Below are 406339 nucleotides of genomic sequence, written 5' to 3'. Positions count from 1 at the left end.
CACCTGATCGCGCGCCTGCTGCTGCGCCCAATACTGACCGCCGCCTTCATCTGGGACTGGTCACGATGGCGACGAGAGCACCAAGTCGCCGCAGCCATCGCACACCGAAAAATTCGACACTATTCGCAACTGTAGTACTAGGTCATGCACTCATAAATGACTAGCGGCGTTTGAGCTTTGCTGATTCATTCCTTGCAAAGAGGAGAGCAGCTTGTCCCAACGTCGCTACCAATTGACCGACTTCGAGTGGTCTGTCATCGCGCCACTTTTGCCGAACAAGCCGCGCGGGGTTGCGCGGGTCGATGATCGTCGGGTCCTGAACGGCATCTACTGGCGGCTCCGGACCGGTTCTCCCTGGGCCGACATCCCCGAGCGCCATGGCCCCTACACCACGTGTTATAACCGCTTTGTCCGTTGGGCGCGTCTGGGTGTATGGGATCGGATATTCGAAGCTGTGTCAGCGGCTTACGAAGGTTCGGAACAGTCGGTGGACAGGTCCTCGATCCGCGTCCACCAGCACGGAGCCAACGCAAAAACGGGGGCAAAGCGCCCGCCGGCCCCGCCGGTGTGGGTGACTTTCGAGCCGTCTGCATGGGGCGCTCGCGGGGCGGCCTGACGACCAAGATCCACGCCGTCACCGATGCCCAGGGCCTGCCGATCACCCTCAAGCTGACCGCCGGGCATGCCCATGACGGTCGGTCTGCCGACGACATGCTGGGCACGATCGGATCGGGCCAGACCCTGCTCGCGGACGCGGCCTAGGACAGCAATCGGTTGCGCGATCATCTCGCGCGGGTTGGCGCGAAAGCAGTCATCAGACAGATCCCACGACGCTCCGCCCCGCCGCCGCTGGACAAGAACACCTACCGCCGTCGCAACCGGATCGAACGGTTCTTCTCAAAGCTCAAGCATTACAGGGCGATAGCGACCCGATACGAGAAACACGACGCCAACTTCCTCGCACTCGTCAAACTTGCCGCAACACGCATCTGGTTGCGCGCTTATGAGTCGGTGACCTAGCCGTTCCTGTCGCCCGCCCTGTCCTCGCGCGGCGTGGTCTTGGACGACTGCGCCGGATAGACCAGCCCGGCCGAGATGATCAGCTTGGCCGCATCCTCGACCGACATCGACAGGATCGTGACGTCGCTGGCCGGGACGTAGATCAGGAAGCCAGAGGTCGGGTTGGGCGTCGTCGGCACGAAGACGGCAATCAGGTCATCGGCGGTGCGGCTGACCAATTCGCCCTTGGCCGGCCCGGCGACAAAGCCCAGGGCCCACAGGCCCTTTCGCGGATATTCGATCATGCAGGCGCGGTCGAACCGGGCCTCGTCCTGCGACAGGATCGTCTCGGCGATCTGTTTCACCGCACCATAGACGGATCGCACGATGGGCATCCGGGCCACGATCCGCTCGCCGGTGCGCAGCAGCGCGCGACCGACCCAGCCCTTGGCGACCCAGCCGATCAGCACCGTGAACAGCAAAAAGAAGACGACGCCGACCCCGCGCAGCGGGATGCCGATGTAATTCTCGGGTCGCCAGCGCGGCGGCACCATCGGCAGGACCCAGCTGTCCATCCAGCCGGTCAGCGTCCAGATCAGCCAGACCGTGATCCCGATCGGCGCGACCACGACCAGCCCGGCCAGAAAGTTCGACCGCAGCATTCCCAGAAGTCCCGGGCGTCTTGGAGGCAGGGCAGGGTCCATGCGCATGAGGAATGGATCGGGCGGCTTGGCCGGGCGGTCAAGCCGCTTTCGCCATCGCGGCAGCGATTTCGGCCGCCAGTCGCGCATTGTTCAGCACGAGGGCGATATTGGAGTGCAGCGAGCGTCCCTCGGTCAGTTCGAAAATCCGTTGCAGCAGGAACGGTGTCACCTGCTTGGCGGCGATCTTCTGCGCTGCGGCCTCGGCCAGCGCCTGTTCGATCACCGGCATGATCCGATCGCGCGGGATCTCGGCCTCGTGGGGGATCGGGTTGGCGACCAGTTGGCCACCCGCCAGGCCCAGCCGGGCGCGCATCGCGGCGGCCCTGGCGATCTGGTCCGCGCTGTCCATGCGCAGCGGCGCCGGAATACCGCTGGTCCGCGACCAGAAGGCGGGCAATTCGTCCTGCGCATAGGCGATGACCGGCACGCCCAGCGTTTCCAGCACTTCCCAGGTCTTCGGCAGATCGAGGATCGCCTTGGCGCCGGCCGCCACCACGGTCACCGGGGTCCGGGCCAGTTCCTGAAGATCGGCCGAGATGTCGAAGCTGGTCTCGGCCCCGCGATGAACGCCGCCGATGCCGCCGGTGGCAAAAACCCGGATTCCCGCAAGCGCGGCGCAGATCATGGTCGCGGCGACGGTGGTCGCGCCGGTCCGGCCATCGGCCACGCAGACCGCCAGATCGGCGCGACTGAGCTTCATCGCCCGTTCGGGCGGGGTCCGGGCCAGGTCCTGCAGCGCCGTGTCGGTCAGGCCGATATGGATCCGTCCGCCCATGACGGCGATCGTGGCGGGCGTCGCGCCGGCTTGCCGGACCACCGCTTCCACTTGCCGCGCCATGTCCAGGTTTTGCGGAAAGGGCATGCCGTGGGTGATGATGGTCGATTCCAGGGCGACGACGGGATCGCCGGCATCCAGGGCGGCAGAGACTTCGGGCGAGAAGGTCAGGGGGGCGGTCATGATACGGCTTTCAGACGGGCTTCGACGAACAGGGTGCAGAGGGCCGCGCCCGACTGGCGGTGTGAACGCGCGCCGGCTGGTTCTGCCTCGGCGGCATGGTGGCGGACGGGTACCGGCAACGGTGTTTCATGGCACGTCGCGCCCCGAGACGTGGGCGGCCGATGCCTCGACCGCCCGGCGCAGCGCGTCGCCGCGTGGCTGGGCCTTCAATTCGGCAGCCAGATGCGCGGCGAGGAAGCAATCGCCCGCGCCGGTCACGCGCGCCACCGTCACATGCGGCGGGGCGCATGTCAGGGTCGGTGCATTGGCCATCGCCTCGGCCGCCGGATGCGCGCCGTCGGTGACCAGGACACGGGCCGCGCCGCGCGCCACCACGGCCTCGGCGGCAGCGGCGGCATCGGGGCAGGATCGGCCGGCAAGAATCTCGGCCTCCAGCCGGTTCAGGTAGAAACAACCGCGGCGGGCGGCGATCAGCGGTTCCAGCCGCTCGGCCTTGCCGGGACTGGCGGGCACGATCCGCAGGTCGGCCCCTGCCAGACGCGGATCGCGGGCGATCGCGGACAGCAGATCCTCGGTCAGGTTGCCGTCCAGAACCACGGGCGCCGTCCAGCCCGCCAGATCGCCCGACAGCGGCGCAAGGATCGCGCCGCCCGCCCGTTCCAGCGAATGGGCGTCTGCGATGGCCGCGATCAGGCCCTCGCTGTCCTCGATGCCCATGTAGCAATCCGTGGGCAGGCCGGTTTCGCGCGACAGCCAGCCGGTCAGCACGCCCAGCCGCTGGGCCTCGGCCACCAGCGCGCAGCCCTCGGGGTCGCGACCGACCGCCGACAGCACCGCGGGGGCCAAGCCCCAGCGGGCCAGGGCCACCGCCACGTTCAGCGCCACTCCGCCCGGCAGGTGACGGATTCGGCCCGGAACGTCGGCGCCCGGCGCCATCCGGCGTGGCGCGCGCCCGATCACGTCCCACAGCATCGCGCCGATGCACAGGATGTCGGGGCGGTCGGTCATTCTTCGGTCCATTCCTTCATCTCGGCTTTCAGAAACCGTTCGAAATCGTCCAGATCGACGGGATCGAACTGACCGAAACCCTGCATCCAGACCGAGGCGCGACGCATCCCGTCGGGATCCAGCATGCACCAGGTGATCCGGCCGCGCCTCTCCTGCCGGATCAATCCGGCCGCCGCAAGCACCGTCAGATGTTTCGAGATCGCCGCAAGGCTCATCTCGAAAGGATGCGCAACGTCGCTGACGGCCATGTCGTCCTCGAGCAGCATCGACAGGACCCGGCGCCGCGTCGGATCGGCCAGCGCGGCGAAGATCAGGTTCAGGCGGTCGGGATCCGGGAGGGTCATGGCTTTCCGGGCTGGCAAAGGTCAACTGCGCGGTTGAATAATGTCCGCGCGCGGGCGCGATTGCAACCGCCGCGCATCCCTGCCCGAAAATAGAAATGTCGTTTCCATACAAACCATTGCGCATCTTTCCCGGTTGCTTGACTTGGCTGCCAAACCACCCTAGACACCGCACGGATAACAAGGGGGCAGCAGAGATGGCCGAAGGGCCCCGGACCGGCAGCGACAGAGAGGACGAGGCCTCTCGCTTGCGCGATCTGGAGGAACGGCTGTCGAAGCTGACGCCCAAGCCGAAGGCCGACGCGCCGATGGCGGGCCATGACCAGGCCCATCTGGCCTGGCGCATGGTGATCGAGATCGTGGCCGGGATCGGGATCGGCTTCGGGATCGGTTACGGGTTGGATTATCTGCTCGGCACCACGCCGCTTCTGATGATCCTGTTCATTTTCCTCGGCTTCGCGGCCGGCATCAAGACGATGATGCGCACCGCAGCCGAACTTGACCGCAAGCCCGGCCCCGCGCCGGAGACCGAGAAGAGGGATTGACCGTGGCATCCGATACGGAGAAAGAAACCGGCCTTGTCTTCCATCCCATGCAGCAGTTCGAGGTCAGTCCGCTTTTCGGCGATGGCCCGGTCCACTGGTATACGCCCACCAATGTGACGCTGTGGATGGCGATCGCTGTGCTGGCGATCACCGCGCTGATGGTTCTGGGCACGCGCGGCCGGGCCATCGTGCCCAACCGCCTGCAATCCGTGGCCGAGCTGGCCTATGGCATGATCCACAAGATGGTCGAGGACGTGGCCGGCAAGGATGGGCTGAAATATTTCCCCTATATCATGACGCTGTTCATGTTCATCGTGTTCGGCAACATGCTGGGCCTTCTGCCCAAGTCCTTCACCGTCACCTCGCATGTCGCCGTCACCGGCGTTCTGGCGCTGGCCGTCTTCATCAGCGTCACCACCATCGGTTTCCTCAAGAACGGGACCGCGTTCCTGGGCCTGTTCTGGGTGACATCCGCTCCGCTGGTGCTGCGCCCCGTCCTGGCGCTGATCGAGCTGATCTCGTATTTCGTCCGCCCCGTCAGCCATTCCGTTCGTCTCGCCGGAAACATGATGGCCGGTCACGCGGTGATCAAGGTCTTTGCCGGCTTCTCGGCCATCGCCGTGATCTCGCCGCTGTCGATCCTGGCCGTGACCGCGATGTTCGGGCTGGAACTGCTGGTGGCCTTCATCCAGGCCTATGTCTTCACGATCCTGACCTGTGTCTATCTGAAGGACGCGCTGCACCCGTCGCACTAGGCGCCGGCCGGCCGTCAGGTCAATCCATCCGCCAATTCATCACTTCCAACCGCAAGGAGATTCATCATGGAAGGCAATATCGCTCAACTGGGTCAGTATATCGGTGCCGGTCTGGCCGCCATCGGTTCGGGCGTGGCCGCCGTCGGTGTTGGCAATGTCGCCGGCAACTTCCTGTCCGGCGCCCTGCGCAACCCGTCGGCCGCAGCCGGCCAGACCGCGACGCTGTTCATCGGCATCGCCTTCGCGGAAGCTCTGGGGATCTTCGCGTTCCTCGTTTCGCTTCTGCTGATGTTCGCGGTCTGATCCCACGCCATCCTTGCGGCGGGGTGAGGGCCGACGCCTTCGCCCCTTCGTGACCCGAGAGGCCAGGGGGTTACATGATAAGCCTGTTGCAAGAGGCCGCGACGACCGTGGTCGAACAATCCCAAGGCGCCGCAGCCGCGTCAGAGCATGGCGGGGCAACTGCGCAAGCCGCCGCGGCTGCCGGCGAGGCTAGCGCGCCCGGCATGCCGCAGCTGAACTTCGACACGTTCCCGAACCAGATCTTCTGGCTCGCGATTTCGCTGGTGGTGCTGTATTGGGTTCTGTCGAAAATCGCGCTGCCCCGGATCGCGGCCGTCATCTCGGACCGTCAGGGCGCGATCACCGGGGATCTGATGGCGGCGGAAGAGTTCAAGCAGCGCGCCAAGGATGCCGAGGCGGCCTATGACAAGGCGCTGGCAGAGGCCCGCGGCGAGGCCGGAAAGATCGTCGCGGCCAACCGCGCCGAGATCCAGAAGGAACTGGATGCCGCCATCGCCCATGCCGATGCGGAAATCGCCGCGCGCGTGGCGGAATCGGAAAAGCGCATCCGCGAGATCCGCGATTCCGCCCAGGCCGATGCCCGTCAGGTCGCCCGCGAGGTGACCGCGCAACTGGTCGAAACCTTCGGTGGCCAGGTTGATCAGGGCGCCGTCGATCAGGCTGTGGACAACCGTATGGAGAGGGCGTTGCAATGAAGAAAACCGGCATCATCGCCGTATTTGCGGCAGGCGCCGCCGGACCGGCCGCCGCGGCACCGGGGTCGTTCTTCTCGCTCGGCAATACCGACTTCATCGTCACCATTGCCTTCCTGATCTTTGTCGGCATCCTGATCTACTACAAGGTGCCCACGATCATCGGCGATCTGCTGGACAAGCGCGCCGGTGGCATCCGCAGGGATCTGGACGAAGCCAAGCGTCTGCGCGAGGAAGCGCAGGAAATCTATGCCAGCTATGAACGCCGGCAGCGCGAGGTTTCGGGGCAGGCGGACCAGATCATCGCCAATGCCAAGCGCGAGGCCGAGGCGCAGGCCGCCAAGGCCAAGGAAGATCTGAAGATCTCGATCGAGCGTCGCCTGAAGGCCGCCGAGGAACAGATCGCCAGCGCCGAAAGCGATGCGGTTCGTGCCGTCCGCGACCGCGCGGTCCGCACCGCCGTCGCCGCCGCATCCGAACTTCTGGCGCAGCAGGTCGCCGCAGGGCAGCGGTCGGCCGGTATCGATGACGCCATCGAAGACGTGGCGCGTCGCCTGAACTGAGCCTTTCGTTCAGTCGGACAGTGAAAAACCCCCGGCCGCATGGCCGGGGGTTTCCTCGTCCGCGTCTCGCGTCTGCTCACACGGACGAATCGGCCGGCCACCGACATGCGGCGATCGGGCTGTGGCGGCATGCCCGGGCGGGTCGGATGTCCGCGCCGAACCTGCACAGGGCTCGCCCGGGGCCGGCTGTCCGATACGGGGCAGGTGCGGCTTTTACAGCGATCGCCTCCACCAGACCACAACTCTTCGCGCGTCGGAGGGTTCGCGACGCAACGTCGTGGCGCGGATTTCCGCGATTTCTTGCCGGTCGGTTGCCCGGAAATTCAACATGAAAGGGCCGGTCGAAACCGGCCCTTGCCAATCCTGTGTTCCGTCCTCCGCGATCAGCGGGTCGGGCGGATCAGAATTTCGACACGGCGGTTCTGCGCCTTGCCCTGCGCCGTCGCATTCGAGGCAACGGGTTGGCTTTCGCCGCGACCCACGGCCACGACGCGCGCGGGCGACACGCCGCCTGCCGTCAGGATGCCCGCGACCGACCGGGCGCGGCGTTCCGACAGATCCTGGTTATAGGCGGCGCTGCCGGTATCGTCGGTGTGACCCACCACCTCGACGCGGCTGTCGGGATACTGGTTCAGGTTGCGCGCGACAGCATAGAGATCGTTTTGCGCCGGGCCAGAGACGGCGGCCGAATCGGTGGCGAACAGAATCCCTTCGGGCAGGGTCACCTGCAGATACGAGCCGCGGTTGACGATCTGCACGTTCGGGTTTTGCACCGCCTGTTCCAGCGCGGCCGCCTGGCGGTCGAGGATATTGCCCGCGACGGCCCCTGCCGCCGCGCCGAGGATCGCGCCCCGTGCGGCGTCGCGGCCGCGGTTGTTCTTGTCCTCGTCGCGCGTGCCACCCAGCACGGCGCCGATCGCCGCACCGGCCAGGGCACCTTGCTGGGTGCGGCTCAGGCCGCCGGGGCCTGTGCCGGCGCCGGACGTGCCGCCGTTCAGCGAGGGATCGGTGCAGGCGCCGAGGGCGATCAGGCCCGATGCGGCGAGGATCGTGGTGACGCGAATCTTCATGGGATTCCCCTTCCTTGTTCGTCAAGGCCCTTGCCTGGCGCCGGGCCGAAGACCAGCGGACCCCGCGCGGGACCGCCTTCCAACGCGCGTCACGCTGTCGCAGTTCCCGCCGGAAGGAAAGTCACGTCCGCGTGGAAGTGGCTGGATTGTCGGCACAATCCGGTGAGAATCGCGACGCGGGAACACCTGGCTTGCAAAGCCGCGCGACCGGCGTCACAAGCACCGCGTCATGGCCCGTCTGCCCGCCCCCTTGCCCTTCGATCAGCAGGTCGCGATCTTTTCGCGGCTGCGCGAGGCCAATCCCCGGCCCGAGAGCGAACTGAATTTCTCGAATCCCTTCACGCTGGTCGTGGCCGTCGCGCTGTCGGCGCAGGCGACCGATCTGGGGGTGAACAAGGCCACGCGGGAATTGTTCGCGGTGGCCGACACGCCCCGGAAGATGCTGGATCTGGGGCTGGATGGCTTGACCGGGCATATCCGGACCATCGGGCTTTATCGGCAGAAGGCCAGGAACGTCATCGCGCTGTCGCGAATCCTGGTCGAGGAATATGGCGGCGTCGTCCCCGACAGCCGCGCTGCGCTGATGAGCCTGCCGGGGGTCGGCCGCAAGACCGCCAATGTCGTGCTGAACAGCGCCTTCGGTCAGCCGGCGCAGGCGGTGGATACGCATATCTACCGCGTCGGCAACCGCACCCGCATCGCGCCCGGCCGCGACGTGGGCGAGGTCGAGCGCGCGATCGAGGACAACGTTCCCGCCCGCTTTCAGCGCCACGCCCATCATTGGCTGATCCTGCATGGGCGCTATATCTGCCAGGCCCGCCGCCCCCGCTGCGGCATCTGCATCTTCCGCGACCTGTGTCCCTATGAGGAGAAGACCGAATGACCACGCCCTATGTCATCGGGATCGGCAATGCCGTCATGGACGTGATCGCGCCCACAGACGAGGCGCGGCTGGGCGCGCTTGGCGTGACCAAGGGGATCATGCAGCTGATCGAACGCGACAGGTCCGAATATCTGATGGCCGCCCAGGCCGACGATCACGGGCCGGGCCGGGCGCAGGCGCGGCTGGTGCCGGGCGGCTCGGTCGCCAACACGCTGGCGGGGATCGGCGCGTTGGGGCTGAAGACCGCCTTCATCGGCCGCGTGGCCGAGGATGCCCTGGGCCTTTCCTATGCCGAGCAGACCGAGGCTGCGGGGACGGTCTTTGTCAACCCACCGGTTGCGGGTGACGCGCTGCCGACCTCGCGCAGCATCATCCTGGTGACGCCGGATGGCGAACGCTCGATGAACACCTATCTGGGCATTTCGGCCGAACTCGGCCCCGACGACGTGAACCCGTCGGTCTTTCAGGGTGCCGGATGGCTGTTTCTGGAGGGCTATCTTTTCGACAAGCCGAAGGGAAAGGAGGCGTTCCTGAAGGCCGCCGATTGCTGTCACAAGGCGGGCGGACAGGCGGGCATCGCGCTGTCGGATCCGTTCTGCGTCGATCGGCACCGCGAGGATTTCCGCCGGCTGGTCGCGGGACCGATGGATTACGTGATCGGGAATGTCCATGAATGGACCTCGCTTTATCAGACCGAGGATCTGGAGCAGGCCCTGGCTCTGGCCCGCGCCGATTGCGACACCGTGATCTGCACCCGCTCGGGCGAGGACGCGATCCTGATACGCGGCGACGAACGGGTCGGGGCGGCGGTCCACAAGGTCGTGCCGGTGGACGCGACGGGGGCGGGCGATCAATTCGCGGCAGGGCTGATCCATGGATTGGCGCTTGGCGCGCCACTGGAGGTCGCCGGCCGGATGGGCTGCATCGCCGCCGCGGAGGTGATCAGTCATGTCGGTCCGCGCCCCGAACGCGACATTCGTGCGCAGTTCCGCGCCGAAGGCCTGATCTGAGGCAGGATTTCCTGCGTCCCGCGACGGCGGGGGGCCAGCCCCCCGCGCCCCCCGGGGTATTTGCTCACGGAGAACGAGGGCGCACCCGGGATGGAGTTGGCGCGGTTGTGACCGATTGGCCGCCTGCGGCCTGGATGGCGATTCTGCCGTGCGCCAGTCCTGGATCCGGTCGATGCGGATATCCCACGGTGATTTGAACATTCCGCCCTCTGCCCCGGCGCCAGCCCTTTGGCCGAGGGCCGTGAGCGAACCTGAATGGCCGCCGCGCATCTGCAAGGCAGCGTCGTCTTGCGCGGGGCGGTTTCATGTCCGGTCTGACGGCGATCGGTCCGATCGCGGGCTTCGCCGGTCCGACGCATGAGCGTGGGCGCATGGCCACCCCACCAGGCATTGACGACCCGCTTGCCTTGCGCCATGTCGCGCGGATGCTGCGCATCGATGACATCTTCTATTCCATTCAGGGCCGGCCGCTTTTCGAGGCGGCCTCGGCCACCATTCCCGAAGGCCACAAGGTCGGCCTTGTCGGCCCCAATGGCGCCGGCAAGACCACGCTGTTCCGGCTGCTGCGCGGCGAGATCGCACCGGACGGGGGTGAGATCGCGCTGCCCAGCCGTGCCCGGATCGGCGGTGTGGCGCAGGAGGCGCCGGGAACCGCGCTGCCGGTGCTGCAAACCGTCCTGGCCGAAGATCGCGAACGGTCTGCCCTGCTGGCCGAGGCAGACCGCGCCACCGACGCCCATCGCATCGCCGAGATCCAGACCCGGCTGACCGATATCGACGCATGGTCGGCCGAGGCTAGGGCGGCCTCGATTCTGGTTGGGCTGGGCTTTTCGCCCGCCGATCAGGCCCGCCCGACCAGCGATTTCTCGGGTGGCTGGCGGATGCGCGTGGCCCTGGCCGGGGTGCTGTTCGCGCGGCCCGACCTGCTGCTTCTCGACGAGCCGACGAACTATCTGGACCTGGAAGGCGCGTTGTGGCTGGAGACCTATCTGGCCCGCTATCCCCATACCGTCATCATTATCAGCCACGACCGCGACCTGTTGAACCGCGCCGTGGGCCATATCCTGCATCTCGAACAGCGCAAGCTGACGCTTTACACGGGCGGCTATGACGATTTCGCCCGGCTTCGGGCCGAGAAGCGGGCGCTTCAGGCGGCCGAGGCAAAGAAACAGCACGCCCGGCGCGCGCATCTGCAAAGCTTCGTGGACCGCTTTCGCGCCAAGGCCAGCAAGGCGCGGCAGGCGCAGGCACGGGTCAAGATGCTGGAGAAGATGCAGCCCATCACGGCGCCGGAAGAGGCCAGGTTCCATCGTTTCGGCTTTCCCCAGCCCGAGGATCTGTCGCCGCCCATCGTGGCGATGGAGAATGTCGCCGTGGGCTATGGCGATCGCGCGGTGCTGCGGCAGCTGAACCTGCGCATCGACCAGGACGACCGGATCGCGCTTCTGGGCCGGAACGGGCAGGGCAAATCGACCCTGTCGAAGCTGCTGGCCGAAAGGCTGGACGTGATGGCGGGCAAGCTGATCCGATCGGGCAAGCTGCGCGTGGGCTATTTCGCCCAGCATCAGGTCGATGAGCTTTACCTGGACGAAACCCCCATCGACCATGTGCGCCGCCTGCGCCCGGACGAGGCTCCGGCCCGGCTGCGCGCCCGGCTCGCGGGATTCGGGCTGATGGAGGCGCAGGCGGAAACCCGCGTCGGGCAATTGTCGGGCGGCCAGAAGGCGCGGCTGTCGCTGCTGATTGCGACCATCGACGCGCCGCATCTTCTGGTCCTGGATGAACCTACCAACCATCTCGACATCGAAAGCCGCGAGGCGCTGTCCGAGGCGCTGAACGATTATACCGGCGCGGTGGTGCTGGTCAGCCACGACATGCACCTGCTGGGGTTGGTCGCAGACCGGCTGTGGTTGGTCAACGAGGGCGCGGTAACGGCCTACGAGGGTGATCTGGACGATTATCGCCGTTTCCTGCTGTCGGGCGATGACGACCCCAAGCCGAAGGCCGAGACGTCGAAACCCGCCCCCAGGCGCGCGCCGCGCGATGAATTGCTGTCGCTGCGGTCCCAGGTCCGGCGGGCCGAGGAAAGGGTGCAGAAGCTGACCGAGATGCTGGAAAAGCTGGATGTGAAACTGGCCGACCCGTCACTTTACAACGATCCGCACGAAGCGCGGAAATGGTCCCTGAAACGCGATGAGGCGACGCAGGCCATGGCGCGGGCCGAAACACTGTGGCTGACCGCGCTGGAAAACCTGGAAGCCGCCGAAACCGGTTGATTCTGTTGCCAGGATGCGCGCGCGTCGCGGCCATCCGCGCGGATTGTGAGGCACCGGCTTGTGCGACGGCCCGATTCGCCCGTAAAGAGAGTTCAGATAGTCATGCCGACGGATTTTGCTTGATGAAAAAGCTTCTGCTTGCCGCGCTCTTTGCAGCACCCTTGGCCGCGCCGGCGCTGGCGCAGGATTTCGGCGCGACCGGCGGGCGCGACTTCTCGGTCGAACTGGGGCTGGGGGTGCAGGGCAAGCCGACCTATCCGGGCGCAGAGGATGCCGAGGTCTCGCCCTGGGTAATCTGGCAGAACGCGCGGCTGGGCGGCGCCGGCGGCGAGAAGCAGGGCTTTTCGATCGCGCCGTCGCTGGGTCTGGTCGGCCCGCGCGATCCTTCCGACGATGCGGCGCTGGCCGGGCTGGACAAGATCGACCGTTCCTATGAGGTTGGGGCCAAGGTCAGCTATGGTGCCGGGCCTGTCACCGCCTATGGAACGCTGCGGCGGGGCTTTGGCGGCAACGAGGGCTTGACGGGCGAGGTCGGCGCGACCTACCGGACCGATCTCAGCGACCGCGTGACGTTGTGGTCGGGGCTGGAGCTTGGCTACGGAAACGACGACTACAACGGCACCTATTTCGGCGTCTCGCCCTCCGAGGCGATCGCCAGCGGCTATTCGACATACAGCCCCGGCGGCGGATTCAATTCCGCCGCGATCAAGTTTCGCGCGCGCTACGCGATCAACGACAAGACCGCCATCCTGGGCGAGGTTGAATATGGCAAGCTGATTGGCGATGCGGCGGATTCGCCCATCGTGCAGGATGATTACCAGCCCGCCCTGCGACTGGGCATCGTGCGCAAATTCTCGTTCGGGTTCTGATCGGATCGGCTGGTCCGGCAGGCAAGGCTTCCTCGGTGGTGTCGCGGCACGCTGACCGTCGCCGGACCCGGGACCCTTCGAGGGGCGGAATGGTCGCGCCATGCCGATTCGCATTCCGGTCCTCAGGCAGAAAGAGCGAGCCGTTTCCGAAGCAGCGGCAAGATCGGCACAATTGCGCAAAGGCTTATGCGGCCTTCCGGACCGCGTGACCGTCAAACGCACTTCGCTTGAAAAGCAAAGCCAGATGGAAGTCATCTGGCCGCTTCAGCGTGATCGTGAACAGCGTCATGCCCTGGTCGAAGCCCAGCCAAAGGACCGCCAGACGCTCCGGGTCGATATTCGGGCGGCGCGCGACCGACATGCTGCGGTTCTACGCGAGTTGCATCATGACCGAACAAACTATCGCATGATGAAGCTAGGGCTGGAGCCCTTGGCGAAGCGCGCCTTCTCCCCGCTGAAGCGCATGATGGATACAGCCGCAAAGGCTGTGTCGCCGGTGATGGCGTAGCGCCAGCCGCGCGGCCGTAGGTGACGCTGTCCACCTTGCGGACAAGGGTATCGGCTTGCGCTCGGGGACGCTGGTGGATGCAAGGATCATAGATGCGCCGTCCTCGACCAAGTCGGGCGCCCGTGACCCCCAGATGTTGTCCACGAAAAAGGGCAACGACTGGTATTTCGGCATGAAGGCGCACATCGGCATCGATGCCTACAGGGGCGTGACGCACAGCCTCGAGACCTCGACCGCCAGGCTGCACGACAGCCAGGTCTGGGACGAACTGCTGCATGGGGAGGAAGGCTCGGTCTGGACCGACAAGGGATATGTCAGCGCCGAGCGCGAGGCCGAGTTCAAGGGGCCAGGCAAGCTCTGGGGCGTGATGCGCAGGGCTCCCAAGGGGACCAATTGCATCCCGTCGATGCGCGGATTGACCGGATCATCGCCAAGGTGCGCGCCAGGGCCGAGCATTCCTTCCGGGTGATCAAGCGCCAGTTCGGCGGCGCGAAGACCCGATACCGCGGCCTCGCCAAGAACCCCGCCCAACTGCTCACGCTGTTCGCGCTCGGCAACCTGTTCCTGGCGCGACGGAGGCTGGGTGCATGAGGGACGAGTCCGTCCAAAATCGCCAGATCCGCTCCAAAACGGGCCGAATGGGGCGACGAACTGCCCCTCCAGCGGCCGCCAGACCGCTTCAAGCGACGGATGGCGGGTGTTCGGCGAAGCCGAAAGTGTAGTTCAGGCGTTCCCATGCTCTGGTCGAGGAGGCCGCTGAGCCGCTGCCAAACGCAGGCAAATTTGAAGAGTGTATTGAACTCTCCGTGCGATTCCTCTCGAGGCGCGGGGATATTTACGGGAATGGGAGCTAAACGGTTCGCCAAACAGTGCTGAGACTGGCTTTTTCCGATCCTCTGACATTCACGCCGGAAGATGTGTATGACGCAATAGAAATGACCCTGTCTTTCAAGGGCTTAGATCATTTTTTTCAGCCATAGGTGTGAAATGGTGCTGCGAGAGAGGATTGAACTCTCGACCTCTCCCTTACCAAGGGAGTGCTCTACCACTGAGCTACCGCAGCGCCGTGGGCGGCGTTTAGACAAAGCTGTGCCGCCGCGCAAGGGGGATCGGGCGAATTATCGGGAAATGCCTGCCGCTGCCTGGCTTGCCGCGGCAACTGGACGGCGGCCGGCGCGGGCGATAACAGGAAGCATGACCGGACGGGACAGAAACAGACAGGAACCCGAGACGCGCGCGGACAGGCTTCGCGCCGCGTTGCGGGCCAACCTGCAACGGCGCAAGGCGCAGGCGCGCGCGCGCGAGGCCTCGGCCCCCGACCCGGATGAGGATGAAGCCAGCGAGACGGGCGGGGACGACAGCTAGATGGACCAGATCATCGTTCAGGGAAACGGGCCGCTGAGGGGCGAAATTCCCATCGCGGGCGCGAAGAATGCCTGCCTTGCGCTGATGCCGGCGACGCTGCTTTCGGATCAGCCGCTGACGCTGACCAATGCACCGCGACTGTCGGATATCCGCACCATGACGGCCCTGCTGCAAAGCCTGGGGGCCGAAGTGAGCGGCCTTCAGGACGGGCAGGTGCTGGCCATGTCCAGCCACGATCTGACCAGCCACCGCGCCGATTACGAGATCGTGCGCAGGATGCGGGCCTCGATCCTGGTGCTGGGTCCGCTCTTGGCGCGGTTCGGCCAGGCCGAGGTCTCGTTGCCCGGCGGCTGCGCCATCGGCGCGCGTCCGGTCGATCTGCATCTCAAGGCGCTTGAGGCGATGGGGGCCGATCTGGATCTGCGCGACGGATATGTTCACGCCACCGCGCCGGCAGGAGGACTTCGGGGCGCCGTGGTCGATTTCCCGCTGGTTTCGGTCGGCGCGACCGAGAATGCGCTGATGGCCGCGACCCTGGCCCGCGGCACCACGATCCTGAAGAATGCCGCGCGCGAGCCCGAGATCGTCGATCTGGCACGGTGCCTGCGGGCGATGGGCGCACAGATCGAGGGCGAGGGCAGCGACACGATCACCATCGAAGGGGTCGATTCGCTGCACGGTGCGACCCATCCTGTCGTCACCGACCGGATCGAACTGGGCACCTACATGCTGGCCCCGGCGATCTGCGGCGGCGAGGTCGAATGCCTCGGCGGTCGGATCGACCTGCTGGCGGCGTTCTGCGAGAAGCTGGACGAAGCGGGTATCAGCGTCGAGGAAACGCCGCGCGGGCTGAAGGTCGCGCGGCGCAATGGCCGGGTTCGGGCCGTCGATGTGACCACGGCGCCGTTTCCGGGCTTTCCGACCGATCTTCAGGCCCAGTTCATGGCGCTGATGTGTCTGGCCGACGGTCGCAGCGTGCTGGAAGAGACGATTTTCGAGAACCGTTTCATGCACGCGCCGGAACTGACCCGGATGGGTGCGCGGATCGACGTGCATGGCGGTCATGCCACCGTCACCGGGGTCGAGGCGCTGCGCGGCGCGCCGGTCATGGCGACCGATCTGCGCGCCTCTGTCAGCCTGATCCTGGCTGGAATGGCGGCCGAGGGGCAGACCATTCTGCGTCGGGTCTATCATCTGGATCGCGGCTATGAACATGTGGTGCGCAAGCTGCGCGGCGTCGGTGCGCATATCGAGAGGGTGAAGGAGGAATAGGACATGGCCCAGGATGCGCGTTTCGCTGACGGAGATCCCCGACCGCTGGCCCTGCGGGCCGAGGACGAGGCCGATCTGAAGATCCTGTCGGCGCTGGTGCAGGATGCGATCCTGCCCGCGTCCGAGATCATCCATGACCCCAGGGCGCGGCGTCTGGCGCTGCTGGTGAACCGCTTCCGATGGGAGGATGCGGACAAGGCCCGCGCCGAGGGACGCGATTTCGAACGGGTGCAGGCCCTGCTGACCATCGGTGACGTGATCTCGCTGGAAAGCGACGGGATCACCCGTGACGCCGACACGGTTCTGGAATTGCTGACGATCGGCTGGCAGGCCGGGGTGGACGGCTGCGGGCGGCTGCTGCTGGAATTTTCGGGCGATGGCACGCTGGCCGCCGAGGTGGAATGCATCAATCTGGATCTGCGCGACGTGACCCGACCCTATCGGGCCGTGTCCGGCAAGGCGCCCTCGCATCCGGATTGAGGCGCATGACGGCGCCGGGGCGCCGCTTTCGCGCCGGTATCAGGGATCGGCGCCGGCCGCGGCTTGAGGCAACCCCGGCTTGTCGCTAACAAGGCGCGATTGCAGGGGAAGACGATGCCGGTCACGCTGAACACATCCGATGACGATTTTGACGCCCGCTTCGCCGCGATGCTGTCGGCCAAGCGCGAGGATTCAGGCGATGTTAACGCGGTCGTGGCGGGCATCATCGCCGATGTCCGCGCGCGCGGTGATGCGGTCCTGTGCGAATTGACGGCGCGGTTCGACCGGCTGGAACTGACCCCCGACAGGATACGGTTCGCGCCCGACGAGATCGAGGCCGAAGTGGCCAAGGTCGGTCCCCGGGATCGGGCCGCCCTGATCCTGGCGGCCGAGCGGATCCGCGCCTATCACGCAAGGCAGATGCCCGAGGGTGCAAGCTGGACCGATCCCGAAGGCGCGACCCTGGGCTGGCGCTGGACGCCGGTGTCGGCGGCGGGGCTTTATGTGCCGGGCGGGCAGGCGGCCTATCCGTCCTCGGTCCTGATGAACGCGATTCCGGCGCGGGTGGCCGGTGTCGAAAGGCTGGTGATCTGCGTGCCGACGCCGGACGGAATCATCAATCCGCTGGTCCTTCTGGCCGCGCAATTGTCCGGCGTGGACGAGATTTATCGCGTGGGTGGCGCCCAGGCGGTGGCGGCAATGGCCTATGGGACCGGGACGATCCGCCCGGTGGACAAGATCACCGGCCCCGGCAATGCCTTTGTCGCTGCGGCCAAGAAACAGGTCTTTGGCCGTGTGGGCATCGACATGATCGCAGGCCCGTCCGAAGTGTTGATCATCGCCGAAGGGGCGCAGAACCCCGACTGGCTGGCGCTGGATCTGCTGGCCCAGGCGGAACATGACGCGGATGCGCAATCGATCCTGATCACGACCGATCCGGGGCTGGCCCATGCCGTTGCCGGCGCCGTTGACCGATTGCTGCCGACCTTGCCGCGCGCGGGAATCGCGGGTGCAAGCTGGCGCGACTATGGCACCATCATCATCGCGCGCGATCTGGGCGAGGCGGCCGACCTGTCCAACCGCATCGCCCCGGAACATCTGGAACTCTGCGTCGATGAACCCGAGGCCCTGGCCGAAAGATGCATCCATGCCGGCGCGATCTTCCTTGGCGCGCATACGCCCGAGGCGGTGGGCGATTATGTCAGCGGCCCGAATCACGTTCTGCCGACCGCACGCTCGGCCCGGTTCTCGTCCGGGCTTTCGGTGCTGGATTTCCTGAAACGCACGACGATGGCGCGGCTGACGCCCGGCGCGCTGGCGGCAATCGGCCCGGCCGCGGTCAGGCTGGCCGCCGCCGAGGGCCTGCACGCCCATGGCGCATCCGTCGAGGCGCGGCTGGCGCTGCTGAATGAGAGGGACGAGGCATGAGCCGGATCACACGGATCGACATCGACGACTCGGCCATCGCGCCCGCGACGCCCGAGATGGAGCAGGAACGCCGCGTCGCGATCTTCGATCTGATCGAGGATAACAGCTTCGTGGTGCCGGGCCGGGACGGCTTGCCGGTGCCCGAAGGCCCTTATGTGCTGCAATTGTGCATCCGCGAAGGCCGGCTGGTCTTCGATCTGGCCACCGAAGATCATCGACCGGTGGCCGAATTTCACCTGTCGCTGGGACCATTCCGGCAGGTGGTCAAGGATTACTTCCAGATCTGCCAAAGCTATTTCGACGCGGTCAAGAAACTGCCCACGGCGCAGATCGAGGCCATCGACATGGCTCGTCGCGGCATCCATAACGAGGGCGCGCGGACCTTGCAGGAACGTCTTCAGGGCAAGGCCGATCTGGACATCGACACCGCGCGGCGGCTGTTCACGCTGATTTGCGCACTGGTCCCGCAGGCCTGATCCGATGTCGCAGGACAAGATCCCGCATTCGATCCTGTTCTGCTGCGACCACAATTCCGTCCGTTCGCCCATGGCCGAGGGGATGATGAAGAAATTCTATGGCCGCGCCGCCTATGTCCAATCGGCCGGGGTGAGGGGCGGGATGGATGTGGACGGCTTCGCGATCAGCGTCTGCGACGAGATCGGGGTCGTGATCGCCAATCATCGCAGCCGCAGTTTCGACGAGATGCAGGATTGGGGCGACGATCTTGGCGGGTTCGATCTGATCGTCGCCCTGTCTCCGGCCAGCCAGAGGCTGGCGCTGGAAATGACGCGGCTGTATCATCTGGATATCGAATACTGGCCGATCATGGATCCGACCGGGCTGGCAGAGGGGCGCGAAGCCAGGCTGGCCGCTTATCGCCAGACGCGCGACCAGATCCGCGACCGGATGATCCGGCGTTTCGGTCCGCCGCAGATCGGTTGAATGGATGGCTTTGCCGGCGCTGTGTCAGGTCGCAGGCCGGGCGCGATCGCGTCCTTGGCATCGCCTCGGATCGGTCCGAAATCCTGGGCGTGATCCCGACCGCCGCCGAGTTCTGCGCTGAATTTCGGCGAACAGTCGCGCCGCACCCTGCGGGACGCGGAGGAACCGGTGGCGCCCTCTGCCTCAGACGACGCAGGCGGCCCCTTCGGTCGCGTCACAGGCATTGGCGCGGAAGAAGGCGAACATCTCGCGGCCCATCCCCTGACTGCTGGGGCCGGGGTCGAAGGCTGCGGGTTTGCGATTGTCGAAGTCCTCTGCCAGGCAGTCGATGGTGCCCATCGTCGCATCCAGCCGGATCATGTCGCCGTCATGGACCCGCGACAGCGGCCCGCCGACCGAGGCTTCGGGCGAGATATGGATCGCGGCGGGCACCTTGCCCGACGCGCCCGACATGCGCCCATCCGTGACCAGCGCGACCCTCAGCCCGCGATCCTGCAACACGGCCAGCGTCGGCGTCAGCGAATGCAGTTCGGGCATGCCGTTGGCGCGCGGTCCCTGAAAGCGGACCACGACGATCGTGTCTTCGGTGAATTCGCCGGCGCGAAAGGCGGTCTTGACGTCTTCCTGATCGGAAAAGACTCGGGCCTTTGCTTCGATCACGTGGCGTTCCTCGGCGACGGCACTGACCTTGATGACACCCCGGCCCAGATTGCCCTCCAGCTGCTTCAGTCCGCCGGTTCTGGCGAAGGGATCGCTGACCGGGCGCAGGATCCTGTCGTTCAGCGTGTCTTTCGATCCTGCTTCCCAGCGAAGACGATCGCCGTCCAGTTTCGGCTCGGCGGTATAGCCGTCCAGTCCGGTGCCGTTGATCGTGCGCACGTCGGGATGCAGCAATCCGGCCTCCAGCAGCTGGCCGATCATGTAGCCCAGCCCGCCGGCGGCGTGGAAGTGGTTCACGTCAGCCAGGCCGTTCGGATAGACCCGCGCCATCAGCGGCACGGCTTCGGACAGATCGTGGAAATCCTCGATGTCGATCAGAACGCCCGCCGCCCGCGCCATGGCCGGAATATGCATCACCAGATTGGTCGATCCACCCGTCGCCATCAGCCCGACGATGCCGTTGACAAAGGCCTTTTCGTCCAGGATTTCGCCCGCCGGCAGGTATTCGTTGCCCAGCCGCGTCATCGCGGCGGCGCGTTCGACGCCCGCCACGGTCAGCGCCTCGCGCAGCGGCGTGTTCGGATTCACGAAGCTGGATCCGGGCAGGTGCAGGCCCATGAATTCCATCAGCATCTGGTTGCTGTTGGCGGTGCCGTAGAAGGTGCAGGTGCCGGGCGAATGGTAGCTGGCCATCTCGGCCGCCATCAGCGCGTCGCGACCCACCTCGCCGGCAGCGAATTGCTGGCGGATTTTTGATTTCTCGTCGTTGGGCAGACCCGAGGGCATCGGCCCGGCGGGAATGAAGACTGCCGGGATATGGCCGAAGGTCGCAGCGCCGATGACAAGACCCGGCACGATCTTGTCGCAGACGCCCAGGTAAAGCGCGGCGTCAAAGCAATCATGCGACAGCGCCACACCGGTTGCCAGTGCGATCACATCGCGGGAAAACAGCGACAGTTCCATTCCGGCCCGGCCCTGAGTGACGCCGTCGCACATGGCGGGCACGCCGCCCGCGACCTGCACGGTCGCCCCGGCCGCATGGCCCGCGCGGCGGATGATGTCGGGATAGCGTTCATAGGGCTGATGCGCCGACAGCATGTCATTATAGGCCGTGACCACGCCGATATTGGGTTTGCGGGTCGTCGCCATGTCGTCCTTGTCGTCCATCGCCGCATAGGCGTGGGCCTGGTTGCCGCAGGACAGATGCGCCCGACGCGGTCCGTCCTCGGCCGCCCTGGCGATCTTTTTCAGATAGGCGTCGCGGGATTGCTGCGACCGGCGACGAATGCGGTCGGTGACGCGGTCGATGGTGGCGTGAAGTTTCATCGGGCGAACTCCTCTGGCTTTGGCAAGACTATACGCTGTTAGCGGTAACGGTTCAATCCCTGTGCCGCCGGTGGCCGGGCAGGGGGCGCGGCCCCGGTCGCCGGGATGTTGATCTCTGCGATATTTGCCCGCGGAAGTCCGGGCCGGCGCTTGTGCATCGCAAAAGCCCGTGCCAGATCAGCCGCAAAGGAGTGTTCGCGATGTCAGATCTGGCCGTGATCCGGCTGAAGCCCAAGGCCAAGCCGCAGGCGATCCGCCATGGTTTCCCGTGGGTCTTCGCCGACGAGGCGGTGCTGGACCGGCGCACGCGCGCCGTCGCGCCGGGCGAATTTGCCGTGCTGGAGGATGCCGAGCGGCGTCCGCTTGCGCTGGTGACGGTCAACCCGGCCTCGAAGATCGTCGCGCGGGTGATGGATGCCGATCCGGCGGCGCGAATCGACGCGGCCTGGCTGCGTGCGAAGATGGCGCGGGCGCTGGCGATGCGGCGGCGGATCTACGATGCGCCGTTCTATCGGCTGGTCCATGCGGAAGCGGATGGTCTGCCGGGGCTGGTCATCGACCGGTTCGGAGATGTCGCGGTGATGCAGCCCAACGCCGCCTGGGCGGACCGAATGGCCGGCGAGATCGCCGGGGCGCTGGTCGAGGCGACAGACGTCGCGACCGTGATCCTGAACGGTCAGGGGCGGTCGCGAGGGCTGGAGGGTCTGACCGAGCGGACCGAGGTCGTGCTGGGCCCGGCCCCCGACGCGCCGGTTCCGGTGGTGATGAACGGCGCAACCTACATGGCCGATCTGATGGGTGGCCAGAAGACGGGCCTGTTCTACGATCAGCGCCCCAACCATGCCTTCACGCAAAGTCTTGCCGCCGGACTGTCGGTGCTGGATGTGTTCAGCCATGTCGGCGGTTTCGCGCTGGCCGCGCTGGCTGCCGGGGCGACCGGCGCCGTCTGCGTTGACGGCTCGGCGCCGGCGCTGGATCTGGCGGCTGGCGGGGCCGCGGCGATGGGGATGGCCGACCGTCTGGAAACACGCCAATCCGACGCGTTCAAGGCGATGGAGGCGATGGCCGAGGAGGGCCGGCATTTCGATCTGGTCATCTGCGATCCGCCCGCCTTCGCGCCCTCGAAACCGGCGCTTGAGGCGGGTTTGCGCGCCTATGAGCGGGTGGCGAAGCTGGCCGCGCCCCTGGTCGCGCCGGGCGGTTATCTGGTCCTGTGCTCGTGCAGCCATGCCGCCGACCTGACCGCCTTTCGCAATGTCAGCGCGCGCGGTATCGGGCGGGGCGGCCGGCGCGGCGTTCTGATCCATGTCGGACAGGCCGGGCCGGATCATCCGGTTCTGCCGCAACTGGCCGAGACCGGCTATCTGAAAGCCCTGTTCTTCCGGCTGGACGGCTGATGCGGGCAGTCCTGGACGCCAACATCCTGTTTCCCACGATCCTGCGAGAGATCCTGGCCGATCTGGGCGCGGCCGGACTTTATGATCCGGTCTGGTCGGCACGCATCCTTGAGGAATGGCGCCGCGCCGCCGCCCGGCTGGGATCCGATCAGGAAGTCGTGGCAGGGGCCGAGATCGCCCTGCTGACGGACCGATTCCCCGATGCGATCGCAGCCGATGACGGCGTGCGGACGATCGACATGACCTTTCCCGATCCCGCCGACAGGCACGTCGTCGAGGCGGCGTTGGACGCGGCCGCGCCGCTGATCGTGACGGCGAATCTGCGCGACTTTCCGCGGTCCCTGATGGCGCGGCTTGATCTTCGCGCCACCCACCCCGACCTGTTCCTTCTGGATCTGCACGACCGCGATCCTTCGGCGGTCGATCAAGCCGTCGATGCGGCGCGGGACAAGGCCGCGCGGCTGGGCGGCGCGATGAGCCGCGCCGAAATGCTGAGGCGGTGCCGGCTTCCGCGGCTGGCCAAGAGACTGAAAGGTTGAAGCACGTTGCTGTTAACGCTAACAAGAAGTATGGCAGGTGCCAGGGTCAAGGAGGACAGCATGGTCTCGCGCGTCATTCCGGTCGATGATTTCGACCTCGTGATCTTCGGGGCGACGGGCGATCTGGCCCATCGCAAGATCTTGCCGGGCCTTTTCAGGCGGTTCGTGGCCGGGCAATTCCCCGACACCGCACGCATCATCGGCGCCGCGCGATCCGAGATGGACGATGATGGCTTTCGCGACCAGGCATCCAAGGCCATCGTCGAATTCGGCAAGGTCAGGAAAAATGACCCGAATCTTGCCAGGTTTCTCGCCCTGCTGGGTTACGTCTCCATCGATGCAAAGGGCGAGGGCGGCTGGAGGGAACTGCGAAAGCGAATGCGCGACGGCATGGTCCATGCCTTCTATTTCTCGGTCGCGCCCTCGCTGTTCGGCGATCTGGCGGAACGGTTGCACAGCCACGGCATTGCCGACGTTGACAGCCGAATCGTGGTCGAAAAGCCCTTCGGTCGCGATCTGGAATCGGCCCGCGCACTGAACCGGATCCTGGCGCAGCATTTCGATGAACATCAGATCTATCGGATCGACCATTATCTGGGCAAGGAAACGGTGCAGAACCTGATGGCCGTCCGGTTCGCCAACATCCTGTTCGAACCCTTGTGGAACGCGCAATATGTCGATCACGTCCAGATCACCGTGGCCGAGACCGTGGGCGTTGCCGGGCGCGGCGGCTATTACGACCGATCCGGCGCGATCCGGGACATGGTCCAGAACCACATGATGCAGCTTCTGTGTCTGATCGCGATGGAGCCGCCCTACCATTTCGACCCCGATGCCGTGCGCGACGAGAAGCTGAAGGTGATCCGCGCGCTGGAGCCTGTCGAGCCGTCCGAGATCGTGCGCGGCCAGTATCAGGCACAGGGCAAGGATGGCGGCTATGTCGATGACGCGGAAAATCCCGATTCGCGCACCGAAAGCTATGTCGCGATGAAGGTCCGCATCTCGAACTGGCGCTGGCAGGGCACGCCCTTCTATCTGCGCACCGGCAAGAAGCTGCGCGCCCGGACCAGCGAGATCGCGATCACCTTCAAGGAGCCGCCGCATTCGATCTTTGACGAGACCGGCGCGCCCAAGGCGAACGAGCTTGTCATCCGGCTGCAACCGAACGAGGGTATGAACCTGAAGGTGATGATCAAGGAACCGGGGCCGGGCGGGATGCGTCTGGTGCAGGTGCCGCTGGACATGTCCTTTGCCGAGGCGCTTGGCCCCGAAGGGGCCGAGATGCCCGACGCCTACGAACGGTTGATCATGGACGTGATCCGGGGCAACCAGACCCTGTTCATGCGCGGTGACGAGGTCGAGGCCGCCTGGGCCTGGACCGATCCGATCATCGCCGCGTGGGAGGACAGCAAGCGCAGGCCCGAACCCTATGACGCGGGATCCTCGGGGCCGGAAGAAGCGTTGCGGCTGATGCATCGCGACAACCGAAGGTGGAGGGAAATCCGGTCATGAGCATGGAGTTCAAGGAATATCCCGACCGCGAGATGCTGGCCCTGTCGCTGGCCGACCGGCTGGCCTCGCAACTGTCCCAGCATCTGCGCGCCCATGAGGCCGCCAGCCTCTGCGTGCCGGGCGGCACCTCTCCGATGCAGGTCTTCGACACTCTCAGCGGCAGCGATCTGGATTGGGGGCGGGTGACGGTCTTTCTGGGCGACGAACGCTGGGTCGATGGCGAACACAAGCGGTCCAACAGCCGCCTTCTGCGGCGGCACCTGTTGCAGGACAAGGCGGCGGCGGCGCGCTATATCGACCTCTATACCGGCGATCCGCAGCCCGATGACGCGACCGGGGCGCTGGCCGAGGCGATCGCACCGCATCTGCCGATCACCGTGGCCCTGCTGGGCATGGGCAATGACATGCACACCGCCAGCCTGTTCCCCGGCGCCGATCATCTGGAGGCGGCCCTTGCCAGCGATGCGCCACCGGTCATGGCGATCCGCGCCGAGGGCGCGGAAGAGCCGCGCATCACCCTGACCCGGCCGGTTCTGGCCGACGCGATCAACATCCACCTTCTGATCATGGGTCCGGAAAAGCGCGAGGCGCTGGAACGCGCCCAGAAGCTGAGCCCGCAAGAGGCGCCGATCCGCGCCTTTCTGGACAACGCCATCGTCCACTGGGCGGAATGACGGAGACGATCATGGCCGATCACTGGACCCGCCTGAGAACCCACCGCGCGGAACAGGGCGAAGATCGCATCACCGGTCTTTTCCAGGCCGATTCCGGCCGCGCGACGGATTTCTGCGCCAGCGCCGACGATCTGGTCTTCGATTATTCCAAGACCATGATCGATGCGACCGCGCGCGACCTGCTGCTGGAACTGGCCACCGGCGCGCAAATCGAGGCGCGGCGCGAGGCGATGTTCTCGGGGCGGAAGATCAACGAGACCGAGGGGCGGGCGGTGCTGCATACCGCCCTGCGCAATCTTGCGGGCAGCGTGAGCGTGGACGGCCAGGACGTGATGCCCGCCGTGCGCGAGACGCATGACCGGATGGCGGCCTTTGCCCGCGACGTTCGCGACGGCGGCTTCACGGGGCAGGGCGGGCGCATCACCGATGTGGTGAATATCGGCATTGGCGGTTCCGATCTGGGCCCGGCCATGGCCGTTCTGGCGCTGGCACCCTATCACGACGGGCCACGGACGCATTTCGTGTCGAACGTGGACGGGGCCGATATCGCCGATACGCTGGCCGGGCTGGACCCGGCCACGACGCTGGTCATCGTGGCCTCGAAGACCTTTACCACCATCGAGACGATGACGAATGCGCGCACGGCGCGCGACTGGATGGCGAGATCCGTCAGCGAACCGGCGGCGCAATTCGCGGCACTGTCCTCGGCCGCCGACAGGACCGCGGATTTTGGCATCGACCCTGCCCGCGTGTTCGGCTTCGAGGATTGGGTCGGCGGGCGTTATTCGGTCTGGGGGCCGATCGGGCTGTCGCTGATGCTGGCCGTCGGGCCCGAGGATTTCGACCGCTTCCTGGCAGGCGGCGCGGCGATGGACGCGCATTTCCGCACCGCGCCGCTGGCGGGGAACCTGCCGGTCCTGCTGGCGCTGACGGGGATCTGGCATCATCAGATCTGCGGCTATCCGACGCGCGCCGTGCTGCCCTACGACAACCGCCTGCTGCGGCTGCCGGCCTATCTGCAACAGCTTGAAATGGAATCGAATGGCAAGCGCGTGGCCATGGATGGCAGCGATCTGACCACCACCTCCGGCCCCGTGGTCTGGGGCGAGCCGGGCACCAATGGCCAGCACGCCTTCTACCAGTTGATCCATCAGGGCACCGTGATCGTGCCGTGCGAATTCATCCTGGCCGCGCGCGGTCACGAGGACGACCTGGCCCAACACCACATTCTGCTGGCCGCCAATTGCCTGGCCCAGTCCGAGGCGCTGATGCGTGGCCGCAGCCTGGACGAGGCGCGCAGCTTGATGGCCGCGAAGGGGCTGGACGGCGCCGAGCTTGACCGACAGGCCCGTCACCGGGTCTTTCCGGGCAACCGCCCCTCGACCACTCTGCTGATCCCGCAACTGACACCCTTTACCCTTGGTCAGATCGTTGCGCTGTACGAGCATCGCGTCTTTGTCGAGGGGGTGATTCTCGGGATCAACAGCTTTGATCAGTGGGGCGTCGAACTGGGCAAGGAACTGGCTCTGAAGGTCGAGCCGCTGCTGAAGGGCAAGGATGCACCCGGCCACGACCCCTCGACCCGGCATCTGGCAAGCCTGTTCCGGGCAATGCGCGGATAGGCGAGGCCGGGGGTTTCCCCCCCCCCCGGACCCACGTGCATATTCGAGGAACAAGGCAGGGGCATCGGCTTTCCCTCGGCGTTGCAAATGATTAGGGTCTGCGCGACGAAAAGGATGCGGACATGTCGTTTTTCACCAAACTGCGCGAAAGGCTGAGCCGATCCTCCTCGAAGATCGGCGAGGGGCTGGACGACATCGTCGCGGAAGGCGCGGCGGACGCAGAGGCAGAGGGCGCGCCCCCCGAGACACCGATCGCCCCGCGCCCGGCCTCGCCCGCGCCCGTCCCGCAACCCACCAGCGGCATGGTCGGGCGCCTTTTCGCGCGTGCACCCGCCCAGCCGGCCGAGCCCCGCCGGGCGCTGGACGACGAGATGCTGGAAGATCTGGAGGACATGCTGGTCCAGGCCGATCTGGGCGTCGAAACGGCCCTGCGCGTGACCGCCAATATCGCCGAGGGGCGGATGGGCCGGCCTGTCTCGGCGACGGAGCTGAAGGAATTGCTGGCCGCCGAACTGGCACGGATCATGGAACCGGTCGCGCGCCCGCTGCCTCTGTATCCGAAAAAGCCGCAGGTGGTGCTGGTCGTCGGCGTCAACGGATCGGGCAAGACCACGACCATCGGCAAACTGGCCAGCCAGTTCAGGGCGGCGGGCAAGAACGTTGTCATCGCGGCGGGCGACACGTTCCGCGCGGCGGCGGTCGAACAATTGCAGGTCTGGGGCCGTCGCGCGGACGTGCCGGTGATGGTCGCGGCGCAGGGCAGCGACCCCGCCAGCCTGGCATTCGACGCGATGATCCGGGCCGAGGCCGATGGTGCCGACCTGCTGCTGATCGATACGGCGGGTCGCTTGCAGAACCGTCAGGATCTGATGGAGGAACTGGCCAAGATCGTCCGCGTCATCCGCAAGAAGGATCCCTCGGCCCCGCATAACACGCTGCTGGTTCTGGATGCGACCACGGGTCAGAATGCGCTGAGCCAGGTCGAGACATTCCGCAGGCTGGCCGATGTCTCGGGTCTGGTGATGACCAAGCTGGACGGAACCGCGCGGGGCGGCGTTCTGGTCGCCCTGGCCGACCGGTTCGGCCTGCCCATTCACGCCATCGGCGTGGGCGAGCAGATCGACGATCTCGACGCCTTCGATGCGGGGGATTTCGCCCGCGCCCTGGTCGGCCTTTAGGCTACGGATCCGGAACGCCGCATCTGGTTGCGGACCTGCGCCTCGGTGATCTAGATTGCGGCCATGAAGATCGCATCCTTCAACATCAATGGTGTCAAGGCGCGGATCGGGGCGCTGACCGGCTGGCTGGCGGGGGCCGACGCCGATGTCGTCGTCCTGCAAGAGATCAAGTCCGTGGACGAGGGTTTCCCGCGCGACCATTTCGAGGATCTGGGCTGGAATGTCGAAACCCACGGCCAGAAGGGCTTCAACGGGGTTGCGATCCTGTCCAAACTGCCGCTGGAGGATGTGCGCCGCGGACTGCCGGGCGGCGAGGGCGACGAACAGGCGCGCTATATCGAAGCGACGGTGACAGGCAGCGAGGCGGTCAGGATTGCGGGCCTGTATCTGCCCAACGGCAATCCTGCGCCGGGACCGAAATACAATTACAAGCTGGCCTGGATGGAACGCCTGCGCCTGCGCGCCGCCCGTTTTCTGGCAGAGGAAATGCCGGTGGTGATGCTGGGCGATTTCAATGTCATTCCCGAGCCGCGCGACGCCGCTCATCCGAAAAACTGGGTCAGCGACGCGCTGTTCCTGCCTGAAAGCCGCGCCGCCCTGCGCCGGATCGTCCATCAGGGCTGGACCGATGCCATCCGCATCCGCGATCCCTGGTCAGCGCGCGGCCCCTTTACCTTCTGGGATTATCAGGCGGGCGCCTTCGACCGGGACGACGGGATCCGTATCGACCACCTGCTGCTGTCGCCGCAGGCTGCCGACCTGCTGATCGAGACGGGTGTGGACCGCGAGGCGCGGGCGGGCGAAAAGCCCAGCGATCACGTGCCGGTCTGGGTCAGGCTGGCTGCCTGACCGCGCGTCCGGAGCGCGTCGCCTAGAGCACCAGGATACCGGCATGTTTCGCCTTGTTGTCGGGTTCGACATGGATGGTGATCTGGGCCTCGGTCAGTTTGGCCTTCAGCGCCGTTTCGATCCGGTCGCAGATCTGGTGTGCCTCGGACACGCTGGTCGCACCATCCACGACCAGATGAAAGTCGATGAAGGTCGCGGATCCGGCCTGGCGGGTCCGCAGATCATGGGCCTCGATCGCACCCTCGGCGCGATCCGCGATCGTCTCGCGGATGACACGCATCAGATCTTGCGATACCGCTTCGTCCATCAGGCCGCTGAGCGAACTGGTCATCAGCTTCCAGCCGGACCAGAGAATGTTCAGTGCCACAAGCGCCGCGAGGATCGGGTCGAGGATCGCATAACCCGTCGCCACCGCCAGCAGAACCCCCAGGACCACACCGGCCGAGGTGATCACATCGGCCAGAAGATGCTTGCCATCGGCGACGAGGGCGGGCGACTGATGGTGGCGGCCGCGGCTGATCAGCACCCAGCACCAGATGCTGTTCAGCACGCCCGCAGCCACGTTGATCGCCAGCCCCAGGGCCGGCGCCTCCAGCGGCGTGGGCGCAAGGATGCCGTAATAGGATTTGCGCAGGATCACCAGCGCGGCGACGATGATCAGGACGCCCTCCAGCACGGCGCTGAAGAACTCGGCCTTGTGGTGGCCATAGGGATGACCGTGATCGGCGGGCTTCGCGGCGATGCGAATCGCGATCAGCGCTGCGACCGCCGCCGCCACATTCACCGTGCTTTCCAGCGCATCCGACAGCAGCGCGACCGAGCCGGTCACCCACCATGCCAGCGTCTTCAGCGCCAGCACCACCAGCCCCACCACGATACTGCCGATGCCGATCCTGATCGTCTGGGTCATGGGAAGGCAATCTCCGGTCACGAAGGTCTAGAGCCGCGCCCTTTTGCAGATCGGGAACAAGAACTCAACCGCGATCCGGCGCGGCGTCGGCCTATTCTTCCTCGTCGTCGCCGAAGCGGGCATCGTCGTCATATTCATCCTCGCCCTCGTTGACGTATTTGGAACTGAGCGCGATCGAATGATTGTCGTGGATCGGGTCCATGACCACATCCGATGGAATTTCGCCGCGCAGCCATTCGCGGATCTCCTCGCGCGATTCGGACGGGTCCTGCCCGGTCAATTCCGAGATATAGCGCACGAAACCGCGTTGATCGCCGTCGATCTCGTCCAGCTCGGCCTCATCGGCCTCGGGCCACTTGTCCTGAATCGCTTCGTAGAAGGCCGACCAGTTTTCCTGAACATGATGCCACTTCATCTCAATATCCTCTGGGCAGGCCCTGCTGCGCCCAGCGGGCGCTGCCGGTAATGTCCTCGCCGATGCCGGCGACGGTGTTGCAGCCGGCCAGGATCGTGCAGGCCAGCAGCGTGAAGATCGTTGCTTTCATCTCTCTGCCTCATCTTGCCACCAAAGCTCGGGCATGAAACCCGGCCAATCTCCGTAAAGCGGCGTTGCCTTCTCAGGATACGACAGGTTGGCGTCGTGGGCCAGACGCGAGACCGGCGAGAAACTGACCGGGATCACATACCGGCCCGCGGTCAGCACACGGTCCAGCGCGCGGACGGCGGCGTTGAAATCGTCGTCACTGCCGGCGTTCAGTATTTCGGCGATCATTGCGTCCACGGCGGGGTTCTTCATGCCCATCCAGTTGCGGCTGCCCGGCTGGTCGGCTGCCGCCGATCCCCAATACAGCATCTGTTCATTGCCGGGCGACAGCGACAGCGCGCGTTCATACCAGGTCATGTCGAACTGGAAATTGTTCGTCCGCTCGACATATTGCGCGGAATCCAGTTCGGTGACGCGGGGAAAGATGCCCAGATTGCGCAGCGCCTCGATATAGATATCGACGATCTGCTGGGTTTCCGAGGCTGTCCGCATGGCGCTGCCCGACTGGTTCAGCACGATCTCGAAGGCGAAGGGGCGGCCCTCGGCGTTCTTCATCCGGCCGTCCTGCACCGTCCAGCCGGCCTCTTCCATCAGCTTCAGCGCGCGGCGCAGGCCCTTGCGGTCCAGCGGGCGGTCGGCGCCCTCGGGCAGGGTATAGCCGTCCAGCGTACCGGGCGGCAGGTCCGCTGCGAAGGGGCGCAGCAGGTCGGCCACCCGGCCCTCGGCCGGGCCGGGACGCATGGCGAGGCTGGAATTGGCGAAATAGGACGTGATGCGCGGTTCCCTGCCGCCATTCAGCGTCGCGTTGATGAACTGAAAGTTGAATGCCTCGATCATCGCCTGCCGCACGCGCCAGTCGGCAAACAGCGGGTTGCGGGTATTCATCACCAACCCCATGATCCCCGAGGGCCGTTCGTTGCCGATCTCGGATTTCACCACCTTGCCCTGCGCCGCCAGCGGAAAGTCGTATTCCTCGTCCCATTTGCGGGGCGACAATTCGCGCCATACGCTGATCTCACCGGCCTTGAATGCCTCGAACATGGCATTGGCGTCGCCGAAGTAGTCAAAGCGGATCTCGTCGAAGTTGTTCTGGCCCTTGCGCACGTTCAGATCCGCGCCCCAGTAATCGGGATTGCGTCTGAAGGTGATGGAACGGCCGGGATCGACGCTGTCGATGACATAGGGTCCCGACGCGATCGGCGCATCCAGACCCGAAAGGCTGAAATCGCGGCCCTCCCACTGTGCCTTCTTGAGAATCGGCCTCATTCCCATCAGCATCGCCAGTTCGCGATCCTTTTCCTTGAAGGTAAAGCGGATCTTGCGCTCGCCCGTCTGTTCCATCTTCTCGACCTTGGCCCAGGCGCCCCGATAGCGGGGATGACCCTGTGTGCCCAAGGTCTCATAGGACCACATCACGTCCTCCACCGTGACCGGACTGCCATCCGAGAACCTGGCTTCGGGGCGCAGGGTGAATTCGACCCAGGTCCGCTCGGGATCGGTCTCTACGGTGTCGGCCAGAAGGCCATAGAGCGTGAACGGCTCATCCAGCGAGCGATACATCAGCGTTTCCGTCAGCAGTCCGGGCTGGAACAGGATCGGCCAGACAGGATTGCCCTTCAGCACCCAGGGTTTCAACGAGTCGAATCCGCCCGGTTCCGCCAGCCGAATCGACCCGCCTTTCGGTGCGGCCGGATTCGCGTACGGCATCTGATCGAAGCCCGCTTCCAGGGCAGGTTCTCCATACATTGCAATGCCATGAGCAGGTTTTCCAAGACTTGCCAGAGGCATTGATGCAACAGTGAACAGGCCCGCCACCAACGCCAGCAAGGCACGTTTGATCGCGCATTTGTTAGGGATTTTGAAGATTCGCATCGCCGCCTGCCTCGTCATTCTTTGTTTGGCATGGATTTCAACAGGCTCGTCCGCCGGGCGTCAATGGCGCGGCCAACTTCGCTGTTGGACTCGGGCAAGGACTCGCGTATAAGTGTCTTACTGCTCGATAGGTTTCTTGCCTGTATGAAACCTGCCTCATGACTTGCGCCCGCCTTGTGCGGGCGCTTTTTTTATGTTCCGGGCAGTCCTGTCGCCTGGTTGCCGCGACAGGACAAAGGTTGCAGTTTGCGGTTGCAACGGTCCCGATGGCATGCCGGTTCGCGGGCGGAAAGGACCATGATTGGGGGAACCAATGTTCGAAAGATTCCTGACAGGAAAGACGGCGGTCGTGACCGGATCGAATTCCGGCATCGGCCTGGGCGTGGCAAACGAACTGGCACGCACGGGTGCCGATCTGGTGCTGAACAGCTTTACCGACCGGGACGAGGATCATGCCCTGGCCGAAAAGCTGGCCCGGCAACACAGCGTGAAAGTGCGCTATATCAAGGCCGACATGTCCAGCCCCGAAGAATGCCGCGAACTGATCGAGAAGGCCGGCTCCTGCGATATTCTGGTCAACAATGCGGGTATCCAGCATGTCGCGCCGATTCCCGAATTCCCGATCGAGAAATGGAACGCGATCATCGCGATCAACCTGTCTTCGGCCTTCCACACCAGCGCCGCCGCGCTGCCGATGATGCGCAAGGCCGGCTGGGGGCGGATCGTCAACATCGCCTCGGCCCATGGGCTGACCGCCAGCCCGTTCAAATCGGCCTATGTCGCGGCCAAGCATGGCGTCGTCGGGCTGACCAAGGTGGCGGCGCTGGAAACCGCCGAGGAAAAGATCACCTGCAACGCGATCTGTCCGGGCTATGTGCTGACTCCGCTGGTCGAGGCACAGATTCCCGACACGATGAAAGAATACGACATGAGCCGCGAGGACGTGATCCGGAACGTGATGCTACAGCGTCAGCCGTCAAAGGAATTCGCCACCGTCGAGGAAATCGGCGGCACGGCGGTATTTTTATGCAGCGACGCCGCGGCCCAGATCACCGGCACCACGATCAGCGTCGATGGCGGCTGGACGGCCATGTGACGACATCAGCCGGCGGTTCCGCCCGGGTTCGATCGCCAAGCGCGGTGCCGGGCCGAAAAGAACCGGCGCTTCGCGGTCCTTCGTCATCTTGGGAAACCGTCCGGAATGCGGCACCTGACCCCAGGCGGCGCAGAGTGAACGCCGCCCCGTGGACGGGGCGGCGCAGCCATCCTGGCAGGGAATGAGGGCCGTTTCAGCTCAGGGCGCGCTGCACCGACCCCGCATCCGCCCCGGTCAGCGTCTTCGCGATTTCCTTCGCAAGCCGCTGCTGCAATTCCTTGTGATATTTCTTTCGCATGGTGCCCAGGGTGGTCGGATCCGCGATCACCGCGACCTCGTCGGCCTTGCCACGCAGCACCAGGTCATTGAGGAAATCGGCCAGGCCGCTGGCGAAAGCGGCTTCATCCACATCGCGCGAGGATTCGGATTCCAGTTCGGCATCCGCGAAATCCTTCTGGCTCAGGGACCGGGTCTGTTCCAGTTCCAGTCCGTGACGCGCGCGGTTGCGAAACAGCGTGGCCGTATGGCCATCGGCGACGACGACCAGGGCATTGCGAGACAGCATATCATGCTCCTTCCGATTGCTTGCCCGTTCCAACGCGCCAGAAGAATCTCAGTTGCAGCCCTCGCAGAAACGGCGGATCCGCGCCACGGCATCGGCCAGCACCTCGTCGCTGGCGGCGTAGGAGATGCGGAAATGCGGGCTTAGCCCGAAGGCCGCACCGAAGACGACCGCGACGCCGCTTTCCTCCAGCAGGGCATTGGCGAAGGCTTCGTCGCTGTCTATCGGCGTTCCCGGCGCGCTGGTCCTGCCGATCAGCCTGGCTATCGAGGGATAGACATAGAACGCCCCCTGCGGAATCGGGCATTCGATGCCGGGGCAATCGTTCAGGCCGGCCACGACCAGATCACGGCGGCGCTGGAACGCGGCCCGGCTGTCGCTGACATAATCCTGCGGGCCGGTCAGCGCCGCCTCGGCCGCATGTTGGCTGATCGAACAGGGATTCGAGGTCGATTGCGATTGCAACTTGGCCATGGCGCGGATCAGGCTTTCGGGGCCCGCGCCATATCCGATTCGCCAGCCGGTCATCGCATAGGACTTGCTGACTCCGTTCATGGTCAGGATGCGGTTCTTCAGCCGCGGCTCGACCTGGGCCGGGGTGGCGAATTCGAAGCCGTCAAAGACCAGATGTTCGTAGATGTCGTCGCTGAGGATCCAGACATGGGGATGGCGCAGCAGAACATCGCTCAGCGCCTGGATCCGGGCGCGCGAATAGCCCGCGCCCGATGGGTTCGAGGGCGAATTCAGGATCAGCCACTTCGTGCGCGGCGTGATCGCCGCCTCCAGCGCGTCCGGCGTCAGGCGAAAGCCGTGCTCGATACCGCATTCGATCACGACCGGCCTTCCGCCCGCCAGCAGGACCATGTCGGGGTAGCTGACCCAGTAGGGCGCCGGCACGATCACCTCGTCGCCCTGATCCAGCGTTGCCATCAGCGCATTGAACAGGATCTGCTTGCCCCCGGTGCCGACCGTGATCTGCGCGGGGGCATAGTCCAGGCCGTTCTCGCGCGCGAATTTTGCGGCGATCGCGCGTTTCAGCGAAGGCATGCCATCCACGACGGTATAGCGCGTGTGGCCGGCGTCGATCGCCGCCTTGGCGGCCTCGCGGATATGGACGGGCGTGTCGAAATCGGGCTCTCCCGCCGACAGGCTGATGACGTCGCGCCCCTCGGCGCGCAATTCGGCCGCGCGGGCGGTCATGGCCATGGTTGGCGACGGCTTGATACGCGCCATTCGGTCGGAAATGAACGCCATCGGGGGCCTCTGGTTTGATCTGCGTCTTCGCATGGCTTACGGTGTGCGCGCAAAAGCCACAAGCGGGGGGAACATGGAAGACGGGCATGGATATGGTGACGGCGAGGCGACGCTGGGCGACCGTCTGACCGCCGCGCGTGAGGGTGCAGGGCTGGAAGTCGGGGAGCTGGCTGCGCGCCTGGGCGTGCGGACCGAGACGCTGGAGGGCTGGGAAAGCGATCAGGCCGAGCCGCGCGCGTCGTTGCTGGGCAGGCTGTCCGGAATTCTTGGCGTCTCGCTGATATGGCTGATGACCGGCGACGGAAGGGGGCCTTCAACGGGCGAATCGGGCCCGGGTGCCATCGCCGCCGAACTGCGCGACCTTCGCCGTTTGCTGAACGAAGCAGCGCGGCGCATGGACCGGATCGAGGATTTGCTGGCCTGTGACTGAGGAAACACCCGAGATACGGCTGCGGCGGTTGCGGATGCGAAGCTGGCGGCGCGGCATGAAGGAAATGGACCTGATTCTGGGCTGCTTCGCCGACAGGAATTTGCCCGATCTGCCCGATCCCCTGTTACGGAAATACGAGGATTTGCTGCTGGAAAACGATCAGGACCTGTATCTGTGGGTCACCGCGCGGCTGGCGCCGGTCGCAGACGGGAGACGCGGTCCGGCGGGTTTTTCCGACATTCTGGACCGCATCGCCGCAAGTGCTGCGACTCGGCCCCGATAAGAAGGTTCGCCGTTTACGGAAGATTCTCTTTTGTCTGTCATCTTGCAGATCATGAAAGACAGACGGGAACGACCTGCCATGCTGCGCCATGCCACACAATATGACCGAAGCTCGATCTCTGCCCCCGCGCCGGAAGAGGCCAGCGAACTGGCCGAAGCCTATCTGGAATCGCTGCAACTTCTTGAACGGATGCATCGGTTGATGCTGGATCTGGTGAAGGATGAATTCGAGCGTCTGAACCGCAACGATCTGACGCCGGTGCAGGCCATGATCCTCTATAATCTGGGCGAGGCCGAGGTCAGCGCGGGCGAATTGCGATCACGCGGCATGTATCAGGGCAGCAATGTCAGCTACAATCTGAAGAAGCTGGTGACGATGGGCTATGTCCACCATGAACGTTCGGACCTGGATCGCCGTTCGGTCCGGGTCAGGCTGACGCCTGAGGGAATCGCGGTGCGCGAAACGGTGCACCAGTTGTTCATTCGCCATGCCGAAGGCCTGGCCCTGTCCGGCGTGCTGGAGGATCCCCCGCTGGAACAGGTCAATCTTCAAAGCCGCCGGATCGAGCGATTCTGGACCGAGCAGATCCGCTATATCTACTGACCGAACAGCGACGCGGGCCTGGTCCGCGCCGCCATCGGTCCCTCACCAGTGGCCGGTATTGTCCATGCTGGCCCAGGGCTCCTGCGATGGCAGCGCGTCGCCATCCTGCAAAAGCTCGATCGAGATGTTGTCGGGACTGCGCACGAAGGCCATGTGGCCGTCGCGGGGCGGGCGGTTGATCGTGACGCCTGCATCCATCAGCTTCTGGCACATCTCGTAGATATTGCCGACACGATAGGCCAGGTGGCCGAAATGCCGGCTGTCCGAGGGCAGGCCATCGTCGCCGTCCCAGTTATAGGTCAGTTCGACCGGCGTTTCCGGTTGTCCCGGCGGCGCCATGAAAACCAGGGTGAAGCGACCCTTGTCGTTGTCGATGCGGCGGGTTTCCTCCAGCCCCAGCAGGCGGAAGAAATCCATCGTCTTGTCCAGATCCTTCACGCGGCACATCGTATGCAGATAGCGAATGGTCATGCGGTTTCCTTTCTGTCGCGGCATCGTGCCGTTGGCCGGCAATGTGGCACCACCTCGCCTTGGGTGCAAATGCTGGACCTTCGCGGATACTCATGCGACATCAGGTGTCACGGTGAACACGGGAGGGGCGATGCGTCAATATCTGGAGGCGCTGACAACGGTGCTGGAACAGGGCGTCGAATCCACCGACCGCACCGGCACCGGCACGATCTCGCATTTCGGGCTGCAATGCCGCTATCGGTTGGCCGAGGGATTTCCGCTGGTCACGACCAAGAAACTGCACCTGCGATCCATCATCCACGAACTTTTGTGGTTTCTGTCGGGCGAGACGAATATCGCCTATCTGCGCGAGAACGGCGTTTCGATCTGGGACGAATGGGCCGATGAAAAGGGCGATCTCGGACCCGTCTATGGCCATCAATGGCGGCATTTTCCCATGATTCGGCAAGGCCCTGAGGGGCCTGTCGCCGGAGAGATCGACCAGATCGCGACCCTGGTCGAGACGATCCGCACGACGCCCGACAGCAGGCGTCTGATCGTGACGGCGTGGAATCCCGGCGACATCGACCGCATGGCCCTGCCGCCCTGTCACACGCTGTGGCAGGTCCGGATCGCGGGCGGCAAGATGCATCTGCAACTGTATCAACGTTCGGCCGACATGTTCCTGGGCGTGCCGTTCAACATCGCCTCCTACGCGCTGCTTCTGGTGATGCTGGCTCATGTGACGGGTTACGAGCCGGGCGATTTCATCCACTCGATCGGCGATGCGCATATCTATCTGAACCATCTCGAACAGGTGAAGACGCAACTGGGCCGCGCGCCGCGACCACTGCCGCGGCTGGAACTGGCCCGCGACGTGACCTCGATCTTCGATTTCCGCCATGACGATTTCCGGTTTCTCGACTACGATCCCGCGCCGGCGATCCGGGCACCTGTGGCGGTCTGACCATGCTCAGCCTGATCGTCGCCCGCGCGCAGGATGGCGCCATCGGCAAGGACAACCGGATCCCGTGGCACATCCCGCAGGATCTGCGGATGTTTCAGCGCGAGACGACCGGCGGCGCGCTGATCATGGGGCGCAGGACATGGGAAAGCCTGCCTGTCCGGCCGCTGAAGAACCGGCTGAACTGCGTCTTGTCGCGCGATGCCCGCGTGGCGGAAAACGTCTTTGCCGGACTGACCGAGGCGATCCGGTTCTGCGAGGATCAGGGCCATTTCCGCGTCTACGTCATCGGCGGTCAGCGGGTCTTTGCCGAGGCGCTGCCGCTGGCCGACCGGCTGCTGCTGACCGAAGTCGCGACGACCGTTTCCGGCGCCGAGGCGTTCTTTCCCGATTTCGACGAAGGCGACTGGCGGCAGATCGCTGCGCGCCCGCTGCAGGCCGAACCGCCCGCGATCGTGCGCGAACTGATCCGTCAGCCCTGAATCGCCGCGATCCAGCGGCGCAGGACCGACAGGCTTTCCGGCTCGTCCAGCCAGGGGACATGCGCGCGATCCGGCACCTCGGCAAAGATGGTGTCGGGGCGAAGAGACCGCATCCGCGCCGCGACGTCGGGCGACAGCAGGTCGGAATTGGCGCCGCGGATCAGGGCCACCGGCAAACCTTCGGTCGCGCGCCAGAGCGGCCAGAGATCGGGCGCCTCGCCATCGAACGCCGCCAGAAATGCCTCGCGCAGGGCAGGGTCGTATCTGATTTGCAGCCCGTCCGGCGTCTGGTCGTAGTGCTTTCGCGCATCGGCCAGCCAGCGGCCTGCGGGGACATTCGCGAAGCCGGGCATCGCAGCGGGCAGGCGTTCGGCCAGCGCCGCATGAGTCGGCGCCGAAGGGTTGCGGCCGACATAATCGAAGATGCGTTCAAGGCCCGCACGTTCGATCTGAGGACCGACATCATTGAGACACAGGCCCAGCAGGCGATCATGGGCGGCGGCCGCCAGCAACAGCCCGATCAACCCGCCACGCGAGGTACCCAGAAGGGCGGCCTTGCCGATGCCCAGATGATCCAGCAGCGCCAGCGCGTCCTTGGCTTCCTGTGGCACGGTATAGGTCGCGGCGCCGGTATGATCCGATTGCCCGCGGCCGCGATAATCCATGCGGATCAGCCGCAGATCCGGAAGATGCGGCGCAAGGTAGTCGAAATCGTCCATGTTCCGGGTCAGCCCGGCAAGGCACAGCACCGGAAGGCCCCGGCCCGCGTCACGATAGGCGATCTTCGCGCCGTCCCCGGCGACGAAATGCGGCATGGGTTTCCCTTCCGGCCCTACAGGTTCTCGCTTTGCGGCATTCCCAGAACGTGATAGCCGCCATCGACCATCACGATCTCGCCCGTCGTGCAGGCGCCCCAATCCGACAGCAGCCAGACCGCAGTTCCGCCGATCGCGTCCAGTGTGGCATTGGCGCGCAGCGGGGCATTCATTTCGGTGTGGCGAAAGGTCCGGCGCGCTCCGCCGATGGCCGCCCCCGCCAGCGTCTTCATCGGGCCGGGCGATATCGCGTTGACCCGGATTCCATCCGGCCCCAGGTCATTCGCAAGATAGCGCACGCTCGATTCCAGCGCCGCCTTGGCCACGCCCATGACATTGTAGAACGGCGTCACCCGGTTCGAACCGCCATAGGTCAATGTGATCAGCGAACCGCCTTCGGCCATCAGCGGGTGGGCGCGGCGGGCGATCTCGATCAGCGAATAGCAGCTGATGTCCAGACTGTGCTTGAAATTCGCGCGACTGGTGTTCAGAAAGCGGCCGGTCAGTTCGTTCCTGTTGGAAAAGGCGATCGCGTGGATGACGAAATCCAGCTTGCCCCAGCGGTCGCCAAGCGTCGCGAAAGCCGCATCCAGCGAGGCGTCATCGGTCACGTCCACATCCAGCAGCAGATCCGAGCCGACCGAGGCCGCCAGCGGCTGAACCCGCTTGCCGAAAGCCTCGCCCTGGTAGGAAAACGCCAGCTCCGCGCCTTCGGCCGCCACCGCGCGCGCGATGCCCCAGGCGATGGAATGGTCGTTGGCGACCCCCATCACAAGCCCGCGCCTGCCCTTCAGAAGATCGCCCATATGACAGCCCTCGACGTAGTTTTGTCTGTTATTCCAAGTATCTGGACAGCAGCAGCGAGGCATTGGTGCCGCCGAATCCGAAGCTGTTCGACAACACCGAGTCAAGACCCGCCTCATCGACCCGCGTGGTGGCAATCTCGCTCGGTCTGATGGCGGGGTCCAGAGTCTCGACATTCGCCGAGGCCGCGATGAAGTCATTTTGCAACATCAGCAGACAATAGATCGCTTCGTGAACCCCGGTCGCGCCCAGGCTGTGCCCGGTCAGCGACTTGGTCGAACTGATCGGCGGCGTCGCCCCTTCGCCGAAGATGCGGCGGATCGCATTGACCTCGCCGATATCGCCGACCGGCGTCGAGGTCCCATGGGCATTGATATAGCTGAGCTCGCGCCCTTCGGGCAGCGTCTCCAGCGCCAGCCGCATGGATCTTTCGCCGCCCTCGCCCGACGGGGCAACCATGTCATGGCCGTCCGATGTCGCGCCGTAGCCGGTCACTTCGGCATAGATCTTGGCGCCACGCGCCAGGGCGTGGTCCAGTTCTTCCAGCACCACGACGCCGCCGCCGCCGGCGATCACGAAGCCGTCGCGCGTCGCATCATAGGGGCGCGAGGCGGTTTCCGGCGTGTCGTTGTATTTCGAGGACATCGCGCCCATTGCGTCGAACAGGCAGGACAGGGTCCAGTCCAGTTCCTCGCCGCCGCCGGCGAAGACGATGTCCTGCTTGCCCATCTGGATCTGTTCGACGCCGTTGCCGATGCAATGCGCGCTGGTCGAACAGGCCGAGGTGATGGAATAGTTGACCCCCTTGATCCGGAAGGGCGTGGCCAGCGTGGCCGAATTGGTGGACGACATGCAGCGCGTCACCATGAAGGGCCCCATCCGCTTGGGACTGCCCTTTTCGATGACGATCTGGTGGGCGTCGAAGAAATTCGACGTGGAGGGGCCGCCCGATCCCATGATCAGGCCGGTCCGAGGGTTCGAGACGTCGCCTTCCTCAAGCCCGCTATCCTTGACCGCCTGTTCCATGGCGATGAAGTTGTAGGCTGCGCCCGGACCCATGAAGCGCAGGTTGCGCTTGTCGATGTGATCCTCCAGCACGATCTGGGGCATTCCGTGAACCTGGCTGCGAAAGCCGTGTTCGGCATATTCCGGGGCGAAGACGATGCCCGAGCGGCCGATCCGCAGGCTTTCCAGCACTTCGGCGGCATTGTTGCCGATGGGCGAGACGATCCCGAGCCCGGTGATGACGACGCGACGCATGAGAGGATTCCTCTGGCTGATTAGCTGGTCGACAGCGCGACCTTCATATCCTTGACCTGATAGATGACCTCGCCATCGGCCTCGACGCGGCCATCCGCCACGCCCATGGTCAGCCGGCGGGTCTGAACCGCCTTGGTGAAATCGACGAAATAGCGCAGCAACTTGCGGTCGGGGCGGACCATGCCGGTCAGCTTGACCTCGCCCACGCCAAGCGCATAGCCGCGCCCCTCCCATCCGCGCCAGCCCAGGTTGAAGCCGGTCAGTTGCCACAGCCCGTCAAGGCCAAGGCATCCGGGCATGATCGGGTTGCCGGGGAAATGGCAGGCGAAAAACCAGAGATCGGGGTCGATGTCGAATTCGGCGACGACATGCCCCTTGCCATGCGCGCCGCGATCTTCCGAGACATCGGTGATCCGGTCCATCATCAGCATCGGCGGTTCGGGCAATTGCGCATTGCCGGACCCGAACAATTCGCCTCGGGCGCAGGCCAGCAGGTCGTTCCGGTCGAAACTGGTTTGCGTCATCGCCATGCGGTCCTGCCTTCCCTTCGGCGCGATCGGGCGCCGTCCCTCTCAAGTTGACGCACCGTCTATCACTCGCCGCGAAGCCGGTGCAAGTCCAAGCCATGAAACAGCCGGCGAGGCCGCGCAAGCCTCAGAACCATTGGCCGGGCTCCATCAGGCCCAGATCCATCAATTGCTGCGCCCGCCATTCGAAGGGATGGGAATGGCGCCAGGTGAACCGGCCGATCGCGCCGCGCGATCCGGGATTGCGCGCCAGCGCCTTGGCGACCCGGAAAGAGGCGATGGTCGCGGTCAGGTTGTGGTGCCAGGGACATGAATAGGTGTTGTATTCCGCGATGTTGAAGCGGTGATCGGGCGTGATCGTCAGGCCCGGCGCGGCGCGGAACAGCGCAACCCGGTCGATCCGCCGCCGGTCCGGCGGCAGATGCTCCTCGAACCGCCAGCGCAGGCCGCCGTGAAAATCCAGCTGCCGTTCGATCGCGCGGCCCTGGGCATCCTTGCGGCCAAGCGCATAATAGCCGGTCCTGTCGAACAGCGCCGCCGACAGATCGACCGCATCGGGCGCCACGTCCGGTTCGGCGGCATAGAGGTCGATGACATAGGTCAGCATCGCCGCGCGCCGTTCCTCGGCATGAAAGGCCAGCAACTCGCCGACGCTGCGGGTTTCGGAAAACGGGAAGAACAGGAACTCGGCGTTATGGCAATAATAAAGCCAGGTTCCCGGCGCGACCGCCCGGATGATCCGGTCCACCGCCCCCTTGTGGGCGTCGCGCCGGCGGGTGTCCCAAATCAGGTTGCTGATCCTGTCCGCGCCATCCGCGGGCAGCGTGACAGGCTCGGGCGACAGGGCAAGGATGTGGCGGAACCCCAGCTTCAGGTGATGATCCAGCGTCTGCCGGACGGCAGCGTCGTCCTCGATCAGGATGATCGCCAGCGGTCCGCGTGCCAGCGCCGCCGGCTTGCGTCGCAGGAAATCCTCCAGCCCGGTCGCCGCGATGGTCACTGCATGACCGCCTTGACCTGATCCAGCGCCTCGCGCAGCAGCGCCGGATCCTGGCCGGCGCTGGTCACGAGATTTTTAAGCGTCTCCTTCTGGATTTGCGGGATCTGCGCCTGGTCGATGATCTGCGCGACCCTGTCGGCGTCGAAGCCCGCCGGCGTCAGCGCGGCCTCGATCCGGGCGGCTGCGACGGCGGCGCTGGCGGCCTGTTCGGTCGCGGCGGCGGCATCCTGGGCGGCCGAGGCGGCGGTTTCTGCGGCGCCGGCGCCGGTCGCATCGCCATCCGTCACCACGTTGCGGGCGGCATTGGCGGCGGCATCGGCGGCGCGGTCGGCGGCATCCAGCGCCGCTTCGCCCGCCATTTCAGCCTCGGCCGCCGCGTCGCTGGCCGGCGCCACGCCCGCATCGGTCGAGGCCCGGACCGCTTCGGCGGCGGCATCGGCGGCAATGGCTGCGGCATCGGCTGCGGCATCCGCGGCTGCCCCGGCGGCATCGCTGGCCGTTTCGGCATCCGCGTCGCCGTCCTGTTGGCCAATCTCGACCTCGGTCCCGTCGGATCCGGTTGCGGGCTGGACGGCGATCGGGGCCGTCTCGCCAGCCGTCTCCGGCGTGGCGTCGGGGGTCGCCGTGGGCAGCTTGACCGGTTCTGTCACACCCTCAGCGACGGGAACCCTCACATCGGGTGGGGCGGACCCGATGATGGCCGGGCCGGTCGCACCCTCGTCCAGATAGGTGATCCACCACCAGCCGGCCGCCACCAGCAGAAGAATCAGGATCGCGAAAGCCGCTTTGCGCATCGTGCCGTTGTCCTTCCCGTCATTGTCGCCGATCTATGACACAGGCGCGACAAGCCGAAAAGCCGCCGCTGCCCGTCATTCTGCCACGAAAAGCGGCTTCTTGCGCCTCTTGCCGGATCAAATCCGGTTGAATCGCGCCGGCGGGAAGCCTATTTTCACGCCACTCACCCGCATGGCCATAAAAGGAGCATCGCCATAGCCCGCAGACCGCATAACGCACCGCCCACCCGCGACACCGGCCCCCGCGTCAATGAACGCATCCGCGTCGCCGAAATCCGCCTGATCGGTCCCGAAGGGGAAAATGTCGGCGTCGTCTCGCCTTCGGTCGGACTGGACATGGCAAGAGAGAGCGGTCTGGACCTGGTCGAGATCTCGCCCAACGCGACCCCCCCGGTCTGCAAGGTCATGGATCTTGGCAAGTTCAAGTATGAACAGCAAAAGCGCGAGGCCGAGGCCCGCAAGAAGCAGAAGATCATCGACATCAAGGAGGTGAAGTTCCGCCCGGGAACCGATACCCATGATTACGATGTGAAGATGCGCAACGTGATGAAGTTTCTCGAAGGCGGCGACAAGGTCAAGGTCACGCTGCGTTTCCGGGGCCGCGAGATGGCGCATCAGGATCTGGGGCTGGATCTTCTGAACCGGGTTCGCGACGATGTCGGCGAGGCGGGCAAGGTCGAGGCCATGCCCAAGCTGGAAGGTCGCCAGATGGTCATGATGATCGCGCCGCGCTGATCCGCGCCGTGGCGATCACGGCAAACGGGCCGCGCCGGCGCCAGCCGCGCGGCCCTTGCGTTTGAAAGGGGCGCGGGATGCACCAGACTCCTACCATCCGGATCATGCGCCTGCCCGAGGGCGACCCCGGTGTGGCGCTGCCCGGCTATGCCACGCCCGGCGCGGCGGGTGCCGATCTGCGGGCGAATTTTCCGCCACCGGCGCGCGTGTCGGGGATCACCTTGGGGCCCGGCCAGCGGGCGCTGATCCCCACCGGCCTGGCATTGGAAATTCCACAGGGATGGGAGGTGCAGATCCGTGCACGCTCGGGCCTTGCGCTGAAACACGGCATAGCGCTGCCCAACGCGCCCGGCACGATCGATTGCGATTATCGCGGGCCTCTGGGCGTGATCCTGATCAATCTGGGACAAGAGCCGTTCCGTGTCGGCCACGGCGACCGCATCGCCCAAGTGATTGTCGCGCCGGCCCCGCAGGCTGCCTTCGAACTGGTCGCAGGGCTTGGCGACAGCGCGCGCGGGCAGGGCGGCTTCGGCTCGACCGGGCGGGGCTGATGCTGGGCCTGTGGCTGATCGTCGGACTTGGCGTTCTGGCATGGATCATCGAAATGCCACGTCGGCAGGCGACTGCCATGATCGCCGGCGCCTGGCTGGGCATCGTTGCGCTGCACGCCATCGCCCCCGCCAGCGGGCTTGCCGCGCGGATCGGCGGCTCGCGGGGGGGCTGGCTGCTCGCCGGCGGTCTCGTGGCTCTGATCCTGCTCTATCGCGCCGGGCTGCGCCACCTGCGCGCCCGCGCCGCCGCGCCGCTGGACCGGCCCGCCCCCGGCGCTGCCCCCTTGGACGCCCCCGCCCCCTTGAACGCCCCCGCCCCGGACGACGATATCGGCGACGCCGAGCTTGAACGCTATGCCCGCCACATCGTCCTGCGCGAGATCGGCGGGCCGGGTCAGATGCGGCTGCGTGCGGCGCGGGTGCTGGTCGTCGGTGCGGGCGGATTGGGCGCGCCGGTCTGTCTTTATCTCGCGGCCGCGGGCGTGGGGCGGATCACGCTGGCCGATGATGATCGCGTCAGCCTGTCGAACCTGCAACGCCAGGTGATCTTTCGCAGCGATCAGCGCGGGCAGGGCAAGGTGCAGGCCGCCGCCGCAGCCATGACGGCACTGAACCCGCATGTCGCCGTCACGCCGCTGCCGCGCCGCATCACGCAAGAAGACACCACCCTTTTCGCGGACCATGACCTGATCGTCGACGGCACCGACAGCTTCGCCGCGCGCGAGGCGATCAACCGGGCCGCGACCGCTGCGCGGATCCCGCTGGTCTCGGGCGCCATCGCGCAATGGGAAGGCCAGGTCACGCTTTACGATCCCGCGCGCGGCGGCCCCTGCCTGACCTGCCTTTTCCCCGCAGCACCCGCGCCCGGACTTGCCCCCGCCTGCGCCGAGGCCGGCGTGGTCGGCGCGCTGCCCGGCGTGATCGGCAGCCTGATGGCGCTGGAGGCGATCAAGGCCATCACCGGTGCGGGCGATGCGCTGCGCGGCCGGATGCTGATCTTCGACGGACTTCATGGCGAGACCCGGACGATCCGCACGGCGCGCCGCAAGGATTGCCCGGTCTGCAAGGATGCGCGCTGAGATTTCGGTGCGATCCGGGCCGTCCCGGCGCCGGAATCGCGGCGGCCCGGCCAGACCCCTATCCGTTCGCGGCCCGGCTGTCCTCTGGCGCCTGGTCGCGCGCGTTCATGCCGTAATCTCGGATCACATGCGCGATCCGCAGCCGATAATCGGCGAACAGCCTGTGTCTGCCGGCCTCTTGCGCGGCGCGATGCCGCGCAAGCTTGCGCCATTGCTCGATCGCCGCCTCGTCGCGGAAGAATGACAGCGACAGCATCTTGCCCGGATTGGTCAGGCTCTGGAAACGTTCGACCGAGATGAAGCCGTCGATCTCCTCGACCAGCGATCGCATCGCGGCGGCGATGTCCAGATAATCGGCGCGTTCAGCATCGCCCCTGGGTTCGACCTCGAAGATGACGGCGATCATGGCGGACTCCTGCCTGGGGTTGCAGGGCAGCATAGGCCGGCTGGCGCGGGTCTGGAAGTCCGGCGGTCCCTGACCTAGGGTTCGCTCCAGCACAGGAGGTCCGCGATGAATCCCGAACTGACCCGCTGGACAGGCCCCCAGGGCTTGCCGCGTTTCGACCTGATCGGGGATTCCGATTTCGCTCCGGCCTTCGACCGCGAACTGGCCGCCGCCAGCGCGGCGATGGAGGCGATCGCGGCCAATCCCGATCCCGCCGATTTCGCCAATACCGTCGCCGCGATGGAGACGGCGGAAGATGGGCTGAACCGGCTGCTGTCCATCTTCTACACGCTTTCCTCGACAGATTCGAACCCCGCGCGAGAGGCGCTGCAACGCGATTTCGCACCGCGTCTGGCCGCGTATAACAGCCGCACCAGCATGGATCCGCGCCTCTATGCGCGGGTCAGCACCGTGGCCGCGAGCGCGCAGGATCTGGCCCCCGAGGACCGGCGCATCACCGAACTGGCCTTGCGCGACCTGACCCGGTCTGGTGCCGGGCTGCAGGGCGCGGACCGCGACCGGATGGCGGCGATCCGGGCGCGGATGGCGGTGCTGACGACGGATTTTTCCCAGAATGTGCTGGCCGACGAACGCGACTACGTGCTGCCGGTGCCCGATCACGGCCTTGGCGGTCTGCCGGACTGGCTGGTCCGGGCAATGCGCGCGGCAGCCAGAGAGCGCGGCCTTGCCGGGCAGGTCGTGACGCTGAACCGCTCGCTGATCGTGCCGTTTCTCGAACATGCCGAGGAGCGCACATTGCGTGAAGTGGCGTTCCGGGCCTGGACCGCGCGCGGATCGGGGCAGGGCGCAGGCGGGACCGCGACCGACAACCTGCCGCTGGCCGCCGAGATCCTGGCGCTGCGCCATGAGCGCGCGCGATTGCTGGGCTACGAGGATTTCGCGACCTTCAAGCTTCAGCCGGAAATGGCCACCACGCCCGACAGGGTTCAGGATCTGCTGGGACAGGTCTGGCGGGCGGCCCGCGCGCGCGCCGCCGAGGACGAGGCCGCGCTGACCGCGATGCTGCGTGACGACGGCGTGAACGGCGCGCTGGAGCCCTGGGACTGGCGGCTCTATGCACAAAGGCGGCGCCGGCGGGAACACGATGTCGATGCCGCGACGGTCGGCCCGTATCTGACGCTGGAGGCGATGCTGGGCGCCGTCTTCGACGTGGCCGGGCGCCTCTTCGGGCTGGAATTTCAGCCGGTCGACGCGCCGCTCTGGTCAGCCGATGTGCGGGCATGGAAAGTCACGCGCGAGGGCCGGCTGATGGCGATCTTTCTGGGCGACTATTTCGCGCGACCGGGCAAGCGGTCGGGGGCGTGGTGTTCGTCCTTGCAGGTCCAGCATCGGATCGGGTCGGGCCAGCGCGCCATCGTCGTCAATGTCTGCAACTTCACGCCGCCCGAGGAAGCGGGCGCGCCCGCCTTCCTGTCATGGGATGACGCGCATACCCTGTTCCACGAATTCGGCCATGCGACCCATCACATCCTTTCGGAAGTGACTTGGCCCTCGATCTCGGGCACTTCTGTCGCGCAGGATTTCGTCGAATTGCCCAGCCAGCTTTACGAACACTGGCTGGAACAGCCCGAGGTGCTGGATGCCCATGCCCGCCACCACGAGACGGGCGAACCCTTGCCCGCCGGCCTGCGCGACCGATTGCTGGCGGCGGACAGGGCCGATGCCGGCTTCTCGACCACCGAATATCTGGAAAGCGCGCTGGTCGACCTGGCCTTCCATCGCGGCGCGCCGCCCGACGACGTGATGGCGCGGCAGGCCGAACTGCTGGCGGGGCTGCAGGCCCCGGACGCCATCCCGATGCGCCATGCGACGCCGCATTTCGCCCATGTCTTCGCCGGCGACAGCTATGCCAGCGGCTATTACAGCTACCTGTGGTCCGAGGTGATGGACGCCGATGCCTTTGCCGCCTTTCAGGAGGCGGGCGACATCTTCGACAGGCACACCGCCCGGAAACTGGAACGGACCATCCTGTCAAAGGGCGGCTCGGCCCCCGCCGACCGGCTATGGCTGGATTTCAGGGACCGGATGCCGGGTGTGGATGCTTTGTTGCGGGGGCGCGGGCTGATCTGAGCGCGTCGTCCGGCAACAGGGAGACGCGGAAGATGATCAGGCATGGCGCGTTGTTCCTGTCGGTCCGGATCCCTGCGGGCTGCATGCAGGAAGACAGGGCGCGCAGCTGCCGCTGATCGACGGACGCTGCCACCCGCGTCCGGGATTCTGCGGCGACCGCGATCCGCAGAATCTGCGCGGTCCGCGCGGCCGCAGGCGGATGACGGCAATCTGCGGATCATCGAAGACCGCGGCGGCCGCGACGACGCCCGCTGGCGGTCCGGGGGCCGAACGGGGCCGCCCGGTCGCGGCTCAGTCCCGGATCTCGTCGGGATCGACGCCCCAGATTGCCGATTTAGGCACCCAGCCACGCTGGCCGCCGCCCGAGATGCGGCACCAGGTCGGATTGCACTCGCCCAGCCGCAGGATGGCCCCGACCTCGGCGCGGGCGACGACATCGGCGTCCGGGTTGGGCCGGCTGCGCAGCTGGACCATGTCCTCGGTCACAAGCGCCGTGCGGACACCAGAGAGCATGGCGTAGTGGACCCATCCGCCCGCACCGTCCTTGTCCTCGACCCGGCGCCAATGTCCGAATTCGGCCACCACGCGCAGCGGCATCCCGGCATGGCGAAACACCCAGTCGATCCGGTGCGACAGGCTGGGGCCGCGGCGGGCGTTGCCTTCGCTGCCCTTCAGGCTGACATAGCGCGGCAGCGGCAGGTTGGTCACGGGGCCCCGGTCGGTCGCGGCCTCGTCGCCATCCTGAGACCGGACGATGCCGGCATCCGCCAGACGCCGGATCTGCGCCGGTTGCGGATCCGCCGGCACGGGTGGCTCGGCCCTGGCCGCGCCGCCACCGATCGTCGGCGCCGCGATCGCCAGCACCAGCGCCAGCACCAGCGCCGCGCCGCCCTTGCCCCCTTGAAATGTCATCATGTCCCGTCCGTTCCTGTCCGACAGACCCGCCGCAGCGGTCGTCCCTGCCTCCGACGGAAGGGAACCGGCCCGTCCGCATTCCGCCGCGGCCTCGTCCGTCCCGTCGCTTGTCGCCGTCGGGGGACTTGTGCCTTCCCCTCAACGCGGGCAGTTTGCCAAAAGCCGCCGGGCTTTGGAAGTGCGGCCGCCGACACGGTTTCGAGAAAGTGAGGTTATCATGCCAGGCCAGTCCCCCTCGCGACCCAGAATGCGCGTGGCTGTCACCCGCCGTCTGCCCGAAGCCGTCGAAACCCGCATGACCGAATTGTTCGACGTGGCGCTGCGCGAGGACGACCGCAAGCTGGGACGGGACGAACTGGTCGCGCTGATGAAGGATTGCGACGTCCTGGTGCCGACGGTGACCGATCAGATCGACGCCAACATGCTGGCCCAGGCTGGCGAAAGATTGAAGCTGATCGCGAATTACGGCGCCGGAATCGACCATCTGGACGTGATGTCGGCCCGCCAGCGTGGTGTGCTTGTCAGCAACACGCCGGGCGTCGTGACCGAGGATACCGCCGACATGGCGATGGCGCTGATCCTGGCCGTCACCCGTCGCATTCCCGAGGGGCTGGCCGAGATGCAGGCAGGCCGCTGGGGCGGATGGGCGCCCACCGCGCATCTGGGCGGCCGGGTTGGCGGGCGCAGGCTGGGCATCCTGGGCATGGGCCGGATCGGTCAGGCCGTGGCGCGGCGGGCCAATGTCTTCGGGATGCAGGTCCATTACCACAATCGCCGTCGCCTGCGCCCCGAGATCGAGGACGATCTGCACGCCACCTGGTGGGAAAGCCTGGATCAGATGCTGGCGCGGATGGACATCGTTTCGGTCAACGCGCCGCACACGCCCTCGACCTTCCATCTGTTGAACGCGCGGCGGCTGAAGCTGATGAAACCCTCGGCTGTCGTGGTGAACACCTCGCGCGGCGAAGTGATCGACGAGAATGCGCTGACACGGATGCTGCGCGCGGGCGAAATCGCGGGCGCGGGGCTGGATGTGTTCGAACACGGCCACGAGATCAACCCGCGCCTGCGCGAATTGCCGAATGTGGTGCTGCTGCCGCATATGGGCAGCGCCACGGTCGAGGGACGGGCCGAGATGGGTGAGAAGGTGATCATCAACATCAAGACCTTCGCCGACGGGCACAGGCCGCCGGATCTGGTCGTGCCGTCGATGCTGTAGGGGGCGCTGCCCCCATCCCCGTGCCGGGGATTCCCCCGGGGTATTTGGACATCGAAGAAGAGGTTTGCGATGCGTCTGCGTCTCAGCCCGCCGCGCGCGGCGGTATCGGTCCTGTTCTTTGCCAACGGGCTGATGATCGGTTCGTGGGCGCCGAAATTGCCGGCGCTGATGGCGCGTCTGGGCATCGGCGAGGCGCTGGCCGGGCTGGTCGTGCTGTGCCTGGGACTTGGCTCGTTGCTGGTGATGCCGGTCTTCGGGGCGATGGTGGCGCGGCGCGGCTCGGCCGCGGCGGTCGGCCTTGCGGGCTGGCTGGCCGCGCCCACGCTGATCCTGATCACGCTGGCGCCCAATCTTGCCCTGGTTGCCCTGGCGGTCGGTCTGTTCGGCGGCACGCTGGGCGGCATGGACGTGGCAATGAATGCCAATGCCGTCGCGGTCGAACGCGCGCGGCGCCGCGCGATCATGTCGTCCTGTCACGGTTTCTGGAGCCTTGGGGGCGTTCTTGGCGCCGGGATCGGCGGTGTCGTGCTGGCGCGGCTGGGCGAGGCGGCGCATGCGGTCCTGGCGACGCTTGTGTTCATCGCGGTGCTGGTCTTCGCGCAGCGCCGGCTGCTTCGGGATGCGCCGGCGGAGGGGACGCGGAAGACGCCTCTGCGGCTGCCGCGTTCGCCCTTGCCCTATGTGATCGGGATCATGGCGCTGTTCAGCATGGTGCCCGAAGGGGCGATCCTCGACTGGGCCGCGGTCTATCTGCAGCGCGAAATGGGGGCGTCGCTGGCGCTGGCGGGCTGGGGCTTTGCGGCCTGTGCCGCGGCGATGGCCGCGATGCGTTTCACGGGTGACGCGATCCGGCAGCGACTGGGGGCGGTCAGCACCCTGCGGATCAGTGCGCTTGCGGCGATCGCGGGGCTTGGCATGGCGGGGCTGGCGCCGAATTCCGGGCTGGCGATCCTGGGCTTCTTCGTCGCCGGTCTGGGGATCGCCAATCTGGTGCCGATCATGTTCTCGGCCGCCGGCAATCTGCCCGGGCTGGCGCCGGGGGTCGGTCTGTCCGTGGTCACGATCACCGGCTATTCCGGCATCCTTCTGGCACCGGGATCCATCGGTTATCTGGCCGAGAAGATGAGCTTTTCGGCGATCTATCTGGGCCTTGGGGGGCTGCTTCTTCTGCCGCTCCTGCTGTCTCCGCTGGCGCGGGCCGCCGATTTCGACGAGCGCTGAGGCATGGCGGCGCGGACCTTGGCCGAGCAAGCATGGGACGATCAGCCGATCCGGCGATGCGGAAGGACGGATCAGCGATAGGTCTGGTCCGGCCCCGGAAAGCTGCGTTCGCGCACGGCATCGGCATAGGCGGCGATGGCGTTCGAGGCGCGGGGGCCCAGATCGCCGAATGTCCTCACGAAACGCGGCACCCGGCCCGACAGGCCCAGCATGTCGTCCAGGACCAGAATCTGGCCGTCGCAGCGGGCCGAGGCGCCGATGCCCATGGTGGGAATGGCCACGGCCTCGGTAATCTGGTCGGCCAGCCCCTCGACCACCCCCTCGACGACCAGCGAAAAGGCGCCGGCCTGAGCCACGGCGCGGGCATCCTCGACATGGACGGGCCATGTGGTGGGGTCGCGGCCCTGGGTCTTGAAGCCGCCCATCGTCAGCGTGGCTTGTGGTGTCAGGCCGACATGACCCATGACCGGGATGCCGCGTTCGCCGAGAAAGCGGATCGTTTCCGCCATGCGCACGCCGCCTTCCAGCTTGATTGCGCCGGCGCCCGTGTCGGCCATGATGCGCGCGGCGTTGCGAAAGGCCTGTTCGGGGCTTTCCTCGTAGCTGCCGAAGGGCATGTCGATCACCACCATCGCCTTCTGTGATCCGCGCATCACCGCCTGGCCGTGCAGGATCATCATCTCGACCGTGACGCCGATGGTCGAGGGCAGGCCGTGGATCACCATGCCAAGACTGTCGCCGACCAGGATCACCTCGGCATGGTCATCGACCAGCGCTGCCATTGGCGCGGTATAGGCGGTCAGCGCGACAATGGGCACTTGGCCCTTGCGCGCAGCGATCTGCGGGGCGGTGATGCGGTGAATCGGGGCTTGCGCGGACATGGGTTTCCTCAGGGTTGGGCAATGCGCTGGTCGATCAGCAGAACCTCGCCGAAGCGGACCGCCAGCAGGATGACAACCGGCCGCTCGATCCGGTCGATGCGGGACAGGTCGGCCGCGTCGCGAATGTCCACGGATCGGATGTCGGCGCGGGGTTCGGCGCGCAGGATGCGTCGGATCTCGCGGCGCAGGGCAGGCGGGGTCGTGCCCTCGGCCACCATCGCCCGGGCCCGGTCCAGCGCGCGCGACAGCACCGGGGCGGCGGCGCGATCCCGGGTCGTCAGACGGCGGTTGCGCGATGACATGGCAAGGCCGTCGGCCTCGCGAACCGTCGGCACCGGCAGGATTTCGACCGGCATGTCCAGATCGGCCACCATCTGCCGCACGATGGTCAGTTGCTGGTAGTCCTTTTCCCCGAAAGCCGAGGCGTCGGGTCCGATGATGTTGAACAGCTTGGTCACGATCGTCGTCATGCCGCGGAAATGGCCGGGCCGCAGGCGCCCCATCAGCATCCTGGACAGGCCGCTGACCTCGACGAAGGTCTGTGCGCCGGGGCGGTAAATGTCCTCGACCGGGGGCATGAACACGGCGTCGCAGCCGTTTTCACGCAGAAGCCGCAGGTCGTTTTCCTCGTCGCGCGGATATTTCTCCAGATCCGCCTTCTGTTCGAATTGCGTCGGATTGACGAAGATCGAGACGACGATGCGGCCTCCGTCCCGCGCGTCCAGCCAGTCGCGGGCGTGGTCCAGCAAGCGCATATGACCCTGATGCAGCGCGCCCATCGTCGCCACCAGCGCCACGCGCTGGCCCTGGCCCCGCCAATCGGCGACGCAATCGCGAATGGCCTGCTTGCTGCGGCAGATCTGCATCCGTGCCCTCCATCGCCCCCCGGCCACAGGGTTCAACCTAATGGAAAGCGCCGGTTTCGCACAAGTGCTGCGATGCAGCATGTCGTTTTTTGCCGCCAAAGGTCGGGGCGATGGGGCCGGGCGCCGGGGGCTGTGACAGATACGGAGCAAGAAAGCCCAAACCCGGAAGGAGTCGGCCCCGATGAAGTCGCATGTGAAGGTTCTGGTGGTGGGCGGTGGCGCCGTGGGCTGCGGCATCGCACTGCATCTGGCGCGGGCGGGCTGGGATACGCTGCTGGTCGAGCGTGACGAATTGACGGCCGGATCCACATGGCATGCGGCGGGCCTGCTGCCGCTGTTCAACATGGGTTACGCGACCAGCCATATCCACGATTATTCTGTCAGGTTGTATGCCGGGCTGGAGGCCGAGACCGGGCTGAACGCGGGCTTCACCCGCTGCGGCAACCTTCGCATGGCGCAGACCGACGCGCGGATGGACGAATACATGCTGTATTCCGCCACTGCCGAGACGATCGGGATCGAGCATGAATTCCTGACCCCCGCCCAGATCGGGGATCGCTGGCCCCTGGTCCGGACCGAGGATCTGAAGGGCGCGCTGTTCCACCCGACCGACGGCTATATCAACCCCGCCGACGTGACCCAGGCCATGGCCAAGGGCGCGCGCATGGCCGGCTGCGCGATCGAACGCAAACTGCAGGTGCAGGGCTATCGCTGGACCGGATCGGAATGGATCGTCACTTGCGAGAGGATGGCCGAGAGGGGCGGCAATCTCGTTCCCTCGGGCGAGGTGTTCGAGATCCGGGCCGAACATGTGGTCACCGCGACGGGCAACCATGCGCAGCGGACCGCGCGGCTGCTGGGCATCCGGATCCCCGCCATCCCCGTCGAACACCAGTTCATCGTGACCGAGCCCGATCCGGCGCTGCTGAAATGGCGGGCCGACGGCAATCCCGAACATCCGGTGCTGCGCGATGCCGACGCCAAGTGGTATGTCCGCGAGGAACGCGGCGGCTGGATCCTGGGCCCTTACGAGGAAGGTGCGCCGGCGCGCTTCCCGTATGAGGTTCCCGACAGCTTCCGTGCCGATCTGTTCCCGCTGGATCTGGAACGGATCGAACAGGAATACATGTCGATGATCCACCGCATCCCGTCCTCGGAAGAGGTCGGCCTGAAGGACGATTTCAACGGACCCATCTGTTACACCCCGGACGGCAACCCGCTGGTCGGACCGGCGCCGGGCCTGCGCAACATGTGGCTTGCCGAAGGCTTCAGCTTCGGCATCACGGCGGCGGGCGGGGTCGGGCATTATCTGACGCAGATGATGACCGGGGGCGAGGCCGAGATCGACATGGCCAGCCTCGATCCGCGCCGGTTCGGATCATGGATGACCACCGAATACGGGACGCGCAAGAACGAGGAAGCCTATTCCCACGTCTTCATCCTGCACCATCCCGATGAGGAACGCGAAGCCTGCCGGCCCTTGCGCACCGCGCCCGCTTATGACCGGCAAAAGGCGCGGGGCGCGCAATTCGGGCAGGTAAACGGCTGGGAGCGGCCGAACTATTATGCGCCGGCGGGTTTCGACGACCATGCTTCCCGCAGCTTTCGGCGCGGCGGCTGGTGGCAATATGCCAAGGCCGAGGCCGAGGCCCTGCGCGGCGCTGCCGGCCTGATCGACGCGACGGCATTCGCCAAGCACATCGTCAAGGGGCCGGGCGCGACCGTCTTCCTCGACTGGCTGACCACCAACAGGCTGCCCAAGGTCGGGCGGATCAACCTGACCTATGCGTTGACCGAAACCGGCACCACGCGCACCGAATATACCATCGTGCGGCTGGCCGAGGACGAATACTACCTTGTCTCGGCGGGCGCATGGGCCGATTACGACGGCGACAACCTGATGAAATCAGCCGGGGATTTCATGGCCCAAGGCGGCGCCCATGTCGCCATTCAGGACGTCACCACGCAATGGGGCGTCTTTGCCTTGGCCGGTCCCGCCTCGCGCGAGATCCTGTCAAGACTGATCCGTGATCCGCAGCCGGAAACCGCCTTGTCGAACAAGCGGTTTCCGTGGCTTTCGGCGCGGCGGATCGAACTGGGCATGGTGCCGGTCAACGCGATCCGCGTCGCCTATACGGGCGAGTTGGGCTGGGAACTCCACCACCCGATCGAGATGCAGAACCACCTGTTCGACCGGCTGATCGAGGCCGGCGAGCCGTCGGGAATGAGGTTGGTCGGCGCACGGGCGCAGAACTGGCTGCGGCAAGAGAAATCCTATCGCGCCTTCGGCACGGAACTGGGCCGAGACGCGACCCCGCTGGAGGCGGGGCTGGACCGTTTCGTCGATCTGTCCAAGGATTTCAGGGGCAAGGCCGCGATGCAGGCCCAGGGTATCCGCAGCACCTGCGTGACGCTGCTGATCGACGGACCCGAGGATGCCGATCCCTGGGGCCGCGAGGCCTTGTTCCTGGAAGGCGGAAAGGTGGGGCGACTGACCTCGGGCGGGTATTCGGTGGCCTTCGGAAAATCGATCGCCATGGGCTATGTCCGCCCCGATCTGGCGCGGGCGGGAACAAGGCTGAAGGTCCGCATGTTCCGCGAATTGTGGGATGCCGAGGTGACCGAGGACAGCCCCCATGATCCGTCCAACGCGCGGATCAGGGTGGACGGCTAGCGCCGGTCGGGCTGTCGGTTCGGTCTGGTCGGGCAGGGCGCGGGCAGCCGCGCTCTGGCTGGGCCGGACATCTTGCGGAAGAAGGGCGAGATGTCAGGATTGGCCGGGCAGTCATGAACCATCAACCGACGGCCACCTGTGCGGTTTCGCCTGTGAAAGGCCGCGATGGCCAGTGCCACCACAGGCTGATCCCACGCGATGATGTCTAGAAACTGGAGCGGGCGATGAGATTCGAACTCACGACCCTAACCTTGGCAAGGTTATGCTCTACCCCTGAGCTACGCCCGCATCCATGTCGAAGGTATATCCCCTTCGGTGAGCGGTGATTTACGGAAGAGCGCCGGCAGGCGCAAGGGGGTATTTCGGATTTTCGGCAGAAAACTTGCGGACGGGATGCGGCCTATCGCCCATCGTCGTCGTTCCGCCCGATCAGGCCCAGATGGGTGTCCTGAAAGCGCGTGACCGACTTCAAGCCATAGCCAAGCGCACGGTCGATCCCGACATGCGCCATCCAGACAGCACCCGCCGCGATCAGCCCGGTCTGCCCGGTCAGCAGGCCCAGCAGCGCAAGGATCAGCCCGTTGGCATAAAGATGCGCGGCGTTATAGATCGCGGCCCCGACCCGCGCCCCGGCCAGATAGCCTATCATGGACAGATCCGGCGCCAGCAGAACCAGCGGCCAGAGCCAGAGCGGCCAGCCCGATTGCGTCATTCCGGCCAGCGCCACGGCAGCGGCAAAGATGCCCGCGCCCTCGATCCTCTGCCATGCGACCGGGCTCATTCAGCGGCGCGGATGCGGGCGGGTTCCAGCATCGGGGCAAGGTAGTGGCCGGTATGACTGTCCGCGATGCGGGCGACCTCCTCGGGCGTTCCGGTCGCCACGATCCGGCCGCCGCCATCGCCGCCTTCGGGGCCGATATCGATGATCCAGTCGGCGGTCTTGATCACGTCGAGGTTATGCTCGATCACGATCACCGTGTTGCCCTGATCGACCAGTTCGTGCAGCACTTCCAGCAGCTTGCGCACATCTTCGAAATGCAGGCCGGTGGTCGGCTCGTCGAGGATGTAAAGCGTCCGCCCGGTCGAACGGCGCGACAATTCCTTGGACAGCTTGACCCGCTGCGCCTCGCCCCCCGACAGGGTGGTCGCCTGCTGGCCGACCTTGATGTAGCCAAGGCCCACCTGCATCAATGCATCCATCTTTTCGCGGATCGACGGAACGGCAGCAAAGAAGGTCTGCGCATCTTCAACCGTCATATCAAGAACGTCGGCTATGCTTTTGCCCTTGAACTGAATTTCAAGTGTCTCGCGATTGTATCGCTTGCCCTTGCAGGTCTCGCATTCGACATAGACATCGGGCAGGAAATGCATCTCGATCTTGATGACGCCGTCGCCCTGACAGGCCTCGCAGCGGCCGCCCTTGACGTTGAAGCTGAAGCGCCCGGGCTTGTAGCCGCGGGCCTTGGATTCGGGCAGCCCGGCGAACCAGTCGCGGATGGGCGTGAAGGCGCCGGTATAGGTGGCCGGGTTCGACCGGGGCGTGCGGCCGATCGGGCGCTGGTCGATGTCGATGACCTTGTCCAGATGTTCCAGCCCCTTGATCGTCTCGCAGGGGGCCGGGGTCTGGCGCGCCCCGTTCAGGCGCAGGCTGGCGGTCTTGAACAAGGTCTCGATCGTCAGGGTCGATTTTCCGCCGCCCGAGACCCCCGAGACACAGACGAACTTGCCCAGCGGGAATTCCGCCGTGACATCCTGCAGGTTGTTGCCTGTGGCCCGGACCACAGTGACCTTCTTGCCGTTGCCCTTGCGGCGTTCGGACGGCACCGCGATCTGGCGCGCGCCGGACAGGTATTGACCGGTCAGGCTGGCCGGATCGGCGGCGATCTGGTCGGGCGTGCCCTGGCTGACGACGCTGCCGCCATGCACGCCCGCGCCCGGACCCATGTCGAAGACGTAATCGGCGTGGCGGATCGCGTCCTCGTCATGTTCCACGACCAGCACCGAATTGCCCTGATCACGCAGGTTCATCAGCGTGCGCAGCAGACGGTCATTGTCGCGCTGATGCAGCCCGATGCTGGGTTCGTCCAACACATACAATACGCCGGTCAACCCGCTGCCGATCTGGCTGGCAAGCCGAATCCGCTGTGATTCGCCGCCCGACAGCGTGCCCGCCGCGCGTGACAGCGTCAGATAATTCAGTCCGACATTGACAAGAAAACCAAGGCGTTCGCGAATCTCCTTCAGAATCGCGGCGGCGATCTCGTTCTTCTGCTTCGACAGATGTTTCGGCGCGTCCTCGACCCAGTCCAGCGCGTCCTGGATCGAGCGTTCCACGACCTGCCCGATATGGTCGCCGGCGATCTTAACGGCCAGGGCCTCGGGCTTCAGGCGATAGCCGTTGCAGGCGCCGCAGGGACGGTTGTTCTGATACCGCTCGAATTCCTCGCGCACCCATTGGCTGTCGGATTCACGAAGACGACGCTGCATGTTCGGGATCACACCCTCGAAGACGCGGCTGATTTCATAGACCCGGCCGGCATCGTCGAAACGGAACTTGATCTGGTCTTCGCCCGATCCGTAGAGGAACATCTGCCGGACATGGTCGGGCAAATCCTTCCACGCGGTCTTCTTGTCGAAGCCGTAATGCCTGGCCAGCGCGTTGACGGTCTGGGTCAGATAGGCCGATTTCGACTTGGCCCAGGGCAGAATCGCGCCCTTGTCCACCGACAATCCGGCATCGGGCACGACAAGCCGTTCGTCGAAGAACAGCTCGACTCCCAACCCGTCGCAGACCGGGCAGGCGCCGAAGGGCGCGTTGAAGCTGAACAGCCGCGGCTCGATTTCCGGAATGGTGAAGCCACTGACCGGACAGGCGAAATTTTCGCTGAAGGTGATGCGGAGCGGATCGCCCTCGGCGGGTGCGGTTTCCAGCACGGCGATGCCGCTGGCCAGATCCAGCGCGGTGCGCAGGCTGTCGGCCAGCCGGGTTTCCAAGCCCTCGCGCACGACGATCCGGTCCACCACCACATCGATGTTCTGGCGGAATTTCTTGTCCAGGGTCGGCGGCTCGTCCAGGTCATGGAATTCGCCGTTGACCTTGACGCGCTGGAAGCCCTGCTTCCTAAGTTCCAGAAACTCCTTGCGATATTCGCCCTTGCGGTCACGCACGATGGGCGCCAGCAGATAGGCGCGGGTGCCTTCTTCCATTGCCATGATCCGGTCGACCATGTCCTGGACCTGCTGCGCCTCGATCGGCAGGCCGGTGGCGGGGCTGTAGGGGGTGCCGGCGCGGGCAAAAAGAAGCCGCAGGTAATCGTATATTTCCGTGACGGTTCCGACAGTTGACCGGGGATTCTTCGAGGTCGTCTTCTGTTCGATGCTGATCGCGGGGGACAGGCCGCTGATGTGATCCACGTCTGGCTTGCCCATCATGTCCAGAAACTGCCGGGCATAGGCCGACAGGCTTTCGACATAGCGGCGCTGACCCTCGGCATAGATCGTATCGAAGGCGAGGCTGGACTTGCCGCTGCCCGACAGCCCGGTGATGACCACCAGCCGGTCGCGCGGAATATCCATGTCCACGCCTTTCAGATTGTGCTCGCGCGCGCCGCGAATCTCGATGAACTTCTGTTCCATGAAGCGAGCCCTTGACCGACCAGTCGCATCACATAGTCAGGCGGGTTGAAAAAGCAACCGGCTTACGAGAACATATACAGAACGCAGATGCAAGCAGCCGCGGAAAGATCCTGTCTGGATCATCAGGGCGGGATTTGTCGGTCGAGGCGAGGGTCGATCCGGATCGGGCGATGACCCGCAACCCTTGGCTTCGGCCCAGGAAAGGAGAGGCGCCGATTTGCGACCTTCGGAGCGGCCGGGACGCCGACGCTTGCGCTGCGGTGCGGCATGGGTAGGATGCTGCCGACGATGACAGGGGGACCGGCATGTTCAACAAGATTCTGGTGGCCAACCGTGGCGAGATCGCAATCCGTGTGATGCGGGCGGCGAACGAATTGGGCAAGCGGACGGTCGCGGTCTTCGCCGAAGAGGACAAACTGGGCCTGCACCGCTTCAAGGCTGACGAGGCCTATCGCATCGGCGAGGGGCTGGGCCCGGTTGCGGCCTATCTGTCCATCCCCGAGATCATCCGCGTGGCCAGGGAATGCGGCGCGGATGCCATTCATCCGGGCTATGGGCTGCTGTCCGAGAATCCCGATTTCGTCGATGCCTGCGCGGCTGCCGGGATCACCTTCATCGGCCCGAAGGCGGAAACCATGCGCGCGCTTGGCGACAAGGCCAGCGCCCGGCGCGTGGCGATCGGGGCCGGGGTGCCGGTGATCCCCGCGACCGGGGTGCTGGGCGAGGATTTCGACGCCATCAAGCGCGAGGCCGCCGAAATCGGCTATCCGCTGATGCTGAAGGCGTCCTGGGGCGGCGGCGGTCGCGGCATGCGCCCGATCAACGGCCCCGAGGAACTGGTGGACAAGGTTCGCGAGGGCCGGCGCGAGGCCGAGGCGGCGTTCGGCAATGGCGAGGGCTATCTGGAAAAGATGATCCTGCGCGCCCGCCATGTCGAGGTGCAGCTTCTGGGCGACGCGCATGGCGGGCTGTATCATCTGTATGAACGCGACTGTACCGTGCAACGCCGCAACCAGAAGGTCGTGGAACGTGCCCCCGCGCCCTATCTGACCCAGGCGCAGCGCGACGAGGTCTGCAATCTGGCCCTGAAGATCGGGCAGGCGGTCGGCTATGAATGCGCCGGCACGGTCGAGTTCCTGATGGATATGGATGACGACCGGTTCTATTTCATCGAGGTCAATCCGCGGGTCCAGGTCGAACATACCGTCACCGAGGAGGTGACCGGCATCGACATCGTGCAGGCACAGATCAAGATCGCGGAAGGATCGACGCTGGCCGAGGCAACCGGCGCCGCCTCGCAATCCGACATCACCCTGTCGGGCCATGCGGTGCAGTGCCGGGTCACGACCGAGGATCCGCAAAACAACTTCATCCCCGATTACGGCCGCATCACCGCCTATCGGTCGGCCACCGGCATGGGGATCCGGCTGGATGGCGGCACCGCCTATGCGGGGGGCGTGATCACGCGCTACTACGATTCGCTGCTGGTCAAGGTCACGGCCTGGGCGCAGACGCCGGAACAGGCGATCAGGCGGATGGACCGGGCCCTGCGCGAATTCCGCGTGCGCGGCGTCAGCACGAATATCGATTTCGTCATCAACCTGCTGAAACACCAGACCTTTCTGGACAACACCTATACGACCAAGTTCATCGACACGACCGATGATCTGTTCACCTTCAAGAAGCGGCGCGACCGGGCGACCAAGATCCTGACCTATCTGGCCGACATCACCGTGAACGGGCATCCCGAGACCGCAGGCCGGGCATTGCCGCCGGCGCAGGCTCATCCGCCGGTTCCGCCAGCGCCGCTGGCCGATCCGGCCCCCGGCACCAGGCAATTGCTGGAGGAAAAGGGCGCGCAGGCCGTGGCCGACTGGTTGGCCGCGCAAAAGCAATTGCTGATCACCGACACGACCATGCGCGACGGGCACCAGTCGCTGCTGGCCACGCGGATGCGGTCGATCGACATGATCCGCATCGCGCCCAGCTATGCCGCCAACCTGCCGCAGCTCTTCAGCGTGGAATGCTGGGGCGGTGCGACCTTCGACGTGGCCTATCGCTTCTTGCAGGAATGTCCCTGGCAGCGGCTGCGCGACATCCGCGCCAAGATGCCCAACCTGATGACCCAGATGCTGCTGCGGGCCAGCAACGGGGTGGGTTATACCAATTATCCCGACAATGTGGTGCAGTTCTTCGTTGGTCAGGCTGCGGCATCGGGCGTGGACGTGTTCCGCGTCTTCGATAGTCTGAACTGGGTCGAGAACATGCGCGTCGCCATGGATGCGGTGATCGAGACCGGCAAGATCTGCGAGGGGACGGTCTGCTATACCGGCAACATGCTGGACCCGGATCGGTCCAAGTATGACCTGCAATATTATGTAGAAACGGCGAAAGATCTGAAATCTGCCGGCGCGCACGTGCTGGGGCTGAAGGACATGGCGGGCCTGCTGAAACCCGCCGCCGCGACGATCCTGATCAAGGCGCTGAAGCAAGAGGTCGGCCTGCCGGTCCATTTCCACACCCATGACACAAGCGGCATGGGCGGCGCGACGATCCTGGCTGCCGCCGCGGCGGGCGTCGATGCGGTTGATTGCGCGATGGACGCATTGTCGGGCAATACCAGCCAGCCCACCATCGGGTCGGTCGTCGAGGCGCTGGCGGGCACCGACCGCGATACCGGCCTGGACATCGGCGCGATCCGGTCCATCAGCAACTACTGGGAGCGTGTGCGCGAGAATTACGCGGCCTTTGAATCCGGCCTGCAATCGCCCGCATCCGAGGTCTATCTGCACGAAATGCCGGGCGGCCAGTTCACCAACCTGAAAAGCCAGGCGCGGTCGATGGGGCTGGAGGATCGCTGGCACGAGGTGGCCCAGGCTTATGCCGACGTGAACCGGATGTTCGGCGACATCGTGAAGGTCACGCCCTCGTCCAAGGTGGTAGGCGACATGGCGCTGATGATGGTGTCACAGAACCTGACCCCTGCCGACGTGCTGGATCCGGAACGCGACATGTCCTTCCCCGATTCCGTGGTGGACATGATGCGCGGCAATCTGGGCCAACCCCCCGGCGGCTGGCCCGAGGGGATCCAGAAGAAGGTGCTGAAGGGCGAAGCGCCCATCACCGACCGCCCCGGCGCGCATCTGGACCCCGTCGATCTGGAAGAAACGCGGACGAAAGTCCAGGCCGAGATGGAGGGCAAGCCCGTCGACGACGAGGATCTGTGCGGCTATCTGATGTATCCCAAGGTCTTCCTCGACTATATGGGCCGTCACCGCATCTACGGGCCGGTGCGGACGCTGCCGACGCGCAGCTTCTTCTACGGGATGGAGCCGGGTCAGGAGATCGCGGTCGAGATCGACCCGGGCAAGATCCTGGAGATCCGCCTGCAAGCGCTGAGCGACACCGACGAAAAGGGCGAGGTCAAGGTATTCTTCGAACTGAATGGCCAGCCGCGGTCCATCCGCGTGCCGAACCGCAAGGTGGCCGGCAGCGCCGCCGCGCGGCCCAAGGCCGATCCGGCCGATGACACCCATGTCGGCGCGCCCATGCCCGGCGTCGTGGCCTCGGTCGCGGTCAGTCAGGGTCAGGCGGTCAAGCAGGGCGACCTGCTGCTGACCATCGAGGCGATGAAGATGGAAACCGGCATCCATGCCGACCGCGACGGCTCGATCAAGGCGGTCCATGTCGGCGCCGGTCAGCAGATCGACGCCAAGGATCTGCTGGTCGAAATCGAATAGGATCAAGGGCAATGCCGGCAAAGAACGATCCCGGACCCGGCCCCGACGAATCCCGGGCGCCCTGGCTGGACGCGCCCGGCCACCGGGCCTTTCTGATCCGCGACGCCCATCATGCGCTGGATTTCTTCGATGCCAGCCCGCGCGATGACGGCGGCTTTCACACGCTCGATTCCGCCGGCCGGCCCTTGCCGGACGGCCTGCAGGAACTGCATACGACCACCCGTCTCGTTCATTCCTACGCGCTGGCGGGGATCGCGGGCCGGCCGGATCGCGCGGGCATCGTGGATCGCGGCATGGACTATCTGTGGCGCGGTCATCGCGACGCCGATCATGGCGGCTATGCCTGGTCATGTGACCAGGCCGGGATCGCGGATGGGACGAAGCTGGCTTACGGCCATGTCTTCGTGCTGCTGGCCGCCTCCAGCGCGGCGATGGCCGGCCATCCCGATGCCGGCCGGCTGCTGGCCGACATTTCCGAGCTGCTCGACCGGCATTTCTGGGATCCGCAGGCGGGCCTTTTTCGCGATGAATTCACCCGTGATTGGCAGCCCTTCTCGGATTACCGGGGAATGAACGCCAACATGCACGGGGTCGAGGCGCTGCTGACCGCTTTCGAGGCGACGGGCGAGCGCGATTATCTGCGCCGCGCGGGCCGGATCCTTGATTTCTTCGTCAGCCGGACCGCACGGGTCGAAGATTGGCGCATCCCCGAACATTACAGCGCCGATTGGCAGCCTGATCGCGCCTATGCCGGCAACCCGATGTTCCGCCCCGCCGGCACCACGCCCGGCCATTCCTTCGAGATGGCGCGGCTGCACCTGCATCACTGGGATCTGGCCGGCCGGCCCGGCAACGACGCCCCGGCCGAGGCCCGCGCGCTGGTCGAAACCGCGCTGGCCGACGCCTGGTCCGATCATGGCGGTCTTGCCTATACGCTGCATTTCGGCGGCGCGGTGGACAATCCGACCCGCTTCTGGTGGCCGGTGACCGAGGCGATCGGCGCCCTGGCCGCCCTGGCGAAACTGGAGCCACGCGAGGACGACGAGAAATGGTATCGCCGACTCTGGCGCTTTGCCGATACGCGGCTGATCGACCACGAGGCGGGCGGTTGGTTCCCCGAAGCCGATACCGGCTGTGGCCCTGCCACGGGCCAGTTCAGTGGCAAGCCTGACATCTACCACGCCTTGCAGGCCGATCTGTTCGCGCTGACGCCGGGGCTGTCGCGTCATGCCGAGGGATTGCGCATCGGCCAGCCCCTGGCCCTGACCGGCGGGTTTTCGCATGGGCGGTGATGCAGGATCTGCACATTTTGCCCCGCGCTGCCTATCTGGATGATCCAGGACAATGAAAGACAAGCCGTGACAACTGCTGACATCCGCGAGGCGGGGCCGATCCTGCATTTCCGCAGCCACGACGCGGCGGGGCTGTCCCTTGCCGCGCTGAGCGTCCGTCCGGAAGGTGCGGCCGCGCCCGGCCCGGTCGAGACGAAGACGGCCAAGATCGCCCCGCGACGGATCGCCCGTCTGGCGGGGCTGGATTTCTGGCGCCACGATTTCACCCTGGCGGTGGGCGAGGACGGCTATCGGCTGGACGGCCGGCTGCATCCGGTCGCGACACGGCTGGAGGGCGATCTGCGGATCGGATTCGTTTCGTGCAACGGCGAGGAGGACGGCGATCTGGATCGCGATCCGCAGGAACGCAACCTCATGTGGTCGCGGCTTCTGGAACAGCACGAGTCCGCCCCCTTCGCGCTGCTGCTTCAGGGCGGCGACCAGATTTATGCCGATGAGGCGACGAAAGGCCACCCGCTCAGCGAGGATTGGCCCGATTCGGTGCCCCCCGATCCCGGCGCCGAGGCGCTGGAAGGGCTGCGCGCGCATCTGCGCGACCGTTTTGCCCGGCGCTATCTTCGGGTTCTGACCGCCGATCCCTGCGAACGGCTGTTTGCCGAAATTCCGGCGCTGTCGATCTGGGACGATCACGACATCTGCGACGGCTGGGGATCTCAGCCCGCCGAATCGACCCATTCGGCAGTGGGTCGGCTGCTGTTTTCGGTGGCGCGCGAGATGTATCTGCTGTTCCAGCACGCCGCCACCGACGCGGATATTCCGGACCTGTTCTGGGAGCCATCGGGGCGCAACCTGGGATGGCGGCGCGATCTGCCCGGCCTGACGATCTTCGCGCCCGATCTGCGGTCGCAGCGCGAGCGGCGGCAGGTCATGGGCGAGGCCGGGTGGCGCCCGGCCGAGACACTGGAAAGCGACGCGGCTCACGTCTTCATGGTTTCCAGCGTGCCGCTGCTGGGGCCGCGCCTGTCGCTGCTGGAATCGGTGATGGCGGTCATCCCGAAGATGCAGCACTACGAGGACGACCTGCGCGACCAGTGGCAAAGCCGCGCCCATCGCGATTCCTGGCGGCGGATGTTGGGCGCGGTGTTGCGGATGCGGCAGAAGGCGGCGGTGACGGTGCTGTCGGGCGAGATCCATCTGGCGACGCGGGCCGATATGGGGCCCGACCAAACGCGGATTCATCAGCTTGTCGCCTCGGGCATCTCGCATCGCGCGCCGCCGCGCAATTATGCGCGGGTTCTGGGCTGGTTCGCGAGTCTCGGCGAATCGCCGCTGCCGCATCATCCGGTCCGCATCCACCCGCTGCCGGGCCAGCGCCGACGCTATGTGGCGCAGCGGAATTTCCTGACGCTGCAACGGCGTGACGGGCGCTGGCAGGCGGTCTGGCATCTGGAAGACAGCGGCGCGACGCCGGGTCTGCCGCTGGACTGACGCCGCGCAGCCCTGACGCGGCCTGCGCGGCCCAGCCCGGACAGGCGCATCGCACAAGGCTGCGGCGCGAGACCGGGACCGGCCGGGCCGGGATGCGGATCAGCGTTCGAGAATCAGCAAATCGCCTTCGAAACTGACACGGGCGAAGGTGCGCAGGTAGGACATGCCCAGAAGCGAACCCTGAAGATTGCCACCGATCACCTGGGCGCGGACATTGCGGTCCACGATGTCGCCGATCTCCAGGGTGTCGATGGTCACGGGGGCGGTCTTGACGTTGCCATTGGCGGTCATCGCCGTGCCGGCATAGGCCAGATCGTCCGGATTGATGCCGATGCGGCGGGCATCCTGCCGGCTGAGGGCGATGGTCGAGGCGCCGGTATCGACGAGGAAACGGACCTCGGTGCCGTTCAGCCGCGCGGTCAGTTGGAAATGGCCGTCGCGGCCGACCGGGATCGAGACCCGGCCGCCTTCCAGAACCTGCTGCTGCGCCGGTCCGCCCTCGATCCACCATTGCGCCGCGAAGCTGGCGCCGGCGAAGATCACCGCCCAGAGAATCGTCTGGCGCAGCATTCGTCCGCCGCGGCCGGACAATTCAAAGATCATCGCGCCGCCGATCACCACCAGCAGCAGGATGTAATAGGCCAGCTGCATCCCCTCATCGGCCGCCATCAGATCAGCCCCGATCCCTTCAGCCCGTCGATGACGAACTGCACCGACAGCGCGGCCAGCAGCATCCCCAGAAGCCGCGTCACCACCATGACCCCGGTGCGGCCAAGCGCGCGCGCCAGCGGCGTCGCGATCAAAAACAGCGCCAGGGCGATGGCCAGCACCGTCAGCATGACCAGATGGACCATCAGCAGATGTCCCCAGCCGGGCCGTTCGCCGACCAGCAGGATCATCGTCGCCAGTGCCCCCGGGCCAGCCAGCAGCGGCATCGCCAGGGGAAAGACCGACGGGTCTTGCGCCGGTTCGGAATGGCCCTGTTCCTCGCGCCGTTCGGTCCGGCGTTCGAACAGCATGTCCAGCGCGGTCAGGAACAGCAGCAGACCGCCCGCGATGCGGAAGGCCGACAGCGAAATGCCGATGCCGCGCAGGATCGCCTCGCCCGCAAGGCCGAACAGCGTCAGCAGGATCGCGGCGATCACCAGCGCCCGGATGCCGATCAGCCGTCGCTGCCGGGCATCGTGACCGGGTGTCAGGGCAATGAAGATGGGCGTCAGGCCGATCGGGTCGATGACCACGAAAAGCGTCACGAACGCCGTGATGTAAAGCGACAGATCCATCCGCTCTTATCGCCCGGCCCGCGCGCGCTGCCAAGCGGGCAGGACGGATCCCTCTGCGGGCGCGGGCAGGGGGGCTTCGGGGTCGTGCTTCACGCATTCGGGCTTTGCAATCGGTGGCGCAAAACCCTAAATGTGTCGCGCGGGCGGGGAAACCGCCCGGCAAGGGAGACAAGAATGCTGAACAATATTGGCCTTCCCGGCCTTCTGCTGATCGCGGTCGTGGTTCTGGTCCTGTTCGGACGCGGCAAGATCTCGTCGTTGATGGGCGAGGTCGGCAAGGGAATCACCGCCTTCAAGAAGGGCGTCAAGGACGGCAGCGAAGAGGTCGAGGACGCCGCGTCGGACGAAGAGCGCCGCGAAACCCCGCGCGAGGTCGGCCGGGATGTTCCGGGCGAGACCGCGCGCGACGTGACGCCGCACACGACCGACCGCAGCTGATCGGCGAAAGGCCGGACGCATCATGTTCGATATCGGCTGGACCGAGCTTTTGCTGATCGGGGTCGTGGCGCTGATCGTGGTCGGCCCCAAGGATCTTCCGCATCTGTTCCATTCGCTGGGTCGATTCACGGCCAAGGCGCGCGGAATGGCCCGCGAATTCACCTCGGCGATGGAGGATGCCGCCAAGGGATCGGGTCTTGACGAGGCGTCGAACAGCATCCGCGATCTGAAAAGCCTGACCTCGAAGAAATCCCTGGGCCTCGATGCGCTGGACCGCGCGGCCGAACGGTTCGAGAAATGGGATCCCAAGATCCCCGATGCGAAGGCCAGGCCGAAGCCCGATCCGGGCGCCACGCCGCAACCGGCGGGTGACGGCCTGAGCCCGGCCAGCGAGCCCGCCGCCCCGCCCCCGATCGCGGTCGAGCCCGCGGCACCGGATCATGCCGCGGATGCCGCCACCCCCGGCCAGCGCCGCCTGCACGCGGTGCGCCGCAGCGACAGGAAAGACCACTGACTTGGCCAGCAATCCCCGCGACGACGATATCGACGACAGTTCCGCGCCGCTGATCGAACATCTGGCCGAGCTGCGGACGCGGATCATCTGGTCGCTGGTGGCCTTCATCGTGGCGATGGTGCTGTCCTACACGATCTGGAATCCGATCTACAATTTCCTGACCCGCCCGATCTGCTTCGCGCTTGAGGCACGAGGTCAGGAATGCGGGCTTATCCTACTGAAATTGCAGGAAGGATTCTTCGTCGCCATCCGCATCTCGCTGTTGGGCGGCTTTGTTCTGGCCTTTCCGATCATCGCCTACCAGATGTGGCGTTTCGTGGCGCCGGGCCTCTACCGGAACGAGAAACAGGCGTTCCTGCCCTTCCTTGTCGCCTCTCCGGTGATGTTTTTCCTTGGCGCGGCCTTCGCCTACTACATCATCCTGCCGATGGCCTACGACTTTTTCCTGGGCTTCCAGCAGGGGCCGCTGACCCTGCCCGATGACGGCACCGCGCCGCCGGCCGTGACCGACAATCCGATGGCGGCGATCGTGTTCCAGGGTTCGGTCGATGAATACCTGTCGCTGACGACCAAGTTCATCCTTGCCTTCGGGCTGAGCTTTCAACTGCCCGTCCTGCTGACGCTGATGGGCAAGGCGGGCCTTGTCAGTGCCGAGGGTCTGGGCGCGGTGCGCAAATATGCGGTCGTGGCGATCCTGATGCTGGCCGCGGTCGCCACGCCCCCCGATGTGGTGTCGCAGGTGGTGCTGTTCACCGTGGTCTATGGTCTTTACGAAATCTCGATCCAGCTTGTCCGCCGCATCGAAAGACGCCGCGAGGCGGATCTGCGGGCGCAGGGTCTGTGGGTCGAGGATGACGAGGAATGAGCGATCCTGACGTTCTCGACCGGATCGCGGCCGCGCTTGAACGTCTGGCGCCGCCGCCCGCTCCGGTGCCGGCCTTCACCGAAGCCTCGGCCTATATCTGGCATCCCGATCCCGACCGGCTGGAACCCGTCGCGGGCGTGAATCGCGTCGATCTGGTGCAACTGATCGGCATCGACCGCGCCAGGGACATCCTGCTGGCCAATACGCTGCAATTCGCGCGCGGCTTCGGCGCGAACAACGCGCTTCTCTGGGGCGCGCGCGGGATGGGCAAATCGTCGCTGGTCAAGGCCGTTCATGCCGAGGTGGTGGCGCAGGGCCTGCCGCTGATCCTGGTCGAGATCGCGCGCGAGGATCTGGGTTCGGTCGGCCGGCTTCTGGCCCTGCTGGGCGGGGCGAAGGAACGGCGCTTCCTGCTGTTCTCGGACGATCTGTCCTTCAGCCATGACGACACGCAATACAAGTCGCTGAAGGCGGTGCTGGATGGCGGGATCGGCGGCCGGCCCGAGAACGTGATCCTCTACGCCACCTCGAACCGGCGTCACCTGATGCCCCGCGACATGATCGACAACGAACGTTCGACCGCGATCCATCCGGGCGAGGCGGTCGAGGAGAAGGTCTCTCTGTCGGACAGGTTCGGGCTGTGGCTGGGCTTTCATCCCTGTTCGCAGGATGATTATCTGGCGATGATCCGTGGCTATTGCGACGCCTATGGCCTGACCATCGCGGATGATGTCCTGCGCGCCGAGGCAGTCGAATGGCAGGCCACGCGCGGCGGCCGCTCGGGCCGGGTGGCCTGGCAGTTCTTTACCGACCTTGCCGGGCGCAACGGCATCGCCGTCTGATCCCGGCCGCCCTCCGCCGAGGGTTGCGGGATCGGGCCCGGTCCGGCATTCTTCGGCGTCGTCCTTTCGACGCAGGCCCGCGATGCATCTGACCGCAATCTTTGCGCAACTCTGCTGCCGCGATCTGGAAGTCGGCATCGCCTGGTTCTCGGCCCTGTTCGCGCGCCCGCCCGATGCCCGACCGATGGACGGGCTGGCCGAATGGCATCACGGCGCCGAGGCGGGATTGCAGCTTCGTCTTGCCCCGGATCACGCGGGGCACGGGACGTTGACGCTGATCGTGCCGGATCTGGCCGCCCAGCGGGAACGCCTGCAACAATCCGCGATGGATCCCGGCGGGATCGAGGATGTCGAGGCCGGGCGGATCCTGCGGCTTGCCGATCCCGATGAAAATCTGGTCGTGCTGGTGCAACCGCGATCCGACTGATTCGCTGCGGCGAAAACCCTTGTGCAGGCGGGCAGGGCGGGCTTTCATCGCGCCCATGAGCGGGCGCACCCAGAATAATGTCCTGACCGGAACCCGGATCCGCGAACGCCGTCTTGCCTTGTCCCGCCGGCAGGCGGATGTGGCGCGGGCGGCGGGGATTTCGCCCGCCTATCTGAACCTCATCGAACATAACCGCCGCCCGGTAAGCGACGATCTTGTCATGCGCCTGTCCGAGGTTCTCGAGGTGCCCGCCGACGAGTTGCTCGAGGGTCACGAAGAGGTCCGCCTCGCGGCGCTGCGCGAAGCGGCGGCGCGGCTGGGCGGGGCTGATATCGGCGCACCTGAAACCGCGCTGGCGCCGGATTTCCTGGCCCGCTTTCCGGGCTGGGCCGCAATCCTCGTCGCCCATGCCCGTCGCTCCGAGGCACTGGAAGCGCAGCTTGTCAGCCTGTCCGACCGGATGCGGCAGGATCCCTATCTGCTGACGACCCTGCACGAGATCCTGTCGGCCGTGACCGCGATCCGATCGACCGCCTCGATCCTGGCCGACGAGGCCGCGATCCCGGCCGAATGGCTGTCGCGCTTCCATGCCAACCTGGATCAGGACAGCCAGCGGCTGTCGGTCACGGCGCAGGCGCTGGTCGCCTATCTCGACAGTTTCGAAGCGGAAGACACGACCGCCACGCCGCAGGAAGAAGTCGAGGCCTGGATGGGCGCGGGGGCGCCGCCGCTGGATCGTTCCCCCGATCTTGCCTCTGACGCGGCGCGGGCGATGGCCGGGGCGCATCTGGCGCGGATGGAACAGGAACGCCGTGCCCTTCCCGACGCGACCCTGGTCGAGGCCGCCGCGGCCAGCCACGATCCGCTGATGATCGCGGCCCGGCTGGGCCATCCGCCCGATCTGGTCATGCGCCGCCTCGCGGCGCTGAAGCCCGCGGGTTTCGAACAGGTCGGGCTGCTTGTCTGCGACAGCGCCGGGGCGCTGATCCTGCGCCGTCCCGCGCCCGGCTTTCCGTTGCCGCGCCCCGGCGATGCCTGCGCGCTGTGGCCGCTCTATCAGGCGCTGGCGGCGCCGCAGACGGCGCTGTCCCACAGCGTCGAGACGCCCGAAGGCCGCCGCTTTCTGACCTTGTCCTACGCCACGCGGCAACAGCCCGAAGGAGTCCAGGGGCCGGTGATCACCCAAGCCCAGATGCTGATCATGCCGCCCGATCCTGCACGCGCGGCTGGTCCGGTGATCCGCATTGGTCCCGCCTGCCGCATTTGCCCGCGCAAGACCTGTCCCGCCCGCCGCGAGCCATCCATTCTTGCCACCGCGTGACCCTGCGGTCTGCGCTGTTTCCAGACAGCCCGGACGGGGCGCGCACCGGCGCGGCCCAAGGGGGCCAGGCCGCCGGCCTGTGGCGCGACCGGCAAAGCACCTTTGACAGCGCCGCCGCTTTCGTCTCATGATCGCATCCGGTCTGCCGGGGAAGGATATGCTCGACATCCTGATGATCGAGGACGAGCCCAACATCGCCGAGGCGGTGCGATTCATCCTGACCCGTGACGGCTGGGCGATGACCCTGCACGGTGACGGCGAGGGCGGGGTCGAGGCGATCCGGCTGGCGCGGCCGCGCCTTGTCATTCTGGACCTGATGCTGCCCAATCGTTCCGGTGCAGAGATCCTGCGCGATCTTCGCGCCGATCCCGATACCGCCTTCGCGATGACGCCGGTCCTGATGCTGACCGCGCGCGGTGACGCGGCGGCCGGCACGTCCCAGGCCGATGCGGTTCTGGCCAAGCCCTTCGCGAACGAGGATCTGCGGGCGCTGGTGCGCCGGATGCTGGCCTAGGCGACGGACGGGGGCCGCGATGCCGGATCGTCCGCTGTTCCTCGAACGGGCTTCGTTTCGCCGCAGGCGGCTGGGCGATGCGGCACGGGTGCTGCCGGTGCTGGCGCTGGTCGCGATCCTGCTGCCGGTCTGGTGGCTGCCGGCAGGCGTCAGCCTTGCCTTCGGCGCGGTCTGGCTGTTCGGGACATGGGCCGTGCTGATCGTGCTGGTCTGGGCGCTGCATCGCGGTCTCATGCGCGCCGAGGCCGCCACCAGGCAGGCCCGTGCGCAGGCCGCGCCAGAGGACGAAAAAGACGGGGCCGGCGATGCCCTTTGAGACGCTGGTCGCGGGATCCCTGGCCTATGTGGCACTGATGTTCGGGGTGGCGTTCGCAGCCGATCGGGCGGCAGCGCGGGGCCGGGCGGGATGGCTGGACCACCCGCTGATCTACACGCTGTCGCTGTCGGTCTATTGCTCGGCCTGGACCTTCTATGGCGCGGTGGGCTATGCCAGCCGCTCGGGCCTGGAATTCGCCACCATCTACCTGGGTCCGACGATCGTCTTTACCGGCGCGTGGTGGGGTCTCAGGCGGCTGGTGCGCATCGCCCGGATGCATCACGTCACCTCGGTCGCCGACCTGATCTCGGCCCGGTTCGGCAAATCGAACCGGCTGGCCGCGCTGATCACCCTGATCGCCGTCATCGCCGCCACCCCCTATGTCGCATTGCAACTGCAATCAGTGTCCCTGTCGTTCGAGGTTTTCGCGACCGACGCCCCGCGGGCGGCGGTCATCGGCGGGCCGGCCGGCGGCACCGCGCTGTGGGTCGCGGCGGGCCTTGCGCTCTTTGCCATCATCTTCGGCACCCGCAACCTTGCCGCCGACGAACGCCACCACGGCGTGGTCACCGCCATCGCGCTGGAGGCGGTGGTCAAGCTGCTGGCCTTTCTCGCCGTGGGCGTCTTTGTCGTCTGGGGGCTGGCCGAGGGGCCCGTCGACATGCTGGATCGCGTCGCCCGCGCCGGCCGCGATCCGGCCGTGGCCGAAGGCTGGCTGCTGCGCCCCGACCGCTGGACCGCGCTGATCGTGGTGTCGGGAGCGGCGATCCTGACCCTGCCGCGAATGTTTCAGGTGATGGTGGTCGAGGCTTCGGACGAGGATCGCCTGCGCGTGGCGGGCTGGGCCTTTCCGGCCTATCTGTTCGCCATGTCCTTCTTCGTCCTGCCCATCGCTGTGATGGGACAAGAGCTTTTGCCGGACGCCAATCCCGATCTCTATGTTCTGACGCTGCCCGCCGATGCGGGCCAGAATCTGCTGGCATTCCTGGTCTTTCTGGGCGGATTTTCGGCCGCGACCTCGATGGTCGTGGTATCGGCCATCGCCCTGGCCACGATGATTTCGAACCATTGGCTGGTGCCCGCCTGGCTGGCGCTGCGCCGCCGTCCCGGCGGCGAGGACGCAGACCGGGATCTGCGGGGGTTGATCCTGAACGCCCGCCGGCTGGCGATCGTGGCTGTGCTGGGCGCGGGCTGGGTCTATCACCAGGCTTCGGGCGGCTCGGTGGCGCTGGCCTCGATGGGGCTGGTGGCGTTTACCGGGATGGCGCAGGTGCTGCCTGCGATGCTGGGCGGTCTGCTGTGGCGTGGCGCCAACCGGCGCGGGGCATTTGCCGGTGTCGGGCTGGGATCGGGCCTGTGGCTGGCGCTGATCTTCCTGCCCTCGGTCGGCATTGGTCAGATGCCGCTTCTTCCGGGCGGGATCGACCCGCTGGCCTTCGCCATTTTCCTGTCGCTGTCGCTTAACACGCTGGCATTCGTCGGCCTGTCGATCTTCGGCTTTCCCGATCCGGTCGAGCGGTTGCAGGGCCTGTCCTTCGTCAGCGCGGTCGAGCCGGTCCGCCCGCGCAGCCCGGCCCGCGCCGAGGACCGGGCCGAGCCCCTGCTGGCCATGGCCCGGCGCGTCTGGGGGCCGGACGAGGCATTGCGCTTTTTCCGCGCCGAGGCTGCGGCGCAGGGCAAGTCCGGCTATCTTCCCGATCCGACGCCCGATTTTCTGACACGACTGGAACGGCGGCTGGCGGGCGCGATCGGGGCGGCGACGGCCCATGCGATGATCGACCGCGTGGCGGGCGGGGTCGCGCTGACGGTGGCCGACCTGATGCAGGTCGCCAGCGAGGCCAGGCGTGCCAAGGAGGAAACCCGGCGGCTGGAATCGGCCCGCGCAGAACTTGCCCGCACCGCAGGCCAATTGCGCGAGGCCAACGACAAGCTGACCGCGCTGTCGGTGCAGAAGGATGCGTTCCTGGGTCAGATCAGCCATGAATTGCGAACGCCCATGACCTCGATCCGAGCCTTTTCCGACATCATGAAGACGCCGGACCTGTCCGAAGCGGAGCGCCGGAATTTCGCCGGGATCATCCATCAGGAGGCCGGCCGGCTGACCCGGCTTCTGGACGATCTTCTGGACCTGTCGGTGCTGGAAAGCGGGCAGGCGCGGCTTTCGGTCAGCGCCGTCAACCTGCATGATCTGATCGGGCGGGCCGTGCAGGCGGCCTCGGCGACGCGGCCCGAGCGAAGCTTTACCCTGGACCGCGACATGCCCTCGGAACATCTTGGGGTGATCACCGATGCCGATCGGCTGCTGCAGGTGCTGATCAATGTCGTCACCAATGCGCGCAAATATTGTGACGCGGAGCGTCCGGTCCTGACCATCCGGGTTCATCGTCGCGCGGGCGGCGGCGCGGTGATCGAGATCGCCGATAACGGCCGGGGCATCGACAGGGCCCGGCAAAGCCTCATATTCGAGAAGTTTTCGCGCCTCAACGACCCCGCGCGGGCGGGCGGCGCGGGCCTTGGCCTTGCGATCTGCCGAGAGATCATGACGGTCCTGGGCGGGGACATCGCCTATTTGCCGGGCCAGGGGGGCGCGGCCTTCCGTATCGTTCTGCCTCCGCATCCGGCAGCGGCGGGCCGGAGCGTCGGGACCGCCGGGTCGCCGTAAACATTTTCTTTACGGCTCTTTGTCAAATTGCCCTGCGACAGGACGGGACGAATCGGATTCGGTATGGCGGACGAAGCAGAGATGGAACAGGCACATCCGGCCGGAACCGGCGTGTTGAAACGTCTGTTGCAGGCCCGGGTCCGGGCCGCCGAAGGGGCGGGAAAGGCGCCACAATTGCCACAGACAGCGCCGGTCACGCCCGCGCGCGCCACCGCGACCGCCATCGGTCGCGCGGCGGATCGGCTTTACGGGCTGGGCGTCCGGCCGGTCGAGGTCAGGCCCGGGGCGCTGACGCTGGCGGAACTGCCCGAATTGCTGCCCGATCCGGCCTTGCTGGCAGTGTTGCAGGGACCCGGCGATGCGGTGGGCGTGATGGCCCTGTGTCCGCAGACCGTCACCGCGCTGATCGAGATTCAGACCCTCGGCCGCGTGACTGGCCGGCCGCTGGCCCGGCGCCGCCTGACCCGCAGCGACGCCACCCTTTGCGCGGATTTCATCGACACGTTCCTGTCCGAACTCGCGCAGGAGGGACGGGGCGTCGAGGGGTTGGAGGAATTTCGCGGCTTTCGCTATGCCACCCATATCGACGATGCCCGCCCCCTGGCGCTGATGATGGAGGACCGTGCCTATCGCAGTCTCGGGTTGAAACTGCTGCTCGGCGGCAGCGAGGCGCGCGAAGGCAGGCTGTTTCTGGCCCTGCCGCAGCCCCGACCCGATGCGGAACGCCCGCAGCCCGCGCTGGCCCAGCCCGCGGTCGCGACGGCGCCGTCGAAAAGACCCGCGGTCCCGCCGCTGGTCAGTCTTCGTTCCGCAACCCAGCAGGCGCCGGTCGAGGTCGTGGGCATTCTCTGTCGCCGCCGGATGAGCCTGCGCGAGCTGCGCGGCCTGGTGCCGGGCAAGATCCTGGCCCTGCCGCGCGTCAGCCTGTCCGATACCCGGATCGAGACCGCGGACGGCCAGGTTCTGGCCATCGGCAAGTTTGGCGAAGCCGATGGCTGCCACGCGATCCGCCTGCGCGATCCCGTTGCGCCAGCAGAATCCGCCCCCGCGGCCGTCCCTGCACCCGAGGCGCCGATGATGGCGCCGACCGCCGGCCCCGACCTGCCGATCGGCGATCTGCATCGTCCCGACGCCTTCCGCCCTGATCCGACTACTGCGGCAACGGTGTCACCGCCGGAACGCGCCCGGGGGTCCAAAGCGGGCTAGCAGGCGGCTTTTCACGCTTTTCCCTTGAATTCCGCCCGCTCCGGCCGCATTTAACCCGCGTCCCGAATCCTGCGGGGCGACCGATATGGAGTGACCATGGCCAAGGAAGAAATGCTCGAATTCCCCGGCGTCGTGAAGGAACTCCTGCCGAATGCGACGTTCCGGGTCGAGCTTGAAAACGGCCATGAGATCATTGCGCATATGGCAGGAAAGATGCGGAAGAACCGCATCCGCGTTCTTGCCGGGGACAAGGTTCAGGTCGAGATGAATACCTACGATCTGACGAAGGGGCGGATCAATTACCGCTTCAAGTGATCTGATGACCGCCGCCACGGCGTGCCCTGCGCCCGTGGCCGCGCCGCCGCGGCTGATCCTGGGTTCGGTTAGTCCGCGACGGCTGGAATTGCTGGCCCAGATCGGAATTCGTCCCGACGCGCTGCGCGCCGCCGATATCGACGAAGAACCGTTGAAGAACGAGACGCCGCGCGATTATGTTCGCCGGATCGCGACCGCCAAGGCCTCTGTTCTGGCCACCGGCGAGGATGAGGTTCTTCTTTGCGCCGATACCACGGTCGCGGTCGGTCGGCGCATTCTCGGCAAGCCCGCCGATCGCGACGAGGCCGCCGCCTTCATGCGACTGATGTCGGGCCGTCGCCACCGCGTGCTGACCGCCGTCGCCGTTCGGCACCACGGCAGGCTTCGCGAAAGGCTGGTCGAGACCGTCGTGCGGATGCGTCCGATTTCCGATGATGACCTGTCGCGCTATCTGGCGCTGGGTGACTGGCGCGGAAAGGCCGGCGGCTATGCGATCCAGGGGGCCGCGGCGGCCTTCATCCCGTGGATCCAGGGCTCGTTTTCCGCCGTGGTCGGCTTGCCTCTGGCTGAAACGGCGACGATGCTTGCGGCTTGCGGCATCCATCCCGACCCGCGCGGGGATCGCCCATGAAGGGTCGGCAGGTCGTTCTGGGCCAATTGTTCGGCGCCGAAGCCGCGGCGCTGATGGAAGATGGCCGTCTGGTCGATCTGATTCCCGATCCAACGCAGCTTGCCGCGCTGACACCGGGCACGATCTGCCGGGGCGTGACCGACAGGCTGATGAAAGGTCAGGGCGGGGTCTTCCTGCGCCTGCCGGATGGGCAGCGTGGCTATCTTCGCGACCGGTCCGGCATCCGTGAAGGTGCATCAATTCTGGTGCAGGTCTCGGGCATCGCGGAGGAAGGCAAGGCGGTCCCGGTAACGCCCCGGCTGATCTTTCGGGGTCGCTATGCGCTGGTGACGCCGGCGGCGCCCGGAGTCAATGTTTCACGGCGGATCCGCAGGACCGAACGTCGCGAGGCGCTGGAGGCCCTGGGGCTGTCGTTGCTGCAGGATCGCGACCACGGCCTGATCCTGCGCAGTGCCGCGGAAGGGGCCAACGAAGACGAGATCGCCGCCGATCTCGCCCCGCTGATCGACATGGCCGACAAGATTTGCGCCGAGACCCAGGGCGATCCCGAAGTGCTGCTGAACGCGCCGGCCCCCTGGGAAGCCGCCTGGCTGGATTGGGCCGATCCCGCGCCGGACGCAGTCGAGCAGGGCGAAGACAGTTTCGACCGTTGCGGGGTCAGCGAGGCGATCGACGCCTTGCTGTCCGATCGCGTCGATCTGTCGGGCGGGGCCTTCGGCTTTGTCGAACAGACCCGCGCGCTGGTGGCGATCGACGTCAATACCGGAACCGACACCTCGCCGGCGGCGGCGCTGAAGGCCAATATCGCCATGGTCCGCGATCTTCCGCGGCAATTGCGCCTGCGTGGACTTGGGGGACAGATCGTTGTCGATTTCGCGCCCATGTCCAGGCGCGACCGGGCGGTTCTGGACCAGTCCCTTCGCGCCGCCTTCAAGGGAGAGGCAAGCGAGACGAACCTGGTGGGCTGGACCACGATGGGGCTTTACGAGATCAATCGCAAGCGCGACCGAGTGCCCTTGGCGCGGCTGGCGGCGCAGGGCGCGCGCTGATGGCCTGCCCGATCTGCAGCAGGGAAAGCGTGGCGAAATACCGTCCGTTCTGTTCCAGGCGCTGTGCCGATGTCGATCTGGCGCACTGGTTGCGAGGCGATTACGTCATCCCCGGCGCGCCGCTGGACGACCTTGCCTCGGACGAGGGCGAACGCGGGCCAAAAAGTGACGATTCGGGTCTGGACACCGCCCGCAAGCGCCCGTAAAAGCCGCTTCACGCCCGGCGCCGAAGACGGCGCGGCGGGGCGCCCGGATAGCTCAGTTGGTAGAGCAGCGGATTGAAAATCCGCGTGTCGGTGGTTCGAATCCGCCTCCGGGCACCACTTTCAATCCTTCGATGAGATTACCCCGCCTTCGTCGGCTGTGCGCTATTCTGTGGCGGCAAGGGCCTTTGCGCGGCCGAACGCGGCCTCGGCCGCCTCGGTCAGAAGGTCGGCCATGCGATCCGTGCCCATCAGCACTTCCAATGCCGCGGCCGTGGTGCCGTTTGGGCTGGTGACGTTCCTGCGCAACTGGCCTGCATCCTCGTCCGCGCCCTCGGCCAGCGAAGCCGCGCCGAAGACGGTGCCGCGCGCGGCGGCCAGCGCCACGTCATCGGTCAGGCCGATCCGGCGCCCCGCCTGGGCCAGAGCCTCGATAAAGTGAAACAGATAGGCCGGGCCCGAACCCGAAATCGCGGTGATCCGGTCGATATCCTCATCGGATCCGACCTCCAGCACGATCCCGCAGGGTTCCAGCACGTCGCGAACCATGCGGTTCTGGGCCGGGGTGACACGCGCATTGGCGAAGATGCCGAACACGCCCTTGCCGATCGCGGCCGGCGTGTTCGGCATGCAGCGGATGATGGCCTTGTCGTCCAGACCGCGCTGCAGGCTCGCCAGCGTCGTGCCTGCGGCGATCGACAGAAAGCAGGCGTCGAGATGCGCGTAATCGGGCAAGACCTTGCCGATGACCTGCGGCTTGACCGCAAGGATGACCAGATCGGGTTCCAGATCGCGCGGCACCTCGGCTGCCGAGGCAAAGGTCCGCGCGCCGGTTTTCGCCGCCCGGTCGCGCAACGCCTCGGTCGGATCGACGATGCTGACCTGGGGCGGGGTCGGCATGGCCTGCCAGGCAGACAGCAGCGCATGGCCCATATTTCCACAGCCGATCAGCAGGATCTTTGTCATCTTCTGGCCCTCGTCGTTTCGGTTCCGCCGCGATGCTGGCCGAAATTCTTGCCGGCGTCAAAGCGGATGCGCGGGCTTGGACAGGGCGCGCCATTTCTGCAAGTCTGGAAAAGAGTTGACAGGGGGTCAGGATGGAGAACGCAATCGGCACCGCGGATCTGGAAAACCGGATCGCCGCCATTTTCCGCAAGGCCGGTCTGGCTGACGGACAGGCGGCAGCGATGGCGCGCAACCTTGCCGCGGCCGAGCGTGACGGCTGCAAGTCGCACGGCATCTACCGGATCGAAGGTTGCCTGAAAACGGTCCTGGCGGGCAAGGCCGACCCGCTCGCGGTGCCGCAGCTTCATGATGACGGCGGCGGCGTCATCCGTGTCGCGGCGAAAGGCGGCTTTTCGTCATGGGCCTTTTCCCGGGGCGCTCCGCTGCTGGCAGAGCGCGCGAAACGACTTGGCGTTGCGGCGCTGGTCATCAACGATTGCGTGCATCTGACGGCGCTGTGGCCCGAGATCGAGGATCTGACCGCCGATGGCGTCGCCGCGATGGCCATGTGCCCCAGCTATGCCACCGTCGCACCGGCGGGCGGCAGCAGGCCGCTGCTGGGCACCAACCCCTTCGCCTTCGGCTGGCCCCGTCCGGGTGGCAACCCCTATGTGTTCGACTTCGCAACCAGCGTCGCGGCGCGCGGCGAGATCGAACTGCATCGCCGCGCCGGCGATCCCCTGCCCGAGGGCTGGGCCATCGACGCCGAGGGCCGTGCCACCACCGACCCGGACGCCGCGCTGGCCGGAGCGATGTTGCCCTTCGGCGCGCACAAGGGTTCGGCCATCGCGACGATGATAGAGTTGCTGGCAGGCGCGATGATCGGGGATCTGACCAGCGAGGCGGCGCTGGCGGCCCTGGGCACGACGGATCTGGGACCACGCCACGGAGAGCTGGTTCTGGCCTTCAGTCCTGAACGTTTCGCGGCGGGCAGACCCGGCGAGCCTTTCGCCTTGGCCGAGACTTTGCTGGAGGGGATCATCGGGCAGGGCGCACGCCTTCCCTCGCAGCGGCGTTTCGCGGCGCGGAAGGACAGCATCGCCAACGGCATCCGGCTGACCGAGGCGGAATTCGCCCTGCTGGACCGGCTGGAGACAGGTGGCCTGAACGCGGTCGCGGTCTGAAATCGGCCTGTCGGCCAGGCGGGACAGGAGAGCACGACAGGATCGGGACGTCGGGGCCACGCCCAGCAAAAGGGGGCGCCGGCATGTGCAGGCGCCCCCCAGGGTTGGCTATCCCCGCCGGATCAGGCGGCGGCGAGGTTGCGCAGCACGTAATGCAGCACGCCGCCGTTCTTGAGATAGTCGATCTCGACCTCGGTATCGACGCGGGCCTTGATCTGGATCTCCTTCTCGGTGCCGTCGGCATAGGTGATCTTGCAGGGCACCAGCGAAAGCGGCTTGAAATCGCCCTCCAGCCCCTCGATCGAGATCACCTCGTCGCCGGTCAGCTTCAGCGTCTTGCGGGTGTCGCCATCGGTGAACTCGAACGGGATCACGCCCATGCCGACCAGGTTCGAGCGATGGATGCGTTCGAAGGATTCCGCGATCACCGCCTTGACGCCCAGCAGGTTCGTGCCTTTGGCCGCCCAGTCGCGCGAGGAACCGGCACCGTATTCGATACCGCCGATCAGGACCAGCGGGACGCCCTTGTCCGCATATTCCATGGCCGCGTCATAGATCGATTCCTGGCCGCCGTCGGGACCCTTGGTATAGCCGCCCTCGACGCCGTCCAGCATCTCGTTGCGGATGCGGATATTGGCGAAGGTGCCGCGCATCATCACCTCGTGATTGCCCCGGCGCGACCCGTAGCTGTTGAATTCGCGCGGCGGCACCTGCCGTTCGGTCAGGTATTTCCCGGCCGGGGTCGATTCCTTGAACGATCCTGCGGGCGAGATGTGATCGGTGGTGATCATGTCGCCCAGCAGCGCCAGGATGCGGGCACCCTCGATATTCTCGATCTTGCCCGGATCGTTCGACATGCCCTGGAAATAGGGCGGGTTCTGTATATAGGTCGAGCTTGACGGCCAGTCATATGTTTCGCTGTCGGTCACCTCGACGCCACGCCAGCGCTCATCACCCTTGAAGACATCGGCGTATTTGTCGATGAACATCTCGCGCGTGACGATGCTGGCAACCATGTCGGCGACCTCTTTCGTGCTCGGCCACAGATCCTTCAGATAGACATCGTTGCCGTCCTTGTCCTGCCCCAGAGGATCGCGGGTCAGGTCGACATTCATGTCGCCGGCCAGCGCGTAGGCCACGACCAGCGGCGGCGAGGCCAGGTAGTTGGCGCGCACATCGGGGCTGATCCGGCCTTCGAAGTTTCGGTTGCCCGACAGGACCGAGACCGCAATCAGGTCGTTGTCGGCGATGGATTTCGAGATCGCCGGTTCCAGCGGACCGGAATTGCCGATGCAGGTGGTGCAGCCGTAACCCACCAGATCAAAGCCGATGGCGTCCAGATCCTCCTGCAGCCCGGCCGCCTTCAGATATTCGCTGACGACCTGCGAACCGGGGGCCAGCGAGGTCTTGACCCAGGGCTTGCGCGTCAGGCCAAGCTGCCGCGCCTTGCGGGCGACCAGACCCGCGGCCATCATCACCGAGGGGTTCGAGGTATTGGTGCAGGAGGTGATCGAGGCGATCACGATGCTGCCGTCGTGAAGCTTGTAATCCTCGCCCTCGACCGGACCTTCGGAAAAGCCCTGGTGGCGGCCGCCGGGAACATAGCCCGGCTCGCGCGCGCCGCCCTCGGCTTTCCAGGTCTTTTCGGCCTCGCGCGATTCGTCGGGCAAACGGATGCCGCGAACCAGTTTCATGAAGGCATCGGCCGACTGGTCCAGCGGGGTGTGGTCCTGCGGACGCTTGGGGCCCGAAATCGCGGGCACCACATCGGCCAGATCCAGTTCCAGCGTCGAGGAATAGACAGGCTGGTAATCCTTGTCGCGCCACATGCCGTTTTCCTTGGCATAGGCCTCGACCAGCGCGATGCGATCCTTGTCGCGGCCGGTCTGTTCCAGATAGCGCAGGGTCACCTGATCGATCGGGAAGAAACCGCAGGTGGCGCCGTATTCGGGCGCCATGTTGCCGATGGTGGCACGGTCGGCCAGCGGCATGTTGTCCAGCCCGTCACCATAGAATTCGACGAACTTGCCCACGACGCCATGCTTGCGCAGCATCATCGTGACCTTCAGCACCAGGTCGGTCGCGGTGACGCCTTCCCTCATCGCGCCGGTGATCTTGAAGCCCACCACCTCTGGGATCAGCATCGAGATCGGCTGGCCCAGCATCGCGGCCTCGGCCTCGATCCCGCCGACCCCCCAGCCCAGCACCGCAAGGCCGTTGACCATCGTCGTGTGGCTGTCGGTGCCGACCAGCGTGTCGGGATAGGCGACCTGCCGGCCGTCCTGGTCGGTATCGGTCCATACGGTCTGGGCCAGATATTCCAGGTTGACCTGGTGGCAGATCCCCGTTCCGGGCGGCACGACGCGGAAGTTGCGGAACGCCTTCTGGCCCCATTTCAGGAACTGGTAACGTTCGATGTTGCGTTCGTATTCGCGTTCCACGTTGAACTGGAAGGCGCGCGGGGTGCCGAATTCGTCGATCATCACCGAATGGTCGATGACCAGATCGACCGGGTTCAGCGGGTTGATCTTCTGCGCGTCGCCGCCAAGCGTCTTGATGCCGTCGCGCATCGCGGCCAGATCGACGACCGCCGGAACGCCGGTGAAATCCTGCATCAGCACGCGGGCGGGACGATAGGCGATCTCGCGCGGGTTCTTGCCGCTCTTGTCGGCCCATTCCGCGAAGGCCCTGATGTCATCGGTGCTGACCGTCTTGCCGCCATCCTCGAAGCGCAGCATGTTTTCCAGCACCACCTTCAGCGAGGCCGGCAACCGCGAGAAATCGCCCAGACCCGCTTCCGAGGCGGCGGCGATGGAGAAATAATCGACCGATTGATCGCCGGCCTTCAGGGTGCGGCGGGTCTTGGCGGTATCGGTTCCGGTCTGGATGGGCATCAGAGCCTCCCTGTCTGCAAGGTGGATGGGTCGGGCAGTGTCTCTCTTGCTTTGCCCCATGACAGAGGCTTGCGCAAGGAGATCCGCCATCAATGTATGCAATTGCATACCATCTGCTGCGCTGTTGCTCAAGAGGCACGCCCTTCACGATCACGCGGGGGCTAACAAAGCGTTGATTTGGTTTTGCCTGCGCCGCGGCGCTATTCAGGATGACGGAATTCGCAGACTGAACTGGACATTGCGGACAATGTCGGCTTCGAGACGGACCTTCAGCGCCGGGCGCGCAGGCTATGCAGGGCTGATACCGGCCCTTGCTGCGGCGGCGCTTCTGGGCGGCGCTGCCGCCGGTCAGGCCCAGGAAGGCGGGCCGGGCGGCGCGGGAAATGATCTGTCCGCGCCCGTCATTTCCGCGCCCGATGATCCGGGCCGGGCGGCGCCCGGCGCGCTGAGCCGGGACGATTTCCTGTCCGGCGGCGGCTTCAACAGTTTCGCCGCATCCGAGGCGCCGCCGACGGACAGTTTCCTTCCGCCCTCGCTGCCGGTGGTGGTCGAGCTTTTCACCGCGCAGGGCTGTTCGACCTGTCCGCCCGCCGACGCGATGCTGGAAAAGATGGCCGCCATGCCGGGCGTTCTGCCGCTTTCGTTCAACGTCGATTACTGGGATTATCTGGGCTGGACCGACAGCTTCGCCAGCCCCGACTTCACCCGCCGCCAGGAAGGCTATGCCCGGGCCTCGGGCGAACACGCGCTTTACACGCCGCAGATCATCGTGGACGGCCGCGACACCGCAGTCGCCCCCGGTCCCGCGCAGCTGATGGCGATGATCGACGAGAACCGGATCTCTCCGGCGATGCTCAGCGTGCAGCGCGAAAGCGGGGATGATGGCGAAAGGATCGAACTGACGCCGCTATCGGACCTGGGCGGCCCGGTGGTGGTGGTTCTGGTCCGCTATGCGCCCAATCGCGCGGTCGAGGTGACGGCGGGCGAGAACAGCGGCCGCGTGGTCAGCTATACCAATGTCGTGCTGTCGATCAGCAAGCTGGCCAAATGGGACGGCACGGCGCCCTTGCGCCTGAATGTCAGGCCGGACGAAAGCGGCCCCCAGGATTTTCCGCCCGATACCAGGCATGTCCTGCTGGTCCAGCGCGGCATCGGCCCCGACGAACTGCCCGGCCCCATTCTCGCGGCGATCAAGCTGGACTGACCGCGACAACTTGCGCGGCGTGCAAAAATTTCGCATCAGCGGACCATGAGCGAATGGATCATCCAGATCGCGGGAACGCCCGAAGGCGCGCGGCTGGCATCGGTTCTGGCGCTTGGCGCGGCCTTTCTGCACGCGCTGTTCGGGTCCCTGCAAAAGGGCCGGCACGATCCCTGGATCAGCCGTGCGGCGATCGACCTCAGCTACGGGATCATGGCTCTGCCCATCGCGCTGTTCGTGGTTCCCTGGCCGGATCCGGGGCTGTGGCCGGTGCTGTTCGGGGCCATGGGGATCCATGTCTTCTACAAGATCGCGCAGGCGCTGACCTATACGCGGGGCGCCTATACGGTCGTCTATCCGGTGGTGCGCGGGACCGGCCCGCTTTTCGCGGTAATCGCCGCGGGGGTTGTCTTTGGCGAGCATTTCAACGCGGTGCAATGGCTTGGTGTCGGGCTGCTGGTCGGCGGCATCTTCGGCCTTGCGGCCTATAACCGATCGCGCCTGGTTCTGGGTCGCGAGACGCTGGGCCCCGCGCTGGCCTGGGCCGTGGTCACGGGCGGCTTTGTCGCGCTTTATACGACCTATGACGCCTGGGGCATCAGGCTGGCGGCCAATCCCTTCACCTTTCTGGCCTGGTTCTTCGTGCTGGATTCGTTCTTCATGCCGATCTGGAACCTGCGCCGCCTGATCGCGCTGACCGCGCCCGAGGTTCCCGCTTTGGCCATGCGGGGAATTTTCGGCGCCCTGGTTGCCTTCGCCAGTTTCGGCGCGATCATGCTGGCCACCCGCATCGACGATGTCGGCCGCGCCGCGGTGCTGCGAGAAACCTCGACCGTCTTCGCGGCCCTTGTCGGCTGGCTCGTGCTGGGCGAAAAGGTGGGCGTCGCGCGCGCGATCCTGATGGCGGTGATCGCTTCGGGCGCTTTGGTGGTGGAATTCGCGTCCTGATCGTGGCGCCGAAAGGAAGATGATGAAGGAACCGAATCCCTTGGTGAAATCGGCGCTGGAACTGGGGCCGCTGCTTCTGTTTTTCGGCGTCTTCATGTGGAACCGCGGCGGAACCGTCAGCCTGTGGGGACAGGATTACACGGCGCTGGTCTTTGCCACGCTGATCTTCATTCCGGTTCTTGCCATCGCGACCCTGATCCAGTGGCGTCTCAGCGGCAGGCTTGCGCCCATGCAGGTCGTGACGCTGGTTCTGGTGGTGATCTTCGGGGGGCTGTCGGTCTGGCTGAACGACCCACGCTTTTTCAAGATGAAGCCCACCATCATCTATCTGCTCTTCGCCGCGATCCTGGGCTACAGCCTGGTCGCGCGGCGCAACTGGTTGCAGGCGGTCCTGTCCGAGGCGCTGCCGATGGATGCCCTGGGCTGGCGCAAGCTGACCATGCGCATGATGCTGCTGTTCCTCGGTCTCGCGCTGGCCAACGAGTTCGTCTGGCGCATGATGTCCGAAACATCCTGGGTCTATTTCAAGACCTTCGGCCTGCCGCTGATCCTGTTCGTCTTCCTGATCGCCAATGCCGGTCTCTATCGCGCGCATGCGGTGGAGAGCGAAAAGGACGACGAGCAGGGCTGAGCCCCGCACGCGACTGTCTCGATCGCCGCGCGGCGATCGACCCCCGGTCGAATGTCTTTTAGCGGATTCCCGGATCGGTTAGACAGGATCATGGCCCAACTGACGCAGATCGAGATCCTGCTTCCCGAACTTCGGGCCTATGCCGTCGCGATCTGCACCTCGCGCAGCGATGCCGAGGATCTTGTCCAGGACGCGGTCGAGCGTGGTCTGCGTTCGGATCGCCGGCCGGCGCGCCTGGACCAGCTTCGGCCCTGGATGTTCCGCACGATCAGGAACCTGCACTACGACGAACTCAGGAAAAGACGTGTGCGTCGGGAATATTTGGAGGCGGAGAAACGTCTATCCGAAGAAGCGGGAACCGCGGATGCCGCGCGCGATGCGCTGACAAGGCTGGCCTTCGAAAAACTGCCGCCCGAGACGCGGGAGGTGCTGTGTCTCGTGGACATCATGGGGCTGACATACGCCGAGGCGGCAAGGGTGATGGATGTGCCGCCCGGCACGGTGATGAGCCGGATCAGCCGGGCGCGGCGGGCGCTTCTGATGATCGTGGAAGGCGCCCAAGTGGTGGAAAGCGGAGCAGGGCGGAAGACATGAACGAATTGGCCGACAGCGACTGGACTTTGATCAACGCCTACCATGACGGCGAATTGGGCCAGGCCGAGGCGCGTGATCTGGAATCGCGAATGGCGCGGGATCCGGCCCTTGTCCGGGCCCTGAACCAGGTGCGCCATGTCTCGGCCAGCCTTGCGGCGCTGCGGCCCGAATCGCGGGCCGAGGTATTCCGTCGCGACTTCGCTGCGGCCAATGCCAGGCGGTTTCCGCGAAGGTGGCTGGCGGGCGCTGCGGCCGCGGCGGCTGTCGCTGTTGCGATCGTCTTCGGGTCCGGATTCCTGGCCGAACCGACGCCGATCCGGATTCATGCCGCGTTCATGGACCAGAGCTTCGCTGTCGGCGACCGCGATCTTCGCACGATCGCCGGGAAGGATCCGTGGGGCGTGCCGGATCTTTCGGGTGCCAACCTGGTGCCGGTCGCCGTCGCAAGCTTCGAGGCAGGGCAGGTGACGCATTACGCGGGCCGGAACGGATGTCGCCTGTCCTATTTCCGCGGGTCATTCAGGATCGGTGACGATGATCGTGCCGCCGGCCAGCAGGTGGCGTCATGGACGACGAATGCGGATCTGCGCCACATGGTCGTCGCCACGGGAATGGACCGCGCCAGATTCGACGCGGTCGTCGCCTATCTTCAGCAGGTGACGCGGCAGGGGGCCACCGAGAGCGTCCTGGCATCGCTGACGCAAGCGACCCGGAACGCAAGCGCTTGCCTCGGCTAGTCCGGCGTGGCGGGTGCGACCGCGCCTGAGGAGGTTTGCCCCTCCATTGCGGGCTGTGCCGCGCCCTCGGCCCCGCCGGTCACCTGGGCCACATAGGCGGCGACGGTGTCGATCTGGCCCGCGGTCAGCATATCGGCGAATGCCGGCATGACGCCGATTCCGCTGGTGACGGCGGCGCGGACCTGCGCGGCGGTCGGTTTGAACTGGTCCAGGTTCGGGCCGATCTCGGCTTCGGATCCGGCATCGCTCAGCGCGTGACAGACAGCGCATGAGGGCTGCGCGGTTTCGGTGAAGATGGTGCGCCCGGCCTCCAGATCGGCCTCGGCGAGTGCCGGGCCGGCGGCAAGCGCAAGGAAAGCGGCGCCAAGAACCGGCGTCGTGGATGTGGTCATGTGATGGCTCCTGGTGGGGCGGTCGAGCCGGCGGGATGGCCCGCCGGCCGGGAATCCTAGCTGACGGTCACATCGACGGCATGGACGCGCCAGCCGTTATTGCCGTAGCCACGCTCGTTGGGCGGGAACGTCTCGGGTTGGCTGGTCCCGTCCTTCGCCGTCGCCCGGCTTGCCAGAGTCTGCGTTCCCTCCGAAAGCTCGGTGATCAGCACGAAGGGCCGCCAGGCATAGCGGCCCAGGTCCGGCCCGAGAAACTGCGCATCGGTCCAGCTCTGGCCGCCGTCGGTCGAGACCTCGACCTTCTCCAGATCGCTGACGCCGCCCATGGCGACGCCATGGATCTGCACCTTTCCGGTGGCGGCGTCCATCAGCGGCCCGGTGATCCAGGACTTGACGCTCATTTCGTACATCGAGGGCTGCGAGGGATCGCCCTTCTCGCCAACGGGGCGGACGCGATAGCCGGTCTGCTGGATCTTGGCCGGCGATTCCTCGGTCGTCAGGGCGAGCCGCTTGAGATACTTGACGTTGTTGACGCCGTAATAGCCCGGAATCACAAGCCGCACCGGGCCACCATGCGCCAGGGGCAGCGGCTCGCCGTTCATTTCCCAGGCCAGGATCGCCTGATCCATCGCGGCCTTCGGAACCGAACGCTCGACCTGAAGCGTCTCCTTCGGGACGCCCTCGGGAATGTCTTCGCCGCCCGTGCCGGTCAGATAGACCGCGCCGTCGCTGGCGCCGCCCATGGCGTCGATGACCGCGCGCACCGGCACGCCCGTCCAGACGACATTGCCCGCCGCACCGACCGACCATTGCGTGCCACTGGTCTCGTGATCGAAAAAGGCGCGTCCGTTGCCCGAACATTGCAGAACGCAGACCACCGTCTCGACCGCCAGCGTCTTCAACTGGCCGACCGTCATCGTGCCCGGATTGGCGACGCCGTCGATCTCGATCTCCCAGGCATCGCGGTCGGCGACAATGTCTTCGGACGGGGCCGGCAGGTTGTTGCGGATATAGAGATCCGTGCTGGGCGTGATCAGTTCCGCCCCCTGGGCTGCGCGCTTCGTCTCCAGCGTCTGCTTGGAATGGACGATCAGATCGTCGGCATCCTTCCAGGCGACGTAATCGGGAAGCGCGGTCCCGTTGTCCTGACCGATGGCCGGTCCACCGACGGCCGCGGCGCCAAAGGCGCCCGCCGATCCGATCAGGAAGTGGCGGCGTTTCACGTTCTGAATCACTTTCATTGGCTTTCCTCCCGTGGTTCGGAGCCGCGGCACCACGGTATGCGACAGCCCCGTAACCAAGAGACGTGCCAGGGCTGCGTATTATTCCAGCTTGCGCGGAATAAACCGGCCGAAGCAGGCTGCCGATCGAGCCTGCCGGTGAAAACGGTCGCGGGCTGTGCCCGGTCATCCGCCCCGATTGCCGGGCCATTTGCCGGGCTCGGCCGGGGCGCGCGCGTCCTTGCCCGGACGGTGCGATCCTGGGGTCGAAACGATTGAACACGAACGGACAATCAAGCAATGTGATGATGTGACTGCCGGAGGAGAGAAGCGGGTGAGAGCGTTCGGGATCCCGATTGCGGCGCCGTTCGCGGAGCTTGGCCCGCGTCGCCGCCGCCGAGGCCGGGGCGTGACCCCGCCGGCAGGTCTGGGCGCCGCGTTCCTGCTCGGCGCCTCGCGGGCATCGGCCCACAGCGACGGCGCGCCGCCGGCACCGGCGGACTTCTGGTCCATGTGGTCGCTTCAACCCTCGGTCATCGTGCCCCTGGGGCTTGCCGTCATGCTCTATGCCGGCGGTGTTCGGTTGGCCTGGGCGCGGGCGGGAACGGGCCGCGGGGTCCGGATCCGGCAGGTGCTGTGCTTTGCCGGCGGCATCGCGGCGCTGGTCGCGGCCCTTGTCTGGCCGCTCGATGCCTGGGGCGAAAGCCTGTTTTCCGCGCATATGGCGCAGCATATCACGCTGATGGGGCTGGCGGCACCGCTTCTGGTGCTGGGACAGCCGCTTGCGACGATGACGCGCGCCCTGCCGCGCGGCTGGCAAAGGCGCCTTGCCGCGCTGGCCGGGACCGCGATCTGGCGACGTGGCCACGATCTTCTGACCGCTACGGGCGTCGCCACCGCCCTGATGCTGGGCGTTTTCCTGTTCTGGCACGCACCGCCCGCGCTGGCCGTGGCGCTTGACCATGATCTTGTCCACGCGGTGATGCACGGCTCGATCTTTGCCGCCGCTCTGGCGTTCTGGACCATGATCGCCCGGGTCCGCGACAGAGGCTTCGGGGTGCGGATCGTCGCGCTTTTCGTCTGCTTCAAGTTTTCGCTGATCCTGGGGGCGCTGCTGACCTTTTCGGGCCGGGCGCTTTATCCCGTCTATGGGTCCCGGCCAGACGCCTGGGGATTGACGCCGGTCGAGGATCAGCAACTTGCCGGCGTGCTGATGATGACGGCGGCGGCGATGATGTATCTGGTCGCCGCACTCGTCGTCGCGGCCGCCTGGTTTGCTTCGATGGATCGGACACAGGCTGCCTGCAACACGGTCGCGGCAGCGAACGGGGCAGGATCTTGAGGACGGCGGGGCTGGCATTCCTGCTTGCGGCGCTGGCCCTGGCGGGCTGCGAGAATCCGCAATCCGCCTTCGATCCCGCCGGGGACGAGGCCGCGCGCGTCCTTGCGCTGTTCTGGGCCATGCTGGCCGGAGGCGTGGTGATCTGGGTCATCGTCGTCGGCGTCAGCTTCTACGCGGTCAAGGTGCGGCCCGGGCGGCACAGCGAAAGGACCGGCCTGCGGCTGATCATCTGGGGCGGCTGCGTGTTTCCGACTGTCGTGCTGGCGGCGCTGCTGGTCTGGGGCCTCGGGCTGCTGAACGACCTGCGCCGTCCGGGCGACGGTCCGACCATCGCGGTTTCGGGCGAACGGTTCTGGTGGCGCGTCTCCTACGGCGTGACGGGCGCGCCGGGCGTGCTGCGCAGCCTGCCGCGCGGCGGCATCCCCGGCGCCAACGAGATCGTCATTCCGCTGGGCCAGCGCAGCACGATCCTGCTGGGCAGTCCCGACGTGATCCATTCCTTCTGGGTGCCGCCGCTGGCCGGCAAGATGGACGCGATTCCCGGCCGGGTGAACCGTCTGATCCTGGAGCCGACCGAGACCGGAATCTTCAACGGCACCTGCGCCGAATTCTGCGGGCTGGCCCATGCCCAGATGGGATTCCGGGTGATCGTCGTGCCGCCCGCCGAGTTCGAGGCCTATGTGCAGGCGCAGGCCAGGCCCGCCGCCGTCACAACGGGGCCCGGTCTCGATCTGTTCCTGAAGAACGGCTGCGCCGCCTGCCATGCCGTGCGCGGCACCCCCGCCCGGGGCACGGTCGGGCCCGATCTGACGCATCTGGCCAGCCGGCGGATGATCGGCGCGGGCATCCTGCCCACCACGGCCGAAAACATCGCCGATTTCATCGCCTCGCCCGACCATCTCAAGCCGGGGGTCGAGATGCCGGCCTTCGCCATGTTGCCCGAGGCCGAGATCGCCCGCATCGCCGATTGGCTGGGGAGCCTGCAATGACCGACCCGACAGCACAGGGCACACCCGATCAGGACGACCCCGAGGTTCGGCGCGGGCAGGAAGACAGGCTGCGCGAGGTCTGGAAGACACCGAAGGGCTGGCGCTACTGGTCGGCGGTCAACAACACCGAAATCGGTGTCTGGTATACGGCGGCGTCCTTCGGGTTCATGCTGTTCGCGGGCGTTCTGGCGCTGCTGATGCGGGTGCAGCTGGCGGTACCCGAGAACGATTTCCTGACCGCGACCTTCTACAACCAGCTGTTCACGCTGCACGGCACGGCGATGATGTTTCTCTTTGCCGTGCCGATCTTCGAGGCGGTGGCGATCATACTGCTGCCGCAGATGCTCGGCGCGCGCGATCTGCCGTTTCCGCGGCTGTCCGCCTTCGGCTTCTGGTGCTTTCTGATCGGCGGCGTCTTCGTCAGCGGCTCGATCTTCTTCGGCGCCGCCCCTGCTTCGGGCTGGTTCATGTATCCGCCCCTGACCACCGAGGAAAAGTTCACGCCAGGCCTCGGGCCCGACATCTGGCTGCTTGGTCTGTCGTTCATCGAGGTCGCCTCGATCGCGGCGGCGGTGGAACTGATCGTGGGCACGCTGAAATGCCGCCCGCCGGGGATGCGGCTGAACCTGATGCCGCTATACGGCTGGTATGTGCTGGTGGTGGCGGCGATGATCCTGTTCGCCTTTCCGCCGCTGATCGCCGGCGACATCCTGTTCGAGATGGAGCGGATGTTCGACTGGCCGTTCTTCGATCCGGCCCGTGGCGGCGACCCGATCCTGTGGCAGCACCTGTTCTGGATCTTCGGCCACCCCGAGGTCTATATCGTGTTCCTGCCCGCGATCGCGCTGGTGGCGATGATCGTGCCGACCTTTGCGCAGCGTCCGATCCTGGGATATTCCTGGATCGTTCTGGCGGCGGTGGGCACCGGCTTCCTGTCCTTCGGCCTCTGGGTGCATCACATGTACACCACGGGCCTGCCTTCGGCCTCGCTGGGGTTCTTTTCGGCCGCCTCCGAGGCGGTGGCGATCCCGACCGGCGTGCAGATCTTCGTGTTCCTGGCGACGCTGCTGACCGGGCAGGTGATCTTTTCGGTGCCGATGCTGTTTGTCGCGGGCGCGCTGGCGACCTTCGTGATCGGCGGGCTGACCGGGGTCATGGTGGCGCTTGTGCCCTTCGACTGGCAGGCGCACGACACCTATTTCGTGGTCGCCCACCTGCATTACGTGCTGATCGGCGGAATGCTGTTTCCGCTTTCCGCCGGCATCTATTACTACTGGCCGATCGTCAGCGGCCGGAAACTGTCCGACCGGCTGGGGCGGTGGGCGTTCTGGATCATGTTCACCGGCTTCAACCTCGCCTTCCTGCCGATGCATTATTCCGGGCTTGCGGGCATGGCGCGGCGGGTCTGGACCTATCCTGCCACGCTGGGGGTGGGCACCGCGAACCTGATCTCCAGCATCGGGGCCTTCGTCTTCGCCGCCGGCTTTCTCGTCATCGTCTGGGACGTGCTGCGCCCACGCGGCAGGGAACCCTATGCCGATCGCAACCCGTGGAACGCCGGCACGCCGGAATGGCTGACCGAGATGCCGGGCGAGAACTGGGGCGTCCGCTCGGTTCCGATCGTTACCACGCGCTATCCGCTGTGGCAGCAGGCGAACTTCATCGAGGACGTGGACAAGGGGCGCTTCTACCTGCCGGACGCCGAAGAGGGGGAACGCGAGACGCTTGTCACCTCGGTTCTCGACGCCCGGCCCGAGCAGTGCCTGCGGGTGCCGGGGCCAAGCTTCATGCCGATGATCGCCGCCGCCCTGACCGGAGCGGTGTTCATCCTCACCACCTTCAAGTTCTGGATTCCGGCGCTGGTCGCCATGGTGCTGGCAACCGTGTCGATCATGGTCTGGCTCTGGCGCGGCACGGCAGTCATTCCCGAAAAGCCCGAAAAGAACGTCGGCCTGGGCCTCAGCCTGCCGCTCTATGTCTCGGGACCGAAATCGACGGGATGGTGGGCGATGTTCATCACCATGACGGGCGATGCGATGGCCTTTGTCGGGCTGGCCTTCGGCTACATGTTCTATTTCACCATCCATGCCGATTTTCCGCCGCCGAACATGGCCGGGCCGGGCGTGTTGTGGCCAAGCCTGTCGCTGGGCCTGTTCGGCGCGGCCTGGGCGGCATCGCTGGGCGCGCGCAACCTCAACCGCGCCGGGCGGGTCGGCATCGCGCGCGGCCTGATGGCGGCGGGCAGCCTGCTGTCGCTTGGCGCCGGTGCGGCCCTGCTGTGGGGCCCCTGGACCTTCGGGCTGAACCCTGCCGATCACGTCTATCCGGCGACGGTCTGGGTGCTGGCGATCTGGACCGCCGTTCACGCGGCGGTGGGCAGCCTGATGCTGGGCTATTGCCTGGCGCGGTCGGTCTTTGGCAGGATCACGCCGCGCCATGACGCCGATATCTCGAACGTGGCGCTTTATTGGCATTTCATGTTCGCGACCGCACTGGTGACGGTGACGTTGCTGGCATTTTTCCCGACGCTGGTCTGAGGTGGCGATGCTGGGACTGGGCAAGACCGAGGACACGCTATGGACGCTGATCGCCGCGCCGACGATCTGGGCGTTTCACTTTCTGTTCAGCTATACGCTGGTGGCCTGGCAATGCGCGCCGAACGGCGATCCCTTCCGCGACATCGGCGGCACGCGCGCAATGATCGGTGTTGCCACCCTGACCTGTCTGGGCCTGATCGGCCTGATCCTGCGCCGCGCCTGGCGCGAATGGCGCGAAGGTGGCGGCGGCTTTCGCAACGATCAGGACACGGCCGAAGCGCGCGAAGGGTTTCTTGAATTCTCGACGCTGCTGCTGGCGGCATTGTCCTTCGTGGCGGTGCTGTTCGAGACCCTGCCGATTGTCATGATCGGGGATTGCCGATGAGGCTGAGGATCGTCCTGACCTGGAAAAGGCTGGCCGGCCTCGTGGCTCTCGGCATGGCCGGGGCGCTGTTTGTCGGCTGGTCGGGGCTGGTTTCCATCGCCGCCTCGTCGGGACACTGGCCGGTGACGCGCTGGTTTCTTGGCTGGACGCTGGAGAACGCCGTCGCCACCCAGTCAACGCCGGTCGAAAAGCCCGAGGGGCTGGATCTGTCCGATCCGGCGCTGATCCAGCGGTCGGCCGGCAATTATGCGACAAGCTGCGCCGCCTGCCATGGCGCACCCGGCGTGGCGCAGTCGCCGGTCGTGGCCAACATGGTTCCGTCGCCGCCGCGGCTGGAGGACAGCGTCGGCGACTGGAGCGACGAGGAATTGTTCTGGATCGTCAAGAACGGGTTCAAATATACCGGAATGCCCGCCTGGCCGGCGCAGGGCCGCGATGACGAGGTCTGGGCGCAGGTGGCCTTTCTGCGCGCCTTGCCCGACATGACCGCCGCGACCTATGCCGATCTTGCCCTCGGTGGCGGCGTCGTGGATGACGACCTCGAGGCGGGCGGGCAGGCGCTGGCGGCGCTGGACGGCATTTTCGAGAACGCATTGGAAAATTGCGCCCGCTGTCATGGCCGCGACGGGCTGGGCCGGGGCGACCGCACGGCAGAGGGCGCGTTTCCGATCATCGCGGGCCAGCCTGCGCCCTATCTCAACGCCACCTTGCTGGCTTTCGCGCAGGGCAGGCGCGAAAGCGGTTTCATGCAGCCGCCGGCCAGCCGCTATGACGCGCAGACCCTTGCCGAGCTTGCCGAATACTTTGCCCGACAGCCCGGTCCGGTGCCGGAACCCGGTCCCGAAACCGCCGCCGGCAAAGGCGCGGAGCCAGCGTTGGGCGCGTCCGGGCCGTTGGTCCTGCCACTGGACACGCCGCAGGATGCCGCCGGTATCCTCGAAGGTGACACCGATCTTGACTATGCCACGGTGCCGATGGCCGCCCCCGGCGGCCCCCCCGCCACGCCCGAGGCGCTGCTGTCCCTGGGCCGGCGCATCGCCCTCGACGGCATCGCCGAGGCTGGGATCCCGTCCTGCCAAAGCTGCCACGCCCTGGGGCCGAAGCCGCGAAGCCCAGATTTTCCGGCGCTCGCGGGACAGCCCGAGTGGTATCTTGCCCGGCAATTGGTGCTTTGGCGCGACGGCAAGCGCGGAGGAACCCCCTTTGCCCCGGTGATGGAGGCAATCGCCGAGCGGATGACAGAGGAACAGATCGACGCGGTATCCGCCTGGTACGCCGGGCGGCCCCGGAGCGACCGCTAAGACGGGGCGGCCGGTTCCGCGCCGTCACGATTCCCTGCCTCAGCTCGCCGCCTTCGCCTCTTTCTTCATGGCACGGCGGATCTTGGGGATCGCGAATTCCCTCGGCTCGTGATAGTCGATCATGGTGACGAAAAGCCCCTCGGCATCGAACAGAAAGACGCCCGAGGTGTGATTCATCGTATAATCGCCGTTTTCGGTCGGCACTCTTTCATAGGTCGCGCGGAAACCGGCGGCGGCGCGCGCGATCTGCGGCTCCGGGCCGGTCCAGCCGCGGATCGCCGGATGGAAATAGCCAAGATAATCGGCCATCGCCCGGACCGTATCGCGCGCGGGATCGACGGTGATAAGAACCACGTTCCATTCATCACCATCCGGTCCCAACTCGTCCAGCCAGCCGGAGATGTCCGAAAGCGTGGTCGGGCAGACATCGGGGCAATAGGTGAAGCCGAAGAAGACCATCGTCGGACGGCCGATCAGGGATTTCGGTCCGACGCTGTTGCCCTCGTGATCTGTCAGGCGAAAATCCATCGCGGAAAGGGCCATCGGCCGCAATCCCGCCGCGTCGGGCGCACCGGGCCCGTCCACCCGCCACCAACCGACCGCCAGCGTCAGCGACAGCGCGCCAAGGCCGGCCGCGCCGTATCCCAGAAACGCCCGCCGCCGCATCAGTCCCCGGGTCCGCGTGCGGCGATGCCGAGGATCGGCACTTCGACGATCGTCTGGCCGCCATCCTCGAAAAGCAGCGTCAGCGGAAAGGTCTCGCCTTCCGTCATCGGCGCTTGCAGCCCCATCAGCATCGCGTGCAGCCCGCCGGGTTCCAGCGCCACGCTGTCCCCCGGTGCAATCGTGATCCTGCCCGCGGGCGTCATGGAACTGATGCCCTGGGCATCGGTCCTGCTTTCGTGGATTTCGGGCATCATCGCCAGCGGAGTTGCAAGCCCGGTCAGCGTCACCGGCTCCTCGCCGGTATTGCGAATCGTCATGTAGGCGGCACCGGGGCGCTTGACGCCGATCGAGGCGCGCGCCCACGCGCCGGCAACCACGACATCCCCGGATCCTGCCAGAGCCGGCGATGAAAGCCCGGCGACAGTCAGAAGGGCGGCCAGCGCGCCCGCGAACAGAAGGTCTTTCATCGGAATGTTCCCGTGTTCCACCATTCAACTCTGCGCCGCGGCGACTTCGGCCGAGACCAGGCGCCGCAATTCGGCCTCGCCGAACGGGTCGAGCGGCTTGTCGTTAACGAAGAAGGTGGGGGTCTGGCGGATACCCAGGGTTTCGACATCGGCGCGGTCCTGGTTCAGGATTGCCACGACGTCAGGCGATTGCATCTGCGTGCGCGCCGCCTCGGCGTCGAGGCCGGCGGCGGTCGCGATCTCGAGGATCAGGCCCGGCGGCGGCGTCCCGCGCGAAGCCCATCTGGGCTGTTCGCGCAGCAGCGCATCCATGACCGGACGATAGACATCCTGCATCCGCGCCGCCTCGAGCACGCGCACGGCCTCTTCCGAGGATTCGCCGTGAAACGGGGTATAGCGGATCACCACGCGCACGGCGTCCCCGTTCCGGGCCATGATGTCCTTCACGATCGGGTCGAACGCCCGGCAGGCTTCGCAGGCCGGATCGAAAAATTCGACGATTGTTACCGGCGCATCCTCGGGCCCGAGAACCGGAGAATAGCTTCGGATCAGCGCGTCTTTGCGATCCGCCGTGACGGGGGCCGCGCCGGCGGTCGGCGCGGGCCGCGTCGCATACCATGCGGCACCGCCAAAGCCGGCGGTCCCCAATGCGAGAACGGACAGGATCAGGCCGCGTCGTTGCATTATCGTGTTTCCTTCAGTGAAAGGGCCGACAGCAGACCGATCAGGGCAAAGGCCACAAGCGCCATCAGCGGGATCGGAATGCCAAGGACCAGTTGGTTTTCATCGGTGCAGGAGGGTCCTGTGGCGGTGCAGGGCTGGATGCTTTCGGGAATCAGCCCGACATAGAGGCCCAGGTGCCACAGCGCGACCGCGCCGCCGCCAAGCGCCAGTGCGATGCCATAGCGCCCGACGCGATCGTCCCGCCACCAAAGCCCGAGTCCCAGGATGATGGCCAGGGGAAACATGAAGGCGCGCTGGAACCAGCAAAGCACGCAGGGCGATTGGCCCAGCACCTCGCCGATGAACAGCACGGCGAGCGATGCGAAAAGCGCAATGGTCCAGGCCAGCCCCAGGGCGGTCGCGCCGGACAGTCGGGTCATGGCGGTCAGATCCTCTCTTGCAGGTCGGCCAGAATTTCTTCGGCGGGCGTGCCGTAGGGCCAGGAATCGACGAAGCCCGCCGCGGGGTCGAAGAGGAAAAGATGCGACGTGTGGTTCATCGTGTAACCATCCGGGGCCGAGGCTTGCTCGATCCGCTCGTAGAAGATCGGGAAGGTTTCCGAGGTCGCGGCGATCTGTTCCGGCGTGCCGGTAAGGCCGATGATGCCCGCATCGAACAGGGGAACATATTCCGCGAGGGCCCCGGGCGTGTCCCGTTCGGGATCCACAGAGATGAAGATCGGCTGCACCTTGGCGGATTCATCGCCCAGTCCGTCCATCACCGACGCGACCTCCGACAGCGTCGTGGGACAGATATCGGGGCAATTGGTGAAGCCGAAGAAGACCAGCATCCAGCGCCCGGCGAAATCGTCCTCTGTCCGGACCACGCCGTCATGACCGGTCAGTTCGAAATCGGCGTAGAAGGGCGGCTCTTCCCGGGCCTGGTCGGGCGCGGTCCGAAAATCCGACCAGAGCAGCAGCCAGGCCAAAGCCAGCGCCGCAACGCCCGCCAGCACCCACAAAATCCTTCGCACCGATGCCAGGGACATCCGTCTCACCTGCCGCTAATCCGTTTCGCGCAAGAATCATGTCCTCACCGCAGGTTCAAGCACGGATTGCCTGCCGCGACAGCATGTCACCCGTCCGTGAAGCCTTTGCCGCCCGGCCGGCGGCCAGAGCGGCGCCGAACGCGGGGAGGGCGCGTCGATACCCCGCAGATGCGCCCTTAGCTTCGCGACGGGAAGATGCCTTCAAGAGCGATGATGTAATTGATGCACAGGGTCGGGGGCATGTTGTCATGCGGCTGGCTGCCGCCGCTGGTGGCGATTGTGGCCGGGTTCAGCGCCACCGTCGGCGATGTCGTTGCCGAATAGATCGCCGAACGTGCCAGCAGATCACCCGAGGGCCGGTCATTGTCGGCAGGTGCGTTCAGCACGCTGACCTCATGGCTGTGGCTGGGCATCTGCGTCGTGTCCAGCGTCACCGTCTCGCGTCCCAGCGATTGCCCGATTTCCCGCGGCGTCAGGCCGGGGCCCGAGCCTGCATGCATCGGCACCCTTCCGCGAAGGTCGGGCAGGCTGAAGCTGGTGCGGCCATCGCCGCCATAGGTCGTGCCGAGAATGCTGAAGACCGCCGAATTCGATGCGATCGCCAGCAATTGACCATCGCAGAACGCCCATCCGCGCGGCGCGAAATTTCCGCCGAACAGAACGATCATGCCAATGAATGGATCCATCTGAGTTCTCCCGAAGCCTGTCAGTGTCGAAGGGTGTCCAGTCATGGCCCGACGGGGCCATGCGGTCCGGCCAAGGTTTATTCACTTCACCGGACGGCTTCTGTGTCCCGGAACACAGAATGCGACAAATGGCGCCATTAGCCTGCAGACAGATTTCGAAATGCCGTTTCCGGGCGCGTCCGCGCCGGGGACGCAGAATGAACGGGACAGAGACATGACGCGCTTCAGATCCATTCTGGCGGTATTGGGACTGGGCCTGACGGCCGCGACGGTTCCGCCGGCCACCTCCCTCGCCCTGGGTCCGGGATTTTTCGATCAGGTCATCGCGCCCGCGGGCCTGACCTGCAGCTTCAACGCCTATCATGATTCCGCCGCGCAGGAGACACAGCTGAACCTGTTCATCCCCAACGGGGCAAGCCAGTCTTCCGGAGGGAATTACTGGTCAGGCGGCGTGATCACCAGCTGGCCCGGCGGCGATATCACCGCGGCCGCGATCGCATCGGAATGCGGCGCGACGAATGTGGTCGTGACATTGTCGGACGGCGCCAACGGCACCTACGCGACCGATGATTTCGTCGGAGTCGAGTTCCGGGCCACCTCGCTCGCGGACGGAAACACCCGTGACTACGTCATCGGGGCCTCGGGGGCGGGATCGACAGTTCTGGTCAACAATTCCACGATGGTCGCCAACACGCCGCCGACGGCCGATGCGGGGCCGGACCGGACGGTGGCTTCGGGCGCGGCGGTGACGCTTGACGGCAGCGGGTCGGACGCCAACGATGCCGGCCAGAGCCTCGGCTATGCCTGGAGCCAGAGTTCGGGCCCGGCGGTCACGCTGAGCGGGGCTACGACGGCGACGCCGGGCTTCACCGCGCCGGTGCTGGTGGCCGGCGCGGCGGACGCGGTGCTGGTCTTCAGCCTGGTGGTGAATGACGGCTCGGATCCCTCGCCGGCCGATACGGTGGCGATCACGGTGACCGCGCCGGGCGACAGCGTGGCGCCGGTAATCGCTGCGCCCGTACCGCTGAGGGCCGAGGCCGGTCCGGACGGAACCGCGCTGGTCGGTTTCAAGGCGACGGTGACCGACAATGTCGATCAGGCGGTCACACCCGTCTTCACCCTGGACGGGGCCGTGATCACCAGCCCGTTCGCATTTCCGGTCGGGGTCAGCAAGGTGTTGATCGACGCGACGGATGCGGCAGGCAACAGCGCGGTGCAGCAGATCCTTGTGGTGACGGTCACGCCGGCGGCGGCCCCGCCGCCCCCGGTCATCACCACCGCCGCGATCAATGCGGACCGGTCGCTTACAATCGGCGGCACCGCCGCGGCCGATGCGAGGGTGAGGGTGACTTTCCCCGATGCGTCCTTTCAGGAGGCGACGGCAACGGGCGGCCTGTTCTCGGTCACGTCGGCTGCCAACATGACGGGCGGCACGGTCTCGGTCACTGCGGCGAACGCGCCCGGAAACAGTTCGGCGGCGACGACGGTAGAACTGTTTCCCGATTACGAGGCACCGACGGTTGCGCTTTCGGGCGCCCCGGCGACCCTGACCGACATGTCGGCCTTCACGGTGACGATCACCTTCTCGGAACCGGTTGTCGGGTTCGAAACCGGCGACGTGACCGTTTCCGGCGGGACGGTGACCGCGTTTTCGGGGACCGGCGCCGTCTACCGTGCCGGGATCACGCCCGGCGCGGTTGCGGAGGTCACGATCGGCGTCCGCGCGGGCGTTGCCGAGGATCTGGCGACCAACCCGAATCTGGCGGCGGCGCCGCTGACGGTCCTGCCCGACACCTCGCGCATCGCGCAGGAGGCGATCACGGACGCCCTGACCGCCCGTGGCCGCGCCCTGATCGGTGCCCAGCCGGATTTGCGCGGCTTCCTGACCGGCTCGGCAGCTTCGGGGCTCGAGGCGCGGGCAAGCCGGGGGCAGGGCAACTTCCGCATCGGGGCCGGGGGACAGGACAGCACTTTCTGGGCGCTGGCTCAGGGACGGTGGTCTGATTCCGTTTCGACGGAAATGGACTATTATCACCTTGCCCTCGGTGCGCATCTCCTGCGCGGAAAGAACCTGATCGTCGGGGCCATGTTGCAATTCGACAGCGCCGATGCGGGTCTTGACGCCGGTTCCTTCGAGGGACGGGGCTGGCTGGCCGGCCCGTATCTGGTGGCGCGACTGCCCGATCAGCCGCTTTATCTTTCGGCCTCGATCCTGCATGGGCGGAGCGATAACACCCTGACACTTGCGGGTCAGGCACCGGATGATTTTTCGTCCACCCGGACATTGCTGACGGCCGGCGTGGAAGGCCGATTCGCGTGGACCGAGACGACAACGATCATCCCCTCGCTCGATCTGTCGCATCTGGTCGATCGGCAGAAACGCTATGTCGACAGCCGGGGCAATACGGTCGGTGCGCAAAGCATTCGACTGACCGAAGCGGCCTTCGGGCTGGGCTTCGAGCATCTGGTGAGGCTTGACGACAACGAGATGCTTCTGAGCGGAGGCATCAGCGGGATCTTTTCGGATCAGCAGGCCCCGGGCGACACGGCGACCAGCACCCGCGGGCGCATCGACCTGGGCGCCGAGTTTCGCCTGGGCGAAGCGTCGAGCCTGAGCCTGACCACGTTCTATGACGGTCTGGGCGATACCGGCTACGGGGCAAGGGGGGCGGCGCTGGATTTCGAGATGCGGTTCTAGAACCATCATCGGCTGCCCGGACCGACAAGCGGCCGGGCAGATTGCGCGCGCGGCCGGTATCCCTGGCGCGCGGCGCGCCATGTCATCGGCACCGGCCTCCGCGCCGGTGCTTTTTTCGGGCTTCGTGTTCTGGCGCACAGTGCGAGTCGGTCGGGCGGGATACAACAAGGGCGCGAGTTCCGGTGCGGACCGGCACCCGCCACCCTCCCGTCTCGGGCCCTGGCCGGATCTTTCAGCGAGGGTGCCTTTTTCACCTCCTGCCGAAAGGCGGGACTCCATCAAGGAACAGATCCATGTCCGACACCATCACAATGGAACGCCCGGCCGCAGCCACCGACCTGACGCCCAGTCAAAAGACATTCGTCGATGCGATCACGTCCAAGGTGGGCACGCTTCTGGGCAGCCAGTTGCCCGGAACCTTTGCTGCCGTCAGCTATCCTCCGGGCTTTCACCCGGTCGTGCAATATGGCAACAACGCCTACTACAATTCCACCATGCTCGACACGTTCAACGGCACGTTGGCGGTCGGCAGCAACGGGATGCTGACGCTGGGCAACGAGCAGTTCAGCACGCTTTATGCGCGCATCCTGAACGCGGCGCAGTACCAGTTCTCGGCGGCCGATCAGAAGATCGTCAACGACCCCGCCTATGACAACCAGAAGATCGCCATCACCAACGAGGCGTCGTCGGGTGGCTTCGCGGCGGCCTACGCCGTTTCGCCGGTCACGTTCACCGGCGTCCTGGCGGCGCTGCTGAAGAACTTCAGCAAGGACCCCACCGATCATTCCCTGGCCAATATCGCGACCGCGGCGCGGCAGTTGGCCTCGGCCGGGTTTCCGGGCCTGGCGGCGGCATTCTCGAACAATATCAACATGCTGGCACCGCTTATCCGGATCACCGGAGAACAGGCTGCGGCAGAGCTGCAACTGGCCGCGGCCCGGGAAAACGCCACCAATCCCACGGCGGCGAATGGCGGACTGCAGACGACCGACAGCACCTATTATGTCGGCTGGACGCCGATGCCGTCCAATACGGTGATCCAGGCCGGTCTCGACAGCGGCAGCAAGGTATCGATCGAGGTCTCGGCCTCGAATTTCTCGTCCACCGACGCCAGCCTGTCGATCGCGGGAAAGACCGGCTTCACAATCCCGGTGCTGGATGTGGTCGATATCGGCATCTCGGCCGGGTCCAGCTATGACTGGTCCAAGCATACCTCGTCCTCGTCCTCCTTCGACATGACGATCGAATATCCCGGCGTGACCATCGTCCAGATCGATCCCCTGACGCTGAGCGCCGACAACACGACCGGCTGGTATGACGAATCGCTGCTGCGTTCGATCGTGACGGGATCGGGCGACGACAGCGTGTCGGGCTTCAAGATCGCGCCGACGGACCAATATGCCCCGGCCAGGATGTTCGGCCAGGGCAAGCCGTTCTCGCGGCTGAAGACCCTGGTGATCAGCCAGGCGCCCACCATCACCATGGTGTTTTCGGCCGACATGGCCAATTCGGTCACGTCCTCGTTCAAGGAAAATGCCTCGGTGGATGTGAAGCTGTTCGGGATCTTCTCGGTCGGGTCGTTCAACGAAAGCTACGGCATCACCAAGGTCGACAGGGACAGCGCCTCGGGCAAGGTCACCGTGGTCTTCGCGCCGCCCAAGGTCATCGGTACCGTGCCGCCCACCCAGCAGGTTGCCAACGTTCTGGGCGGCGTCGCCGATTATCCGCCGGCCTGAAGCCGAGATGCCGAACCGCGCCTGAAGCGGGCGCATGACGGACACGAACCGGGGCGGTCCGCGATGGCCGCCCCGCCCGATATGGGGGACGACCGATGACACAGGCCGGGCAGACAACGGATGACCGCGCCGCCGAAGCCATCTCTCGCAGGATCGCAGCCTATCTGGGGGCGCAGATCGAGCCGGGATTTCGCGTGATCCGCTACCCGCCGGGCTACAATTTCAACGTGCAATACGGCATGCCGGTGATGTGGAATCCGCACACCTTCGGCCTGATAGACCAGATCTGCAGGCTGGACGGACCCCATTCCGCCAGCATGACCGGCAGCAGTTTCAGCGCCGAGTTCGCCGCGATCCTGGCTTCGGTCGGATATCATACATCCACAGCCGATATCCGGGCGCAGAAGCAGGCCATCGGGGATTTCGACCGACAGGGCGACAGGGTGGTCCAGGTCTTCGAGGCCGAATTCGGACCGATCACGGCCGCGATGATCCAGGCCTCGGGGGCGGTGCCGCGAACGAAACCGGGCTATGTCTCCTGGTATGTCGGGGCGCATTATCCCGGCACTCCGCCCCGGTTTCCGCCCGTTCTGGCCTCGTTCTCGGCGGCCTATGCGGCGTGGCTGTCGCTGGGAGAGACGGTGGAAAAATCCGCCCGGCAGGCGCAGGCGGCCGCGGCACTGGTTTCCGCGGCGCGGGCGCATTCCATCCATCCGGGGGCGGGCAATGGCGGTTTGCCGACCGGACCGTCGGCATGGTCGGTGGCCTATTGCGGCCTGCCCACCAACAACCAGATCAATGCCGGTCTGGACAACCGGCAAAGCACCGTGAGCGTGACCATCGACGTCGAGGATGCCGGGGCGGGCATGGCCAGCCTGAGCCTTGACCGGCAGAGCCTGGGCCGAGTTCCCCGGACCGACCTGCGACTGTCGGTGGCGGCCGCGCCCGAGGATACGGCGCGCCCGGTCGATCCCTGGGCGGCGGCGCGTCATGTCGGGCTGGAGATCGTCTATACCGGGATCACGGCGATCCGGGCCGACCCGGTTTCCCTGTCTGCCGACCGCCGGAGCGGCTGGTTCAGCCTGCCGATCCTGCAGCAGATCGTGGCCAAGACCGGCAAGGACGTGACCGGCCTGCAGCTTCAGGGCTCTGCCTTCTCCATCGACGCGCTGTTCGGACCGGGCGGATCCTTCGCGCGGGTCCAAACCTTTGTCATCGCGCAGCAACCGACGGTGAAGATGACATTTCGCGGTACGAATCTGGACGCGCTGGCCGGCCAGGTGACGACGGACCAGGCGGCGCAGCTGAGCCTGGGAAAGATCGTCTCGCTGGGGGTGGATGGTCGCGACTACCGGGTTCTGGACATGCAATCGACCGGGACGGAGCTGACCGTCACCCTTGGCGCGGCACCGCCATCCGGTACCGTGCCGCTGATCGACCAGACCGCGCATGTCATCGGCGGCGTGATTCAGTTTCCCGCCTAGCGCTTTTCGTGTTCCCATCGGCTGACGACAGTTTCGGCGAGGAGAGATCATGCAGACCGAGCCCCGGAAGATCGCGATCATCGGCGGGGGTGTAGGCGCCGTGACGGCCGCCTATGCCATCACCCAGTTGCCCGACTGGCAGGACCGATACCAGATCACGTTCTACCAGATTGGCTGGCGGCTGGGCGGCAAGGGGGCCAGCGGGCGCAATGCCGCCAGGGGGCAGCGGATCGAGGAACACGGCCTGCATATCTGGGCCGGTTTCTACGACAACGGTTTTCGACTGATGCGCGATTGCTACGAGACCCTGAACCGGACCGGCCTGCGCAGCCCCGATGCGCCGCTGGGCACGCTGGACAAGGCGTTCAGGGGACTGAACCATTTCCTTCTGGCCGATGAGGAGACACAGGCCGACGGCACCCGGTCGCTGCGGCCCTGGCGCATCGACTTTCCCGAAATCGCCGGCCAACCCGGCGAGGGAGGGCTGTTGCCAACGCCCTTCGGCTACTTCAAGGCCCTGCTGCAGGCCGTCGCGGGTTTTCTGGATGGCCGTGTCGGCGCCGCGCCGCAGGAAATTCCGGCGCGGTTCCAGGCCGAATTCGCTCGCAGGGCCCTGCCGCTTGCGGCGGCCTCGCCGCTGCATCACCTTCGTTCCTATGCGGCCACGCTGCGTGACAATGCCTTTGACCACACCACCTCGCAGACGCTGTATCTCGCGGCGCTGGTCCGTCACGCCCAGATCTGGCACGCGACCGCCGATCTGGGTGGCGGCGACACGGCGCGCCGGATCGGCTATCTGGTCAGCCTGTCGCTGGCCTTTTGTCGCGGTGCCATCGACAACGGCCTGTTTCGCAAGGGCTTCGACGCGATCGACGATCAGGAAATCAGCACCTGGCTGTTGCAATGCGGGGCCAGCCGCGAGGCCGTCTATTCCGCCGTGTTCCGGGGCTGCTACGATTATGTTTTCGGCTATCCCGGCGGCGTGACAGACGATCGCGAGGTCGGCGCGGGCACCGCCATAAGGGGCCTGCTGCGCCTGGCCTTCACCTACAAGGGCGCGCTGTTCTACAAGATGCAGGCCGGGATGGGGGACACGGTCTTCGCGCCCTATTATCAGGTGCTGAAATCGCGCGGGGTGCGGTTCAGATACTTCAATGCCGCCACCAACCTTGCCCTTGCGCCGGACGGGAACGCCATCGTCGCCATCGACATGGTCGAACAGGCCGAGGTCCTGTCGGGCGACTACGAGCCGCTGGTCGATGTCAGGGGCTTGCCCTGCTGGCCCTCGGAACCTGACTGGAGCCAGCTCAGGGACGGGGCGGCGCTGAAGGCCGAGGGCGTCGATTTCGAATCCGAGAAATCGGTGCCGTCGGGGCGCGCCTATCGCCTGGAGCAGGGACGGGATTTCGATCTGGTGATTCTGGGCGCGTCGCTGGGATCGCTGCATTATCTGACGCCGGAACTGGCCGCGGCCTCGACCCGCTGGAATGCGATGTTGAAGAACCTGCCCACCGTGGCAACGCAGGCCGCGCAGTTCTGGTGCACCAAAACGCCCGAGGAACTGGGCTGGAACGCACTGGTCGCAGCGTATAATTCCGGCGACCAGGGCGATCTGAGAACGGTGATCACCAGTTTCGCCGAGCCGCTCGATACTTGGGCCGACATGTCCGATCTGCTGACGCGAGAGGACTGGCCGGCGGATGGGCCAACCGCCATCGCCTATTTTTGCAGTCCGGCGCAGGATGCGGGCACCGGTCCCGACCGCTGGCCCGATGCGGTGCGAAACTGGGCCGATGCGGAGCTGACCCGGCTCTGGCCCGGGGCGGGAAAGGCCGGCAAATTCGACGCCTCGATTCTTTATGCCGACGGCGCCCGGACCCCCGATGACAAGTTTGCCGGACAATATTTCCGGCAGAACTTCTACGGTTCGGAACGCTATGTGCTGTCCGTGCCGAACACGGTCCAGTATCGCCTGCCACCCGATGGATCGGGCTTTGAAAACCTCTATCTGGCCGGCGACTGGACACGCTGCGGGATCAATGCCGGCTGCGTCGAGGCCGCGACCATCTCTGGGTTGATGGCCGCGCGCGGATTGACCGGGGCCGACTTTAAGATCGTCGGCGAGGGTGATCTTGCCCCCGATGCGGGACCGACGGATGCCACGAAACTGTCCAGCCCCTATGCCCAGTCCGCGCCCTGGCCGCTGACGCCGGTCTATGGCACCGGCCGGATCGACGGCTGGTTCAGCTTTCATGCCGTCGATGCCCGCGCGCTCGAGGCGGTTCTGCCCGACGGAATGAGCCTTCATCCCCAGACGCTGACGCCCGAGGGTCAGCACCCGGTCGCGATCCTGGCCAATCAGCAGGTCGGCGTGCGGGCCTCGATCCTTCCCAAGATCATGGGCTATCGCAACTACTGCGAGGCGATCATCGCGATCAATTTCGTGCAGGTCGAGGGGCATGAGGGCGTGTTCAGCTATCTGCCCAATCTCTACCTCACCAACAATTGGGCGCGGCTGGCCGGGATATGGTGGTATGGCTACAACAAGCGGATGGGCCGGTTGCAGATGGGCAATGGTCACTACTCGGTCGCCGCCACCGATGGGCGCCCGATCTGGTCGGGCCGCTACCAGCAGAAGGATTTCGCGCGGCCGCTGACGCATTCGCCCGATTGCGGCCTGGTGCAATCACTTGCCGAGCAGATCGTGGTGTCGGAAGGCAAGTTCAGCCGCTGGCAATTCTCGTCCTTCGATTTCAATCTGACCTCGGCCTATGTCGCCGGCGTCAGCGCGCGGATCGACGTGACGGATGCCGCATTGGCCAATATTCCCCAGGGCAGCATGACCGCGCAGCCCCTTGCCATGGGCGCGGTGCAAGAGAACGGTTTGCATAAATTGCCCGGCGCATTCCGGATCTGGACCAGCTGGACCCTGTCGAATCCGTTGGACAACAGCAGGATAGCTCAACTAGAAGGGGAAAGAACGAAATTGCCGTAGCGTCAGCGGCAAGGGTCGAGAGGAGCCGCAATGTCCCGGATCGTGACCCGCCCCGAGGGCGAGCGGAAGCAGGTCACGGCGGTCTTTCTGGATCTGGTCGGGTTCAGCGAAGTCGCAAGCACCTCCGATGCGGAAGATTTGCAGGACTGGCTCGAGGAATATTACCGGCGCTGCGGCGAGATCGTCGAGATCAATGGCGGCGAGGTGACCGAATATCTGGGCGACGGAATCGTGGCGGTGTTCGGCCTGTCGCGCGCGGATGAACTGGCGGCCTCGAAAGCGGTGGATGCGGCGCTGCGCGCGGTGACGGAACTGGCGCAGGATAAGGCGGGGCAGGGCGGATTCACGCTGCGCGCCGGCGTCGCCACCGGAGAGGTCGCGGTGCGCCCCGACATGACGCGCGAGGCCTGGCCGCGGATCACCGGGACGGTGACGACCCTTGCCCAGCGGGTGCAGGAACTGGCCGCACCCGGCGGCGTGATGATCGCTGAAGGCACCAGGATGATGTTGCGCGGCCAGTTCACCCTGACGCCGGTGCCAAATCAGATCCTGAAGGGTTTCGCACAGCCGCAGATGCTGTTCGTGCCACAGATCGCCCCCCATCGCGACGTGGCGCCGGGAACGGCCGACCTGGTCGGGCGCGCGAAGGAATGCGCCGCGATCGAGGCCGCCCGGATGCCGGTGCTGATCGTCGGGCAGGCGGGGATCGGCAAGACCGCCGTGGCGCAGCACATGGCGCAGCGGGCCGGCATCGCCACCACGATTCAGGCCGAAGGGATCAAGAGCGGCTCCAGCTATCAGCCGTTCAAGGACTGGATCTCGTGGCGGCTGAAATCGTTGACACCCGACTTTGCCGAGATCACGCAAGGCTTTCCGGACCTGTCCAAGGCCGATCGGATGAGCCTGGCCCTGATCATGGGTCTGCCCGAAGGCGCGGCGCTTCTGACGGAATTGTCCAATCTCGCGCTGAAGGCCCGGATCGAAGCCGGGCTCTGGCGTGCCCTGCAAAGCGTCCAGCGCGACGGGATGGTGATCTTCGAGGATCTGCACTGGTTCGACATCGCCAGTTTCGGCGTATTGCAGCACATTCTGCGCAGTCCCGAACGATCCCGGTTCCGTCTGATCCTCACCAGCCGCGAGGATTCCAAGCTGGGCAAGCATCTTTCGGGGCTGGTATTCGAGACGCTCTCGCTGCATCCTCTGTCGCAGGGCGATGCCCATCGGATGCTGGCGTCGCTGGGCGCGCAGGACGGCGTCAATGCCGCCAGCCTGGTCGAGCAGGCGGGGGGGATTCCGCTCTATCTGGACCAATTGGCCAAGCGGGCGCTCAAGATCGGTCGGGTCGAGGAGACGGTTCCCGACACCCTGATGGATCTGCTGGCCGCCCGGATCGACGATACCGGCCCTGCGAAGCCGATCCTGCAGCGCGCCTCGGCGATCGGCCGCATCTTCGCGGTCGATCTGCTTCGCGCCCTCGATCCGACCGGCGCCGATCCGGTCTTCGCGCTGGAACACGCCCGGGCGGCTGGGGTCGTCATGCAGCGGTCCGCGGCTGAATGGGAATTTGCCCACGCCCTTCTGGCGCAGGCGGCCTATCATTCGGTCCTGCGCAGCAATCGCGAGGCGCTGCACCGGCGCATTGCGGAAATCCTTCAGTCCAGCCATGTCGATCGAATATCCCGCGACCCGGCATTGCTGGCCCGACATCAGCGAAAGGCGCGTCAGATCGGCCCGGCCATCCGGTCCTATCTCGCGGCCAGCCGGATCGGGCTGCTGCAGGGTGCCTTTGCCGATGCCGAAGGACATGCCGGCACGGCGCTGGCGCTCTGCGACGATCTGGACGATGCCTCGGCCCGCGCGGAAATGGCGATTGCCTGCCAGACGGCGCGCGGCTCGGTTCTGATGCAGGCGCAGGGGTTCACCGCAGAGCCCGTTCGCGACGCCTTCGGGGCGGTCCACAGGATTGCCCTTTCGTCCGGCTCGCTGGGGCCTAACAGCGCGGCGGCGCTGTTCGGAAGCTTCTCCCATGCGATCATTGCCGGCGACAAGTCCCGGGCTGACGCTTTCGACGCCCTGCTGGCGGACCTGGCCCAAAGCATGCCGGCGGGCGCCGGAGGCGACGAAGTGCGACTGGCCGCGCTGGCCACCCGCAATTGCGGATGTTTCTACCAGGGCGACTTCCGCACGCAGTTTCGCCAGATCGAAAGGATACGGGACCTTTATCGGATCGCGGATCATGCGGGCATGATCGCGCGTTACGGCATGGATATCTTTGCGGCCGCGCAGATGTTCGAAGCGCCGGCACGGGCGATTTCGGGCCAGATCGACGCGGTCGAAAGGCTGGTGGCGGAAACCGACGCGCATCAGGCCGAATTGTCGATTCCGGCGATGCTGCCATACGCCTTGATCTGGGGCGCGGTGCCGCTGTTCTACGGCGGCCGACAACCCGAGGCGCTGGCGCGGCTGCGCAGGGGCATGGCGCTGGCCGACGAACAGGGGGCCGTGTTCTGGCAGGTCACCGGCGCGACGTGGAGTTTCATCATGGATCCGTCGCAAAGCCTGGATGAACCCGGCCTTGCCGCGTTCAAGGCCAATATCGAATTGCAGCGCGCGATCGGTGCCAGGGTGGGTCTGCCCTATTTCTCGGCCTGCTATGCCGAGCGTCTGGCAGCGGCAGGCCGCGTGACCGAGGCCTATCACGTTTCCTCGGCAGCGGTGGTCGAGGCGCGGGAAAGCGGGCTGCATTGCTGGTATCCCGAAATCCTTCGCATCCATTCCGGCATTTGCCGCAGCGACAATCACCCGGGCGAGGCCGAGGCCGCGATGAAGCTGGCGCTGGATACCGCGACCCGGCAGGGGGCGGCACTTTGGAGCCTGCGCGCGACGCTGGATCTGTCATGCCATGATGTGCCGGACGATCAGGGCCTCGCCGCGGCGCTGAATGCCTTTCCCAGGGATGCGGTCCTGCCCGAACTGGGTCGCGCCAAAGTTCTTCTGTCACAATGACCGGCCTGTTGTCGTTCGACCTGCCCCTTCTGGCGGGCGTCAGGGCGGCCGATCTGGCCGGTATCGACGTGCAGTTCCAGGAAAGATCGCTGGCTGGCTGGGAAGTGCTGTTCAACCAGCAGGACATGTCGCGCGACGTCTATTTCCTGCTGTCGGGCGCGCTCTTGGCGGTTTACTGGACGCCCGAGGGGCGCGAGATCATCTTTTCACGGTTTTCCACCGGATCCTATCTCGGCGAATTGGCGGCGCTCGATGACGGCGATCGGTCGCTTGCGGTCGTGGCGCGGGCGCCGACGCGGGTTCTGGTGATGCCGCAAAAATGCTTCCTGTCGCTGTTCGAAACCGTGGCTTTGGTCCGGCACCGCGTGGTCACGGATCTCGTGTCGCGCGTGCGCGCGCTGACCGCACGCAATATGGAACTGACCAGCTTCACGGTCGAGCAACGTGTCGTCTCGTACCTCATCGCCCTGGCGGTCGAACGCGGCCAGCTGGAGACCGGCGGTGTCCTGGACCATGCCCCCACCCATGCCGAGATCGCGGCCAGCATCGGCGCCAACCGCGAGATCGTAAGCCGCACGATGACGAAACTTGCGCGGCGGGACATCCTGAGGACGGCGCGACAGCGGATCGAGCTGCTGAACCCCGATGCCTTGTCGGCCATCCTCTAGAATCCTGCGGCAGGGGCGCGCCACGTTGCTAACGGTCGAGGTATTCGTTCGTGAACCAGGTCGAGAAATCGGGCTTTTCGGTCAGGACATCGCCGGCTTCGTCGCGCAGGATCCCGGCGTCGACCAGGAAGCTGCCGACGGCCTCGATCCGGTCCGGCTGAATCGTGCCGACCTGCCCGTTCTCGTCCGTCAGATAGCCGCCATCGACGATCGCCTGCATCGAGGCGCGGATCAGCTCGGGATTGCCAAGCATTCCTTCGGTCGCCCCGATCAGGATCTCGGCGGCGGCCTCGGGGTTCTCGGCGGCAAAGGCATAGCCGCGGCGGGTGGCGGCCAGGAACGCTTTTGCCGTTTCGGGGTTCGCCTCCAGCCATTCGCCACGGCTGCCGATGAAGGTGGTCTGCTGGTCGGGAACCCCGTAATCGGCATAGCGGAAGGCGCGCTGCTCGCGGCCCTGAAGTCTGGCGTTGACGCCCTCCCAGGTCGCGACCTCGAGCGTGAAATCGGCGCGGCCGCTGGCCAATGCCTCGTAGGCCGAGGTCCCGAGCGTCACGGTCTTGAATTCGCCCTTGCCGCCGGCCGCGCGGATGATCGTAGTGATCAGCGCCTCTTCCCAGGCGCTGCCGAAACCGGCATAGGTCAGCCCGTCAAGGTCGGCGGGTGTGTCGATGTCGTCGCGGTCGGCGTTGAAGACCAGGCGCCCGGTCTCGTGCTGGTAGACGGCGAAGACCGGCATCAGGTCCGCGCCGGCGGCGCGCTGCGTGTAGAAGCCCCAGGAACTGAGCACGCCGAATTCGGCGACACCGCTGGCCAGCAATGTGCCCGAGGCGGTGTCGGTGTAGGGCAGGATTTCGACGTCCAGGCCGGCATCGTCGTACCAGCCCTTGGCCTGGGCGACATAGAGGCCGACATGGTTGGTATTGGGCGTCCAGTCCAGCGCGACCTTGACCGCCTGCTCAGCGGCAAGCGGTTGCGCGGCGATCAGGGCGGTCAGGGCGAATGCGAGGCATCTCATCTTTGTCTCCTTGCGGGTCGAGAAGGGTGTTGAGGATTTCGGTTTCCAGCGCCAGCGCCGCGGCGGGCAGCCCATGCGCCAGGCGCGGACGGCCAAGCGGAACCGCGAATTCCGCCAGAACACGGGCGGGTCGGCGCGAAAGGACATAGATGCGATCCGACAGGCTGACCGCCTCGCGCACGTCATGGGTGACGAGCAGCGTGGTCCACCGGTGATCTTGCCAGCGGGCCTCGACCCATCGCTGCATCCCGGCGCGGGTCAGCGCGTCGAGCGCGCCGAAGGGTTCGTCCAGCAGCATCACCGGCCGCTGCTGCACGACGGTCCGCAAAAGTGCTGCGCGCTGGCGCATCCCGCCCGAAAGCTGTGCCGGCCAGTGACGTTCGAATCCGTCCAGGCCGAACTGCGCGAAAAGCGGGGCGACGCGGGCGCGCGCTTCGCGCCGTGGCAGGCCCTGCACTTCCAGCCCCAGCGTCACGTTGTCGATGATCCGCCGCCACGGCATCAGCGCATCGCGCTGCGGCATGAAGGCAAACGGCCTATTACCCGCTGCCAGCGGGCGCCCGGAGACCAGAATTTCGCCGCGATCGGGAGCAAGCCCGCCGGTCATCAGTCTGAAAAGCGTCGATTTGCCCGCGCCCGAGGGACCGAGGATCGAAACGAACTCGCCGCGCTCCACGTGCAGCGACACGCCGTCCAGAACCGCCGTTCCGCCCAGCCGAACCGCGGCGTCGCGGATGTCGAGCAGGCTCATGGCCGCTGCTCCTCGACCTGCCGCCAGGGCATTGACAGGTGTTGGAGCAGCACCGTCGTCGCGAACAGGACCAGCGTCAGAGCGGCGCTGACGAAGACCGCCGCCAGAACCAGGTCGGGACGGAAATTGTTCTTGGCATTCAGGATGTAGATGCCCAGCCCGCGCGCCGCCCCGGCATATTCGGCAAAGATCGCCGCGACGACGGCATAGGTGATCGAAATGCGCAGACCGGCGAAGAAAAAGGGCAGTGCCGAAGGCAACCGCGCGCGGCGGAAGATGGTCGCCCGCGATGCGCCCATCGTCGCCAGAAGCTGCTCGATCTCGGGCTCGGTCGCCTCGTAGCCATCGACCAGCGCCACCAGCATCGGAAAGAACGTGACCAGCGCGACCAGCGCGATCTTGGGGCCAAGGCCGAAGCCGAACCAGAGCACGACAAGCGGCGCGATCGCCACCAGCGGCAGCGTCTGGCTGATGATGAAGACCGGAAACAGCGCCCGGCGCAGCGGACGCGCGAAATCGATCAGGACCGAGAACGCAAAGGCCGCGCCCAGCGAGACCGCAAAGCCCAGCAGCGTCGCCTGGATCGTCGGCACCGTATTCGCCCAGATCACCTGTCGGTTCGCCGCCAGTTGTCCGGCGACCCGGCCGGGCGATGGCAGGACGCTCGGCGGGATCCCCGACAGGCTGACATGGATCTGCCACAGCGCGATCAGCGTGCCGACCGACAGGATCGCGGGCAGCGCGCGCGTGACGCGCTCGCGCATCGTGGGTTTGGGCATCGGATCAGGCCGCGGAGGGACTATTGGCCGACACGGTCAGGTCGATGGTCACATGCCCTTCGGGCGGACCGAAGCGGCAGAACGCCTGGGCGAGCGCGGCGAAGACGGGACCGGCATCGCCCCCGAGTCGCGTGCAGAAGTTCTTTGCGCGATCGAAGACGCCGCTGTCGCGAAGAAACTCGATGCAGCCATAGATTTCGGCCATGTGGTCGCCGCCGCCCATGACATAGAGCGAAAGCTGCGCGGCTGCGGTTTCTCCGGTTTCGGGGGCGTCGCGCAAGGCCTCTTGCGCTGCCGCCTGGCGCAGGGCCAGGGGCTCGCGGGATGTGTCCATCGCGTCGCTGCGGCACATCGGATCGTCGGGCTCGCCCGGGCAGCCGCGCGACAGGGTTGCGTGCAGGACGACATGGGTGCGCGTGGCGGCGGCGGCGACGAAAAGGTCGCGGATCGCGGGAAACAGCACCTCTGGCGGACCGACCAGCAGGGTGGAGATATCGTCGGTTTCGATCCGCAGCCGGTCGCGATAGGGCCCAAGCGCGGCCAGCGCATCGGTGATGACGTCGATGAACCTGTCCGTCATCGGGTAAAGGGAAATCTGTGCGCCGGTGAACATTCGTTCCTCCTTGCTCCGCTGGCATGACCCAGATCAGCTTTGAGGGTCCGCAGGCGTCGCGCCCGCATCTCAGCCCCGGCCATACGGGGCACCCCTGTGGATGGCTTGAAGTGATCACAGACCGCAGCCGGGCGCAACCGATTCGCTCGGACCGATCGCGGCGCGCGCGAAGGCTCATCGGACCAGATCAGGCTGCCGCCGGTCAAGGCGGCGTCGCCCCCGCCACGACCGCCGCGGGATCGCCAATCCTGCGGTCGCGCCCGGCAATGACCGGAGGACACAAGCAGCGCGGGATCCGGCCCATGAATGACGCCTGCCGAGGCCGGGGCGTCGCGGCCGGCGCCTCGCGCCGGCCGTTTCCGCGTTACGCTGCGGCTTCCGCCGGGAGATAGTCGATATAGCCCTTTTCGCCGCCCGCATAGAAGGTCGAGGGATCCTGCGGGTTCAGGGGCAGTCCCTCGCGGAACCGGCGCGGCAAGTCCGGAGTGGCGATGAAATCGCGTCCGAAAGCCGCCGCATCGGCGCGGCCCTGGCCCACAAGGCTGCGGGCGCTGTCCCGGGTCAGCCCTTCATTGGCGATGATCGGACCACCGAAGGCGGCCTTGATGGCGTCCAGCAGGCTGTCTTCGGCCGGATGTTCGCGCAGGCACAGGAAGGCCAGGCCGCGCTGGCGCATCTGGTCGGCGACGCGGGTGAACAGGGCGCTGCGGTCGCTGTCGCCCATGTCGTGCGAATCGGCGCGCGGGGCAAGGTGAAGGCCCACCCGATCCGCGCCCCAGACCCCGATTGCCGCATCTGCGATGTCCTCCAGGAAACGGGTGCGGTTTTCAAGGCTTCCGCCATAGCGGTCGGTCCGCCTGTTGGTGCTGTCTTGCAGGAACTGGTCGATGAGATAACCGTTCGCACCATGAATCTCGACCCCGTCGAAGCCCGCCGCCCTCGCGTTCTGCGCGCCCTGGCGATAGGCTTCGACGATCGCCGGGATTTCATCCGTCTCCAGTGCCCGGGGGGTGACATATTCCTGCTGCGGCCGCACCAGGCTGACATGGCCCTCGGGCCGGATCGCGCTTGGCGCGACCGGCAATTTGCCGTTCAGGAACAGCGGCGCCGAGATCCGCCCGACATGCCACAATTGCAGAAAGATCAGCCCGCCCTCGGCATGGACGCCGCGGGTCACCCGTGCCCAGCCTTCAACCTGCTCCTGGCTCCAGATGCCGGGCGTATCGGCATAGCCCACCCCCATCGGCGTGACCGACGTCGCCTCGGTCAGGATCAGGCCGGCGCTGGCGCGCTGGCGGTAATATTCGGCCATCATCGCATTCGGGACGCGGGATCCGCCGGCGCGCGCGCGCGTCAGCGGCGCCATCACGAGACGGTTCTTCAAGGTCACGGCCCCGAGTGTCAGCGGATCGAAAAGGGTTGGCATCTGGCGTCCTTTCTGCCTGTCCTGTGCTTTGACCATTCGACCTGTGCGGCGGGCCGGAGGTTTTCAACGGCGCGCGGCGCAAGCTTGCGTCCCATCTGGCGCATGGCTTCAGGTGCCGTGGCGGATCGGAAATTGTCGCAGGGCCCGGCGCTGATCGGGGTCCAGCGCCTCGGGGCGGATGACGCTGGTATGGATCGAGAAGACCACCGCGCCGGTTTCGGGCAGGCGGAACAGACATTGCCGCTCGACCCGGATGAAGGGCGCGGGGTCGGGCGGGATGCGGTCCTGTTCCTCGGTCAGGGGGTGGTGCAGCGGCGCGTCGGAATGATGCGCCGTGCCGCGCATCAGGCCCGGACCGGGGCGCAGCCCATCCAGCAGCCGCTGGACGCGGCGGCCGATATCCTCGGTATAGGACGCGACGGGGCGATGGATGCGCATCATCGGGCGCATGAATTTCTGCGACAGGGACCAGCCCGCAGGAAAACACAGGATCGCGCCGCCCAGCACATGCCGGCCATCCGGGCCGGGGATCATCAGGCACAGATCCTCGGCGACAAACCGGCCCAGCGTCATCAGCGGCATCTGCGGATCCGGCAGCACGAGAACGCCATCGGGACGCCGGACCGCCGGGCCGCAATCATAGCCGCGGTCGGGCAGCAGGCGCATGATCCGGCGGTAAAGCTCGGCCGCGGCGGGACGGGCGTCTTCGTGCAAGGCGTGCACGCGGCCGGGCCGGGTGGCGATCAGATCGTCGCGCAGCGCCATCTGAGCGGCGAAGGCATCGTCGGTCAGCAGCCATTCGGCCTCGGTCACGGGAATGGTGCCGGGCAGGCGCCTTGTGCGCGGATCGGCCCAGGGCGCGAAAGCCAGCCGCTGTTGCAGGATCGTGCTCATCTGCCCGCATCATGCCCGTGCCGGCGGCAGGGGCAAGTGACCTTGTCGGCCGGGCTGCCCGTGTTGCCTGCCTTCCTGCGTCCCGCGACCGCCGGGGGGACTGCGCGTCCCCCGGACCCCCGGCGCAGGCGCGGGCTGCGCAAGCCGGTGGCGCAGTCACGAAAAAGCGCGATCCGGCGGGGTCCTGCCATATTCCCTGCCGGCGATTTTCCAGTTATCGCAGGCCCATGGACATCGTTGTTCTGACCACCATCACTGCGGGACTGTTCATCCTGATCGCCCTGGCCGAGCCGCTGGCGGCGCGTCTTTCGCTGCCCTACAGCGTGATTCTGGCGGCTTTCGGCATCCTGATCGGCGCTGCGGCGCTGTTCCTGCTGCGCACCGATCTGACCGATGCGCTGAACCCGGTGGCGGAATCGATCCTGGCGCTGCCGATCCGGTCCAACGTCTTTCTTTATGTCTTCCTGCCGACGCTGATCTTTCAGGCGACGCTGGGCATGAATGTCCGCCGGATGGCCGATGACTGGGTGCCGATCCTGGTGCTGGCGGTGGTGGCGGTCTTCGTGGCCACGCTGACCATCGGCTACGCGCTGGCCTGGGTCAGCGGGCTGCCGCTGGTGGTCTGCCTGCTGATCGGCGCGATCGTGTCGACCACCGATCCTTCGGCGGTGGTCGGCATCTTCCGGTCGCTGTCGGCGCCGCGCCGGCTGGCGCGGATCATCGAGGGCGAAAGCCTGCTGAACGACGCCGCCGCCATCGCCCTGTTCGGCCTGTTCATGGGATTCGTGATGATGGGCCTGCCCGACCCCAGCCTGACAGAAGCGATCGGCGGTTTTCCCTGGCTGATGGCGGGCGGCGTTGTCGGTGGCTGGCTGGCCGCGCGGGCGGCACTGATCCTGATGGCGTGGTTCACACGCTACGAACTGGCCCAGATCTCGGTTTCGGTCGCGGTGCCCTACCTGGCCTATATCGGGACCGAGCAGCTCTTTTCCGCCTCGGGCGTGGTCGCGGTCGTGGCGGCGGGGCTGACGCTGAACCTGATGGGGCCGGCACGGCTGTCGCCCGGCCTCTGGACCAATCTTCGCGAGGTCTGGGATTTGCTGGCGCATTGGGCCGGGGCGCTGATCTTCATCCTGGCCGCGCTGTTGATCCCGCGGCTGCTGGACGACGTGCGACCGGGCGATTACGCGCTGATCCTTGTCGTCATCCTGGCCGCTATTCTTGCCCGCGCGATCATCCTGTTCGGATTGCTGCCGATCCTGTCGCTGCTGCGTCTGTCGCCCGCAGTGGAGCGTCCCTACCGGATCGCGATCCTTTGGGGCGGGTTGCGCGGTGCGGTCACGCTGGCGCTGGCGCTGGCCGTCACCGAAAGCCTGCGCGTTCCGGTCGAGACCAAGCGCCTGGTCGGCATCCTCGCCACCGGGTTCACGCTGTTCACGCTGCTGGTGCAGGGCACGACGCTGCGTTGGGTGATCGGGCGGCTGGGGCTGGACCGGCTGTCGCCGCTGGACGAGGCGCTGTCGAACCAGGTGATCGCCGTCGCCCTTCAATCGGTGCGCGAACAGGTGGCCAGCACGGCCGAGAATTACGAATTGACGCGCGAGACCGTCCGTTCCGAGGCCAAGCGTTTCGCCGCGCGGCTGGACCGCGCCGTCGAGCAGGCCGAGGCCGAGGACAATACCCAGATCCTCGACCGCGACCGCATCACGCTGGGCCTGATCGCGCTGGCCGCGCATGAACGCGAGACGATCCTGGAACGGTTCCGCGAACGGGCCATCAGCGCCCGGCTGTCGGAAAAGATGCTGTTCGACGCCGACCGGCTGATCGAGGGCGCGCGCACCGGCGGCCGGCATGGCTATCAGCGGGCGGCGCGGCGCAGCCTCCGCTATGGCCTGCCCTTCCGCATCGCCGCGTTCCTGCGCGACCGGCTGCGCCTTCCCGCCCCGCTGGGTCGCATGACCGCAGACCGTTTCGAGGCATTGCTGGCCAAGCGACTGATCCTGAGAGATATTCACCGATTTCTCGACAGCCGTATCCGTCGCATCCACGGCCGCCGCGTGGCCGAATTGCTGCATGAACTGCTGTCGCGCCGGCAAGAAGCGGTCGAAACCGCGCTGGAGGGACTGCGCCTGCAATATCCCGGCTATGCCGAGGAACTGGAACGCCGCTTCATCCGTCGCACTGCGCTGCGTCTGGAGGAACGCGAATATGCCGCCATGCGCGAGGACGGGCTGATCGGATCGGAACTGCATACCGCGCTGATGACCGACATCGCACGCCGCCGCCATCAGGCCGAGGGGCGCCCGCGCCTGGATCTGGCACTGCGCAAGGAAGAACTGGCACGGCAGTTCCCGCTTTTCGCCGATCTCGACGAGGCGGAACTGCGCCGTCTGGCGCGGTCGCTGCGCTCGCGCTATGTCAATGCGGGCAAGGTCATCTCGCGCAAGGACAGCCCGTCGCGGCGGGTCTATTTCGTCTCGTCGGGCGCGGTCGAACAGATCGTCGCCGGTCAGACCACCCGCCTGGGACGTGGCGAGATGTTCGGCCAGATGGGCGTTCTGACGCGAAAGCCGCGCCGGGCCGAGGTGCGCGCGATCACGCCCACGAATCTGCTGCTGCTGGACGAAACCGACTTCCGCCGCATCCTCAGGCGGTCCTCGGCGCTGCGGCAGGCGGTCCGCGACAGCGTCTCGAACAAGGCATTGGCCGAAGAGGTGCTGGAACTGGTCGAAAAGGGCTGAAGGCGCGGCGGGCCGGGTGCGACGGTCCGGGGGATTGGCGCGGCATCGGTCGGACGATATGACGTTGCTTCGACAATTGGGAGAGACCCGTATGGACGCCGACCGCATCGCCCGCACCATCGCGACCGAAATCGGCGCAAGTCCCGCGCAGGTGGTGGCGGCCGCCGGTCTGCTGGACGGCGGCGCGACCGTGCCTTTCGTCGCCCGCTATCGCAAGGAGGTGACGGGCGGGCTGGACGACAGCCAGTTGCGCACCCTTGCCGAACGTCTGGTCTACCTTCGCGAACTGGACTCGCGGCGGCGGACGATCCTGGCCGCGATCCGCGATCAGGACAGGCTGACCGACGATCTGGCCCGCGCCATCGCCGGGGCCGAGACCAAGGCGGCGCTGGAAGACATCTATCTGCCCTTCAAGCCCAGGCGCCGGACCAAGGCGATGATCGCCCGAGAGAAGGGGCTGGAACCGCTGCTGCGCGCCATTCGCGACGACCGCGCCGCCGATCCGGCGGAGCTGGCGGCGGCCCATGTCAGCTATGCAGTGCCCGATCAGAAGGCCGCCCTGGACGGTGCCCGCGACATTCTGGTCGAGGAACTTTCTGAAAACGCGGCACTTCTGGGGGCCTTGCGCGATTTCATGCGGGCCGAGGCCGTGGTCGCGGCCAGGGTGATTGCCGGCAGGGAACAGGCCGGGGCCAAGTTCAGCGATTATTTCGACCATCGCGAGACATGGGCCGGGATCGCGGCGCATCGTGCGCTGGCAATCCTTCGCGCCGCGAAGGAAGAGATCGTGACCATCGACATCGCGCCCGATTCCGAAGACGGGTCGGCGCGGGCCGAAGGGATCGTGGCGCAGGCGCTTGGGCCGCTGGGCGAGGGGCCGGGCGATCGGTGGCTGCGGCAGGTGGCGGGCTGGACATGGCGCATCCGGCTGTCGAACACGATGTATATCGACCTGCTGACGGAATTGCGCAAACGCGCCCATGACGAGGCGATCCGCGTCTTTGGCCGCAATCTCAGGGATCTGTTGCTGGCCGCCCCTGCCGGGCCGCGCGCGACGATCGGCCTGGATCCCGGCATACGCACCGGGGTCAAGGTGGCAGTGGTCGATGGCACCGGCAAGCTGGTCGAAACGACGACGATCTATCCCTTCCAGCCCAGGAATGACCTGCGCGGCGCCGAATCGGCGCTGGCGGCGCTGATCGCGCGCCACGGCGTGGAATTGATCGCCATCGGCAACGGCACCGCCAGCCGCGAGACCGAGCGTCTGGTGGGCGATCTGCTGAAACGGCTGCCAAGGGGCGCAAGGGCGCCCACCAAGGTCATCGTCTCCGAGGCCGGGGCATCGGTCTATTCCGCCTCGGAACTGGCGGCAAGGGAATTTCCGGATCTCGATGTGTCATTGCGGGGCGCGGTGTCGATTGCGCGCCGCCTGCAGGATCCGCTGGCCGAACTGGTCAAGGTGCCGCCCGAAAGCATCGGCGTCGGGCAGTATCAGCACGACGTGGACCAGCGCCAGCTTGCCAGGACACTGGAGGCGATGGTCGAGGATGCGGTGAACGCCGTCGGAGTCGATCTGAACACGGCCTCGGCGCCGCTGCTGGCCCATGTGGCCGGACTGGGCCCGTCGCTGGCGCAGAACATCGTCGCCCATCGCGATGCCCAGGGGGCGTTCCGATCCCGCGCGGCGCTGAAGAAGGTCGCGGGGCTTGGTCCGCGGGCCTACGAACAATGCGCCGGATTCCTGCGCATCCGCGACGGCGATGAGCCGCTGGACGCCTCGGCCGTGCACCCCGAGGCCTACGGCCTGGCGCGTCGGATCGTCGCCGCCTGTGGCCGCGACATCCGCGCCATCATGGGTCAGGCCGGGGCGCTGAAATCCCTTCGGGCCGAGACTTTCGTGGACGCGCATTTCGGCCTGCCGACCATCCGGGACATCCTGTCCGAACTGGAAAAGCCCGGCCGCGATCCGCGCCCCGGCTTCGTCACGGCCAGCTTCGCCGATGGCGTCGATCGGATCACCGATCTGAAACCCGGCATGTCGCTGGAAGGCACCGTCACCAATGTCGCAGCCTTCGGCGCCTTCGTCGATATCGGCGTGCACCAGGACGGACTGGTCCACATCAGCCAGTTGGCCGACCGTTTCGTGAAGGATCCGAACGAGGTGGTGAAGGTCGGCGACGTGATTCGCGTCCGCGTGACCGAGATCGACCTGGCCCGCAACCGGATCGGGCTGACCATGCGCAAGGATGGCGGGGCCGGAGCCACCCGACAGGCCGGGCCCGATCACGCCGCGGCACCCGATCCGGCCCCCGGACCGGATGCCGCGGCGGGTGCCTTTGGTGCCGCGCTGGCCAATGCGATGCGCCGCCGCTGAGTGTCATGGCCGTCGTCTGCCGGGGCTTGCACGACGGCGCCCGGGTCCCGAAATAGGCAAGGCGCCGCGCGGTTGCGTCCCGGCCGACGCCCTGGCCGGGCGCCCATCACGAAAGGATCAGCCATGCGGATGAAGATCGAGGTCGAGCTGGATTACCGCCTCGCCCAACCCGGGCCTGCGATCCTCGTTCTGGAAGCCGCCGGCGCACAGGGACAGGAACTGATCAGAACCTCGATTGACACCGGCCCGGTGGATCATTTCGCCCGCGTCCCCGCGGAAGAGGGTATCGGCGAGCGCATCATCATCCGCGCCACACGCCAGATCCGCTGCTCTTATACCGCCGAGGTTCTGGTGACGCGGCCGCGGCCCGATTTCGACTCCCTCGCCCTGGTCGAGATCGACCGGATGCCCGGCGATGCGCTGCGCTATCTTCTGCCCTCGCGCTATTGCGAGGCCGAACGCTTTACCCCCTATGTCTCGAAGCGGTTCGATGGCCTCCAGGGCGGCCGCAAGGTCATGGCGATCCGCGACTGGATCGAGGCCGAACTGGATTATGTTCCGGGCGTCAGCCACGCCGGCACGACGGCCGTGGACACCTTCCTGGAACGGCAAGGCGTCTGCCGGGACTATGCCCATCTGATGCTGACCCTGTGCCGCGCCGCGCAGATTCCGGCCCGCATCGTCAGCGTCTTCGCCCCCTCGGTCCAGCCGCCCGATTTCCACGCCGTCGTCGAGGTCTTTCTTGATGGCGCCTGGCATCTGGTCGATCCGACCGGCATGGCGAAGGCTGACGAAATCGCCATCATCGCGGTGGGACGAGACGCCGTGGACGTGGCCTTCATGACCACCTCGTGTCCGGCCGAACTGGTCACGCAGACCGTCTCGGTCAGCCGCATCGGCTGAGCCTGACGCTTGACCTTCGGCCAAGCCCGTCGCATCACCTCCTTCGCGTTTTACCGGGAGGAAAGAGGATGAAGCAGTTCAATCGCAGGGCGCTGCTGGCACTTGGGGCCGTGATGATCGGCACCGGCATGGCCGCGGCCCAGGACGCATGGCCGACCGAACCGCTGCGCGTCTACGTGGGCTTTCCGGCGGGATCGTCGCCCGATGTGCTGGCGCGACTGATCACCGAACCGCTGTCCCGGAAGCTGGGCCAGCCCGTGGTGGTCGAGAACAAGCCCGGCGCAGGCGGCGTCATCGGCGTGCAGCAGATGCTGGCGGGCAAGACGGATTATGCCTTCGGCACCACCATCAACGGTCCGCTGACGACCTCGCCCCGGCTGGTCGAGAATGTCGGCTACGACGTCGGCAAGGACATCGCCCCGGTTGCGCTGATAGCGACCTCGCCGCTGGTTCTGGCCATGGCCGCAGAGGCCGCGCCCACAGACATCGCCAGCTTCATCGAGGCCGCGAGGGCCGAAACCGGCGCGATCGCCTATGGTTCGGTCGGGCAGGGATCGGGCGCGCATCTGACGGCGGAACTGTTTGCCGACGCCGCCGGGATCGAGATGCTGCACATTCCCTTTACCAGCTATGCCGAAGTCACCACCTCGATCATCGGAGGCGAGATCGACGCGGGCTTCATGGCGCCCTCGGCAGCCCTGCCGCAGGTTCAGGCGGACAAGATGAAGATGCTGGGCATCACCTCGTCCGAACCCTTCGCGCAGGTGCCCGACGTGCCGGTCATCGCCGGACAGGCCGGCATTCCGGACGATTTCCGGGCCGAATTGTGGAACGCCTTCATCGCGCCCGCGGGCACCGATCCGGCCATTCTCGAAAGGCTGAACACCGAGGTGAACGCGATCCTCGACGATCCCGAGGTGCAGAAGAAGATGCTGGCGATGGGCTGGCAGGCGCAGGGTGGAACGGCCGATGATCTGGCCCGGAGGATCGCGGATGACACCAGCGTCTGGGGCAATGTGATCGACCGGATCGAGGCGCAGTAAGCCGCTGATGCGACGCGACTGGCACGATCTCTGGGGCGGCGCGGCGATGACCGCCATCGGCGCCTTCGTCGCGCTGTATTCGGTGGCCCAATATGATATCGGCAGCCTGCGGCGGATGGGACCGGGCTTCTTTCCGGTCGTGCTGGGCGCGCTGCTGGCGGGCCTTGGCCTGATGATCGCGCTGCCCGCCTGGCATCGCGCCGGCGAGATGCGGCCCTTCGATGTGCCCCAGGCGCTTGCGGTGCTGGCTGCCATCGGCCTGTTCGGTCTGGGCCTGCAGGGGCTGGGGCTGGCGCTTACGACCGCGGGCGCGGTGCTGATCGCCAGCCTGCCCGCGCCGCGCCGCGGCTGGCGGTGGCGGCTGATCCTTGCGGCGATCATCACCGTTCTGACATGGCTGGTCTTCAAGCAGGGCTTGCAGATGACCATGCCGGTCTGGCCGGATTTCCCCGGATGAACACCGTCGAGGGCATCCTGCACGGCTTTTCGGTGGCCTTGCGGCCCGATGTGCTGGTCTATTGCGTGCTGGGCGTCGTCATGGGCACCTTCATCGGGGTGCTGCCGGGGATCGGGGCGATGGCCGCGATCTCGCTGCTGCTGCCGCTCACCTACTACATCAGCCCCGAGGCGGCGCTGGTGATGCTGGGCGGGGTCTATTACGGCGCGCAATATGGCGGCGCGGTGGCCTCGATCCTGCTGCGACTGCCCGGCACGCCGCAATCGGCGATCACGACGCTGGACGGCTATCCGATGGCGCGGCAGGGACGGGCGGGCGTGGCCCTGTTCGCCTCGATGGTGTCGTCCTTCTGCGGCTCGATGATCGGGATCGTGGTGCTGGTCGTGCTGGCGGGCTGGCTGTCGCGGATGGCGACGCGGTTTGGGGCGGCCGACTACGCGGCGATGATGGTGCTGGGGCTGGTCGCGGCCTCGACCATCGGATCGCGGCGCCCGGCCAAGGCCCTTGCGATGGTCGTGCTGGGCCTGATCCTGGGCAGCGTCGGCACCGATGTGAACAGCGGCGTCCAGCGCCTGACCTTCGGCCAGACGCAAATGATGGACGGCATCAACCTGGTGGCGCTGGCAATGGGACTTTTCGGCGTGGCCGAGATCATCGGCAATATCCGCAATGCCGAACGCGAGGGCAGTCCGCCCCATGTCAGCCTGCGCCAGCTTCTGCCCACGCGCGACGATCTGCGCCGGATGCCGGGCGCGGTGGCACGCGGCAGCGCGCTTGGCAGCTTCTTCGGCGCGCTTCCCGGCACCGGATCGACCATTTCCTCGTTTCTGTCCTACGCGCTGGAACGCCGCATCGCGCGCCGGCCCGAGCGCTTCGGCCAGGGCGCGATCGAAGGCGTGGCCGGACCAGAAGCCGCGAACAATTCCGCCGCCATCTCGGCCTTCGTGCCGACGCTGACACTGGGCATTCCGGGTGATCCGATCATGGCCCTGATGCTGGGCGCGCTGGTCATCCACGGCGTCCAGCCCGGCCCGCTGATGCTGGAGGCGCGGCCGGACATGTTCTGGGGCCTCGTGGTCAGCTTCGGTATCGGCAACCTGATCCTGCTGGTGCTGAACCTGCCGCTGATCGGGATCTGGGTTTCGATGCTGCGGATCCCGTTCCGCTGGCTTTATCCGGCCATCGTGGTCTTCGTCTGCCTTGGGGTCTATTCGGTGCGCGGATCGAGCTTCGACATCGCCGCCGTCGCGGTGATCGGGGCGATCGGCTATCTGCTGGCCATGGCGCGATTCAACCCGGCCCTGCTGCTGCTGGGCTTCGTCCTCGGCCCGCTGATCGAGACCAATCTGCGCCGCGCCATGCTGATCGGGCGCGGCGATCCGATGGTGTTCCTGCAACGCCCGATCTCGGCCGTCTTCGTGGTGGCGACGGTGGCGCTGATCGCAGCCTCGCTGTGGGGCGCGTGGAGGCGGTTCAGATCGCGGACAGCAGCGTAAGCAGCCCCGCCCCCAGCCACAGCGCGCGGCGGCAGATCGCCAGCGCCCGTGCGATATCGGCCGCGACCGGATCGCGTCCCGCGCCGTTCAGCCAGGGTTCCTCCGCAACCCGGCCGCCATAGATGCGTGGCCCCGATAGCCGCAGGCCAAGCGCGCCGGCCATCGCCGCCTCGGGCCAGCCCGCATTGGGCGAACGATGCGCGCGCGCATCGCGCCGTGCCGTCCGCCACGCCGTGCCGCCGGCCACGCAGGTGAACAACAGCGCCGTCAGGCGCGCCGGCGCCCAGTTGGCCGCATCGTCCAGCCGCGCGGCGAAGCGCCCGAATTCGGCATGGCGCGGCGTCCGGTGCCCGATCATCGAATCCAGCGTGTTGATCGCCTTGTAGGCCGCGATCCCCGGCAGCCCGGCAACAGCCGCCCAGAACAGCGGAGCCACCACCCCGTCCGAGGCGTTTTCGGCCAGGCTTTCGATACTGGCGCGGGCCAGGGCGGGTGCGTCGGCGCGGCTCACGTCGCGGCCGACGATCTTCGCGGTCGCGCGGCGCGCGCCCTGAAGATCGCCTGCGGCCAGGGGCCGCGCGACAGCACGAAGATGATGGTGCAGGGATCGCGCCGCGACCAGCGGCCAGGCAAGGAGGCCCGCAACGAGGGGCCCCAGCAGGCCTTGCAGGATCAGCGCCGGGATGACGGCGGCCGCGATCACCACCAGCGCCGCCGCGGCGCCCCGCGCCATCCCCGCGCAGCCCCGGTTCCAGCGCCGGTCCAGCGCCGCGATCAGCCGGCCCAGCCAGCTTACCGGATGACCGATGCGGCGGAACAGGGCGTCGGGCCATCCGATTGCCACATCCAGCGCCAGCGCGGTCAGGGCGATCAGCGGGGTCATGGCGGGGTGATGTTGACGGCCTCGACCGACCAGTCCCCGCCGGACCGGCGCAGGATCGTCAGCGACAGCGGGGCGACATGGAACGACAGCGCCGCATGGCCCACCACCAGCGACAGCCCGGCCCGCACGGTCCCGGCGTGACCGACGATCAGCGTGTCCTCGTCCAGCGCCTTCAGCTTTGGCAGGACGCGGGCAGCCATGTCCTGAAAGCTCTCGCCGCCGTCGGGCCGGTGGCGGGACAGTTCGGCAGGCGTCAGCGGCCCCAGATCAGGCAGGCGGGCATAGTCCAGCCCCTCCCATGCGCCGTAATCCTGTTCCCACAGCGCCGCCATGAACCGGGGGCTCAGGCCAAGCGCATGTGCCGTCTGCCGGCATCGTCGCGCCGGGCTGGACAGCACCGCGGCCGGCGTGCCGAGACGGGCGCGCATCCACGCGAATGCCGCCGTGTCCGAACAATCGGCGTCCACGTCGCTGCGACCGGCCAGCTTGCCACCTGTCATCGGCGGCGCATGACGCAGGATCATCAATGTCGCCATCGGCCCCTCGTCCGGGTTTGCGGCGCACCATGTCGCCTGCGCATGGCAAGGGCAAGCCGTCCCGGTTGACCCGTCGCGTCTTCCGGCGCAGGCTTGTTGACGGGCAGGGGGCCGTGGCTTAGAACGCCACGAAATGAACGCTTGTTCAATAATGGGAGAGGGCCGATGTTCACGCAGGGCATGGAGTTCGATCTGGGCGAGGACGTGAACGCCCTGCGCGACATGGTTCATCGCTGGGCGCAGGATCGCGTCAGGCCGCTGGCGGCCGCCACAGACCGCGACAATGCCTTTCCCAGCGACCTGTGGACCGAGATGGGGGATCTGGGCCTGCTGGGCATCACCGTGCCCGAAGAATGGGGCGGCGCCGGGCTGGGCTATCTGGCCCATGTCGTGGCGGTCGAAGAAATCGCCCGCGCCTCGGCCTCGATCAGCCTGTCCTACGGCGCCCATTCCAACCTCTGCGTGAACCAGATCAAGCTGAATGGCAGCGACGATCAGCGCGCGAAATACCTGCCCGCCCTGTGCAGCGGCAGGGCCGTGGGCGCGCTGGCCATGTCCGAGGAGGGCGCGGGCAGCGATGTCGTCGGGATGAAGCTGCGGGCCGAGAAGAAGAACGACCGCTATGTGCTGAACGGCAACAAGTACTGGATCACCAACGCGCCCGATGCGCAAATTCTGGTGGTCTATGCCAAGACCGACCCGGATGCGGGCAGCCGTGGCATCACCGCCTTCATCGTCGAGCGGGGGATGAAGGGATTTGACACCGGACCGCATTTCGACAAGCTGGGAATGCGCGGCTCGAACACCGGCGAACTGATCTTCGAGGATTGCGAGATCCCTTTCGAGAATGTGCTGGGAGAGGAAGGCCGGGGCGTGCGCGTGCTGATGTCGGGGCTGGACTATGAACGTCTTGTCCTGTCCGGCATCGGCACCGGGATCATGGCGGCCTGTCTGGACGAGGTGATGCCCTATGTGAAAGAGCGCCGGCAATTCGGCCAGCCCATCGGTTCCTTCCAGCTGATGCAGGGCAAGATCGCCGATATGTATGTCGCGCTGAATACCGCGCGTGCCTATGTCTACGAGGTCGCGAAAGCCTGCGATTCGGGCCGTGTCACGCGGCAGGACGCGGCCGGCGCCGTGCTTTACGCCAGCGAACAGGCGATGGCGCAGGCGCATCAGGCGGTGCAGGCGCTTGGCGGGGCGGGATTTCTCAACGACAGCACCGTCAGCCGCCTGTTCCGCGACGCCAAGCTGATGGAGATCGGTGCCGGCACCAGCGAGATCCGCCGGATGCTGATCGGCCGCGAATTGATGGCACTGGCATGAGGGGCGCGAGGCCCGTTCCGGGGATGGCCTGCCGGAGCGACGGGACGCGGGAGGGACCATGAAGAACTTGCCTGCAATTCTTTCGTGTCTGCTGCTGCCAAGTCTGCTTGTTCCGGCGCCCCTGCTGGCGCAGGAGGCCAGGATCGACACGGCCGTGGTCGCGGCCTGTTTCGACGCCACCGAACCCGGCGACATCCAGCCCGACTGCATCGGCAAGGCCGCGACGGCCTGTTCGAAAGCCCATGAACAGCCCGAGACGACGCTGGCCATCAGCCAGTGCATGATGGCCGAGAACACCGCCTGGGACGATCTTCTGAATCGCGAATACAAGAAGACCCGCTCGCAGATGAGCGACCAGCCCGGCCTGGCCGATACGCTGCTGGCGGCGCAAAGGGCCTGGATTGCGTTTCGCGACGCCGAGTGCACGCTGGCCTATGATCGATATGGCGGCGGCTCGATGCGGGTGATCGCGGCGGCCGATTGCCAGATGCGTCAAACCGCGCGCCGCACCTTCGAGTTGCGCGACATGCAGGGATTCTAGGATGAAGCTGAAATCCGCAGCCCTGACCGGATCGGATGCCTTCCGCGCCAATCGCGAGGCGCATCTGGCGCTGTTGTCCGATGTCCGCCAGGCCGCCGAGGCTGCCGCCGCAGGGGGTGGCGACAAGGCGATGCAGCGTCACGTCGATCGCGGCAAGATGCCGCCGCGCGAGCGGGTGGCGAACCTGCTGGATCCGGGATCTCCGTTTCTGGAGATCGCCGCCATGGCCGCGCATGGATTATATGACGGCGCGGCCCCCGGCGCCGGCGTGATCGCGGGCATCGGCCGCGTCCAGGGGCAGGACGTGATGGTGGTGGCCAATGACGCGACCGTCAAGGGCGGCACCTATTACCCGATGAGCGTGAAGAAACACCTTCGCGCCCAGGAAATCGCCGAGGAATGTCATCTGCCATGCCTCTATCTCGTCGATTCGGGCGGTGCCAACCTGCCCAACCAGGACGAGGTCTTTCCCGACCGCGACCATTTCGGCCGCATCTTCTACAACCAGGCCAGGATGAGCGCGAAGGGCATCGCCCAGATCGCGGTGGTCATGGGTTCCTGCACGGCGGGCGGGGCCTATGTGCCCGCCATGTCCGACGTGACGATCATCGTCCGCGATCAGGGCACGATCTTTCTGGCCGGTCCGCCCCTGGTGAAGGCCGCGACCGGCGAGGTCGTCAGCGCCGAGGATCTGGGCGGCGGCGATGTCCATACCCGGCTGTCCGGCGTGGCCGACTACCTGGCCGAGGATGACGCCCACGCGCTGGCCATGGCCCGTCGCGCCGTGGCCAACCTGAACCGCAGGCTGCCCGATGACGTGGCCTGGCAATCGGCCGAACCGCCCGCCTTCGACCCCGACGAGATCCTTGGCGTGGTTCCGGCCGATCTGCGAACCCCCTATGACATCCGCGAGGTGATCGCGCGCATCGTGGACGGATCGCGCTTTGACGAGTTCAAGGCCCGCTTCGGCGAGACGCTGGTCACGGGCTTTGCCCATGTCGAGGGCTGCCCGGTCGGCATCGTCGCCAATAACGGGGTGCTGTTTTCGGAAGCCGCCCAGAAGGGCGCGCATTTCATCGAATTGTGTTCACAGCGCTTGATCCCTCTGGTCTTCCTGCAGAACATCACCGGTTTCATGGTCGGCCGCAAATATGAAAGCGAGGGTATCGCGCGTCACGGCGCCAAGATGGTCACGGCGGTGGCCACGACCTCGGTTCCAAAGATCACGATGCTGGTCGGCGGCAGTTTCGGCGCCGGCAATTACGGCATGGCAGGCCGCGCCTACAGCCCGCGCTTTCTGTGGACCTGGCCCAACAGCCGCATCTCGGTCATGGGCGGCGAACAGGCGGCGGGGGTGCTGGCCACGGTCCGGCGCGAGGGCGTGGAACGGCAAGGCGGCACCTGGTCGGCCGAGGACGAGGCCGAATTCAAGCGCCCCACGATCGAGATGTTCGAGCGTCAGTCGCATCCGCTTTACGCATCCGCGCGACTGTGGGACGACGGCATCATCGATCCGCGCAAGACCCGCGACGTGCTGGCGCTGTCGTTGCGCGCAGCGCTGAACGCGCCCATCCAGCCGACGCGCTTTGGCGTCTTCCGGATGTAGGGGGCGATGATGGGTGCCTCCGGCGGGGATATATGGGGACCGAAGACGGGCAGGAGGGCAGGATGATCAGGGTCTGGCAGGGCGATATCACGACGCTCGACGTCGATGCGATCGTGAACGCCGCCAACCAATCGCTGCTGGGCGGCGGCGGTGTGGACGGCGCCATCCATCGCGCGGCGGGGCCCGACCTGCTGGACGAATGCCGCAAGATCGGCGGCTGTCCGACGGGCGAGGCGCGGATCACCGGCGGCTACCGTCTGCCCGCGAGGCATGTCATCCACGCCGTCGGACCGGTCTGGCGCGGCGGCGATGCGAGCGAGGACGATCTGCTGGCCTCGGCCTATCGCAGCGCGCTGCTGCTGGCGCGGCGGCACGATCTGGCCAGCATCGCCTTTCCGGCGATCTCGACCGGCGTTTACGGCTTTCCGGCCGATCGCGCCGCCAGGATCGCCGTGCAGACGATCCGTTCGCATCGCGGCGGGCTGGCGGTGACGCTGGTCGCGTTCGATCCCCGCTCGGCCGGTCCGCTTGAAAGGGCGCTGGCATGAACGGTTCCTCCTTGTCCGGAAACCCTGCGGCAGTCCGGGGGCGCAAGGTCCCAAGCCGCGCTGCCACAGAACAAGGCCAGCCATGTTCCAGAAGATCCTGATCGCCAATCGCGGCGAGATTGCCTGCCGCATCATTGATACCTGCCAGCGCATGGGCGTCTCGACCATCGCCGTCTTTTCGGATGCCGACCGCGCCGCGCGCCATGTCTCGATGGCCGACGAGGCGGTGCATCTGGGCGGGCCGGCGCCCGCCGACAGCTATCTGCGCGGCGAGGCGATCATCGCCGCCGCCGCGGCGACCGGCGCCCAGGCGATCCATCCGGGCTACGGCTTTCTCAGCGAGAATCCCGATTTCGTCGAGGCTGTCGAGGCGGCGGGGCTGGTCTTCATCGGGCCGTCCTCCCGCGCCATCCGGGCGATGGGATTGAAGGACGCGGCCAAGCGGGTGATGGAAGAAGCGAGCGTTCCGGTCGTGCCCGGCTATCACGGTGCCAATCAGGATCCCGGCCATCTGGCCCAGCAGGCGGAGCGGATCGGCTATCCGGTTCTGATCAAGGCCGTGGCGGGCGGCGGCGGCAAGGGAATGCGCCGTGTCGACGATCCGAAGGATTTCGCCGATGCGCTGGCCTCGGCCCGGTCCGAGGCGCGGACCGCCTTTGGCAATCCCGACGTGCTGATCGAGAAATACGTGCTGCAACCGCGCCATATCGAGGTGCAGGTCTTCGGCGACGGCCACCGCGCGGTGCATCTGTTCGAACGCGATTGTTCGCTGCAACGGCGCCACCAGAAGGTCATCGAGGAAGCACCGGCCCCCGGCATGACGCCCGAGATCCGCAAGGTGATGGGCGCTGCGGCGGTTCGTGCCGCCGAAGCCATTGGCTATGCCGGGGCGGGCACGATCGAATTCATCGTCGATGGCTCGGAAGGGCTGCGCGAGGACAGGTTCTGGTTCATGGAGATGAACACCCGGCTTCAGGTCGAACATCCCGTGACCGAGGCGATCACCGGCATCGATCTGGTCGAATGGCAGTTGCGCGTCGCCAGCGGAGAGCCCTTGCCCGCCAGGCAGGACGCGCTGACCATTTCGGGCCACGCCTTCGAGGCGCGGCTCTACGCCGAGGATGTGCCGGCGGGTTTTCTGCCGGCCACGGGGCGGCTGGCGCGGCTGGCCTTTCCTCAGGGCGCGCGGATCGAGACCGGCGTCAGGCAGGGCGATACGATCAGCCCCTATTACGACCCGATGATCGCCAAGATCGTCACCCACGGGCCCACGCGGGCGGTGGCGTTGCGGGCGCTGGAATCGGCCCTGGTCGATACCGAGGTGGCGGGATCCGTCACCAATCTGGATTTCCTCATCGCGCTGACCCGGCATGACGGCTTTCGCGCGGGCCAGGTCGATACCGGGCTGATCGCCCGCGACCTGGATGATCTGGTCGCCGCCGCGGAACCCGATCCGGCGGCCCGCGTGCTGGCCGTGATCGGCCTTGCCGGGCTGGCCGATCCGCAGGCGCGGGGCGGCGCGACGCTGTGGCAGCCGCTGCGCCGCACCATTGCCTGGGATGGCGGCCAGGCCGTGCTCGAGGTTCTGGGACCGGGCCGCGCGCGCGTGTCGCTGGACAATCAGCCCCACGAGGTGCGCTGGCAGGGCGACCGCTGGTGGGTCGATGATGCGTTGCGGCGCAACCGCATCGTCACCCATGATGCCGGCGTCAGCGTCTTTGGCGGCCGGACGGTGCATCTGGTGCCGCGCGATCCGCTGGCGCGCGACGCGGCCGCGGCCGGCGGCGACGCGCTGACCCTGTCGCCGATGCCGGGATTGGTGAAATCGGTCCATGTCTCGGTCGGTCAGCCGGTCAGGACCGGCGACCGGCTGGCGGTGCTGGAAGCGATGAAGATGGAACATGCGCTGACCGCCGCCCGTGACGGCATCGTGGCCGAGGTGCTGGCAGCCGAAGGCCAGCAGGTCGAGGCCGGCGCCGCGCTGATCCGGCTGGAAGAGGAGGCGTCGTGATCCGGCTGCATCATGTGCCCGGCTCGCGTTCGATGCGGGTGCTGTGGCTGATCGAGGAACTGGGGCTTGATTGCCAGATCGTCGTCTGGTCGCTGACCGACGGATCCCTGCGCAGTCCGGAGTTTCTGGCGCTGTCGCCCGCCGGTCGGATCCCTGCCTTGCAGATCGACGGGCGCGCGATCTTCGAATCCGGCGCCATCGTGCAATACCTGACCGAGCGCGAGGGACGGCTGGCGCCGAAACCGGGCGAGTTCGCGCGCGCGGATTTCCTGGAATGGGTCAGTTTCGCCGAGACCCAGGCCAATATTCTTCAGGCGCTGAACATCCAGCATATCTTCCTGCGCCCAGACAGCGCGCGGTCGTTGCCGCTGATGAAGCTGGACACCAGGCGGCTGGCGGTGACGGCGCGGGCGCTGGAAGGGCATCTGTCGCGTCAGGACATGCTGCTGGCAGGTGGCTTTTCGGCGGCTGACTGCATGATGGGTTTCAATATCGAAGCCGTGTTCCGGTTTCTGCCAAAGGCCGAATTCCCGGCACTGGCGGCCTATCGCGACCGGATGACGGCGCGGCCCGCCTATCGCCGTGCGTTGGACAGGGCGGGCGGCGACAGCATCTATCAACGCGAATTCTACGAGCTGCCCGATGCCTGATCACGCCGAGATCTTCGAGATGGGACCGCGAGACGGGTTGCAGAACGAAAAGCGGCTGATCCCGGCGGCGCGGAAGATCGCGCTGGTCGATCTGCTGTCGCTGGCGGGATTCCGGCGCATCGAGGTGACCAGCTTCGTCAGCCCGAAATGGGTGCCGCAGCTGGGCGACGCGGCGCAGGTGATGGCAGGCATCGCGCGGCGGCCGGGGGTCCGCTATGCCGCGCTGACCCCGAACATGAAGGGCTATGAGGCCGCGCGCGAGGCAGGCGCCAGCGAGGTCGCGATCTTCGCCAGCGCCTCGGAGGGGTTCAGCCGCGCCAATCTGAACGCCGGCGTCGCCGAAAGCCTGGACCGTTTCGCGCCGGTCGCGCGGGCCGCGCGCGATGACGGGATCCCGGTCCGCGGCTATGTCAGCGTCGTGACCGATTGTCCCTTCGACGGCCCGACGCCGCCGGGCAATGCGGCACGGGTCGCGGCGGCGCTGCGCGAGATGGGCTGCTACGAGATCAGCCTTGGCGACACGATCGGCCAGGGACGCCCCGAGACCATCGACGCGATGCTGTCGGCGGTGCTGGACGAGGTTCCGGCAAACCGGCTGGCCGGACATTATCACGATACTGCCGGTCGGGCGCTGATGAATATCGACGCCAGCCTCGCGCGCGGGCTGCGGGTCTTCGACGCGGCGGTGGGCGGCCTTGGCGGCTGCCCCTATGCGCCCGGCGCCAAGGGCAATGTCGCGACCGAAAAGGTGGCGCGGCATCTTGAGGCCCTGGGCCATGCGACCGGGCTCGACATGGCGGTCATCGACAGGGCCGCGGCGATGGCGCGCGACATGCGAAAGGAAGCCGATGTCTGAAACGATCCGGATCGAAACCGATTCGCGCGGTGTGGCGACGCTGTCGCTGGCGCGACCGAACAAGCATAACGCCCTGTCACAGGCGATGATGGAGGATCTGACCCGCGCCGCGGCCGGGCTGGGCGCCGATCCGGCAGTGCGCGTGGTGGTGCTGGCCGGAGACGGGGCCAGCTTCTGCGCTGGCGGCGATCTGGCCTGGATGAAGGCGCAGATCGCCGCCGAGGCGGAAACCCGGCGCGCTGGCGCAAGACTGCTGGCGGGAATGCTGTCGGCGCTGAACACGCTGCCGAAGCCGCTGATCGGGCGGGTTCACGGCAATGCCTTCGGCGGCGGGGTGGGGATGATGTCGGTCTGTGACATCGCCATCGCCTCGCTGGAGGCGAAATTCGGTCTGACCGAGGTGAAGCTGGGGCTGATCCCGGCGACCATCGGTCCCTATGTCCTGGCGCGGATGGGCGAGGACAAGGCCCGTCGCGTGTTCTTCTCGGGCCGGATCTTCGGGGCCGAGGAGGCGGTGACGCTGAACCTCGCGGCCCGCGCCGTGCCCGCCGGCGATCTTGACGCCGCGGTCGAGGCCGAGGTGGCGCCGTTCCTGCTGGGCGCGCCGGGCGCCATTGCGGCGGCCAAGGCGCAATGCCGCGCGCTTGGCCCGCGCATCGACGCCGCCGCGATCGAGGACAGCGTCGAGCGGCTGGTGGCGGTGTGGGAGGAAAGGGAGGCGGCCGAGGGGATCGCCGCCTTCTTCGACAAGCGCAAGCCCGACTGGCAAGTGCCGACTTCGCCCGCGTCCTGACACGGTGCCGCGCCGCGCCGGCTCGCCTCCGGGCGCCTGTCAGGCCCTGCGCAGACTTTCGGTCAGCGGTTGCCGGAGATGGGGCGATCTTCACGCCGGGAAGAAGGCTCAGCCGCCGGTATGGCTCATGTGGCGGGGCATCTGGCCCGCCACGTGCTGGCGGGAATAGTCGAAATCGTGGCCCTTGGGCTTGCGGGCGATGGCGCCGCGGATGGCCTCGCGCAGGGGGGCGTCCTCTGCGCTGGCGCGCAGCGGCGCGCGCAGATCGGCACGATCCTCCTGGCCCAGGCACATGTAAAGCTCGCCCGTGCAGGTCACGCGGACACGGTTGCAGCTTTCGCAGAAATTATGCGTCAGCGGCGTGATGAAGCCGATCTTCTGCCCGGTTTCGCGCAGCCGGACATAACGGGCCGGACCCCCCGTGCGTTCGGCCAGATCGACCAGTGTGAAACATTCGGCCAGACGGGCGCGCAGATCGGTCAGCGGCCAATACTGGTCCAGGCGGTCCTCGTTGCCCAGATCGCCCATCGGCATGACCTCGATGAAGGTCAGGTCATGGCCCTCATCGCCACACCAGCGGACCAGATCGAACAATTCGTCGTCGTTCACGCCCTTCAGCGCGACGGCGTTGATCTTGACCCGCAGCCCGGCCGCGCGGGCGGCGCGGATGCCCTCCAGCACCTGCGGCAGCCGGCCCCAGCGGGTGATGGCGGAGAACTTGTCGGCATCCAGCGTGTCCAGCGAGACGTTGACCCGGCGAACCCCGCAATCCACCAGTTCCGGGGCGAAACGGGCCAGCTGGCTGCCGTTGGTGGTCAGCGTCAATTCGTCCAGGCCCGCGCCCAGATGGCGCGACATGGCGCCGAAAAAGCCCATGATCCCGCGCCGGACCAGCGGTTCGCCCCCGGTGATGCGCAACTTGCGCACGCCAAGATCCACGAAGGCGGAACAAAGCCGGTCCAGTTCCTCCAATGTCAGCAATTCGACCTTAGGCAGGAACTGCATATGTTCGGACATGCAATAGACACAGCGGAAATCGCAACGATCCGTCACCGATACCCGAAGATAGGTGATCGGACGGGCAAAAGGGTCGATGAGAGGCGCGGCTTGCATGTCGTCCATGAGCTTCAATCTAGGCGTCTCGGCGCCGGTGCACAAGCATCCGCCGATCACGCAACCGCCGGTGGACGCAGGCGGCGGGGCTGGTCTAACCTGCCCGCGCCACGCCATCCAAGGAACGTCCCGATGCGAATGACAACCCCCGCGATCCTGTCCGTCATGGTCCTTGCCGCCTGCCAGCCCCTGGCGACGACGACAGGTGATCGGCCGTCAAACACGGTGCAACCGGCCAGGATCGAAAGCGATCTTTCACCACAGCAGGTGGCCGCAGCGACCGCGATCACGCGCGCACCGCCACCGCCGCCCTCGGCGCGCGCCTCGGCCCGGCAGCTGGATACGACGACTGCCGAACAAAAGGCCGCCGCCGCCGGGGCGCCCGAGGCGGCCGAGACCAGGCTGGGCAGCACCGTCGCCTCGCTGGGCGATCCGACGCAGGGCGGGTTCTGGATCAAGACACCGCTGGTCAAGGCGCGCGGCATCGGGCGGATCGTGAATCCCGCCAACGGCAAATCGGCCAAGGTCGATCTGATCCCGCTGGCGGGCGGTGGGTCGGGCAGTCAGGTCTCGCTACCGGCGCTGCAACTGATCGGCGTGTCGCTGACCGAACTGCCGACGATCGAGGTCTACAAATCCTGACAAGCCGCCCGGTGCGCCTGTAATTCGGGTCCCTCGGGCGCGACACGCGACATCGGTTGCCGCGGGATCACATCTTCCATGACCGGGCGTTCCGCTCCGGCCGCGAGAAAACCCTGGCTGCGACGGCAAGAAGGCGGTGGCAGCGGGCTTGCCCGGCGGCTAAAAGGCCCTCGCAACGAACAGGTGTCCCATGTCCCATACCGCCGAACCGTGTCCCATGACCTCGCGTCGCAGCGGCCCGCTGAAGGGCGTGGCGCAGGTGCCTGGCGACAAGTCGATCAGTCACCGGGCGCTGATCCTGGGGGCGTTGTCGGTGGGCGAGACGCGGGTAACCGGCCTTCTGGAAGGGCAGGACGTGTTGGATACGGCAAGGGCGATGGCGGCTTTCGGCGCGCAGGTCGAACGGCTGGGCGCGGGCGAATGGTCGGTGCATGGCGTGGGCGTGGGTGGCTTTGCCGAACCCGAAGGCATCATAGATTGCGGCAATTCCGGCACCGGGGTGCGGCTGATCATGGGGGCGATGGCCACGACCCCGATCACCGCGACCTTCACCGGCGATGCCAGCCTGTCGCGGCGCCCGATGGCGCGGGTCACCGATCCGCTGTCGGCCTTTGGCGCGCAGATCACGGCGCGCGAGGGCGGACGGCTGCCGATCACCATCCAGGGCGCCGCCGATCCGGTTCCGCTGCGCTATCGCACGCCGGTCGCCAGTGCGCAGATCAAGTCGGCCATCCTTTTGGCCGGCCTGAATTCGCCCGGCGAGACGGTGGTGATCGAGGCCGAACCCACGCGCGATCATTCCGAACGGATGCTGGCGGGGTTCGGCGCCCAGATCCGGACCGAAACGACGGATCAGGGCCACGTCGTCACGCTGGCGGGCCGGCCCGAGTTGCGGGCGCAGCCGGTCGCCGTGCCACGCGACCCATCCAGCGCGGCCTTTCCGGTGGCGGCGGCGCTGATCGTGCCGGGATCGCAGGTCCGGGTGCCCGGTGTCAGCCGCAATCGGACGCGCGACGGGCTGTATGTGACGCTGCTGGAAATGGGCGCCGACATCGCCTTCGAGAACGAACGCGAAGAGGGCGGCGAGCCGGTGGCCGATCTGGTCGTGCGCCACGGGCCGCTGACGGGCGTGACCGTCCCGGCGGACCGCGCCGCCAGCATGATCGATGAATTTCCGATCCTGTCGGTCATCGCCGCTTTCGCGGAAGGCAGGACGGTCATGAACGGGGTTGCGGAATTGCGGGTCAAGGAAAGCGACCGAATCGACGCGATGGCGCGGGGACTTGCGGCAAACGGCGTCGAGGTCGAGGAAACCCGCGACACGATGGTCGTGCACGGCATGGCGACGGTGCCCGGAGGCGCCAGCGTGGTCACGCATCTGGACCACCGGATCGCGATGTCCTTCCTGATCCTCGGGCTTGCGGCCCAGGCCCCGGTCAGCATCGACGATGCCAGCCCCATCGCCACGTCCTTCCCCGATTTCCTGCCGCTGATACAGGGCCTCGGCGGCGATCTGGGCTAGGTCTGCTCGTCAAGCTTGGCTTCGATATTGTTGCCGTCGGGATCCAGCAGAAAGGCCGCGTAATAGCCCGGATGATAATCGCGCAGGCCGGGCGCGCCGTTGTCGCGTCCGCCCGCGGCAAGCCCGGCTGAATGAAAGGCCGCGACCTCTTCGCGCGAACGGGCGCGAAAGCACAGATGAAGGCGGCTGGGGGGTGTGATGTTGTCGGACTGATCCAGATAAAGCGGGCCGATCTCCAGCCAGTCGCGACCGCGGCGGATGTCCGCGCCCCGGCCCAGGGCGTTCAGGATGGCCACATAGAACGAAACGCCCCGGTCGAAATCGGACAGGCGCAGATGGATATGGTCGATCAGGTCGCTGTCGTCGTGCATGAATGGCTCCGGTCGGCAAAACGCATGACCGGGACAAAGGTTCAGCACCGAATCCTGTCCGCAAAAGCGTCATCCTGTTTCGGCGCGTCCCATCACATATGGCAGGCGGCGTTCGTCCCGGACTGCGCCAGGTCGCGCCGCCAAAAGAGAACAGCCCGTCCTTGATTCTGCCGCTTCCACGGGCGGGCCTGGAGGGATGGGATGCTGGTAGGCCCGGAGGGACTTGAACCCCCAACCAAGGCGTTATGAGCGCCCTGCTCTGACCAATTGAGCTACAGGCCCGTAGCGCGCGATCTGACTAAAGCGGCCGGCAGGCGCGGTCAAGCGCGTTGGCCCGTTGCCCAGAGCCCCGCCATCCGCTATCGGGGGGCGCGACATTCCAGCCGGGGACGGGCCGATGACGAAGAACGGGATCAGCTATCGCGATGCAGGCGTGGATATCGACGCGGGAAACGCGCTGGTTGATCGGATCAAACCCGCGGCAGCCGCCACCGCGCGGGCCGGTGTGATGGACGCGCTTGGCGGCTTTGGCGCCCTGTTCGACCCGGCCGCCGCGGGCTATGACGATCCGGTCCTGGTGGCCGCGACCGATGGCGTCGGCACCAAGCTGCGGATTGCCATCGACACCGGGCATCTGGATGCGATCGGCCAGGATCTGGTCGCGATGTGCGTGAACGATCTGGTCTGTCAGGGTGCCGAGCCGCTGTTCTTTCTTGATTATTTTGCGACCGGCCGGCTTTCGGTCGATCAGGCCGCGCGGGTCGTCGAAAGTATCGCGCGGGGATGCCGGATGGCCGGCTGTGCCCTGATTGGTGGCGAGACGGCGGAAATGCCCGGCATGTATCACGATGGCGATTTCGACCTGGCCGGTTTCGCCGTCGGCGCGATGCGGCGTGGCACCGCCTTGCCCGCCGATGTGGGATTGGGCGATGTGCTGCTGGGCCTGTCCTCGGACGGGGTTCATTCCAACGGCTATTCGCTGGTTCGCAAGGTCGCAAAGCGCGCCGGCCTCGGCTGGGACGATGCCGCGCCTTTCGCCCGGGGCTCGCTGGGTCAGGCGCTGCTGGTGCCGACGCGGCTTTATGTCAAACCCGCGCTGGCCGCGATCCGCGCAGGCGGGGTTCACGGGCTGGCCCATATCACCGGCGGCGGCATCACCGAAAATCTGCCGCGCATCCTGCCCCGGGGCCTGGGCGCCCAGATCGACCTTGGCGCATGGCCCTTGCCGCCGGTCTTCGGCTGGCTGGCACAGGCGGGTGGCATCGGGCGGGACGAGATGCTGAAAACCTTCAACAGCGGAGTGGGCATGGTCCTGTCGGTCGCCGCCGACCGCGCCGACGCGCTGACCGCGGTGCTGGCCGATCAGGGCGAGCGCGTCCACCGGATCGGCCGCGTGACGGAGGGCGAGGGGGTGCGCTACAGCGGAACGCCTGCGTGAAGCGCGTTGCGATCCTGATCTCTGGCGGCGGATCGAACATGGTCCGGCTGGCCGAGGACATGACGGGCGATCATCCTGCGCGGCCGGTTCTGGTCGTCTCGAACGATCCCGCCGCCTCGGGCTTGGCCAGGGCCGCCGCGATGGGCATCCCGACCGCCGCGATCGACCACCGCGCCTATCCCGGCGACCGCGCGAGGTTCGAGGCCGCGCTGCTTCGCCCGCTGCTTCGGGCGCGGCCCGACATCATCTGCCTCGCCGGCTTCATGCGCGTTCTGACCCCTGATTTCGTGCAGCTTTTCGCCGGTCGGATGCTGAACATCCATCCTTCTCTGTTGCCAAAATACCCCGGCCTGCACACCCATGCCCGCGCCATCGCTGCCGGCGATGCCGAAGCCGGCGCGAGCGTGCACGAGGTGATCGCCGATCTGGATGCGGGTCCGGTTCTGGGGCAGGCACGGGTGCGTGTCGAGCCCGGCGACACGCCCCGCAGCCTTGCCGCGCGGGTGCTGGCGCAGGAACATCGCCTCTATCCGGCCGTGCTGCGCCGTTTCGCCGCAGGCGACCGGACTCCGCTGATGCTCTAGCGTCGCGGGCGCAGCCGGTTCATCAGCCCGTCCTTCAGAACGAAGTGATGATAGAGCGCGGCGGCCACATGCAGTCCCGCCAGTACCAGCAGCAGGTCCGTCAGCAACACGTGCAGGTCGCCCGCGCGGCCGATTCCGCCGAACCAGGCGGCCAGCCCGGCCAGCGGGATCGCGATCAGCACGATATGGAGCAGGGCGTGAATCAGCACCGCGACCCTGTCCAGCCCGGCACGGCCGTGCGGAGCGGCCGGCGCGCGGCGGCGCAGGGCCAGCCGCCAGATCGTGATGGCCAGGATCGTCACGCCGACGACCAGATGGGCCAGGGCGACCGGCCCCAGAACCTTATCACCGCCGCGCATGAGCCGGCCGAAGGCCTGTCCCATCGGCCCGTTCCACAGATATTGAAAGATCACCAGCAGCACGATCGTCCAGTGCAGCACGATCTGTTGCGTCGTATATCGGAACATCGGTGTTTTCCTTTTTCGTCAGGATCGAGATGGCGGTCAGGCCGGGTTCTCCAACGGAACGCAAAAGCCGGACGTCATGGCAGCCACAGGGCCGACAGGGCGGTGAGGGGATCGTTCTCGGACCAGATTTCCGCGCCGATGCCGATGAAATCCGTCACTGGCGACAGATCCGCGATCAGGGCGCGATCAATCGCGCCCTCGGCAACGACCGGCACCTCGATCATCTCGGACCACCACTGGAACAGGTCCAGCGGGGCGGGGCCGCCGCGCCCAAGCGCGGTGTCGCCGACCGGGCCGAAGCTGACGTAATCCGCCCCCGCCTCGGCCGCGTTCATCCCCTCGTGTCGCGAGGTTCCGCAGAAGGCGCCGACGATGGCGTCGGCGCCCAGATCCTTGCGTGCGGCGCGGACGCCGCGCGCGCCGTCGGTCAGGTGCACCCCGTCAAGCCCGTGCCGCTGGGCCAGCCTGACATGATCTTCGATCACCACCGCCACGTCACGGTTATGGGCGATCTCGCGCGCCAGATCGGCGAGGCGGCCCAGTTCGTCCTCTTCCGCGCCCGCGCGGATGCGCAGACAGGCGGGGGGAAAGCGGTCCATCACCTCGGTCAGCAGCGGCCCCAGGGCCGAGGCCTGCGCGCCGGCGGGGGTCATCAGGTAAAGCTGCGGCGTGTCGGTCATGGGAAACTCCATCGGTTCCCCTGCAGATAGCGCAGCTTGCCGCCCGCTGCCAGACGGACTATGCGGACGGCCATGCAGCACGATCCGCGCCAGCCCGTCATCATCCTGGTTCGCCCGCAGATGGGCGAGAATATCGGCGCCGCGGCGCGCGCCATGCTGAATTTCGGCCTGACCGAGATGCGGCTGGTCGATCCGCGCGACGGCTGGCCCAACCCCAGGGCCATTGCCATGGCCTCGGGGGCGGCAGGGCAGGTGCTGGATCATGCCCGGATCCATCCGACCCTGGCCGAGGCGATGGAAGGGATCGATTATGCTTTCGCCACCACCGCCCGCGGCCGCGAACTGTCGAAGCCGGTCTTCACCCCCGCCGCCGCGATGGACAAGGCGCGCCGTCATGACGGCCGCAGCGCGATCGTCTTCGGCCCCGAACGCGCCGGGCTGGAAAACGACGACGTGGCGCGTGCCAATGCCATCGTCACCGTGCCGGTCAATCCGGCTTTTCCGTCGCTTAACCTGGCGCAGGCGGTGCTGCTGATGGGCTATGAATGGGGCCGCGACACTTTGCCGCCCGAGCCCGCGCCGCATCGGCGCAAGGCCGATGCCGAGTGGCTTGCGGATCGGGTCGAGATCGAACGGCTGGGCGATCACTACGAGGAAAAGCTGGCCCAAGCGGGGTTCTTCTTTCCCGAAACCAAGGCCGCGGCGATGCGGCTGAACCTGCGCAACATGTGGTCGCGGCTGGTGCTGACGCGCGGCGATGTCCGCATCCTGCACGGCGTCCTGCGCCAATTGACCCGCCGCTAGGCGCGACCTAACCTCCGCCCCAGTTGAAGGAGCCGATCATGGCCAAGCGCCCCGTTTTCGAGGAAGTCTCGGACCCAGGTGCCAGCACCCGCCCGGTGACGCGGACCGGCATCATCGACGCCGCGCCGCGCGGCGCGCGCCGGGCGATCCGGGTCTGGCTGATGGTGTTGTTCGTCATGGTCGCCGCGATGATCGCGCTTGGCGGCGCGACGCGGCTGACCGGATCGGGCCTTTCGATCACCGAATGGGCGCCCGTCACCGGCGCGCTGCCGCCGATGGACGCGGCCCGGTGGCAATCCGAATTCCAAGCCTACCAGCAGATCCCGCAATATCGCGAGGTCAATCCCGACATGGATCTGGCTGGCTTCAAGCGAATCTATTGGTGGGAATGGTCCCATCGCCTGCTGGGCCGCACCGTGGGACTGATCTGGGCGCTCGGCTTCTTCGGCTTTCTGCTGACCCGCCGCATACCGGCGGGCTGGACGCAGCGATTGCTGGGAATCGGCCTTCTGGGCGGGCTTCAGGGGGCGATCGGCTGGTGGATGGTCAGTTCCGGTCTGGCCGAGGGGATGGTGCGCGTGGCCTCTTACCGGCTGGCGACGCATCTGGGGATCGCCTTCATCATCCTGGGTCTGATTGCCTGGTATGTGCTGATGCTGGGCCGGTCCGAAGCGGACCTGCTGCGAGCAAGGCGCGCGGGCGAGCGCAGGCTGTTCGGCATGGCCACCGGCCTGATGCATCTGGCCTTCGTGCAGATCCTGATCGGCGCGCTGGTCGCGGGCATCGATGCGGGCCGCCAATATACCGGCTGGCCGACCATGGGCGGCGAATGGATCCCCTCTGCGATCTGGGATTCCTCGCTGGGTTGGCGCAATCTGTTCGAAAACCCGGCCCTGGTGCAGTTCGTCCACCGCATGACCGGCTATCTGCTGGCGATCTTCGCGGTGGTGGTCTGGCTGCGCGCGCGGCGTTCGCCCCATCCGGTGACGCGCGGGGCCTTTACCGCGATGATCGTCATGGTGGCGGTGCAGGTGGGCCTGGGCATCATGAACGTGATCAACGCCTCGCCCCTGTCGCTGGCCCTGACCCACCAGCTGGGCGCGGTGGCGCTGTTCGTGCTGATCATCCGGGCCCGCCACCACGCCCGCTACCCGCATCAAACCTCGCTGAGGGGGAAAACCCGATGAGCGCCCTGGACGAATTGCTGAGCTTTCAGCGTCAGACCGAAGCCCTGTCCTCGGTCGCCGAGCGGCTGGGCTGGGATCAGGAAACCGTCATGCCGCGCGGCGCGGTGGAACAGCGGGCCGAGGAAATGGCCGCGATGGAATCGGTGCTGCACGAACGCCGCACCGATCCGCGCCTTGGCGAATGGCTGGACGCGGCCCGCCCACAGACCGGGCCCGACATCCGCATCGTCGAGTTGATCGGTCGCGACTATGCCCGCAGGATCCGCATCCCGGCCCGCCTCGCGACCGAACTGGCGCGCGTGACCTCGCTGGCGCAAGGCATCTGGGCCGAGGCGCGTGCCAATGACGCGCCCGAGGACTTTCTGCCGACGCTGGATCAGGTGCTGCTGCTGAAACGCGAGGAGGCCGCGGCGCTGGCCGATGGCGGCGATCTCTATGATGCGCTGCTGGAGGATTACGAGCCCGGCACGACCGGGGCCGAAATCGCCGGCCTGTTCGACGCGATGCGGCCGCGCCTGGTCGCGCTGCGCGAGGATGTGCTGGGCGCCGAGCGCCAGCCCCAGACGCTGCAGGGGCATTTCCCGCAGGAAACCCAGCTTCGGCTGGCCCGCACCTGCGCGACGGCCTTCGGCTATGACTGGACGCGGGGGCGGATGGACATGGCGGTCCATCCCTTCAGCAGCGGCCGCTGGCAGGACAGCCGCATCACCACGCGCGTGGTCGAGCCCGAGCCGTTCAACTGCATCTATTCCACCATCCACGAGGTCGGCCATTCCAGTTATGAGCTTGGGATCGACCCCGACTATGCCTTCACGCCGCTGGGACGCGGCGTCTCGATGGGGGTCCACGAAAGCCAGAGCCGCATCTACGAGAACCAGATGGGGCGCGGCCGGGCCTTTGCAGGCTGGCTGTTCAACCGCATGTCGGATGCCTTCGACGGGTTGAACATCCAGGATGCCGATGCCTTCCATGCGACCGTCAACAAGGTCACACCGGGCTATATCCGCACCGAATCCGACGAAATCCAGTATAACCTGCACATCATGCTGCGCTTCGACCTGGAACGCGACCTGATTTCCGGACGGCTGGACACGCGCGATCTGGTCGAGGCGTGGAACGCCCGTTTTCTCGGGGATTTTGGCGTTGCGGTGAACCGGCCCGCCAATGGCCTTTTGCAGGACGTTCATTGGTCGGTTGGCCTGTTCGGCTATTTCCCGACCTATGCGCTTGGCAATGTCTATGCGGGCTGCCTGAACGCCGCGATGCGCGAGGCCGTCCCGGATCTGGACGCTGCACTGGCCCAGGGCGACGCGGCGCCGGGGGTCGAATGGATGCGCGAAAACGTGCAGCGCCATGGCGGTTTGTATCCGCCGCGCCACTTGATCGAACAGGCAACCGGCCGACCCGTCACGCCCGAACCGCTGCTGGATTATCTGGAAGAAAAATTCGGTCGTATCTACGGGCTTTGACGGGCGCCATCCCGTCCGCGCGGAAATGGGGCCGCCACGCCTGGCGGTTGCGTCCGGCCGCGTGATCTGTCAGGCCCTGTTCCATCACGGTGTTTTTACCAAAGAAGGGGCGAAGCCATGGCAACCGGAGTCTGGATCAGCCTGATCCTCTATTTTCTGCTGATGCTGGCCATCGGCGTCTACGCTTGGCGGAAATCGACCTCCAGCTCCGAGGAATACATGCTGGGCGGACGCAACCTGCCACCGGCGGTCGCGGCGCTGTCTGCCGGCGCCTCGGACATGAGTGGATGGCTGCTGCTGGGCCTGCCCGGCGCGCTTTATGCCGCCGGGCTTGTCGAATCCTGGATCGGGATCGGGCTTTTCGTCGGCGCGCTGGTCAACTGGATCGTGGTGGCGCCGCGACTGCGCGAACAGACCGAACGCTACGACAATTCGCTGACCATTCCTGGATTTCTCGCCAACCGCTTCCCGACGCAAGCCCTGACGCTTCGCGTCATCTCGGCCGTGGTGATCGTGGTGTTCTTCGCCGTCTATACCGCATCGGGCCTGGTCGGCGGCGGCAAGCTGTTCCAATCGGCCTTCGGCGGCAATTATCAGGCGGGCGTGTGGCTGACGCTGGGGGTCGTGCTGGCCTATACGGTGATCGGCGGCTTTCTTGCCGTCAGCCTGACCGATTTCGTCCAGGGCTGCATCATGATGCTGGCGCTGATCATCATGCCGCTGGTGGTGCTGATGGGCCCTGGCGGCGGCGGCTTCGATCAGGCGCGCGAGACCCTGGCGGGGGTCGATCCCGAATTTCTTTCGCTGACCCGGGGGCTGACCGTCGTGGGCTTTCTGTCGGCGGTGACCTGGGGGCTGGGCTATTTCGGCCAGCCCCACATCATCGTCCGCTTCATGGCGGTGCGCAGCGTCCGCGAGGTGCCGATGGCCCGCAATATCGGAATGGGCTGGATGGCGATTTCGCTGCTGGGTGCGGTCGGTCTGGGCATTTTCGGTCGCGCCTATGTGGTGCGCAACGGCCTGACCGTCGAAGACCCCGAGACGATCTTCATTCTGCTGGCCGATCTGCTGTTCCATCCGCTGGTTACGGGCTTTCTGTTCGCCGCCCTGCTGGCCGCGATCATGAGCACCGTCAGCAGCCAGCTTCTGGTCTCGTCCAGTTCGCTGACGGAAGATTTCTACCGGCTGTTCTTCGATCGCGACGCGGACGAGAAGATGCTGGTCATGGTCGGTCGCATCGCGGTGCTGGCGGTCGGCATTGTCGCGGCCTTCATCGCCCGCGATCCGAATTCAAGCGTGCTGTCGCTGGTTTCGAATGCCTGGGCCGGGTTCGGCGCCGCCTTCGGACCGCTGATCATCCTGTCGCTGACATGGTCGCGCATGACCGGACTGGGCGCGGTGGCCGGGCTGGTCGTGGGCGCGGTGACGGTCATGATCTGGATATGGGCGGGCCTCAATTCCAGCTTCCTCGGCGGACCGGGCGTCTACGAGATCATTCCGGGTTTCCTGCTGGCGGGACTTGCCATTATCGGCGTCAGCCTGATGACCGAGGCCAGGGGCGAATTCCGGCCCTTGACCGGAGGCTGAGCGCGCGATCGCGCCGCCGCCGGTGCGATTCCTGTCCCAGGCGGACGGCCGGGTGCTACTCGGCCGCCTTCGCCATCGGATTGTTCGGATGCGTCGTCCAGTTGGCATAGTCGGCGCGCCGGATGCCCGTGCGCCTGTCCAGCTCGCCCGGCTCCAGTTCGCGCATGGTGATGCAATCCTCGACCGGGCAGACATCGACGCAGAGGTTGCAGGCGACGCATTCTTCCTCGATCACCTCGAAGATGCGACCGGGCTTCATCGCGATGGCCTGGTGGCTGGTATCCTCGCAGGCGGCATAGCAGCGCCCGCATTTGATGCAGGCGTCCTGGTCGATCACCGCCTTGGTGACATAGTTCAGGTTCAGGTAGCGCCAGTCGGTGACATTGGGGACTGCCCGTCCGATCAGGTCCGGCAGGCCCATTTCGTGGCTGTCCAGATAATCGCGCAGCCCGCTGATCATGTCCTGCACCACCTTGAAGCCATAGGTCATCGCCGCCGTGCAGACCTGCACATTTCCCGCCCCGAGCGCCATGAATTCGGCCGCGTCGCGCCAGGTCGTGATACCGCCGATGCCGCTGATCGGCAGCCCGCGCGTGTCCGCGCCGCGCGCGATTTCCGACACCATGCTCAGCGCGATCGGCTTGACTGCCGGCCCGCAATACCCGCCATGCGCACCCTTGCCGTCGATCGTGGGCTGCGGCGCGAACAGATCCAGATCGACCGAGGTGATGCTGTTGATCGTGTTGATCAGACTGACCGCGTCGGCCCCGCCGCGCCGGGCAGCCTCGGCCGGTTTGCAGATATCGGTGATGTTCGGCGTCAGCTTCACGATGCAGGGCATCCGCGAATATTGCTTGACCCAGCGTGTCACCATCTCGATATAGTCCGGCACCTGTCCGACCGCGCTGCCCATGCCGCGTTCGGACATCCCGTGCGGGCAGCCGAAATTCAGTTCGACCCCGTCGGCGCCGGTATCCTCGATCTGGCTCAGGATCCTGCGCCAGCTATCCTCGTCGCAGGGCACCATCAGGCTGATGACCAGTGCCCGATCGGGATAGTCGCGCTTGACCTGCTTGATCTCGCGCAGGTTCACCTCCAGCGGGCGGTCGGTGATGAGTTCGATGTTGTTCAGGCCCAGAACCCGCCGGTCATTGCCATGGATCACGCCGTATCGCGGGCCGTTGACGTTCACGACGGGCGGTCCCTCGCTGCCCAATGTCTTCCACACGACCCCGCCCCATCCGGCCTGAAAGGCCCGTCGGACGTTGTATTCCTTGTCGGTGGGCGGGGCCGAGGCCAGCCAGAACGGATTGGGAGACTTGATCCCGATAAAGTCGCTGCGCAGATCAGCCATCGCTTGTCCTTCCTTCCAACGGGCCAGACGGGCCGGGCCTATTTCAGCTATTTGCGGTCGATGGGGCAATCCTTGTCTTGGCCGCGCGGTCCGGCAGCAGCCGGATCATCGTGACCCCACCCCGCAGCAGGCCATAGACGAAAAGACGGTTTCTCGATCATGGCCGGTCCTTCCGTCATGGCGACAGGCTCAGGTGAATATCTTCCGCGGCATCGCGGCCCTGGGCCACCGCCGTCACCGTCAGGTCGTCGCCGCCGGCCGCGCAGTCGCCGCCCGCCCAGACCTTGTCGAGGCTGGTCCGGCCGGGGCCGGTGACGGCGATCTTGCCGCCCTCCAGCGCCGGCGATCCGGGCGCCTCGTCCAGCCGCTGTCCGATGGCGCGAAACAATTGGTCGGCCTTCAGCCGGAATCGCTGGTCGGTCATGACCAGACCTTCGGGACTGTCCTCGGTATAGCAGAATTCCACCTCTGCGACAGCGCCGTCGCCATGGATTGCCACCGGCGCGGCGTTGTGGATGATGCGCACGCCGGATGCGCTGGCATGATCCTGTTCGTGCCGGCTGGCGGTCATCCGGTCCTGCCCGCGCCGATAGACCATGGTCACGTTTTCGGCCCCCAGCAGTTTCGACTGCACGGCGGCATCGATCGCGGTCATTCCGCCGCCGATCACCACGACATCCCGGCCGACGGCCAGGCCGGCCAGATCCGCGGCCTGCCGCAGTTCGGCGATGAAATCCACCGCGTCGCCGACATTGCCGATTCCTTCATCGCCGGTCCGCAGGGCGTTCGTGGCGCCAAGGCCGATCGCCAGGAAAACCGCGTCGTAGTCCGCCGTCAGACCTTCCAGTGTCAGATCGCGGCCAAGGGCCTTGCCGGTCTCGATGGTGATCCCGCCAATGCCCAGCAGCCATTCGATTTCCGCCTGGGCAAAGCCGTCCACGGTCTTGTAGCTGGCGATGCCGTATTCGTTCAGACCGCCGGGCTTGTCGCGCGCCTCGAAGATCACGACCTCATGGCCCTTGGCCGCCAGCCGATGCGCGCAGGACAGGCCCGCAGGTCCCGCGCCGACGACGGCGATCCGCCTGCCGGTCGGCGCGCCCCGCCGGAACGGATGGCCCGGCCTGGCCATCAGCCCATCGGTGGCGTGGCGCTGCAGCGCGCCGATCTCGACCGGTCTGCCCTCGGCCTCCATCCTGACGCAGGCGCCCTCGCACAGGTTTTCGGTCGGGCAGACGCGGGCGCACATACCGCCCAGGATATTGGCGTGGAAGATGGTCATCGCCGCCGCATCCGGCGTTCCGGTCGCGATCTGGCGGATGAACAGCGGAATGTCGATGGCGGTGGGACAGGCCGTTATACAGGGCGCGTCGTGACAGAAATAACAGCGATCGGCGGCGACCTGTGCCTCGTGCGCGGTCAGAGGCGGGGCAATGTCGCGGAAATTCAGCGCCAGATCCTCGGGCGCAAGACGGCCCGGGACGATGCCTGGCGACAACCTGGCTTGGGACATTCGTGTCTCCTGGCTCACCTGTTGGTCAGGTTCAGGCTGGCACAGATGCGTTTTTTTATCAAATGGTAAAATCAACCCGCCCGAGTCGCGTCCCGGATCGAGCCCGGAAGGTCCAGGATGGCCGCCAATCCGCCCGTCGGCGCCCGTTCAAGCCGCAACTCGCCGCCGTGCAGCGCGGCCAGGTCGGCGACGATGGCAAGGCCCAGGCCGGCGCCGGGAGGGCCTGTTTCGTCCAGTCGCGCACCGCGGATCAACGCGCGCGGCGCGTCGGTTTCGGCCAGGCCGGGGCCGTCATCCTCGATGGCGATCAGAACCCGCCCTTGTCCTGCGCTGATGCGAAAGACCAGACATGAGCGGCCCCATTTCACCGCGTTCTCGGCCAGGTTGCCGATCATCTCTTCCAGATCCTGCCGTTCGCCGAAGAAGTCGGCAGCGGCAGCGGCAGGGTCCAGGATCCGCGCGGTCATGCCCTTGTCGGCCATCGGGTGACGCAGCACGATGAGGATGTCGTCGATCACCTGGGCAATCGCGGTGCGCTGTCCCAGGGTCGCGGGCTGGGCCGCACGGGCGCGCCGCAGATGCCAGCCGATCAGCCGGTCCATGCGCGCGATCAGCGCCTGTCCGCGATGATCGCCCGGCAGATCGTTGGCCAGCGCCGCCAGCGGCGTTTTCAGCGAATGGGCCAGATTGCCCAGATGCCGCCGCGACCGCGCCAGGAGGGTGGCGTTCTGGTCCAGCGCGGCGTTGATCTCGGCCGTCAGGGGGCGCAGTTCCGACACGTCGGGCAGGGGCAGGCGATGGGTCCGGCCCTCGCGCACCCGACGCAGATCGGCGCCCAGCGAATCGAGGCTGCGCAGCCCGACGGCCACCTGAACGACGGTGCCCCCCGCCAGCCCAAGACCCAGGATCGCCAGCGAAATCGCCAGAGGGCGCCGGATCTGGCGCAGGCTGGCGCGGATTTCGTCAGCCGGCGCTGTGACGGTCACGGCGACGCGGGCATCGCTGTCGGGGATGGTCAGTTCTTGCCGCGACACCCGCAGATGGGCGCCATCCGCGCCGCGTCCCGGCCGGCCGGCATAGCTGCCCGGCGGGCCTTGAAGCCGCCCGTCCAGCAACGAGGGCGATCGCGCCACCGCCCGGCCGTCCGCTGCAACCTGCCAATACCAGCCGCTGAAGGGCAGGCCGAAGCGGGCGTCGGCGGGCGGCGTCGCGACCGCAATCCGGTTATCGGCGCCGACCTCGAGTCCGGCGATCAGCGAATCCGCAGCCGCCCTCGTTTCGGCGTCGAAACGGTCGGTGACGAAATCGTCCAGCAGATTCGAGATGACCAGGAACGCCGCCAGCAGGGCCGCCCCAAGCCAGACCGCCGCCAGAACCAGCAGTCGCCCCCGGATCGAGCGCATCATGGGAGCGCCCGCAGGACATAGCCCTCGCCCCGCCGCGTCTGGATCAGGCCGTCGCCGATCTTGCGGCGAAGGCGGCCGATCACGACCTCGATCGACTTGAAGTCGCGATCGGTATCGGCCTCGTAGAGGTGGTCCGACAATTCGGTCCGGCTGACGACGCGATTCTGGTGGTGGATCAGATAGGACAGGATGCGCGCCTCGAAGGCGGTCAGTTTCAGTGCCACGCCGTCGCGGGTGATGACGCCCAACTGGCTGTCCAGCCGCAGCGGGCCTGCGGCGATCACGGAGCGGGCATGACCGGCCGCGCGCCGGATCAGGGTTCGCGCGCGCAAAACGACCTCGTCCAGGCGGAAGGGCTTGACGGCATAATCGTCGGCGCCCGCGCGAAAGCCCGCGACCTTGTCGGTCCAGTCGCCGCGCGCCGTCAGGATCAGCACCGGCATGTGGATTCCCTGTTCGCGCCAGCGGGTCAGAACCTCGATCCCCGACAGGCCCGGCAGGCCAAGATCAAGGATCGCCACGTCATAGCATTCGGTCGCGCCCAGAAACTCTCCGGCCTCGCCGTCGCCGGCATGATCGGTCACAAAGCCCGCATCCTTCATCGCCTGCGAAAGCTGCCCGGACAGAACCGGGTCATCCTCGACAATCAGCGCGCGCATTCAATCCTCGTCATCATCTGTCAGCTAGGGCCGGTCCTTGCCGCGACGCAGCGCCTGCAATTGTCCGCGACCGGCCACTTCCAGAAAACGACCGGTGCGGGCATCCAGCCGGATTCGCAGAAGGTTGCCTTCGGGCGTGAGGAGGCGGAATTCATAGACCAGCGCCGCACCCAATTCGTGTTCCCGGGGGCTGGGGCGGCGAATCTCGGCCCCGACAAGGCGGCCGGCATAGCGGTCGCTGACGCGCCGGGCCAGACGGTCGAAGGGCAGCGGCTGAAAATCCTGCGCCATCGCGGCGGGCTGGCGGGCGAGGGGAAGGGAAAAACCGGCCCCGAGGGACAGGATGGCGATCAGCAGCAGGGGCAGGACATTGCGGCGCATGGATCATCTATGCCGACTTGCCACCCAATGGAAACCAAATGGCCGGTTGGTCCTTGGTTCGGCATGATTGTCCTAGAACCGATTCGTCCCGGCCATGCAAAGGCCGGAGAGTTGACGAAAGGAAAGACGATGAGAAGAATTCAACTGGGAACCTCTGCCGTGATCCTGGCGCTGATGGGCGCGATCGGCACCGGCGCGTTGGCGCAGGACCAGGCCCCCGCCACGGCGCAATCCAGTCCGCAGACGCAGCTGCCGCAGGCTTTGGGCGCGTTGAACCTGACCGACATCGCGACGCGCGAGGCCCGGCACGGCGGCAACCGCATCGAGGGCAACCTGCCCGAAGGCGGTGAGATCCAAGCCGTCATCGACGAGAGCGGCAATCTCGTCATGGTCGATGTGGACGACGCCGCGATGCCGCAATCGCTGATCGACGCGATGCTGCCGCAGAGCGTGCGCGACAATGCGGTTTTCGGCCAGTTCGCAACGATCGGCAAGCTGGCCACGATGGATTCGCGCGTGATGATCGGCGGCGAGGATGCGGATGGAGAGGATCTGCGCGCGGGCTTCGACGCCGAGGGCCGGCTGTTGCGCTTTGGCCGCGAGGATGGTGACGGCCGGCGTTTCGGGCGCGGTCCGGAACGCGGTGAGCACGGCGGCAAGGACGAATCACGTAAGGGTCGCGGCCCGGGCATGATGGGCGGCCATGACGGCGACAGGGAAGGTCCGCGCGGCGGTGATCGTCGCGGTGAACGCCCCGGCGAGGGGCCGGGCCGGGCGCCGATGATGGATCGCGCGGCGATCGACAAGGTGCTGGGCGATGCGGGCTACACCGATCTGGCCCAACCCCGCCGCGCCGGTCCGCGCTTTGCCCTGGATGCAACCAATCCCGCGGGCGAACAGGTCACGCTGGAAATCGACGCCAAGGGCGACATCCTGCGCGAAACCGCGCGCTAGGACATGAAGCGGCGGTCCCGACGGGGGCCGCCGCGCCATTCGATGATAGAGGCGTCAAACGATATAACGGTCGCGCCGGTGATTGATCGCGATCACCAGGTTCAGGACCACCGCCCCCAGAAAACTCCAGGCGACAGTGATCGGGTCGCGCAGGCTCAGCGCGATCAGGAACAGGGCCGCGTCGAACGCCATCTGCACCCAGCCCGCGCGGAACCCGGTCGCGTCCTGAATGTAGAGCCCGACGATCCCGATCCCGCCCAGCGACGAGCCGTGCCGGAACAGCGCCAGCAAGCCGGCACCGGTCAGGCAGCCGAACAGCACCGCGCCCACGGCCGGATGCACGGGTCCGAATTGCATCAGCGAGGGCAGGACCATGGTCAGCACGGATAACAGCGCCACCGCGGCAAAGGACTTGGCCACGAAGACAGGGCCGAAACGTTTCCAGCCCAGCCAGTAGAAGGGCAGGTTGACGACAAAGAAGACCGGGCCGAATTCCCAACCCGTCGCATAGGAGATCAGGATCGCCAGCCCCGCCGTCTGGCCGGTCACGAAGCCCAGATGGGTCAGCAACAGAACCCCGATGGCGGCCATGAAGCTGCCGAAGGCGATGCCTTGCGCATCTTCGAGGGACGAATGTTTCCGCGTGTCCGGTTTCATGACCGCTGTCTCGCCCGGCTTGCCGGGATCCGCAAGAGGCGGGGCTTGTCTCTCGAAGCGTCGAACGGGACGCGGCCAAGCTGGGCCGGGCCGGGTCACCTTGATCGGGACAGACTGCGCGACGATCCCCCCGGTTCGTCTGAGGCCGTCCAGTTCTCCGCGCGAAATGATCGTCGTCCTTGGCCCCTTGCGGCAGGTCCGGCGCGGAGCTCGACCCGCGCCGGACCTGTCATCATTTCATTGCCTTGTCGGTCACTTCCGCCGACCAGGCCCCTTCGGGTTCCCTGGAGATCACCGGGTCCGAGCCCCCCGACATCAGCGTATCGACCGTGCGCTGATAATCGGCCTCGTCCAGCGATCCGTCGGATCCTTCCAGAAGCTTCGCGATCTCGCCCATCATGCGGGTCTGATGCGCGATGGTCTGGGCGCCGGTCTCGTCGTTTTCCAGCACGATCTCGGCCGCTTCCTGCGGGTTTTCCGCGGCATAGGTCCAGCCCTTCATGCTGGCGCGCACGAACCGGGCCAGCTTGTCCACCATCGCCGGATCCTGAAGATTCTGCTCCAGCGTATACAGGCCGTCCTCCAGCGTGGCGACGCCCTGATCCTCGTATTTGAAGGTCACCAGATCTTCGGGCGTCAGCCCCGCATCCAGAACCTGTCCGTATTCGTTATAGGTCATGGTGCTGATGCAGGCGGCCTGCTTTTGCAGCAGCGGATCGACGTTGAAGCCCTGTTTCAGGACGGTGACCCCGTCGGGTCCGCCATCGGTGGACAGGCCCAGCGTGTTCATCCAGGACAGGAACGGATATTCGTTCCCCGAGAACCAGACGCCCAGCGTCTTGCCCTTGAAATCGGTCTTGGGATCGGTGATGCCGCTTTCCTTGAGACAGGTCAGCATCATGCCGGATTTCTTGAACGGCTGGGCGATGTTGACGATCGGCAGGCCCTTTTCGCGTGCGGCCAGGGCTGCGGGCATCCATTCGACGGTGACATCGGCGCCGCCGCCGGCCAGAACCTGCGTCGGCGCGATGTCCGGTCCGCCCGGCTTGATGTTGACGTTCAGATCCTCTTCGTCGTAGAAGCCCTTGTCCTTGGCCACGTAATAGCCCGCGAACTGCGCCTGCGTGACCCATTTCAATTGCAGGGTCAGGTCTTCCGCCGCCTGGGCGGCGCCGGCGATCAGCGCAAGGGCGCCGGCCGAAAGCATCAGTTTCTTCATCATACACCTCTCTGTTGGAGCGGTCAGCCCCGTTGATTGCGCTGCGACGGGTGCCAGAACGTCACCTTCTTCTCGATCAGCGCGACAATGCCATAGAACAGCGATCCGGCGATGGCCGCCACAAGGATTTCCGCCCAGACCAGCGGCAATTCCAGCCGCCCGACGGCAGTCGCGATGCGAAAGCCCATCCCCCGGGTCGGGCTGCCGAAGAATTCGGCAACGATGGCACCGATCAGCGCCAGCGTCGTGGTGATCTTCAACCCGTTGAACAGGAACGGCATCGCGGCCGGCAGGCGCAGCTTCCACAGGCTTGCGCCATAGGGCGCGGCCCAGGTCGCCATCAGGTCGCGCTGCATCCGGTCGGTGGCGGCCAGTCCCGCGACCATGTTCACCAGGATCGGGAAGAAGACCATGACCACGACCACGGCGGCCTTGGATTGCCAGTCGAAGCCGAACCACATCACCAGAATGGGTGCGATCCCGACGATGGGCAGGGCGGCGACAAAATTTCCGATCGGCAGCAGCCCGCGCTGCAGAAAAGGGCTACGGTCGATGGCAATGGCGGTCAGGATCGCCGACAGGGCGCCGATCAGCCAGCCGCTGAGCGCGCCCTTGACGATGGTCTGCACGAAATCGGTCCACAGGATCGCGGTATTGGCGGCAAAACCGGCAGCGATCTGGCTGGGCGCCGGCAGAATGACCGAGGGTACGGCATAAAGCCGCACGACCATCTCCCACAGGATCAGGATCGTCGCGCCGAAGATCACCGCGACGAGAAGACGTGTCGTTCTGGTGTCGAACCGGGCCAGCCAGATGTTCAGCGCCCAGCCGGCCAGCCAGACCAGAAGGATCTTCAGCAGCGTCATCGGGCCAGCCCCATCCGGCGCAGAGCGATCTTCTCGACCGCGCCGATCGCGATCACCAGCCCGGCAGCCAGTGCTGCCGCGGCAAAAAGCGCCGACCAGATCTGCACCGTCTGCCCGTAATAGCTGCCCGACAGCAGGCGTGCGCCCAGGCCGGAACTGGCGCCCGCCGGCAATTCGCCCACGATGGTGCCGACCAGCGCCGCCGCCACGCCCACCTTCAGGCTGGCGAACAGATAGGGCATCGACGAAGGCAGCCGCAGCCGCCAGAAAATCTGCGAAGGCGAGGCCGACCAGCTTTTCATCAGATCCAGCTGCATCGCGTCGGGTGTCCTCAGCCCCTTTACCATCCCGACCAGGACCGGGAAGAATGACAGCCAGGCCGCGATTACCGCCTTGGGCAGAAGCCCGGTGATCCCCGCGCTGGCAAGGACGACGATCACCATCGGCGCGATGGCCAGGATCGGCACGGTCTGGCTGGCCACCGCCCAAGGCATCACCGACTGGTCCATCGCGCGGTTGTGCACGATGCCGACCGCCAGCAGGATCCCCGCCGCGGTGCCGATGGCAAAGCCCGCCAGCGTCGCCGACAGCGTGACCCAGCCGTGCCAGACAAGACTGCGTTTCGAGGTGATCTTCTGCCCCGCGATCCCGTCCCACAGACCGGCGGCCACCTGATGCGGCGCGGGCAGGACGGGGCGATCCAGGCTCAGCGTCCGGACGACGAATTCTCCAGTGCTCAGCACCGTCTCGCTGCGCGCCGCCTGATCCCGCACCCATTGCGCGTTCAGGCCGACGGCGCCGGCATACCAGATCGCGACGATGGCCAGCAGGACGGCCAGGACGGGCAGGGTGCGGCCCTTGGCGGCCCGGCGCAGCATTCCTCCGCCGCGCATCTCTCCGATGGCGGCGTCAGTCATCGCCGTGCCCGTCCCGCAGCGCCTCGCGGACCTCGTGCGCCAGCGCAATGAAGTCGGGCGTGTCGCGGATGTCCAGCGGGCGATCGCGCGGCAGGGAACTGTCGATGATCCGGGTGATCCGCCCCGGCCGCGGCGACATGACGACGATGCGCGTGGACAGATAGACGGCTTCGGGGATCGAGTGGGTCACGAAAGCGATGGTCTTTCCGGTCTTGGCCCACAGATCCAGCAGTGCCTCGTTCAACCGGTCGCGGACGATCTCGTCAAGCGCGCCGAAGGGTTCGTCCATCAACAGGATATCGGCATCGAAGGCCAGCGCGCGGGCGATGCTGGCCCGCTGCTGCATCCCGCCGGACAATTGCCACGGATATTTCGCCCCGAACCCGGCCAGATCGACCAGTTCCAGGACGCGGGCCGTCCGCTGCCGCCGGTCGGCGCGTGGAAACCCCATGATCTCAAGCGGAAGGGAGATGTTCCCCGAAATCGTTCGCCACGGATAAAGCCCCGGCGCCTGGAACACATAGCCATAGGCCCGGGCCTTGCGCGCGGCATCCGGTTCCATGCCGTTGACCGACAACCGTCCCTCGGTCGGTGTCTCCAGCGCGGCGATGGCGCGCAGAAGCGTGGTCTTCCCGCAGCCCGAGGGGCCGATGAAGCTGACGAAATCGCCCTGGCCGATGGTCAGGTCGACATCCTTCAGCGCGTGGACCGGGCCGTCGGCCGTCTGGAAGGTCAGGCCGATCTCCTGCGCCCGAATGACCTCGTTCATGCCGACCTCTTCAGTCCACCAACCGCGCGGATGTCCTGCCCGCTGACAGCGGCGCTGGCCTCCGGACCCCGAAAGGCGATCGCCGCGGCGAACCGGCCCTCACGAGGTTTCCGAGAGCGAGGGCCATGACCGGAATGGTTGACCATCGCGCCGATCCGTCGCCCTCGGTCCATCGCGCCGTTGACAGGTCGGGCCCTATGTTCGTTTGCCTGGTTCGAGCCGCCGCCCCCGATCTTGCCCGGCAGCGCCTTGTCCTCGCCCGGGTTCCCGACGGCCAAGCCGTTGGCAGTCCCAGGTCTTGCAGCGGTCGCATCCGGCACGGACCGGCCGGTGGCAGGCAGGGCACCCTTCACAATCACACCCCGCTGGCGGGGATCCCCGTCCGTTCCACTGGCCGTGGCGCAGTCAACTCTTTCCACTGCGACAGCGCCCGATTGACCGTTCCGCGCGGCTCGCGGGCGACGAATTCACCATGGCCCTCGCGACTGTCCAGCTTGCCCTCGGTCACCGCCACCACGCCGCGCGTGATCGTGTAGCGCGGCAGGCCCTTCACCTTCTGTCCTTCGAACACATTATAGTCGATCGCCGATTGCTGGCTGCCGGCGCTGATGGTCTTTTCGGCTTCGGGATCCCAGACCACCAGATCGGCATCGCTGCCGACCAGCACTGCGCCTTTCTTCGGATACATGCCCAGGATCTTGGCGCTGTTGGTCGAGGTCGCCGCGACAAATTCGTTCGGCGTCAGGCGCCCGGTACCGACGCCGTGGGTCCACAGCATCGGCATCCGATCCTCAAGACCGCCGGTGCCGTTCGGGATCTTGGTGAAGTCGCCGACGCCATGGCGCTTCTGCTCGGTCGTGAAGGCGCAATGATCGGTCGCCACCACCGACAGGCTGCCCGATTGCAGCCCCGCCCACAGGCTGTCCTGATGGCGCTTGTCGCGGAAGGGGGGCGACATGACACGGCGCGCCGCGTGATCCCAATCCTTGTCGAAATACTCGCTTTCATCCAGCGTCAGATGCTGGATCAGCGGCTCGCCCCAGACCCGTTTGCCCTGCTGACGCGCGCGGCGGATCGCCTCGTGACTATCCTCGCAGGACACATGCACGACATAGAGCGGCACACCCGCCATGTCGGCGACCATGATCGCGCGGTTGGTGGCCTCGCCCTCGACCTGCGGCGGACGCGAATAGGCATGCGCTTCGGGGCCGGTATTGCCCTCGGCCAACAGCCGCGCCGACAGTTCCGCCACCACATCGCCGTTCTCGGCATGGACCATCGCGATCCCGCCCAGATCGCCGACGCGGCGAAAACTGGCGAACAACTCGTCGTCATTCACCATCAGCGCGCCCTTGTAGGCCATGAAATGCTTGAAGCTGGTGATGCCGCGATCAACGATTTCGGCCATCTCGTCAAAGACCTGCTGACCCCACCAGGTGACGGCCATGTGATAACTGTAATCGCAATGCGCGCGCCCGGACTTGTTGTCCCACATCTGCAGTGCGTCCAGCAGTCCCTGACCGGGCGAGGGCAGGGCGAAATCCACGACCATCGTGGTCCCGCCGGCCAGCGCGGCCCGGGTGCCGGATTCGAAATCGTCGGCGGAATAGGTGCCCATGAACGGCATTTCCAGATGCGTGTGCGGGTCGATCCCGCCCGGCATGACATAGCAGCCGGTCGCGTCCAGTTGCGTGTCGCCGGTCAGACCCTGACCGATCGCCGCGATCCTGCCACCCTCGATCAGCACATCCGCCTCATAGGTCAGATCGGCCGTCACGATGGTTCCGTTTCTGATAACCGTGCTCATCACCAGCCTCTTCTTCGTTGTCCAAATACCCCGGGGGTCCGGGGGCGGCGCCCCCGGCCTCCGTCCGCCTCAGCGGACAACCTCTGCCGCATCCAGCACCGCGTGCAGCAGCACGTCGGCGCCGGCCTTGGCCCATTCGGGGCTGATCTCTTCGGCCTCGTTATGCGACAGCCCGTCCACACAGGGGCACATGATCATCACCGTGGGCGCCACGCGATTGATCCAGCAGGCGTCGTGGCCCGCGCCGCTGACGATATCCATATGCGAATAGCCCAGCCGCCGGGCCGCGTCGCGCAGCGATTGCGCCAGCCCTGCGTCGAATGTCACCGGATCGAAATGGCCGACCGGCTCGATCTCGATTCCAAGACCAAGATCCTTTGCGATTTCAGTCGCTTCCGCCTCCAACTTCGTCCGCATCGAGGTCAGCTTGTCCAGATCGGGGCTGCGGAAGTCGATGGTAAAGACCGCGCGGCCGGGGATCACGTTGCGGCTGTTGGGATAGACATTGGCCTGGCCCACCGCACCGACGGCGTCTGGCTGATGTTCCATCGCGATCCGGTGAACGGCCTCCGTGATGCGTGCCATGCCAAGCCCCGCGTTCATCCGCATCTCCATCGGGGTGGACCCGGTATGCGCGTCCTTGCCCAGCAGCGTGACCTGCAGCCACCACAGACCCTGGCCGTGGGTGACGATGCCGACCTGCTTGCCCTCGGCCTCCAGAATCGGACCCTGTTCGATATGGTATTCGAACATCGCATGGATCGGACGCCGGCCCGGCTCCTCGTCGCCGCGCCAGCCGATCCGGTCCAGTTCCGCGCCGAATGTCCTGCCTTCGGCATCCTCGCGGCTGTTGGCATAATCCTCGTCATGGATCCCGGCAAAAACTCCCGAGGCCAGCATCGCCGGTGCGAAGCGAGTCCCTTCCTCGTTGGTCCAGTTCGCCACCACGATGGGCCGGCGCGTCCGGATCCCCATGTCCCGGATCGAGCGGATCACCTCCAGCCCCGAAAGCACGCCCAGAACGCCGTCATATTTGCCGCCGGTCGGCTGGGTATCCAGGTGGCTGCCGATATAGACCGGGTCCAGATCGGGCTCCTCGCCCTCATGGCGCATGAACATGTTGCCCATCCGGTCCAGGGCCATGTTCATCCCCGCCTCCTCGCACCACATGCGGAACAGGGCGCGGCCTTCGGCATCGGCGTCGGTCAGCGTCTGGCGATTGTTGCCGCCGGCGACGCCGGGGCCGATCTTGGCCATCTCCATCAGGCTGTCCCACAGCCTGTCGCCGTCGATCTTCATGTTGTCGGCCACGGCCGTTCCGGTCAGGGTCATGTCTCGTCCTTCCTGTCTGGCCGCCGCGTCTTGCCGCGCGGTCGGCTGAGTGGCGTCTGTTACTTAAGTTCGACCTCGATAAAGCTCATCGGGGCGGCGCCGCCATTGGCGACGTTGTGTTCGGTTCCTCTGGGCCGGGAATAGGCGCTGCCCGCCGGGATCGTGCTGTCCGTCGTCTGCCCGCCGGGCAGGTCAAGGCGCAACCGGCAATCGGTCAGCGTGACAATGACGTATTCCATGTCGTGAACATGCCAGCCGGTTTCGTCGCCCGGCGCAAAGTCATAGCGCGTGACCCGAACCCTGTCGTCATCCATCAGGACCGAGGAGGCGGGCGTGCTCATGCGGTGGCCTTCAGGACATCGGCGAGGGTGTCGATCAATTCATCGATCTGGTCCTTGCTGATGATCAGCGGCGGCGACATCGCGATGATATCGCCGGTCACGCGGATCAGGATCCCGGCCTCGAAGGCTTTCACGAAAGCGTCGAAGCCGCGCTTGCCGGGCTGGCCCTCGATCGGGGCCAGTTCGACGGCGCCGATCAGGCCCATGTTGCGGATGTCGATCACATGAGGCAGGCCGCGAAGGGCGTGCAGCGCCTCTTGCCAATGCGCCTCCAGCTCGGCGGCGCGGGTCAGCAGCCCTTCCTCGGCATAGGTGTCCAGGGTGGCGATCGCCGCCGCACAGGAAACCGGATTGCCCGAATAGGTATAGCCGTGGAACAGCTCGATCACATGGTCGGGGCCCTGCATGAAGGCGTCGTGGATCGCGGCCGTGGTCAGCACCGCGCCCATCGGGACGACGCCGTTGGTCAGGCCCTTGGCGCAGGTGATCATGTCGGGCAGAACGTCGAAATGCTGCGCGGCGAAGGGGCTGCCGAGCCGGCCGAAACCGGTGATGACCTCGTCGAAGATCAGCAGGATTCCGTGTCGGCGGGTGATCTCGCGCAGCCGCTGCAGATAGCCCTTGGGCGGCAGCAGCACGCCGGTGGAACCGGCCATCGGCTCGACGATCACCGCGGCGACGGTCTCGGCGCCATGCAGGGCGATGATGCGTTCCAGTTCATCCGCAAGATCGGCGCCGTGTTCAGGCTGGCCTTTCGTGAAGGCGTTCCGGGGCAGATGCGTATGGGACAGGTGGTCCACGCCGGTCAGCAGATTGCCAAAGAAGCGGCGGTTGTTGACGATGCCACCGACCGAGATGCCGCCGAAGCCGACGCCGTGATAGCCGCGCTCGCGTCCGATCAGGCGCGTGCGCGCGCCGTCGCCGCGTGCACGGTGCCAGGCCAGCGCGATTTTCAGGGCGGTATCGACGGCTTCGCTGCCGGAATTGCAGTAGAACACATGTTCGATGCCGTCAGGCGCGATATCGACCAGGCGGTTGGCCAGCTCGAACGCCAGCGGATGACCCATCTGGAAGGCGGGGGCATAATCCAGTTGGCCGATTTGCGCCTGCACCGCCTCGGTGATGCGGGGCCGGCAATGTCCCGCGTTGCAGCACCACAGACCCGCGGTTCCATCCAGGATCGCGCGGCCATCGGCGGCGGTGTAGTGCATGTCGCTGGCCGCCACCAGCATGCGCGGCTGCGCCTTGAACTGACGGTTGGCGGTGAACGGCATCCAGAAGGCACGCAGGTCGTTCGGGGCGGGCTTGCGGTCGAGCGGCATCGGGGAACCTCTGCAAATTATTGACCAAAAGGTCAGGATCAGGCTAGCACGGGGCCAGAGCCAGTCAAGCACGCAGAGATGCCGCATGACAAATCGGGCCCCGATGCCCAAGTTTGGATCATGCCAGATCGGATTTGCCAATGACAGATCAGCCTGAACCGCAGCGGACCCGGATCCAGCAGAAGAACCGCGATCTTATCCTGGAGGGCGCGCTGACGGTCTTTTCGGAAAGCGGTTTCCGCGGCGCGACCATCGACCAGATCGCCGAGGCGGCGGGCCTGTCGAAGCCGAACGTCCTGTATTACTTTGCCTCGAAGGACGAGATCCACCGCACCCTGCTGACCACGCTTCTGGATCTGTGGCTGGCGCCGATGCTGAACCTGGATCCCGACGGCGAACCGCTGGACGAGGTTCTGGGCTATGTTCACACCAAGCTGCGGATGTCGCGCGATTATCCTCGCGAAAGCCGGCTTTTCGCCTATGAGATTTTGCAAGGCGCGCCGCATCTGGGCGATATTCTTGGCGGCAGGCTGCGCGATCTGGTCAATGACACCGTGGCGATTCTGGCTGGCTGGATCGCGGCCGGGCGACTGAGCCGGGTCGATCCGCACCACCTGATCTTCTCGATCTGGGCGCTGACGCAGCATTATGCGGATTTCGAGGTTCAGGTCCGCGCGGTCCTTGGCCCTGCCCAGGATCCCTATGTCGGAGCCGACGCCTATCTGGACAATCTCTATCGTCGGATGCTGGCAGTCTAGGACGGGCCGGATCAGGTGGGGCCGGGCGCCGGCCCGGTCAGCATCGCGGTTGCGGTAGAGATCAGCGCCAGATTATGGCGGGCCGCCGCGATGAAATCATCGACCTCGCCGGTGATCCAGTCCTTGGTGGCGACATTGGTTGCGGCAACGATGGCCGCGGCCAGAATTTCGACCAGACGGGGATCGGCATCCGGCATCCGCCGCTGAAGCAATTGCCGCATCTGCGCACGCCGCGCCAGGATCGCGCTGTTGCGCAGGGCCTCCAGCTTGGGATCCGTTTCGGCCAGCGCGAAGATGTGGCCCAGCATCTCGCGTTCGTCCAGAAAGCGGCCGAGATGGGTGGTGATCAGCACGCGCAGATCCTCGATCAGCGGGCCGGTGCCGTTGACGAATTCCTCGCTGGCCTCGGCCGGGTAATCGGGCGGCGGCCCCATGATCGCCGCCTCCTTGTAGGGATAGTAGTTAAAGAAGGTCCGGGTGCTGACGCCGGCAAGCCGGGCGATCGCATCCGTGGTGACATTCGCCAGACCGTCCCTGACCGCCAGTTCGACGGCAGCGGCCTGGATCTTCTTGGCCGCACGATACCGGCGTGTTCTGTAAGGCATGGACGATCCCGTTCGTTTCCAAAGCGTTGTTGAAGCGTCCTGGAATGCGTCTTGCGGGTCAAGCCTCGCGTGCGCAGGCCGGGCAATTGCGCCGGCAAGACGCAACTCCGCGCGAGGAAGCCGCGCGGCGCCGAAGACGAAGGCGCCACCCGCGTTTTCCGCGAGCGGCGCCTTCGTCTGCCATCATTGGCAACGATCCCGGATCACGCGCCCCATTGGCGGATCGGGCCGCAATCCATGTGAACGAAGTTCGAGCGGCTGTATTTGCCGACCCCCCCCGCCCTGCATGCAACCGCCGCCTTGAACATCTGCGCGACCGAACGCGACTTGAGCCGCATGTCCGCAGCCTTGCCGGACATGTGCAGAGAGTTCTTGGCGACACCAGAAGACGTCCGGCGCAGCATCGCGTTGGTCTGCGGCGAACGATAGCCCGACAGCATCATGTAGGGTTCGTTCGTCTGCAGCAGCCTGTGGGTCGCTGCGGCGACATCCATCGCGCGCGGGTCGATGCCGATCGCGGTCCCGGTTCGCCAATCGCGCATGAAGATATTGATTTCATTCAGTGCTTCGCGAATATACTTGCCGTTGACCCAGTAAACGGTGTCGATGCTTTCGCCAGTCCGTCCATTGTACATGCGCACGCGACGCATGTCGCCCGCGCCACGGAGAAAGCCGAAGGCATTCGCCATCACGGGTGCCGCCGTGACTGTCGTGGCCGCGAATACGCCCATGAGTCCCCGGCGGGAGATGAGGTCCATTGTCATGTCAGATCGCCTGTCCTGCTTCGTTCTTGCGGCCGCGTTCTTCCGCGACATTCTCGAGATTTAGTCTCGATTGCCTAACAATATGTCAAAATGCTGTGCGTCGGAAAACCGCTTTGGTCGCGAAAGCGGGCGTTTTTTCCACCATAGGCAGAAATTCGCTCATCTTGCGGCGGTGTTGCGAATTGTCATCGCAAGCGTTGCGGCAAGGCAACAGGACCGATGTGATGGCGGTAGAATTTCCCTCTGGCTCGATTGAACGGACCGGACGCGGCGGATTGTCCAGTCATATCAGCCGAAAAGTGCGTTGCTGTGGGCGCGGGCTGCAGCAGCAACCGTGGCAAAGCGTCGCGAAAGCTCGGTTCAACCGCAAGTTGTCCGGGCGCTCAGGGCGCATGACAAGGCCGCGTCTGTGGCCAAAGCGCCACGAACGGAACCTGCAGGCGAGAGGTTGCTTGGCCCGACATCATCAAATCTGCCGCGACGTGGCTCGCATATCCGTGACGCCGTGGCGCCTGGGCCCCTGGAAAGGGCCGTCTGGATTAACGCGCCGTGAAGGATTAAGTCGCTGTCCAGCGAAAGGAGACGACGCATGGCCTTGACCGTCGGAGAGCTTGCCCGGGCGCTGGACGCGCAGGGTTGGGGCGATCTGTCGCTGCCGGTGACCGGCGCCGCCGAGCCCGCGAACACTGTCCCCGTCGGTCCCGAGGGCGGTCTGATCGCGATGGCGATGGCGCCGAAATATGCCGACGGCCTGAAGCCCGGCAGCATGGCGATCCTGGCCCAGGGCATGGATCCCGAGGAGTACGGGCTGCGGGCCGCGATCTTCGCGCCCCGCCCTCGCCTGCTGCTTGCCGGGCTGACCCGCACCTTCGATCCCGGTCCGGACATCGCGCCCGGCATCCACCCCACCGCGGTGATCGACCCGACGGCGCGGATCGGCGCCGGTGCGGCGATCGGCGCCTTCGTGGTGATCGGCGCGGATGTGGTGATCGGGCAGGGCGCGCGGATCGCCTCGCATGTCTCGGTCGGACGCGGGGCGCGGCTGGGGCGCGAGGCGTTGCTGCGCGAAGGGGCGCGGATCGGTCATGGTGTCAGCGCCGGCGACAGGCTGATCATGCAGCCGGGCGCGGTGATCGGCGGCGACGGCTTTTCCTTCGTCACCCCGGAGGAATCGGGGATCGAGGAGATCCGACGCTCTCTGGGCACGCGCGAGGGGTTCGTCCCGCAGCACTGGACGCGCATCCATTCGCTGGGCGGGGTCGAGATCGGCGACGATGTCGAGATCGGCGCGAATGCCACCATCGACCGTGGCACGATCCGGGCCACGCGGATCGGGCGCGGCACCAAGATCGACAATCTGGTCCAGATCGGCCACAATGTCGTTGTCGGTGCGGACTGCCTTCTTTGCGGGCTGGTCGGCATTGCCGGGTCGAGCCGCGTGGGCGACCGGGTGATCCTGGCCGGGCAGGTCGGCGTCAGCGACAATATCGAGATCGGCGACGACGTGATCGCAGGCGGGGCCACGAAGATCTTCAGTCGTGTGCCGGCGGGCCGGGTCATCCTGGGCAATCCGGCCGTGAAGATGGAAACCCAGATGGAAATCCAGAAGGCCGTCCGGCGGCTGCCGCGTTTTGCACAACAACTGGCAAAGCTTCAGGAAACTGTTACACGATTGTTGGACAAGGGCTGAGCAGGAGGCCATATGACCGACCAGATCGAATCGCGCATTCGCGAGATCGTCGCAGAACAGGCGATGCTGGATCCCGAACAGGTGACCAGCGAGGCCACGCCCGAGGAACTGGGGATCGACAGTCTGGGACTGGTCGAATCCATCTTCGCGCTGGAAGAGGAATTCGACATCTCGATCCCGTTCAATGCCAATGAGCCCGAGAAATCGGATTTCGACATCTCGAACATGGGCACGATCATCGCGGCGGTCCGGCGGCTGGTGGCCCAGAAAGCCGCATGAATCCGAAGAAGACGGGAAAGGGGGCGGCCGCGCCGGCCATGCCCGATCGGCTTGCCGCCCCTGCTGCAACGCGCCGGCCCGACGACGGATTGCGCCGCGTCGTCATCACCGGGGCGGGCACCATCAACGCGCTTGGCCACGATGTCGCCTCGACGATGCAGGCCTTCCGCGAAGGGCGTTGCGGCATCACGCAGCTTGATTTCCGCGATGTGGACCGGCTGTCGATCCAGATCGGCGGGCAGGTCCATGACTGGCGGGCCGAGGATTATTTCAACCGCCAGCAGATCGTGCTTTATGACAAGTTCACCCAGTTCACGCTGCTGGCCGCGAAACAGGCCGTCGCCCAGTCCGGGCTGGATTTCGAAGGTGCCCTGGGCCTGCGTTCGGGGGTCGTGCTGGGCACGGCGGGCGGCGGGCTGAACACCTGGGACGAGAATTACCGCCATGTCTATGAGGAGGGGAAGAACCGCGTTCATCCCTTCGTCGTGCCGAAGCTGATGAACAATGCGGCGGCCAGCCATGTCAGCATGGAATTCGGCTTGCGCGGCCCCGCCTTTACCGTGGCCACTGCCTGCGCCAGCTCGAATCACGCGATGGGGCTGGCCTTCCAGATGGTGCGGTCGGGCGCGGCAAAGGTGATGCTGACCGGCGGGTCCGAGGCGATGCTGTGCTTTGGCGGCGTCAAGGCCTGGGAGGGGCTGCGCGTCATGTCCCGCGACGCCTGCCGCCCCTTCAGCGCCAATCGCAACGGCATGGTCCAGGGCGAGGGCGCTGGCGTCTTCGTCTTCGAGGATTACGACAGCGCCCGCGCGCGCGACGCCGAGATTCTGGCCGAGGTGGTGGGATTTGCCATGTCCTCGGACGCGCAGGATATCGTCATGCCCTCGGCCCAGGGCGCCGAGCGCGCGATCACCGGTGCCTTGCAGGATGCGCGCCTGAATCCCGATCAGGTCGGCTATATCAATGCCCATGGCACCGGCACTGCGGCCAATGACAAGACCGAATGCGCCGCCGTCGCCCATGCCTTCGGTCATCACGCCGACCGGTTGATGATCTCGTCCACGAAATCGATGCATGGCCACGTGATCGGCGGCACCGGCGCGGTGGAAATGCTGGCCTGCATCATGGCCCTGCGCGATGGCGTGATCGCGCCGACGATCGGCTATCAGGAACCGGATCCGGAATGTGCGCTGGACGTGGTGCCGAACGAGGCGCGCGAGGCGCGGGTCGAAGCGGTCCTGTCCAACGCCTTCGCTTTCGGCGGGCTGAACGCAGTCGTCGCCCTGCGCCGGGTCTGAACACGGTCGGGCCCATATCGCAACGCCGCGCCCGGCGGGCACGGCGATCTGGCATTCGCAGGTATGCGATCAGTTGCCCGAAGGCGCGCTTTCCGTTTCGGCCGGGGCGGCACCGTTCGAGGTTGCGGGCGTTGATGCATAATCGGTCAGTTCATCGAACGCCGCCGTGAAACCGGTCAGCGAGAGGGTCAGCTGAACCGGCTTTTTCGGATCGGCGCCAAAGGGTAGCAGGCTGACGACGGCCTTGTTTCCGCGCTTCAATGCGGTCAGTTCGGCATCGGTGAAACCCATGCGCGACACGCAGCCGACAGAGGCGCAGAAGCTGAACGGATACCCGCGCGACTTGCCATCATCGACCGCAAAGCCAAGCCCCTCGATCAGGTCGGTTTCCAGCGGTGCCACCAGCGTCGCGCCAGCCGCGACATCGCCGTTTTTCAGCGGGATCACCGTGATTTCCGCCACGGAATTGTCATTCTGATCCTTCATCAGCTGATACAATTCGCACGGATCCTTGCCCTGCTGGGCCTTGACGCAACGAATGGTCCAGTCCTGTTTCGTCGATTTGACATAGTAGCTTCCGGCCTTCGGCGCGCCATCATCAGCGGGCGCGGCCGGGGTGGCGTTGTCCTGGCTCGCTGTTGCGGCGTCTGCGGCGGGCGCGGTCTCGCCTGTCGCGGGCGCCTGCGGCGCGGCGGTTGTTTCCGGGGCCGACGTCGCGGGCTGGGTCGCCTCGGCCGGGGCGGCGGCATCCTGGGCGAAGGCCGGTGCGGCGATCACGCTCAGAGCCAGGATCAGCGCCTGCGAAGATTTGTTGAGCATTCTCGTGTCTTCCCTTTGCTCGATGCTTTGACGCCGCCTAGCACGTCCGACGCGCTTTGTCAGGCCGCAACCGATCCGTCAGCGTCACAGGGCTTCACCTTGGCGTGCGCGTCGCGCCAGTGGCGGCTGACGCAGGGTAAGGTGTTCCCGACTTGTGTCTTGCGCGCCGGGACCGCAGCCTGACGCAACGGGACAATCACGGCTGGCACCCGGGCGCGCGACATGCGAAAGGGCCGCAGTTTTCTGCGGCCCCTGAACGCATTTGCGTTTGCTCCCTGCCGGACTGGCCGGTCATCATTGGCCGCACGCTAGTCGCGCGGCCGTGATCCGTCAACAGTCCAGAAGGACAGTTTCGATCACAATTCCACCGGGCTCTTCGGGCTGGGCTGATGCACGCCTCGTCCGGACGAAAAAAGCCGCGCCCGAAGGCGCGGCAGTCCAACAGGGAGGAAGGTCCGACGTCCACGATCGTGACCCCGGACGATTCGCATACTGACACATTTTCCTTAAGATTGTATTGTCGCAACGCACGCAGCCTGAACTGGCGGCGGAAAAACGCAAAAACGGGGGCGGGGCATGACCGGGGTGCTGGACGCAGAGGCAAATACGATCTTCGTCGGCGGCGGCGGCCCATCCTATGCCAACCCGCAATCCCTGCTGATGAAATACGCCAACCTTCACGGCATGATCGCCGGTGCGACCGGGACCGGCAAGACCGTGACCCTGCAGACCCTTGCCGAAAGCCTGTCTTTGGCCGGTGTGCCGGTCTTTCTGTCGGACGTGAAGGGCGACCTGGCCGGATTGTCGCAGTCCGGCAGCGCCGAGGCCCGACTGCACGAGGCGTTCAGCAAACGCGCCGGTCAGATCGGGCTGGACCTCGATTATCAGCCGTTCCCGACCGTTTTCTGGGATGTCTGGGGCGAGAAGGGACATCCCGTCCGTACCACCCCGGCCGAAATGGGGCCTCTGCTGCTGTCGCGTTTGCTGGATCTGACCGAGGCACAGGAAGGGGTGATGAACATCGCCTTCCGCGTCGCCGACGAACAGGGGCTTGCGCTGCTGGACCTGAAGGATCTGCAATCCATGCTGGTCTGGGTCGGCCAGAACGCGACGGAACTGTCGCTGCAATACGGCAATGTCGGCACGGCCAGCATCGGGGCGATCCAGCGCGCGCTTCTGGTGCTTGAAAACCAGGGCGCGGGCAGGCTGTTTGGCGAGCCCGCGATGGAATTGTCCGATCTGATCCGGCAGGACGAAGCGGGCAGGGGCGTGATCAACATCCTCTCGGCCGAACGGCTGATGAATGCGCCGCGCCTCTATGCGACCTTTCTTCTTTGGCTGTTGTCGGAACTGTTCGAGCAACTGCCCGAGGTGGGCGATCCGGACCGCCCGAAGATCGCCTTCTTCTTCGACGAGGCACATCTGCTGTTCGATGATGCACCCAAGGCCTTGATCGACAAGGTCGAGCGCGTGGCCCGGCTGATCCGCTCGAAAGGCGTCAGCATCTGGTTCATCAGCCAAAGCCCGACCGACATCCCCGAGGATGTTCTGGGCCAATTGGGCAATCGCATCCAGCACGCGCTGCGCGCCTTTACGGCCAAGGACCAGAAGGCGCTGCGCCTGGCGGCCGAAAACTACCGCGCCAATCCCGACTTCGATACGGCCGAGGCGATCCGGAATGTCGGCACCGGCGAGGCGGTAACCTCGCTGCTGGAAAGCAAGGGGGTGCCGGGCGTTGTTCAACGCACGCTGATCCGCCCGCCGTTCAGCCGGCTCGGCACGATTTCCGAATCCGAACGCGCCGCGTCCTTGGCCGCTTCGGGACTGGGTGCGAAATACGACACCCCCCTTGATCGCCAATCGGCGCAAGAGATTCTGTCCGATCGCGCGGAACAGGCCGCGCGTGCCGGCGCCGAAGCCAGGACCGGCGCGTCGCCAACCCCGGATGACGATCTCTTCGACATGAAACAGGCCCAGGGCAGCCGCGGCCGCCGCTACGAGCCGAGCGCGAAAGAATCGTCGCGAACCGGATCGCGCAGCCGAAGCTCGCGCAGCGACACGGTTCTGGAGACCTTCGGGAAAAGCCTTGCCCGGCAGCTGGGAACCAAGTCCGGGCAGGCGCTGGTCAGGGGTGTGCTCGGCTCACTGTTCCGCGGACGCTGATCGCCACGGCATTGATCGCGGCTGCGGCAAGGTCGGGCACCGGCACGGCCTGGACCGCGGCGCGCATTTCGGCCAGGATCGCGACCATCAGCAGGACATGGCGCTGAACGTCGTATTCGGCGGATTTTTCCTGCCGAGCCTCTTCCAGCATCGCCTCTTCCGCGCGCAGGCGCGACAGACAGGCGCCCGGCAGCGGGCAGTGGTCACTGCGCAGCAGGCGCGGCAGATCGCGGTCGCGCCGCCAGCCGGCCTGGCCCTCGCGGGCGGCCCGGATCAGGATGCGCGGACGACGCAGGGCGGCCTGGTTCTGCCGCGGACGGAAGGCAATGACGTTGGGGCTGTCGATCATGGGCGTGGTTCCTGCAAGTGGTGACACAGGCAGGTTCACACAACTTTGACGTGTGTTGCCTTACCCTTTGATGCACCGCGCGGAGGGGAAAGAAATCTTTAGGATTTGTTAGGGAATGTTGCGTCTATGTGGATAAATTAGCCTGTTTTTAACGGGCTTTCATTCAACCCAGGGTGGTCCATCTGCCAGGTCCATCCGAGGATGACGAGGGACAAGACATGACCATTTTGACCGGTGAGTTCGCAATCGATGCAAGCTTTGCGGAGCACCGATCGGAAACCAGCGCCACGCCTGCCACCGCCGCCGATCTGCCCGAAGATGCGCGCCTTTATCTGCGCCATGTCGAGAAGGGGGAAACGATCCGTGCCCTGGCGCGCGAGGCGGGTTGCCACGCTTCGACGATCCTGCGCCGGATCCGCCGCTTCGAGGCCCGGCGCGACGATCCGCTGATCGACGGTGCGCTGAACGCGGCCGCCGATGTCGCGCGGCCTGTGGTCACTGACGGTCGCCAGGCGATGCGCGTGCTGAGACGGCTGGCCGAACCGGGCGCGGTCATGGGCACGGCCGATGGCATGGAAAAGGCGATCATCACCCGCAACGATATTCGCACCGCCGTCCTTCCGCGCGCCCTGGCCGAGACGATGGCGCTGAAGGGCTGGGTGGTCCAGATGTCCGGCTCGGCCCGGATCCAGCGCTATGCGATCGCGCCGGCGGGGCGCGATGCGTTGCGCGCCATGTTGCGTTCGCCCCGCCAGCGCAACGCGGTTCCCGGGCCGCAGGAATTCAGCGATGCCCGCCCCGTCCCGGGCAAGGCTGACGAGACGGCGCCCGACCATGCCGAACAGCATCGGGTCTGGGAAAACCGGCTGATCCAGGATCCCGAAGACGGCAAGCGCCGCCGCGCCCGCGTCAACATCGCCGAAAGCCCGCTTTTGCTGTTGGCGCGTCGTCGGGATCTGGACGGACGGCCGTTCCTGACGCCCGGGATGGTCGGGGCGGGCGAGAGGCTGCGCGAGGATTTCGAGCTGGCGCAGATGGGACCGCGCATCACGCAGAACTGGGACGGCTTCATGACCGCGGGTATCGATGTCTCGTATCATGCCGGCGGTTACCGGGGCGGATCGGAATCCGCGCGTGATCGGGTCGCGGTTGCGTTGCGCGATCTGGGGCCCGGCATGGGCGATATCGTGCTGCGGGTCTGCTGCTTCCTCGAGGGAATCGAGCAGACCGAAAGGCGTCTCGGCTGGTCGGCGCGGTCGGGCAAGATCGTGTTGCGTCTGGCGTTGATGCGCCTGGAACGCCATTATGCCGAAACCTACGGCACCGGTTCGCGTCTGATCGGCTGAGCCATGCCGTGACATTTTGGCCAAGGGCGTCCGAAAGGGCGCCTTTTTTTCGCTTTCCGCCCATTCACGTCGGTCCAAATATGCCCCGGTATGCGGCGGGAAGAAAGCGGTGGGAACGCCGTGCTGTCGAACTGGTTCGTCCTGGCCAGGTTGAATCGGGCGGTGCCAGGCTATAAACTGAAATCCGCGACGAACCCCTGGGGTATCAGCCTGTCTTATGAACATCACCTTGCGGCAGCTTCGCTATTTCCTCGCGCTGGCCCGGCACGGCCATTTCACCCGTGCAGCGGAAATCAGTCATGTCAGCCAGCCCGCCCTGTCGATGCAGATCCGCGCTCTGGAAGACGCCGCCGGCGCGCGCCTGGTCGAGCGGACGCCCTCGGGCGTGGTGCTGACCCCGCAGGGCCGGGCGCTGGAACGCGATGCCCGCCGGGTCATGGCGGCAATGGCGGGGCTGGAACAGGGCTTGCGGCGGCCGGGTCAGGGCGGCCGGTTGATGCTGGGCATGATTCCGACCGTCGCCCCCTATCTGCTGCCGCAGGCGCTGCCGGTGCTGCGCGCCCGCGATATCGGCCGCGATCTGCATCTGCGCGAGGCCCGGACCGAACGCCTGCTGGATGAGTTGATCGCCGGACGGCTGGATGCCGCCGTGGTCGCCACGCCGCCCCGCAACGACGATCTGGAATCCGCGCCGCTGTTCGTCGACCGGTTCCTGCTGGCTGGCAGCGCGGCCCGGATCGCCCGTCTTCGCGACGATCCGCCCGAGCCGCGAGATCTGGATCCCGGCCAGTTGCTGCTGCTGGACGAGGGGCATTGCCTCGGCGATCAGGCGCTGGAGGTCTGCGGGCTGGAACGCGGTTCGGCGCGGCTTGATCTGGGCGCGGCATCGCTGGCGACGTTGTGCCGCCTTGCCGCGCAGGGAATGGGCTTGACCTTCCTGCCCGAAATCGCCGCCGCGCAGGAAATCGCGGCGGCGCCAGGGCTGACCGCGATCCGCTTTCCCGCGCCACAGCCCGCCCGCGAGGTGGTGCTGCTGCGCCGCGCCTCGACCCCCTCGCAGGGCTGGTTCGAGGATCTGGCCGCGATCCTTGCCGATGCCGGGGCGGCGCTGCTGGGGCCCGATGACATGGCCGTCATGACCCCGGCGGGCAGCGCGCGGCGTTGATCCGCTGCGTCTTTGTGTTTACCTAGAACGAAACCCAGCGAAAGCGTTGACATGGCCGATACCAGCACCGTCCCGCCGCAATCCCGGATTCCGCGCCTGCGCCACCCGGAAAAGGCTCACCGGCCCGATCAGGACCAGCCGAAGAAGCCGGCCTGGATCCGGGTCAAGGCGCCGGTCAGCGAAGGCTACAAGCGCACCCGCGACATCATGAAGGAACACCGCCTCTCGACCGTCTGCGAAGAGGCGGGCTGCCCCAATGTCGGCGAATGCTGGAGCCAGGGTCACGCCACGATGATGATCATGGGCGAGATCTGCACCCGCGGCTGCACGTTCTGCAATGTCTCCACCGGCCGGCCGGACGCGCTGGACGTGTTCGAGCCGGGGCGCGTGGCCCATGCGGTGCAGAAGCTGGGCCTGAATCATGTCGTCATCACCAGCGTGGACCGCGACGACCTGGATGATGGCGGGGCCGAACATTTCGCCCAGACGATTCGCGCCATCCGCCACCGCAGCCCCGCGTCCACCATCGAGGTGCTGGTCCCCGATTTTCTGAAATCGGCCGCCGGTGCGCTGGAGACCGTGGTCGAGGCACGGCCGGATGTGTTCAACCACAACCTTGAAACCGTGCCCGGCCTCTATCCTTCGGTCCGGCCCGGCGCGCGTTATTTCCATTCGCTGCGGCTGTTGCAGCGGGTCAAGGAACTGGATCCGGCAATGTTCACCAAATCGGGCATCATGGTCGGTCTGGGCGAGGACCGGCAGGGCGTGTTGCAGGTGATGGATGACATGCGCGCGGCGGATGTGGATTTCATGACCATCGGCCAGTATCTGCAACCGACGCCGAAACATCACCGCGTGGATCGGTTCGTCACGCCCGAGGAATTCGCAAGCTACGAAAAGACCGCGTTCGGCAAGGGGTTCCTGATGGTCTCGGCCACGCCGTTGACGCGGTCGTCCTATCATGCTGGCGAGGATTTTTCCCGGTTGCGGGCGGCGCGGCTGGAACGACTGGGCCGGGCGTGACGCAACGCAAGGCGGGTTGCAAATTGCCGCGGCCCAAGTGATACCGTCCCCAACGCCGGCTGCCCGAGTCGCCGGCGTGCCAGGGCGAAGGCCCGGTTCCCGTCTGCCATCGGGGACGACAGGCTGCGGGTGTGGCGGAATGGTAGACGCGAGGGTCTCAAACACCCTTTCCGCAAGGAGTGTCGGTTCGAGTCCGACCACCCGCACCAGCCTGTCCCGTCATCCTCCTCTTTCCGGCGATTCTCCGCTCATTGGGCGAATCAGCTTTGCGGATTTCCGTCCGTTGGCAACCATTGGTTGTGAACCTATCAGACATTAATCCTTGCGATTGCCGAACCGCCCGCGACCTGACTCAAAAGGCAGGTCTTTCAGAACTAATCGTAAAATTTTAGCTATTCGCGAAACCGCCCCCGATGATAGAGTGATCCCGTTAGGAAGACGTTTCGGAAAGCAGCCAGAACGGCGCGGTTTCGCGGAGGTGAGTGCGACCTCCATGCGGAGGCTCGAACCTGCCTCTGTCCGGAGCGAAAGTTGCAATTGTGTGGTGTAGGTTGAAAAATGGCTGTTGAAGAGCAAATGGTTGCCGTGGTTCCGGCCCCCGTCAATTTAAGTAAATCAGTGCCTTGGGTCTATCGCAGCATGTTCAAGCGTCCGCTTGACGTGCTGATCGTGCTTCTGACTTCGCCGGTCATTCTTCCCGTTGTGATCGCGCTGGCCATTCTGGTCATGCTCGACGGGGGCAAGCCGTTCTATTCGCAGGAACGGGTGGGCAGGGATGGCCGGCGATATCGCATGTGGAAGCTGCGCAGCATGGTCGTCGATGCCGATCAGCGCCTGGCGGATCACCTGGCCAGCGATGACAAGGCGCGCAGCGAATGGGATCTGTCCCAGAAATTGCGCGACGACCCGCGCGTCACCCGCACGGGCCGCCTTCTGCGCAAGTGTTCGATGGACGAGCTTCCGCAATTGTGGAACGTGCTGCGTGGAGACATGAGTCTGGTCGGACCGCGCCCCATGCTTCCCGAACAGCAGGTCATGTACGAGGGCGAGGCCTATTATCGGCTGCGTCCGGGCATCACCGGCTTCTGGCAGACCAGCGAACGCAACCGTTGCAGCTTTTCTTCGCGCGCCTTCTATGATGACCGCTACGAACGTTCGGTCAGCCTGACCACCGACGTGACGCTGCTGTGGCGCACGGTTCTGGTGGTGATGCGCGCCACGGGCTGCTGACGGATCAGTCTTCCGATACGATGGGACCGGCGGTTGTTCACTGCCGGTTTTTTCCTGCCTCGACTGCTAGCGGCGCAGCTTCAGCGCCGCGGCCAGTTCCGCCGGCAGGATCGCCGCGCAGCGCGCATAGCGCGGCATCAGGCGGCGCGGGGCCGTGGCCATGCGCCATGCCCATTCCATCGCCAGCCGGCGCACCCACAACGGCGCGCGGCGCTGGTTCCCGGCCAGGAAATCCAGCCCTGCGCCGATCGAGGCAAAGCCCACCTCCGGTGTTTCGCGCCGACCCCGCGCCGCCAGCAGTTCCTGCTTTGGCGCCCCAAGCGCCAGAAAACACAACCTTGCGCCCGATGCCTGGACCTCTTCCAGCAATCGTCCGGCCGAGGGGCTTGCCGGATCGAAACCCATCGGCGGCGCGATCCGGGCCGCGATGGTGATACCCGGCGCTGCACGGCTCAGGCTTTCGGCGGCCGCGTCCAGCGCCGCCATCGTCGAGCCGACAAGCGCGATGGGTGCGTCTTCCGCTGCGGCAAGCCGCGCCAGCGGAATCACGATGTCCGATCCGGGAACCAGCGTGACCGGCCGCCCGGCACACCGCGACAGCCAGACCACGGGATTGCCGTCGGCGCAGACCAGATCCTGTTCCGCATAGGCCTGGCGGAATTGGGGATCGCTGCGCAACTTGACCAGATGATCCAGGTTCAGCGTGGCCAGCGCGAAACCCTCGCCCTTGTGCAGCCGACGCGCGATTTCGGTCATCAGGGCGGGCATGTCCGGCAGGTTGATCCGGATCGTCCGTCCCTCGTAACTGAACTGCATCACCTCGCGCACTCCACCCTCGCCGCAGCCGTCAGGAGGGCCGCGTTGCCGCCCCCTCTGTGACATGTCCGCGAGGCATCGACAATCTGCCTGATCTATCCCTTGGGCAGATAGGGAATGCCGCCGGCAAGGTCGCTGTCGTCGATGACGTGAAAATCGCTGACGCTGCCCTTTCTGCGGCCTTCCGCGAAGGGGGCGTATTCGGGATCCTCGGCAAAGGCGCGGACCGCCTCGCGCGAGGGGAATTCGATCAGCGCGATCAACGTGCAGCCCGGCGGCGTGCCCTCGATCGTCTCGATATTGCCGCTGCGCGACAGATAGCGGCCGCCGTGCTTGGCCGCGATCTCGTGGACCTTCGCGGCATAGCCCGGCACCCAGGCATCGTCCGTCACGGTGACATTCGCGATCAGATAGACCGGCATCCTGCTTTCCCTCCCTTGCATGATCCGTGCGGCTGCCAGCCTAAATCCGAACATGTCCCCGACCAAGCCCGCCATAGGGCTGAGTATTCGTCCCGATTCTCGGTCGGCACGATCGGCCGACAACGCGGCACCCAGGGTGACGGGTCTTGCGAACTTCTGCCTTCTGCGAAATTTCAGCCCAGCAGCCGCACCAGCCCCAGCGTGACGACCGGAAAGGCGATCAGCGCGGCGATGCGGATGATGTCGCTGATCAGGAAAGGCAGGACGCCGCGGAAGCTTTCGATCATCGGCACGTCCCTTGCCATGCCGTTGATGACGAAGACGTTCATGCCCACCGGCGGCGTGATCAGGCCCACCTCGACCACCACGACCGAGAGGATTCCGAACCAGATCAGGGTCTCCTCGCGCGGCATCCCGAAATCGAGACCCGCGATGATCGGATAGAAGATCGGGATGGTCAGCAGCAGCATGGACATCGAATCCATGACGCAGCCCAGCACCAGATACAGCGCCAGCATCGCCAGCAGGACCAGCATCGGCGTCAGGCCGGAATTCCGGATCGCTTCCGCCAGCAGCATCGGCGTCCGGGTCTGGGCCAGAAAGGCGTTGAAGGTCTCGGCCCCCAGCAGGATCAGGAAGATCATGGCCGAGGTCGTGGCCGTGCCGCGCAGGCATCGCGCGATCCCCGTCAGCCGCATCCCGCCATGCAGCACCGCAAGGACACCGGTGCCGAAGGCGCCGACCGCCGCCGCTTCGGTGGGCGTGAACCAGCCGCGATACATCCCGACGATGACCAGCGCGAAGATCACGATCAGCGACCACGTCTCGCGCAGCGCGCCCATCCGCTGAGCCCATGTCGCGCGTGGGCCGGCCGGACCGTCATCGGGATTGCGGGCGACGAAGATGGCGATCGCGGCCATGTAGCCAAGCGCGGCCAGCACGCCCGGCACCATCGCCGCCACGAACATGGTGGCGATGCTCATCTCGGCCATCAGCGCATAGAGGACCAGGATCACCGACGGCGGGATCAGGATGCCCAGCGTGCCGCCCGCCGCCAGCGAGCCTGTGGCCAGCGCGCCGCTGTAATTGTATCGCTTCATCTCGGGCAGGGCGACCTGTCCCATGGTGGCGGCGGTCGCCAGCGAGGATCCGCAGATCGCGCCGAAGGCCGCGCATCCGCCGATCGAGGCCATCGCCAGTCCGCCCTTGCGATGGCCCAGAAAGGCAGCGGCGGTGCGGTACAGCGCCCGGCTCATCCCGGCCTGCGTGGCGAATTCGCCCATCAGCACGAAAAGCGGGATGACCGACAGCGAATAGGTCGAGAACTGGTAGTAGGTCGAGGTTTTCAGGAATGCCAGCAGCGGCGACACACCGGTCCATGCGGCATATCCGCCGACGCCCACCGTCATCATCGCGACCCCGATGGGGACACGGATGGCCATCAGCGCCAGCAGCACCGCGAAACCCGTCAGCCCGGCGGCGACGCCGCTCATGCGCGGGCCTTTCCCAGATGGCCGATCATGGTCGCGGCGCAGGTGGCGACCAGCAGCGCCATGGCCGGCAGGATGACGATGAAGCTCCACCACACCGGAATGCGCAAGACCATGGACTGCTCGCCATATTGGCGCATCTCCAGCCCGCCGGGGATCATCCGCCAGAACAGCAGCGCGGCAATCAGCAGGTAGAGCAGATCGCCCAGGGCCTCCAGCCGGTGGTTGAGGCGCGGGCTGGCGTTCTGGGTAAAGAAATCGACCAGGACGTTGCCGCCGGTGGACTGGCACCAGGGCAGAAAGCAGAAGATGGCGATGGCGCTGCCGATCTCGACCAGTTCGAAATCACCGGGAATGGGCGCGCCCAGCAGGCTGCGCCGGGTGACGCTGATCACGGTCATCAGCATCATCGCCAGCAGGGTGATTCCGCCCAAAGCGGCGAACCATCGGCACAGGGCCGACAGCCATCGCGGCAGCGGCACCGGATGGGGGCGTTCGGTCGGATCGTCGCTCATGGCCGTCTCCCTTGAACATGTGCAGATCGGACGCCGCGGGCCGTCACGCTGCCCGGAAGGTATCCGCCCGGCCGCGGCCTGGATCGGGGCCGGGCGCGGGGCCGGGCGCGGCGAGGGGATGGGGATGGATCGCAGCGCAGGGCGCCCGACATGCCCGGTCGCAGCGCCCGCCCCAAGGGCCCCGCGCGCGGGGCCTTGCCCTGCCGCAGCCCTATTTGCCCCGTGCCCCGGCCAGCATCGCCTTGGCATCGTCCAGCATCGCCTGACCGTTTTCGCCCATGGATTTCACCCAGGCGTCGATCACGGGCTGACTGGCCTGTTGCCATTCGCCCAGGCGATCCTCGGGAATCACGACGATATTGTGACCCGCGTCGACCGCCTTCTGACGCTCGGCCGCCTCGGCCTTGTCGAAGGCTTCGCCGGCCAGCGCCGCCAGCGCCGCGCCGGAATTGTCGTCGATCACCTTTTTCAGATCGTCGGGGAGATTGTCGTATTTCGCCTTGTTCATCACCAGCGCCATGACCGAGGTGGACAACCCGCCATTCTCGGTTCCGAATTCGGTGTGATCCTGCGTCACGTTCTCGATGCGCAGGCTGCCGAAAACCTCCCAGGGAATCACCGCGCCGTCGATGACGCCGGTCGTCAGCGCCTGCGGCACCTCGGGGACCGGCATCCCGACGGCGGTCGCGCCAAGCGCGTTCAGCCCGTCGGTCATGGTGCGCGAGGGGGCGCGGATCTTCAGACCCTTCAGGTCGGCCATCGACTGGATCGGCTTGCCCTTGGTGTGGAACTTGTAGGCGGCGGGGGCGTGGATCAGCAGGGGTTTCACATCCTTCAGCTCATCGCCCATGTATTTCGTCTGGTATTCCTGCAAGGCCATCGTCGTCTCGGTCGCGGTGCCGGACATGAAGGGCAACTCGAACGCCTCCGAGGCCGGGAACCGGCCCGGCGTATAGCCCAGCAGCGTCCAGGCCACGTCCACCACGCCGTCGCGGGCCTGATCGAAAAGCTGCGGCGGCTTGCCGCCCAGCTGCATCGACGGATAGATCTGCACGTCGATCCGGCCGCCCGATTGTTCCTCGACCGCCTTTTCCCACGGCTCCAGCACGCCCTTCTGGATCGGCGCGTCGGCCGACAGAAAGTGCTGCACGCGCAGGGTTACCTCTTGCGCGGCGCCCGCGCCGGACATCGCGGCCAGCGTGACACTGGCGATCAGCAAGGTCTTCATGATCTCTCCTCCCTTTGGTTCTATGACAGCCGGGCCTGCATCGCGGCATCGCCCGTATTCGCCTCTGGCGCGAGGATTCGCGACCAGTCATGGCCGGGGGCCAGCCGCGCCAGCGCCCCCGCCAGGGTTTCGGTCTCGTCGGTGGCCAGTTCTGCCAGCGCAGCGGCGACGATCTTCAGCGCATCGCCGCGTGGCATCTGGCGGGCAAGATGAAAGCCCGCCGCCTCGGCCAGCATCGCGCCGCGATCGGCCGCGAAGGTCGCGGCGATCCGATCCGGGCGCGGGGTCAGGCTGCGGGCCAGGTCCAGGGCCAGTCGCAAGGCCGCGCCGGTCCGGATCATCATGTCGGGCAGCACCTGCCATTCGATCGCCAGCGCGCTGCCATCGCGTTCCTGGGCATGGATCATCGCCTGATGCAGCGTTCCCACCGCCCCCGCGTTCAGCCGCGCCAGCGCCACCAGCGCCTCGGCCGCGACCGGGTTGGATTTCTGCGGCATGGTCGATGATGCCCCGCCCGTGCCCGCCGCAACCTCGCTGATTTCCGATTGACCCAGCAGGATCAGATCGGCCCCCATCTTGCCCAGCGTCCCGGTGACCAGCGCCAGCCAGCCGCCCAGTTCGCAGATCGCATCGCGGGTTGCGTGCCAGGCCACATCCGGCGCGCCCAGGCCAAGTTCCTCGGCCATGGCGGCCCGGACCGCCCCCATCTGCGGGCTCAGCGCGGCGCCGGTGCCGGCGGCGCCGTGAAGCGAGACGTTCAGAAGGCGCGGCCGCAACTGATCCAGCCGCAGCCGGTGTCGGGGCAGGGGCGCGCGCCAGACGGCGATCTTCGCGCCCAGGGTGGTTGGCGCGGCAATCTGGTATCGCGTGCGTGCAGGGATCGGCAGACCGGCATGGTCGCGCGCCTTTCGATGCAGGACGGCCTCCAGATCGGCCAGCCGATCCTCGACAATCCGCAGGGCATCGCGCAGTTGCAGCACCAGCCCGGTATCCTGGATATCCTGGGAGGTCGCGCCGAAATGCGCCCAGGCACCATCCCCGCCACAGGCGGATTTCAGGGCGGCGATCACCGGCTGCGCCGCGATGCCCGCCGCAGCCATGCCTGCCGCCAGTTCGGACGGGTCCGGCCGCAGATTCTCGGCTGTTTCGGAAACCGACCCCGACGCCGTTTCGGGGATGATCCCGAGCCTTCCCTGCGCGCGCGCCAGCGCGGCCTCGGCCTTCAGCATGGCGGCGATCTGGGCGCGGGCGCCCATGGCACGGCCCAGTTCCTCATCCCCGAAAAGACCGTCGGTCAGGGTCATGCGGCCCGCAATCCCAGGATCTGCCGCGCCTGCGCCGGGCTGGCCACGGGGCGGTCATACCGGCTGCACAGATCAGCCGCCCGCTGCACCAGCGCCGCGTTCGACGGGGCCAGCGTCTTGCGGTCCAGTCGCACGTTGTCCTCAAGACCCGTCCGGGCATGGCCGCCCGTCGAGATCGCCCATTCGTTCAGCACGATCTGGTTCTGGCCGATCCCGGCCGCGCACCATGCCGCATTCTCGCCGAACAGCCGCGCGACGGTGGCGCGGTAGAAGTCGAACACCGCGCGATCGACCGGCATCGCGTTCTTCACCCCCATCACGAATTGCACATAGGGCGTGTCGCGGATGCGGCCATCCTTCCACATCTTCGCGGCCTGAAAGATGTGGGACAGATCGAAGGCCTCGATCTCGGGCTTGACGTCGTGGGCAATCATTTCGCCCGCCAGCCAATCGACCAGATCGGGCGGATTGTCATAGACCCGCGTCGGAAAGTTGTTCGAGCCGACCGACAGCGACGCCATCTCGGGCGACAGCGACAGCATGCCGCCCCGCGCCCGCCCCGCACCCGACCGCCCGCCCGTGGAAAGCTGCACGATCATGCCGGGGCAATGCGTCTGGATCCCCTCTTTCAGCGCCGCGAACCGGTCGGGATCGCTGGTGGGTTTGCCCTCGTCGTCGCGGACATGGCAATGCGCGATGCTGGCGCCCGCCTCGAACGCGGCCTGCGTGCTTTCGAGCTGCTCGGACAGGGTGACCGGAACGGCGGGATTGTCGGCCTTGGTCGGAACCGAGCCGGTGATCGCCACGCAGATGATGCAGGGTTGGGACATGAGACCCCCTCAGATATCGAAGAAAACGGTTTCGTCATCGCCCTGCAGACGAATGTCGAAGCGATAGACCGGAACGCCGTCGCGATCCTCGGATTGCCGCGCGATCAGGGTGGCGCGGCGCTTTTCCCATTCGATCAGGTTGATGACCGGATCGGCGGCATTCGCGTCGGCCTCGTCAGGGAAATACATCCGCGTGTTCAACCCGATATTGATCCCGCGCGCGACGATCCACAAATTCAGATGCGGCGCCTGCACCGATCCGTTCCGCCCCGGAACCGGCCCCGGCTTCACCGTGTCGAAGCCCCATTCGCCGCTGTCGAAGTCGGTGATCACACGCCCCCAGCCGCGAAATCCGTCCTCGACCGGGCCGCCGCCCTCGGGATGGGCGTAATGCCCGTTCGCATTGGCCTGCCAGACCTCCAGCAGGACATCCTTGACCGGGCTTCCCGTGCCGTCGATGACCAGCCCCTCGACCCGGATCCGCTGTCCCTTCGCATTCGGCCCGGCGATGTCGCGGCCCAGTTCCTCGCGATAGATGTCAAAGCCCGCAGCGCCGGGCGCCAGACCGATATGGACATAGGGGCCCGCGGTCTGGGATGCGGATTCGCGCAGATAGTGCAATTCCTGTGGCATCAGTTTCCCTCCAGCCGGTTCTCGAACAGGGTCGAGCGGCGGCCGCGCAGCACAATGTCGAATTTATAGGCGATGGAATCCAGCGGGATCGTGGCGTTCAGATCCAGTTTCGCCGTCAATTGCTGGACCGCGTCCCTGTCGGGGATGGCATGGACGATGGGGCAATGCGCGATCAGCGGGTCGCCCTCGAAGTAAAGCTGGGTGATGAGTCGCTGCAGAAAGCCCGATCCGAAGACCGAGACATGGATATGGGCGGGGCGCCAGTTATTGACGCGGTTGCGCCACGGATAGGCGCCGGGCTTGATCGTGCGAAAGGCGTATTGTCCGTTCTCGTCGCTCAGCGTTCGCCCGCAGCCGCCGAAATTGGGGTCGATCGGGGCAAGATAGGTGTCCTTCTTGTGACGATAGCGCCCGCCCGAATTGGCCTGCCAGATCTCGACCAGGGTATTGGGGACCGGGCGCGCGTTTTCATCCAGCACGCGGCCATGGACGATGATCCGTTCGCCCACAGGATCGCCGGTTTTGGCGTAGTTGCGGATCAGATCGTTGTCGATCGGGTCGATGTCGGCATGGCCGAACCGCGGGCCGGTGATCTCGCTGATGGTGTTTTCCAGCGAGATCATCGGCCAGCGCGGGCTGCGGGCCACGCTGGTCTTGTATTTCGGGGTCAGCGCAGGCGGATGCAGGCTGCGGTCGCGCTGGTGGTATTCGGCGGGTTTCATTCGCTGACCTCCCCTTGCCGGGCATCCATCTGGGCATAGGTGTCCCGCGCCAGTTTCAGCGCGTGATTGGCGCGCGGCACGCCGGCATAGATCGCGACATGCTGAAACGCCTCGCGCACGTCCCGAGGGCTGGCCCCGGTCTGCGCGGTGGCACGGATATGCATTGGAATCTCTTCGAAATTGCCGGTTGCGGCCAGCAGCGCCAGCGTCAGCATGGATCGTTCGCGGCGCGTGATGCCGTCGCCGGCCCAGACGGTGCCCCAGGCGAAACGGGTGATCAGATCCTGGAACGGCGCATCCAGATCGGTTCTTTCGGCTTCGGCGCGATCGACATGGGCATCGCCCAGAACCTCGCGCCGGACCTTCATCCCTTGCGAATGGGTGTCAGACATGACCGATCTCCTTCAGGAAGCGGGTGATGATGGCGGCGTATTCGCGCGGCGTTTCCACGCAGGGAATATGGCCCGCGCCGGGGATCACGTCCATGCGCGCGCCCGGAATCAGATCGGCCGTGGCCTGCACCATCCCGGGCGGGGTGGCGCCGTCCCGATCGCCCGCGATCATCTGCACCGGCAGGCGCAGGCCGGTCGCCTGCTTGCGCAGATCGGCGGCCGCGATGGCCTCGCAGCAGGCGGCATAGCCTTCCAGGGGCTGACGCTCCAGCATCCGCTGCCAGGGCGACGCGGCCCCGCTGGCGCGGAAGCCGGCCGAGAACCAGCGCTCCATCGTCGCCGGTCCGATGCTGGCCAGACCATCGGCGCGGATGGCGGCGACCCGGTCGCGCCACATCGCCGCCTCGCCGATCTTTGCGGCGCTGTTCGACACGACCAGCCCGGCCAGCAGACCCGGATGCCGCAGCGCCAGCGACAATCCGATCAGCCCGCCGATGGACAGGCCCACGAAAACCGGCCGCGAAAGGCCGAGATGCGCGATCAGTCCGGCGGCATCATCCGCAAGCGCGTCCATGGTGCAGGGGCCGGGCGCGTCCTGCGACAGGCCGTGGCCGCGCTTGTCATATCGCACCACCCGCAGACCGTCGGGAAGATGGGGCAGCAGCCAGTCCCAGACCCGCAGATCGGTGCCCAGCGAATTGGCGAAGACCAGCGCCGGACCATCGCCGGGACCGTCATCGGCGTAATGCAGGTCAACCCCGTTGATCGTCGCGCTCAGCATCAGTATGGCAGCCCCACGTAATTTTCCGCAAAGGCGCGCTGCTGTGCGGGATTGTCGCGCAGAAAAGCCAGTTCGGCCTGCTGCATCTTCAGATCGAAGGGGTTCTGATCCGGATAGCGGTGCAGAAGACTGCTGAACCACCAGCTGAAGCGTTCGGCCTTCCAGACCCGCAGCAGCGCCCGTTCGGAATAGCGCTCGATCCCCTCGCGATCCCGTTCCTCGTAGAATTGCGCCAGCGCATGATAGAGGTAATGCACATCGCTGGCGGCAAGATTCAGTCCCTTGGCGCCGGTCGGCGGCACGATATGGGCGGCATCGCCGCACAGGAACAGCCGCCCCCACCGCATCGGCTCGGTCACGAAGGATCGCAGCGGGGCGATGGATTTCTCGATGCTCGGGCCGGTCGCCAGGCGTTCGGCGATCTCTTCGGGCAGGCGGCGGCGCAACTCGGCCCAGAAGGCGGCGTCGGTCCAGTCCTCGGGATGGTCGGACAGCGCGCACTGGATGTAGTAGCGCGACAGATTGTCGTTGCGCATCGAACACAGCGCGAAACCGCGTTCGGAATTGGCATAGATCAATTCCTCGTCGACCGGCGGCGTGCGCGACAGCACGCCAAGCCAGCCGAAAGGATAGGTCTTTTCGTATTCCCGCCGCAGATTCAGCGGGATGGCCTGACGGCTGATGCCGTGAAAGCCGTCGCAGCCGGCCACGAAGTCGCAGTCGATGCGGTGTTCCGCGCCGCTCTGCGCGTAGGTCACGAAGGGCGCGTCGCCATCGGCATCGTGGATGGCGACGTGATCGACCTCGAAGACGGTCCGCGCGCCCGTCGCCGCCCGTGCATCATAGAGATCGCGCGTCATCTCGGTCTGGCCATAGACGATCACCGGCTTGCCGGTCAGCGCCTTGAAATCGACATGAAAGATTTCGCCTCCGGCGGCGATCCGGGTGCCGTCATGCACGAAACCTTCGGCGCGAAGCCGGTTGGCGACCCCGGCCTCTTCCAGCAACGCGACCAGTCCCGATTCCAGCACGCCCGCGCGGATCCGGCCCAGCACATAGTCGCGGGTCTTGCGTTCCAGCACCACGGCCTCGATGCCGCGCTTGTGCAGAAGCTGGCCCAGAAGCAGGCCCGCCGGACCGCCGCCGATGATCACGACCTGTGCGCGCATGATGCCCTTCCTCTCTCCGGTCGCAAGACTTGCATATGGAAATCGAAAGGTAAAATGAGATATGTGGCAGAATACTTACCAGAAAGCGCAATCATGGACCGACGCATCAAGATCCGCCACTTGCAGACCTTCACCGAGATCGTGCGCCAGCGCAGTCTGAAAGGCGCGGCCCGGCGGCTTTTGCTGACCCAGCCGGCCATCTCGCGAACGCTGTCGGAACTGGAGGAAATCCTGGGCGCCGAGCTGCTGACCCGCGGCCGCGGCGGTATCGCGTTGACGCCCGAGGGCGAATTCTTCCTGCCCCATGCGCAGACCAGCCTCGCGGCGCTGGAACAGGGCCTGGCGGGAATCGCACAGGCCGGCGGCGCGGGGGTGGCGCAGATGCGACTGGGGGCGCTGCCTTCGGTCGCGGCGCGATTGATGCCCGAGGTGCTGGTCGAACTCGGTCGCATGGAGGCCGATCTGCGGCTGGTCATCACGGACGGGCCGCACGGCTATCTGACGGCGCTGCTGCGCGACGGCCAGCTTGATGCCGTGATCGGGCGGCTGGGCGCGCCCGAGACGATGCGCGGCCTCAGCTTTACCCAGCTTTATCTGGAGCGGGTGGCGGTGGTGGTGCGGCCCGGCCATCCGATCCTGGCCGATCCCGACCTGCGGCGGATCGGCGATTGGCCGGTGATCTATCCGCCGCCCGGTTCGGCCATCCGGCCATTCGTGGAACGATTGCTGATCGCGCAGGGCATCCCGGTTCCGCGGCGCCGGGTGGAAAGCGTCTCGGGCGAATTCGGCCGCGTCCAGACGCGACACAGCGACGCCATCTGGTTCATCTCGGCCGGGGTCGTGGCCCGCGACATCAGTGAAGGCACGCTGACGCGGCTGCCGGTCGAGACGGCAATGACCGAAGGCCCGATCGGCCTGATGCGGCGCGCCGATGCACGGCCTGATCCGGCGCAGGACATGTTCGCCTTGGCCGTTCGGCGGGCGCTGGCCCGGCCGGATTTTGCCGCCTGAGCAGGCACCTTGCGTCATATTCGGGCAGGTTCCGCGAAAGCGGCGTTTCGGCGGTTGTCCTTGGCCGATCCGGCCGGTAGGTTCCGGGCGATGCGCCGGCGCTCGGCCGCTTGCGTGCTTTCGACATGACAATTGATCAGGATTGGCGGGCCGCATGACGACGCTGAAACGGTTCCTTGTTCTTTCGGGTCTCTGCGCGGTTCTGGCGCAGCCCGGCGCGGCCCTGGCCCAGCAGCCCGGCGGTGGCGAGGCGCCGCCGCCGAAGGTGACGGTGGTCACGTTGCAGGCACGGGACGTGACGCTGACGGCCAGCCTGCCGGGTCGCGTCGTCGCTTCGGCCGAGGCCGAGCTGCGCCCACAGGTCGCCGGTCTCATCACCGAGCGATTGTTCGAGGAAGGCAGCCCCGTCCGCGCCGGCGATCCGCTGTACCGGATCGACCCGCGCAGCTATGAAGCCGCCCTCGCACAGGCCGAGGCATCGCTGTCGCAGGCCCAGGCGCAAGCCTCTGCCGCCGCCCGCGACGCCGAGCGGGTCGGCGCGCTGCGCGACCGCCGCGTCGCCAGCGAACAAAGCCAGGACAGTGCCATTGCCGCCCGCGACGCGGCCGAGGCGCAGGTGAAGGCCGCCGAGGCGCAGGTGCAGGCGGCGCGGATCGAGCTGGACCGGACCACGATCACCGCCCCCATAGACGGGGTGATCGGTCTGGCCCAGGCCAGTCCCGGCGCCCTGGTCACGGCTGGTCAGGCCAGCCCGCTGGCGGTGATCCGGCGCATCGATCCGGTGCGCGTGGACGTCACCCAGTCAGCGGCCGAGATCCTGCGCTGGCAGCGCCAGGGGGCCGATGCCGCGCTGCCGGCGGGCGCTGACCGCACTGTCGCGCTGCGTCTGGCCGATGGCAGCAGCTACGAATACACCGGCTCGCTGACCGCGGCCGAGCCGCGCGTGGACGAGACGACCGGAGTCGTGACCCTGCGGCTGGAATTCGCCAATCCCGACGGCTTCCTGTTGCCCGGCATGTATGTGCTGGCCGAAATTCCGCAGGGCCAGATCAAGGACGCGATCCTCGCCCCGCAAGAGGGGGTGACCCGCGACCGACGCGGCCGCCCCGTCGCCATGGTCGTGAATGCCGACAACGTGGTCGAGCAGCGGCAACTGGATATCGTGCAGGATCGCGGCAACAACTGGGTCGTTCGCGACGGCCTGTCGGCGGGCGACCGCCTGATCGTCGCCGGTCTTCAGCGTATCGGGGCGGGCATGACGGTCGCGCCCGAGGAACGCCCGGCCGATCCGGCCGGCGGCCAGCAGGGCAAGCCGGAAAAGCCGTCCGGAACGGCCAATCCCGCGCAGGCGGATCCGGGCGCATCCGGTGACGATGCCTCCGGCGCACCGGCCTCGGACAATGCCGCGACCGGGAGGGATGCGACCGGCAACGCAAGCAAGGCCGAAACGGCGGGCGCCTTGTCCCAGGGCGCGAATGCCCGGGACGGGTCGGCCGCACCGGCCCCGGACGCGCAGCCCGCCGCCGAATGAACCGCTTCTGACCACGCCCGGATAGGACGATTTCCCATGGCCCGCTTCTTCATCGACCGTCCGGTTTTCGCCTGGGTGATCTCGATCCTGATCATGGGCGTGGGCGTGCTGTCGATCCTGACCCTGCCCATTGCCCAATATCCGCAGATCGCGCCGCCCTCGGTCGCGATCCGGGCCGCCTATCCGGGCGCGTCGGCCGATACCGTCGCCAATACCGTGACCCAGATCATCGAACAGCAGATGACCGGACTGGACGGGCTGCGCTATATCTCGTCGTCGTCCAGTTCCTCGGGCACCTCGCAGACCACGCTGACCTTCGAGACCGGGACCGATGCCGACATCGCCCAGGTCCAGGTCCAGAACAAGCTGTCCCAGGCCACGCCGCTGCTGCCCGAGGCCGTGCAGAGGCAGGGCGTGACGGCGCAGAAATCCTCGGCCGGGTTCCTGATGGTCGTGGGCCTGATCGGGGACGAGAATTACGACCAGACCGACCTGTCGGACTATCTGGTCACGAATCTCGTCGATGATCTCAGCCGGATCGAGGGCGTGGGCAGCGTGCAGGTCTTTGGCGCGAAATACGCAATGCGGATCTGGCTGGATCCGTCGAAACTGGCCAATTACCAGATCACGCCATCCGATGTCGTCGCCGCGGTCTCGGCCCAGAACACGCAGATTTCGGCCGGCGCCTTCGGCAGCCAGCCCGCGCCCGAGGGTCAGCAGCTCAACGCCACCGTCACCGCGCAATCGCTGCTGTCCACGCCCGAGGATTTCCGCCAGATCGTGCTGCGGGCCGAGGAAAGCGGCGGCCTCGTGTTGCTGCGCGACGTGGCCCGCGTCGAGATCGGGGCCGAGAATTACAGCACGGCGGGAACCTATAACGGGCGCCCCTCATCGGGGATGGCGATCAGTCTTGCGCCGGGTGCCAATGCGCTGGACACGGCCAATCTGGTCAAGGCGCGGATGGCGGAATTCGCCCGGTTCTTCCCCGAAGGCGTGGACTACGTGATCCCCTTCGACACCTCGCCCTTCGTCAAGATCTCGATCGAGGAGGTGGTCAAGACCCTGATCGAGGCCATCGCGCTGGTTACCGTGGTGATGTTCGTCTTCCTGCAAAGCTGGCGCGCGACGCTGATCCCGACCCTGGCCGTGCCCATCGTCCTGCTGGGGACGTTCGGGATCATGGCCGTCTTCGGCTTTACCATCAACACCCTGACCATGCTGGCCATGGTTCTGGCGATCGGCCTTCTGGTCGACGACGCCATCGTCGTGGTCGAGAATGTCGAACGCATCATGGAGGAAGAAGGACTTTCCCCGCGCGAGGCGACGCGCAAATCCATGGGCCAGATCACCGGCGCGCTGGTCGGCATTGCGCTGGTGCTGTCGGCGGTCTTCGTGCCGATGGCGTTCTTTCCCGGCTCGACCGGCGTGATCTATCAGCAATTCGCGATCACGATCGTCTCGGCCATGGCGCTGTCGGTGGTCGTCGCGCTGACCCTGACGCCGGCGCTCTGCGCGCAGCTTCTGAAACCCGCGCATGGCAAGAGGCGCGGGTTCTTCGGGCTGTTCAACCGCGGCTTCGACGGCACCACGCGCGGCTATACCGGCCTTGTCGGCTGGATCGTGCGCCGGCCGCTGCGGGTGCTGCTGATCTATGCCGCCCTTGGTGCGGCGATGGTCTTTCTGTTCCTGCGCACGCCCGAAGGTTTTCTGCCGGATGAGGATCAGGGCATCATGTTCGTGCTGGTGAACGGGCCGACCGGGGCCACGACCGAACGGACCAGGGCGGTTCTGGATCAGGTCGAGAATTACTTCATGAACGAGGAAGGCGATGTGGTCGACAGCATGTTCGCCGTCGCCGGGTTCAGTTTCGCGGGGCAGGGTCAGAACGTGGGCATCGCCTTCGTGCGGCTGAAGGACTGGAACCAGCGTCCCGATCCGTCGCAGTCGGTGCAGGCGCTGGCGGGCCGGGCCTTCGGCGCGCTGAGCCAGATCCGGGACGCGATGGTGTTCCCGATCGTGCCGCCCTCGGTGATCGAGCTTGGCAATGTCTCGGGCTTCGACTTCTACCTTCAGGCGCGCGGCGGCCAGAGCCACGAACAACTGCTGGAGGCGCGCAACCAGTTGCTGGGAATGGCGGCCCAGAGCCCGCTGATCGCGCAGGCCCGTCCCTCGGGCCTGGAAGACGCGGCGCAGTTCAATCTCGACATCGACTGGCGCAAGGCGGGGGCGATGGGGGTGACGGCCGACAACGTGGCCACGCTGCTTCAGATCGCCTGGACCGGCGCCTATGTGAATGATTTCGTCGATCGTGGCCGGATCAAGCGGGTCTATGTCCAGGGCGAGGCGGATTCGCGCGCCGGACCCTCGGATCTGGACAAGTGGCGGGTGCGCAACGCAACCGGCGGGCTGGTGCCGTTCGCGAACTTCGCGGAGGGCGAATGGACCTTCGGGCCGCAGGGTCTGAACCGCTATAACGGCATTCCTTCGATGCAGATCCAGGGCAGTCCCGCGCCGGGTGTGTCCTCGGGCGACGCCATGGCCGAGATCGAGCGGCTGGTCGGCCAGTTGCCCGGCGGTTTCGATGTCGCATGGACGGGCCTGTCGCTGGAGGAACGGCAGGCCGGGGACCAGACGATGCTGCTTTATGCGCTGTCGCTGGCCGCCGTGTTCCTGTGCCTGGCGGCGCTTTACGAAAGCTGGTCGATCCCGCTGGCGGTGATCCTGGTCATGCCCATCGGAATCCTCGGCGCCCTTGCCGGCGCCTGGGCGGGGGCCTTCGACAACGGGGTCTTCTTCCAGGTCGGATTGCTGACGGTGATCGGGCTGACCGGCAAGAACGCGATCCTCATCGTCGAATTCGCGCGCGAGCAGTCGCAGGCCGGGATGCCGCTGTTCAAGGCCGTGGTCGAGGCCGCGCGCCAGCGGTTCCGCCCGATCATCATGACCTCGATCGCCTTTTCGCTGGGTGTCCTGCCGCTGGTCCTGTCTTCGGGCGCGGGCGCGAACGGGCGCAACGCCATCGGCGCGACCGTGCTGGGCGGAACCCTGGCCGCCACCGCGTTGGGTATCCTGTTCGCGCCGCTGTTCTACGTGCTGATGCGCCGCCTGCTGGGCCGCAAGGACCAGTTCGACTGAGGCCGGGGATGGCCGCGCGTCTCTTCACGCCGCGGCGCGCGGCCCTTGGATACGACCCGCGGGCCTTGCCTGCCTCTGGGAGAGACCGCCTTGATCGACAAGCTGGAAATGTTCCTTGCCGTCGCGAAAGAACGTCATTTCGGCCGCGCCGCCACCAGCCTGGGCATAACCCAGCCCACCCTGTCTGCCGGCATCAAGCAGCTTGAGGAACAGCTTGGCGTCCTGCTGATCTTTAGAGGCTCGCGCTTTGGCGGCCTGACGCCCGAGGGGCAGGCGGCACTGATCTGGGCACGCAGGATCGTCGGCGACAGCCGCCAGTTGCGCGAAGAGATGCGGGCCACCCGGCACGGCCTGTCGGGACGGTTGCGCATCGCTGTCATCCCGACCGCGCTGACCTGGGCCACGCGGATCAGCGCCCGCTTCGGCCGGGCCCATCCGAACGTCGCCTTCACCATCCTGTCGCGCAATTCGGTCGAGATTTTGCAGATGATCGACGATCTCGACGTCGATGCGGGGATTTCCTATCTGGACAACGAACCGCTGGGCAAGGTCTCGACCGTGCCGCTTTACGACGAACGCTACATGCTGGTCTGCGACCCGGGCAGCGATCTGGCGGGTCGCGATCGCGTGGCATGGGCTGATCTGGACGGGCAGCGGCTGTGCCTGCTGACCTCGGACATGCAGAACCGGCGGATCATCAATCGCAACCTTTCGGCCGCCGGGGTGACGCCGCAGGCCAGCGTCGAATCCGGCTCGACCGTGGTGCTGGTCTCCCATGTGGTCGAGGGGGGCTGGGTCACCATCCTGCCCGAGGATATCGCCGCCTTTCTGGGCCACGGCAAGAACCTGCGCCTGATCCCGCTGGAAAAGCCGCAGACGATTCACGCCGTGGGTCTGGTCGCGCCGTGGCGCGAACCGCATACGCCGGTGCTGGAGGCGCTGTTGGCCGAGGCGCGGCGGCTGGTTGTCGATAGGTAATTTCTATCGACTGACGGAATTGCGTTATTGATTTTCCATTGCCGGACCTGTTTGCTGAAGCCACGGGACCGTCGAAAGGCCAGCCATGCATCACGATGCGCAAGCCCCGACCGAGAACGAGATTCGCGCGGTCGCCGCGCCGCTCGCCTCGCTCGAAGGGCCGTTACTGCCGTTGCTGCATGCGGTGCAGCACGAATACGGCTGCGTGCCCGAAGCCGCGGTGCCGGTTCTGGCCGATCTGCTGAACCTGTCGCGGGCCGAGGTCCACGGTGTCGTCAGCTTCTACCACGATTTCCGCAAGGCTCCGGCGGGAAAGCATATTCTGCGCCTCTGCCGGGCCGAGGCCTGTCAGTCCATGGGCGGCCAAGCCCTGGCCGAGGCGACCCTGGCAAGGCTGGGCATCGGCTGGCACGACACCACGGCCAATGGCGCGGTCACGGTCGAGCCGGTCTATTGCCTGGGCCTGTGCGCCTGCGCCCCCGCCGCCATGCTGGACGACCGCGTCGTCGCGCGACTGGATGCGGCCCGCCTTGACAGATTGCTGGCCGAGGCCGGCGCATGAGGATCTGGGTTCCCATGGACAGCGCCGCGAAGGCCGTCGGCGCCGACGAGGTGGCCGAAACCATCGCCCGCGAGGCCGCATCACGCGGAATTGACGTGCGGATCATCCGCAACGGCTCGCGCGGCATGATCTGGCTGGAACCCCTGGTCGAGATCGACCGCGGAGACGGGCGCGTGGGCTACGGCCCCGTCGCGCCCGAGGATGTGGCCGCGCTGCTGGACGGCAAGCTGGAAAGCCTGGGCCCGGTCGAGGCGATCCCGTTCTTTGCCCGCCAGACCCGTTTGACCTTCGCGCGCTGCGGTTTGACCGATCCGCTGGATTACGACGATTACCAGGCCCATGGCGGTCTGGCCGGATTGCGCCGGGTCATTGCCATGAGCCAAGAGGAGATCGTGCAGGAGGTCACCGCCAGCGGGCTGCGCGGGCGGGGCGGTGCGGGCTTTCCCACCGGCATCAAGTGGAAGACGGTGATGCAGGCCGAGGCCATGCAGAAATACATCGTCTGCAACGCCGATGAGGGCGACAGCGGCACCTTCGCCGACCGCATGATCATGGAGGGCGATCCCTTCACCCTGATCGAGGGCATGGCGATCGCGGGGATCGGCGTGGGTGCGACGCGCGGCTATGTCTATCTGCGCAGCGAATATCCCGATGCGATCCGGGCAATGAACGCGGCGGTCGGGATCGCGCGCAGGCGCGGCCTGCTGGGCCCATCCGTTCTGGGATCGGATCACGCCTTCGAGATGGAGATCCGCGTGGGCGCGGGCGCCTATGTCTGCGGCGAGGAAACCAGCCTGCTCAACAGCCTCGAAGGCAAGCGCGGCGTGGTGCGCGCCAAGCCGCCGCTGCCGGCGCTGGAAGGATTTCTGGGCAAGCCGACCGTGGTCAACAACGTCATCACGCTGGCCACGATCCCCGTGATCTTCGAGAAGGGCGCCGACCATTACGCGGGCTTCGGCCATAACAGGTCGCGCGGCACTGCGACGCTGCAGATCGCCGGCAATGTGAAACGCGGCGGATTGTTCGAGGCCGGATTCGGCCTGACTTTGGGCGAGGTCGTCAACGACGTCGCCGGCGGCACCGCCAGCGGCCGGCCCGTGAAGGCGGTGCAGGTCGGCGGACCGCTGGGCGCCTATCTGCATGAGGGTCAGTTCGACACCAGGATGGGCTACGAGGAATTCGACGCCGAGGGCGGGCTGATCGGCCATGCCGGGCTGGTCGTGTTCGACGACAGCGCCGACATGCTGCGCATGGCGCGCTTCGCGATGGAGTTCTGCGCCATCGAATCCTGCGGCAAATGCACGCCCTGCCGCATCGGCGCGGTGCGTGGGGTCGAGACCATCGACCGCATCGCCGCCGGCGATCCCGCCGCCGCCGAATTGCTGACCGATCTGTGCGAGACGATGAAGGACGGCTCGCTCTGCGCGCTTGGCGGCTTCACCCCGTTCCCGGTCATGTCCGCACTGCGCCATTTCCCCGACGACTTCGCGACCCGCAAGGAGGCCGCCGAATGAAGGACTTCATCATCCCGCAATTCCCGCCCGGTTCCGATCCGCAGGACGAGCGCGACATGGGAACGCCCGCCCGGTCGGGCGCCCCCGTCAGCCTGAGCATCGACGGTTTCGCGGTGACAGTGCCCGAGGGCACTTCGGTCATGAGGGCCGCGGCCGAGGCCGGGATCATGGTTCCCAAGCTCTGCGCCAGCGACAATATGGAAGCCTTTGGATCCTGCCGCCTCTGCGTCGTCGAGATCGAGGGCCGCAAGGGCACGCCCGCATCCTGCACCACGCCCGTGGCGGAAGGCATGGTCGTTCACACCCAGTCCGGCAAGGTCAAGCGCATCCGCAAGGGGGTGATGGAGCTGTATATCAGCGATCACCCGCTGGATTGCCTGACCTGCGCGGCCAATGGCGATTGCGAATTGCAGGATGCGGCGGGGCAGGTGGGTCTGCGCGACGTGCGCTATGCGCCCGGCCAGAACCATTTCGATCCCTCGGGCAGCGGCGCGCGCAGCCAGGCCGAGGCGCGGATGCGGATGCCGGTCGATCAGGCCAATCCCCGTTATGTGCCGAAGGACGAAAGCAACCCCTATTTCACGTTCGATCCGTCGAAATGCATCGTCTGTTCGCGCTGCGTCCGGGCCTGCGAAGAGGTGCAGGGCACCTTCGCGCTGACCATCGAGGGGCGCGGCTTCGACAGCAAGGTCAGCGCCGGGGCGGCGACCGACGATTTCCTGCATTCCGAATGCGTCAGTTGCGGTGCCTGCGTGCAGGCCTGTCCGACCGCGACCTTGCAGGAAAAATCCGTGATCGAGATGGGCACGCCGCATCGGTCGGTCATCACCACCTGTGCCTATTGCGGCGTCGGATGCAGCTTCAAGGCAGAGCTGAACGGCGATCAGCTTGTCCGCATGGTCCCCTACAAGCATGGCAAGGCGAACCGGGGCCATTCCTGCGTCAAGGGCCGCTTCGCCTATGGCTATGCCAACCACCGCGACCGCATCCTCAAGCCGATGATCCGCGACCGCATCGACGAGCCCTGGCGCGAGGTCGAATGGGACGAGGCTCTGGCCTTTGCCGCCGGCCGGATGAGTGCGTTGCAGCAGAAATACGGCCGCCGGTCGATCGGCGTCATCACCTCAAGCCGCTGCACCAACGAGGAAACCTACCTGGTGCAGAAACTGGCGCGGGCGGTGTTTCTGAACAACAACACCGATACCTGCGCCCGGGTCTGCCATTCGCCGACCGGCTACGGACTGGGCAAGACCTTCGGCACCTCGGCCGGCACGCAGGATTTCGACAGTGTCGAGAAGGCCGATGTGGTGATGATCATCGGTGCCAATCCGACCGATGGCCACCCGGTCTTCGCCAGCCGGCTGAAAAAGCGGCTGCGTCAGGGCGCGCGGCTGATCGTCGTGGATCCGCGCCGCACCGATATCGTGCGCAGCCCGCATGTCGAGGCAGCCTATCACCTGCCGCTGCGGCCGGGCACCAACGTCGCCGTCGTCACCGCAATGGCGCATGTCATCGTGACCGAGGGGCTGGTGGACGAAGCGTTCATCCGCGAGCGCTGTGACTGGGACGAATTTCAGCATTACGCCGAATTCGTCAGTCAGGACCGCCACAGCCCCGAAACCATGCAGCCGCTGACCGGCGTTCCCGCCGCCGATCTGCGTGCCGCCGCGCGGCTTTACGCGACCGGCGGCAACGGGGCGATCTATTACGGTCTGGGCGTGACCGAACATTCCCAGGGCTCGACCACGGTCATGGGGATCGCCAACCTTGCGATGCTGACCGGCAATGTCGGACGCGAGGGCGTCGGCGTGAACCCTCTGCGGGGGCAGAACAACGTCCAGGGTTCCTGCGACATGGGCAGCTTTCCGCATGAACTGCCCGGCTATCGCCATGTGAAACTGCCCGATGTCCGCAAGATCTTCGAGACGGCGTGGGGGGTCGAGATCGACCCCGAACCCGGCCTGCGCATCCCCAACATGCTTGATGCGGCGGTCGAGGGAACGTTCAAGGGGCTTTACTGCCAGGGCGAGGATATCCTGCAATCGGACCCCGATACCCACCATGTCGCGGCGGGCCTGAAGGCGATGGAATGCGTCATCGTCCATGATCTGTTTCTGAACGAGACCGCGAATTACGCCCATGTCTTCCTGCCGGGTTCGTCCTTCCTCGAAAAGGAGGGCACCTTTACCAATGCCGAACGCCGCATCAACCGCGTCCGCCGGGTCATGGCGCCGCTGAACGGTTTCGAGGACTGGGAGGTGACGCAGGCCCTGGCCAACGCGATGGGCGCGAACTGGACCTATACCCATGCCAGTCAGATCATGGACGAGATCGCGGCGACCACCCCCACATTCGAAGGCGTCAGCTTTGCCCTTCTGGAAGAGAAGGGATCGGTCCAGTGGCCCTGCAACGAGGCCGCGCCCGAAGGCACGCCGACGATGCATGTGGATCACTTCGTGTCGGGCAAGGGCCATTTCATCGTCACCGAATATCTGCCGACCGACGAGAAGTCCGGGCCGCGTTTCCCGCTGCTGCTGACCACGGGGCGGATCCTGTCGCAATACAATGTGGGCGCGCAGACGCGGCGGACCGCGAATGTCGTCTGGCACCCCGAGGACGTTCTGGAAATCCACCCCCACGACGCCGAGACGCGCGGCGTGAACCAGGGCGACTGGGTGCGGCTGGCCAGCCGATCGGGCGAGACGACGCTGCGGGCGACCCTGACCGACCGGGTGGCGCCGGGCGTGGTCTACACGACCTTCCACCATCCGGCGACGCAGGCCAATGTCGTGACCACGGATTTTTCGGACTGGGCGACGAACTGTCCGGAATACAAGGTGACGGCAGTGCAGGTCAGTCCCTCGAACGGGCCTTCGGACTGGCAGGAATGCTATAACGAACAGGCCGAACGCGCCCGCCGCATCCTGCCCGCCGCGGAATGACAACGCTGCCCGATCCCCTGGCCCGCGTGCAGGCGGTCCATGTCCGGCCGGGCAGCCGCGCCGCCGCGCAGCGTGTCGTGCCCGAGGAAACGCCGGTCGCACTGGTCTATGACGGCACCACCCACGCGGTGATGATGGCGACGCCCGCCGATATCGAGGATTTCGCGATCGGCTTCTCGCTGACCGAAGGGATCGTGACCGGGACCGGTCAGATCGCCTCGTGCGAGATCGTGACCCATGCCAAGGGCGTCGAGGCGCGGATCTGGCTGGCCGAGGACCGGGGCGATGCGCTGGCCGCGCGGCAGCGCACGCTGGCCGGACCGGTGGGCTGCGGGCTGTGCGGGATCGACAGCCTCGATCAGGCGGTGCGCGCGCTGCCCGATCGCCACGGCGCGGGCCCGGTGCTGAGCGTCGAAGAGATCGCCGGCGCCACCGAATCCCTGCGCGGCTGGCAGCCGCTGCACGACCAGAGCCGGGCGGTCCACGCCGCCGGGTTCCTGATGCCAGGCAAGGGCGTGGTCCTGGCACGCGAGGATGTGGGACGGCACAACGCGCTGGACAAGCTGATCGGCGCGATGGCACGGCAGGGTCATCAGGCGGGGCAGGGCGCCTTCGTGCTGACCAGCCGCGTCTCGGTCGAGATGGTGCAGAAATGCGCCATGGCGGGCGGCTGTGTGCTGATCGCCGTCTCCGCCCCCACTGCCCATGCCCTGCGGCTGGCGACGGGCGCGGGCATCACCCTGGCCGCCTTCGCGCGCGGCGAGGGATTCGATCTGTTCTGCCACCCCGAACGCCTGCGGGACGAGGTTTCCGATGTCGCCTGAAAAGATGGTCGTCATGGCCAACCAGATCGCCGCCTTTTTCAACACCCAGCCGGGGGATCCGGCGCCGAAGGTCGCGGCCCATCTGGCCGATTTCTGGGAACCCCGGATGCGGACGCAGTTGCAGGATTACATTCGCGCCGGCGGCGCTGGCCTCGACCCCAGCGTCGAGGCCGCCGCAAGGCTTCTGCGGGACTGACCCCATCGCCATTCGCGGCGGCTGAAATGGCCTTCACGAGATCCTGATGTCGCAGCACCCCGGCCTGTCGTGTCGTTCTTTGCCTTTGCGTGAAACCCGGCTGCCAGTCGCGGGTTGGATCCGCAAAGGCATGAAGAACCGCGGGAGCAGGAAATGTCCGAGACGCTGGATCTGTCGCGACTGCGCGTCTGCGTGGTGATGAACCGGGGCTCGGGCCGCGGAAAGGAGAAACGACTGCGCGGCCAGATCGAGGACGCACTGAAGCCGCGCTGCGCGCATTTCGAGATCCGTCCCACGACACGCGGCAGCGATCTGACCGACATGGCGCGGCAGGCGGTCGGCGACGGCTTTGGCCTGATCATCGCCTGCGGCGGGGATGGCACGCAATCGGCAGTGGCCGGGGCGCTGGCCGGGACAGAGGCCGTCATGGGTATTCTGCCCGGCGGAACCTTCAACTACTTTGCCCGCGACCTGGGCGTCGGCGAGACGATCGAGGATGCGCTGGAGACCATCTGCAACGGTTGCGCCCGTCCGATCGACATCGGCCAGATCGAAAATCTCATCTTTCTGAACAATGTCAGCCTTGGCGCCTATCCACATATCCTGAAGACTCGTGAAAGCATCTACAAGCGCTGGGGCCGGTCGCGGATCGCGGCCTATTGGTCGGTGCTGGTCGCCCTGCGCCGCCTGCGCCACCCGATGCAATTGAAAGCCCGCGTGAACGGCGATACGCGCGATGTCACGACCGCGCTGGTCTTCGTCGCCCGCAGCGCCTATCAGCTGGACAATTTCGGGCTGGAAGGCGCAGACGCGATCCGGCAGGGCAAGTTCGCATTGCTGATCGCGAAGGCGCTGAAGCCGATGCCGCTGATCCGCTCTGCGTTGCGGCTGGCCTTCGGGTTTTCCGCCCGAAACAGCGATTTCGACCTGATCGAGACCGATGAGGTCACGATCGAATCGCGCAAGCACAGGATGCTGGTCGCCCATGACGGCGAAAAGACGGTAATGGCCAGTCCGTTCCGCCTGCGGGTCTGGCATGACGGTTTGCAGGTGCTGTTGCCGGCGGACGGGGTCAACAAGACAAGGGACAACGGCGGATGACCCGGATCCTGCATCTGTCGGATCTGCATTTCGGGTTTCACCGTCAGTCTCTTGTCGAACCGCTGCTGGCGCGGATCAACCGGGCGGCTGCGGATCTGGTCGTCGTCACCGGTGATCTGACCCATCGTGGACGTCCCGGTCAATACGGGCTGGCCGCCGATTTCCTGTCGCGTATCACCGCGCCGGTGCTGAGCGTGCCGGGAAACCATGACGTGCCGCTCTACAATATCCCGGTGCGTTTCCTGATCCCCTGGCGCGGCTACCGGCTGGCGATCAACCCCGATCTTGATCCGGCCGGCGTTGCGGGCAGGGTCCGCGTGCTGGGCCTGAACAGCGTCGATCCCTTTGCCTGGCAGCGCGGCGTGATCCGCGATGGAGAGATCGCCCGACTGACCGCCAGCCTTGATCCGCTGGCGGTGAACATCGTCGCGCTGCATCATCCGTTGCAGCACATGCCGGGTGTGGACAAGGAACTGGCCGCCCGCGCCCCGCAATTGCTGCGACGCCTGGAAGCGGCGGGCGTCAGCATGGTTTTCAGCGGCCATCTGCACGTCTGGAGCGCCGCGAACCTGCTGGATCACGGCCATCGGCGCATTCTTCAGGTGCAGGCGGGCACGGCGCTGTGCGCGCGCGAAAGCGACAGGCAGAACGAATTCGCGGTGCTGGACATCGACGGCGACGAGGCGGTGATCCACCGCCATGTCGCGCCCATGGCGCAGGACGATTTCGACCCGCCTCAGACGCTGCGGCTGTCGCGCGCCGGCGGCGCATGGCGGCTGATCGAAGGATCCGAACCCGAGCCGATACTGCCCGGCGCGACGGAAACCGCCTTCAGCACCGCGTGAACCGGCTTGCCCGGATGCAGCGCCAGCGCCTGGGCCGATCGTGTCGTGATCCGCGCCAGCAGCGTCTGGGATCCTGCCTCCAGCCGCACCAGCATGGCGCCATCATCGGGGGTCAGGTCGCGGACCACGCCCGCCAGCACGTTCAGCGCCGAGATGCCCGTCGGGCGATCCAGCGCGATCATCACGTCCTGCGCCAGAATCCGCAGGCGCAGCACGGCGCCCGTCGCGCTGTCGATCCGCGACAGCCACAAGGGCCCGGCAGCACTTGCAAGGCGCGTCAGGCCGTCGGCCTCCTGCGCCTCGATCCGCGCGGACAGGATCGCGCCCACCTCGCGCGGACCCAGAAGCGGCGCTGTGGCGGGATCGGACAGGATCTGCGCGGCGGGGCCGGATGCGGCGACGCGGCCGGCCCGCAGCAGCACGATGGTGTTTGCAAGCCGCGCAACCTCGGCGGCGGAATGGCTGACATAGAGGATCGGCAGGCCGGTCTCGTCCCTCAGACGTTCCAGATAGGGCAGGATTCCGTCCTTGCGGGCCTGATCCAGCGCCGCGAGGGGCTCGTCCATCAGCAGCAGGCGGGGATTGGACAGGATCGCGCGGCCCAGGGCCACCCTCTGGCGTTCGCCCCCCGACAGGGCTGCGGGACGGCGCTGCAACAGATGCCCGATGCCCAGCATCTCGACCACGCGATCCTGCACGGCGCCGCCGCCATGCGAGAAGCGGCGTCCGTAAAGCAGGTTCTGCCGCACGCTGAGATGCGGAAACAGCCGCGCCTCCTGAAAGACATAGCCGATACCGCGCCGGTGGGGCGGAAGAAATCGGCGTGCCGCGGTATCCGTCAGGACGGTGCCGCCAGCCTCGATGCGGGCGTGGTCGGGGCGCATCAGGCCGGCGACGGCGTTGACGATGCTGGTCTTGCCCGATCCCGACTGGCCGAACAGGGCGGTAACGCCGGCCGGGGCCTCGAATCGCGCATCCAGCGTGAAGTCCGCAAAGGCGTGGCGGATGGCGACGGACAGCATCATCCGCCCCCGATGCGGCGGGCCACGGCGCGCGACAGGGCTTCGGACAGGAACAGCGCGCCCATGGCAATGGCGACGGCGATCAGGACCAGCCGCACGGCCGCGCCCTCGCCCCCCGGCACCTGAAGGAAGGCATAGATGGCCGAGGGCAGGGTCTGGGTCTGGCCGGGAATGTTGGACACGAAGGTGATCGTCGCACCGAATTCGCCCATTGCCTTGGCAAAGCCCAGGATCATGCCCGCAAGGATTCCGGGCAGGATCAGCGGCAGGGTGATGGTCGCGAAGACCCATGGCCGCGATGCGCCCAGCGTCGAGGCGGCCTGTTCCAGTTTCGGGTCCACCGCCTCGATGGCCAGCCGGATCGCGCGGACCATCAGCGGAAAGGCCATGATCGCAGCGGCCAGCGCCGCGCCCGTCCAGCGAAAGGCGAAGACGATGCCGAACTGGTCGAGGAATGCACCGATGCTGCCGCGCCGGCCGAAGGTCAGCAGCAGCAGATAGCCGGTCACGACCGGCGGCAGGACCAGCGGCAGATGGACCAGCCCGTTCAGAAGCCCGCGGCCCGCAAACCGCCAGCGCGCCAGCGCATAGGCCACCAGCAAACCCGGCGGCAGGCTGGCCAGCACCGCCACCGCCGAGACCTTCAGCGACAGCGCGACCGCCTGCCATTCCTGCGGGGACAGCCAGTCCGGCACGCTAGTTCAGCATCCTGAAGCCCTGAGCCTCGAAGATCTGCCCGGCGGCCTTTCCCGACAGCGCCTGATAAAAGGACCGCGCCGAGGCGTCATCGGCGTTCTTCAGCAAGGCGGCCGGGTAGATGATCGGTGGATAACTGCCGGCTGGAAAGGTGCCCACCACGCTGACATCGGGGTCGGCCACGGCATCGGTCGCATAGGTCACGCCCAACGGCGCCTCCCCGGCCGAAACCAGTGCCAGGGCTGCGCGCACATTGTCGGCCTGCGCCACGTCGGCCCGCACATCGTCCCACAACCCCAGATTGACCAGCGCCGCCCTGCCATATTGCCCGGCCGGCACGGCATCGACCAGCGCCATGGCCAGCTTGCCGCCCTCCAGCAATCCTTGCAGATCGGTGTCGGGTCCGATCTCGTCCGGCGGCGCACCATCCTTCCTTGCAGGGGCGATCAGCACCAGCCTGTTGCCCAGCAGATCCTTGCGCGCGCCATCGGCCACCAGACCCGCGTCCTGGACCTCGTCCATCCAGGCGACATTGGCCGAGATGAACAGGTCCGCCGGCGCCCCGGCGATGATCTGTCGGGCCAATTGTCCCGATCCGGCATAGGATATCGCCACCCGATCGCCGGTCTTCGTGGTGAAGTCGGCGGCGATCAGGTCCAGCGCGGTCTTCAGCGAGGCCGCCGCGAAGACGGTGACATCGCCGGCATGGGCGGGCAGCGCGGCCACGAAAGCCGCGGCGATCAGGAACGGGCGCATTCGGATCTCGGCATGTCGTAATATCCGCCCGAACCTAACGGAATCCTGCCTCGGCAGGCAAGCGATATTTCCGTCCCGACATATCGGGACGATCGTTCGCCGCCTTGTCGTCCGATCAGCGTCGCAAGGCACTTTCCCCGTTGAGTTTCGCGTCTTTCCTGACTATATCCGATCCAGTCAATCGGGCGACAGGGTCAGAACAGGCCGCATGGGAACGGGTCGGGCATCGTGCCGCGACCCTTTGTCGTTGCCGCGACGGGCATCATAAAGACCGGCGGAGCCAACCGTCAGGCCAGTGAAATCGAACCAAAGGAAACCGATCATATATGTGCGCTAAAGCGACGATGGAGGAATTCGAAGCCCTCCTGAACGAAAGCTTCGACATGGACACGCCCGATGAGGGCAGCGTCGTCAAGGGCCGCGTCATCGCCATCGAGGCGGGTCAGGCCATCATCGATGTCGGCTACAAGATGGAAGGCCGCGTCGATCTGAAAGAATTTGCAAATCCCGGCGAAGAGGCCAACATCACCGTCGGCGACGAGGTCGAGGTCTATCTGGACCGCGTGGAAAACGCCCGCGGCGAAGCCTCGATCAGCCGCGAAAAGGCCCGCCGCGAGGAAGCCTGGGACCGTCTGGAAAAAGCCTATGCCGATGAAGAGCGCGTCGAGGGCGCCATCTTCGGTCGCGTCAAGGGCGGCTTTACCGTCGATCTGGGCGGCGCCGTGGCCTTCCTGCCAGGCTCGCAGGTCGATGTGCGTCCGGTGCGCGATGCCGGCCCGCTGATGGGTCTGAAACAGCCGTTCCAGATCCTGAAGATGGATCGTCGCCGCGGCAATATCGTCGTGTCGCGTCGCGCCATTCTGGAAGAATCGCGTGCCGAACAGCGCGCCGAGGTCATCGCCAACCTGACCGAGGGTCAGACGGTCGACGGCGTCGTCAAGAACATCACCGAATACGGCGCCTTCGTCGATCTGGGTGGTGTTGATGGCCTGTTGCACGTCACCGACATGGCGTGGCGCCGCGTGAACCACCCCTCCGAGATCCTGTCGATCGGCGAGACGGTGAAGGTCCAGGTCATCAAGATCAACAAGGACAGCCACCGCATCAGCCTGGGCATGAAGCAGCTTCAGGCCGATCCCTGGGATACCGTCACCGACAAGTTCCCGCTGGGCAGCGTCCATCAGGGCCGCGTGACCAACATCACCGATTACGGTGCCTTCGTGGAACTGGAGGCCGGTGTCGAGGGTCTGGTCCATGTCAGCGAAATGAGCTGGACCAAGAAGAACGTCCATCCGGGCAAGATCGTCTCGACCTCTCAGGAAGTCGAAGTGATGGTGCTGGAGATCGACGAAGCCAAGCGCCGCGTCTCGCTGGGTCTGAAACAGACCATGCGCAACCCGTGGGAGGTTTTCGCCGAAACCCATCCGACCGGCACCGTCATCGAGGGCGAGGTCAAGAACATCACCGAATTCGGTCTGTTCGTGGGCCTGGAAGGCGATATCGACGGCATGGTCCATCTGTCCGACATCAGCTGGGACGCGCGCGGCGAGGATGCCATCCAGGACTTCCGCAAGGGCGACATGGTCAAGGCCGTCGTCCAGGACGTGGATGTCGAGAAAGAACGGATCAGCCTGTCGATCAAGGCGCTCGAGAACGAGCATATGGCCGAGGCGGTCGACGGCGTGAAGCGTGGCTCGATCGTGACGGCCGTGGTCAGCGCCATCGAGGATGGTGGCATCGAGGTGGAATATAATGGCGTCAAGTCGTTCATCCGCCGCAGCGATCTGGCCCGTGATCGTCAGGACCAGCGTCCCGAGCGGTTCCAGCTCGGCGACAAGGTGGATGCGCGCGTCACCAATATCGATACCAAGACCCGCCGCCTGGGTCTGTCGATCAAGGCCCGCGAGATCGCCGAGGAAAAGGAAGCGATCGACACCTATGGCAGCTCGGATTCGGGTGCGTCGCTGGGCGATATCCTGGGCGCCGCGCTGAACCGCGACAAGTAGGCGCGCCCGTCCCACGACCCGACACCCGCCCCGGCCACCGCCGCGGGCGGGTTCTTCCTTGCCTGAACCGGGGCGTGTACCTGACGTCATTCTGGCGTTTTCCCCAGCAGTTTTCAGGGCTTGGCCGAAACAAGCAGCTTGCGCGAAAACGTCAAAGCTGGCATCGCTAGGAAACTTGTGGGTGTTTTCGTGCGTTGCTTTCGGTCACAGGGTTCGGTCTGCCTTGGCGGCCTGGACAGCAGCAAACATCAGGGGGGCATGATGATCCGTTCCGAATTGATCCAGAAGATTGCCGACGAAAATCCGCATCTCTTCAGGCGCGATGTCGAGCGGATCGTGAATACGGTCTTCGAGGAGATCATCGACGCGATGGCACGGGGCGATCGGGTGGAACTGCGCGGCTTCGGCGCATTTTCGGTCAAGAAGCGCGACGCCCGCACCGGCCGCAATCCGCGCACGGGCGAATCCGTTGATGTCGACGAAAAGCACGTGCCCTTCTTCAAGACCGGCAAATTGCTGCGTGATCGGTTGAACGGCGAGGCCTGACCGGCGTAGAACGGGGATGATCGCGTCGCGCATCGCCGCGCGCCCCCATCCGAGGATCACCCATGCGCTTCATCCGTCTGCTGTTCGTAGCCCTTCTGGCCATCGTGCTGATCGCGGTCGCCCTCGCCAATCGCCAGATGGTGACGCTGTCGGCCTTTCCGGCGAATTTCGGGCAATTCCTGGGCGGAACCTGGTCGGTCAACCTGCCCCTGTTCTTCGTCATTTTCCTGGCCTTCGCGGTCGGGATGCTCGCCGGGCTGGTCTGGGAATATCTGCGCGAAACCCATATCCGCCGCGAGGCGCGTCAGCGCAGCGCCGAGGTCGCCCGGCTGGAAAACGAGGTCGGCGGACTGCGCCACCGCCATGCCGCGCCACGCGACGAGGTGCTGGCGATCCTGGATCGACCGAAGACCAGCACGACGCCGCCGCGCTCCGGCGCCTCGGCCCAGCCCGCCCCCGGCACGTCGCTGCCCGCCAGTTCGCGATAGATCGCCGTGACGCAGGTCAAGATTTGCGGGCTGCGCGAAAGGGAACATGTCAGAACCGCCGTCGAGGCCGGCGCGCATTACCTGGGCTTCGTCTTCTTCGCCGGATCGCCCCGCGCGGTGACGCCTGACCAGGCTGCGGCGCTGGCCGATGTCGTCCCGCCCGGAATAGCCCGGGTCGGCCTGTTCGTGAATCCCGACGACGCGACGCTGGATCAGGTGCTGTCCACCGCGCCGCTGGACATGATCCAGCTTCACGGCACCGAACAGCCCGGCCGCGTTTCCGCGATCAGGGCCCGGACCGGCCTGCCCGTGATGAAGGCCGTGGGCGTCTCCGGTCCCGAGGATCTGTCGGCGCTGACCGATTACGGACTGGTCGCCGACCTGCTGCTGGTCGATGCCAAGCCGCCAAAGGGCGCGGTTCTGCCAGGCGGCAACGGCCTGGCCTTCGACTGGCACCTGCTTTCCGCGCGGCGCTGGCTGCGGCCCTGGTTTCTCGCGGGCGGGCTGACGCCGCAGAACGTGGCCGAGGCGATCCGCCTGACCCGCGCGCCGGCCGTCGATGTCAGTTCCGGCGTCGAGGCCGCGCCCGGGATCAAGGATCACGACCTGATCCTCGATTTCATCCGGGCCGCCGGATAAGCCCGCCGCTGGTCTGAACCGCCGCGCGCAGATCGAGGGCGTGTGCGTCGCCCCGGATCTTCGCAGTCGTGGCCTTGGCGAGGCATTGATGCGCGACGCCGAATACCGCGCCCGCACCGAAGGCTGCGCCCTGATCCGGTTCACCAGCAACCCGACCCGGACGGGTGCGCGGCGCTTCTGTGACCGCCCGGGCTTCACGCCCGGCCATATCGGTTATAAGAAACCCTCTGGACTTCTTCGTTGTCCCAATACCCGAATCCAACCGTGAAGGCAGACCCATGGCCGACGATCTGGTGAACAGCTTCAAGACCGGCCCCGATGAACAGGGCCGCTTCGGCATCTATGGCGGCCGTTTCGTCAGCGAGACGCTGATGCCGCTGATCCTGTCACTGGAGGCCGAATACGAACGCGCCAAGACCGACGCCGATTTCTGGGCGCAGATGGATGATCTCTGGACCCATTATGTCGGTCGCCCCTCACCGCTCTATCATGCCGAGCGGCTGACCGAACGGCTGGGCGGGGCGCGCATCTACATGAAACGCGACGAATTGAACCATACGGGCGCGCACAAGATCAACAACGTGCTGGGCCAGATCCTTCTGGCCCGGCGGATGGGCAAGACCCGGATCATCGCCGAAACGGGGGCGGGCCAGCACGGCGTGGCGACCGCCACGGTCTGCGCCCGGTTCGGTCTGCAATGCGTGGTCTACATGGGCGCGCATGATGTCGAACGGCAGGCGCCCAACGTGTTCCGGATGCGCCTGCTGGGCGCCGACGTGATCCCCGTCACCAGCGGTCGCGGCACGTTGAAGGATGCCATGAACGATGCGCTGCGCGACTGGGTCACCAATGTCCGCGACACTTTCTACTGCATCGGTACCGTGGCGGGGCCGCATCCCTATCCCGCCATGGTCCGCGATTTCCAGTCGATCATCGGCAAGGAAGCGCGCGAACAGATCCTCGCGCGCGAGGGGCGTCTGCCCGACACGATCATTGCGGCGATTGGGGGCGGATCGAACGCGATGGGCCTGTTCTACCCATTCCTCGACGACAGCGAGGTCGCGATCATCGGCGTCGAGGCGGGCGGCAAGGGCGTGGATGACCGGATGCAGCATTGCGCCAGCCTGACCGGCGGGCGCGCGGGGGTGCTGCATGGCAACCGCACCTATCTGTTGCAGGACGAGGACGGGCAGATTCTGGAAGGCCATTCGATCAGCGCCGGGCTGGATTATCCCGGCATCGGGCCGGAACATGCCTGGCTGAAGGACGTGAACCGGGCGCAATATGTCAGCATCACCGACGACGAGGCGTTGAGAGCGTTCCAATTGTGCTGCGAGACCGAGGGCATCATCCCGGCGCTCGAACCCAGCCACGCTTTGGCCCATGTGATGAAGATCGCGCCCGATCTGCCGGCGGATCATCTGATCGTGATGAACATGTGCGGTCGCGGCGACAAGGACATCTTCACCGTTGCCAAGCATCTGGGTGTCGATATCCGGGCCTGAACCCACGCATCCGCGAATCGCGCCATGGCCGGGGCACCGCATGAGGGGGCCAGGCGCAACAGGCTCTCCGCAATCGGCCGGGGCGACCTCCCAGGTCTGTTTTTCTTTCGTGTTTTCAGCATGGCACTTTCGTTTATCGCGCCGATCCTGGTCCCGTGGTCCAATGGGCTGCGGCCACCTTGGATTGCTAGGTTTGCAAGACGCCGGGACGATCCGGTGCCAAGCACAAAAGGAACACGACATGCGCACGAAATTGAGCCTTGCAGCGACAATCCTGATGCTGGGGGCGGCTGCTTCCTATGCCCAGGTGAACAGGACCGTCAACACGCAGGGCGCGGTCAACCTTCACGCCAACTCGGCCGGCGACACGGCCGAGGACAGGTCCGGCGCGGACAACGATTCGGTCGAGCATTCCAGCACCCAGGGAGGCAATGCAGGCGTCGACAATGATTCTGTCAGCCACGAAGCTCAGGGTCAGGACAGCCACGACGACGGCAAGGGCGATGCCGAGAAGGCGGATGACGGCAAGGGCGATGCCGAGACGGCGGATGATGGCCCGGGTGGCTCCGACAACCATGCCGATGGTGAGCAACAGGATTGATTGCCGCCGGCCTTCGCCCGATAATCCGAAAACCCGCCGAGCGCGGAATCCCGCAAATCGGGTGCTTGCAAACCCCAGGTGACGGGCGCGATCGCGCCCGTCCTCCTGTCTGGATCCGGAAAGAACCGTGACGATATCAGACGCCCGTCTTGGACTCTTTTTCGCGCTGGTGACCGCGACGATTGCCGGAACATCCGCATTCGCACAAACCGCGACGCAGGTGGCGCCTGCGCCCACGACCCAGACGGAAAATCAACCTTCGGACATCTCGTCTCAGGTGACGAGGCAACTTCTGTCGCAGGGCTATCGCAACGTGACGGCACGCCGGACACTTCTGGGCAAGCTGGTCATTACGGCAAGAAAAGATCGCTTCGACCGGGAAATCGTGATCGACCCGCGAAACGGTGCGATTCTGCGCGACCTGTTGCGGCGCCCCCGCCAGTTCGACGGCCCGGATCCGTCGACGGCAAGCGATCGCTCGCGGCCGGGCATAGCGATCGGTCACTACGGCGAAGAGGGTTCCGATGGAAAGCAACCCACCGCAGAGGGAAGTGACGAGATCGGCGACAACGGGCACGACAACTCCGGTGACCAATCAGGCGATCGGTCGGAAAGCAATTCCGAAGGCGGTGAGGGCTCGGACGATGGATAAGTCCGCGGTCGACCGGGTTCGCCGATGCTGAAGCACATTCCTCTGATCGTCATTCTCATGTTGCAGACTGTCTCGGCCGCCTATCTGGTGCGCGACATGGTGCTGTCGGTGGCGGGGATCTATTTCGAACCTCTTTCCTGGCAGTATACCGAATATCTGGACATCGCCGCCGCGGCGGGACTGCTTGGTGGGATCGGGCTGGGCGCGCGGATGCTGGTGATGACCCTGCGCGGCCGGCATGCGGCCGAGGCCAAGCTTCGCCGTGCCTCGACCGCCTTCATGGAACTGACTGCGCAGCGGTTCTGCGAATGGAATCTGACCCCGGCTGAACGGGACGTGGCGCTTTTCGCCCTGAAAGGACTGTCCGTGTCGGAGATCGCCGCCCTGCGCGGTACATCGGAAGGCACGGTCAAGGCTCAGACCACCTCGGTCTACCGCAAGGCCGGCGTGACCAGCAGGCCGCAATTGCTCAGCCTGTTTATCGAGGATCTGTTCGATCCTGATCTTTCCCCGATCCAGCCGCAGCCACGCAAGGATTCCCTGATCGGCGCCACGGGACGATGATCCGCTGGCGAAGGGATCACCGGCGTCGTCTCGCCCCTGCGGTCCCCTTCAAAGGGCCTCGGTGCCGGTCGGCGGAAAACCGCTTTCGTTTCGCATGACGCAGCGGCAGATGAACCGCATGGCTTCCGCCGCGCGTTTGGCCTCCATACCGCATGACGGAGGTTAGACATGCTGAGCAATACCATGAAGATGATGATGGCGGGCGGCAAGATCGCTGCGCTGACAGCCCTGATGGGCACCACCGCCCTGGCCCATGACGCGACCAGGATCGAGACCGAAGATGGCAACACGGCCATTGTCCCCGGTGCCGCCGCAGATGCGGAATCCTCGGTCGGAGCGGTGACGGAATCGCCTTATCCGCTGGTTGTCCAGGTCGAAAACGATCAGGTCGTTGCCGAGACGCTGATTGCGCAGGGCTTTACCGATGTCCGCATCCTGCGCGAAGGACCGATGATGACCGTCACCGCGCAGCGCGATGGACAGCCGATCGAGCTGGTCTACAGCGTGGCCAATGGAAGCTTGGTTTCGGTGAATGGCGAAGAGCTGCGCCGCGAACCCGAAGGAGCCTCGGCCGGCGATTCAAGGAATGTTCCGGCAGCCTCCGCGGGTGCCGCGACCGATTCGGATGCTGACGGCATGGATGGCGATGACGATGCGTCCGACGACGGCATGGGCGAGGACAGCAGCACCGATGACGATACCACGGGCGATGGCATGACGGGCGATGGCATGACCGATGGAATGACCGGCGACGGCATGACCGACGGCAACTCCGATGATGGCATGTCCGGTGACGACGGCTCGGACGCGGGCGCGGACAGTTCGACGGATGGCGCGGATACAGGGGCCGAAGGATCGTCGGACGGTGCGTCTGCCGGGGGCGATGCTGCGGGTGGCAATTCCAGCGGTGGGGATTCCGGCGGCGGTGATTCGGATGGCGGAGATTCCGATGGTGGCGACGGCACCAATGGGTAACGCTTGATCAGCTGTGAATTACCGGGGGCCGGATTCGTCCGGCCCCTTTTCCGGTCGTCCGGCGGACCGGCCTGGAAAACGTCGTCTTCGCACGCAAAGGATTCATGTCGGGCGCAGGTGGCCCCCTGCGCCGGGGCCTGTCATCCATTCGCTTCCGCCTGATGAGCCTGCAGCAATTCCAGCGGAACGATATCCAGCGCCCGTCGATGCGTCGCATCCAGGACCACCTTGGGCGCGGCCATTTCCTGCGCCGCCTGCAGAAAGCGCGCGGCGCACAGGCACCAGCGATCGCCAGCCTTCAGCCCGGCGAAGCGGAATTCCGGTCGGGGCGTGGACAGATCGTTGCCCAGATATTTCGACATGGCCAGAAATTCGTCGGTCACGATCACGCAGATCGTATGGCTGCCGCGATCCTCAGGTCCGGTATCGCAACATCCGTTGCGAAAGAAGCCGGTCTTCGGCCGGTCCGAACACGTCTCCAATGGCCCGCCGAGAACGTTCAGGGATGGCTCCATCCTCGTCTCCTCCTGGAAACAGGATAAACCAGCCGCGCCTGTCGGCCAATCCCCCGCCGTTCACAAGCCCGATGGCAGGGGGGCAGGGTGCCATGACACCCATCGGCCGTGAAAATCCGCGCGCCCCAGCGACCAGCCATGGACGGCGCCGTTCCACAGCCGCAGCGACAGCGCCGCGCCGGGGCCGCACCCGTCGGATTCCATCGCGAAATGCGCCAGTGGTGCGTCCGGGCCGGCCCGCGCTGCCGCAGCCTGCAGGGCGGCCGCGCAAACCCCTTGCGTCGCTTCCGGAAAATATTGTGCCGCCACGGTGTGACAGACGAATGTCACGCGCCCCGGCGCGGCCTTGGCCAGACGCGCAATCAGCCAGTCGCCCGCATCGCCCTGCGCCACCTGCGGCGGAAAGACCCGCGCCAGGTCCAGCGCGCCGCGCAGCCGGGCCAGCCGGGCCGACTGATCCGCCCAGCAATAGGCCTGCAACCGCAGCCGGTCCGCCACCGGATCGACCGGCCGCAGATCGACGCCCTCGGCCTCGGCCAACCGGAACTCTGCGGCTGGAACCTGTCCGTCCCATCGCGGCCGCAAGGTCACGCCGGCGCCCTGGTCGGACGCAGGCCGGTCGGCATGGGCGCCGGGCTGCGCGTGCGCGGGCCGCAGATGGTAATGCGCGAAATTCAGGTTCAGACCGGCCGAGGCGCCCAGTTCCAGCGCCCTCAGCGGCAAGCCACATCGTTGTGCGAGGAACCGGGCTGCTGCGATGATCGCCGCCGACCGCGCGACCTCGTTCGTCTGCGGCGGGCTGTCCAGCCAGCGCAGAAGACAGGCCTCATGCGCGGTCAGGACCGACAGCAACAGCGCCGCGTCCACCCTGCCCGAGGCATAGGCGCGGGCCAAGGCTGGGGCGGCGCCGCGCAGGACCAGCGCGTGCAGCCCGCCGCACAGCCGCAAAGGCACGGAATCGGCGCTGGATGAGGGATCGCCGCGCCAGTCCAGAACGCGCCGCGCGACCGCGCCCGAATCGTGGCGCAGGCAATCCGCAAGCAGATCGCAGACGCGCGCAGTCAGCGGTGAGCCCAGATCGCGGCAGGATCGCGCCTGATCGCGAAACGCGGCCCGAACCGCCGCTTCGTTCATCGGAACCGCCGGGTCAATGCGCGCAGACGCTCGGCCATGCTGGCCGGAGCGGCCTCGATCTCGGTCGCCGGAGCGGGATTGCCTTCGGTCCTGCCGGGCGAGGGTTTTGTGGATCCTGCCCGGTCCGGCCCGGTCCTGCCGGTATTCCGCGCAGGCTGGGTGCGGGCTGCGACGGCGTTCTGAAACCGCCCGCCATCGCCTGCGGCCAGAAACGGCGATCCATCCGCGATTCCGCGCAGCAGATCATCCAGCCAGTCGCGATCGGACCTGGCGAAGTCCGACAGAACATAGGCCGCCACCCGGTCCTTGTGTCCCGGATGGCCGATGCCCAGCCGCACACGCTGGTATTCCGGCCCGATATGCTGATGGATCGATCGCAGCCCGTTATGGCCGGCGTGACCCCCGCCCGACTTTACCCGGCATTTGCCCGGCGCAAGATCCAGTTCGTCATGGAACACGATCACATCGGCAGGCGTCAGCTTCAGATAGCGCATGGCCTCGCCCACCGATTGCCCCGACAGGTTCATGAACGTGCCCGGTTTCAACAGGGCAATGCGGTTTTCACCCAGCCGTGCCTCGATGCTCTGGCCCTGAAACCGTGCCCTCCACGGACCCAGGTCGTGGTCGGTCGCGATGCGGTCAACCGCCATGAAACCGATATTGTGACGGTTCCCTGTATATTTCATGCCCGGATTGCCCAGGCCCACGATCAGTTTCATCTGCCTCTCCCGGCGCGAAATTCGTTCCATGCCTTGCGGCGGACCTTGCCGGTTACTAAGACTCTGTCAACCTTTCGCGGCTAAGGGATGGGACAGCGCCCGGTCGAATCGCGCGGACGGGAATAACAGGCAAGGACAGACGATGAGCGATCCGGCGGAATTCTACATGAACACCCTCGTTCCCATGGTGGTCGAACAGACCTCTCGCGGGGAACGGGCCTACGACATCTTCTCGCGGCTGCTGAAGGAACGCATCATCTTCGTTTCGGGTCCGGTCCATGACGGCATGTCCACGCTGGTCTGCGCGCAATTGCTGTTTCTCGAGGCGGAGAATCCGTCGAAGGACATCAGCATGTACATCAACAGCCCTGGCGGGGTCGTGACCTCTGGCCTGTCGATCTATGACACGATGCAATATATCCGGCCCAAGGTCTCGACCCTGGTGGTGGGGCAGGCGGCCTCGATGGGATCGCTGCTGCTGGCGGCGGGCGAACCGGGGCTGCGGTTTTCGCTGCCCAACAGCCGGGTCATGGTGCACCAGCCCTCGGGCGGCTATCAGGGCCAGGCAACCGATATCCTGATCCACGCCCGCGAAACCGAAAAGCTGAAGCGGCGGCTGAATGAAATCTATGTGAAGCATACCGGGAAATCACTGGCCGAAGTCGAGGAGGCGCTGGAACGCGACCGCTTCATGTCGCCCGACGAGGCAAAGGAATGGGGCCTGATCGACGAGGTGGTGCAGCCGCGCGGCAAGGCCGAGAGTGGGAAGAAATAGACACGTTTGGGGGATTGTGACGCGGGCGCGTCATCCCTAACATGAGCAGGACGATCCGCGCCGCCGATCCTGGTGGCGGCGGAACAGACCAATGCGGCGCGGACCGGGCCCCGGCCGTGCCGCCCGTCAGGCCCCGGCGGCGGGCGGAAATGAAGGAAGTGGACGATGGCCAACCAGTCCGGCGGTGACAGCAAGAACACGCTTTATTGCAGCTTTTGCGGCAAGAGCCAGCACGAGGTCCGCAAGCTGATCGCGGGTCCGACCGTGTTCATCTGCGATGAATGCGTCGAATTGTGCATGGACATCATTCGCGAAGAAACGAAGTCCAGCGGTCTGAAATCCGGTGACGGCGTGCCGACGCCGAAGGAGATCTGCCAGGTTCTGGACGATTACGTGATCGGGCAGGAACATGCCAAGCGGGTTCTGTCGGTCGCCGTGCACAATCACTACAAGCGGCTGAACCATGGCGCGAAATCCGATATCGAACTGGCCAAGTCCAACATCCTGCTGATCGGCCCGACCGGTTGCGGCAAGACCCTGCTGGCGCAGACGCTGGCGCGGATCCTGGATGTGCCCTTCACCATGGCCGACGCAACCACCCTGACCGAGGCCGGCTATGTCGGCGAGGATGTCGAGAACATCATCCTCAAGCTGCTGCAATCCAGCGAATACAATGTCGAACGCGCGCAACGCGGCATCGTCTATATCGACGAGGTGGACAAGATCACGCGCAAGTCGGACAACCCCTCGATCACCCGCGATGTCAGCGGCGAGGGGGTGCAGCAGGCGCTTCTGAAGATCATGGAGGGAACGGTGGCCAGCGTGCCGCCGCAGGGTGGCCGCAAGCATCCGCAGCAGGAATTCCTTCAGGTGGATACGACCAATATCCTGTTCATCTGCGGCGGGGCCTTCGCGGGACTCGACCGGATCATCTCGCAGCGCAACAAGGGCACGGCGATGGGTTTCGGCGCCGAGGTGAAAGAGAACGATGACCGCGGCGTGGGTGAGACGTTCAAGGACCTGGAACCCGAGGATCTGCTGAAATTCGGCCTGATCCCGGAATTCGTGGGCCGTCTGCCGGTGATCGCGACCCTGACCGATCTGGACGAAGATGCGCTGATCATCATCCTGACCAAGCCTAAGAACGCGCTGGTCAAGCAGTATCAGCGCCTGTTCGATCTGGAAGGCGTGCAGCTGACCTTCACCGAAGATGCGCTGGACGCCATCGCCAAGCGCGCCATCGCGCGCAAGACCGGCGCGCGGGGCCTGCGTTCGATCATGGAGGATATCCTGCTTGACACGATGTTCGACCTGCCGGGCATGGACAGCGTCGAAGAGGTTGTCGTGAACGAGGATGCGGTGCTGAATGCGTCGGTCAAACCGCTTCTGATCCATGCCGATCAGAAGAAGGAAAGCGCCTCGGCCGGCTGACGGCGACGCTGGCGCCTGCTGCGGGGACAGCGCCGGTTCCGGCCGGGAGCGCCGCAGACAGGCCGGCGAAAACCGCAATCGGACGGCCTGGCTTTTTCCCTGTGCCGGCGATGCCCCTGCGCGCTGCGAAGGCTGGACCTGAGAAGCTGTTTGCGCCATAGCTTGCGGCGAAGATGATGAAGAGGCCGGTGCCGATGTCCCTGAAATCCAAGCTGCTGCGCATGTTGACCTGGTGGAACGGCCAGACATTGAACACCCAGTTCTGGACCTGGCGGAACGGCATCAAGGTCGGCGAGGACGATCAGGGCAATCTCTTCTATCGGAACAAGGACGGCTCGCGCCGCTGGGTGATCTATTCGGGCGAGGCCGAGGCCAGCCGGATCAGCCCGGAATGGCACGGCTGGCTGCACCACACCTGGGCCGAGCCGCCGACCGAAGCACCGTTGATCCACAAGACCTGGGAAAAGCCGCATGTGCCAAACATGACCGGCACCCCGGGCGCCTATTATCCACCCGGCTCTTTGTATCGGGCCGATCCCGCGCCGCGGCGCGACTATGATGCGTGGCAGCCCGAGTAGATGACGGCAGCGGTCGAGCAGCGGGCAGAGCAGCGCGCCGAATTGCTGGCCGGCGGCGTCGTTCTGGCCGTCGCCGCGGGCTTTCTGATCTGGGCCCTGGGCGGCACGATGGCCGGACGCGGCGGCTATGAATTGACAGCCTCTTTTCCAGATGTGGACGGCATCGATGTCGGCACCGAGGTTCGGCTGGCGGGCGTCAAGGTCGGCCGGGTCAGCGCCATCAGTCTGAACTCGCAGACCTACATGGCCGACGCGCGCATCAGCCTGCCCGACACCGTGGCGCTGCCGGTCGACAGCGCCGCCATCATCCAGTCGGACGGGCTGCTGGGCGGTTCCTATATCCTGATCCAGCCGGGCGGCAGCCCCGATGACCTGCGCCCGGGCGACGAGATCGAAGAGGTTCAGGGCGCCGTCAGCCTGTTGCAACTGATGATGAAATTCGTCGACAGCCAGGCCAGCGGCGACAGGGGACCGCCGCAGCCATGATCCGCGCCGCGCTTCTGGTGCTGGCGCTGGTCCAGCCGGCTGCCGCGCAAAACGTGGCGCGGGCACAGGGCGCCTTGCTGCGCGGACTGGACAAGGTGTCGGGGCGGACGACGGACATCCGGCTGCAGGTGGGCGAGGCAAAGCGTTATGACCGGCTGCAGATCAGGCTGGGCGAATGCCGGTTTCCGGCGGGCGATCCCAGCTCTGACGCATTCGCGCAATTGACCATCACCGATCTGGCGCAGAACGTCACGCTGTTCAGCGGCTGGATGATCGCCTCGTCGCCCGCCCTGTCTGCCCTGGACGACGCCCGCTATGATGTCTGGGTGATTTCCTGCCAAAGCTGATCGGCGGTGGGCAATGTCGCGCGACGGAAATCGGCATCGCGATCCAGTGCGGCCTGCAATCGCTGGCGGTAGGTTCCGCGCGGCAATTCGAAACCGCCCATCCGCGCCAGATGTGGGGTCAGGAACTGGGTGTCGAACAGCGTGAAGCCGCAACGCGCCAGGTGGCCCGACAGCCAGATCAGCGCCAGCTTGGACCCGTTCGTCCGGGCCGAGGCCATGGATTCGCCAAAGAATGCGCCACCAAGCGTCACCCCGAAGATGCCGCCGGCAAAATGACCATCACGACGGATTTCAAGCGCCTCGGCATGGCCCGCCTCATGCAGTTCGCGATACAACCGCCGCAGCGGAGCGTTGATCCAGGTCACGTCGCGGGCGGCGCAGGCAGCCACCACCGCGTCGAAATCGCCATCCAGATGCGCCGACCAGCCGCCACGCCGCAAGTCTCGTCGCAACGATCGCGATGCGTGGACACCGCCGACCGGCAGAAGCCCGCGCATCGGCGGATCGAACCAGTAAAGATTGGGGTCGTCACCGCTTTCGGCCATGGGAAAGACGCCGCGCGCGTAGCCTGCCAGCAATTGCGCGGCGCCGATCACCCCGGCCGGCTCAGCCGAAAGCCCGGTCGAGCCAGCGTTCCAGCCAGTGAATCGAATAATTTCCGGTCTGGATGTCCGGCTCTTGCAGAAGGGCGCGGAACAGCGGCATCGTGGTGTCGATCCCATCCACGATCATCTCGCCCAAGGCGCGGTCGAGCCGCGCCAGCGCCTCGCGACGGTCACGGCCATGCACGATCAATTTGCCGATCAGGCTGTCGTAATAGGGCGGGATAGAATAGCCCTGATACAGCGCGGAATCGATCCGGACGCCCAACCCGCCGGGCGCGTGGTATTGGGTGATCCTGCCGGGGCAGGGGCTGAAGGCCGGCACCTTTTCGGCATTGATGCGAACCTCGATCGCGTGGCCACGGATCGACAGCTTGTCTTGCTGAAACTCCATCTCCTCGCCTGCGGCGACGCGGATCTGCTGCCGAACCAGATCGACGCCGAAGATCGCCTCGGTCACGGGATGTTCGACCTGAAGGCGGGTGTTCATCTCGATGAAGTAGAATTCGCCGTCCTCGAACAGGAATTCGATCGTGCCGGCGCCGGCATAGCCGATCTTGGCCACTGCATCGGCGCAGGTCTTGCCGATCCGGTCGCGCTGTTCGGGGGTGATGGCGGGGCCTGGCGCCTCTTCCAGAACCTTCTGGTGGCGGCGTTGCAGGGAACAATCCCGCTCGCCCAGATGGACGGCGCGGCCGCGGCCGTCGCCGAAGACCTGGATCTCGATGTGACGCGGCTTTTGCAGATATTTCTCGATATAGACATCGGGGTTGCCGAAGGCGGCCTTGGCCTCGGCCCGGGCGGTGCGGAAGGCGACCTCCAACCCCTTTTCGTCGGCCGCCACCTTCATGCCGCGACCGCCGCCCCCCGCCGTCGCCTTGATGATCACCGGATAGCCGATTTCGGCCGCGACCTGGCGGGCTGCTTCCACGTCATCGACGCCGCCCTCGCTGCCCGGAACGCAGGGCACGCCAAGCGCCCTCATCGTGTCCTTGGCGGTGATCTTGTCGCCCATGATGCGGATATGTTCCGCGCGCGGGCCGATGAAGGTGATGCCGTGATCTTCCAGCATCTGCACGAATCCGGCATTTTCGGACAGAAATCCGTAGCCGGGATGGATCGCCTGCGCCCCGGTAATCTCGCAGGCCGAGACGATGGCCGCCATGTTCAGATAGCTGGCCGAGGAAGGCGCAGGCCCGATGCAGACCGATTCGTCGGCCATGCGGACATGCATCGCATCGGCGTCGGCGGTCGAATGAACCGCGACCGAGGCGATGCCCATCTCGCGGCAGGCGCGGATCACGCGCAGGGCGATCTCGCCCCGGTTGGCGATCAGGATCTTGTCGAACATTCTGCCCTCACTCGACGACCATCAGGGGGGCGCCGAATTCCACCGGGCTGCCATCGTCGACCAGGATCCGCTTGACCGTGCCGGCGCGGGGCGAGGGGATGTGGTTCATTGTCTTCATCGCCTCGACGATCATCAGCGTCTCGCCCTCGGCGACCTGCTGGCCGATCTGGACGAAGGGCGCGGCGCCGGGTTCGGCCGACAGATAGGCGGTCCCGACCATGGGCGAGGTCACGGCACCCGGCAGGCTGGCCGGATCGGAGTCGGCCGAATGCGCGCCAGCGGCAGGGGCGGGGGCCGGGCCGGAAACGGGCGCGGCGGTGGGCAGGGCCGGTGGTGCCGGCGCGGCAGGGGCTGCCGGCGCGGACTTGCCGTATTTCGACAGGCTGACGGTCAGGCGGTCATGTTCGCCGTATTCCCGCTTGACCGAGATTTCGCTCAATTCGCTGGCGTTCAGCAATTCCGCGAGGGACTGGATGAAGGCGACGTCGCCTTCGTGATGCTTGCCGTTCATCGAATCGTCGCTCATGCCATCCTCTGTCATGTTTTCACTGCCGTCTGCCTGCCTGTCGCGGCGGTTTCGCCGCTTATAGCCCCCAAGCCTGCCCGAGGGGAAGGGATTCGCGCCAGAACCCTGTCTTGCCGCGCCTTGATCCCGCCTTCAGTCGCCCCGCGCGGCTTTTTCCGCAAGGCCCGACAGGCCTTCGCGCCGCGCCAGTTCCGCCTCGACATCGGCCAGCGCCACATCGCGCGCGGCCAGCATGACCAGCAGATGGAAGATCACGTCAGCGGCCTCCGCGGTCAGCCGGGCGCGGTCGCCGCGAACCGCTTCGATGACCGCCTCGACGGCCTCTTCGCCGAATTTCTCGGCGCATTTTTCCGGCCCCCCGGCCAGCAGTTTCGCCGTCCAGCTGCTTTCCGGATCGGCCCATCGGCGCGTCGCGATGGTGGCGGCAAGTCTGTCGATGGCGCTCATGTCAGTCTCATCGGAATGCCGGCTGCGGCCATGTGGGCCTTGGCCTCGGTTATGGAATAGGAGCCGAAATGGAAGATCGAGGCGGCCAGGACGGCGCTGGCATGGCCCTGGGTCACGCCCTCGACCAGGTGATCCAGGGTGCCGACCCCGCCCGATGCGATGACCGGTATCTGCACCGCATCGGCGATGGCACGGGTCAGCGCCAGGTTGAAGCCAGCGCGCGTGCCGTCGCGGTCCATCGAGGTCAGCAGGATTTCCCCGGCGCCGCGTTCGGCGACGGTCCGCGCGAAGGCGACCGCGTCGATTCCGGTCGGCCTGCGCCCGCCATGGGTGAAAATCTCCCAACCGCCGCCGGCGACGGTCTTGGCGTCGATGGCGCAGATCACGCATTGGCTGCCGAACCGGTCGGCGGCCCGCGCGATCACGTCGGGATCGGCGACGGCGGCGGAGTTGAAGCTGACCTTGTCCGCGCCCGCCAGCAACAGGGCGCGCACGTCCTCGGCTGTGCGCACACCGCCGCCCACCGTCAGCGGCACGAAACATTGTTCGGCCGTGCGCGTGACAAGATCGAACATGGTGCCGCGGTTCTCGTGAGTGGCGTGGATGTCCAGAAAGCAGATCTCGTCCGCGCCCGCCGCGTCATAGGCGCGCGCCGCCGCGACCGGATCGCCCGCATCGATCAGATCGACGAAGTTGACGCCCTTGACCACGCGGCCATCGGCCACGTCGAGGCAGGGAATGATGCGGGTCTTCAGCATGGCCGATCCTCGTTCGTGGCGCCCCTGATAGGCGGAAACGGCGGCGCGGGCCAGAGGCGTTCGATTGCCGCCGACCGGAGGCGGTGCTAGTCTTCACCAAAATTCCGGAGGCTCCGATGGACGACCAAAGCCCGACCGAACCGCGCCTGACCTCGCTGTCCCATGGCGGCGGCTGCGGGTGCAAGATCGCGCCCGGCGTGCTGACCGGCCTGTTGCGCGGAACCGCGATGCTGCCGGTCCCGGACGAGCTGCTGGTGGGCATCGAGACATCCGACGATGCCGCGGTCTATCGGCTGAACGATCAGCAGGCACTGGTGGCCACGACCGATTTCTTCATGCCGATCGTGGACGATCCACTGGATTTCGGCCGCATCGCCGCGACCAACGCGATCAGCGATGTCTATGCCATGGGCGCCACCCCGATCATGGCCCTGTCGCTGGTGGGAATGCCGATCGACAGGCTGTCGCCCGAAACCATCGCCCGCATCCTCGAAGGCGGCGCGATGGCCTGCCGCGATGCGGGCATTCCCATCGGCGGCGGCCACAGCATTGATTCGGTCGAGGCGATCTATGGCCTGGTGGCGCTTGGCCTGGTCCATCCCGATCATGTCAGGCGCAACACGGGCGCGAAACCGGGCGATGTGGTGATCCTGGGCAAGCCGCTGGGGGTTGGCGTCTTCTCGGCGGCGCTGAAGAAAGAGGCCCTGTCGCCAAAGGATTACGCAATGATGATCGAAACCGTCACGCGGCTGAACACGCCCGGTCCCGATCTGGCGCGATTGCCGGGCGTTCATGCGATGACCGATGTGACGGGGTTCGGGCTGGCCGGTCACGCGCTGGAAATGGCGCGCGGATCGGGTTGCACGCTGCGGCTGGACTGGGCGGCGGTGCCGCTGCTGGCGGGCGCGCGCGATCTTGCCGCCGGCGGCTTCGTGACCGGCGCTTCGGGGCGCAACTGGGCCGGCTATGGTGGCGAGGTCGCGCTGCCCGACGGTTTCGCACCCGAGGATCGCGCGCTGATATCCGATCCGCAGACCAGCGGCGGCCTGCTGGTCGCCTGCGCCGAGGCCGAGGCGGACCGGGTTCTGGCCATCTTCCGCGATCACGGCTTTGCCGAAGCGGCCGTGATCGGACGCGCCGAGGACGGGGCCGGGCGGCTGGTGCTGGGCCAGGACGGTCTCAGGCCGTTTTCGGGCGCATCAACAGCCAGATCAGCGCCCCGCCGGCCAGGGCCAGCAGCGGCAGCATGGCCAGATTGACCGCATACCAGCCGCCCTCGTTCGAGCCTCCGGTGCAGTTCATCAGTCCGCCCGAGGACAGCGACGCCAGAAAGACGCCGCCGAAGACGAACAGGTCGTTGATGCCCTGCACCCGGCCGCGTTCCTCGGGGCGATGTGCGCGCGCCAGCATCGTGGTCGCGCCGATGAAGCCGAAATTCCAGCCAAGTCCCAGCAGGATCAGCGCGCCGAAGAAATTCGAAAGCGTGATCCCGCTCAGCGCGACCGCCCCCGCGCCGGCCAGGATCGCAAGCCCGGTGCCGACGATGCGCGCGGCGCCGAAACGGTTGATCAGGTAGCCGGTGAAGAAGCTGGGCGCAAACATCGCCAGCACATGCGCGCTGACGATATTGGCGGCGTGTTCGGGCCGGTAGCCGCCGCCCACCACCGCCAGCGGCGTCGAAGTCATGACCAGGTTCATCAGCGAATAGGTCACCATCGCGCAGATCATGGCGACGACGATACGCGGCTCGCGCAGGATCTGGCCCAGCGGGCGGTCCCGATCCTGGCCGGGCCGGGCGCGCGGCGGGCGGGGAATATCGAGAAAGGCGAAGAGAATCGGGCCGATCAGGTTCAGTCCGATCACCGCCAGATAGGTGCCCAGAAACGGAATCGCGGTCAGATCGCCGGTGGCACGGACCAGACCCGGCCCGATGATGGCCGAGGCAAGGCCACCCGCCATCACCCACGAGATCGCGCGCGGTGCGAAATGGTCGCTGGCGGTATCGGTCGCGGCGAAGCGGAAAAATCCCTGCGCCGAAAAGTAGACCCCGCTCAGCAGTCCGCCCGTCAGGAACAGCAGGAACGAGCCCAGCCAGATTCCGGCCGCCGACACCGCCGCGCCGGAGCCGCCCGCGGCAACCGCCAGCAGAAAGCCCGCGCGCCGTCCCCGCATCTGCATGAACCGGGCCAGCGGCCGCGCACTGATCGCCGAGCCCAGCACGATCAGCGAGATGGGCAGGGTTGCAAGGCAGGGACTGGGCGACAGTTTTTGCCCGACCAGACCGCCGACGATGAATTGCACCGGCATCTGGGCGCCAAGTATCGCTTGCGCGGCCACCAGGACCGCGACATTCCGCCTTGCCCTGTCCATGGCCGCGATCAGCCTTGGCGCAGGGCGGCGGCGGTCCTTGCGCGGGCCTCGATCGCATCCCAGTCTTCGGATGCGACATCGGCATCGGTGACGATCCAGCTGCCGCCCACACAGACCACATTGGGCAGAGCCAGGTAGTCGCGGGCGTTCTGCGGCGAGACGCCGCCGGTGGGGCAGAAACTGATCCGCGGCAGCGGGCCGGCCAGCGATTTCAGCGCCGGCGCACCGCCCGAGGTTTCGGCCGGGAAGAATTTCAGCATGTCATATCCCGCATCCGCCGCCCGCATCACCTCCGAGGCGGTGACGGCGCCGGGCAGAAGCGGCAGGTCCAGATCCGCGCAGGCCGCGATCAGCGGGTCGGTCAGCCCGGGCGAGACCGCGAATGTCGCGCCGGCGTCCTTGGCGCGCTTGGCGTCGTCCGGGCTCAGCACGGTGCCGGCGCCGACATGGCCGCCCTCGACCCCTGACATGGCGCGGATCGCGTCGAGCGCCGCGTCAGAACGCAGGGTGACTTCCAGCACCGGCAGGCCGCCCGAGACAAGGGCGCGGGCCAGAGCTTCGGCCTTCGCCGCCTGCTGGATGACGATCACCGGGATGACCGGCGCGATGTCGCACAGCGCGCGGCTTTTCCGGGATTGGGTTTGGGGGGTCATGCGTCACCTCGCTGGCAGGATCGCTCCGAACCTGACGCCTGCGGCGGCCGGATGCAAGCGGCTTGGCGCCGGTCGGCTACAGCGTCGCGGGCGACACCGCCGCCGTCAGCACCGCGACGTAATGCACCGCCGCCGCCGTCACCACGAAAGCGTGCCAGATCGCGTTCTGGAACCGCAGCTTTTGCCACAGGTGGAAGATCACGCCCGCCGTATAGAGCAGTCCGCCAATGACGATCAGAACCATCGAGGTCGCGGGCAGATGCATGGCGATGGGCCGGATCGCCAGGATGCCGCTCCATCCCATCGCGAGATAGAGGATCACCGCCAGCCTGTCATAGCGCCCCGGAAAAAGACATTTCACCGCGACGCCGATCCCGGCCATGAACCAGATCGCGACCAGCAGCGTCAGGATCATCGGGTCGCTGGAGGCGCCGGGTTCCAGAAACGGCGTGTAGGTTGCCGCGATCAGGATGAAGATGGCCGAATGATCCAGCCGCCGCATGATCCATTTGAAACGCGATGGCGGCAACATGTTGTAGATGAAAGAGATTGCCAGCGCCCCGATCAGCCCCAGCCCGTAGATCCAGGCGGCCAGCATCACCGCCTGCGTGCCCCAGACCGTTGTCTGGAAGATCAGCACGGTCACACCGATCAGGGCGGCCACGACGCCGACCCCATGGACGATCGCGTCGGCAAGGGTTTCCAGGAAATCGTAGTCTCGGCCGAAGCGGAATTGCATTGTCATCCCCGGAAGATGGGGCAGGCGGGAAGCCAAGGCAATTCACCCTTTTGGTCAACCCTGCGTGAAAGCGTCGCGGCCGCGCGTCGATGTCGCATCATGGCAAGGGAAAGGCGCAAACGGGCAGCACGGCCTTCGGCGCGCAGCCTATCACGGGACGCAGTCATGTTTGCAGGAAGGGGATCGCCATGACCGAGGATGCCGTCGCCGAACGCCGTGGCCGCCGCAGCGGAGGCGGGGCCGCGCGCCGGGCCGAACGCACGGCGACGCGCTTCGAATATGCGCGCTTCATCAGCCGCAACATCCCGAACCTGGAGATTCTGAACGACGAGGCGCTGGAGATCATCGAGGCCAATGCCGAGACGGTGCTTGCGGAAATCGGCGTGAACTTCGTCGACAATCCCGACGCGCTGGCGCGGTGGAAGGAGGCGGGGGCCGACATCGACGGCGAACGGGTGCGGCTGCCCAGGGGGCTGGCGCGACAGCTTTGCGCCACCGCGCCGGCCAGCTTTACCCAGCACGCCCGAAATCCCGAACGCAATGTCGAGATCGGCGGACGCAATCTGGTTCTGGCACCGGTCTACGGCCCGCCTTTCGTGCGCGATCAGGCCGGCGGCCGGCGCTACGCCACGATCGAGGATTTCCGCAATTTCGTGAAGCTGGGCCAGATGTCGAAATGGGTCCATCACAGCGGCGGCACCGTCTGCGAACCGACAGACGTGGCGGTGAACAAGCGCCATCTGGACATGCTGCACGCCCACATGACCCTGTCGGACAAGCCCTACATGGGTTCGGTGACCCTGCCCGAACGCGCCGCCGATTCGGTCGAGATGTCGAAGATCCTGTTCGGGTCGGATTTCGTCGACCGCAACACGGTGATGACCAGCCTGATCAACATCAACAGCCCGCTGACCTTCGATTCGGTGATGATGGGCGCGCTGGAGGTCTATGCGAGGGCCAATCAGGCCGCGATCATCAGTCCCTTCATCGTCGGCGGCGCGATGGCGCCCGTCACCGTCGCGGGCACGCTGACGCAGGTTCTGGCCGAGGTGATGGCGGGCGTGGCCTACAGCCAGCTGATCCGTCCCGGCGCGCCGGTGATCTTCGGCGCCTTCGTCACCTCGATCGACATGAACAGCGGTGCGCCTACCTTCGGCACGCCCGAGGCCGCCCAGATCACGCTGGGGGCGGGGCAACTGGCCCGGCGGATGGGGTTGCCCTATCGCAGCGCGGGCTCGTTCTGCGGATCGAAGCTGCCGGATGCACAGGCGGCCTACGAGACCGCGAACACGCTGAATATCGGGCTGCTGGCGGGGGTGAACTTCATGCTGCATTCCTGCGGCTGGCTGGAAGGCGGGCTTGTCAGCAGCTACGAGAAATACGTGATGGACGCCGATCAGCTGGGCCTGCTGCACCGGATCGCGGCGGGCGTGGACATGTCCGAGAACGGGCAGGCCATGGACGCGATCCGCGAAGTGGGGCCGGGCGGGCATTATCTGGGCTGTGACCATACGCAGGCCAATTACAAGGAAGCCTTCTGGCGCACCGGCATCCTGGACTACAAGCCCTTCGAAACCTGGGAGGAGGAAGGCGCGCGCGACACGGCGACGCTGGCCGCGCTGAAGGTCGCCAGGATGCTGGGCGAGTATCAGGCCCCCGATCTGGATCCGGGCATCGCCGAGGCGCTGTCGGAATATGTCGCGGGCCGGAAAGCCGCCGTGCCCGACAGCTTCATGTGAGCGGACAGGCCCGTTACCCCTTGCAAAGCGTGCGCACAGCGTCTATCTGCGCGCTCACTTCACAGGCAGTGGGCGGGCCTTGCGGACAGACATCCCCGTGGGTCCACCGGTTGAGGCAAAAGCCTTCAGAACCCCTGCCAAGGCGCAAACCGGAAAGGACATTGGAATGGCGCTTCCCGAATTTTCCCTGCGTCAGCTTCTTGAAGCTGGCGTCCATTACGGCCACCAGACGCAACGCTGGAATCCGCGCATGGCGGAATTCATCTATGGCGACCGCAACGGCATCCACATCGTCGATCTGACCCAGACCGTCCAGATGCTGGACGCCGCGCTGCAGGTCGTGCGCGACACCGTCGCCAAGGGCGGCCGCGTGCTGTTCGTCGGCACCAAGCGCCAGGCGCAGAAGCCGATCGCGGATGCGGCCGAACGCTCGGCCCAGTTTTACATGAACCACCGCTGGCTGGGCGGCACGCTGACCAACTGGAAGACCGTCAGCCAGTCGATCAACCGCCTCAAGGCCATCGACGAGACGATGGCCGGCGGCGCCGAAGGCATGACCAAGAAAGAGCGCCTGGGGCTGGAACGCGAACAGGCCAAGCTGCAGGCCAGCCTTGGCGGCATCCGCGACATGGGCGGCCTGCCGGATCTGCTGTTCGTCATCGACGTGAACAAGGAAGACCTGGCGATCCTCGAAGCGAAGAAGCTGGGGATCCCGGTCGTCGCCGTGGTCGATACCAATTGCTCGCCCGACGGCGTGGATTATATCATTCCGGGCAACGACGATGCGGCCCGCGCCATCGCGCTGTATTGCGATCTGGCCAGCCGTGCGGCGCTGGACGGCATGACCGCGCAGATGGGTGCCGCCGGTGTCGATCTGGGCGCCCTGTCCGAAACGCCCGACGAGGCGCTGAACGAGGGCGAGGCCGAGGCGAAAGCCGACGAGCAGGCGACGGCCGACGCCTGATCGATCCGGCCCGTCCGGACCCCGGATGCATTTACGGAAACGTCGTCAGGCGGGGATATGCCCCGCCTGACGTGTTGATCAAAGGAGACGGATCATGGCTATCACCGCCGCGATGGTGAAGGAACTGCGCGAGACCACCGGCGCAGGGATGATGGACGCCAAGAAGGCGCTGACCGAGACCGATGGCGACATGCAGGCCGCGCAGGACTGGCTGCGGACCAAGGGCCTGGCCAAGGCCGCGAAGAAATCCGGTCGCGTCGCGGCCGAGGGTCTGGTCGCCGTGGCCGTCAGGAACGGCAAGGGCGTCGCTGTAGAGGTGAATTCCGAGACCGACTTCGTCGGCAAGAACGAGGAATTCCAGCGCATGGTCCGCAAGATCGCCGAGGCCGGTCTGGACGTGCAGAATACCGAGGAACTGAACGCCGCCAGGATCGACGGCAAACCCGTCTCGGAGGTTCTGACCGACGCCATCGCCAAGATCGGCGAGAACATGACCCTGCGCCGCATGGTCAAGGTCGAAGCGCCGCTGGTCGTCTCTTACGTCCATAACGCCGCAGCCGAGGGGATGGGCAAGATCGGCGTTCTGGTCGGTCTGGACGGGGGCGACGAGGAAATCGGCCGCCAGATCGCGATGCATGTCGCCGCGACCTCACCCGCCTCGCTGAGCCAGGACGATCTGGATCCGGCCCTGGTGGAACGCGAGAAGTCCGTCCTGACCGAACAGGCCCGCGAATCGGGCAAGCCGGAAGCGGTGATCGAAAAGATGATCGTCGGCCGGATGGCCAAGTTCTTCGAGGAAGTGACGCTGCTGGGTCAGAAATTCGTCATCAATCCCGATGTCACGGTCGAACAGGCGGCCAGGGACGCCGGTGCCAGGATCGTGGGCTTTGCCCGCGTCGCGGTCGGCGAAGGCATCGAGAAGAAGGAAGAGGATTTCGCGGCCGAGGTCGCCAAGACCCTGGGCGGCGCCTGATCCGTTCCCTGCCGTTTTCTGCGAAGACGCCGGTCAGCGATGGCCGGCGTCTTTCGTCGTTTTGCGACATCGGCCGGGAACGCGCGACATCCGCCGACGACGACAAGACCGCCATCGGCAGATGCCCCCCGTTTCTGACGGGATGCGCGGCCCGGGCAACACTCGGACCCTTGCGCAGGTTCCTGACACATTCTGTGTCACCACTCACGGAACGTCACGATTCAAGGCCGATTTGCCGCAAAGAGAAAGTCAGGCAAACCCTACCCCTATTGGCCTATCCTCACGTGAACGGGTTCAGGTCTTGGCCGTGCGGGAAAATCTGGTGGGCCAGATGGGCGCGGAGGATGGCGTGGGCGGTCGTATCGGCCCCGATCGCCTGCCGCGCCAGACGCAGATGTTTTTCGACCGTGGCGGCCGCTACGCCCAGGATCGTGCCGATCTCGGCCACCGTCTTTCCGGCCGAACTCCATTCCAGAACCTCGCGCTGACGCTGCGTCAGGCGGGTTTCGACCAGCCGCCGGCCCAGCGTCGCCAGCCGAAGATGCAGGACCGAGGTCAGAATCCCGATCTCGCCGCGCGCGGATTGCCAGGCCGTTTCGGCGCGCTCGTGGCTGATCCCGCCGCCAGGGCACAGCAATACCGCGCCATGACTGCGCGGCACCCTGTTCCTGAGGCTGATGACTCGACCCGCCTCGACGCCGTGATCCATCGCCAGACGGATCGCAGGGTGGATTTCCGCGGCCCCGTCTTCATGCCCCAGGCACGCATCCCGCAACGAGGCATTGCCGGAATTCTGCAGCGCCCAGACCGCCCAGGGCGCGGTGGCCAGCAGCCCCCCGGCGCCTAGCCGTGCGACAAAGCCGTCGGGGAAATTGCCGAACAGGATCGGCTCTTCGCGCAGCACGGCGGCGGGAAGCGACAGCAGGAAGCGCGCGATATAGAGACCGTGTTGAAAACCGTGTTCGCGCAAAGCCGAAAGATAGGCATCGCTTGCCTCGGGCACCGATCGGGCATTGGCGACACGATCAAGATAATTGATCGACATAAATCACTAAACCGAAATAAATTCTTCATTTCGGCGATAGAAATGCAGAATCACGGTGATGCCAAGAAGAATTCGCCCGCCCGACCGCCCTCTTGCCGGTCCGACAAGGGCCGTTCCGCGACCTCTGCTGCCGGCTGGACCTTTGCCGCGCGGATATGCAAAGAGGCGGTGACGGGTAAAACGGCAGGCCGGGGACATGGCGTTCATCATTGCGATCGACGGGCCGGCGGCCTCGGGGAAGGGGACGATCGGGCGGGCGCTGGCCGCCGATCTGGGCTTTCATCATCTTGATACCGGGCTGCTCTACCGGGCGACCGGGGTGAAGGGCGGCGATCCGGTCGCAGCGGCCCGCGGGCTGGTCGCAGCGGATCTGGCACGCGACGATCTGCGCAGCGCCGAGGCCGGTCAGGCCGCCAGCCGCGTCGCGGCGATCCCCGAGGTCCGCGCGGCCCTGATCGATTTCCAGCGCCGCTTCGCGATGCGCGAACCCGGCGCGGTGCTGGACGGGCGCGATATCGGCACGGTGATCTGCCCGCAGGCGGATCTGAAATTGTATGTCGTCGCCTCGGACCAGGTGCGGGCCATGCGCCGGGCGTCCGAACTGGGCGCCGACCCGGCCGAGATGCTGGCCCAGTTGCAGGAACGCGACCGCCGTGACAGCCAGCGCGCCAGCGCACCGCTGCGGCCGGCCGATGACGCGGTAGTGCTGGACACGACCGATCTGACCATCGAACAGGCGGTCGCCGCGGCTCTGTCAGCCGTCGGCCGGCGTCGCGCCACCTAGCCCCGCTTGCGCGCCGCGCCGCGATGCGCAAGGATCCCCGGGCATCACGAGGAGGGTCCGATGAACATCGCCGCGCGCAATCCCGATTCCGTCATCGACGGTGTGTTCATAGACAACGAATGGCGCCCCTCGGCCAGCGGCGAGACGCTGCCGGTGATCGACCCCGCCACCGGCGAGGCATTCAGCCGCATCGCCTCGGGCAATGCGGCCGATATCGACACCGCCGTCGCCGCCGCGCGACGTGCGCGCAATGGCGCATGGGGCGCGTTGAGCGCGACCGAGCGCGGCCGCATCCTGTCGCGCGCCGCCGCCCTGGTTGCCGGGGCGGCCGGGGATCTGGCGGCGCTGGAGGCGCGCGATACCGGCAAACCCATCTCGCAGGCGCGCGCCGATATCGCGGCGACGGCACGTTATCTGGAATTTTACGGCGGCGCGGCGGACAAGTTGCATGGCGACACGATTCCCTTCCTGCCCGGCCATTTCGTGACCACCGAATACGTGCCCTTCGGCGTGACCGGACATATCATCCCATGGAATTATCCGGCGCAGATGTTCGGCCGCACCATCGCCGCTGCGCTGGCGATGGGCAATGCCTGCGTGCTGAAACCGGCCGAGGATGCCTGCCTGACGCCGCTGCGCCTGGCCCAGATCCTGTGCGATGCGGGGCTGCCCGCCGGGGCGCTGAACTGCGTGCCGGGACGCGGTGATCGGGCCGGGGCGGCGCTGGCCGCGCACCGCGGCATCGACTTCATCAGCTTCACCGGCAGCCCCGAGGTGGGCGCGGCGGTCCAGCAGGCGGCGGCCGGCCACCATATCGGCTGCACGCTGGAACTGGGCGGCAAATCGCCTCAGATCCTGTTCGACGATGCCGATCTGGACCATGCCATGCCGGTGGTCCTGAAGGCGATCACCCAGAATGCGGGACAGACCTGTTCGGCCGGGGCGCGGCTTCTGGTTCAGGACGGCATCGCCGAGGCGGTGACGGAACGCCTGCGTCGCGATTTTCCCGCCCTGACCGCAGCCCCGCAGGATGCGGATCGCGATCTCGGGCCGCTGATCTCGCCGAAACAGATGCAGCGGGTCCGCCGCTTTTGCGATCGCGCCGATGACGATGGCATCCCGCTGATCGCCGAGGGCCGGATCGATCCGCAGGCCGCGCGGGACGGCAATTTCGTCGCCCCCCGCGCCTACGGCCCGGTGCCGCGCGATCACCCGCTGGCGCAGCAGGAGGTGTTTGGCCCGATCCTGTCGTTGATGACCTTTTCCGACGAAGCCGATGCAATCGCCCTTGCCAACGATACCGATTACGGCCTTGTCGCCGGGGTGTGGTCGCGCGATGGCAGCCGCGCCATCCGAGTCGCCCGGCAGATCATGGTCGGGCAGGTCTTCGTGAACGCCTATGGCGCGGGCGGCGGGATCGAGTTGCCGTTCGGCGGCATGAAGAAATCAGGCCATGGCCGCGAAAAGGGGTTCGATGCGCTCTACGAATTCGCCGCGACCCGGACCATGGTGATCCGCCACGACTAGGGGACGGCGTCGGCACCACCGCCGGGTGCGCGGCTTGAACGCCGGAACCCGGCGCCCGCAGCTACAACCCGGCGCGCGCTGGCGCGCCGGGCACGTGATCACCGCCAGCCGAGGGCAGGGGCCACGTGTTTCAGAATCGCGTCGAGGACATGGACGTTGTATTCGACGCCCAGCATGTTCGGCACCGTCAGCAACAGCGTATCGGCCTCGGCGATGGCTTCGTCCTGGCGCAGCGCCTCGACCAGCCGATCCGGTTCATCCGCATAGGAGCGGCCGAAGACCGCGCGGAAATTGTCGATATTGCCGATCTGGTCGCTGTCCTTGCCGCCGCGTCCGAAATAGCGCCGGTCCATGTCGCTGACCAAGGCAAAGATCGAGCGGCTGACCGAAACGCGCGGATCGCGCGCGTGTCCGGCCTCGACCCATGCCGCGCGATAGGCGCGGATCTGGCGGGCCTGCTGGACGTGGAACGGCTCGCCCCCTTCATCGACCTTCAGGGTCGAGCTTTGCAGGTTCATTCCCATCCGCGCGGCCCAGACCGCCGTCGCATCCGAGGCCGATCCCCACCAGATCCTGTCCCGCAACCCCTCGGAATGGGGTTCCAGGCGCAGCAGACCGGGTGGATTGGGAAACATCGGGCGCGGATTGGGGCGCGCAAAGCCCTTGCCTTCCAGCTGTTGCAGGAAGACCTCGGTATGGCGGCGGGCCATGTCCTGGTCGGTTTCCCCCTCGGCGGGCTGATAGCCGAAATGCCGCCAGCCCTCGATCACCTGTTCGGGCGAGCCGCGGCTGATCCCCAGTTGCAGCCGCCCGCCCGCGATCAGATCCGCCGAGCCGGCATCCTCGACCATATAAAGCGGGTTTTCATAGCGCATGTCGATCACGCCGGTGCCGATCTCGATCGTCGATGTCCGCGCACCGATCGCAGCCAACAGCGGAAAGGGCGAGGCCAGTTGCCGCGCATAATGGTGGACACGAAAATAGGCCCCGTCGAGGCCCAGTTTTTCCGCCTCGACGGCCAGATCGATGGATTGCAGCAGGACATCGCTGGCCGAACGCACCTGCGAGCCGGGCTCGGGCGCCCAATGCCCGAAGGACAGGAAACCGATCTTTTTCATGGATAATCCTTTCTCGCGACCGTCATGCCGCGCGCTTCTGCCGGCAGATATGGTCGGCCTGCGCGGCAGGCAATGCCGGTTCGCGCACATCGGCTGTGCGCTGTCGCAGCGGCTTCATTTCCAGCGCCGGTGCACCCAGAACCATTGATCCATATGCCGGCGGACCAGCATTTCCAGATCGTCATTCAGGGCCTGCATCATCCGGTCCGGAGCGGCCTTTTCCAGCGGTTCGCCAACATGGACACGGAAGGACAGACCATCGGGCTGCCGGATACCGTGGACCGGCAGGATCAGCGCGTCATAGCGGATCGCCAGCTCGGCCGGGGTCAGCACGGTCCTGGCCGGCAGGTCGAAGAAGCGCAGTTCCGGCGCGTGCCGGTCATGTTGGTCAAAGCCCAGGGCCAGCCAGCCGCCGCCCTTGAGAAAGCGCAGCATCGCGGCCAGCCCGCCACGCCCGCGCGGAAACAGCGGTTCGGCGATGGCGCTGATGGTGGGCACATAGTGACGGTTGAACGCATCGTTGTTCATCGGGCGATAAAGCGCGCCGACCGGCCAGCCGCGACCGGCGAGGGCGGCGCGCATGGCGTCGTAATTGCCGAAATGCGCGCAGGCGATGATGACCGGTCGCCCGGTCTCGAACGCCGTCTCCAGCGCCGGCAGGCCCGGACCCTCCAGCGGATCCGAGGCGCGTATCCGGGCAGTGAAGGCGTCGCCGGAATAGATCTCGGCCAGCGACCGGCCGGTGTTCTCCGGCACGGCCCGGACCAGGATTTCGACCGCCTCGTGATCCAGATCGGGCCTGGCCAGCGCCAGATTGTCGCGAATCCGCCGCCGCCAGCCCGCGACCGGGGCCAGAAGATGCGCGAACACCCAGCCCATCACCGGTATCCTGCGATCATAGGGCAGCAGCCGCGCCGCCGCCATCACCGCCAGAAAGGCGGCGTTCGCCAGGCGGTCGGTGAAGGATGTCCTGTCGTCGTCGCTCATCGGTCCTTCCGGGCGGCACCGGCCTCGCGCGACCAGACGTAGAGGCCCGCGCCGACGATAAGCGCAGCGCCCGCGACGGTCCAGCGATCCGGCAATTGTCCGAAGAACAGCCAGCCCCAGAATCCCGCCCAGACAAGACCGGTATAGCCGAACGGAGCCAGAACGCCGGCCTCGGCAACGGCGAAGGCACGCACCAGGAAATACTGGCTGGCGGTGCCGAACAGCGCCAGCGCCGCGAAGGCCAACAGATCGCCCGCCGCGACCGGAAGCCAGAAGAACGGCACCAGCGCCGAGGTCGCCACCGTGCCCAGAACCGCCGACCACAGCACCGAGGTCGCCACCGAATCCGCCCGGACGATCCTTGTCAGCAGCGCCCCCGCCGCATAGGTGAAGGCACCGGCCAGCGGCAGCAGGGCCGCGGGCTGGAACACGCCAAGGCCCGGCCGGATGATGATCAGCGCCCCGATCAGCGCCGCAGCGATGCCGGCGATCCGGCGCGGCCCGATCGCCTCGCCCAGAAACAGCGCCGCACCCAGCGTGATCAGGACCGGGTTCAGATCCATGATCGCCGTCGCCTCGGCCAGCCCGATGAATTGCAGCGCGGTGAAGAACAACCCGACCGAGGCAAGCTGCATCCCCGCGCGCGCCAGTTGCAGGCCCGGCTGGCGCGACCGCATCAAAACGAAGACCCGTCCGCGAAAGATCGCCAGAAAGATCAGAAGATTTCCCAGAAATCGTGCCCAGACGATCTGTGCCGGAGGATAGGTTCGGGTCAGATGCTTGGCGGTCGCGTCCATCAGCGTGAAACCGATGATCGCGGCCAGAAGAAAGACGATTCCCGCCGTCTGTGCGGGCCGCGGCTGGCGAGGGCCGTCACGTTCGCGCGCCATCAGCGCGAAGGCCCGCGCCAGGACTCGCATCAGCTGTGGGCGTCATGGGTATTTGAGCAACGAAGAAGCGGCGGCTTCTCTGTTGTCCAAATACCCTCGCCGAAGGCGAAATGTCGCCTCACAGCATCGCCTTCACCCTGGCCACGACATTGTCGGCGGTGATCCCGAATTCCTTGTAGAGCGCGGGTGCGGGCCCCGAGGCGCCAAAGCCCGTCATGCCGACGAAATCTGATTTCTCCTCGCGGCCACGTTCGCCCAGCAGCAGCCAGTCCCAGGGCTGGCGCACCGCGGCCTCGATCGCGACGCGCACGGTGCCGGCCGGCAGAACCTCTTCGCGATAGGCGGAGGGTTGATCGCGGAACAATTCCATCGAGGGAACCGAGACGACGCGGGCGGGTGTGCCCTCGGCCTCCAGCGTGTCGCGGGCGGTCGCCGCGATCTCGACCTCGGAGCCCGATGCCATCAGCACCACCGCGGGTTTCCCGCCCGAGGCCTCGCGCAGCACATAGGCCCCCCTGGCCGACAGGTTCTCGTCCTGATGGCTGGTGCGCAGGGCCTGAAGTCCCTGCCGCGACAGCGCCATGATCGTGGGGCGGGCGGTCTGCGTCAGGGCCAGTTCCCAGGCCTCCGCGGTCTCGACCTGATCGCAGGGTCGCAGGGTCAGGATGTTCGGCGTCGCGCGCGCGATGGCCAGATGTTCGACCGGCTGGTGGGTCGGCCCGTCCTCGCCCAGGCCGATGCTGTCATGGGTCATGACATAGATGACGGGCAGGCCCATCAGCGCCGACAGGCGGATCGCGCCGCGGGCGTAATCGGTGAAGGTCAGGAAGGTGCCGCCATAGGGGCGAAAGCCACCATGCAGCCAGATCCCGTTCATCGCCGCCGCCATGCCGTGCTCGCGGATGCCGTAGTGGATATAGCGGCCCATCCGGTCTTCGGGTCCGAAGATGCCCAGATCGGGGGTGCGGGTGTTGTTCGAGCCGGTCAGGTCGGCCGAGCCGCCGAAATTCTCGGGCATGTGCGGGTTCAGCACCTCGAGCACGTTCTCGCTGGCCTTGCGGGTGGCAATCTTGGGCTTGCTTTCGGCCGCCTGCGTCTTCAGCGCCACGATGGTCGGCACCAGGTGCGGATTGGCGCCGTTCCCGGTCCGGCGGCGGAATTCCTCGCGGTTGTCGGATGCGAGGGCTTCGACGCGGTCTTCCCAGGCCTTGCGCGCCTTGCCGCCCCGCGCGCCGATCTCGCGCCAGTCGGACAGGATGTCGTCGGGGATCTCGAAGGCCGGCGCGGTCCAGCCAAGGGCGCGGCGGACGGCCTCGATTTCCTCGGCGCCGAGGGGCGAGCCATGGGCCTTGGCGCTGTCGGACTTGTTGGGCGCGCCAAAGCCGATGATGGTCTTGCAATCGACCAGGACCGGTCGGCCGTCATCCGTGGCGGCCTTGGACAGGGCGCGTTCGATATCGGCGACATCGTGTCCATCGCAGGACAGCACGCGCCAGCCCGAAGCCTCGAACCGGGCACGTTGATCGGTTCTGTCGGACAGGCTGACCCGGCCGTCGATGGTGATGTCGTTGTTGTCCCACAGCACGATCAGCCGACCCAGCCTCTGCGCGCCGGCAAGCGCCACCGCCTCCTGGCTGATCCCTTCCATCAGGCAGCCGTCGCCGGCGATGACCCAGGTGCGGTGATCGCATAATTCGGCGCCGAATTCCGCGCGCATCGCCTCTTCGGCCATGGCCATGCCGACGGCGGTGGCCAGGCCCTGGCCCAGCGGGCCGGTCGTCGTCTCGATCCCGGTTGCGTGGCCGTATTCGGGATGACCCGCGGTGATCGAGCCCAGCTGGCGGAAATTGCGGATCTGATCCATCGTCATGTCGGCATAGCCGGTCAGGTGCAGCATCGCGTAGAGCAGCATCGAACCATGGCCGGCCGACAGCACGAAACGATCGCGGTCGAACCAGTGCGGATCCGAGGCGTCGAATGTCAGGTGCTTGCGAAACAGCACTGTCGCGATATCCGCCATGCCCATCGGCATTCCGGGGTGGCCGGAACTGGCGGCCTCGACCGCGTCCATCGCCAGGACGCGGATCGCGCTGGCCAGTTTCCAGTGCTGCGGGTCGGCTTCGCGGCGGGCTTCGATATCCATGGCTTTCCCTCCGGGGGCAAATGACTGTTCCCGTTCTGTTAGGGGCGATGCGGTCCTGTTGCAAGCCGTGCGGCGCAGGCCCGGGTCACCGGCTCATGAACGCGAAACCAGATGCGTGTTGCGGTGCGTTTGACGAGGGCAAGGAAATTGTCATCGTGTTTCTCGAATCCGGTCGCGATGGCCCGGCAATGCTTGCGTTTCGACAAGAACCGTTCGATCCGGTCGCGTCCTCGGCGGGCGTCGCGGTCGAGGACGGCAAGAGCGGCCTGGTCGTCGACCTTTAGAACTCTGTCAGTTCGTCGCAACGCTGGGACCGGCTGCTTTCCTCTTTCACAGAAAGAAAACCGCGTTCGTCATGGATGGGTGCGTGCACTAGTCGGTCACGACCCGAAAGCCGGCCCGCCGTTCCTCGGGTGTCGCTGTGCGGCCTGGATCGGGCAGGGGCGCGGCAGGGGCGCCCTTCGCATCGCCCCGCCGCCGTTTTGGCGTATCCATGCCATCAAAGCGCGATGGCGGCTCGGAAAAGCCCGAAGGCGATGGCGCGACGGTCGTGCCCCCCTCGATGATCGGCAGCACCCTGTCCGCGACCAGATCGAAACGGCGCGGCGCCACACCGGTCTCGCCATCCGAGATCAGGCACCCCAGGGCCCGGGTCACATCGCCGAGATCGGATCTCAGCGGCAGCAGCAGCATCCTCGCGTTCAGTTCGGGCCGGGCATATTCACCCCTGGAATGCAGCGTCAGTTCGGCGATCTGCGGCGCCTTGAAGACCGATTCCAGCACATCCGACAGGCGTCCCCGGGAACTGGATTGCAGGAAGGCGCAGATCGGCATCCCGCGCACCTCCATTCCCATCAGGTCGATCAGGTGGCGGCCGGCAAGGCGCATCCGCGCGGCCCCGGGCGCGATCCGTTCAAGAATGAAGGCGTAGTCCAGGGCGCGGCTGATCCCGCGCGGCTCGACATCGCTGCGTGCGGGGATGGCGCGGCCGCGCCGCAGGCCGTGCCAGTAATCGCGCATCTCGGCGATGATGTGTCCGGGCTGCACCCGGTCGTAATCGGCCAGCCGCAGCAACTGGGCCGAACCGGATGCCGGATCGGGCCCGTCACGATCGCTGTTGCCCTTTTCGTCTGCCAACGGAAAACCCTCACATGTCACCTTGCACAGGGACCGGAAAACAATCGGTCCCGCTGTGATCCTATGTCAATCGCAGCACGCTTGCCGAGTCGATTCCTAACGAATGGTTAAGACTTTCCGCGCCGCGACGGGGCCGGGACTTGACCACGAAGGCGGGCTGGTTCATCCCCGGCGGCGACACAGGGATGCCACCGGGAAAGGGTGCCGATGGATCGAACGGGTTTGCTGATCATCCTGTCCTCTCCCTCGGGCGCGGGCAAATCGACGTTGGCGCGACGGCTGATGGAATGGGATCCGGCCCTGCGCTTTTCGGTCTCGGCCACGACCCGTGCGCCCCGGCCCGGCGAGATCGATGGTCAGCATTATCATTTCATCACGCCACGGGATTTCCAAGCCCTGGTCAGCCGCGGGCAGATGCTGGAACATGCCGAGGTTTTCGGCAATTTCTACGGCTCGCCCCGCGCGCCGGTCGAGGCGGCGATGAACGAGGGCCGCGACACGCTGTTCGACGTGGACTGGCAGGGCGGCCAGCAGATCCGCGCCTCGGCCCTGGGCGGGCATGTCGTGTCGATCTTCGTGCTGCCGCCCTCGTTGCCGGAACTGGAACGGAGGTTGCGCGCGCGCGGTCAGGACAGCGAGGCGGTGATCGCCGGCCGCATGGCCAAGAGCCGGGCCGAGATCAGCCATTGGGCCGAATATGACTATGTTCTGGTCAATGACGATCTTGACCGGACCGAGGCACATCTGCGCGCGATCCTGACCGCCGAGCGTCTGCGCCGGGATCGGCAGGGCGGCCTTGGGGCCTTCGTGAAGCGGCTGATGGAGGGGCAGGGCGCATGATCTGGGAACTGGACGGAATCGCACCGCGACTGGACGGCGACGCCTGGGCCGCCCCCGACGCGCAGTTGATCGGGCGGGTGGTGCTGGAACCGGGTGCATCGGTCTGGTGGGGCGCGGTTCTGCGCGGCGACAACGAGGAAATCCGGCTGGGTCGCGGATCGAACCTTCAGGATCTCTGCGTCTGTCACACCGATCCGGGTCATCCGCTGGTCGTCGGGCCAAATTGCACCATCGGCCACCGCGCGATCCTGCATGGCTGCACCATCGGCGCGGGCGCGCTGGTCGGGATGGGCGCGACCATCCTGAACGGCGCGGTGATCGGGGCGGGGGCGCTGATCGGCGCGGGGGCGCTGATCGGCGAGGGAAAGCAGATCCCGGCGGGCGCGCTGGTCATGGGCGCGCCGGGCCGGGTGGTGCGGATGCTGGACGAGGCGGCGCAGGCGGACCTGCTGCGCTCTGCGGCCCGTTATCGCGCCAATGCGGCGCGCTTCCGCGCCGGTCTGCGGCGGCTGGACTGAAGCTGCGATGACGCGCGAGGCGTGCAGGCGCGTGGCCGGGATCATGGACGGCATTCCGCTGCCGGTGCTGATCGTCGATGCGCAGGCCCGCATGATCGGCGCCAATCCCGCCGCCGAAGCGCTGTTCGGCCCGAATCTGCTGGACCGTCCCTTCGTCACCGTCATCCGCCATCCGGCCGTGCTTCAGGCGCTGGACCGGGTGCTGGCACCGGACCGCCACCCCGCGCCGCCGCCCGATCCCGTGCTGCCGACCCCGCCCGAGGGAGGGGCGGTCCTGCGCGCCCAGATTGCCGCCGACCGCCGCGATGTCGCCGCCGAGATCACCGTTTCGCGACTTGCCCCCTCGCTGGGTGCGGGCGCCGTCGTCGCCATCCTCGACCGCTCGGCCGCCGAAGAGGGGGAACAACTGCGCCGCGATTTCGTCGCCAATGTCAGCCACGAGTTGAAAACGCCGCTGACCGCGATGACCGGGTTCATCGAGACCCTGCGCGGCCCGGCGCGCAACGACGACAAGGCGCGCGCGCGGTTTCTGGACATCATGGAACGCGAGGCGGGACGGATGAACCGGCTGGTCGGCGATCTGTTGTCGCTGAGCCGGGTCCAGGCCGAGGAGCGCCGCCGTCCGCAGACCCTGGTCGATCTGCCGCTGCTGCTGCGCGGGGTGCTGGCGACGATGGGCCCGGCCGCCGAGGCCCTGGATGTGCGGGTCGAGGCTACGGGACTCGACGGCAGCCAGCGGCTTGCGGGGGATGCCGATCAGCTTGTGCAGGTGTTTCAGAACCTGGTCGAGAATGCGCTGAAATATGGCGGCGAGGGGGGGTATCTCGGCCTGCATCTGCGCCGCATCCCGCACGAGCCGATGCTGCGCGGTCCCGGCTGGGCGGTCGCGATCGAGGATCGCGGCGAGGGGATCGACGAGATCCATCTTCCGCGCCTGACCGAGCGGTTCTATCGCGTCGATACCCACCGTTCGCGGGCGCAGGGGGGGACGGGCCTCGGCCTCGCCATCGTCAAGCATATCGTGAACCGTCATCGCGGCCGCTTCCGGATCGAAAGCACGAAAGGCCAGGGAAGCCGCTTCACGGTGATCCTGCCGGAGGCGGGCGCGGCGTCGGGCGGGTCCGCGGGGGATTGAGGTCGCGTCCCGCGCGTCCCGCGCGGCTTCAAGGCCCAGCGGCAGCGACCGGGCCGGGGCTGGGCCCCGGTCCGCCCCCTCGTCGGGCGCGCGGCATGCCCGAGCGGGGATCGAAGGCGCCTCTCGCCCTTGCGCCTGCCTTGGTCTATACAGCGCCGGAACAGCCTTCGTAGGAGATCCGCTCATGCCGCAAGAACCCGATCCGGCCAAGCTGGCCGCCGCCCGCGCCGCGGTGGCCCTGGTCGAGGACGGCATGAAGCTGGGTCTTGGCACCGGCTCGACCGCCAGCATCATGGTCGAATTGCTGGGCGCCCGCGTGCAGGCCGAGGGTCTGAAGCTGCGCTGTGCGGCGACCTCGAAGACGACCGCCGATCTGGCCCTGCGCAATGGCATCGGCATCGAAAGCCTCGATCAGCTCGGCTGGCTCGACATGACCATCGACGGTGCCGACGAGGTCGATCCCGATCTGCATCTCGTCAAGGGCGGCGGCGGCGCGCATCTGCGCGAGAAGGTGGTGGCCGCCGCCAGTGACCGCATGGTGGTGATCGCCGATCCCGGCAAGATCGTCGATCAGCTGGGCAAGTTCCCCCTGCCGGTCGAGGTGCTGCAATTCGGCTTCGAGACGACGCGCAAGCTGATCCGCCGGGCGCTGGACGATCTGGGCCTTGGCGGACACGACGTCATGCACCGGCTGCGGGGCAGCGATCCCTGGCTGACCGACGAGGGCAACTGGATCCTGGATCTGCATCTGGATGCGATCCCCGAGCCGGTCGCGCTGGCCCATGCGCTGTCGGCCATTCCGGGCGTGGTCGAACATGGATTGTTCCTCGGCATGTGCGATCTGGCCATCATTGGCAAGGCTGATGGCAGCGTCGTGGAACTGAACCGCGACGCGGGCATGGATGCCGATTTCCTGGCCGGCGAGGGAGAGCAGTTTTGATGGGTTTCGATTACGATCTCTTCGTCATCGGCGGCGGCTCGGGCGGGGTGCGCGCGGCGCGCATCGCGGCGGGTGAACATGGCGCCAGGGTCGGACTGGCCGAGGAAAGCCGCATGGGCGGCACCTGCGTCATTCGCGGCTGCGTGCCCAAGAAGCTGATGATCTTTGCCAGTCAGGCCGGCTTGATGGCCGAGGAAATGCGCGGCTATGGCTGGAGCGATGCCGAGTCCGGTCGCTTTGACTGGCAGATCTTCCGCGAGAAACTGGATGCGGAACTGGACCGGTTGGAGCGCGCCTATACCACCAACGCCGAAAAGGCCGGGGTGACGATCCACCACCAGCGCGCCCGGCTGGCCGGCCATCACGAGGTGGAACTGGCCGATGGCACGCGGCTGAGCGCCAAGCACATCCTGATCGCCGCCGGCGGCCGGCCCGTCTGGCCGGGCATCGCGGGTCAGGAACTGGGGATGATCTCGGACGACCTGTTCTTGATGGAAACCCTGCCGCAGCGCGCGCTGATCGTCGGCGGCGGCTTCATCGCCTGCGAGTTTGCGACCATCCTGAACGGGCTGGGCGTCGATGTCATCCAGACCTATCGCGGCGACGCGGTGCTGCGCGGCTTCGATCTGGAAGCGCGCGAGATGGCGACGCGGCAGCTTCAGGATATCGGGATCGATCTGCGGCTGGGCCTGACGCCGTCGCGGCTGGACGAACGGAACGGCCGGATCGCGGTGCATTTCGCCGATGGCAACCACGAAATCGTGGACCGGGTGATCTTTGCGACCGGGCGCGCGCCGCACAGCCAGGATCTGGGCCTGGAACGGACCGAGGTGACGCTGCGGGCGAACGGTGCCGTCGCGGTGGACGAATGGTCGCAGACCTCGGTTCCCTCGATCTTCGCGGTGGGTGATGTCACCGACCGGGTCAACCTGACCCCGGTCGCCATCCGCGAGGGGCACAGTTTCGCCGACACGATCTTCGGCGATGGCCCGCGCAAGGTCGATCACGGCATCGTCGCCAGCGCCGTCTATCTGCGCCCGCATGAACTGGGCACGGTCGGGCTGACCGAGGAACAGGCCCGCGTGGCGGGATCGGTCGATGTCTATGCAACCACCTTCAGACCGATGCGGTCGATGTTCGCCGGTTCGGACGCGCGCACGATGATGAAGCTGCTGGTCGAACCCGAGACCGACCGCGTGCTGGGCTGCCAGATCTTCGGCCCCGAGGCGGGCGAGATGATCCAGCTGGCCGCGATCCCGATCACCCTGGGCGCGACCAAGGCGCAGTTCGATGCAACCATCGCCGTCCATCCGACCGCGGCCGAGGAACTGGTGACGATGCGGCATCCGGTCCGCCGGCACCGGATCGAAACGATGGCGGTCTGACGGATGGAGGCGCGGCCCCGTGCCGCAGGCGGCCGGGGAAACCGGCTGGCCGGCAAGGGTTGACCATCGGCCCCGGCCCCTTAAGTGTCAGTCAGGGAAATTCATCGACGAAAGGAAGATCGAGCGCATGGCAAGTCAGGGCCCGTGGGGCGGCGGCGGAAATGGCGGCGGGGATGACGAGGATCGCGGCAAGCGCCCGTCGGACCGCCCCTGGGGCAACGATCAGCCGCCGAAGGGTCCGCGCCGGCCCGGCGGCGGCGAACAGATGCCCGAGATCGAGGAACTGATGAAGAAGGGCCAGGAACGTCTGCGCGTGCTGATGGGCGGGCGTGGCGGCGGCGGCCGTCCGAACGGTTCGGGTCGCGGGCCGTCGGGGCCGGGCTTCGGCTTCAACCGCTCGACGTTGGTGCTGGGCGGGCTGGTCGCGCTTGGCCTGTGGGCCTTTGCCAGTTTCTACCGGGTCCAGACCAACGAGAAAAGCGTCGAATTCCTGTTCGGCCGCGCCGTTGCGGTGGGCAGCGAGGGTCTGAACTTTGCGCCCTGGCCTTTCGTCACCGCAGAAGTCGTCCCCGTCACCAATGAACGCGTGACCGAGATCGGCACCGGCCGGTCCGGTCCGATGGACAGCGGGCTGATGCTGACCCGCGACCAGAATATCGTGGACATGGAATATCAGGTCGTCTGGAACATCTCGGATCCCGAGAAATTCCTGTTCAACCTTGCCGATCCGGCCGACACGATCCGGGCGGTCGCCGAATCGGCCATGCGCGACATCATCGCGCGGTCGGAACTGGCGCCGATCCTGAACCGCGATCGCGGCTCCATCGCCAATGACCTGAAGGATGCGGTGCAGCGCACGCTGGACGCCTATCAGTCGGGGATCAACGTGGTCCGCGTCAACCTCGACCGGGCCGACCCGCCGGGCGAGGTGATCGACGCCTTCCGCGAGGTGCAGGCCGCGCAGCAGGAACGCGACCGGCTGGAGAAAGAGGCCGACGCCTATGCCAACCGCGTCCTGGCCCAGGCCCGCGGTGATGCCGCCGCGACGCTGGAACAGGCCGAGGGCTATCGCGCCGAGGCTGTCAACAACGCCCAGGGCGAGGCCGCGCGTTTCAATTCGATCTACGAGGAATATATCAAGGCCCCCGAGGTCACCCGCCGCCGGATGTATCTGGAAACAATGGAAAATGTTCTGGGAAGTGTGGACAAGGTCATCATCGGCGAGGGGATCGGCGGCGGCGCGAACGGTTCGGGCGTGGTGCCCTATCTGCCGCTGGATCAGCTGCGGCGGCCATCCGGATCCGGTTCGGGTTCGGGCAATGGCGCCAGCCAGACCGACAATACCAATCGCAGCAACATGACGACCGGAGGGAATAACTGATGGCCGCCCGCAGACTGACCATTTCCGCGCTGGCGATCCCCGCGCTGATCGTCGTGGGCGTCGTGGCCATGTCCTCGATCTTCATTGTCGACGAACGCGAGAAGGCGCTGGTGCTGCGCCTTGGCCGGGTCGTCGATGTGCAAGAGCAGCCCGGCCTTGGCGTCAAGGTGCCGTTCCTCGACAACGTCGCGAAATACGACGATCGTATCCTGGGCCTGCCCACCTCGCCGCTGGAGGTGACACCGCTGGACGATCGGCGGCTGGTCGTCGACGCCTTCGCTCGCTGGCGGATCACCGACCCGGTGCGCTTCCGGCAGGCCGTCGGCACCGGCGGCATCCAGACCGCCCTTGGCCGGCTGGAGCCGATCGTCAACACCGCCATCCGCGAGGTTCTGGGTTCGGTTCCCTCGACCAGCGTGCTGTCGGATGACCGGACCGGGCTGATGAACCAGATCCGCGACGAGGCGCGCAACAATTCGACCGGCCTTGGCGTCGAGATCATCGACGTGCGCCTGACCCGGACCGATCTGCCCGAACAGAACCTGACCGCGACCTATGCCCGGATGCGGGCGGAACGTCAGCGCGAGGCGGCGGACGAGATTGCCCGTGGTGGAGAGGCCGCGCAGCGCATCCGCGCGGCTGCCGACCGGACCGTGGTCGAGCTGACCTCCGAAGCCCAGAAGCGCGCCTCGATCGTTCGCGGCGAGGCGGATGCGGAACGCAACGCAATCTATGCCGACGCGTTCGGCCGCGATCCGGAATTCTTTGCCTTCACGCGCTCGATGACCTCCTATGAACGCGCGCTGAAGGGCCAGAACAGCAGCATGGTGATCCAGCCCGACGGCGAGTTCTTCAGCTATCTGCGCGACGATGGCGCAAGCCGGGCCAATCCCGCCCCGGTGGCCACGCCGCCCGGTTCCTCGGCGCAAAGCAATGCCGCGCGCGGTGCCGATGGCGCAGCGACGACTGAGGAAGAGGATCTGGTGACGCCGACCGTGACCGACCGCGAAGGCAAGCCCCTGGGCGAAAGCGCGGGCGTCAAGCTGACACCGGTTCCCGAAAGCCTGGCCACCCCGCCCGAAAGGCCGTCCGAGGTGGTCCGCCCCATGACCGGGGGCTCGGCGACCGCCGATCAGCCCGCTGGCCAGACAGCGGCGCCCGAAACGACCCCGGGGGCTGGTGACGCTTCCGCCGGCGGGGCCGGGCAATCGTCTCAACCGCAGACGCCGGCACCCGCCGCGGCACCCGCCGAACAGACGCCCGCCGCCGATCCGGCGCCCGAGGCTGGCGGCAGTTCCGATACAGCGCGGCCCCGGAACGGAACCGCGGGGGACACGACCGGCGGCAATTGAGGCCGGGTGGCGGCGACAGAGAAGGACGGGGCGGATGCCGTGCGGCATTCGCCCTTTTTTCGTTTCCGCTCGACGCCGGTCCCGGATCCCCCTTCGCGTTCCCGCCGCGCGTGCCGCGCGGCTTCGCGCCCAGCGGCAGCGACCGGACCGGGCAGCGCCCGGTCCGTTTCCTTCCCCGGCATGGCGCCACGGATTTCTGGTATCATCGGCAGAATCGGTGCAGGATTGCGCGGATGGAACGGGGACGCGGGATGTTGAAACAAATGTCACGATCAGTTCACTTTGCGAGAGCGTGGTTTATTTGCAACTCGGAGGCGGATCCCGTTTGTATTCAGTCGAGTTCCGGGACGGCCTCGCCCCGGCGCAGTGATTGAATCAAGAGGACATCCATAATGAAAACGCCTTCCCCCAAGCATCTTCTGACCGCCTCTGCCCTGGCGCTGACCATAGGCCTTGGCGTGGCCGGCGCGCAGCAGAGCAACTCCGACGTCTCGCCGCAAGTCAGCCAGCAGGCGCAGGAAGCGGCGAACAACAACAAGCCTCTGGACACGACGGTTTCGCCGCAGCAATCGTCGCAGATGATGCCCGGCGGCTTTGCCGATCTGGTCGAGAAGGTCGCCCCCGCCGTCGTCAACATCACCACGACCTCGGTCGTGACCCAGCCGGCCGGCGGGCCGACCTTTCCCGAAGGCAGCCCGTTTTCCGAACTTTTCCGCGATTTCGGCTTTCAGGGCCAGCCTAGCGAACCCGGCCAGCCCGGGCAGCACGGTCAGCCGCGCCGGCAGATGCCGCAGCGATCGAATTCACTGGGTTCGGGCTTCGTGATTTCCGCCGACGGCTTCATCGTGACCAACAACCACGTCATCGACGGCGCCGACGAGATCGAGATCGAGCTATATTCCGGCAAGACCTTGCCCGCCAAGGTGGTGGGGACCGATCCCAATACCGACCTGGCGCTGCTGAAGGTGAACAGCGACAGCGCGCTGCCCTTCGTGAAGTTCGGCGATTCCGACAAGGCCCGCGTGGGCGACTGGGTCATGGCCCTCGGCAACCCGCTGGGGCAGGGGTTCTCGGCCTCGACCGGGATCGTCTCGGCGCGGAATCGCGAATTGTCGGGCACCTATGACGATTTTCTCCAGACCGACGCGGCGATCAACCGGGGCAATTCCGGGGGTCCGCTGTTCAACATGGATGGCGAGGTCATTGGCGTGAACACCGCGATCCTGTCGCCCAACGGCGGCTCGATCGGGATCGGTTTCTCGATGGCTTCCAACGTGGTCAGCGAAGTCATTAACCAGCTTCAGGAATATGGCGAGACCCGTCGCGGCTGGCTGGGCGTCAAGATCCAGGACGTGACCCCAGACATGGCCGAGGCGCTTGGACTGAAGGCCGATCGCGGTGCGATGGTCACCGATGTGCCTGACGGGCCGGCCAAGGATGCCGGGATGAAGGCAGGCGACGTGATCACCAGCTTCGACGGTCAGCCGGTCGAGGATACGCGCGGCTTGGTCAAGCGCGTGGCCGAGGCGCCGTCGGGCCAGGCGGTCGAGGTCGTCGTCCAGCGCGGCGACGGCGAGAAGACCCTGTCGGTGACGCTGGGTCGGCGCGAGACCGCCGTGGGCGGCAACAACGCCGATGGCGGCGCGACGCCGGACCAGGGTGGCAATCAGGAAATGCTGGGAATGAGCCTGGTGCCCCTGACGCCCGAAATCGCATCCCAGCTTGGCGCCGATCCCAGCACCAAGGGTTTGCTGATCGAGGCACTCGATCCCGAAGGCGTTGCCGCCGACAAGGGACTGGCCGCCGGTGACGTCATCACCGAGGCCAGCCAGCAGCCGGTCGCCAGCATCGCCGATCTGAAGGCCCGGATCGATGACGCCCGCAAGGCCGGCCGGAAATCCGTGCTGGTGCTGATCCGCCGCGAGGGCGAGCCCCGTTTTGTCGCCCTGCCGATCGGAGACGCGAAAAGCGACAGCCAGTAAGGCGGCTGAAAGAATTGCAAGGGGGCGGTCGGGCGGGCCGCCCCTTTCGCGTTTCGGGCGGTGGCGCCGACAGACGGCCCGGAAACGGCGCCACGGGCAAGGCCCGGCCTACTCCTTGGTGGCCGCGCCGTTGGCCAGTGGGCGGATGCGCAGGCGGGTGATGCGGTTTTCGCGACGGGTGACGACCTCGAACCGGTAGCCGTGGAACGAAAAGACCTGGCCCTGTTCCGGAATCGATTGCGCCATGTGGATGACCAGACCCGCGACGGTATTGGCCTCGTCATCGGGCAGGTTCCAGTCCAGTTGGCGGTTCAGGTCGCGGATGGTCATGCCGCCATCCACCGTGTAATCGCCCTGCGCATTGGGCGTCAGGGTCTGGTCGGCCTCGGTGTCGTGTTCATCCGCGATCTCGCCCACGATTTCTTCCAGGATATCCTCCAGCGTGATCAGGCCGCGCAGGGTGCCATATTCGTCCACGACCAGCGCAAAATGCGTGCGGCGCTTCAGGAATTCGCGCATCTGTTCGTCCAGCGCCGTGGTGTCGGGGATGAAATAGGGCTGCATCGCCACCGCCATGACGTCGAAGTTCCGCGCCGCCGCCGCGTCCCCGGCCTCGCGCACGGCGCGGTTGACGGCGCGCAGCAGATCCTTGGCATGGACCACGCCCACCACGTTCTCGCGTTCGGTCTTGTAGACCGGCAGCCGCGTGTGCGGGCTGGCCAGCACCCGGTCCAGGATTTCGCTGGGGGCCAGTTCGGCGTCGATCATCTGGATCTGCGAGCGGTGCAGCATGATCTCTTCGACGGTGCGGTTGCCCAGATCCAGCGCGCCCAGCAGCCGGTCGCGATCCTCTTTCTGAACTGCGCCCGCGGCGTGGCCGATGGACAGGGCGCCGGCGATTTCCTCTTGCACCGAAAACATGTGGGATCCGGGATCGGTCTTCAGCCCGAAAGCAGACAGGATGCCGCGCACGATCATGCGCACGATGGCCACGATGGGCGACAGGGCCCGCGTGACCCAGCGGATCGGCCGGGCGACCCGGCTGGCAAGCGTCTCGGGGCCGGAGATCGCGTAGGTCTTGGGCATCACCTCGGCGAAGATCAGCACCAGGACCGTCATCACCAGCGTGGCAATGGCGACGCCGCTGGATCCCAGAAGCCGCGTGAACATGGCCGTGGCGAGGCTGGCCGAGAGGATGTTGACGACATTGTTGCCCAGAAGGATCGCGCCGATCAGCTTTTCGCTGTCCTCGGTCACGTTCAGCGCGGCGATCGCGCCCGCATCGCCGCGATCGGCGCGCGAGCGAAGCTTGGACCGGCTGGCGGCCGTCAGCGCGGTCTCGGATCCCGAGAAGAAGGCGGACAGGGCCAGCAGGACCACGATGGCGGCGGCGGTCAGCCAGATGGCGGCGTCGAAACTAATCGGAGGGTCGTCCATGGTCCTGTCGGTCCTGGTTGGCGGGAAGGGAGTCGTCCGGCGCCGGAACGCCGGCCAGCGGATGATGGTTCAGCACCAGATCGCGCATCCGCTCGTCCAGCACATGGGTATAGATTTCGGTGGTGCCCAGATCGGCATGGCCCAGAAGGGACTGGATGCTGCGCAGATCGGCGCCACCCTCCAGCAGATGGGTGGCAAAGGCATGGCGGATCACATGCGGCGTCACGCGGGACGGATCGACGCCCGCCCGGGCAGCCATGTCGTTCAGGATGCGCCCAAGGCCCTGCCTCGGCAGATGACCGGCGGCGCCGGGGGCGGGAAACAGCCAGCGCGCGCCTTTGTCGGCAATCGCCCGGCCCAGCGGGCTGGACCTGTCGGCCCGATCGCGGATCCGCAGCCATTCCGCAAGCGCCGTCCTGGCCGGTCCGGTCAGCGGGACCATGCGTTCCTTGCCGCCCTTGCCCCGGATCAGCAGCACGGCAGGATCGCCCCGGCAGGACGCGACCGGCAGCGCGACCAGTTCACTGACGCGCATTCCGGTGGCATAGAGCAGCTCGATCAGGCACCGGTTGCGGGTCCGATCAGTCCGGGTCCGGCCGATCTCGGGGGCGACCCGAAGCATGGCCTCGATCTCGGCCCGGTCCAGCGTCGCGGGCAGGCGGTGGGCGCGGCCGGGACCGGTGATGCGGATGGCCGGGTCGTCCTGGCGCCAACCCTCTTCCAGGGCAAAGCGGGTGAACTGGCGGATCGAGGACAGCCGCCTTGCGCGCGTGGCCCGCGACAGGCCCTGGGCGTCGCAATGGGCGAGATAGCTTTCGATCGTTTCGCGACCCAGTAGCGCCAGAGAGGATTCGCGCCGGGCCAGCCAGTCGGACAGATCGCGCAGATCGCGGCCATAGGCCAGCAGCGTATTGCGCGCGGCCCCGGCTTCGGCGGCCTGGGCGTCCAGAAAGGCCGAGATGGCGCGGTAATCGGGCGTCATTGCGGCGCTTTCGTCATCACCGGCAGCAGCGAAAGCTGCGCGGCGGCAAGATCGGCATCCGCCTCGAGGCCCAGTCCGCGCAAGACCGCCAGCCCGCGCCCGGCGCGGGCCAGATCACCATCAAGTCCGGCATCGATATCGGCCATCGCGGCCAGCAGCGCCTCGCCGCGCCGTTGGGCCGGAGGCGGGGTCTGACCGCTTAGAAGCACGGGATCGGTCGGCAGTGGCGTCGCGGCGGGCAGGCCTTGCCATTGGCGCAGCCAGCTCGCGACCTCGCCCGCGCGGCCTTCCAGGTTCGGCGGCAATTCGTCGGCCACCATCGCGGCCAGCACATCCGCCATGCCGGCCGCGCGGAACTGATCGAAGGCCGCCGGCAGGGCGGCGGCGGGATCGCCCTGTGCCAGGGCCGCCTCAAGCGTGCGCATGGCCCCGGCGCGTTCCCAGACCCCGCCCGAAGCCGGGGGTTTCTGTTCGGCATAGATCGCGCGCAGACGACCGGGGTCGATGGCGCCGATCCGGGCCAGACGCTCGGCCGCTTCCAGGCGCGTCTTCCAGCCATTATTGGCGCGCAGGTCGGACTGGGCGAAGGCGATGGGCAGGCCCAGGCTGGGCAGCGGCTGGCCGATCGCCTCGAAGATGCGGAAATTCAGCGGCGTCATCGGCTGCGACGGTTCCAGCACCTCGCCGCTATCGACGAAGGTATCGTCAAGGAAATGCTGCATCAGCAGCGCCTGATCGGCGGAAATCAGACGCAGGCGTTCGGCCCCGCTCAGGCTGATCGCGGCGGCGGCCCAGTCGCCGGTCTGGGCCAGGCAGAAGATGCGCGCGGCAAAGCTGGGCGCGATGCCGGGCGTGGTGTTCATGATGTCGCAGGCGCGGCTCTCGTCGCCCTCGAGCAGCGCGATATCGAACAGGCGGCGAAAGATCTGCGGATCGCCCGCGCCCGTCGCCATCAGCAGCGCCTGGGCCCGGTCCAGCGCGCCCATGTCCAGCAATCTGTCGGCCCGCGCCAGCAGCAGTTGCCCGCTTTCCACGGCAGCCGGGCCGGCACCGGTATCGGCACCGCTATCGGTATCGGCCGGAGCATCGGCGGGCCCGGGGATCGGCGGCGGCAATTGCGCGGTCAGCAGGCGCAGCATCAGCGCGGTCATCGCCGGCAGGCGCGCGGGCGTCTGTCGGATCGGATCCAGCAGATCGGCCGTCGCGCTGCCCTGCCACAGATCGGCGGGCAGACCCGCGCGGCGCGGCGATTGCGTGCCCGCCGCATCCGGATCGCCATGGCCAAGCCGCGTCACCTGAACCTGCCCGACCGAGCCGGAAGGGGCCACCGGGCGCGGATTTCCGGCCGCGCCTTCCACACCGGGCGGCGGTTTCTGCCCCGGCCGCCAGGACGAACTTTCGCGCGGCGGCGCCTTCAGGCTGCCCGACAGCCAGTCGCTTGCCGACAGGGGCTGTTGCTGGGCGGCGGCAGGCAGGCCCAGCATCAGCGCCAGGGTCGCGCCGCGCATCAGGCGAAAGGAAAGGTCTCTAGTCACCGGAACCGCCCATGGTCGGGATCGGTTTGCGGACTTCCTGTCGGTCGGCCTGCATGTCGCCGAAATAGGCGTAACCGACCAGCCCGAACAGAGCCGCCAGAATCAGCACCACCAGAACCTTGATCAACCGCATCGAATCTTGCCTCGCTCGCCGTGAAATTTCGTGTCTTTCGGCCGGTCTTTCGCCCGCTCGGCCTGAATATATATGGCAATTTCCGAAAGATCACGCCATTCAGTCAGCCCAGAACAGGGGAGACGGGAATGGCGCAGCGTCTGGGTCGGCATATTCTGCTGATCGGCATGATGGGGGCGGGCAAAACCGCCGTGGGCCATGAACTGGCCCGCCGTCTGCGCGTGCCCTTCACCGATTCCGATACCGAGATCGAGGCCGCCGCGGCGATGACCATCTCGGAAATCTTCGCCCGCGACGGCGAGGCCTTCTTCCGCGACCGCGAATCACAGGTCATCGCGCGAATCCTGGGTCAGGGACCGGGCGTGATCTCGACCGGGGGCGGGGCCTGGATGCAGGCGCGCAATCGCGAGATGATCCGCCGGCGGGCCATGTCGGTCTGGCTGAATTGCGATCTGGAGATCCTGTGGCATCGGGTGCGGCAACGCGCGACCCGGCCGTTGTTGCAGACCGCCGATCCCAAGGGCACGCTGGAGCATCTGCTGGCGCAGCGCGCACCGGTCTATGCGATGGCGGACCTGGACTTTCGGGTCCGCTCGGGCGACAGCATCGAACAATCCGCGACCCGGCTGTTGCAGGCGATCCGCCACGCCGATGCCGACCTTTTGCAGGAGACGAAATGACTGTCGCCGAAGACCCTGTTGCCGTTCATGTGCCGCTGGGCGCGCGTGCCTACGAGGTGCGCATCGGTGCGGGTCTGATCAGACGCGCGGGGGCCGAGATCGCGCCGCTGCTGATCCGCCCGCGTCTGGCCGTCGTCACCGACGAAAATGTCGCGCGACTGCACCTGGCGACGTTTCGCGACGCGCTCTCGGCGGCGGGCATCGCCTGCGAGGCGCTGGTGCTGCCGGCGGGCGAGGGCACCAAAAGCTGGCCGCACCTGACCCGCGTGGTGGAATGGCTGCTGGAAAACCGGATCGAACGACGCGATATGGTGGTCGCGTTCGGCGGCGGCGTGATCGGCGATCTGGTGGGTTTCGCGGCCGCGATCCTTCGGCGCGGAGTGCGCTTCGTCCAGGTCCCGACGTCGTTGCTGGCGCAGGTCGACAGCAGTGTCGGCGGCAAGACCGGTATCAACTCCGCCCATGGCAAGAACCTGATCGGCGCCTTCCACCAGCCGGCGCTGGTCTTGGCCGATATCGCGCTGCTGGACAGCCTGGAGACGCGCGATTTTCTGGCCGGCTATGGCGAGGTGGCGAAATACGGGCTGCTGGGGGACGCGGATTTCTTCGCCTGGCTCGAAAAGAATGCGTCGCGGCTGCGATCCGATCCGGCGGCACGGCAACACGCGGTGGCCCATTCGGTGGCGATGAAGGCCGCCATCGTCAGCCGCGACGAGACCGAGCAGGGTGAGCGCGCGCTTTTGAACCTGGGCCACACCTTCGGACACGCGCTGGAAGCCGCGACCGGATATTCCGGCCGGTTGCTGCATGGCGAGGGGGTGGCGATCGGCTGCGCGTTGGCCTTCGATCTGTCGGCGCGGATGGGGCTGTGCAGCCAGGAGGCGCCATCGCGGGTGGCCCAGCATCTGCGGCAGATGGGGATGCCCGCGCGCCTGTCGGACATTCCGGGCGATCTGCCCGATGATGCGGCGCTGGTCGCGCTGATGGGGCAGGACAAGAAGGTGCTGGACGGGCGGCTTCGCTTTGTCCTGGCCCGCGATATCGGCGCGGCTTTCGTCTGCGACCAGGTTCCGGGCGATCTGCTGCGCCAATTGTTGCGCGAATCCCGCGACGGGTAGTGGGGGCGCCGGTCCCGACGGCGAAACGGCGGGCACGGTCGGCAAGCCGGGGGGCGAAGCCGCGCCAGCCTGCGCCGGGACGCGGCGTCAGACGACTTCGCGGCCCGCCAGGATCGCCCGCACCATGTCATCGGCAAGATCGGTCGTGGTGCGATCCTCGGCCTCGGCGCGTTGCAGCAGCGTCTGCATCCGCCCGGCGATGGCCTCAAGGCGGGACTGCCGCCAGGCGTCGTCCTGTCCGTGGATTTCGCTGGCGACGCTGATGATCCCGCCGGCATTGACGACGTAGTCGGGCAGATAGACGACGCCGCGCCGGTGCAGTCGGGCCGCGATGCCGGGCGTCGCAAGCTGGTTGTTGGCCGCGCCGCAGATCAGCCGCGCTTGCAGCCTGTCGGCGGCATCCGGCGTCAGCACGCCGCCCAGGGCGCAGGGCGCAAGGATCTCGGCCGGCTGATCGAAGACCGCGCCCGCCGCGCAGATCCGGGCCCCCAGCCGCTTGCCGGCATCGGCCAGCGCCGGTGCGTGGATGTCGGTGACGATCAGGTCCGCGCCTGCCCGATGCAGTTTTTCGGCCAGAGACAGCCCGACATGACCCAGCCCCTGGACCAGCACCCGGCGCCCGGCCAGATCGTCGCTGCCAAAGACGTGCCGCGCGCCGACCCGAAGACAGCGGAACACACCCTCGGCTGTCCAGGGCGAGGGATCGCCCGAGCCCTGCGACAATCCGACGGCATAGCGCGTCTCTTGCGCGGCCAGGGCCATGTCGTCGGGCGACACGCCGACGTCTTCTGCGGTATAGTAGAGGCCGCCCAGGGTCTCGACCGCGCGGCCGAAGGCACGCATCATCGCAGGTGACTTGTCGCGTCGCGCGTCGCCGATGATGACCGCCTTGCCGCCGCCCAGCCCCAGCCCGGCCATCGCGTTCTTCGATGTCATCCCGGCCGCGAGCCGCGTCACATCAGCGATCGCCTCGGCATCACTGGCATAGGGCCACATCCGGCAGCCTCCGGCCGCGGGGCCCAGCACCGTCGAATGAAGACAGATCAGCGCCCGCAGACCGGCCTCGGGCGCCTCGGCCAGGACCAGCCTCTCGAAGCCCCGGGGCGGGTCCAGATCCCGTGTCGTGACATCCATGTTCGGTTCCTCCCATCTCGCGCGATCCCGGATGACGGATCGACATGGACGGTCAGAAACGCCGCGAAAGACGGTATTGCAAGCCAGGGATCATCTGCAAAGATCGTGGCCGGAACGCGCAATTTGCAAAAGGCCGGATTGGCGAGCCGCGCAACCTTCGCGCCGGCGGCCGGACATGACAACGGTCGGCCCGAAGGGACCGCCCGGCCGATTCGCCCTGTTCCGGTCTCAGAACGGGATTTCGTCGTCGTAGTCGCTGCGCCCGCCGCCGGCCGAAGGGGCGCTGTCGCCGCCGCCGCCCGAATAGCCGCCGCCGCGACCTTCGTCATAGCCGCCGCCGCCCGCGCCGCCGCCTTCGCCGCGTCCATCCAGCATCTGCAAGGTGCCGTTGAACCCGCGCAGGACGATTTCGGTCGTGTAGCGGTCCTGCCCGGACTGGTCCTGCCATTTGCGGGTTTCCAGCTGGCCCTCGATATAGACCTTGCTGCCCTTCTTCAGGAACCGCTCGACCACGCCGACCAGCCCTTCGGACATGATCGCGACCGAATGCCATTCGGTCTTTTCCCGGCGCTCGCCGCTGTTGCGGTCCTTCCATTGTTCCGAGGTGGCGATGCGGAGGTTCGCCACCTTGCCGCCGTTCTGGAAGGTGCGGATCTCGGGATCGCGGCCCAGATTGCCGATCAGGATGACCTTGTTGACGCTGCCTGCCATGACGCGGATTCCCTGCTTTCGTGTCGCTTCGACATCGGTCTATCCAGCCCGCGGCCTCAGTGCAATCGGCGAGTTCCCGCCGACCGCGTTCGGGCCCGGAACCGTCGGGGTGCCGCGGCTGGCGGAAAGGGCGGTTTGCTGTATAGTCGCCGGAAAAGCCAAGAACATGAACGAGGGCGAAGGCATGAGGATCATCTCAAGCATGAAGGCGGGGCTGTGCGCGCTGCTGATGACGGCGCTCGCGGTTCCGGTTTCGGCCGAGGGCCTGCGCCTGTCGGGCAGTTCCTCGAAGTCGCGGGCCGAACAATTCGCGCGCCAGACGCGGCTGATGGATTCGCGACTGGCCGGTCAGTATCAGGAATCGGCGCGGCTTCAGCCCGGCGGCAAGGATCGCGGTATCGCCGACATCCAGTTGTCCAACCGTATCCCGGCCTATCGTGGCAGAAGCAGCGACTATATCCCCCATGCCCGCGCGGCGGCCCGCAAATATGGTGTGCCCGAGGATCTTTTCCTGCGTCTCGTGCAGCAGGAATCGGGCTGGAACCCGCGCGCCCGCTCGCGCAAGGGGGCGACCGGGTTGGCGCAGCTGATGCCCGGCACGGCGGCCAAACTGGGGGTGAATCCGCTTGATCCGGTGCAGAATCTGCAAGGCGGGGCACGCTATCTGCGCATGATGTACAACCAGTTCGGCAATTGGCGGCTGGCGCTTGCGGCCTATAATGCCGGGCCGGCGGCGGTGGCGAAGTATAACGGCGTGCCGCCCTATCGCGAGACGATGAATTACGTCCGCGTCATCGCGGGAAGCTGATCACCGCCGGGGATCGGGTCCGCATTTCGACGGAGCGGCCCCCATGCGCAGCAGCACCGAGCGCGGAATCCGGTATTGCCGCGCGACCGAGGGCCAGTCGCGCAGGCCCGCCATTTCGCGCGTGACCATGAATTCCCACGCGGCGCGGGCCGCGGGCTCGATCAGGTTTTCCCGGCCTGCATCGTCGCAGTCTTCCAGCGCCGCCAGCGCGCGCTCGAGCCGTCTGCCCGCCATGCCCAGGGACGAGGCGCGTTCGGCCCGAAATTCGTCCTCGATCAGGCTTTGCTGATCGCGGCCGCGGGCGCTGGCCCAGTCGAGGCGGAGGAAAAGGTCCGACATGGATTTCGTTCCCGGAACTGCCGCCATCCAGCCTAGCGCGCTGCGGCCCAGGTGCAAGGGGGCCGGTCCGGTTTGCTCAGACTTCCTCGATCCGCAGTTCCACGGGGTCGCTGACAAGCACGCCGGTGCGCGGCAGTGCTTCGATCGCGTAGTCGATGGCCTCGGGCGTCGTCTTGTGGGTTACGACCAGCACCGGCACGCTGCTGTCGCTGTGCTGGCCGTATTGACGCATCCGGTCGATCGAGATTCCGGCATCGCCGAGAACCGTCGCCACCTTGGCCAGCGCGCCGGGCTTGTCCTGCAATTCCAGCCGCATGTAATAGGCCGCGGGCACCGCCGTGCGGGCGGGCTTGGCCCGTTGCAGCGCGGCGGCGGGCTGGCCGAAGACCGGCATCCGGACACCGCGCGCGATCTCGACCACGTCGGACAGGACCGCGCTGGCGGTCGGGCCTTCGCCGGCACCGGCGCCGCGCAGAACGATCTGGCCGACGCTGTCGCCCTCGACCACGACCATGTTGGTGCCGCCCATCAACTGGCCCAGCGGGCTTTCCGCCGGCACCAGGCAGGGCGCCATGCGCTGTTCCAGGCCGCGCGGCGTCATCTGCGCCACGCCCAGCAGCTTGATGCGATAGCCCATGTCGGCCGCGCGGCGGATGTCGTCGATGCTGACGCGCTCGATTCCCTCGATCTCGACGGCGCCGAAATCGATCCGGGTGCCGAAAGCGATCGAGGACAGGATGGCCAGCTTGTGGCTGGCGTCGATGCCGCCCACGTCCAGCGTCGGATCGGCCTCCAGATAGCCCAGTTGCCGGGCCTCTTCGAAGACCGCCTCGTAGGGCAGGCCCGCGCTTTCCATCCGGGTCAGGATGTAGTTGCAGGTGCCGTTCATGACGCCCATCACCCGGCGCAGTTCGTTGCCGGCCAGCGATTCCGTCACCGCCTTGATGACCGGAATGCCGCCCGCGACCGCCGCCTCGAAGCGGATCACCCGACCCAGGCTTTCGGCCAGTTCCGCCAGCGCCTGCCCGTGGACGGCCAGCAGCGCCTTGTTGGCGGTGACGACATCCTTGCCCGCGCGCAGCGCCGCCTCGATGCTGTCTCTGGCGACGCCATTCTCGCCACCGACCAGTTCGACATAAACGTCCACGTCATCGGCGGTCGCGACGGCATTGGGGTCGTCCTCCCAGCGATAGGCCGACAGATCGGCGTCGCGGTTCTTCATCCGGTCGCGCGCGCTGACCGCGGTGATCGTCACCGCCCGGCCGGTCCGGCGGCCCAGCAGTTCGGCATGTTTCTGCACGATCTTGACGACACCGATCCCGACGGTGCCCAGCCCGGCAATGCCCAGGCGCAGGGGGGACGACATGGAAGCCTCTTGTTGTCGCGATTTCGCGGCGTGTTAGCGCGGCAGGGGCGGCGTTGCAACGCGGGAAAGCCGTTATCACCGCACGCCGGCCGGCGTGGATCGCGACAGGGCCTCAATCCTCGTCCCGATGGCCGGCCCATTCGCCGTCGATTCCGGTCGCGCGCATGATCGACACGATCCGCCGCGCGGCCTGCAGCGTCGCGGCATGGATGTCGCGGACATCCTGCGGATTCATGTCGTCCGGATAGCGTTCGCCGCGCGTGTTGATGAAGGTGGGATGCCAGTAGCCCGGCCGATCGCCGGGCCGCCAGGAGGCATGGCACAGCAGGTTCCGCCGCAGCCGAAGCTCGCTCAGCGTCCCGGCCAGCGCCTGCCTGTCCTCGATCCCGGCGCGGTTCGTCGCGGCGACGAAACTGTCGATCAGCGTGCCCAGCGAATCGTCGGCGATCTCTTCCATCCGCCGCAGCCATTTCTCCAGCGCGCTTTCGGTCGCATCCTCGCCCAGTCCCTGGCGTGTCAACGAGAAGATCGCCCGTTTCAGCGCCTCTTCCAGAAAGCCGAAGCCCGAGACGGCGTGGCCGATGGCCAGGGCCATCTCGTCGGATAATCGATCGGGCGCGCGGGGCAGGCTCATGCGCCCGTTCTAGCGGGGCCGGCGGGGGCTGTCTGCCCCCTCCCTGCGGCGGAAAGAAAGCCTGCCGTGGCGCCGCCGGCAGCGGCGGGGGCGGGCGGTTCTTGGGCCGCCGGCCGTCGCGGGGCGCATTCAGGCGGCACGGGCCGCGCGGATCAGGCGCAGGATATCGGCGGCGGCGGCGGGGATGTTGGTGCCGGGACCGAAGATCGCCTTGACCCCGGCATTCTTCAGGAAATCGTAATCCTGCTGCGGGATGACCCCGCCGCAGACCACCAGGATATCGCCCGCGCCCTGTGCCTTCAGCGCCTCGATCAGTCTGGGTGCCAGCGTCTTGTGGCCCGCGGCCTGGGATGAAATGCCCACCACGTGCACGTCATTGTCCACTGCGTCCTGGGCCGCCTCTTCCGGGGTCTGGAACAGGGGGCCGACATCGACATCGAAGCCGATATCAGCGAAGGCGGTGGCGATCACCTTGGCGCCACGGTCATGTCCGTCCTGACCCATCTTGACGACCAGCATGCGCGGGCGCCGGCCCTCTTGTTCGGCGAAGGTTTCCACGTCTTGCTGGATCGCGGCGAAACCTTCGTCACCCTCGTAGGCCGCGCCATAGACCCCGGCCAGCATCTTCACCTCGGCGCGATGGCGCCCGAATTCCTTTTCCATGGCCATGCTGATTTCCCCCACCGTGGCTCTGGCGCGGGCGGCCTCGATGGCGGCCGCCAGCAGATTGCCGCTGCCGGCCGCGCGACGCGTCACCTCGGCCAGCGCCGCGTCGCAGGCCGCCTGATCGCGGCTGGCGCGGATCCGTTCCAGCCGCGCGATCTGGCTGTCGCGGACCTTCACGTTGTCCACATCCAGAATCTCGATCGGATCCTCGCGATCCTTGCGGTATTTGTTCACACCCACGATCACGTCCTCGCCCCGGTCGATCAGCGCCTGACGCCGGGCGGCGGTTTCCTCGATCCGCAGCTTGGGCATGCCGGATGCGACGGCCCTGGTCATGCCGCCCATTTCCTCGACCTCCTCGATCAGCGCCCAGGCCTTTCGGGCCAGTTCCGCAGTGAGGCTTTCGACATAGTAGCTGCCGGCCAGCGGATCGACGACATGGGTGATGCCGGTTTCCTCCTGCAGGACAAGCTGCGTGTTCCGCGCGATCCGGGCGCTGAAATCGGTGGGCAGGGCGATGGCCTCGTCCAGCGCGTTGGTATGCAGCGACTGCGTGCCGCCCAACGCCGCCGACATTGCCTCATAGGCCGTGCGGACCACGTTGTTGTAGGGATCCTGTTCCTGAAGGCTGACGCCCGAAGTCTGGCAATGCGTGCGCAGCATCAGGCTGCTGTCCTTCTTCGCCCCGAATTCCGACATGATACGATGCCACAGCAGACGCGCGGCGCGCAGCTTGGCGATCTCCATGAAGAAGTTCATTCCGATGGCGAAGAAGAAGGACAGCCGGCCGGCGAACTTGTCGACATCCATCCCGGCCGACAGGGCCGCGCGGACGTATTCGCGCCCGTCGGCCAGCGTATAGGCCAGTTCCTGCACCAGGTTCGCGCCGGCCTCTTGCATGTGATAGCCGGAAATCGAGATGCTGTTGAAGCGCGGCATTTCGTCTGCGGTATATTCGATGATGTCCGCGATGATCCGCATCGAGGGTTCGGGCGGATAGATATAGGTGTTCCGCACCATGAATTCCTTCAGGATGTCGTTCTGGATGGTGCCGGACAGCGCGGATTTGTCATGGCCCTGTTCCTCGCCCGCGACGATGAAGCTGGCCAGGATCGGGATCACCGCGCCGTTCATCGTCATCGACACGCTGACCTGATCCAGCGGGATGCCATCGAACAGGATCTTCATGTCCTCGACCGAATCGATGGCCACGCCCGCCTTGCCGACATCGCCCTCGACGCGGGGATGGTCGCTGTCATAGCCGCGGTGGGTGGCCAGATCGAAGGCGACCGATACGCCCTGCTGGCCAGCCGCCAGATTGCGGCGATAGAAGGCGTTCGATTCCTCGGCCGTGGAAAAGCCCGCATATTGCCGGATCGTCCAGGGCCGTCCCGCATACATCGTCGCACGCGGGCCGCGGGTGAAGGGCGCGATCCCCGGCAGGCTGCCCATATGCGGCAAATTCGCCGTATCGGCCTGGGTATAAAGCGGCTTGACCGGAATTCCCTCCAGCGTGTCCCAGACCAGTTCGTCGGGGTCGCGGCCCTTCAATTCCTTCTCGGCCAGCCTGCGCCAGGCTTCCAGCGTCGGTTTTGTCATGATGCGTCCTTTCCCCGGCCGGGTCCGTGCTTATATTCAGCACAGGACGAGGTGCCGATGAAGTTGAAATTCCTGATCTTTGCGACCCTGCTGGCGGCGATGGGCCCGGCGCGCGAAGCGCCGCCCCAGGCGGTGCCGCAGCCGGATCCGCCCGCGCCGATGAGTCCCGAAGAGATGCCGGACAGCGCGCCGGCCCCGGCAGCGGCGGCCGAGCTGATCGAACGCGACGCGGCCCAGGTCTCGCCGGGGGATTTCCGGTGGAAATCGCGCCCGGTCGTGATCTTTGCCGACACGGCCGAGGATCCGGCCTTTCGCGAGCAGATACAAGCCCTGCGCCGCCGGCCGGGGATGCTGCTGGACCGCGACGTGATCGTCGTGACCGATACCGATCCGGGTGCCAACGGAGAATGGCGCCGGCTGCTGCGTCCGCGCGGCTTCTCGCTGGTGGTGATGGACAAGGACGGACAGGTCAAGCTGCGCAAGCCCTTTCCCTGGGACGTGCGCGAAATCAGCCGCGCCATCGACAAGTTCCCCTTGCGTCTGCAGGAAATCGGCCGGACGGGCATGTCGCCCTGATTGCAATCGCGCCCGGAACGCCCCATATTGAGACGGCAAAGGGAGACGATGATGGCTGATCCGAAACGCATCCGCACCAGGCGTCCGGCCGCCGCGCCGGCCGAGCCACGCGACACCCCGTCCCGCCCGATCCGACCCCGTGTCATGGACAAGGATCTGCGGGCGGCCCGTTCCGCACTGATCGAGGAAGCCGAACGGATCATGGGCGTCGCCCCGATTCTTGGCCGGACCGGACCGCGTCCGGGTTACTGACGGCTGCGGGCATGTCGCCGCGCCCGGTTCCGTCAACGTCCTTGGCGATCGCGATCATCGCGTCCTCGCCCAGGTCCAGCGCCTCCAGCCTGAAATTGATATAATCACGATACAGATCCGCCGCGCGTTCGGGCCCGATCAGGTCCACGTCCAGCACCCGCAGATCGTCGATGGCCGCGCCGATCACGTCCAGTTGCCGGTAATACAGCACGATCGGGTCGATCGTGTCGCGCGGCAGGACGTGAATTTCGGCGATGATGGCACGGAAGATGGCGTCGTTCGATTCGGTCGGGATGGTCGGAAAAAAACCGGGATTGTCCTCGATCCGCCGGGCGATGGTTTCGCCGTAGGTTTCCAGATCCTCGCGCCGCAAGGCCGCCACATTCGCCCGGATCTCGGCGAACAGCGCGCGTTGGACATCGCGGACGCGGTTTTCACGCAGCTTGGCATCGCGCCTGCGGTTCTGAAGCGCCACGACCCACCAGCCGATGGCCAGAAACAGCCCGGCGATGACCGCCTGCTGCCCCTGCGGACTGAGATAGGGATCCAGCGGCGGTATCGGCGTCATCGGAAGGAACCGGCTTGCGCCGCCGGGCGTAGGGTTGAGGCAAAGGAGAAAGCGATGACCCGCACCCTGCCGATAAGTGCCCTGGCGCTGGCATTCTGGCCGGTTCTTGCCCCTGCCGGTTCCGGGCAGGGCGGGACGACGCCGCAGCCGATCCGCGCCGATACGCTGGAACGTCTGCGCTGGCAGGCCCGCCCGGTGGTGATCCTGGCCGAGGGCGCGCCCCTGGCGGCGCAGGTTCTGGCCCTGACATCCGAACCCGCGGCATTGGCCGAACGCGACATCGTGCTGCTGATCGAGGGGCCGGGGGCCGGCCCCCTCCGCGACCAGGCGGGCAGCGGCTTTGCGGTGCTGCTGATCGGCAAGGATGGCGGGGTCAAGCGGATCTGGCACGAACCCGTCGATCCCGAAGATATTTTCGCGCTGATCGACGCCATGCCCATGCGCCGACGCGAGGCTGGCCAGGACGGCTGAACCGGGATCGGCACGGGGGCGGGCCGGCCGATCATTCGAATTCCATGATCACGTCATCGACCTTCAGGCTCTGGCCCGCCTCGGCGCTGACGGATTTCACCACACCCTTCCTTTCGGCACGGAGGATGTTTTCCATCTTCATCGCCTCGACCGTGGCCAGCGCCTGACCCTCCTGCACCTCGTCACCCGCAGCGACGTTGATCTTCACGACCAGCCCCGGCATCGGGCAAAGCAGCAGTTTCGAGGTGTCGGGCGCGATTTTCTCGGGCATCAGCCGGACCAGTTCGGCGGCGCGCGGGCGGCGGACATGCACGCGCAGCTCGGCACCGCGCAGACGCAGGCGGAACCCTGCCGGGATCCTGTCCGCCTTCATGACCAGCGGCCGGCCGTTGACCGAAAGTCGCGCCAGCGACCGGCCGGGCCTCCAATCGCTTTCGACGCGCAGATCGTGGCCGTCGATGGTCACGGTCGCCCCCTCGCGATCGGCCCTGATCCTGACCGGGATTTCGCGTCCGGCGACGAAGATCACCCAGTTCTCGCCGACATGGCGTTCGTGGTTGTCCAGCCGCCCGCTGATCCGCGCGCGCCTGATTTCGGCCATGCGGTGCATGGCGGCAGCGGCGGCGGCGACGCGGGCTATCTCGGTATCGGGCAGGGATGCGCCTTCGAACCCGGCCGGATATTCCTCGGCGATGAAAGCCGTTGTCATTTCTCCTGCGACGAATTTCGGGTGATCCATGACCGCCGACAGGAAGGGCAGGTTGTGGCCGATCCCCTCGACCTCGAATTCGTCCAGCGCGATCCGCATCGCCTTGATCGCGTCGCCGCGCGTCGGCGCCCAGGTGCAGAGCTTGGCGATCATCGGGTCATAGAACATGCTGATCTCGCCGCCCTCGTAGACGCCGGTATCGTTCCTGACGGCGGTGGGGCTGTCGCCGCCCTCGTTGTCATTGACCCAGTTGCCGCTGTCCTTCAGCGGACCCGCCGCGATCTCGGATGGCGGGCGATAACGGGTCAGGCGACCGATCGAGGGCAGAAAGCCGCGATAGGGATCCTCGGCATAGAGCCTGCTTTCCATGGCCCAGCCGGTGATCTTCAGATCGGATTGCGCGAAGGGCAGGGGCTGACCGTCGGCCACGCGGATCATCTGTTCGACCAGATCGACGCCGGTGATCAGTTCGGTCACCGGATGTTCGACCTGCAATCGGGTGTTCATTTCGAGGAAATAGAAGTTCCGCTCGCCATCGACGATGAATTCGACGGTGCCCGCGCTGGTATAGCCCACCGCCCTGGCCAGCGCGACGGCCTGTTCGCCCATCGCGCGGCGCGTCGCCTCGTCCAGAAACGGCGAGGGGGCCTCTTCGATGACCTTCTGGTTGCGGCGCTGGATCGAACATTCGCGTTCATGCAGATAGACCGCGTTGCCGTGCTGGTCGGCCAGAACCTGGATCTCGATATGGCGCGGCTGGGTGACGAATTTCTCGATGAAGATGCGGTCGTCGCCGAAGCTGCTGGCGGCCTCGTTCTTCGAGGACTGGAAACCCTCGCGCGCCTCGTCGTCGGTCCAGGCGATGCGCATTCCCTTGCCGCCGCCGCCCGCGCTGGCCTTGATCATCACCGGGTATCCGATCTCGCCCGAGATCCTGACCGCTTCGTCGGCATCCGCGATCAGGCCCATGTAGCCCGGCACCGTGCTGACACCTGCCTCCTGCGCCAGCTTCTTCGAGGTGATCTTGTCGCCCATCGCCTCGATCGCCGTGGCGGGCGGACCGATGAAGGCAATACCCGCCTGATCCAGCGCCTCGGCAAACCTGCGGTTCTCGGACAGGAAGCCATAGCCGGGATGAACGGCCTCGGCGCCGGTCTCGCGGATCGCCTGCAGGATCCTGTCGATCACGATATAGGACTGGTTCGCGGGAGCGGGGCCGATATGGACGGCCTCGTCGGCCATCTTCACATGCAGCGCGTTGCGATCCGCGTCCGAATAGACCGCGACGGTCGCGATCCCCATCTTGCGGGCCGTCTTGATGATGCGGCAGGCGATCTCGCCGCGATTGGCGATCAGGATTTTCTTGAACATGGGCGCTCCGGGACGGCAGGCATGAAAAGACCGCCCGCGACGGACAGGTCGCGGACGGTCGAACAGGGCCAGACGCGCGGCGTGCGCGCGGTGGTCAGAGAGTTACTGGCACAGGCGGACGTCGTCGCACAATGCGCCGGCAGCTCCGCCGATCGCGGCGCCCTTGATGGCGTTCTTGCCGCCGACGCTGGCAGCGGTCGCGCCGACGCCTGCGCCGATGATCGCGCGATCCATGTCGGTCGGGTTGATTCCCTGCGTGCAGCCCGCCAGCGCGGTTGTGCCGACCAGGGCCGTAAGAGCGAGAAATTTCGGCATGTCAGATATCCTGTCGTTTCTTTGGCGCAAATCCAACGTGACCTGCGCCGGATCGGTTCATCATATCTGCGTGTATCAGTAGCGTCGCTGGCAGACGCCCGCGTCGTCGCACAGAGCACCCGCGCCCGCGCCGATCGCGGCGCCGGTGGCGATATCCTCGTCCAGCGCCTTGGCGATGACCGCACCCGCAACGGCGCCCCCTGCCGCGCGCTGCGCATCCGGCGACAGGCCAGTCGCGGTGCCGTAGCCCTGCTGGCAGGCTGCAAGAACAAAAAGGAGAAGAAGCGAACCGCCCGTAAGGCGGGCAAAACGTTTGGATTGCATGGTAACTTGCCTGTTTCTGTGACTCGGGTTCGAGCCGGGTTTCGGTCGTGCGAGGCTACTATGGCACAGTGCGCCGATCTGTCAAATTGACATGGGCGTGACGGTAAAATGGCAAGCAGCTTATCGCCCATCATTCCTCGTCCCCGTCATCCATGTCGTCCGCGTTCCAGCCGGGCGCGGCAAGGGCGTCGGGCGCGAAGATCTCGGGGAACGCGGCTTCGGCGGCTACCATGTCCACCTGCAGCAACTGGCCGTAATCGGCCGGGTCGAAATCGCCTACCGCCTTGACCTCGCGCCCGATCAGCCAGCCCAGGCGTCCCGCGTCCAGATTTCCGCGTTCGAAGGGTTCGGAGCCGAAATGCCGGATCAGAGCCGCCAGAAAGCCCGCATCGGCGCGCCGGTCGGCGGCCTTGCGATCGCGGAATCGCTCGCGCCGGGTGATCGGCGTCGCGCCCTGCCTGCGGTTCTCGCGGCGAATGGTGAACTGGAAATCGGTGCCCGGCAGACGGCCTGGAAAACCGCGATGTTTCAGCATGTTCCGCGCCTCCGCAAGGCTTGGGGCGCGACCGCGCGCGGGCAGCGGGGCCGCCCGCGCAGGGCTGTGTCAGTTTTCGTACTGGCCCTGGAAATCGGGCTGAGGTGTGACCGCGCCGTCCATCGGAGTATAGACGTTGATTTCGGGCTCCCGACGCTGGCAGGCCGCGAGGGCCGAGACCAGAACCAGGCCGAGAATGATCTTTTTCGACATATCATCTTGCTCCTGTGATGCGGGCGCGGCTGCGCCCGGCTGCCCGGGAGCGCACCTTGACGGGTCTCCCCGCAGCCGATGATAGCCGCCATGAACGCGGCCAGACAGCGGGGCTGTCGCGGGCTGGGCGGATAGCCGCCGGGCCGGGGCCGGCCCGCATCATTCAGGCGCATGGGCATCATGAGCAAATTCCGAAACCTACAGGGGAATGTTGTCGTGTTTCTTCCACGGATTCGACAGGTTCTTGCCGCGCAGGCTGGCAAAGGCCCGGGCCACGCGCCGCCGGGTCGAGCGTGGCTGGATCACGTCATCGACGAAGCCTTTCTCGGCCGCGACGAAGGGATTGGCGAAACGGTCCTCGTAATCCCTGGTCCGGGCCGCGATCTTGTCGGCGTCGCCCAGTTCGCTGCGATACAGGATCTCGACCGCGCCCTTGGCGCCCATCACCGCGATTTCCGCCGTGGGCCAGGCATAGTTGAAATCGCCGCGCAGATGTTTCGAGGCCATCACGTCATAGGCCCCGCCATAGGCCTTGCGCGTGATCACCGTGACCTTCGGCACCGTCGCCTCGCCATAGGCGAACAGCAGCTTCGCGCCGTGCTTGATGACGCCGCCATATTCCTGGCCCGTGCCCGGCAGGAAGCCCGGCACGTCGACGAAGGTCAGGATCGGGATCTCGAACGCATCGCAGAAGCGCACGAAACGGGCGGCCTTGCGGCTGCTGTCGATGTCCAGACAGCCGGCCAGAACCATCGGCTGGTTGGCGACGACGCCGATGGTGCGGCCCTCGATCCGCACGAACCCGGTGATGATGTTGCCGGCGAAATCCTTCTGGATTTCGTAGAAATCGCCCTCGTCGGCGATTTTCACGATCAGTTCCTTCATGTCGTAGGGCTGGTTCGGATTGTCGGGAACCAGCGTGTCCAGGCTGTCCTCGATCCGGTCGGGATCGTCGTAAAAGGGTCGGACCGGGGCCTTGTCGCGGTTGTTCAGCGGCAGGAAATCGAACAGGCGGCGGATTTCCGACAGCGCCTCGACATCATCCTCGAACGCGCCATCCGCGACGGAGGATTTTCGCGTATGCGTGCTGGCTCCGCCAAGCTGTTCGGCGGTCACGACCTCGTTCGTCACGGTCTTGACCACATCGGGCCCGGTCACGAACATGTAGCTGGTATCCTTCACCATGAAGATGAAGTCGGTCATCGCGGGGCTGTAGACCGCGCCGCCGGCGCAGGGCCCCATGATGACGCTGATCTGCGGGATCACGCCCGAGGCCATGATGTTGCGCTGGAACACGTCGGCATAGCCCGCCAGGCTGGCGACGCCTTCCTGGATGCGCGCGCCGCCGCTGTCGTTCAGCCCGATCACCGGCGCGCCATTCTGCATCGCCATGTCCATGATCTTGCAGATCTTGCGGGCATGGGTTTCCGACAGCGAGCCGCCGAAGACGGTGAAATCCTGCGAAAAGACATAGACCATGCGGCCATTGATCGTGCCCCAGCCGGTCACGACGCCGTCGCCATAGGGGCGATCGTCCTGCATCCCGAAATCGGTGCTGCGATGGGCGACGAACATGTCGAATTCCTCGAAGCTGCCCTCATCCACCAGCAATTCGATCCGCTCGCGGGCGGTCAGCTTGCCGCGCTTGTGCTGCGCATCGATGCGCCGCTGCCCGCCGCCCAGTCGCGCCTCGCTGCGGCGGCGTTCCAGTTCCTGCAAGATGTCCTTCATCGCGCGGCCCCTTCCGGTTCGGTGGCGGAACGCTAGCGCGCCCGGCCGGAGCATAAAAGAAGTTTCGGGAAAATTTGCAAACCACACCAGCGCGCCGCTACGGAAAATGCAAATCTGCAAATGCCGCCGATCACGGACGGCCTTGACGCGGCGCGAGGCTTGGAGGAAAGCGGGATCATGGGTTTGCAGATCGATCTTGCGGCCATCGTGGCCAACTGGACGGCGCTGGCCGGCAAGGCGCCGGGTGCGCGCGCCTCGGCCGTGGTCAAGGCCGATGCCTACGGGCTGGGCGCGGGACGGGTGGTGCCTGCGCTTCATGCTGCGGGCTGTCGCGACTTCTTCGTGGCCCTGGCGTCCGAGGGACGGGCGATCCGGCCGCATCTGCCCCCGGATGCGACGATCAACGTCCTGTCCGGTCACATGGAAGGCGCCGATCTGGACGGGCTGGTTCCGGTGCTGAACAGCGCCGAGCAGTTCTTTCGCGACAGGACCATGCGACCGGGCAAGCCCTTCGCGATCCAGCTGGACAGCGGCATGAACCGGCTGGGCATGGAAGCCGCCGAATGGGCGGCGATCCGGGCCGAGGCGCTGGCCGCCGGGCCCGCCTTCATCATGTCGCATCTGGCCTGCGCCGACGAGCCGGATCATCCCGCCAATGCCGCCCAGCTTGCCGCCTTCCGCGCGATGACCGATGGCTGCGGCGTGCCGCGGTCGCTGGCGGCGACGGGGGGCATCCTGCTGGGGCCGGATTACCATTTCGACCTGATCCGACCCGGTGTCGGCCTGTATGGCGGGATGCCTTTCGCGGAAGCCCGTCAGGTTGCGCGGCTGTCGCTGCGGGTAATCCAGACGCGGCCGGTCGAGGCGGGCGAATATGTGGGCTACGGCGCGACCTGGACCGCCAGCGGCCCGCGCCGGATCGCGACGGTCGATGCCGGCTACGGCGATGGCATCCTGCGGGCGCTGTCGGGCAGCGGGGCAAGCCTCTATGCCGGTGGCGTGGCGTGTCCCATCGTCGGCCGTGTCTCGATGGATCTGATCACGGCCGATGTGACGGCGCTGGCCACGGTGCCCGACGCGCTGGATCTGATCTGCCCCGAACAGACCGTTGACCGGCTTGCGGATTTCGCCGGCACGATCGGATACGAGATCCTGACCGCGCTGCGCCAACGCTATGTCCGGACCTATCTGTGAACCCGGTCCGCTGGATCGGACGGCAGGCCCTGGGCCTGACCCGCGCCATCGGATCGCTGGCTCTGTTCGTCGCGCGCGGCCTGTTCCGCCTGCGCCCCTTCTACGCCCGCCTGTTTGCCGCCCAGATGCTTCAGATCGGCTGGCTGTCGCTGCCGGTCGTGGGCCTGACGGCCCTGTTCACCGGCGCGGCGCTGGCGCTGCAGATCCATTCCGGCGGGGCGCGTTTCCAGGCGGGCGACGTGGTCCCGGCCATCGTTGCCATCGGCATGGTGCGCGAACTTGGCCCCGTCCTGGGCGGGCTGATGGTCGCCGCCCGCGTCGCCAGTTCCATCGCCGCCGAGATCGGCACCATGCGCGTGACCGAGCAGATCGACGCGCTGGTCACGCTGTCCACCGATCCGATCCGCTGGCTGGTGACGCCGCGGCTCTGGGCCGCGATCCTGACCGTTCCGGTTCTGGTGGCGGTGGGCGACAGCATCGGCATCATGGGCGGCTGGCTGGTCGGAACGCAATCGCTGGGCTTCAATTCGACCGCCTATCTGTCCAATAGCTGGGCCTACCTGGAACGCTGGGACGTGCTGTCGGGGCTGATCAAGGGCGCCGCCTTCGGGCTGATCGTGGCGGCCAGCGGCTGCTGGTTCGGAATGCGGTCCGGGCGCGGAGCCGAGGGCGTCGGCCGGGCCACCAAATCCGCCGTCGTCGCCGCTGCCGTCGGCATCCTTGCGGCGAATTTCGCGCTGACGGGGCTGTTTTTCCGATGATCCGGGTCCGCGGACTGACCAAAAGCTTCGGCCCGAAACGGGTGCTGGCCGGAATCGAGATCGGTGTCGAGCGGGGCGAAAGCCTGTGCGTGATCGGCCAGTCTGGAACCGGCAAATCGGTGCTGCTGAAATGCATCCTGGGGCTGGTGGCGCCGGATGCGGGCGCGATCCTGTGGCAGGACCGACCGCTGGATGCCGCCGCGCGGCCCGACTTCATGCGCCATTTCGGGATGCTGTTCCAGGGCGGTGCGCTGTTCGACAGCCTGAATGTCTGGCAGAACGTCGCCTTTCGCCTGCGCCAGCACATGCCCGATGCCAAGGCGCGCGCCATCGCGGTCGAGCGTCTGGGTCGTGTCGGCCTGCCGCCGGAAACCGCCGGGTTGATGCCGGCCGAGTTGTCCGGCGGGATGGCAAGGCGCGTCGGTCTGGCCCGCGCCATCGCGCATGACCCGGCGGTGATCTTCTTCGATGAGCCGACGACGGGACTTGACCCGATCCGCGCGCGCAGCATCAACGCGCTGATCCGCGGCATCGTGCGCGAGACGGGCGCGACCGCGATCACCATCACCCACGACATGGATTCGGTCCGCGCGATCGGCGACCGCGTGGCGCTGTTGCAGGACGGCCGCATCGCCTGGGACGGGCCGGTGGTGCGGATGGATGATGCTGCGCCGCTGGCCGACTTTCTGGGGCATCGACCGGCGGACGGGACGTGAAGCGCCACGGCCTGCGGCGGGTTTCGGCCTTTTCCGGCCGATTCCTTCCCGGCGCCTGCACCGAGGCCGTGAAATCGCCCGGCGACATCTTGTGCGAATCCCCCCGGATCGCCACCATAGGGAAAGATGCCTGAGCAGGAGAGAAATTTGGGTCTGACCCCGACGCCCCCCGTGACGACCGCCGCCCCCGAAACCCTGCTGGAATTCCCCGACAACCGGCTGCTGATCGACCTGTGCGGCGCCAATGACCGGCACCTGGCGCGGATCGAGGAAGCCCTGGGCGTTCACATCCTGCGACGCGGCAATCAGCTTGCGGTGGTCGGCGGCCCCGAGGCACAGGCCGAGACGGCGCAGCTGTTGCGCGGGCTCTATGCCAGGCTGGAACAGGGCAAGCCCGTGGGCCTGCCCGAAATCGAGGCCGCGCTGCGCATGGGCATCGACCAGCCGAGCGAAACCGGCCCGGTCGAACAGATCGAGATGTTCGCCGCCGGCAATTACGAATTGCGCACCCGCAAGAAGTCGGTCGAGCCGCGGACCGATGCGCAAAAGGCCTATGTCCGGTCGCTGTTCGAACACGAACTGGCCTTCGGCATCGGCCCTGCGGGCACCGGCAAGACCTATCTGGCCGTGGCCGTCGGCGTCACCATGCTGATCAACGGCAATGTGGACAAGATCATCCTGTCGCGCCCCGCCGTCGAGGCGGGCGAGCGGCTGGGCTTTCTGCCCGGCGACATGAAGGAGAAGGTCGATCCCTACATGCAGCCGCTCTACGACGCGCTGAACGATTTTCTGCCCGCCAAGCAGATGCAGAAGCTGATCGAGGAAAAGCGCATCGAGATCGCGCCGCTGGCCTTCATGCGCGGCCGCACGCTGGCCAGCGCCTTCGTCGTGCTGGACGAGGCGCAGAATGCCAGCACGATGCAGATGAAGATGTTCCTGACCCGCCTGGGCGAGGGATCGCGCATGGTCATCACCGGTGATCGCACCCAGATCGACCTGCCGCGCGGCACGCAATCGGGGCTGGTCGATGCGGAACGGGTTCTGGACGGCGTGAAGGGGATCAGCTTCAGCTATTTCACCGCCAAGGATGTCGTGCGACATCCGCTTGTCGCGCGGATCATCAACGCCTATGACGCCGAGGACGCGGCAGCCATCGCCCGTGGCGAAACAGAGGAGCCGCGCGGCAGCTATGTGCCCCGACGTGCCATGCGACGAGATGCCTGACGAGATAGCAACCGACTGCGTCATCGAGGATGAGCGATGGGAAGAGGCCGGGCTGGATGACCTGGCCGACCGCGCCGTCGCGGCGACGCTGACCTGGCACGGGATCGGCGGCGAGGTCGTGGTGATGGGGTGCGACGATGACCGCATCGCCGCGCTGAATGCCGATTTCCGGGGCAAGCCGCGCGCCACCAACGTCCTGTCCTGGCCATCTGTCGAACACGCCCCGCACCAACCCGGCGCGCGCCCCGTCCTGCCCGCGGTCGACGAATGGGGCGATATCGCCATCGCCTTCGACACCTGTGCCGCCGAGGCGCGCGCGCAGACCAAGCCGCTGGCCGATCACGTCACCCATCTGCTGGTTCATGCGACGTTGCACCTTCTGGGCTATGATCACCAGAACGATGCCGACGCGGAAACCATGGAAGCGTCCGAACGTTCGATCCTGTCAATTCTGAACATTCCCGATCCTTATCAAGAGAAAGTGTCATGAACTCCGAAACGCGATTATCCGCCCGCCCGCTTGGGGCCGACGCCGCCTCCGAGGCGGATGGCGTCGGCGGCGAGGGGCGCGACCTGCCGCAGTCGCGCGGCTTCTTCGGGCGGTTCTTCGACGCGCTGACGGGATCGGAAGAGGACGAGGCGGGCGATGAAGGCGACCGACCGGTGGCCCAGCCCGCGCCCGGCATGGTCAATCTGCGGCGGATGCGCGTCGATGACGTGGCCATCCCCAAGGCCGAGATCATCGCGGCGCCGCTGAACGTCACGCTGAACGATCTGGTCGAGATGTTTCGCGAGCACGGCTTTTCGCGCATTCCGGTCTTTCGCGGCACGCTGGACAGCCCGCTGGGGTTGATCCACCTCAAGGATCTGGCGCTGAAGCACGGCTTCGGGACCGGCGGCAAGTTCACCCTGCGGCCGATGCTGCGACCGATGCTGTACGTGCCGCCCTCGATGCCCATCGGGGTGCTGTTGCAGCAGATGCAGCAGAAGCGGACCCATATGGCGCTGGTCATAGACGAATATGGCGGCGTCGACGGCCTGGTCACGATCGAGGACCTGATCGAACAGGTCATCGGCGAGATCGAAGACGAGCATGACGAGGCCGAGGGCCGGATGTGGATAAAGGAAAAGCCGGCGCAATGGCTGATCCAGGCCCGCGCGCCGCTGAACGAGGTCGAGGCCGAGACCGGGCTGCGGCTGGCCAGCGACGACGAGGACGACGAGATCGACACCCTGGGCGGCCTGATCTTCATGCTGGCCGGACGGATTCCGTTGCGCGGCGAGGTGATCGCGCATGATTCGGGCGTCGAATTCGAGGTGGTCGAGGCTGATCCCCGCCGGATCAAGCGTGTGCGGATGCGCGCGCCCGGCGCCACGGCCTCTGCCCCCGACGCGCCCCGCAAGCGGCCCGCGCCGCAGAACGCCGAGCAGAACGCCGAGGATCAGATCGCGTCGGAGACCGGCTGAGGCCGCGCCCCGGCCGTTTCCATAACCGCCAGCATGGCTTGCAGGAACAGATCGCGTCTTTCGGGCAGGCACATCATCACCTCGTGCCGCCCGCCCTTGATCTCAAGCAGTTCGGCGCCCGGCCAGCGGTCTGCGCGGTCGCGGATCGCGGTCTGCGAGACGATCTTCTCGTCGCTGCCCAGCGAGACGAGCATCGGCAAGGCGGGCGAGGGCAGGGCGGCCAGCCGCGAACATTCGGCCAGCGCCAACCCCAGCCACCGGTAGCTGGCCCCGCCGATGGTCAGGTCGGGCCAGGTCGCGGCCTCGCGCAGAAGGCGCGACCATTCGTCCACATCGCAGGTCAGCAGGTTGGTGCCAAAAGCCTCGTCGAGGAAATAGGTGCCGCCCGCGCCGGTTCCCGGCGTCGATCGTCCCTCGAACCCAAGGCGCCGGGCCAGTGCCGTGATCGCCATCGCGACCCGATGCGGCATCTGGTGCAGGTTGATGCCCCACATCGGCGCCGAGAATACGGCCGAGGCAACCGGCAGATCGGCGTGAAGCGCCGCCAGACCGATGCCGCCGCCCATCGAATGGGCCAGAAGATGCCAGGGCTGCGGCAGGCCCAGATCGTCGGCCGCCACGACGATTTCGACCACGTCGCGCTGATAATCGGCGAATTCACCGATATGGCCGGGGCGCGGATCGTCCTGAAGCCGCTGCGACAGGCCCTGACCGCGCCAGTCGATCGCGATGACTGCATAGCCGGCCGCGTTCAGGCGCCGGGCAATGGGGGCATATTTCTCGATATATTCGGTGCGGCCGGGAAACAGCAGGATGCTGCCGGCGGCGGGGCCTGAAAGCGCGTCCCAGACCGCAAGCCGCAACCGCACCCCGTCATCGGCCGTGACGAAGAAGGCGCGTGCCGGGCGGCTGTCGTCATCGGGCAATCGGTGAAAGGGTGCGGCCTCGGGCATGATCTAGGACAGCGCCTGACCCAGTTGCATCGCAACGCCCATGTCCCCGTCGATCTTCAGCTTGCCGGTCATGAAGGCGGAGGCCGGATTCACATCGCCCGACAGGATTCCCTCGAAGGTTTCGCGATTGGCCGTCAGCGTGACTTCGGCCTCTTCGTCGCCTGCACGGACGCCGCTTTCATCGATCATGATCGCGCCCTCGTCTTCGATCACGAATTTCGCGGTCGAGCCGAAGCTGCCGATCTTTTCGTTCAACTGTTCGACGGCGGCGTTCACAACTTTGCTCATAATCTGGCGTCTCCTCGCGCTTGGACTGGCGCCCGGCGACCGGGCTGGGTAGAATGACGATATGCGCGCGGCCCGATCCGTTTTCCAGCCTTTCGTCGCGGCACTTCGCCGCGCAACGATTACGATTTTCTGCATCGGCGCAACCTCTTTCGGCGCCCTGGCGCAGGATGGCGCCGATATGGAGGCGCTGTTTTCGCGTCTGGCCGATCCCGACAGCGAATCCTGGCGGCTGGCCGAATCCGACATTCTGCGCGAATGGTCCAGATCGGGCTCTCCGGCGATGGATTTGCTGCTGAAACGCGGCGAAGATGCGCTGGACCGGGGCGACATTCCCGCCGCCATCGGCCATCTGACCGCGCTGACGGACCATGCGCCCGATTTCGCCGCGGGCTTTCAGATGCGCGCGTCGGCCTATGCGGCGGCGGGCCAGTACGGCCCCGCGATCGCCGATCTGGCCCGGGCCCTGGAACTGGAACCACGCCAATTCGCCGCCCTGACCCAACTGGGCGGAATGCTGGAGGAAATCGGCGAAGACGAACGCGCGCTGCAGGCCTACCGCGCCAGCCTGAAGATTCATCCCCACCAGCAAGAGGCCATCGATGCGGTGGCAAGACTGGAACGGGCGCAGACGGGCACCGATATCTGATCCCATGACAGTGATCGACAGGGGCCGGGTGACCGCCGTGCTGGGGCCCACCAATACCGGCAAGACGCATTATGCCATCGAACGGATGCTGGCGCATCGGACCGGGGTGATCGGCCTGCCGCTGCGCCTGCTGGCGCGCGAGGTCTATGACCGGATCGTGGCCGCCCGCGGCCCTTCGGTCGTGGCGCTGGTCACCGGCGAGGAGCGGATCGTCCCCGAGCGGGTGCAATACTGGGTCGCCACGACCGAGGCCATGCCCGACATCGCCGCCGATTTCGTTGCCATCGACGAGATCCAGCTTTGCGCCGATCCCGAACGCGGCCATGTCTTCACCGATCGCCTGTTGCAGATGCGCGGCCTGCACGAGACCCTGCTTCTGGGCAGCGACACGATGCGTCCGGCCATCGCCGCGCTGGTCCCCGGCGTGCAGTTTCAGCGGCGCGAGCGGTTCTCGACGCTGACCTGGTCGGGGTCGAAAAAGCTGTCGCGGATGCCCGCGCGGTCCGCCATCGTGGGCTTCAGCGTCGATGACGTCTATGCCATGGCGGAACTGATCCGACGCCAGAAGGGCGGCTGCGCGGTCGTCATGGGGGCGCTGTCGCCGCGCACGCGCAATGCTCAGGTGGCGATGTATCAGCAGGGCGAGGTGGATTACCTGGTCGCCACCGACGCCATCGGCATGGGCCTGAACCTCGACATACGTCACGTCGCCTTCAGCGCAACGCACAAGTTCGACGGCCGCCGCGTCCGGCCGCTGTTTCCGCATGAACTGGGCCAGATCGCCGGCCGCGCCGGACGGCATACCGAACCCGGCACGTTCGGCGTCACCGGAGAGGCGCAGCCGCTGGACGAGGGTCTGACCGGCGCGATCGAGAACCACCGCTTTCAGCCGATCAGCCGTCTGATGTGGCGCAACCCGGCACTGGAATTCGGCACCATGGACCGGCTGGTGCAGTCGCTGGAGGCCGCGTCCGGCCATGAATTGCTGCAGCGGGGCCGCGAGGCCGACGACCTGCAAGCGCTGAAGGCCTTGCGCGACATGCCCGAGATCCGCGACCGGGTGCAGGGTGGCCGCGATGTCCGGCTGTTGTGGGATGTCTGCCGGGTGCCGGATTTTCGCGGGATTTCGCCCACCGAACACACCGGCCTGCTGGCGCGGATCTTCGGGTTTCTTCAGGAGGGCGCGATCCCCTCCGAGTGGCTGGCGCGGGCCGTGCAGCGGATCGACCGGACGCATGGCGATATCGACGCGCTGTCGAAACGTCTGGCGTATATCCGCACATGGACCTATGTCGCGCAGCGGACGGGTTGGGTCGCGGACGAAAAACATTGGCGCGACGAGACTCGCGCGGTAGAAGACCGCCTGTCGGACGCGCTGCACGCCGCGCTGACCCAGAGATTTGTGGACCGGCGCACGTCCGTGCTGCTGCGCCGGCTCAAACAGAAGGAGAGCCTTGTGGCCGAAGTGAACGACAAGGGCGAGGTGATGGTCGAGGGCGAATTCGCCGGCCGTCTGGAGGGGTTCCGCTTTCGTCCCGACCAGACCGGATCGGCGGACGAGGCCAAAACGCTGAACCGCGCCAGCTACGAGGCTTTGCGGCCGGAATTCCATCTGCGCGCCGACCGCTTCTACAATGCCCCCGATACCGAGCTTGATTTCACCGAACAGGGCGGGCTGATGTGGGGCAGCAGCGCGGTGGGCAAGCTGGTCAAGGGGGCCGACAAGCTGCATCCCGGCGTGCAGGTCTTCGTCGATGACGAGGCCGGCGCCGAGATCGCCGAAAAGGTCAGGCGCCGGTTGCAGCATTTCATCGACCGCAAAATCGCGGCGGCCTTCGAGCCGCTGATGGGGATGCAGAAGGACGAGGCGCTGACCGGGCTGGCCAAGGGCTTTGCCTTCCGGCTGGTCGAGGCGCTTGGCGTCATACCGCGCGGCGAAGTCGCGGGCGAGGTGAAGGAACTGGATCAGGAATCCCGCGGCGCGCTGCGCAAGCACGGCGTCCGCTTCGGGCAATTCACGATCTTTCTGCCCGCATTGCTGAAACCCGCCCCGACCCGCTTGCGGCTGGTGCTGTGGTCGCTGGCCGAGGGTCTGGACGAATTCCCCGAAAGCCCGCCGCCAGGCCTGGTCACGATTCCGCATCTGGCCGAGGTCCCGGATGGCTATTACACCCTGTCGGGATATCGTCCGGCGGGGGAACGGGCGATCCGCATCGACATGCTGGAACGCCTGGCCGATCTGTTGCGCGTGCAGGACACGCGCGGCGGATTCGAGGCCAATCCCGACATGTTGTCGATCACCGGGATGACGCTGGAGCAATTCGCGGGGCTGATGCAGGGCCTAGGCTATGCCGCAGAAAAAGGCGAACGCGAGAAGGTGAAATCCCCCGAGCCTGCGGTGGTGGCGACGCCCGAAGAACCGGCCTCGGCCGCACCGCTGACCGAGGAGGAAAGCGTCCTCGCCGCCGAGACCCGCGCGAAATGGGAGTCCGAGCAGGCCGAAAAACGCCGCATTGCCGAAGCCGGCGCGCAAGGGGGGGCCGTCGAGACGGCGCCTGATCAGGCCGCGCCCGAAGCCCCCGAAATCGAGACCTTCTACACGTTCCGCTGGGCGCCGAAGCCGCGCGGGGGCGGGACGCGCCGTCCGCAGGGCGACGGGCAGGGGCGCCGGGGTCCGCGGCGCGACGAGGGCCAGCAAGAAACGCGGGGAGAGGGCGGCAAGCCCCACCGCGACGGCGGCAAGTCCCACCGTGACGGCGGCAAGCCCCACCATGACGGTGGCAAGCCCCACCGTGACGGCGGCAAGCCGCAGGGCAAGGGCAAGAAGGGCGGCAAGCCGCATCAGGATCGCGGCCCGCGGACCTTCAGCGCGCGCCCCGAGAAGAAAGCCGATCCCGACAGTCCTTTCGCGGTGCTGGCGGCGCTTAAAGACAAGAAGTGACGGACCACCCCGGCGCGCTGCGACTGGACCGATGGCTGTTTCACGCGCGGCTTTTCAAATCGCGCGGTCTTGCCGCCGAACGGATCGAGGGCGGCGGCATCAGGCTGAATGGTCAGCCCTGCCGCAAGCCCGGCCGGAATGTAAAGCCGGGCGACAGGCTGGTCATTTCGGCCCATGGCAAGCTGCGAAGCGTCGAAATACTGGCGCTTGGGGCCCGCCGCGGTCCTGCCGCCGAGGCTCAGGCGCTCTATGCCGATCTGGACGCGCCGGCAGGCGGCGAGGGACAGGATTTTGACGGATAGCCGGGCCGCTGAACATGCGTTCCGGGCATCCGCACCAGTCGGGAACGGCGGTCTTTTCACCCCACCCGGACTTGAATGATGTCGGGCGCGGGCGTAACTGTCGCGGCGGACGGAAGCGGAGTTTCAGATGACCTATGTCGTGACCGATAATTGCATCATGTGCAAATACACCGATTGCGTCGAGGTCTGCCCCGTCGATTGTTTCTACGAGGGCGAGAATGCGCTGGTCATTCATCCCGATGAATGCATCGATTGCGGCGTCTGCGAACCGGAATGCCCGGCCGACGCGATCCGTCCGGATACCGAACCGGATATGGAAAAATGGGTCGAATTCAACCGGAAATATTCCGAACTCTGGCCCGTCATCACCCAGAAGCGCGAGCCGATGCCGAACGCCGAGGAAATGGACGGGGTCGAGAACAAGCTCGAGACATATTTCTCGGAAGCGCCGGGCGAAGGCGACTGATTTTCGCCAGTTGCGAAACCGAACCGACGGGTGATTCGCCTGCGGGATGAATCGTGCCGTTTCGCCCCGGGCTTGCGAAGTCCTTGACTTCTCGCCCTGAAAATCTGTCCGAACGGACAGATCGGTCTGTTTTCGTGACGCTTTTTTTGCAGTCGAATTTATGCTATGTTCATTTCACATTCGCATCTGACGGGAGTCAGAGGCCCCGAGGATGCGCGCCCATGATGCCAAACCCTGCGCTGCTGCCGGCGTAGGCAATGACAAAAACCAAGATCAGCCGAAGGCGGCAGCCGCCGCTGTCGGCTTTTTGCGCACCGCGTGTCGGGGCGCCACCTAGAGGAAGCCATATGTCCAAGACCAAGAAAAGCGAATTCCGCCCCGACGATTTCGTCGTCTATCCGGCCCATGGCGTGGGTCGCATTGTTTCGATCGAAGAACAAGAGGTCGCGGGACTTCGGCTGGAAATGTTCGTCATCTCGTTCGACAAGGACAAGATGACCCTGCGTGTGCCCACCGTCCGCGCCAGCGAGATCGGAATGCGCAGCCTGTCCAGCCCGGATCTGGTGGAACGCGCGCTGGACACGCTGAAGGGCAAGGCCCGAGTCAAGCGTGCCATGTGGTCGCGCCGTGCCCAGGAATACGAGCAGAAGATCAATTCCGGCGACCTGATGTCGATCGCAGAGGTCGTCCGCGACCTGCATCGCAGCGACGATCAGCGCGAGCAATCCTATTCCGAACGTCAACTCTACGAAGCCGCGCTGGACCGGCTGACCCGCGAGGTCGCGGCCGTCGGCGGATTGGACGAGGGGGCCGCGCAGCAGCGCGTCGATCAGGTTCTGTTGTCGCGAGCGGCCTGAGCCTGCCAGATCCCGGACATCTGAAAAGGCGTCCCGCCGGGGGCGCCTTTTTTGCGACGATCACGGCCCTGTTCGCTGCGCGGACATCGCGCGACAGTCTCTGCCGCCGGGACGCCACAGGGCAATCCTGCACCGCGCTTGTCCTGCGTGCCCTGCCTGCGTGGACATCGCCAGACCGCAGCCCTATAAGGCGCGCGACTTCTGAAATCCGCAAAGGTGCCCCATGATCAAGGTTTTCGGCCATACCTCTCCCGATACGGACTCGACCGGGTCTCCCATCGTCTGGGCCTGGTATCTGAACGAGATCCGGCAGACCCCCGCCAAGCCAGTGCTTCTGGGCGAACCCAATACCGAAGCCGGCTGGATGCTGACGCGCTGGAACCTCGACAAGCCCGAGATCCTGACGGCGCTTGAGCCGGGCGAGAAATGCGTCATCGTGGACACCAACAACCCCGCCGAATTGCCCGACGGCATCAACGACGCCGATGTGATCGAGATCATCGACCATCACATGCTGGCCGGCGGCATCAAGACCCGCACGCCGATCAACATCACCATCCGTCCCTTGGCCTGCACCGCGACCATCCTGCACGATCTGATGGGCGAGGATGCCGACCGCGCGCCCGAAGGCGTCAAGGCCGCGATGCTGACCTGCATCCTGTCGGACACGCTGGAATTCCGCAGCCCGACGACCACCCCCCATGACCGCGCCCTGGCGGAAAGACTGGCCGCGGATCTGGGTATCGACATCGCCGAATACGCGGCCGAGATGTTTGCCGCGAAATCCGATGTCAGCGCTTTTGCCGATGATCAATTGCTGCGCATGGACAGCAAGGAATACAAGCTGGACGGCACGCAACTGCGCGTGTCGGTTCTGGAAACCACGGCGCCGCAGGTCCTGCTGGACCGCAAGGCCGGGCTGATGGCCGCGATGCCGGCCGTGGCGCAGGCCGACGGGGCCGAACAGGTTCTGCTGTTCATCGTCGATATCCTGAAGCAAGAGGCCACGCTGCTTGTTCCCAACGATGCCGTCAGGCGGATCGCCGAGAAAAGTTTTGGCGTGACGGTCACCGGCGACAGCGTCGTTTTGCCCGGCGTGATGAGCCGCAAGAAGCAGATCATCCCGGTCCTCGCACTCTGATGACCTGCATCATCGACCGGCTGGCACGGATCGGCCCGCATTACGAGGTGCTGTTCTGCGATCTCTGGGGCTGCCTGCACAACGGCAAGCATCCCTATCCGGCCGCCGTCGCGGCGCTGCAAGGGTTCCGCCGCGGCGGCGGGCGTGTGGTGCTGATGACCAATGCGCCGCGTCCGAACCAGTATGTGATCGCGCAGTTGGACCGCATGGGGGTGCCGCGCGATGCCTGGGACATGGTGATCAGTTCGGGCGATGCGACCCAGGATGCGATGTTTGCGGGCGCGGTCGGACGCAGGGTCTGGCATCTGGGCACGCCGAAGGATGACGGGTTCTTTACCGATATCCCGCCCGAATGGACCGATGCACCGCCAATCACGCGGGTGCCTCTGGACGAGGCCGAGGGTATCATCGCGACCGGCCCCTTTGACGAAAGCACCGAGGCGCCCGAGGATTACCGCGCCCGGTTCCTGCTGGCGCGCGAACGCGGCCTGCGGATGCTGTGCGCCAATCCCGATGTGGTCGTCGACATGGGCGAGACGCGGATTTACTGCGCCGGCGCCTTGGCCGAATTCTACGAGGATCTGGGCGGCGAGGCCTTTTATTTCGGCAAGCCGCATCCGCCGATCTACGACCGCGCGCGCCGGCTGCTGGGGCTGGACAAGAAGGCGCGCGTGCTCGCAGTGGGCGACGGCATCCGCACCGATGTGCTGGGCGCCGCGCAAGAGGGGATCGATTGCCTTTTCGTGACCGGCGGCCTTGCTGCCGAGGCGTTCGGCCCGGATGTCGAAAACCCCGATTCCGAATTGTTGCGCGAATGGCTGGCCGAACATCAGGCCAGCCCCGCCTACAGCATCGGCCGGCTGCGCTGAGCGTTTCCCGCCAGACTGCGGGCAAAGGCCGATAGCGGAGGAGCTTGACGCGCTGGCCGAGAAACAAAACCATCCTTTTATACGGTATTCGTGATACTTTATTGCGCGAAGTCTGTTTTGCTGCTATGCAGCATGACGATGAAGGATTCTGGCTTACATCAGATGGACACCCCGATGCTGGACAATCTTCCCCGCGGCACGATCGTCATCGAGGATCTGGAAATCGGCATGACCCGCCATCTTCAGAAACGGATCACCGATCGTGATATCGAGTTGTTCGCCGAGGTTTCGACAGACCGCAATCCGGTGCATCTGGACGATGCCTATGCGCAGGACACGATCTTCGAGGGGCGGATCGCGCATGGGATGCTGACGGCCGGACTGGTCTCGGCCGTGATCGGCGAACAGCTTCCCGGTCACGGCACCGTCTACCTGGGCCAGACGCTTAAATTCATGGCCCCGGTCAGGCCCGGCGACGTGGTCCGGGCCGAGGTGACGGTCGATGCGATCGACCACGCGAAACGGCGGGTCACGCTTGCAACCCGATGTCTGGTGGGCGATACGCTCGTGCTGAAAGGCGAGGCGGTCGTGCTGGCCCCAAGCCGCAAGTTCGACTGAAGGGGCGGTTGCGCCCCTCGAAGGGGGCGCGTTTGCAAATCCATCACGATTGGGTCGGATTGCCAGCCAATGCGCGCGGCGCGACCGTTGCGATGGGCAATTTCGACGGCATCCATCTGGGCCATCGTGCGGTGATCGACGCGGCCCGCGAGGCACTTGACGCACCCCTGGGCGTCATCACCTTCGAACCGCATCCCCGCGAATTCTTCGCCCCCGACGCGCCGCCCTTCCGGCTGATGAATTCGGAATCCCGCGCCAATCGGCTGGCCCGGCTGGGGGTCGAGCAGCTTTACGAACTGCCCTTCGGCCCGGTTCTGGCCGGCCTGTCACCCGAGGCTTTCGCGCGCGAGGTTCTGGTGGACGGGCTTGGCGTCGGCCATGTCACCGTGGGCGCCGATTTCTGCTTTGGCAAGAAACGCGCGGGCAATGCCGCAACCCTGGCAGAACTGGGCCGTCATATGGGTTTCGGCGTCACCGCCGTGCCGCTGGTGGGCGTGAAGGGACGCGACTACAGCTCGACCGCGATCCGCACCGCTCTGGCCGAGGGCCGGGTCCGCGAGGCCGAGACGATGCTGGGCCATTGGCATCGGATCGAGGGCGAGGTGGTTCACGGCGACAAGCGCGGGCATGATTTCGGCTGGCCCACGGCGAATATGCAGGTCGAGAATCTGCACCTGCCGCGTCTTGGCGTCTATGCCGTGCTGGTCGATGTGCTGACCGGCCCCGAGCGGCTGTCCTGCCAGGGCGTCGCAAGCCTGGGCGTGCGCCCGATGTTCGGCCGCAACGCCCCCAATCTGGAAGTGCATCTGTTCGATTTCGACGGCGATCTCTACGGCCAGCATTTGTCCGTCGCGCTGGTCGATTTCCTGCGCGACGAGGCAAGGTTCGACAGTGTGGATGCGTTGATCGACCAGATCGCGCGGGACGCCGAAGATGCCCGCGCGATCCTTGCGGGCGCATGATGCGCGATCGGTTCTGGGACATGCCGCTGGAGCGCCTGACCCCCGCCGAATGGGAGGCGCTCTGCGATGGCTGCGGGAAATGCTGCCTCAACAAGATCGAATACGAGGATACCGAGGAACTGGCCTTCACGCGCGTCGCCTGCAAGCTGCTGGACGGTCAGGACTGCCGCTGCATGTCCTATGCCGATCGCCATCGCTATGTGCCGGAATGCGTGGTCCTGACGCCGAAGAAGCTGAAGGACATCGCCTGGTGGCTGCCGGCGACCTGCGCCTATCGCCTGCGCGCCGAGGGCAAGCCGCTCTACGATTGGCATCACCTGATCTCGGGCGATCCTGAATCGGTGCATCGCGCGGGCGTCAGCGTGCGCGGCTGGACCATCAGCGAGACTGAATTGTCCGAGGATGACTGGGAGGAACATATCATCGAGGATCCGTCGTGAACTTTTCGTCCGACAATGCCTGGGGCGCGCATCCCGCGGTCATGGCGGGGCTGGTCGCCTGCAATGACGGTGCGATGATGGCCTATGGCGCGGATGATGTGACGAGGCGGGCCGAGGCCGCGATCCGTGCGGCACTGGATGCCCCGCAGGCGGTGGTGCGCTTCGTGGCGACCGGGACGGCCGCCAATGCGCTGGTCTGCGCCCAGCTTTGCCCTGCGGGTGGGCGCATTTATTGTCATCAGGATGCCCATGTCGAGACCAGCGAATGCGGGGCGCCGGAATTCTTCAGCCATGGCGGCAAGCTGATCGGGCTGCCGGGTGACGCCGGCCGGGTCGCGCCCGCGCCGCTGGCCGAAGCCCTTCGGCGCGGCGCGGGCGGCGGCCTGACCGGCGGGCGCAATGCGATGGTCTCGATCACCGAAGCGACGGAATGGGGCGCGATCTACGGGCCCGGCGAGGTCGCGGCGCTTGCGCGGGTCGCACACGAGGCCGGCGTGCCGCTGCACATGGACGGCGCCCGGTTTGCCAATGCGGTGGCCTCGCTGGGCTGTTCGGCGGCCGATCTGACATGGCGGGCGGGCGTCGATGTGCTGTGTTTCGGCGGCACCAAGAACGGGGCGATGGCGGCCGAGGCGGTGGTGTTTTTCGATCCGGCCCTGGCCGAGGGCTTTGATTATCGACGCAAGCAATCGGGTCATGTCTTTTCCAAGCAGCGGTTTCTGGCCGCGCAGATGCTGGCGCTGGCAGAAGGCGGACTTTGGCTTGATCTGGCCGCGCAGGCGAATGCGCGCGCCGCGCGCCTGTCCGAGGCCGTGCTGGCGGCGGGTGGAGATCTGCTGGCGCCGGTCCAGACCAATGCGGTTTTCGCGACGCTTCCGGCCGAACTGCACAGGCGCGCACGGGCGGCCGGCGCGATCTACCACCTGTGGCCCGACAAATCGGCCGAGGGGCTGGATCCGGTTCCTCTGCGGCTGGTCACGGCCTGGAACACGCCCGAGGCCCAGATCGAGGAATTCGCGGCGCTGATCGCAGGCTGAGACGCGGTTATGCGCGCAGGCGCGCCAGGATCAGGTTCAGCGCGTGATCGACCGTCGCCGCGCGGACCTGTCCGCGCCCGATGGCGCCGAACTCGACCGTCTCGGTCCGGACCCCGAAAGCATCGGCGATGCCGAAACAGACCCGGCCCTCGGGCTTGTGTTCTGACCCGCCGGGGCCGGCGATACCCGTCACCGCGATGGTCAGCGTCGCCTCGGATCGCGACAGCGCGCCCAGAGCCATCTGGGCCGCGACCGCCTCGCTGACCGCGCCCTGGGCTTGCAGCGTATCGGCCCCGACGCCCAGCATCTGCTGCTTGGCGGCGTTGGAATAGGTGACAAAGCCGCGATCCACGACATCCGAGGATCCCGCCACCTCGGTCAGCGCGCCGGCGATCAGCCCGCCGGTGCAGCTTTCGGCGGTGGCGATCCTTGCGCGGCGGGCGCGGGCGGCCGCCAGAACGTCGCCGGCAAGGCTCATATCAGCAACCCATGCGCGATGCCTGCGGCGATGACGATGGCGATGCCGGCGAAAAGCCCCGCCCAGAGATCATCCAGCATCACGCCGCGCACGCCGCCTTCCCGGTCGGCGCGGCCGACCAGCCAGGGCTTCCAGATGTCGAAAAGGCGGAAGAACAGGAACGCCGCCACCCAGCCGGGATAGGGAAAGCTTTCGCGCGGCAGATCGGCGAAGAAAAAGCCCGCCGCCGGAAAGCACAGCGCCAGCCACTGGCCCGCGACCTCGTCGATGACGATCTCGCTGCGGTCCGGATCGGCCATGCCGGCTGTATAGCGCGGCACCGCCCAGAAGCCGAGGGCGGTCGCGGCGATGGTCGCAATGGCCAGCAGCGGAAAATGCCCGATCCGGTAGATCAGAAGGCCAAGGGCGATGGCCACGGCGGAAGCCCATGTGCCGGACGCGGGTCGCAGCAGGCCGACACCGAACCATGTGCAGAAAAGACGCTCCATCATTTATCCTTTCATCAGCGCGGCAGTGGCGATGGCCGCGATCCCCTCGCGCCGCCCGGTAAAGCCCAGCCGTTCCGATGTGGTGGCCTTGACGCTGATCCGTGCCGGGTCGATCCGCATGATCCGCGCCAGCCGGTCCTGCATGGCGGCGGCATGGGGGCCGATCCGGGGCGCCTCGCAGATCAGGGTCACGTCGCAATTGCCGAAGCCATAGCCACGCTCGCGGGCCAGATCGGCCGCGTGGCGCAGGAACACGGCGCTGTCCGCGCCCTTCCATTGAGGGTCCGAGGGGGGGAAATGTCGGCCGATGTCACCCTCGGCCAGCGCGCCATAGATGGCATCGGTCAGGGCATGCATGCCCACATCGGCGTCCGAATGACCGACGAGCCCGGCATCGTGAGGAATGCTGACACCGCATAGCCAGACATGATCGCCCGGCCCGAAGGCGTGGACATCGAAGCCATTGCCAAGGCGAATATCCATTCGGGCCCCCAGGATACGTTCGGCCCGGCTGAAATCTTCGGGCCATGTGATCTTCAGATTGTCCTCGCTGCCGGGCGTGACCGCAACCGTCAGGCCGTTGGCCAAGGCCAGTTCCACATCATCGGCGGCCTCGCCGGCATGGAAGCGGTGCGCCGCGGATATCTGGTCCAGGGCAAAACCCTGAGGGGTCTGCGCACGATAAAGCCCGTCGCGGGGGGCTGTGGCGGCGACAAGCCCGTTGGCGCCGCGCCACAGCGCGTCGGTGACGCGCAGGGCCGGGGCAGCGGCCTGAGCGCCCGATTGCAGCGCCTCGATCACGCCCCTGATGACCGCATCGGGGACCAGCGGACGGGCGCCGTCATGGATCAGGACATGGCTGGTGGCGCCGCCTTCCAGGGCCGCCAGGCCCGCGCGAACGCTGGCCGTGCGGGTCTCGCCGCCGGCGACGATGGCGACGGAGCCGGAGAAAGCCCGGATGGCGCGGGCCATGTCGTCGGGGTGGACGACAAGGATCACCCGGTCGAAGCCGGCAAAGGCCGCGATGGCGCGGGCCAGGACCGTTCGGCCCGCAAGCTCGCGCCATTGCTTGGGAATTGCGCCGCCGGCGCGGCTGCCGCGACCCGCCGCCGTGATGATCGCGGCGTAGCCTGCGGGCGCGCGGACATTCATGCGTGATCGGGCCTGTCGCCGCCAATCGCCGAGGCAAAGGCGCTGCGGTAAAGCCTTGACAAGTCGGCCAGATCGCCTGCGTCCTCGCCCATCTGGACGGCCACGCCGCCGAAGCTGCCGACCTGAGCGGCGGGAACGCCCGCTGCTTCGGCCGCCCGCAGCAGCGCCGCCGCGCCCTCCGCGTCGCAGGCGACAAGGTAGCGGGCCTGATCCTCGGCATAGAGCCCGGCGATGTCGTCGGAGTCCAGGCGCAGTCCGATGCCCGCCGCCTCGGCCATCTCGAACGCCGCCAGGCCAAGGCCGCCATCCGACAGGTCGGTGGCCGCGCGCAAATGGGCCCGGTTAGCGCGGATGAATTCGCCGTGCCTGCGTTCGGCAGCCAGATCGACGGGGGGGGCATCGCCCGTTTCGATCCCGAACGCCTCGGCCGCCAGCGCCGATTGGCCAAGATGGCCTTGGGTGGTGCCGATCAGGATGGCAATGTCGCCTTCGGACGGCAGACCCGCGATCAGGTTCGACAGATCGTCGATCAGGCCGACGCCGCCGATGGTGGGCGTGGGCAGGATGCCCGTGCCGTCGGTTTCGTTGTAAAGCGAGACATTGCCCGACACGATAGGGAAATCCAGCGCCCGGCAAGCCTCGCCGATGCCCTTGATGGCCCCGACCAGTTGCCCCATGATTTCCGGCTTTTCGGGATTGCCGAAATTCAGGTTGTCGGTCGTGGCCAGGGGCAGAGCGCCGACCGCGCAAAGATTGCGGAACGCTTCGGCCACCGCCTGCTTGCCGCCTTCGACAGGGTTGGCGCGCACGTAACGAGGGGTCACGTCGGCGGTGAAGGCCAGCGCCTTCCGGGTGCCGTGGACCCGGACAACACCCGCGCCCAGACCGGGTCGCCGGATCGTGTCGGCCCCGACCTGCGTGTCGTATTGCTGCCAGACCCAACCCTTGTGGGCGTAAGAGGGGCTGCCGATCAGCTTGCGCAACGCCTCGACGGGACGGATCGGGGGCAGGGGCGCGCAGGGTCTGGCGGCCGGTGTCTCGATCCAGGGCCGATCGTATTCCGGTGCGCTGGAGGACAGCTTCGACAAGGGCAGGTCGGCCTTCACGTCGTTGCCGTGCAGGATCAGAAAACGATCCTCGGCGATCGTCTCGCCCACGATGGCGAAATCGAGATCCCATTTCTCGAAGATGGCGCGGGCCTCGGCCTCCTTCTCGGGTTTCAGGACCATCAGCATCCGTTCCTGCGATTCCGACAGCATCATCTCGTAGGCGGTCATGTTCGTTTCGCGCTGCGGCACGGCGTCCAGTTGCAGCCGGATGCCCAGCCCGCCCTTGTCGCCCATCTCGACCGCCGAACAGGTCAGCCCGGCCGCGCCCATGTCCTGGATCGAGATGACCGCGCCCGAGGCCATCAGTTCCAGGCAGGCTTCCAGCAGGCATTTCTCGGTGAAGGGATCGCCGACCTGCACGGTGGGGCGCTTGTCCTCGATCGTGTCGTCGAATTCGGCGCTGGCCATGGTCGCGCCGCCGACACCGTCGCGTCCGGTCTTGGCGCCCAGATAGACGACCGGCATCCCCACGCCCGAGGCCGCCGAATAGAAGATCCCGTCGGCATCGGCCAGTCCGGCCGCGAAGGCGTTCACGAGGCAATTGCCATCATAGGACCGATGAAAGCGAACCTCGCCGCCGACATTCGGCACGCCGAACGCGTTGCCATAGGCGCCGATGCCTTCCACCACGCCCTTGACCAGATGCGGCGTCTTGGGGTGTTCGGGCCGTCCGAAAGACAGCGAATCCATCGCGGCGATGGGACGCGCGCCCATGGTGAAGACATCGCGCAGAATCCCGCCAATGCCGGTCGCCGCGCCCTGATGCGGTTCGATATAGCTGGGATGATTGTGGCTTTCCATCTTGAAGACCACGGCCTGCCCGTCGCCGATATCGACCACGCCTGCATTCTCGCCCGGCCCGCAAATCACCTGCGGTCCGTCCGTGGGCAGCGTGCGCAGCCATGTCTTCGAGGACTTGTAGGAACAATGTTCGTTCCACATGGCGCTGAAGATACCCAGTTCCGTGAAACTGGGCGCGCGGCCGATGATCGACAGGATGCGGTCGTATTCGTCGGGCTTCAGCCCGTGCGCGGCGATCAGATCGGCGGTGATCGTCGGTTCCTGCATGTCCGGCCCTTCCTGCGCGTGGAGTCAGGCGCCTTTTATGGCCAGACGCGGGGTATGGAAAGGGCCGCGCGTCACGGCCGGCGGCAGGGCAAAAAAGAAGCCGGGCACAAGGCCCGGCCCAAGTCCAACAGGGAGGTTGAAGGTGATCAGCGATTAGGCTGGTCATCGCCTTCGCAGCACGATCTATGTGCAGTCCGTGAATGGATCAAGTCTTTTCATGCCGCACCCGCAGCATAGCGGACATGCAGTTGCCGAATGGCTACAATCGAAAGTTGTAGAGATCGGTGTGGGTGCGGACGCTCAGGCGCTGAGCGCCTCGCTTTGCCGGCGGCGATAGGCCTGAATCTCCTGCAGCACGAAATCGCGGAAGACCGCGACGCGGCGCGTCTGACGCAGTTCTTCGGGATAGGCCAGAAAGACCGGAACCTCGCCCGATTCGGTATCGGGCAGAACCCGCACGAGACGATCGTGATCAGCGGTCAGGTAATCCGGCAGGACGCCGATGCCGACATTCGCAAGAACACTTTGCAGGACGCCGAAATAGTTGTTCACCGTCAGGGTCGAGGTGATGTTCTGGGCCATGACCGTCTGGATCAGGCGGGCGCCGGCGGCCACCTGGGGCTGATCCGGCTTCTGGCAGATCAGCCGGTGACTGGTCAGATCCTCGATGCTGTCGGGGATACCGGCGTGGTCCAGATATTCCTGCGTGGCATACAGCCTCATGCGAATGTTCAGCAGCCTGCGCCGGATCAGGTCGGACTGGCTTGGCTCTTTCATGCGGATGGCCAGGTCGGCTTCGCGCATGGGCAGATCCAGAACCCGCTCCTCGAGGATCAGGTCGATTTTCAGATCGGGAAAGTTTTCGTAAAGCTTGACCAGGCGCGGGGCCAGCCACAGCGTGCCGAAACCGACCGTGGTGGTGACCTTCAATTCGCCGAAGACATGTTCCTCGCTGTCGCGAATCCGGGCCGAGGCACCGTCCAGCTTGCGCGCCATCGATGACGTCGCCTCGAACAGAAGTTCGCCCTGCTCGGTCAGGATCAGGCCGCGCGCGTGACGGTGGAACAGGGTCGTGCCCAGCGATTCCTCCAGCGCGCGAATCTGGCGGCTGACGGCCGATTGCGACAGATGCAGCGTGTCGCCCGCATGGGTCAGGCTGCCGGCATCGGCCACGGCATGAAATATTCTGAGCTTGTCCCAGTCCATAGGGTCAGTTTCCTGCGTGGCAGCCATGCGTTTTTTGCAGAGATGCGCTTCAACTGCCTGTCCCACACGCCTGCGTCAAGCACGGATTTTTTCCTTCATCGGTCAACAATTCTGACCTATAATGCCGCCCAAAGCCATCACGCACGGAGGAGACGCAGGATGAGCAAGCAGGAATTCTCGCTGGCCGACCGCTTCGATCTGTCGAAGTCCCACGTTTTGTTGAACGGAACCCAAGCCCTGGTTCGGCTGATGCTGATGCAGGCGGCACGCGACAAGGCGGCGGGTCTGGATACGGCGGGCTATGTGACCGGCTATCGCGGCTCGCCCCTGGGCGGTGTGGACCTGCAAATGATGCGCGAGGGCAAGCGCTTGTCGGAAGCCGGCGTGCTGTTTCAGCCGGGATTGAACGAAGATCTTGCCGCCACGGCAATCTGGGGCAGCCAGCAGGCCGAACTGCGCGGCGAGGGCAAGCATGACGGCGTGTTCGCGCTGTGGTACGGCAAGGGGCCGGGCGTGGATCGCAGCGGCGACGTGATGCGGCACGCGAACATGGCGGGTTCGTCGAGACATGGCGGCGTGGTCATGGCGATGGGTGACGACCATACCGGCGAAAGCTCGACCGTGCTGCACCAGTCGGATTGGGCCATGATCGACGCCTATATCCCGGTTCTGTCGCCTGCGGGGGTGCAGGAAATCCTTGATCTCGGGCTTTATGGTTTCGCGCTGTCGCGTTTCGCCGGCGTCTGGACCGGCCTGAAGACGATGAAGGACACGGTCGAGGCCACCGCGGTCGTGAACGGCGATCCGCATCGGCTGAATTTCGTGAGCCCGGATTTCGTCATGCCCGAGGGCGGGCTGAACATCCGCCTGGGCGACACGCCGGTGGCGCAGGAAGCGCGGATGATCGATTACAAGCGTTGGGCGGCCGAGGCGTTTTCCCGTGCCAACCGCATCGACCGCAAGCATTGGGGCAAACCCGGCGCCAAGATCGGCTTTGTCGCCGCCGGCAAGAACTGGCTGGATCTGGTCCATGCGCTGTCGCTGCTGGGTATCGACGAGGCCGAGGCCGAACGGCTGGGCCTGACCACTTACAAGGTCGGGCAGACCTGGCCGCTGGACATGAAGTCCATGCAGGAATGGTCCGAGAACCTGGATCTCATCGTCTGCGTCGAGGAAAAGCGCAAGCTGATCGAGGTGCAGCTGAAAGAGGCCATCTTCGACAACCGCCACGGCCGGCGGGTGCATGGATGGAAGCACGACCGAACCCACGAGGAACTGTTTCCGACACGCTATGCGCTGGATCCGGTGATGATCGCGCAGAAGATCGGCGGAATCCTGATCGAAGAGGGGCGCGGGACCGAACATATCAAGGCCGGACTGGAACGGCTGACCGAGGTGCGCCGCAATGATAACGCACCTGAGATTTCGACCAGAACGCCCTGGTTCTGTTCGGGTTGTCCGCATAATACGTCCACGAAGCTGCCCGAGGGAAGCCGCGCCTATGCCGGGATCGGCTGTCACTACATGGTGCAGTGGATGGGCCGTGAAACGACCGGCTTCACCCATATGGGCGGCGAGGGGGTCAACTGGGTCGGCGAGGCCCCGTTCAGCACGCGCGGCCATGTCTTTCAGAACCTTGGCGACGGAACCTATAATCATTCGGGAATTCTGGCGGTCCGTGCGGCGATCGCCGCGGGCACCAATATCACCTACAAGATCCTCTATAACGACGCCGTCGCGATGACCGGCGGTCAGCCCAACGAGGGCGATCTGACCGCGCCCCAGATCGCGCGGGAACTGGTGGCGATGGGCGTCGATCCGGTCATTGTGGTCTATGACGAAAAGGAAGACGTGGACCGCAAGAGCTTTCCCCAGGGGATGCGCTTTGAGGAACGCGCCGAGATGATGAACGTCCAGCGCCAACTGGAAGATGCCCGCGGCGTCAGTGCGATCCTCTATATCCAGACCTGCGCCGCCGAAAAGCGCCGCCGCCGCAAGAAGGGACAATTCCCCGACCCCGACCGGCGCGTCTGGATCAACCCCGAAGTCTGCGAAGGTTGCGGCGATTGCTCGGTGCAGTCGAATTGTGTCTCGATCGTGCCGCTTGATACCGAACTGGGCCGCAAGCGGCAGATCGACCAGTCCAGTTGCAACAAGGATTACTCCTGTCTCAAGGGGTTCTGCCCCAGCTTCGTTACCGTCAAGGGCGGCAGGCTGCGCAAGCCCAGGGCCGAGGCGTTCGACATGCCGGATCTTCCGGCGCCCGCGCTGCCCACGATCAGCGGCACCCACAACATCGTCATAACCGGCGTCGGCGGAACCGGCGTCGTGACCATCGGCGCGGTGCTGGCGCAGGCCGCGCAGATCGACGGCAAGGGTGCGGGCATGATGGAAATGGCGGGGCTGGCGCAGAAGGGCGGCGCGGTCCATATCCATCTGCGACTGGCCGACCGCCCCGAGGATATCAGTGCGATCCGCGTGGCGACAGGCGAGGCCGATTGCATCATCGGCGGCGATCTGGTGGTGACGGCGGGGGCCAGGACCATCGGCTTGATGACGCAGGCGCGCACCGGCGCGGTGGTGAACGAACACGAGATCATCACCGGCGATTTCACCCGTTTTCGCGACTTTCAGATCCCAGCGGATCGGCTGAAGCTGGCGCTTCAGGCACGGCTGGGCGATCGGGTTGCCTTTTTCGACGCCAACGATCTGGCGCTGCGGATGCTGGGCGATTCGATCTATTCCAACATGCTGGTTCTGGGCGCGTGCTGGCAGCAGGGCCTGATCCCGCTGAGCCACGAGGCCATTGCCGAGGCGATCCGTCTGAACGGCGCCAAGGTCGATGAAAACCTGCGCGCCTTCGAAATGGGGCGGTGCGCGATGACCTTCCCAGACTTGTTGAAGAAGCCGGCGGATGTATCTGAATTGCCTGTCGATCCCGTGGTCTATCGTGAATCGCGCCTGGTTGCCTATCAGGGCAGACGGCTGGCAAGAAAATTCCGCGAACTGGTCGATGCGGCGCCGCCCGAGCTACGCGAAAGCATCGCAAGGGGTTATTACAAGCTGCTGGCCTACAAGGACGAATACGAGGTCGCCCGGCTGCATCTGACCACTGCCGATCAGGTCGCCTCGCAATGGGAAGGCGACACCAGGCTGTCGTTCCACCTGGCCCCGCCGGCGCTGACCGGCAAGGACGCGGATGGCCGTCCGAAAAAGCGGGAATTCGGGCCGTGGATGCTGAAGGCCTTCCGGATCCTGGCGGCGATGAAAGTGCTGCGCGGCACGCCCTTCGACCCGTTCGGCTACGGGGCCGAGCGCAAGCGCGAACGCGCCATGATCCGCGAGTATGAAACCGACATGCGCGAAGTTCTGGCCGGCACGAATGACGCGACCCTGCCGATCGCGATAGAACTGGCCGAGCTGCCGCTGAGCGTCCGCGGCTATGGTCCCGTCAAGGACAGGGCCGCCGACGAGGCGGCCATCCGGCGCAGGGAATTGTTGCAGCAGTTCCGATCGGGCGATGCACCGAGGCGTGAAGCCGCCGAATGATCTGGGTCATTCCCAAACCGCCCGCGGCGTCCTAGAAGGGCGCGCAGGCTATGGGAGTGGCGACATGGCGGTTGGCGTTTTCGATTCGGGTCTGGGCGGGCTGACCATCCATCAGGCCATCGCCGCCCGCCTGCCGGATCTGCCGCTGGTCTATCTGGGCGACAATGCCCATGCCCCCTATGGGGTGCGGACCGCCGACGACATCTTCGATCTGACCTGTGCCGGTGTGTCGCGGCTGTGGGATGAGGGTTGCGATCTTGTGATTCTGGCCTGCAATACAGCCAGCGCGGCCGCGCTGCGGCGCATTCAGGAAACCTGGCTGCCCCAGGACAAGCGCGTGCTTGGGGTCTTCGTTCCGATGATCGAGGCGCTGACCGAACGGCAATGGGGCGACAATTCGCCGCCCCGCGAGGTCTCGGTCAACCAGGTGGCGCTGTTCGCGACACCCGCGACGGTTGCCAGCCGCGCCTTTCAGCGCGAACTGGCCTTTCGCGCGGTCGGCGTCGATGTCGAGGCGCAGCCCTGCGGTGGGGTCGTCGATGCCATTGAAATGGGTGACGAAATTCTGGCTGAGGCGCTGGTCACCAGCCATGTCGAGGCGCTGCTGCGTCGGATGCCGAACCCCGAGGCGGCGATTCTGGGCTGCACCCATTATCCGCTGGTCGAGGCCGCGTTCCAACGCGCGCTCGGGGACAATGTGGCGGTCTATTCGCAGGCGGGGCTGGTCGCGGCAAGCCTTGCGGATTATCTTGATCGTCGGCCCGAGTTTCTGGGCGCGGGCCGGGTGGCGAAATATCTGACGACCGGCGATCCCGTGCGTGTTTCGGGCAAGGCCACGCAATTCCTGCGCCGGCCGATCCGGTTCGAAGCGATCTGAGGAGAACGCGATGGCAGGTCTGAAACCGCTGAAGAAACGCCGCCGCGTTCAGGTTCTGATCGGCGCATCGGTCGCCTTGCTGATCGCCGTCGGGCTGATCGGATACGGGTTCCGGGACGGGATCAACCTGTATCGTTCGCCCACGCAGGTCAGCCAGCGCGCGCCGGCGCCGGACGAATATTTCCAGCTTGGCGGGCTGGTAAAGGACGGCTCGATCGTGAAGCGCGGCGGCGTGGCCTTCGATTTCGTCATCACCGATGGCGCGGCCGAGATCCCCGTGACCTATATCGGCCGCGATCCGCGTCCCGATCTTTTCAAGGAAGGTCAGGGCACCATCGCAAAGGGCTGGTATCGCGACGGTCGCTTCGAGGCGCAAAGCCTTCTGGCCAAGCATGACGAGACCTATATGCCGCGCGAGGTGGTCGATACGCTGAAGGATGCGGGCGTCTACCAGGATCCGAATTCCTGAGACGCGGCGCCGGGCGGGCTGCCTGTCCAGCGGGGACGGGTCGCTCGAACCCGCGGCGGCAGGGGCGCGACCATGTGCGATGCCTGAGGATCACGACATGCAACGGGCGTTCGGTTAACAGATGGTTAACCGGAGCCGATCACCTTTCGGGCTTTCCGTCGTTCTGACGGCTGGCTTTCAAGGGGACCGGAATGCCGAGTGTCGAAGAAATCGCGCGAGAGATCGTCGCCCGCGAGGGTGGCTATGTGAATGACCCCGACGATCCCGGTGGCGCGACCAATCATGGCGTGACCATCGGGACGATGCGGCAGTTGGGCATGGATCTGAACCGGGACGGGCGGATCGACGCAGCCGATGTCAAGGCGCTGACCCGCGCCCAGGCCGAACAGATTTTCGTGCTGCATTATTTCCGCAAGCCGCGTCTGTCCGAGTTGCCGGAAAAGGTGCAGCCGAGCGTTTTCGACATGTATGTCAATGCCGGTGCTAATGCGGTGAAGATCCTGCAAAGGCTGGTTTCGCGCATGGGGTTTCCGGCGCAGGCGGACGGCGTGGTGGGGCCGAAGACCATCGCCGCCGTCGCCGACGCTGCCGAGGCTGCGCCCGACCATCTGGCCGACGCCTACGGAATTGCGCGACGGAACTATTATTACGCCCTCGCCGATCAGCGCCCGGCCAGCCGCAAATATGCGCGCACCAAGATCGGTGGAAAAGGCGGCTGGATCACCCGGGCCGAGGAGTTCATGGCCCCGAAATACCGGCTGACCGAGGCCGAACATCGTGAAAGGACCGCAAGATGGGCGTGATCGACCGATTTCTGGGCGTATCGCAAGGTGTCGGCGCGCTTGGCAGTGCCGCCACCGGCATGGCCGAAGTCTTTACCCAGAACGCGACCCGCAAGATGGAGCTTGAGGAACAGGCCTATGCCCGCGCCATCAACCAGTTGGGACAGGAATTCCAGATCGCGCGGCCGGGTTTCTTCGATAGTTTCATCAACGGGTTGAACCGGCTGCCGCGCCCTCTGCTGGCGCTTGGGACGATGGGTCTGTTCGTTTATGCGATGGTCGAGCCGGCCGGTTTCGGGATCCGCATGGAGGGCTTGCAGCAGGTGCCCGAGCCGCTTTGGTGGCTTCTGGGTGCCATCGTCGGATTCTATTTCGGTGCCCGCGAGGCGTATTATTTCCGCAACAAGGGCTGGCCTGCGAAAAAGGGCGCCGCAACCGTCAGCAAGGAGGGGCAAGGCGACGCCGCGGCCTTGACCGGCGCGATCCGCCCCGAGGACGATTTCGCCGACAACGCGGCCCTGCGCGACTGGGTCGCCAGCCTGCGCGGATAGGTCACACGGGAAACCGTGGGCTACGGCCAAAGGGGGGCTTTCCCCCCTTTTTTTGTTGCCATATGCTGCGGTCAGAAAGGGAGGACGACCCAGATGACCGCAGAATTCGGCCACTTCGCCCTGGTCCTGGCCTTCGCCGTGGCGCTGTTTCAGATGATCGTGCCGATGGTCGGCGCGTCAAAAGGCTGGCAGGGCTGGATGGATAGTGCGCGGCCCGCCGCGATCATGCAATTCGTGTTGACCGGTCTGTCCTTCGCGGCTCTGACCGTTGCCTTCGTGACCTCGGATTTCTCGCTGAAGCTGGTCTATGAGAATTCGCATACCGCAAAGCCGATGCTGTACAAGTTTACCGGCGTCTGGGGCAATCACGAGGGTTCGTTGCTGCTGTGGGTGCTGATCCTGGCGCTGTTCGGCGCGGCGGCGGCGGTCTTTGGCGGCAATTTGCCGCCCAGCCTGCGGGCTCGGGTGCTGTCGGTTCAGGCTTCGATCGGGGTGGCTTTCTACGCTTTCATCATCTTCACATCCAACCCGTTCCTGCGGCTGGCCGACCCGCCGTTCAACGGACGCGACCTGAACCCGCTGCTGCAGGATCCCGGCCTCGCGTTCCATCCGCCGTTCCTGTATCTGGGCTATGTCGGGCTGTCGATGGCGTTCAGCTTTGCCATCGCCGCGCTGATCGAAGGGCGGGTCGATGCCGCCTGGGCCCGCTGGGTCCGGCCCTGGACATTGGCTGCATGGATGTTTCTGACGACGGGCATTTCGATCGGATCCTGGTGGGCCTATTACGAACTGGGCTGGGGTGGCTTCTGGTTCTGGGACCCGGTCGAGAATGCCAGCTTCATGCCCTGGCTTCTGGCCGCCGCCCTGATGCATTCCGCCATCGTTGTCGAAAAGCGTGAATCGCTGAAAAGCTGGACGATCCTGCTGGCGATCATGGCCTTCGGTTTCTCGATGATCGGAACGTTCATCGTGCGTTCCGGCGTGCTTACCTCTGTTCACAGTTTTGCCAGCGATCCGGCGCGCGGGATGTTCATCCTTGGAATCCTGACGGTGTTCGTCGGCGGCGGACTGACGCTCTATGCGGTGCGGGCGCCGGCCATGATGGCCAAGGGCGTGTTCCAGCCGACTTCGCGCGAAGGCGCACTGGTCTTGAACAATGTGCTGCTGGCGGTCTCGGCCTTCGTGGTCTTCATCGGTACGATGTGGCCGCTGTTCGCCGAGGCGATGTGGAATCGCAAGCTGTCGGTCGGCCCGCCATTCTTCAACAAGGCATTCACGCCTTTCATGATCGTGCTGGCGCTGGCGCTGCCCTTGGGTGCGATCATGCCGTGGAAGCGGGCGTTCCTGGGGCGGACGATGCGGCTGTTGCGCGGGCCTTTGATGTTTGCCCTGGCGGTGATGCTTCTGGTCTTCGCAGTCTCGACCGGGCGCAGCGCGGTCGCGGTGATCGGCGCGGGTCTGGGAAGCTGGCTGATCGCCGGCTCTGTCGCCGACCTGATCCATCGCACCGGCAATACCGGTCTGTCGCGGCTGGCGCGGCTGCCGCGCGCCGACTGGGGAAAGGCGATCGCCCATGCCGGGCTGGGTGTGACCTTTGTCGGCGTCGGACTTCTGACCGCCTGGCAGACCGAGGATATCCGCGTTGCCCAAGTCGGCGAAACCTTCGACCTGACGGGCTATCAGATCACGCTGGAAGCGGTGGACAAGGTTCAGGGGCCCAATTACCTCTCGACCATGGCGACGATGGCGGTGGCGCGGGATGGCCGCAGTATCGCCACAACCTATCCGGAAAAGCGGGTCTATCCGGTGCAGGGCATGCCCACGACCGAGGCCGCCATCGTCAACGGCTTCTTCCGTGACATCTATCTGGTCATCGGTGACGAGCAGGCCGGCGGGGGCTGGGCCGTGCGGTCCTATGTCAAACCCTTCGCCAACTGGATCTGGCTGGGCGCGATCATGATGGCGCTTGGCGGTTTGGTCAGCCTGTCGGACCGCCGCTACCGGGTGGCGGCTGGCGCGCGTTCCTCCACGCCGGCCCGCGCGGTTCCGGCGGAATGAGCCGGCTTGCGCTGATCCTGATGCTTCTGCTGGCGCCCTTCGCGGCGCTGGCGGTTCAGCCCGATGAGGTTCTTGACAATCCCGTCCTTGAAAGCCGTGCCCGCGATATTTCGCAAAAGATGCGTTGTCCGGTTTGTCAGGGCGAGTCTATCGACGAATCCAACGCTGGGGTCAGCCGCGATCTGCGCCTCTATATCCGCGAGCGGCTGGTGGCGGGTGACAGTGACGCCGAGGTCGTCGATGCCGTCGTGGACCGTTTCGGCGAGTTCGTGCTGTTCGATCCGCCGATGCGCGGTATCAATCTTCTGCTGTGGTTCGCGGCGCCGGTGGCGGCCCTGCTGGGCCTGATCCTCGCCTTCGTCTTCCTGCGCGGCCGGTCCCGCGCCGCGTCCTCGATCCGCGATCTGAACGAGGCCGAGCGTGCTCGGCTGGACGAAATCATGCACGAGTGACGCGGGGTCGCGCTTTCGCAGGCTGCATTCCGGCGCCATGATCCCCAAGAGACGCGGGGGAACATTGCATGACCCATGAGACCATCCAGTTCGCTGTCGCCGATGGCATCGCCACGCTTGTCCTGAACCGGCCGGAGGTGATGAACGCGCTGAATTCACGGATGCGGGCCGAGATCACCGAGGCATTGACGACCCTTCCCGAAGAGGCGCGCTGCGTTGTTCTGACCGGATCGGGGCGGGCTTTCTGTTCGGGTCAGGATCTTGGCGATGCCGGCGCCGCCGCGGATCTGGAGGCCACGCTGCGCGATGAATACGAACCGATGCTGCGTGCGATCACCGGCTGCCGGGCACCCGTCATCGCGGCCGTGAACGGAGTCGCCGCCGGCGCGGGGGCCAATCTGGCCCTGGCCGCCGACGTCGTGATCGCGGCTGAAGGCGCCAGCTTCATCCAGGCCTTCACGAGGATCGGGCTTGTCCCGGATGCCGGCGGCACCTTCATCATTCCGCGCGCCATCGGCGCTGCGCGCGCGATGGGCATGATGCTTTTCGCCGATGCGATTCCGGCCCGACAAGCGGCGGACTGGGGCCTGATCTGGGATGCTGTCGCCGACGCCGACTTCGCCGAGGAGGTCGCCGCACGCGCCCGGAAGCTGGCTCAGGGGCCGACCGGCGCCTATCTGTCGATCCGCCATGCGCTCGCGGCTGCGTTCTGCAATGACATGGAGACGCAACTGGCGCTGGAAGCCCGGTTGCAGGGCGAGGCCGGTCGCAGCGCCGATTTCCGCGAGGGGGTCGCGGCCTTTCTGGAAAAGCGTCCGGCGCGCTTTATCGGACGCTAGGCAATCTGGACAAAGCGCGGCCTGTGGTCGCGATTATCGAAGAAGGGCACGGTTCCAGGCACCGGCAGAGCCGATCCAGGCGGCAGATTGCGGACAAGCTGGGCCAGTTCGGCCAACACGACCTCGGTGATGAAGGGCAGGTTCAGGGCGCGCGCCTTTGCCAAGGGAACCCAATGCAGGTGTGAAAGCTCGTCGCAGGCGCGGCTGAAATCGTCGGGATCGCCGGCGATTTCAGCCGCATCGGCCACGAAAAAACGTGCATCGAAGCGTCGGGGCCGACCCGGCGGCGTGATCGCGCGGAAGACATAGATCAGGGCCGACGGATCGGGCAACAGCCCCGCCTCGGCATAGCCGGGCCACGGGCAGGCCGCGCCACCCTGCCTGCCGATCAGCAGGCCGGTCTCTTCGGCCAGTTCCCGCAGGGCTGCGGCGGCGAAGGCGTGGACATCGCAGGGCGCGCCCTCGCGCAGTCCAGCCGCCAGGCGGGTTGCATGAGGCGCGGTCAGGGTTCCGGCCAGCGGCGCGGTCGCGTCGCTTGGATCGACCGCGCCACCCGGGAAAACGTATTTCGACGGCATGAAGGCCGCTTTCGCGCCACGCATTCCCATCAGCACCCGGCTGCCGGCCTCGTCGCGGCGCATCAGGATGATCGTCGCCGCGTCGCGGATTGGCGGTTCGGCTTCGGTCACGTCGAGGCAGGCTCGGCGTCGATTCCGAAACCATGCATCCGCTTGGCCCATTGCAGCCCGATCATGGCTCCCTTGATCCGCGGCAGCAGCAGCAGCGACAGGATCACCGCCCCAAGCCCGAAACCGACGATCATGGTTGCGGCCGAGGGACGGAAGGCGACAAAAAACGCCAGAAGAAGCGGCGCACCCAGATGCGAGACCAGCAGAACCGTCATATAGGCCGGTCCGTCATCGGCCCGCTGGTGGTGCAACGCCTCGCCACATTCGGGGCAAAGATCGGTCACGTTCAGATAGCTCCGGAACAGCCTGCCTCGGCCGCAGGCAGGACAGCGCCCGCGCGCGCCAAGCAGCATGGCCCGCCGCGTCGGACGGTCTTCGGCCGGCAGGCTGGCGAGGGATGTCTGGCCTTGGCTGGGCATGGCGGTCTCCGTGGCAAGGGGCGCGGGCGGTGGGTGCCAATCTAAGCCCTTGGCGCCGCTTTCGCCAGTCCGCCTTTACTTTCGCGCCATGGCCGGGACTCATGCGGCACGTTCGGATTGCGCCAGCATGACACGGTTGCGTCCCAGCGACTTGGCGACGATCAGGGCCCGATCGGCCCGTTCCATCGACAATTCGGCCAGAGTTTCGGCCCGCATATCCACGGTGGGCGGGTGGGCAACCGCCGCGCCGACCGAGACGGTGACCCTGACCCGTCCGCCGCCGGACAACTGCGGCAGGACGATGCCGTCTGCCTCGATGCGCCGGCGGATCGTCTCGGCCATGTCGCAGGCTCCTGCCTCGTCGGTCTCGGGCAGCACGATCATAAACTCCTCTCCGCCCAGGCGCGCGGTCATCCCGGCCTCGGGTACCGAGGCGGCGATTCGGGCTGCGACATCGCGAAGAACCGCGTCGCCCGCAGGATGGCCGAAGCGATCGTTGATCGTCTTGAATCGATCCAGATCCAGCGCCAGCACCGCGAAGGGCCGACGCTGCCGGATCGCATCGCCGGCCATCGCCGCCAGCCGGGGCAGGGCGAAGCGCCGGTTGTGCAGGCCGGTCAGCGGATCGGTCATGGCCCAGACCATATTGCGCTGCGTTTCCGCCCGGCGGCGGTCGGCGTCGCGCTTGCGGTGCAACTGGCCCTCGACCGCCAGCGCCGCCATTTCGGGATTGCTGCCGCTGCCCAGATCCATCGGCAGAACCTCGCCCGCGCCCAAATCCAGCGCAATGGCTGACAACTCGCTGCGTTCGGGCAAGGTGGCCACGATAAAGGCCGCATGGCGCGAGCCGTGGCGCGAGCGCAGTTCCGACAGCAGCCGCAAACCGTCACCGCGCCCCTCGATATCGGCGGCGATCAGATAAAGATCGGCACCTTCGCCGGTCACGGCAAGGCTCAGCGCCTCTTCGGGATTGTTTATGCGGAACTGGCAATGCAGCCGCGATTGCAGGCCATGGCGCCAGCGCAGGGCGCGGCCGGGGTTGTCGGCAACCAGCGTGACGCGATCTTCGCGGGCATGGCGGAACGGTGCGGCGGCCTCGCGCATCGCGCCGACCTGTTCGGCTACATCTTCGGCATCGCGCAGCAGACCGCGAATGCGCGCCAGCAGGATCTGTTCGTCCGCGGCGGGATCCAGGACAGCCGCCGCACCTGCCCGTAAAGCCTCGATTCGCACCTGCGCATCGGCTATCGCAAGGATCGTCACTTCGGGATATTCGACGTGGATCAGTCCGCACAGATCGACCAGCGCGCAATCGGGAAAACCCGAGGCCAGAAGCACCAGGTCGGGCTTGCCCTCGCGAAGGTGCTGCAAAAGCTGGGCGCTGCTTGCCGCGGTCAGCACGCCATGGCACGCCGACCCCAACCGCACCTTCATCATGATGCGCGTCGTGGCCGTTCCGTCAGCAACGATGATGCGAGCCGTCATCAGCCTTCAGACCCCTTCCTGCCCGTTTCGGCGAAGAATCACAGGATTTCCTTAACAAAGTGTTTCCGCTATTCGGAGCCGGCGGAAATCCGCGCAAAACTCACGCAGGGGTGACCCATGGCCTATTCGCCCGAACAGGCACGCGAGCTGGCGTTGTCGGCGCTGATCTGGATGACGGAAGATCCTGACCTGATTCAGGGCTTTCTCGGCGCGACGGGGCTGAGGCCCGAGGATCTTCGCGCCATGGCCAGCGACGCGGATTTGGCGGTCCATGTTCTTGATTTTGTGCTGCAGGCGGATGAACGCGTGCTGCGGGTGGCGCAGGCGCTTCAGATCAAGCCGGAAGAGGTGATGACCGCCCGCACCATCCTGGCCGGCCCCGGCAGTCACGGCTGGAGCATCGATTAGCCCCGGTCTTACCGGTTTCTTCACTTTTCGGCGCTAGGCTTACGCCAAAAGGAAGGTGAGAGATGCAGACATTGCTCGATCGCGCCATCGGCGAATTCATGCGTGAGGTCTATGGGATCGAGCGTTGGCAGGACATTCTGGATCAGATGTCGCAGGGGCTGATCGATACCGGACCTGATGGCGCCGGCTATGCCGGCGCGATGCGCGAGGCCGCCCGCAGGCTGGCCAAGCCCGAAGCGGACCTGTTCGAGGATCTGGGCGCATGGCTGGCGCGGCACGAACCGATCCGCCGATTGCTCCGCTTTTCGGGCAGCAACTTCCGCGATTTCGTGATGCGGCTGGACGAATTGCCGGACCGCGCCCATATGGTCGTGCCGGAACTGCGAATGCCGTCGATCCTGATCCGGCAAGACGATTCCAATACGGTGACGATCGAACTGACCGAGGCTCAGGCGGGCTGGCCACCAGTGCTGGGCGGTATCCTGCGCGGGATGGCGGATGATTATGGCGCGCTTGGGCTGATTCTGGTCGAGGGCGATGTCATCACGGTCCGCATCTCGGACGAATCCTTTTCGGAAGATCGCGGCTTTCAACTCGGCGATCCCTATCACGCCGCGACGGCGTCCCGCTGATGCGGATCCCCGAACCGCAGATCAGCTTCTCGACGCCGACGCTTCAGCGGCTCTTGCCGATGCATCTGCTGATGGCACCGGATGGCGAAATCCTGGGGACCGGGCCGACCCTGCGCAAGGTTCTGGGCCGGAAATGCCGGAAGATCGGCGAGGTTCTGACCCAGGCGCGCGCAACGACCGGGCAGTCGCTGATCGACGAAATCGCGACGGCCGCCACGCGGGGCGAACGGCTTTTCCTGCGTCTGACCGAGCCGCCGCACCTGACCCTCAGGGGTCATGCAGTAGCCGCGGCGGGGTCCGAAACCGCGATTTTGATCAATCTGGGCTTCGGTATCGGACTGACCGACGCGGTCAGCCATGCCGGATTGACGGATCAGGATTTCGCGCCGGCGGAACTGGCGATGGAGCTGCTGTTCCTGCACGAGGCCAACCGCGCCGCCCTGAGCGAGTTGTCGAACTTCAATCAGCAATTGCAGGCCGCGCGCGAGGCGGCCGAGTTGCAGGCGCATACCGATCCACTGACCGGACTGACCAACCGCCGGGGCGTGGAACTGGTCCTGTCAGCCGCGCTGAAGACATTCCGCGATGGCAAGGGCGCAGGATTCGCGCTGGCGCAGCTTGATCTTGACCGGTTCAAGGACGTGAACGACCGGTTGGGCCACGCGGCGGGCGACCGGGTCCTGTGCGACGTTGCCGATATCCTGAAGGAAGCGATCCGCAGCAACGATACCGCCGCGCGGGTCGGCGGCGACGAATTCCTGCTGATCCTGCGCGACCTGAACGATGCCGCGACGCTGGACCGGCTTGCCTGCCGGATTATCCGGCGCATCGAAGAACGGATCCCCGAAAAACTGCCGGGCTGCACCGTTTCCGCAAGCGTCGGGATCGTTCTTTCCGAACACTACCGAAACCTGACGGAAGACCGGATCCTGCATGATGCCGACGTGGCGCTGTACCGGTCGAAATACGGCGGTCGCGGCAGGGTGACGATCCTGTCCGAGGTTCTTCCGGTGGAACCTGCCTTGCCGGCAGGAACGGTTGCGCAAGACGATGCCGATCGACTAGATCGAACGGATGATGACGGGATTTCCCATCGCGCATGAAGGGATGCGCATCGGTCTGCTGGGAGGCTCGTTCGATCCGCCCCACGCGGGACATGTCAACATCACCCAGGCCGCCTTTCGCCGATTCCGTCTGGATCGTGTCTGGTGGCTGGTTTCACCGGGGAATCCGCTGAAGACGCGCGGGCCCGCGCCGCTGGGGCAAAGGATGCAGGCGGCGCAGACGCTGGTGCAGGATCCCCGCGTCGTGATCAGTGATCTGGAGGCGCGGATGAACACGCGGATCAGCGCGGACACGATCGCCGCCATGCGTCGTCGCTGGCCGGGCGTACGTTTCATCTGGCTTATGGGCTCGGACAATCTGGTCCAGTTTCACCTCTGGGACCGCTGGCAAGAAGTCGCGGCGGCGGTGCCGATCGGAGTTCTGGCGCGGCCGGGAACACGAACTGCCGCCCGTCACTCGGTCGCGGCGAAAAAACTGCAACGCTGGCGGCTGCCGCTTGCCGCGGCGGCCGGCCTGGCCGATCGCAGACCGCCCGCCTGGGTGCTGGTCAATCTGCCGATGTCGGCCCATTCCTCGACCGCGCTTCGCCTCGTGCGGCCGGACCTGAGGGATCCGCCGTGACGGGCTGTTCCAGCCGCCGCGGCCTGTTGGCGGGAATCGCCGCCCTCTGCCTCGCCCGGACCGCGCGGGCAGAGACGCCGCAGGCCGCGCGTCCGCCGGCAAGGCCGCTGCCGGATGCGGCGCAGCTGATCCGGGCATCCGGTCTGGCGGGCACGACAGGCTATGCCCTGGTCGATCCGTTGCAGGGTCGGATAATGGCGGAAGGGGGCGCCGCGATGCCGTTTTCGCCCGCCAGCACGATGAAGGCGATCACCGCACTTTACGCGCTGGATCGGCTGGGGCAGACCCACCGTTTCCGGACGCGTGTGCTGCGGGCGGACGATATGCTGATCCTTGCAGGCGGCGGCGATCCGGTCCTGTCGTCGGATGACCTTGATCGGCTGGCCGCCGATCTGGTTGCCGCCGGTGCGGCCACTCCGGCGCGCTTTGCCGTCTGGGGCGGTGCATTGCCGCAAATCGAGGAAATTGCGCCCCCGCAGGCCGATTGGCTGGCCTATAACCCGGCCTTGTCGGGGATGATCCTCAATTTCAACCGGGTGTATCTGAACTGGCGTCGCGCCGATGGACGGATGCAGATGTCGCTGAAGGCGCGGGCAGAGCGGCATTCGCCCCGCGCCTACACGATCACTGTCGCGCCCGGCGATCAGCCCGATCTGTTCTCTTATCGCAGCGAGGACGGGATCGAGGCCTGGACCGTCTCGCGCGCCGCCATCGCCCAGCCGGGCAGCCGCTGGCTGCCGGTGCGCAAGCCAGAGCTTTACGCGGGCGACGTGTTCCAGACGTTGTGCCGCGCGCGCGGCCTGGTGCTGCCCCGGCCCGACACGATCCGGATGCTGCCCGTGGCCGAAGAGGTCGCAGCCTTGGACAGCCCGCCATTGATCACGATCCTGCGCGACATGTTGTATTATTCGACCAACCTGACCGCCGAAGTCGTCGGGTTGCAGGCCAGCGGTGCCCCCGATACCGCCAGTTCGGCCCGTGCCATGCAGGATTGGCTGGCGACGAAGGGGCAGGGCGCGGGGTTCCAGCTTCGCGACCATTCCGGCCTGTCGGACGACAGTCGCGTGACGGCGAGGGGCATGGCCCTGATGCTGGCCGGTCCGGGGCTCGCGGCAGGGCTGCCCGAACTGCTGAAGACGGATCCGCTGGCCGAGGATCTGGGCCCGGACCCGGACAGATCTGCACAGGTCGCGGCCAAGACGGGAACGCTGAATTTCGTCTCGAACCTCGCGGGTTACGTGACCGGCGCAGACGGAAACCGACGCTGTTTCGCGATCCTGTCCGTCGATCCGGCGCGCCACGAGGCGACCAGCGGACAGGAACAGCCGGCCGGGGTCCGTGCCTGGACGCGCGACGCCAAGCGCTTGCAGCGGCAAATGCTGCAGGCCTGGGCCGGTTCAGGTGGCTGACGAAGCGGTCGGAACCGGGGTTCAGATCACGCGGTGGCGAACCTGTGCCGAAAGCTCGATCGCGGCGGCGTGCAGGCGCGCGATGTTGAGCTGGTCGCGGATTTCGGCCAGCAGCGCGATCTCGCCCTCGTAAAGCCTGCCATCGGCGGCGGCCACATCGCAGGCCAGCGCATAGGCGGTTTCATACAGCTTTTCGGGCAGCGCATCGCGGATCAGCCCGAACAGCGCGTCCAGGCCGTCCTCTTCCTCGAACAGCGTCATCACCGTCTGGCTGGCGGCGCGGATGCGATCCTCGTCGTAATCGGCGAAAACCGGGGCGTGATCGACCATGCGCTGGATCGCCACAAGTTCCGAGGTTCGCATCTGCGCATCCGATGCCGAGACGGCCACCATGACCGCAACCAGCGCGTCGCAGGGCGAAAGTGAGGGCAGGTCGGTGGTCATGGTCGGTTCTCCATCGGTTCGCAGGCAAATTATTGACGATTGCGCCCGCGTTCAATAAGGCGTCGAAGCTTGCAACCGGGAGAAAAGCGATGACCACCCTGCGCGATGCCGCGATGCGTTCGAAGGCCTGGCCGTTCGAAGAGGCGCGCCGGGTGCTGAAACGCTACGATAAGGCGGATCCCGAAAAGGGTTTCGTGCTGTTCGAGACGGGCTACGGCCCCTCGGGCCTGCCGCATATCGGCACCTTCGGTGAGGTTGCCCGCACCACGATGATCCGCCGCGCCTTCGAGATGATCAGCGACATCCCGACCAAGCTGATCTGCTTTTCGGACGACATGGACGGCATGCGCAAGGTGCCCGACAACGTTCCGCAGCAGGACATGCTGCGCCAGCACCTGCAATTGCCGCTGACTTCCGTGCCCGATCCCTTCGGCACCCATGCCAGCTTCGGCGATCACAACAACGCCATGCTGCGGCGCTTTCTGGACACGTTCGGCTTCGACTACGAATTCATCAGCGCCACCGAATTCTACAGATCGGGCCGCTTCGATGCGACCCTGCTGGACGCGGCCGCGCGTTACGACGCGATCATGGAGGTGATGCTGGCCAGCCTGCGCGAGGAACGCCAGCAGACCTATTCCTGTTTCCTGCCCATCAGTCCGACCACGGGGCGGGTGCTGTATGTGCCGATCAAACATGTCGATGCGGCCAACGGCACGATCACCTTCGATGAGGACGGCGAGGAATTGACGCTGCCGGTCACGGGCGGGCGGGTAAAGCTGCAATGGAAGCCGGATTTCGGCGCACGCTGGGCCGCACTGGATGTCGATTTCGAGATGTATGGCAAGGATCACAGCACCAACACGCCGATCTATGATGGCATCTGCGAGATTCTGGGCGGCAGAAAGCCCGAGCATTTCACCTATGAACTGTTTCTGGATCAGCATGGCCAGAAGATCAGCAAATCCAAGGGCAACGGGCTGTCGATCGACGAATGGCTGACCTATGCGGCGACCGAAAGCCTTTCCTATTTCATGTATCAGAAGCCGAAAACGGCCAAGCGGATGCATTTCGACGTGATCCCCAAGGCTGTTGACGAATATCACCAGCAGTTGCGCGCCTATCCCGAGCAGGCGCCGGAGCAGCAGCTGGCGAACCCGGTCTGGCATATCCATGGCGGCGAGGTGCCGGCCTCGGACATGGTGGTGCCGTTCCAGATGCTGCTGAACCTGGCCTCGGTCGCGGGGGCCACCGACAAGGAGGGGCTTTGGGGCTTCATCCGTCGCTATGCGCCCGAGGCCAGCCCCCAGACGCATCCCGGTCTGGATCGGGCCGCGGGCTTTGCCGTGCGATACTTCACCGATTTCGTCGCCCCGACGCGGCGGTTCCGCGCCCCGACCGAGGTCGAGCGCCGGGCGATGGAGGATCTGGCCTCGCGGCTGGCCGCATGGGATCAGCCCGCCGATCCCGAGGCGTTGCAAAGCATGGTCTTCGCGATTGGCAAGGATCACGGGTTCGAACCGCTGCGCGACTGGTTCAGCGCACTCTACCAGGTTCTTCTGGGGGCCGATCAGGGACCGCGTTTCGGGGGGTTCATCGCGCTCTACGGCATCGACGAGACGCGCCTGCTGATCGAACGGGCGCTGGCCGGGGAACTGGCCGCAAGTCACTGACGCGCAGGGCTGGAACAGTTCGGACGAAGGCCGCTCTGCTGTCCTGGTCACCATCGCGCGTTGCGTCCCGACCCGGTGCAGCGCGCGCGCGTGCAAGGTTTCGTTAACCGGTCATAAACTATTCCTTCACTCCTTCGTCGGGGCCACGGCCCCTTCCGCAGCGGATGGGGAGACAGGAATGAACATCGCAATCACCAACGGCCTCATGCTGATGCCGCCGGCCTTCCGCGCGGGGCTGAACGCCTGGTCGCGGACCGACGGCACCTCGTCCAGTCCGACCTGGGCCAGCGCCGACAACGCCGGAATCGTCCCGGCCGATCAGGATTTCGGCGCCTGTCTGGAGATCTACAAGCAGCAGACGACGACCCAGATCCGTTTCATGGGCGAGACGCCGATGATCCCCGGCGTCTACCTGCGCATCTCGGCCCGCGTGAAGGCAGTGGCCGGCGCGCTGTGCGGCGTGCGCATCGCGGGCTGGGCAGGTGATGGCGCGCGCAATCATGTGACCGGCCTGGTCGAGGTCGGCCCGACCGTGCCGCTGACAACCTATGGCGAGGTGGTCGAGGTCAGCGCCATCGTCGGCGTCGGCGCGCGCGCGGGTGTCGACATGGGCTGGGGCACGGTGCCGGTCTTCGGCCATTTCGGCCTGGATCTGGTTGGCGCCAATGGTGGTGCGATCCGCATCGAATCGATCCGCATCGACGACATCACAGCGGCCTTCATCCCGTCGCTGATCGACTGGGTGGACGTGCGGGATTTCGGCGCCAGGGGCGACAATGCCACCAATGACCGGGCCGCCTTCATCGCCGCCGACCAGGCCGCCAATGGCGGTTGGGTGCTGGTTCCCGAAGGCACGTTCTATATCAGCGGCGACCTTGGGATAAACAGCCCGATCCGCTTCAAGGGCAGGATCCGCACACCCGATTCCACCCGTGTCTCGTTCCTGCAAAGCTTTGATTTCCCGACCTATGCCGACGCCTTCGGGAACGAGACGCTGGGCATGAAAAAGGCATTGCAGGCGCTGTTCGGCTATACCGATCATGTCACGCTGGATCTGTGCGGGCGTCGGGTCGATCTGGATGAACCGCTGGTCATTCAGGATCTGGCCCCCGATCTGAACGGGTTTTCCAATCGCCGGGTCATCGCCAATGGCAGCATCCAGGCCAAGCCCGGCACCGCCTGGGACACCGGCCGCTGGACCAGCCGCGCCAGCTACGACCCCGCGACGCCCGACCGGCTGACAAATGTCGCCAATGTCGCGGCGATCGAGATCGGCAGCCGCGTGTCCGGCAACGGCGTCGGCCGCGAGGTCTATGTCAACGGCAAGAACGTGGCCGAGGGCTGGCTTTCGCTGTCGCAACCGCTCTACGGCGGGGCGGCGACGCGCAGCTACACCTTCGAGCGCTACCGCTACCTGTTCGACTTTTCGGGGATCAAGCAGCTGAGCCGGCTGAATTTCGTCAATCTCGACCTCAGCTGCGAATCCATCGCGAGCGGCATCATGCTGGCCCCCGAAGGCGAGATGATCTCCGTGCGCGACTGCTATGTCACCAAGCCCAGAGATCGCGGCATCACCTCGATCGGGCGGGGCTGCCAGGACATGCTGATCGACCGTTGCCAATTCCTGTCCAGCGAGATCGATCTGCCCGCGCAGCAGCGCAGCTCGATCGCGATCAATGTCAATGCCAACGACACCAAGATCCGCGACAACCGCTTCGTGCGTTTCGCGCATTTCATGGTCGCCAATGGCGGCGGGCATATCATCAGCGGCAATCACTGGTTCCAGGGCGACGGCTCGGGCGAGGGGCTGCGCTATGCCGGGCTGGTGCTGACGCTGACCAACGTGCAGACCACGATCACCGGAAACTACATCGACAACGCCTCCATCGAATGGACCAACGAACACAGCGCGCGGCCCGATTTCAGCGGCAGCCAGTTCAGCTTCGGTGGCCTGACCATCACCGGCAATACCTGCCTGTGTTCCAATACCGCGGCCTGGTTCACCTGGCTGACGGTCAAGCCCTATGGCAGCGGCCATTTCATCCACGGCCTGACCGTATCGGGCAACGTGTTCAAGGCGCTTTACGGCAATGTGGACCGGATCGACAGGGTCGATACCTCGATCGCGGATCTGGATTACAACAACATGCGGAACGTCCAGTTCGAGGGCAATACCTTCAACGGCGTGAACAACTATGTCTCGAACCCGCTGCTGGTCCAGCACGAGCAGAACAGCACCTCGCGGACATGGAATCTGCCGGTGATCGAGGGGCTGCCGTTCCAGGCCTGGGCAAAATCCGTGCAGTCGGTGGTCGCCGAAGGGCCGATCACGGACGGCTCGAACAACCGCATCGACGCGGCGCCGTGGGTGCAGGCCGAGATCGGCAGCACGAGGCGACAGATCCGGCTGAACTGGGCCACTCCGGTCAAGGGCAAGATTTCGGTCTATGCGCGCATGGACCGGCCGCAGTAAAATCCCATCCGACCGTCCTCGGATACGCCGCCGCGAGCCATCGCGGCGGCTTTTTCATACGCCGGGATCCGCGGGCGTCAGCCCTAGGCCGCGCCGAAACCGACATTCGGCAGGGCGCGCTCGCGCATCATCTGCCAGAAGGAGAAATCCGGCAAGTCGACGAAGGCCGCGGCGTGCCGATGGGCATTCAACCAGTGATCGCGCAGGGCCGCATCGGATCGCGGGTCATGGCAGAGTCCCGAAGCCCACTCCGGCGAATGTGAACAATTTACATTTTACATCTGAAATCCGTCAATAACTTTACAAATTTCTCGTTATATAAAAAATGCTTAACTTGAAGTGCCGTATATGATTAACATCTGCCACGGGGGTGCTTTCAGCGCCGCCGGCCGGTGGGGACCGGCAACCGGACAAGGGACGGAAATGGCTGTAAGGAGGGCATGTCGTGAGCACCGAAACCATTGAAAAGCATCGAATTCCGCCCGGGTTCGAAAACGCGCACGTCAAGCCCGCCGATTACGACCGTCTCTATGCCGAATCGATTCGTGATCCGGAAGCCTTCTGGGCCCGCGAGGGCAAGAGGCTGGACTGGATCGAGCCCTATACCAAGGTCAAGAACACCGATTTCACCTTCGGCAAGGTCAACATCAAGTGGTACGAGGACGGCGTTCTGAATGTCAGCGTGAATTGCGTCGACCGGCATCTGGACAAGCGCGGCGAGCAGACCGCGATCATCTTCGAGCCCGACGATCCGAAGGACGACGCCCGGCACATCACCTACAGGCAATTGTCCGAAAACGTGAACCGGATGGCGAACGTGCTGCTGAGCCAGGGCGTCATGCGGGGCGACCGGGTCGTGATCTATCTGCCGATGATCCCCGAGGCCGCCTATGCGATGCTGGCCTGCGCGCGGATCGGGGCCATCCATTCCATCGTTTTCGCCGGTTTCTCGCCCGATGCGCTGGCCAACCGCATCAATGACAGCGGCGCCAAGGTGGTCATCACCGCCGATACCGCGCCGCGCGGCGGGCGCAAGACCAACCTCAAGGCCAATGCCGACGCGGCCCTGCTGCATTGTTCGGACAAGGTTCGCTGCCTCGTCGTCAAGCATACCGGCGATCAGACCACCTGGGTCGAGGATCGCGACGTGGACGTGAAGGCGATGATGCAGGAGGCCAGCCCCGATTGCCCGCCGCGCCCGATGAATGCCGAGGATCCGCTGTTCATCCTCTACACGTCAGGCTCGACCGGCAAGCCGAAGGGCGTGGTGCACACGACCGGCGGCTATCTGGTCTTTGCCGCCATGACCCATGAATATACCTTCGACTACCATGACGGCGACATCTTCTGGTGCACCGCCGATGTCGGCTGGGTTACCGGGCACAGCTATATCGTCTATGGCCCGCTGGCCAACGGTGCCACGACGGTGATGTTCGAGGGCGTGCCGACCTGGCCCGATGCGGGACGGTTCTGGGAAGTCTGCGCCAAGCACAAGGTGAACCAGTTCTACACCGCGCCGACCGCGATCCGGGCGCTGATGGGGAAGGGGCCGGAATTCGTCGAAAAGCACGACCTGTCCAGCCTGCGCCTTTTGGGCACGGTGGGCGAGCCGATCAACCCCGAAGCATGGAACTGGTATGACGAGCATGTCGGCAAGGGGCGGTGCCCCATTGTCGATACCTGGTGGCAGACCGAAACCGGCGGCCACCTGATCACGCCGCTGCCGGGCGCGACCGAGACCAAGCCCGGCTCGGCCACGGTTCCGTTCTTCGGCATCAGGCCGGCCATTCTCGATGCCGAATCGGCCAGGGTGCAAGAGGGCAATCCGGCCGAGGGCGTGCTGTGCATCGCCGATAGCTGGCCGGGCCAGATGCGGACCGTCTGGGGCGATCACAAGCGTTTCGAGGAAACCTATTTCCAGCAATATCCGGGCTATTACTTTACCGGCGACGGCTGCCGCCGGGACGAGGACGGCTATTACTGGATCACCGGCCGGGTCGATGACGTGATCAATGTCAGCGGCCATCGCATGGGCACGGCCGAGGTCGAATCGGCATTGGTCGCACATGAGAAAGTCGCCGAGGCAGCGGTCGTGGGCTATCCGCACCCGGTCAAGGGACAGGGGATCTATGCCTATGTCACCCTGATGAGCGGGGTCGAGCCGACCGAGGAATTGCGCGCCGAGCTGGAAAAGTGGGTCCGCAGCGAGATCGGCCCGATCGCCAAGCCGGACCTGATCCAGTGGGCGCCCGGGATGCCCAAGACGCGATCGGGCAAGATCATGCGCCGCATCCTGCGCAAGATCGCCGAGAATGACTATGGCAGCCTGGGCGACACCTCGACCCTGGCCGAACCCGAGGTGGTGGAAGACCTGATCGAGAACCGGATGAACCGCGGCTGAGCGGCGCCGGGAGAATACGGGGCCGCCCGCCGGCCCCGAATCGCGTCACGCGCAGCCCTGACGGGGCGCGACCGGGATGCAGGACGGCAAGGCGGGACGAGGGACATGTCTGAACAGGGAGGACCGCAAGGACATGAGTGACAGAACATCATCGAACGCCTACTGGCAGGCGAATCTGCGGATCATCTGGATCTGCCTCGCCATCTGGGCACTGGTATCCTACGGCTTCGCGATCATCCTGCGACCGCTGCTTTCGGGCATCAGGATCGGCGGCACGGATCTGGGCTTCTGGTTCGCGCAGCAAGGCGCGATCCTGGTGTTCATCGTGCTGATCTTCTTTTACGCGGCGCGGATGAACAAGCTCGACCGCGACCACGGCGTGGACGAGTGAGCGGGGATCCAACATGAGCCAGTTTACCCTCAACCTGATCTTCATCGGCCTCAGCTTCGCGGTGTATATCGGCATCGCGATCTATGCGCGGGCCGGATCGACGGCCGAATTCTACGCCGCCAATCGCGGCGTCCACCCGGTCATGAACGGCATGGCCACGGCGGCCGACTGGATGTCGGCGGCCAGCTTCATCTCGATGGCGGGGCTGATCGCCTTTACCGGATACGACAACTCGACCTATCTGATGGGCTGGACCGGTGGCTATGTGCTGCTGGCGATGCTGCTGGCGCCGTATCTGCGCAAGTTCGGCAAGTTCACCGTACCGGAATTCATCGGCGACCGCTTCTATTCGGGCACCGCGCGGATCATCGGCGTGATCTGCCTGCTGATCATCTCGATCACCTATGTGATCGGCCAGATGACCGGGGTGGGCGTCACCTTCTCGCGCTATCTGGAGGTGTCGAATTCGACCGGGTTGTGGATCGGCGCCGCGATCGTGTTCGTCTATGCCGTTCTTGGCGGCATGAAGGGCATCACCTATACGCAGGTCGCGCAGTATATCGTGCTGATCATCGCCTACACGATCCCGGCGGTCTTCATCGCGTTGCAACTGACCGGCAATGTGCTGCCGCAGACCGGTCTGTTCGGCTCTCTGAACAATGGCAGCGGCAAGTTCCTGGCGACGCTGGACAAGGTGGTCACGGATCTGGGCTTTAATTCCTATACCGGGCATCACAAGTCCACGCTGGACATGGTGCTGTTCACGCTGGCGCTGATGATCGGCACGGCGGGACTGCCGCATGTGATCATCCGTTTCTTCACCGTGCCCAAGGTTTCGGATGCACGGTTGTCGGCGGGCTGGGCGCTGGTCTTCATCGCGCTTCTCTATACCGTCGCGCCGGCCGTCGGCTCGATGTCGCGGTTCAACCTGACCACGACGATGTGGCCGGGCGCCGCGACCGGCGAGACATTCAGTCAGCCGGCCGTGTCGCTGGACCAGATCCAGAATGATCCCGACAAGGCCTGGATGCGCAACTGGCAGGTCACCGGCCTGCTGAACTGGGAAGACAAGAACGGCGACGGGCTGATCCAGTATTACAACGACACCGCCACGACCGGCCCGGCGGCCGAGATGGCTGCCTCGCAGAACCTTCAGGGCAATGAACTGACCACGGTGAACAACGACATCATGGTTCTGGCCAATCCCGAGATCGCGAACCTGCCGGGCTGGGTCATCGCCATTGTCGCCGCCGGCGGTCTGGCCGCGGCCCTGTCCACGGCGGCGGGGCTGTTGCTGGCAATTTCGGGCGCGGTCAGCCACGACCTGATCAAGGGTGCGATCAACCCGGCCATCAGCGAGAAGGGCGAGCTTCTCGCGGCCCGCATCTCGATGGGGGTCTCGATCCTGGTGGCGACGCTGCTGGGTCTGAACCCGCCGGGCTTCGCGGCGCAGACCGTGGCCCTGGCTTTCGGTCTGGCGGCAAGCTCGATCTTCCCGGTGCTGATGATGGGCATCTTCTCCAAGCGCGTGAACAAGCAGGGCGCGATCTGGGGGATGCTGGCAGGGATCCTGTCCACGCTGCTCTACATCTTCACCTACAAGGGCTGGTTCTTCATCTCGGGCACCAACATGCTGGAGGATACGGCCGCGAACTGGCTGTTCGGCATCTCGCCCGCCTCCTTCGGCACGATCGGGGCGCTGATCAATTTCGGCGTCGCCTATCTGGTGTCGAACGCGACCGAGGAACCGCCGATCGAGGTGCAGGAACTGGTCGAATCGATCCGCGTGCCGCGCGGCGCGGGCGACGCCGTCGCGCATTGAACCGAATCCGGCCGCGCCCCCTCATCAGGGGGGGGCGCGGCCAGCCATGTCACGGGAAGGCCAGGGATGTCCGACAGCGTCGATTTCATCGCCACCGTGCACCCCTATGACAGATTGAAATCAGAGGATCTGGCGCGCGTCGCCGGAACCTTCACGCACCGGCATTATCCGGCCGGAACCGGGATCTATCAGGTCGGCGACAGGCTGCCCGGCCTCTATCTGATCCGGACCGGCCGCGTCCGCGTCACCGACCGCAACGGCGATTCGGTGTCGGAACTTGGGCCGCGCAATTCGTTTGGCGAACGCGGTCTGCTGCGCGACGGCGTGGCCGTGACCTCGGCCACGGCCATCGAGGATTGCGAGATCCTGATGCTGCCCGCCGCCGATCTGAGGGCGCTGATCCGCGACCATCGCGCGGTGGCGCGGTTCTTCGAACGGGGCCGTGGCCCCGAGGGGCGCGGCGCCCGGATCGCGACGCTGAAGGTTGGCGATCTGCTGGGTCGCCGCGCGCCCGTCGCCTGCGGTCCCGACACCCCGATCATCGAGGCCGCCCGCCGGATGCGCGAGGCCGGCGTCGGCAGCATCGGCATCACCGAAGACGAAAGGCTGGTGGGCCTTCTCACCATCCGCGACATGTCGAACCGCGTCGTGGCCGAAGGGCGCGACGCCGGCGGTCCGGTGCGGGGCGTGATGACCCCCGATCCGATCACCCTGCCGCCCTCGGCGCTTGGCTATGATGTGCTCAACATCATGCTGGAACGCCGCATCGGCCATCTGCCGGTCGTCGAGGATGGCCGCTTCGTCGGCATGATCAGCCAGACCGACCTGACCCGCGTGCAGGCGATCAGCGCCTCCGGCCTGATCCGCGACGTGGCGCAGGCCGGCAGCGTGGCCGAGATGGCCCGCATGACCGCGCGCATCCCCGATCTGCTGCTGAACCTCAGCCGCGCGCATCAGCGTCACGAAGTCATCACCCGCATGATCACCGATGTGGCCGATGCCGTGACGCGGCGGCTTCTGGACATGGCCCGGGCGCAGCTCGGGGCGCCGCCGGCGCCATTCCTGTGGGCGGCCTGCGGATCTCAGGGGCGCCAGGAACAGACCGGCGTCAGCGATCAGGACAATTGCCTGATCCTGGACGATGCCGCCGATCCGGACGATCCCTATTTCGGCGAACTCGCACGCTTGGTCAGCGACGGGCTGAATGCCTGCGGCTATGTCTATTGCCCCGGCAACATGATGGCTACCAATCCGCGCTGGCGTCAGCCCCGCACCGTGTGGCGGGCCTATTTCCGCGACTGGATCGCCCGTCCCAGCCCCGAGGCGCAGATGCTGGCCAGCGTCATGTTCGACCTGCGCGCCATCGGCGGCGAGGCGGGCCTGCTGGCCGATCTGCAACAGGATACGTTGCAGGCGGCCTCGAAGAATTCGATCTTCGTGGCGCACATGACCGCGAATGCGCTGAAGCACCGCCCGCCGCTGGGCCTGATCGGCGGTTTCGCCACGATCCGCACGGGCGAGCATCGCCACCATATCGACATGAAGCACAACGGCGTCGTGCCGGTCACCGACATGGCCCGCATCCATGCGTTGCAGGGCCGGCTGACGCCGGTCAGCACGCGGGCACGCCTTCAGGATGCCGAGGCCAAGGGCGTCCTGTCGGGCAGCGGCGCGCGCGATCTGATCGCGGCCTATGACCTGATCCAGACCATGCGGCTGGACAACCAGGCCGATCTGATCCGCGCGGGCCGAAGGCCCGACAATTACCTGTCGCCCGGCGATCTGGCGGATTTTCAGCGCAGCCATCTGCGTGACGCCTTTGTCGTGGTCAGGGGAATGCAATCTGCCCTGGGGCAGGGAAAGGGAATGCTGGCATGACGGGCGTGGGCGTCGAGGTTCTGGGCGTGATCGCGGTCGGCGTCGGCACCGCCGCGTTCCTGTTTGCCATGCTGCACGCGCTGCGCAAGGCGGGGCTGGCATTGCCGCGCTGGCTGCTGCCGGCGGGGATCGGGCTGGCGATGATTGGCTATTCGGTCTGGAACGACTACGCTTGGTATGACCGCGCGGTGGCGCGTCTGCCCGATGGCGCGCGGGTGCTGATGGTGGGCACCGGCAGCGTGGCATGGGCGCCCTGGACCTATCTCGCGCCGCTGACGCTGCGTTTCGCGGCGCTCGATCCGGCGACGATCACCGACCGGGACGGGATCCGGCGCGCCGAAATCCTGCTGGTCGAGCGACGCGGCCAGACCCTTGTCGTGCCCCAGGATTTCGACTGCGCGGCCGGGCGGATCAAACCCGCGCGCGGCGATTGGGTCAGCGCGGCGCCCGACGATCCGGTCTGGGCCGTCGTCTGTCAGCAAGGAGGAGGGAAGGATGGCCCGGATCCTGGTGATCGAGGATGAGGACAACATCGCCACCGCGCTGGATTTCCTGCTGACGCGCGAGGGGCACAGCCACGTCCGCATGGCCTCGGGGCAGGGTGCGGTGCAGCGCATCCGCGAGACCCGTCCCGATCTGGTCCTGCTGGACGTGATGTTGCCCGATGTCTCAGGCTACCAGATCGTGCAGGATCTGCGTGCCGACCCGGCCCTGTCGGGGATCCGCGTGCTGATGATGACGGCCCGCGGCTCTGTCGTCGAGCGGCGCAAGGGGATGGCGCTTGGCGCCGACGGATTTATCGCCAAACCTTTCGAACTGGACGAATTGCGCGCCGAGATGACCCGCATTCTGGCGGAACCGTGCTGACCCGCCTGTCCCTGCGCCTGCGGATCTTCCTGATCTTCGCCGGCCTGGCGGCGGGGATCGTGGCGGCGATCGGTCTGGGCCTTGCGGTGGCCGGCCGCAGCCTTGCCGAGCTTGACGCGCTGATCGAATTCGGGCTGGACCTTCTGATCCAGGCCGGGATGGTCGCGGGCCTTGCCGCCGTGGCGCTGGTCACCGCCATCTGGTATCTGTTCGACCGCCACATCGCCCGCCCGATCGAGGTTCTGGCGGGCGGGCTGCGCACCGGGCAGGCGCCCGAGCCGGACGAGGCGCGCTATCTGGCCGATCTGGGCCCGGCCGTGCGCGACGCGGCGGCGGCGCGGGCGCGGACGGATCAGGCACTGACCGCCGCCCTTCACGATCACGCCGCCCATCTGACGCGGGAAAAGGCGGCGCTGGAATCCATCCTCGCCGATTTCGGCGCCGGCGCGCTGATGACCGATCCGCACGGGCGGGTGGTGTTCTACAATGCTTCGGCCGCGCGGCTGCTGCCGGGGCTTGCGCTGGACCGCCCGCTGCATCGCCATATCGCGCCCGGCGCGCTGGAGGCCGCCGCCGCGCGGTTGCAGGCGGGCGCCGAGGCGACCGACCTGGTCTGCCTGACCGCGCAAGGGACACGATTGTCCGGCCGGATGCGGCGGCTGGATGAAGGCACGCTGCTGATTTTGCATGAGACGGCCCCGCCCCGGCCCGCGCCCCGCGACGCGCTGGAGGCGCTGCGCCGACACGCCGCGACACTGGTGCCGATGCTGAACGCGCTGGACGGACCGATCCCGCCTGCGCTGGCGGCCGCGATCCGGGCCGAGGGGCAGGGCCTGGCCCGCGCCACCCGCCGCCTGTCCGAGGTCATGACCGACGCGCCGCCCACCGCCCGCGCCGGGCTGAACGAACTGGCCGCGGGACTGGATCGCGCGACCGATCTGCCGCCGCTGTCGCTGCTGGCCGAGGCGGATGCGATCGGCGCGCTGCTGCGTCTTTTGCAGGATCGGCTGCGGGCGATGGGCCAGGCGCCCGCGCTGCGTGTCGCGGCGGATGATCCGGGCGAGGCGCATCTGCTGCTGGAATGGGACGGCCCGCCACTGCCGATGGACCGGCTGGAGGACTGGCTGCGACAGGCGCCGGATCCGGCGCAGCCCGACCGCAGCGGGGCCGACATCCTGGCCGCGCATGGCACCGGCATCTGGCCCGAAGCCGACGATTCGCGTGCCCGGCTGGTCCTGCCCCTGCGACGGGCCCCGGACCGCATTGGCGGTGCCGGGCTGACCTATGATTTCGCGCTGCCCTCGCGCGCGACGGCCTCGTCGCGGCTGGCGGATCTGACCTGCGTGGTCTTCGATACCGAGACGACCGGACTGGATCCGGCCCGGGACCGGATCGTGCAGATCGCGGGGATCCGTATCGCGGGCGGCCGCCTGACCGGCGAGCGGTTCGAGACGCTGGTCGATCCGGGACGCCGAATCCCCGCGCGCGCCAGCGCCATTCATGGCATCACCGACCAGATGGTCGCCGGCGCGCCCGACATGAGGACCGCGCTGATGGCGTTTCACCATTTCGCCGAGGATGCCGTGCTGGTCTGCCACAACGCGCCCTTCGACATGGGCCTGCTGCGCGCCGCCACACCCGAATCGGGGGCGCAGTTCGACAACCGGGTGCTGGACACCGTTTTGCTGTCAGCGATGGTCTGGGGTGGCACGGTCGCGCACACGCTGGACGCGCTGGCCGAAAGGCTGGGGATCGCGATGCCGCCCGATCAGCGCCACAGCGCCATGGGCGATGCGATCGCCACCGCGCAGGCATTTCTGCGGCTGATTCCCGCGCTGGAAGCCAAGGGCATCGCGCGCTTTGAGGATACGCTGGCCGAGGCCCGCCGGCATCGCCGCCTGATCGGCAATGCCAATCCCGATCACAATTCGATCTCGGGGGCGTCCGGGTCGCGCGGCACCGAAGGCCCGTCCGGAGACTGATCGGGGGATTGATCGCCGCCCGGCGCATCCGGATCCTGGAAATCGCGAAGATTCTCGCCGATGGGCGGCGGCGGCGGGGCGCCCGGTTTGCGGCGGATCACGATATCGCCGTTCTCCAGCCGCCGGGGCGTCTCGTAATTGCCGAGATCATCGACCAGCACGGCCAGATCCTTCAGCACAGGCGCCATCCGCGACAGCGCGCCCGACATGTCCTCGCCCAGCCGGTTCAGATCGGGGCCGACATCGTTCCACAGATCCTGAAACAACATTCCCAATCCGCGCCCGATCAGATCGGTCGGATCCTCGGCATCCTGCGACCGACGCGGCGCATCGGCCGGCGGCGGCTGGTAGGGCGCCTGCGCCGGGGCGGGCAGGGGCAGCAGCAGCAACAGGGTGGCCAGGGCGAAGGGGCGCGTCTCCATGCCGCAATGATGGGCGCGACACCGCCACGACGCAAGACGGAATGGATACGGAACGGATCGTCAATGCGCCTTGCGGCCATGATCGCGGTTGCGCGATGGCATCGCGGCCGGTTCCGATCCGTGGTTTGAGGGTGAGAGGCTGGACAACGACCCAAGCGGGGCTCGTTACGGCTGCTTCCTTCCGGACCTGACCGGATTGGCGAGATGCCTGCCCGCGCCAACCTCTCGGCGCGACAGATAATCGGCGGGCAGAGCCGATGCAACCCCGTCAGAGGAAAAGTCTGAACCGCACGAAGCCATCGCCGGAGGCGCCGGTATGGTCGAGGCGGCCGGGCAGATGGCGTTCCAGTTCGGCCAGATGGTCCAGGCTGCCGGGGCCGGTCTCGAACAGCACGCTGGTGCCGGGCATGGGGGCGAAGCGCCAATGCGCGCGGTGGCGGACCCGGATCCGGCGGCGCCGGCGAATGTAGTGGCGCAGCACATCGCGGGTCAGCGCCCCGTCCTTCAGCGCCACCTCGTTGCCCGCGACCAGCGGGCTGAACAATCCGCAAGAGGCGAGGCGATAGGAATTGGTCGCCAGCACGAAGACATCGCGGTCCTGCAACGGCCGTCCCTGCCAGCACAGATCGCGAATCCGGCAGGCGGCCGCGTCGGCAAGCCGGCCATCGGGGCCGAAGCGTGCGGGCTGCGACAGATCGACCTGCCACGTCACCCCATCCACGACGTCGAAATTGTAGCAGGGAAAATCCTCGGCCAGCAGCGGCTGATCGTGACCGCCCGGCGTGATCCGTCTGAACATCCCGGCCGCACGTTCCAGCCAGTCGCGCAACTGCGCGCCATCCAGGCGGATCGCGCAGATGCGGTTCGGGAAGGAATAGAGATCCGACAGGCTGCGCAGGCTGAGCCGCCCGCCGGGGACGTCGGTGTAATGGCCCGGACCGCCCCTTCCGCCGGCCCGGAACGGGGCCGATGCCGACAGCACCGGCAGATCCTGCCAGCAGGTGCCACGCAGCCCGGCCCGGACGTGCCAGCGTTGCGCCATGTTGACCAGCCGCAGCCCCGGATCGACGCCGATCAGCGCGAAGTAGCTGGTCAGGGCCGCGTCCGACCGGCCGACACGCCGGCGCAGCTGGCGCAGCGTGTCGCGATGATCGGCCATGACGGGGCGGGCGATCTCGGGCGCGGCGGGCAAATCGGCGGGCACGGTTTCGGCCCGGCAGTCGAACGCGGCGACCTGCCAGCCGCCGGCGCCGTCGCGGCGCAGCCGCAGGTCGATGACGCCCAGATGCGATCCGCCGAATCCCGCCATCACCGCAGGCTTGCCGGCCAGCGTGCCGCGCTGCGGGTCGATGCCCGGAATGGCGCGGAAATCGCGACCCGGAAAGACCTGATGGGTGTGGCCCGCAATCACCGCGTCGATCCCCGGCGTCGCGGCCAGGGCGGTGGCGGCGTTCTCCATCCCCGGTCGCGCGGCCGGATCGCCGATTCCGGTATGGGCCAGGGCGATGACGATCTGCGCCCCCGCGCGGCGCATCTGCGGCACGATCCTGCCCGCGGTTGCCACGATGTCGTCGCAGATCAGGTCCGAAGACAGGTCGCGGTCCCATTCGGCGGTCTGGGGAGGCAGGAAACCGACCAGCCCGATGCGCATCGGCACCTGCCGTCCGGCCACGTCGCGCAGGCTGCGATCGACGATCGCATAGGGGGCAAAGCCGCGCCCGCGCCGGACATGAAGATTGGCCGCCAGAACGGGAAACCGCGCCCGATCGGTGGCACCGCGCAGGAATGCCAGCCCGAAGCTGAAATCGTGGTTGCCAAGCGCGGCGGCGTCATAGGCCAGCGCGTTCATCGCGGCGATGGCGGGATGGGGACGGTCCATACCGGCGGTCCTGCGCGCCGCGAAATCGCCCAGAGGCGTGCCTTCGAGGAAATCGCCGTTGTCCAGCAGCAGGCAATTGTCCACCTCGGCCCGCCGCCGCGCGATCAGCGACGCCGTGCGCGCCAGACCGCCCCGTCCGCTGGGCCGATCGGCAAGGTAATCATAGGGCAGCACATTCATGTGCATGTCCGTGGTTGCCAGGATGCGAAGCGCCACGATGTCGCCGGATGGGGCCGAAGCCCCCTTTGTCGCCTCCCCGGAACCGTCGGGCATTCATCACTCCATACTGCCAGACGATCTGGTGTCCGGGCGCTCAGCGGCGCGGTGCCCAAGCTATTCGGAACAGTCGCTAAAAACAACTTGAGATTGAAGAAAAAATCTTTGCTCCCGTCAAGAAACGGCGGATCCTGACCAAAAGGACAGATTTGAGCAGGGCGTGGCTGGACGTAAAGTCCGATTTGTTCACCAGTGCTTTTTTAACGAGTTCCGTCTTCATTGCCCGTTTCGGTTGAACTGTCTTCGTTGTTGGGCTTAGCTGCGCCCCAGTGACGGCTTTGACGACGGAATATTGCAGGCATGAAGTTTTCGACCCGAATCGATACCGATTCCGCTGCCTCGGATCTGTTTGACACGGTTGGAAATTTCGATCGCATCGAACGGATGCTGACCCGCCGCGGCGCGGTCATCACCCGGATCGATCCGGCGCAAGAGCCCGGAACGGGCGTGGGCTGGATGATCGGCTTCGACTGGCGGGGACAGCCGCGTCAGCTTCGTCTGGAGGTCACGCGCTATGATCGGCCAGAACGGATGTCCATGGTCGGGCAATCCGATTCCTTCGATGTCGCGATCGACGCGACCGTGGTGGCCCTGGGCCGCGCGCGGTCGCGTCTTATCTTCGAGACCGGCCTGCGGCCGCGCAGCATGCGCGCCCGGCTGATGGTGCAGACCGCGAAGCTGGGCAAGGGCCAGCTTGATCAGCGCTATGCCCGGCGGATCAATGACTTTCTGACCGATCTTCAGGTCTGATCCCCGGGCCCGCTCCGCGATTGCGCCTCGCGCAGCGGATCGGCCGGATAGGTGCCGAGGATGGTCAGCATCGAGGTGAAAAAGCCCAATTCGTCCAGCGCGCGCCGCAGGGCGGGATCGTCGGGATGGCCCTCGACATCGGCATAGAACTGGGTCGCCGAGAAGACGCCGTCGACCATGTAGCTTTCCAGCTTGGTCATGTTGACGCCGTTGGTCGCGAAACCGCCCATCGCCTTGTAGAGCGCGGCGGGAATGTTGCGGACGCGGAAGACGAAGCTGGTCAGCATCCTGTCCGCCCGGCGGCTGTCGTCGGGTTGCCGCGCCATGATCAGGAAGCGGGTGGTGTTGTTGGCGTGATCCTCGATCTGGTCGGCCAGCCGGTCGAGACCGTAGATCTCGCCCGCCAGCGGCGCCGCCAGCGCGGCCAGCGACGGATTGCCGCGGGCGGCGACCTCCCTGGCCGATCCGGCGGTATCGGCGCCCGTCATCGGGCGGATACCGTGGCGGCGCAGAAAGCCCCGGCACTGACCCAGAAGGACCGTGTGGCTCATCGCCTCGCGGATCGCGGTCAGCGGCGATCCGGGCACGGCCAGAAGGCTGATATGGACCCGGACGAAGGCCTCGTCGATGATGTGCAGACCGGATTCGGGCAGCAGGTGATGGATATCGGCCACCCGGCCATAGGTCGAATTCTCGACCGGCAGCATGGCCAGATCGGCCTCGCCCGTGCGGACCGCCTCGATCACGTCCTCGAAGGTGCGGCAGGGCAGGGGTTCCATCTGCGGGCGGGCCTTGACGCAGGCCTCGTGGCTGTAGGCGCCGGGTTCGCCCTGAAAGGCGATGCGGTTGATGTTCATCCGTCCTGGTCCGCTGTCCGAAATTTGACCCTGCGCGGGTAACTATACCTTGAACCCCGAAAGCGAAAGCGGATAGATACGGTGCGAATTGAAGAGGCTACCAGCGGGGACCGCACGCATGTTCAACACCATGACCCTGACCAAGGCTGCCGGCGCGCTGATCGGCGCGCTTCTGTTCCTGCTGCTGGCCAACTGGTTCGCAGGCGGGTTGTATCAGGTCGGCGCCGGCGAGGAAGGCGGGGCCGAGGGCGAGGAACAGGCACAGGCCTATTCGATCCCGGTGCCCGAAGCCGGCGCCGCCAGCGACAGCGCCGGCAGCGCGGCGCAAGAGCCGCAGATCGATTTCGCCGCGCTGATGGCAAAGGCCGATCCCGCCGCCGGCGAGAAGGTTTTCGGAAAGTGCAAGACCTGCCACAAGCTGACCGGCTCGAACGCCGTCGGTCCCTACCTGAACGGTGTTGTCGGGCGGGCCGTGGCCTCGGTTCCGGATTACAGCTACAGCGATGCGATGACCGCCCACGCCTCGGAAGTCGCCGAATGGACGCCCGAGGCGTTGCAGGAATTCCTGGCCGACCCCAAGGGCGTGGTCAAGGGCACCAAGATGTCGTTCGCCGGGCTGAAGAAGCCCGAGGATCGCGCCGATGTCATCGCCTATCTGGAATCCCAGAAATAGTCGCTTTCTTGCGTTTTCGAACTGGCGGAGCGGAACAGAGGGCGTGGCGGGGCCACGCCCTTTTTTCGCCGCGATCGGGGCCAATCATCGGCCTGCCGCGCCGGTGCGGACGCATGGGCGTGAAAGCGGGGCTTCCCCGCCTGCCTGCAAGTTGGCTGTCCGCGGCGCGGCGTCTGCCCGGCGCGGCCCGCGGCCCCGCGATCGCCCCGACCGCTCACGAAATCGCGGCTTGATCCGGCCCCGCGCGCTGTCCTAGCGTCGTGCGAACCTCGTCCAGCCGGAGCCGCGACATGCGCCATCTCGTCCTGATCCTCGCCCTCGCCACCGGGACCGCCGCCGGTCCCGCCCTGTCGCAGGAAAGAGGATCGGAGGATGACGACAAGATCATCAAGTCCTACGGCATCGGCGTCTTCGACGAGCTGAAGCTGCCCGCCGATTACACGCAGCTTGCCTATGTCAATCCCGACGCGCCCAAGGGCGGCGAGATTTCCGAAGCAATCCCGAATTCGACCGGTTTCGACAATTTCAATCCCTTCACCTTTCGCGGCCGGGCTGCGGTCCTGTCCTCGGTCATGCTGGAATCGATCCTGGTCGGCACCGCGGACGAGGTCGGCGCGGCCTATTGCCTGCTGTGCGAAAGCCTGGAATATCCCGAAAGCCGCGATTGGGTGATCTTCAATCTGCGGCCCGAGGCGCGCTTCAGCGACGGCACGCCGCTGACCGCCTATGACGTGCTGTTCAGCTACGAGACGATGCGCGACAAGGGGCTGTCATCGTTCCGGCTGGTGATCGGCCAGCAGGTCGCCAAGGCCGAGGTGATCGACGCCAACACGATCAAGTTCATCTTCACCCCCGATTATCCGCGCCGCGACGTGATCCAGTCGGTCGGCGGCCTGCCGATCTTCAGCCGCAAGGATTTCGCCGACAATCAGCGCGATCTGGAACAGCCGATGGACAAGCCCTTCATCGGTTCGGGCCCCTACGTCTTTGACAGCGCCGACATCAACCGCAAGGTCATCTACAGGCGCAATCCCGATTACTGGGGCGCGGATCTGCCGATCAACAAGGGCCGCAACAATTTCGACCGCATCCGGTTCGAATATTTCTCGGACTACGATGCCGCCTTCGAGGCGTTCAAGGCCGGCGAATACACCTTTCGGCGCGAGGTCAGCAGCATCATCTGGGCGACGCGCTATGACTTTCCGGCGCTGAGCCGGGGATGGGTCAAGAAGGAAAAGCTGCCCGACGGCAGCATCGCATCGGGGCAGGCCTGGGTCATGAACCTGCGCCGACCGACCCTGCAGGACATCCGCGTGCGCGAGGCGATCGGGCTGATGTTCAACTTCGAATGGTCCAACGCATCGCTGTTCTACGGCCTCTACGAGCGGGTCAACAGTTTCTGGGACAACAGCGACCTGGCCGCGACCGGCACGCCATCCGACGCCGAAAGGGCGCTGCTGGAGCCGGTGGCCAAGGACCTGCCCAAGGGCGTCCTGACCGGCGAGGCGGTGATGGCGCCGACCAGCGGCGAACGCCAGCTTGACCGGCGCAATGTTCGCAAGGCGGCGGCGCTGCTGGATGAGGCGGGCTGGACCGTCGGCGATGACGGGATGCGGCGCAATTCCGAGGGTCGGCCGCTGACGCTGGAGATTCTGAATGACAGCCAGACCTTTGACCGGGTGATCAATCCCTGGGTGCAGAACCTGCGCGCTTTGGGCATCGACGCGCGCAACGTGCGCGTGGACAATGCCGAATACGAAAACCGCGCCCGCAGCCACGATTTCGACATCATCAGCGATCAACTGGGACAGGACGCGATTCCCGGCGCCGGTTTGCAGCAATATTTCGGCAGCGCCAATGTCGGCGATGTGTTCAACTCGATGGGGCTGGCCAATCCGGCCATCGACGCCCTGATCAGCCGGGTCGAGGCCGCCGACAGCAACGAGAGGCTGCAAACCGCGACGCGGGCGCTGGATCGCGCCCTTCGCAGCCTGAAATTCTGGGTGCCGCAATGGTATAACGGCTATAATCTGGTCGCCTATTACGACCAGTATGGCCGTCCCGATACCCTGCCGCCCTATTCGCTGGGGGAACTGGATTTCTGGTGGTATGACAAGGAAAGGGCCGACAAGCTGCGTCAGGCCGGCGCATTGCGCTGAGCCCGGGACGCTTGATTTCCGGCGTGGAATTGCCCAGAAGGCTTGACAACGAAACAGGGCCGTCAAGGCCCGCGAGACCCCGACGGGTGGGCGGAAGGGCAGGCAGATGGGTGCCTATATCCTGCGGCGTTTGCTGCTGATCATCCCGACCTTGATCGGCATCATGCTGGTCAACTTTACCCTGACGCAATTCGTCCCCGGCGGCCCGATCGAACAGATCGCCGCGCAGATTCAGGGCGAGGGCGACGTGTTCCGCAACATCTCGGGCGGGGGCGCCGAGGCCGGAGGCGGCGGGGTCGAGGAAAACTATCAGGGCGCGCGCGGCCTGCCGCCCGAATTCATCGCCCAGCTTGAACGGGAATTCGGTTTCGACAAGCCGCCGGTCGAGCGCTTTCTGTCCATGCTGGGCAATTATCTGCGGTTCGATTTCGGAACCTCCTGGTTCCGCTCGATCAGCGTGGTGGATCTGGTGATCGAGAAGATGCCGGTCTCGATCACGCTGGGGCTGTGGTCCACGTTGCTGGCCTATATCATCTCGATCCCGCTGGGAATCCGCAAGGCGGTGCGCGACGGGTCGCGCTTTGACACCTGGACCTCGGGCGTGATCATCATGGGCTACGCGATCCCGGCCTTTCTGTTCGCGGTGCTGCTGATGGTGCTGTTCGCGGGCGGATCCTACTGGAAGATCTTTCCCCTGCGCGGCCTCGTCAGCGACAATTTCGCCGATCTGTCCACCTGGGGGAAGGTCAAGGACTATGCCTGGCACATCACGCTGCCGGTCGTGGCCTCGACCATTTCCAGCTTTGCCACGCTGACCCTGCTGACCAAGAACAGCTTTCTCGACGAGGTGAACAAGCAATATGTCATGACCGCCCGCGCCAAGGGGCTGACCGAACGCGGCGTGCTTTATGGCCACGTCTTCCGCAACGCCATGCTGATCGTGATCGCGGGCTTTCCGTCGATGTTCCTGGGCGTGTTCTTCGGTGCAAGCATCCTGATCGAGACGATTTTTTCGCTGGACGGTCTGGGCAGGCTGGGCTTCGAGGCCGCCGTGCAGCGTGATTATCCGGTGATCTTCGGCACGCTCTACGTCTTCGGCCTGATGAGCCTGGTCGTCGGCATCCTGTCGGATCTGATGTATGTCTTCGTCGATCCGCGCATCGACTTCGAATCGAGGGGCGGCTGATGGCGCTGTCGGAACTGAACCGCCGCCGCTGGCGCAATTTCCGCCGCAACGGCCGCGCCTTCTGGTCGCTGGTGATCTTTTCGGTGCTGTTCGTGCTGGCGATGTTCGCGGAAGTGGTCGCAAACGACAAGCCCATCGTCGCCAGCTACCGGGGCGAGCTGTATTTTCCGGCCTACCGCTTCTATCCCGAAACCGCCTTCGGCGGCGATTTCGGGACCGAGGCGATCTATCGCGATCCGGCCGTGCAATGCCTGATCGTGACCGGCGGGCGCGAAGCGTGCTGGGATGAACCCGAGGCGATGATCGCCGCGGTCGGAAACGGCACCAGCGACGTGCCCAAGGATGAACAGGGCTGGATGATCTGGCCGCCCATTCCCTATCATTTCAAGACGATCAACAATGTCGGCACGGCGCCAAGCCCGCCGGATGCGGATCACTGGCTGGGCACCGACGACACCGCGCGCGACGTGCTGGCGCGGGTGATCTATGGGTTTCGCATCTCGATCCTGTTCACGCTGATCGTGACGGTGATCGCCTCGACCATCGGCATCGCGGCGGGGGCGATCCAGGGCTATTTCGGCGGCAGGACCGACCTGATCTTCCAGCGCCTGCTGGAAATCTGGGCCTCGACCCCCGGTCTTTACGTCATCATCATCCTGTTCGCGATCCTTGGCCGCAGCTTCTGGCTGCTGGTCTTCGTCACGATCCTGTTCGGCTGGCCCGCGCTGGTCGGCGTGGTCCGGGCCGAATTCCTGCGGGCGCGGAATTTCGAATATGTCCGGGCGGCCCGCGCGCTTGGCGTGGGCGACCGCACGATCATGTTCCGCCACATCCTGCCCAATGCGATGGTGGCCACGCTGACCATGCTGCCCTTCGTCGTCACCGGCACGATCAGCGGTCTGGCGGCGCTGGATTATCTGGGCTACGGGCTGCCGGCATCGGCGCCCTCGCTGGGCGAGCTGGCCTTGCAGGCCAAGCAGAACCTGCAGGCGCCCTGGCTGGCCTTTACCGCCTTCTTCACCTTCGCCATCATGCTGTCGCTTCTGGTCTTCATCTTCGAAGGCGTGCGCGATGCCTTCGACCCGCGGAAGACCTTTTCATGAGCGACGAAGACGAGGCCGAACTGCGCCCGACCCGCCCCGGCATCGCCAGCGCCGCCGCCGTGGCCGAGAACCACGACCCCGCGCGCGGGATGCCCGGCGGGGAACGCGCGCGGCGGGTGCCGGCGCCGCCCTCGGATGCGGTTCTGGCGGTGCGCGACCTGCGCATCAGCTTCGCGCAAGAGGGCCAGATCCTCCCGGCCGTCAGGGGCGTCAGCTTTCACGTGGGCCGCGGCGAGACGGTGGCGCTGGTGGGCGAATCCGGGTCCGGCAAATCGGTGACGGCACTGTCCACCGTGCGGCTTCTGGGTGATTCCGCGCTGGTCGAGGGGTCGGTGCAATATGAGGGCCGCGAGATGATCGGCGCACCCGACCGGGTCCTGCGCGACATTCGCGGCAACGACATCAGCTTCATCTTCCAGGAGCCGATGACCTCGCTGAACCCGCTGCACACGCTGGAAAAGCAATTGTCGGAAAGCCTGGCGCTGCATCAGGGACTGAGGGGCCAGAAGGCGCGGGCGCGGATCGTGGAACTGCTGAACCGCGTCGGCATCCGCGATCCCGAAAGCCGGCTGGCCGATTATCCGCACCAGTTGTCGGGCGGGCAGCGCCAGCGCGTGATGATCGCGATGGCGCTGGCCAACGGCCCCGACCTGCTGATCGCGGACGAACCGACGACGGCGCTGGACGTGACCATCCAGGCCCAGATCCTGGATCTGCTGGCCGAACTGAAAGAGGCCGAGGGCCTGTCGCTTCTGTTCATCAGCCATGATCTGGGCATCGTGCGGCGCATCGCCGACCGGGTCTGCGTGATGAAGGATGGCGAGATCGTCGAACAGGGCCCGGTCGAGGCGATCTTTGCCGATCCGCGGCACGAATACACCCGCAAGCTGCTGGCGGCCGAACCGACCGGACTGGCCGATCCGGTCGCGCGTGGCGCCGAGGTGATGGTCGAGACCCGCGATCTGAAGGTCTGGTTCCCGATCCAGCGCGGGCTGCTGCGCCGGACAGTCGGTCATGTAAAGGCCGTGAACGGCGCCACCCTGCAGGTCCGCAAGGGCGAAACCCTTGGCGTGGTGGGCGAATCCGGCAGTGGCAAGACGACGCTGGCGCTGGCGATCATGCGGCTGATCGACAGCGAGGGGCCGATCCTGTTTCTGGGCCAGGACATCGCCGGCTGGTCGGCAAAGCATCTGCGCCGCCTGCGCCGCGACATGCAGATCGTGTTCCAGGATCCCTTCGGCAGCCTCTCGCCCCGGATGACGGTCGAACAGATCATCGCCGAGGGTCTCAGCGTGCACGGGGTCGAAAAGGGCCGCAACCGCCGCGAGATGGTGGCCGAGATCATGGTCGAGGTCGGTCTGCGTCCCGAAATGATGCACCGCTATCCGCACGAATTTTCCGGCGGCCAGCGTCAGCGCATCGCCATTGCCCGCGCCATGATCCTGCGGCCCAAGGTCGTCGTTCTGGACGAGCCGACCAGCGCGCTGGACATGACGGTGCAGGTCCAGATCGTGGCGCTTCTGCGCGATCTGCAGGCGAAATACGGGCTGACCTTCCTGTTCATCAGCCATGATCTTCGGGTGGTTCGCGCCATGTCGCATCAGATCATGGTGATGCGTGCGGGCGAGGTCGTGGAACAGGGCGAGGCCGCCCGCATCTTCGACGATCCGCAATCCGATTATACCCGCGCGCTGCTGAAGGCGGCCTTTCCCGACCGCTCATGAAGATCCTGTTCGTCCATCAGAATTTCCCCGGCCAGTTTCCGCATCTGTCGGGCGCGCTGGCCCGGCGCGGCCATCAGGTTCTGGCGCTGACGGATGAAAACAACGAACGCCCCAGCCCGGTGCGAACCGTGCGCTACAAGGCGCCTCGGCCGGTCGAGGGCGGCAGCGTTCTTGGCCGCACCTATTCGACGATGGCCGAACGCGGGCTTCTGGCGGCACGCGGCGCGCGGGCGCTGCGCGATCGGCACGGCTTTTCGCCCGACCTGATCATCGGCCATTCGGGCTGGGGAGAGACGCTGTTTCTGAAGGAAATCTGGCCGCAGGCCCGGCTGCTGGTCTATGCCGAGCTGATGTATCGCACCCAGGGCCACGATGTCGGATTCGATCCCGAATTCCAATCGGGCAGCGACGAGAGCCGCTTCATGACCGTCGCCCGTTCGGCGCATCTGATCCAGGGCATCGCGCAGGCCGATGCGGCCATCGCGCCGACGCGGTATCAGGCCGACAGCTTTCCGCCGGACCTGCGCGGCAAGATCACCGTGATCCATGACGGCATCGACACCGCGCGCGTGAAGCCCGATCCCGAGGCATGGCTGCAATTGCCGGGCCTGCCCCGGATGGCGGCCGGGGACGAGATCGTCAGCTTCGTCTCGCGATCGCTGGAGCCCTATCGCGGGTTTCACATCTTCATGCGCGCGCTGCCCGACCTGCTGGCGGCGCGGCCGCGGGCGCGGGTCGTCATCGTCGGCGGCGATGGGGTCAGCTACGGGGGGGCGCCGCCGGACGCGCGAAGCTGGAAGGAGAAGATGCTGGCCGAACTGGGCGACAGGCTGGATCTGTCCCGCGTCCACATGGTCGGGCGGCTGGCCTATCCCGATTACCTGTCGCTGATCCAGATCGCGCGGGTGCATTGCTATCTGACCTATCCTTTCGTGCTGTCCTGGTCGCTGACCGAGGCCATGGCTGCGGGCGGCTATGTCGTGGCCTCGGATACCGCGCCGGTCCGCGAACTGGTCCGTGACGGAGAAAACGCCCGTCTGGTGCCCTTTTTCGACGTGCAGGCGCTGTCGGCCGCGCTGATCCGGGGGTTGGAGGGCGATCGCGATGCGGCACGGCTGCGGCAGGCGGCGCGGCAGACGATCCTTGATGGCTACGATCTTCAGCGCATCAGCCTGCCGCGTCAGATCGAATGGGTGGAAAGACAGGGGGCGATGGGCTAGATCCCGCGCCAGTCAGGCAAGAGGCGCAACATGGTCGAGATCCGGCTGACCAATACCCGCACCCGCAGGAAAGAGGTTTTCACGCCTCTGGATCCGGGCAATGTGCGGCTGTATCTGTGCGGGCCGACCGTCTATGACCGCGCCCATCTGGGCAATGCCCGTCCGGTCCTGGTCTTCGATCTGCTGGTGCGTCTGCTGCGGCATGAATATGGCGCGGACCATGTGACCTATGTGCGCAACGTCACCGACGTGGATGACAAGATCAACGCGCGCGCCGCCGCGACCGGCCGTCCGATCCGCGAGATCACCGAGGAGACGCTGGGCTGGTATCGCGCCGACATGGACGCGCTTGGCGCCGAGCGCCCCGATCACGAACCCCGCGCGACCGATTACATCGCCCAGATGATCGCCATGATCGAGGCGCTGATCGGCAGCCGCCACGCCTACGTGGCCGAGGGACACGTGCTGTTCGACGTGCGGTCCTATCCCGGATACGGGCGGCTGTCCGGACGGTCAGTCGATGACATGATCGCGGGCGCCCGCGTCGAGGTCGCGCCATTCAAGCGCGATCCGATGGATTTCGTGCTGTGGAAACCCTCGGATGCGGACCAGCCCGGCTGGGACAGCCCCTGGGGCCGGGGGCGGCCGGGCTGGCATATCGAATGTTCGGCCATGTCGGCGGCGCTGCTGGGACCGTCCTTCGACATTCATGGCGGCGGGATCGACCTGCAATTCCCCCATCACGAGAACGAGCTTGCACAAAGCTGCTGCGCCCATCCGGATGCGGATTTCGCCCAGGTCTGGCTGCATAACGAGATGTTGCAGGTCGAGGGCCGGAAGATGTCGAAATCCCTCGGCAACTTCTTCACCGTCCGCGATCTGCTGGACCGGGGCGTGCCGGGCGAGGTGATCCGCTTCGTGATGCTGTCCACGCATTACCGCAAGCCGATGGACTGGACCGAGGCGAAGGCGGAGGAAGCCGGGCACATTCTTGAGGGTTGGTTTAATATGACAGATGGTGTGGAAGCGACTTCCGCGGCTGATCCTTTGTTCATGGAGGCGCTGGCCGACGACCTGAACACCGCTGCTGCGCTGACGCGGCTCAGCGTGCTGTCAAAACACGGACAAGCGCCGGCGCTCAAGGCGAGCCTGAGAGTGCTCGGTTTTCCTGATGCGGAGGACATTGACTGGTGGCGAAAGGAGATCGTCACGCTGCCTGTCGTGGGATCGACCGGAAATACGCCCCTTCATCTAGAAGTGATCGGGAAGCTATTAGAGGAAATGCAAGAAGCCCGGCTCGCCAAAGACTATGCGACCGCTGACAAGCTAAGAGAAGCGATGGTTGAAGCCGGGCTTGGTGTCAAAATCGGCGCCACGGGACCATCCGCGACCGTGCCCAAAGGATTTGATGTGGGTCGATTGAAGGAACTCATTCAACAGGCTGAGTAATGGACTCCTTCAATCCGGCTGCGCCTCCGACAATCGACAGACAACAAAATGACCCTTGAAACCTGCACCGAAACGATTCGCGCACAGGACCCCGACCGCTTCGGTGCAACGCTTGTGGCGGCACCCGGCGACCGGCCCGCGCTGATCACGCTTTACGCGCTGAACCTTGAGATCGCCCGGGCGCCGCTGCAATCGGCCGAACCGATGCTGGCCGAGATGCGGCTGCAATGGTGGAGCGACAGGCTGGCCGAGATGGGCAAGGGCACGCCGCCGCCCCTGCATGACGTGCTGAGCCCGCTTTGGGAGGCGTGGGGTCGCGATGCCGGGCCGCTGGCCGGGCTGGCCGAGGCGCGAATCCGCGATTGCGCGCGCGAGCCGCTTTCCGCGCCCGAGGCTGTCGTGGCCTATGTCGATGACACGGCGGGGCGGCTGATGTGGCTGGCCGCGAAACGGCTGGCCACGCCCGACAATGCGCGCCGGGTCGTGGCCGATCACGCGCTTGGCGCGGGGCTGGCGGCCTGGTTGCGCGCGCTGCCGCAATTGCAGCCGCTGCGGCTGGGGTTGGCGGGTGCGCGGCCCGAGGAAGCACAGCGCCTGGCGGTACTGGCGCAAGAGGCGTTGCGCAGGGCCTCGCGCATGCATCGGGCGGTGCCGAAGCGCGCGACCGCGGCGCTGTATCCCGGCGTCCGGGTGCCGCGGCTTCTGTCCGAAATCGCCGCCGGACGGGTGGACCCGTTCGGGGCGGTGCCCGAGATCACGCCGTTCCAGCGCCGCGCCTCGCTGGCGCGGCTGGCGCTGACCGGGCGCTGGTGGCGTTGATCGCGCCTTTCCCCAGGCCATCGCAGCCTTCGAACCGTCCCCCTTGCCGAAGATCGACCTATGCGCCGTTGCGACGTTCCAGCCGGATCAGGATGCCGTCGCGTCCACGCACGGTCAATCGGGCGATGGGAACGGGCGGCCGGCTGCCGGGCGACAGCCGAAAGGCGGCGGTGATTCGGGCCAGCATGACCACGCCCTCCAGCATCGCCATGCCCGCGCCTGGGCAGGCGCGGGGGCCGGCCGAGAAGGGCAGATACGCATCGCGCGCACTGGCCTTGCCGGCATCGGTCTGCCAGCGGCCGGGATCGAACGCGTCGGGCCGGTCCCACAGGCGTTCGTGGCGGTGCAGGTGCCAGGGCGAGACGACCAGCTGTGCGCCGGGCGGCACGGGGCGGTCGCGGAAGGTTTCGGGGCGGCTGGCCGCGCGCACCATCATCGGCACGGGCGGATAGAGGCGCAGCGCCTCGCGAAAGACAGCCCGGGTCACGGGCAGCCGGCTGGCGGCGCTGAAATCGCAACCAAGCACGGCGCCTTCGGCCGCCACGCGGTCCTGCCAGTCGGGATGCGCGGCCAGCAGCCACAGCGCCCAGGCCAGGGCGGCCGCGCCGGTTTCGTGGCCGGCCAGAAAGAACACCGCCACCTGGTCTGTCATCTCGGCGGCATCGAAGCTGCGGCCTGTCTGCGGATCGGGCGTGGTCATGATCTTGGTGGCCAGATCGTCGGGCGGATCACCCGCGGCAATCGCGGCCAGCCGTGCCTGGACCAGATCGCGGATCAGGGTCCGGATGCGATCGGCGGTCCGGCGTGTGCGGCGCGAATGCGGGCGTGGCATCCAGCGCGGCAGCGGCAGCAGCGCCGCCAGATTGATGAGCGGCTGTCCGGCCTGATGGGCGCGGAAGGCGGCAAAGACCTGGGCCGCAACATGATGTTCGATTGGCAGGGAAAACAGCGCGCGGAAGATCACGTCCGCCGCGCCGTGGCTGCATAGCGGCTCGATATCGGTTTCGCCGGGTTCAAGCCGGTCCACCATCGCGCCCGCCGCAGCCCAGATGGCCGGGAAGGTCTGGCGCAGGCGGCCGCCCTCGAAGGCCGGGTCGATGATGCGGCGCTGGCGGGCCCATTGGGTCCCGTTGGTGATGAAGACGCCATCGCCCAGAAGCGGGCGCAGCCCTTCGGCCAGGCGGTCGGATTTCGGGAAATCGCCGGGCCGGTCCTGAAGGATCAGGCGGATCAGCGCCGGATCGTTGCAGAAGAAGCTGTGGATCAGCGGGTTGCGGTATTCCGCCATCCAGCCGCGATAGAGCCGCTGCGGCAGGCCCGACAGCAGATCGCGGCGAAAGGCGCGGATCAGGCGGGGCAACGTGCCCTTCGCGTCGCCGGATTGCGGGCGCGGCGGAATCACGCGCGCCTGCCCACAGGTTTCGCGATCCGGCCCGGCGAATGGCCGCGCCCGCCATATCGCTGCGCCAGCGTCAGCGGACCGGCGGTGATGGCGAAATAATCGTATCCGTCGGGTCGGTCGAAGGCATGGAGATACTGGAAATGCAGCCGGAACCAGCGTCCGCGCAGCCGCCGGCGCGTTCCGGGCAGCAGGGTTCGACTGAACGCGGCCGAGATGACCAGCGGCCATCGCTGGTCCGGACCCGCGACGCCGCTGACGGCGACCGGATCGCAGAGGCCGAAACAGCACGCATCGCCCGGTGCGCTGACATCCAGCCAGAAGATCGCGGGGCTTTCCGACAGCAGCGCCAGATCGGCGCGCAGGCGGTCCGCACGCGGCAGAAGCGAGACCATCGGCACGACATGGCCCAGTGTCAGCAGCGACAGGGCAGGACGATGGCCGGGGCTGCGTCGCAGCAGGTCGGCCACCACCGTCACGGCGAGATAGGCCCCCGAGGAATGGCCGACGACCAGCACTTCGTCCACGTCCTGGGTCAGCGCGGCGCGGAGGCGGTCGGTAAAGTGGTCCAGACGGGTTTCCAGCGCCGGCGCATAGGCGCCGCGATGCTGCGCGGCAAAGGCGAAATCATGCATCAGGTATCGGGCATAGAGCAGATGATCGAGGCGGCGAAACACCAGCAGCGTCAACCATGCCAGAACCAGCCCCGCCACGAAGCCCGCGATCCCGCCCACCAGCCATGCGGCAAGCCATGCCAGCAGCAGCGCCGACAGCATTTGCAGCACCAGCACCCCGACCGGGTAGAGAATGGCCAGGACCGGGCCCTTTCGCAGCCGCACCAGCCGCGACAACGTGCCCGATGCCGCATAGATCCACGCCGTCCGCGCCAGTTGCAGATAGGGCGCGATGACGCCGCCCCGCATCGAGGAGCGGACCAGATCCGCCCAGGGCAACACCTCGACCTGCGAACGGATCCGGGCGCCGGGAAAGGAAGCCTGGACATGCCAGCCATAGCCCGCGATCCCGGCGCCAGGGCGCAACCGGATCCGATAGCCCGAGATTGCGGCCTGGGCGGCGCTTTCGCGGCGATAGATCTCGCGGTAGCGGCGGGCGGGGAAGGGGTCGAAGCCCGGCAGATACAGGGTGATGCGGCGAAACGGGCGAGTCATGCTGCGGCCTTGTTGTGCCCGGGCAGAATAGGCGAACGGGCCGGGGCGGCAAGCGTCAGGATCGCCAGCGCGCCTCGTGCGCCTCGATTGCCGCGATCCGCTGCGCCGTCGGCGGATGGGACAGGAACCATGCGGGCGCCGGCGCAGCCGTGCCGCCGGTGAGGCCGTCCAGCTTGCGAAACAGCGATTTCTGTGGGTCCGTCCCAAGGCCCGCGCGGATCATCAGCGCGCTGGCGAAGCGGTCGGCTTCGAATTCGTCCTGCCGCGACAGACGGGCGGCGACGGCGCTGGCGACCATGTTGGCGATCCATGCGCCAACCCCCGGCAGGAACCGTCCCAGCACGCCGGTCAGAGCCAGCCGGATCGCGTTCTGGCCGGCAAAATCGATCATCCGCCGCCGCGCATGACCATGCGAGACGTGGCCCAGTTCGTGCGCGATGACACTGGCCAGTTCCTCGGGTGTGACCTCGCAGGCATCCAGCTTGCGGATGAAGCCGCGGGTCAGGAAGATGCGACCGTCCGGCGCGGCAAGGCCGTTCACTGGCTCGATCTCGTAGATATGGGCGCTGACCGGCGGCAGGTCCATCGCCTCGCCCAGACGTTTCAGCATCGGCGACAGGCGGGGATGTTGCAGCGGCGTGGATTTCTGGTTCAGGTCCTGTTTCAGCCGCCATGCGGAAAAGAACCACATCAGCGCCATATAGGCGAAAAGCAGCAGGATGGGCGTCAGCTTCAGCATGAGTCCAATCTGGGGGCTGATCGCCCTTCGCGCCAGCACTTATCGCGCCGCGCACCCCAAGATCGCCGCTGCGCTTTCGGTCTTGTGATATCGGCGACTGATCCGCCATGCCATCAAGCGCCGGGTTGCGAGCCTCGGCGAGAGCCTGTCATCCCAGAACGCGCATCGCCCCTGTCAGGCCCTCCAGCGTCAGCGGCATCATCCGGTTTTCGAAGATGCTGCCGATCATGGCGATGGATTGCACATGGCGCCAGTGGCTGTCTGGAACCGGGTTCAGCCAGACGTGATCGGGCCAGGTTTCGCAGAGACGGCGCAGCCAGACCTCGCCGGGTTCGGGGTTCCAGTGTTCGTTCGCGCCGCCCGGAACGGCGATCTCGTAGGGCGACATCGACGCGTCGCCCACGATGATGCATTTGTAATCGCGGCCGTAGCGGTGCAGCAGATCCCAGGTCGGGATCTGTTCCGTCCAGCGGCGGCGATTGTCGCGCCAGACGCCCTCGTAGAGGCAGTTGTGGAAATAGAAGTGCTGCATCTGACGGAATTCCGACCGTGCGGCCGAGAACAATTCGTCCACGATGCGGATATGGTCGTCCATGCTGCCGCCCACGTCCAGAAACAGCAGCACCTTGACGGCATTGCGCCGTTCGGGCCGGGTCTGCACGTCGATATAGCCGTGATTGGCAGTGGCGCGGATCGTGGCGGGCAGGTCCAGTTCATCGGCGGCGCCGTGCCGGGCCCATTGCCGCAGCCGTTTCAGCGCCACCTTGATATTGCGCGTGCCCAGAGCGACCGAATCGTCGAAATCGCGGAATTCGCGCCGGTCCCAGACCTTGACCGCCCGTCTGTGGCGGCTTGCGTCCTGACCGATTCGCACGCCTTCGGGATTGTAGCCATGCGCGCCGAAGGGCGAGGTTCCGGCCGTGCCGATCCATTTGTTGCCACCCTGATGACGCGATTGCTGTTCGGCCAGCCTGTCGCGCAGCCTGCGCATCAGGGTGTCGAAACTGCCACCGGCTTCGATCTGGGCCTTTTCGGCGTCGCTCAGCAGCTTTTCGGCCAGTTTCCGAAGCCAGTCCTGCGGAATCGCCTGTTCGTGGACCAGCATCTCGACCGGGACCCGATCCAGGCCCGAGAAACTTTCGGAAAAGGCGCGGTCGAATCGGTCCAGATGGCGTTCATCCTTTACCAGCGCGAGACGGGCGAAATGGTAGAAATCCTCGACCCGGCCCGCGGCGATCCCGGCCTGCATCCCGGCCATCAGGTCCAGCCATTCGCGCAGCGAAACCGGAACCCCTTGCCTGCGCAGCGCGTCGAGGAAGGGGATGAACATCAGATCATGCGGTCGATGAAGATCGTCAGGAAAAGGCCGAGGGCGGCGAAGGCCAGCGCGAAGGCAGCCGCATATTGCGCCTTGTCGCGTCCCTTGCCGCCCAACTGGCTGGCGCGGCGCCAGCCCAGAAAGGCGCCCAGAAGCATGGCTGCGATCACGATCATGGCTTATCCCGGAACAATGCTGCCCTGCGCAGATAGCCCCTTGCGCGGGCCCGTGCAACCGGACGGGCCGTCGCAGGCGGGACGCGCGCAGGTCAACGGCTTTGACAAAATTCGCCCGGCACCGCAGGCTGTTGGCGAGGGGGCTGGCGCTTCGCAGATCTTGCCGGGCGGCCGTCCCCATGCGCCTTGTGCAAAGGAGAGCCTTGATGATGAAATTTTCCGACATGTTCGCGACGCTGGCCGACAATGCCCGCCGGATGGAAGAGCGGGCGGCCGAGTGGCAAAACCAGATGAACGTCAAGAATGACGAGATGATGGCCAGCACCCGCAAATGGCAGGAAACCGCCTTGCAGCGCCAGGACGAGATGAACGCGCAGATGCGCAGCTATTTCGAAGAGGCGGGCGAGAATGTCCGCGGCCAGCTGCAGGTGATGCAATCAGCCTGGGAAGAGCAGTTCCAGAAGATGCGCGAGAAGAGCGAGGAGATGCGCGAACAGGCGATGAAGGGCGGTCATTTCCCTGACTGGGCCGAGGCCTATGCCGCGCAGATGGTGTCCTTTGCGCAACGGATGCAGGACGAGGCCAGCAACGCCATCGCGGCCGCGACCGAGGCGCGCGCCAAGGACGGCAAGAAGAAGGGCTGAGGGCAGCCTCTTTCCCGTGCGATCGCGGCCTTCCGGCCTTGGCTTTGCGTGATGTCACGCGCGGTGTTGCGCTGCGAACGCATGGGTGTTGCCTGTCTTAAGGCATTGTTTTGGATGCATAAGACTTGGTAAAGTGATCGCGCTATGGTTTAGCGATTGACTTACCGGACGCCCTGAAGTAGAAGTTTTCCATGCTGGGAGAAATGGGCAAGCGGCCGGGGGGCGACCCCAGGGCCGCTTTTTCGTTTCTTGGCTCGTGCGGACAGGACACGAGGCGGGACAGTTTGCATGAACGATATGGAATGGAGCGGGATCGGTGATCCTGAAGGGCCAGTCACGGCCGATGCGCATGTCACCGATCGCGCTGCGGACCAGGCCGAAGAAGACCGGCGGACCGCGGATCTGGAAGATCTGCTGGCCGAAGCACAGGGACAGCTTGCGTCCTGCATCAGGGACCTGCGGCGCCATACGGACGCGCTGGAGGAACGCGAGCGGGGTGCTGTCGATCCTGGTGAACTGAAGACCGCGATCCACAGCGCACGGGCGGTGCGCGATGCGGTCAATCATATGTTGTCGGAAAGGAGCCGCGTTGACAAACTTCGCAAGGACATCGCCGGCGGGGTCGGAGGAGGCTGCCTCGACCTTGACGCGGCAAGAACTGAGATCGGGCGCCGCCTGGCTTGCCTCCGCCGAGCCGGAGGAGGTTGACGAATTTCTTGAAGGGCTGGGCGAAAACGCACTGATGGCGCTGCCCTGGCTGTTCGAGTTCTGGGCCCTGCCGCATCAGTTGCCGCCCGAGGGCGATTGGAAAAGCTGGGTCATCATGGGCGGGCGCGGCGCGGGCAAGACCCGCGCCGGCTCGGAATGGGTCCGCCGCATGGTCGAGGGTCCGACCGCCACCGCGCCCGGTCAGTGTCAGCGGGTGGCACTGGTCGGCGAGACCTTCGATCAGGCCCGCGAAGTGATGGTCATGGGCGAGAGCGGGATCCTGGCCTGTTCGCCCCCCGACCGCAGGCCGGTCTGGGAAACCGGGCGGCGGCGGCTGGTCTGGGCCAATGGAGCGACGGCGACGGTCTATTCCGCGCATGAGCCCGAGGCTTTGCGCGGCCCGCAATTCGATGCGGCCTGGGTGGATGAACTGGCCAAGTGGAAGAAGGCCGACGACACCTGGGACATGCTGCAATTCGCGTTGCGCCTGGGCAGCCATCCGCAGCAGGTCGTGACCACGACGCCGCGCAATGTGGCCGTGCTGAAGCGCATTCTGGGCAATGCCAGCACCGTCACGACGCATGCGCCGACCGATGCCAACCGGGCCTATCTGGCCGAGAGCTTTCTGGCCGAGGTCGAGGCCCGCTATGGCGGGACCCGGATGGGTCGGCAGGAGCTGGAGGGCGTGCTGCTGGACGATATCGAGGGCGCACTTTGGACGACGGCGATGCTGGAGGGCGCGCGTATCGAGCAGGCGCCGAAACTGAGCCGCGTCGTGGTTGCCGTCGATCCGGCGGTGACGGCCGGCCGGGCCAGCGACGAATGCGGCATCGTCGTCGCCGGTGTCGTCTGCGACGGCGAGCCGAAGGATTGGCGGGCCTATCTGCTGGAGGATGCGACGCTGCGGGGCAGCCCGGTGGACTGGGCGCGTGCCGCGATTGCCGCGATGGACCGGCACGGGGCCGAAAAGCTGGTGGCCGAAGTCAATCAGGGCGGTGATCTGGTCGAAAGCGTGATCCGGCAGGTCGATCCCCTGGTGCCGTTCAAGGCGCTGCGCGCCGGCCGCGGCAAGGGCCTGCGTGCCGAACCGGTCGCCGCGCTGTATGAACAGGGGCGCATCAGGCATGTCCGGTCCGGCAATCTGGGCGCGCTGGAGGACCAGATGTGCCAGATGACGGTTCGCGGCTATGAGGGACGCGGCTCTCCGGATCGGCTGGATGCGATGGTCTGGGCGATTCACGAGCTGATGATCGAGCCGGCGGCGGGCTGGCGGCGGCCGCAGATGCGGCGATTGTGAGAAAAGGCGGGGGTTTCACACGCACGAACCGGCGTCCCCCGGGGTATTTGGACAACGAAGAAGGGGCTGGCCTGCGGGCCGGCCCTTTTTCATGGCCGAGGCATGGAGGCGAGCATGGCGTTTCGATTGTTTTCGCGGGAGGAGACATCCATTCCCGCACCGGAGAGGAAGGCCAGCGCGACGGGCCGGGTGGTGGCCTTTGCGTCCGGAGCGGGACGGCCGATCTGGTCGGCACGTGATACCGGGTCGCTGACGCGCGGCGGTTTCATGGGCAATCCGGTCGGGTTCCGGTCGGTCAAGCTGATCGCCGAGGCGGCGGCGGCGGTGCCGCTGGTCTGCGAGGATCGCGAGCGGCGATATGACGTGCATCCGGTGCTGGATCTGCTGCGACGTCCCAACCCGGGCCAGGGACGGGCGGAATTGTTCGAAGCCCTCTTCGGGCAATTGCTGCTGTCGGGCAACGGCTATGTCGAGGCGGTCGGATTGTCCGGGGCGGGGCTGCCGGAAGAACTGCATGTTCTGCGTTCGGACCGGATGAGCATCGTTCCCGGCACGGATGGCTGGCCGGTGGCGTTCGAATATTCCGTTGGCGGGCGCAAGCATCGTTTCGACATGACCGGCAGCCCCGATCCGATCTGCCACATCAAGAGCTTTCATCCGCAGGACGATCACTACGGATTGTCGCCGATGCAGGCAGCGGCGGTGGCGCTGGATGTGCATAACAGCGCCAGCGCCTGGTCCAAGGCGCTGCTGGACAACGCCGCGAGGCCAAGTGGCGCCATCGTCTACAAGGGCGTCGACGGGCAGGGGGTTCTGAGCCCCGAACAATATGACCGCTTGGTCGGCGAGATCGAGATGAACCATCAGGGCGCACGCAATGCCGGGCGACCGATGCTGCTGGAAGGCGGGCTGGACTGGAAGCCGATGGGATTCAGCCCCAGCGACATGGAGTTTCATGAAACCAAGCTGTCGGCGGCGCGCGAGATCGCGCTGGCCTTTGGCGTTCCGCCCATGCTGCTGGGGATCCCCGGGGATGCGACCTATGCAAACTATGCCGAGGCGCACCGGGCCTTCTATCGGCTGACCGTTCTGCCGCTGGCGACGCGGGTGTCCGCGTCAGTGGCCTGGTGGCTCTCTGAGCATATGGGCACCGAGGTCGATCTGCGTCCCGATCCCGACCGAATTCCGGCCCTGGCAGAAGAGCGGGATCAGCAATGGGCCCGGATCGGCGGGGCGAGTTTTCTCAGCGATGCCGAAAAGCGGGCGCTGCTGGGGCTGCCTCCGCTGACCGATGGGTGAGCCGATGGAAGGATCGCGTTTCATCGAGGCGGGCTTGTGGCGCGACCAGCGATTTGAGGCGCAGGAGCGGATCATGGCGCTGCAATTCGGCACCGTCGAGAAGCGGCTGGAGCGCATCGAGGCGCTGATGGAGGGCCTGGAGCGGCGGCTGTGGATGACGGTTTACGGCGTCGTCGCCGTCATCCTGACCCAGGCCATTCAGGGAATAATCGACTACGTGCCCAAAGGAGGCTGAGGGATGGTTCCGGGACTTGAGGTGAAATTCGCGGGCGGGGCTCCGGTCCTGAGCGAAGGCCATGTAATCGAAGGCTATGCCAGCCTGTTCGGGATGACGGATCAGGGCGGCGACGCGGTTCTTCCGGGCGCCTTCGCAGCCTCGCTGAAGAAGCTGGCGGGCAAGGGCGACAAGGTTCGGATGCTGTGGCAGCACGATCCGACACGGCCCATCGGTGTCTGGGACGAGATCCGCGAGGATCAGACAGGGCTGTGGGTCAAGGGTCGCCTGCTGCGCGAGGTCGCGCAGGCCCGCGAAGCGGCGGCGCTGATTCAGGCCGGTGCGATCGATGGCCTGTCCATCGGCTATCGCACGATCCGCGCCGAGCGCGATCAGAAAGGGCGCCGCGCCCTGGCCGAGGTCGAATTGTGGGAAGTGTCGCTGGTGACCTTTCCGATGCTGCCCGAGGCCAAGGTCGGCCGCAAGGAAACGGACGATCTGCGCGAGATCGCGGCGCTGTTTTCGGCGGCCGTCGAGGCGCTGCGGGCAGACTGAAATCCGGGGTCGCGCCGCATCGGCGCGGCCGCGGCAAGATGCGCCGGGACGCATCATTCGGGTTCGGGTCGTTCCTGACCCGGCAGCAGGGGCGGATCGGCCCCGATCATCGCGATGAGGAGAAGATTATGACCGAGGTGAAGGCCGCGGGCGGCGGTGACGCGTCCGCCGATCTGAAAGGGGCCATGACAGGGTTCGTGAGCGAACTCAGAGGGTTCCGAGACGACATTCAGAAGAAGCTCAATGCACAGGAAGAGCGTATGAACATGCTTGATCGCAAGACCGCCATTCGGGGCCGCGCGCCTCTTTCGACCGTGGCCGAGACCGAGGTTCCGCATCAGAAGGCATTCAACGCCTATCTGCGCAGCGGCGATGACGACGGTCTGCGCGGCCTTGCGGTCGAGGAAAAGGGGCTGAGCGTGGCCAGCGACGGTGGTTTCCTGGCGGCCCCCCAGGTCGCCGACAGCGTGCAATCGGTGCTCTCCACCGGTGCGTCGCTGCGCAAGCTGGCCAATGTCGTGACCGTCGAATCCTCGGCCTACGAGGTTCTGGTGGACAAGGGTGACATGGGTGCGGGCTGGGCCGACGAGGCCGAGCCGGTCGAGTCCGGCGCCGGCGGTGTCGAACGGATCTCGATCCCGGTTCACGAATTGTCGGCGATGCCGAAGGCCAGTCAGCGCCTGCTGGACGATGCCGCCTTCGACGTCGAGGCATGGCTGGCCGAGCGGATCGCCGACAAGTTCGCGCGTTCGGAAGCAGCAGCCTTCATTTCGGGCGATGGTGTATCGAAGCCGAAGGGCATTCTGGCCTATCCGACGGCGCCGAACGACAGCGCCGGCGCGGGCGAGATCGGCGTTATCGGCACGGGCGCGATCGGCGAGTTCAACTCGGCCGCGCCGGCCGATCCGCTGATCGACCTGATCTATGCCCTGCCTGCGGAATATCGCGCCAATGCCAGCTTCGTGATGAATTCGAAGACGGCAGCGCAGGTTCGCAAGATGAAGGATGCCGATGGGCGCTTTCTGTGGAGCGACGCCCTGGCTGCCGGTCAGGTGCCGCAGCTTCTGGGCTATCCGGTTCTGATCAGCGAGGACATGCCGGATATCGGTTTTGACGCCCTGGCCATCGCCTTCGGCGATTTCCATGCCGCCTACACCATTGTCGAGCGTCCCGACCTGCGCGTGTTGCGCGATCCGTTCAGCGCCAAGCCGCATGTTCTGTTCTATGCGACCAAGCGCGTCGGCGGCGGCGTCACCGACTTCCGCGCGGTCAAGTTCCTGCAGTTCGCCTGATCCTTCGGGGTCGGGCGAGGGAAGGGGCCGCGCGCGGGTCGCGCGCCGGTCATGCTGGCTTTGCAACTGTCCGCGCGTGCTGATGGCTGGCGCGCGGGCGCGGTCCTTTCCCGCCTGAAGCAATGGCGGGGCCCATGGTCGGGCCCCGCCTCGGTGGAACGAATGGCGGACGGCAGGACGGGAGGTTCGCAAGATGATGCTGATTGAGGAAACGGCGCCCGCGGCGGAGGCGCTGCCTGTCGCCGCCTTGCGCGAGCATTTGCGCCTCGGCTCGGGTTTCGAGATTGCCGAGGATAATGCGGAAACGGCGGCGCTGACGGGCTATCTGCGCGCCGCGATCGCCGCGATCGAGGCGCGCACGGGCAAGGTCCTGCTGACGCGGCGTTTTCGGATGCAACTGGACGATTGGCGCGACCGGCTGGGACAGACGCTGCCGCTGGCGCCCGTGGTCACGGTCGACAGGATCGAGATCGATGACGGGGCCGGCACGGTAACGACGCTGCAACCCGACGGCTGGCGGCTGCTGCCCGACATGCAGCGCCCGACCATTCTGCCGGCGGGTGTCATTCTGCCCAACGTGCCGCGCCGGGGCTTTCTGACGATTACCTTCACGGCAGGGTTCGGCGATACCTGGGCTTCGGTGCCGGCCGATCTGTCGCAGGCGGTTCTGATGCTGGCCACGCGATATTACGAGGATCGCAGCTTCGAGGGATCGGCGAATGCGATGCCCTTCGGGGTCAGCGCACTGATCGAACGCTGGCGCCAGATCCGCACCCTGGCGGGGCGCGGTCAGCGCGAGGTGCGTTGATGGGCGCGCCGAGGCTGAACGTGCGCCTGGCGCTGGAAGCGCCAGAGCGTCAGAGCGACGGGCTGGGCGGTTATCGCGTGGTCTGGCGGCAACTGGGATTTCTGTGGGCCGAACTGGATTCGGGTTCGGGGCGGCGGCGGTCGGCAGAGGTGGGCGCGGAAAGCGTCGTATCCTGGAAGATCACGGTGCGGTCTGCGGCGACGGGCGATCCAAGGCGGCCGGCACCCGGACAGAGGTTGCGGCTGGATCGCCGGTTCTTCCGGATCGATGCGGTCGCCGAGCGGGACCGTGACGGCCTGTGGCTGACATGTTTTGCGCGCGAGGAGGATCAGGCATGAGTTATGCGGCTTCCGTCGCCCTTCAGGGCGCGGTCTATCAGCGACTGCGGGCCGACGCAGTGTTGTCCGAACTGGTCGGAGACGCGATTTATGACGCGATGCCGGTCGATGCGCCCAGCGGGGTCTTCGTCTCGCTGGGTCCCGAAGAGGTGCGCGATGCCGGCGATTTCGATCGCGCCGGATCCCAGCACGATTTCATCGTCTCGGTTCTGTCGGGCACGGATGAAAGCGCGGGATTCGCCGCCGTGAAAACGGCTGCCGTTGCTGTCGCGGAGGCTTTGGAACGTGCCGAACTGACGCTGGATCGCGGCGATCTGGCCGGAATGTGGTTCCTGCGCGCCAAGGCGCGGCGGGTGGAAAATGGTGCGGCGCGGCGGGTCGATCTGACCTTCCGTGCCCGCATCGATCTGGACTGAGGAGAAAACCCATGGCGGTACAGAACGGACGCGACCTGCTGATCAAGATGGACATGACGGGCGATGGCTCTTTCGAGACGGTGGCCGGACTGCGGGCCTCGCGCCTGTCGTTCAACGCCGAGACGGTGGATGTGACCACGATCGAAAGCGAAGGCGGCTGGCGCGAATTGCTGGGTGGGGCGGGAATGCGCAGCGCCTCGATCTCGGGGTCGGGAGTGTTTCGCGATGCCGATACGGACGGTCGTGCGCGGCAGATCTTTTTCGACGGCGAGGTTCCGCGCTTTCAGGTCGTCATCCCGGATTTCGGCACGGTCGAGGGGCCTTTCCAGATCTCCGCGTTGGAATACGCGGGTAGCTACAACGGGGAGGCGACCTACGAGATGACGATGGCGTCGGCGGGCGCGCTGAGCTTCGTGGCCCTGTGATGGTGAACCCGATGCGGGGCGAGGTCGAGGTGGTTCTGGACGGCCGCGCGCATGTCGCACGGCTGACCCTGGGAGCCTTGGCAGAGCTGGAACATCAGTTGGGCGCGGCCTCGTTGATGGATCTTGCCGGGCGGTTCGAGGCCGGGCGCTTCAGCAGCCGCGATGTGTTGGCCGTGCTTGTCGCCGGCCTGCGCGGCGGAGGTTGGCAGGGTCGCGCCGAAGACCTGCTGTCGGTCGAGATCGATGGCGGCCCGGTGGGGGCCGGCCGCGCGGCGGCAGAATTGCTGGCGCGGGCTTTTCGGATCGCGGCATGAGCGAGGCCGACAAGGGACTGGATTGGCCGGGACTGATGCGCGCCGGCCTGCATGGGCTGGGCCTGAGGCCGGACCAGTTCTGGACGCTGACCCCGGCGGAGCTGGCGCTGATGCTGGGCATCGAAGCAGGCCGCCCTGCAATGACGCGGGGCAGACTGGCCGAACTGGCGGCGCGATATCCCGACCGGGACGCGGCGCCTGATGACGGGAATGCATGATCGGGGATCAGAGGATGGCGAACAAGGATGGTTTCGGGTCCGGTCTGGACCAGCTTGACGAGAATATGGGACAGACGAGCCGGATGACGGCCGAGTTCGAGGCGGAATTGGCGCGGCTGCGTCAGTCGATGTCGTTCACGTCGCGCGAGGTCGGAACGCTGAGTTCCGGGATCGAAAGCGGATTGCGCCGCGCCTTCGACGGGTTGATCTTTGACGGCGACAAGTTGTCCGAGGCACTGAAGGGGATCGGGCGGACGATCGCAGATACCGTCTTCTCGATCGCGATGAAGCCGGTCGAGAGCGCATTGGCCGGATCGGTGGCGAACGGCATGGCCGGAATGGTATCGGGCGCAATGCCATTCGCCCAGGGCGGTGCATTCGTGCAGGGCAGGGTGATGCCCTTCGCCAAGGGCGGGGTCGTCTCGGAACCGACCCGGTTCCCGATGCGTGGCGCGACGGGACTGATGGGCGAAGCCGGCCCCGAGGCGATCATGCCGCTGCGACGCGGTGCCGATGGCAGACTGGGTGTCGCCGCAGGCGGAAGCGGCGGCAGGGCAGTGAACGTCACGGTCAATGTCACGACGCCGGATGTCGCCGGCTTCAAGCGCAGCCAATCGCAGATCGCGGCACAGCTTGGCCGCGCCCTGGCGCGCGGCGAACGAAATTCCTGAGCAGGAGGCGAGGATGGCATTTCACGAGGTGAGGTTTCCTGCAAGCCTGTCCTTCGGCTCGATCGGTGGACCAGAGCGCAGGACGGAAATCGTCGCGTTGTCCAGCGGATTTGAGGAACGCAATACACCTTGGGCCGACGCGCGCAGGCGCTATGATGCCGGAATGGGTTTGCGTTCGCTGGACGATCTGTCGGCGCTGGTCGCGTTCTTCGAGGCGAGGGCGGGGCAATTGCACGGCTTCCGCTGGAAGGATTGGTCGGACTACAAAAGCTGTCTGCCGTCACGCGATCCGGCCTTCGACGATCAGGAAATCGCCGTGGGTGACGGCGTCAGCGTGACCTTTCAACTGACCAAGGCCTATGCATCAGGGCCGGCCCGCTATCAGCGTCCCATCAACAAGCCGGTGAAAGACAGCGTCCGCGCCGGTGTGGGGGGAAGTGAACTGTTTCCGGACACGCATTTCACAGTAGATCATCAGACGGGCCAGATCACCTTCAGCGCCGCACCCGAACCCGGCGCGACGATCTCGGCGGGATATGAATTCGACGTCCCTGTCCGGTTTGATACCGATCGGATCGCGGTATCGGTTTCTTCCTTTCAGGCGGGCGAGATGCCGCAGATTCCGGTCGTGGAGGTTCGCGTATGACCAGCACCACCATCGCGCGTGCGTGGTTGATCCGACGCCGAGACGGCCTGCGAGTGGGCTTTACCGATCACGACCGCGATTTGTCATTCGATGGCCTGCGCTTTCGTCCCGACCATGGAATGACTGCACGCGCTTTGGTTCAGGCTTCGGGACTGTCGGTGGACAATTCCGAAGCAGAAGGAGCCCTGTCGGATGAGGCGATCACCGAAGGGGACATTCTGGCCGGACGCTGGGATGAAGCCGGTCTCAGCATGTGGGAGGTCGATTGGCGCGATGTCTCGAAGCGACGGCTGGTCTTTGCCGGCAGTCTGGGCGAGGTGTCGCGTTCGGGCGGGGCCTTCCGCGCCGAGTTGCGCGGCTTGGCAGAGCCGCTGAACCAGGCGCGGGGCCGTGTGTTTCATCCGCGCTGCTCCGCCCGGCTGGGAGACAAGTTCTGCAAGATCGACCTGACTGACGATACCTTGTGGACCGAGCGCGCGATCGAGGCGCTAGACGACGACCACATCCTTCGTTTCGCGGCGTTTCCGGCATTTGACGCGGGATGGTTCGAGCGCGGCAGGATCGAGGTTCTCACGGGGCGGGCGGAAGGGCTTTCGGCTGCGATCAAGAACGATCTGGCACTGCCCGGAGCGCGTCGCGAGATCGGGTTGTGGAAGGCATTCGGAATGACCCCTGCCGTCGGGGATCGCGTTCGGCTGGTCGCCGGGTGTGACAAACGCGCCCAGACCTGCCGACTGAAGTTCCGCAATTTTGTCAATTTCCGTGGTTTTCCGCATCTGCCGACCGAGGACTGGCTGATTGCGCCCGGGACGGCAGGGCGGTCATGACCGATAGAGCCGTTTCCGTCGCACGCGACTGGCTGGGAACACCCTATATCCATCAGGCCAGCCAGAAGGGCGTCGCGTCGGACTGCCTTGGCCTGATCCGCGGCATCTGGCGTGAACTCTACGGCGAAGAGCCAGAGGCCGCACCCGATTATACGCCCGACTGGGGCGAGTTCGGCAGCCATGAACTGCTGATGGATGGTGCCATGAGGCACATGCTGGCGGTTGAACGGGCAGCGGCGCTGGCGCCAGGTCAGGTGCTGCTGTTCCGCATGCGGGCGGGCGCTGTCGCCAAACATCTAGGCATCGTCTCGGCTGCCGGCGACGCGCCGCGATTTATTCATGCCTATACCCATCATGGGGTGATCGACAGTCCGTTGACCGCCCCTTGGCGAAACCGGATCGCAGCCCGGTTCCGCTTTCCCTGATCTTTGACTTAAGGAGGCCGCGATGGCCACGATTGTGCTGTCCGCAGTGGGTGCATCCATCGGCGGCGGGTTCGGCGGCGCGTTTCTGGGCATGTCGGGCGCCGTGGTCGGCCGGGCGATCGGAGCGACGGTTGGCCGCGCCCTGGACCAGCGCCTGCTGGGCGGTGGCTCGAAAGCAGTTGAAACGGGTCGGATCGACCGGCTGCGATTGCAGACTGCGGGCGAGGGCGCACCGATCCCGCGGATCTGGGGCCAGATGCGGGTGCCTGGTCATGTCATATGGGCGTCGCCGCTGGATGAGATCAGCACGACGGAAAGCGCAGGCGGGGGCAAAGGCGCGCCGCAGGCAAAGGTCACGCAGATCAGCTATCGGCTTTCTGTCGCTCTGGCCCTGTGCGAGGGGCGGATCCTGGGCGTCGGCCGGGTCTGGGCCGATGGAGAAGAAATTGCGGCTTCGGATCTGAACATGCGGGTCTATCGCGGCAGCGAAACGCAGATGCCCGATCCGGCGATCGAGGCACATGAAGGCGCGGACACGCCGGCCTATCGCGGCGTGGCCTATGTGGTTCTGGAAGATCTGGTCCTGGAACGCTGGGGCAACAGAATGCCGCAGCTGAGCTTCGAGGTGACCTGCGCGGCGCAGGACGGCTCGGGTCTTTGCCGCGACGTCCGGGCTGTCGCCCTGATACCGGGAACCGGCGAATATTCTTTGGCGACAAGTCACGTTACGCAGGATCTGGGGCTGGGCGAGGTTCGTTCGGTCAATACGAACACGCCCATGGGGGGCACTGATTTCAGTGTCTCGATGGATATTCTGGGCCGGGAATTGCCGAAGGTCGGTTCGGTCTCGCTTGTTGTTTCATGGTTCGGAAACGACCTGCGGATCGACCGCTGCAAGATTCAGCCTAAGGTCGAGCAGCGCGAGATTGACGGGTCCGAGATGCCTTGGCGTGCCGGCGGAATCGACAGGACATCGGCAGCCGAGGTCGCGCAAGTCGACGGTCGGCCGATCTATGGCGGCACTCCGTCGGATCAATCTGTGACCGAGGCGCTGGTGGCCATAGAGAATTCCGGAAGAAAGGCGGTCTTCTATCCGTTCATCCTGATGGAGCAGCTTGGCGGAAACGAACTGCCCGACCCCCATGGCGCGGTTGAGCAACCGGTCATGCCGTGGCGCGGGCGGATCACCACATCGATCGCACCGGGACGGGCCGACACGACGGATTCGACCGAAGCGGCAGTCGATGAAGTCGCGACCTTCTTTGGTCAAGCCGACGGGGCCGATTTTACCGCAGACGGGCAGAAGATTACCTACCACGGTCCGGCCGAATGGTCCTACCGCCGGTTCATACTGCATTACGCGCATCTCTGTGCGGCTGCCGGCGGGATCGACGCCTTTCTGATCGGTTCCGAAATGATCGGAATGACTCAGATCCGGGGACCGCAGAACATCTATCCCGCGGTCGCGCAATTGCGACGTCTCGCGGCTGATGTGCGTCAAATCTTGGGGCCCGATGTGAAGATCGGTTATGCTGCGGATTGGTCGGAATATTTTGGCCATCATCCCGGCAACGGCGAGCTGTTCTTCCATCTCGATCCGCTGTGGGCCGATGACAATATCGACTTTATCGGTATCGACAACTACATGCCCCTCAGTGATTGGCGCGACGGCGAGGATCATCTGGACGCGCATTGGGGCCGCATCGGCAACCCTGAGTATCTGGAAGCAAATGTTTGCGGCGGCGAGGGATATGACTGGTATTACGCCAGTGAGGCCGATCGCGATGCACAAATCCGCACGCCGATTACCGACGGACAATATGACGAAGCCTGGGTCTGGCGCTACAAGGATCTGCGTAGCTGGTGGCAGAATTTGCATTTCGATCGGCCGGACGGTGTGCGTTCAAGGCAGGCGACGAACTGGGTTCCGGGATCGAAGCCGATCTGGTTCACCGAATACGGCTGCGCTGCATTGGACAAAGCGACGAACCAGCCGAACAAGTTTCTTGATGCGATGAGTTCTGAGAGCACGTTGCCTTATTATTCCGACGGGCGGCGCGATGATGCGATCCAGGCGGCTTATCTGGCGGCGGTAAGGTCTTATTGGTCAAAGCCTGGCAACAATCCTGAACGGCAGGATGGGGGCATAATGCTGGATCTGGATCGGGCGCATGTCTGGTGCTGGGACGCCCGGCCCTATCCAGCCTTTCCGGGCCGGGACGATCTTTGGTCGGACGGGCCGGCCTGGGAACGTGGACACTGGCTGAACGGCCGCGCGGGAGCGGTGGCGCTGGAAGCCGTTGTGGGCGACATTTGCCGCGAGGCTGGCGTGGAAGCCTTCGATACAAGCGGGCTGTTTGGTGTGGTGCGCGGCTTTTCGGTCTTGGGCGGCGAAACCGGCCGGGCCGCATTGCAGCCGCTGATGCTTGCGCACGGCTTTGACGCGCTGGAGCGTGACGGTATGCTGGGCTTTCGACGTCGAGACGGGCTGGCCCGGGCCGCGCTCGGGCCAGAGGACCTGGCAGTGGCGGAGGATGTCGCGGATTTCGAGACGACGCGGGCAGCGGCACCTCAGGTTGCCGGGCGGCTTCGCCTGACGCATGTCGAGGCCGGAACCGACTACGCCACGGCGACTGCCGAGACGAGTCTGCCCGACGGCGACGCCGAAACCGTGACCGACAGCGAATTCACCATGGCGATGACCCGCGGCGAGGGTCGCGCCATTGCCGAGCGATGGCTGGCCGAGGCGGAAATCGGGCGAGATACGGCGCGCTTCGCGCTGGCGCCGTCGAAGGCGGATCTGGGGCCCGGTGATGTGATCCTGATGAGATCGAATGTGGCAGAGATGCGGCGTTGGCGGATTGACCGGGTCGAGAGGGCAGGGGCGATTACCTTTGATGCCGTGAGGGTCGAGCCCAGCGTATATCGGCCTGCCCTTTCCAGCGAAGATGACCATGCCATACGGCGCTATGTGCCGCCGATTCCGGTCTTTCCGGTTTTCTTGGATCTGCCGCTCTTGCGTGGTGACGAGACGCCCCATGCACCGTATCTGGCTGCGTCCGCGCGACCTTGGCCAGGCACGGTTGCGGCCTACATATCGGTCGAAGAGGAGGGCGGGTTCGACCTGAACCTGACCTTGCCGCGCAAGGCGGTCATCGGGCGGACGCTTGGTACATTGCAACGAGCCCGGCCCGGTGTGATCGACCGGGGCGCGCCGCTACGCTTGCGATTGAAGGCGGACACGCTGCGTTCCGTGACCGAGAAAGCCCTTCTGTCGGGAGCCAACGTTCTTGCGATCGGCGATGGCTCGACCGACAGGTGGGAGGTCTTGCAATTTCGCAAGGCCGCGCCCGTTGGCGATGGGATCTGGGAAATCAGCGAACGGTTGCGCGGCCAAGCCGGAACAGATGCGATCATGCCGGCAAGCTGGCCCGAGGGCAGTCTTGTCGTGATCATGGATGGGGCGCCGCGTCAGGTCGCGCTTCCGCCCTCGGCGCGCGGACAAGAGAGGTTTTGGCGTATCGGTCCAGCATTGCGGGCACCCGATGATGCCAGCTACCGGCTTCTGACCACGGAGGTCAAGGGTGTCGGACTGCGGCCCTATGCACCTTGCCACATGCGAGCCGAGGGTCGCCAACTGTCATGGGTGCGGCGCACGCGGGTCGATGGCGATAGCTGGGACGGAACGGATGTCCCGTTGGGCGAAAGCCTCGAATCGTATCGTCTGCGCATCACGAAGGACGATATCGTGATCCACCAGATCGATCTCGACCGGCCCGAATACCTGATCCCCGAAGCGGTCTTTTCCGAAGCCGCGCAGAACGGCGGTTTCACGGTCGCCGTAGCGCAATTGTCGGACCTTTTTGGTGCCGGCCCCTATCTCAGGAGAACTTTCGATGGTGACCAGTGAAACGATGCGACTGGCGATGCCCTTGCTGCAACCCTCCCAGGCGCAGAAGCATGTGACCGTCAACGAGGCACTTATGCGACTCGACGGTCTGGTGAACCTGGTTTTGCAAAGTGTCAGCACCTTGTTGCCTCCGGCTACCGTGATCGACGGGCAGTGCTGGGGTGTGCCTCTCGCGGCGCAGGGCGCCTGGGCCGGCAAGGATGGATTGATCGCGCTTGGCTCGAACGGCGGGTGGATGTTCGTCGCGCCGTCGGCAGGGATGCGGGCTTTCGTCGCGGATCGGGGCTGCGAGGCGATCCATGATGGTCGGGGTTGGGCCCTTGGAGCCCTGTCGCTGGGAGTTTTCGGGTCCGGGCTGGTCGCCGGCTTCGCCGAGGCCGAGGTGATGGTCGGTACGGGCGCGGATTTCGACACCGGCCTTGCGATCCCCGCGAATGTATCGGTCATCGGAGCGGTCGCGCGGGTCACGGAGACCCTGACAGGTGGCCTGACTTCCTGGCGTCTGGGCCATGGCGGCGCGACGAATCGCTTTGGGCAGGGGCTTGGCACATCGGCCGGGTCATGGGCACGCGGTCTGCTGGGCACGCCCACGGCGTATTACAGCCCCGAGACGATGGTGATGACGGCCGAGGGCGGTAATTTCAGCGGGGGTGCGGTCAGGCTGTCGGTTCACTGGCTGGAACTGCGGCTGCCGTTTTGACGTGATGGAGGTCCCGCGCGCTTTTCCCGCGTTTCCATCTGGGCTAAGAAGGTGAGGAACAGCAAGCGCGGACCGAGCCGATGAATGTGCAAAACAAATCCAGCAACACGCTGGTCATGGATCGCGACGCCGTCTGGGCGCAGCTTCGCGACGAAGCCTCGGCGGCCATTCGCAACGAGCCGCTCTTGGGTGCCCTGATCCATGCCGGATTGTTGCACCATTCCAGTCTGGAGGCAGCGCTGGCCTACCGGCTATCGCTCAAGCTGGCCTCGGGTGAAATGAGCGAACAGATCCTGCGCGAACTGGCGGACGAGGCCTATCACGCGGGAGCCGAACTGGGCGACGCCGCGCGCGCCGATCTGCTGGCTGTCTACGATCGGGATCCTGCGACGCACCGCCTTTTGCAGCCGGTGCTGTTCTTCAAGGGTTTTCAGGCCTTGCAGGCCTATCGTCTGGCGCATTGGCTGTGGCGGCGCGATCGGCGCGACATGGCCTATTTCGTGCAGATGCGTTGCTCGGAATATTTTGGTGTCGATATTCACCCAGCAGCCAGGATCGGCACCGGGGTGATGATCGACCATGCCCATTCCATAGTCATCGGCGAGACGGCGACCGTCGGAAACGACGTTTCCATGCTGCATTCAGTCACCTTGGGTGGGACCGGCAAGGAGGACGGTGACCGGCATCCCAAGATCGGCGATGGCGTGATGATCGGAGCGGGTGCGAAGGTGCTGGGCAACATCAAGGTCGGGCATCATTCGCGGATCGCGGCGGGATCGGTCGTGCTGCACGATGTCCCATCGTGCAAAACCGTGGCGGGCGTTCCCGCACGCGTGGTGGGCGATGCGGGTTGTTCTGAACCGTCGCACAGCATGAACCAGCTTTTGGGAATTGACGATTATTTCTAGATGCCGCTGCCGGTCAGTTCCGGCAGTGTCATCTTCTCGCGCCGCAGGCGCAGGTCAAGCTCTTCTGCCATCCGTCCTGCCAGAGAAAATCCCTGAAAGATCAAAGCGGAATAGAGTTGCACCGCCGTTGCACCTGCGCGCAGCTTGGCCCATGCGTCGTCGGCGGAAAATATGCCGCCGACGCCGATCAGCGGCAACTCTCGGTGAGTTTCCCGATAGAGCTGTGCCAGGACTTCGGTCGATCGCGCGAGAAGGGGCTTTCCCGACAAACCGCCGGCCTCCCCGGCCTGGCGGCTGCGCAAACCTTCGCGAGACAGAGTCGTGTTGGTGGCGATGATCGCATCGACCCGCAGGTTCCGTGCCACGTGGGCGATGTCCGAAAGCGCCGTTCGATCCAGATCCGGCGCGATCTTGACGAAGACGGGCCGTCGCACGGTCAGGGCATCGCGGGCCCGCATCACTCCGTCCAGCAACGCCTCCAGCGCCCTGGGGCCTTGCAATTCGCGAAGACGTTCCGTGTTTGGCGATGAGACATTGACGGTCAGGAAGTCGGCGGTCCCGCCCGCGATGCGGACCACTTCTGCGAAATCCGCAGCGCGATCGGTGCTGTCCTTGTTCGCTCCGATATTCAATCCCGCTGGAATGCCCCGTGGTCTGGCTTCCAGTCGCGCGGCGATGGCCGCTGCGCCGTCGTTGTTGAACCCGAACCGGTTGATGATCGCGCGATCTTCGGCAAGGCGAAACAGCCGCGGCCTGCGATTCCCGGGTTGCGCGCGCGGCGTGGCGGCGCCAAGTTCAATGAAGCCGAAACCAGCTTTCATCAGCGCTGACACTGCGCGGGCATTCTTGTCGAAACCTGCCGCCAGACCGATCGGATTGGCAAGATCCAGACCCGCCATTTCAAGCCTCAACCTGTCCGACGTGACAGGCCGGCCGGGCAGGGGCGCCAATCCGGTCGCCAGCGCCCGGATCGAAAGGTCATGTGCGCGTTCCGGATCCAGCCGGTGCAGGAAGGCAAGACCCAGCTTCTCGACCATGCTCATTCCAGAATTCCGACGTCATGACCATCCGTGCCCGGCAGGATCAGACGTGTCCAGATCACGTCCGACAACAACAGGTCCCGGTAGAGATGCGGGAACATGTCGCCGCCGCGTGCAGGCTCCCACCGCAGGCAATCGCCCATCGCATCCGATTCACATGCCAGAAGCATCAGCTCGCTATCTTTGCGGAAATGTTTATTCAGCGTCGCCTTGACCTGGTCCGAAGCGGAAAAATGCACGAAGCCATCCAACACATCAACGGAAGCGCCGGCGCTGCGTCCGGACGTTCTAAGCGTGGCCCATTCTTCCAGCCTCAGTATCTTGTAGATCCGCATGGCGGCATTTGCGGCACCTCTCCGCACAAGGTCAAGCCCGGCCGCGTTCTGCAACCTGCTTGACAACTTTTCCTGCGATGGCAGCGTCGGGAAGATTTGACCCCGCGCGGACGCTGCGCCACTCTGGCGCAGTCAGACCAACAGGGCCGGAAGGGGAATCACATGGCGCTTCGTTTGTTTACCGCCGCATCGATCGCCGCGCTGATGGCGGGATCGGCGCAGGCTGAAATGGTGCTGCATGTGCTGCATACCAACGATCTGCACAATCGGATCGAACCGATCAACAAATATGACAGCACCTGTGACCAAGAGACGCAAGATGCGGGCGAGTGTTTCGGCGGGGTCGCGCGCGTGGCGGCAAAAGTCAGGGAACTGCGTGACAAGATCACCTCGGAGGGTGGCAATGTGGTCGTGCTGGATGCGGGCGATCAGTATCAGGGCAGCCTGTTTTACACGACCTACAAGGGCACGGACGTGGCAGAGTTCATGACCGATATCGGCTATGACGCGATGTCCGTCGGCAATCATGAATTCGATGACGGTCCCGAAGGGCTGGCAGTCCTGGCCGATGGCGTGGAATTTCCGATTTCCTCCGGCAACCTGGACCTTTCGCAGTCAAATGTGTTGAAAAGCAGGATCGACGACACGGTGACGCTGGATGTGGGTGGCCAGAAGATCGGTATTGTCTCGGCGCTGGCGACCGATACGCCAGAAATTTCGTCGCCCGGTCCCGATGTTATCGTCACTGACGATATCGAGGCGTTGAAAGCCGATGTGAAGACGCTGACCGACCAGGGTGTGAACAAGATCATCGCGCTGACCCATGTCGGTTATCTGCGCGATCAGGAAATTGCCAGAGAGGTGCCGGGCATCGATGCCATCATCGGCGGTCATTCCCACACCCTACTGGGCGAGGGGGAGGACGCAGCCGGACCCTATCCGACCATGGTCTCGGGCCCCGATGGCGTCGAGGTTCCTGTTGCGACTGCCGCCTCGTATTCCAGATATCTTGGCCATCTTATTCTGACGTTCGATGACGAAGGCAAGTTGATCAAGGCCGAGGGCAAGCCGATCCTTCTGGATAGTTCCGTTCCCGAGGACGAGACGATCGTCGCTCGCGTCAAGGAAATGGCCGCGCCGATCGAGGAACTGCGCCAGAAGGTCGTCGCCGAGACCGCGGCGCCCATCGACGGAGACCGCATCAATTGTCGGGCGCGGGAATGCGAAATGGGCGATCTGGTGGCTGATGCGATGCTGGATCGGGTCAAGAATCAGGGCATGAGCATCGCGATCGCCAATGGCGGCGGCCTGCGTGCCTCGATCGCCCAAGGGCAGGTGACGATGGGCGACGTCTATTCCGTACTGCCTTTCCAGAATACGCTGGCAACATTTCGTCTGAAGGGTGCCGACGTGGTCTCTGCCTTGGAAAACGGCGCCAGCAAATATGAGGAAGGCGCCGGTCGCTTTGCACAGGTCGCCGGTCTCAAATATACTGTTGATCCATCGGCCGAGGCGGGTAGTCGGATCAGCGAAGTGATGGTCCGCAAAGATGGCGGATGGAGCCCAATCGATCCCGCCGCGACCTATGGCGTGGTATCGAACAACTACATGCGCGCAGGCGGGGATGGGTATTCGGTCTTCGCGGCGAACGCGACCGATGCCTATGATTTCGGTCCTGATCTGGCACAGGTCCTGGCTGACTATCTTGCGGCCCAAGGTGCGGAATACAAGCCCGCCATGGACGGCCGCATCACCGTCAAGGGGGAATGAGCGGTGCGAAACGCAAACGACCTCAAACGAGGGCCATTCTCGGCACGAGGACGAGATGGTTGGAAAATTCCGTGACTCCAACAACCGGAGCACACTTCGTCCCGATAATCGGTATTATGGAACAATTTGGTATTGATACCGGACACTGCGGATGGTCGCTGGCAGTTTGAACCGGCTTGCTTGCCGGTCGCCGATCCGCGACATTCGCCATAAAAAAGCAAGGAGACTTCAATGGCGGTTTCCCCTCCGGTTTGCGATTTCGGTGCGCCGTGGCATGATTTCACGCTACCCGATCCCGATGGCAAGGCTGTTTCCCTGGCTGATATCGAGGGCTCGAAGGGCACGCTGGTCATGTTCATCTGCAACCATTGCCCCTATGTGCAGGCGGTTCTCGATCGCATCGTGCGCGACGCGAAAGAGATGCAGGCGGCCGGTATTGGCGTTGTCGCGATCTCGGCCAATGATGTGGTCGAGTATCCCGGCGACGGTCCCAAGCAGATGAAGGCAGAGGCCGAAAAACACGGTTTCAGCTTTCCCTATCTTTACGACAAGAGCCAGGATACGGCCCGCGCCTATGGTGCGGAATGCACTCCGGATTTCTTCGGCTACAACGCGGATGGCAGGTTGCAGTATCGGGGCCGGCTGGATTCCTCGACACGGCAGGCTGGTCCCGCGGATGCGAAACGCGAATTGCGGGACGCGATGATGATGATTGCCAAGACAGGAAAAGGACCGGTAAATCAGGTGCCTTCGATGGGATGTTCGATCAAGTGGAAATCCGCATGAACGTCTGCATGGCGCCATGCCCGATCGTTTTCGACCTTGACGGCACGCTGATCGACAGCGCTCCGGACATCCATGCATGCGTCAATGCGGTCCTGCGTCAAAATCGGTTGGCGCCGCTGGGCCAGGATCGGGTGCGCAGTTTCATCGGCGGTGGTGTGGACCTTCTTTGGACCAGGATCATCGCCGCGCTGAGGATCGATCCGGCGTACAGATCAGATCTGATCGCATCCTTCATGACCCGCTATCACGACGCGACCGCGCTGACGCGGCTGTTTCCCGGGGTGGTTGAGGCGCTTGGCACGCTGGCCGACCGCGGGCATCCTCTGGGGATCTGCACCAACAAGCCGATGGGGCCGACGCGCGCGATTCTTGATCATTTTGGAATTGCGGGGTCCTTCGCCCATGTCACCAGCGGCGATTGCCTGCCCCAGAAGAAGCCCGATCCCGCGCCGCTGCGGGCCGCGCTTGCCGCGCTTGGGGCCGATCCGGCTCAGCCGCGCGCAATCTATGTCGGTGACAGCGAATTCGACGCCAGATGCGCCGCGGCGATACAGGTGCCGTTCCTGATCTACACCAAAGGTTATCGCCTGAAGCCGGTCGCAGATTTGCCCCACGATGCTGCCTTCGACGATTTCGCTGCCCTCCCCGCCCTGATCGAGACGCGCGTGATGGTCTGAGCCGGCACGAGCCGGGCGCTTGACAAAAGCCGTTCCGTCGCGCCATGTCTCGGCATTCCCAGCAAGAGGCAGTTCATGGACCTGCGCCAACTCAGCCACAGCATCGCGGTCTCGCCGCAGATCACGCCCGAGGATGTGCCGCAACTGGCCGAGGCCGGATTTCGCGTGCTGATCAACAATCGGCCCGACGCCGAGGTGGACTCGTCCCTTGACCACGAGGTAATGGCAGCGGCAGCAGAGAAGGAGGGAATGGAATACCACTACCTTCCCTTCTCACCCGGCCAGATCACACCGGAACTGATCACCGATTTCGCGCAGGCAACCGCAGGCCGCGGCCCGATCATCGCCTATTGCCGGTCCGGCCACAGATGCACCGTGCTATGGGCGCTGAGCCAGGCCGGAAAGCGCCCTCGGGCTGAAATCATCGATGTGGCCCGCGACGCGGGCTATGACCTGACGCCGGTTCTTCCGCTGATCGATTCGCTGGCAAGCAGGCGCGGCTGATCCGCGATCCTGGCTCAGGCGGGCACGTCCAGCGCGCGCTTGACGTTCGCCGTCCAGCCCAGTAGCCGCTTGTCGCCCGCAAGGATGGCCGGACGCTTCATCACGGCGGGTCTGGCTTCCATCATCGCAACCGGATCGGCGGCGCGTTCTTCCTCGGACATGCCGCGCCATGTCAGGCTGGCGCGATTCACGATCCGATCGCCGAAATCCTTGACCAGACCGGCCCTTTCAGCTTCGGATAAAGGTTCTTTCTGCACGTCGCGGAAGTTTACTCGCCAGCCATGATCTTCCAGTGCGGCAATTGCTTTCTGGCAGGTCGAACAATGGCCCAGCCCATACATTTGCAGTGTTTTCGACATGGCGGAAACCTCGGCTCAGGGAACGAACGGATAGTCGCAGGCCGAAAGCATCGTGATCACGGCGGCAAGACGCATGAAAACCTTCGGAAAACGACGGTCCGATTATCGTCACGCCCTGCCCTGTCGGCAAGTCACAAATCCTCTTCCGGCGGGTGCTGGTGCAAGCTGCGGCGGACCCGCCGCATCGCCCACCAGACGAACAGCACCGCAAGCGGCGTCAGTCCGGCGATCAGATAGGCCTTGTCGATGCCTGTCGCGTTGGCCAGTGGATACAATGCATAGGACAGAAGTCCGACCGCGTAATAGCTGATGGCGACGACGGACAGGCCCTCGACGGTATGTTGCAGGCGCAATTGCAGATCGGCGCGGCGATCCATCCGTTTCATCAGCGCCTGGTTCTGGGCCGAACGTTCCACATCGACCCGCGTCCGCAGCAGATCCCCGGCGCGTCTGGCGCGTTCCACCATGGTCTTCAACCGTTCTTCATTCGACACCACGGTGCGCATCGCGGGCTGATAGCGGCGGCGCATGAATTCGGTCAGCATCTGCCGGCTCATGAAGCGCGTCTCGCGCAGGGCGCTGACGCGGTCCATCACGATCGCCTCATAGGCCTTTGTTGCGCCGAAGCGAAAGGAATGCTGCACCGCCTGCGCCTCGAGCTCGGCCGAGACGGCCAGAAGATCGTGCAGCACCGCGTCGGCTGCGCGGTCGTCATCGGTCATCCCCTCGACAATGGCCGACAGGCGCGGTTCCAACTCGTTCAGGCGGCGCGACAGGCCGCGGGCGCGCCCCAGGCCCAGCATGGACATGGCGCGATAGGTTTCCAGCTCGACCAGGCGGTGCACGATGCGCCCGATCCTGCCCTCGCCCACGTCAGGACGCACGAAAATGGCAAAGCGCATCCAGCCATCCGCGTCGATACGGAAATCGCCCGCGATCATCGCGGCTTCCTCGAGCACCCAGACGGCGGTCAGGCTGTCACGCGCGAACCAGTCCGAAATCCTGTCCAGCGCCTCTTGCGGATGCGCGGGCAGCGTGTCGATCTGAACCATCACCGCCGCGACCCGCCTGCCCGGCGCGCCCTTCTGCCATTCCTCGGAAAAGATGGCGGCGGCCGACGGATCGAAAGGACGGATCGGCAGGCCCGGCGTCGTGGCCATGTAGGTCACGAATTCGGTGTGGCTTTCCCATTTCAGGTCATGCCGGCCCAACCGGCCCTGATAGTGACTCTCGTCGGGATCGGGTCGCGGACCGCCATGGCGATCCACCAGTTCCGACAGATGCGCCATGTCGCGCGCGAGATCGCGATTGGCGGCGTCGCGCGGCTCCTTGAAGGCCACGAAGACACAGGTGGACGGCGCCTTCAGACGAGGCGAGGGACGGGCATGAAGTTCGTTCACCAGCGCATAGCGCAACGGATGTTCGGTTGCCGGGCCCACGCCGTTCTCCTTTAGCTGCGGCTGCCGCAGAACAGGATATACAACACCCCGCCGACGCCGGCGCCGATCAGCCAGCCAAATCCCGACAGCGATTGCAAGGCAGGCAGCCACACTGTCCCGATCGAGAACAGCGCCGCCAGGCCGACCGCCATGATCGCGCGCATGTTCCAACCGCGATCATAATAGTAGCGGCCGGTGGGATCCTCGGTGAACAGATCCTGCACGACCAGATGCCGCTTCTGCACGACATAATAATCCGCGATCAGGATTCCGTAGAGCGGAGCCAGGATCGCGCCCAGCGTATCGACAAAGCCCGCGATGCCGATGGTCGAGATCAGCGACAGCCACAGCGCGCCGATAACAAAGGCGATCAGCGCCGCGATGACGCCGCCGGTCTTTGCGCTGATGCTGGCAGGGGCCATGTTGGCGATGTCATAGGCGGCCGGGATGAAGTTCGCTACAAGGTTGATGCCGACAGTCGCCGCGAAGAAGGTGACCGCCGCGATCAGCGTCAGCGCCAGGCTGTCCACCCGCTCGACGATGGCGGTCGGATCGGTCAGCCTTTCACCAAACAGCACGACCGATCCCGCGGTGATGAAAAGCGCGATGAAACTGAAGAAGGCCATCGAGACAGGCAGGCCCCAGAAATTGCCGCGGCGCATCTGTCCCTCTGTCTTCACGAAGCGCGAGAAATCGCCGAAATTGATCACCACGGCGGCGAAATAGGCAACCATCGTGCCGACCACCGCGATGAAACCCACGACCGGACTGCGCGTGCTTTCGGCATCGGCCTGGAAAATGACGCCGATTTCCGAAAAGATTCCGTTGCCGGCCTTCCACCAGATCATCAGCGCCAGCGCGATCATGACAAGATAGACGAACGGCCCGGCCCAGTTCAGAAACTTGCCAACCCATTCGATTCCCATCAGGAACAATCCGATCTGGAATCCGGCGACGATGACATAGGCGATCCAGTCGATGCCGCTCAGGCCCAGAAACCCGCCACCTACGCCGTCGACCGCGAACACTGCGCTGATCGCCAGAGCCACCGCCGTCGAGGCGAAATAGGTCTGCACCCCATACCAGAAGATCGCGACGATTCCGCGCACCAGCGCCGGAAACCGTGCGCCCCTGACCCCCATCGCGGCACGCGCCATCACCGCATAGGGAATGCCGTAGCGCACGGAGGGCCGGCCCGACAGGTTCACCAGCCACATCACCAGAAGCCCGGCCACGACGATGGCCGCGAAGGTCAGCCAGCCGTTCAGCCCGTATGACAGGAACAGCGACGCCGCCAGCGTGTAGCCGAACAGGCTCTGGATGTCGTTGTTCCAGACGTTGAAGATCTCGAACGCGCCCCAGTTGCGCCGCTGATGCGGAACCGGTGCGAGGTCCTCGTTATAAAGCGACGGATCGCCGCCGCCGACATGGATATAGTCCGGGTGATCCGTCATCACTGTCCCTCATCTTCTCTGGGCGCCATCACAGCCCGGTGAGGCTCCGCCGCGCAAGTGGCTGTGTCGCAAGGAAAGGGTTTCAGGGCGCCTTGTCACGGATTTCGGGATCGGATCCCGGCGCAGGCTGCCCGAAAAACAGGCATCCAGCGCGGCCGGGAGGCTCTGGGGCGACGCCGTCCTTCGGGTCGCCCCCTACGGCCCTGACCGATCACTCCAGCAGCGGCAGCAGCTTGTTCACCGAATCCTTGGCATCGCCATAGAACATGCGCGTGTTTTCCTTGTAGAACAGCGGATTCTCGATGCCGGAATAGCCGGTGCCCTGCCCGCGCTTGCTGACGAAGACCTGTTTCGCCTTCCAGACCTCCAGAACCGGCATCCCGGCGATGGGGCTGTTGGGATCCTCTTCGGCGGCCGGGTTCACGATGTCGTTCGAGCCGATGACGATCGCCACGTCCGTGGACGGGAAATCCTCGTTGATCTCGTCCATCTCCATCACGATGTCATAGGGCACCCTGGCCTCGGCCAGCAGCACGTTCATGTGGCCCGGCAGACGGCCCGCAACGGGGTGGATGGCAAAGCGCACCTCCTTGCCGGCCGCGCGCAGCTTGCGGGTCAGTTCGCTGACCGCGCCCTGCGCCTGTGCCACCGCCATGCCATAGCCGGGCACGATGATGACGCTGTCGGCATCGTTCAGCGCCGCCGCCACACCATCGGCGTCGATCGGGATCTGCTCGCCCTCGATCTCGGCCGCGGGGCCGGTCTGACCGCCAAAGCCGCCCAGGATCACGCTGACGAAGTTCCGGTTCATCGCCTTGCACATGATATAGCTGAGGATCGCGCCCGACGATCCGACCAGAGCGCCGGTCACGATCAGCAGATCGTTGGACAGCGTGAAGCCGATCATCGCCGCGGCCCAGCCCGAATAGCTGTTCAGCATCGACACGACGACCGGCATGTCCGCGCCGCCGATGCCCATGATCAGGTGGTAGCCGATGAAGAAGGCCAGAGCCGCGACCAGGATCAGCCAGAACATCCCCGGTCCGACCCCGGTGAAATACAGCAGACCCAGGATCAGCGCCAGAATCAGGGCGCCGGCGTTCAGCATATGGCCGCCCGGCAGCTTCTTGGGCTTGCCGTCGACCTTACCGGCCAGCTTGCCGAAGGCGACGACCGATCCGGTAAAGGTCACCGCGCCGATGAAGACGCCAAGGAAAACCTCGATCTTCAGCATCGCGATCTCGGCCGGGCTCTTGTCCGCCAGAACGGCGGCAAAACCCTGGAATTCGTAGGCAAGGCCCTCGGCCTTGAGGCGCAGAACGCGCGCCATCTCGATCTGGGCGTTGAAGCCGACGAAGACGGCCGCCAGACCGACCAGTGAATGCATCGCCGCGACAAGCTGGGGCATTTCGGTCATCTGCACGCGCTTGGCGACGACCCAGCCGACGCCGCCGCCGATGGCGATCATGATCAGCGACAGGAACCAGTTGCCGGCGCCGGGACCGAACAGGGTCGCCAGGACCGCAAGGGTCATGCCGACGATGCCATACCAGATCGCGCGCTTGGCGCTTTCCTGTCCCGAAAGCCCCCCCAGCGACAGAATGAAGAGGATGGCGGCGACGACGTAGGCCGCGGTGGTGAATCCGTAATCCATGCCTGCGCCCCCTTACGATTTCTGGAACATGGCCAGCATCCGGCGCGTGACCAGAAAGCCGCCGACGATATTGACCGAGGCCATCAGCACGGCCAGGGTCGCGAGGATCAGCACCCAGGCCGAGCCCGATCCGATCTGCAGCAGCGCGCCCAGGATGATGATCGAGGAAATCGCGTTGGTGATCGCCATCAGCGGCGTATGCAGCGAATGGGCCACGTTCCAGATGACCCGGAAACCGACGAAACAGGCCAGCACGAAGACGATGAAGTGCGACATGAAGCTGGCAGGCGCGACAAGGCCGATCAGCAGCAGCAGGATCGCGCCGCCCGCAAGCAGCGTGACCTGGGACCGGGTTTCGGCCTTGAAGGCGGCGACCTCTGTTGCGCGACGCTCTTCCGGGGTCAGTTCCTTTTTCTTTTCCTTGGGCTTCTGGACCGCGATCGCGGCCACCTTGGGCTTGGGCGGCGGATAGGTGATGTCGTGGTCATGGACCACCGTCGCGCCGCGGATCACATCATCTTCCATGTTGTGGACGACAACGCCGTCTTTTCCGGGGGTCAGATCGGTCATGAAGTGACGGATGTTGTTTCCGTAAAGTTCCGAGGACTGGGTCGCCATTCGGCTGGCGAAATCGGTATAGCCGATGATCACCACGCCATTCTCGGTCACGATGCGTTCGTCCGCGACGGTCAGTTCGCAATTGCCGCCCTTTTCGGCCGCGAGATCCACGATGACGCTGCCGGGCTTCATCGCCTCGACCATGTCGCGGGTCCACAGGACCGGCGCATCCCGGCCCGGAATCAGCGCCGTGGTGATGACCACGTCCATGTCGGGGGCCAGTTCGCGGAATTTCTTCAGCTGCGCCTCGCGGAATTCGGGGCTGGAGGGCGCGGCATAGCCGCCGGTCTCGGCGCCGTCCCTGGTCTGCTCCTCGAAATCCAGATAGACGAATTCCGCGCCCATCGATTCGATCTGCTCGGCCACTTCGGGACGCACGTCGAAGGCATAGACGCGCGCGCCAAGGCTGGTCGCGGTCCCGATGGCGGCCAGTCCGGCGACGCCCGCGCCCACGATCAGGACCTTCGCCGGCGGCACCTTGCCCGCGGCCGTCACCTGGCCCGTGAAGAAGCGGCCGAAATTGTTCGCCGCCTCGATGACCGAACGATAGCCGGCGATATTGGCCATCGAGGACAGCGCATCCATCTTCTGCGCGCGGCTGATGCGCGGCACCATGTCCATGGCGATGGCGGTGATGCCCTGTTGCCTGGCCTTGTCCAGCAGATCGGCGTTCTGCGCGGGATAGAGGAACGAGATCAGCGTCTGCCCCTCGCGCATCTGCCCGATCTCGGATTCCGAGGGGGGGCGCACCTTGGCCACGATATCGACCGCGCCGATCAGCGCCGCGGCGTCCGGTTCCACGCCGACGCCGGCAGCGCGGTAATCGTCATCGGAAAACCCGGCTGCCGCACCTGCACCGCTTTCGACAAATGCCTCGTGCCCCAGCTTGCGAAGATGCGTCGCCGAAGACGGCGTGATCGCAACTCGCGCCTCCCCGGCGAAGCCTTCCTTCAAAGCGCCAATCTTCATGGCCTCGATGCCCCCTCGCTGAATTCCAAATTCTGTCGCTGAACCCATAGCATTGCGCAACAATCTTTCACAAGACCGTGGTTGCGGCCCAGCCATTCCGCGGCACCTCTCGCCTGACGCGGACAAACTGCGGGTCGGTCGCCACGAAAAATGCCGCGCGGCACCCGTCCGCGCGGCATTCCATCGCTTTTCCTTGAACTGCCCGCGAGGGTCAGTTCGCCGGCGCGGTCTGGGTCGTGCTGTCCGCTCCGGCGCTGCCCTGCGTGCCCGAGGTGCCGGCCGACCCGTCCGTGGCGGTGCCGGTCTCGGGGGCGGGAGTGGTCGTGGTCGAAGGCTGGGTCGTGGCCGGTTGATCGGTGACCGCCTCATCGACTGCATTGGCCGCATCCGACGCCGCCTCGGCCGCCGAATCGGCTGCGTTCTGGGCCGCATCGGCGGCGGACTGGACCGCCTGCCCCACGCTGTCGCCGGTCGCCTGGGCCGCGTTCTCGGCCGCAGTGGCCGCATCGCTTGCTGCATTTTCAGCCGCGGTCGCAGCGTCGCTGGCAGCGTTCTCGGCGGCAGTGGCGGCCTCGTTCGCAGCCGCCTCGGCATCGGCGGCGGCGTTGTCGGCTGCCGATTGCGTCTCGGTGCCCGCCGTCTGGTCTGCCGGCGCCGCGACCGGATCGGTCGCCGTGGTGGTATCGGCCGCGGGAACATCGGTTGTCGTGGTCACGGTCGTGGTGTCGCCTTCGACCGCCACGGTGTCATCGGTCATGAACCGTTGCAGCACGAAATAGGCCAAGGCCAGCGCCAGAAGAACACCGATGATCAGCGGCAGTGCCGAGGACCGGCGCTCGACCGGCTCGACATAGGTTTCCTTGGGCGCGGCAGGGTCGCGATCGACGGGATCGGTGCGCTTCGGGTCATTCGGGTCATAGGTCATGTGCTGCCCTCCAATTTGTGCTGACAAGACGCGCGCTTAGCGCCCCTTTCTCTGTCTTCTGCCCGCGACGCTGTCAATCGGGTCCCAGCGGGATGCCGGCTTGCGACCGGGCCCTCAGGCGAATAACACCAGTGGAAAGATCAGGTTCCCCCTGAACCGACAGGTTTTTTTGACCGGAGCACGCGATGACACGGCAGCCTCAGCAGACGACGCAATTTCTTGCCGACTACCGGCCGTTTCCCTTCCTGCTGTCCGAAACCCGGCTGGATTTCGAACTCGGCCCGCACGCGACGCTGGTGCGCGCCGATCTTTCGCTGACCCCGCGCGATGTCTCGAAGGTCGAGGATCTGGTGCTGGACGGTGGCAAGGAGGTTGCGCTTCGCTCGCTCAGAATCGACGGGACCGAACCCGACCCCGTCCATGTCAGCCGCGACGATGAGACCCTGCGCATCGCCGCCGCCGCCCTGCCCCGGACCGCCTTCACGCTGAGCACCGAGGTCAGCATCGATCCTGCCGCCAATACCGCGTTCGAGGGATTGTACATGTCGGGCGGCATGTATTGCACCCAGTGCGAGGCCGAAGGATTCCGCCACATCACCTTCTATCCCGACCGGCCCGACGTGATGGCGATATTTCGGGTCAGCATCCGTTCGGACATGCCGGTGCTTCTGTCGAACGGCAATCCTGTCGAAAACCGTGACGGAATGGCCGAATGGCACGATCCCTGGCCCAAGCCCAGCTATCTGTTCGCGCTGGTCGCGGGCAAACTGGTCGCGGTCTCCGACCGGTTCACGACGCGTTCGGGCCGCGAGGTGGCGCTGAATGTCTGGGTCCGTCCGGGCGACCAGGACCGCGCGGGCTTTGCCATGGAATCGCTTATCAAATCAATGAGATGGGACGAACAGGTCTATGGCCGCGAATACGATCTGGACGTGTTCAACATCGTCGCCGTCGATGATTTCAACATGGGCGCGATGGAAAACAAGGGCCTGAACATCTTCAACTCGAAGCTGGTCCTGGCCAGCCCGGAGACCGCGACCGACGCCGATTACGAACGTATCGAGGCGGTGATCGCGCATGAATATTTCCACAACTGGACCGGCAACCGCATCACTTGCCGCGACTGGTTCCAGCTTTGCCTCAAGGAGGGTCTGACGGTCTTTCGCGACCAGCAGTTCACCAGCGACATGCGCAGCGCGCCGGTCAAGCGGATCGAGGACGTGCGCGCCCTGCGCGCCCGCCAGTTCCGCGAGGATCAGGGTCCGCTGGCCCATCCGCCGCGGCCCGATCACTATGAGGAAATCAACAATTTCTACACCGCGACCGTCTATGAAAAGGGCGCCGAGGTGATCGGCATGTTGAAGCGTCTGGTCGGCGACGACGGCTATGCCAGGGCGCTGGATCTGTATTTCGACCGCCATGACGGCCAGGCGGCGACGATCGAGGACTGGCTGAAGGTCTTCGAGGATGCGACGGGCCGCGACCTGGCGCAGTTCAAGCATTGGTATACCGATGCCGGCACGCCGCGCCTGACCATGGCCGAGGATTGGGACGCCGATGCCAATCGTCTGACCCTGACCTTCACGCAGGACACGCCGCCCACGCCCGGCCAGGCCGACAAGCCCGCCCGTGTCATTCCCATCGCGGTCGGGCTGATCGGTCGCAATGGCGACGAGGTTCTGCCGACCCGGATGCTGGAGATGACCGAGGCGCGGCAAAGTTTCGATTTCGACGGGCTGGGCGCGCGGCCGGTCGTCTCGGCGCTGCGCGGCTTCTCGGCGCCGGTGATGCTGGATCGACCGCTGGACGACGCCACCCGCGCCTTCCTGCTGGCCCACGACACCGATCCCTTCGCCCGCTGGGAGGCCGGTCGCGATCTGGCCCTGTCGGCGCTGACCGCCCTGTCGCAGGGGCGCGAGGCGGGGGCCGATTTCGTCGATGCGATCGGCCGGCTGGCGGGCGACGACAGCGCCGATCCGGCCTTTCGCGCCCTGTGCCTGACCCTGCCCGGAGACGAGGATGTCGCCACCCGCCTGACAGCCCAGGGCGTGACGCCGGACCCGGATGCGATCCATGCCGCACGCGAGGGTCTTGCCCGCCGCGTGGCCGAGGCCCATGGCGATCTGCTGGCGGCGATCCATGACCGGATGCGGGTCGATGGCCCCTACTCGCCCGATGCGGCGGCGGCCAGGCGCCGCTCGCTCAGGATCGCGGCGCTCGGGCTGCTGAACCGCATCGACGGCGGCGACCGGGCCAGCGTGCTGTTCGGCAGCGCCGGCAACATGACCGAGCGGATGGCAGCGCTGATCTGTCTGATCCGGCGCGGCCGGGCGGCATCCGCGCTTTCGGCGCTGGAGGACGAATTCGGCGACAACCGGCTGGTGATGGACAAGTGGTTCTCGGTCCAGGTCATGGCCGCGCCGCCCGCCGAGGCGGTCGCGACCGCCCGCAGCCTGTCCGAACGCCAGGATTTCGACTGGAAGAACCCCAACCGCTTTCGTGCGCTGCTGGGCGGGCTTGCGGGCAACCACGCGGGTTTCCACGCGGCGGACGGATCGGGCTATGATTTCACCGCCGACTGGCTGATGCGGATGGATCGCGCCAATCCCCAGATCGCCGCCCGGATGTCCACCGCGTTCGAGACCTGGCCCCGGTATGACGCCACCCGCCGCGCCCGGGCGCTGGCGGCATTGCAGCGGATCGCCGCGATGGAAGGGATCAGCCGCAACCTGCGCGAGATGGTTTCGCGGATGATCGCCGCCGGAGCCTGAGGGCGCTTGTGGCGGCTCTTGTGGCGGGGCAGAATGGTGCAAATGAATGAATCGTCCGCCGATGCCAGGGCCGATATGCAGGCCCGACTCGATCCGCTGATTGCCGAGCGGGCACCGTGGCTCTATTCGGGAAAGGCGCACCACCGCATCGCCCGGCGGGTGATGATGCGGCTTCTGCGCTATCCGCGCACGATCCGGCTGGCGGCCGAACTGCGCGATCTGCCCACGCCCGAGATCATGCGCCGGATGACCGACCTGATCGTCCGCGACGTTCGTGTCTCGGGGATGGAAAATCTGCCGGCCAGCGGTCCCGCGCTGATCGTGTCGAACCATCCCACCGGCATCGCCGACGGAATTGTCATGCACGCGGTCCTGCAATCGCTGCGAGACGATCTTTTCATCTATGCCAATCACGACATGATCCGGGTCATGCCCCAGGTCGAGGATCTGATCGCGGGGGTGGAATGGCGCCAGGAAAAGCGCAGCCACGCCAAGACCAAGGCCACGATGGATTACACGCGCGATGCGCTTGGCGCGGGCCGGATCGGGCTGATCTTCCCTTCGGGCCGACTGGCCAAGCGGCAGGGCCTGACCCTGCACGAACGCCCCTGGATGGCCAGCGCCGCGATGATCGCGCGCAAGTTCGGCGTTCCGGTCATCCCGCTTCGCATCCGCGCCCGCAATTCGGTCCTGTTCTACCTGCTGGACGCGATCCATCCGACGCTGCGCGACGTGACCCTGTTCAACGAGGTGCTGAACAAGGCGCGCCAGAGCTATCGCATCACCGTCGGCGCGCCGATCGATCCGGCCACGCTGCCCAGGGGCAGCGACGAGGCCATCGCGATCCTGCGCGACGCGGCGCTGTCGCTGCCGCCGCCGGGCGAGGATGCGGCACGGCTGGCGCGGGGCGGCGGGGCGGTCGTGCGCCCGCGCCGGGCGAAAAGCCGCATCGCCTGAGCCCGGCCCCGGCCGGCACCCGGCTCAGGTCGGCCGGTCCAGGTGTCCCAATGCGCGGCCGGGGTCGATCCGGTCGCGGATCGCCTGTTTCAGGGTCCGGATGTCGGGAAATCCGCCATCGCGCCTACGCTCCCAGATGTCGCCGCCGTCCAGCGTGATGCGGAAGACACCACCACTGTCGTCGGGAATGATCGTGACCTGCAAATCAGGGCCGAAGGTCGACAGACATTCCTGCGCGTACCAGCCCGCCCGAAGCAGCCAGTTGCAGCCGGTGCAATAGGTGATCTCCAGATGCGCGCGTCGGGCGGCGGTCGGGTCCGTCATCACAGGGCCATGTCGTCGCGATGAATCAGGGCGGCACGGCCGGGATAGCCCAGCAGCGATTCGATCTCGGCCGAGCGGTGGCCGGCGATCCGGCGGGCCTCGTCGGCGGTATAGCGGGCAAGGCCGGTGCCCAGCGTCTGGCCCTGCGGACCCGCGATCGCGACCGGATCGCCGCGCCCGAAATCGCCCGCGACGGCGCACACGCCGGCGGGCAACAGGGATTTGCCGCGGCGCAACGCCTCGGCGGCGCCCTGATCGACGGTCAGAACGCCCTTGGGTTTCATCGCCGCGATCCAGCGTTTGCGCGCGGCCTGGGGATCGCCCTCGGGCAGGAACCAGCTGCACCGCGCGCCGCCCGCCACCGCCGAAAGCGGCCGCATGACCGACCCTTCGGCGATCACCATCGCGCAGCCCCCGGCCACGGCGGTGCGCGCCGCCATCAGCTTGGTTTTCATGCCGCCCCTGGACAGGCCGGAGACCGGATCGCCGCCCATTGCCTCGATCGCGGGTGTCAGCTGCGCGATGATCGGCAGATGGCGCGCCTGCGGATCGGTCTTGGGATTGGCGGTATACAGCCCGTCCACATCCGACAGCAGCAGCAGCTGGTCGGCCCCGCAGGTCACGGCGATCTGCGCGGCAAGGCGGTCATTGTCGCCATAGCGGATCTCGTCCGTGGCCACGGTGTCATTCTCGTTCACGATCGGCACCACGCCCAAGCCCAGCAAGGTCTGCATCGTCGCGCGGCTGTTCAGGTATCGGCGGCGCTCGGCGCTGTCTTCCAGCGTCAGCAGGACCTGCGCGGTCTTGACCCCGTGCGGGGCCAGCGCCTCCTCATAGGCGCGGGCCAGCCGGATCTGGCCCACCGCCGCCGCTGCCTGCGCCTGTTCCAGCGGCAGCGCGCCGGAAGGCAGTTCCAGCACCCGCCGGCCAAGCGCGATCGACCCGGACGAGACCAGAACCACATCGGTGCCGCGCGCGCGCCATCGCGCCACGTCGTCGCACAGCCCGCGCAGCCAATCGCCGCGCAGCCCCTCGGGGCCGACCAGCAAGGCCGAGCCGATCTTGACGACCAGCCGGCGCGCCTGTTGCAGCGACGGGGCTAGGGCCGCCATGGCGCCTCGGGTTGATCTTCCGCCCCGGTCCCGCGCGATGGCGCGATCTCGGACCACAGGGCGCGCAGCACCTGCGGCACGCCCTGTTTCGAGACGCCCGACATCAGGTGGACCGGGCCGCCGGTCAGCGATTCCAGCACCGCCTGGCGTTCGGCGATGGTGTCATCGTCCAGCGCATCGATCTTGTTCAGCGCGGTGACGCGGGGCTTGGCCATCAGCACCGGCGAATAGGCGGCCAGTTCGTCAAGGATGGTGCGCGCATCCGCGCCCACATCCCCGGACGTGCCATCGATCAGATGCAGCAGCACGTTGCTGCGTTCGACATGGCCCAGGAACTGATCGCCCAGACCCCGGCCCTCGCTGGCCCCTTCGATCAGGCCCGGAATGTCGGCCATGACGAATTCGCGCCCGTCGATGCCGACCACGCCGAGGTTGGGATGCAGCGTCGTGAAGGGGTAGTCCGCGATCTTCGGCCGCGCGTTCGACACCGCGGCCAGAAAGGTCGATTTGCCGGCATTGGGCAGGCCGACCAGACCCGCATCCGCGATCAGCTTCAGGCGCAGCCAGATAGTGCGTTCCACCCCCGGCTGGCCGGGATTGGCGGTGCGCGGCGCGCGGTTGGTCGAGGTCTTGAAATGCAGGTTGCCCCAGCCGCCATTGCCGCCGCGCGCCAGCAGCACGCGGCTGCCCGGTTCCGTCAGATCCGCGATCACCGTTTCCCCGTCCTCGTCCAGGATCTCGGTGCCGGCCGGCACCCTCAGCACGATATCCTCGCCCGACCGGCCGGTCATCTGGCTGCCCATGCCGTGCTGACCGGACCGGGCGAAGAAATGTTGCTGATAGCGAAAGTCGATCAGCGTGTTCAGCCCGGGCGCGGCCTCGGCCCAGACATCGCCGCCCCTGCCGCCATCGCCGCCGTCGGGACCGCCATATTCGATGAATTTCTCGCGCCGGAACGACACGCAGCCCGCGCCCCCCCCGCCCGAGCGGATATGAACCTTGGCGAGATCGAGAAACTTCATGGCTCGGGCTCCTTTGCGCCCACGCGATACGCGGATGCGGACCGGCGCGCAAGGGATGGCAAAAGGCCCCGCGCTGCCTATGTAGAGGTCGAAGGAGCCAGCCATGATCCACTTCGACAACAGCTATGCCCGCCTGCCCGATGGGTTCTTCGCGCGTGTCGATCCGACCCCGGTGCCCGCGCCGCGCCTGCTGGCGCTGAACCAGCCGCTGGCGGATCGGCTGGGCCTGGACGCGGATTGGCTGCGCGGGCCGGAGGGCGTGGCGATGCTGTCGGGCAATGCCATGCCGGAGGGGGCCGAGCCCATCGCCCAGGCCTATGCGGGCCATCAGTTCGGCGGCTTCGTGCCCCAGTTGGGCGACGGCCGGGCGGTGCTGCTGGGCGAGGTGGTCGGGCCGGACGGCGCGCGGTTCGACATCCAGCTGAAAGGCTCGGGCCGGACGCCGTTCTCGCGTCAGGGCGACGGGCGGGCCTGGATCGGGCCGGTCCTGCGCGAATATGCGGTCAGCGAATTCATGGCGGCGATGGGCGTGCCGACGACGCGGGCGCTGGCGGCCGTGGCGACCGGCGAAACGGTCTGGCGCGAGAACGGCTTTCCGGGTGGTGTGCTGACCCGCGTCGCGGCCAGCCATATCCGTGTCGGCACCTTCCAGTTCTTCGCCGTCAGGGGTGATGAGGCGCGGCTGGCGGCGCTGACCGACCACGTCATCGCGCGGCATTATCCGCAGGCGACCGGTCCCCTGTCGCTGCTGGATCACATCGTGGCCCGGCAGGCCGAAACCATCGCCGCCTGGATGGCCCTGGGCTTCATCCACGGCGTGATGAACACCGACAACATGGCGGTGTCGGGCGAGACCATCGATTACGGTCCCTGCGCCTTCATGGACGGCTATCATCCCGACACGGTCTTTTCCTCGATCGATCACGCAGGCCGCTATGCCTGGGCGCAGCAGCCCCAGATCGCGGTCTGGAATCTGGCGCAGCTGGCCAGTTGCCTGATCCCGCTGATGGGCGAACGCGATGCCGCGATCGAGGCCGCGACCCGATCGGTCCATGCCTTCGCGCCGCTCTACGAGGCGGCGTGGCTGCGGCGTTTCGGAGAAAAGCTGGGACTGACGGGCGTCGCGCCGGTCAAGGACCTGGCCGAAGGGCTGCTGACGCTGATGGCGCGGGAACGGGCGGATTTCACGCGCGTCTTCGCCGGGCTGGCCGATGGCGGCGCCCGCGACGAATTCACCGATCCGACGGCCTTCGATGCCTGGGCAGAGGGCTGGCGAAGGAGCGATCCCGACCCGGCGCTGATGGCCCATGCCAATCCGCGGCGCATTCCGCGCAACCACCGGATCGAGGCGGCCATCGCCTCGGCCGTGGCCGGCGACATGGCGCCCTTCGAACATCTCTTCCTGGCCGTGACCCACCCCCGCGAGGATCGCGCCGACTGGGCCGACCTGGCCCGGGCGCCGCTGCCGGAACAGGCAGTCAGACAGACTTTTTGCGGAACCTGATGGCGGCGGGGGGGCGTTGCCCCCCATCCTCTTGCAGAGGATTCCCCCCAAGGTATTTTGAAAGAGTGCGAGGGGACGGGCCGGGTGCTGAAACTGGCAAGCTACAATCTTCACAAGTGCCGGGGCGTGACCGGACCCCACGCGCCCGAGCGCAATCTGGCGGTCATCGCCGCGCTGCGGCCCGACATCATCGCCCTGCAGGAGGTGGATTTCCGCTTCGGTGCCCGCCCCGAGGCGCTGCCGCGCGGATTGATCCGCGACGCCACGGGGCTGGTCGCGGTCGAGATCACCGGTCGGACCGGCGAACAGTCGCTGGGCTGGCATGGGCAGACCATCCTCATGCGCCCGGATCTTGCCGCGGCCGCGACCGTCCGGCGTCTGCCCCTGCCGGGGCTGGAGCCGCGCGGCGCCGTGGCGGTGCGGCTGCCGGGGTTGACGGTGATCGGAATGCATCTGGGTCTGGCGCGATCCTCGCGCCGGGCCCAGTTGCAGCGCATCACCGCGCAGGCGGCGCGGATCGCGGGTGATCATGTGGTGATGATGGGCGATTTCAACGAATGGCGCGACGATCGCGGCCTGGAATCGCTGGCCGGATTCCGGGTGATCGCGCCGGGCCCCTCGTATCCCGCCCCCCTGCCCCGGCTGGCTCTGGACCGGATCGCCATGTCACGGCACCTGCACCTGCTGGACAGCGGCGTCTTCGCGGGCGCACGGGCGCGCGACGCCTCGGACCACCTTCCGATCTGGGCCGAGATCGCCCTGCCCTGACGAAAGCGGCTTTCGGCCTGCCGCCTTCGCGGGTATGCAGGCGCCGACACAGCAACGGAGGGGCTTCATGTCTGCCATCATCGATATCTTCGCCCGCGAGATCCTGGACAGCCGCGGCAATCCGACCGTCGAGGTCGATGTGACGCTGGAGGACGGCACCATGGGCCGCGCCGCCGTGCCCTCGGGCGCATCGACCGGGGCGCATGAGGCGGTCGAGAAGCGCGACGGCGACAAGGCGCGCTACATGGGCAAGGGCGTGCTGGAGGCCGTGGCCGCCGTCAATGGCGAGATTGCCGAAAACCTGATCGGCGAGGACGCATCCGAACAACGCGCCATCGACGCGATGATGTGCGACCTGGACGGCACCCCCAACAAGGGCCGGCTGGGCGCGAATGCGATCCTGGGCGTCAGCCTGGCAGTGGCCAAGGTCGCGGCCGAGGATTCCATGCAGCCGCTGTATCGCTATGTCGGCGGCACCTCGGCGCGGATCCTGCCGGTGCCGATGATGAACATCATCAATGGCGGCGAACATGCCGATAACCCGATCGACATCCAGGAATTCATGATCATGCCGGTCAGCGCAAGCTCGATCCGGGATGCCGTGCGCATGGGATCAGAGATTTTTCACACGCTGAAGAAGGAATTGTCCGCGGCGGGCCTGTCCACGGGGATCGGCGACGAGGGCGGCTTTGCGCCGAACCTTTCCAGCACCCGCGATGCGCTGGATTTCATCCTGAAAGCGGTCGAGAAGGCCGGCTACAAGCCCGGCGACGACATCATGCTGGCGCTGGACTGCGCCTCGACCGAATATTTCAAGGGCGGCAAATACGAGATGAAGGGCGAGGGCAAGTCGCTGTCGCCGCAGGAAAACGTCGATTACCTCGCCGCCCTGTGCGACGCCTATCCGATCCTCTCGATCGAGGATGGCTGTTCCGAGGATGATTGGGACGGCTGGAAGCTGCTGACCGATCGCCTGGGCGAACGCGTGCAACTGGTCGGCGACGACCTGTTCGTGACCAATCCCGAACGGCTGGCCGAGGGCATCGAAAAGGGCTGCGCCAATTCGCTGCTGGTCAAGGTCAACCAGATCGGCACGCTGTCGGAAACGCTGGACGCCGTGCGCATGGCCGACCGCGCAGGCTATACCAGCGTCATGTCGCACCGTTCCGGCGAGACCGAGGACGCGACCATCGCCGATCTGGCCGTGGCCACCAATTGCGGCCAGATCAAGACCGGCAGCCTCGCCCGATCCGACCGGCTGGCGAAATACAACCAGTTGATCCGGATCGAAGAAATGCTGGGGGCGACGGCGGAATATGCCGGCCGCTCGATCCTGCGCTGACAGGCGCGGCACGGCCGCCCCGCCGCCCGTTTTCCGATGTCGCGGGCGGCGGCAGCAGCCTTGACGCAAGGGCAGTCGAAAATACCGGAAACATCATCCTCCTGCCCCCTCGACAGACGCCGATCCAGGGCTAAACTGCGGCGCCATGCAGGGCGGGAAAATCCCGGGGCGCAAGGCTCCACCCGTCCCAGCGGAGGAGAATGCATGAAAGAATCCAAGTCACTGGACCGCCGTTCCTTTCTGACGCGGGCCTCGGTCGGCGGGGCTGCGGCCGCCGCGGGCACTGCGCTGGCGGCACCCGCCATCGCGCAGGAAATGCCGACGATCAACTGGCGCCTCGCCTCGTCCTTTCCGAAGTCGCTGGACACGATCTATGGCGGCGCGGAAGAATTGTCGACACGGCTGAAAGAAGCCACGGACGGCAAGTTCACCATCCAGGTCTTTGCGGCCGGCGAGATCGTTCCCGGCCTTGACGCGATCAATGCAGCGACCGACGGCACCGTCGAATCCGCCCATTCGGTCGGCTATTACAACTGGGGCAAGGATCCGGCCTTCGCTTGCGGCGCCGAGTTGCCCTTCACCTTTTCCGCCCGGGCCAAGACGGCCTACCAGTATCAGGGCGGCGGGATCGAAAACTACAATGAGTTCCTTCAGAAATACGGGCTGATCGGCTTCCCGGGCGGCAATACCGGCGTCCAGTTCGGCGGCTGGTATCGAAAGGAAATCAAGACCCTGGCCGATCTTCAGGGGCTGAAGATGCGCATCGCCGGCCTGGCCGGGCGCGTGGTCGAGAAACTGGGCGTGGTGCCGCAGCAGATCGCCGGCGGCGACATCTATCCGTCGCTGGAGAAGGGCACGATCGACGCGGCCGAATGGGTCGGTCCCTATGACGACAGCAAGCTGGGTTTCCAGAAGGTCGCGCCGTATTATTACTATCCGGGCTACTGGGAGGGCGGGCCCACCGTCAGCTTCTTCTTCAACAAGGCCAAATGGGATGAATTGCCGGACGGCTACAAGTCTCTGGTGCGGACCTGCGCGCAGGCCACCGACCAGAACATGCTGGCGAAATACGACATGAAGAACCCGACCGCGCTGAAGGAACTGGTCGGTTCGGGCGCGCAGTTGCGGTCTTTCAGCGAGGAGATCCTGACGGCGGCGTTCGAGGCCGCGGGCGAGGTCTATGCCGAGATTTCGGCCGAGAACGAGTCCTTCAAGAAACAGTATGAGGCCATGCTGCAATTCCGCGATGACTGGTATCTCTATGCCCAGACCGCCGAATATACCTTTGACACCTTCATGATGATCCAGCAGCGCAACGGCAAGCTGGCCCCGCAGCAGGGCGGCTGATCCCGCCCTCGGATCGCGACTGAACGGCGCCGCCGCGGGGAAACCCGCGGCGGTTCTTCCGGCTCTGCCGCGCGCCTGCCCGCGACCATCGGCCGGGGCCGAAGCCGAAGCATCCCGCAAGGTGAACCCTTCGGTCCCGCCTCAGGCCTTGTCTCAGGCTTGCGGATCGCCCAGTCCCGTTTCGCGCAGATAGAGCCGAACCGCATCCGCGACATGGCGAAACCTGTCGCCGCCCAGTTGCTTGCCGCCATACCAGCGCGTAACCACCACGACATGGTTTTCCAGCCCGGCCCGGTCCAGCATCTGCAGGATCAGCGCCCCCGCGCCCGCCTCGCCATCGTCGTCCTTTACCGGTTCGCCATCCAGGATCGCGGCCCAGGTGTTATGGGTGGCCTTCGCAAATTTCTTCTGCCGTTTCAGACCGGCCAGCAGCGCCCGGACCTCGGCCCGGCTGGCCGCCCGCCCCCCCGAGACCGCGTATCGCGACCCGCGATCGACGATGATCCTGTCGAAAACCTGCATCCTCGTTTTCTTTCCGGTTGTCCCGCCCGGTCGCGGCGCACGCGCGCCTGCCCGACTAGACCGCACCCCTGCGCCGCACATAGAGTTCCAGCCGGTGATGCACGATGTCATATCCCATCTCGGCCGCGATCTCGGCCTGCAACCGCTCGATCCGGTCGCTGGTGAATTCGGTCACGGCCCCGGTCTCGACATCGATCATGTGATGGTGGTGGCGCAGGTCGGCGGCCTCCCACCGCGCCGGCTGATCTTGGAATTCCAGCTTCTCGATCACGCCCTGCGCCTGCAAACCGTTCAGCGTCCGATAGACCGTCGCCAGCGACACCGAAACCCCGGCCGCCGCGGCGCGCCGGTGCAATTCGGCCGCGTCCGGATGATCCTGGCTGGCCGCCAGCACGCGCAGCAGGGCGGCGCGCTGCCGTGTCACCCTGATGCCCGCGTCGCGCAAAGCGGCTTCCAGTTGTCTCGCGCGCCGATCGCCCATCTTCCGTTGATGCCGCATCGCGGATTCAGGTGCAACCGGTTCTCATCTTCCGGGGCCGCAGGACCGCCTGCACGCAATCGGGCCGCCTGACCCCTCTTTTCGCCGGCGCCGCGACATGGCAAAGCCGGGATCAGGAAGGAGACATCCGATGCTGCCCAAGCGATCCGACTTTCCGCCCGGTTTCCTTTTCGGGGCCGCCACCGCCGCCTATCAGATCGAGGGTTCGGCCTTCGGCGGGGCCGGACCGTCGCATTGGGACACCTTCGCGGCGACGCCGGGCAACGTCATCGACGGCAGCTGCGGTGCGCGGGCCTGCGATCACTACCACCTGTGGCAAACCGATCTCGACCTGATGCGGGATGCCGGCTTCGGGGCCTATCGCTTTTCCACATCCTGGGCGCGGGTGATGCCCGATGGCCGCGCGCCCAACCCGGAGGCGCTGGATTTCTATGATCGCCTGGTGGACGGGATGCTGGAACGCGGCCTGCAGCCCTTCGCGACGCTCTATCACTGGGATCTGCCCGCCGCGCTGGCCGACAAGGGCGGCTGGCGCAATCGCGACGTCGCCGGCTGGTTCACAGACTATGCGCGGCTGGTCCATGCCCGGCTGGGTGACCGGCTTGCCGCGACCGCCACCCTGAACGAGCCCTGGTGCATCGCCTGGCTGTCGCATTTCCTGGGCCACCACGCTCCGGGCCTGCGCGACATCCGCGCCGCCAGCCGCGCCATGCATCACGTTCTTCTGGCCCATGGCACGGCGTCCCGCGCGCTGCGGGCCGACGGCGCGGGCAATCTGGGCATCGTGCTGAACTTCGAGACCGCGCAGCCGCGCGACGACAGCGCCCAGGCCGCAGCCTCGGCCGCGACGCAGGACGCGATTTATAACCAATGGTTCATCCGCGCCGTCACCGGCCAGCCCTATCCCGAGGCTGCGATGGCCGGAATCGGCCCTCATCTGCCCGAGGGCTGGCAGCAGGACATGGATCTCGTCGCAGCGCCGCTGGACTGGCTGGGCGTCAATTACTACACCCGCAAGTTGCATGGTCACGCCCCGGGCCACTGGCCCAACAACGCGGACAGCGACGGGCCCCTGCCCAAGACGCAGATGGGCTGGGAAATCCGTCCCGAGGGATTGACCGAATTCCTGATCCGCCTGTCGCGCGACCATGTGGGGGATCTGCCGGTCTACGTCACCGAAAACGGCATGTCGCTGGCGGCCGGGCCGGACGTGACCGACGACATGCCGCGCGTGGCCTTTATCGGCGATCATCTGCGCGCCGCCCGCGCGGCGATGGATCAGGGCGTCAACCTGCGCGGTTTCTTCTACTGGTCGCTGCTGGACAATTATGAATGGGCCTTCGGCTATGGTCCCCGTTTCGGCCTTGTCCATGTCGACTACACGACCATGGCGCGCACGCCCAAGGCAAGCTGGCACGCCTTTCGCCGAATGCTGGGACCGGACCGCTAGGCCAGCCGCCGCCAGACAGGATGGTCGCCATGGAACCGCGCCAGCCGCGCCTTTTGCAGGCCGTCGCGATCCAGGCCCAGCCAGCGTCGTGCATTGTCGCCCATGATCGCGCGGGCGGGCGCACCGCCGCCGGTCAATTCCTCCGCGAAACTGCCGAGCCCGGCCAGATAGGCCGGATGGGCCGGCATCCGGGCGATCATCGACCAGTCGCTGCCGTATAGCATCCGTTCGCCCGCCAGCGGCTCGGCCTCGAACAGGTGCCGGGTCGTGGCCAGCGCGGCCGGCCGTGTGGCGGCGCCGGCCATTGCCTCGGTCCAGAAGCCGGTATCGAAGAACAGGTTCGGGAAATCGTCCAGCATCCCGATCAGTTCGGTCTCCCATTGCGGATTGCCGTGACCGCCGAAGCCGCCGAAATGCGCCAGGCTGACCCTCAGATCGGGGAATTCGCGCAAGGCAGGTGCCCAGAGCCAGGGTGCGGAATAGGCTGCGGTGCCCGGCCCGGCGCCCATACTGGCCGAGGCATGGGCCGCGATCGAGACATCATTGGCCTGGCACCAGCCATAAAGCCGGCGCAGTTCGCGATCGAGGGCCGCGCCGCCGCCGGCGGGCCGGGCGCGGGCATGGCCGAAACCGATGCCGGCATTCTCCAGCGGCTTGAAGCCCATCGGCGGATACAGTTTCACGCCGGCAAAGCCGTGTTCGGCGACGGCGCGACGAACCCGTTCATGGGCGACATCGCCCTCGATCGCAGCGCGAAGCGGGCAGAAGCCCACGAAATTCAGGATCAGCACATCGCTGCGGCGGGCCGAGATTTCCGCGAACAGCCGGATCAGCGCATCGGGATCGGATTGCTTCACCTCGCGTGCCTTCAGCCAGTAAGCCAGATCCAGCAGCTGATTGGCAAAGACCTGCACCTCGCCCGGACGGCCATAGAGATTGATCGCCTGCGCCACGATCCGTGCGCGGTCGCGCGTCATCAGTTCGGCCCATTGCATCATTCCCGCAAGCGTCTGTTTCAGCGGATCGCCAGCCTGATTGCGCGGATCATAAAGCCCTTCCGCGATCTGGCGTGCCTGACGGCGCGCGAGACCCGGCAGGGCCGTGCCGCCGGCGACGGGCGGGGCCGCCGCGGGACGGCTGGTCCGGGCCGCTGCCGGGGGCGCCTGCTCGATCACCGGCTGCGGCGGGATTGCGGGCTCGTCAAGACCGGCGGCGGCGGCGAGGTCGGCGAACAGCGCCTCGTCCTGGGCAAGCCTTTCGCGATCCGTCGCCGGCAGCAGTGCCATCGCCGCCGATGGCCCGGCCACGGCGGCCGTTTCGGCGCGATAGGCAGCCAGAAACCCGGCCAGCCGATCCACGCCCTCGTCGCGCATCCTGTCGGTCGAGGGCGTGGGCAGCCGGGCGGGCAGATCGGCCAGTTCATCTTCGGCGGTGCGGGTGGTGCTGGCCAGGAAGCTGACGATCAGCCGGATCAGCGGCGATTTCGTGACATCGGGCAGGCTGCCTCCGGATTCGGCGGTGAAATCGACCTGATCCAGCCAGCCCAGAACCGGAACATCCGCGCCGTTGAACAGATGCAGATGGGCGTCGATCGGGATCCCCGGCAGCGTCGTGACCGGCCCCGGCCGGATCACGCCCGAAATGCCGCAACCGGCCAGCGCGGTCGTGGACAGGACAAGGCGCAAAAGCTGTCGGCGGCTGGGCACGGGCATCTCGGCAAAGGCTGCTGGAGCCAGATTAGCATGGATCACAAGCGCGTGATACCGTGCATCATGGGGAAGGCAGGATCATCCGGGCGGCCTTTTCGGCGATCATCGTCACCGGGGCATGGGTATTGCCCGAGACGATCGTCGGCATGATCCCCGCATCGACCACCCGCAGACCGCCGATCCCGTGGACGCGCAGTTCCGGATCGACCACGGCCATCGGATCGGTGCCCATCTTCGTCGTACCGACCGGATGGAAGATGGTCGTTCCGACATCGCCGGCCGCGCGGATCAGGTCGGCATCGCTGGTCAGGTCCGGACCGGGCTTCAGTTCCTGCGGCTGGAAGGCGGACATGCGGGCGGTGGCCATCAGCCGCCGGGCATGGCGCAAGCTGTCGACGGCCACCTGCCGGTCGGCCGGGGCGGAAAGATAGCGCGGCGCGATGGCGGGCGCCGCCCCCGGATCGTTGCTGGTGACGTGAACCGCGCCCGCGCTTTCGGGCCTGAGATTGCAGACCGAGACGGTCAGCCCCGGAAAATCGTGCAGCGGCTCGCCAAAACGGTCCAGCGACAGCGGCTGCACATGATATTCGATATTCGCGGTCTCGAACGCCTCGGAGGATTTCGCGAAGATGCCCAACTGGCTGGGCGCCATCGACATCGGCCCGCTTCGCCGCAAGGCGTATTCCAACGCGATCCCGGCCTTGCCCAGCAGACCGCGCGCGCAGTCGTTCAGCGTCTTCGCGCCGCTGATCCGGAACACCATCCGCAATTGCAGATGGTCCTGAAGGTTCTCGCCCACGCCGGGCAGATCGTGGATCGGCGCGATTCCCAGACCCGCCAGCCGTCCGGCCTGACCGATGCCGCTGAGTTCCAGCAGCGCAGGCGAATTGATCGCGCCTGCCGCCAGAACGATCTCGGACCTGACCCGGGCAAGGCGCTGCCGGCCGCCCTGGGTGAAGATCACGCCCGCCGCGCGGCGGCCCGCGAAGGTCAGGCGCCGCACCTGGGCGTCGGTCTCGATCCGCAGGTTGGGCCGGCCCCGCACCGGGTCCAGAAACGCCTTGCGTGCGTTCCATCGCAGGCCGCGCCTCTGGGTGACGGGGAAATAACCCACGCCTTCGTTGTCGCCACGATTGAAATCCGCGCAGGCGGGCAGCCCCATCTCTTGCGCGGCCTCGGCCACGGCTTCCAGGATCGGCCATCGCAGCCGCTGCTGCGCGACCCGCATCTCGCCCCGGTCGCCGTGATGGTCGTCGGCGGGGCCGTAGTGACGTTCGCTGCGGCGAAAACAGGGCAACACGTCGTCCCAGCCCCAGCCGGGGTTGCCCGCCTGCCGCCAGCGGTCGTAATCGGTGGCCTGCCCGCGCATGTAGATCATGCCGTTGATCGAGGAACAGCCGCCCAGAACCCGACCGCGCGGATAGTTCAGGCGGCGGCCGTTCAGTCCCGGCTCGGGTTCGGTCCGGTAGCACCAGTCGAGACCCGGATTGCCCATCGCATGAAGATAGCCCATCGGCACATGGACCCAGAAGCGGTTGTCATGACCGCCCGCCTCCAGCAGCAGGACGCGGTTTCGCGGATTGGCGGACAGGCGGTTGGCCAGCACGCAGCCCGCAGATCCCGCGCCGATGACGATGAAATCGTAGTCGCCGAAATCCTGCATCCCCTCGTCCTTCCGCCGCAACGCTAGCGGCCGGCCGGCCAGCCGGCAAGCAAACCGCGAGGCCCGCGCGCGCAGCGGCGATTGCCCCCTTCACATCCCGGCCGGCCTGCGCTATAGGCCCGGCTCTGTCGCCATGCACCCTTGGAGGATGGCGGCGTCAACAACTGTTACAGGAATGGATATCATGGCCAAAGAGATCCCGGATCTGGTGGCCGAGGCACGCGCGGGGACAGGCAAGGGGGCCGCCCGCCAAGCTCGCCGCGAAGGCAAGGTGCCCGGCATCGTGTATGGAGACCACAAGGAACCGGTCGCCGTCGCGTTCGAATTCAACAATCTGCTGACCAAGCTGCGTGCCGGTCGCTTCATGTCCACGCTGTGGAACCTGAAGGTCGATGGTCAGGACGACGTGCGCGTCATCTGCCGCGCCGTGCAGAAGGACATCGTGAAGGATCTGCCGATCCATATCGACTTCATGCGCCTGCGCCGCACCTCGAAGGTGAACCTGTTCATCCCGGTCGAATTCGTCGGCCACGAGAACTGCCCCGGCCTGCGCAAGGGCGGCACGCTGGTGACGGTGCGCCCCGAGGTCGAACTGGTCGTGACCGCGGGTGATATCCCCGATCACATCACCGTCGATCTGTCGGGTCTGGAAGTCGGTGACGGCATCCATATCCACGATGTCACGCTGCCGGCCGGCGCGACGCCGACGATCGAACGCAACTTCGCCATCGCCAACATCGCCGCGCCGTCGGCACTGCGTTCCAGCGATGATGCGGACGAGAAAGCCGACGAGGCCGAAAGCACTGAAGAGACGGCCGAAGCCGAAGAATGATCGCCCGGCCTCTTTCGGGGCCCGGTTGATGCAGGGGGGCGGTGCCGCTGGCGCCGCCCTTTTCTTTTCGGCCATCCGCTGCTAGCAGATGCGCCATTCCGCCCGACCCAGAGGTGCCTCATGCAGCCCGTTCACATCATCGGCGCCGGCCTGGCCGGATCCGAGGCCGCCTGGCAGGCGGCCCGCGCCGGCGTGCCGGTGATCCTGCACGAGATGCGCCCCCGCGTCGCCACCTTCGCCCACAAGACCGGCGATTGCGCCGAGATGGTCTGTTCGAACAGCTTCCGGTCCGATGACGACGTGATGAATGCGGTGGGTCAGCTGCATTGGGAAATGCGCGCGGCCGGCGGGCTGATCATGGCCATGGCCGACCGCCACCGCCTGCCCGCCGGCGGCGCGCTGGCCGTGGACCGCGAGGCGTTCTCGCAAGCCGTCACCGCCGCGCTGCGCGCCGATCCGCTGATCGAGATCCGCGAGGACGAGATCACCGAACTGCCCCGGGACGGCAACTGGATCGTGGCAACCGGCCCGCTGACCTCGGAGGCGCTGGCGGGCGCCATCCGGGCCGTCACCGGGACCGAGGCGCTGGCCTTTTTCGACGCCATCGCCCCGATCGTGCACGCCGACACGATCGACATGTCCGTGGCCTGGGAACAGAGCCGCTATGACAAGGGCGAAACCGAGGCCGAGCGTCGCGCCTATATCAATTGCCCGATGACCCGGCCGGAATACGAAGCCTTCATCGACGCGCTGCTGGCCGCCGAGAAGACCGAATTCCACGAGGGTGAAACGGCCGGCTATTTCGACGGCTGCCTGCCGATCGAGGTGATGGCCGAACGCGGACGCGAAACCCTGCGCCATGGCCCGATGAAGCCCGTGGGACTGACGAATGCGCACAAGCCGCAGGAAAAGGCTTATGCGGTCGTCCAGCTTCGTCGTGATAACGCATTGGGAACGCTTTATAATATCGTCGGCTTTCAGACCAAGATGAAATACGGCGAACAGACCCGGGTCTTGCGCATGATCCCCGGCCTCGAAAATGCCGGTTTCGCGAGGCTGGGCGGAATCCACCGCAATTCCTTTCTCAATTCGCCCACGCTGCTGGACGACCGGATGCGCCTGCGGACACGCCCGAACCTGCGTTTTGCCGGACAGGTCACCGGCGTCGAAGGCTATGTCGAAAGTGCCGCGATGGGCCTGCTGGCCGGCCGCATGGCCGCCGCCCGCGCGCGGGACGCGGATCTGGCGCCGCCGCCCTTCACCACCGCGATGGGCGCGCTGGTCAACCACATCACCGGCGGCGCCGAGGCCAGGACCTTCCAGCCGATGAACGTCAATTTCGGCCTGTTCCCGCCGCTGGACGAGGCACGCGGAGGCCGCAAGGGGCGCAAGGACCGCTACCCGGCCTATACGCAGCGCGCCAAGGATGATTTCCGGGCATGGCTGGCGACGCAGTAACCCGCTTTGCCCCCTCGCCCACCGGCCTGCTGCATCTGGGCCACGCCTATGCGGCCCTGATCGCCGCCCGCGAGGCGGGAACCGGCCGCTTCCTTTTGCGGATCGAGGATATCGACCGCGACCGCTGCAAGACGGAATACGAAACCGCGATCTTCGACGATCTGGCCTGGCTGGGCCTGGACTGGCCGCGACCGGTGATGCGTCAATCCGACCGGATGCCGGCCTACCGGGCCGCCTTGATCCGCCTTGCGCCGTTCTGCTATCCCTGCCGCTGCCGGCGCGGCGACATCCGCGCGGCCCTGTCGGCCCCACAGGAAGGCGCGCTGCCCGCGGGCCCCGACGGGCTGATCTATCCCGGCACCTGCCGGCACCGCGCGATGGCCGGGGCCGGGTCCGGCGACGTCATCCGCCTGGACGCGGCGCGCGCCTTCGAGGCATTGGCGACCGACCGGATCGCCTTTCGTGACGAGGTGGTCCTTCCCGGCACGGACCACGATTTGTCGAAAGAGGACTTCGCGGCCCGGATCGGCGACGTGATCCTGTCCCGGCGCGGCATGGGCACATCGTATCACCTGGCCGTGGTGCTGGATGATGCGGCGCAGGGCATCACCAAGGTTACGCGCGGCAAGGATCTGTTCGAATCGACATGGATCCACGTGCTGCTGCAACGCCTGCTGGATCTGCCGACGCCGCTCTATCATCACCACCGGCTGATCCGCGACGACGGGGGCAGACGCCTGGCCAAGCGCGACGATGCCCGCGCCATCCGCCATTACCGCGACGAGGGCGCCACCCCCGATGACATCCGCCGCCTGCTGGACCTTTGAACGGTCCCGGTCGTGACGCGGGACCAGGATTTCGCTGCAATGACGGGGCGGCGGCGTGCGCCGCTAGGCCTTCAGTGGCGCCATGATCTCGACCTCGTCGCCCTCGCGCAGCGCCGTGTAGAAACAACTGCGCCGGTCGGTGTGACAGGCCGGTCCGGTCTGTTCGACAAGCGCCAGCAGGCAATCGCGGTCGCAATCCACCCGCAGCTCGACCAGCATCTGCACATGACCCGACGTGTCGCCCTTGGCCCAGAACGCGGCGCGCGAGCGCGACCAGTAGGTCATGCGCCCCGTGTCCAGCGTCCGCGCAAGGGATCGGGCGTTCATCCAGGCCATCATCAGCACCTCGCCATTGGCGTGATCCTGCGCGATGCAGGGGATCAGCCCATCGGCATCGTATTTTAGGCTGGCCGGATCGAACATCGGGTTTCCTTTCGCGACAACGCTTCCTATCTAGGTCGGACACCCGCCGGGGGGAAGGACGAATGGCCGACAGCGACCTGATGCAGCTTTATTCGCGCCGTATTCTGGCGCTGACCACCGCGATTCCGCATCAGGGAAAGCTGCGTCAGCCGGATGCCAGCGCCATGCGCCGTTCGCCGCAATGCGGATCCTCGGTGACGGTACACGTGGCGGTAAGCGACGGCCGCATCGCCGATTTCGCGCAGGAGGTGCGGGCCTGCGCGCTTGGCCAGGCCTCGGCCTCGGTGCTGGGTCAGGCGGTGATCGGTCGCGACCGGGCCGAGATCGCGGCCACGCGCGACCAGCTTCGCGCCATGCTGAAAGAGGATGCGCCGCCCCCCTCGGCGCCTTTCGCGGATCTCGAGGCATTGCTGCCCGCGCGCGATTTTCCCAACCGCCACGCCTCGATCCTGCTGGCATGGGAGGCGACACTGGACGCCATGGATCAGGCGCTGGCCGACGTCTGAACGGACCCCGCCGGGGGACGCGCCCCTCGCGGAACCGTTCCGGCTTTTTTCGACGGCGAGTCCGATCGCGATTTCAGCGCGGACCGGTGCGTCGTCAGTTCCGGTCCACGCCGTAATAGTCGCGATACCATTCGACATAGCGGGCGGTGCCCTCGGCAATGTCGGTTCGTGGCGCGTCCCCTGTCAGCGCGCGCAACAATTCGGCGTCGGCCCAGGTGGCGGGCACGTCGCCCTGTTGCATCGGCTGCATGTCCAGCCGGGCCTTTCGTCCGGCGGCATCTTCCAGCGCGGCGATGAAGTCCATCAGCTCGACAGGCTGGCCATTGCCGATATTGACCACCCGCCATGGCGCGACCGGCGACAGGCTGTCGCCCTCGCAGACCGGATCGTCGCCGCGTCCCGGCGGACAATCCATCAGCCGCCGAATCCCGCGGACCAGATCCGCGACGTAGGTAAAGTCGCGCCGCATCCGGCCATGATTGAAGACCCGGATCGGCCGATCCTCGAACAGCGCCGAGGTGAACAGATGCGGGGCCATGTCGGGCCGGCCCCAGGGGCCGTAGACCGTGAAGAAGCGGAACATCGTGATCGCCAGCCCGTGAATATGGGCGTGCGAGTGGGCCATCGTCTCGTTCGCCTTCTTGGTCGCGGCATAGAAGGACAGCGGATGGTCCACCTGGTCGGTTTCTCGATAGGGCATCCTCTGGTTCGCACCATAGACCGAACTGCTGGAAGCCATCAGCAGATGCACCGGCGGCTGCAGCCGCGCCGCCTCCAGGACCTCGAAGGTGCCGGCCAGATTGGCCTCGGCATAGGCGCGGGGATTGTCGATGGAATGGCGAACGCCCGCCTGGGCCGCAAGATGGACGACGATATCGGGCCGATGGGTGCGGAACAGATCGGCCAGCAGGCCCGGCTGCTCGACCTTGCCGCGCACCGCGACGTAGCCGGGCCGTTCGCTCAGCACCGCTTCGCGCGCGGCTTTCAGGCGCGGATCGTAATAATCGTTGTGGCTGTCGAGGCCGACGACCTCGGCGCCTTCGTCCAGAAGCAGGCAGGCGAGGTGAAAGCCGATGAAACCTGCCGCGCCGGTAACGAGAACTTTCACCGCATGGCCTCCGTCATCAGGGGGGAAACAGGGTCCGCCGCCGCCTCGGGCCCCGGACCGGCGATTCCCGGAGACCCGGCTTGCAGGCGATGCGCCACCGGCAGCTTGCGGCGGCGAATCAGCCATGCCGCCCCCAGCAGATCGACCGCCCCGACCAGGGCGCGCTGAAGATTGCCGTATTTCGACCGGCCGCTGCGTCGTTCGGCATGGGTGACGGGCACCACCACGACCTCCCATCCCTCGCGGCGGACCATGGCGGGCATGAAGCGGTGGATGTGGTCGAAAAAGGGCAGGTCCATATAGACCTTGCGCGGAAAGGCCTTCAGGCCGCAGCCGCTGTCGCTGACCCCGTCTCGCAGCAGGCCGCCCCGGATCCGGTTCGCCGCATGCGAGGCCCATCGTTTCGACCAGGTGTCGCGCCGGTCCACCCGCTGGCCCTGGACCAGACCGATGCGCCCCCGCGCCGGATCCGTCAGCAGCGGCGCCAGCAGGCCCGGCAGGTTCGCGGGCGGGTTCTGACCATCCGCGTCCAGCGTTGCGACAAGGCTGCCGCTGGCGGCCAGGACGCCGGTCCGGATCGCCGCGGACTGGCCGCAGGGGCGATCATGGCACATCACCAGCAATTGCGGCATACGACCGGCCAGTTCCCGCAGCACCGCCCGCGTGTTGTCGGTCGAGGCATCATCCACCACCACGACCTCGTGGGGGGTGCCGGCCATCACCTCGGCGATCCCGGTCACGACCTGGGTGATGCTGCCCGCCTCGTCCCGGGCGGGCAGGATGATGGATACCAGTGCGCTCATCGAACAGCCTTGTCGGGCCGGAACAGCGTATAGGTATCGCTGCGATAGGGGAAGCGCGCGACCGGCCGGGTTCCCGGCGGCGGCACCGGATCGAGGCTCAGAAGAATGCCGTCGGGATGGCCGGCAATCCAGTCGGCCGCGGCCTGCGGATCGGTGACCTGCGCGACGGGTTGGCGCAGTCTGGCGGCAAAGTTGAACTGGGCGTGATAGCGCCCGTCGGTAATCGCGATACCGGTCGCGTCATAGGGCTGGATCGCGCGGGCGATGGCGTTGACGTCATACCGCGCGAACAGCAGCGGCTGGGCCGCGAAATGCAGCCCCAGCATGGCCGATAGCGGCAGGGCCGCCAGCGCCACCAGCCCGGCCCGCAGGCGCAGGAACCCCGCGATGCCGATGGCGGCGACGACCAGCCCCAGCCCCGCCGCCCAAAGCGGAATCCGGAAGGGCAAGGCCCGCAGCGCGGGCAACTGACCCGACGCCGCCACGACGATCAGCAGCATCAGCGCGAAGACCGGCAGCGCCTGCCACAGATCGCGCGGCCGACGTGGCGCGAAAGACCCCGCCCCCGACAGAAGCAGCGCAAGCGCGGGCAGTTCCGGCAGCAGATAATGCGTCTGCTTGCCGCTGATCAGGGAAAACGCCAGCAGCGTGCCAATGAACCAGATCGACAGGAATCGACCCGGCGCGCTTCCGGTCAGCGCCGATGGACGCAGCGCCCGCAATCCCGGCAGCGTCCAGCCGAAGGGCCACAGGAACAGGGGCAGCATGGCCAGGAAGAACCAGAACGGCCGCTGGTGCGCAAAGGACGACACCACCCGCCCCGCGCTCTGCCGCCACAGGACCTCGGTTCGGTATTCCTCGCCGCCCAGGATCAGCGCCGGCACCAACCACAGCGCCACAAGCGCAAGCGCCGTCAGGATCGACAGCCCGACACCGCGATACCAGCGCCAGGCCGGCAGTTCCCGCCCGGCCCAGAGCGGCGCGGTCAGCGCGACCGGCAGGACATGGATCAGGATCACCGGTCCCTTGGCATAGACCCCAAGCGCAATGGCCGCGCCGAGCGCGAGGAACGGGGTCCAGCGGTCCGGCCTTCGCCATGCCCAAAGCATCGCCAGCATCGCCCACAGCGTCGCCACCGTCAGAATCGAATCGAACATCGTGGTCGAGCCGAACAGCAGAAACACCGGCGAGACCGCCAGGATCAGCGCCGCCCGGGCCGCCCGCGCCGGATCTCCGGGCCACAGGCGCCGTGCCAGCAGCCCGGTCAGCGCCACCGCCGCCACCGCGAAGGCCGGCGCGACCAGCCGCGCGCCCAGCGTCGAGACACCGCCCATCAGCCAGACCAGATCGATCAGCCAGAACAGCAGCGGCGGCTTCTGCGCATAGAGCGCCCCGTTCAGATGCGGCACCAGCGCCGATCCGCCCTGATACATCTCCCAGGCGGCGGCGACGTAGCGCGTCTCGTCGATCGGCGTCAGCGGGCGCAGCAGGATCAGCGTCAGCACCGTCAGCGCGAACAGCAGCGTCGCGGACCAGATGGAAGGTCTCATGCACCGGCCTCGGCGAGGCTGCGGACATGGCGGCGGATCAGGATCAGGTTGCGGGTATAGACGAACAGCCCCATGCCCTGCCCGAGAATGAAGACAGGATCGCGCCGCCACAGCGCATAGGCCAGCAGCGTGGCACCGCCGCACAGCGACAGCCACCAGAAGGCCACGGGGATGATGCTTTGCCGCTTGCGCTCGCTGGCCAGCCACTGGACCAGGAAGCGTGCCGAAAACAGCGCCTGCCCCAGCAGCCCCACGGCAAGCCAGATCATGTTGACGTTCAGTTGCAAAATGAATTCCTGCCTTTTTGGCGTTCGCGGTAGGTAGGCAACCTTGCTCCTTCCTTACAGCCGCGCGCTTTTCTTCTGACCCCTCGATTGATATTGGACCGGAATGCCCGCCATATCAATCCGGCCGGGCAATGAATGAAACGAGGGGCTCATGCGGATTCTGCTGGTCGAGGACGGGCCGGATCTTGCCGATGCGGTGGTGCGGTTCCTGCGCGGCGGCGCCCATGCCGTCGATCACGCCGCCTCCCTGTCCGAGGCCCGCGATGCGCTGGACGTGGCCGTATATGACGCGATCGTGCTGGATCTGGCCCTGCCGGACGGATCCGGATTGCGGCTTCTGCGCGACATCAGGGCGTCGGGCAACCGGGTGCCGGTGATCATCGCCAGCGCCCATGACCAGATCAGCGACCGGATCGAGGGGCTGGATTCGGGCGCCGACGATTATGTCGTCAAGCCCTTCGATCTGGGCGAGCTGGACGCCCGCCTGCGCGCACATGCCCGCCGCGCCGACGGCGATCCGGCGGTGCAGCTGCGCCTGGGCGATCTGCGCATCGACCGCGGCGCCGCCCGGCTGTTCCGCGACGAGGGCGAAATTCGCCTGACCTCGCGGGAATGGGCGCTGTTCGATGCGCTTCTGGCCTCGCGCGGGCGGGTCATGTCGCGGCGGGCGCTGGAGGAACGGCTGTATTCCTTTGGCGACGAGATCGAGGGCAACGCCGTTGAGGTCTATGTTTCGCGCCTGCGCGCCAAGCTGGGTGCGCGGCTGATCGAGACCCGGCGCGGCCTGGGCTATCTGATCCCGTGAGGCGCGGCTGGTCCCTGCGCGGGCGTCTGGTCCGCCGGCTGGTTCTGGGCGTCAGCCTGGGATGGCTGTGCGGGATGGCGCTGACGATGCTGTTCCTGTCCCGCGAGATGACCGAGTTCATGGACGATATCCTGCGCGATTCCGCCCGGGTCGTTCTGGCGACGGGCGGCGATTTCACCGCCGCGGACAGAACGGTTTTCCCGGCCTACCGCATCGTGACGCCGGCCGGCGAACAGGGCGATGCGCCATGGCCGCGGCAGCAGGCGGACGGGCCCCGCAGCAGCGGCGGCTGGCGCATCTATCGCCTGTCGCGCCCCGCGGACGGGATCGCGGTCGAACTGGGTCAAAGCAACGAATGGCGGCGCGACGAATTGCTGGAAAGCATCGGAGGATTGGTGCTTCTGATGTTGCCGGTGCTGGGGCTCGTGCTGTGGATCGTGAGGATGACGGTGACGGGCGCGTTGACGCCCGCACTGCGCTTTGCCCGTTCGCTGGGCGGCAGACGGGCGGATGACCTGTCGCCTGTCGCCGCCGCCGACCTGCCCGAGGAGCTGATCCCGATCCCCGACGCGCTGAACGGCTATCTGGGCCGCATCGGTCAGTATGTCGAGGCGGAACGGCAATTCGCGACCCATGCCGCACATGAATTGCGCACGCCGCTGGCGGCGGCCTCGGCGCAGGCGCAGTTGATGGTCGCGGGGCGCGCGGATGCCGAAGCGCCCAGGCAGATCGACCGCGCCATCGGCCGGCTTGGGCGGATCGTGGAACGGCTTCTGGAATTGTCCCGCGCCGAGGCCGGGATCGCGAACGAGGCGGGCTGCGATCTGGTTGTCGTCCTGCGCATGATGATCGCCGAGCAAAGGCCCGCGCCGGCCTTCGATGACGGCGATCTGGAGGTCGCACAGGTGGCGATGCATCCCGATGCGGCGGCGCTGATGATCGGCAACGTCATCCGCAACGCCGCCGATCACGGAACCGGCCCGGTCCGCGCCAGGCTGCGCCCCGGCCCGGTGCTGGAGATCCGCAACCCCGTCGCCGCCTCGGCCGGATTCCGGCAGGGCACGTTCCGCAAATCGCCCGATTCCGAGGGTGTCGGCCTGGGCATGACGATCATCCGGAAGATCGCCGAACGCAGCGGCGTGGCGCTGTCCTTTTCGATCCAGGAGGGCGAGGCGCGGGTGCGGATGGATTTCACGGCCATCGCGCGCCCGGCCTGAGTTTCCGGTCCGCCCTAACCGGCCAGCAGCGCGGCATTGCCGCCCGCCGCCGTGGTGTCCACGCAAAGATGGCGCTCATGGGCGATATGGGCCAGATCCGGCATCGCGGTGATCAGCGGCACCAGCGCGCCCTCGCGTCCGGCCAGTTCCGTGGAATAGGCCCGCCCGGTATCCTCGTCACCCCACCACAACACGCCGGAAAAGCCGTTCAGCCGCGCCAGAGCCTCAGCCGGGACCGCGCCATCCGCGCCAATGGCCCGGCCGCCCAGGGATTCGACCGCCGCGACCTGCGCGGCGACCGCCTCGGGGCCCGGACCCAGGCATAGCAGCGGCGGCCGCTGGTGGGTGGTCATGCGGTTCAGCTCTCCGGTCGGGCCGGGCATCAGCCGTTCGCCGATCATCCTGTCAGCGCCGGCCGCCAGCGCCCTGGCCAGCCTTGCCTCGTCGGCATCGCCACCCCAGGCCCCGGCCGCCCGGCCCGGCTCTGGCGCGAAGAAGCGCGGCACGTAGTTCGGCCCGCCCGCCTTGGGCCCGGTGCCCGACAGACCCTCGCCCCCGAAAGGCTGGCTGCCAACGACCGCGCCGATCTGGTTGCGGTTGACATAGAGATTGCCGGCATGGACCGCGTCGGTCACCTCCTGCACGCGGCTGTCGATGCGGGTATGCAGGCCGAAGGTCAGGCCGAAACCGCGGGCATTTATGTCGCCGATCACCTTGTCCAGATCGCGTGCCCTGAAGGTCGCCACATGCAGCACCGGACCAAAGATTTCGCGGTGCAGATCGTCGATTCCGGCGACCTTCAGCATCGTGGGTGCGATGAAATGCCCCTCGGACGGTGTCTCGAGGCGGTGCAGCACGCGATTGCGGTTCCGATCCAGATATTCGGCGATCCCGGCCTCGGCATCGGCGTCGATGACGGGGCCTACGTCGGTGGACAGGTGCCACGGGTCGCCCATCCGCAATTCGTCCATGGCGCCCGCGATCATCGCGGTCACATGCGGGGCGACATCCTCTTGCAGATAGAGACAGCGCAGCGCCGAACAGCGTTGCCCGGCCGAACGGAAGGACGAGGCGACGATATCGCGCACCGCCTGTTCGGGCAGCGCGGTCGAATCGACGATCATCGCGTTCAATCCGCCCGTCTCGGCGATCAGGGGCGTTCCGGGGGCCATGTGCCGGGCCATGGCGCGGGCGATGATCCGCGCGGTCTCGGTCGAGCCGGTGAAGACCACGCCACCGATGCGCGGATCGCGGGTCAGCGCGGCGCCCAAACTGGACCCGTCGCCTGGCAGGAATTGCAGGCTGGCGCGGGGCACGCCCGCCTGATGCAGCAGCGTCACGGCCAGATGCGCGATCAGCGGCGTCTGTTCGGCCGGTTTCGCCAGCACCGCATTGCCCGCCATCAGCGCCGCCGCGATCTGGCCGGTGAAGATCGCCAGGGGGAAGTTCCACGGGCTGATCGCGGTGACGATGCCGCGGGGCGCCCGAGCCTGATCCTGGCCCTGCGCCGCGTAGTAGCGCAGGAAATCCACCGCCTCACGCAATTCGCCCACGGCGTCGGGCAGCGCCTTGCCGCCCTCGCGGCCCAGAATGGCGAAGATCGGGCCGAAATGGTCTTCGTAAAGATCGGCCGCGCGACGCAGGATCGCCGCGCGTTCGGCCGGTGCGGCATCCCAGACCTGCGCATCCTCGATGGCGCGGGCCGCGCAATCGGCGTCGGCCTCGGTCACCTGGGCGATGGTCGCGCCGGTGGCGGGGTTGACGACCGGCCGGGCGGATCCCGAAGGCGCGCGCAGGGTCAGCGGCCCCGCATCGGCGATGGACACATCGCGCGCGGTCTCGATCCGCGCCAGCGTGCCTTCGTCGCTGAGGTCGAAACCCTTCGAATTCTTCCGGTCCTCGCCGAAAATCCGGTCCGGATGGACCAGCAGCGCCGGCGGCTTCGCTTGCGCCAGCATGTCGAACGGGTCGCGCGCGATGTCTTCGGGGCTGACATCTTCATCGACGATCTGGTGGACAAAGGACGAGTTGGCGCCGTTTTCCAGCAGCCGGCGGACCAGATAGGCCAGCAGATCGCGATGTGCCCCGACCGGGGCATAGATGCGGCATCGGACGCCGGTATCGCGGATCACGATGTCGTGCAGCCGTTCGCCCATGCCGTGCAGACGCTGGAATTCATAGTCGATGCCGCCGGCCATCTCCAGGATCGCGGCGACGGTCTGGGCGTTGTGGGTGGCGAATTGCGGATAGATGCGGTCGGCGTGGCCGATCAGCTTGCGGGCATGGGCGATGAAGCTGACATCGGTCGCGGTCTTGGTGGTGAACAGCGCGAAGTCGGGAAAACCCTCGACCTGGGCGCGCTTGATCTCGGTGTCCCAATAGGCGCCCTTGACCAGCCGCACCATGATCCGCCGGTCCAGCCGCGTGGCCAGCGCGTGCAGCCAGTCGATGACCAGCCCGGCCCGCTTGCCATAGGCCTGCACGACGACGCCGAACCCGTTCCAGCCGGCCAGCGAGGGATCGGACAGCACCGCCTCGATCACCTTCAGCGAGATGACCAGCCGGTCCTGTTCCTCGGCATCGATGTTCATGCCCATGTTGGCGGCCTTGGCCTGTCGCGCCAGATCCAGGACGACCGGGACCAGCTCGGCCATGACCCGATCTTCCTGCGCCACTTCATATCGGGGATGCAGCGCCGACAGCTTGATCGAGATGCCCGGATTCTTCTCGACCGAGCCCTTGCCGCAGGCGCCCGCGATGGCGCGGATCGCGGCCGAATATTCGCTGGCATAGCGGGCTGCGTCATCGCCGGTCATCGCGGCCTCGCCCAGCATGTCATAGCTGTAGGTATAGCCCTGCGCCTCGCGCGTCTTCGCCCGGTCCAGCGCCGCCTCGATGGTCTGGCCCAGCACGAACTGGCGGCCCATCTCGCGCATGGCGCGGGTGACGGCGGTGCGGATCACCGGCTCGCCCAGGCGGCGAACGGCGCCGCGCAGCGTGCCGGCGATGCCCGGATGGTCATCATCCAGCACCTTGCCGGTCAGCATCAGCGCCCAGGTCGAGGCATTGACCAGGCTGGACGATGCCTCGCCCAGGTGCAGCCCCCAGTCCGACGGCGCGATCTTGTCCTCGATCAGCGCGTCGATGGTCATGCGGTCGGGCACGCGCAGCATCGCCTCGGCCAGGCACATCAGGGCGACGCCCTCGCGCGTGGACAGGCCATATTCCGACAGGAAATGCTCCATCAGGCTGGGCTTCGCCTCGCGGCGGATGCGGCGCACCAGTTCGGCGGCACGGTCGGTGATGCGGCCGCGCATGGCACAGGACATGTCGGCCTGTGCGACCAGATCGGACAGCAGGTCGGCTTCGGGACGGAACTTGGCGTCGGTGGTGAAGGCGGAAAAATCGGGCATGGCAGGCTCCTGTCGGTCGTCTTGCCGATCAGGTTACACGATCATCGCTGGACGAAGGGCCCAAAGCGGGCCAGATTGGCAGGCGAGACGCCCATAGAGGACGGCCGGGACAGATCATGGATATTCTTGACGCGACGAATCGCAAGATCATCGCCGAACTGGTGGCCAATGCCCGCATCCCGGTCAGCGACCTGGCGCGCAAGGTCGGGCTGTCCAAGACCCCGGTCGCGGCCCGCATCCGCCAGCTGGAGGAGGCCGGCCTGATCACCGGCTATCGCGCGATGCTGTCGCCGCTGAAACTGGGCCTGACCCATGTCACCTACATGGAGGTGCGGCTGACCGATACCCGCCAGAAGGCCCTGCAAGCGTTCAACATGGCCATACGGCAGATTCCCGAAGTCGAGGAATGCTACATGATCGCGGGCGGTTTCGACTATCTGGTCAAGGTGAGGTCGCGAGACATGGCCGATTTCCGCCGGATCATGGCGGACAAGATCGCCACCCTGCCCTTCGTCGGCGGCACGTCCAGCTATGTCTCGATGGAGGCCGTTGTCGAACAGAACTGGACCGCTGTCTAGCAGTCCGGGCCGCGCCGGGTTGCGCCTGCGGAACGGCGGCGCGGATGATGACCGGGGAAACCCGTCGCGGCGCATGTTCGGAACCGGGACGGGCCGGGCGAAGCCCGGCCCGGTCGCTGCCGCTGGGCGGCAGGCGCGCGTCCGGGACGCGCGCGGTCAGGCCCGGTCACGCCTGATGGTATTTCGCATCCACCGCGTCGATCGCCGCGACATTGCCGGCCGAGCGGCCCCGGGCGTCGAAATTCATCGCCTCGGCCAGGAACGCATCGGCGATGGCTTTCGCCAGTTCCGAGCCGATCACCCGCGCCCCCATGGTGATGATCTGCGCATTGTTCGACAGCGCCGCCCGTTCGGCCGAATAGGTGTCGTGTGTCAGCGCGGCACGGATGCCCGGCACCTTGTTGGCCGAGATGCAAACCCCGATCCCCGTCCCGCAGACCAGGATCGCGCGGTCATAGGTGCCGTCCCGCACGGCACTGGCCACCCGATCCGAGAGGGTCGCGTAGAAGGCATCCGGTCCCGCCTCGGTGCGGCTGATCTCGGACACGTCGTGGCGGTGCCTGAGGTGATCGGCCAAGACCTTTGCCAGCCCCTCGCCCGCGCTGTCGCCTGCAATTGCCAGTTTCATCTTGCTCTCCTTCAGATAGCAGCGGCGCAACGCGCCAGAATGTCCAGATATCCCTCGACCCTCCAGGCCGAGCGTCCGATGAACAGCCCGTCGATATGCGGGCATCCGACAAGTTCCGCGCAATTGTCGGGATTGACCGACCCGCCATAGAGGCACGGCACCGGACTTCCCAGCACATCGCGCGCGACGGCCGCAATCTCGGCCTGCCGCGCGTCGGCATAATCCGAGGTCGCGGGGATGCCGTTGTCGCCAATGGCCCAGACCGGCTCGTAGGCCAGCAGGATCCGGGCCGCACTCTGGTCGTCGGACAGATGGGCCAGCGCGCCGCGCACCTGCTGCTCCAGCACCTGCTGCGCGCGACCGGCCTGACGCTGGGCCAGCGTTTCACCGATGCAGATCAGCGGGATCAGACCATGGCGGATGGCGGCCCGGGTCTTCAGGCCGACCGTCTCGTCCGTCTCGCCGAAATGTTCGCGCCGTTCGGAATGGCCCAGTTCCACGATGTCGAGCCCGCAATCGACCAGCATCGGGGCCGAGATTTCGCCCGTCCAGGCGCCTTCATCGGCCCAGTGCATGTTCTGCGCGCCCACCTTGACCGAAACGTCGGCCAGAGCCGCCTTGACCTGCCGGCAGGCGGTGAAGGGCGGGATCACGAAACGCTGGATCCGCGGGTCGTGATCGGCGTCAGCCTCGGCCAGTCTGCGGGCGAAGGCGCCTGCTTCGGCCAGGGTCTTGTTCATCTTCCAGCTTGTGCCGATCCAGATTGTCATCCGCTCAATCCTCCGCGATGGTCAGCGTCAGCCCGGCCCGGTCGATCGCGGCGCGATCCTCGGGCGCGGGGGGCGCGTCGGTGATGATGGCATCGAATTCGGCCAGACCGGCCAGTTCGTGCAGGGCGGAACGGCCGAACCGTGCATGGTTGACCAACAGGACCCTGCGCTGCGCCGCGTCCATCATCGCCCGCTTGGCGCCGACGACCGCATCGCTCATGTGAAACGCCCGCAGGCCCGACACCGCCGGGGTCGAGATGAAGGCCAGATCGGCGCGCAGCCGCGACAGGGCCTGTTCCGTCACCACGCCGAAAAAGCCGTTGAACTTGGCGTCGAACGCGCCGCCAAGCGCGATCAGCGTGATCCGCGGCGCGTCTTTCAGCGTCTCGATCACGGCGGCATTGTTGGTGATGATCGTCAGCGGCGCCCTTTCGACCAGCCTCGTGCCCAGCAGCGCCGCCATCGAGCCGTCATTGACCATGACACTCATCCCCGGCTCGACCAGATGCAGCGCCGCTGCGGCCATGCGCGCCTTGGCGCCGGCATCCTGCAAGGCGCGGATCCGGAAATCGCTTTCGAACTGGATGCCGGCCTCGACGGTGGCGCCGCCGCGCACCTTCCGCAGCAGACCGGTCTGTTCCAGATCGTCCAGATCGCGATGGATGGTCATCTTCGAAACCGCAAAACGACCGGCCAGATCGTCCAGATCGACCGCCCTTGCCGCGATCAGCAGATCCATGATCGCCTGCCTGCGTTCCTCGCGCTTCATCCTTGCCTCCGGTTCGCCGCCCCCTGTCGGCCTCGCCATTTTTTAACATCTTGCCTGGACTTATCAACAATAATTTATGTTATTTTGTGATATTTTTATGTTATTTCGCGCATCGCGTTGCCAGGTCCCGGCCGCAACGGCCCAGCGGCAGCGACCGGGACGGGCCTTGCCCGGCCCGCTTCCCCCAACGGCTCAGCCGGCAAGGGCGCGCGCCGTCGCCTCGTCGGTGATCAGGCCATCGGCACAACCGCTTTTCAGCACCGCGCGCAGTCCGGCGATCTTTTCGTCCCCGCCCGCGATCACCACGATCCGGCTGCCTTCCGGCCCGTCCAGATCGACCGACAGGGTTCGCGCGCTCAGCCCGGTTTCCAGCACCCGCCCGTCGGCATCGAAGAAATGGCCCATCATTTCGCCCACCCCGCCCGCCGCCCGGATCTCCTCGATCTCGCGCGGCTCGATCATGCCCGAAGCGACCAGTTGCGCGCCCGAATCCGCGGTGCCCATGCCGACGAATTTCAGCGTCGCGCTGTGCGACAGGTCGAAGATTTCGCGCACGCCGGGCTGGGCCAGCAGCACCGCCCGGTCCTGTTCGGAATTGGCGAAGAAGGGCACCGGCAGCACGAAGGCCTGCGCGCCGGTCTTTTCGGCCAGGCTGTGCATCACGTCATGGGGATTGGCCGCGTAGTTCCGGGTCAGGCCGCCCAGCAGCGACACGAAGCGCGCGTCCCGCGCCTCGAAGCGCGGCAGCTGATGCACCGCAGCGGCCAGCGTGCGGCCGTGGCCCAGTCCGATCACGGGATGCCGGCCGGCCTCGATCTCGCGCCGCAGGAACCCGGCCCCGGCCAGCGCCAGGGCGCGCAGCGGCATTCCCTCCTCGCCCAGATCCGGCGCGACCTCGCAGTAGTCCAGATCGTAGCCCTTGCAGAGCCGGTCTTCCAGGATCGCGCATTCCACGATCTCGCCGTCGATCGAGACCTTGACCACGCCTTCGGCGACCGCCCGCGCGATCAGCCGATGCGCCTTGACCGAGGGCACACCCAGCCGCTTGGCCACCGCCGCCTGCGTCAGGCCGCCCGCGTAGTGCAGCCAGGCCGCGCGGATTGCCAGGCTTTGTTCCGGGTCGATCCCCGTTCCCCGCGCCATCAGTTCGCCTCCGCCATCACCGCGCGCAGATCGGCGGGCGACAGCGCGGCCGGATTGGCCTTCATCGAGGATGACGACGCGGCAGCCTCGGCCGCTGCCCGCTGCGCCGCGCCGTCGATCCCCAGATCGTGCAGCCGGGGCAAACCGGCCGCGCGCGACCACCGCGCCAGCATCCCGGCGGCCTGTTCCAGACCCGCATCCGGCGCATCGAACGCCGCGCCGATCCATTGCCCGACCTGTTCGAGCCGCGCGGGATCGGCCACGCCGCGCCGGTTCGCGACCAGCACATGCGGCAGCAGGGTGCCGCAGATCGCGCCATGGCCGGCGCCGGTCAGCCCGCCCAGCGGCCCGGCCAGTCCGTGGACCGCGCCCAGCCCCGCATTGGCCAGCGCCAGCCCGCCACACAGGCTGACCCAGGCCATCTCGTCGCGCGCGGCCGCGTCCTCGTCTTCCATCAGCCGCCGGATCGCGGCCAATCCGCGCGGGATCGCATCGCGGCACAGCGCGTCGGTCAGCGGATTGGCGCGGGTGCCGACATAGGGCTCGATCACCTGCGTGATCGCATCGAGTCCAGAGGCCAGCGTCACCCCGCGCGGACAGCCATCCGTCAGGCCCGGATCGACGATCGCAAGGCGGGGCAGCATCCGGGCGTCGCGCAGGCTGACCTTGCGGCGATGCTCGGGCACGCCGATGACCGCGTTGCGCGTCACCTCGGCGCCCGTCCCCGCCGTCGTCGGCATGGCGACGAAGGGCAAGGGCGGATGATCCAGCGGCAAGCCCTGGCCCACGACCTCCAGATGATCCAGCATCGGCCGGGTGGCGGGGATCAGCGCGGCGATCGCCTTGCCGGCATCGATCACCGCGCCGCCGCCCATCGCCACCACGACATCCACGCCGCGCCCGGCATCGACACCCGCGTCGATCAGGGCCATGTCGGGCTCGGCTTCGACAGGAAAACCGGCGATTGCGCAGCCCTCGGCCCGCAACCCCGCCCGCAATCCGGCGCTGCGGCCGGCATCGCGGCCATGGACCAGCAGCACCCGGCGCCCCATCGCCGCGATCCGGCCGGGGGCGCCATCGGCCTGCCCGCGCCCGAACAGGATCTCGGTGGCGGTGGCGAAGGCGAAAGCGGTCATCGGCATCTCCTGTCCGGGTTCGGACGTCAGATATTCAGCGTATCGGCCCCGGTGTCGATATGGGGCGCCCAGAACGCCACGCTTTCGGCGATCTGGGGGATGACCTCGCGGTCGTTCGGCTCGCGTTCCCGGAAGCTGAGTTCGAGGCAGATCTCGTTGTCGACCGCCCCGCCCCGGGCCAGGGCCGCCAGCAGCGGTCCGGGCTGGATTCGTCCGCGTGCGTTGAAATCGGCGGTGAAGGGCCGGTGGCCGCCCTTGTCCATCAGCGATTGCTTGATGTGGATGATCGGGCTGACCTTCGGCACGGCCCGCGCCCAGGCATAGGGATCATGATCGCGGGGATCGGCGCTGGTCACGTCGCCATGATCGATATCGGCCATCATCCACATCGGGATCGCCATCCCGGCTGCCGACAGCCGGTCCTGCAGGACCAGGCATTCCGCGATCGTGTGACCGAATTCGCGCCCCACGCTCATCGGTTCCCAGAAGATGTAATCCAGTCCGGCCGCCCTGCCATGTTCGGCGACCTCGGCCCAGCATTCGATGGCGATCCGGATCAGATCCTCGCGGCGCGCCGGATCGTCATGGTCGCGATAGGTGAGGATGGCGAATTGCGTGCCGATGGATTTGCCGCCCAGATCGGCGATGATGTCGGCGAAGGTCTTGAACCAGTCCACGTAATGGCGCCGCACGTCGCGATCGGGATGGCCGAAATGGTTGAGCCGCCCGTATGGTCCGGTCATGCCGCTGGTGACCCGGACACCCGTGCGCTGCAGTGCCGCGCCCATCGCCCGCGTCAGGCGGCGGATGACGGGCGCGGGCCATGAAGGGTTGATGAATTC

General features: G+C 66.2%; 399 protein-coding genes, 5 tRNA genes, 1 other RNA gene, 2 pseudogenes and 1 riboswitch (1 of these 408 cut by a window edge). Of the genes and pseudogenes, 241 read left to right on the top strand and 166 right to left on the bottom strand.

The annotated features are described in order from the left end of the window. Window positions 1-211: 211 nt before the first annotated feature. Window positions 212-1020: pseudogene (locus tag AC13CR_RS19180) on the top strand (IS5 family transposase). Here AC13CR_RS19180 and AC13CR_RS19175 read toward each other — a convergent pair. The 4 genes from AC13CR_RS19175 to AC13CR_RS19160 form a co-directional block, all read right to left on the bottom strand. After that, complete coding sequence (locus AC13CR_RS19175) at window positions 1017-1709, bottom strand: DUF502 domain-containing protein (RefSeq protein ID WP_292977978.1); 693 nt, start codon at window positions 1707-1709, stop codon at window positions 1017-1019. The pseudogene AC13CR_RS19180 and the gene AC13CR_RS19175 sit on opposite strands and share 4 nt — an antisense overlap. 31 nt (window positions 1710-1740) lie before the next feature. Further along, entirely contained in the window at window positions 1741-2661 is a 921-nt protein-coding gene (locus AC13CR_RS19170; protein WP_292977979.1) for a pseudouridine-5'-phosphate glycosidase, read from the bottom strand. 126 nt (window positions 2662-2787) lie between these two features. After that, window positions 2788-3669 carry a PfkB family carbohydrate kinase gene (locus AC13CR_RS19165; protein ID WP_335662089.1) on the bottom strand — a complete coding sequence of 294 codons (882 nt, stop codon included), beginning with the start codon at window positions 3667-3669 and terminating at the stop codon, window positions 2788-2790. Next, entirely contained in the window at window positions 3666-4013 is a 348-nt protein-coding gene (locus AC13CR_RS19160) for an ArsR/SmtB family transcription factor (protein ID WP_292958890.1), read from the bottom strand. The genes AC13CR_RS19165 and AC13CR_RS19160 overlap by 4 nt, the downstream gene beginning before the upstream one ends. Window positions 4014-4207: 194 nt before the next feature. On the opposite strand from AC13CR_RS19160, the gene AC13CR_RS19155 reads away from it, so the two are divergent. From AC13CR_RS19155 to AC13CR_RS19135, 5 genes are all read left to right on the top strand, one after another. Further along, on the top strand, window positions 4208-4555 hold the full coding sequence (locus tag AC13CR_RS19155; RefSeq protein WP_292958888.1) for an AtpZ/AtpI family protein: 348 nt from the start codon (window positions 4208-4210) through the stop codon (window positions 4553-4555). A 47-nt stretch (window positions 4556-4602) separates the two neighbouring features. Continuing rightward, window positions 4603-5310, top strand: coding sequence for a F0F1 ATP synthase subunit A (locus tag AC13CR_RS19150; RefSeq protein ID WP_292958945.1), 708 nt, complete (start codon window positions 4603-4605; stop codon window positions 5308-5310). A gap of 66 nt (window positions 5311-5376) precedes the next feature. Beyond that, a complete protein-coding gene (locus tag AC13CR_RS19145; RefSeq protein WP_292958886.1) occupies window positions 5377-5613 on the top strand; it encodes a F0F1 ATP synthase subunit C in 237 nt (78 codons plus the stop codon). A gap of 74 nt (window positions 5614-5687) precedes the next feature. Next, complete coding sequence (locus AC13CR_RS19140) at window positions 5688-6308, top strand: F0F1 ATP synthase subunit B' (RefSeq protein WP_446235351.1); 621 nt, start codon at window positions 5688-5690, stop codon at window positions 6306-6308. After that, window positions 6305-6868 (top strand): F0F1 ATP synthase subunit B, encoded by a 564-nt coding sequence (locus AC13CR_RS19135; RefSeq protein WP_292958883.1) that lies wholly within the window; start codon window positions 6305-6307, stop codon window positions 6866-6868. Before AC13CR_RS19140 ends, AC13CR_RS19135 begins: the two co-directional genes overlap by 4 nt. A 383-nt stretch (window positions 6869-7251) precedes the next feature. On the opposite strand, the gene AC13CR_RS19130 is transcribed toward AC13CR_RS19135, so the two are convergent. After that, window positions 7252-7938: a YiaD family glycine zipper/OmpA-like lipoprotein gene (locus AC13CR_RS19130; protein ID WP_292958881.1), complete on the bottom strand. Its 687-nt coding sequence runs from the start codon at window positions 7936-7938 to the stop codon at window positions 7252-7254. Window positions 7939-8167: 229 nt separating this feature from the next. Here AC13CR_RS19130 and nth point away from each other — a divergent pair, with 229 nt between their 5' ends. The 7 genes from nth to AC13CR_RS19095 all read left to right on the top strand — a co-directional run bounded on the left by nth (window position 8168) and on the right by AC13CR_RS19095 (window position 14075). Next, entirely contained in the window at window positions 8168-8821 is a 654-nt protein-coding gene (gene nth / locus AC13CR_RS19125) for an endonuclease III (RefSeq protein WP_292958879.1), read from the top strand. Next, window positions 8818-9831, top strand: a complete 1014-nt coding sequence (locus AC13CR_RS19120) for an adenosine kinase (RefSeq protein ID WP_292958877.1) — start codon at window positions 8818-8820, stop codon at window positions 9829-9831. Before nth ends, AC13CR_RS19120 begins: the two co-directional genes overlap by 4 nt. Before the next feature lie 425 nt (window positions 9832-10256). Next, on the top strand, window positions 10257-12107 hold the full coding sequence (locus tag AC13CR_RS19115) for an ABC-F family ATP-binding cassette domain-containing protein (RefSeq protein WP_292958943.1): 1851 nt from the start codon (window positions 10257-10259) through the stop codon (window positions 12105-12107). A 122-nt stretch (window positions 12108-12229) separates the two neighbouring features. Then, window positions 12230-12976: a MipA/OmpV family protein gene (locus AC13CR_RS19110; RefSeq protein WP_292958875.1), complete on the top strand. Its 747-nt coding sequence runs from the start codon at window positions 12230-12232 to the stop codon at window positions 12974-12976. Window positions 12977-13076: 100 nt separating this feature from the next. Then, complete coding sequence (locus tag AC13CR_RS19105; RefSeq protein ID WP_292958873.1) at window positions 13077-13484, top strand: hypothetical protein; 408 nt, start codon at window positions 13077-13079, stop codon at window positions 13482-13484. A gap of 73 nt (window positions 13485-13557) precedes the next feature. After that, window positions 13558-13953 (top strand): transposase, encoded by a 396-nt coding sequence (locus AC13CR_RS19100; protein ID WP_414692192.1) that lies wholly within the window; start codon window positions 13558-13560, stop codon window positions 13951-13953. Beyond that, entirely contained in the window at window positions 13878-14075 is a 198-nt protein-coding gene (locus AC13CR_RS19095; RefSeq protein WP_292958871.1) for a transposase, read from the top strand. The genes AC13CR_RS19100 and AC13CR_RS19095 overlap by 76 nt, the downstream gene beginning before the upstream one ends. A gap of 397 nt (window positions 14076-14472) precedes the next feature. Here AC13CR_RS19095 and AC13CR_RS19090 read toward each other — a convergent pair. Then, window positions 14473-14547: transfer RNA gene (locus AC13CR_RS19090), tRNA-Thr, on the bottom strand. A gap of 131 nt (window positions 14548-14678) precedes the next feature. Here AC13CR_RS19090 and AC13CR_RS19085 point away from each other — a divergent pair. From AC13CR_RS19085 to AC13CR_RS19060, 6 genes are all read left to right on the top strand, one after another. Continuing rightward, window positions 14679-14849 (top strand): hypothetical protein, encoded by a 171-nt coding sequence (locus AC13CR_RS19085; RefSeq protein WP_292958869.1) that lies wholly within the window; start codon window positions 14679-14681, stop codon window positions 14847-14849. Beyond that, entirely contained in the window at window positions 14850-16121 is a 1272-nt protein-coding gene (gene murA / locus AC13CR_RS19080; protein ID WP_292958867.1) for a UDP-N-acetylglucosamine 1-carboxyvinyltransferase, read from the top strand. It abuts the gene before it with no gap. A 3-nt stretch (window positions 16122-16124) separates the two neighbouring features. Next, a complete protein-coding gene (locus AC13CR_RS19075; protein WP_292958865.1) occupies window positions 16125-16601 on the top strand; it encodes a DUF2948 family protein in 477 nt (158 codons plus the stop codon). Between the two features lie 114 nt (window positions 16602-16715). After that, window positions 16716-18029 carry a histidinol dehydrogenase gene (gene hisD / locus AC13CR_RS19070; protein WP_292958941.1) on the top strand — a complete coding sequence of 438 codons (1314 nt, stop codon included), beginning with the start codon at window positions 16716-16718 and terminating at the stop codon, window positions 18027-18029. Next, complete coding sequence (locus AC13CR_RS19065) at window positions 18026-18505, top strand: UPF0262 family protein (RefSeq protein ID WP_292958863.1); 480 nt, start codon at window positions 18026-18028, stop codon at window positions 18503-18505. The genes hisD and AC13CR_RS19065 overlap by 4 nt, the downstream gene beginning before the upstream one ends. 4 nt (window positions 18506-18509) lie before the next feature. Continuing rightward, window positions 18510-18971 carry an arsenate-mycothiol transferase ArsC gene (locus AC13CR_RS19060; RefSeq protein ID WP_292958861.1) on the top strand — a complete coding sequence of 154 codons (462 nt, stop codon included), beginning with the start codon at window positions 18510-18512 and terminating at the stop codon, window positions 18969-18971. 183 nt (window positions 18972-19154) lie between these two features. On the opposite strand, the gene edd is transcribed toward AC13CR_RS19060, so the two are convergent. Next, window positions 19155-20957, bottom strand: a complete 1803-nt coding sequence (gene edd, locus AC13CR_RS19055) for a phosphogluconate dehydratase (RefSeq protein WP_292958859.1) — start codon at window positions 20955-20957, stop codon at window positions 19155-19157. Between the two features lie 200 nt (window positions 20958-21157). Here edd and AC13CR_RS19050 point away from each other — a divergent pair, with 200 nt between their 5' ends. The 7 genes from AC13CR_RS19050 (at window position 21158) to xth (ending at window position 28728) form a co-directional block, all read left to right on the top strand. Further along, window positions 21158-22354, top strand: a complete 1197-nt coding sequence (locus AC13CR_RS19050; RefSeq protein WP_292977933.1) for an RSP_2647 family RNA methyltransferase — start codon at window positions 21158-21160, stop codon at window positions 22352-22354. Continuing rightward, window positions 22354-22893 carry an RSP_2648 family PIN domain-containing protein gene (locus AC13CR_RS19045; protein ID WP_335662096.1) on the top strand — a complete coding sequence of 180 codons (540 nt, stop codon included), beginning with the start codon at window positions 22354-22356 and terminating at the stop codon, window positions 22891-22893. The genes AC13CR_RS19050 and AC13CR_RS19045 overlap by 1 nt, the downstream gene beginning before the upstream one ends. Window positions 22894-22953: 60 nt before the next feature. Continuing rightward, window positions 22954-24405 (top strand): glucose-6-phosphate dehydrogenase, encoded by a 1452-nt coding sequence (gene zwf / locus AC13CR_RS19040; RefSeq protein ID WP_292977934.1) that lies wholly within the window; start codon window positions 22954-22956, stop codon window positions 24403-24405. Window positions 24406-24407: 2 nt separating this feature from the next. After that, a complete protein-coding gene (pgl, locus tag AC13CR_RS19035) occupies window positions 24408-25079 on the top strand; it encodes a 6-phosphogluconolactonase (RefSeq protein WP_292958939.1) in 672 nt (223 codons plus the stop codon). 11 nt (window positions 25080-25090) lie between these two features. Then, entirely contained in the window at window positions 25091-26701 is a 1611-nt protein-coding gene (gene pgi, locus AC13CR_RS19030; protein WP_292977941.1) for a glucose-6-phosphate isomerase, read from the top strand. Between the two features lie 122 nt (window positions 26702-26823). Continuing rightward, complete coding sequence (gene ftsY, locus AC13CR_RS19025; RefSeq protein WP_335662097.1) at window positions 26824-27879, top strand: signal recognition particle-docking protein FtsY; 1056 nt, start codon at window positions 26824-26826, stop codon at window positions 27877-27879. Window positions 27880-27942: 63 nt separating this feature from the next. Beyond that, window positions 27943-28728, top strand: a complete 786-nt coding sequence (gene xth, locus AC13CR_RS19020; protein WP_446236341.1) for an exodeoxyribonuclease III — start codon at window positions 27943-27945, stop codon at window positions 28726-28728. Between the two features lie 22 nt (window positions 28729-28750). Here xth and AC13CR_RS19015 read toward each other — a convergent pair whose 3' ends face one another. The 4 genes from AC13CR_RS19015 to AC13CR_RS19000 all read right to left on the bottom strand — a co-directional run bounded on the left by AC13CR_RS19015 (window position 28751) and on the right by AC13CR_RS19000 (window position 32054). Then, window positions 28751-29638 (bottom strand): cation diffusion facilitator family transporter, encoded by an 888-nt coding sequence (locus AC13CR_RS19015; RefSeq protein WP_292950734.1) that lies wholly within the window; start codon window positions 29636-29638, stop codon window positions 28751-28753. A 91-nt stretch (window positions 29639-29729) separates the two neighbouring features. Beyond that, complete coding sequence (locus AC13CR_RS19010; protein WP_292950732.1) at window positions 29730-30053, bottom strand: hypothetical protein; 324 nt, start codon at window positions 30051-30053, stop codon at window positions 29730-29732. A 1-nt stretch (window position 30054) separates the two neighbouring features. Beyond that, window positions 30055-30183: a hypothetical protein gene (locus AC13CR_RS19005; protein ID WP_292950730.1), complete on the bottom strand. Its 129-nt coding sequence runs from the start codon at window positions 30181-30183 to the stop codon at window positions 30055-30057. Next, window positions 30180-32054 (bottom strand): extracellular solute-binding protein, encoded by a 1875-nt coding sequence (locus AC13CR_RS19000; protein ID WP_292950728.1) that lies wholly within the window; start codon window positions 32052-32054, stop codon window positions 30180-30182. The genes AC13CR_RS19005 and AC13CR_RS19000 overlap by 4 nt, the downstream gene beginning before the upstream one ends. A gap of 313 nt (window positions 32055-32367) precedes the next feature. On the opposite strand from AC13CR_RS19000, the gene AC13CR_RS18995 reads away from it, so the two are divergent. Continuing rightward, entirely contained in the window at window positions 32368-33150 is a 783-nt protein-coding gene (locus AC13CR_RS18995) for a 3-hydroxybutyrate dehydrogenase (protein ID WP_292950726.1), read from the top strand. A gap of 193 nt (window positions 33151-33343) precedes the next feature. On the opposite strand, the gene AC13CR_RS18990 is transcribed toward AC13CR_RS18995, so the two are convergent. After that, on the bottom strand, window positions 33344-33715 hold the full coding sequence (locus AC13CR_RS18990) for a baeRF12 domain-containing protein (RefSeq protein WP_292950724.1): 372 nt from the start codon (window positions 33713-33715) through the stop codon (window positions 33344-33346). A gap of 48 nt (window positions 33716-33763) precedes the next feature. Then, the gene (locus tag AC13CR_RS18985; protein ID WP_482900947.1) at window positions 33764-34966 is read right to left on the bottom strand and encodes a pyridoxal phosphate-dependent aminotransferase; all 1203 of its coding nucleotides are present in this window, start codon (window positions 34964-34966) and stop codon (window positions 33764-33766) included. A 73-nt stretch (window positions 34967-35039) separates the two neighbouring features. On the opposite strand from AC13CR_RS18985, the gene AC13CR_RS18980 reads away from it, so the two are divergent. From AC13CR_RS18980 to AC13CR_RS18970, 3 genes are all read left to right on the top strand, one after another. Continuing rightward, entirely contained in the window at window positions 35040-35396 is a 357-nt protein-coding gene (locus AC13CR_RS18980) for a helix-turn-helix domain-containing protein (RefSeq protein ID WP_292950720.1), read from the top strand. Continuing rightward, window positions 35389-35679, top strand: a complete 291-nt coding sequence (locus tag AC13CR_RS18975; protein ID WP_292950718.1) for an FAD assembly factor SdhE — start codon at window positions 35389-35391, stop codon at window positions 35677-35679. Before AC13CR_RS18980 ends, AC13CR_RS18975 begins: the two co-directional genes overlap by 8 nt. A gap of 78 nt (window positions 35680-35757) precedes the next feature. After that, window positions 35758-36282 carry a MarR family winged helix-turn-helix transcriptional regulator gene (locus AC13CR_RS18970; protein WP_292950716.1) on the top strand — a complete coding sequence of 175 codons (525 nt, stop codon included), beginning with the start codon at window positions 35758-35760 and terminating at the stop codon, window positions 36280-36282. Between the two features lie 42 nt (window positions 36283-36324). On the opposite strand, the gene AC13CR_RS18965 is transcribed toward AC13CR_RS18970, so the two are convergent. Then, window positions 36325-36753 (bottom strand): VOC family protein, encoded by a 429-nt coding sequence (locus tag AC13CR_RS18965; RefSeq protein ID WP_292950714.1) that lies wholly within the window; start codon window positions 36751-36753, stop codon window positions 36325-36327. Between the two features lie 130 nt (window positions 36754-36883). Here AC13CR_RS18965 and AC13CR_RS18960 point away from each other — a divergent pair, with 130 nt between their 5' ends. Together AC13CR_RS18960 and AC13CR_RS18955 are read left to right on the top strand one after the other, a co-directional pair. Next, entirely contained in the window at window positions 36884-37699 is an 816-nt protein-coding gene (locus AC13CR_RS18960) for a thymidylate synthase (RefSeq protein WP_292977938.1), read from the top strand. A 2-nt stretch (window positions 37700-37701) separates the two neighbouring features. Then, window positions 37702-38178 carry a dihydrofolate reductase gene (locus AC13CR_RS18955; RefSeq protein ID WP_292950708.1) on the top strand — a complete coding sequence of 159 codons (477 nt, stop codon included), beginning with the start codon at window positions 37702-37704 and terminating at the stop codon, window positions 38176-38178. On the opposite strand, the gene AC13CR_RS18950 is transcribed toward AC13CR_RS18955, so the two are convergent. From AC13CR_RS18950 to AC13CR_RS18925, 6 genes are all read right to left on the bottom strand, one after another. Continuing rightward, the gene (locus AC13CR_RS18950) at window positions 38169-38993 is read right to left on the bottom strand and encodes an alpha/beta fold hydrolase (RefSeq protein ID WP_292950706.1); all 825 of its coding nucleotides are present in this window, start codon (window positions 38991-38993) and stop codon (window positions 38169-38171) included. The two genes, AC13CR_RS18955 and AC13CR_RS18950, sit on opposite strands and share 10 nt — an antisense overlap. Before the next feature lie 17 nt (window positions 38994-39010). Next, a complete protein-coding gene (locus tag AC13CR_RS18945; RefSeq protein WP_292950704.1) occupies window positions 39011-39799 on the bottom strand; it encodes an enoyl-ACP reductase FabI in 789 nt (262 codons plus the stop codon). A gap of 28 nt (window positions 39800-39827) precedes the next feature. Continuing rightward, window positions 39828-41057, bottom strand: coding sequence for a beta-ketoacyl-ACP synthase I (fabB, locus tag AC13CR_RS18940; RefSeq protein ID WP_292950702.1), 1230 nt, complete (start codon window positions 41055-41057; stop codon window positions 39828-39830). A 20-nt stretch (window positions 41058-41077) separates the two neighbouring features. Continuing rightward, window positions 41078-41587 (bottom strand): bifunctional 3-hydroxydecanoyl-ACP dehydratase/trans-2-decenoyl-ACP isomerase, encoded by a 510-nt coding sequence (gene fabA, locus AC13CR_RS18935; protein WP_292977939.1) that lies wholly within the window; start codon window positions 41585-41587, stop codon window positions 41078-41080. A gap of 124 nt (window positions 41588-41711) precedes the next feature. Beyond that, window positions 41712-42578: a glycosyltransferase family 2 protein gene (locus AC13CR_RS18930; protein ID WP_292959104.1), complete on the bottom strand. Its 867-nt coding sequence runs from the start codon at window positions 42576-42578 to the stop codon at window positions 41712-41714. 2 nt (window positions 42579-42580) lie between these two features. Next, complete coding sequence (locus tag AC13CR_RS18925) at window positions 42581-43378, bottom strand: hypothetical protein (RefSeq protein ID WP_482920003.1); 798 nt, start codon at window positions 43376-43378, stop codon at window positions 42581-42583. A 189-nt stretch (window positions 43379-43567) separates the two neighbouring features. Between AC13CR_RS18925 and infC the strand changes: the two genes are divergently transcribed. From infC to AC13CR_RS18910, 3 genes are all read left to right on the top strand, one after another. After that, on the top strand, window positions 43568-44113 hold the full coding sequence (gene infC, locus AC13CR_RS18920; RefSeq protein ID WP_446232508.1) for a translation initiation factor IF-3: 546 nt from the start codon (window positions 43568-43570) through the stop codon (window positions 44111-44113). Window positions 44114-44190: 77 nt separating this feature from the next. Continuing rightward, window positions 44191-44664 carry a dUTP diphosphatase gene (gene dut, locus AC13CR_RS18915; protein WP_292978215.1) on the top strand — a complete coding sequence of 158 codons (474 nt, stop codon included), beginning with the start codon at window positions 44191-44193 and terminating at the stop codon, window positions 44662-44664. After that, the gene (locus tag AC13CR_RS18910) at window positions 44664-45743 is read left to right on the top strand and encodes a HesA/MoeB/ThiF family protein (protein ID WP_482900945.1); all 1080 of its coding nucleotides are present in this window, start codon (window positions 44664-44666) and stop codon (window positions 45741-45743) included. The genes dut and AC13CR_RS18910 overlap by 1 nt, the downstream gene beginning before the upstream one ends. Window positions 45744-45801: 58 nt before the next feature. Here AC13CR_RS18910 and AC13CR_RS18905 read toward each other — a convergent pair whose 3' ends face one another. Continuing rightward, window positions 45802-46149 carry an antibiotic biosynthesis monooxygenase family protein gene (locus AC13CR_RS18905; RefSeq protein ID WP_292954879.1) on the bottom strand — a complete coding sequence of 116 codons (348 nt, stop codon included), beginning with the start codon at window positions 46147-46149 and terminating at the stop codon, window positions 45802-45804. 105 nt (window positions 46150-46254) lie between these two features. Between AC13CR_RS18905 and AC13CR_RS18900 the strand changes: the two genes are divergently transcribed. Next, window positions 46255-48279: a M3 family metallopeptidase gene (locus AC13CR_RS18900; protein WP_292954882.1), complete on the top strand. Its 2025-nt coding sequence runs from the start codon at window positions 46255-46257 to the stop codon at window positions 48277-48279. Between the two features lie 291 nt (window positions 48280-48570). Here the strand turns inward: AC13CR_RS18900 and AC13CR_RS18895 are convergent, their stop codons facing one another. Then, on the bottom strand, window positions 48571-49191 hold the full coding sequence (locus AC13CR_RS18895) for an SH3 domain-containing protein (RefSeq protein ID WP_446232507.1): 621 nt from the start codon (window positions 49189-49191) through the stop codon (window positions 48571-48573). 220 nt (window positions 49192-49411) lie between these two features. Between AC13CR_RS18895 and AC13CR_RS18890 the strand changes: the two genes are divergently transcribed. Together AC13CR_RS18890 and AC13CR_RS18885 are read left to right on the top strand one after the other, a co-directional pair. After that, window positions 49412-50413 carry a 2-hydroxyacid dehydrogenase gene (locus AC13CR_RS18890; RefSeq protein ID WP_292954888.1) on the top strand — a complete coding sequence of 334 codons (1002 nt, stop codon included), beginning with the start codon at window positions 49412-49414 and terminating at the stop codon, window positions 50411-50413. A 69-nt stretch (window positions 50414-50482) separates the two neighbouring features. Continuing rightward, window positions 50483-51634 carry an MFS transporter gene (locus AC13CR_RS18885; protein ID WP_482900944.1) on the top strand — a complete coding sequence of 384 codons (1152 nt, stop codon included), beginning with the start codon at window positions 50483-50485 and terminating at the stop codon, window positions 51632-51634. 71 nt (window positions 51635-51705) lie between these two features. Here AC13CR_RS18885 and panB read toward each other — a convergent pair whose 3' ends face one another. Both panB and panC read right to left on the bottom strand, forming a co-directional pair. After that, complete coding sequence (panB, locus tag AC13CR_RS18880; protein WP_292954894.1) at window positions 51706-52515, bottom strand: 3-methyl-2-oxobutanoate hydroxymethyltransferase; 810 nt, start codon at window positions 52513-52515, stop codon at window positions 51706-51708. Between the two features lie 8 nt (window positions 52516-52523). Beyond that, window positions 52524-53381: a pantoate--beta-alanine ligase gene (gene panC / locus AC13CR_RS18875; protein ID WP_292954897.1), complete on the bottom strand. Its 858-nt coding sequence runs from the start codon at window positions 53379-53381 to the stop codon at window positions 52524-52526. A 181-nt stretch (window positions 53382-53562) separates the two neighbouring features. Here panC and AC13CR_RS18870 point away from each other — a divergent pair, with 181 nt between their 5' ends. Next, window positions 53563-56055, top strand: a complete 2493-nt coding sequence (locus AC13CR_RS18870; protein WP_292978217.1) for a GcvT family protein — start codon at window positions 53563-53565, stop codon at window positions 56053-56055. A gap of 213 nt (window positions 56056-56268) precedes the next feature. On the opposite strand, the gene AC13CR_RS18865 is transcribed toward AC13CR_RS18870, so the two are convergent. The 3 genes from AC13CR_RS18865 to uvrA form a co-directional block, all read right to left on the bottom strand. Next, window positions 56269-56343: transfer RNA gene (locus AC13CR_RS18865), tRNA-Gly, on the bottom strand. Window positions 56344-56455: 112 nt separating this feature from the next. Beyond that, entirely contained in the window at window positions 56456-56836 is a 381-nt protein-coding gene (locus AC13CR_RS18860; protein ID WP_292954903.1) for a DUF4260 family protein, read from the bottom strand. Next, window positions 56833-59691: an excinuclease ABC subunit UvrA gene (gene uvrA, locus AC13CR_RS18855; RefSeq protein ID WP_293014150.1), complete on the bottom strand. Its 2859-nt coding sequence runs from the start codon at window positions 59689-59691 to the stop codon at window positions 56833-56835. Before uvrA ends, AC13CR_RS18860 begins: the two co-directional genes overlap by 4 nt. A gap of 305 nt (window positions 59692-59996) precedes the next feature. Here uvrA and AC13CR_RS18850 point away from each other — a divergent pair, with 305 nt between their 5' ends. From AC13CR_RS18850 to AC13CR_RS18840, 3 genes are read left to right on the top strand one after another with little or no spacing between them, the layout of a single operon-like run. After that, complete coding sequence (locus AC13CR_RS18850) at window positions 59997-63431, top strand: pyruvate carboxylase (protein WP_292954909.1); 3435 nt, start codon at window positions 59997-59999, stop codon at window positions 63429-63431. Window positions 63432-63442: 11 nt separating this feature from the next. Then, complete coding sequence (locus AC13CR_RS18845; RefSeq protein ID WP_292954912.1) at window positions 63443-64723, top strand: AGE family epimerase/isomerase; 1281 nt, start codon at window positions 63443-63445, stop codon at window positions 64721-64723. 39 nt (window positions 64724-64762) lie between these two features. After that, window positions 64763-66211 carry an alkaline phosphatase D family protein gene (locus AC13CR_RS18840; RefSeq protein WP_446232503.1) on the top strand — a complete coding sequence of 483 codons (1449 nt, stop codon included), beginning with the start codon at window positions 64763-64765 and terminating at the stop codon, window positions 66209-66211. Window positions 66212-66310: 99 nt separating this feature from the next. Here the strand turns inward: AC13CR_RS18840 and AC13CR_RS18835 are convergent, their stop codons facing one another. Beyond that, window positions 66311-66880 carry a retropepsin-like aspartic protease family protein gene (locus AC13CR_RS18835; protein ID WP_292954918.1) on the bottom strand — a complete coding sequence of 190 codons (570 nt, stop codon included), beginning with the start codon at window positions 66878-66880 and terminating at the stop codon, window positions 66311-66313. Then, on the bottom strand, window positions 66880-67494 hold the full coding sequence (locus AC13CR_RS18830) for a MarC family protein (RefSeq protein WP_292954921.1): 615 nt from the start codon (window positions 67492-67494) through the stop codon (window positions 66880-66882). The genes AC13CR_RS18835 and AC13CR_RS18830 overlap by 1 nt, the downstream gene beginning before the upstream one ends. Before the next feature lie 174 nt (window positions 67495-67668). On the opposite strand from AC13CR_RS18830, the gene AC13CR_RS18825 reads away from it, so the two are divergent. The 16 genes from AC13CR_RS18825 (at window position 67669) to AC13CR_RS18750 (ending at window position 78917) form a co-directional block, all read left to right on the top strand. Continuing rightward, window positions 67669-67932: a twin-arginine translocase TatA/TatE family subunit gene (locus tag AC13CR_RS18825; RefSeq protein ID WP_292954923.1), complete on the top strand. Its 264-nt coding sequence runs from the start codon at window positions 67669-67671 to the stop codon at window positions 67930-67932. 22 nt (window positions 67933-67954) lie between these two features. Then, a complete protein-coding gene (gene tatB, locus AC13CR_RS18820; protein WP_292954925.1) occupies window positions 67955-68446 on the top strand; it encodes a Sec-independent protein translocase protein TatB in 492 nt (163 codons plus the stop codon). A gap of 1 nt (window position 68447) precedes the next feature. Beyond that, the gene (gene tatC, locus AC13CR_RS18815) at window positions 68448-69311 is read left to right on the top strand and encodes a twin-arginine translocase subunit TatC (protein ID WP_292954928.1); all 864 of its coding nucleotides are present in this window, start codon (window positions 68448-68450) and stop codon (window positions 69309-69311) included. Further along, entirely contained in the window at window positions 69308-70153 is an 846-nt protein-coding gene (locus tag AC13CR_RS18810; protein ID WP_292954931.1) for an ATP-binding protein, read from the top strand. The genes tatC and AC13CR_RS18810 overlap by 4 nt, the downstream gene beginning before the upstream one ends. Before the next feature lie 82 nt (window positions 70154-70235). Beyond that, window positions 70236-70580, top strand: a complete 345-nt coding sequence (locus AC13CR_RS18805) for a VOC family protein (RefSeq protein WP_292954934.1) — start codon at window positions 70236-70238, stop codon at window positions 70578-70580. A gap of 55 nt (window positions 70581-70635) precedes the next feature. Next, a complete protein-coding gene (locus AC13CR_RS18800) occupies window positions 70636-71901 on the top strand; it encodes a helix-turn-helix transcriptional regulator (protein WP_292954937.1) in 1266 nt (421 codons plus the stop codon). After that, a complete protein-coding gene (locus AC13CR_RS18795) occupies window positions 71898-72032 on the top strand; it encodes a hypothetical protein (protein ID WP_292954940.1) in 135 nt (44 codons plus the stop codon). The genes AC13CR_RS18800 and AC13CR_RS18795 overlap by 4 nt, the downstream gene beginning before the upstream one ends. Before the next feature lie 26 nt (window positions 72033-72058). Beyond that, entirely contained in the window at window positions 72059-72415 is a 357-nt protein-coding gene (locus tag AC13CR_RS18790; protein WP_292954942.1) for a response regulator transcription factor, read from the top strand. Window positions 72416-72434: 19 nt separating this feature from the next. After that, the gene (locus tag AC13CR_RS18785) at window positions 72435-72731 is read left to right on the top strand and encodes a hypothetical protein (RefSeq protein WP_292954945.1); all 297 of its coding nucleotides are present in this window, start codon (window positions 72435-72437) and stop codon (window positions 72729-72731) included. Beyond that, the gene (locus tag AC13CR_RS18780; protein WP_292954948.1) at window positions 72721-75393 is read left to right on the top strand and encodes a sensor histidine kinase; all 2673 of its coding nucleotides are present in this window, start codon (window positions 72721-72723) and stop codon (window positions 75391-75393) included. Before AC13CR_RS18785 ends, AC13CR_RS18780 begins: the two co-directional genes overlap by 11 nt. A 63-nt stretch (window positions 75394-75456) precedes the next feature. Beyond that, window positions 75457-76599: a FliM/FliN family flagellar motor switch protein gene (locus AC13CR_RS18775; RefSeq protein WP_292954951.1), complete on the top strand. Its 1143-nt coding sequence runs from the start codon at window positions 75457-75459 to the stop codon at window positions 76597-76599. 96 nt (window positions 76600-76695) lie between these two features. After that, window positions 76696-76914 (top strand): translation initiation factor IF-1, encoded by a 219-nt coding sequence (infA, locus tag AC13CR_RS18770; protein ID WP_010397442.1) that lies wholly within the window; start codon window positions 76696-76698, stop codon window positions 76912-76914. A gap of 4 nt (window positions 76915-76918) precedes the next feature. Then, the gene (locus tag AC13CR_RS18765) at window positions 76919-77545 is read left to right on the top strand and encodes a Maf family protein (RefSeq protein ID WP_292955081.1); all 627 of its coding nucleotides are present in this window, start codon (window positions 76919-76921) and stop codon (window positions 77543-77545) included. Next, window positions 77542-78594: a ribonuclease E/G gene (locus AC13CR_RS18760; protein WP_292955084.1), complete on the top strand. Its 1053-nt coding sequence runs from the start codon at window positions 77542-77544 to the stop codon at window positions 78592-78594. The genes AC13CR_RS18765 and AC13CR_RS18760 overlap by 4 nt, the downstream gene beginning before the upstream one ends. Then, window positions 78594-78800: a DNA gyrase inhibitor YacG gene (locus AC13CR_RS18755; protein ID WP_292955087.1), complete on the top strand. Its 207-nt coding sequence runs from the start codon at window positions 78594-78596 to the stop codon at window positions 78798-78800. The genes AC13CR_RS18760 and AC13CR_RS18755 overlap by 1 nt, the downstream gene beginning before the upstream one ends. A gap of 41 nt (window positions 78801-78841) precedes the next feature. Then, window positions 78842-78917: transfer RNA gene (locus tag AC13CR_RS18750), tRNA-Phe, on the top strand. Window positions 78918-78962: 45 nt separating this feature from the next. Here the strand turns inward: AC13CR_RS18750 and proC are convergent. Continuing rightward, complete coding sequence (proC, locus tag AC13CR_RS18745) at window positions 78963-79763, bottom strand: pyrroline-5-carboxylate reductase (RefSeq protein WP_292955090.1); 801 nt, start codon at window positions 79761-79763, stop codon at window positions 78963-78965. 131 nt (window positions 79764-79894) lie between these two features. Between proC and AC13CR_RS18740 the strand changes: the two genes are divergently transcribed. Next, the gene (locus AC13CR_RS18740) at window positions 79895-80926 is read left to right on the top strand and encodes an Ldh family oxidoreductase (RefSeq protein WP_335661548.1); all 1032 of its coding nucleotides are present in this window, start codon (window positions 79895-79897) and stop codon (window positions 80924-80926) included. 122 nt (window positions 80927-81048) lie between these two features. Here the strand turns inward: AC13CR_RS18740 and acnA are convergent, their stop codons facing one another. Further along, window positions 81049-83820, bottom strand: coding sequence for an aconitate hydratase AcnA (gene acnA / locus AC13CR_RS18735; protein ID WP_292978292.1), 2772 nt, complete (start codon window positions 83818-83820; stop codon window positions 81049-81051). A 247-nt stretch (window positions 83821-84067) separates the two neighbouring features. Here acnA and AC13CR_RS18730 point away from each other — a divergent pair, with 247 nt between their 5' ends. The 5 genes from AC13CR_RS18730 to AC13CR_RS18710 all read left to right on the top strand — a co-directional run bounded on the left by AC13CR_RS18730 (window position 84068) and on the right by AC13CR_RS18710 (window position 87931). Then, entirely contained in the window at window positions 84068-85024 is a 957-nt protein-coding gene (locus AC13CR_RS18730; RefSeq protein ID WP_292957110.1) for a DUF1223 domain-containing protein, read from the top strand. A 45-nt stretch (window positions 85025-85069) separates the two neighbouring features. Continuing rightward, complete coding sequence (locus AC13CR_RS18725) at window positions 85070-85969, top strand: DMT family transporter (protein ID WP_292957107.1); 900 nt, start codon at window positions 85070-85072, stop codon at window positions 85967-85969. Between the two features lie 22 nt (window positions 85970-85991). Next, entirely contained in the window at window positions 85992-86600 is a 609-nt protein-coding gene (locus AC13CR_RS18720) for an inner membrane-spanning protein YciB (RefSeq protein WP_335661545.1), read from the top strand. A 90-nt stretch (window positions 86601-86690) separates the two neighbouring features. Continuing rightward, on the top strand, window positions 86691-87194 hold the full coding sequence (locus AC13CR_RS18715; RefSeq protein WP_292957101.1) for an RNA polymerase sigma factor: 504 nt from the start codon (window positions 86691-86693) through the stop codon (window positions 87192-87194). Further along, window positions 87191-87931, top strand: coding sequence for an anti-sigma factor (locus tag AC13CR_RS18710; RefSeq protein ID WP_292957098.1), 741 nt, complete (start codon window positions 87191-87193; stop codon window positions 87929-87931). Before AC13CR_RS18715 ends, AC13CR_RS18710 begins: the two co-directional genes overlap by 4 nt. On the opposite strand, the gene sorU is transcribed toward AC13CR_RS18710, so the two are convergent. Continuing rightward, complete coding sequence (gene sorU, locus AC13CR_RS18705; RefSeq protein WP_292957095.1) at window positions 87928-88323, bottom strand: SorU family sulfite dehydrogenase c-type cytochrome subunit; 396 nt, start codon at window positions 88321-88323, stop codon at window positions 87928-87930. The two genes, AC13CR_RS18710 and sorU, sit on opposite strands and share 4 nt — an antisense overlap. 56 nt (window positions 88324-88379) lie before the next feature. Continuing rightward, a complete protein-coding gene (gene sorT, locus AC13CR_RS18700) occupies window positions 88380-89564 on the bottom strand; it encodes a SorT family sulfite dehydrogenase catalytic subunit (protein ID WP_292957092.1) in 1185 nt (394 codons plus the stop codon). A 388-nt stretch (window positions 89565-89952) separates the two neighbouring features. On the opposite strand from sorT, the gene AC13CR_RS18695 reads away from it, so the two are divergent. From AC13CR_RS18695 to AC13CR_RS18675, 5 genes are read left to right on the top strand one after another with little or no spacing between them, the layout of a single operon-like run. Beyond that, window positions 89953-90885, top strand: coding sequence for a cytochrome c oxidase assembly protein (locus AC13CR_RS18695; RefSeq protein WP_292978291.1), 933 nt, complete (start codon window positions 89953-89955; stop codon window positions 90883-90885). After that, window positions 90882-91874, top strand: coding sequence for a cytochrome c oxidase subunit II (locus tag AC13CR_RS18690; protein WP_292957086.1), 993 nt, complete (start codon window positions 90882-90884; stop codon window positions 91872-91874). Before AC13CR_RS18695 ends, AC13CR_RS18690 begins: the two co-directional genes overlap by 4 nt. Beyond that, a complete protein-coding gene (gene ctaD / locus AC13CR_RS18685) occupies window positions 91871-94411 on the top strand; it encodes a cytochrome c oxidase subunit I (RefSeq protein ID WP_446232591.1) in 2541 nt (846 codons plus the stop codon). Before AC13CR_RS18690 ends, ctaD begins: the two co-directional genes overlap by 4 nt. A 1-nt stretch (window position 94412) precedes the next feature. Continuing rightward, window positions 94413-94796 (top strand): hypothetical protein, encoded by a 384-nt coding sequence (locus AC13CR_RS18680; RefSeq protein ID WP_292978364.1) that lies wholly within the window; start codon window positions 94413-94415, stop codon window positions 94794-94796. After that, complete coding sequence (locus tag AC13CR_RS18675) at window positions 94793-96097, top strand: c-type cytochrome (RefSeq protein WP_292952769.1); 1305 nt, start codon at window positions 94793-94795, stop codon at window positions 96095-96097. The genes AC13CR_RS18680 and AC13CR_RS18675 overlap by 4 nt, the downstream gene beginning before the upstream one ends. A gap of 39 nt (window positions 96098-96136) precedes the next feature. Here the strand turns inward: AC13CR_RS18675 and AC13CR_RS18670 are convergent, their stop codons facing one another. The 6 genes from AC13CR_RS18670 to AC13CR_RS18645 form a co-directional block, all read right to left on the bottom strand. Beyond that, a complete protein-coding gene (locus AC13CR_RS18670; protein ID WP_292952766.1) occupies window positions 96137-96763 on the bottom strand; it encodes an SCO family protein in 627 nt (208 codons plus the stop codon). Further along, complete coding sequence (locus tag AC13CR_RS18665) at window positions 96763-97230, bottom strand: copper chaperone PCu(A)C (protein WP_292952763.1); 468 nt, start codon at window positions 97228-97230, stop codon at window positions 96763-96765. Before AC13CR_RS18665 ends, AC13CR_RS18670 begins: the two co-directional genes overlap by 1 nt. A gap of 24 nt (window positions 97231-97254) precedes the next feature. Further along, window positions 97255-97914 carry a DsbA family protein gene (locus AC13CR_RS18660; RefSeq protein ID WP_335661542.1) on the bottom strand — a complete coding sequence of 220 codons (660 nt, stop codon included), beginning with the start codon at window positions 97912-97914 and terminating at the stop codon, window positions 97255-97257. Beyond that, window positions 97914-98333 (bottom strand): disulfide bond formation protein B, encoded by a 420-nt coding sequence (locus AC13CR_RS18655; protein ID WP_292952757.1) that lies wholly within the window; start codon window positions 98331-98333, stop codon window positions 97914-97916. The genes AC13CR_RS18660 and AC13CR_RS18655 overlap by 1 nt, the downstream gene beginning before the upstream one ends. Before the next feature lie 5 nt (window positions 98334-98338). Beyond that, on the bottom strand, window positions 98339-98941 hold the full coding sequence (locus AC13CR_RS18650; RefSeq protein WP_292952754.1) for an SCO family protein: 603 nt from the start codon (window positions 98939-98941) through the stop codon (window positions 98339-98341). 176 nt (window positions 98942-99117) lie between these two features. Then, the gene (locus AC13CR_RS18645) at window positions 99118-99627 is read right to left on the bottom strand and encodes a phage tail protein (protein WP_482900943.1); all 510 of its coding nucleotides are present in this window, start codon (window positions 99625-99627) and stop codon (window positions 99118-99120) included. A 214-nt stretch (window positions 99628-99841) separates the two neighbouring features. On the opposite strand from AC13CR_RS18645, the gene AC13CR_RS18640 reads away from it, so the two are divergent. The 6 genes from AC13CR_RS18640 (at window position 99842) to AC13CR_RS18615 (ending at window position 112214) form a co-directional block, all read left to right on the top strand. After that, the gene (locus AC13CR_RS18640; protein ID WP_482900942.1) at window positions 99842-102325 is read left to right on the top strand and encodes an autotransporter outer membrane beta-barrel domain-containing protein; all 2484 of its coding nucleotides are present in this window, start codon (window positions 99842-99844) and stop codon (window positions 102323-102325) included. A 293-nt stretch (window positions 102326-102618) separates the two neighbouring features. Beyond that, window positions 102619-104061, top strand: coding sequence for a hypothetical protein (locus AC13CR_RS18635; RefSeq protein ID WP_292952744.1), 1443 nt, complete (start codon window positions 102619-102621; stop codon window positions 104059-104061). A gap of 95 nt (window positions 104062-104156) precedes the next feature. After that, window positions 104157-105545: a hypothetical protein gene (locus tag AC13CR_RS18630; protein WP_482900941.1), complete on the top strand. Its 1389-nt coding sequence runs from the start codon at window positions 104157-104159 to the stop codon at window positions 105543-105545. Between the two features lie 49 nt (window positions 105546-105594). After that, window positions 105595-108540: an NAD(P)-binding protein gene (locus AC13CR_RS18625; protein ID WP_482900940.1), complete on the top strand. Its 2946-nt coding sequence runs from the start codon at window positions 105595-105597 to the stop codon at window positions 108538-108540. 30 nt (window positions 108541-108570) lie between these two features. Further along, window positions 108571-111546 carry an ATP-binding protein gene (locus tag AC13CR_RS18620; protein WP_482900939.1) on the top strand — a complete coding sequence of 992 codons (2976 nt, stop codon included), beginning with the start codon at window positions 108571-108573 and terminating at the stop codon, window positions 111544-111546. After that, window positions 111543-112214, top strand: a complete 672-nt coding sequence (locus AC13CR_RS18615; RefSeq protein WP_292952729.1) for a Crp/Fnr family transcriptional regulator — start codon at window positions 111543-111545, stop codon at window positions 112212-112214. The genes AC13CR_RS18620 and AC13CR_RS18615 overlap by 4 nt, the downstream gene beginning before the upstream one ends. Window positions 112215-112242: 28 nt before the next feature. Here the strand turns inward: AC13CR_RS18615 and AC13CR_RS18610 are convergent, their stop codons facing one another. From AC13CR_RS18610 to AC13CR_RS18585, 6 genes are all read right to left on the bottom strand, one after another. Beyond that, window positions 112243-113229 carry an ABC transporter substrate-binding protein gene (locus tag AC13CR_RS18610; protein WP_292978368.1) on the bottom strand — a complete coding sequence of 329 codons (987 nt, stop codon included), beginning with the start codon at window positions 113227-113229 and terminating at the stop codon, window positions 112243-112245. Further along, the gene (locus AC13CR_RS18605; protein WP_292952723.1) at window positions 113171-113980 is read right to left on the bottom strand and encodes an ABC transporter ATP-binding protein; all 810 of its coding nucleotides are present in this window, start codon (window positions 113978-113980) and stop codon (window positions 113171-113173) included. The genes AC13CR_RS18610 and AC13CR_RS18605 overlap by 59 nt, the downstream gene beginning before the upstream one ends. Further along, on the bottom strand, window positions 113977-114759 hold the full coding sequence (locus AC13CR_RS18600) for an ABC transporter permease (protein ID WP_292952720.1): 783 nt from the start codon (window positions 114757-114759) through the stop codon (window positions 113977-113979). Before AC13CR_RS18600 ends, AC13CR_RS18605 begins: the two co-directional genes overlap by 4 nt. Window positions 114760-114763: 4 nt before the next feature. After that, the gene (locus AC13CR_RS18595) at window positions 114764-115372 is read right to left on the bottom strand and encodes a YkoF family thiamine/hydroxymethylpyrimidine-binding protein (protein ID WP_292952717.1); all 609 of its coding nucleotides are present in this window, start codon (window positions 115370-115372) and stop codon (window positions 114764-114766) included. Next, window positions 115365-115478, bottom strand: a riboswitch (TPP riboswitch). Its footprint overlaps the gene before it by 8 nt. Before the next feature lie 258 nt (window positions 115479-115736). Further along, the gene (locus tag AC13CR_RS18590) at window positions 115737-116798 is read right to left on the bottom strand and encodes an alkene reductase (RefSeq protein ID WP_292978370.1); all 1062 of its coding nucleotides are present in this window, start codon (window positions 116796-116798) and stop codon (window positions 115737-115739) included. Between the two features lie 108 nt (window positions 116799-116906). After that, complete coding sequence (locus AC13CR_RS18585) at window positions 116907-117692, bottom strand: heme-dependent oxidative N-demethylase family protein (protein ID WP_292952711.1); 786 nt, start codon at window positions 117690-117692, stop codon at window positions 116907-116909. 227 nt (window positions 117693-117919) lie between these two features. Here AC13CR_RS18585 and AC13CR_RS18580 point away from each other — a divergent pair, with 227 nt between their 5' ends. The 6 genes from AC13CR_RS18580 to AC13CR_RS18555 all read left to right on the top strand — a co-directional run bounded on the left by AC13CR_RS18580 (window position 117920) and on the right by AC13CR_RS18555 (window position 126706). Continuing rightward, complete coding sequence (locus tag AC13CR_RS18580) at window positions 117920-120433, top strand: cation:proton antiporter (protein ID WP_292952708.1); 2514 nt, start codon at window positions 117920-117922, stop codon at window positions 120431-120433. A gap of 58 nt (window positions 120434-120491) precedes the next feature. Further along, the gene (locus tag AC13CR_RS18575) at window positions 120492-122807 is read left to right on the top strand and encodes a Tex family protein (RefSeq protein WP_482920002.1); all 2316 of its coding nucleotides are present in this window, start codon (window positions 120492-120494) and stop codon (window positions 122805-122807) included. A 123-nt stretch (window positions 122808-122930) separates the two neighbouring features. Beyond that, a complete protein-coding gene (locus AC13CR_RS18570) occupies window positions 122931-123710 on the top strand; it encodes a transglutaminase-like domain-containing protein (protein ID WP_292952701.1) in 780 nt (259 codons plus the stop codon). A gap of 68 nt (window positions 123711-123778) precedes the next feature. Further along, on the top strand, window positions 123779-124753 hold the full coding sequence (locus tag AC13CR_RS18565; RefSeq protein WP_292952698.1) for a Bug family tripartite tricarboxylate transporter substrate binding protein: 975 nt from the start codon (window positions 123779-123781) through the stop codon (window positions 124751-124753). 7 nt (window positions 124754-124760) lie between these two features. Further along, the gene (locus AC13CR_RS18560) at window positions 124761-125210 is read left to right on the top strand and encodes a tripartite tricarboxylate transporter TctB family protein (RefSeq protein WP_292952695.1); all 450 of its coding nucleotides are present in this window, start codon (window positions 124761-124763) and stop codon (window positions 125208-125210) included. Then, window positions 125207-126706: a tripartite tricarboxylate transporter permease gene (locus AC13CR_RS18555; protein ID WP_292952692.1), complete on the top strand. Its 1500-nt coding sequence runs from the start codon at window positions 125207-125209 to the stop codon at window positions 126704-126706. Before AC13CR_RS18560 ends, AC13CR_RS18555 begins: the two co-directional genes overlap by 4 nt. Here the strand turns inward: AC13CR_RS18555 and cbiB are convergent. After that, on the bottom strand, window positions 126684-127589 hold the full coding sequence (gene cbiB / locus AC13CR_RS18550) for an adenosylcobinamide-phosphate synthase CbiB (RefSeq protein ID WP_292952689.1): 906 nt from the start codon (window positions 127587-127589) through the stop codon (window positions 126684-126686). The two genes, AC13CR_RS18555 and cbiB, sit on opposite strands and share 23 nt — an antisense overlap. Further along, on the bottom strand, window positions 127586-128125 hold the full coding sequence (locus tag AC13CR_RS18545; RefSeq protein WP_292952686.1) for a histidine phosphatase family protein: 540 nt from the start codon (window positions 128123-128125) through the stop codon (window positions 127586-127588). The genes cbiB and AC13CR_RS18545 overlap by 4 nt, the downstream gene beginning before the upstream one ends. A gap of 165 nt (window positions 128126-128290) precedes the next feature. On the opposite strand from AC13CR_RS18545, the gene AC13CR_RS18540 reads away from it, so the two are divergent. From AC13CR_RS18540 to AC13CR_RS18505, 8 genes are all read left to right on the top strand, one after another. Next, window positions 128291-129451 (top strand): isovaleryl-CoA dehydrogenase, encoded by a 1161-nt coding sequence (locus AC13CR_RS18540; protein WP_292952683.1) that lies wholly within the window; start codon window positions 128291-128293, stop codon window positions 129449-129451. Between the two features lie 58 nt (window positions 129452-129509). Next, window positions 129510-129992: a lysozyme inhibitor LprI family protein gene (locus AC13CR_RS18535; protein ID WP_292952680.1), complete on the top strand. Its 483-nt coding sequence runs from the start codon at window positions 129510-129512 to the stop codon at window positions 129990-129992. Window position 129993: 1 nt separating this feature from the next. After that, window positions 129994-131598 carry a carboxyl transferase domain-containing protein gene (locus tag AC13CR_RS18530; RefSeq protein ID WP_292978374.1) on the top strand — a complete coding sequence of 535 codons (1605 nt, stop codon included), beginning with the start codon at window positions 129994-129996 and terminating at the stop codon, window positions 131596-131598. A 62-nt stretch (window positions 131599-131660) separates the two neighbouring features. Then, on the top strand, window positions 131661-132146 hold the full coding sequence (locus tag AC13CR_RS18525; protein ID WP_292958146.1) for an O-acetyl-ADP-ribose deacetylase: 486 nt from the start codon (window positions 131661-131663) through the stop codon (window positions 132144-132146). 82 nt (window positions 132147-132228) lie between these two features. Then, window positions 132229-134157, top strand: a complete 1929-nt coding sequence (locus tag AC13CR_RS18520) for an ATP-binding protein (RefSeq protein WP_292958148.1) — start codon at window positions 132229-132231, stop codon at window positions 134155-134157. Further along, complete coding sequence (locus tag AC13CR_RS18515) at window positions 134154-134807, top strand: glutathione S-transferase family protein (RefSeq protein WP_292958150.1); 654 nt, start codon at window positions 134154-134156, stop codon at window positions 134805-134807. The genes AC13CR_RS18520 and AC13CR_RS18515 overlap by 4 nt, the downstream gene beginning before the upstream one ends. Further along, window positions 134800-135663, top strand: coding sequence for a hydroxymethylglutaryl-CoA lyase (locus tag AC13CR_RS18510; RefSeq protein ID WP_446233544.1), 864 nt, complete (start codon window positions 134800-134802; stop codon window positions 135661-135663). Before AC13CR_RS18515 ends, AC13CR_RS18510 begins: the two co-directional genes overlap by 8 nt. After that, window positions 135656-136456 carry a crotonase/enoyl-CoA hydratase family protein gene (locus AC13CR_RS18505; protein WP_292958154.1) on the top strand — a complete coding sequence of 267 codons (801 nt, stop codon included), beginning with the start codon at window positions 135656-135658 and terminating at the stop codon, window positions 136454-136456. The genes AC13CR_RS18510 and AC13CR_RS18505 overlap by 8 nt, the downstream gene beginning before the upstream one ends. A 108-nt stretch (window positions 136457-136564) precedes the next feature. Here AC13CR_RS18505 and moaA read toward each other — a convergent pair whose 3' ends face one another. Next, window positions 136565-137578 carry a GTP 3',8-cyclase MoaA gene (moaA, locus tag AC13CR_RS18500; RefSeq protein WP_414692188.1) on the bottom strand — a complete coding sequence of 338 codons (1014 nt, stop codon included), beginning with the start codon at window positions 137576-137578 and terminating at the stop codon, window positions 136565-136567. 123 nt (window positions 137579-137701) lie between these two features. Here moaA and AC13CR_RS18495 point away from each other — a divergent pair, with 123 nt between their 5' ends. Both AC13CR_RS18495 and aroA read left to right on the top strand, forming a co-directional pair. After that, the gene (locus AC13CR_RS18495) at window positions 137702-138211 is read left to right on the top strand and encodes a hypothetical protein (protein ID WP_292958156.1); all 510 of its coding nucleotides are present in this window, start codon (window positions 137702-137704) and stop codon (window positions 138209-138211) included. Between the two features lie 190 nt (window positions 138212-138401). Then, window positions 138402-139733 (top strand): 3-phosphoshikimate 1-carboxyvinyltransferase, encoded by a 1332-nt coding sequence (gene aroA / locus AC13CR_RS18490; protein ID WP_292958158.1) that lies wholly within the window; start codon window positions 138402-138404, stop codon window positions 139731-139733. Here the strand turns inward: aroA and AC13CR_RS18485 are convergent. Together AC13CR_RS18485 and AC13CR_RS18480 are read right to left on the bottom strand one after the other, a co-directional pair. Then, a complete protein-coding gene (locus AC13CR_RS18485) occupies window positions 139730-140104 on the bottom strand; it encodes a VOC family protein (protein WP_292958160.1) in 375 nt (124 codons plus the stop codon). The genes aroA and AC13CR_RS18485 overlap by 4 nt on opposite strands. Before the next feature lie 205 nt (window positions 140105-140309). Next, window positions 140310-140386, bottom strand: a tRNA-Ile gene (locus AC13CR_RS18480). A gap of 115 nt (window positions 140387-140501) precedes the next feature. Here AC13CR_RS18480 and purM point away from each other — a divergent pair. Both purM and purN read left to right on the top strand, forming a co-directional pair. Continuing rightward, window positions 140502-141542, top strand: coding sequence for a phosphoribosylformylglycinamidine cyclo-ligase (gene purM / locus AC13CR_RS18475; protein ID WP_292958162.1), 1041 nt, complete (start codon window positions 140502-140504; stop codon window positions 141540-141542). Continuing rightward, on the top strand, window positions 141539-142126 hold the full coding sequence (purN, locus tag AC13CR_RS18470) for a phosphoribosylglycinamide formyltransferase (RefSeq protein WP_292958164.1): 588 nt from the start codon (window positions 141539-141541) through the stop codon (window positions 142124-142126). Before purM ends, purN begins: the two co-directional genes overlap by 4 nt. On the opposite strand, the gene AC13CR_RS18465 is transcribed toward purN, so the two are convergent. After that, window positions 142123-142593 carry a cytochrome b gene (locus tag AC13CR_RS18465; protein WP_292958166.1) on the bottom strand — a complete coding sequence of 157 codons (471 nt, stop codon included), beginning with the start codon at window positions 142591-142593 and terminating at the stop codon, window positions 142123-142125. The genes purN and AC13CR_RS18465 overlap by 4 nt on opposite strands. Window positions 142594-142667: 74 nt before the next feature. After that, entirely contained in the window at window positions 142668-143273 is a 606-nt protein-coding gene (locus tag AC13CR_RS18460; RefSeq protein WP_292958168.1) for a thiamine phosphate synthase, read from the bottom strand. Window positions 143274-143345: 72 nt separating this feature from the next. Here AC13CR_RS18460 and AC13CR_RS18455 point away from each other — a divergent pair, with 72 nt between their 5' ends. From AC13CR_RS18455 to putP, 4 genes are all read left to right on the top strand, one after another. Then, window positions 143346-144077 carry an RNA methyltransferase gene (locus AC13CR_RS18455; protein ID WP_292958170.1) on the top strand — a complete coding sequence of 244 codons (732 nt, stop codon included), beginning with the start codon at window positions 143346-143348 and terminating at the stop codon, window positions 144075-144077. A gap of 38 nt (window positions 144078-144115) precedes the next feature. Then, a complete protein-coding gene (ctaA, locus tag AC13CR_RS18450) occupies window positions 144116-145264 on the top strand; it encodes a heme A synthase (RefSeq protein WP_292958172.1) in 1149 nt (382 codons plus the stop codon). Further along, window positions 145261-146733, top strand: a complete 1473-nt coding sequence (locus AC13CR_RS18445) for a carboxypeptidase M32 (RefSeq protein WP_292958174.1) — start codon at window positions 145261-145263, stop codon at window positions 146731-146733. The genes ctaA and AC13CR_RS18445 overlap by 4 nt, the downstream gene beginning before the upstream one ends. Before the next feature lie 117 nt (window positions 146734-146850). Next, a complete protein-coding gene (gene putP / locus AC13CR_RS18440) occupies window positions 146851-148320 on the top strand; it encodes a sodium/proline symporter PutP (protein WP_292958176.1) in 1470 nt (489 codons plus the stop codon). Window positions 148321-148375: 55 nt separating this feature from the next. Here putP and preA read toward each other — a convergent pair whose 3' ends face one another. The 5 genes from preA to AC13CR_RS18415 form a co-directional block, all read right to left on the bottom strand. Beyond that, window positions 148376-149674: an NAD-dependent dihydropyrimidine dehydrogenase subunit PreA gene (gene preA / locus AC13CR_RS18435; protein WP_292958178.1), complete on the bottom strand. Its 1299-nt coding sequence runs from the start codon at window positions 149672-149674 to the stop codon at window positions 148376-148378. A gap of 175 nt (window positions 149675-149849) precedes the next feature. After that, window positions 149850-151184, bottom strand: a complete 1335-nt coding sequence (locus tag AC13CR_RS18430) for an NAD(P)-dependent oxidoreductase (RefSeq protein ID WP_292958180.1) — start codon at window positions 151182-151184, stop codon at window positions 149850-149852. A gap of 71 nt (window positions 151185-151255) precedes the next feature. Then, window positions 151256-152590 (bottom strand): sensor histidine kinase, encoded by a 1335-nt coding sequence (locus AC13CR_RS18425; protein WP_292958182.1) that lies wholly within the window; start codon window positions 152588-152590, stop codon window positions 151256-151258. Then, window positions 152587-153249, bottom strand: coding sequence for a response regulator transcription factor (locus AC13CR_RS18420; RefSeq protein WP_292958184.1), 663 nt, complete (start codon window positions 153247-153249; stop codon window positions 152587-152589). The genes AC13CR_RS18425 and AC13CR_RS18420 overlap by 4 nt, the downstream gene beginning before the upstream one ends. Window positions 153250-153273: 24 nt before the next feature. Beyond that, a complete protein-coding gene (locus AC13CR_RS18415) occupies window positions 153274-153630 on the bottom strand; it encodes a PepSY domain-containing protein (RefSeq protein ID WP_292958186.1) in 357 nt (118 codons plus the stop codon). Window positions 153631-153759: 129 nt separating this feature from the next. On the opposite strand from AC13CR_RS18415, the gene AC13CR_RS18410 reads away from it, so the two are divergent. Beyond that, window positions 153760-154584 carry a hypothetical protein gene (locus AC13CR_RS18410; RefSeq protein ID WP_446236278.1) on the top strand — a complete coding sequence of 275 codons (825 nt, stop codon included), beginning with the start codon at window positions 153760-153762 and terminating at the stop codon, window positions 154582-154584. A gap of 54 nt (window positions 154585-154638) precedes the next feature. Here AC13CR_RS18410 and AC13CR_RS18405 read toward each other — a convergent pair whose 3' ends face one another. From AC13CR_RS18405 to aptA, 9 genes are all read right to left on the bottom strand, one after another. Continuing rightward, window positions 154639-155241 carry a YitT family protein gene (locus AC13CR_RS18405; RefSeq protein WP_292958190.1) on the bottom strand — a complete coding sequence of 201 codons (603 nt, stop codon included), beginning with the start codon at window positions 155239-155241 and terminating at the stop codon, window positions 154639-154641. Window positions 155242-155473: 232 nt separating this feature from the next. Further along, complete coding sequence (locus AC13CR_RS18400; RefSeq protein ID WP_292958192.1) at window positions 155474-156460, bottom strand: ABC transporter substrate-binding protein; 987 nt, start codon at window positions 156458-156460, stop codon at window positions 155474-155476. A gap of 23 nt (window positions 156461-156483) precedes the next feature. Then, window positions 156484-157326, bottom strand: coding sequence for an ABC transporter permease (locus AC13CR_RS18395; RefSeq protein ID WP_292958194.1), 843 nt, complete (start codon window positions 157324-157326; stop codon window positions 156484-156486). Then, complete coding sequence (locus AC13CR_RS18390; protein WP_292958222.1) at window positions 157323-158204, bottom strand: ABC transporter permease; 882 nt, start codon at window positions 158202-158204, stop codon at window positions 157323-157325. Before AC13CR_RS18390 ends, AC13CR_RS18395 begins: the two co-directional genes overlap by 4 nt. Window positions 158205-158235: 31 nt before the next feature. After that, on the bottom strand, window positions 158236-159012 hold the full coding sequence (locus AC13CR_RS18385; protein WP_292958196.1) for an ABC transporter ATP-binding protein: 777 nt from the start codon (window positions 159010-159012) through the stop codon (window positions 158236-158238). Between the two features lie 355 nt (window positions 159013-159367). After that, window positions 159368-160819 (bottom strand): dihydropyrimidinase, encoded by a 1452-nt coding sequence (gene hydA / locus AC13CR_RS18380; protein ID WP_292958198.1) that lies wholly within the window; start codon window positions 160817-160819, stop codon window positions 159368-159370. Window positions 160820-160888: 69 nt separating this feature from the next. Further along, a complete protein-coding gene (locus AC13CR_RS18375; protein WP_292958200.1) occupies window positions 160889-162151 on the bottom strand; it encodes a Zn-dependent hydrolase in 1263 nt (420 codons plus the stop codon). A gap of 59 nt (window positions 162152-162210) precedes the next feature. Beyond that, a complete protein-coding gene (locus tag AC13CR_RS18370) occupies window positions 162211-162492 on the bottom strand; it encodes a cupin domain-containing protein (RefSeq protein ID WP_292958202.1) in 282 nt (93 codons plus the stop codon). After that, window positions 162489-163814 carry an omega-aminotransferase AptA gene (gene aptA / locus AC13CR_RS18365; RefSeq protein WP_292958204.1) on the bottom strand — a complete coding sequence of 442 codons (1326 nt, stop codon included), beginning with the start codon at window positions 163812-163814 and terminating at the stop codon, window positions 162489-162491. Before aptA ends, AC13CR_RS18370 begins: the two co-directional genes overlap by 4 nt. A gap of 140 nt (window positions 163815-163954) precedes the next feature. Between aptA and AC13CR_RS18360 the strand changes: the two genes are divergently transcribed. Then, window positions 163955-164572 (top strand): TetR family transcriptional regulator C-terminal domain-containing protein, encoded by a 618-nt coding sequence (locus AC13CR_RS18360; protein ID WP_446232517.1) that lies wholly within the window; start codon window positions 163955-163957, stop codon window positions 164570-164572. 11 nt (window positions 164573-164583) lie between these two features. On the opposite strand, the gene AC13CR_RS18355 is transcribed toward AC13CR_RS18360, so the two are convergent. Continuing rightward, window positions 164584-165177: a TetR/AcrR family transcriptional regulator gene (locus AC13CR_RS18355; protein ID WP_292958208.1), complete on the bottom strand. Its 594-nt coding sequence runs from the start codon at window positions 165175-165177 to the stop codon at window positions 164584-164586. Between the two features lie 203 nt (window positions 165178-165380). Continuing rightward, window positions 165381-165941 carry a peptidoglycan L,D-endopeptidase MepK gene (gene mepK / locus AC13CR_RS18350; RefSeq protein WP_292958210.1) on the bottom strand — a complete coding sequence of 187 codons (561 nt, stop codon included), beginning with the start codon at window positions 165939-165941 and terminating at the stop codon, window positions 165381-165383. Window positions 165942-166530: 589 nt separating this feature from the next. Between mepK and lpxD the strand changes: the two genes are divergently transcribed. From lpxD to AC13CR_RS18335, 3 genes are all read left to right on the top strand, one after another. After that, window positions 166531-167631: a UDP-3-O-(3-hydroxymyristoyl)glucosamine N-acyltransferase gene (gene lpxD / locus AC13CR_RS18345; protein ID WP_292958212.1), complete on the top strand. Its 1101-nt coding sequence runs from the start codon at window positions 166531-166533 to the stop codon at window positions 167629-167631. A gap of 12 nt (window positions 167632-167643) precedes the next feature. Beyond that, window positions 167644-167910, top strand: coding sequence for an acyl carrier protein (locus AC13CR_RS18340; protein ID WP_292958214.1), 267 nt, complete (start codon window positions 167644-167646; stop codon window positions 167908-167910). 89 nt (window positions 167911-167999) lie between these two features. After that, window positions 168000-169208, top strand: coding sequence for a beta-ketoacyl-[acyl-carrier-protein] synthase family protein (locus AC13CR_RS18335; RefSeq protein ID WP_292958224.1), 1209 nt, complete (start codon window positions 168000-168002; stop codon window positions 169206-169208). Window positions 169209-169277: 69 nt separating this feature from the next. On the opposite strand, the gene AC13CR_RS18330 is transcribed toward AC13CR_RS18335, so the two are convergent. Continuing rightward, window positions 169278-170027 (bottom strand): invasion associated locus B family protein, encoded by a 750-nt coding sequence (locus tag AC13CR_RS18330; protein ID WP_292958216.1) that lies wholly within the window; start codon window positions 170025-170027, stop codon window positions 169278-169280. A gap of 576 nt (window positions 170028-170603) precedes the next feature. Between AC13CR_RS18330 and AC13CR_RS18325 the strand changes: the two genes are divergently transcribed. Next, window positions 170604-172190, top strand: a complete 1587-nt coding sequence (locus tag AC13CR_RS18325; RefSeq protein ID WP_482900938.1) for a helicase HerA-like domain-containing protein — start codon at window positions 170604-170606, stop codon at window positions 172188-172190. Here AC13CR_RS18325 and AC13CR_RS18320 read toward each other — a convergent pair. Next, window positions 172153-172539: a DUF6477 family protein gene (locus AC13CR_RS18320; protein WP_292955721.1), complete on the bottom strand. Its 387-nt coding sequence runs from the start codon at window positions 172537-172539 to the stop codon at window positions 172153-172155. The two genes, AC13CR_RS18325 and AC13CR_RS18320, sit on opposite strands and share 38 nt — an antisense overlap. Window positions 172540-172757: 218 nt before the next feature. On the opposite strand from AC13CR_RS18320, the gene AC13CR_RS18315 reads away from it, so the two are divergent. The 5 genes from AC13CR_RS18315 to AC13CR_RS18295 all read left to right on the top strand — a co-directional run bounded on the left by AC13CR_RS18315 (window position 172758) and on the right by AC13CR_RS18295 (window position 177303). Then, complete coding sequence (locus tag AC13CR_RS18315; protein WP_292955718.1) at window positions 172758-173885, top strand: DUF6456 domain-containing protein; 1128 nt, start codon at window positions 172758-172760, stop codon at window positions 173883-173885. 217 nt (window positions 173886-174102) lie between these two features. Next, complete coding sequence (locus AC13CR_RS18310; protein WP_293014222.1) at window positions 174103-175050, top strand: hydrogen peroxide-inducible genes activator; 948 nt, start codon at window positions 174103-174105, stop codon at window positions 175048-175050. Between the two features lie 51 nt (window positions 175051-175101). Further along, the gene (gene lipA / locus AC13CR_RS18305) at window positions 175102-176073 is read left to right on the top strand and encodes a lipoyl synthase (RefSeq protein WP_292955712.1); all 972 of its coding nucleotides are present in this window, start codon (window positions 175102-175104) and stop codon (window positions 176071-176073) included. A gap of 125 nt (window positions 176074-176198) precedes the next feature. Beyond that, a tRNA-Leu gene (locus AC13CR_RS18300) sits at window positions 176199-176282 on the top strand. A gap of 430 nt (window positions 176283-176712) precedes the next feature. Beyond that, window positions 176713-177303: a sugar transferase gene (locus tag AC13CR_RS18295; protein WP_482920001.1), complete on the top strand. Its 591-nt coding sequence runs from the start codon at window positions 176713-176715 to the stop codon at window positions 177301-177303. Window positions 177304-177369: 66 nt separating this feature from the next. On the opposite strand, the gene AC13CR_RS18290 is transcribed toward AC13CR_RS18295, so the two are convergent. The 12 genes from AC13CR_RS18290 to pobA all read right to left on the bottom strand — a co-directional run bounded on the left by AC13CR_RS18290 (window position 177370) and on the right by pobA (window position 187605). After that, window positions 177370-178119, bottom strand: coding sequence for a WecB/TagA/CpsF family glycosyltransferase (locus tag AC13CR_RS18290; protein WP_292955705.1), 750 nt, complete (start codon window positions 178117-178119; stop codon window positions 177370-177372). Window positions 178120-178214: 95 nt separating this feature from the next. Next, a complete protein-coding gene (locus tag AC13CR_RS18285; protein ID WP_292955702.1) occupies window positions 178215-178541 on the bottom strand; it encodes a DUF1330 domain-containing protein in 327 nt (108 codons plus the stop codon). Between the two features lie 173 nt (window positions 178542-178714). Continuing rightward, window positions 178715-180034 (bottom strand): TRAP transporter large permease, encoded by a 1320-nt coding sequence (locus tag AC13CR_RS18280; protein WP_292955699.1) that lies wholly within the window; start codon window positions 180032-180034, stop codon window positions 178715-178717. Then, window positions 180031-180546: a TRAP transporter small permease gene (locus AC13CR_RS18275; protein WP_292955696.1), complete on the bottom strand. Its 516-nt coding sequence runs from the start codon at window positions 180544-180546 to the stop codon at window positions 180031-180033. The genes AC13CR_RS18280 and AC13CR_RS18275 overlap by 4 nt, the downstream gene beginning before the upstream one ends. A 211-nt stretch (window positions 180547-180757) precedes the next feature. Further along, window positions 180758-181774 carry a TRAP transporter substrate-binding protein gene (locus AC13CR_RS18270; RefSeq protein WP_292978190.1) on the bottom strand — a complete coding sequence of 339 codons (1017 nt, stop codon included), beginning with the start codon at window positions 181772-181774 and terminating at the stop codon, window positions 180758-180760. Window positions 181775-181794: 20 nt separating this feature from the next. Further along, on the bottom strand, window positions 181795-183078 hold the full coding sequence (locus AC13CR_RS18265) for a lyase family protein (RefSeq protein WP_292955690.1): 1284 nt from the start codon (window positions 183076-183078) through the stop codon (window positions 181795-181797). After that, complete coding sequence (locus AC13CR_RS18260; RefSeq protein WP_293014228.1) at window positions 183075-183908, bottom strand: 3-oxoadipate:acetyl-CoA acetyltransferase; 834 nt, start codon at window positions 183906-183908, stop codon at window positions 183075-183077. The genes AC13CR_RS18265 and AC13CR_RS18260 overlap by 4 nt, the downstream gene beginning before the upstream one ends. Window positions 183909-183917: 9 nt before the next feature. After that, the gene (gene pcaG / locus AC13CR_RS18255; RefSeq protein WP_292955684.1) at window positions 183918-184541 is read right to left on the bottom strand and encodes a protocatechuate 3,4-dioxygenase subunit alpha; all 624 of its coding nucleotides are present in this window, start codon (window positions 184539-184541) and stop codon (window positions 183918-183920) included. After that, window positions 184541-185263, bottom strand: a complete 723-nt coding sequence (gene pcaH, locus AC13CR_RS18250) for a protocatechuate 3,4-dioxygenase subunit beta (protein ID WP_292955681.1) — start codon at window positions 185261-185263, stop codon at window positions 184541-184543. Before pcaH ends, pcaG begins: the two co-directional genes overlap by 1 nt. Next, on the bottom strand, window positions 185260-185655 hold the full coding sequence (gene pcaC, locus AC13CR_RS18245) for a 4-carboxymuconolactone decarboxylase (protein ID WP_292955678.1): 396 nt from the start codon (window positions 185653-185655) through the stop codon (window positions 185260-185262). The genes pcaH and pcaC overlap by 4 nt, the downstream gene beginning before the upstream one ends. Next, window positions 185648-186436 carry a 3-oxoadipate enol-lactonase gene (gene pcaD / locus AC13CR_RS18240; RefSeq protein ID WP_446236279.1) on the bottom strand — a complete coding sequence of 263 codons (789 nt, stop codon included), beginning with the start codon at window positions 186434-186436 and terminating at the stop codon, window positions 185648-185650. Before pcaD ends, pcaC begins: the two co-directional genes overlap by 8 nt. Further along, complete coding sequence (gene pobA, locus AC13CR_RS18235) at window positions 186436-187605, bottom strand: 4-hydroxybenzoate 3-monooxygenase (RefSeq protein ID WP_446236280.1); 1170 nt, start codon at window positions 187603-187605, stop codon at window positions 186436-186438. The genes pcaD and pobA overlap by 1 nt, the downstream gene beginning before the upstream one ends. Before the next feature lie 93 nt (window positions 187606-187698). On the opposite strand from pobA, the gene pcaQ reads away from it, so the two are divergent. From pcaQ to AC13CR_RS18180, 11 genes are all read left to right on the top strand, one after another. Further along, on the top strand, window positions 187699-188616 hold the full coding sequence (pcaQ, locus tag AC13CR_RS18230) for a pca operon transcription factor PcaQ (RefSeq protein ID WP_292955669.1): 918 nt from the start codon (window positions 187699-187701) through the stop codon (window positions 188614-188616). Window positions 188617-188770: 154 nt separating this feature from the next. Continuing rightward, on the top strand, window positions 188771-190147 hold the full coding sequence (locus AC13CR_RS18225; protein WP_292955666.1) for an efflux RND transporter periplasmic adaptor subunit: 1377 nt from the start codon (window positions 188771-188773) through the stop codon (window positions 190145-190147). 36 nt (window positions 190148-190183) lie between these two features. Continuing rightward, the gene (locus AC13CR_RS18220) at window positions 190184-193282 is read left to right on the top strand and encodes an efflux RND transporter permease subunit (protein ID WP_292955663.1); all 3099 of its coding nucleotides are present in this window, start codon (window positions 190184-190186) and stop codon (window positions 193280-193282) included. A gap of 90 nt (window positions 193283-193372) precedes the next feature. Further along, window positions 193373-194260: a LysR family transcriptional regulator gene (locus AC13CR_RS18215; RefSeq protein ID WP_446232190.1), complete on the top strand. Its 888-nt coding sequence runs from the start codon at window positions 193373-193375 to the stop codon at window positions 194258-194260. Window positions 194261-194345: 85 nt separating this feature from the next. Next, window positions 194346-194822, top strand: coding sequence for a formate dehydrogenase subunit gamma (locus tag AC13CR_RS18210; RefSeq protein ID WP_482900937.1), 477 nt, complete (start codon window positions 194346-194348; stop codon window positions 194820-194822). Beyond that, a complete protein-coding gene (locus AC13CR_RS18205) occupies window positions 194819-196336 on the top strand; it encodes a formate dehydrogenase beta subunit (protein WP_292955654.1) in 1518 nt (505 codons plus the stop codon). The genes AC13CR_RS18210 and AC13CR_RS18205 overlap by 4 nt, the downstream gene beginning before the upstream one ends. Next, window positions 196333-199278: a formate dehydrogenase subunit alpha gene (gene fdhF / locus AC13CR_RS18200; RefSeq protein ID WP_446232191.1), complete on the top strand. Its 2946-nt coding sequence runs from the start codon at window positions 196333-196335 to the stop codon at window positions 199276-199278. Before AC13CR_RS18205 ends, fdhF begins: the two co-directional genes overlap by 4 nt. Further along, entirely contained in the window at window positions 199275-200102 is an 828-nt protein-coding gene (fdhD, locus tag AC13CR_RS18195) for a formate dehydrogenase accessory sulfurtransferase FdhD (protein ID WP_293014241.1), read from the top strand. The genes fdhF and fdhD overlap by 4 nt, the downstream gene beginning before the upstream one ends. Next, complete coding sequence (locus AC13CR_RS18190) at window positions 200092-200298, top strand: formate dehydrogenase subunit delta (RefSeq protein WP_292955645.1); 207 nt, start codon at window positions 200092-200094, stop codon at window positions 200296-200298. Before fdhD ends, AC13CR_RS18190 begins: the two co-directional genes overlap by 11 nt. 153 nt (window positions 200299-200451) lie before the next feature. Continuing rightward, window positions 200452-201399, top strand: a complete 948-nt coding sequence (locus tag AC13CR_RS18185) for a diacylglycerol/lipid kinase family protein (protein ID WP_292955641.1) — start codon at window positions 200452-200454, stop codon at window positions 201397-201399. Beyond that, the gene (locus AC13CR_RS18180) at window positions 201396-202244 is read left to right on the top strand and encodes a metallophosphoesterase family protein (protein WP_292955638.1); all 849 of its coding nucleotides are present in this window, start codon (window positions 201396-201398) and stop codon (window positions 202242-202244) included. The genes AC13CR_RS18185 and AC13CR_RS18180 overlap by 4 nt, the downstream gene beginning before the upstream one ends. On the opposite strand, the gene modC is transcribed toward AC13CR_RS18180, so the two are convergent. From modC to modA, 3 genes are read right to left on the bottom strand one after another with little or no spacing between them, the layout of a single operon-like run. After that, window positions 202136-203269 (bottom strand): molybdenum ABC transporter ATP-binding protein, encoded by a 1134-nt coding sequence (gene modC / locus AC13CR_RS18175; RefSeq protein ID WP_292955635.1) that lies wholly within the window; start codon window positions 203267-203269, stop codon window positions 202136-202138. The two genes, AC13CR_RS18180 and modC, sit on opposite strands and share 109 nt — an antisense overlap. Beyond that, window positions 203266-203961 (bottom strand): molybdate ABC transporter permease subunit, encoded by a 696-nt coding sequence (modB, locus tag AC13CR_RS18170; protein WP_446232387.1) that lies wholly within the window; start codon window positions 203959-203961, stop codon window positions 203266-203268. The genes modC and modB overlap by 4 nt, the downstream gene beginning before the upstream one ends. A gap of 1 nt (window position 203962) precedes the next feature. Further along, entirely contained in the window at window positions 203963-204718 is a 756-nt protein-coding gene (gene modA, locus AC13CR_RS18165) for a molybdate ABC transporter substrate-binding protein (protein ID WP_335661497.1), read from the bottom strand. Between the two features lie 326 nt (window positions 204719-205044). On the opposite strand from modA, the gene rpsA reads away from it, so the two are divergent. The 10 genes from rpsA to AC13CR_RS18115 all read left to right on the top strand — a co-directional run bounded on the left by rpsA (window position 205045) and on the right by AC13CR_RS18115 (window position 212694). Continuing rightward, window positions 205045-206724, top strand: coding sequence for a 30S ribosomal protein S1 (rpsA, locus tag AC13CR_RS18160; protein WP_292951047.1), 1680 nt, complete (start codon window positions 205045-205047; stop codon window positions 206722-206724). A gap of 261 nt (window positions 206725-206985) precedes the next feature. Then, complete coding sequence (ihfB, locus tag AC13CR_RS18155) at window positions 206986-207270, top strand: integration host factor subunit beta (RefSeq protein WP_292951045.1); 285 nt, start codon at window positions 206986-206988, stop codon at window positions 207268-207270. 62 nt (window positions 207271-207332) lie between these two features. Next, entirely contained in the window at window positions 207333-207758 is a 426-nt protein-coding gene (locus AC13CR_RS18150; protein ID WP_292951043.1) for a LapA family protein, read from the top strand. After that, window positions 207759-208397, top strand: a complete 639-nt coding sequence (locus tag AC13CR_RS18145; RefSeq protein WP_446233457.1) for a phosphoribosylanthranilate isomerase — start codon at window positions 207759-207761, stop codon at window positions 208395-208397. Next, window positions 208375-208665 (top strand): GNAT family N-acetyltransferase, encoded by a 291-nt coding sequence (locus AC13CR_RS18140; RefSeq protein WP_349675816.1) that lies wholly within the window; start codon window positions 208375-208377, stop codon window positions 208663-208665. Before AC13CR_RS18145 ends, AC13CR_RS18140 begins: the two co-directional genes overlap by 23 nt. A 10-nt stretch (window positions 208666-208675) precedes the next feature. Further along, window positions 208676-209902, top strand: coding sequence for a tryptophan synthase subunit beta (gene trpB, locus AC13CR_RS18135; RefSeq protein ID WP_446232306.1), 1227 nt, complete (start codon window positions 208676-208678; stop codon window positions 209900-209902). Window positions 209903-210143: 241 nt separating this feature from the next. After that, the gene (locus AC13CR_RS18130) at window positions 210144-210503 is read left to right on the top strand and encodes a hypothetical protein (protein ID WP_293014253.1); all 360 of its coding nucleotides are present in this window, start codon (window positions 210144-210146) and stop codon (window positions 210501-210503) included. A 169-nt stretch (window positions 210504-210672) separates the two neighbouring features. Beyond that, the gene (locus tag AC13CR_RS18125) at window positions 210673-211155 is read left to right on the top strand and encodes a hypothetical protein (RefSeq protein ID WP_482900936.1); all 483 of its coding nucleotides are present in this window, start codon (window positions 210673-210675) and stop codon (window positions 211153-211155) included. 24 nt (window positions 211156-211179) lie between these two features. Beyond that, a complete protein-coding gene (locus tag AC13CR_RS18120; protein ID WP_292951035.1) occupies window positions 211180-211719 on the top strand; it encodes a helix-turn-helix transcriptional regulator in 540 nt (179 codons plus the stop codon). A gap of 168 nt (window positions 211720-211887) precedes the next feature. Then, window positions 211888-212694, top strand: coding sequence for a hypothetical protein (locus AC13CR_RS18115; protein WP_482900935.1), 807 nt, complete (start codon window positions 211888-211890; stop codon window positions 212692-212694). A 140-nt stretch (window positions 212695-212834) separates the two neighbouring features. Here AC13CR_RS18115 and AC13CR_RS18110 read toward each other — a convergent pair whose 3' ends face one another. The 3 genes from AC13CR_RS18110 to pth are packed head-to-tail and all read right to left on the bottom strand — an operon-like array spanning window position 212835 to window position 215062. Continuing rightward, window positions 212835-213209, bottom strand: coding sequence for a DUF2237 family protein (locus AC13CR_RS18110; protein ID WP_293014262.1), 375 nt, complete (start codon window positions 213207-213209; stop codon window positions 212835-212837). 60 nt (window positions 213210-213269) lie between these two features. Then, entirely contained in the window at window positions 213270-214343 is a 1074-nt protein-coding gene (locus AC13CR_RS18105; RefSeq protein WP_482900934.1) for a DUF2332 domain-containing protein, read from the bottom strand. Then, entirely contained in the window at window positions 214340-215062 is a 723-nt protein-coding gene (gene pth, locus AC13CR_RS18100; protein ID WP_292978192.1) for an aminoacyl-tRNA hydrolase, read from the bottom strand. The genes AC13CR_RS18105 and pth overlap by 4 nt, the downstream gene beginning before the upstream one ends. Before the next feature lie 142 nt (window positions 215063-215204). On the opposite strand from pth, the gene AC13CR_RS18095 reads away from it, so the two are divergent. The 5 genes from AC13CR_RS18095 to AC13CR_RS18075 all read left to right on the top strand — a co-directional run bounded on the left by AC13CR_RS18095 (window position 215205) and on the right by AC13CR_RS18075 (window position 218679). Then, entirely contained in the window at window positions 215205-215837 is a 633-nt protein-coding gene (locus tag AC13CR_RS18095; protein WP_292952461.1) for an ATP-dependent Clp protease proteolytic subunit, read from the top strand. A gap of 165 nt (window positions 215838-216002) precedes the next feature. Then, complete coding sequence (clpX, locus tag AC13CR_RS18090; protein WP_292952464.1) at window positions 216003-217268, top strand: ATP-dependent Clp protease ATP-binding subunit ClpX; 1266 nt, start codon at window positions 216003-216005, stop codon at window positions 217266-217268. A 194-nt stretch (window positions 217269-217462) separates the two neighbouring features. Next, a complete protein-coding gene (locus AC13CR_RS18085) occupies window positions 217463-217846 on the top strand; it encodes an NADH:ubiquinone oxidoreductase subunit NDUFA12 (RefSeq protein ID WP_292952467.1) in 384 nt (127 codons plus the stop codon). Beyond that, window positions 217847-218332, top strand: coding sequence for an outer membrane lipid asymmetry maintenance protein MlaD (gene mlaD, locus AC13CR_RS18080; RefSeq protein ID WP_292952470.1), 486 nt, complete (start codon window positions 217847-217849; stop codon window positions 218330-218332). Then, window positions 218329-218679, top strand: a complete 351-nt coding sequence (locus AC13CR_RS18075; protein WP_292952473.1) for a DUF2155 domain-containing protein — start codon at window positions 218329-218331, stop codon at window positions 218677-218679. Before mlaD ends, AC13CR_RS18075 begins: the two co-directional genes overlap by 4 nt. Here AC13CR_RS18075 and aat read toward each other — a convergent pair. From aat to hisF, 5 genes are all read right to left on the bottom strand, one after another. Then, window positions 218646-219275 carry a leucyl/phenylalanyl-tRNA--protein transferase gene (aat, locus tag AC13CR_RS18070; protein WP_292952476.1) on the bottom strand — a complete coding sequence of 210 codons (630 nt, stop codon included), beginning with the start codon at window positions 219273-219275 and terminating at the stop codon, window positions 218646-218648. The two genes, AC13CR_RS18075 and aat, sit on opposite strands and share 34 nt — an antisense overlap. Before the next feature lie 10 nt (window positions 219276-219285). Then, on the bottom strand, window positions 219286-220632 hold the full coding sequence (accC, locus tag AC13CR_RS18065) for an acetyl-CoA carboxylase biotin carboxylase subunit (protein ID WP_292952479.1): 1347 nt from the start codon (window positions 220630-220632) through the stop codon (window positions 219286-219288). 7 nt (window positions 220633-220639) lie between these two features. Then, window positions 220640-221158, bottom strand: coding sequence for an acetyl-CoA carboxylase biotin carboxyl carrier protein (accB, locus tag AC13CR_RS18060; protein ID WP_293766520.1), 519 nt, complete (start codon window positions 221156-221158; stop codon window positions 220640-220642). Window positions 221159-221290: 132 nt separating this feature from the next. Then, window positions 221291-221605, bottom strand: a complete 315-nt coding sequence (locus AC13CR_RS18055) for a phosphoribosyl-ATP diphosphatase (protein WP_293014270.1) — start codon at window positions 221603-221605, stop codon at window positions 221291-221293. Further along, window positions 221602-222363, bottom strand: coding sequence for an imidazole glycerol phosphate synthase subunit HisF (hisF, locus tag AC13CR_RS18050; protein WP_292952486.1), 762 nt, complete (start codon window positions 222361-222363; stop codon window positions 221602-221604). The genes AC13CR_RS18055 and hisF overlap by 4 nt, the downstream gene beginning before the upstream one ends. Window positions 222364-222479: 116 nt before the next feature. On the opposite strand from hisF, the gene selD reads away from it, so the two are divergent. Then, a complete protein-coding gene (selD, locus tag AC13CR_RS18045) occupies window positions 222480-223622 on the top strand; it encodes a selenide, water dikinase SelD (RefSeq protein WP_292978114.1) in 1143 nt (380 codons plus the stop codon). Here selD and AC13CR_RS18040 read toward each other — a convergent pair. The 3 genes from AC13CR_RS18040 to trhA all read right to left on the bottom strand — a co-directional run bounded on the left by AC13CR_RS18040 (window position 223543) and on the right by trhA (window position 226131). Next, window positions 223543-224733: an MFS transporter gene (locus tag AC13CR_RS18040; RefSeq protein ID WP_292952490.1), complete on the bottom strand. Its 1191-nt coding sequence runs from the start codon at window positions 224731-224733 to the stop codon at window positions 223543-223545. The two genes, selD and AC13CR_RS18040, sit on opposite strands and share 80 nt — an antisense overlap. Before the next feature lie 8 nt (window positions 224734-224741). Next, the gene (eda, locus tag AC13CR_RS18035; RefSeq protein ID WP_292952493.1) at window positions 224742-225386 is read right to left on the bottom strand and encodes a bifunctional 4-hydroxy-2-oxoglutarate aldolase/2-dehydro-3-deoxy-phosphogluconate aldolase; all 645 of its coding nucleotides are present in this window, start codon (window positions 225384-225386) and stop codon (window positions 224742-224744) included. A gap of 76 nt (window positions 225387-225462) precedes the next feature. Further along, complete coding sequence (gene trhA / locus AC13CR_RS18030) at window positions 225463-226131, bottom strand: PAQR family membrane homeostasis protein TrhA (RefSeq protein WP_482900933.1); 669 nt, start codon at window positions 226129-226131, stop codon at window positions 225463-225465. Window positions 226132-226313: 182 nt separating this feature from the next. On the opposite strand from trhA, the gene AC13CR_RS18025 reads away from it, so the two are divergent. The 3 genes from AC13CR_RS18025 to tsf all read left to right on the top strand — a co-directional run bounded on the left by AC13CR_RS18025 (window position 226314) and on the right by tsf (window position 229801). Further along, window positions 226314-227864 carry a trimethylamine methyltransferase family protein gene (locus AC13CR_RS18025; protein ID WP_292952499.1) on the top strand — a complete coding sequence of 517 codons (1551 nt, stop codon included), beginning with the start codon at window positions 226314-226316 and terminating at the stop codon, window positions 227862-227864. A 166-nt stretch (window positions 227865-228030) separates the two neighbouring features. Next, window positions 228031-228828 (top strand): 30S ribosomal protein S2, encoded by a 798-nt coding sequence (gene rpsB / locus AC13CR_RS18020; RefSeq protein ID WP_292952502.1) that lies wholly within the window; start codon window positions 228031-228033, stop codon window positions 228826-228828. A gap of 94 nt (window positions 228829-228922) precedes the next feature. Then, the gene (gene tsf / locus AC13CR_RS18015; RefSeq protein WP_292978113.1) at window positions 228923-229801 is read left to right on the top strand and encodes a translation elongation factor Ts; all 879 of its coding nucleotides are present in this window, start codon (window positions 228923-228925) and stop codon (window positions 229799-229801) included. A gap of 280 nt (window positions 229802-230081) precedes the next feature. Here the strand turns inward: tsf and AC13CR_RS18010 are convergent, their stop codons facing one another. Further along, on the bottom strand, window positions 230082-230846 hold the full coding sequence (locus AC13CR_RS18010; RefSeq protein WP_292952508.1) for a helix-turn-helix transcriptional regulator: 765 nt from the start codon (window positions 230844-230846) through the stop codon (window positions 230082-230084). 196 nt (window positions 230847-231042) lie between these two features. On the opposite strand from AC13CR_RS18010, the gene AC13CR_RS18005 reads away from it, so the two are divergent. Both AC13CR_RS18005 and AC13CR_RS18000 read left to right on the top strand, forming a co-directional pair. After that, window positions 231043-231630, top strand: a complete 588-nt coding sequence (locus AC13CR_RS18005) for a (d)CMP kinase (protein ID WP_292952511.1) — start codon at window positions 231043-231045, stop codon at window positions 231628-231630. A gap of 60 nt (window positions 231631-231690) precedes the next feature. Beyond that, window positions 231691-233157, top strand: coding sequence for an aldehyde dehydrogenase family protein (locus AC13CR_RS18000; RefSeq protein ID WP_482900932.1), 1467 nt, complete (start codon window positions 231691-231693; stop codon window positions 233155-233157). 98 nt (window positions 233158-233255) lie between these two features. Here AC13CR_RS18000 and AC13CR_RS17995 read toward each other — a convergent pair whose 3' ends face one another. The 4 genes from AC13CR_RS17995 to tkt all read right to left on the bottom strand — a co-directional run bounded on the left by AC13CR_RS17995 (window position 233256) and on the right by tkt (window position 238295). Beyond that, window positions 233256-234275, bottom strand: a complete 1020-nt coding sequence (locus AC13CR_RS17995; protein ID WP_446237451.1) for an LLM class flavin-dependent oxidoreductase — start codon at window positions 234273-234275, stop codon at window positions 233256-233258. A gap of 114 nt (window positions 234276-234389) precedes the next feature. Further along, a complete protein-coding gene (locus tag AC13CR_RS17990; RefSeq protein ID WP_292952520.1) occupies window positions 234390-235262 on the bottom strand; it encodes a lysophospholipid acyltransferase family protein in 873 nt (290 codons plus the stop codon). Further along, window positions 235259-236182, bottom strand: a complete 924-nt coding sequence (locus AC13CR_RS17985) for a DMT family transporter (protein WP_482900931.1) — start codon at window positions 236180-236182, stop codon at window positions 235259-235261. Before AC13CR_RS17985 ends, AC13CR_RS17990 begins: the two co-directional genes overlap by 4 nt. 88 nt (window positions 236183-236270) lie before the next feature. Next, window positions 236271-238295 carry a transketolase gene (tkt, locus tag AC13CR_RS17980; RefSeq protein ID WP_446236701.1) on the bottom strand — a complete coding sequence of 675 codons (2025 nt, stop codon included), beginning with the start codon at window positions 238293-238295 and terminating at the stop codon, window positions 236271-236273. Between the two features lie 95 nt (window positions 238296-238390). Here tkt and AC13CR_RS17975 point away from each other — a divergent pair, with 95 nt between their 5' ends. Next, window positions 238391-238579 carry a hypothetical protein gene (locus tag AC13CR_RS17975; protein WP_292952529.1) on the top strand — a complete coding sequence of 63 codons (189 nt, stop codon included), beginning with the start codon at window positions 238391-238393 and terminating at the stop codon, window positions 238577-238579. Window positions 238580-238667: 88 nt separating this feature from the next. Here AC13CR_RS17975 and AC13CR_RS17970 read toward each other — a convergent pair whose 3' ends face one another. Continuing rightward, window positions 238668-239432 (bottom strand): PAS domain-containing protein, encoded by a 765-nt coding sequence (locus AC13CR_RS17970; RefSeq protein WP_292952532.1) that lies wholly within the window; start codon window positions 239430-239432, stop codon window positions 238668-238670. A 207-nt stretch (window positions 239433-239639) separates the two neighbouring features. Here AC13CR_RS17970 and gmk point away from each other — a divergent pair, with 207 nt between their 5' ends. The 8 genes and pseudogenes from gmk to AC13CR_RS17930 all read left to right on the top strand — a co-directional run bounded on the left by gmk (window position 239640) and on the right by AC13CR_RS17930 (window position 248965). Next, the gene (gene gmk / locus AC13CR_RS17965; RefSeq protein ID WP_482900930.1) at window positions 239640-240272 is read left to right on the top strand and encodes a guanylate kinase; all 633 of its coding nucleotides are present in this window, start codon (window positions 239640-239642) and stop codon (window positions 240270-240272) included. Beyond that, window positions 240269-240790 carry a gamma carbonic anhydrase family protein gene (locus AC13CR_RS17960; RefSeq protein WP_292952538.1) on the top strand — a complete coding sequence of 174 codons (522 nt, stop codon included), beginning with the start codon at window positions 240269-240271 and terminating at the stop codon, window positions 240788-240790. The genes gmk and AC13CR_RS17960 overlap by 4 nt, the downstream gene beginning before the upstream one ends. Window positions 240791-240797: 7 nt before the next feature. Then, window positions 240798-241925 (top strand): ATP-binding protein, encoded by a 1128-nt coding sequence (locus AC13CR_RS17955; protein WP_292978022.1) that lies wholly within the window; start codon window positions 240798-240800, stop codon window positions 241923-241925. 184 nt (window positions 241926-242109) lie between these two features. After that, window positions 242110-242865, top strand: coding sequence for a ribose-5-phosphate isomerase RpiA (gene rpiA, locus AC13CR_RS17950; protein ID WP_292952544.1), 756 nt, complete (start codon window positions 242110-242112; stop codon window positions 242863-242865). After that, window positions 242865-244250 carry a glutathione-disulfide reductase gene (gene gorA, locus AC13CR_RS17945; RefSeq protein WP_446238202.1) on the top strand — a complete coding sequence of 462 codons (1386 nt, stop codon included), beginning with the start codon at window positions 242865-242867 and terminating at the stop codon, window positions 244248-244250. Before rpiA ends, gorA begins: the two co-directional genes overlap by 1 nt. A 127-nt stretch (window positions 244251-244377) precedes the next feature. Next, a complete protein-coding gene (gene hflK, locus AC13CR_RS17940; protein WP_446232619.1) occupies window positions 244378-245631 on the top strand; it encodes an FtsH protease activity modulator HflK in 1254 nt (417 codons plus the stop codon). 14 nt (window positions 245632-245645) lie between these two features. Continuing rightward, window positions 245646-246611 (top strand): annotated as a pseudogene (hflC, locus tag AC13CR_RS17935) (protease modulator HflC); the annotation flags it as partial. A gap of 764 nt (window positions 246612-247375) precedes the next feature. Next, a complete protein-coding gene (locus AC13CR_RS17930; RefSeq protein ID WP_446232620.1) occupies window positions 247376-248965 on the top strand; it encodes a Do family serine endopeptidase in 1590 nt (529 codons plus the stop codon). Between the two features lie 108 nt (window positions 248966-249073). On the opposite strand, the gene AC13CR_RS17925 is transcribed toward AC13CR_RS17930, so the two are convergent. The 4 genes from AC13CR_RS17925 to AC13CR_RS17910 are packed head-to-tail and all read right to left on the bottom strand — an operon-like array spanning window position 249074 to window position 253052. Beyond that, complete coding sequence (locus AC13CR_RS17925; protein WP_292952553.1) at window positions 249074-250402, bottom strand: HlyC/CorC family transporter; 1329 nt, start codon at window positions 250400-250402, stop codon at window positions 249074-249076. Then, entirely contained in the window at window positions 250383-251384 is a 1002-nt protein-coding gene (locus tag AC13CR_RS17920) for a tyrosine recombinase (RefSeq protein WP_446233529.1), read from the bottom strand. Before AC13CR_RS17920 ends, AC13CR_RS17925 begins: the two co-directional genes overlap by 20 nt. Next, the gene (locus AC13CR_RS17915; protein WP_292952559.1) at window positions 251381-252919 is read right to left on the bottom strand and encodes a hypothetical protein; all 1539 of its coding nucleotides are present in this window, start codon (window positions 252917-252919) and stop codon (window positions 251381-251383) included. The genes AC13CR_RS17920 and AC13CR_RS17915 overlap by 4 nt, the downstream gene beginning before the upstream one ends. Continuing rightward, the gene (locus tag AC13CR_RS17910; protein ID WP_292952562.1) at window positions 252912-253052 is read right to left on the bottom strand and encodes a hypothetical protein; all 141 of its coding nucleotides are present in this window, start codon (window positions 253050-253052) and stop codon (window positions 252912-252914) included. The genes AC13CR_RS17915 and AC13CR_RS17910 overlap by 8 nt, the downstream gene beginning before the upstream one ends. 128 nt (window positions 253053-253180) lie before the next feature. On the opposite strand from AC13CR_RS17910, the gene AC13CR_RS17905 reads away from it, so the two are divergent. Beyond that, window positions 253181-253732, top strand: a complete 552-nt coding sequence (locus tag AC13CR_RS17905) for a shikimate kinase (protein WP_292952565.1) — start codon at window positions 253181-253183, stop codon at window positions 253730-253732. Further along, window positions 253729-254850, top strand: coding sequence for a 3-dehydroquinate synthase (aroB, locus tag AC13CR_RS17900; protein ID WP_482900929.1), 1122 nt, complete (start codon window positions 253729-253731; stop codon window positions 254848-254850). The genes AC13CR_RS17905 and aroB overlap by 4 nt, the downstream gene beginning before the upstream one ends. An 87-nt stretch (window positions 254851-254937) precedes the next feature. On the opposite strand, the gene AC13CR_RS17895 is transcribed toward aroB, so the two are convergent. After that, window positions 254938-255984, bottom strand: a complete 1047-nt coding sequence (locus AC13CR_RS17895) for a Leu/Phe/Val dehydrogenase (RefSeq protein ID WP_293766539.1) — start codon at window positions 255982-255984, stop codon at window positions 254938-254940. Window positions 255985-256212: 228 nt separating this feature from the next. Beyond that, a complete protein-coding gene (gene ssb, locus AC13CR_RS17890) occupies window positions 256213-256695 on the bottom strand; it encodes a single-stranded DNA-binding protein (protein WP_292952574.1) in 483 nt (160 codons plus the stop codon). Window positions 256696-256879: 184 nt separating this feature from the next. On the opposite strand from ssb, the gene AC13CR_RS17885 reads away from it, so the two are divergent. Further along, a complete protein-coding gene (locus AC13CR_RS17885) occupies window positions 256880-257503 on the top strand; it encodes a lytic transglycosylase domain-containing protein (RefSeq protein ID WP_446232193.1) in 624 nt (207 codons plus the stop codon). Here the strand turns inward: AC13CR_RS17885 and AC13CR_RS17880 are convergent, their stop codons facing one another. The 4 genes from AC13CR_RS17880 to scpA form a co-directional block, all read right to left on the bottom strand. Then, window positions 257504-257842, bottom strand: coding sequence for a DUF6665 family protein (locus tag AC13CR_RS17880; protein WP_292952577.1), 339 nt, complete (start codon window positions 257840-257842; stop codon window positions 257504-257506). 76 nt (window positions 257843-257918) lie between these two features. Then, window positions 257919-259208 (bottom strand): homoserine dehydrogenase, encoded by a 1290-nt coding sequence (locus tag AC13CR_RS17875; RefSeq protein WP_292977953.1) that lies wholly within the window; start codon window positions 259206-259208, stop codon window positions 257919-257921. Between the two features lie 112 nt (window positions 259209-259320). Next, the gene (locus tag AC13CR_RS17870) at window positions 259321-259842 is read right to left on the bottom strand and encodes a hypothetical protein (protein ID WP_292952584.1); all 522 of its coding nucleotides are present in this window, start codon (window positions 259840-259842) and stop codon (window positions 259321-259323) included. Window positions 259843-259971: 129 nt separating this feature from the next. Next, a complete protein-coding gene (gene scpA, locus AC13CR_RS17865) occupies window positions 259972-262107 on the bottom strand; it encodes a methylmalonyl-CoA mutase (protein ID WP_482900928.1) in 2136 nt (711 codons plus the stop codon). Window positions 262108-262164: 57 nt separating this feature from the next. On the opposite strand from scpA, the gene AC13CR_RS17860 reads away from it, so the two are divergent. Continuing rightward, on the top strand, window positions 262165-262683 hold the full coding sequence (locus tag AC13CR_RS17860) for a DUF4174 domain-containing protein (protein ID WP_292952590.1): 519 nt from the start codon (window positions 262165-262167) through the stop codon (window positions 262681-262683). 51 nt (window positions 262684-262734) lie between these two features. Beyond that, window positions 262735-262935 (top strand): hypothetical protein, encoded by a 201-nt coding sequence (locus AC13CR_RS17855; protein ID WP_482900927.1) that lies wholly within the window; start codon window positions 262735-262737, stop codon window positions 262933-262935. Here AC13CR_RS17855 and AC13CR_RS17850 read toward each other — a convergent pair. After that, window positions 262883-263503, bottom strand: coding sequence for a hypothetical protein (locus AC13CR_RS17850; protein WP_292952596.1), 621 nt, complete (start codon window positions 263501-263503; stop codon window positions 262883-262885). The two genes, AC13CR_RS17855 and AC13CR_RS17850, sit on opposite strands and share 53 nt — an antisense overlap. Before the next feature lie 54 nt (window positions 263504-263557). Between AC13CR_RS17850 and AC13CR_RS17845 the strand changes: the two genes are divergently transcribed. Then, the gene (locus AC13CR_RS17845; protein ID WP_292952599.1) at window positions 263558-263974 is read left to right on the top strand and encodes a DUF4174 domain-containing protein; all 417 of its coding nucleotides are present in this window, start codon (window positions 263558-263560) and stop codon (window positions 263972-263974) included. Between the two features lie 31 nt (window positions 263975-264005). Here AC13CR_RS17845 and AC13CR_RS17840 read toward each other — a convergent pair whose 3' ends face one another. The 6 genes from AC13CR_RS17840 to AC13CR_RS17815 all read right to left on the bottom strand — a co-directional run bounded on the left by AC13CR_RS17840 (window position 264006) and on the right by AC13CR_RS17815 (window position 269172). Further along, a complete protein-coding gene (locus AC13CR_RS17840) occupies window positions 264006-266054 on the bottom strand; it encodes an ATP-binding protein (protein WP_446236703.1) in 2049 nt (682 codons plus the stop codon). A 102-nt stretch (window positions 266055-266156) separates the two neighbouring features. After that, window positions 266157-266369 (bottom strand): hypothetical protein, encoded by a 213-nt coding sequence (locus AC13CR_RS17835; protein ID WP_292952605.1) that lies wholly within the window; start codon window positions 266367-266369, stop codon window positions 266157-266159. Between the two features lie 75 nt (window positions 266370-266444). Then, window positions 266445-266693: a hypothetical protein gene (locus AC13CR_RS17830; protein ID WP_292952608.1), complete on the bottom strand. Its 249-nt coding sequence runs from the start codon at window positions 266691-266693 to the stop codon at window positions 266445-266447. 130 nt (window positions 266694-266823) lie between these two features. Further along, window positions 266824-267228, bottom strand: coding sequence for a hypothetical protein (locus AC13CR_RS17825; protein ID WP_292952611.1), 405 nt, complete (start codon window positions 267226-267228; stop codon window positions 266824-266826). A 69-nt stretch (window positions 267229-267297) separates the two neighbouring features. Next, window positions 267298-267441, bottom strand: a complete 144-nt coding sequence (locus AC13CR_RS17820; protein ID WP_292952614.1) for a hypothetical protein — start codon at window positions 267439-267441, stop codon at window positions 267298-267300. A 198-nt stretch (window positions 267442-267639) separates the two neighbouring features. Beyond that, on the bottom strand, window positions 267640-269172 hold the full coding sequence (locus AC13CR_RS17815) for an acyl-CoA carboxylase subunit beta (protein WP_292978258.1): 1533 nt from the start codon (window positions 269170-269172) through the stop codon (window positions 267640-267642). Window positions 269173-269349: 177 nt separating this feature from the next. On the opposite strand from AC13CR_RS17815, the gene alr reads away from it, so the two are divergent. The 6 genes from alr (at window position 269350) to AC13CR_RS17785 (ending at window position 274534) form a co-directional block, all read left to right on the top strand. Next, window positions 269350-270366, top strand: a complete 1017-nt coding sequence (gene alr / locus AC13CR_RS17810) for an alanine racemase (protein ID WP_446235155.1) — start codon at window positions 269350-269352, stop codon at window positions 270364-270366. Continuing rightward, on the top strand, window positions 270363-271127 hold the full coding sequence (locus AC13CR_RS17805) for an MlaE family ABC transporter permease (protein ID WP_292978260.1): 765 nt from the start codon (window positions 270363-270365) through the stop codon (window positions 271125-271127). The genes alr and AC13CR_RS17805 overlap by 4 nt, the downstream gene beginning before the upstream one ends. Beyond that, entirely contained in the window at window positions 271124-271843 is a 720-nt protein-coding gene (locus AC13CR_RS17800) for an ABC transporter ATP-binding protein (protein ID WP_446238246.1), read from the top strand. Before AC13CR_RS17805 ends, AC13CR_RS17800 begins: the two co-directional genes overlap by 4 nt. Before the next feature lie 126 nt (window positions 271844-271969). Next, on the top strand, window positions 271970-273067 hold the full coding sequence (locus AC13CR_RS17795) for a PhoH family protein (RefSeq protein WP_292955594.1): 1098 nt from the start codon (window positions 271970-271972) through the stop codon (window positions 273065-273067). Further along, a complete protein-coding gene (gene ybeY / locus AC13CR_RS17790; protein WP_292955591.1) occupies window positions 273060-273557 on the top strand; it encodes an rRNA maturation RNase YbeY in 498 nt (165 codons plus the stop codon). The genes AC13CR_RS17795 and ybeY overlap by 8 nt, the downstream gene beginning before the upstream one ends. Next, entirely contained in the window at window positions 273554-274534 is a 981-nt protein-coding gene (locus tag AC13CR_RS17785) for a hemolysin family protein (RefSeq protein WP_293014692.1), read from the top strand. Before ybeY ends, AC13CR_RS17785 begins: the two co-directional genes overlap by 4 nt. Here AC13CR_RS17785 and AC13CR_RS17780 read toward each other — a convergent pair. Together AC13CR_RS17780 and AC13CR_RS17775 are read right to left on the bottom strand one after the other, a co-directional pair. Continuing rightward, complete coding sequence (locus AC13CR_RS17780) at window positions 274510-275487, bottom strand: alpha/beta fold hydrolase (RefSeq protein ID WP_292978262.1); 978 nt, start codon at window positions 275485-275487, stop codon at window positions 274510-274512. The genes AC13CR_RS17785 and AC13CR_RS17780 overlap by 25 nt on opposite strands. Before the next feature lie 3 nt (window positions 275488-275490). Further along, window positions 275491-275775, bottom strand: a complete 285-nt coding sequence (locus AC13CR_RS17775; RefSeq protein ID WP_292955582.1) for an SCP2 sterol-binding domain-containing protein — start codon at window positions 275773-275775, stop codon at window positions 275491-275493. A gap of 61 nt (window positions 275776-275836) precedes the next feature. On the opposite strand from AC13CR_RS17775, the gene AC13CR_RS17770 reads away from it, so the two are divergent. From AC13CR_RS17770 to AC13CR_RS17720, 11 genes are all read left to right on the top strand, one after another. Then, entirely contained in the window at window positions 275837-276421 is a 585-nt protein-coding gene (locus AC13CR_RS17770; protein WP_292955579.1) for a tetratricopeptide repeat protein, read from the top strand. A gap of 4 nt (window positions 276422-276425) precedes the next feature. Next, complete coding sequence (locus tag AC13CR_RS17765) at window positions 276426-279362, top strand: helicase-related protein (protein ID WP_293766559.1); 2937 nt, start codon at window positions 276426-276428, stop codon at window positions 279360-279362. Continuing rightward, window positions 279359-279664 carry an RNA-binding S4 domain-containing protein gene (locus AC13CR_RS17760; RefSeq protein WP_292955570.1) on the top strand — a complete coding sequence of 102 codons (306 nt, stop codon included), beginning with the start codon at window positions 279359-279361 and terminating at the stop codon, window positions 279662-279664. Before AC13CR_RS17765 ends, AC13CR_RS17760 begins: the two co-directional genes overlap by 4 nt. 127 nt (window positions 279665-279791) lie before the next feature. After that, a complete protein-coding gene (gene fdxA / locus AC13CR_RS17755; protein WP_292955567.1) occupies window positions 279792-280130 on the top strand; it encodes a ferredoxin FdxA in 339 nt (112 codons plus the stop codon). Window positions 280131-280477: 347 nt separating this feature from the next. Then, window positions 280478-280987, top strand: coding sequence for a CarD family transcriptional regulator (locus AC13CR_RS17750; protein WP_482900926.1), 510 nt, complete (start codon window positions 280478-280480; stop codon window positions 280985-280987). Between the two features lie 223 nt (window positions 280988-281210). Then, window positions 281211-282128 (top strand): manganese-dependent inorganic pyrophosphatase, encoded by a 918-nt coding sequence (locus tag AC13CR_RS17745; protein WP_292955561.1) that lies wholly within the window; start codon window positions 281211-281213, stop codon window positions 282126-282128. Further along, window positions 282128-282997 (top strand): TIGR01459 family HAD-type hydrolase, encoded by an 870-nt coding sequence (locus AC13CR_RS17740; RefSeq protein ID WP_292955558.1) that lies wholly within the window; start codon window positions 282128-282130, stop codon window positions 282995-282997. The genes AC13CR_RS17745 and AC13CR_RS17740 overlap by 1 nt, the downstream gene beginning before the upstream one ends. Window positions 282998-283171: 174 nt before the next feature. Further along, on the top strand, window positions 283172-283615 hold the full coding sequence (locus AC13CR_RS17735; RefSeq protein WP_292955626.1) for a MaoC family dehydratase: 444 nt from the start codon (window positions 283172-283174) through the stop codon (window positions 283613-283615). A 32-nt stretch (window positions 283616-283647) separates the two neighbouring features. Continuing rightward, a complete protein-coding gene (locus AC13CR_RS17730) occupies window positions 283648-284577 on the top strand; it encodes a bifunctional riboflavin kinase/FAD synthetase (protein WP_292955555.1) in 930 nt (309 codons plus the stop codon). Further along, window positions 284577-285017 carry a YcgN family cysteine cluster protein gene (locus AC13CR_RS17725; protein ID WP_292955623.1) on the top strand — a complete coding sequence of 147 codons (441 nt, stop codon included), beginning with the start codon at window positions 284577-284579 and terminating at the stop codon, window positions 285015-285017. The genes AC13CR_RS17730 and AC13CR_RS17725 overlap by 1 nt, the downstream gene beginning before the upstream one ends. Next, window positions 285014-286054, top strand: coding sequence for a threonine aldolase family protein (locus AC13CR_RS17720; RefSeq protein ID WP_292978311.1), 1041 nt, complete (start codon window positions 285014-285016; stop codon window positions 286052-286054). The genes AC13CR_RS17725 and AC13CR_RS17720 overlap by 4 nt, the downstream gene beginning before the upstream one ends. A gap of 7 nt (window positions 286055-286061) precedes the next feature. Here AC13CR_RS17720 and AC13CR_RS17715 read toward each other — a convergent pair whose 3' ends face one another. The 5 genes from AC13CR_RS17715 to AC13CR_RS17695 form a co-directional block, all read right to left on the bottom strand. After that, window positions 286062-286532, bottom strand: coding sequence for a CinA family protein (locus AC13CR_RS17715; protein ID WP_292955549.1), 471 nt, complete (start codon window positions 286530-286532; stop codon window positions 286062-286064). Then, window positions 286529-287020 (bottom strand): phosphatidylglycerophosphatase A family protein, encoded by a 492-nt coding sequence (locus AC13CR_RS17710; protein ID WP_292955546.1) that lies wholly within the window; start codon window positions 287018-287020, stop codon window positions 286529-286531. Before AC13CR_RS17710 ends, AC13CR_RS17715 begins: the two co-directional genes overlap by 4 nt. 3 nt (window positions 287021-287023) lie before the next feature. Next, window positions 287024-288172 (bottom strand): bifunctional 2-C-methyl-D-erythritol 4-phosphate cytidylyltransferase/2-C-methyl-D-erythritol 2,4-cyclodiphosphate synthase, encoded by a 1149-nt coding sequence (locus AC13CR_RS17705; RefSeq protein ID WP_446232352.1) that lies wholly within the window; start codon window positions 288170-288172, stop codon window positions 287024-287026. Continuing rightward, window positions 288169-290349 carry a phosphoribosylformylglycinamidine synthase subunit PurL gene (gene purL / locus AC13CR_RS17700; RefSeq protein WP_292955540.1) on the bottom strand — a complete coding sequence of 727 codons (2181 nt, stop codon included), beginning with the start codon at window positions 290347-290349 and terminating at the stop codon, window positions 288169-288171. Before purL ends, AC13CR_RS17705 begins: the two co-directional genes overlap by 4 nt. A 300-nt stretch (window positions 290350-290649) precedes the next feature. Beyond that, window positions 290650-291555, bottom strand: a complete 906-nt coding sequence (locus AC13CR_RS17695; RefSeq protein WP_292955537.1) for a LysR family transcriptional regulator — start codon at window positions 291553-291555, stop codon at window positions 290650-290652. A 159-nt stretch (window positions 291556-291714) separates the two neighbouring features. Here AC13CR_RS17695 and AC13CR_RS17690 point away from each other — a divergent pair, with 159 nt between their 5' ends. The 8 genes from AC13CR_RS17690 (at window position 291715) to AC13CR_RS17655 (ending at window position 301132) form a co-directional block, all read left to right on the top strand. Continuing rightward, window positions 291715-295104, top strand: a complete 3390-nt coding sequence (locus AC13CR_RS17690) for an indolepyruvate ferredoxin oxidoreductase family protein (RefSeq protein ID WP_446236147.1) — start codon at window positions 291715-291717, stop codon at window positions 295102-295104. Window positions 295105-295168: 64 nt separating this feature from the next. Next, window positions 295169-295981 (top strand): glutamate racemase, encoded by an 813-nt coding sequence (locus AC13CR_RS17685; protein ID WP_292955531.1) that lies wholly within the window; start codon window positions 295169-295171, stop codon window positions 295979-295981. A gap of 10 nt (window positions 295982-295991) precedes the next feature. Further along, the gene (ccmE, locus tag AC13CR_RS17680) at window positions 295992-296450 is read left to right on the top strand and encodes a cytochrome c maturation protein CcmE (RefSeq protein WP_292955527.1); all 459 of its coding nucleotides are present in this window, start codon (window positions 295992-295994) and stop codon (window positions 296448-296450) included. Between the two features lie 191 nt (window positions 296451-296641). Beyond that, the gene (locus tag AC13CR_RS17675) at window positions 296642-297253 is read left to right on the top strand and encodes a holin-associated N-acetylmuramidase (RefSeq protein WP_292978314.1); all 612 of its coding nucleotides are present in this window, start codon (window positions 296642-296644) and stop codon (window positions 297251-297253) included. Beyond that, a complete protein-coding gene (locus AC13CR_RS17670; RefSeq protein ID WP_292955518.1) occupies window positions 297244-297783 on the top strand; it encodes a holin family protein in 540 nt (179 codons plus the stop codon). The genes AC13CR_RS17675 and AC13CR_RS17670 overlap by 10 nt, the downstream gene beginning before the upstream one ends. Window positions 297784-297876: 93 nt before the next feature. Further along, window positions 297877-299841, top strand: a complete 1965-nt coding sequence (locus tag AC13CR_RS17665) for a heme lyase CcmF/NrfE family subunit (protein WP_482900925.1) — start codon at window positions 297877-297879, stop codon at window positions 299839-299841. Continuing rightward, on the top strand, window positions 299838-300293 hold the full coding sequence (locus AC13CR_RS17660) for a cytochrome c-type biogenesis protein (RefSeq protein ID WP_292955512.1): 456 nt from the start codon (window positions 299838-299840) through the stop codon (window positions 300291-300293). Before AC13CR_RS17665 ends, AC13CR_RS17660 begins: the two co-directional genes overlap by 4 nt. A gap of 68 nt (window positions 300294-300361) precedes the next feature. Next, window positions 300362-301132, top strand: coding sequence for an enoyl-CoA hydratase-related protein (locus tag AC13CR_RS17655; protein ID WP_292955509.1), 771 nt, complete (start codon window positions 300362-300364; stop codon window positions 301130-301132). On the opposite strand, the gene AC13CR_RS17650 is transcribed toward AC13CR_RS17655, so the two are convergent. From AC13CR_RS17650 to AC13CR_RS17640, 3 genes are all read right to left on the bottom strand, one after another. Then, entirely contained in the window at window positions 301129-301773 is a 645-nt protein-coding gene (locus AC13CR_RS17650; protein ID WP_349675823.1) for an NUDIX hydrolase, read from the bottom strand. The two genes, AC13CR_RS17655 and AC13CR_RS17650, sit on opposite strands and share 4 nt — an antisense overlap. A 44-nt stretch (window positions 301774-301817) precedes the next feature. Further along, complete coding sequence (locus AC13CR_RS17645) at window positions 301818-302240, bottom strand: DUF983 domain-containing protein (RefSeq protein WP_414692160.1); 423 nt, start codon at window positions 302238-302240, stop codon at window positions 301818-301820. Window positions 302241-302339: 99 nt separating this feature from the next. Beyond that, window positions 302340-303725: a diguanylate cyclase gene (locus tag AC13CR_RS17640; protein ID WP_292955503.1), complete on the bottom strand. Its 1386-nt coding sequence runs from the start codon at window positions 303723-303725 to the stop codon at window positions 302340-302342. Window positions 303726-303842: 117 nt separating this feature from the next. Between AC13CR_RS17640 and AC13CR_RS17635 the strand changes: the two genes are divergently transcribed. From AC13CR_RS17635 to AC13CR_RS17615, 5 genes are all read left to right on the top strand, one after another. Then, the gene (locus AC13CR_RS17635) at window positions 303843-304133 is read left to right on the top strand and encodes a DUF3572 domain-containing protein (RefSeq protein ID WP_292955500.1); all 291 of its coding nucleotides are present in this window, start codon (window positions 303843-303845) and stop codon (window positions 304131-304133) included. A gap of 62 nt (window positions 304134-304195) precedes the next feature. Further along, window positions 304196-304765: a heme NO-binding domain-containing protein gene (locus AC13CR_RS17630; RefSeq protein ID WP_292955497.1), complete on the top strand. Its 570-nt coding sequence runs from the start codon at window positions 304196-304198 to the stop codon at window positions 304763-304765. Continuing rightward, window positions 304765-305868, top strand: coding sequence for a GGDEF domain-containing protein (locus AC13CR_RS17625; RefSeq protein WP_292955494.1), 1104 nt, complete (start codon window positions 304765-304767; stop codon window positions 305866-305868). The genes AC13CR_RS17630 and AC13CR_RS17625 overlap by 1 nt, the downstream gene beginning before the upstream one ends. Beyond that, entirely contained in the window at window positions 305843-306451 is a 609-nt protein-coding gene (locus tag AC13CR_RS17620) for a nicotinate-nucleotide adenylyltransferase (RefSeq protein ID WP_482900924.1), read from the top strand. The genes AC13CR_RS17625 and AC13CR_RS17620 overlap by 26 nt, the downstream gene beginning before the upstream one ends. Then, window positions 306448-307860 carry a D-alanyl-D-alanine carboxypeptidase gene (locus AC13CR_RS17615; protein ID WP_482900923.1) on the top strand — a complete coding sequence of 471 codons (1413 nt, stop codon included), beginning with the start codon at window positions 306448-306450 and terminating at the stop codon, window positions 307858-307860. Before AC13CR_RS17620 ends, AC13CR_RS17615 begins: the two co-directional genes overlap by 4 nt. Before the next feature lie 21 nt (window positions 307861-307881). Here the strand turns inward: AC13CR_RS17615 and AC13CR_RS17610 are convergent, their stop codons facing one another. Next, window positions 307882-308304 carry a tellurite resistance TerB family protein gene (locus tag AC13CR_RS17610; protein ID WP_292955485.1) on the bottom strand — a complete coding sequence of 141 codons (423 nt, stop codon included), beginning with the start codon at window positions 308302-308304 and terminating at the stop codon, window positions 307882-307884. Between the two features lie 89 nt (window positions 308305-308393). On the opposite strand from AC13CR_RS17610, the gene AC13CR_RS17605 reads away from it, so the two are divergent. The 9 genes from AC13CR_RS17605 to AC13CR_RS17565 all read left to right on the top strand — a co-directional run bounded on the left by AC13CR_RS17605 (window position 308394) and on the right by AC13CR_RS17565 (window position 321791). After that, window positions 308394-309977, top strand: a complete 1584-nt coding sequence (locus AC13CR_RS17605) for a lysine--tRNA ligase (protein ID WP_292978315.1) — start codon at window positions 308394-308396, stop codon at window positions 309975-309977. A 178-nt stretch (window positions 309978-310155) separates the two neighbouring features. Beyond that, complete coding sequence (locus AC13CR_RS17600; RefSeq protein WP_292978316.1) at window positions 310156-312450, top strand: glycosyl hydrolase family 28-related protein; 2295 nt, start codon at window positions 310156-310158, stop codon at window positions 312448-312450. 445 nt (window positions 312451-312895) lie between these two features. Then, window positions 312896-314851, top strand: a complete 1956-nt coding sequence (gene acs, locus AC13CR_RS17595) for an acetate--CoA ligase (protein WP_292978318.1) — start codon at window positions 312896-312898, stop codon at window positions 314849-314851. Between the two features lie 133 nt (window positions 314852-314984). Next, window positions 314985-315242 carry a DUF4212 domain-containing protein gene (locus AC13CR_RS17590; protein WP_292955471.1) on the top strand — a complete coding sequence of 86 codons (258 nt, stop codon included), beginning with the start codon at window positions 314985-314987 and terminating at the stop codon, window positions 315240-315242. 13 nt (window positions 315243-315255) lie between these two features. Continuing rightward, window positions 315256-317064: a sodium:solute symporter family protein gene (locus tag AC13CR_RS17585; RefSeq protein ID WP_292955468.1), complete on the top strand. Its 1809-nt coding sequence runs from the start codon at window positions 315256-315258 to the stop codon at window positions 317062-317064. A 66-nt stretch (window positions 317065-317130) separates the two neighbouring features. Next, window positions 317131-318942 (top strand): DUF294 nucleotidyltransferase-like domain-containing protein, encoded by a 1812-nt coding sequence (locus AC13CR_RS17580; protein ID WP_292955465.1) that lies wholly within the window; start codon window positions 317131-317133, stop codon window positions 318940-318942. Then, on the top strand, window positions 318939-319466 hold the full coding sequence (locus tag AC13CR_RS17575; protein WP_292955462.1) for a hypothetical protein: 528 nt from the start codon (window positions 318939-318941) through the stop codon (window positions 319464-319466). The genes AC13CR_RS17580 and AC13CR_RS17575 overlap by 4 nt, the downstream gene beginning before the upstream one ends. Beyond that, window positions 319438-319809: a response regulator transcription factor gene (locus tag AC13CR_RS17570; RefSeq protein WP_292955459.1), complete on the top strand. Its 372-nt coding sequence runs from the start codon at window positions 319438-319440 to the stop codon at window positions 319807-319809. The genes AC13CR_RS17575 and AC13CR_RS17570 overlap by 29 nt, the downstream gene beginning before the upstream one ends. After that, the gene (locus AC13CR_RS17565) at window positions 319803-321791 is read left to right on the top strand and encodes a 3'-5' exonuclease (RefSeq protein WP_482900922.1); all 1989 of its coding nucleotides are present in this window, start codon (window positions 319803-319805) and stop codon (window positions 321789-321791) included. The genes AC13CR_RS17570 and AC13CR_RS17565 overlap by 7 nt, the downstream gene beginning before the upstream one ends. On the opposite strand, the gene AC13CR_RS17560 is transcribed toward AC13CR_RS17565, so the two are convergent. The 3 genes from AC13CR_RS17560 to AC13CR_RS17550 form a co-directional block, all read right to left on the bottom strand. Next, window positions 321731-322213, bottom strand: coding sequence for a hypothetical protein (locus tag AC13CR_RS17560; RefSeq protein WP_446236709.1), 483 nt, complete (start codon window positions 322211-322213; stop codon window positions 321731-321733). The genes AC13CR_RS17565 and AC13CR_RS17560 overlap by 61 nt on opposite strands. Window positions 322214-322343: 130 nt before the next feature. Beyond that, window positions 322344-322440, bottom strand: an RNA gene (ffs, locus tag AC13CR_RS17555) — signal recognition particle sRNA small type. A 41-nt stretch (window positions 322441-322481) separates the two neighbouring features. Further along, window positions 322482-324308 (bottom strand): bifunctional 2',3'-cyclic-nucleotide 2'-phosphodiesterase/3'-nucleotidase, encoded by a 1827-nt coding sequence (locus tag AC13CR_RS17550; RefSeq protein WP_446238372.1) that lies wholly within the window; start codon window positions 324306-324308, stop codon window positions 322482-322484. A 360-nt stretch (window positions 324309-324668) separates the two neighbouring features. Between AC13CR_RS17550 and AC13CR_RS17545 the strand changes: the two genes are divergently transcribed. Continuing rightward, on the top strand, window positions 324669-325118 hold the full coding sequence (locus AC13CR_RS17545; protein ID WP_292955448.1) for a hypothetical protein: 450 nt from the start codon (window positions 324669-324671) through the stop codon (window positions 325116-325118). Here the strand turns inward: AC13CR_RS17545 and AC13CR_RS17540 are convergent. Further along, a complete protein-coding gene (locus AC13CR_RS17540; protein ID WP_292955445.1) occupies window positions 325109-325975 on the bottom strand; it encodes a prephenate dehydratase in 867 nt (288 codons plus the stop codon). The genes AC13CR_RS17545 and AC13CR_RS17540 overlap by 10 nt on opposite strands. Window positions 325976-326093: 118 nt before the next feature. Here AC13CR_RS17540 and AC13CR_RS17535 point away from each other — a divergent pair, with 118 nt between their 5' ends. The 8 genes from AC13CR_RS17535 (at window position 326094) to AC13CR_RS17500 (ending at window position 336308) form a co-directional block, all read left to right on the top strand. Beyond that, the gene (locus AC13CR_RS17535; RefSeq protein WP_292955442.1) at window positions 326094-326648 is read left to right on the top strand and encodes a c-type cytochrome; all 555 of its coding nucleotides are present in this window, start codon (window positions 326094-326096) and stop codon (window positions 326646-326648) included. Window positions 326649-326938: 290 nt separating this feature from the next. Continuing rightward, the gene (locus AC13CR_RS17530; protein WP_482900920.1) at window positions 326939-328807 is read left to right on the top strand and encodes an extracellular solute-binding protein; all 1869 of its coding nucleotides are present in this window, start codon (window positions 326939-326941) and stop codon (window positions 328805-328807) included. Window positions 328808-328913: 106 nt separating this feature from the next. After that, entirely contained in the window at window positions 328914-329993 is a 1080-nt protein-coding gene (locus AC13CR_RS17525; RefSeq protein WP_292955436.1) for a microcin C ABC transporter permease YejB, read from the top strand. Then, window positions 329993-331096 carry an ABC transporter permease gene (locus AC13CR_RS17520; RefSeq protein WP_292955433.1) on the top strand — a complete coding sequence of 368 codons (1104 nt, stop codon included), beginning with the start codon at window positions 329993-329995 and terminating at the stop codon, window positions 331094-331096. Before AC13CR_RS17525 ends, AC13CR_RS17520 begins: the two co-directional genes overlap by 1 nt. Window positions 331097-331185: 89 nt before the next feature. Then, window positions 331186-332820 carry an ABC transporter ATP-binding protein gene (locus AC13CR_RS17515; RefSeq protein ID WP_292955618.1) on the top strand — a complete coding sequence of 545 codons (1635 nt, stop codon included), beginning with the start codon at window positions 331186-331188 and terminating at the stop codon, window positions 332818-332820. Next, complete coding sequence (locus tag AC13CR_RS17510) at window positions 332817-334040, top strand: glycosyltransferase (protein ID WP_292955430.1); 1224 nt, start codon at window positions 332817-332819, stop codon at window positions 334038-334040. The genes AC13CR_RS17515 and AC13CR_RS17510 overlap by 4 nt, the downstream gene beginning before the upstream one ends. 30 nt (window positions 334041-334070) lie before the next feature. Next, window positions 334071-335489, top strand: coding sequence for a cysteine--tRNA ligase (gene cysS / locus AC13CR_RS17505; RefSeq protein WP_292978326.1), 1419 nt, complete (start codon window positions 334071-334073; stop codon window positions 335487-335489). Between the two features lie 48 nt (window positions 335490-335537). Beyond that, window positions 335538-336308 carry a squalene/phytoene synthase family protein gene (locus AC13CR_RS17500; protein WP_292955424.1) on the top strand — a complete coding sequence of 257 codons (771 nt, stop codon included), beginning with the start codon at window positions 335538-335540 and terminating at the stop codon, window positions 336306-336308. Between the two features lie 58 nt (window positions 336309-336366). On the opposite strand, the gene AC13CR_RS17495 is transcribed toward AC13CR_RS17500, so the two are convergent. From AC13CR_RS17495 to AC13CR_RS17475, 5 genes are all read right to left on the bottom strand, one after another. After that, window positions 336367-337710: a cytochrome P450 gene (locus tag AC13CR_RS17495; protein ID WP_292955421.1), complete on the bottom strand. Its 1344-nt coding sequence runs from the start codon at window positions 337708-337710 to the stop codon at window positions 336367-336369. Beyond that, entirely contained in the window at window positions 337707-338876 is a 1170-nt protein-coding gene (locus tag AC13CR_RS17490; protein ID WP_292955418.1) for a hypothetical protein, read from the bottom strand. The genes AC13CR_RS17495 and AC13CR_RS17490 overlap by 4 nt, the downstream gene beginning before the upstream one ends. A 55-nt stretch (window positions 338877-338931) precedes the next feature. Then, window positions 338932-339615 carry a M48 family metallopeptidase gene (locus AC13CR_RS17485; RefSeq protein WP_292955415.1) on the bottom strand — a complete coding sequence of 228 codons (684 nt, stop codon included), beginning with the start codon at window positions 339613-339615 and terminating at the stop codon, window positions 338932-338934. Between the two features lie 148 nt (window positions 339616-339763). Beyond that, on the bottom strand, window positions 339764-340945 hold the full coding sequence (locus tag AC13CR_RS17480) for a vWA domain-containing protein (protein WP_292955412.1): 1182 nt from the start codon (window positions 340943-340945) through the stop codon (window positions 339764-339766). After that, window positions 340945-341109: a hypothetical protein gene (locus tag AC13CR_RS17475; RefSeq protein ID WP_292955409.1), complete on the bottom strand. Its 165-nt coding sequence runs from the start codon at window positions 341107-341109 to the stop codon at window positions 340945-340947. Before AC13CR_RS17475 ends, AC13CR_RS17480 begins: the two co-directional genes overlap by 1 nt. Window positions 341110-341315: 206 nt before the next feature. Between AC13CR_RS17475 and AC13CR_RS17470 the strand changes: the two genes are divergently transcribed. The 20 genes from AC13CR_RS17470 (at window position 341316) to cysE (ending at window position 357724) form a co-directional block, all read left to right on the top strand. Next, window positions 341316-341753 (top strand): hypothetical protein, encoded by a 438-nt coding sequence (locus tag AC13CR_RS17470; RefSeq protein WP_292955406.1) that lies wholly within the window; start codon window positions 341316-341318, stop codon window positions 341751-341753. 288 nt (window positions 341754-342041) lie between these two features. After that, the gene (locus AC13CR_RS17465; protein WP_292955403.1) at window positions 342042-342461 is read left to right on the top strand and encodes a permease; all 420 of its coding nucleotides are present in this window, start codon (window positions 342042-342044) and stop codon (window positions 342459-342461) included. Beyond that, window positions 342412-343758: a DNA-packaging protein gene (locus AC13CR_RS17460; RefSeq protein ID WP_292955615.1), complete on the top strand. Its 1347-nt coding sequence runs from the start codon at window positions 342412-342414 to the stop codon at window positions 343756-343758. The genes AC13CR_RS17465 and AC13CR_RS17460 overlap by 50 nt, the downstream gene beginning before the upstream one ends. A 114-nt stretch (window positions 343759-343872) precedes the next feature. After that, window positions 343873-345057: a phage portal protein gene (locus AC13CR_RS17455; protein ID WP_292955400.1), complete on the top strand. Its 1185-nt coding sequence runs from the start codon at window positions 343873-343875 to the stop codon at window positions 345055-345057. Between the two features lie 4 nt (window positions 345058-345061). Then, entirely contained in the window at window positions 345062-345292 is a 231-nt protein-coding gene (locus AC13CR_RS17450) for a GTA head formation protein, RCAP_rcc01685 family (RefSeq protein WP_292955397.1), read from the top strand. Window positions 345293-345295: 3 nt separating this feature from the next. Continuing rightward, window positions 345296-345826, top strand: a complete 531-nt coding sequence (locus tag AC13CR_RS17445) for an HK97 family phage prohead protease (protein WP_292955394.1) — start codon at window positions 345296-345298, stop codon at window positions 345824-345826. Window positions 345827-345954: 128 nt separating this feature from the next. After that, complete coding sequence (locus AC13CR_RS17440; protein WP_292955391.1) at window positions 345955-347118, top strand: phage major capsid protein; 1164 nt, start codon at window positions 345955-345957, stop codon at window positions 347116-347118. Window positions 347119-347311: 193 nt separating this feature from the next. After that, window positions 347312-347926 carry a head-tail connector protein gene (locus AC13CR_RS17435; protein ID WP_335661448.1) on the top strand — a complete coding sequence of 205 codons (615 nt, stop codon included), beginning with the start codon at window positions 347312-347314 and terminating at the stop codon, window positions 347924-347926. Next, a complete protein-coding gene (locus tag AC13CR_RS17430; RefSeq protein WP_292955385.1) occupies window positions 347926-348264 on the top strand; it encodes a head-tail adaptor protein in 339 nt (112 codons plus the stop codon). The genes AC13CR_RS17435 and AC13CR_RS17430 overlap by 1 nt, the downstream gene beginning before the upstream one ends. After that, window positions 348261-348680, top strand: a complete 420-nt coding sequence (locus AC13CR_RS17425; protein WP_292955382.1) for a DUF3168 domain-containing protein — start codon at window positions 348261-348263, stop codon at window positions 348678-348680. The genes AC13CR_RS17430 and AC13CR_RS17425 overlap by 4 nt, the downstream gene beginning before the upstream one ends. Window positions 348681-348691: 11 nt before the next feature. Further along, the gene (locus AC13CR_RS17420; protein WP_292955379.1) at window positions 348692-349105 is read left to right on the top strand and encodes a phage major tail protein, TP901-1 family; all 414 of its coding nucleotides are present in this window, start codon (window positions 348692-348694) and stop codon (window positions 349103-349105) included. Continuing rightward, window positions 349105-349419: a gene transfer agent family protein gene (locus AC13CR_RS17415; protein ID WP_292955376.1), complete on the top strand. Its 315-nt coding sequence runs from the start codon at window positions 349105-349107 to the stop codon at window positions 349417-349419. Before AC13CR_RS17420 ends, AC13CR_RS17415 begins: the two co-directional genes overlap by 1 nt. Further along, window positions 349416-349637, top strand: coding sequence for a rcc01693 family protein (locus tag AC13CR_RS17410; RefSeq protein WP_292955373.1), 222 nt, complete (start codon window positions 349416-349418; stop codon window positions 349635-349637). The genes AC13CR_RS17415 and AC13CR_RS17410 overlap by 4 nt, the downstream gene beginning before the upstream one ends. A gap of 14 nt (window positions 349638-349651) precedes the next feature. Beyond that, the gene (locus AC13CR_RS17405; RefSeq protein WP_292955370.1) at window positions 349652-350308 is read left to right on the top strand and encodes a phage tail tape measure protein; all 657 of its coding nucleotides are present in this window, start codon (window positions 349652-349654) and stop codon (window positions 350306-350308) included. Window positions 350309-350321: 13 nt separating this feature from the next. Continuing rightward, complete coding sequence (locus tag AC13CR_RS17400) at window positions 350322-350954, top strand: DUF2460 domain-containing protein (RefSeq protein WP_292955367.1); 633 nt, start codon at window positions 350322-350324, stop codon at window positions 350952-350954. Beyond that, on the top strand, window positions 350951-351781 hold the full coding sequence (locus tag AC13CR_RS17395; RefSeq protein WP_292955364.1) for a DUF2163 domain-containing protein: 831 nt from the start codon (window positions 350951-350953) through the stop codon (window positions 351779-351781). Before AC13CR_RS17400 ends, AC13CR_RS17395 begins: the two co-directional genes overlap by 4 nt. Continuing rightward, window positions 351778-352206 carry a C40 family peptidase gene (locus AC13CR_RS17390; protein ID WP_292955361.1) on the top strand — a complete coding sequence of 143 codons (429 nt, stop codon included), beginning with the start codon at window positions 351778-351780 and terminating at the stop codon, window positions 352204-352206. Before AC13CR_RS17395 ends, AC13CR_RS17390 begins: the two co-directional genes overlap by 4 nt. A 22-nt stretch (window positions 352207-352228) precedes the next feature. After that, window positions 352229-356116 (top strand): baseplate multidomain protein megatron, encoded by a 3888-nt coding sequence (locus AC13CR_RS17385; RefSeq protein ID WP_292978332.1) that lies wholly within the window; start codon window positions 352229-352231, stop codon window positions 356114-356116. After that, on the top strand, window positions 356103-356816 hold the full coding sequence (locus AC13CR_RS17380; RefSeq protein WP_292955355.1) for a DUF2793 domain-containing protein: 714 nt from the start codon (window positions 356103-356105) through the stop codon (window positions 356814-356816). Before AC13CR_RS17385 ends, AC13CR_RS17380 begins: the two co-directional genes overlap by 14 nt. Before the next feature lie 80 nt (window positions 356817-356896). Then, a complete protein-coding gene (cysE, locus tag AC13CR_RS17375; protein WP_292955352.1) occupies window positions 356897-357724 on the top strand; it encodes a serine O-acetyltransferase in 828 nt (275 codons plus the stop codon). Here the strand turns inward: cysE and AC13CR_RS17370 are convergent. Both AC13CR_RS17370 and AC13CR_RS17365 read right to left on the bottom strand, forming a co-directional pair. Further along, on the bottom strand, window positions 357721-358767 hold the full coding sequence (locus tag AC13CR_RS17370; protein ID WP_292955349.1) for a quinone-dependent dihydroorotate dehydrogenase: 1047 nt from the start codon (window positions 358765-358767) through the stop codon (window positions 357721-357723). The two genes, cysE and AC13CR_RS17370, sit on opposite strands and share 4 nt — an antisense overlap. Then, the gene (locus AC13CR_RS17365) at window positions 358764-359099 is read right to left on the bottom strand and encodes a DUF952 domain-containing protein (protein WP_292955346.1); all 336 of its coding nucleotides are present in this window, start codon (window positions 359097-359099) and stop codon (window positions 358764-358766) included. The genes AC13CR_RS17370 and AC13CR_RS17365 overlap by 4 nt, the downstream gene beginning before the upstream one ends. Window positions 359100-359261: 162 nt before the next feature. On the opposite strand from AC13CR_RS17365, the gene AC13CR_RS17360 reads away from it, so the two are divergent. The 4 genes from AC13CR_RS17360 to AC13CR_RS17345 all read left to right on the top strand — a co-directional run bounded on the left by AC13CR_RS17360 (window position 359262) and on the right by AC13CR_RS17345 (window position 362836). Continuing rightward, a complete protein-coding gene (locus AC13CR_RS17360) occupies window positions 359262-360869 on the top strand; it encodes a bifunctional metallophosphatase/5'-nucleotidase (RefSeq protein ID WP_292955343.1) in 1608 nt (535 codons plus the stop codon). A 231-nt stretch (window positions 360870-361100) separates the two neighbouring features. Continuing rightward, a complete protein-coding gene (locus tag AC13CR_RS17355) occupies window positions 361101-361655 on the top strand; it encodes a thioredoxin family protein (protein ID WP_292955340.1) in 555 nt (184 codons plus the stop codon). Continuing rightward, the gene (gph, locus tag AC13CR_RS17350) at window positions 361628-362332 is read left to right on the top strand and encodes a phosphoglycolate phosphatase (RefSeq protein WP_292955337.1); all 705 of its coding nucleotides are present in this window, start codon (window positions 361628-361630) and stop codon (window positions 362330-362332) included. Before AC13CR_RS17355 ends, gph begins: the two co-directional genes overlap by 28 nt. Before the next feature lie 75 nt (window positions 362333-362407). Continuing rightward, a complete protein-coding gene (locus tag AC13CR_RS17345) occupies window positions 362408-362836 on the top strand; it encodes a protein tyrosine phosphatase family protein (protein ID WP_292955334.1) in 429 nt (142 codons plus the stop codon). A 14-nt stretch (window positions 362837-362850) separates the two neighbouring features. Here the strand turns inward: AC13CR_RS17345 and AC13CR_RS17340 are convergent, their stop codons facing one another. The 6 genes from AC13CR_RS17340 to AC13CR_RS17315 all read right to left on the bottom strand — a co-directional run bounded on the left by AC13CR_RS17340 (window position 362851) and on the right by AC13CR_RS17315 (window position 370254). Further along, a complete protein-coding gene (locus tag AC13CR_RS17340) occupies window positions 362851-363195 on the bottom strand; it encodes an arsenate reductase family protein (protein ID WP_292955331.1) in 345 nt (114 codons plus the stop codon). A 131-nt stretch (window positions 363196-363326) separates the two neighbouring features. Continuing rightward, complete coding sequence (locus AC13CR_RS17335) at window positions 363327-364634, bottom strand: DUF3422 family protein (protein ID WP_292955328.1); 1308 nt, start codon at window positions 364632-364634, stop codon at window positions 363327-363329. An 11-nt stretch (window positions 364635-364645) separates the two neighbouring features. Then, window positions 364646-366088 (bottom strand): NCS1 family nucleobase:cation symporter-1, encoded by a 1443-nt coding sequence (locus AC13CR_RS17330; protein ID WP_292955325.1) that lies wholly within the window; start codon window positions 366086-366088, stop codon window positions 364646-364648. A 211-nt stretch (window positions 366089-366299) separates the two neighbouring features. After that, entirely contained in the window at window positions 366300-367742 is a 1443-nt protein-coding gene (locus AC13CR_RS17325) for an NAD(P)(+) transhydrogenase (Re/Si-specific) subunit beta (protein ID WP_293014142.1), read from the bottom strand. A 12-nt stretch (window positions 367743-367754) separates the two neighbouring features. Further along, on the bottom strand, window positions 367755-369329 hold the full coding sequence (locus AC13CR_RS17320) for a Re/Si-specific NAD(P)(+) transhydrogenase subunit alpha (RefSeq protein ID WP_292955319.1): 1575 nt from the start codon (window positions 369327-369329) through the stop codon (window positions 367755-367757). Window positions 369330-369540: 211 nt separating this feature from the next. Further along, window positions 369541-370254: a hypothetical protein gene (locus tag AC13CR_RS17315; RefSeq protein ID WP_292955316.1), complete on the bottom strand. Its 714-nt coding sequence runs from the start codon at window positions 370252-370254 to the stop codon at window positions 369541-369543. 185 nt (window positions 370255-370439) lie between these two features. Between AC13CR_RS17315 and pepN the strand changes: the two genes are divergently transcribed. Both pepN and AC13CR_RS17305 read left to right on the top strand, forming a co-directional pair. Beyond that, on the top strand, window positions 370440-373025 hold the full coding sequence (gene pepN / locus AC13CR_RS17310; protein WP_482900919.1) for an aminopeptidase N: 2586 nt from the start codon (window positions 370440-370442) through the stop codon (window positions 373023-373025). Between the two features lie 42 nt (window positions 373026-373067). Next, on the top strand, window positions 373068-373982 hold the full coding sequence (locus AC13CR_RS17305; protein ID WP_292955310.1) for a 1-acyl-sn-glycerol-3-phosphate acyltransferase: 915 nt from the start codon (window positions 373068-373070) through the stop codon (window positions 373980-373982). A gap of 24 nt (window positions 373983-374006) precedes the next feature. Here AC13CR_RS17305 and AC13CR_RS17300 read toward each other — a convergent pair whose 3' ends face one another. Genes AC13CR_RS17300 through obgE form a run of 3 tightly spaced genes read right to left on the bottom strand, consistent with a single transcriptional unit; the run spans window position 374007 to window position 376440 of the window. Then, window positions 374007-374306 (bottom strand): Rdx family protein, encoded by a 300-nt coding sequence (locus AC13CR_RS17300; RefSeq protein WP_292955307.1) that lies wholly within the window; start codon window positions 374304-374306, stop codon window positions 374007-374009. Further along, window positions 374306-375418, bottom strand: coding sequence for a glutamate 5-kinase (gene proB, locus AC13CR_RS17295; protein WP_446232450.1), 1113 nt, complete (start codon window positions 375416-375418; stop codon window positions 374306-374308). Before proB ends, AC13CR_RS17300 begins: the two co-directional genes overlap by 1 nt. Then, window positions 375406-376440 carry a GTPase ObgE gene (gene obgE / locus AC13CR_RS17290; RefSeq protein WP_292955301.1) on the bottom strand — a complete coding sequence of 345 codons (1035 nt, stop codon included), beginning with the start codon at window positions 376438-376440 and terminating at the stop codon, window positions 375406-375408. The genes proB and obgE overlap by 13 nt, the downstream gene beginning before the upstream one ends. 103 nt (window positions 376441-376543) lie before the next feature. Here obgE and AC13CR_RS17285 point away from each other — a divergent pair, with 103 nt between their 5' ends. The 4 genes from AC13CR_RS17285 (at window position 376544) to AC13CR_RS17270 (ending at window position 381401) form a co-directional block, all read left to right on the top strand. Beyond that, window positions 376544-377944 (top strand): protein adenylyltransferase SelO, encoded by a 1401-nt coding sequence (locus AC13CR_RS17285; protein WP_292955298.1) that lies wholly within the window; start codon window positions 376544-376546, stop codon window positions 377942-377944. 84 nt (window positions 377945-378028) lie between these two features. Continuing rightward, on the top strand, window positions 378029-378712 hold the full coding sequence (locus AC13CR_RS17280) for an endonuclease/exonuclease/phosphatase family protein (RefSeq protein WP_348670548.1): 684 nt from the start codon (window positions 378029-378031) through the stop codon (window positions 378710-378712). A 67-nt stretch (window positions 378713-378779) separates the two neighbouring features. After that, window positions 378780-380054 carry a phosphopyruvate hydratase gene (gene eno, locus AC13CR_RS17275; protein WP_292955295.1) on the top strand — a complete coding sequence of 425 codons (1275 nt, stop codon included), beginning with the start codon at window positions 378780-378782 and terminating at the stop codon, window positions 380052-380054. A 222-nt stretch (window positions 380055-380276) separates the two neighbouring features. After that, window positions 380277-381401: a TRAP transporter substrate-binding protein gene (locus tag AC13CR_RS17270; RefSeq protein ID WP_292955611.1), complete on the top strand. Its 1125-nt coding sequence runs from the start codon at window positions 380277-380279 to the stop codon at window positions 381399-381401. 153 nt (window positions 381402-381554) lie between these two features. Here the strand turns inward: AC13CR_RS17270 and AC13CR_RS17265 are convergent, their stop codons facing one another. Both AC13CR_RS17265 and AC13CR_RS17260 read right to left on the bottom strand, forming a co-directional pair. Next, window positions 381555-381923: a YigZ family protein gene (locus tag AC13CR_RS17265; protein ID WP_292955292.1), complete on the bottom strand. Its 369-nt coding sequence runs from the start codon at window positions 381921-381923 to the stop codon at window positions 381555-381557. 55 nt (window positions 381924-381978) lie between these two features. Beyond that, entirely contained in the window at window positions 381979-382404 is a 426-nt protein-coding gene (locus AC13CR_RS17260; protein WP_292955289.1) for a Fur family transcriptional regulator, read from the bottom strand. Between the two features lie 148 nt (window positions 382405-382552). Here AC13CR_RS17260 and AC13CR_RS17255 point away from each other — a divergent pair, with 148 nt between their 5' ends. Next, window positions 382553-383872, top strand: a complete 1320-nt coding sequence (locus tag AC13CR_RS17255) for a GH1 family beta-glucosidase (protein WP_292955286.1) — start codon at window positions 382553-382555, stop codon at window positions 383870-383872. Here AC13CR_RS17255 and AC13CR_RS17250 read toward each other — a convergent pair. Further along, entirely contained in the window at window positions 383869-385584 is a 1716-nt protein-coding gene (locus AC13CR_RS17250; RefSeq protein ID WP_292978342.1) for an amidohydrolase family protein, read from the bottom strand. The two genes, AC13CR_RS17255 and AC13CR_RS17250, sit on opposite strands and share 4 nt — an antisense overlap. A gap of 58 nt (window positions 385585-385642) precedes the next feature. After that, window positions 385643-387244, bottom strand: a complete 1602-nt coding sequence (locus AC13CR_RS17245; protein ID WP_292978344.1) for a GMC family oxidoreductase — start codon at window positions 387242-387244, stop codon at window positions 385643-385645. Window positions 387245-387428: 184 nt separating this feature from the next. Here AC13CR_RS17245 and AC13CR_RS17240 point away from each other — a divergent pair, with 184 nt between their 5' ends. From AC13CR_RS17240 to gluQRS, 3 genes are all read left to right on the top strand, one after another. Continuing rightward, on the top strand, window positions 387429-388076 hold the full coding sequence (locus AC13CR_RS17240; protein WP_292955277.1) for a 50S ribosomal protein L25/general stress protein Ctc: 648 nt from the start codon (window positions 387429-387431) through the stop codon (window positions 388074-388076). Window positions 388077-388196: 120 nt separating this feature from the next. After that, complete coding sequence (gene trmFO / locus AC13CR_RS17235) at window positions 388197-389534, top strand: methylenetetrahydrofolate--tRNA-(uracil(54)-C(5))-methyltransferase (FADH(2)-oxidizing) TrmFO (RefSeq protein WP_482900918.1); 1338 nt, start codon at window positions 388197-388199, stop codon at window positions 389532-389534. Continuing rightward, on the top strand, window positions 389516-390361 hold the full coding sequence (gluQRS, locus tag AC13CR_RS17230) for a tRNA glutamyl-Q(34) synthetase GluQRS (protein ID WP_292955271.1): 846 nt from the start codon (window positions 389516-389518) through the stop codon (window positions 390359-390361). Before trmFO ends, gluQRS begins: the two co-directional genes overlap by 19 nt. A gap of 63 nt (window positions 390362-390424) precedes the next feature. On the opposite strand, the gene hisI is transcribed toward gluQRS, so the two are convergent. Beyond that, window positions 390425-390784, bottom strand: coding sequence for a phosphoribosyl-AMP cyclohydrolase (gene hisI / locus AC13CR_RS17225; RefSeq protein WP_335661433.1), 360 nt, complete (start codon window positions 390782-390784; stop codon window positions 390425-390427). A gap of 62 nt (window positions 390785-390846) precedes the next feature. Here hisI and AC13CR_RS17220 point away from each other — a divergent pair, with 62 nt between their 5' ends. Then, window positions 390847-391290, top strand: a complete 444-nt coding sequence (locus AC13CR_RS17220) for an iron-sulfur cluster assembly scaffold protein (RefSeq protein WP_482900917.1) — start codon at window positions 390847-390849, stop codon at window positions 391288-391290. Window positions 391291-391384: 94 nt separating this feature from the next. Here AC13CR_RS17220 and AC13CR_RS17215 read toward each other — a convergent pair whose 3' ends face one another. The 4 genes from AC13CR_RS17215 to AC13CR_RS17200 are packed head-to-tail and all read right to left on the bottom strand — an operon-like array spanning window position 391385 to window position 395038. Continuing rightward, on the bottom strand, window positions 391385-392398 hold the full coding sequence (locus AC13CR_RS17215; protein WP_292955262.1) for an NAD-dependent epimerase/dehydratase family protein: 1014 nt from the start codon (window positions 392396-392398) through the stop codon (window positions 391385-391387). After that, complete coding sequence (locus tag AC13CR_RS17210) at window positions 392395-393201, bottom strand: glycosyltransferase family 2 protein (protein ID WP_292978604.1); 807 nt, start codon at window positions 393199-393201, stop codon at window positions 392395-392397. The genes AC13CR_RS17215 and AC13CR_RS17210 overlap by 4 nt, the downstream gene beginning before the upstream one ends. Continuing rightward, window positions 393198-394751 carry a glycosyltransferase family 39 protein gene (locus AC13CR_RS17205; protein WP_292978606.1) on the bottom strand — a complete coding sequence of 518 codons (1554 nt, stop codon included), beginning with the start codon at window positions 394749-394751 and terminating at the stop codon, window positions 393198-393200. Before AC13CR_RS17205 ends, AC13CR_RS17210 begins: the two co-directional genes overlap by 4 nt. Further along, window positions 394748-395038: a lipid-A-disaccharide synthase N-terminal domain-containing protein gene (locus tag AC13CR_RS17200; RefSeq protein WP_414692158.1), complete on the bottom strand. Its 291-nt coding sequence runs from the start codon at window positions 395036-395038 to the stop codon at window positions 394748-394750. The genes AC13CR_RS17205 and AC13CR_RS17200 overlap by 4 nt, the downstream gene beginning before the upstream one ends. Window positions 395039-395189: 151 nt before the next feature. Here AC13CR_RS17200 and AC13CR_RS17195 point away from each other — a divergent pair, with 151 nt between their 5' ends. After that, window positions 395190-395843, top strand: coding sequence for a response regulator transcription factor (locus AC13CR_RS17195; RefSeq protein WP_292955253.1), 654 nt, complete (start codon window positions 395190-395192; stop codon window positions 395841-395843). Continuing rightward, window positions 395840-397060 carry a histidine kinase dimerization/phospho-acceptor domain-containing protein gene (locus AC13CR_RS17190; RefSeq protein WP_292955250.1) on the top strand — a complete coding sequence of 407 codons (1221 nt, stop codon included), beginning with the start codon at window positions 395840-395842 and terminating at the stop codon, window positions 397058-397060. The genes AC13CR_RS17195 and AC13CR_RS17190 overlap by 4 nt, the downstream gene beginning before the upstream one ends. Window positions 397061-397074: 14 nt before the next feature. On the opposite strand, the gene putA is transcribed toward AC13CR_RS17190, so the two are convergent. Next, complete coding sequence (gene putA / locus AC13CR_RS17185) at window positions 397075-400473, bottom strand: bifunctional proline dehydrogenase/L-glutamate gamma-semialdehyde dehydrogenase PutA (protein WP_482900916.1); 3399 nt, start codon at window positions 400471-400473, stop codon at window positions 397075-397077. A gap of 116 nt (window positions 400474-400589) precedes the next feature. Here putA and AC13CR_RS17180 point away from each other — a divergent pair, with 116 nt between their 5' ends. Continuing rightward, on the top strand, window positions 400590-401051 hold the full coding sequence (locus tag AC13CR_RS17180; RefSeq protein WP_292955245.1) for an Lrp/AsnC family transcriptional regulator: 462 nt from the start codon (window positions 400590-400592) through the stop codon (window positions 401049-401051). A gap of 166 nt (window positions 401052-401217) precedes the next feature. On the opposite strand, the gene derI is transcribed toward AC13CR_RS17180, so the two are convergent. From derI to AC13CR_RS17150, 6 genes are all read right to left on the bottom strand, one after another. Further along, window positions 401218-401679 carry a D-erythrulose-4-phosphate isomerase gene (gene derI, locus AC13CR_RS17175; protein WP_292955242.1) on the bottom strand — a complete coding sequence of 154 codons (462 nt, stop codon included), beginning with the start codon at window positions 401677-401679 and terminating at the stop codon, window positions 401218-401220. 11 nt (window positions 401680-401690) lie between these two features. Beyond that, entirely contained in the window at window positions 401691-402449 is a 759-nt protein-coding gene (locus AC13CR_RS17170; RefSeq protein WP_446234965.1) for a triose-phosphate isomerase, read from the bottom strand. 4 nt (window positions 402450-402453) lie between these two features. Beyond that, window positions 402454-403218, bottom strand: coding sequence for a DeoR/GlpR family DNA-binding transcription regulator (locus tag AC13CR_RS17165; RefSeq protein ID WP_292955236.1), 765 nt, complete (start codon window positions 403216-403218; stop codon window positions 402454-402456). Window positions 403219-403410: 192 nt separating this feature from the next. Further along, window positions 403411-404361, bottom strand: a complete 951-nt coding sequence (locus tag AC13CR_RS17160) for a sugar-binding transcriptional regulator (protein WP_292955233.1) — start codon at window positions 404359-404361, stop codon at window positions 403411-403413. Continuing rightward, window positions 404361-405497 (bottom strand): iron-containing alcohol dehydrogenase, encoded by a 1137-nt coding sequence (locus tag AC13CR_RS17155; protein ID WP_292978614.1) that lies wholly within the window; start codon window positions 405495-405497, stop codon window positions 404361-404363. Before AC13CR_RS17155 ends, AC13CR_RS17160 begins: the two co-directional genes overlap by 1 nt. Before the next feature lie 26 nt (window positions 405498-405523). Further along, window positions 405524-406339 carry the 3' portion of a sugar phosphate isomerase/epimerase family protein gene (locus tag AC13CR_RS17150; RefSeq protein WP_292955226.1) on the bottom strand. The gene runs 117 nt beyond the window's last position, so the window shows 816 of its 933 coding nt (coding positions 118-933); its start codon lies off the right edge, out of view — the gene reads right to left on this strand; the stop codon is at window positions 405524-405526.

Source organism: Paracoccus sp. L-17 (genome assembly GCF_056857655.1).
The sequence above is the reverse complement of the archived record's forward strand: the minus strand, read 5'-3'. Positions and strand labels throughout refer to the sequence as shown.

Coding starts and splice junctions, on each gene's coding strand:
- AC13CR_RS19175 (WP_292977978.1), bottom strand. CDS start 1,709: ATGCGCATGGACCCTGCCCTGCCTCCAAGACGCCCGGGACTTCTGGGA.
- AC13CR_RS19170 (WP_292977979.1), bottom strand. CDS start 2,661: ATGACCGCCCCCCTGACCTTCTCGCCCGAAGTCTCTGCCGCCCTGGAT.
- AC13CR_RS19165 (WP_335662089.1), bottom strand. CDS start 3,669: ATGACCGACCGCCCCGACATCCTGTGCATCGGCGCGATGCTGTGGGAC.
- AC13CR_RS19160 (WP_292958890.1), bottom strand. CDS start 4,013: ATGACCCTCCCGGATCCCGACCGCCTGAACCTGATCTTCGCCGCGCTG.
- AC13CR_RS19155 (WP_292958888.1), top strand. CDS start 4,208: ATGGCCGAAGGGCCCCGGACCGGCAGCGACAGAGAGGACGAGGCCTCT.
- AC13CR_RS19150 (WP_292958945.1), top strand. CDS start 4,603: ATGCAGCAGTTCGAGGTCAGTCCGCTTTTCGGCGATGGCCCGGTCCAC.
- AC13CR_RS19145 (WP_292958886.1), top strand. CDS start 5,377: ATGGAAGGCAATATCGCTCAACTGGGTCAGTATATCGGTGCCGGTCTG.
- AC13CR_RS19140 (WP_446235351.1), top strand. CDS start 5,688: ATGATAAGCCTGTTGCAAGAGGCCGCGACGACCGTGGTCGAACAATCC.
- AC13CR_RS19135 (WP_292958883.1), top strand. CDS start 6,305: ATGAAGAAAACCGGCATCATCGCCGTATTTGCGGCAGGCGCCGCCGGA.
- AC13CR_RS19130 (WP_292958881.1), bottom strand. CDS start 7,938: ATGAAGATTCGCGTCACCACGATCCTCGCCGCATCGGGCCTGATCGCC.
- nth (WP_292958879.1), top strand. CDS start 8,168: ATGGCCCGTCTGCCCGCCCCCTTGCCCTTCGATCAGCAGGTCGCGATC.
- AC13CR_RS19120 (WP_292958877.1), top strand. CDS start 8,818: ATGACCACGCCCTATGTCATCGGGATCGGCAATGCCGTCATGGACGTG.
- AC13CR_RS19115 (WP_292958943.1), top strand. CDS start 10,257: ATGCTGCGCATCGATGACATCTTCTATTCCATTCAGGGCCGGCCGCTT.
- AC13CR_RS19110 (WP_292958875.1), top strand. CDS start 12,230: ATGAAAAAGCTTCTGCTTGCCGCGCTCTTTGCAGCACCCTTGGCCGCG.
- AC13CR_RS19105 (WP_292958873.1), top strand. CDS start 13,077: ATGCCGATTCGCATTCCGGTCCTCAGGCAGAAAGAGCGAGCCGTTTCC.
- AC13CR_RS19085 (WP_292958869.1), top strand. CDS start 14,679: ATGACCGGACGGGACAGAAACAGACAGGAACCCGAGACGCGCGCGGAC.
- murA (WP_292958867.1), top strand. CDS start 14,850: ATGGACCAGATCATCGTTCAGGGAAACGGGCCGCTGAGGGGCGAAATT.
- AC13CR_RS19075 (WP_292958865.1), top strand. CDS start 16,125: ATGGCCCAGGATGCGCGTTTCGCTGACGGAGATCCCCGACCGCTGGCC.
- hisD (WP_292958941.1), top strand. CDS start 16,716: ATGCCGGTCACGCTGAACACATCCGATGACGATTTTGACGCCCGCTTC.
- AC13CR_RS19065 (WP_292958863.1), top strand. CDS start 18,026: ATGAGCCGGATCACACGGATCGACATCGACGACTCGGCCATCGCGCCC.
- AC13CR_RS19060 (WP_292958861.1), top strand. CDS start 18,510: ATGTCGCAGGACAAGATCCCGCATTCGATCCTGTTCTGCTGCGACCAC.
- edd (WP_292958859.1), bottom strand. CDS start 20,957: ATGAAACTTCACGCCACCATCGACCGCGTCACCGACCGCATTCGTCGC.
- AC13CR_RS19050 (WP_292977933.1), top strand. CDS start 21,158: ATGTCAGATCTGGCCGTGATCCGGCTGAAGCCCAAGGCCAAGCCGCAG.
- AC13CR_RS19045 (WP_335662096.1), top strand. CDS start 22,354: ATGCGGGCAGTCCTGGACGCCAACATCCTGTTTCCCACGATCCTGCGA.
- zwf (WP_292977934.1), top strand. CDS start 22,954: ATGGTCTCGCGCGTCATTCCGGTCGATGATTTCGACCTCGTGATCTTC.
- pgl (WP_292958939.1), top strand. CDS start 24,408: ATGGAGTTCAAGGAATATCCCGACCGCGAGATGCTGGCCCTGTCGCTG.
- pgi (WP_292977941.1), top strand. CDS start 25,091: ATGGCCGATCACTGGACCCGCCTGAGAACCCACCGCGCGGAACAGGGC.
- ftsY (WP_335662097.1), top strand. CDS start 26,824: ATGTCGTTTTTCACCAAACTGCGCGAAAGGCTGAGCCGATCCTCCTCG.
- xth (WP_446236341.1), top strand. CDS start 27,943: ATGAAGATCGCATCCTTCAACATCAATGGTGTCAAGGCGCGGATCGGG.
- AC13CR_RS19015 (WP_292950734.1), bottom strand. CDS start 29,638: ATGACCCAGACGATCAGGATCGGCATCGGCAGTATCGTGGTGGGGCTG.
- AC13CR_RS19010 (WP_292950732.1), bottom strand. CDS start 30,053: ATGAAGTGGCATCATGTTCAGGAAAACTGGTCGGCCTTCTACGAAGCG.
- AC13CR_RS19005 (WP_292950730.1), bottom strand. CDS start 30,183: ATGAAAGCAACGATCTTCACGCTGCTGGCCTGCACGATCCTGGCCGGC.
- AC13CR_RS19000 (WP_292950728.1), bottom strand. CDS start 32,054: ATGCGAATCTTCAAAATCCCTAACAAATGCGCGATCAAACGTGCCTTG.
- AC13CR_RS18995 (WP_292950726.1), top strand. CDS start 32,368: ATGTTCGAAAGATTCCTGACAGGAAAGACGGCGGTCGTGACCGGATCG.
- AC13CR_RS18990 (WP_292950724.1), bottom strand. CDS start 33,715: ATGCTGTCTCGCAATGCCCTGGTCGTCGTCGCCGATGGCCATACGGCC.
- AC13CR_RS18985 (WP_482900947.1), bottom strand. CDS start 34,966: ATGGCGTTCATTTCCGACCGAATGGCGCGTATCAAGCCGTCGCCAACC.
- AC13CR_RS18980 (WP_292950720.1), top strand. CDS start 35,040: ATGGAAGACGGGCATGGATATGGTGACGGCGAGGCGACGCTGGGCGAC.
- AC13CR_RS18970 (WP_292950716.1), top strand. CDS start 35,758: ATGCTGCGCCATGCCACACAATATGACCGAAGCTCGATCTCTGCCCCC.
- AC13CR_RS18965 (WP_292950714.1), bottom strand. CDS start 36,753: ATGACCATTCGCTATCTGCATACGATGTGCCGCGTGAAGGATCTGGAC.
- AC13CR_RS18960 (WP_292977938.1), top strand. CDS start 36,884: ATGCGTCAATATCTGGAGGCGCTGACAACGGTGCTGGAACAGGGCGTC.
- AC13CR_RS18955 (WP_292950708.1), top strand. CDS start 37,702: ATGCTCAGCCTGATCGTCGCCCGCGCGCAGGATGGCGCCATCGGCAAG.
- AC13CR_RS18950 (WP_292950706.1), bottom strand. CDS start 38,993: ATGCCGCATTTCGTCGCCGGGGACGGCGCGAAGATCGCCTATCGTGAC.
- AC13CR_RS18945 (WP_292950704.1), bottom strand. CDS start 39,799: ATGGGCGATCTTCTGAAGGGCAGGCGCGGGCTTGTGATGGGGGTCGCC.
- fabB (WP_292950702.1), bottom strand. CDS start 41,057: ATGCGTCGCGTCGTCATCACCGGGCTCGGGATCGTCTCGCCCATCGGC.
- fabA (WP_292977939.1), bottom strand. CDS start 41,587: ATGGCGATGACGCAAACCAGTTTCGACCGGAACGACCTGCTGGCCTGC.
- AC13CR_RS18925 (WP_482920003.1), bottom strand. CDS start 43,378: ATGCGCAAAGCGGCTTTCGCGATCCTGATTCTTCTGCTGGTGGCGGCC.
- dut (WP_292978215.1), top strand. CDS start 44,191: ATGCACCAGACTCCTACCATCCGGATCATGCGCCTGCCCGAGGGCGAC.
- AC13CR_RS18910 (WP_482900945.1), top strand. CDS start 44,664: ATGCTGGGCCTGTGGCTGATCGTCGGACTTGGCGTTCTGGCATGGATC.
- AC13CR_RS18905 (WP_292954879.1), bottom strand. CDS start 46,149: ATGATCGCCGTCATCTTCGAGGTCGAACCCAGGGGCGATGCTGAACGC.
- AC13CR_RS18900 (WP_292954882.1), top strand. CDS start 46,255: ATGAATCCCGAACTGACCCGCTGGACAGGCCCCCAGGGCTTGCCGCGT.
- AC13CR_RS18895 (WP_446232507.1), bottom strand. CDS start 49,191: ATGACATTTCAAGGGGGCAAGGGCGGCGCGGCGCTGGTGCTGGCGCTG.
- AC13CR_RS18890 (WP_292954888.1), top strand. CDS start 49,412: ATGCCAGGCCAGTCCCCCTCGCGACCCAGAATGCGCGTGGCTGTCACC.
- AC13CR_RS18885 (WP_482900944.1), top strand. CDS start 50,483: ATGCGTCTGCGTCTCAGCCCGCCGCGCGCGGCGGTATCGGTCCTGTTC.
- panB (WP_292954894.1), bottom strand. CDS start 52,515: ATGTCCGCGCAAGCCCCGATTCACCGCATCACCGCCCCGCAGATCGCT.
- panC (WP_292954897.1), bottom strand. CDS start 53,381: ATGCAGATCTGCCGCAGCAAGCAGGCCATTCGCGATTGCGTCGCCGAT.
- AC13CR_RS18870 (WP_292978217.1), top strand. CDS start 53,563: ATGAAGTCGCATGTGAAGGTTCTGGTGGTGGGCGGTGGCGCCGTGGGC.
- AC13CR_RS18860 (WP_292954903.1), bottom strand. CDS start 56,836: ATGAGCCCGGTCGCATGGCAGAGGATCGAGGGCGCGGGCATCTTTGCC.
- uvrA (WP_293014150.1), bottom strand. CDS start 59,691: ATGGAACAGAAGTTCATCGAGATTCGCGGCGCGCGCGAGCACAATCTG.
- AC13CR_RS18850 (WP_292954909.1), top strand. CDS start 59,997: ATGTTCAACAAGATTCTGGTGGCCAACCGTGGCGAGATCGCAATCCGT.
- AC13CR_RS18845 (WP_292954912.1), top strand. CDS start 63,443: ATGCCGGCAAAGAACGATCCCGGACCCGGCCCCGACGAATCCCGGGCG.
- AC13CR_RS18840 (WP_446232503.1), top strand. CDS start 64,763: ATGATCCAGGACAATGAAAGACAAGCCGTGACAACTGCTGACATCCGC.
- AC13CR_RS18835 (WP_292954918.1), bottom strand. CDS start 66,880: ATGGCGGCCGATGAGGGGATGCAGCTGGCCTATTACATCCTGCTGCTG.
- AC13CR_RS18830 (WP_292954921.1), bottom strand. CDS start 67,494: ATGGATCTGTCGCTTTACATCACGGCGTTCGTGACGCTTTTCGTGGTC.
- AC13CR_RS18825 (WP_292954923.1), top strand. CDS start 67,669: ATGCTGAACAATATTGGCCTTCCCGGCCTTCTGCTGATCGCGGTCGTG.
- tatB (WP_292954925.1), top strand. CDS start 67,955: ATGTTCGATATCGGCTGGACCGAGCTTTTGCTGATCGGGGTCGTGGCG.
- AC13CR_RS18810 (WP_292954931.1), top strand. CDS start 69,308: ATGAGCGATCCTGACGTTCTCGACCGGATCGCGGCCGCGCTTGAACGT.
- AC13CR_RS18805 (WP_292954934.1), top strand. CDS start 70,236: ATGCATCTGACCGCAATCTTTGCGCAACTCTGCTGCCGCGATCTGGAA.
- AC13CR_RS18800 (WP_292954937.1), top strand. CDS start 70,636: ATGAGCGGGCGCACCCAGAATAATGTCCTGACCGGAACCCGGATCCGC.
- AC13CR_RS18790 (WP_292954942.1), top strand. CDS start 72,059: ATGCTCGACATCCTGATGATCGAGGACGAGCCCAACATCGCCGAGGCG.
- AC13CR_RS18785 (WP_292954945.1), top strand. CDS start 72,435: ATGCCGGATCGTCCGCTGTTCCTCGAACGGGCTTCGTTTCGCCGCAGG.
- AC13CR_RS18780 (WP_292954948.1), top strand. CDS start 72,721: ATGCCCTTTGAGACGCTGGTCGCGGGATCCCTGGCCTATGTGGCACTG.
- AC13CR_RS18775 (WP_292954951.1), top strand. CDS start 75,457: ATGGCGGACGAAGCAGAGATGGAACAGGCACATCCGGCCGGAACCGGC.
- infA (WP_010397442.1), top strand. CDS start 76,696: ATGGCCAAGGAAGAAATGCTCGAATTCCCCGGCGTCGTGAAGGAACTC.
- AC13CR_RS18765 (WP_292955081.1), top strand. CDS start 76,919: ATGACCGCCGCCACGGCGTGCCCTGCGCCCGTGGCCGCGCCGCCGCGG.
- AC13CR_RS18760 (WP_292955084.1), top strand. CDS start 77,542: ATGAAGGGTCGGCAGGTCGTTCTGGGCCAATTGTTCGGCGCCGAAGCC.
- AC13CR_RS18755 (WP_292955087.1), top strand. CDS start 78,594: ATGGCCTGCCCGATCTGCAGCAGGGAAAGCGTGGCGAAATACCGTCCG.
- proC (WP_292955090.1), bottom strand. CDS start 79,763: ATGACAAAGATCCTGCTGATCGGCTGTGGAAATATGGGCCATGCGCTG.
- AC13CR_RS18740 (WP_335661548.1), top strand. CDS start 79,895: ATGGAGAACGCAATCGGCACCGCGGATCTGGAAAACCGGATCGCCGCC.
- acnA (WP_292978292.1), bottom strand. CDS start 83,820: ATGCCCATCCAGACCGGAACCGATACCGCCAAGACCCGCCGCACCCTG.
- AC13CR_RS18730 (WP_292957110.1), top strand. CDS start 84,068: ATGTCGGCTTCGAGACGGACCTTCAGCGCCGGGCGCGCAGGCTATGCA.
- AC13CR_RS18725 (WP_292957107.1), top strand. CDS start 85,070: ATGAGCGAATGGATCATCCAGATCGCGGGAACGCCCGAAGGCGCGCGG.
- AC13CR_RS18720 (WP_335661545.1), top strand. CDS start 85,992: ATGAAGGAACCGAATCCCTTGGTGAAATCGGCGCTGGAACTGGGGCCG.
- AC13CR_RS18715 (WP_292957101.1), top strand. CDS start 86,691: ATGGCCCAACTGACGCAGATCGAGATCCTGCTTCCCGAACTTCGGGCC.
- AC13CR_RS18710 (WP_292957098.1), top strand. CDS start 87,191: ATGAACGAATTGGCCGACAGCGACTGGACTTTGATCAACGCCTACCAT.
- sorU (WP_292957095.1), bottom strand. CDS start 88,323: ATGACCACATCCACGACGCCGGTTCTTGGCGCCGCTTTCCTTGCGCTT.
- sorT (WP_292957092.1), bottom strand. CDS start 89,564: ATGAAAGTGATTCAGAACGTGAAACGCCGCCACTTCCTGATCGGATCG.
- ctaD (WP_446232591.1), top strand. CDS start 91,871: ATGACCGACCCGACAGCACAGGGCACACCCGATCAGGACGACCCCGAG.
- AC13CR_RS18675 (WP_292952769.1), top strand. CDS start 94,793: ATGAGGCTGAGGATCGTCCTGACCTGGAAAAGGCTGGCCGGCCTCGTG.
- AC13CR_RS18670 (WP_292952766.1), bottom strand. CDS start 96,763: ATGCGGCGGCGGGCGTTTCTGGGATACGGCGCGGCCGGCCTTGGCGCG.
- AC13CR_RS18665 (WP_292952763.1), bottom strand. CDS start 97,230: ATGAAAGACCTTCTGTTCGCGGGCGCGCTGGCCGCCCTTCTGACTGTC.
- AC13CR_RS18660 (WP_335661542.1), bottom strand. CDS start 97,914: ATGCAACGACGCGGCCTGATCCTGTCCGTTCTCGCATTGGGGACCGCC.
- AC13CR_RS18655 (WP_292952757.1), bottom strand. CDS start 98,333: ATGACCCGACTGTCCGGCGCGACCGCCCTGGGGCTGGCCTGGACCATT.
- AC13CR_RS18650 (WP_292952754.1), bottom strand. CDS start 98,941: ATGTCCCTGGCATCGGTGCGAAGGATTTTGTGGGTGCTGGCGGGCGTT.
- AC13CR_RS18645 (WP_482900943.1), bottom strand. CDS start 99,627: ATGGATCCATTCATTGGCATGATCGTTCTGTTCGGCGGAAATTTCGCG.
- AC13CR_RS18640 (WP_482900942.1), top strand. CDS start 99,842: ATGACGCGCTTCAGATCCATTCTGGCGGTATTGGGACTGGGCCTGACG.
- AC13CR_RS18635 (WP_292952744.1), top strand. CDS start 102,619: ATGTCCGACACCATCACAATGGAACGCCCGGCCGCAGCCACCGACCTG.
- AC13CR_RS18630 (WP_482900941.1), top strand. CDS start 104,157: ATGACACAGGCCGGGCAGACAACGGATGACCGCGCCGCCGAAGCCATC.
- AC13CR_RS18625 (WP_482900940.1), top strand. CDS start 105,595: ATGCAGACCGAGCCCCGGAAGATCGCGATCATCGGCGGGGGTGTAGGC.
- AC13CR_RS18620 (WP_482900939.1), top strand. CDS start 108,571: ATGTCCCGGATCGTGACCCGCCCCGAGGGCGAGCGGAAGCAGGTCACG.
- AC13CR_RS18615 (WP_292952729.1), top strand. CDS start 111,543: ATGACCGGCCTGTTGTCGTTCGACCTGCCCCTTCTGGCGGGCGTCAGG.
- AC13CR_RS18610 (WP_292978368.1), bottom strand. CDS start 113,229: ATGAGATGCCTCGCATTCGCCCTGACCGCCCTGATCGCCGCGCAACCG.
- AC13CR_RS18605 (WP_292952723.1), bottom strand. CDS start 113,980: ATGAGCCTGCTCGACATCCGCGACGCCGCGGTTCGGCTGGGCGGAACG.
- AC13CR_RS18600 (WP_292952720.1), bottom strand. CDS start 114,759: ATGCCCAAACCCACGATGCGCGAGCGCGTCACGCGCGCGCTGCCCGCG.
- AC13CR_RS18595 (WP_292952717.1), bottom strand. CDS start 115,372: ATGTTCACCGGCGCACAGATTTCCCTTTACCCGATGACGGACAGGTTC.
- AC13CR_RS18590 (WP_292978370.1), bottom strand. CDS start 116,798: ATGCCAACCCTTTTCGATCCGCTGACACTCGGGGCCGTGACCTTGAAG.
- AC13CR_RS18585 (WP_292952711.1), bottom strand. CDS start 117,692: ATGAGCACGATCCTGCAACAGCGGCTGGCTTTCGCGCCCTGGGCCGAT.
- AC13CR_RS18580 (WP_292952708.1), top strand. CDS start 117,920: ATGGACATCGTTGTTCTGACCACCATCACTGCGGGACTGTTCATCCTG.
- AC13CR_RS18575 (WP_482920002.1), top strand. CDS start 120,492: ATGACGTTGCTTCGACAATTGGGAGAGACCCGTATGGACGCCGACCGC.
- AC13CR_RS18570 (WP_292952701.1), top strand. CDS start 122,931: ATGCGGATGAAGATCGAGGTCGAGCTGGATTACCGCCTCGCCCAACCC.
- AC13CR_RS18565 (WP_292952698.1), top strand. CDS start 123,779: ATGAAGCAGTTCAATCGCAGGGCGCTGCTGGCACTTGGGGCCGTGATG.
- AC13CR_RS18560 (WP_292952695.1), top strand. CDS start 124,761: ATGCGACGCGACTGGCACGATCTCTGGGGCGGCGCGGCGATGACCGCC.
- AC13CR_RS18555 (WP_292952692.1), top strand. CDS start 125,207: ATGAACACCGTCGAGGGCATCCTGCACGGCTTTTCGGTGGCCTTGCGG.
- cbiB (WP_292952689.1), bottom strand. CDS start 127,589: ATGACCCCGCTGATCGCCCTGACCGCGCTGGCGCTGGATGTGGCAATC.
- AC13CR_RS18545 (WP_292952686.1), bottom strand. CDS start 128,125: ATGGCGACATTGATGATCCTGCGTCATGCGCCGCCGATGACAGGTGGC.
- AC13CR_RS18540 (WP_292952683.1), top strand. CDS start 128,291: ATGTTCACGCAGGGCATGGAGTTCGATCTGGGCGAGGACGTGAACGCC.
- AC13CR_RS18535 (WP_292952680.1), top strand. CDS start 129,510: ATGAAGAACTTGCCTGCAATTCTTTCGTGTCTGCTGCTGCCAAGTCTG.
- AC13CR_RS18530 (WP_292978374.1), top strand. CDS start 129,994: ATGAAGCTGAAATCCGCAGCCCTGACCGGATCGGATGCCTTCCGCGCC.
- AC13CR_RS18525 (WP_292958146.1), top strand. CDS start 131,661: ATGATCAGGGTCTGGCAGGGCGATATCACGACGCTCGACGTCGATGCG.
- AC13CR_RS18520 (WP_292958148.1), top strand. CDS start 132,229: ATGTTCCAGAAGATCCTGATCGCCAATCGCGGCGAGATTGCCTGCCGC.
- AC13CR_RS18510 (WP_446233544.1), top strand. CDS start 134,800: ATGCCTGATCACGCCGAGATCTTCGAGATGGGACCGCGAGACGGGTTG.
- AC13CR_RS18505 (WP_292958154.1), top strand. CDS start 135,656: ATGTCTGAAACGATCCGGATCGAAACCGATTCGCGCGGTGTGGCGACG.
- moaA (WP_414692188.1), bottom strand. CDS start 137,578: ATGGACGACATGCAAGCCGCGCCTCTCATCGACCCTTTTGCCCGTCCG.
- AC13CR_RS18495 (WP_292958156.1), top strand. CDS start 137,702: ATGCGAATGACAACCCCCGCGATCCTGTCCGTCATGGTCCTTGCCGCC.
- aroA (WP_292958158.1), top strand. CDS start 138,402: ATGTCCCATACCGCCGAACCGTGTCCCATGACCTCGCGTCGCAGCGGC.
- AC13CR_RS18485 (WP_292958160.1), bottom strand. CDS start 140,104: ATGCACGACGACAGCGACCTGATCGACCATATCCATCTGCGCCTGTCC.
- purM (WP_292958162.1), top strand. CDS start 140,502: ATGACGAAGAACGGGATCAGCTATCGCGATGCAGGCGTGGATATCGAC.
- AC13CR_RS18465 (WP_292958166.1), bottom strand. CDS start 142,593: ATGTTCCGATATACGACGCAACAGATCGTGCTGCACTGGACGATCGTG.
- AC13CR_RS18460 (WP_292958168.1), bottom strand. CDS start 143,273: ATGACCGACACGCCGCAGCTTTACCTGATGACCCCCGCCGGCGCGCAG.
- AC13CR_RS18455 (WP_292958170.1), top strand. CDS start 143,346: ATGCAGCACGATCCGCGCCAGCCCGTCATCATCCTGGTTCGCCCGCAG.
- ctaA (WP_292958172.1), top strand. CDS start 144,116: ATGGCCAAGCGCCCCGTTTTCGAGGAAGTCTCGGACCCAGGTGCCAGC.
- AC13CR_RS18445 (WP_292958174.1), top strand. CDS start 145,261: ATGAGCGCCCTGGACGAATTGCTGAGCTTTCAGCGTCAGACCGAAGCC.
- putP (WP_292958176.1), top strand. CDS start 146,851: ATGGCAACCGGAGTCTGGATCAGCCTGATCCTCTATTTTCTGCTGATG.
- preA (WP_292958178.1), bottom strand. CDS start 149,674: ATGGCTGATCTGCGCAGCGACTTTATCGGGATCAAGTCTCCCAATCCG.
- AC13CR_RS18430 (WP_292958180.1), bottom strand. CDS start 151,184: ATGTCCCAAGCCAGGTTGTCGCCAGGCATCGTCCCGGGCCGTCTTGCG.
- AC13CR_RS18425 (WP_292958182.1), bottom strand. CDS start 152,590: ATGATGCGCTCGATCCGGGGGCGACTGCTGGTTCTGGCGGCGGTCTGG.
- AC13CR_RS18420 (WP_292958184.1), bottom strand. CDS start 153,249: ATGCGCGCGCTGATTGTCGAGGATGACCCGGTTCTGTCCGGGCAGCTT.
- AC13CR_RS18415 (WP_292958186.1), bottom strand. CDS start 153,630: ATGCGCCGCAATGTCCTGCCCCTGCTGCTGATCGCCATCCTGTCCCTC.
- AC13CR_RS18410 (WP_446236278.1), top strand. CDS start 153,760: ATGAGAAGAATTCAACTGGGAACCTCTGCCGTGATCCTGGCGCTGATG.
- AC13CR_RS18405 (WP_292958190.1), bottom strand. CDS start 155,241: ATGAAACCGGACACGCGGAAACATTCGTCCCTCGAAGATGCGCAAGGC.
- AC13CR_RS18400 (WP_292958192.1), bottom strand. CDS start 156,460: ATGAAGAAACTGATGCTTTCGGCCGGCGCCCTTGCGCTGATCGCCGGC.
- AC13CR_RS18395 (WP_292958194.1), bottom strand. CDS start 157,326: ATGACGCTGCTGAAGATCCTTCTGGTCTGGCTGGCCGGCTGGGCGCTG.
- AC13CR_RS18390 (WP_292958222.1), bottom strand. CDS start 158,204: ATGCTGCGCCGGGCCGCCAAGGGCCGCACCCTGCCCGTCCTGGCCGTC.
- AC13CR_RS18385 (WP_292958196.1), bottom strand. CDS start 159,012: ATGAACGAGGTCATTCGGGCGCAGGAGATCGGCCTGACCTTCCAGACG.
- hydA (WP_292958198.1), bottom strand. CDS start 160,819: ATGAGCACGGTTATCAGAAACGGAACCATCGTGACGGCCGATCTGACC.
- AC13CR_RS18375 (WP_292958200.1), bottom strand. CDS start 162,151: ATGACCCTGACCGGAACGGCCGTGGCCGACAACATGAAGATCGACGGC.
- AC13CR_RS18370 (WP_292958202.1), bottom strand. CDS start 162,492: ATGAGCACGCCCGCCTCCTCGGTCCTGATGGATGACGACAGGGTTCGG.
- aptA (WP_292958204.1), bottom strand. CDS start 163,814: ATGCCGCTCGACCGCAAGCCCGCCCCGAACGACCTGCGTGCCTTCTGG.
- AC13CR_RS18360 (WP_446232517.1), top strand. CDS start 163,955: ATGACAGATCAGCCTGAACCGCAGCGGACCCGGATCCAGCAGAAGAAC.
- AC13CR_RS18355 (WP_292958208.1), bottom strand. CDS start 165,177: ATGCCTTACAGAACACGCCGGTATCGTGCGGCCAAGAAGATCCAGGCC.
- mepK (WP_292958210.1), bottom strand. CDS start 165,941: ATGACAATGGACCTCATCTCCCGCCGGGGACTCATGGGCGTATTCGCG.
- lpxD (WP_292958212.1), top strand. CDS start 166,531: ATGGCCTTGACCGTCGGAGAGCTTGCCCGGGCGCTGGACGCGCAGGGT.
- AC13CR_RS18340 (WP_292958214.1), top strand. CDS start 167,644: ATGACCGACCAGATCGAATCGCGCATTCGCGAGATCGTCGCAGAACAG.
- AC13CR_RS18330 (WP_292958216.1), bottom strand. CDS start 170,027: ATGCTCAACAAATCTTCGCAGGCGCTGATCCTGGCTCTGAGCGTGATC.
- AC13CR_RS18325 (WP_482900938.1), top strand. CDS start 170,604: ATGACCGGGGTGCTGGACGCAGAGGCAAATACGATCTTCGTCGGCGGC.
- AC13CR_RS18320 (WP_292955721.1), bottom strand. CDS start 172,539: ATGATCGACAGCCCCAACGTCATTGCCTTCCGTCCGCGGCAGAACCAG.
- AC13CR_RS18315 (WP_292955718.1), top strand. CDS start 172,758: ATGACCATTTTGACCGGTGAGTTCGCAATCGATGCAAGCTTTGCGGAG.
- AC13CR_RS18310 (WP_293014222.1), top strand. CDS start 174,103: ATGAACATCACCTTGCGGCAGCTTCGCTATTTCCTCGCGCTGGCCCGG.
- lipA (WP_292955712.1), top strand. CDS start 175,102: ATGGCCGATACCAGCACCGTCCCGCCGCAATCCCGGATTCCGCGCCTG.
- AC13CR_RS18295 (WP_482920001.1), top strand. CDS start 176,713: ATGTTCAAGCGTCCGCTTGACGTGCTGATCGTGCTTCTGACTTCGCCG.
- AC13CR_RS18290 (WP_292955705.1), bottom strand. CDS start 178,119: ATGCAGTTCAGTTACGAGGGACGGACGATCCGGATCAACCTGCCGGAC.
- AC13CR_RS18285 (WP_292955702.1), bottom strand. CDS start 178,541: ATGCCGGTCTATCTGATCGCGAATGTCACCGTGACGGACGATGCCTGG.
- AC13CR_RS18280 (WP_292955699.1), bottom strand. CDS start 180,034: ATGAGCGGCGTCGCCGCCGGGCTGACGGGTTTCGCGGTGCTGCTGGCG.
- AC13CR_RS18275 (WP_292955696.1), bottom strand. CDS start 180,546: ATGAGCGACGATCCGACCGAACGCCCCCATCCGGTGCCGCTGCCGCGA.
- AC13CR_RS18270 (WP_292978190.1), bottom strand. CDS start 181,774: ATGAAGACCTTGCTGATCGCCAGTGTCACGCTGGCCGCGATGTCCGGC.
- AC13CR_RS18265 (WP_292955690.1), bottom strand. CDS start 183,078: ATGACCCTGACCGACGGTCTTTTCGGGGATGAGGAACTGGGCCGTGCC.
- AC13CR_RS18260 (WP_293014228.1), bottom strand. CDS start 183,908: ATGTCCCAACCCTGCATCATCTGCGTGGCGATCACCGGCTCGGTTCCG.
- pcaG (WP_292955684.1), bottom strand. CDS start 184,541: ATGCCACAGGAATTGCACTATCTGCGCGAATCCGCATCCCAGACCGCG.
- pcaH (WP_292955681.1), bottom strand. CDS start 185,263: ATGAAACCCGCCGAATACCACCAGCGCGACCGCAGCCTGCATCCGCCT.
- pcaC (WP_292955678.1), bottom strand. CDS start 185,655: ATGTCTGACACCCATTCGCAAGGGATGAAGGTCCGGCGCGAGGTTCTG.
- pcaD (WP_446236279.1), bottom strand. CDS start 186,436: ATGCTGAGCGCGACGATCAACGGGGTTGACCTGCATTACGCCGATGAC.
- pobA (WP_446236280.1), bottom strand. CDS start 187,605: ATGCGCGCACAGGTCGTGATCATCGGCGGCGGTCCGGCGGGCCTGCTT.
- pcaQ (WP_292955669.1), top strand. CDS start 187,699: ATGGACCGACGCATCAAGATCCGCCACTTGCAGACCTTCACCGAGATC.
- AC13CR_RS18225 (WP_292955666.1), top strand. CDS start 188,771: ATGACGACGCTGAAACGGTTCCTTGTTCTTTCGGGTCTCTGCGCGGTT.
- AC13CR_RS18220 (WP_292955663.1), top strand. CDS start 190,184: ATGGCCCGCTTCTTCATCGACCGTCCGGTTTTCGCCTGGGTGATCTCG.
- AC13CR_RS18210 (WP_482900937.1), top strand. CDS start 194,346: ATGCATCACGATGCGCAAGCCCCGACCGAGAACGAGATTCGCGCGGTC.
- AC13CR_RS18205 (WP_292955654.1), top strand. CDS start 194,819: ATGAGGATCTGGGTTCCCATGGACAGCGCCGCGAAGGCCGTCGGCGCC.
- fdhF (WP_446232191.1), top strand. CDS start 196,333: ATGAAGGACTTCATCATCCCGCAATTCCCGCCCGGTTCCGATCCGCAG.
- fdhD (WP_293014241.1), top strand. CDS start 199,275: ATGACAACGCTGCCCGATCCCCTGGCCCGCGTGCAGGCGGTCCATGTC.
- AC13CR_RS18190 (WP_292955645.1), top strand. CDS start 200,092: ATGTCGCCTGAAAAGATGGTCGTCATGGCCAACCAGATCGCCGCCTTT.
- AC13CR_RS18185 (WP_292955641.1), top strand. CDS start 200,452: ATGTCCGAGACGCTGGATCTGTCGCGACTGCGCGTCTGCGTGGTGATG.
- AC13CR_RS18180 (WP_292955638.1), top strand. CDS start 201,396: ATGACCCGGATCCTGCATCTGTCGGATCTGCATTTCGGGTTTCACCGT.
- modC (WP_292955635.1), bottom strand. CDS start 203,269: ATGATGCTGTCCGTCGCCATCCGCCACGCCTTTGCGGACTTCACGCTG.
- modA (WP_335661497.1), bottom strand. CDS start 204,718: ATGCGCCCGTTCCTGATCGCCGCGGCTTTCGTGGCCGCGCTGCCCGCC.
- rpsA (WP_292951047.1), top strand. CDS start 205,045: ATGTGCGCTAAAGCGACGATGGAGGAATTCGAAGCCCTCCTGAACGAA.
- ihfB (WP_292951045.1), top strand. CDS start 206,986: ATGATCCGTTCCGAATTGATCCAGAAGATTGCCGACGAAAATCCGCAT.
- AC13CR_RS18150 (WP_292951043.1), top strand. CDS start 207,333: ATGCGCTTCATCCGTCTGCTGTTCGTAGCCCTTCTGGCCATCGTGCTG.
- trpB (WP_446232306.1), top strand. CDS start 208,676: ATGGCCGACGATCTGGTGAACAGCTTCAAGACCGGCCCCGATGAACAG.
- AC13CR_RS18130 (WP_293014253.1), top strand. CDS start 210,144: ATGCGCACGAAATTGAGCCTTGCAGCGACAATCCTGATGCTGGGGGCG.
- AC13CR_RS18120 (WP_292951035.1), top strand. CDS start 211,180: ATGCTGAAGCACATTCCTCTGATCGTCATTCTCATGTTGCAGACTGTC.
- AC13CR_RS18115 (WP_482900935.1), top strand. CDS start 211,888: ATGCTGAGCAATACCATGAAGATGATGATGGCGGGCGGCAAGATCGCT.
- AC13CR_RS18110 (WP_293014262.1), bottom strand. CDS start 213,209: ATGGAGCCATCCCTGAACGTTCTCGGCGGGCCATTGGAGACGTGTTCG.
- AC13CR_RS18105 (WP_482900934.1), bottom strand. CDS start 214,343: ATGAACGAAGCGGCGGTTCGGGCCGCGTTTCGCGATCAGGCGCGATCC.
- pth (WP_292978192.1), bottom strand. CDS start 215,062: ATGAAACTGATCGTGGGCCTGGGCAATCCGGGCATGAAATATACAGGG.
- AC13CR_RS18095 (WP_292952461.1), top strand. CDS start 215,205: ATGAGCGATCCGGCGGAATTCTACATGAACACCCTCGTTCCCATGGTG.
- clpX (WP_292952464.1), top strand. CDS start 216,003: ATGGCCAACCAGTCCGGCGGTGACAGCAAGAACACGCTTTATTGCAGC.
- AC13CR_RS18085 (WP_292952467.1), top strand. CDS start 217,463: ATGTCCCTGAAATCCAAGCTGCTGCGCATGTTGACCTGGTGGAACGGC.
- mlaD (WP_292952470.1), top strand. CDS start 217,847: ATGACGGCAGCGGTCGAGCAGCGGGCAGAGCAGCGCGCCGAATTGCTG.
- AC13CR_RS18075 (WP_292952473.1), top strand. CDS start 218,329: ATGATCCGCGCCGCGCTTCTGGTGCTGGCGCTGGTCCAGCCGGCTGCC.
- accC (WP_292952479.1), bottom strand. CDS start 220,632: ATGTTCGACAAGATCCTGATCGCCAACCGGGGCGAGATCGCCCTGCGC.
- accB (WP_293766520.1), bottom strand. CDS start 221,158: ATGAGCGACGATTCGATGAACGGCAAGCATCACGAAGGCGACGTCGCC.
- AC13CR_RS18055 (WP_293014270.1), bottom strand. CDS start 221,605: ATGAGCGCCATCGACAGACTTGCCGCCACCATCGCGACGCGCCGATGG.
- hisF (WP_292952486.1), bottom strand. CDS start 222,363: ATGCTGAAGACCCGCATCATTCCCTGCCTCGACGTGGCCGATGGCCGC.
- selD (WP_292978114.1), top strand. CDS start 222,480: ATGGACGACCAAAGCCCGACCGAACCGCGCCTGACCTCGCTGTCCCAT.
- AC13CR_RS18040 (WP_292952490.1), bottom strand. CDS start 224,733: ATGGACAGGGCAAGGCGGAATGTCGCGGTCCTGGTGGCCGCGCAAGCG.
- eda (WP_292952493.1), bottom strand. CDS start 225,386: ATGACCCCCCAAACCCAATCCCGGAAAAGCCGCGCGCTGTGCGACATC.
- trhA (WP_482900933.1), bottom strand. CDS start 226,131: ATGACAATGCAATTCCGCTTCGGCCGAGACTACGATTTCCTGGAAACC.
- AC13CR_RS18025 (WP_292952499.1), top strand. CDS start 226,314: ATGACCGAGGATGCCGTCGCCGAACGCCGTGGCCGCCGCAGCGGAGGC.
- rpsB (WP_292952502.1), top strand. CDS start 228,031: ATGGCGCTTCCCGAATTTTCCCTGCGTCAGCTTCTTGAAGCTGGCGTC.
- tsf (WP_292978113.1), top strand. CDS start 228,923: ATGGCTATCACCGCCGCGATGGTGAAGGAACTGCGCGAGACCACCGGC.
- AC13CR_RS18010 (WP_292952508.1), bottom strand. CDS start 230,846: ATGTCGATCAATTATCTTGATCGTGTCGCCAATGCCCGATCGGTGCCC.
- AC13CR_RS18005 (WP_292952511.1), top strand. CDS start 231,043: ATGGCGTTCATCATTGCGATCGACGGGCCGGCGGCCTCGGGGAAGGGG.
- AC13CR_RS18000 (WP_482900932.1), top strand. CDS start 231,691: ATGAACATCGCCGCGCGCAATCCCGATTCCGTCATCGACGGTGTGTTC.
- AC13CR_RS17995 (WP_446237451.1), bottom strand. CDS start 234,275: ATGAAAAAGATCGGTTTCCTGTCCTTCGGGCATTGGGCGCCCGAGCCC.
- AC13CR_RS17990 (WP_292952520.1), bottom strand. CDS start 235,262: ATGAGCGACGACGACAGGACATCCTTCACCGACCGCCTGGCGAACGCC.
- AC13CR_RS17985 (WP_482900931.1), bottom strand. CDS start 236,182: ATGCGAGTCCTGGCGCGGGCCTTCGCGCTGATGGCGCGCGAACGTGAC.
- tkt (WP_446236701.1), bottom strand. CDS start 238,295: ATGGATATCGAAGCCCGCCGCGAAGCCGACCCGCAGCACTGGAAACTG.
- AC13CR_RS17975 (WP_292952529.1), top strand. CDS start 238,391: ATGAACGCGAAACCAGATGCGTGTTGCGGTGCGTTTGACGAGGGCAAG.
- gmk (WP_482900930.1), top strand. CDS start 239,640: ATGGATCGAACGGGTTTGCTGATCATCCTGTCCTCTCCCTCGGGCGCG.
- AC13CR_RS17960 (WP_292952538.1), top strand. CDS start 240,269: ATGATCTGGGAACTGGACGGAATCGCACCGCGACTGGACGGCGACGCC.
- AC13CR_RS17955 (WP_292978022.1), top strand. CDS start 240,798: ATGACGCGCGAGGCGTGCAGGCGCGTGGCCGGGATCATGGACGGCATT.
- rpiA (WP_292952544.1), top strand. CDS start 242,110: ATGCCGCAAGAACCCGATCCGGCCAAGCTGGCCGCCGCCCGCGCCGCG.
- gorA (WP_446238202.1), top strand. CDS start 242,865: ATGGGTTTCGATTACGATCTCTTCGTCATCGGCGGCGGCTCGGGCGGG.
- hflK (WP_446232619.1), top strand. CDS start 244,378: ATGGCAAGTCAGGGCCCGTGGGGCGGCGGCGGAAATGGCGGCGGGGAT.
- AC13CR_RS17930 (WP_446232620.1), top strand. CDS start 247,376: ATGAAAACGCCTTCCCCCAAGCATCTTCTGACCGCCTCTGCCCTGGCG.
- AC13CR_RS17925 (WP_292952553.1), bottom strand. CDS start 250,402: ATGGACGACCCTCCGATTAGTTTCGACGCCGCCATCTGGCTGACCGCC.
- AC13CR_RS17920 (WP_446233529.1), bottom strand. CDS start 251,384: ATGACGCCCGATTACCGCGCCATCTCGGCCTTTCTGGACGCCCAGGCC.
- AC13CR_RS17910 (WP_292952562.1), bottom strand. CDS start 253,052: ATGCGGTTGATCAAGGTTCTGGTGGTGCTGATTCTGGCGGCTCTGTTC.
- AC13CR_RS17905 (WP_292952565.1), top strand. CDS start 253,181: ATGGCGCAGCGTCTGGGTCGGCATATTCTGCTGATCGGCATGATGGGG.
- aroB (WP_482900929.1), top strand. CDS start 253,729: ATGACTGTCGCCGAAGACCCTGTTGCCGTTCATGTGCCGCTGGGCGCG.
- AC13CR_RS17895 (WP_293766539.1), bottom strand. CDS start 255,984: ATGGATGTCACGACACGGGATCTGGACCCGCCCCGGGGCTTCGAGAGG.
- ssb (WP_292952574.1), bottom strand. CDS start 256,695: ATGGCAGGCAGCGTCAACAAGGTCATCCTGATCGGCAATCTGGGCCGC.
- AC13CR_RS17885 (WP_446232193.1), top strand. CDS start 256,880: ATGAGGATCATCTCAAGCATGAAGGCGGGGCTGTGCGCGCTGCTGATG.
- AC13CR_RS17880 (WP_292952577.1), bottom strand. CDS start 257,842: ATGTCGGACCTTTTCCTCCGCCTCGACTGGGCCAGCGCCCGCGGCCGC.
- AC13CR_RS17875 (WP_292977953.1), bottom strand. CDS start 259,208: ATGTCGTCCCCCCTGCGCCTGGGCATTGCCGGGCTGGGCACCGTCGGG.
- AC13CR_RS17870 (WP_292952584.1), bottom strand. CDS start 259,842: ATGAGCCTGCCCCGCGCGCCCGATCGATTATCCGACGAGATGGCCCTG.
- scpA (WP_482900928.1), bottom strand. CDS start 262,107: ATGACAAAACCGACGCTGGAAGCCTGGCGCAGGCTGGCCGAGAAGGAA.
- AC13CR_RS17860 (WP_292952590.1), top strand. CDS start 262,165: ATGAAGTTGAAATTCCTGATCTTTGCGACCCTGCTGGCGGCGATGGGC.
- AC13CR_RS17855 (WP_482900927.1), top strand. CDS start 262,735: ATGGCTGATCCGAAACGCATCCGCACCAGGCGTCCGGCCGCCGCGCCG.
- AC13CR_RS17850 (WP_292952596.1), bottom strand. CDS start 263,503: ATGACGCCGATACCGCCGCTGGATCCCTATCTCAGTCCGCAGGGGCAG.
- AC13CR_RS17845 (WP_292952599.1), top strand. CDS start 263,558: ATGACCCGCACCCTGCCGATAAGTGCCCTGGCGCTGGCATTCTGGCCG.
- AC13CR_RS17840 (WP_446236703.1), bottom strand. CDS start 266,054: ATGTTCAAGAAAATCCTGATCGCCAATCGCGGCGAGATCGCCTGCCGC.
- AC13CR_RS17835 (WP_292952605.1), bottom strand. CDS start 266,369: ATGCCGAAATTTCTCGCTCTTACGGCCCTGGTCGGCACAACCGCGCTG.
- AC13CR_RS17830 (WP_292952608.1), bottom strand. CDS start 266,693: ATGCAATCCAAACGTTTTGCCCGCCTTACGGGCGGTTCGCTTCTTCTC.
- AC13CR_RS17825 (WP_292952611.1), bottom strand. CDS start 267,228: ATGCTGAAACATCGCGGTTTTCCAGGCCGTCTGCCGGGCACCGATTTC.
- AC13CR_RS17820 (WP_292952614.1), bottom strand. CDS start 267,441: ATGTCGAAAAAGATCATTCTCGGCCTGGTTCTGGTCTCGGCCCTCGCG.
- AC13CR_RS17815 (WP_292978258.1), bottom strand. CDS start 269,172: ATGAAGGACATCTTGCAGGAACTGGAACGCCGCCGCAGCGAGGCGCGA.
- alr (WP_446235155.1), top strand. CDS start 269,350: ATGGGTTTGCAGATCGATCTTGCGGCCATCGTGGCCAACTGGACGGCG.
- AC13CR_RS17800 (WP_446238246.1), top strand. CDS start 271,124: ATGATCCGGGTCCGCGGACTGACCAAAAGCTTCGGCCCGAAACGGGTG.
- AC13CR_RS17795 (WP_292955594.1), top strand. CDS start 271,970: ATGCCTGAGCAGGAGAGAAATTTGGGTCTGACCCCGACGCCCCCCGTG.
- ybeY (WP_292955591.1), top strand. CDS start 273,060: ATGCCTGACGAGATAGCAACCGACTGCGTCATCGAGGATGAGCGATGG.
- AC13CR_RS17785 (WP_293014692.1), top strand. CDS start 273,554: ATGAACTCCGAAACGCGATTATCCGCCCGCCCGCTTGGGGCCGACGCC.
- AC13CR_RS17780 (WP_292978262.1), bottom strand. CDS start 275,487: ATGCCCGAGGCCGCACCCTTTCACCGATTGCCCGATGACGACAGCCGC.
- AC13CR_RS17775 (WP_292955582.1), bottom strand. CDS start 275,775: ATGAGCAAAGTTGTGAACGCCGCCGTCGAACAGTTGAACGAAAAGATC.
- AC13CR_RS17770 (WP_292955579.1), top strand. CDS start 275,837: ATGCGCGCGGCCCGATCCGTTTTCCAGCCTTTCGTCGCGGCACTTCGC.
- AC13CR_RS17765 (WP_293766559.1), top strand. CDS start 276,426: ATGACAGTGATCGACAGGGGCCGGGTGACCGCCGTGCTGGGGCCCACC.
- fdxA (WP_292955567.1), top strand. CDS start 279,792: ATGACCTATGTCGTGACCGATAATTGCATCATGTGCAAATACACCGAT.
- AC13CR_RS17750 (WP_482900926.1), top strand. CDS start 280,478: ATGTCCAAGACCAAGAAAAGCGAATTCCGCCCCGACGATTTCGTCGTC.
- AC13CR_RS17745 (WP_292955561.1), top strand. CDS start 281,211: ATGATCAAGGTTTTCGGCCATACCTCTCCCGATACGGACTCGACCGGG.
- AC13CR_RS17740 (WP_292955558.1), top strand. CDS start 282,128: ATGACCTGCATCATCGACCGGCTGGCACGGATCGGCCCGCATTACGAG.
- AC13CR_RS17735 (WP_292955626.1), top strand. CDS start 283,172: ATGCTGGACAATCTTCCCCGCGGCACGATCGTCATCGAGGATCTGGAA.
- AC13CR_RS17725 (WP_292955623.1), top strand. CDS start 284,577: ATGCGCGATCGGTTCTGGGACATGCCGCTGGAGCGCCTGACCCCCGCC.
- AC13CR_RS17715 (WP_292955549.1), bottom strand. CDS start 286,532: ATGAGCCTTGCCGGCGACGTTCTGGCGGCCGCCCGCGCCCGCCGCGCA.
- AC13CR_RS17710 (WP_292955546.1), bottom strand. CDS start 287,020: ATGGAGCGTCTTTTCTGCACATGGTTCGGTGTCGGCCTGCTGCGACCC.
- AC13CR_RS17705 (WP_446232352.1), bottom strand. CDS start 288,172: ATGAATGTCCGCGCGCCCGCAGGCTACGCCGCGATCATCACGGCGGCG.
- purL (WP_292955540.1), bottom strand. CDS start 290,349: ATGCAGGAACCGACGATCACCGCCGATCTGATCGCCGCGCACGGGCTG.
- AC13CR_RS17695 (WP_292955537.1), bottom strand. CDS start 291,555: ATGGACTGGGACAAGCTCAGAATATTTCATGCCGTGGCCGATGCCGGC.
- AC13CR_RS17690 (WP_446236147.1), top strand. CDS start 291,715: ATGAGCAAGCAGGAATTCTCGCTGGCCGACCGCTTCGATCTGTCGAAG.
- AC13CR_RS17685 (WP_292955531.1), top strand. CDS start 295,169: ATGGCGGTTGGCGTTTTCGATTCGGGTCTGGGCGGGCTGACCATCCAT.
- ccmE (WP_292955527.1), top strand. CDS start 295,992: ATGGCAGGTCTGAAACCGCTGAAGAAACGCCGCCGCGTTCAGGTTCTG.
- AC13CR_RS17675 (WP_292978314.1), top strand. CDS start 296,642: ATGCCGAGTGTCGAAGAAATCGCGCGAGAGATCGTCGCCCGCGAGGGT.
- AC13CR_RS17670 (WP_292955518.1), top strand. CDS start 297,244: ATGGGCGTGATCGACCGATTTCTGGGCGTATCGCAAGGTGTCGGCGCG.
- AC13CR_RS17665 (WP_482900925.1), top strand. CDS start 297,877: ATGACCGCAGAATTCGGCCACTTCGCCCTGGTCCTGGCCTTCGCCGTG.
- AC13CR_RS17660 (WP_292955512.1), top strand. CDS start 299,838: ATGAGCCGGCTTGCGCTGATCCTGATGCTTCTGCTGGCGCCCTTCGCG.
- AC13CR_RS17655 (WP_292955509.1), top strand. CDS start 300,362: ATGACCCATGAGACCATCCAGTTCGCTGTCGCCGATGGCATCGCCACG.
- AC13CR_RS17650 (WP_349675823.1), bottom strand. CDS start 301,773: ATGCGCCGCGACGAGGCCGGCAGCCGGGTGCTGATGGGAATGCGTGGC.
- AC13CR_RS17645 (WP_414692160.1), bottom strand. CDS start 302,240: ATGCCCAGCCAAGGCCAGACATCCCTCGCCAGCCTGCCGGCCGAAGAC.
- AC13CR_RS17640 (WP_292955503.1), bottom strand. CDS start 303,725: ATGACGGCTCGCATCATCGTTGCTGACGGAACGGCCACGACGCGCATC.
- AC13CR_RS17635 (WP_292955500.1), top strand. CDS start 303,843: ATGGCCTATTCGCCCGAACAGGCACGCGAGCTGGCGTTGTCGGCGCTG.
- AC13CR_RS17630 (WP_292955497.1), top strand. CDS start 304,196: ATGCAGACATTGCTCGATCGCGCCATCGGCGAATTCATGCGTGAGGTC.
- AC13CR_RS17625 (WP_292955494.1), top strand. CDS start 304,765: ATGCGGATCCCCGAACCGCAGATCAGCTTCTCGACGCCGACGCTTCAG.
- AC13CR_RS17620 (WP_482900924.1), top strand. CDS start 305,843: ATGACGGGATTTCCCATCGCGCATGAAGGGATGCGCATCGGTCTGCTG.
- AC13CR_RS17610 (WP_292955485.1), bottom strand. CDS start 308,304: ATGACCACCGACCTGCCCTCACTTTCGCCCTGCGACGCGCTGGTTGCG.
- AC13CR_RS17605 (WP_292978315.1), top strand. CDS start 308,394: ATGACCACCCTGCGCGATGCCGCGATGCGTTCGAAGGCCTGGCCGTTC.
- AC13CR_RS17600 (WP_292978316.1), top strand. CDS start 310,156: ATGAACATCGCAATCACCAACGGCCTCATGCTGATGCCGCCGGCCTTC.
- AC13CR_RS17590 (WP_292955471.1), top strand. CDS start 314,985: ATGAGTGACAGAACATCATCGAACGCCTACTGGCAGGCGAATCTGCGG.
- AC13CR_RS17585 (WP_292955468.1), top strand. CDS start 315,256: ATGAGCCAGTTTACCCTCAACCTGATCTTCATCGGCCTCAGCTTCGCG.
- AC13CR_RS17580 (WP_292955465.1), top strand. CDS start 317,131: ATGTCCGACAGCGTCGATTTCATCGCCACCGTGCACCCCTATGACAGA.
- AC13CR_RS17575 (WP_292955462.1), top strand. CDS start 318,939: ATGACGGGCGTGGGCGTCGAGGTTCTGGGCGTGATCGCGGTCGGCGTC.
- AC13CR_RS17570 (WP_292955459.1), top strand. CDS start 319,438: ATGGCCCGGATCCTGGTGATCGAGGATGAGGACAACATCGCCACCGCG.
- AC13CR_RS17560 (WP_446236709.1), bottom strand. CDS start 322,213: ATGGAGACGCGCCCCTTCGCCCTGGCCACCCTGTTGCTGCTGCTGCCC.
- AC13CR_RS17545 (WP_292955448.1), top strand. CDS start 324,669: ATGAAGTTTTCGACCCGAATCGATACCGATTCCGCTGCCTCGGATCTG.
- AC13CR_RS17540 (WP_292955445.1), bottom strand. CDS start 325,975: ATGAACATCAACCGCATCGCCTTTCAGGGCGAACCCGGCGCCTACAGC.
- AC13CR_RS17535 (WP_292955442.1), top strand. CDS start 326,094: ATGTTCAACACCATGACCCTGACCAAGGCTGCCGGCGCGCTGATCGGC.
- AC13CR_RS17530 (WP_482900920.1), top strand. CDS start 326,939: ATGCGCCATCTCGTCCTGATCCTCGCCCTCGCCACCGGGACCGCCGCC.
- AC13CR_RS17525 (WP_292955436.1), top strand. CDS start 328,914: ATGGGTGCCTATATCCTGCGGCGTTTGCTGCTGATCATCCCGACCTTG.
- AC13CR_RS17520 (WP_292955433.1), top strand. CDS start 329,993: ATGGCGCTGTCGGAACTGAACCGCCGCCGCTGGCGCAATTTCCGCCGC.
- AC13CR_RS17515 (WP_292955618.1), top strand. CDS start 331,186: ATGCCCGGCGGGGAACGCGCGCGGCGGGTGCCGGCGCCGCCCTCGGAT.
- AC13CR_RS17510 (WP_292955430.1), top strand. CDS start 332,817: ATGAAGATCCTGTTCGTCCATCAGAATTTCCCCGGCCAGTTTCCGCAT.
- cysS (WP_292978326.1), top strand. CDS start 334,071: ATGGTCGAGATCCGGCTGACCAATACCCGCACCCGCAGGAAAGAGGTT.
- AC13CR_RS17500 (WP_292955424.1), top strand. CDS start 335,538: ATGACCCTTGAAACCTGCACCGAAACGATTCGCGCACAGGACCCCGAC.
- AC13CR_RS17490 (WP_292955418.1), bottom strand. CDS start 338,876: ATGACTCGCCCGTTTCGCCGCATCACCCTGTATCTGCCGGGCTTCGAC.
- AC13CR_RS17485 (WP_292955415.1), bottom strand. CDS start 339,615: ATGCTGAAGCTGACGCCCATCCTGCTGCTTTTCGCCTATATGGCGCTG.
- AC13CR_RS17480 (WP_292955412.1), bottom strand. CDS start 340,945: ATGTTCATCCCCTTCCTCGACGCGCTGCGCAGGCAAGGGGTTCCGGTT.
- AC13CR_RS17475 (WP_292955409.1), bottom strand. CDS start 341,109: ATGATCGTGATCGCAGCCATGCTTCTGGGCGCCTTTCTGGGCTGGCGC.
- AC13CR_RS17470 (WP_292955406.1), top strand. CDS start 341,316: ATGATGAAATTTTCCGACATGTTCGCGACGCTGGCCGACAATGCCCGC.
- AC13CR_RS17465 (WP_292955403.1), top strand. CDS start 342,042: ATGAACGATATGGAATGGAGCGGGATCGGTGATCCTGAAGGGCCAGTC.
- AC13CR_RS17455 (WP_292955400.1), top strand. CDS start 343,873: ATGGCGTTTCGATTGTTTTCGCGGGAGGAGACATCCATTCCCGCACCG.
- AC13CR_RS17450 (WP_292955397.1), top strand. CDS start 345,062: ATGGAAGGATCGCGTTTCATCGAGGCGGGCTTGTGGCGCGACCAGCGA.
- AC13CR_RS17445 (WP_292955394.1), top strand. CDS start 345,296: ATGGTTCCGGGACTTGAGGTGAAATTCGCGGGCGGGGCTCCGGTCCTG.
- AC13CR_RS17440 (WP_292955391.1), top strand. CDS start 345,955: ATGACCGAGGTGAAGGCCGCGGGCGGCGGTGACGCGTCCGCCGATCTG.
- AC13CR_RS17435 (WP_335661448.1), top strand. CDS start 347,312: ATGATGCTGATTGAGGAAACGGCGCCCGCGGCGGAGGCGCTGCCTGTC.
- AC13CR_RS17430 (WP_292955385.1), top strand. CDS start 347,926: ATGGGCGCGCCGAGGCTGAACGTGCGCCTGGCGCTGGAAGCGCCAGAG.
- AC13CR_RS17425 (WP_292955382.1), top strand. CDS start 348,261: ATGAGTTATGCGGCTTCCGTCGCCCTTCAGGGCGCGGTCTATCAGCGA.
- AC13CR_RS17420 (WP_292955379.1), top strand. CDS start 348,692: ATGGCGGTACAGAACGGACGCGACCTGCTGATCAAGATGGACATGACG.
- AC13CR_RS17415 (WP_292955376.1), top strand. CDS start 349,105: ATGGTGAACCCGATGCGGGGCGAGGTCGAGGTGGTTCTGGACGGCCGC.
- AC13CR_RS17410 (WP_292955373.1), top strand. CDS start 349,416: ATGAGCGAGGCCGACAAGGGACTGGATTGGCCGGGACTGATGCGCGCC.
- AC13CR_RS17405 (WP_292955370.1), top strand. CDS start 349,652: ATGGCGAACAAGGATGGTTTCGGGTCCGGTCTGGACCAGCTTGACGAG.
- AC13CR_RS17400 (WP_292955367.1), top strand. CDS start 350,322: ATGGCATTTCACGAGGTGAGGTTTCCTGCAAGCCTGTCCTTCGGCTCG.
- AC13CR_RS17395 (WP_292955364.1), top strand. CDS start 350,951: ATGACCAGCACCACCATCGCGCGTGCGTGGTTGATCCGACGCCGAGAC.
- AC13CR_RS17390 (WP_292955361.1), top strand. CDS start 351,778: ATGACCGATAGAGCCGTTTCCGTCGCACGCGACTGGCTGGGAACACCC.
- AC13CR_RS17385 (WP_292978332.1), top strand. CDS start 352,229: ATGGCCACGATTGTGCTGTCCGCAGTGGGTGCATCCATCGGCGGCGGG.
- AC13CR_RS17380 (WP_292955355.1), top strand. CDS start 356,103: ATGGTGACCAGTGAAACGATGCGACTGGCGATGCCCTTGCTGCAACCC.
- cysE (WP_292955352.1), top strand. CDS start 356,897: ATGAATGTGCAAAACAAATCCAGCAACACGCTGGTCATGGATCGCGAC.
- AC13CR_RS17370 (WP_292955349.1), bottom strand. CDS start 358,767: ATGAGCATGGTCGAGAAGCTGGGTCTTGCCTTCCTGCACCGGCTGGAT.
- AC13CR_RS17365 (WP_292955346.1), bottom strand. CDS start 359,099: ATGCGGATCTACAAGATACTGAGGCTGGAAGAATGGGCCACGCTTAGA.
- AC13CR_RS17360 (WP_292955343.1), top strand. CDS start 359,262: ATGGCGCTTCGTTTGTTTACCGCCGCATCGATCGCCGCGCTGATGGCG.
- AC13CR_RS17355 (WP_292955340.1), top strand. CDS start 361,101: ATGGCGGTTTCCCCTCCGGTTTGCGATTTCGGTGCGCCGTGGCATGAT.
- gph (WP_292955337.1), top strand. CDS start 361,628: ATGTTCGATCAAGTGGAAATCCGCATGAACGTCTGCATGGCGCCATGC.
- AC13CR_RS17345 (WP_292955334.1), top strand. CDS start 362,408: ATGGACCTGCGCCAACTCAGCCACAGCATCGCGGTCTCGCCGCAGATC.
- AC13CR_RS17340 (WP_292955331.1), bottom strand. CDS start 363,195: ATGTCGAAAACACTGCAAATGTATGGGCTGGGCCATTGTTCGACCTGC.
- AC13CR_RS17330 (WP_292955325.1), bottom strand. CDS start 366,088: ATGACGGATCACCCGGACTATATCCATGTCGGCGGCGGCGATCCGTCG.
- AC13CR_RS17325 (WP_293014142.1), bottom strand. CDS start 367,742: ATGGATTACGGATTCACCACCGCGGCCTACGTCGTCGCCGCCATCCTC.
- AC13CR_RS17320 (WP_292955319.1), bottom strand. CDS start 369,329: ATGAAGATTGGCGCTTTGAAGGAAGGCTTCGCCGGGGAGGCGCGAGTT.
- AC13CR_RS17315 (WP_292955316.1), bottom strand. CDS start 370,254: ATGACCTATGACCCGAATGACCCGAAGCGCACCGATCCCGTCGATCGC.
- pepN (WP_482900919.1), top strand. CDS start 370,440: ATGACACGGCAGCCTCAGCAGACGACGCAATTTCTTGCCGACTACCGG.
- AC13CR_RS17305 (WP_292955310.1), top strand. CDS start 373,068: ATGAATGAATCGTCCGCCGATGCCAGGGCCGATATGCAGGCCCGACTC.
- AC13CR_RS17300 (WP_292955307.1), bottom strand. CDS start 374,306: ATGACGGACCCGACCGCCGCCCGACGCGCGCATCTGGAGATCACCTAT.
- proB (WP_446232450.1), bottom strand. CDS start 375,418: ATGGCGGCCCTAGCCCCGTCGCTGCAACAGGCGCGCCGGCTGGTCGTC.
- obgE (WP_292955301.1), bottom strand. CDS start 376,440: ATGAAGTTTCTCGATCTCGCCAAGGTTCATATCCGCTCGGGCGGGGGG.
- AC13CR_RS17285 (WP_292955298.1), top strand. CDS start 376,544: ATGATCCACTTCGACAACAGCTATGCCCGCCTGCCCGATGGGTTCTTC.
- eno (WP_292955295.1), top strand. CDS start 378,780: ATGTCTGCCATCATCGATATCTTCGCCCGCGAGATCCTGGACAGCCGC.
- AC13CR_RS17265 (WP_292955292.1), bottom strand. CDS start 381,923: ATGCAGGTTTTCGACAGGATCATCGTCGATCGCGGGTCGCGATACGCG.
- AC13CR_RS17260 (WP_292955289.1), bottom strand. CDS start 382,404: ATGGGCGATCGGCGCGCGAGACAACTGGAAGCCGCTTTGCGCGACGCG.
- AC13CR_RS17255 (WP_292955286.1), top strand. CDS start 382,553: ATGCTGCCCAAGCGATCCGACTTTCCGCCCGGTTTCCTTTTCGGGGCC.
- AC13CR_RS17250 (WP_292978342.1), bottom strand. CDS start 385,584: ATGCCCGTGCCCAGCCGCCGACAGCTTTTGCGCCTTGTCCTGTCCACG.
- AC13CR_RS17245 (WP_292978344.1), bottom strand. CDS start 387,244: ATGCAGGATTTCGGCGACTACGATTTCATCGTCATCGGCGCGGGATCT.
- AC13CR_RS17240 (WP_292955277.1), top strand. CDS start 387,429: ATGGCCAAAGAGATCCCGGATCTGGTGGCCGAGGCACGCGCGGGGACA.
- trmFO (WP_482900918.1), top strand. CDS start 388,197: ATGCAGCCCGTTCACATCATCGGCGCCGGCCTGGCCGGATCCGAGGCC.
- gluQRS (WP_292955271.1), top strand. CDS start 389,516: ATGGCTGGCGACGCAGTAACCCGCTTTGCCCCCTCGCCCACCGGCCTG.
- hisI (WP_335661433.1), bottom strand. CDS start 390,784: ATGTTCGATCCGGCCAGCCTAAAATACGATGCCGATGGGCTGATCCCC.
- AC13CR_RS17220 (WP_482900917.1), top strand. CDS start 390,847: ATGGCCGACAGCGACCTGATGCAGCTTTATTCGCGCCGTATTCTGGCG.
- AC13CR_RS17210 (WP_292978604.1), bottom strand. CDS start 393,201: ATGAGCGCACTGGTATCCATCATCCTGCCCGCCCGGGACGAGGCGGGC.
- AC13CR_RS17205 (WP_292978606.1), bottom strand. CDS start 394,751: ATGAGACCTTCCATCTGGTCCGCGACGCTGCTGTTCGCGCTGACGGTG.
- AC13CR_RS17195 (WP_292955253.1), top strand. CDS start 395,190: ATGCGGATTCTGCTGGTCGAGGACGGGCCGGATCTTGCCGATGCGGTG.
- putA (WP_482900916.1), bottom strand. CDS start 400,473: ATGCCCGATTTTTCCGCCTTCACCACCGACGCCAAGTTCCGTCCCGAA.
- AC13CR_RS17180 (WP_292955245.1), top strand. CDS start 400,590: ATGGATATTCTTGACGCGACGAATCGCAAGATCATCGCCGAACTGGTG.
- derI (WP_292955242.1), bottom strand. CDS start 401,679: ATGAAACTGGCAATTGCAGGCGACAGCGCGGGCGAGGGGCTGGCAAAG.
- AC13CR_RS17170 (WP_446234965.1), bottom strand. CDS start 402,449: ATGACAATCTGGATCGGCACAAGCTGGAAGATGAACAAGACCCTGGCC.
- AC13CR_RS17165 (WP_292955236.1), bottom strand. CDS start 403,218: ATGAAGCGCGAGGAACGCAGGCAGGCGATCATGGATCTGCTGATCGCG.
- AC13CR_RS17160 (WP_292955233.1), bottom strand. CDS start 404,361: ATGGCGCGGGGAACGGGGATCGACCCGGAACAAAGCCTGGCAATCCGC.
- AC13CR_RS17155 (WP_292978614.1), bottom strand. CDS start 405,497: ATGACCGCTTTCGCCTTCGCCACCGCCACCGAGATCCTGTTCGGGCGC.